General features: G+C 73.2%; 389 protein-coding genes, 11 pseudogenes and 1 riboswitch (2 of these 401 cut by a window edge). Of the genes and pseudogenes, 222 read left to right on the top strand and 178 right to left on the bottom strand.

Annotated elements, in window-relative coordinates; all coding sequences use genetic code 11:
- From ACRAKJ_RS19805 to ACRAKJ_RS19820, 4 genes are all read left to right on the top strand, one after another.
- A protein-coding gene (locus ACRAKJ_RS19805; protein ID WP_438920366.1) for a TetR/AcrR family transcriptional regulator C-terminal domain-containing protein crosses the window boundary here: on the top strand, positions 1–354 show its 3' portion. It extends 333 nt beyond the left edge of the window; the window shows 354 of its 687 coding nt (coding positions 334–687); its start codon lies off the left edge, out of view; it ends in the stop codon at positions 352–354.
- 304 nt (positions 355–658) lie between these two features.
- Entirely contained in the window at positions 659–1285 is a 627-nt protein-coding gene (locus ACRAKJ_RS19810; RefSeq protein ID WP_447009070.1) for a hypothetical protein, read from the top strand.
- Positions 1270–1689 (top strand): hypothetical protein, encoded by a 420-nt coding sequence (locus ACRAKJ_RS19815; RefSeq protein WP_438920368.1) that lies wholly within the window; start codon positions 1270–1272, stop codon positions 1687–1689. Before ACRAKJ_RS19810 ends, ACRAKJ_RS19815 begins: the two co-directional genes overlap by 16 nt.
- Positions 1686–2423: a hypothetical protein gene (locus tag ACRAKJ_RS19820; protein WP_438920369.1), complete on the top strand. Its 738-nt coding sequence runs from the start codon at positions 1686–1688 to the stop codon at positions 2421–2423. The genes ACRAKJ_RS19815 and ACRAKJ_RS19820 overlap by 4 nt, the downstream gene beginning before the upstream one ends.
- A 189-nt stretch (positions 2424–2612) precedes the next feature.
- On the opposite strand, the pseudogene ACRAKJ_RS19825 reads toward ACRAKJ_RS19820, so the two are convergent.
- Positions 2613–3099, bottom strand: a pseudogene (locus ACRAKJ_RS19825) (cation transporter); the annotation flags it as partial.
- Here ACRAKJ_RS19825 and ACRAKJ_RS19830 point away from each other — a divergent pair.
- Together ACRAKJ_RS19830 and ACRAKJ_RS19835 are read left to right on the top strand one after the other, a co-directional pair.
- Positions 2981–3340: a hypothetical protein gene (locus ACRAKJ_RS19830; RefSeq protein ID WP_438920376.1), complete on the top strand. Its 360-nt coding sequence runs from the start codon at positions 2981–2983 to the stop codon at positions 3338–3340. The pseudogene ACRAKJ_RS19825 and the gene ACRAKJ_RS19830 sit on opposite strands and share 119 nt — an antisense overlap.
- A gap of 51 nt (positions 3341–3391) precedes the next feature.
- Positions 3392–4525 carry an ROK family protein gene (locus ACRAKJ_RS19835; RefSeq protein WP_438920370.1) on the top strand — a complete coding sequence of 378 codons (1134 nt, stop codon included), beginning with the start codon at positions 3392–3394 and terminating at the stop codon, positions 4523–4525.
- A 301-nt stretch (positions 4526–4826) separates the two neighbouring features.
- Here ACRAKJ_RS19835 and ACRAKJ_RS19840 read toward each other — a convergent pair whose 3' ends face one another.
- Complete coding sequence (locus ACRAKJ_RS19840) at positions 4827–5822, bottom strand: extracellular catalytic domain type 1 short-chain-length polyhydroxyalkanoate depolymerase (protein WP_438920371.1); 996 nt, start codon at positions 5820–5822, stop codon at positions 4827–4829.
- A gap of 185 nt (positions 5823–6007) precedes the next feature.
- Here ACRAKJ_RS19840 and ACRAKJ_RS19845 point away from each other — a divergent pair, with 185 nt between their 5' ends.
- From ACRAKJ_RS19845 to ACRAKJ_RS19860, 4 genes are all read left to right on the top strand, one after another.
- On the top strand, positions 6008–7414 hold the full coding sequence (locus tag ACRAKJ_RS19845; protein WP_438920372.1) for a glycosyl hydrolase: 1407 nt from the start codon (positions 6008–6010) through the stop codon (positions 7412–7414).
- A 78-nt stretch (positions 7415–7492) separates the two neighbouring features.
- Positions 7493–8569, top strand: coding sequence for a ricin-type beta-trefoil lectin domain protein (locus ACRAKJ_RS19850; RefSeq protein ID WP_438920373.1), 1077 nt, complete (start codon positions 7493–7495; stop codon positions 8567–8569).
- Complete coding sequence (locus tag ACRAKJ_RS19855; RefSeq protein ID WP_438920374.1) at positions 8566–10566, top strand: glycosyl hydrolase; 2001 nt, start codon at positions 8566–8568, stop codon at positions 10564–10566. The genes ACRAKJ_RS19850 and ACRAKJ_RS19855 overlap by 4 nt, the downstream gene beginning before the upstream one ends.
- A 103-nt stretch (positions 10567–10669) precedes the next feature.
- On the top strand, positions 10670–11965 hold the full coding sequence (locus tag ACRAKJ_RS19860; protein ID WP_438920375.1) for a poly(ethylene terephthalate) hydrolase family protein: 1296 nt from the start codon (positions 10670–10672) through the stop codon (positions 11963–11965).
- Positions 11966–12376: 411 nt separating this feature from the next.
- Here ACRAKJ_RS19860 and ACRAKJ_RS19865 read toward each other — a convergent pair whose 3' ends face one another.
- Positions 12377–12652, bottom strand: coding sequence for a tetratricopeptide repeat protein (locus ACRAKJ_RS19865; protein WP_438925389.1), 276 nt, complete (start codon positions 12650–12652; stop codon positions 12377–12379).
- A gap of 363 nt (positions 12653–13015) precedes the next feature.
- Between ACRAKJ_RS19865 and ACRAKJ_RS19870 the strand changes: the two genes are divergently transcribed.
- The gene (locus ACRAKJ_RS19870; protein WP_438925388.1) at positions 13016–13180 is read left to right on the top strand and encodes a hypothetical protein; all 165 of its coding nucleotides are present in this window, start codon (positions 13016–13018) and stop codon (positions 13178–13180) included.
- A 386-nt stretch (positions 13181–13566) separates the two neighbouring features.
- Here the strand turns inward: ACRAKJ_RS19870 and ACRAKJ_RS19875 are convergent, their stop codons facing one another.
- The 4 genes from ACRAKJ_RS19875 to ACRAKJ_RS19890 all read right to left on the bottom strand — a co-directional run bounded on the left by ACRAKJ_RS19875 (position 13567) and on the right by ACRAKJ_RS19890 (position 17496).
- Complete coding sequence (locus ACRAKJ_RS19875) at positions 13567–14460, bottom strand: phosphotransferase (protein WP_438925387.1); 894 nt, start codon at positions 14458–14460, stop codon at positions 13567–13569.
- Positions 14441–15985, bottom strand: coding sequence for a hypothetical protein (locus ACRAKJ_RS19880; RefSeq protein ID WP_438925386.1), 1545 nt, complete (start codon positions 15983–15985; stop codon positions 14441–14443). Before ACRAKJ_RS19880 ends, ACRAKJ_RS19875 begins: the two co-directional genes overlap by 20 nt.
- 198 nt (positions 15986–16183) lie before the next feature.
- The gene (locus ACRAKJ_RS19885; RefSeq protein WP_438925385.1) at positions 16184–16702 is read right to left on the bottom strand and encodes a hypothetical protein; all 519 of its coding nucleotides are present in this window, start codon (positions 16700–16702) and stop codon (positions 16184–16186) included.
- The gene (locus tag ACRAKJ_RS19890) at positions 16702–17496 is read right to left on the bottom strand and encodes a NucA/NucB deoxyribonuclease domain-containing protein (RefSeq protein ID WP_438925384.1); all 795 of its coding nucleotides are present in this window, start codon (positions 17494–17496) and stop codon (positions 16702–16704) included. Before ACRAKJ_RS19890 ends, ACRAKJ_RS19885 begins: the two co-directional genes overlap by 1 nt.
- On the opposite strand from ACRAKJ_RS19890, the gene ACRAKJ_RS19895 reads away from it, so the two are divergent.
- Both ACRAKJ_RS19895 and ACRAKJ_RS19900 read left to right on the top strand, forming a co-directional pair.
- Positions 17495–17899, top strand: coding sequence for an NAD-dependent epimerase/dehydratase family protein (locus ACRAKJ_RS19895; protein ID WP_438925383.1), 405 nt, complete (start codon positions 17495–17497; stop codon positions 17897–17899). The genes ACRAKJ_RS19890 and ACRAKJ_RS19895 overlap by 2 nt on opposite strands.
- 61 nt (positions 17900–17960) lie before the next feature.
- Positions 17961–18782, top strand: a complete 822-nt coding sequence (locus ACRAKJ_RS19900; protein ID WP_438925382.1) for an alpha/beta fold hydrolase — start codon at positions 17961–17963, stop codon at positions 18780–18782.
- On the opposite strand, the gene ACRAKJ_RS19905 is transcribed toward ACRAKJ_RS19900, so the two are convergent.
- On the bottom strand, positions 18769–20268 hold the full coding sequence (locus ACRAKJ_RS19905; RefSeq protein WP_438925381.1) for a helix-turn-helix domain-containing protein: 1500 nt from the start codon (positions 20266–20268) through the stop codon (positions 18769–18771). The two genes, ACRAKJ_RS19900 and ACRAKJ_RS19905, sit on opposite strands and share 14 nt — an antisense overlap.
- A 1149-nt stretch (positions 20269–21417) precedes the next feature.
- Here ACRAKJ_RS19905 and ACRAKJ_RS19910 point away from each other — a divergent pair.
- The 13 genes from ACRAKJ_RS19910 (at position 21418) to ACRAKJ_RS19970 (ending at position 35236) form a co-directional block, all read left to right on the top strand.
- Entirely contained in the window at positions 21418–21870 is a 453-nt protein-coding gene (locus ACRAKJ_RS19910; RefSeq protein ID WP_438925380.1) for a hypothetical protein, read from the top strand.
- 77 nt (positions 21871–21947) lie between these two features.
- Positions 21948–22334: an RNA polymerase-binding protein RbpA gene (locus ACRAKJ_RS19915; RefSeq protein ID WP_447009103.1), complete on the top strand. Its 387-nt coding sequence runs from the start codon at positions 21948–21950 to the stop codon at positions 22332–22334.
- A 150-nt stretch (positions 22335–22484) separates the two neighbouring features.
- A complete protein-coding gene (locus ACRAKJ_RS19920) occupies positions 22485–24779 on the top strand; it encodes an NB-ARC domain-containing protein (protein ID WP_438925378.1) in 2295 nt (764 codons plus the stop codon).
- Positions 24780–25114: 335 nt separating this feature from the next.
- Positions 25115–25969 carry a Scr1 family TA system antitoxin-like transcriptional regulator gene (locus tag ACRAKJ_RS19925; protein WP_438925377.1) on the top strand — a complete coding sequence of 285 codons (855 nt, stop codon included), beginning with the start codon at positions 25115–25117 and terminating at the stop codon, positions 25967–25969.
- A 147-nt stretch (positions 25970–26116) separates the two neighbouring features.
- Positions 26117–27364 carry a hypothetical protein gene (locus ACRAKJ_RS19930; RefSeq protein ID WP_438925376.1) on the top strand — a complete coding sequence of 416 codons (1248 nt, stop codon included), beginning with the start codon at positions 26117–26119 and terminating at the stop codon, positions 27362–27364.
- 20 nt (positions 27365–27384) lie between these two features.
- Positions 27385–28320, top strand: coding sequence for a hypothetical protein (locus ACRAKJ_RS19935; RefSeq protein WP_447009071.1), 936 nt, complete (start codon positions 27385–27387; stop codon positions 28318–28320).
- A 265-nt stretch (positions 28321–28585) separates the two neighbouring features.
- Positions 28586–29596 carry an SAM-dependent methyltransferase gene (locus ACRAKJ_RS19940; RefSeq protein WP_447009072.1) on the top strand — a complete coding sequence of 337 codons (1011 nt, stop codon included), beginning with the start codon at positions 28586–28588 and terminating at the stop codon, positions 29594–29596.
- The gene (locus tag ACRAKJ_RS19945; protein WP_438925373.1) at positions 29593–30705 is read left to right on the top strand and encodes an SAM-dependent methyltransferase; all 1113 of its coding nucleotides are present in this window, start codon (positions 29593–29595) and stop codon (positions 30703–30705) included. Before ACRAKJ_RS19940 ends, ACRAKJ_RS19945 begins: the two co-directional genes overlap by 4 nt.
- 574 nt (positions 30706–31279) lie before the next feature.
- Positions 31280–32221 carry an SAM-dependent methyltransferase gene (locus tag ACRAKJ_RS19950; protein WP_438925372.1) on the top strand — a complete coding sequence of 314 codons (942 nt, stop codon included), beginning with the start codon at positions 31280–31282 and terminating at the stop codon, positions 32219–32221.
- Positions 32218–33183 carry a sigma-70 family RNA polymerase sigma factor gene (locus ACRAKJ_RS19955; RefSeq protein ID WP_438925371.1) on the top strand — a complete coding sequence of 322 codons (966 nt, stop codon included), beginning with the start codon at positions 32218–32220 and terminating at the stop codon, positions 33181–33183. Before ACRAKJ_RS19950 ends, ACRAKJ_RS19955 begins: the two co-directional genes overlap by 4 nt.
- Positions 33180–34019 carry a helix-turn-helix domain-containing protein gene (locus ACRAKJ_RS19960; RefSeq protein WP_447009073.1) on the top strand — a complete coding sequence of 280 codons (840 nt, stop codon included), beginning with the start codon at positions 33180–33182 and terminating at the stop codon, positions 34017–34019. The genes ACRAKJ_RS19955 and ACRAKJ_RS19960 overlap by 4 nt, the downstream gene beginning before the upstream one ends.
- 133 nt (positions 34020–34152) lie before the next feature.
- Positions 34153–35004 (top strand): DUF4082 domain-containing protein, encoded by an 852-nt coding sequence (locus tag ACRAKJ_RS19965; RefSeq protein ID WP_438926116.1) that lies wholly within the window; start codon positions 34153–34155, stop codon positions 35002–35004.
- 64 nt (positions 35005–35068) lie between these two features.
- Positions 35069–35236 carry a hypothetical protein gene (locus tag ACRAKJ_RS19970; protein ID WP_438926115.1) on the top strand — a complete coding sequence of 56 codons (168 nt, stop codon included), beginning with the start codon at positions 35069–35071 and terminating at the stop codon, positions 35234–35236.
- A 39-nt stretch (positions 35237–35275) separates the two neighbouring features.
- Here ACRAKJ_RS19970 and ACRAKJ_RS19975 read toward each other — a convergent pair whose 3' ends face one another.
- Both ACRAKJ_RS19975 and ACRAKJ_RS19980 read right to left on the bottom strand, forming a co-directional pair.
- Positions 35276–35461, bottom strand: a complete 186-nt coding sequence (locus ACRAKJ_RS19975) for a hypothetical protein (RefSeq protein ID WP_438926114.1) — start codon at positions 35459–35461, stop codon at positions 35276–35278.
- Positions 35462–36002: 541 nt separating this feature from the next.
- Positions 36003–36200 carry a DUF7669 domain-containing protein gene (locus ACRAKJ_RS19980; protein ID WP_438926113.1) on the bottom strand — a complete coding sequence of 66 codons (198 nt, stop codon included), beginning with the start codon at positions 36198–36200 and terminating at the stop codon, positions 36003–36005.
- Positions 36201–37304: 1104 nt separating this feature from the next.
- Here ACRAKJ_RS19980 and ACRAKJ_RS19985 point away from each other — a divergent pair.
- Complete coding sequence (locus ACRAKJ_RS19985; RefSeq protein WP_438926112.1) at positions 37305–37715, top strand: hypothetical protein; 411 nt, start codon at positions 37305–37307, stop codon at positions 37713–37715.
- Between the two features lie 584 nt (positions 37716–38299).
- Here the strand turns inward: ACRAKJ_RS19985 and ACRAKJ_RS19990 are convergent.
- Positions 38300–40534, bottom strand: coding sequence for an ATP-binding protein (locus ACRAKJ_RS19990; RefSeq protein ID WP_447009104.1), 2235 nt, complete (start codon positions 40532–40534; stop codon positions 38300–38302).
- A gap of 57 nt (positions 40535–40591) precedes the next feature.
- Positions 40592–40756 (bottom strand): annotated as a pseudogene (locus ACRAKJ_RS19995) (AfsR/SARP family transcriptional regulator); the annotation flags it as partial.
- Positions 40757–40833: 77 nt separating this feature from the next.
- On the opposite strand from ACRAKJ_RS19995, the gene ACRAKJ_RS20000 reads away from it, so the two are divergent.
- From ACRAKJ_RS20000 to ACRAKJ_RS20010, 3 genes are all read left to right on the top strand, one after another.
- The gene (locus ACRAKJ_RS20000; RefSeq protein ID WP_438926111.1) at positions 40834–42510 is read left to right on the top strand and encodes a BTAD domain-containing putative transcriptional regulator; all 1677 of its coding nucleotides are present in this window, start codon (positions 40834–40836) and stop codon (positions 42508–42510) included.
- Between the two features lie 313 nt (positions 42511–42823).
- Positions 42824–43381 (top strand): DegT/DnrJ/EryC1/StrS family aminotransferase, encoded by a 558-nt coding sequence (locus tag ACRAKJ_RS20005; RefSeq protein WP_438926110.1) that lies wholly within the window; start codon positions 42824–42826, stop codon positions 43379–43381.
- A 198-nt stretch (positions 43382–43579) separates the two neighbouring features.
- Entirely contained in the window at positions 43580–44251 is a 672-nt protein-coding gene (locus ACRAKJ_RS20010) for a hypothetical protein (RefSeq protein WP_438926109.1), read from the top strand.
- 69 nt (positions 44252–44320) lie between these two features.
- On the opposite strand, the gene ACRAKJ_RS20015 is transcribed toward ACRAKJ_RS20010, so the two are convergent.
- Positions 44321–46153 carry a hypothetical protein gene (locus tag ACRAKJ_RS20015; RefSeq protein WP_438926108.1) on the bottom strand — a complete coding sequence of 611 codons (1833 nt, stop codon included), beginning with the start codon at positions 46151–46153 and terminating at the stop codon, positions 44321–44323.
- A 70-nt stretch (positions 46154–46223) separates the two neighbouring features.
- Here ACRAKJ_RS20015 and ACRAKJ_RS20020 point away from each other — a divergent pair, with 70 nt between their 5' ends.
- From ACRAKJ_RS20020 to ACRAKJ_RS20030, 3 genes are read left to right on the top strand one after another with little or no spacing between them, the layout of a single operon-like run.
- The gene (locus tag ACRAKJ_RS20020; RefSeq protein ID WP_447009074.1) at positions 46224–49457 is read left to right on the top strand and encodes a CHAT domain-containing protein; all 3234 of its coding nucleotides are present in this window, start codon (positions 46224–46226) and stop codon (positions 49455–49457) included.
- Positions 49454–50023 (top strand): hypothetical protein, encoded by a 570-nt coding sequence (locus ACRAKJ_RS20025; RefSeq protein WP_438925851.1) that lies wholly within the window; start codon positions 49454–49456, stop codon positions 50021–50023. Before ACRAKJ_RS20020 ends, ACRAKJ_RS20025 begins: the two co-directional genes overlap by 4 nt.
- Positions 50020–50979 (top strand): hypothetical protein, encoded by a 960-nt coding sequence (locus tag ACRAKJ_RS20030; RefSeq protein WP_438925852.1) that lies wholly within the window; start codon positions 50020–50022, stop codon positions 50977–50979. The genes ACRAKJ_RS20025 and ACRAKJ_RS20030 overlap by 4 nt, the downstream gene beginning before the upstream one ends.
- A gap of 463 nt (positions 50980–51442) precedes the next feature.
- On the opposite strand, the gene ACRAKJ_RS20035 is transcribed toward ACRAKJ_RS20030, so the two are convergent.
- Complete coding sequence (locus ACRAKJ_RS20035; protein WP_438925853.1) at positions 51443–52684, bottom strand: protein kinase domain-containing protein; 1242 nt, start codon at positions 52682–52684, stop codon at positions 51443–51445.
- A gap of 538 nt (positions 52685–53222) precedes the next feature.
- On the opposite strand from ACRAKJ_RS20035, the gene ACRAKJ_RS20040 reads away from it, so the two are divergent.
- On the top strand, positions 53223–53600 hold the full coding sequence (locus tag ACRAKJ_RS20040; RefSeq protein WP_438925854.1) for an anti-sigma factor antagonist: 378 nt from the start codon (positions 53223–53225) through the stop codon (positions 53598–53600).
- 293 nt (positions 53601–53893) lie between these two features.
- On the opposite strand, the gene ACRAKJ_RS20045 is transcribed toward ACRAKJ_RS20040, so the two are convergent.
- Entirely contained in the window at positions 53894–54076 is a 183-nt protein-coding gene (locus tag ACRAKJ_RS20045; protein WP_438925855.1) for a hypothetical protein, read from the bottom strand.
- Between the two features lie 71 nt (positions 54077–54147).
- Between ACRAKJ_RS20045 and ACRAKJ_RS20050 the strand changes: the two genes are divergently transcribed.
- Positions 54148–54501, top strand: coding sequence for a transposase (locus ACRAKJ_RS20050; RefSeq protein WP_438925856.1), 354 nt, complete (start codon positions 54148–54150; stop codon positions 54499–54501).
- 94 nt (positions 54502–54595) lie between these two features.
- Positions 54596–55036 (top strand): hypothetical protein, encoded by a 441-nt coding sequence (locus ACRAKJ_RS20055; RefSeq protein ID WP_438925857.1) that lies wholly within the window; start codon positions 54596–54598, stop codon positions 55034–55036.
- 53 nt (positions 55037–55089) lie between these two features.
- Here the strand turns inward: ACRAKJ_RS20055 and ACRAKJ_RS20060 are convergent, their stop codons facing one another.
- The 4 genes from ACRAKJ_RS20060 to ACRAKJ_RS20075 are packed head-to-tail and all read right to left on the bottom strand — an operon-like array spanning position 55090 to position 60162.
- The gene (locus ACRAKJ_RS20060) at positions 55090–56706 is read right to left on the bottom strand and encodes a dipeptide ABC transporter ATP-binding protein (protein WP_438925858.1); all 1617 of its coding nucleotides are present in this window, start codon (positions 56704–56706) and stop codon (positions 55090–55092) included.
- Positions 56703–57566 carry an ABC transporter permease subunit gene (locus tag ACRAKJ_RS20065; RefSeq protein ID WP_438925859.1) on the bottom strand — a complete coding sequence of 288 codons (864 nt, stop codon included), beginning with the start codon at positions 57564–57566 and terminating at the stop codon, positions 56703–56705. The genes ACRAKJ_RS20060 and ACRAKJ_RS20065 overlap by 4 nt, the downstream gene beginning before the upstream one ends.
- Positions 57563–58546, bottom strand: coding sequence for an ABC transporter permease subunit (locus ACRAKJ_RS20070; RefSeq protein WP_438925860.1), 984 nt, complete (start codon positions 58544–58546; stop codon positions 57563–57565). The genes ACRAKJ_RS20065 and ACRAKJ_RS20070 overlap by 4 nt, the downstream gene beginning before the upstream one ends.
- A complete protein-coding gene (locus ACRAKJ_RS20075; protein ID WP_438925861.1) occupies positions 58543–60162 on the bottom strand; it encodes an ABC transporter substrate-binding protein in 1620 nt (539 codons plus the stop codon). Before ACRAKJ_RS20075 ends, ACRAKJ_RS20070 begins: the two co-directional genes overlap by 4 nt.
- Positions 60163–60361: 199 nt before the next feature.
- On the opposite strand from ACRAKJ_RS20075, the gene ACRAKJ_RS20080 reads away from it, so the two are divergent.
- The 3 genes from ACRAKJ_RS20080 to ACRAKJ_RS20090 all read left to right on the top strand — a co-directional run bounded on the left by ACRAKJ_RS20080 (position 60362) and on the right by ACRAKJ_RS20090 (position 64060).
- A complete protein-coding gene (locus tag ACRAKJ_RS20080) occupies positions 60362–61258 on the top strand; it encodes an ABC transporter substrate-binding protein (protein ID WP_438925862.1) in 897 nt (298 codons plus the stop codon).
- A gap of 56 nt (positions 61259–61314) precedes the next feature.
- Positions 61315–62808, top strand: a complete 1494-nt coding sequence (locus ACRAKJ_RS20085) for an MFS transporter (RefSeq protein ID WP_438925863.1) — start codon at positions 61315–61317, stop codon at positions 62806–62808.
- Between the two features lie 181 nt (positions 62809–62989).
- Complete coding sequence (locus tag ACRAKJ_RS20090; RefSeq protein ID WP_438925864.1) at positions 62990–64060, top strand: SpoIIE family protein phosphatase; 1071 nt, start codon at positions 62990–62992, stop codon at positions 64058–64060.
- A 381-nt stretch (positions 64061–64441) separates the two neighbouring features.
- Here the strand turns inward: ACRAKJ_RS20090 and ACRAKJ_RS20095 are convergent, their stop codons facing one another.
- Positions 64442–64912 (bottom strand): ATP-binding protein, encoded by a 471-nt coding sequence (locus tag ACRAKJ_RS20095; protein ID WP_438925865.1) that lies wholly within the window; start codon positions 64910–64912, stop codon positions 64442–64444.
- 322 nt (positions 64913–65234) lie between these two features.
- The gene (locus ACRAKJ_RS20100; RefSeq protein ID WP_438925866.1) at positions 65235–65411 is read right to left on the bottom strand and encodes a GlsB/YeaQ/YmgE family stress response membrane protein; all 177 of its coding nucleotides are present in this window, start codon (positions 65409–65411) and stop codon (positions 65235–65237) included.
- A 657-nt stretch (positions 65412–66068) separates the two neighbouring features.
- On the opposite strand from ACRAKJ_RS20100, the gene ACRAKJ_RS20105 reads away from it, so the two are divergent.
- The 5 genes from ACRAKJ_RS20105 (at position 66069) to ACRAKJ_RS20125 (ending at position 68935) form a co-directional block, all read left to right on the top strand.
- Entirely contained in the window at positions 66069–66617 is a 549-nt protein-coding gene (locus tag ACRAKJ_RS20105; RefSeq protein ID WP_438925867.1) for a hypothetical protein, read from the top strand.
- Between the two features lie 426 nt (positions 66618–67043).
- Complete coding sequence (locus ACRAKJ_RS20110; protein WP_447009075.1) at positions 67044–67859, top strand: alpha/beta fold hydrolase; 816 nt, start codon at positions 67044–67046, stop codon at positions 67857–67859.
- Positions 67859–68236: a PAS domain-containing protein gene (locus ACRAKJ_RS20115; protein ID WP_447009076.1), complete on the top strand. Its 378-nt coding sequence runs from the start codon at positions 67859–67861 to the stop codon at positions 68234–68236. Before ACRAKJ_RS20110 ends, ACRAKJ_RS20115 begins: the two co-directional genes overlap by 1 nt.
- Positions 68217–68807, top strand: a complete 591-nt coding sequence (locus ACRAKJ_RS20120; protein ID WP_438927067.1) for a SpoIIE family protein phosphatase — start codon at positions 68217–68219, stop codon at positions 68805–68807. The genes ACRAKJ_RS20115 and ACRAKJ_RS20120 overlap by 20 nt, the downstream gene beginning before the upstream one ends.
- Complete coding sequence (locus ACRAKJ_RS20125) at positions 68804–68935, top strand: hypothetical protein (protein ID WP_447009077.1); 132 nt, start codon at positions 68804–68806, stop codon at positions 68933–68935. Before ACRAKJ_RS20120 ends, ACRAKJ_RS20125 begins: the two co-directional genes overlap by 4 nt.
- Before the next feature lie 8 nt (positions 68936–68943).
- Here ACRAKJ_RS20125 and ACRAKJ_RS20130 read toward each other — a convergent pair whose 3' ends face one another.
- The gene (locus tag ACRAKJ_RS20130; RefSeq protein ID WP_438927072.1) at positions 68944–69972 is read right to left on the bottom strand and encodes an IS630 family transposase; all 1029 of its coding nucleotides are present in this window, start codon (positions 69970–69972) and stop codon (positions 68944–68946) included.
- A gap of 128 nt (positions 69973–70100) precedes the next feature.
- Here ACRAKJ_RS20130 and ACRAKJ_RS20135 point away from each other — a divergent pair, with 128 nt between their 5' ends.
- The 6 genes from ACRAKJ_RS20135 (at position 70101) to ACRAKJ_RS20160 (ending at position 76873) form a co-directional block, all read left to right on the top strand.
- Entirely contained in the window at positions 70101–70382 is a 282-nt protein-coding gene (locus tag ACRAKJ_RS20135) for a hypothetical protein (RefSeq protein WP_447009078.1), read from the top strand.
- Between the two features lie 174 nt (positions 70383–70556).
- Positions 70557–70910 carry an anti-sigma factor antagonist gene (locus ACRAKJ_RS20140; RefSeq protein WP_438922054.1) on the top strand — a complete coding sequence of 118 codons (354 nt, stop codon included), beginning with the start codon at positions 70557–70559 and terminating at the stop codon, positions 70908–70910.
- Between the two features lie 563 nt (positions 70911–71473).
- Positions 71474–73372, top strand: coding sequence for a SpoIIE family protein phosphatase (locus ACRAKJ_RS20145; RefSeq protein ID WP_438922053.1), 1899 nt, complete (start codon positions 71474–71476; stop codon positions 73370–73372).
- On the top strand, positions 73369–74436 hold the full coding sequence (locus ACRAKJ_RS20150; protein WP_438922052.1) for an MEDS domain-containing protein: 1068 nt from the start codon (positions 73369–73371) through the stop codon (positions 74434–74436). The genes ACRAKJ_RS20145 and ACRAKJ_RS20150 overlap by 4 nt, the downstream gene beginning before the upstream one ends.
- Positions 74433–75377: an anti-sigma factor RsbA family regulatory protein gene (locus ACRAKJ_RS20155; RefSeq protein ID WP_438922051.1), complete on the top strand. Its 945-nt coding sequence runs from the start codon at positions 74433–74435 to the stop codon at positions 75375–75377. The genes ACRAKJ_RS20150 and ACRAKJ_RS20155 overlap by 4 nt, the downstream gene beginning before the upstream one ends.
- A 203-nt stretch (positions 75378–75580) precedes the next feature.
- Positions 75581–76873 (top strand): GAF domain-containing protein, encoded by a 1293-nt coding sequence (locus ACRAKJ_RS20160; protein ID WP_438922050.1) that lies wholly within the window; start codon positions 75581–75583, stop codon positions 76871–76873.
- 960 nt (positions 76874–77833) lie between these two features.
- Here the strand turns inward: ACRAKJ_RS20160 and ACRAKJ_RS20165 are convergent.
- Positions 77834–78913, bottom strand: a complete 1080-nt coding sequence (locus ACRAKJ_RS20165) for a beta-propeller fold lactonase family protein (protein WP_438922049.1) — start codon at positions 78911–78913, stop codon at positions 77834–77836.
- A gap of 147 nt (positions 78914–79060) precedes the next feature.
- Positions 79061–79664, bottom strand: a pseudogene (locus ACRAKJ_RS20170) (IS5/IS1182 family transposase); the annotation flags it as partial.
- Positions 79665–80084: 420 nt separating this feature from the next.
- Between ACRAKJ_RS20170 and ACRAKJ_RS20175 the strand changes: the two are divergent.
- The 4 genes from ACRAKJ_RS20175 (at position 80085) to ACRAKJ_RS20190 (ending at position 86888) form a co-directional block, all read left to right on the top strand.
- Positions 80085–81404, top strand: coding sequence for a protein kinase domain-containing protein (locus ACRAKJ_RS20175; RefSeq protein WP_438922048.1), 1320 nt, complete (start codon positions 80085–80087; stop codon positions 81402–81404).
- A 618-nt stretch (positions 81405–82022) separates the two neighbouring features.
- The gene (locus tag ACRAKJ_RS20180; RefSeq protein WP_438922047.1) at positions 82023–83240 is read left to right on the top strand and encodes a SpoIIE family protein phosphatase; all 1218 of its coding nucleotides are present in this window, start codon (positions 82023–82025) and stop codon (positions 83238–83240) included.
- Positions 83241–83771: 531 nt separating this feature from the next.
- Complete coding sequence (locus tag ACRAKJ_RS20185) at positions 83772–86492, top strand: SpoIIE family protein phosphatase (protein ID WP_438922046.1); 2721 nt, start codon at positions 83772–83774, stop codon at positions 86490–86492.
- Positions 86493–86672: 180 nt separating this feature from the next.
- Complete coding sequence (locus tag ACRAKJ_RS20190; protein ID WP_438922045.1) at positions 86673–86888, top strand: DUF7489 domain-containing protein; 216 nt, start codon at positions 86673–86675, stop codon at positions 86886–86888.
- Positions 86889–86967: 79 nt separating this feature from the next.
- Here the strand turns inward: ACRAKJ_RS20190 and ACRAKJ_RS20195 are convergent.
- A pseudogene (locus ACRAKJ_RS20195) lies at positions 86968–87504 on the bottom strand (transposase family protein); the annotation flags it as partial.
- A gap of 654 nt (positions 87505–88158) precedes the next feature.
- Between ACRAKJ_RS20195 and ACRAKJ_RS20200 the strand changes: the two are divergent.
- The 4 genes from ACRAKJ_RS20200 (at position 88159) to ACRAKJ_RS20215 (ending at position 94773) form a co-directional block, all read left to right on the top strand.
- Positions 88159–88959: a hypothetical protein gene (locus ACRAKJ_RS20200; protein WP_438922044.1), complete on the top strand. Its 801-nt coding sequence runs from the start codon at positions 88159–88161 to the stop codon at positions 88957–88959.
- Positions 88952–89926, top strand: coding sequence for a beta-ribofuranosylaminobenzene 5'-phosphate synthase family protein (locus tag ACRAKJ_RS20205; protein ID WP_438922043.1), 975 nt, complete (start codon positions 88952–88954; stop codon positions 89924–89926). The genes ACRAKJ_RS20200 and ACRAKJ_RS20205 overlap by 8 nt, the downstream gene beginning before the upstream one ends.
- Entirely contained in the window at positions 89923–93777 is a 3855-nt protein-coding gene (gene cas3 / locus ACRAKJ_RS20210) for a CRISPR-associated helicase Cas3' (protein WP_438922042.1), read from the top strand. The genes ACRAKJ_RS20205 and cas3 overlap by 4 nt, the downstream gene beginning before the upstream one ends.
- A gap of 699 nt (positions 93778–94476) precedes the next feature.
- Positions 94477–94773: a hypothetical protein gene (locus ACRAKJ_RS20215; RefSeq protein WP_438922041.1), complete on the top strand. Its 297-nt coding sequence runs from the start codon at positions 94477–94479 to the stop codon at positions 94771–94773.
- Between the two features lie 277 nt (positions 94774–95050).
- On the opposite strand, the gene ACRAKJ_RS20220 is transcribed toward ACRAKJ_RS20215, so the two are convergent.
- Both ACRAKJ_RS20220 and ACRAKJ_RS20225 read right to left on the bottom strand, forming a co-directional pair.
- Entirely contained in the window at positions 95051–97294 is a 2244-nt protein-coding gene (locus tag ACRAKJ_RS20220; RefSeq protein WP_438922040.1) for a heavy metal translocating P-type ATPase, read from the bottom strand.
- A 13-nt stretch (positions 97295–97307) separates the two neighbouring features.
- Complete coding sequence (locus ACRAKJ_RS20225) at positions 97308–99197, bottom strand: cytochrome c oxidase assembly protein (RefSeq protein ID WP_438922039.1); 1890 nt, start codon at positions 99195–99197, stop codon at positions 97308–97310.
- A gap of 141 nt (positions 99198–99338) precedes the next feature.
- Between ACRAKJ_RS20225 and ACRAKJ_RS20230 the strand changes: the two genes are divergently transcribed.
- Positions 99339–100037 (top strand): thioredoxin domain-containing protein, encoded by a 699-nt coding sequence (locus tag ACRAKJ_RS20230; protein ID WP_438922038.1) that lies wholly within the window; start codon positions 99339–99341, stop codon positions 100035–100037.
- Positions 100034–100579, top strand: coding sequence for a vitamin K epoxide reductase family protein (locus ACRAKJ_RS20235; protein ID WP_438922037.1), 546 nt, complete (start codon positions 100034–100036; stop codon positions 100577–100579). The genes ACRAKJ_RS20230 and ACRAKJ_RS20235 overlap by 4 nt, the downstream gene beginning before the upstream one ends.
- Before the next feature lie 81 nt (positions 100580–100660).
- Here ACRAKJ_RS20235 and ACRAKJ_RS20240 read toward each other — a convergent pair whose 3' ends face one another.
- Positions 100661–101224 carry a sigma-70 family RNA polymerase sigma factor gene (locus ACRAKJ_RS20240; protein WP_438922055.1) on the bottom strand — a complete coding sequence of 188 codons (564 nt, stop codon included), beginning with the start codon at positions 101222–101224 and terminating at the stop codon, positions 100661–100663.
- A gap of 53 nt (positions 101225–101277) precedes the next feature.
- Here ACRAKJ_RS20240 and ACRAKJ_RS20245 point away from each other — a divergent pair.
- A pseudogene (locus tag ACRAKJ_RS20245) lies at positions 101278–101373 on the top strand (zf-HC2 domain-containing protein); the annotation flags it as partial.
- An 87-nt stretch (positions 101374–101460) separates the two neighbouring features.
- Positions 101461–102021 carry a zf-HC2 domain-containing protein gene (locus ACRAKJ_RS20250; protein WP_438922056.1) on the top strand — a complete coding sequence of 187 codons (561 nt, stop codon included), beginning with the start codon at positions 101461–101463 and terminating at the stop codon, positions 102019–102021.
- Between the two features lie 175 nt (positions 102022–102196).
- On the opposite strand, the gene ACRAKJ_RS20255 is transcribed toward ACRAKJ_RS20250, so the two are convergent.
- The 3 genes from ACRAKJ_RS20255 to ACRAKJ_RS20265 form a co-directional block, all read right to left on the bottom strand.
- Positions 102197–102886, bottom strand: a complete 690-nt coding sequence (locus tag ACRAKJ_RS20255) for a DJ-1/PfpI family protein (RefSeq protein ID WP_438922036.1) — start codon at positions 102884–102886, stop codon at positions 102197–102199.
- A 93-nt stretch (positions 102887–102979) separates the two neighbouring features.
- Positions 102980–104167: an ATP-grasp domain-containing protein gene (locus ACRAKJ_RS20260; protein WP_438922035.1), complete on the bottom strand. Its 1188-nt coding sequence runs from the start codon at positions 104165–104167 to the stop codon at positions 102980–102982.
- The gene (locus ACRAKJ_RS20265) at positions 104164–105243 is read right to left on the bottom strand and encodes a pyridoxal-phosphate dependent enzyme (protein ID WP_438922034.1); all 1080 of its coding nucleotides are present in this window, start codon (positions 105241–105243) and stop codon (positions 104164–104166) included. Before ACRAKJ_RS20265 ends, ACRAKJ_RS20260 begins: the two co-directional genes overlap by 4 nt.
- A 434-nt stretch (positions 105244–105677) precedes the next feature.
- Between ACRAKJ_RS20265 and ACRAKJ_RS20270 the strand changes: the two genes are divergently transcribed.
- Positions 105678–106835, top strand: coding sequence for an MFS transporter (locus ACRAKJ_RS20270; RefSeq protein ID WP_438922033.1), 1158 nt, complete (start codon positions 105678–105680; stop codon positions 106833–106835).
- A gap of 22 nt (positions 106836–106857) precedes the next feature.
- On the opposite strand, the gene ACRAKJ_RS20275 is transcribed toward ACRAKJ_RS20270, so the two are convergent.
- Positions 106858–107616 (bottom strand): methyltransferase domain-containing protein, encoded by a 759-nt coding sequence (locus ACRAKJ_RS20275; protein ID WP_438922032.1) that lies wholly within the window; start codon positions 107614–107616, stop codon positions 106858–106860.
- Between the two features lie 241 nt (positions 107617–107857).
- Between ACRAKJ_RS20275 and ACRAKJ_RS20280 the strand changes: the two genes are divergently transcribed.
- The 3 genes from ACRAKJ_RS20280 to ACRAKJ_RS20290 are packed head-to-tail and all read left to right on the top strand — an operon-like array spanning position 107858 to position 111288.
- Positions 107858–108970: an iron chelate uptake ABC transporter family permease subunit gene (locus ACRAKJ_RS20280; RefSeq protein ID WP_438922031.1), complete on the top strand. Its 1113-nt coding sequence runs from the start codon at positions 107858–107860 to the stop codon at positions 108968–108970.
- Positions 108967–110019, top strand: a complete 1053-nt coding sequence (locus ACRAKJ_RS20285) for an ATP-binding cassette domain-containing protein (RefSeq protein WP_438922030.1) — start codon at positions 108967–108969, stop codon at positions 110017–110019. Before ACRAKJ_RS20280 ends, ACRAKJ_RS20285 begins: the two co-directional genes overlap by 4 nt.
- 51 nt (positions 110020–110070) lie before the next feature.
- Positions 110071–111288 carry an ABC transporter substrate-binding protein gene (locus tag ACRAKJ_RS20290; protein WP_438922029.1) on the top strand — a complete coding sequence of 406 codons (1218 nt, stop codon included), beginning with the start codon at positions 110071–110073 and terminating at the stop codon, positions 111286–111288.
- Between the two features lie 46 nt (positions 111289–111334).
- Here ACRAKJ_RS20290 and ACRAKJ_RS20295 read toward each other — a convergent pair whose 3' ends face one another.
- Positions 111335–112072 carry a methyltransferase domain-containing protein gene (locus tag ACRAKJ_RS20295; RefSeq protein ID WP_438922028.1) on the bottom strand — a complete coding sequence of 246 codons (738 nt, stop codon included), beginning with the start codon at positions 112070–112072 and terminating at the stop codon, positions 111335–111337.
- 174 nt (positions 112073–112246) lie between these two features.
- Here ACRAKJ_RS20295 and ACRAKJ_RS20300 point away from each other — a divergent pair, with 174 nt between their 5' ends.
- On the top strand, positions 112247–113458 hold the full coding sequence (locus ACRAKJ_RS20300; RefSeq protein ID WP_438922027.1) for a cytochrome P450: 1212 nt from the start codon (positions 112247–112249) through the stop codon (positions 113456–113458).
- 324 nt (positions 113459–113782) lie between these two features.
- Here the strand turns inward: ACRAKJ_RS20300 and ACRAKJ_RS20305 are convergent, their stop codons facing one another.
- Positions 113783–114646, bottom strand: a complete 864-nt coding sequence (locus ACRAKJ_RS20305; RefSeq protein WP_438922026.1) for a (2Fe-2S)-binding protein — start codon at positions 114644–114646, stop codon at positions 113783–113785.
- A 1017-nt stretch (positions 114647–115663) separates the two neighbouring features.
- On the opposite strand from ACRAKJ_RS20305, the gene ACRAKJ_RS20310 reads away from it, so the two are divergent.
- Positions 115664–115927, top strand: coding sequence for a hypothetical protein (locus ACRAKJ_RS20310; RefSeq protein WP_438922025.1), 264 nt, complete (start codon positions 115664–115666; stop codon positions 115925–115927).
- Positions 115928–116396: 469 nt separating this feature from the next.
- Here the strand turns inward: ACRAKJ_RS20310 and ACRAKJ_RS20315 are convergent, their stop codons facing one another.
- The gene (locus tag ACRAKJ_RS20315) at positions 116397–116918 is read right to left on the bottom strand and encodes a hypothetical protein (RefSeq protein ID WP_438922024.1); all 522 of its coding nucleotides are present in this window, start codon (positions 116916–116918) and stop codon (positions 116397–116399) included.
- Positions 116919–117016: 98 nt separating this feature from the next.
- On the bottom strand, positions 117017–117541 hold the full coding sequence (locus ACRAKJ_RS20320) for a hypothetical protein (protein ID WP_438922023.1): 525 nt from the start codon (positions 117539–117541) through the stop codon (positions 117017–117019).
- Positions 117542–117636: 95 nt separating this feature from the next.
- On the opposite strand from ACRAKJ_RS20320, the gene ACRAKJ_RS20325 reads away from it, so the two are divergent.
- Entirely contained in the window at positions 117637–118941 is a 1305-nt protein-coding gene (locus tag ACRAKJ_RS20325; protein ID WP_447009079.1) for a serine/threonine-protein kinase, read from the top strand.
- A gap of 81 nt (positions 118942–119022) precedes the next feature.
- Here ACRAKJ_RS20325 and ACRAKJ_RS20330 read toward each other — a convergent pair whose 3' ends face one another.
- The gene (locus ACRAKJ_RS20330) at positions 119023–119271 is read right to left on the bottom strand and encodes a hypothetical protein (RefSeq protein ID WP_438922021.1); all 249 of its coding nucleotides are present in this window, start codon (positions 119269–119271) and stop codon (positions 119023–119025) included.
- A 257-nt stretch (positions 119272–119528) separates the two neighbouring features.
- Here ACRAKJ_RS20330 and ACRAKJ_RS20335 point away from each other — a divergent pair, with 257 nt between their 5' ends.
- Positions 119529–120533 carry a DUF2399 domain-containing protein gene (locus ACRAKJ_RS20335; RefSeq protein ID WP_438922020.1) on the top strand — a complete coding sequence of 335 codons (1005 nt, stop codon included), beginning with the start codon at positions 119529–119531 and terminating at the stop codon, positions 120531–120533.
- 239 nt (positions 120534–120772) lie between these two features.
- Here the strand turns inward: ACRAKJ_RS20335 and ACRAKJ_RS20340 are convergent, their stop codons facing one another.
- The 5 genes from ACRAKJ_RS20340 to ACRAKJ_RS20360 are packed head-to-tail and all read right to left on the bottom strand — an operon-like array spanning position 120773 to position 126722.
- Positions 120773–122155, bottom strand: a complete 1383-nt coding sequence (locus tag ACRAKJ_RS20340; RefSeq protein WP_438922019.1) for a cellulose binding domain-containing protein — start codon at positions 122153–122155, stop codon at positions 120773–120775.
- 16 nt (positions 122156–122171) lie between these two features.
- A complete protein-coding gene (locus ACRAKJ_RS20345; protein WP_438922018.1) occupies positions 122172–123698 on the bottom strand; it encodes a family 20 glycosylhydrolase in 1527 nt (508 codons plus the stop codon).
- A gap of 20 nt (positions 123699–123718) precedes the next feature.
- Positions 123719–124540 carry an ABC transporter permease subunit gene (locus ACRAKJ_RS20350; RefSeq protein ID WP_438922017.1) on the bottom strand — a complete coding sequence of 274 codons (822 nt, stop codon included), beginning with the start codon at positions 124538–124540 and terminating at the stop codon, positions 123719–123721.
- Complete coding sequence (locus ACRAKJ_RS20355) at positions 124537–125484, bottom strand: ABC transporter permease subunit (RefSeq protein WP_438922016.1); 948 nt, start codon at positions 125482–125484, stop codon at positions 124537–124539. The genes ACRAKJ_RS20350 and ACRAKJ_RS20355 overlap by 4 nt, the downstream gene beginning before the upstream one ends.
- Positions 125481–126722, bottom strand: a complete 1242-nt coding sequence (locus ACRAKJ_RS20360) for an extracellular solute-binding protein (RefSeq protein WP_438922015.1) — start codon at positions 126720–126722, stop codon at positions 125481–125483. The genes ACRAKJ_RS20355 and ACRAKJ_RS20360 overlap by 4 nt, the downstream gene beginning before the upstream one ends.
- 179 nt (positions 126723–126901) lie before the next feature.
- Between ACRAKJ_RS20360 and ACRAKJ_RS20365 the strand changes: the two genes are divergently transcribed.
- From ACRAKJ_RS20365 to ACRAKJ_RS20375, 3 genes are all read left to right on the top strand, one after another.
- A complete protein-coding gene (locus ACRAKJ_RS20365) occupies positions 126902–127702 on the top strand; it encodes a UTRA domain-containing protein (protein ID WP_438922014.1) in 801 nt (266 codons plus the stop codon).
- Positions 127703–127826: 124 nt separating this feature from the next.
- Positions 127827–129029, top strand: coding sequence for a cytochrome P450 (locus ACRAKJ_RS20370; RefSeq protein WP_438922013.1), 1203 nt, complete (start codon positions 127827–127829; stop codon positions 129027–129029).
- A 119-nt stretch (positions 129030–129148) separates the two neighbouring features.
- Complete coding sequence (locus tag ACRAKJ_RS20375) at positions 129149–131170, top strand: neutral/alkaline ceramidase (RefSeq protein WP_447009080.1); 2022 nt, start codon at positions 129149–129151, stop codon at positions 131168–131170.
- Positions 131171–131219: 49 nt separating this feature from the next.
- Here ACRAKJ_RS20375 and ACRAKJ_RS20380 read toward each other — a convergent pair whose 3' ends face one another.
- Positions 131220–131654, bottom strand: a complete 435-nt coding sequence (locus ACRAKJ_RS20380; protein ID WP_447009081.1) for a DUF6098 family protein — start codon at positions 131652–131654, stop codon at positions 131220–131222.
- A gap of 59 nt (positions 131655–131713) precedes the next feature.
- Here ACRAKJ_RS20380 and ACRAKJ_RS20385 point away from each other — a divergent pair, with 59 nt between their 5' ends.
- The 3 genes from ACRAKJ_RS20385 to ACRAKJ_RS20395 are packed head-to-tail and all read left to right on the top strand — an operon-like array spanning position 131714 to position 135303.
- Positions 131714–133222, top strand: coding sequence for an FAD-dependent oxidoreductase (locus ACRAKJ_RS20385; RefSeq protein ID WP_447009082.1), 1509 nt, complete (start codon positions 131714–131716; stop codon positions 133220–133222).
- A complete protein-coding gene (locus ACRAKJ_RS20390) occupies positions 133219–134274 on the top strand; it encodes a carboxylate-amine ligase (RefSeq protein WP_447009083.1) in 1056 nt (351 codons plus the stop codon). Before ACRAKJ_RS20385 ends, ACRAKJ_RS20390 begins: the two co-directional genes overlap by 4 nt.
- Before the next feature lie 9 nt (positions 134275–134283).
- On the top strand, positions 134284–135303 hold the full coding sequence (locus tag ACRAKJ_RS20395) for an iron-containing redox enzyme family protein (protein ID WP_438925835.1): 1020 nt from the start codon (positions 134284–134286) through the stop codon (positions 135301–135303).
- Here ACRAKJ_RS20395 and ACRAKJ_RS20400 read toward each other — a convergent pair.
- The gene (locus tag ACRAKJ_RS20400; RefSeq protein ID WP_438925834.1) at positions 135300–135491 is read right to left on the bottom strand and encodes a CDGSH iron-sulfur domain-containing protein; all 192 of its coding nucleotides are present in this window, start codon (positions 135489–135491) and stop codon (positions 135300–135302) included. The genes ACRAKJ_RS20395 and ACRAKJ_RS20400 overlap by 4 nt on opposite strands.
- Entirely contained in the window at positions 135475–136122 is a 648-nt protein-coding gene (locus ACRAKJ_RS20405) for a HemK2/MTQ2 family protein methyltransferase (protein WP_438925833.1), read from the bottom strand. Before ACRAKJ_RS20405 ends, ACRAKJ_RS20400 begins: the two co-directional genes overlap by 17 nt.
- A 103-nt stretch (positions 136123–136225) precedes the next feature.
- On the opposite strand from ACRAKJ_RS20405, the gene ACRAKJ_RS20410 reads away from it, so the two are divergent.
- The 4 genes and pseudogenes from ACRAKJ_RS20410 to ACRAKJ_RS20425 form a co-directional block, all read left to right on the top strand.
- On the top strand, positions 136226–136987 hold the full coding sequence (locus ACRAKJ_RS20410) for an esterase/lipase family protein (RefSeq protein WP_438925832.1): 762 nt from the start codon (positions 136226–136228) through the stop codon (positions 136985–136987).
- A gap of 21 nt (positions 136988–137008) precedes the next feature.
- Positions 137009–137494: a hemerythrin domain-containing protein gene (locus tag ACRAKJ_RS20415; RefSeq protein ID WP_438925831.1), complete on the top strand. Its 486-nt coding sequence runs from the start codon at positions 137009–137011 to the stop codon at positions 137492–137494.
- Positions 137495–137887: 393 nt separating this feature from the next.
- A pseudogene (locus ACRAKJ_RS20420) lies at positions 137888–138292 on the top strand (DUF6359 domain-containing protein); the annotation flags it as partial.
- A gap of 120 nt (positions 138293–138412) precedes the next feature.
- Positions 138413–139096 (top strand): annotated as a pseudogene (locus ACRAKJ_RS20425) (endonuclease I family protein); the annotation flags it as partial.
- 191 nt (positions 139097–139287) lie between these two features.
- On the opposite strand, the gene ACRAKJ_RS20430 reads toward ACRAKJ_RS20425, so the two are convergent.
- The gene (locus ACRAKJ_RS20430; RefSeq protein ID WP_438925830.1) at positions 139288–140325 is read right to left on the bottom strand and encodes a Gfo/Idh/MocA family oxidoreductase; all 1038 of its coding nucleotides are present in this window, start codon (positions 140323–140325) and stop codon (positions 139288–139290) included.
- 300 nt (positions 140326–140625) lie between these two features.
- On the opposite strand from ACRAKJ_RS20430, the gene ACRAKJ_RS20435 reads away from it, so the two are divergent.
- Entirely contained in the window at positions 140626–142011 is a 1386-nt protein-coding gene (locus ACRAKJ_RS20435) for a CoA transferase (protein WP_438925829.1), read from the top strand.
- A gap of 69 nt (positions 142012–142080) precedes the next feature.
- Positions 142081–143298 carry an FAD-binding protein gene (locus tag ACRAKJ_RS20440; RefSeq protein WP_438925828.1) on the top strand — a complete coding sequence of 406 codons (1218 nt, stop codon included), beginning with the start codon at positions 142081–142083 and terminating at the stop codon, positions 143296–143298.
- A 184-nt stretch (positions 143299–143482) separates the two neighbouring features.
- On the opposite strand, the gene ACRAKJ_RS20445 is transcribed toward ACRAKJ_RS20440, so the two are convergent.
- The gene (locus ACRAKJ_RS20445) at positions 143483–145309 is read right to left on the bottom strand and encodes a cyclic nucleotide-binding domain-containing protein (RefSeq protein ID WP_438925827.1); all 1827 of its coding nucleotides are present in this window, start codon (positions 145307–145309) and stop codon (positions 143483–143485) included.
- A gap of 477 nt (positions 145310–145786) precedes the next feature.
- Here ACRAKJ_RS20445 and ACRAKJ_RS20450 point away from each other — a divergent pair, with 477 nt between their 5' ends.
- Positions 145787–146557 carry a VOC family protein gene (locus ACRAKJ_RS20450; RefSeq protein ID WP_438925826.1) on the top strand — a complete coding sequence of 257 codons (771 nt, stop codon included), beginning with the start codon at positions 145787–145789 and terminating at the stop codon, positions 146555–146557.
- Positions 146558–146626: 69 nt separating this feature from the next.
- Here ACRAKJ_RS20450 and ACRAKJ_RS20455 read toward each other — a convergent pair whose 3' ends face one another.
- On the bottom strand, positions 146627–147631 hold the full coding sequence (locus ACRAKJ_RS20455) for an aldo/keto reductase (protein ID WP_438925825.1): 1005 nt from the start codon (positions 147629–147631) through the stop codon (positions 146627–146629).
- Between the two features lie 92 nt (positions 147632–147723).
- Here ACRAKJ_RS20455 and ACRAKJ_RS20460 point away from each other — a divergent pair, with 92 nt between their 5' ends.
- Positions 147724–148599, top strand: a complete 876-nt coding sequence (locus tag ACRAKJ_RS20460; RefSeq protein WP_438925824.1) for an AraC family transcriptional regulator N-terminal domain-containing protein — start codon at positions 147724–147726, stop codon at positions 148597–148599.
- 30 nt (positions 148600–148629) lie between these two features.
- Here the strand turns inward: ACRAKJ_RS20460 and ACRAKJ_RS20465 are convergent, their stop codons facing one another.
- A complete protein-coding gene (locus tag ACRAKJ_RS20465) occupies positions 148630–149109 on the bottom strand; it encodes a GNAT family N-acetyltransferase (RefSeq protein WP_438925823.1) in 480 nt (159 codons plus the stop codon).
- Positions 149110–149331: 222 nt separating this feature from the next.
- Here ACRAKJ_RS20465 and ACRAKJ_RS20470 point away from each other — a divergent pair, with 222 nt between their 5' ends.
- From ACRAKJ_RS20470 to ACRAKJ_RS20490, 5 genes are all read left to right on the top strand, one after another.
- On the top strand, positions 149332–150399 hold the full coding sequence (locus ACRAKJ_RS20470; protein WP_438925822.1) for an acyl-CoA reductase: 1068 nt from the start codon (positions 149332–149334) through the stop codon (positions 150397–150399).
- Positions 150396–151778 carry an acyl-CoA reductase gene (locus ACRAKJ_RS20475; protein WP_447009084.1) on the top strand — a complete coding sequence of 461 codons (1383 nt, stop codon included), beginning with the start codon at positions 150396–150398 and terminating at the stop codon, positions 151776–151778. Before ACRAKJ_RS20470 ends, ACRAKJ_RS20475 begins: the two co-directional genes overlap by 4 nt.
- Before the next feature lie 68 nt (positions 151779–151846).
- A complete protein-coding gene (locus ACRAKJ_RS20480; RefSeq protein WP_447009085.1) occupies positions 151847–153361 on the top strand; it encodes a methyltransferase in 1515 nt (504 codons plus the stop codon).
- Between the two features lie 143 nt (positions 153362–153504).
- The gene (locus ACRAKJ_RS20485) at positions 153505–154620 is read left to right on the top strand and encodes a sugar efflux transporter (protein WP_438926946.1); all 1116 of its coding nucleotides are present in this window, start codon (positions 153505–153507) and stop codon (positions 154618–154620) included.
- Positions 154621–154726: 106 nt separating this feature from the next.
- The gene (locus ACRAKJ_RS20490) at positions 154727–155395 is read left to right on the top strand and encodes a hypothetical protein (protein WP_438926945.1); all 669 of its coding nucleotides are present in this window, start codon (positions 154727–154729) and stop codon (positions 155393–155395) included.
- On the opposite strand, the gene ACRAKJ_RS20495 is transcribed toward ACRAKJ_RS20490, so the two are convergent.
- From ACRAKJ_RS20495 to ACRAKJ_RS20515, 5 genes are read right to left on the bottom strand one after another with little or no spacing between them, the layout of a single operon-like run.
- The gene (locus tag ACRAKJ_RS20495) at positions 155328–156197 is read right to left on the bottom strand and encodes an ECF transporter S component (RefSeq protein WP_438926944.1); all 870 of its coding nucleotides are present in this window, start codon (positions 156195–156197) and stop codon (positions 155328–155330) included. The genes ACRAKJ_RS20490 and ACRAKJ_RS20495 overlap by 68 nt on opposite strands.
- Entirely contained in the window at positions 156194–157804 is a 1611-nt protein-coding gene (locus ACRAKJ_RS20500; RefSeq protein ID WP_447009086.1) for an ABC transporter ATP-binding protein, read from the bottom strand. The genes ACRAKJ_RS20495 and ACRAKJ_RS20500 overlap by 4 nt, the downstream gene beginning before the upstream one ends.
- Positions 157801–158865 (bottom strand): CbiQ family ECF transporter T component, encoded by a 1065-nt coding sequence (locus tag ACRAKJ_RS20505; RefSeq protein WP_438925986.1) that lies wholly within the window; start codon positions 158863–158865, stop codon positions 157801–157803. Before ACRAKJ_RS20505 ends, ACRAKJ_RS20500 begins: the two co-directional genes overlap by 4 nt.
- Positions 158862–159707, bottom strand: coding sequence for a hypothetical protein (locus ACRAKJ_RS20510; RefSeq protein WP_438925985.1), 846 nt, complete (start codon positions 159705–159707; stop codon positions 158862–158864). The genes ACRAKJ_RS20505 and ACRAKJ_RS20510 overlap by 4 nt, the downstream gene beginning before the upstream one ends.
- Positions 159704–160987, bottom strand: a complete 1284-nt coding sequence (locus tag ACRAKJ_RS20515; protein WP_438925984.1) for a peptidase — start codon at positions 160985–160987, stop codon at positions 159704–159706. Before ACRAKJ_RS20515 ends, ACRAKJ_RS20510 begins: the two co-directional genes overlap by 4 nt.
- Positions 160988–161077: 90 nt before the next feature.
- A riboswitch (cobalamin riboswitch) is annotated at positions 161078–161216 on the bottom strand.
- Positions 161217–161294: 78 nt separating this feature from the next.
- Here ACRAKJ_RS20515 and ACRAKJ_RS20520 point away from each other — a divergent pair.
- On the top strand, positions 161295–162554 hold the full coding sequence (locus ACRAKJ_RS20520) for a cytochrome P450 (RefSeq protein WP_438925983.1): 1260 nt from the start codon (positions 161295–161297) through the stop codon (positions 162552–162554).
- Between the two features lie 175 nt (positions 162555–162729).
- Entirely contained in the window at positions 162730–163656 is a 927-nt protein-coding gene (locus ACRAKJ_RS20525) for an EamA family transporter (protein WP_438925988.1), read from the top strand.
- A gap of 123 nt (positions 163657–163779) precedes the next feature.
- Here the strand turns inward: ACRAKJ_RS20525 and ACRAKJ_RS20530 are convergent, their stop codons facing one another.
- From ACRAKJ_RS20530 to ACRAKJ_RS20540, 3 genes are all read right to left on the bottom strand, one after another.
- Positions 163780–164571 carry an ABC transporter permease gene (locus ACRAKJ_RS20530; protein ID WP_438925982.1) on the bottom strand — a complete coding sequence of 264 codons (792 nt, stop codon included), beginning with the start codon at positions 164569–164571 and terminating at the stop codon, positions 163780–163782.
- Positions 164568–165536, bottom strand: a complete 969-nt coding sequence (locus ACRAKJ_RS20535) for an ATP-binding cassette domain-containing protein (RefSeq protein WP_438925981.1) — start codon at positions 165534–165536, stop codon at positions 164568–164570. The genes ACRAKJ_RS20530 and ACRAKJ_RS20535 overlap by 4 nt, the downstream gene beginning before the upstream one ends.
- 105 nt (positions 165537–165641) lie before the next feature.
- Entirely contained in the window at positions 165642–166049 is a 408-nt protein-coding gene (locus ACRAKJ_RS20540; protein WP_438925980.1) for a DUF4097 family beta strand repeat-containing protein, read from the bottom strand.
- Between the two features lie 158 nt (positions 166050–166207).
- On the opposite strand from ACRAKJ_RS20540, the gene ACRAKJ_RS20545 reads away from it, so the two are divergent.
- On the top strand, positions 166208–166591 hold the full coding sequence (locus tag ACRAKJ_RS20545; RefSeq protein ID WP_438925979.1) for a hypothetical protein: 384 nt from the start codon (positions 166208–166210) through the stop codon (positions 166589–166591).
- Positions 166592–166654: 63 nt separating this feature from the next.
- On the opposite strand, the gene ACRAKJ_RS20550 is transcribed toward ACRAKJ_RS20545, so the two are convergent.
- Positions 166655–167557: an NAD-dependent epimerase/dehydratase family protein gene (locus tag ACRAKJ_RS20550; protein WP_438925978.1), complete on the bottom strand. Its 903-nt coding sequence runs from the start codon at positions 167555–167557 to the stop codon at positions 166655–166657.
- A 142-nt stretch (positions 167558–167699) separates the two neighbouring features.
- On the opposite strand from ACRAKJ_RS20550, the gene ACRAKJ_RS20555 reads away from it, so the two are divergent.
- The 10 genes and pseudogenes from ACRAKJ_RS20555 (at position 167700) to ACRAKJ_RS20600 (ending at position 180181) form a co-directional block, all read left to right on the top strand.
- On the top strand, positions 167700–168311 hold the full coding sequence (locus tag ACRAKJ_RS20555) for a WHG domain-containing protein (protein ID WP_438925977.1): 612 nt from the start codon (positions 167700–167702) through the stop codon (positions 168309–168311).
- A 165-nt stretch (positions 168312–168476) separates the two neighbouring features.
- Positions 168477–169469 (top strand): NAD-dependent epimerase/dehydratase family protein, encoded by a 993-nt coding sequence (locus ACRAKJ_RS20560; protein ID WP_438925976.1) that lies wholly within the window; start codon positions 168477–168479, stop codon positions 169467–169469.
- A gap of 124 nt (positions 169470–169593) precedes the next feature.
- On the top strand, positions 169594–169740 hold the full coding sequence (locus ACRAKJ_RS20565; protein ID WP_438925975.1) for a hypothetical protein: 147 nt from the start codon (positions 169594–169596) through the stop codon (positions 169738–169740).
- Between the two features lie 320 nt (positions 169741–170060).
- Positions 170061–171521: an RICIN domain-containing protein gene (locus tag ACRAKJ_RS20570; RefSeq protein ID WP_438925974.1), complete on the top strand. Its 1461-nt coding sequence runs from the start codon at positions 170061–170063 to the stop codon at positions 171519–171521.
- Positions 171522–171628: 107 nt separating this feature from the next.
- Positions 171629–172489 (top strand): GDSL-type esterase/lipase family protein, encoded by an 861-nt coding sequence (locus ACRAKJ_RS20575; protein WP_438925973.1) that lies wholly within the window; start codon positions 171629–171631, stop codon positions 172487–172489.
- A gap of 306 nt (positions 172490–172795) precedes the next feature.
- Entirely contained in the window at positions 172796–173992 is a 1197-nt protein-coding gene (locus tag ACRAKJ_RS20580) for a S8 family serine peptidase (RefSeq protein ID WP_447009087.1), read from the top strand.
- A 132-nt stretch (positions 173993–174124) separates the two neighbouring features.
- Positions 174125–174259: pseudogene (locus tag ACRAKJ_RS20585) on the top strand (hypothetical protein); the annotation flags it as partial.
- A 118-nt stretch (positions 174260–174377) separates the two neighbouring features.
- Positions 174378–176510, top strand: a complete 2133-nt coding sequence (locus ACRAKJ_RS20590; RefSeq protein WP_447009088.1) for a PEP/pyruvate-binding domain-containing protein — start codon at positions 174378–174380, stop codon at positions 176508–176510.
- Between the two features lie 151 nt (positions 176511–176661).
- Complete coding sequence (locus tag ACRAKJ_RS20595; RefSeq protein ID WP_447009089.1) at positions 176662–177807, top strand: cellulose-binding domain-containing protein; 1146 nt, start codon at positions 176662–176664, stop codon at positions 177805–177807.
- 160 nt (positions 177808–177967) lie between these two features.
- Positions 177968–180181, top strand: a complete 2214-nt coding sequence (locus ACRAKJ_RS20600) for an ATP-binding protein (protein WP_447009090.1) — start codon at positions 177968–177970, stop codon at positions 180179–180181.
- On the opposite strand, the gene ACRAKJ_RS20605 is transcribed toward ACRAKJ_RS20600, so the two are convergent.
- From ACRAKJ_RS20605 to ACRAKJ_RS20620, 4 genes are all read right to left on the bottom strand, one after another.
- Positions 180160–181314, bottom strand: a complete 1155-nt coding sequence (locus ACRAKJ_RS20605; protein ID WP_438922472.1) for a 4-hydroxybenzoate 3-monooxygenase — start codon at positions 181312–181314, stop codon at positions 180160–180162. The genes ACRAKJ_RS20600 and ACRAKJ_RS20605 overlap by 22 nt on opposite strands.
- A gap of 80 nt (positions 181315–181394) precedes the next feature.
- The gene (locus ACRAKJ_RS20610) at positions 181395–182141 is read right to left on the bottom strand and encodes an IclR family transcriptional regulator domain-containing protein (protein ID WP_438922473.1); all 747 of its coding nucleotides are present in this window, start codon (positions 182139–182141) and stop codon (positions 181395–181397) included.
- A gap of 82 nt (positions 182142–182223) precedes the next feature.
- A complete protein-coding gene (locus ACRAKJ_RS20615; protein ID WP_438922474.1) occupies positions 182224–184158 on the bottom strand; it encodes a S8 family serine peptidase in 1935 nt (644 codons plus the stop codon).
- A gap of 358 nt (positions 184159–184516) precedes the next feature.
- The gene (locus ACRAKJ_RS20620; RefSeq protein WP_438922475.1) at positions 184517–186778 is read right to left on the bottom strand and encodes an ATP-binding cassette domain-containing protein; all 2262 of its coding nucleotides are present in this window, start codon (positions 186776–186778) and stop codon (positions 184517–184519) included.
- A 75-nt stretch (positions 186779–186853) separates the two neighbouring features.
- On the opposite strand from ACRAKJ_RS20620, the gene ACRAKJ_RS20625 reads away from it, so the two are divergent.
- Positions 186854–187711 (top strand): TetR/AcrR family transcriptional regulator C-terminal domain-containing protein, encoded by an 858-nt coding sequence (locus tag ACRAKJ_RS20625; protein ID WP_438922476.1) that lies wholly within the window; start codon positions 186854–186856, stop codon positions 187709–187711.
- On the top strand, positions 187708–188472 hold the full coding sequence (locus ACRAKJ_RS20630) for a putative protein N(5)-glutamine methyltransferase (RefSeq protein WP_438922477.1): 765 nt from the start codon (positions 187708–187710) through the stop codon (positions 188470–188472). The genes ACRAKJ_RS20625 and ACRAKJ_RS20630 overlap by 4 nt, the downstream gene beginning before the upstream one ends.
- Positions 188473–188496: 24 nt before the next feature.
- Here ACRAKJ_RS20630 and ACRAKJ_RS20635 read toward each other — a convergent pair whose 3' ends face one another.
- Positions 188497–189420, bottom strand: coding sequence for a GNAT family N-acetyltransferase (locus tag ACRAKJ_RS20635; protein ID WP_438922478.1), 924 nt, complete (start codon positions 189418–189420; stop codon positions 188497–188499).
- A 141-nt stretch (positions 189421–189561) separates the two neighbouring features.
- Here ACRAKJ_RS20635 and ACRAKJ_RS20640 point away from each other — a divergent pair, with 141 nt between their 5' ends.
- From ACRAKJ_RS20640 to ACRAKJ_RS20655, 4 genes are all read left to right on the top strand, one after another.
- Positions 189562–190143 carry a PadR family transcriptional regulator gene (locus tag ACRAKJ_RS20640; protein WP_438922479.1) on the top strand — a complete coding sequence of 194 codons (582 nt, stop codon included), beginning with the start codon at positions 189562–189564 and terminating at the stop codon, positions 190141–190143.
- 213 nt (positions 190144–190356) lie between these two features.
- Positions 190357–192954 carry an SNF2-related protein gene (locus ACRAKJ_RS20645; RefSeq protein ID WP_438922514.1) on the top strand — a complete coding sequence of 866 codons (2598 nt, stop codon included), beginning with the start codon at positions 190357–190359 and terminating at the stop codon, positions 192952–192954.
- Positions 192951–194090 carry an SWIM zinc finger family protein gene (locus ACRAKJ_RS20650; protein WP_438922480.1) on the top strand — a complete coding sequence of 380 codons (1140 nt, stop codon included), beginning with the start codon at positions 192951–192953 and terminating at the stop codon, positions 194088–194090. The genes ACRAKJ_RS20645 and ACRAKJ_RS20650 overlap by 4 nt, the downstream gene beginning before the upstream one ends.
- Positions 194091–194566: 476 nt before the next feature.
- Complete coding sequence (locus ACRAKJ_RS20655) at positions 194567–195841, top strand: TetR family transcriptional regulator (RefSeq protein ID WP_438922481.1); 1275 nt, start codon at positions 194567–194569, stop codon at positions 195839–195841.
- Positions 195842–195914: 73 nt separating this feature from the next.
- On the opposite strand, the gene ACRAKJ_RS20660 is transcribed toward ACRAKJ_RS20655, so the two are convergent.
- Together ACRAKJ_RS20660 and ACRAKJ_RS20665 are read right to left on the bottom strand one after the other, a co-directional pair.
- A complete protein-coding gene (locus ACRAKJ_RS20660) occupies positions 195915–196127 on the bottom strand; it encodes a DUF5703 family protein (RefSeq protein ID WP_438922482.1) in 213 nt (70 codons plus the stop codon).
- On the bottom strand, positions 196127–197110 hold the full coding sequence (locus ACRAKJ_RS20665) for a YncE family protein (RefSeq protein ID WP_438922483.1): 984 nt from the start codon (positions 197108–197110) through the stop codon (positions 196127–196129). Before ACRAKJ_RS20665 ends, ACRAKJ_RS20660 begins: the two co-directional genes overlap by 1 nt.
- Before the next feature lie 187 nt (positions 197111–197297).
- Here ACRAKJ_RS20665 and ACRAKJ_RS20670 point away from each other — a divergent pair, with 187 nt between their 5' ends.
- Positions 197298–198365 (top strand): hypothetical protein, encoded by a 1068-nt coding sequence (locus ACRAKJ_RS20670; protein ID WP_438922484.1) that lies wholly within the window; start codon positions 197298–197300, stop codon positions 198363–198365.
- 27 nt (positions 198366–198392) lie between these two features.
- On the opposite strand, the gene ACRAKJ_RS20675 is transcribed toward ACRAKJ_RS20670, so the two are convergent.
- Positions 198393–199358: an aldo/keto reductase gene (locus tag ACRAKJ_RS20675; RefSeq protein ID WP_438922485.1), complete on the bottom strand. Its 966-nt coding sequence runs from the start codon at positions 199356–199358 to the stop codon at positions 198393–198395.
- 125 nt (positions 199359–199483) lie between these two features.
- Here ACRAKJ_RS20675 and ACRAKJ_RS20680 point away from each other — a divergent pair, with 125 nt between their 5' ends.
- From ACRAKJ_RS20680 to ACRAKJ_RS20690, 3 genes are read left to right on the top strand one after another with little or no spacing between them, the layout of a single operon-like run.
- Positions 199484–200533, top strand: coding sequence for an LLM class F420-dependent oxidoreductase (locus ACRAKJ_RS20680; RefSeq protein ID WP_438922486.1), 1050 nt, complete (start codon positions 199484–199486; stop codon positions 200531–200533).
- A complete protein-coding gene (locus tag ACRAKJ_RS20685) occupies positions 200530–201354 on the top strand; it encodes an undecaprenyl-diphosphate phosphatase (protein WP_438922487.1) in 825 nt (274 codons plus the stop codon). Before ACRAKJ_RS20680 ends, ACRAKJ_RS20685 begins: the two co-directional genes overlap by 4 nt.
- 24 nt (positions 201355–201378) lie before the next feature.
- A complete protein-coding gene (locus ACRAKJ_RS20690; protein ID WP_438922488.1) occupies positions 201379–202074 on the top strand; it encodes a histidine phosphatase family protein in 696 nt (231 codons plus the stop codon).
- A 346-nt stretch (positions 202075–202420) separates the two neighbouring features.
- Here ACRAKJ_RS20690 and ACRAKJ_RS20695 read toward each other — a convergent pair whose 3' ends face one another.
- Positions 202421–203575, bottom strand: a complete 1155-nt coding sequence (locus ACRAKJ_RS20695; RefSeq protein WP_438922489.1) for a tyrosine-type recombinase/integrase — start codon at positions 203573–203575, stop codon at positions 202421–202423.
- 110 nt (positions 203576–203685) lie between these two features.
- On the opposite strand from ACRAKJ_RS20695, the gene ACRAKJ_RS20700 reads away from it, so the two are divergent.
- Positions 203686–203982, top strand: coding sequence for a helix-turn-helix domain-containing protein (locus ACRAKJ_RS20700; RefSeq protein ID WP_438922490.1), 297 nt, complete (start codon positions 203686–203688; stop codon positions 203980–203982).
- 25 nt (positions 203983–204007) lie between these two features.
- Here ACRAKJ_RS20700 and ACRAKJ_RS20705 read toward each other — a convergent pair whose 3' ends face one another.
- The 3 genes from ACRAKJ_RS20705 to pdxR all read right to left on the bottom strand — a co-directional run bounded on the left by ACRAKJ_RS20705 (position 204008) and on the right by pdxR (position 206989).
- Complete coding sequence (locus ACRAKJ_RS20705) at positions 204008–204370, bottom strand: VOC family protein (RefSeq protein ID WP_438922515.1); 363 nt, start codon at positions 204368–204370, stop codon at positions 204008–204010.
- Between the two features lie 164 nt (positions 204371–204534).
- A complete protein-coding gene (locus ACRAKJ_RS20710) occupies positions 204535–205509 on the bottom strand; it encodes a hypothetical protein (protein WP_438922491.1) in 975 nt (324 codons plus the stop codon).
- A 94-nt stretch (positions 205510–205603) separates the two neighbouring features.
- Entirely contained in the window at positions 205604–206989 is a 1386-nt protein-coding gene (gene pdxR / locus ACRAKJ_RS20715; RefSeq protein ID WP_438922492.1) for a MocR-like pyridoxine biosynthesis transcription factor PdxR, read from the bottom strand.
- A 246-nt stretch (positions 206990–207235) separates the two neighbouring features.
- Between pdxR and hrpA the strand changes: the two genes are divergently transcribed.
- The gene (gene hrpA / locus ACRAKJ_RS20720) at positions 207236–211141 is read left to right on the top strand and encodes an ATP-dependent RNA helicase HrpA (RefSeq protein WP_438922493.1); all 3906 of its coding nucleotides are present in this window, start codon (positions 207236–207238) and stop codon (positions 211139–211141) included.
- A gap of 58 nt (positions 211142–211199) precedes the next feature.
- On the opposite strand, the gene ACRAKJ_RS20725 is transcribed toward hrpA, so the two are convergent.
- From ACRAKJ_RS20725 to ACRAKJ_RS20765, 9 genes are all read right to left on the bottom strand, one after another.
- Positions 211200–211733 carry a hypothetical protein gene (locus ACRAKJ_RS20725; protein ID WP_438922494.1) on the bottom strand — a complete coding sequence of 178 codons (534 nt, stop codon included), beginning with the start codon at positions 211731–211733 and terminating at the stop codon, positions 211200–211202.
- Positions 211724–212239 carry a MarR family transcriptional regulator gene (locus ACRAKJ_RS20730; protein ID WP_438922495.1) on the bottom strand — a complete coding sequence of 172 codons (516 nt, stop codon included), beginning with the start codon at positions 212237–212239 and terminating at the stop codon, positions 211724–211726. Before ACRAKJ_RS20730 ends, ACRAKJ_RS20725 begins: the two co-directional genes overlap by 10 nt.
- A 317-nt stretch (positions 212240–212556) precedes the next feature.
- The gene (locus ACRAKJ_RS20735; protein ID WP_438922496.1) at positions 212557–213552 is read right to left on the bottom strand and encodes a protein phosphatase 2C domain-containing protein; all 996 of its coding nucleotides are present in this window, start codon (positions 213550–213552) and stop codon (positions 212557–212559) included.
- Positions 213552–215732, bottom strand: coding sequence for a tetratricopeptide repeat protein (locus tag ACRAKJ_RS20740; protein ID WP_438922497.1), 2181 nt, complete (start codon positions 215730–215732; stop codon positions 213552–213554). Before ACRAKJ_RS20740 ends, ACRAKJ_RS20735 begins: the two co-directional genes overlap by 1 nt.
- Positions 215733–216005: 273 nt before the next feature.
- Positions 216006–216962 (bottom strand): glutamate ABC transporter substrate-binding protein, encoded by a 957-nt coding sequence (locus tag ACRAKJ_RS20745; protein WP_438922498.1) that lies wholly within the window; start codon positions 216960–216962, stop codon positions 216006–216008.
- On the bottom strand, positions 216959–218272 hold the full coding sequence (locus ACRAKJ_RS20750) for a hypothetical protein (RefSeq protein WP_438922499.1): 1314 nt from the start codon (positions 218270–218272) through the stop codon (positions 216959–216961). Before ACRAKJ_RS20750 ends, ACRAKJ_RS20745 begins: the two co-directional genes overlap by 4 nt.
- Positions 218273–218427: 155 nt before the next feature.
- A complete protein-coding gene (locus ACRAKJ_RS20755) occupies positions 218428–218931 on the bottom strand; it encodes an NADAR domain-containing protein (RefSeq protein ID WP_438922500.1) in 504 nt (167 codons plus the stop codon).
- 91 nt (positions 218932–219022) lie between these two features.
- Positions 219023–219598 carry a pyridoxamine 5'-phosphate oxidase family protein gene (locus ACRAKJ_RS20760; RefSeq protein ID WP_438922501.1) on the bottom strand — a complete coding sequence of 192 codons (576 nt, stop codon included), beginning with the start codon at positions 219596–219598 and terminating at the stop codon, positions 219023–219025.
- The gene (locus ACRAKJ_RS20765; RefSeq protein WP_438922502.1) at positions 219582–220130 is read right to left on the bottom strand and encodes a hypothetical protein; all 549 of its coding nucleotides are present in this window, start codon (positions 220128–220130) and stop codon (positions 219582–219584) included. Before ACRAKJ_RS20765 ends, ACRAKJ_RS20760 begins: the two co-directional genes overlap by 17 nt.
- A gap of 92 nt (positions 220131–220222) precedes the next feature.
- Here ACRAKJ_RS20765 and ACRAKJ_RS20770 point away from each other — a divergent pair, with 92 nt between their 5' ends.
- Positions 220223–221269 (top strand): beta-eliminating lyase-related protein, encoded by a 1047-nt coding sequence (locus ACRAKJ_RS20770; protein WP_438922503.1) that lies wholly within the window; start codon positions 220223–220225, stop codon positions 221267–221269.
- Here the strand turns inward: ACRAKJ_RS20770 and ACRAKJ_RS20775 are convergent.
- From ACRAKJ_RS20775 to ACRAKJ_RS20790, 4 genes are all read right to left on the bottom strand, one after another.
- A complete protein-coding gene (locus ACRAKJ_RS20775; RefSeq protein WP_438922504.1) occupies positions 221226–222473 on the bottom strand; it encodes a sigma-70 family RNA polymerase sigma factor in 1248 nt (415 codons plus the stop codon). The two genes, ACRAKJ_RS20770 and ACRAKJ_RS20775, sit on opposite strands and share 44 nt — an antisense overlap.
- A 2-nt stretch (positions 222474–222475) precedes the next feature.
- Positions 222476–222823: a YciI family protein gene (locus tag ACRAKJ_RS20780; protein WP_438922505.1), complete on the bottom strand. Its 348-nt coding sequence runs from the start codon at positions 222821–222823 to the stop codon at positions 222476–222478.
- A gap of 168 nt (positions 222824–222991) precedes the next feature.
- On the bottom strand, positions 222992–223432 hold the full coding sequence (locus tag ACRAKJ_RS20785; protein WP_438922506.1) for a MarR family transcriptional regulator: 441 nt from the start codon (positions 223430–223432) through the stop codon (positions 222992–222994).
- A 107-nt stretch (positions 223433–223539) separates the two neighbouring features.
- The gene (locus tag ACRAKJ_RS20790) at positions 223540–223989 is read right to left on the bottom strand and encodes a GNAT family N-acetyltransferase (RefSeq protein ID WP_438922507.1); all 450 of its coding nucleotides are present in this window, start codon (positions 223987–223989) and stop codon (positions 223540–223542) included.
- A gap of 134 nt (positions 223990–224123) precedes the next feature.
- On the opposite strand from ACRAKJ_RS20790, the gene ACRAKJ_RS20795 reads away from it, so the two are divergent.
- Positions 224124–225506, top strand: coding sequence for an FAD-binding protein (locus ACRAKJ_RS20795; protein WP_438922508.1), 1383 nt, complete (start codon positions 224124–224126; stop codon positions 225504–225506).
- A 24-nt stretch (positions 225507–225530) separates the two neighbouring features.
- Here ACRAKJ_RS20795 and ACRAKJ_RS20800 read toward each other — a convergent pair whose 3' ends face one another.
- The gene (locus ACRAKJ_RS20800; RefSeq protein ID WP_438922509.1) at positions 225531–226499 is read right to left on the bottom strand and encodes an RNA polymerase subunit sigma-70; all 969 of its coding nucleotides are present in this window, start codon (positions 226497–226499) and stop codon (positions 225531–225533) included.
- 115 nt (positions 226500–226614) lie between these two features.
- On the opposite strand from ACRAKJ_RS20800, the gene ACRAKJ_RS20805 reads away from it, so the two are divergent.
- Together ACRAKJ_RS20805 and rox are read left to right on the top strand one after the other, a co-directional pair.
- The gene (locus ACRAKJ_RS20805) at positions 226615–228069 is read left to right on the top strand and encodes an MFS transporter (RefSeq protein ID WP_438922510.1); all 1455 of its coding nucleotides are present in this window, start codon (positions 226615–226617) and stop codon (positions 228067–228069) included.
- A 180-nt stretch (positions 228070–228249) separates the two neighbouring features.
- On the top strand, positions 228250–229677 hold the full coding sequence (rox, locus tag ACRAKJ_RS20810) for a rifampin monooxygenase (RefSeq protein ID WP_438922511.1): 1428 nt from the start codon (positions 228250–228252) through the stop codon (positions 229675–229677).
- Positions 229678–229864: 187 nt separating this feature from the next.
- Here rox and ACRAKJ_RS20815 read toward each other — a convergent pair whose 3' ends face one another.
- Positions 229865–230527, bottom strand: a complete 663-nt coding sequence (locus ACRAKJ_RS20815) for a VTT domain-containing protein (protein WP_438922512.1) — start codon at positions 230525–230527, stop codon at positions 229865–229867.
- A gap of 295 nt (positions 230528–230822) precedes the next feature.
- Here ACRAKJ_RS20815 and ACRAKJ_RS20820 point away from each other — a divergent pair, with 295 nt between their 5' ends.
- Positions 230823–233696 (top strand): hypothetical protein, encoded by a 2874-nt coding sequence (locus ACRAKJ_RS20820; protein ID WP_447009091.1) that lies wholly within the window; start codon positions 230823–230825, stop codon positions 233694–233696.
- Between the two features lie 273 nt (positions 233697–233969).
- Positions 233970–235166: a hypothetical protein gene (locus tag ACRAKJ_RS20825; RefSeq protein WP_438923271.1), complete on the top strand. Its 1197-nt coding sequence runs from the start codon at positions 233970–233972 to the stop codon at positions 235164–235166.
- Positions 235167–235203: 37 nt separating this feature from the next.
- Here ACRAKJ_RS20825 and ACRAKJ_RS20830 read toward each other — a convergent pair whose 3' ends face one another.
- A complete protein-coding gene (locus ACRAKJ_RS20830) occupies positions 235204–236052 on the bottom strand; it encodes an NAD(P)H-binding protein (protein WP_438923272.1) in 849 nt (282 codons plus the stop codon).
- Positions 236053–236184: 132 nt separating this feature from the next.
- Between ACRAKJ_RS20830 and ACRAKJ_RS20835 the strand changes: the two genes are divergently transcribed.
- Positions 236185–236556, top strand: a complete 372-nt coding sequence (locus tag ACRAKJ_RS20835; RefSeq protein ID WP_438923273.1) for a winged helix-turn-helix transcriptional regulator — start codon at positions 236185–236187, stop codon at positions 236554–236556.
- On the opposite strand, the gene ACRAKJ_RS20840 is transcribed toward ACRAKJ_RS20835, so the two are convergent.
- The 4 genes from ACRAKJ_RS20840 to ACRAKJ_RS20855 are packed head-to-tail and all read right to left on the bottom strand — an operon-like array spanning position 236535 to position 240716.
- Complete coding sequence (locus ACRAKJ_RS20840; protein WP_438923274.1) at positions 236535–237680, bottom strand: FAD-dependent oxidoreductase; 1146 nt, start codon at positions 237678–237680, stop codon at positions 236535–236537. The genes ACRAKJ_RS20835 and ACRAKJ_RS20840 overlap by 22 nt on opposite strands.
- Positions 237677–238198, bottom strand: a complete 522-nt coding sequence (locus ACRAKJ_RS20845; protein WP_438923275.1) for a TetR family transcriptional regulator — start codon at positions 238196–238198, stop codon at positions 237677–237679. The genes ACRAKJ_RS20840 and ACRAKJ_RS20845 overlap by 4 nt, the downstream gene beginning before the upstream one ends.
- Positions 238199–238229: 31 nt before the next feature.
- On the bottom strand, positions 238230–239306 hold the full coding sequence (locus ACRAKJ_RS20850) for a DNA glycosylase AlkZ-like family protein (protein ID WP_438923276.1): 1077 nt from the start codon (positions 239304–239306) through the stop codon (positions 238230–238232).
- A gap of 60 nt (positions 239307–239366) precedes the next feature.
- A complete protein-coding gene (locus ACRAKJ_RS20855; RefSeq protein ID WP_438923277.1) occupies positions 239367–240716 on the bottom strand; it encodes a DegT/DnrJ/EryC1/StrS family aminotransferase in 1350 nt (449 codons plus the stop codon).
- Positions 240717–240790: 74 nt separating this feature from the next.
- On the opposite strand from ACRAKJ_RS20855, the gene ACRAKJ_RS20860 reads away from it, so the two are divergent.
- Positions 240791–241633 carry a PucR family transcriptional regulator gene (locus ACRAKJ_RS20860; protein ID WP_438923278.1) on the top strand — a complete coding sequence of 281 codons (843 nt, stop codon included), beginning with the start codon at positions 240791–240793 and terminating at the stop codon, positions 241631–241633.
- Positions 241634–241747: 114 nt separating this feature from the next.
- The gene (locus ACRAKJ_RS20865; protein ID WP_438923279.1) at positions 241748–242176 is read left to right on the top strand and encodes a MarR family transcriptional regulator; all 429 of its coding nucleotides are present in this window, start codon (positions 241748–241750) and stop codon (positions 242174–242176) included.
- Here ACRAKJ_RS20865 and ACRAKJ_RS20870 read toward each other — a convergent pair.
- From ACRAKJ_RS20870 to ACRAKJ_RS20880, 3 genes are all read right to left on the bottom strand, one after another.
- Positions 242167–242643, bottom strand: a complete 477-nt coding sequence (locus ACRAKJ_RS20870) for a winged helix-turn-helix transcriptional regulator (RefSeq protein WP_438923280.1) — start codon at positions 242641–242643, stop codon at positions 242167–242169. The two genes, ACRAKJ_RS20865 and ACRAKJ_RS20870, sit on opposite strands and share 10 nt — an antisense overlap.
- A 160-nt stretch (positions 242644–242803) precedes the next feature.
- Positions 242804–243334 carry a recombinase family protein gene (locus ACRAKJ_RS20875; protein ID WP_438923281.1) on the bottom strand — a complete coding sequence of 177 codons (531 nt, stop codon included), beginning with the start codon at positions 243332–243334 and terminating at the stop codon, positions 242804–242806.
- 63 nt (positions 243335–243397) lie between these two features.
- Complete coding sequence (locus ACRAKJ_RS20880) at positions 243398–243988, bottom strand: TetR family transcriptional regulator (RefSeq protein ID WP_438923282.1); 591 nt, start codon at positions 243986–243988, stop codon at positions 243398–243400.
- A 156-nt stretch (positions 243989–244144) separates the two neighbouring features.
- Here ACRAKJ_RS20880 and ACRAKJ_RS20885 point away from each other — a divergent pair, with 156 nt between their 5' ends.
- Positions 244145–245164, top strand: coding sequence for an aldo/keto reductase (locus ACRAKJ_RS20885; RefSeq protein WP_438923283.1), 1020 nt, complete (start codon positions 244145–244147; stop codon positions 245162–245164).
- 257 nt (positions 245165–245421) lie between these two features.
- Here ACRAKJ_RS20885 and ACRAKJ_RS20890 read toward each other — a convergent pair.
- The 3 genes and pseudogenes from ACRAKJ_RS20890 to ACRAKJ_RS20900 all read right to left on the bottom strand — a co-directional run.
- Positions 245422–246705 (bottom strand): annotated as a pseudogene (locus tag ACRAKJ_RS20890) (Tn3 family transposase); the annotation flags it as partial.
- Positions 246706–246893: 188 nt separating this feature from the next.
- Positions 246894–247616, bottom strand: a complete 723-nt coding sequence (locus tag ACRAKJ_RS20895) for a DUF4158 domain-containing protein (protein WP_438923308.1) — start codon at positions 247614–247616, stop codon at positions 246894–246896.
- An 85-nt stretch (positions 247617–247701) separates the two neighbouring features.
- A pseudogene (locus tag ACRAKJ_RS20900) lies at positions 247702–247965 on the bottom strand (DUF4158 domain-containing protein); the annotation flags it as partial.
- Between the two features lie 152 nt (positions 247966–248117).
- Here ACRAKJ_RS20900 and ACRAKJ_RS20905 point away from each other — a divergent pair.
- The 3 genes from ACRAKJ_RS20905 to ACRAKJ_RS20915 all read left to right on the top strand — a co-directional run bounded on the left by ACRAKJ_RS20905 (position 248118) and on the right by ACRAKJ_RS20915 (position 252086).
- A complete protein-coding gene (locus ACRAKJ_RS20905; protein ID WP_438923309.1) occupies positions 248118–248852 on the top strand; it encodes an SDR family oxidoreductase in 735 nt (244 codons plus the stop codon).
- 205 nt (positions 248853–249057) lie between these two features.
- On the top strand, positions 249058–250551 hold the full coding sequence (locus ACRAKJ_RS20910) for a PKD domain-containing protein (RefSeq protein ID WP_438923284.1): 1494 nt from the start codon (positions 249058–249060) through the stop codon (positions 250549–250551).
- 32 nt (positions 250552–250583) lie between these two features.
- Positions 250584–252086, top strand: a complete 1503-nt coding sequence (locus ACRAKJ_RS20915; protein WP_438923285.1) for a PKD domain-containing protein — start codon at positions 250584–250586, stop codon at positions 252084–252086.
- Positions 252087–252190: 104 nt separating this feature from the next.
- Here ACRAKJ_RS20915 and ACRAKJ_RS20920 read toward each other — a convergent pair whose 3' ends face one another.
- Genes ACRAKJ_RS20920 through ACRAKJ_RS20930 form a run of 3 tightly spaced genes read right to left on the bottom strand, consistent with a single transcriptional unit; the run spans position 252191 to position 254869 of the window.
- Complete coding sequence (locus ACRAKJ_RS20920; protein WP_438923286.1) at positions 252191–252733, bottom strand: hypothetical protein; 543 nt, start codon at positions 252731–252733, stop codon at positions 252191–252193.
- 29 nt (positions 252734–252762) lie between these two features.
- Positions 252763–254049: a M20/M25/M40 family metallo-hydrolase gene (locus ACRAKJ_RS20925; RefSeq protein ID WP_438923287.1), complete on the bottom strand. Its 1287-nt coding sequence runs from the start codon at positions 254047–254049 to the stop codon at positions 252763–252765.
- Positions 254042–254869: a M55 family metallopeptidase gene (locus ACRAKJ_RS20930; protein ID WP_438923288.1), complete on the bottom strand. Its 828-nt coding sequence runs from the start codon at positions 254867–254869 to the stop codon at positions 254042–254044. Before ACRAKJ_RS20930 ends, ACRAKJ_RS20925 begins: the two co-directional genes overlap by 8 nt.
- A gap of 116 nt (positions 254870–254985) precedes the next feature.
- On the opposite strand from ACRAKJ_RS20930, the gene ACRAKJ_RS20935 reads away from it, so the two are divergent.
- The 5 genes from ACRAKJ_RS20935 (at position 254986) to ACRAKJ_RS20955 (ending at position 263489) form a co-directional block, all read left to right on the top strand.
- Positions 254986–256752: an ABC transporter substrate-binding protein gene (locus ACRAKJ_RS20935; RefSeq protein WP_438923310.1), complete on the top strand. Its 1767-nt coding sequence runs from the start codon at positions 254986–254988 to the stop codon at positions 256750–256752.
- Entirely contained in the window at positions 256749–257705 is a 957-nt protein-coding gene (locus ACRAKJ_RS20940) for an ABC transporter permease subunit (protein ID WP_438923289.1), read from the top strand. Before ACRAKJ_RS20935 ends, ACRAKJ_RS20940 begins: the two co-directional genes overlap by 4 nt.
- On the top strand, positions 257702–258586 hold the full coding sequence (locus ACRAKJ_RS20945; RefSeq protein ID WP_438923290.1) for an ABC transporter permease subunit: 885 nt from the start codon (positions 257702–257704) through the stop codon (positions 258584–258586). The genes ACRAKJ_RS20940 and ACRAKJ_RS20945 overlap by 4 nt, the downstream gene beginning before the upstream one ends.
- The gene (nikE, locus tag ACRAKJ_RS20950) at positions 258583–260139 is read left to right on the top strand and encodes a nickel ABC transporter ATP-binding protein NikE (RefSeq protein WP_438923291.1); all 1557 of its coding nucleotides are present in this window, start codon (positions 258583–258585) and stop codon (positions 260137–260139) included. Before ACRAKJ_RS20945 ends, nikE begins: the two co-directional genes overlap by 4 nt.
- A 71-nt stretch (positions 260140–260210) precedes the next feature.
- Positions 260211–263489: a hypothetical protein gene (locus ACRAKJ_RS20955; RefSeq protein ID WP_438923292.1), complete on the top strand. Its 3279-nt coding sequence runs from the start codon at positions 260211–260213 to the stop codon at positions 263487–263489.
- Here the strand turns inward: ACRAKJ_RS20955 and ACRAKJ_RS20960 are convergent.
- The 3 genes from ACRAKJ_RS20960 to ACRAKJ_RS20970 are packed head-to-tail and all read right to left on the bottom strand — an operon-like array spanning position 263473 to position 266389.
- Positions 263473–264684, bottom strand: a complete 1212-nt coding sequence (locus ACRAKJ_RS20960; protein WP_438923293.1) for an acyl-CoA dehydrogenase family protein — start codon at positions 264682–264684, stop codon at positions 263473–263475. The two genes, ACRAKJ_RS20955 and ACRAKJ_RS20960, sit on opposite strands and share 17 nt — an antisense overlap.
- Positions 264684–265751: a phosphotransferase gene (locus ACRAKJ_RS20965; RefSeq protein ID WP_438923294.1), complete on the bottom strand. Its 1068-nt coding sequence runs from the start codon at positions 265749–265751 to the stop codon at positions 264684–264686. Before ACRAKJ_RS20965 ends, ACRAKJ_RS20960 begins: the two co-directional genes overlap by 1 nt.
- Complete coding sequence (locus ACRAKJ_RS20970) at positions 265748–266389, bottom strand: HAD-IA family hydrolase (protein ID WP_438923295.1); 642 nt, start codon at positions 266387–266389, stop codon at positions 265748–265750. Before ACRAKJ_RS20970 ends, ACRAKJ_RS20965 begins: the two co-directional genes overlap by 4 nt.
- Positions 266390–266576: 187 nt before the next feature.
- Here ACRAKJ_RS20970 and ACRAKJ_RS20975 point away from each other — a divergent pair, with 187 nt between their 5' ends.
- Positions 266577–267401, top strand: coding sequence for an NmrA family NAD(P)-binding protein (locus ACRAKJ_RS20975; protein WP_438923296.1), 825 nt, complete (start codon positions 266577–266579; stop codon positions 267399–267401).
- Between the two features lie 4 nt (positions 267402–267405).
- Here the strand turns inward: ACRAKJ_RS20975 and ACRAKJ_RS20980 are convergent, their stop codons facing one another.
- Both ACRAKJ_RS20980 and ACRAKJ_RS20985 read right to left on the bottom strand, forming a co-directional pair.
- The gene (locus ACRAKJ_RS20980) at positions 267406–267999 is read right to left on the bottom strand and encodes a DUF6886 family protein (RefSeq protein ID WP_438923297.1); all 594 of its coding nucleotides are present in this window, start codon (positions 267997–267999) and stop codon (positions 267406–267408) included.
- Between the two features lie 221 nt (positions 268000–268220).
- Positions 268221–268658 carry an Hsp20 family protein gene (locus ACRAKJ_RS20985; protein WP_438923311.1) on the bottom strand — a complete coding sequence of 146 codons (438 nt, stop codon included), beginning with the start codon at positions 268656–268658 and terminating at the stop codon, positions 268221–268223.
- 101 nt (positions 268659–268759) lie between these two features.
- Between ACRAKJ_RS20985 and ACRAKJ_RS20990 the strand changes: the two genes are divergently transcribed.
- The gene (locus ACRAKJ_RS20990) at positions 268760–269320 is read left to right on the top strand and encodes an HSP18 transcriptional regulator (protein ID WP_438923298.1); all 561 of its coding nucleotides are present in this window, start codon (positions 268760–268762) and stop codon (positions 269318–269320) included.
- Between the two features lie 58 nt (positions 269321–269378).
- On the opposite strand, the gene ACRAKJ_RS20995 is transcribed toward ACRAKJ_RS20990, so the two are convergent.
- From ACRAKJ_RS20995 to ACRAKJ_RS21005, 3 genes are all read right to left on the bottom strand, one after another.
- Entirely contained in the window at positions 269379–270059 is a 681-nt protein-coding gene (locus ACRAKJ_RS20995) for a dienelactone hydrolase family protein (protein ID WP_438923299.1), read from the bottom strand.
- On the bottom strand, positions 270056–270874 hold the full coding sequence (locus tag ACRAKJ_RS21000) for an LD-carboxypeptidase (protein WP_438923300.1): 819 nt from the start codon (positions 270872–270874) through the stop codon (positions 270056–270058). The genes ACRAKJ_RS20995 and ACRAKJ_RS21000 overlap by 4 nt, the downstream gene beginning before the upstream one ends.
- A 194-nt stretch (positions 270875–271068) precedes the next feature.
- A complete protein-coding gene (locus tag ACRAKJ_RS21005) occupies positions 271069–272991 on the bottom strand; it encodes a prolyl oligopeptidase family serine peptidase (protein WP_438923301.1) in 1923 nt (640 codons plus the stop codon).
- A 119-nt stretch (positions 272992–273110) separates the two neighbouring features.
- On the opposite strand from ACRAKJ_RS21005, the gene ACRAKJ_RS21010 reads away from it, so the two are divergent.
- The 7 genes from ACRAKJ_RS21010 to ACRAKJ_RS21040 all read left to right on the top strand — a co-directional run bounded on the left by ACRAKJ_RS21010 (position 273111) and on the right by ACRAKJ_RS21040 (position 278548).
- Positions 273111–273677, top strand: coding sequence for a DUF3090 domain-containing protein (locus ACRAKJ_RS21010; protein WP_438923302.1), 567 nt, complete (start codon positions 273111–273113; stop codon positions 273675–273677).
- Between the two features lie 7 nt (positions 273678–273684).
- On the top strand, positions 273685–274479 hold the full coding sequence (locus ACRAKJ_RS21015) for an SCO1664 family protein (RefSeq protein ID WP_438923303.1): 795 nt from the start codon (positions 273685–273687) through the stop codon (positions 274477–274479).
- Positions 274480–274527: 48 nt separating this feature from the next.
- The gene (locus tag ACRAKJ_RS21020) at positions 274528–275007 is read left to right on the top strand and encodes a GNAT family N-acetyltransferase (protein ID WP_438923304.1); all 480 of its coding nucleotides are present in this window, start codon (positions 274528–274530) and stop codon (positions 275005–275007) included.
- Positions 275008–275018: 11 nt separating this feature from the next.
- Positions 275019–275834: a DUF3097 domain-containing protein gene (locus ACRAKJ_RS21025; RefSeq protein WP_438923305.1), complete on the top strand. Its 816-nt coding sequence runs from the start codon at positions 275019–275021 to the stop codon at positions 275832–275834.
- A gap of 40 nt (positions 275835–275874) precedes the next feature.
- Positions 275875–276300 (top strand): NfeD family protein, encoded by a 426-nt coding sequence (locus ACRAKJ_RS21030; RefSeq protein ID WP_438923306.1) that lies wholly within the window; start codon positions 275875–275877, stop codon positions 276298–276300.
- A 16-nt stretch (positions 276301–276316) separates the two neighbouring features.
- Positions 276317–277525 (top strand): SPFH domain-containing protein, encoded by a 1209-nt coding sequence (locus ACRAKJ_RS21035; RefSeq protein ID WP_447009092.1) that lies wholly within the window; start codon positions 276317–276319, stop codon positions 277523–277525.
- A gap of 132 nt (positions 277526–277657) precedes the next feature.
- On the top strand, positions 277658–278548 hold the full coding sequence (locus ACRAKJ_RS21040) for a hypothetical protein (protein ID WP_447009093.1): 891 nt from the start codon (positions 277658–277660) through the stop codon (positions 278546–278548).
- A gap of 25 nt (positions 278549–278573) precedes the next feature.
- Here the strand turns inward: ACRAKJ_RS21040 and ACRAKJ_RS21045 are convergent, their stop codons facing one another.
- On the bottom strand, positions 278574–279941 hold the full coding sequence (locus ACRAKJ_RS21045) for an amidase family protein (protein WP_438925056.1): 1368 nt from the start codon (positions 279939–279941) through the stop codon (positions 278574–278576).
- A gap of 111 nt (positions 279942–280052) precedes the next feature.
- Between ACRAKJ_RS21045 and ACRAKJ_RS21050 the strand changes: the two genes are divergently transcribed.
- On the top strand, positions 280053–281051 hold the full coding sequence (locus tag ACRAKJ_RS21050; protein ID WP_438925055.1) for a pentapeptide repeat-containing protein: 999 nt from the start codon (positions 280053–280055) through the stop codon (positions 281049–281051).
- A 4-nt stretch (positions 281052–281055) separates the two neighbouring features.
- On the opposite strand, the gene ACRAKJ_RS21055 is transcribed toward ACRAKJ_RS21050, so the two are convergent.
- Complete coding sequence (locus ACRAKJ_RS21055) at positions 281056–281619, bottom strand: CGNR zinc finger domain-containing protein (RefSeq protein WP_438925054.1); 564 nt, start codon at positions 281617–281619, stop codon at positions 281056–281058.
- Positions 281620–281644: 25 nt separating this feature from the next.
- Between ACRAKJ_RS21055 and ACRAKJ_RS21060 the strand changes: the two genes are divergently transcribed.
- Together ACRAKJ_RS21060 and ACRAKJ_RS21065 are read left to right on the top strand one after the other, a co-directional pair.
- Positions 281645–281809 carry a hypothetical protein gene (locus ACRAKJ_RS21060; protein WP_438925053.1) on the top strand — a complete coding sequence of 55 codons (165 nt, stop codon included), beginning with the start codon at positions 281645–281647 and terminating at the stop codon, positions 281807–281809.
- 12 nt (positions 281810–281821) lie between these two features.
- Positions 281822–282499, top strand: coding sequence for a TetR/AcrR family transcriptional regulator (locus tag ACRAKJ_RS21065; protein WP_438925052.1), 678 nt, complete (start codon positions 281822–281824; stop codon positions 282497–282499).
- On the opposite strand, the gene ACRAKJ_RS21070 is transcribed toward ACRAKJ_RS21065, so the two are convergent.
- Entirely contained in the window at positions 282407–283303 is an 897-nt protein-coding gene (locus ACRAKJ_RS21070; protein WP_438925051.1) for a sucrase ferredoxin, read from the bottom strand. The two genes, ACRAKJ_RS21065 and ACRAKJ_RS21070, sit on opposite strands and share 93 nt — an antisense overlap.
- A gap of 144 nt (positions 283304–283447) precedes the next feature.
- Here ACRAKJ_RS21070 and ACRAKJ_RS21075 point away from each other — a divergent pair, with 144 nt between their 5' ends.
- From ACRAKJ_RS21075 to ACRAKJ_RS21090, 4 genes are read left to right on the top strand one after another with little or no spacing between them, the layout of a single operon-like run.
- On the top strand, positions 283448–284131 hold the full coding sequence (locus ACRAKJ_RS21075; protein WP_438925050.1) for an alpha/beta fold hydrolase: 684 nt from the start codon (positions 283448–283450) through the stop codon (positions 284129–284131).
- A complete protein-coding gene (locus ACRAKJ_RS21080) occupies positions 284119–284832 on the top strand; it encodes an SDR family oxidoreductase (protein WP_438925049.1) in 714 nt (237 codons plus the stop codon). Before ACRAKJ_RS21075 ends, ACRAKJ_RS21080 begins: the two co-directional genes overlap by 13 nt.
- Positions 284833–284879: 47 nt before the next feature.
- The gene (locus ACRAKJ_RS21085; RefSeq protein ID WP_438925048.1) at positions 284880–285506 is read left to right on the top strand and encodes a 50S ribosomal protein L11 methyltransferase; all 627 of its coding nucleotides are present in this window, start codon (positions 284880–284882) and stop codon (positions 285504–285506) included.
- A gap of 52 nt (positions 285507–285558) precedes the next feature.
- Positions 285559–286035 carry a MarR family transcriptional regulator gene (locus ACRAKJ_RS21090; RefSeq protein WP_438925047.1) on the top strand — a complete coding sequence of 159 codons (477 nt, stop codon included), beginning with the start codon at positions 285559–285561 and terminating at the stop codon, positions 286033–286035.
- Here ACRAKJ_RS21090 and ACRAKJ_RS21095 read toward each other — a convergent pair.
- The gene (locus tag ACRAKJ_RS21095) at positions 286023–286961 is read right to left on the bottom strand and encodes a WYL domain-containing protein (RefSeq protein ID WP_438925046.1); all 939 of its coding nucleotides are present in this window, start codon (positions 286959–286961) and stop codon (positions 286023–286025) included. The two genes, ACRAKJ_RS21090 and ACRAKJ_RS21095, sit on opposite strands and share 13 nt — an antisense overlap.
- An 89-nt stretch (positions 286962–287050) precedes the next feature.
- Between ACRAKJ_RS21095 and ACRAKJ_RS21100 the strand changes: the two genes are divergently transcribed.
- The 9 genes from ACRAKJ_RS21100 to shbA all read left to right on the top strand — a co-directional run bounded on the left by ACRAKJ_RS21100 (position 287051) and on the right by shbA (position 297903).
- Complete coding sequence (locus tag ACRAKJ_RS21100) at positions 287051–287467, top strand: VOC family protein (protein WP_438925045.1); 417 nt, start codon at positions 287051–287053, stop codon at positions 287465–287467.
- A gap of 869 nt (positions 287468–288336) precedes the next feature.
- On the top strand, positions 288337–289308 hold the full coding sequence (locus ACRAKJ_RS21105; protein ID WP_438925044.1) for a tyrosine-type recombinase/integrase: 972 nt from the start codon (positions 288337–288339) through the stop codon (positions 289306–289308).
- Positions 289309–289415: 107 nt separating this feature from the next.
- Positions 289416–290354, top strand: a complete 939-nt coding sequence (gene ku, locus ACRAKJ_RS21110) for a non-homologous end joining protein Ku (protein ID WP_438925043.1) — start codon at positions 289416–289418, stop codon at positions 290352–290354.
- A 15-nt stretch (positions 290355–290369) separates the two neighbouring features.
- The gene (gene ligD / locus ACRAKJ_RS21115; protein WP_438925042.1) at positions 290370–291833 is read left to right on the top strand and encodes a non-homologous end-joining DNA ligase; all 1464 of its coding nucleotides are present in this window, start codon (positions 290370–290372) and stop codon (positions 291831–291833) included.
- Complete coding sequence (ligD, locus tag ACRAKJ_RS21120) at positions 291820–292728, top strand: non-homologous end-joining DNA ligase (protein WP_438925041.1); 909 nt, start codon at positions 291820–291822, stop codon at positions 292726–292728. The genes ligD (ACRAKJ_RS21115) and ligD (ACRAKJ_RS21120) overlap by 14 nt, the downstream gene beginning before the upstream one ends.
- 14 nt (positions 292729–292742) lie before the next feature.
- Positions 292743–293291: a GrpB family protein gene (locus tag ACRAKJ_RS21125; protein ID WP_438925040.1), complete on the top strand. Its 549-nt coding sequence runs from the start codon at positions 292743–292745 to the stop codon at positions 293289–293291.
- Between the two features lie 129 nt (positions 293292–293420).
- Positions 293421–296531: a BTAD domain-containing putative transcriptional regulator gene (locus ACRAKJ_RS21130; RefSeq protein WP_438925039.1), complete on the top strand. Its 3111-nt coding sequence runs from the start codon at positions 293421–293423 to the stop codon at positions 296529–296531.
- A gap of 64 nt (positions 296532–296595) precedes the next feature.
- Positions 296596–297057 carry a TIGR03618 family F420-dependent PPOX class oxidoreductase gene (locus ACRAKJ_RS21135; protein ID WP_438925038.1) on the top strand — a complete coding sequence of 154 codons (462 nt, stop codon included), beginning with the start codon at positions 296596–296598 and terminating at the stop codon, positions 297055–297057.
- A 291-nt stretch (positions 297058–297348) separates the two neighbouring features.
- Positions 297349–297903 carry an RNA polymerase sigma factor ShbA gene (gene shbA / locus ACRAKJ_RS21140; protein ID WP_438925058.1) on the top strand — a complete coding sequence of 185 codons (555 nt, stop codon included), beginning with the start codon at positions 297349–297351 and terminating at the stop codon, positions 297901–297903.
- Between the two features lie 10 nt (positions 297904–297913).
- On the opposite strand, the gene ACRAKJ_RS21145 is transcribed toward shbA, so the two are convergent.
- From ACRAKJ_RS21145 to ACRAKJ_RS21155, 3 genes are all read right to left on the bottom strand, one after another.
- Entirely contained in the window at positions 297914–298564 is a 651-nt protein-coding gene (locus ACRAKJ_RS21145) for a VOC family protein (RefSeq protein ID WP_438925037.1), read from the bottom strand.
- A gap of 99 nt (positions 298565–298663) precedes the next feature.
- Positions 298664–300694 (bottom strand): EAL domain-containing protein, encoded by a 2031-nt coding sequence (locus ACRAKJ_RS21150; RefSeq protein WP_438925036.1) that lies wholly within the window; start codon positions 300692–300694, stop codon positions 298664–298666.
- Between the two features lie 211 nt (positions 300695–300905).
- Positions 300906–301262, bottom strand: coding sequence for a hypothetical protein (locus tag ACRAKJ_RS21155; protein ID WP_438925035.1), 357 nt, complete (start codon positions 301260–301262; stop codon positions 300906–300908).
- Positions 301263–301345: 83 nt separating this feature from the next.
- Between ACRAKJ_RS21155 and ACRAKJ_RS21160 the strand changes: the two genes are divergently transcribed.
- On the top strand, positions 301346–302119 hold the full coding sequence (locus tag ACRAKJ_RS21160; protein ID WP_438925034.1) for a glycerophosphodiester phosphodiesterase: 774 nt from the start codon (positions 301346–301348) through the stop codon (positions 302117–302119).
- 121 nt (positions 302120–302240) lie between these two features.
- Positions 302241–303638: an MFS transporter gene (locus ACRAKJ_RS21165; protein WP_447008632.1), complete on the top strand. Its 1398-nt coding sequence runs from the start codon at positions 302241–302243 to the stop codon at positions 303636–303638.
- A 33-nt stretch (positions 303639–303671) separates the two neighbouring features.
- Here ACRAKJ_RS21165 and ACRAKJ_RS21170 read toward each other — a convergent pair whose 3' ends face one another.
- Positions 303672–304454, bottom strand: coding sequence for a hypothetical protein (locus ACRAKJ_RS21170; RefSeq protein WP_447008633.1), 783 nt, complete (start codon positions 304452–304454; stop codon positions 303672–303674).
- On the bottom strand, positions 304451–304765 hold the full coding sequence (locus ACRAKJ_RS21175) for a helix-turn-helix transcriptional regulator (RefSeq protein ID WP_438927024.1): 315 nt from the start codon (positions 304763–304765) through the stop codon (positions 304451–304453). Before ACRAKJ_RS21175 ends, ACRAKJ_RS21170 begins: the two co-directional genes overlap by 4 nt.
- 210 nt (positions 304766–304975) lie before the next feature.
- Here ACRAKJ_RS21175 and ACRAKJ_RS21180 point away from each other — a divergent pair, with 210 nt between their 5' ends.
- The 4 genes from ACRAKJ_RS21180 to ACRAKJ_RS21195 all read left to right on the top strand — a co-directional run bounded on the left by ACRAKJ_RS21180 (position 304976) and on the right by ACRAKJ_RS21195 (position 307728).
- Positions 304976–305683 (top strand): thymidine kinase, encoded by a 708-nt coding sequence (locus ACRAKJ_RS21180; protein ID WP_438927023.1) that lies wholly within the window; start codon positions 304976–304978, stop codon positions 305681–305683.
- 115 nt (positions 305684–305798) lie between these two features.
- Positions 305799–306389 carry a helix-turn-helix domain-containing protein gene (locus ACRAKJ_RS21185; protein ID WP_438927022.1) on the top strand — a complete coding sequence of 197 codons (591 nt, stop codon included), beginning with the start codon at positions 305799–305801 and terminating at the stop codon, positions 306387–306389.
- 37 nt (positions 306390–306426) lie between these two features.
- Positions 306427–306918, top strand: a complete 492-nt coding sequence (locus tag ACRAKJ_RS21190; protein ID WP_438927021.1) for an NUDIX domain-containing protein — start codon at positions 306427–306429, stop codon at positions 306916–306918.
- 465 nt (positions 306919–307383) lie between these two features.
- Entirely contained in the window at positions 307384–307728 is a 345-nt protein-coding gene (locus tag ACRAKJ_RS21195) for an RNA polymerase-binding protein RbpA (RefSeq protein WP_053722354.1), read from the top strand.
- Between the two features lie 82 nt (positions 307729–307810).
- Here ACRAKJ_RS21195 and ACRAKJ_RS21200 read toward each other — a convergent pair whose 3' ends face one another.
- Both ACRAKJ_RS21200 and lnt read right to left on the bottom strand, forming a co-directional pair.
- Complete coding sequence (locus tag ACRAKJ_RS21200; RefSeq protein WP_438926453.1) at positions 307811–308602, bottom strand: glycosyltransferase; 792 nt, start codon at positions 308600–308602, stop codon at positions 307811–307813.
- Positions 308577–310199 (bottom strand): apolipoprotein N-acyltransferase, encoded by a 1623-nt coding sequence (gene lnt / locus ACRAKJ_RS21205; RefSeq protein WP_438926452.1) that lies wholly within the window; start codon positions 310197–310199, stop codon positions 308577–308579. Before lnt ends, ACRAKJ_RS21200 begins: the two co-directional genes overlap by 26 nt.
- A gap of 528 nt (positions 310200–310727) precedes the next feature.
- On the opposite strand from lnt, the gene ACRAKJ_RS21210 reads away from it, so the two are divergent.
- The 6 genes from ACRAKJ_RS21210 (at position 310728) to dcm (ending at position 324153) form a co-directional block, all read left to right on the top strand.
- Positions 310728–312302: an NERD domain-containing protein gene (locus ACRAKJ_RS21210; RefSeq protein WP_438926451.1), complete on the top strand. Its 1575-nt coding sequence runs from the start codon at positions 310728–310730 to the stop codon at positions 312300–312302.
- Positions 312299–315478: a helicase-related protein gene (locus ACRAKJ_RS21215; RefSeq protein WP_438926450.1), complete on the top strand. Its 3180-nt coding sequence runs from the start codon at positions 312299–312301 to the stop codon at positions 315476–315478. The genes ACRAKJ_RS21210 and ACRAKJ_RS21215 overlap by 4 nt, the downstream gene beginning before the upstream one ends.
- Positions 315475–317244 carry a DrmB family protein gene (gene drmB / locus ACRAKJ_RS21220; RefSeq protein WP_438926449.1) on the top strand — a complete coding sequence of 590 codons (1770 nt, stop codon included), beginning with the start codon at positions 315475–315477 and terminating at the stop codon, positions 317242–317244. The genes ACRAKJ_RS21215 and drmB overlap by 4 nt, the downstream gene beginning before the upstream one ends.
- A 119-nt stretch (positions 317245–317363) precedes the next feature.
- Positions 317364–320396, top strand: coding sequence for a sigma-70 family RNA polymerase sigma factor (locus ACRAKJ_RS21225; RefSeq protein WP_447008634.1), 3033 nt, complete (start codon positions 317364–317366; stop codon positions 320394–320396).
- On the top strand, positions 320393–322138 hold the full coding sequence (locus ACRAKJ_RS21230) for an AIPR family protein (protein ID WP_438924979.1): 1746 nt from the start codon (positions 320393–320395) through the stop codon (positions 322136–322138). Before ACRAKJ_RS21225 ends, ACRAKJ_RS21230 begins: the two co-directional genes overlap by 4 nt.
- Positions 322139–322206: 68 nt before the next feature.
- A complete protein-coding gene (gene dcm, locus ACRAKJ_RS21235; protein WP_438924978.1) occupies positions 322207–324153 on the top strand; it encodes a DNA (cytosine-5-)-methyltransferase in 1947 nt (648 codons plus the stop codon).
- A 66-nt stretch (positions 324154–324219) separates the two neighbouring features.
- Here dcm and ACRAKJ_RS21240 read toward each other — a convergent pair whose 3' ends face one another.
- Both ACRAKJ_RS21240 and ACRAKJ_RS21245 read right to left on the bottom strand, forming a co-directional pair.
- Complete coding sequence (locus tag ACRAKJ_RS21240) at positions 324220–324780, bottom strand: flavoprotein (RefSeq protein WP_438924977.1); 561 nt, start codon at positions 324778–324780, stop codon at positions 324220–324222.
- The gene (locus tag ACRAKJ_RS21245; protein ID WP_438924976.1) at positions 324777–325934 is read right to left on the bottom strand and encodes a helix-turn-helix domain-containing protein; all 1158 of its coding nucleotides are present in this window, start codon (positions 325932–325934) and stop codon (positions 324777–324779) included. Before ACRAKJ_RS21245 ends, ACRAKJ_RS21240 begins: the two co-directional genes overlap by 4 nt.
- 214 nt (positions 325935–326148) lie before the next feature.
- Between ACRAKJ_RS21245 and ACRAKJ_RS21250 the strand changes: the two genes are divergently transcribed.
- From ACRAKJ_RS21250 to ACRAKJ_RS21260, 3 genes are read left to right on the top strand one after another with little or no spacing between them, the layout of a single operon-like run.
- Positions 326149–326487 carry a hypothetical protein gene (locus ACRAKJ_RS21250; RefSeq protein ID WP_438924975.1) on the top strand — a complete coding sequence of 113 codons (339 nt, stop codon included), beginning with the start codon at positions 326149–326151 and terminating at the stop codon, positions 326485–326487.
- The gene (locus ACRAKJ_RS21255) at positions 326484–326837 is read left to right on the top strand and encodes a hypothetical protein (protein WP_438924974.1); all 354 of its coding nucleotides are present in this window, start codon (positions 326484–326486) and stop codon (positions 326835–326837) included. Before ACRAKJ_RS21250 ends, ACRAKJ_RS21255 begins: the two co-directional genes overlap by 4 nt.
- Positions 326838–326856: 19 nt before the next feature.
- On the top strand, positions 326857–327042 hold the full coding sequence (locus ACRAKJ_RS21260; RefSeq protein WP_306750570.1) for a PspC domain-containing protein: 186 nt from the start codon (positions 326857–326859) through the stop codon (positions 327040–327042).
- Here the strand turns inward: ACRAKJ_RS21260 and ACRAKJ_RS21265 are convergent.
- Together ACRAKJ_RS21265 and ACRAKJ_RS21270 are read right to left on the bottom strand one after the other, a co-directional pair.
- Positions 327036–327779 carry a TetR/AcrR family transcriptional regulator C-terminal domain-containing protein gene (locus tag ACRAKJ_RS21265; RefSeq protein WP_438924973.1) on the bottom strand — a complete coding sequence of 248 codons (744 nt, stop codon included), beginning with the start codon at positions 327777–327779 and terminating at the stop codon, positions 327036–327038. The two genes, ACRAKJ_RS21260 and ACRAKJ_RS21265, sit on opposite strands and share 7 nt — an antisense overlap.
- Positions 327780–327861: 82 nt before the next feature.
- Positions 327862–328215 carry a GntR family transcriptional regulator gene (locus tag ACRAKJ_RS21270; protein ID WP_438924972.1) on the bottom strand — a complete coding sequence of 118 codons (354 nt, stop codon included), beginning with the start codon at positions 328213–328215 and terminating at the stop codon, positions 327862–327864.
- 86 nt (positions 328216–328301) lie between these two features.
- On the opposite strand from ACRAKJ_RS21270, the gene ACRAKJ_RS21275 reads away from it, so the two are divergent.
- The gene (locus ACRAKJ_RS21275; RefSeq protein WP_438924971.1) at positions 328302–328715 is read left to right on the top strand and encodes a permease-like cell division protein FtsX; all 414 of its coding nucleotides are present in this window, start codon (positions 328302–328304) and stop codon (positions 328713–328715) included.
- Here ACRAKJ_RS21275 and kal read toward each other — a convergent pair.
- The 5 genes from kal to kdd form a co-directional block, all read right to left on the bottom strand.
- A complete protein-coding gene (gene kal / locus ACRAKJ_RS21280) occupies positions 328712–329119 on the bottom strand; it encodes a 3-aminobutyryl-CoA ammonia lyase (protein ID WP_438924970.1) in 408 nt (135 codons plus the stop codon). The two genes, ACRAKJ_RS21275 and kal, sit on opposite strands and share 4 nt — an antisense overlap.
- Entirely contained in the window at positions 329116–329862 is a 747-nt protein-coding gene (gene kamE, locus ACRAKJ_RS21285; protein ID WP_438924969.1) for a lysine 5,6-aminomutase subunit beta, read from the bottom strand. Before kamE ends, kal begins: the two co-directional genes overlap by 4 nt.
- Positions 329859–331427, bottom strand: a complete 1569-nt coding sequence (kamD, locus tag ACRAKJ_RS21290) for a lysine 5,6-aminomutase subunit alpha (RefSeq protein ID WP_438924968.1) — start codon at positions 331425–331427, stop codon at positions 329859–329861. The genes kamE and kamD overlap by 4 nt, the downstream gene beginning before the upstream one ends.
- A gap of 71 nt (positions 331428–331498) precedes the next feature.
- A complete protein-coding gene (locus ACRAKJ_RS21295) occupies positions 331499–332989 on the bottom strand; it encodes an amidohydrolase family protein (protein ID WP_438924981.1) in 1491 nt (496 codons plus the stop codon).
- 56 nt (positions 332990–333045) lie between these two features.
- The gene (gene kdd, locus ACRAKJ_RS21300; protein WP_438924967.1) at positions 333046–334065 is read right to left on the bottom strand and encodes an L-erythro-3,5-diaminohexanoate dehydrogenase; all 1020 of its coding nucleotides are present in this window, start codon (positions 334063–334065) and stop codon (positions 333046–333048) included.
- 140 nt (positions 334066–334205) lie between these two features.
- On the opposite strand from kdd, the gene ACRAKJ_RS21305 reads away from it, so the two are divergent.
- Positions 334206–334763 carry a maltose acetyltransferase domain-containing protein gene (locus ACRAKJ_RS21305; protein ID WP_438924966.1) on the top strand — a complete coding sequence of 186 codons (558 nt, stop codon included), beginning with the start codon at positions 334206–334208 and terminating at the stop codon, positions 334761–334763.
- A 50-nt stretch (positions 334764–334813) separates the two neighbouring features.
- On the opposite strand, the gene ACRAKJ_RS21310 is transcribed toward ACRAKJ_RS21305, so the two are convergent.
- The 3 genes from ACRAKJ_RS21310 to ACRAKJ_RS21320 are packed head-to-tail and all read right to left on the bottom strand — an operon-like array spanning position 334814 to position 337879.
- Positions 334814–336313: a tripartite tricarboxylate transporter permease gene (locus ACRAKJ_RS21310; RefSeq protein ID WP_438924965.1), complete on the bottom strand. Its 1500-nt coding sequence runs from the start codon at positions 336311–336313 to the stop codon at positions 334814–334816.
- Entirely contained in the window at positions 336306–336899 is a 594-nt protein-coding gene (locus ACRAKJ_RS21315; protein ID WP_438924964.1) for a tripartite tricarboxylate transporter TctB family protein, read from the bottom strand. The genes ACRAKJ_RS21310 and ACRAKJ_RS21315 overlap by 8 nt, the downstream gene beginning before the upstream one ends.
- A complete protein-coding gene (locus tag ACRAKJ_RS21320) occupies positions 336896–337879 on the bottom strand; it encodes a tripartite tricarboxylate transporter substrate-binding protein (protein ID WP_438924963.1) in 984 nt (327 codons plus the stop codon). Before ACRAKJ_RS21320 ends, ACRAKJ_RS21315 begins: the two co-directional genes overlap by 4 nt.
- A gap of 152 nt (positions 337880–338031) precedes the next feature.
- Between ACRAKJ_RS21320 and ACRAKJ_RS21325 the strand changes: the two genes are divergently transcribed.
- Positions 338032–339603, top strand: a complete 1572-nt coding sequence (locus ACRAKJ_RS21325; RefSeq protein ID WP_438924962.1) for an ATP-binding protein — start codon at positions 338032–338034, stop codon at positions 339601–339603.
- Complete coding sequence (locus ACRAKJ_RS21330) at positions 339600–340268, top strand: response regulator (RefSeq protein WP_438924961.1); 669 nt, start codon at positions 339600–339602, stop codon at positions 340266–340268. The genes ACRAKJ_RS21325 and ACRAKJ_RS21330 overlap by 4 nt, the downstream gene beginning before the upstream one ends.
- Before the next feature lie 40 nt (positions 340269–340308).
- On the opposite strand, the gene ACRAKJ_RS21335 is transcribed toward ACRAKJ_RS21330, so the two are convergent.
- The 3 genes from ACRAKJ_RS21335 to ACRAKJ_RS21345 are packed head-to-tail and all read right to left on the bottom strand — an operon-like array spanning position 340309 to position 343369.
- Positions 340309–341856, bottom strand: a complete 1548-nt coding sequence (locus ACRAKJ_RS21335; protein ID WP_438924960.1) for an alpha-amylase family protein — start codon at positions 341854–341856, stop codon at positions 340309–340311.
- The gene (locus ACRAKJ_RS21340) at positions 341853–342812 is read right to left on the bottom strand and encodes a TIGR03885 family FMN-dependent LLM class oxidoreductase (protein ID WP_438924959.1); all 960 of its coding nucleotides are present in this window, start codon (positions 342810–342812) and stop codon (positions 341853–341855) included. Before ACRAKJ_RS21340 ends, ACRAKJ_RS21335 begins: the two co-directional genes overlap by 4 nt.
- Before the next feature lie 56 nt (positions 342813–342868).
- The gene (locus ACRAKJ_RS21345; RefSeq protein WP_438924958.1) at positions 342869–343369 is read right to left on the bottom strand and encodes an FxsA family protein; all 501 of its coding nucleotides are present in this window, start codon (positions 343367–343369) and stop codon (positions 342869–342871) included.
- A 107-nt stretch (positions 343370–343476) separates the two neighbouring features.
- Here ACRAKJ_RS21345 and ACRAKJ_RS21350 point away from each other — a divergent pair, with 107 nt between their 5' ends.
- The 4 genes from ACRAKJ_RS21350 (at position 343477) to ACRAKJ_RS21365 (ending at position 348430) form a co-directional block, all read left to right on the top strand.
- A complete protein-coding gene (locus ACRAKJ_RS21350) occupies positions 343477–344865 on the top strand; it encodes a KamA family radical SAM protein (protein WP_438924957.1) in 1389 nt (462 codons plus the stop codon).
- Between the two features lie 236 nt (positions 344866–345101).
- Complete coding sequence (locus ACRAKJ_RS21355) at positions 345102–346313, top strand: cytochrome P450 (protein WP_438924956.1); 1212 nt, start codon at positions 345102–345104, stop codon at positions 346311–346313.
- 81 nt (positions 346314–346394) lie between these two features.
- Entirely contained in the window at positions 346395–347240 is an 846-nt protein-coding gene (locus ACRAKJ_RS21360) for a carbohydrate kinase family protein (protein WP_447008635.1), read from the top strand.
- Between the two features lie 95 nt (positions 347241–347335).
- Positions 347336–348430: a DNA glycosylase AlkZ-like family protein gene (locus tag ACRAKJ_RS21365; RefSeq protein WP_438923015.1), complete on the top strand. Its 1095-nt coding sequence runs from the start codon at positions 347336–347338 to the stop codon at positions 348428–348430.
- Positions 348431–348439: 9 nt separating this feature from the next.
- Here ACRAKJ_RS21365 and ACRAKJ_RS21370 read toward each other — a convergent pair whose 3' ends face one another.
- Entirely contained in the window at positions 348440–350596 is a 2157-nt protein-coding gene (locus tag ACRAKJ_RS21370) for an NB-ARC domain-containing protein (protein ID WP_438923014.1), read from the bottom strand.
- Positions 350597–350849: 253 nt separating this feature from the next.
- Between ACRAKJ_RS21370 and ACRAKJ_RS21375 the strand changes: the two genes are divergently transcribed.
- On the top strand, positions 350850–353156 hold the full coding sequence (locus tag ACRAKJ_RS21375; RefSeq protein ID WP_438923013.1) for a LuxR C-terminal-related transcriptional regulator: 2307 nt from the start codon (positions 350850–350852) through the stop codon (positions 353154–353156).
- A gap of 31 nt (positions 353157–353187) precedes the next feature.
- On the opposite strand, the gene ACRAKJ_RS21380 is transcribed toward ACRAKJ_RS21375, so the two are convergent.
- The 3 genes from ACRAKJ_RS21380 to ACRAKJ_RS21390 all read right to left on the bottom strand — a co-directional run bounded on the left by ACRAKJ_RS21380 (position 353188) and on the right by ACRAKJ_RS21390 (position 355463).
- On the bottom strand, positions 353188–353361 hold the full coding sequence (locus ACRAKJ_RS21380; protein WP_438923012.1) for a hypothetical protein: 174 nt from the start codon (positions 353359–353361) through the stop codon (positions 353188–353190).
- Positions 353362–353365: 4 nt separating this feature from the next.
- Positions 353366–354607: a cytochrome P450 gene (locus tag ACRAKJ_RS21385; protein ID WP_438923011.1), complete on the bottom strand. Its 1242-nt coding sequence runs from the start codon at positions 354605–354607 to the stop codon at positions 353366–353368.
- A gap of 376 nt (positions 354608–354983) precedes the next feature.
- Positions 354984–355463, bottom strand: a complete 480-nt coding sequence (locus tag ACRAKJ_RS21390) for a MarR family transcriptional regulator (protein ID WP_438923010.1) — start codon at positions 355461–355463, stop codon at positions 354984–354986.
- A gap of 70 nt (positions 355464–355533) precedes the next feature.
- On the opposite strand from ACRAKJ_RS21390, the gene ACRAKJ_RS21395 reads away from it, so the two are divergent.
- The 6 genes from ACRAKJ_RS21395 (at position 355534) to surE (ending at position 364209) form a co-directional block, all read left to right on the top strand.
- Positions 355534–356586: an LLM class flavin-dependent oxidoreductase gene (locus ACRAKJ_RS21395; RefSeq protein ID WP_438923017.1), complete on the top strand. Its 1053-nt coding sequence runs from the start codon at positions 355534–355536 to the stop codon at positions 356584–356586.
- A 56-nt stretch (positions 356587–356642) separates the two neighbouring features.
- A complete protein-coding gene (locus tag ACRAKJ_RS21400) occupies positions 356643–357269 on the top strand; it encodes a hypothetical protein (protein ID WP_438923009.1) in 627 nt (208 codons plus the stop codon).
- 181 nt (positions 357270–357450) lie between these two features.
- On the top strand, positions 357451–361248 hold the full coding sequence (locus ACRAKJ_RS21405; RefSeq protein WP_438923008.1) for a Pls/PosA family non-ribosomal peptide synthetase: 3798 nt from the start codon (positions 357451–357453) through the stop codon (positions 361246–361248).
- Positions 361245–362513 carry a M1 family aminopeptidase gene (locus tag ACRAKJ_RS21410; protein ID WP_438923007.1) on the top strand — a complete coding sequence of 423 codons (1269 nt, stop codon included), beginning with the start codon at positions 361245–361247 and terminating at the stop codon, positions 362511–362513. The genes ACRAKJ_RS21405 and ACRAKJ_RS21410 overlap by 4 nt, the downstream gene beginning before the upstream one ends.
- Positions 362514–362542: 29 nt before the next feature.
- Positions 362543–363463, top strand: coding sequence for a PfkB family carbohydrate kinase (locus ACRAKJ_RS21415; RefSeq protein ID WP_438923006.1), 921 nt, complete (start codon positions 362543–362545; stop codon positions 363461–363463).
- On the top strand, positions 363460–364209 hold the full coding sequence (gene surE / locus ACRAKJ_RS21420) for a 5'/3'-nucleotidase SurE (RefSeq protein WP_438923005.1): 750 nt from the start codon (positions 363460–363462) through the stop codon (positions 364207–364209). The genes ACRAKJ_RS21415 and surE overlap by 4 nt, the downstream gene beginning before the upstream one ends.
- A gap of 10 nt (positions 364210–364219) precedes the next feature.
- Here surE and ACRAKJ_RS21425 read toward each other — a convergent pair whose 3' ends face one another.
- The 7 genes from ACRAKJ_RS21425 to ACRAKJ_RS21455 all read right to left on the bottom strand — a co-directional run bounded on the left by ACRAKJ_RS21425 (position 364220) and on the right by ACRAKJ_RS21455 (position 372403).
- Positions 364220–364357 carry a hypothetical protein gene (locus tag ACRAKJ_RS21425; protein ID WP_438923004.1) on the bottom strand — a complete coding sequence of 46 codons (138 nt, stop codon included), beginning with the start codon at positions 364355–364357 and terminating at the stop codon, positions 364220–364222.
- A gap of 129 nt (positions 364358–364486) precedes the next feature.
- Entirely contained in the window at positions 364487–366727 is a 2241-nt protein-coding gene (locus ACRAKJ_RS21430; protein ID WP_438923003.1) for a rhamnogalacturonan lyase family protein, read from the bottom strand.
- 213 nt (positions 366728–366940) lie between these two features.
- The gene (locus ACRAKJ_RS21435) at positions 366941–368764 is read right to left on the bottom strand and encodes a DUF6807 family protein (RefSeq protein WP_438923002.1); all 1824 of its coding nucleotides are present in this window, start codon (positions 368762–368764) and stop codon (positions 366941–366943) included.
- Positions 368761–369297, bottom strand: a complete 537-nt coding sequence (locus tag ACRAKJ_RS21440) for a hypothetical protein (RefSeq protein ID WP_438923001.1) — start codon at positions 369295–369297, stop codon at positions 368761–368763. Before ACRAKJ_RS21440 ends, ACRAKJ_RS21435 begins: the two co-directional genes overlap by 4 nt.
- Positions 369294–370127, bottom strand: coding sequence for an ABC transporter permease subunit (locus ACRAKJ_RS21445; RefSeq protein ID WP_438923000.1), 834 nt, complete (start codon positions 370125–370127; stop codon positions 369294–369296). Before ACRAKJ_RS21445 ends, ACRAKJ_RS21440 begins: the two co-directional genes overlap by 4 nt.
- A complete protein-coding gene (locus ACRAKJ_RS21450; RefSeq protein WP_438922999.1) occupies positions 370124–371110 on the bottom strand; it encodes an ABC transporter permease subunit in 987 nt (328 codons plus the stop codon). The genes ACRAKJ_RS21445 and ACRAKJ_RS21450 overlap by 4 nt, the downstream gene beginning before the upstream one ends.
- A 3-nt stretch (positions 371111–371113) precedes the next feature.
- On the bottom strand, positions 371114–372403 hold the full coding sequence (locus ACRAKJ_RS21455; RefSeq protein WP_438922998.1) for an extracellular solute-binding protein: 1290 nt from the start codon (positions 372401–372403) through the stop codon (positions 371114–371116).
- Positions 372404–372582: 179 nt separating this feature from the next.
- Here ACRAKJ_RS21455 and ACRAKJ_RS21460 point away from each other — a divergent pair, with 179 nt between their 5' ends.
- The 7 genes from ACRAKJ_RS21460 to ACRAKJ_RS21490 all read left to right on the top strand — a co-directional run bounded on the left by ACRAKJ_RS21460 (position 372583) and on the right by ACRAKJ_RS21490 (position 382611).
- The gene (locus ACRAKJ_RS21460; protein ID WP_438922997.1) at positions 372583–374835 is read left to right on the top strand and encodes a rhamnogalacturonan lyase; all 2253 of its coding nucleotides are present in this window, start codon (positions 372583–372585) and stop codon (positions 374833–374835) included.
- A gap of 98 nt (positions 374836–374933) precedes the next feature.
- A complete protein-coding gene (locus ACRAKJ_RS21465) occupies positions 374934–375956 on the top strand; it encodes a hypothetical protein (protein ID WP_438922996.1) in 1023 nt (340 codons plus the stop codon).
- Positions 375957–375977: 21 nt separating this feature from the next.
- Positions 375978–376670: a carbon-nitrogen hydrolase family protein gene (locus ACRAKJ_RS21470; protein WP_438922995.1), complete on the top strand. Its 693-nt coding sequence runs from the start codon at positions 375978–375980 to the stop codon at positions 376668–376670.
- Between the two features lie 97 nt (positions 376671–376767).
- Positions 376768–379287 carry a hypothetical protein gene (locus tag ACRAKJ_RS21475; protein WP_447008636.1) on the top strand — a complete coding sequence of 840 codons (2520 nt, stop codon included), beginning with the start codon at positions 376768–376770 and terminating at the stop codon, positions 379285–379287.
- Positions 379284–379709, top strand: coding sequence for a hypothetical protein (locus ACRAKJ_RS21480; RefSeq protein WP_438922993.1), 426 nt, complete (start codon positions 379284–379286; stop codon positions 379707–379709). Before ACRAKJ_RS21475 ends, ACRAKJ_RS21480 begins: the two co-directional genes overlap by 4 nt.
- Positions 379706–381619, top strand: coding sequence for a hypothetical protein (locus ACRAKJ_RS21485; RefSeq protein WP_438922992.1), 1914 nt, complete (start codon positions 379706–379708; stop codon positions 381617–381619). The genes ACRAKJ_RS21480 and ACRAKJ_RS21485 overlap by 4 nt, the downstream gene beginning before the upstream one ends.
- Positions 381620–381741: 122 nt before the next feature.
- Positions 381742–382611: a DUF4231 domain-containing protein gene (locus ACRAKJ_RS21490; RefSeq protein ID WP_438922991.1), complete on the top strand. Its 870-nt coding sequence runs from the start codon at positions 381742–381744 to the stop codon at positions 382609–382611.
- Here ACRAKJ_RS21490 and ACRAKJ_RS21495 read toward each other — a convergent pair.
- Entirely contained in the window at positions 382562–383590 is a 1029-nt protein-coding gene (locus ACRAKJ_RS21495) for an alpha/beta fold hydrolase (protein WP_438922990.1), read from the bottom strand. The two genes, ACRAKJ_RS21490 and ACRAKJ_RS21495, sit on opposite strands and share 50 nt — an antisense overlap.
- A 126-nt stretch (positions 383591–383716) precedes the next feature.
- On the opposite strand from ACRAKJ_RS21495, the gene ACRAKJ_RS21500 reads away from it, so the two are divergent.
- Both ACRAKJ_RS21500 and ACRAKJ_RS21505 read left to right on the top strand, forming a co-directional pair.
- Positions 383717–384667 carry a WYL domain-containing protein gene (locus ACRAKJ_RS21500; protein ID WP_438922989.1) on the top strand — a complete coding sequence of 317 codons (951 nt, stop codon included), beginning with the start codon at positions 383717–383719 and terminating at the stop codon, positions 384665–384667.
- 131 nt (positions 384668–384798) lie between these two features.
- Complete coding sequence (locus ACRAKJ_RS21505; protein WP_438922988.1) at positions 384799–385569, top strand: SDR family NAD(P)-dependent oxidoreductase; 771 nt, start codon at positions 384799–384801, stop codon at positions 385567–385569.
- Between the two features lie 45 nt (positions 385570–385614).
- Here ACRAKJ_RS21505 and ACRAKJ_RS21510 read toward each other — a convergent pair whose 3' ends face one another.
- From ACRAKJ_RS21510 to ACRAKJ_RS21530, 5 genes are read right to left on the bottom strand one after another with little or no spacing between them, the layout of a single operon-like run.
- Positions 385615–387000: a hypothetical protein gene (locus tag ACRAKJ_RS21510; RefSeq protein ID WP_438922987.1), complete on the bottom strand. Its 1386-nt coding sequence runs from the start codon at positions 386998–387000 to the stop codon at positions 385615–385617.
- Complete coding sequence (locus ACRAKJ_RS21515) at positions 386997–388328, bottom strand: MATE family efflux transporter (RefSeq protein ID WP_438922986.1); 1332 nt, start codon at positions 388326–388328, stop codon at positions 386997–386999. Before ACRAKJ_RS21515 ends, ACRAKJ_RS21510 begins: the two co-directional genes overlap by 4 nt.
- Positions 388328–391909, bottom strand: a complete 3582-nt coding sequence (locus ACRAKJ_RS21520) for an SDR family NAD(P)-dependent oxidoreductase (protein WP_438922985.1) — start codon at positions 391907–391909, stop codon at positions 388328–388330. The genes ACRAKJ_RS21515 and ACRAKJ_RS21520 overlap by 1 nt, the downstream gene beginning before the upstream one ends.
- A gap of 13 nt (positions 391910–391922) precedes the next feature.
- Positions 391923–392747: an acyltransferase domain-containing protein gene (locus ACRAKJ_RS21525; protein WP_438922984.1), complete on the bottom strand. Its 825-nt coding sequence runs from the start codon at positions 392745–392747 to the stop codon at positions 391923–391925.
- 10 nt (positions 392748–392757) lie between these two features.
- Positions 392758–393780 (bottom strand): hypothetical protein, encoded by a 1023-nt coding sequence (locus ACRAKJ_RS21530; protein ID WP_438922983.1) that lies wholly within the window; start codon positions 393778–393780, stop codon positions 392758–392760.
- Between the two features lie 1085 nt (positions 393781–394865).
- Here ACRAKJ_RS21530 and ACRAKJ_RS21535 point away from each other — a divergent pair.
- Positions 394866–395480 (top strand): hypothetical protein, encoded by a 615-nt coding sequence (locus ACRAKJ_RS21535; protein ID WP_438924030.1) that lies wholly within the window; start codon positions 394866–394868, stop codon positions 395478–395480.
- Positions 395480–396784 (top strand): MFS transporter, encoded by a 1305-nt coding sequence (locus ACRAKJ_RS21540; protein ID WP_438924029.1) that lies wholly within the window; start codon positions 395480–395482, stop codon positions 396782–396784. The genes ACRAKJ_RS21535 and ACRAKJ_RS21540 overlap by 1 nt, the downstream gene beginning before the upstream one ends.
- 402 nt (positions 396785–397186) lie before the next feature.
- Here the strand turns inward: ACRAKJ_RS21540 and ACRAKJ_RS21545 are convergent, their stop codons facing one another.
- Together ACRAKJ_RS21545 and ACRAKJ_RS21550 are read right to left on the bottom strand one after the other, a co-directional pair.
- Positions 397187–398011: a bifunctional DNA primase/polymerase gene (locus ACRAKJ_RS21545; protein WP_438924028.1), complete on the bottom strand. Its 825-nt coding sequence runs from the start codon at positions 398009–398011 to the stop codon at positions 397187–397189.
- A 61-nt stretch (positions 398012–398072) separates the two neighbouring features.
- On the bottom strand, positions 398073–398270 hold the full coding sequence (locus tag ACRAKJ_RS21550; RefSeq protein WP_438924027.1) for a hypothetical protein: 198 nt from the start codon (positions 398268–398270) through the stop codon (positions 398073–398075).
- A 106-nt stretch (positions 398271–398376) separates the two neighbouring features.
- Between ACRAKJ_RS21550 and ACRAKJ_RS21555 the strand changes: the two genes are divergently transcribed.
- Entirely contained in the window at positions 398377–398910 is a 534-nt protein-coding gene (locus ACRAKJ_RS21555; protein WP_438924026.1) for a hypothetical protein, read from the top strand.
- A 198-nt stretch (positions 398911–399108) separates the two neighbouring features.
- Positions 399109–401904, top strand: a complete 2796-nt coding sequence (locus ACRAKJ_RS21560; RefSeq protein WP_438924025.1) for an AAA domain-containing protein — start codon at positions 399109–399111, stop codon at positions 401902–401904.
- 12 nt (positions 401905–401916) lie between these two features.
- Here the strand turns inward: ACRAKJ_RS21560 and ACRAKJ_RS21565 are convergent, their stop codons facing one another.
- From ACRAKJ_RS21565 to ACRAKJ_RS21575, 3 genes are all read right to left on the bottom strand, one after another.
- The gene (locus ACRAKJ_RS21565) at positions 401917–402840 is read right to left on the bottom strand and encodes an alpha/beta fold hydrolase (protein WP_438924031.1); all 924 of its coding nucleotides are present in this window, start codon (positions 402838–402840) and stop codon (positions 401917–401919) included.
- A gap of 73 nt (positions 402841–402913) precedes the next feature.
- Positions 402914–403921 (bottom strand): TerC/Alx family metal homeostasis membrane protein, encoded by a 1008-nt coding sequence (locus tag ACRAKJ_RS21570; RefSeq protein WP_438924024.1) that lies wholly within the window; start codon positions 403919–403921, stop codon positions 402914–402916.
- A 154-nt stretch (positions 403922–404075) separates the two neighbouring features.
- Positions 404076–404540 (bottom strand): hypothetical protein, encoded by a 465-nt coding sequence (locus ACRAKJ_RS21575; protein WP_438924023.1) that lies wholly within the window; start codon positions 404538–404540, stop codon positions 404076–404078.
- 144 nt (positions 404541–404684) lie between these two features.
- Between ACRAKJ_RS21575 and ACRAKJ_RS21580 the strand changes: the two genes are divergently transcribed.
- On the top strand, positions 404685–405644 hold the full coding sequence (locus tag ACRAKJ_RS21580; protein WP_438924022.1) for a helix-turn-helix domain-containing protein: 960 nt from the start codon (positions 404685–404687) through the stop codon (positions 405642–405644).
- Positions 405645–405654: 10 nt separating this feature from the next.
- Here the strand turns inward: ACRAKJ_RS21580 and ACRAKJ_RS21585 are convergent, their stop codons facing one another.
- Together ACRAKJ_RS21585 and ACRAKJ_RS21590 are read right to left on the bottom strand one after the other, a co-directional pair.
- The gene (locus ACRAKJ_RS21585) at positions 405655–406602 is read right to left on the bottom strand and encodes a hypothetical protein (RefSeq protein ID WP_438924021.1); all 948 of its coding nucleotides are present in this window, start codon (positions 406600–406602) and stop codon (positions 405655–405657) included.
- Positions 406603–406668: 66 nt separating this feature from the next.
- Positions 406669–407472, bottom strand: coding sequence for a protein kinase domain-containing protein (locus tag ACRAKJ_RS21590; RefSeq protein ID WP_438924020.1), 804 nt, complete (start codon positions 407470–407472; stop codon positions 406669–406671).
- A gap of 147 nt (positions 407473–407619) precedes the next feature.
- Between ACRAKJ_RS21590 and ACRAKJ_RS21595 the strand changes: the two genes are divergently transcribed.
- The 4 genes from ACRAKJ_RS21595 to ACRAKJ_RS21610 all read left to right on the top strand — a co-directional run bounded on the left by ACRAKJ_RS21595 (position 407620) and on the right by ACRAKJ_RS21610 (position 412605).
- Positions 407620–409425 carry a SpoIIE family protein phosphatase gene (locus ACRAKJ_RS21595; protein WP_438924019.1) on the top strand — a complete coding sequence of 602 codons (1806 nt, stop codon included), beginning with the start codon at positions 407620–407622 and terminating at the stop codon, positions 409423–409425.
- A 149-nt stretch (positions 409426–409574) separates the two neighbouring features.
- Positions 409575–411200 (top strand): SpoIIE family protein phosphatase, encoded by a 1626-nt coding sequence (locus tag ACRAKJ_RS21600; RefSeq protein ID WP_438924018.1) that lies wholly within the window; start codon positions 409575–409577, stop codon positions 411198–411200.
- The gene (locus tag ACRAKJ_RS21605; RefSeq protein WP_438924017.1) at positions 411197–412249 is read left to right on the top strand and encodes a cobalamin-dependent protein; all 1053 of its coding nucleotides are present in this window, start codon (positions 411197–411199) and stop codon (positions 412247–412249) included. The genes ACRAKJ_RS21600 and ACRAKJ_RS21605 overlap by 4 nt, the downstream gene beginning before the upstream one ends.
- Positions 412246–412605 (top strand): STAS domain-containing protein, encoded by a 360-nt coding sequence (locus ACRAKJ_RS21610; RefSeq protein ID WP_438924016.1) that lies wholly within the window; start codon positions 412246–412248, stop codon positions 412603–412605. The genes ACRAKJ_RS21605 and ACRAKJ_RS21610 overlap by 4 nt, the downstream gene beginning before the upstream one ends.
- A 35-nt stretch (positions 412606–412640) precedes the next feature.
- On the opposite strand, the gene ACRAKJ_RS21615 is transcribed toward ACRAKJ_RS21610, so the two are convergent.
- Positions 412641–414422 carry a serine/threonine-protein kinase gene (locus ACRAKJ_RS21615; protein ID WP_447008637.1) on the bottom strand — a complete coding sequence of 594 codons (1782 nt, stop codon included), beginning with the start codon at positions 414420–414422 and terminating at the stop codon, positions 412641–412643.
- Between the two features lie 222 nt (positions 414423–414644).
- On the opposite strand from ACRAKJ_RS21615, the gene ACRAKJ_RS21620 reads away from it, so the two are divergent.
- Entirely contained in the window at positions 414645–415982 is a 1338-nt protein-coding gene (locus tag ACRAKJ_RS21620; protein WP_438924014.1) for a family 43 glycosylhydrolase, read from the top strand.
- 36 nt (positions 415983–416018) lie between these two features.
- Here the strand turns inward: ACRAKJ_RS21620 and ACRAKJ_RS21625 are convergent, their stop codons facing one another.
- Complete coding sequence (locus ACRAKJ_RS21625) at positions 416019–416342, bottom strand: anti-sigma factor antagonist (protein WP_438924013.1); 324 nt, start codon at positions 416340–416342, stop codon at positions 416019–416021.
- A gap of 99 nt (positions 416343–416441) precedes the next feature.
- Positions 416442–416930: a MarR family transcriptional regulator gene (locus tag ACRAKJ_RS21630; protein WP_438924012.1), complete on the bottom strand. Its 489-nt coding sequence runs from the start codon at positions 416928–416930 to the stop codon at positions 416442–416444.
- Positions 416931–417001: 71 nt separating this feature from the next.
- On the opposite strand from ACRAKJ_RS21630, the gene ACRAKJ_RS21635 reads away from it, so the two are divergent.
- From ACRAKJ_RS21635 to ACRAKJ_RS21645, 3 genes are all read left to right on the top strand, one after another.
- Entirely contained in the window at positions 417002–418183 is a 1182-nt protein-coding gene (locus ACRAKJ_RS21635) for a SpoIIE family protein phosphatase (RefSeq protein WP_438924011.1), read from the top strand.
- Positions 418184–418334: 151 nt separating this feature from the next.
- Positions 418335–418802 carry a ricin-type beta-trefoil lectin domain protein gene (locus ACRAKJ_RS21640; protein WP_438924010.1) on the top strand — a complete coding sequence of 156 codons (468 nt, stop codon included), beginning with the start codon at positions 418335–418337 and terminating at the stop codon, positions 418800–418802.
- 95 nt (positions 418803–418897) lie between these two features.
- Positions 418898–421195 carry an nSTAND1 domain-containing NTPase gene (locus tag ACRAKJ_RS21645; protein ID WP_438924009.1) on the top strand — a complete coding sequence of 766 codons (2298 nt, stop codon included), beginning with the start codon at positions 418898–418900 and terminating at the stop codon, positions 421193–421195.
- Positions 421196–421296: 101 nt separating this feature from the next.
- Here ACRAKJ_RS21645 and ACRAKJ_RS21650 read toward each other — a convergent pair whose 3' ends face one another.
- Positions 421297–422262 carry an acetylxylan esterase gene (locus tag ACRAKJ_RS21650; protein WP_438924008.1) on the bottom strand — a complete coding sequence of 322 codons (966 nt, stop codon included), beginning with the start codon at positions 422260–422262 and terminating at the stop codon, positions 421297–421299.
- Between the two features lie 12 nt (positions 422263–422274).
- Positions 422275–423336 carry a LacI family DNA-binding transcriptional regulator gene (locus tag ACRAKJ_RS21655; RefSeq protein WP_438924007.1) on the bottom strand — a complete coding sequence of 354 codons (1062 nt, stop codon included), beginning with the start codon at positions 423334–423336 and terminating at the stop codon, positions 422275–422277.
- A 227-nt stretch (positions 423337–423563) separates the two neighbouring features.
- Here ACRAKJ_RS21655 and ACRAKJ_RS21660 point away from each other — a divergent pair, with 227 nt between their 5' ends.
- The 7 genes from ACRAKJ_RS21660 to ACRAKJ_RS21690 all read left to right on the top strand — a co-directional run bounded on the left by ACRAKJ_RS21660 (position 423564) and on the right by ACRAKJ_RS21690 (position 433816).
- Positions 423564–425909, top strand: a complete 2346-nt coding sequence (locus ACRAKJ_RS21660) for a beta-xylosidase/alpha-l-arabinosidase (RefSeq protein WP_438924006.1) — start codon at positions 423564–423566, stop codon at positions 425907–425909.
- On the top strand, positions 425906–426889 hold the full coding sequence (locus ACRAKJ_RS21665; RefSeq protein ID WP_438924005.1) for an ABC transporter permease subunit: 984 nt from the start codon (positions 425906–425908) through the stop codon (positions 426887–426889). Before ACRAKJ_RS21660 ends, ACRAKJ_RS21665 begins: the two co-directional genes overlap by 4 nt.
- A complete protein-coding gene (locus ACRAKJ_RS21670; RefSeq protein ID WP_438924004.1) occupies positions 426886–427821 on the top strand; it encodes an ABC transporter permease subunit in 936 nt (311 codons plus the stop codon). The genes ACRAKJ_RS21665 and ACRAKJ_RS21670 overlap by 4 nt, the downstream gene beginning before the upstream one ends.
- A 62-nt stretch (positions 427822–427883) precedes the next feature.
- Complete coding sequence (locus ACRAKJ_RS21675; protein ID WP_447008638.1) at positions 427884–429509, top strand: ABC transporter substrate-binding protein; 1626 nt, start codon at positions 427884–427886, stop codon at positions 429507–429509.
- Between the two features lie 61 nt (positions 429510–429570).
- Entirely contained in the window at positions 429571–431100 is a 1530-nt protein-coding gene (locus ACRAKJ_RS21680) for a GH39 family glycosyl hydrolase (protein WP_438926523.1), read from the top strand.
- Between the two features lie 5 nt (positions 431101–431105).
- On the top strand, positions 431106–431789 hold the full coding sequence (locus ACRAKJ_RS21685) for a glycosyl transferase (RefSeq protein ID WP_438926522.1): 684 nt from the start codon (positions 431106–431108) through the stop codon (positions 431787–431789).
- Positions 431786–433816: a beta-galactosidase gene (locus ACRAKJ_RS21690; RefSeq protein WP_438926521.1), complete on the top strand. Its 2031-nt coding sequence runs from the start codon at positions 431786–431788 to the stop codon at positions 433814–433816. The genes ACRAKJ_RS21685 and ACRAKJ_RS21690 overlap by 4 nt, the downstream gene beginning before the upstream one ends.
- A gap of 44 nt (positions 433817–433860) precedes the next feature.
- Here the strand turns inward: ACRAKJ_RS21690 and ACRAKJ_RS21695 are convergent, their stop codons facing one another.
- Entirely contained in the window at positions 433861–434559 is a 699-nt protein-coding gene (locus ACRAKJ_RS21695; RefSeq protein WP_438926524.1) for a MerR family transcriptional regulator, read from the bottom strand.
- A 112-nt stretch (positions 434560–434671) separates the two neighbouring features.
- Here ACRAKJ_RS21695 and ACRAKJ_RS21700 point away from each other — a divergent pair, with 112 nt between their 5' ends.
- Together ACRAKJ_RS21700 and ACRAKJ_RS21705 are read left to right on the top strand one after the other, a co-directional pair.
- On the top strand, positions 434672–435886 hold the full coding sequence (locus ACRAKJ_RS21700) for an erythromycin esterase family protein (RefSeq protein WP_438926520.1): 1215 nt from the start codon (positions 434672–434674) through the stop codon (positions 435884–435886).
- A 652-nt stretch (positions 435887–436538) separates the two neighbouring features.
- A complete protein-coding gene (locus ACRAKJ_RS21705) occupies positions 436539–437027 on the top strand; it encodes a hypothetical protein (RefSeq protein WP_438926519.1) in 489 nt (162 codons plus the stop codon).
- A 6-nt stretch (positions 437028–437033) separates the two neighbouring features.
- Here the strand turns inward: ACRAKJ_RS21705 and ACRAKJ_RS21710 are convergent, their stop codons facing one another.
- Positions 437034–438992, bottom strand: coding sequence for an alpha-glucuronidase (locus ACRAKJ_RS21710; protein ID WP_438926518.1), 1959 nt, complete (start codon positions 438990–438992; stop codon positions 437034–437036).
- Between the two features lie 194 nt (positions 438993–439186).
- Here ACRAKJ_RS21710 and ACRAKJ_RS21715 point away from each other — a divergent pair, with 194 nt between their 5' ends.
- Complete coding sequence (locus ACRAKJ_RS21715) at positions 439187–440647, top strand: serine/threonine-protein kinase (RefSeq protein WP_447008639.1); 1461 nt, start codon at positions 439187–439189, stop codon at positions 440645–440647.
- Between the two features lie 112 nt (positions 440648–440759).
- Here ACRAKJ_RS21715 and ACRAKJ_RS21720 read toward each other — a convergent pair whose 3' ends face one another.
- Complete coding sequence (locus tag ACRAKJ_RS21720; RefSeq protein ID WP_438925271.1) at positions 440760–442100, bottom strand: class II 3-deoxy-7-phosphoheptulonate synthase; 1341 nt, start codon at positions 442098–442100, stop codon at positions 440760–440762.
- A gap of 211 nt (positions 442101–442311) precedes the next feature.
- Between ACRAKJ_RS21720 and ACRAKJ_RS21725 the strand changes: the two genes are divergently transcribed.
- Both ACRAKJ_RS21725 and ACRAKJ_RS21730 read left to right on the top strand, forming a co-directional pair.
- Positions 442312–443784, top strand: coding sequence for a chorismate-binding protein (locus ACRAKJ_RS21725; RefSeq protein ID WP_438925270.1), 1473 nt, complete (start codon positions 442312–442314; stop codon positions 443782–443784).
- Positions 443781–444371 (top strand): glutamine amidotransferase-related protein, encoded by a 591-nt coding sequence (locus tag ACRAKJ_RS21730; RefSeq protein ID WP_438925269.1) that lies wholly within the window; start codon positions 443781–443783, stop codon positions 444369–444371. The genes ACRAKJ_RS21725 and ACRAKJ_RS21730 overlap by 4 nt, the downstream gene beginning before the upstream one ends.
- Before the next feature lie 24 nt (positions 444372–444395).
- On the opposite strand, the gene ACRAKJ_RS21735 is transcribed toward ACRAKJ_RS21730, so the two are convergent.
- On the bottom strand, positions 444396–445802 hold the full coding sequence (locus ACRAKJ_RS21735) for an aminotransferase class I/II-fold pyridoxal phosphate-dependent enzyme (RefSeq protein WP_438925268.1): 1407 nt from the start codon (positions 445800–445802) through the stop codon (positions 444396–444398).
- Between the two features lie 163 nt (positions 445803–445965).
- Between ACRAKJ_RS21735 and trpD the strand changes: the two genes are divergently transcribed.
- Positions 445966–447030, top strand: coding sequence for an anthranilate phosphoribosyltransferase (gene trpD, locus ACRAKJ_RS21740; RefSeq protein ID WP_438925267.1), 1065 nt, complete (start codon positions 445966–445968; stop codon positions 447028–447030).
- A 166-nt stretch (positions 447031–447196) separates the two neighbouring features.
- Here the strand turns inward: trpD and trpA are convergent, their stop codons facing one another.
- The 12 genes and pseudogenes from trpA to ACRAKJ_RS21800 form a co-directional block, all read right to left on the bottom strand.
- A complete protein-coding gene (gene trpA, locus ACRAKJ_RS21745) occupies positions 447197–448015 on the bottom strand; it encodes a tryptophan synthase subunit alpha (protein WP_438925266.1) in 819 nt (272 codons plus the stop codon).
- An 11-nt stretch (positions 448016–448026) separates the two neighbouring features.
- Positions 448027–449259: a tryptophan synthase subunit beta gene (trpB, locus tag ACRAKJ_RS21750; protein WP_438925272.1), complete on the bottom strand. Its 1233-nt coding sequence runs from the start codon at positions 449257–449259 to the stop codon at positions 448027–448029.
- A gap of 83 nt (positions 449260–449342) precedes the next feature.
- Positions 449343–450157: pseudogene (gene trpC, locus ACRAKJ_RS21755) on the bottom strand (indole-3-glycerol phosphate synthase TrpC).
- Entirely contained in the window at positions 450154–451752 is a 1599-nt protein-coding gene (locus tag ACRAKJ_RS21760; protein WP_438925265.1) for an FAD-binding protein, read from the bottom strand. The pseudogene trpC and the gene ACRAKJ_RS21760 overlap by 4 nt, the downstream one beginning before the upstream one ends.
- On the bottom strand, positions 451749–452411 hold the full coding sequence (locus ACRAKJ_RS21765; protein WP_438925264.1) for a DsbA family protein: 663 nt from the start codon (positions 452409–452411) through the stop codon (positions 451749–451751). The genes ACRAKJ_RS21760 and ACRAKJ_RS21765 overlap by 4 nt, the downstream gene beginning before the upstream one ends.
- Positions 452408–453682: a flavin-dependent oxidoreductase gene (locus ACRAKJ_RS21770; protein ID WP_438925263.1), complete on the bottom strand. Its 1275-nt coding sequence runs from the start codon at positions 453680–453682 to the stop codon at positions 452408–452410. The genes ACRAKJ_RS21765 and ACRAKJ_RS21770 overlap by 4 nt, the downstream gene beginning before the upstream one ends.
- Positions 453679–454797, bottom strand: a complete 1119-nt coding sequence (locus ACRAKJ_RS21775) for a monodechloroaminopyrrolnitrin synthase PrnB family protein (protein ID WP_438925262.1) — start codon at positions 454795–454797, stop codon at positions 453679–453681. Before ACRAKJ_RS21775 ends, ACRAKJ_RS21770 begins: the two co-directional genes overlap by 4 nt.
- Before the next feature lie 84 nt (positions 454798–454881).
- Positions 454882–456147: a beta-ketoacyl synthase N-terminal-like domain-containing protein gene (locus ACRAKJ_RS21780; RefSeq protein WP_438925261.1), complete on the bottom strand. Its 1266-nt coding sequence runs from the start codon at positions 456145–456147 to the stop codon at positions 454882–454884.
- Between the two features lie 78 nt (positions 456148–456225).
- Positions 456226–457137, bottom strand: a complete 912-nt coding sequence (locus ACRAKJ_RS21785; RefSeq protein WP_438925260.1) for an NmrA family NAD(P)-binding protein — start codon at positions 457135–457137, stop codon at positions 456226–456228.
- 65 nt (positions 457138–457202) lie between these two features.
- Positions 457203–458639 (bottom strand): MFS transporter, encoded by a 1437-nt coding sequence (locus ACRAKJ_RS21790; RefSeq protein WP_438925259.1) that lies wholly within the window; start codon positions 458637–458639, stop codon positions 457203–457205.
- Positions 458640–458669: 30 nt separating this feature from the next.
- Positions 458670–460148, bottom strand: coding sequence for a 4-hydroxyphenylacetate 3-hydroxylase N-terminal domain-containing protein (locus ACRAKJ_RS21795; protein WP_438925258.1), 1479 nt, complete (start codon positions 460146–460148; stop codon positions 458670–458672).
- Between the two features lie 130 nt (positions 460149–460278).
- On the bottom strand, positions 460279–461373 hold the 3' portion of the coding sequence (locus ACRAKJ_RS21800) for an FAD-dependent monooxygenase (RefSeq protein WP_438925257.1). It continues 171 nt past the right edge of the window; the window shows 1095 of its 1266 coding nt (coding positions 172–1266); the start codon falls outside the window, past its right edge — the gene reads right to left on this strand; the stop codon is at positions 460279–460281.

Below are 461373 nucleotides of genomic sequence, written 5' to 3' on the forward strand. Positions count from 1 at the left end.
GGAGGGCCGTTGGACGGCCCCCATGCCCTGGCGTTGAACGAACGGCTCCTCGAAGTCCTCGCCGACGCCGGACTCGACCCCGCCGACGCCGCGCGTGCCTCCTACCTGGTCGTCGTCCACGTGCTCGGCTCGATCGCCCTGGAGATAGCCGACGTCGACGGCCACGGACCGCTGCCGCCGGAGGCGGATCGGATCACCCGCAGGCGGGGTGCCTTCTCCGCCATCCCCGCCGACCGCTACCCGCTGTCGGCCGCGGCGGCCACCACCATGGCCGACCACATCTCCACCGACCAGTACCTCTGGGGGCTGCACCGACTGCTCGACGGCATCACCGCCGCTGGCGCCCGACGGTGACCGAAGCGGGAGCCGGCGTACACCCGGAAGGAGTACGGAGGACGGCTGTTCATTGCATGGTGGTAGCGGCTGCTTTGTCTCCCGAACGGATTGATCGGGTACCCGGGGCTTCGGTGGTGGCACTTCGGTCCACGGGCCCCGGCTTCCGTCGGTGGCTCACCACCTCGATCACCACGTGACTAACGTGAACCGGCCACCCCGCAATCCTGCGTTGTGGTCGTCGCACACGTGCGGTCTTGTGAGGGCGCCAGGCCCGGACGACCTTCCGGCCGCTCCGACCGTCACGCTCGAGAGGCGCAACCGGGTGTCCGTCGCCAGGGCCTTCATCGCCACCGGACCACCCCGGTGGTGCTTCACCCTCGCCGTCGCGCTGTGGCTCGGCGGGTTCCTGTCCGTACCAGCGCCCCTGTTCGATGCTCACACCCGGCTTTCCGGAGCCGTCGCCGACTACCTCCGGGTGGACTCCTCGGCTCCGGCGCGGCTCGTGGTCCCGGAAAGCGGCGTCCGGCTTCTCTGGGTGGAACGCCGGATCGGCGCCGAGGCGTCGTACCTGGTCGACACCGCTCTGGAAGGGCTGCACGCGCTCAGGGACACCGGTGTGGTGGTGGCCATCGACCCGCCGGTCACCCTCAATCCCCACCCCGCCCGGCTGGAGCGGGCCTCCCGCACCTACCTGCGTTCCGACGAGCACGGCCGGTGGAGCGCCGCGACGATCCTGGCCGCGGAGATACCCGCGGGTGAGTACACCGTGTCGACACCGCTGGGCGGCGCCACCCGACTGGCCGTCGGTCCTGATGTCGAACCTGTCACCGCGGGCTGGGGGCGGCTTCTGTTGTCGCTCGCGGGTGCGGTGCTCTGGATCGTCACCTACCGGGGCCGTGAGCGGGCGCGCCGACGATTCGAGGAGCCGAGTCGATGGACGACGGGTTGACCGACGAACAGCGCGAACGACTCGCCCAGGCCACTTTCGAGGCAGGTCGCACACCTCCGAAGTACGACGACCTGGTGCTGCTGTTGCTCGTCTCCGTCCCGCTGGTGATTCTCTTCAACGTGCTGCTCACGCTGGTGCGCGGCGTCGGGTGGCTCGTCCACGACTCGTGGCTCGGGTTCCTCTTCCCGGTCGCGGGCGACAGCCCGACCCGGGTCCTGCTCTCGTCGATCACCCTGGCGCTGCTCGGACCGGGCTTGCTCGTCATGGTCGCCCGCGCGCTGCGCACGACCAGGTGGGCGGCGATCGGGACGCTCGTGCTGTCCCCGCTGGCCGTGCCGCTCGCGCCCACCCTGGGCATCCTTCTCTACCAGACCTGGGCCAGTTCCACGGTGGGTGCCTGGTGAGCCGACGGAAAAACGCGGTGGCCGCGCTGACCGTGTTCGGTGCGGTGCTGCTGATCATCGGTGCTGTGATCCCGTGGGCGGGCGGGCCGGGAGTGGACGACCCCACGGTCGGGTTCGGTCCGCGAACGGGCCGGAACCCGACCGTGGGCGACCGGTACCACCTGGCCGGCGGCGACGCGCTCACGGCGGCGGTCGCCGGTATCGCCGTCGCGGTGGTGGCGTTCGTGCTGATCCGGTACCGGGCACGGCCGGTGCACCGCAACGTGCTCATCGGAGCTGCGTTGTTCGCCGGCGCCTGGGCATTGCTCGACATCAACTCCATCGGCGCCGAACCCGGCATCGACGTCCACGTCACCGTCGGCCCGTTCATCGCGCTCGTCGGCGCGGGCAGCACCCTGGCAGCGGCTCTGCTCGTCGTACCCGACCACGCGCGTGACCTCGCGCTCCGCACCGACCGGGCGCTGCGCTTGTGGGCGAGGAGCCGGCAGTTCGAGTCGCTGGCACGGCAGCAGGAGAACGTCCGGCGGGCCGAGCGCGTGCTCGGCGATCACCCGACCACCGCATCGGCGATGCTCCTCCTCGCCGAAAGCTATCTCCTCGCCTCCCAGCCCGGGCGGGCCGCAGTGCTGATCGACGCTGCCGAGGCAGGGGCCGCCGCGTGGGCGGCGCGATACCCGACCGATCACATGACGCTCGTGGACTACGCGGGTCGGCTGCGGTCAGGCCGGTTCTGACGACGAGACCGTGTACTGCTGGGCCAGCGGGAGGTCGCCAACCCGGTCGGGGTTCGACCTGTACCCCGACATGGACCAGGTCGTGGCGGCCACGGTGCCCGAGTCGTCAATGATCGAGTCCGAGTCGCGGGACGTCCCGATGTGACGGCCTCGAGGATTCCGGGTCGACGCCGTTCGGAATTGCCGATCTCAGCAGCAGTGCTCGCCGCGCCAGGCCTGGCGTCCTTCCTTGACCGCGACGGCGGCGATGAGCAGGGCGACGATCGACTCGGCCCAGGACCAGCCGAACAGTGAGTTGATGAGCAGGCCGACGAGCAGTGCGCCGGAGAGGTAGGTGCACGGCATGGTCTGTTTGGAGTCGGCGACGGCGTTGGCCGAGCCCAGTTCGCGTCCGGTGCGGCGTTGTGCGGTCGACAGGAACGGTATGAGGTATGACCAGCAGTGACACCGCCGCGAGCACGATGCCCGCGGTGGAGTGTCCGGCTTCGGCCGTGCCGAGCAGGGAGTGCACGGATTCGACGGTGACGTAGGCGGCCAGGGCGAAGAACGACACGGCGATGACCTTCAACGCCGTCCGTTCGCGCTTGTCGGGGTCGGCGCCGGAGAACTGCCAGGCCACCGCGGTGGCCGAGGCGACCTCGATGACGGAGTCCAGGCCGAAGCCGGTCAGCGCGGTGACCGCCCAGCTGATGGATCGCCAGGTCCTGGCCGCCGCCGACACCGTCAGCCGGTGCATCGGGTTCCGGCCCGCCCTCGCGCACCTGGCGCCGCTGGGTCTGTGTGACCGGGAGGGGCACGTGTGCGGCGAGGCGCGTCTGCACCTGTTGGGCTATGGCAACTGGACAGGCCTCTCAAGAGGGTTGACGCCCGACACCTCGGCGACCGTTTGTGGCTGGCGCGGATCGTGCCGACTGTGAACGGTCGTGTGGTGGCGTGGGACACCCGGCACGGGGAGGTATCTTCGGGGGGTGTCCCGGGGGAGTCGTGTCCGCACCGCACCGTCCTGGCCACACCTCACCGAGGCGGGACGCGGCGTGCTGCTGGAGCTGCTCGTCCACGGCACCAGGTCGCGCAGCGAACTCGCCGACCGGCTGCGGCTGTCCCGGCCCACGCTGTCCCGCGTGACCAAGTCCCTGGTGACGCAAGGGCTGCTGGTGGAGGGGGCCACGGAGCTGCGCTCCACCACCGGCAGGCCCTCGGAGATGCTGCACGTGCACGGCGCGTCGCACCGGTTCCTCGGGGTCAAGCTCACCGCCGACCGGTTGTTCGCCGTGGTGACCGACCTGACCGCGACGGTGGTGGACGAGGTCGAGCAGCCGCTGCCCGGCCGCGACCCCGACGAGGTGGTCGACGCGATCACCGAGGTGGCGGCGCGGTTCCCCGGGCTGACCGGGCTGGGGGTGATCCTCGGCGGTGTCGTGCGGGCGGGCGTGGTCGCCCAGGCCGGTTTCCTGGACTGGACCGACGTGCCGCTGGGGCCGCGGCTGACCGAGGTGACGGGCGTGGTCACCGCCGTGGACAACGACGTGCAGGCGCTCACGGCGGCCGAGCACTGGTTCGGCGCCGGCGCCGGGACGACGTCCATGGTGGTCATCACCATCGGCGCGGGGGTCGGCACCGGCCTGGTCGTCGACGGCAAGCTGGTCGAGGGCGCGCACGGCCTGCCTCCCCGGTTCAGCCACATCCGCGTCGACCCCGACGGCCCGCACTGCGGCTACGGCCACCGGGGTTGCGCCTCCAGCTTCCTCATGACGCACGTGATCCTCCGGCAGCTCGACGGCTCCCCGACCTACGACGAGGCGGTCGAACGGGTCCGCGCCGGTGATGAGCGGGCCAGGGAGGTGTTCGAGCGCTCCGGTTACGCGCTCGGCGTGCTCATCGGCACCGCGGCCAACTTCCTGGACCCGCAGAAGATCCTGCTCACCGGTGAGGGGCTGCCGCTCTACGAGCTGACCGCGCCGGTGGTGCGCAAGGGCATCGAGGACACCTACGAGGACGACCTCGCGCTGATCGACCTCGACGTGCGGTCGTTCGACTTCGGCGAGTGGGCCCGCTCGGCAGCCGCCCTCGCCATCAGGAAGACGATCACCGGCGCGGTCTGAAGGGCGCCGGGCGACCGCCGCGCTGACGACCGCCGCGCTGACGACCGCCGCGCTGACGACCGCCGCGCTGACGACCGCCGCGCTGACGACCGCGAGAAGAACGGGAGCGGCGACCGTCCGCGAGGTTCGGCGATTCCCGCTGCCCTCAGCGCCGGACCCACCTCTGGCTGGTCTGCCCGTTGCAGTACCAGATCTGGACGGCCGTGTCCTGACCGGTGGCGTCGAGGCACTTGTCGCCGTAGACCGGCAGTTCACCGCTCGCCGTGGAAGTCCACTGCTGGTTGGCGACGCCGTTGCGGTCTCACAGATGCACCGCGGCGCCGTTGGCGCGGCTGGCCGACGCGACGTCGAGACATCGGCCGGACTGCGCGCCGACCAGTGAGGTGCCGCCGCCCGTCTGCTGGTCGAAGAAGCGGAGCACCTCGTCGGCGAGGATCCGGAGGTTGTGCGGCTGCCCCTGCTCCTTGATCGCCCCGACCCGGGAGCCGTAGCGGGTGCGGGTCCAGGTGCTGCGCTGGGTGTTGTACTCGGTGGAGGTCGGCGTCGTGCTCACGCCGTGGACGTTGGTCCACTGCTCGATCGCCTTGCCGAAGTTGGCGAAGCGCAGCACGTTGTCCTCGGTGCCGTGCCACAGCTGCACCCTCGGGCGCCGTCCGCTGTAGCCGGGGTAGGCGTCGCGCACCAGGTCGTCCCACTGCTGCGGGGTCCTGTTGACGCGGCCCTCGGCGCAGTCGGTGTGCCAGGGGTTCGACCCGGCGAAGCAGCCGAAGGGCACGCCCGCGAACGACGCGCCGGCCTGGAACACGTCCGGGTAGGAGCCGAGCAGGACGTTGGTCATCGTGCCGCCCGAGGAGTGGCCGGTGACGAACGTGCGGCCCGGGTCGCCGTTGTAGCGCTGCTGCACGTACTCGACCATCGAGACGATGCCCTGGGCGTCGCCGCGGCCGTTGTGCTTGATCACGGTGGGGGAGTGGACGTCCCAGCAGCTGTCGGAGCCGACGGCCGACGGGTGGACCACAATGAGTCCGTACCGGTCGGCCAGTGAGGCGTACTGCGTGCCGGCGTGGAAGTCCTGCGCGCTGCCGTGGCACGAGTGGACGCCGACCACCACGGCGAGTCTGGCCGCCACGTTGTCCGGCACGTACACGAACATCCTGATCCCGCTCGGGTTATCGCCGAAGTCCCCGACCTCATGCAATGACGCGGCGTGGGCCATGGGGGTGGCCATCGGCGCCACCAGGCAGGCGAGCAGGGCGACGAAGACCGCCGCCACCCTCGATGAGCTGCGGTGTGCCATCCGAACCGCCTTGTCTCGTCGATGAGCGCGGTCGACCTGGTCGAATCATTGTTAAGTTTCCGGTGAAACGAAGTCAAGGGTGGCGTCTCGGTGGGACTCGAAGGCTTGACTTTGTTTCGTCACGAACCTAACAATCTCTGGACTGCTCCTGCTCCGCCTCGTCCGCGATGATCAAAGGAGATCGGATGCGTACACCACCACGCCTGGGCAGAGCCCTGCTCACCCTGGCGCTGACCGCCCCGGCGCTGATGATGGCGACCACCCCCGCGCAGGCCGCTCCCGCTCCGCTGGTGGGCGTCGGGTCCGGCCGCTGCCTGGACGTCACGGGCAACTCCACCGCCAACGGCGCGCCGGTGCGGATCTGGGACTGCACCGGCGGCGCCAACCAGGGCTGGGAGTTCTCCTCCTCCGGCGAACTACGGGTCTTCAACGGCTCCAAGTGCCTGGACGTGCCCAACGGCAGCACCACCGCCGGCACCCGCCTGGCGACCTGGGACTGCAACGGCGGCGCGAACCAGAAGTTCCGGCTCAACCCGAACGGCAGCATCACCGCCACCCAGTCCGGCCTGTGCCTGGACGTCGACAACCAGGCCACCGCGAACGGGACCGCCGTGAACACCTGGAACTGCAACGGCCAAGCCAACCAGCAGTTCCGCGCCGGCACCGGTCCGGGCCCCGACCCGGCCTGCTCGGTCGACCCGGTGACGCCCAACCCCACGCCGCAGGCGCGCAAGCTGCTCTGCTACCTGTACTCGCAGTACGGCAACCACATCATCTCCGGCCAGCAGGAGTCGACCTGGATCGGCGGCCCGGACCACGAGATCAACCACATCCGCACCAACACGGGCAAGTACCCGGCGATCCGCGCGCTGGACTTCGGCGACTCCAAGGACCTCGCGCCGCGCGCCATCGCGTGGTGGCAGGCCGGCGGCATCCCGATGATCGGCTACCACATGGGCGCGCCGACCAAGCCCGACACCTACGAGGGCACGCAGATGCAGGTGTCGATCAACGCCGTGCTGACGCCGGGCACGGCCGAGCACCGCTCGTTCACCGACCGGCTCGACCAGTCGGCGGCCATGCTCCAGCAGCTGGAGGACGCGGGCGCGGCGGTGATCTGGCGGCCGTTCCACGAGGCCGGCGGCACGTGGTTCTGGTGGAGCAAGGAGGGCGGCGGCCAGTACAACCGGTTGTGGAACTTCACGTTCGACTACTTCACCCGCGTGAAGGGGCTGAACAACCTGGTGTGGCTGCACGGCTACAACGGCCAGCCGCAGGCGTCGTTCTACCCCGGGAAGCCCGTCGTGGACATCGGCGGCGCCGACACCTACGCCGGTGACGGCAACTACGACCCGCAGAACGCCATGTACAACGCCGTGCGCACCATCGTCGGAACGTCCGTGCCGATCGCGCTGCACGAGAACGGCCCCATCCCCGACCCCGACCGGCTCGTCTCCACCGGCACCCGCTGGGTGCTGTTCGGCACCTGGCACGGCAACCACCTCACCGTCAGCAACTCGATCAGCCACCTGCGGAAGGTCTACAACCACAGCTACGTCGTCACCCGCGACGAGCTGCCCAACCTGAGGTAACCGCCGCCCGGACGTCCCCGGACGACGAACAAGATCATCGCTTCGCTCGGAAGGTCTGCCATGAGAACACGCTCGTTGGTGAGCAGTGTGCTGGTCGCGGTGCTGGCCGCGTTGTCCCTGATGGTCCCGCAGGCGTCGACGGCCTCGCCGACGAGGATCATGGCCCTGGGTGACTCGATCACCGGGTCGCCGGGCTGTTGGCGCGCCCTGCTGTGGCAGCACCTGCGCAACACCGGCTACACCGACGTCGACTTCGTCGGCACGCTGCCCGCGCCGGGCTGCGGGTTCGCCTACGACGGGGAGAACGAGGGGCACGGAGGGTTCCTCGCCACCCGGATCGCGGACCAGAACCAGCTCCCGGGCTGGTTGTCGGCGACCCGACCCGACGTGGTGCTGATGCATCTGGGCACCAACGACGTATGGAGCAACATTCCCGCGAGCACCATCCTGGGCGCCTATACCAAGCTGCTCGGGCAGATGCGCGCGAGCAACCCGTCGATGAAGGTCCTCGTCGCGCAGATCCTGCCGATGACCCCGGCCAACTGCTCGGCCTGCTACCAGCGCGTGGTCGACCTCAACAACGCCATCCCCGGCTGGGCGAGGGCGAACACGACGTCCCAGTCGCCGATCACCGTGGTGGACCAGTGGAGCGGCTTCAACACCTCCACCGACACCGGCGACGGCGTGCACCCCAACGACTCGGGCATCCGCAAGATCGAGGCGCGCTGGTACCCGGTCCTGACCGCGGCACTCACCTCCGGCACCCCCACGACCGGCAACGCTTTCGTCGGGCAGCAGTCCGGCCGCTGCCTGGACGTCTCCGGCGCCAGCCAGACCAACGGGGCGCTGATCCGGCTGTGGGACTGCAACGGCGGCGCGAATCAGCGCTGGACCGCCACGAGCGCCTCGGAGCTGCGCGTCTACAACGGCAAGTGCCTCGACTTGGCGCCGAACTCCGCCGCAGGGACCCAGGCGCAGATCTGGGACTGCAACGGCGGCGCCAACCAGAAGTGGACGCCGGCCTCGGACGGCTCGATCCGCCACAACCAGACCGGCCTGTGCCTGGACGCGGACGGCCAAGGCACGACCAACGGGACTCGTGTCAACTCCTGGTACTGCAACGGGCAGGCCAACCAGAAGTGGACCCGCCGGTGAGGCGCCTCGTCGCCTTGGTCGTCGCCGTCACCGCCGCGCTGGCGGTGGCGGCGCCCACCACCGCCTCCGCGCACGGCGACCGGCCCGTCGACGTGCGGGTGGTCGACGAGAAGGCGACCCCGGAAACCCGCTCGCTGTTCGCCTACCTGCGCGCACAGCGCGGGCGGGGCGTGCTGTTCGGGCACCAGCAGACCACCGAGTTCGGCCTCACCTTCGCCACCGCAGACGGCGTCAACTCCGACGTGGAGGCCGGGGTCGGGGATCACCCGGCAGTGTTCGGCTGGGACATGAGCGACCAGGGCTACGGCTCCTCACCCGGCACACCGGAGGAGAAGTTCGCCAAGTACGTGCAGCTGGTCAAGGCCGCCCACCGCGTCGGCGGCATCAACACCATCAGCGCCCACATGAACAACTTCGTCACCGGCGGCAACTACGGCGACACCAGCGGCAACGTGGTCGCCCGCATCCTGCCCGGCGGCGATCACAACGCCCAGTTCCGCGCCTACCTCAACCGGGTGGCCCGCCTGGCGCACGCGATCACCGACGACCGCGGTCGCCCCATCCCGGTCATCTTCCGGCCGTTCCACGAGAACAGCGGCTCGTGGTTCTGGTGGGGCGCGGCGCACGCCTCGGCCTCGCAGTACGTCGAGCTGTGGCGCTACACCGTGGAGTACCTGCGCGACACCGAGGACGTCCACAACTTCCTCTACGCCTACTCGCCCGGCGGCTCCTACGGCGGCGTCAGCGACGTCTACATGCGCACCTACCCCGGTGACGACTACGTGGACGTGTTCGGCTACGACAACTACGACGGCAGCAACGGCTCGGAGCAGTGGCTGGACGGCCTGGTCGCCGACCTGGCCATGATCGCACGGATCGCGGACGGGAAGGGCAAGGTCTCCGCCGCCACCGAGTACGGCATCAGCGGAGCGCTCAAGCCCAACGGTCAGAACGGCAACCTGCACTGGTACACGCAGGTCCTCGACGCCATCAAGGCCGACCCGGACGCCCGCCGGACCGCCTACGCGATGACGTGGACCAACTTCGGCCCCGAGCAGTTCTTCGTGCCCCACCCGGCTGCCGGCGACCTGCCCGAGCACGAGCTGCTGCCGGACTTCCGCGCCTTCCACGCCGACTCGTACTCGGTGTTCGCCGCCGAACTCGACCGCGTCTTCGACCGCCGGACCAAGGCCGTCCGCCAGGCGCCGTCCGCGCACATCGTGTCCCCGACCGACCGCGAACGGGTGACCACGCCCACCACCACGGTCCGGGTCAAGGTCAACAACGCCAAGGCGCTGCTCGTCTACTACACGGTCGGCACGTCGAACAAGAAGCACCTGCTCACCTACGACCGCGCCACCGGCTACCACACCGGTACCTGGCGCATCGGCGAGGAGAACCTGACCAACACGGTGACCCGGTTGAACGTCCGAGCCTCGGTCGCCGGCCGCGCGCGGCCACTGGAGCTGACCAACACCGTCATCCTGGGTGCCAAGCCGCCGCTGCCACCGGGCGTGGTGGACGATTTCGAGGGTCACCCCGACGACACCGCGCTGCGCGCCGACTACAGCACCTACGGCGCCAACACCATTTCCCTGGCCGCCGACAACGGCGGAAAGGCGCTCGAACTGGACTACGACTTCACCTTCCAGACCTACACCGGCATCGGCAAGCGTCTGGAAGGCGACTGGTCGGCCTACAGCGGGCTGGCGCTGTGGTTGCGACCGGACGGCTCGAACCACAGGCTGGTGCTCCAGCTCAACGCGGGCGGCGTCGCCTACGAGGCGTACCCCTCGCTCGCCGGTACCGAGGCGGAAGTCGTGACCATCCCGTTCGCCGACTGGCGCCCCGCGCCGTGGGACACCGCCAACGCCCACCGCCGCATCACCGCCGACGACCTGCGCGGCCTGTCCCAGTTCAACGTCTTCGTCAACCAGGCCGACGGCGTGGCCACGACGAAGGGCTCCCTTGTCCTGGACGACATCCGCGCGGGGTGAAGTCCTCCCACCGCATACAGCAGGAGGTGAACCTGTGGCTCAAGACGCAGGCGCGTCCCGGGTGCTACCCGGGGGCGTCCCCCCGAGGCAGGTCTCGGGTCGGTTGTCGAGGTACGGCGTCGTCCTCGCCGTCGTCACGCTCTCGGTCGCGGCGCTGACGGTCGCGGGCGGGACGGGTCCGGCGTCGGGTGCGGATAACCCCTATCAGCGGGGACCGGACCCGACCTCGGCGAGCGTGTCGGCCAACCGCGGTACGTTCGCCACGGCCCAGGTCGGCGTGCCGGCCGGGAACGGCTTCGGCGGCGGGACCATCTACCACCCGACGGACACCGGCCAGGGCCGGTTCGGCGCGATCGCCGTCGTCCCCGGCTACACCGCCACGTGGGCGGCAGAGGGTGCGTGGATGGGCCACTGGCTGGCCTCGTTCGGGTTCGTCGTGATCGGCATCGACACCAACAACCGCGACGACTGGGACACCGCCCGGGGCACGCAGCTGCTGGCCGCGCTGGACTACCTGACCCAGCGCAGCTCCGTGCGCGACCGGGTCGACGCGACCCGCACCGCCGTGATGGGCCACTCCATGGGCGGCGGCGGGGCGATGTACGCGGCGCTCCAGCGCCCCTCGTTGAAGACCGCGGTCGGGCTCGCGCCGTTCAGCCCGTCGCAGAACCTGACGACCACGCGGGTCCCGACCATGCTCCTGGCCGGGCAGAACGACGGCACCACCACGCCCGCGAGCATCCAGAACCTCTACAACGGGATCCCCGGCGGCATCGAGAAGGCGTACCTGGAACTCGGCGGCGCCGGTCACGCCTTCCCCACCTCGGACAACCCCACGATGATGCGCAACGTCATCCCGTGGATCAAGGTGTTCGTCGACAGCGACACCCGCTACACCCAGTTCCTGTGCCCGCTGGCGAACTGGAGCGGGATCAGGACCTACCAGGGCACCTGCCCGCTGGTGCCCTCCACTCCGCCGACCACCACGACCACGACGACCACCCCCGGCGGGCCGGCCGGCAACGCCTACGTGGGGCAGCAGTCCGGCCGCTGCCTGGACGTGACCGGGCAGAGCCAGGCCAACGGCGCGAAGGTCCAGCTCTGGGACTGCAACGGCCAGGCCAACCAGGTGTGGACGGTGACGGCTGAGTCCGAACTGCGGGTCCACGACGGGAAGTGCCTCGATCTCGCGCCTGGCTCGGCCGCCGGAGCGCAGGCGCAGATCTGGGACTGCAATGGCGGCGCGAACCAGAAGTGGACCCACGGCACGGACGGCTCGATCCGGCACAACCAGACCGGCCTCTGCCTCGACGCCGACGGCCAGGGCACGGCCAATGGCACCCGGGTCAACGCCTGGAACTGCAACGGCCAGGGCAACCAGAAGTGGAGCCGCCGCTGACTGCGGCATATCGGCCTTTACCGCTGCGGCGGTAGGGGCGGGGGTGTGGGGTGAGATCTCACCCCACACCCCCACCGCCGTGTCTCCGTGACTGGCGAAACCGCAGGTGATCGGCTCGCCGGTCGCCACCGTCAACGGCTCGTGAACCGTAAGTGGGCCCCGCCGCCCTCGAAGCGGCCTACCGCCGACGGCCGGCTCTTCTCCGGCAAACGGACCGGCTTAGGCCAAGCGGGCCGAGGTCGTGCGGCGGTAGCGGGCAGGAGGGGTCAGGCAGACCGCCGCCTTGAACTGGCGGGCGAACACCGGGCGGTCGCGGAAGCAGGCACATGAGGTTCCCCCCCGGTCGCTCGGAGGCTTTGATCCTCACCCTCCCCCAACTGCCGTACGTGTCGCCCATCGCATCACCGTGGTTTACTGGGTGGTGTCGAGGCGGTCGAGTTGCTGCTCGACGCGTGTGGCGTCGTCATCACGGCCTTGTTGCCGGTACAGCCGCAGGAATCCCTGCCATACGGTGCGGGCCTGCTCGTGGTGTCCGAGAGCGGTTTGAGGGTGTCCGAGGCCGTCGAGGGTGTTCGCGGTTTCGAAGTGGTAGCCGAGATCGCGGAATAGGGCCAGTGCTTGGTGGTAGTGCTCGACGGACAGCGTGTGGTGGCCGCTGTGGTGTTCGATGTAGCCGAGGCTGTCCACCCGTCCGTTCGCCCTGCTCACGCAACTCAAGACCAATCGAACCGTGCGTTCCCGCAGCTCAGATTAGTACTTCCTCGGTGGTGCCATAGCTCCTTACCCTTCCAGGTATCAGAGCCTCCACTCGACTCGGGGCGATCCACTCCAGCACCCATGACCTCGTGCTGGAGGACATCGTCATCCGCATGGAACGCTCCGGTGCCGTGCGCAGCTTCCACCCGGATGGGACCGAGGCGTTGGACTTCGGTGACGGCGTGGTGGAAACCGGGACGTACAACGACCACTCACTGACCGGACACCTACACCGGAAAGATCGAGTACCGCTACGAAGCCGACGACGGCACGGTCCACCTGGATATAACGTCCGTGGACATCCCCAGACGCCGCGAAGTCGACGGAACCCTGATCAGCGAGAAGACCCTGAACAGCTTCACCAAGACCACCGCGGAGGACAGCTTCACCTGCTCGGCGGACCGACTGGTACTCGAAGGTGAAACGACCTCCGAGTACACCCGGCTGAACGGGGGTTGACGTCCGCAGTGGGACCGCCGCGGATGACACCGGGGTGGTCCTGCGAAGCTGCGGGTGGCTGTGAGGTTGTCAGCTCGGAAGGAGCGGGTTCAGCCATCGCCCTCGACCAGCCCTGGTCGCCAGCGAGACCACGCCCAGAGAACCGGTCAGCGCCGCCGCGGCCGCCGCCCCTGCCCGTCCAATGGCCCCCTTCACCTGGGTGATGTCGAGCGCCGTCGCGGCGGTCATGACGAAGGCGAACAGCAGCAGCTTGGCCGTCTGGACCCGGCTGTAGCCCGGTCGTCGCCGATGTGGTCGACCATGCGGTCGCGCAGCTCGTCCGGTGAGGTGTCCGACCTGTCGTCCACTTCCATATCCGTTCCGACACCGGCCGGAGCCGGGACCCGTCAAGCGTCGTGCCACATCATCGCTGGTGTGCCCTGTCGCAGGACGTGCAGGCGGTGACGAAGCACGATGGCGGCTTCGCTGTCGCCGTGGTCGGTGCGGCGGATGAAAGAACCAAGTGTGTGCAGGTCTCGAAGGGCGTGCAGGGTCGGCAGGCCCGTCCAGTCGCGCAGGTCGTAGCCGTACGCCTGGGCGAAGCGGTCCAGCTCGACGGTGGTGCGGCCCATGCGGATGCCCTGGTAGGTGTTGGCCAAATCGAGTTCGCGCGGGCCTACGGCGGTTTCGTCCCAGTCACCGAGCCGCCACAGACCACTGGTCGTGTCGAGGAGCAGGTTGCCGGGGTAGGCGTCGCCGTGCAGGTGGCCGTGGCCGAGTGGGAAGTCGAGTTCGGCGTAGTTACCCAGCAGGGAGCTGGCCGTGTCGGTGAGCCAGGCACGGTCATCGGGAGTCAGACAGGCTGCGGTGGTAATGGTCGCGTAGAGGGAAGCCAAGGGACGGTAGATGGGCAGGACGACCGGGGGCGGCGGCAGTCGGTGCAGCTCGTGCAGGAGATGGCCGAGTTCGGCTGGGTCGGGCTGGACAGGCGTGCCGGGTTGGGGGTAATGGGTCCAGAAGGTGACGGTGCGCCTGTCGTCGGTGATTGGTCGGCCGCCTGGCAGCGGGGCCGTGGCGGGGAAGCCTCGACCGGTCAGCCAGCTGGCGATCGTCACCGAGCGCGCGGCGGCGGCCGGGTCGCCGGTGTGAACGCGGGCGATGGCATCGACAGCCGGCAGCAGGTAGACCGCAGTGGCGTGTTGATGCAGCAGCCGCAGTCCGCTGGTGTCCAGACCCAGCTCGTGGGCGGCGCGCTCCACCAGGAGTTCGGTGGGTTCCTCGTCAGGGTGCGGTGCGGTCACCCCTCGAATCTAGCGAGCGCACCGCCGTGGGTGCGTCGAGCAGGTCGTCGAGCAGTTCGTGAGCACGTCGAGCGCCTGCGACTGCGGTAAGCAACCCGCGTGTGCGATGGACCGCCAAGGGCAGTTGTGCGATGCGTTCGCCGGGCTGGAGTCGCCGCAGTGGTTGCAAGGCCGCCGAGGCGGCGTCGAGGTCCCGGTCGAGCAGGTGGCTGTGGGCGAGTACGACGCGGGCGAGTGCCACATCGCCGTAGGAACGTTCCTGTTCGGGTGCTCCGGCGTAGGCGGTGAGCGCGTCGTCTGCGTGGCGGCGTGCCGGTGCGGCGTCACCGAGCAGGTCATGCGTGCCGGCCCGGTAGTAGGCTGCTTTGGCTCGGGGGAAGGTGAAGATGCCGCCGAAGGCGCTGACCTCGTCGTGCTGCTCGGGCAGCGAATCCAACTCGTCCAGGCGCCGTAGCGCGTCGCGGGCTCGGGTGACGTTTCCTGTTCGGGCGCTTGCCCGCGCCTCCAGGGCAACGGTGCGTCGCATGGTCTGAGGACCTACCGCGTCTAGTGAGCCGGAGTCGAGGAATCTCAACGCTGCGGCGGGCGTGGAACTCCATTCCAGGGCCAAGGCAGCGCTGCCACGCGTCCAGACGCGCAGGGCGTCGCTGTCAGCGGCTTCGGCGCAGCGTTCGGCGGTGTGCAACTGGATGCGGGCGGAGGCGTGATCGCCGAGGTTCTGCGAGGCGGAGGCCAACAGCAGGCATCCGATCCCGGCCACGGCATAGGCGTCGCGGAGCTGGCGGGGCCGTACACCCCGCCGGATCAGGGCGAATGTGGTGTCGCGGGCATCGACGATGTGCCTGAGTAGATCCACCGCAGGGGTGTGGACGTAGGCGGTGGCCAATTCCGCCAGCGCGACTCCCAGCCAGTCGAGGTCCGGGTTGTCCGCCGTTGCGGTCGCCAGCACCGAGCCGAAGTCGACCGCACGCTGTGCCGCCGCGGACATCAGCCTCTGCACGTCGGCCTGCCGCGCGTCAGCCGGATGCATCTCCATCGACCGGCCGCCCAGTAGAACAGCGTCGTATAGCAGCGCTTCGCCTGGTGGTTCTTGACTGCCGCCTGTCGGTACTCCACCCGCCGCGTCGGCTGGTGGTGTGGTGGGCATGTGGAACCAGAGGTGGTGGTGGGGGATGCGGAGGAGTTGGGCCCAGCGGGTGAGTTTGGTGAGGTCGTTGACGGGTTCGCCGTTCTCGATCCGGCTCAGGCGTGTGGAGGAGAGGCTGATCCAGGCTGCGGCGGTGGCTTGTTGGATGGGCTGTCCGTGGTGGGGATGTTTGCGGTAGGCGCGGATGACGGCGCCGATGTCGCGGGCGGCCAGGGCGGCGCGCAGGTCGGGGTGGTTCCAGAACTCGGCGGGGACCTCGGGTGGTTCGGCGGGGTGGCGGCGTCCGGCTCGGGTGCACGGACCGCATCGGTCAGTGCGGTTGTCACGGGCGAGTCGAGTGCCACAGGCGCAGCGTCGCACCGCGTCAGTGGTGTCCACGATGACCACCTCCTTCAAGCACAGGCCGCGCATCTGGACGGTCGGTGTCGACGCTGTGCGTACACCTGGTGTCCGTGTCGTCTGTGTGGCTGTCGGACGGGTTGAATGTCGATCGGTTTCTCGTCGGTGGCTCCGAGGTGTCGGCTTGATCTTCGCCCTGCGATGCTGGCGTTGCCAATGTCGAACCGGTGGTGTAAATCAGCGCTGCCAGGCGCCCCAGCCGTTCCAGCGTTTACGGAGGGTGGGAGCTTGGTCTGAATCGCGTTTCCATAGTTGGATACGGTAATCGTCCATGCCGTCCACTCCCTGGGTCGCCTGCTCGTAGCCGCGGCCGGCGATTCGGGCGCGATACTTGCCGGTGGGCACTTCGCATGGAATGGGCGGTCGTCCGCCCGAGCCTTCGAACGACAGGATCCCGTCCGATACGTCAAGGTCCACGTCGACGACGTGGTCCCAATCGGCGTCGTCGAGCGAGGGTTCGTCGGCCCACGTCTCGACCCGCATCGGCGCTGTGAAGTTCCACTCCACTGGTGTGACGAGGTCGATGAGTCCGGCGGACGTGCCGACGTAGCGGCCCGACCGGTGGGCGTCGTCGAGGGCGCGCAGGACCGCGTTGTGTCCGTCCGGGTCGCTCGCCCAGGGAGCGGCCGAGTAGATGTAGACCTGGCCGTGGCTGATCTCGACTTCCAGGCTAGTCGCCGTCGCAGGCTGGTTCATCAGCAGGCCGACTCCTCTGCGATGTCGGTACCCGTGTAAGGGCCTTGAGCAATCTTCGTCGGATGGATGATAGCCACCAGGAAGCTGTCGCCGTCGTTGATCCCGAGCGCACCGTAATGGGCACGCAGCGTGCCCCCTTGGCAGGCATTCTCCCGAGGGGGAACCTCCATTTCGAGTGCGCCTTGTCCGCCCTCCCGGGTGCTCGCGAAGGGGTATTCGTCACATTGTCCGCCGTGAGGGCGGGGGAAGGTGCGAAGGCAGACCTGTTTGCGGTTTTCCGGTTCGGCGGCGGAATCCTTGGTCAGCACGCCTGGTTTTCCGGCACGCCACGCTTCGGAGACGTTACGGGTGATAAACGGCATTTTCGCCGCGTCGAGGACGACGAACTTCAGATCGTCACATGCCTGTGCGGCCAGACTCTGCTTGGGCGTGCACTTGTCCACCTGTGCCGATGCCGACGCGGCGACCATGAACTGCACGTCCCCCTCGCCCACGAGTTCGACCCCGCCTGCGAGCGGGTTAACCTCCGCAAGCCAGCCCAGCCCCGATTCGACCGCCTCGGGTGCGACAACGAACGCCGCCGCGGCGAGTACGACCAGCGGTAACACCGCGCCTATGGACTTGGTCCCCACACAGTCCCCTTGATCGTTGTAACGTGATGCGAGCGTGGCATAACCAACAGTTGGTGTCCCCGTTTGCATGGTCGGGTCCACCATTCGGCGGACAGGCGCCCCCTGTGGCGACGTCCGCCCCGCGTTCCGCCTCGGGACGGGGTTCGCCACGATGGTGATCATGCGCGCTCTGGTACTTGGCGGGTCCTGGTTCCTCGGCCGGGCCGTGGTCGACGCGGCACTGGAGGCCGGGCACGAGGTGACGACCTTTCGGCGCGGCCTGAACGGCGAGGACGCCAACGGTGTCCACGTGGTACGCGGGGATCGCACCAGCCTGGAGGACCTGGCCCGGCTGGCGTCGCACGGGCCGTGGGACGTCGTGATCGACACCTCCGGGTACGCGCCGCGCGAAGTGCTCGCGTTGGCCCACCTCCTGGAGCCGGTCGCGGACCGGTACGTGTTCGTCTCCTCCATGTCGGCCTACGCCGGCTGGCCGATCGAGCCGTTGACCGAGTCGTCCCCGGTGCTGGAGTGCCTGCCCGACGCGGACGGGGACTCCGGCTGGGGCAGCTGTCGACGGTCCTGAGGTGTCGTCTTGATCGTTTCCCTGCGATGATGACCACAGTTGATGAGGGATAGGAGCTGAGATGGCCGCGACCAGCGTCGAGACGGTTTTTCGGGCTCTTGACGGCCTTCAACTTCGGGGCACGATCGTGACACCTGAAGCGACGTCGAGTCATGCGATTGTTCTCGTCCACGGTGGCGGCGTCACCCGCGAGGAGGGCGGATTTTTCGGGCGTTTGGCGGACGGTCTGGCTAAAGTCGGCGTCGCGAGCTTGCGTTTCGACTTGCGAGGCCACGGCCAAAGTGACGGACGTCAGCAGGACGTGACGCTGTCCGCGATCCTCAATGACATCCGTGTCGCGTTGCGGCATGTCCGGGAAGTGGCCGGTGTCGAAACGGCGAGCCTGCTCGGCGCAAGTTTCGGGGGCGGTATCTGCGCTTATTATGCGGCCAAGCGGTCCGACGAGGTGGAGCGTTTGGTACTGCTCAACCCTCAACTGGATTACAAGAAGCGGACGATCGACAGCCGGGACTACTGGTCCGATGACTATCTGGACGACGACACGTCCCAACTGTTGGTCGAGCAGGGGTACATCGACTTCACGCCCACCTTCCGGCACGGGCGGGCCCTGCTCAACGAGGTGTTCTGGCTGAGTCCGCACCTGTCGCTGGGCGAGATCACCGCGCCGACGCTGATCGTGCACGGCACCAAGGACACCTTCGTCCCGGTCGAGTCGTCACGCTGGGCCGTGTCCCAGTTCAGTGCCGAGCACCGGTTGGTCGAGATCGAAGGCTCGCAGCACGGGTTCGCCGTGCACGACGATCCCGGCTACCTCAACCCCCAGAGCCGGCAGTGGCAGGCATCGGTCGTCCGGACCGTGGCGGAGTGGATCACCGCGGTGTGATGGTGACCGCCGACACCGCTTCGTGAAGTTCTCGCACGGCCGCCCGGGTCTTCCAGGGCTTCAGGGTCTCGACCACCGCCGACAGTTCCTTGAGCGTGCGGTGCGAGTCGGTCTCCTGGGCCAAGGCCAGGGACTTGAGCGCCGTATGGGCTGCTTCGTCGGGTTCGCCTGCCAGGCCCAGCGAGGTCGCCATGAGCGACATGAAGTAGCCGTAGTCACGAGGCGAGAACTCGTGGGCGGACAAGGACGCGCGGTACAGGTCAGCGGCTCGACGCGGGCGCCCGGCTTCGGTGTGGCAGATTGCCGTCTGCATCGTCAGCAGCGTGGCGTTGTAGTGGCCACCGAGGGCTTCCTTGGCGTCGCCGCTGCTGCTCTCGGCGTCCGCCAATAGGGTGTGGGCCTCGTCCAACTTCCGGTCGACTTCCGTGTCGTCCACTCCCAGCATCGCGTGGGCACGGGCCTCCTGCTGGGCAGCCTCAGCCCTCACGCGGACCGGAAGCGACCATGGTCCCGATTGAGCGGCCTGGCTGAGGGTAAGCATGCGCAGCGCGTCACGTTCGTCGTAGGCGGCCTGGGCCTTCTTCAACAGGATGTAGCCCTGCATGGAGGTGTCGTTGACTTCCTGTGCCCATTCGGTCGCACGATCCCGCCAGAATGCGGCGCGCTCGGGCTCCTGGGCGTCCCGGTAGAGCCAGCCGGTGAATTCCGCTGCTTGCGCGCCCATCGACAGGAGTTGACGACGGACGTCGGGTTTCACGTCGCGCGCCACTTGTCGGACGGCTTCCAGGAGTCCGAGCGCGACCGGCAATGTCTTCTTCGGGCCTTGGCGGCCGTCGTCCGCCATGGCCTCGCGGAGTTGGCGGGCGAGATGATCGACCACTTCACCGTTTAGGAAGCGGCGAGGGTTCGCCATCGCTTTGTCCACTTGCGCGATCTCGCCCGGTCCGAGCGCTGGAAACATGAAGACAGCGGTCCCTTGAAGAAGAGAGCGGCGGCTTATCGGCATGTCGCTGTGGGCGACAGGAGCGGCGTTTGCTCCGGACAGGCGAGCCCCGTCCATGATCCACCTATCCAGCAGGGAGGCGAGGTCACGGGTCGTGATGCTCCGCTGGTCCAGCGGCACGAGCACCAGTTGTCCGTCGAGCACCACCTGGAGATGTAGTCCGCCGGAGGGTTGCTCGTGGCGTTGTTCCGGCTGCGCTGTCTGTGAGGGGTCGCCTGCGTCGGGCATCCGGAACCAGAGTAGGTGCTGCGGGATGTGCAGGAGCTGCGCCCAGCGCGCGAGCTTCGTGAGGTCGTTGACGGGCTCGCCGTTCTCGATCCTGCTCAGTCGTGTGGGTGACAAGCCGATCCAGGCCGCGGCGGTCTCCTGCCGGATGGGCCGGGGGTGGTGGGGGTGTTTGCGGTAGGCGCGGATGACGGCGCCGATGTCTCGGACGGTCAGGGCACTGCGCAGCTCGGGGTGGTCCCAGAACTCGGAGGACACCTCGGGGGGTTCGGTCTGGTGACGGCGCCCGGCCCGGGTGCAGGCACCACAGCGGTCGGTGCGGTTGTCGCGGGCGAGCCGGGTGCCGCAAGCGCAGTGACGCACCGCATCGGTGTCGCCTATGACGACCGCCTCCCTCCGGCTCCGACCGAACCCCGGTCAGCCAGGTCACGCTACTAAAACACACCGTAACGGCACTTGCGTTTTTCGCAGATCAACTTGCTGCTACCCGCAACCTCACAAGTGCTAGCCGACGCCACTCTTGGTCATCACGACGGACATGGAATTACAAGCCACCGTCCCCAGCGGAACCGGAGGTGAGGCGGATGTGGATAGCTGCATCGCGAGAACATCACGCGACTGTCGCCTCCGGCGTCTTCGCTACCGGATTGCCCCACATCATCGCACGATGCCCATCACGCGCAACGGTGTTCACCGGATGAAGCGGCCATCTACCAGTGCGCCGCTTCGCGGCGACGATCTCCCTCAGGTCGTCGGCTACGCGCGCGTCAACAGCGCCTTCGACACAGGCGACACCCGCGACACAGGCGACATCCGATGGAGGGACCCGCCGGAGAGGATCCGTCGAACCGTCGCACGGTACTGCCAGCACACTGAGCTGCCGTTGTCACAAGTCGCGGTCGACCGCGACGTGGCCGACGAACGCCTCGGCGGCCGTGTCGGCTCCACTGCGGTCTTGGATGTCGCGACGTTGAGAGGCGCATTCGCGGTCGTGGTTCCGTCCCTGGACCATCTCTCGTCCGACCCCGCCATACGAATGGCGCTCCTCGCGCAGCTAAGCGGAACAGGGGCCCGGATCGTCACGATGGAACCGGATCCCGGTCGGGAAGCGATGATCCGCAACATCGCCTCCCGGCGCCTCATGCAGCCCGCGACGGGATCGCGGACACACAGGCTTCTACTCCCGGCGGGCGCGGGCGGCCGGGAATGCCAGCGAGCGGCGAGGGAGTGCAAAGCGCACATCCCCGAATCGCGCTCACCCGTCGACCGCTCGCCCTTGGGGCTCGTCAACGCCGCTGCGACCCGACCGCCTGCGGCGTACAGGCGAACAGGGCCAGACCGTCGTCGAACGGGACTTGCCGGCACCGAGTCGGGTTCATCTTCATCGGCACAGCAACGGAGCATGTCGTGGACGAGCGGAGAACGATCTCCATCCAGCTATCGAGGGTCAACGCCGACATCGCCCGCTTCCTGGGCCGGTTGGTGGCCGAAGAGGACCCGACCAATACGGTCGAGTACACCGTGTCGCTGGGGCGGGCGGCTCATCTGCTCGGCCTGCACCTCCAACGGACGGCGATCGTCTTGGCGGCCTTTTCCCGCTTCGAGGACTCCGGCCCCGAGTCTGAGGCCGTCGACGACGTCGAAGCCGACGAGGTCGATACCGCATCCTACGAGACGGTGGTCAACGCCGGGATCGACGCTCTGAGTCGGAACCCGCACTTCACGCCCGAACTGCTGAATGAACTCTTCGGAGATGCCGCGAAAGCCGCGATCTCGTCCGCGGCCGAGTCGCCGAAAGAGAACGCGCCGAGAGTGGCCGGCGACCGTGCCGACGGCCACACGAAGCGCGTCCACAACTGATCGATACTGATATTCCCGGTACCGAATAAACGTCTTCGCGCTGTACGAAAACAAGGGGTGCAATGTTCGACAGGGAGATGCTCAGGGGTAGCACGCCCTGGCCCGCTCGCAGAACGCCTGAATCGGTCATCGACGCCCCGGAGCCGGGCTGGCTGGCGACCTACCAGTGCCTCTGGCAGCACTCCTTCACCCTTCGTCTGGCCCGGACGGCTGCCGCGCCTGCGACCTGGCAATGCCGCCGGCATGGCGGCAGACCCGCGACGTTGACCGGCCCCACGCACGGCGCGTTGTGGAACCCAGGCAGCGGATCGTCACGTGCGTCCTCCGAGGGGGAAGGTCGCGGACCGAAGACCGACAGGCCCGGCAGGACGCCGTGGCAGATGCTCCGGGAACGCCGGACCATCCCCGAATTGGAAGCCCTCCTGCGGGAACGGCTGGAATTACTGCATTCCGTCCGACGGTAACGGCGGGGGCGTCTCGCGTCGTCAATGAAATAGCGATGAAATTTCTTACTCCCTGAGGCAAGGGGTGTGCAACGGGGTGGACACTGCGATGCTTATCGACGGGGCGGCATGAATTCAGGGCCCATCAAGGGGAACGGGTTGGGTGGGATCGTGCATGGCTCGGCCGTGCAGGCGGGCAGCATCGACATGCTCAACCTCCACAACCCGTCCGCAGGTGCCGCGGCGGTTGTTCCGTGGCAGTTGCCACCGGGCATGCGGGTGTTCACCGACCGGGAGCGCGATCGTGAGCGGTTGAGCCTCCTGCTGCCCACAGTCACCGACGCCGATGCAGCGGTGGGGGTGGGCCCGGTGATGGTGGGTCTGCACGGCCCGGCGGGGATTGGGAAGACCGCGTTGGCGGTGCGGTGGCTCTCGGAGTTGCGTGACAGGTTTCCTGACGGGCTGCTGTATGCCCGGTTCGACGCCGGTGGACCGGCTCATGTTCCTAACCCGGATTCCGTGCTCACCGGGTTCCTGCTCGCGTTGGGTGTCGCGCAGCACGCTCTACCCGCCGAACCCGAGCACCGCATCGCGCTGTACCGGACCCTGACCTCCGGTCGGGCGCTGGCGGTGCTGCTCGACGATGTCGGCGAGGTCGGACAGGTGATGCCGCTGGTGCCCAGCGGACCGCGCTGCCTGTTGATGGTCACCGGCCGTCGCCCGCTGGTCCGGTTGATCGAACAGGGCGCGTGGCCGCACCAGGTCGCGGCCCTGAGCAGAGAGCACGGGCTGGCCCTGTTCCAGGGCATCACCGGGCACGACCGCGTGCACGCCGACCTCCAGGCCGCCGCCGCGCTGGTCGGGCTTTGCGGCGGGCGTCCGCTGAGCATCGCGTTGTTGGCCGCGAACGCCGCGCTGCACCCAGGCGTGCCGCTGGCCGTGTTGGCTGCCGACCTCGCCGGGGACCCAGTGGACAGCCGCGCGCGGGAGGACAACGTCGTGGAACGTGCCGTGACAGCGGACTACGAGGGTCTGGAGCCTCTCGGCCAAGTGCTGTTCCGGCTGCTCGGCGTGCAACCGGTCAGTCGCTTCACCTTCCCGATGCTGCTCGCGCTGCTCGCCCCCTCCCACGAGCAGCCATCCTCGGTCCAGGACGTGGAGGCCGCAGACGAGCAGCGGTCGGATCTGACCAGCCGGTCGCGGTCGCGCCGGGCTGCGCGGGTGCATCGCGTGCTCGACGGTCTCGTCGCCGCCCACCTGCTGACCCACCACCCGGCCACGAACCTGCCAGGCACCGACAGCGCGCAGGATCCGGCGGGGACTACCGGGCCGGTGTGGGAGATCGACGCGGTCCCGCACCACCTCGCCCGCCGCCTCGCCGAGACCCTCGACCCCAAGAAGGTGCGGCTCGCCGCGCTGGTGCGGGTGGTCGACCTGGTGCTGTGGCCGGCGCTGCACGCCGCCGACCTGCTCGTCACGCCCCACCGGCGCCGCACGCCCTACCCCGCCACCGCGGAAGACGACATGTCCGGCGAGGCGGTGGCCTTCTCCGACCGGGCGGGCGCGTTGGCCTGGCTGGAGCGCACCGTCGACACCGTCGCCGCCTACGCCCACGCCCTGCACACCGCAGGCGGGCACCGGCGGGCCTGGCACCTGGTCGATGCACTGTGGCCGCTGTGGCAGCACCGCAAGGACTACACGCTCAGGTTGGAGTTGGACGTCCTCGCCCTGCGCGCCGCCCACGCCTGGGATGACGAGGCGGCGCAGGCGGAGATGCTCACGCGGATCGGACTGGCGCAGACCTCGCTGCGTGCGTTCGACGAGGCCGCCGAGGCACTCACGGCGGCTCTCGCGCTGCGGCTGCGGCTGCGGGACCGGTGGGGCGAGGCGGACTGCCGCACCACCCTGGGCCTCTACCACCAAGCGTTGGGCAACGTCGACCACGCCGGTGACCAGTTCCGGCTCTCGGCCCGCCAGTACCAGGCGATAGGAGCGCTGCGCGAGCAGGCCCTGACCAACCACCACCTCGGCGTGCTGTACCTCGACGCGGGCCAACCCCACCTCGCGCAGGTCCAACTCTCACGCACCCTCGACGAGTTCGCCGCGCTGCCCGAACCCGACGAGCGCAACGCGCTGCGCACCCGCGTCGACCTGGCCCGCGCCCACCTGGGGATAGGTCAGCACGACCGCGCCCGTGCCCTGATCGTTGCGGCCGTCGACGGGCTGGCACGACTGGCCGATGCCGTCGAGCACGCCCGCGCCTTGGAAGTCCTCGCCGACATCGCCCACGCCACCGGCGACCCGTCCTACCCGCACCGGCTCGCCGACGCCCTCACCGTGTACGAGTCGGTCAACTCCCCGTGCGCCGGCCGGGTGCGTGAGCGCCTCGCCGCCACAGGTGCTCCCGCCACGGCCGAGCCCGACGGTGATCGGACTGTCGAGGATCCGGAGTCGCGGCGGCCGTGAACAGGACGACCGACACGCTGAGCGGCCGGATGACCGGCACCATTCTGCGGCCCGGCCAGGTCACCGTGCGCCTGTCCGCACAGCCGTATCAGCCGTCGAACCGGACCCGACTTTCCCTCCCGCACCGCAGCCCGGAGTGGCCGACCCCTCGACCACGACGCCGGGCGCGCCGCGATCAACGATCCCCGCACCGGGACGGACCACGCCATACCGGTCACGGTCAACGCTCCCGGGACGGACCGGTCTGCCGGCCGCACCCGCCCGACCTGGGCCCCCGCACTTCGAACACGGCCACCGGCCGCACCGTGGCACCCGAGCACAACCGAGGAAGCTTGATGGACACCGACGAGAAGACCACCCAGACGAGGCTGAGCACGGCGCGCAGCCGCGAGCTCGGCGAGGAACTGCGCCGCGTCCGCCATGCCGCCGGCCTGTCCTCCGCCGAGGTCGCCGAGAGCCTGGGCTGGTCGCTGGGCAAGCTCAGCAAGCTCGAAACCGGCAGCCGCGGCACCAGCCAATGGGAGATCGCGATCATGGTGGGCCGCTGCGGCGCGGACAAGGCCACCCGCGACCGCGTCATGGCCATCGTCCACGAGCCCGACACCGGAAGCTTCACCCGCTCCCACCACGGCAGCCCCGACACGCTCACCGCCCTGACCGTCCACGAACGCCTGGCCGGCGACGTCGTCGCCTACGAACCGCTCACCGTGCCCGCCCTCGCCCAGACCGCGGCCTACGCCCGGGCCCTGACCGGCGACGAGAACCTGACCTCGGTCCGGGCCGCGCGGCTGGACCGTCTCCTGCACAGCCGCACCCCGCCGCACATCACCCTCTACGTCCACGAGACCGCGCTGCGGCTGGTCGTGGGGGACCGGGCCGTCATGCGCGACCAACTGCTCCACCTCGCCCTGCTGATCGGCCGGCCCGACGTCACCGTGCACGTCATCCCGATGACCGCGTCACCGCATCCCGCTCTGCGCCATCACGCCACGCTGCTCACCTTCGCCCCGCCCCTGCCACCGCTCGCCTACAGCGAGAGCGGCCTCGCCACCGTCTTCCACGACCACCCCGACGCCATCGAGCACTACCGGCACCGGATGCGCGAACTGCACGCCCGCGCCCTGCCCGAAGCCCAGTCCGGTCAGGTCATCGCCCGCTGGGCCGATGTCTACGACAAAGGCATCCGCTGACCGGGGCCCCACCCGCGGCACCGGCGCCCTCACGGCGGCCGACGCCGCGACGTCGGCGCCGTCAAGCCCCATGAAGGGCCTGCGACGGCCCTACGGACCCGCATCGCGTCCACCCTCCACAGCCATCACGACACCTGGACTGCCGCCATGACTCCGGCTCACCACGCGCTCGACGACCCCGCCCGCACCCTGCGGGCGATCCTGCGCACTGCTCCCTGCCTCGACCTGGGGCTCGACGCTGTCCGGACCCTGTTGCCCGACCACGACCCGGCGAGTGTCGACGCGGCGCTGGTCGAGCTGGTGGCCGCAGATTTGCTGCACCGCGACGGCCCGGCCGACGCAGCCCGGTTTCGGGTGCCCGACGTGCTGCGTGCCGAGCGCACCGCCGACCCGGACGTCACCGCCGACCTGGACGTGACCGCCGCGCACCTGCGGCTGGTCGAGCACTACATGGCCAGGCTGACCGCGGCCTCGGAGACGCTGGAGCCCGGCAAGTTCGCCTTCTCCGAACCACCCGGCCCGGCGTGGACACCACCCGACCGCGTGGCGGCACGTGCCTGGGTCGATGCCGAGTGGATCACCGTCGTGGCCTGCCAGCGGCTGGCGGACGACCTGGGCTACGACGACCTGGTGTGGGGGATCGGCGAGCGGCTGTGGATCCTGCTGCGCTCCGCGGGGCTGTTCGACGCCGTGCTCGACACCCAGCAGTTGGCCGCCTCGGCCCGCCGCCTCGAACACCCCTACGCCTCGGCCGCCCACGCGAGGATCTGCTGGGCGCTGCTGCGACTGGGCCGCCACGCCGAGGCCGTGCAAGCCGGCGAGCAGGCCCTGGCCCTGGCCCTGGCGGTGATGTTCGACCACGCCTGGTCGAAGGCGACCGCGTGGTCGCAGCTGGGACGCGCCCACCACGCCACCGGCGCACCCGACCTCGCACTGACCTGCCTTCACCGCGCCGAAGCCGAGGACACCTCACCGACGGCCAAGGGCCTGCGAAGGCGGCACAGGGACGAAGTACGCCACTCCACCGGTGACCTGGCCGGGGCGGAAGCGGACTTCCGCGCCGCCCTGGAGCTGATCGGGTCCACCCCACGCCCGCGGCTTCCGGAGACCGCCCGGGTGCTGGTCCTGCTCGCCGGTGTCCTGCTCGAGCAGGACCGCGCCCGCGAGGCCGTCGAGGAACTGGGGGAGGCGGTGCTGCTGCTCGACCCGGACGCCGACACCCTCTACCTCGCGGAGGTCGAACTGCACCTCGGCCACGCCCTGCTCGCCTGCGGCGAACACGACAGTGCGGCGAGCGGCTACCTGCGCGCCGCCGCGCTGTTCGACCGCGCAAGCCACCCCCAGCGCGCCGACGACGCCCGCGCCCGCCACACCGCGATCGGCGGGGTGGACTGATGGATCACCCACTGCCGCGCGTGGATTCCCTGTTGCCGGGCGAGGACGGCCCGCGGTGGGTCGACAAGACCACGGATCTTCTCTCCGGCGCTGCGATGCCCGGCGCGCACCTGGCCGGGTGGGCGCGGTCGCAGGCGCCCGCGCTGGTCGCGCTCGTCGAGGACGACGAGACGGGTCGTCGGCATCGCGTCCTCGGCTGGGCGCTGGATCACGGCGACCGCGTCGAGGTGCTTATCGCGGGCGTGCACACGTCAGGGGCGTCTCTGGACTCCGTGGTGACCGCGGTCGACCCGCGTGGCCGTCTGCGCACCGTGACCGTCTACGACCCCGGCCGAACCGGCGCGGGTGCCGTCGCGGCAGGTAGGCCAGATCTGTCCCTGCCGTTGGGGCCGCAGCTGTCGGGGCGCAGCCGCGTCGACGCCTTCCGCCTGGCGTGCCTGGCGGAACTCAAGGCACAGGCCGCCACGGGGATCACACCGGGGGAGCTGGCGGCACGCCACGCACTCACGCCGCGTCGACTCGAGGTCCTGTTGCGCGAAGCCGACCTGACACTGCACACCGATCGGCCGATCGGCCCGCAGATCCGGTCGCTGCCCCTGGCCCACCCGGTCCGCCGGCAGGGCGAAGCGATCCTGGCGGGGGAGTTCCTGACCTGCGAACATCCCGACGCGGTCAAGCGACGCCACGACGTCAGCACCCACATCCTCTACGGCGCGGTGCGCCGCTACTGCGACGGCCGGCTGGTCGCCGGGATGCCGTTGGGACCGCAACTGCGGGTGCACCGGCCGGGTAGTGCGGCGTGGTTGCTGGCCGTGCGCGTCCTCGCCCGCGAACACGCCGACGACGGCGCGGACGCGGTGCGCCGACGTCATCTGCTCAACCCCCGACGCCTGGACACCGTGCTCGCGTGGACTCTCGACAACCAGCTGGACGCGCCTGACGAGGGCCGGTCGTGATCCGGGCCCTACGGCCCGACCGGGGGCCCGTGATCCCGCCGTCGACCGGCGAGGAACCCCTGTTCACGACCGCGGCATCGACGGACATCGCCGCTGAAGACACCGCCGCCGAGGACGTCACCGCCGCCGTCGAATCGTGTCCTCCTGCCGGACCCGTACGGCACCACGCTCGCGGCGATCGCCCTGCCCGGACCCGACCCGACCCGGCCTTCCCGCCCGCTCGCCGAGCGAGCGCCCACCCGCGACGCCGCGAACGGAGAACGCCATGACGACCGCCCTGCACCCAGGCACCGGAGCGTCCTTCACCGGACTGTCCTCCTCTACCGGACCGGCCTCCTCTGGAGCGTCCGCCTCCGGAGCGTCCGCCTCTGGGGCGGTCGTGCGGGCCTGTCCGGCGCGGGCGAGCGCCTACCTGCTCGGTGGACGCGTGCACACCCAGGCCGACCGCGGCTTCGCCGAGAGCCTGGTCGCCCGATGGCCCCGCTGGGTCGTGGACCTCAAGGCGTCCGAAACGCTGCTTACCGGCACGCTGCGGACTCTGCGGGCCCGCGGCTACGACCAGGTGATCGACCTCTGCCCGGTGCTGCCCACGCCCGAGGGACCCTACTTCGCCTTCGACGCCCACACAGGTGTGCGCCTGGTGCGCCTGGACGGCGATCCCGGCACCGCCGCGCAGACCGCCGCGCTGCTGCGCGGCACACCCCACCGGGTCGTCCGGTGCGCCCCGGACCGCCCCGGCGAGGCCATGGCGGTGATCCGCACACGTCGACTGCTGACCCCGCATCACCCCGTGGTGCTGCTCGCCGGCATGGGCGCCCTGGAGAGCGAGCCGCTCGGCTCCGGGCTGGAGCGGATGTTGGCCGCCTGGGGGACCGAGCTGCCCGACGGGTCACTGCTGGTGTTCACCCACGACACCGATGACGCCCGCACCCCTGCCCAGGCCAGAGCCGCCGGTAGGGCCCGCCTGCTCTACACCGCGCTGGACAGGGCGTTCACCGCCCGCTCCGGCGCGGCACTGGCCGCGTCGCTGCGCACCGCAGGCTGGCTGCTCACACAGCCGCTGACCTGGGCATCCCGCGGCCCTGCGGCAGGGCCGGGCGTCGCCGAACGGTTCCCGGCACGCCCCGACGGGCGCGCGGCCTCGGTCCTGGCGGGCATCGCCGCATACCGACCCCGACACCACACCACCACCGCCCCCGTCAACGAGGCACCGGCGACCGACACGGCCTGGCGAGTCTTGCCCCGTGGCGTCGATACGGGCGGTGGGCGGCGGTGAACGCGACGCATCGGATTCTGGTAGCGCTGGCCAAGGCAGGTGAACACGGACTGACCGGCCGGGACATCCGGCAACACACCGGCGCGGGCGGTAACTACCTGCGCCTGGTGCGACTGGTCACCGCCGGCCTCGTGACCCGCACGTGGCAACCAGCGCATCCCGGCACGCGGCGCCGCCGCCTGTACCGGGTCACCGACCTGGGGCGGGCCGAAGGACGTCAACTGGACCTACTGCCGCCCCCGCCGGCACGGCGTGCACTGCCCAGACCGTGCTTCCTCGACGGCCGGGGCAGGGCCGCGCTGGCAAGCGGAGACGGCGGGTCGTCTTCGGACGCGTTGAGCACCCGGTGGCCGCACCCGGTCCTGCTGCGCAACCACCTGCTCGGCGGCACCCTCCACCGCCCGATCGACCGGCTCGAGGCGCAGCGACTGCGCGAGCTGGACCCGGACATCGACACACAGGCCCGCGCCGTCGAGATCCAGCGCGGACACGCGCTGCGGACACTGACCGACCGCGGCCTTGTCGAACAGGTCCTGGACCTGTCCACCGGTCTCCCCGCCCACCGGGTCGTGCGCTGCGCGCACGTCGCCCTGGAAGACGACACCTCGCCCGTCCCCGTGGTCTACGTCGTCACCGACCACCATGTGGCCGCCGCGACCCGGGCAGCGGTGAACCACCACTCCCACGTGGGGGTGGTGGTGGCCAACCCCTGCGACGTACACGCGGTATGGCAGGCCGTGACCGGCTTCAACACGACGCGTCCCGGCCGTCTTCTGCACCCCGGCCGCCCCGTGGTGCTCGACGCCCTGACCATCAGCGACCTGGTGCCCGACCCGCGCCGGTTGTGTGCGGTGCTGCGCGCCTGGCGCACCACCGTGCGGGAGGACTCGCTGCTGGTGCTGGCCCGATCACCGGACCCGGCCCTGCCCGACCCCGTACCGATCGCGCGACGCGCTGGCTGGCAGCAGCTACCCGGTTTCACCCCACCGGCGCCGCAGAACGCAACAGTGGCCGACCGTCGGACACAGGTCACGGTGCTCACCACCGGGCTACACCGATGGTGGGGACAACCGGCCAGACGGCGACCGGCCACAGGGACGCCGTGGTGAGCCTTCCACCGCCACGCCGTCCCCCCGAGATGACCGACCCATCGTGGGGACTCGCCCGCCACGGCGGGTCGCCGCTGCGGACGTCCGACCCGGGCCCGCCGACCGAGTACCTGCCCGTGCTCGGAGAGCTGTCCTGCTCCACAACGCAAGTCGACGCCGTCGACCGCGACCGCGAGCAAGCCGCGGCACTCAAAGCCCTGCGACACAGGGAACTCCCGCACGGTGACTACCGCGTCCTTCTCGACCGGATCCTGCACGGACTACGACGACTCTGACACGAACGGAGCACACATGATCGACACCAACACCGACGGACACGACCCGGACACCACAGCATGACCACCGACCACGACAGGCCGGCGCGCCGGACCGCGCCCGACCCCGCCGAACCGCCCGGCCCGCGGCTACGGATGGGCGAGCACGTCACCGACTACGACGACCACCAGTTCGCGATACCGCGACCGAGCCCCGACACGCGTGCGGCCCACCCGCCGCCCACCCACCGACCTGCACCGCCTTGTCCGGCCGACCAGCTGGACCACTGGCCGCACGACACGGCAGATGAGGCAGCCCGGTGAATGACCTGCCTCGGTGGCCTTCCGGGTTCACGGCCCGCGACAGCAGCGGCACCGATCCGCTGACCACGTGCCACCCCGCCCGCATCCACGCCCTCCTGCGCGGCAGCGACCACGCCACCGCCGCCGAACACGCACTGGTACAACGACTGCTGCACCACGACCCGGCGCTGCGCGACCGGTCCCGCACCGCGTGGTCCTGCCAGGCCCGCACGTCCCTGTACTTCGCCCGCCTGAAAGTCGGCGCCATCGTCGACCTCGCCACCGGCATCCCGGACACCGCTCTCGCACCACACCGGATCCCGCCCGACCTCACCGGACCGCCCACACCGGTGGTCTACGTCAACGCCGACCCCACCGTGCACGAGCACGCCGCACTGCTGACCCGACACGACAACGCCACCACCGCCGTGTCGGCCGACATCCGCGACCCCCACACCGCCTGGTCGACCATCCGGGACACCGGCCTGATCCCGACGGGCACACCGGTGGCGTTCCTCGCCGTCGGACTGGCCGACCACTTCACCGACCCCGCCGACCTCGGCCGGACACTGACCGGCCTCGCGGGTGTCGCACCCGCGGGCTCGCTGCTCGCGATCACCCACCGCAGCGACACCACCCACCTCGCCCGCGCGGGTGACGACCCGACACCGGACTGCCGGGCCGACCTCGCCCGTCTCGTCCACGACTCCGGCTGGAACCTCCAGGAAGCCGCCACGCTCGCACTGCTGTGGCACCCCGCACCCCACGACGTGCGCTACGGCACCCCCAGCGTCGCCTTCTGCCTGGCCGAACTCGCGGCACCCGGCAACGACACGGCGCCGCCGTCCGCCGGCCTCCGCGACAGTCCCACAAGGCTGCGGACCGCTTCCCGGCCCGTCGCCGACGATCGCCACGAGCCCCGTCCCCGGTCACTCGGCGAAGCTGGAGGGAGCGCGTGAACAACGCCACCCGGGAACTGGTGCGGGAACTGGAGCCGTTCATCCGCGGCACGGTGCGGCTGTCCTGCCACGCGCCGCTGCCCGCGCACCTGTCCCAGGAGGACCTGGTCCAGGACGCGTGCCTGTCGGTGCTGCAAGCCGTACCGCGCTACAGCGGTCCGCCACAGGCCATGCGCGGCTGGGTCGCGGTCATCGTCCAGCGCCGCGTCGCCGAGGTCTACCGGTCGACGAAGACCTGGCGACATTATCCCGTCGGCGACATGACCGAACTGGTCGACAGCATCGACAGGGGCCACGCGCCCACCGTCGAACCCCACACCGAATCCGACACCACCGTCATCGAGCTGATCTCACACCTGGACGAGCGAAGCCGCCGCATCCTGCTCCTGCGCGACGCACACGACCTGTCCTACAGCGAGATCGCCCGCCGGTTCGACATCACCGCCAACGCCGTCCGCACCGCCTACTGCCGGGCGCTGGCCAAAGTACGCGCGATGTCCGAGTGGGGCATCGGCGCACCCGTCACCCTCATCCACCGCGACACCATCCGGATCAACCCCCGCAACCAGGACCGCCCACCCGGTGAGCTGGACCTTCTCACACACTCGATCACCAACCGAGGGCTGTGTCGCCCGCTGCTGCTGCGCCCCGTCCCGGGCCGGGGGAGAGCGGTCGAACTGCTCGACGGACACCGCCACCTCGCCGCGACACACCGGACCACACGCATCCACGTTCCCGTCGTGGTGCTGACCGACGTCAACCAGAACTGGTTGAACCAGGCAGTCCACGGACTACCACCGATCCGGGCCCGAGCCCTGCTGGCCGAACACGTCGCGACAGGCCGCACCAGTCCCTCGTGGTCCACCGAGCCTGCGAGCGGGCCGGCATCCCGCCCACCGGCCGGACACGGAGTCCTCGACAGGTTTCCGCCCGCCACCCGTCGACCACGTCACGTTTCATGACCGCGCCCGAACGCAGCCGCCTGGTCCGGGAACGGCTCTCGCGCGAGTTACGGCGGCTGCGCACCGAGGCCAGGATGACCGGCACGGCCACGGCGCGCGCCACCGGGATGAGCCAGTCGAAGTTGTCGAAGATCGAGAACGGCATGCTCCTCCCGTCCGTGACCGACGTGGAGAGACTCGTGGCCGAGTTGTCGGCGACCAGGGAGACCAGGGTCGAGCTGGTGGAGCTGGCCCGGCAGCTGCACGCCGAGGCGGAGACCCGCCGGGTGGTGCTGCACCGGGGCGCGCACCGCCACCAGCAGACCGTGGCCCGCATCGAGGCCAGGGCCACCACCAGCCGCTTCTTCCAGAACGCGGGTGTGCCCGCGCTGCTGCAGAGCGAGAACTACCTGCGGGTGGTGTTGAACACCACGCCGTCGCACGAGCAGGACACCGCGATCGCGACCCTGCGCTCCCGCCGGGCGCGGATGGACGACCTGGGCAAGCGGTTCGTGTTCCTGCTCGCGGAGAGCGCGCTGCGCTGGCGGATGGGTTCGGCGGACCTGATGTGCGACCAGATCGAGCACCTGGTGCAGACCATGCGCCGGTCGAACGTGCAGCTCGGCGTGGTGCCGTGGACGGTGGACGCCAACATGGTGGCGCTGCACGGGTTCCAGGTCTACGACGAGCGCGTGGTCACGTTGAGCGTGCTCACCGGCAACGCCACCATCACCGACCCGCACGACGTGCGCGAGTACCTGGCGCTGTTCGGCCGGCTGGAACGGCTCGCGGTGCGCGGGGAGGCGCTGGAGGACCTCCTGGAGAACATCTCCCGCGACCACCGCAAGCTCGGCTGAGCTGGGCCGCCGCCGAGTGCACCCGCCCTGGGCACCTGCTGCGCCGAAGGGCTTGTCCGGTAGCGGCTGCGGTAGCGGGGCGGGCACGGAGCGCGATCTCATCTGCGAGGCGCGTGCCCGCGAGAGGGGAACCGTGTTCCGATCACGAGCACTGCTCGCCGTGTTGACCGTGACCGCCCTGGTGGTCACCGCCGCGCCCGTAGCCGCAGACCCGGTGTCGTCCGCCGCCGATCCCGTGGCGGTCATCCGGACGCCGACTCCGAACCTCCTCATCGCGAACGGCACGACGGTGATGGTGACCGGCACGTCGTCGACGGAGCCGGGAGTGCGGGTGGAGGTGTCCACCGACGGCGGTATCGGCTGGACGAGCGCCTCGGGGACCCCGAGTGGGTGGTTCCACGACTTCACGCCCACGACCGCGGGCTCCCACACGGTGCTGGCCCGCGCGGTCGTCGGCGACACCGCCGGGCCGGCGGCCTCGGTGGTCGTGCAGATGGGCGGGCCGACGCTGCCCCCGCCCTCGGTGACCTGCGAGTGCGTGTTCGACATGGTCGACAAGCCGCTCGCCGCCCACACCGACGACCAGCCGGTCGAGCTGGGATTGAGCACCATGGTCGACCGCGACGGCTACCTCACCGGCGCGATGATTCGGCGCGGTACCTACACCGGCGAACTCATCATGCGCGTCTACAACCCGACCGGAACCCGGATCACGCAGGTCACGGCACCGGCGGGCACGGGCGTGCAGCAGGTGCGCCTCACCACGCCCCTGCCGGTGCTGCGCTGGCAGGGGCTCATGATCACCTACTACACCCCGGCCGGTGGCTACGCGGCGTCCCCGGACTACTTCACCGGATTGCTGGCCCGGTCGCCGTTCCGGACGAGCGGCAGCTACTACCGCTACGGTGCCGACGGTGGCTACCCGACGCAGACCTACCGGGGCACGAACTACTGGATCATGCCCACCTTCAGCCTCACTCCCTGACCCGTGGCCGGACTCGGCATGCGAGATGGCCGGTCGCCGCACAGGTCCTGGGGGTGCAGAGAAGGTGTTCCACCAGGGTGCCGGTGACAGGCTGCTGCCCGGCGCCGAGGGCCTCGACAGGTGCAACCTGCACACCGCGCATGCGGAGTACACCCGCAGCCTGCGTCTCGGGGAGGACACCGACTTGCCGGAGTGGCCCAATGGCCTGCGGGCTGTCGACGGAATCCGCTGAGCAGCGGATTGGACGGTGGGAACTGATGCCGTTCCCGCGTTACCGCTGATCGTTCCCCGCCTGGATGCCGGCCTGTGAACGGTCAGCGGCCGCGTCCGGATTGCGGTTGGTGGTGTTGTCGAGGTCGTCGAGTTGTTGTTGGACGTGGTCGGCGTCGGTGTCGCGGCCTTGATCCCGATACAGCTCCAGCGCCTCCCGCCAGACCGCGCGAGCCGGGTCTGTCAAACGAGTGGCTCTGGCGCACTTTCGTTGGTGACGTTGAGTAGCTGGTTGGGTCGTGATCCCGTGATGGATGCCGATCCCCTTGCGGGGGCGGTACTCCGGACCGGCGGTTCCGGTTGTTGGGTGCGTGGCAGAGGGCGGTGGTCGCGGTCCGCAGCCGGGTTGCGGCCGTGCCGTCCGGCGCCCGGCGCTGCGGTGACGAAGGCGTCGACAACCCGAAAGCACCTTCCCGGCAAGGGGATCGATCTTCACCGCAAGGTCACGGCCGTGACTGGCTACTCACCGTCACCACCGAAAGTGTGCCAGAGCCGATCTTGAAACAGTCCCCCGCTGTCGGGCCTTGAGTGAATGCCTAGCGCGGTAGCCGCGCACGTTCGCGCACGTCCAGAAGATCTCGTCGAGCAGACTGCCCAACACCGAGGTGTTGTCGCGGACCTGCGGCTCCATTCATCCTCCAGAGGGTGCGGATCGTGGACACACTGTCGGGCCCTCGCGCTCCTGTACCGCGCGGTCTGCACGGATCGCCTACGGCCGCAGGTGCCGGTCAGTCCGATACCGGCCGGTAGATGCCGCGATGGACTCGTTCCAGGTCGTCGTAGGTGGCGTGGTCGGTGGCGTTGTGGCACAGGTGCGAGGTGACCATGGTGCGGAGGGTGCCCTCGGCGTAGCCGGTGCCCCGGCGGGCCATCTCGGCGACGACCTCGGCCAGCGTGAAGGTCGACGCGCCGGACCGGGTCAACACGGCTTGGACCGTCGAGGATCTCCCTGCGCGCCTTCTCCCTCACGCCATGGGAACCCGGTCGGGTCGGTGGCGTGTCGGTACCGGTGACCGTCGCAGCCGCGCGCCGCGCCGCCTGCACCGGAGGCAGCGGCCGCTCTACCTCGGGACCACCTGCGGGCAGGGCCGCAGTCTGCGGGGTGGCGAGCGGGTCGACGTGGTAGATGGCCAGGCGCAGGGTGTCGTTGACGGGGATGACCGCGAGGCGGGGCGCCGTGGCGCGGTGCCGGGCCAGGCAGGCAGGCAGGCACCGATGTGTCCAGGGCCGTGGCGGGCAGTCCGGCGACGGGGGCAGGGACGAGCATGACCGCGTCGGTGTCCAGGTCGACTCCGTAGCGCCGCGCGGCACCGGCTATGTACCTGCGCAGACGGTTGCTCTCGACGTAGACGAGGGCCCGGTCGACCTCGCCGGGGATAGGCGGCCAGTCGATAGAAGTCCTCAGGACTTCGCCCAAGATCATCGTCCACGCCGCGTTCACCTCGTTCGGCTCCCGCGGGAACTTCAACTCGATCAACGCCACCGGCACGAGCCGCCCGACCACCAGATCGACCCGCGAACCCTTCAACGCCGGGTGCGGCGCCTCCATCCGCAACACCGTCGCGTCCACACCGGCTGCCACCAGGGCCCGCGCGGCGGCGAACCGCACCACGTCCTCGGTGAGCAGCCCGCCGAGCCCACGCTCCAGATAACCTCGCAGTTCGGCGGCCACCGATGTCCCATACCGCCTGAACCCGCCTTGCCGTGATCGGGCCTGTCCGGCACCGCGTCGTCCGACATCGGTCAGAAGTGCGTTCACGTGAAAACCTACGTCGACACCAACGTCGCCATGGGCCGGGACAGCGCTCTCGGCTTCATCGGAACCCTGTCGGCACCTTCACTGCCCATTCGGCGCCACCCGTCGGACAGGGCCGGGTGACTGGTTCGGTGACCGGAAGACCGATGGCGACTACCGGACGTGGCCGGGCTGCAGCCGTGTTGACCTGCGGATTCAACGATGTCACCACGTTGTGGTCAGCCCTCGTCGACGACTGTGGTCTCGACAGCGCCACTCAATGATGGGGGATGACATGGCGATTCGCAGGGCACTGGCAGCGTCGGCGATGGCGGCGGCTTTGGTCGGGGGGATGGCCGCTCCGGCTGTCGCCGCGGAAAGCCACCTGCCCGGTGGGGTGCTCGGTCTCTTCGTCAGTCCGCTGCACACCACCGGCTACATCCAGGTCAGCTTCACGCGCACCCACCCGGGCAACGTCACCGACGGGGTCAACGTGGGCTGGTACAACGATCGGACCCAGAAGACCAACACCGGGCCGGGGTTCGTGAAGGCAGCGGTCGGCTACACCGTGACCCACACCTGGCCGACCTGGATCGGGCCGGGCTGCACGTACCCGGTGCTCGACGTCGACACCAACGGCGACAACATCGGCGACTACCAGATCAACAAGTTCAACACGCAGGGGATCCGCGCCGAGTGCCGGTGATCGTCGAGGGGGAACCCGGACCGGTCTGAGCGGTGGCCGCGAAGGCGCTCCTTGCCGGACGTGGGGAGACCGCGGTGACGTGGTCTCCCCACCCGGATCCCAGCCCTTCCGGGCTACCGGTGCAGGACACCGTGCACCACTCCGGCGTCCCGGCGATGCGGGATCAGCCGGCAACGGTGTCGGTGCGGCGGCCACCGGCCCGTTGGCTGGACGAGCACGCCGAACCGACCGCGGTGAGGCACCGCGATGATCTTCACTTCCACCAGGGAGGTTCAAGGCCACCGACTGGAACGACCGGACTGCAGGGGGACGGACGAGTGGACGCGAAGCCACCGGTGCACCGCGTCGGGTCCACCACCACGGCCACCACGCGAGCGAGCCCTCACGTGCACGGGGCCCACCTCGAACCCGACGCACGACCTGGCACCCGGGGGGCGTGCCAGGCCGTTGCGGTCGCGCTGCTCGACGCTGCGCGGTACCGCCGCGACAACCCCACCGCGAACTCGAACGCGCACTGCCGCCGGCCGACCAGGTCTGCCGGCCGCGCCGGGACCGTTCGCCGAAGACCCCGGACGCCGCGCGGATCAGCGACCGGTGGCGTCCGGGGTGCGGTCTCGCGACGGCGGCGGGGAAGACGCGCGGTCGACACCGCTCAGTCGCCGGGCCACCTCGGCGGCTTCCGCGTGCCGTTCCTGGGACTGGAACAGGGACAGCGCCGTGTTCCACGCTTCGCGGGCCTGCCCGTCCTGGCCGAGGTCGGCGTGAACCTCGCCGAGCTCGGCCAGGACGGGAGCCTCGTAGCGGGAGTGGCCGAGGTCGGCGAGCAGCGCCGCCGCGGCGCGGTAGTGGCCGACCGCCTTCGCGGGGTTGCCCCGTTTGCGTTCGACGGCACCGAGGCTGTCGTGCACCTCGGCCCGGCCGACATCGGAGCCGAGTTCCTCCAGCAGGCGCAGCGCCCTGGTGCACTGCTCGTGGGCTTCGTCGTACTCGCCGAGCACGACGTGCACCCAGCCGATCTGGTTGACCGCCTTGGCCTCCTGGAGCCGGTCGCCGGCGCGCCTGGCCAGGTCGAGGGTGCGGTGGGCGTGCTCCAGCGACCGGCGGTTGTCGCCGAGCTCGGACCAGGTGCGGGCGAGGATCTGGTGGAGGTGGTTCTGAAGGGGCAGGTCATCGGTCCGCTCGGCGACGGCGAGGCCCGCCAGCAGGTGGTCGCGCGACTCCCTCAGCCGACCCAGGTTGATCAGGATCTGGCCGAGGTTGCGGTGAGCCCGGGCGGTGGCCGTCTCGTCACCGGCGCGCTCGGCCGCCGCCAGGCCGTGCCGCCACGCCTCCACGTGGTCGGCGGAGAGCGCCCGGCGGTAGTGGAAGGTGTCCAGCACGGCCGCGAGCTGCCACACCGCGGCGTGCCGTTCCTCTCGCACGGCGAGCTGCTGACAGGCGACGATGTTGTCGTGCTCGGCGGCCAGCCACTCCCAGGCCCGCTCCGGGTCCGCCGTCCGGTACGGGTCCACCAGCGGCGGGTCGACCTCGACGGGCGGGCGTTCGGGATCGATCAGCCGGTCGGCGTGGTGGGCGCTGTGGAGGTGGAAGCTGGTCAGCCGGGCCAGGGCCGCTTCGCGGTCGGCGCCCGCGTGTTCCGCGGCGTAGAGCCGGACCAGGTCGTGCATCCGGTAACGGCCGGCGGAAGTCGCGGTGATCAGGTGGGCTGCCTCCAGCTCGCGCAACGGTCGGCGGGCCGCCCCGCCGAGCACCGCCTCGGCGGCGGGCAGGGTGGTATCGGGTCCGGGGGCCGAGCCGAGCAGGGCGAACAGGGTCGCCGCCCGCGGGCTCAGCGCCTCGTAGGACGAGGAGAACACGGCGCGCAGGGTCAGGTCGTCGCCGGTGTCCAGGGCATCCAGGCGCTCGGCGTGCTCGCGCAGCTCCTCGGCGAGCACGGCCAGGGGCAGCTCCGGGTGGGCCGAGGCGCGAGCGGCGATGATGCCCAGCGCCAAGGGCAAGCCGCCGCACCACGTGATGATGTCCGCGACGGCCTCCGGTTCCGCGTCGGACCGTTCCGCGCCAATGTGCTCGACCAGCAGCGCACGGGACTCCGCCGTGTCCAGCACGCCCAGCGCGAACCGGTGCGCGCCGTGCCTGGCGACCAGCCCGCCGAGCTGGTTGCGGCTGGTGACGATGACGGTGCAACCGGGGCCGGGCAGCAGCGGCACGACCTGCTCGCTGTCGCGGGCGTTGTCCAGCACCACCAGCAAACGGCGACCACCGGTCAGGGCGCGGTACAGCTCCGCGCGCGCCTCGGGATCGTCCGGGACGACTGTCGGGTCGACGCCGAGCGCGTACAGGAAGTGCCGGACGACGGTGGTGTGGTGCACGGGGGCCCCGATCGGGGCGAACCCCTGGAGGTCCGCGTACAACTGCCCCTCGGGGAATCGGTCCAGCCTCTCGTAGGCCCAGTGCAGCGCCAACCACGTCTTGCCGACGCCGCCGACGCCGCCGAGCGCGGAGATCACCGTCGTGCCGGAGCCGTCCAACGCGGCCAGCGCCCCGGTCCGCCCGCTGAACCGGCGCGGTCGCGCCGGGAGTTGGCGCGGCACGACCCGCGCGTCGCCGACCGGGGTGCGAGCGGCGGCCCGCTCGGTCTCCACCAGGGATCGCAGGCGACGCAGCCACGGGCTGTCCAGCCCTTCGAACGGCGTGCCGCGCCACAGCGCCAAGGCCCGGTCGGGTTTCCCCTCGGCCAGCAGCGCGCGGAACCGGTGCAGGTCGACGGCGGCCCCAGGCACGTGGGCCAGGTAGCCGCCGGGTGTGCGCTCGATGCGCACCGGCAACGCGGCGCGCAGCCGCGACAGGTAGGTGCGCAGCGTCGCATGGGCCCGGTGCGGTGGCCGGTCGCCCCACACCCGCTCGACCAGCTCGGCCGTCGGCAGCGGCCTGCCCGGGTCGGCCAGCAGGGCGACGAGGACGACCTGCTGCCGGCTGGGTCCCAGGGCCACGTCCTGCCCGTCGACCACGGCCCGCACCGGCCCGAGCACCGAGAACTCCACCCCGTCATGATGCCTGGCGCGTGCCGGCGCGAACCGCTGTACCGGCCGGAAGGGGATCGAGGGGGATGCGGGTGGCGATGCGATTCAGGCTGTTGGGGGACATCGGCGCGGAGGTGGACGGCCATCCGGTCGACCCCGGACCGATGAGGCGACGCGCCGTGCTGGCGGTGCTGCTGGTCGACCCGGACCGGCCGGTGCCGCCCGACGAGCTGGCCGAGCGGGTGTGGGGTCCGGACCGACCGCGCCGCGCGATCGACACGCTGCGCAGCTACGTGTCGCGGCTGCGCGCCGCGCTGCCGGTGAACGTGGATCGCACACCCGCCGGTTACCGGCTGCGCGTTCCCCGCACGGCCGTCGACCTGCACGTGTTCCGCGACCTGCTGAACCGGGCGCGGGACGCGGACCAGGCAGGGGCGGAGGTGCTGCGCGCCCGGGCTTTCACCTTGTGGCGCGGCGAGCCGTTCACCGGCGCGGCGTCACCGTGGTTGGACCAGGTACGCCGGGTCCTGCACGCGGAGCTGCACGCGGCCCGCCTGGACCACCACGACGCGCTGCTGCGGTCGGGGCGCCACGCCGCGCTGCTGCCCGACCTCCTCGCCCTGGCCACCGAGCACCCGCTGGACGAGAGGCTGGCCGCGCAACTGGTGCTGGCCCTGCACCGCAGCGGCCGGCAGGCGGACGCGGCGGATCACTACGACCTCATCCGGCGGCGGCTGGCGGACGAGCTGGGCGTCGTGCCCGGCGTGGAGCTGCGCGAGGTCCGGCAGCGGCTGGTGCACGCGCCGACGGCGTCGCGTGCGCCCCGGAGGCTGCCGCCCGCGCCCGAGGCGTTCGTCGGCCGCGCCGCCGAGCTGGAAGCGCTCGACCGGACCGTCCGGCGGACCGGCCAGGCGGTCGTCACCGGGCCGGGCGGGGTGGGCAAGACCTGGCTCGCGCTGCGGTGGGCACACCGTGCGCAGTTCCCAGACGGGCTGGTCTACCTGGATCTGCGGGGCTTCGACCCGCACCAGGAGCCGCTGAGCACCTCCCGAGCCGTGGACTCCCTGCTGGACGGCCTGGGCGTGGGACCGCCCCCGAGCGGGCTCGACGTCCGCCTGGCGCTCTACCGGGCGACCGTGGCCGACCGCCGGATGCTGGTGATCCTGGACGGCGCACGCGACTCCGCCCAGGTAGCGCCCTTGCTGCCCGGCGGCTCGACGTGCGCGGTGCTCGTCACCAGCCGCAACCGCCTGACGAGCCTGACCGCCACGCACGGTGCGCCGGTGCTCGACCTGGGTCCGCTCGACCCGGCGGAATCCCGAGCCCTGCTGGCGCGGCGGCTCCCACCGACCCGGTTGACCGGCCCGGTGGACGAACTGATCCGGCACTGCGCGGGCCTGCCACTGGCGCTGGGCATCGTCGCCGCCCGGGCGGAGGAGCACCCGGTGGAGGAGTTGGTCGAGGAGCTGCGCGCCGCGCCGCTGGACGCGCTGGACCTCGGCGAGCGCGCCGCAGATCTGCGCACGGTGCTGGCCGGTACCTGCGGCGCGCTGAGTCCGGACGACCGCGAGGCGCTCACCGCGTTGGCGGCGCTGCCCGGCAACGACGTGACGGCGGACGAGGTGGCCGGTCTCACCGGCACGACCACGGCGGTCGCCCGGAAGTTGCTGCGCCGCCTCGGCAACACCCACCTGGTCCGGCCCAGCACCCCGGACCGCTACCGCATCGACCACTTCGTCCGCCTGCACGTGCGGGAACACGCGCCGGCCAGGTGACCGGACCGGCCGGGCGAAGTCGCAGGCCACCGGCTCGAACGGCGGCGCGCTCACCTTCTGGGCGGTCGACGACCCGGCGCAGCCGCGCCGCCTGAGCTTTCCGTCGAAGTACAGCGGCTGCTTCAGCGACGTCACCATCAGCCCGAACGGACAGGTGGCGGCCGCGACCACGGGACAAGCGGCCGGGAGGACCGCCGCGGTGGTCCTCCGGGACATCCGCGCCCAGCCGCGCCGGTCGGGATCGGCCGCCCTGCCATCGGGGACAAGAGGGGGTCACCTCACCGGCCTACCAGTTCTCTGTGGCGGCCGTGTCGTGGACCTCGGCGAACTGGGGGAGGGGTTCGACCGGCGCGGCATCACGGCACGCCACGACACGCGCGCCCGATCGACCTTCTACCGGGTCGCGGACTTCGGGCTCCGCGCCCACCTGCCCGTCCTCAACGCCGCCATCGGCTCCGCCCAACTACACGGCTTCGACCGGCTCGCCGACCTGGACCAGGCGAGGCTGGTCGACCTCGACATCGGGCACAGCGTGCCCTTCCACCGGGTGGTGCGTGTGCCCGACCACGACCGGGTGTTCCACCGGCTGCGCGAGCAGGGGATCGGCGTGGGCGTGCACTACCCGCCCGACCACTTCCAACCCACCTTCACCGCCTGGCACCGCGACCTGCCCGTCAGCGAGGCCACGGCCACCGAACTGCTCAGCCCGCCCTTCCACCCCGCCCTGCGCCCCGACGACACCACCACCGTCTGCCTGGGCAACCACTGCCGCCCGCCGCGGCGGCACCGCGATAGAGGTCCGCTCGGCCGGCGTCCGCGACAAGTGGACGGGCCATCCCGCCATGACCGCCGCCGCACACCTGGGCGATGAACGCGGTGAGAGCATCCTGAGCGGAGTGGGGGTGCGCGGGTCACGTACGCGGAACACCCCCCGCTCGCGCGGAGGAGCAAAAGCCTGCGACCGCATCGGTGATCGGGCAGAGTAGGGCCGTGGTCGCACCACCGGGAGCGGGGTGCGGACCCGCAGTGGCCCGTCGCCGCACACCGGGAGGTTCGGACCGTGCCGTTGGTGGCTGACGTCGTCCGGTGGTGCTACGGGATCTGGCCGTCCTACGGCGCGGCGATCGTGCTCGCCTCGCTGGTGATCAGCATCGTGTTCGCGCCGCTGCTCCTGTTCGAAGCACGGTTGGCGTCGAAGAAGATCGCCTTCTACCGCACGCTCGACACGAGCAGTGGCGTACACGTGGACGAGGTGTTCCTGCACCGAGCGCTCCTCAGGGGGCCGCTCCTGGCGCTGATGGCCTTCAGGCGGATCACCATGGTGGCGGTCGCCGTCGTGGTCGCGATCACGCTGATCGGGATGACCCGGGTGGACGTCGCCGGCGGCGGTGGTCCCCGCTTCGTCGACCGGGGGTCGGCCTTGTGGCTGGATCTGACGCGGAGCCGGGGAGAGATGGACTTCGGGTGGGTCGACCTGGGCGAGAGCGCGTTCACGGTGATGACCGGTGAGGGGTTCCCGGCTGTTGTCGGCTACCTGGTGATCCCTCTGGTGTTCACGACTTCATACGCCCTGAAGGGCAACAAGCCGCCAAGCGGGTGGAAGATGTACGTCTTCGGCGCGCTGCTGATGTCGTTGGTCGTTCCCGGGGCGCTCGTGCTCTACCTCCTCACCGTGCTGGTGTTCAACTTCGTGCTGCTCAGATCGGTGGTCGTGGCGGATCACCGGCGGCAGCCCGGGTGATCGACACCCGGGCCGGACGCCTTCGGTCGGGTGGCCATCGGTACAGGCCGCGGCCGTGCGCGTCGCATGTCATGGGCCGGTGAGCAGGCCGAGCTTGCGGTCGAGTTCGCGTTCGGCCGTCGTCAGCGCCTTGTGCGCGCCTTCCGCGAAAGAGGGGAACTTGACCCGCTCCGCGAGGAACGCCTTGCGGAACGCGAAGGCGCTGCGGTCGGGGATCGCCCGTGCGGTGGCGAGCAGGGTGCGGGCGGCGGCGTTGCGGCCCGACCGCTGTGCCGCGGCGGCCCGGACGACGAGCAGCAGCCGCCGGACGGGTGGCGGCAGGTCGTCGGGTACCTCGGCGAGCAGGTCGGCGGCGGCCTCGTGCTGGCCCACGGCGGAGAGCCTGTTCGCGGTGTGGATGATGCCGGTGGCCGCGTGCGCCGGCGCCGTGACCGCGAGGTAGTGGTCGGCGGCCTGGCGCGTCGCCGCGATCGCGCCTTCGAAGTCGTCGAGGTACTGCGCCACCGTGGAACGGTGTATGGCCAGGTCGGCGCGGGCGATCTGTTGGACGTGGTGTCCTGCGGTGCCCGGCGTCGACATCTGCCCGGGGAACGTCTCCTCCACCTCGTCGAGCACCTGCTCCGCCAGCCGCAGGAGCTCCTGGGTGAGGGTGTGGTCCACCCGTACCAGGCCGCCCCACGGCAGCGCCATGTGCACGGCCGTGGTCCCCCGCGCGGATTCGGCGCCGAGCAGCGCCATCACCCCGGCCATCCGCGGCAGGTCCGTGTATGCCCACGGTCGGATCCGCACGGTCCGACGCCGGTGGAAGTGGTCGTTCCGCCATCCGGCGAGCAGCATCTTCCGCTTCCGCGCAGCAGCGCGCACCAGCACCAGCACGTCGGCACCCTGACGGGTGAAGCCGTCGCCGCTCCACCCCGAGCCGATCGCCTGGACGAGGCCGGTCGCCAACGCGGCGAACGCCGACAGCAGCGGTCCTCGAGCCGGGTGGAACACCCCCGTGACGAGGAACGGCAGGACCGAGCAGCCGAAGGCGACCTGCGGCAGTCCGATGAGGGTCCGCCTGGCCCGCACCACCAGCCAGGACAGCCGCCACCGGTCGAAGCGCGGACTGATGACGGCGTGGAGCAGCATCACGCCGGCCCCGGCCGTGACCACGTACCACTGGGCGTCGGCGACGTGCGCCACCCACCACTGTGAGACCAGTTCACCGCCCGGACCGGCGGCGATCGCCAACAGCACGAGGAACAGGCCGACATCGCTCGTCCGAGCGGCTCGGCGGTGGCTGATCAGCAGGGGACGTCGACCCCGGTCGGCGGCCAACAGCATCAACCACATCACCAGGGCACCCGCGATCCGCGCCTGCGGCGGCACCTCCGCTCCCGGCACGAGGAGCACGAGCACCAGGGGTACGACGCACACCAGCCTCGCCGCGAGCCCCCACAGCACGTCGACCGCGGTCGGCCTCATCAACCACCGCGCGGCGTGATCCGTCAGCTCGCCGCCGACGTCGGGCGGCCCCTCCGGTGCGAGCCGGATGTTGCGCAGCGCCGCACCGAGCAGCAGCGGCGTGACGAACCAGGTGATCACCGGTGACGCGTGATCGCCGGTGGCGGCCACCACCAAAGCGACGAACCCCGTGGTGGCCAGACCCGCCAGTCCGGCGACCAGGCCGGATGCCACCACGAGCAGCACGTGGTCCTGGGCCTGCGCGAGGTCGGTGAACCGGCGCATGCCGAACAGCAGGGCGAGCGCGACCACCAGGTCGAGGACGTAGAGCTTCCGCCCACGTTCGCCCGGGCCGAACACCTCCCGCAACCGGGACAGCACCAGCACCGCGCTCGCGACGGCCAGCACCGCGTACGCGATCGCCGACGGGTCTGGGACAGTGCTCGCGACCCCCACCCGGACTCCTTCGCGTCGCGCGACCGGACACCTCATTGTGGCGGTAGCGGCGAGCGGGAATGATGGTTTCGTGCGTGACGGTGCGACGACCCTGGCCCACGGCCTGGCGCAGCACGCAGGTCTGCTGCCGTTCGACCCGCGTGTGATCACGACGGCGGCGTGGTTCATCGCGTTCGCGGCGGTGGCCGGTGTCGGATTGCGGCAGCGGCACCGGACGCCAACACCCGGTAGGCCGTTGGGGTTGCCGGACCGGCTGGTGCACGCTGTCTGGCGGGTGCAGGTGTGGGTCCCGATGGGCATCGGTGCCGGCGTCGCCTCGGTCGGCAGTCCGGTCAACCCGGTGCTGACCGTGGCGGTGGGCGGGCTCGCGTCGGTCGTGTGCGTGGTGAGCGGATTCCGCTACCGGAAGGCGAGCCGTCACGAGCGGCGCCGGCACGTGGTGCTGGAAGTGGTGGTGAACCTGAGCATGCTCGTCGGATCGGCACGCCTCGGCGCCGACCTGCTGCCGAGCGGGGCGCTGGACGTCCTGCTCACCTCGGGTTCGGTGGTGCTGATGCAGGTCATGTCCACCACGCTGCTGCGCCGGCCGGTCCCGTGGGCCTGGTGGGTGGCCCACCCGGTCAGCGTCCTGGCCAACGGCACGGCCCTGACCTACGCGTTCCTGGTCCAGCCGTCGACGGGCGGCGCGTGGACGTCGATCGCGGTCTCGCTGACGGCCCTGGTGACGATCGCCGTGCACCTCGGGTCGGACGACTGGGTGCTGTGGTGGTCGAGGGTCGAGTCGGCGCGGCACTTCCGGAAGGACGATCCCCGCCACGCCGAGGCGTGGCTTTGTGACGAGGTGCGGGAGCCGACCGGGATGGCCCTGCCGCACACCATGGCCGAGTTGGCCGTCTACGACCTGCGCGGGAACTTCCGACAGGACCAGTGGCCGCCGACCGCGCACGCCATCGCCGCCGGCAAGGACTGGTTGACCGCCGCGGAGCACCTGATCGGCATCGCACAGCCGCACGTCGCCTCGGTCCAGGTCGTCCGAGCGCGGGCCTGCTGCGCGTTCGCCCGCGGACAGGTGCTGGAAGCCGCGGCGGACTGGGAGGCCGCCGTCGCCGCGTACCACGCCGCCGCGACCGGGTACGAGGAGGTCGGGGAACCCGACATCGCGGCCCGGGCGCGGCTGTTGCGCGCCCGGCTGCTGGCCGAGCGGTTGGACCGCGGCGCCGAGGCCGCCGCCGAACACGCGGCGATCGCCGCCGACACCGGACTGGCGGCACCCGTCCGCCGCTGGGCGGGTGCGAACATCGGCGGCCAGGACCACTCCGTCACCGGACCGCCGAGCGGTTCGGGTGAGGACGCCCCACCGTGGCTCCCCCTCGTCACCGCCGCTCCGCCGGGGGCGCCGGCCGAGGAGCACGAGATCTCCCGCACCCGCTACCCGGACACCGGCCCGGCGCAACGGATGATCGGCCGCGGCACCAGGCTGTTCCGCCGAGGACGGCACGCGGAGGGCGCTCGAGAGCTGCACGCGGCCGCAGCCCTGCTGGAGAGCAACTCCCAGCAACTCACCGCGATGGGGGTGCTCGCCGAACTGGCCAGGCTGCAGACCCCGATCGACCCGCGCGCGGCGTTCAAGACCCTGGACGAGGCGCTCCGGTTGCAGGAACGCTTCCACGACGAGGTTTTCGACGAGACACTGCGCCTGCAGGTCAACGGCTGGTTCGAGACCCTGCACTCCCACCAGATCGGCCTGCTCACCGCGGCGGCGGCCGCGACCGGCCGACCACGGGCCTCCGTCGCCGCGTTCGACCTGGCGGAGCGGTCGCGGTCGCGACTGCTGCTGGAGCAGCTCGGCACCACCCACCTGCGGGCCGACCACGTGCCCGACCACCTGCTCCGGCGTGAACGCGACGCCATGACCGAGATCGACCGCTGGCGTTCGGTGACAGGACCGGTCGGTCGCCGCGTCGCCGCGCTGGCCTCCGTGCGGGCCGCCCGCACCCGGTTGAGCGCCACCTGGCGGGACATGACCACCACGGGGGTGCACGGGGCCGAGTACGTCCAGCTCCGCCGTGGCGATCCGCTCACGTTCGCCGACCTCGGCCCGCTGCTGGGACAGGCGCTGCTGGTCGAGTACCACGTCACCGAAGACGCCGTCGTGCTGCTGCTGATCGAATCCGGCACCGCTGAACCCGCCGTCGTGCGCGTGCCGATGCGCCGTGCCGCGCTCGCCTCGATCGTGGGCGACTCGTTCGACGACGTGCGCTCCGCGCGCCTGGACGACTGGCAGGCGTTGAGCCCCCTGGTCGTACCGGTGGTCCGGCACAGCAGGCCGGGACAGGTGATCTGGATCGTCCCGCACGACCACCTGCACGGCGTGCCGCTGCACGCGATCGAGGTCGACGGCGTGCCGCTGGCCGAGCGGAACCCGACCTGCTACACCCCGTCGGCCGCGGTCATGCGCTACTGCCAGGGGAAACGACGACCGACCGCGAGCAGGTCGGTCGTGCTGGCCGATTCCCGACCGGATCGGCCGTTGGCGCACTCGCGGGCGCAGAGCCGGGTGATCGCCTCGCTGCTGGGTGGTGCTGAACGGCTCGTCGGCGAGCAGGCCTCGGTCGGGGGCATGAGGTCCGCGGTGAAGGAGGACGTCTCCGTGCTCCACATCGCCTGCCACGGCGAGTTCGACGCCCAGCGGCCCGCGCGATCCCGTGTGCTGCTCGCGGACGAGGACCCCGACGGTGCGCTGACCGTCGAGCGGATCCTCGGGATGTCACTGCCCGCGGACCTGGTCACGTTGAGCGCGTGCCAGAGCGGGGTCGCGCACCGCAGGGAGGGCGACGAGTTGTTCGGCCTGCCCAGGGCGTTGATCTACGCGGGTGCGTCGGCCGTGCTGGTCAGCTTGTGGTCGGTGGACGAGGTGGCCACCGGACTGCTGATGAACTCGTTCTACCGGGCGCGGAAGGCCGGCGCGGGCAAGGCGGAGGCGCTGCGCACGGCGCAGCTCGCCGCGCGTGCGTCGACCTGCGCCGACGTGATCGACTACTGTACCGCGGTCGGTGGTGACGAGCGGGCGGTCGCGCGGAGCGTGGCGGACATCAGGTTCCGCGCGGGCGACTTCACCGCGGCGGCCGACGCGTACGACGAGCTGCTCGACTCCGCGAGCGGTGAAGACCAAGGGTTGTTCGCCGCACACGCCAGGGCGGTGCTGGCCGCGCGGGGCACCACCGCGCGGCCCGACTACACCAGGAGGCTGTATGCCCATCCCTACTACTGGGCCGGTTTCGTGCTGATCGGGGACTGGCGGTGAAGCCCTGGGATCGGGTCGTCGACCACGGCGACCACGAGTTCACCATCCTGGCAGCCGAGCTGACCCCGGCCGAGGCACGTGCTGTGCTGAGGGGTGTCGGAGTGGTGGTCGACGACCACGGTGCCGTGCTGGGTACCGTGTCCGCCCCCGAGTTGGCCGACGCCGACGCGGACACGCTGGCTTCGTGGCCGGCGCTGCCGCCCGCGGTCGAGATCGACGCGGACCAGACCTTCGCGGAACTCGCCGATTCCCCGTCGATCAGCTTGCTGCTGCTCGGGATCACCCTGCTGGTGCTGGTGCGGGGCGGCACACCGGTGGGGACGCTCCCGGTCGCGCGGGTGTCGGACTACCTCGCCTCCGGTGAGCACCTGCTGTCCGGCAACGAGATGGGCCCGGCCGGTGCCTCGGCCGACGGGGCGCTGCCCGGCCGAGTGCGGCTCGCCGCCGCGCGCGTCGCCTGCGCGCGGTGCGGCTACCGCAACGCGTTGGAGCACTGGAACCCACGCAGGCCACCCTCGTGCGCCAACCCCGATCGGGAGCCGCACGACCTCGAACTGGGCGGATGACCGTGCTCACCGACGTGGTGCGGGAGACCACCGGTCTGTTCGACCGGCGCTTCCTGCTCAACGCGCTGCTGCCGACCCTGATCACCCTCGGCGCGCTCGGGGCGGTGGTCGTGAGCACGCTGACCGATCCGGCCAAGGCCCTGCGCACGTGGAACACGCTCGACGGCACGGTCAAAGCGCTGGCGGGCACCGGTGTCGTGGTCGTCGCCGTGCTGCTCGCCGCCCTCGTCTCAGGACGGGCGCAATCGCTCATCCGGTGTTGCGAGGGTCTCTGGCCGGGCCGGTTGGGGCGCGTGCTGGTGCTGCCCGGCACCCACCGGCACCGCAGGCGCGCGCGTCGGCTCGGCTTCGAACGCGGCGCGGCGGACTACCCGGCTGATCCCGCTGACGTCCTGCCGACCCGGCTGGGCAACATCCTGCGTTCCGCGGAGAGCTACCCGTCCGAACGGTACGGCGCGGACGCCGTCCTGACCTGGCCGCGCTTGTTCCCCTTGCTCCCGGACAGGCTCACGGCCTCGTTGGTCGCCGCCCGCGCGGAAGTCGAGTTCCAGGTGACGGTCTCCGCCCACGCCGCGTTCTTCGCCGTGGCGGCGGGAGGGTGGCTCGCGGTCACCGGCGGGCCGACCTGGCTGTTCCTCACCTGCTACTGGGGCGCGGCCGCGGTCGCCTGGGCCACCTACCGCGGCGCGCTGGCACCGGCGCGTCTCTACGGCGACCAGGTGCGCGTCGCGTTCGACCTCTACCGCAATGAGTTGCTCACCGTCCTCGGTGTGGAGGGCGACGAACAATGGCAGCGGTTGAACCAGTTCTGGTACCGCAACATCCCGCTCGACACGCCGCTGTTGCCCGAGCCCGCGGATCGCTCGGAGGTGCGGGCCCTGCCGTCGGTTTCGTTGAGCGTGCTCGCATGGATCCTGCTCGTCGTGAGTGGACTGCTGGTGGTGTGGCTCAGGTAGCCGCGGTGTGGATCGCACCCTCCGGGCGAGGCTGTCGGCTTGACCTCTGTCGGGAATGTTGGTCGTTGCTGTATCAGCCGGCGGCTCGCCAGGGACGCAGGCGCGGGATGTCCTGCTGATCGGGGTAGTCCTGGAAGGCCGTCGGTGCTTGTGCGGGTGCGCTCGTGCCAGGACGGTTCCTGTCGTTGGGCGCGGTCGCGCGGCTGCAGTTCGAGCAACTCCTCAGGCGGGGGGACCTGCCCACGACGTGCGTAGCGCGCCGTCGTGACGGCGGCGGCCCGAATCCGTCCGACCGCCGCATGACGGATTCGCCTGCCGTACGAATGGCCGGTGGGCAGCCGCCAGGCGGTGACGACGGGGCTGTGGCCGGGGCTGGCCGGGGCGGCGTTGACGGTTTAGAAGATTTCCGGGTAATCGAAGGTTGCGTTGGCCGATTCGAGGCGTGTGCGTCGGTGCCGGCGGTTCATGGCTTGGTCTTCTTGTCCTTGCCCGCGTCCTTGTCTTTTGCCTGGTTTGGCGGCTGCTCCTTCACCTGCTCCGGCTGCCGCCGTCCTTGTTGCGCCGGTGCGGATGATTGTTGGACGACGGGATCGTCGGTTCGCTGCTCGCCCGGAACCTCGGGGGTCCCGGTGCTGGTCCCGGTGGTCGAACCGACGACAGGTGCTGTGGTGGAACTCGGAGTTGGGCTCGGGGACGAGGTCGTGGCGGGAATCTGCGGGGCGGATCCGTTCGGTGCGGAGGTCGCCGGGGAGGTGCTCGATGACATGGTCCAGGCGATGCAGACGGCACCCACCAAGCCCGCGGCGGCCGTCAGCGTCTTCTTCGGGGTCTTCACGGGCGACCGGAGTACCGATGGGGGCGTCGGTGCGCTCCGCCCGTGGGCGTCGTCGGGCTTGACTTCGATGGCGGGAGCTGTGTGCCCGGTCAGTGCGCGGGCGCAGTCGTGGGCGGTCGGGCGGCGGCGGGGTGACAGGGAGGTCATCAGCGTCAGCAGGCGCACCAGGTCCGCGGGCAGGTCGCGGGGAACGTCCGGTGGGCGGTGGAGCCGGGCGACGGCGGCCTCGACATCGCCGCCCGGGTACTCGCGTCGGCCGGTCAGGCATTCCAGCAGCACCAGTCCGAGGGCGTAGACGTCGGCGGCGGGGCCGACCTCGGTGCCGCGGACCTGCTCAGGCGCCAGGTAGGCGGCGGTGCCCACCATCTGGCCGGTGCGGGTGAACCGGGTGGCGCCGGTCAGGTGGGCCAGCCCGAAATCGGCCAGGTAGGGCTCGCCCGCGCGGTCGAGCAGGATGTTCGACGGCTTGACGTCCCGGTGCACCACACCCCGGTCGTGCACGTACGCCAGCGCCCCGGACAACCGGGCGCCCAGTCGGCGCACCTCCTCGACCGCCAGCGGTCCCCGGGCGATGCGGTGGCGCAGCGTGCGCCCGTCGACCAGTTGCAGCACGAGGAACGCGCCGCGGTCACTGCCACCGGTGTCGTGGACCGACACCAGGCCGGGGTGCGACAGCCGGGCCAGCGTGCGGGCCTCGTTGTCGAACCGACGCCGGTCGTCGAGGTCGGCGTTCGGCTGGAACAGCTTGACCGCGACATCGCGGCACAGCACGGTGTCCCATGCCCGGTACACCTCCGCCATACCGCCGAAACCCAACGCTCCGGCCAGCTTGTAACGGCCGGCCAGCAGATCATCCTGAAGCTGGGACACCCACCACGCCTTCCTGGTCGGCTGAAAATGAAATATTTCCGGATTTCCCGTCGCCGGCTACCGCGAACGAGTCGCTGGTCGGTGATTCGAAAACCCGGTCCGCGTTGTCCGCGTCACCAGTCGACCATGGGTGATATGCATACCTGCCGCATCCACTGCAAGGCAACGATCGGGTGAAATCGACGCGACTGCGTTGAGCCACGAGCCCGGGACGTGGGAATATCCGGTGTGTCACTTTGATGCGACTGCCGCTCGTGTTCTACGGTCCCGACACCGCCCACGTCCAGGATGAGCAAGGTTCACGACTGTTCATCTACTCATTATTTCCTCACAAAGTCGATGACGTCACCGCACCTTGCGGGTGTCGCGACAATCCGGCCAGGCGGCGGATCGACTTTCAGGTTGAGATTTTACCGAACCACGCCGTACCGTAGGGGTGCCCGGTGACGTCGCGGGCTGTTCGCGGAACGTCCCCCGGGTTCAACAGCGTGCCCGGACGAGCGGTTCCGCCGTCACGAGGCGAAGGGTGGTCCCGCGCGTGGACGACCGACTCACCGATATCGGCCCGTGGGTCGACATCGCGCACACCGAGCAGGACGGCGTGTTGATCACCAGCGTGGCCGGCGAGGTGGACCACGGCAGCGTCGAGGTGATCAGCGCGGAGTTGGCCGCCCGGTTGGACCGGCGGCCCGTCGGGGTGGTGGTCGACCTGGAAGGCGTGGAGTTCTTCGGCTCGCTGGGCGTGACGGCGATGCTGGAGGCGCGCGATCGCGCGACTCGGTTGGGTGTCGGCTTCGCCGTGGCCGCCGGTCGACGTCCGGTGCTCAGGACGTTGCAGATCACCGGAACCGTCGACGTGCTGCGGGTCCGCCCGACACTGCACGAGGCCCTCGACCTTGCCCGGTCGGCCGCGTAGCCGGCCGCAACCCGGCTGTGCGCCGCATGTGGAACCAGGCGTTCGCCATCCCGCGAGCGTGTGTCGACGGGATGCGCGGTTCCGGCATGCGACCGGGACGGCGGGACCGTGTGAATGTCGTTGGCGTCTATGTCCTCACAAGGCCGCTGGCGCGGGCTGATCCGCGGTCCGGTCCGCGTACTCGACCCGCGAGGCGTCACCACCAACCCTGCGACCCGGAGCCTGACCACTATCGGTATTTGATAAGTATCTCTATACCTTCAGTGTGGACAAAATTATTTCTCGTCGTGAGTTCAGCGCTCATGGCGCACGATCACCGTGACCTTGTCCTTCGCGTTCGGGACAGCAAGGCGCTCATGCGGGGTTCCCGGCATGTGGCTGCTCGTAGTCGAGTAGGCCGTGATCATGATCCGGGCAAGGTCGTCAACGAGGCGCCGCGGCGATGCTCGCGTTGTGGCCGGGCGGTCGTCGGCCACGCGCGTCATGGTCCGGCCGGTGCTCCGCAGTCGTTACGCTGTGTGGAGACGGTGATGACGGAAGGGCGGACATGGCGTTCGAGCGGAAGTACAGCGACGAGGTGCGTGCCGCCGCTGTCCGCCGGGTTGTCGAGCGCCGCCAGGCGGAGCCGGGCAACCGGTCCGTCCTGCGCGAGGTGGCCGAGGAGTTCGAGGTCGGCGAGCAGTCCCTGCGGATCTGGGTGAAGCGGCTGGACGACGGCATGTTCAGCGCCGGTGAGGCGGCCCGGTTGCGGCAGGCGCCCCGGGAGCGGTTGCTGGCGCGCATCGCCGAGCTGGAGGCCGAGCTGGACGCCGCGCACGAGCGGATCGGGTCGATGCAGGAGGAGATCGAGGTGTTGAAGAAGGCGTCCGTGATCTTCGCCGCCGAGCTGGCCAAGCGGTGATCCCGTCCACAGTGTCCAGATAGCGGTACGGCTCTGTTCCGTCCGCGTGGGTGGCGCACACTGGACCCGCCACCTGGCGTTCGTGGGAGGGCAGATGACCGGGTACGACTACATCAGCGCCATCACCGGCTGCACGACGGACGTGGGCGGGCGCTTCGCCGTGCGCGGTCCGGCGTTCGAGCTGCTCGCGGACGGGTCGGTCGCCTCGGGTGGTCCCGGGAAGGCGCCCGGTCCGTTGGACCTGTTGGTCTCGGCCCTCGTCGTCAACCTGTTGAACGTGTTGCGCGCCGACGGCGACCCCGACGCGGACGACCCGGGCACGCGGGCGGTGCACGTCCGGGCGCGCACGTCGCGCTATACCCCGAATCGGCTCAAGGTCGGTCGGGTGCTGGTCGAGGTGGTGGTGGACGGTCTGGACGAGCCGGACGTCGAGTTGCTGCTGGAGCAGTACCGGGCGGGGTGTCGGGTGCTGCCCGCCGTGTCGACGGTGTTGGACGTGGACATCCGCGCGGTCGTCCGGGCCGGGGTCGCCTGACCGGCGGGGGCGCCTGGCTGGTCGGACGGGGGCGTACGGTCGGCGCGGCCGGGTCACACGGTCAGCAGCGCCTGCGTGTAGTCGTGCCGCGGTGCCAGGACGACCTGGGGGGTGGGGCCGTGCTCGACGATGCGTCCGGCGCGCATGACCGCCACGTGCCGTGCGATGTCGGCGACCACGGCCAGGTCGTGGGTGACCAGGAAGTAGGTCAGGTCCAGTTCCCGTTGGAGTTCGACGAGCAGGTCCAGCACGTGTGCTTGGACGGTGGCATCGAGGGCGGAGACCGGTTCGTCGAGGACCAGCAGTCGGGGGCGCAGTGCCAGCGCGCGGGCGATGGCCACGCGTTGCCGTTGGCCGCCTGACAGTTCCCTTGGTTTGCGGTCGGCGTAGGACTGGGGGAGGTGCACCAGGTCGAGCAGTTCGCGGACGCGGGTGGCGCGCTCGGTGCGGGAGCCGATCCGGTAGGCGTCCAGTGGTTCGGCGATGATGCCGTGCACGGGGAGGCGGGGGTTGAGCGACTCGAACGGGCTCTGGTAGACGACCTGCATGTCCCGGCGCAGTGCGCGCAGTCCGTCGCGGCGCAGTTCGGGGACGTCGCGGCCGAGCACCCGCACCACGCCCCGGTCCGGGCGTTCCAGGCCGAGGATGAGCCTGCTGGTGGTGGTCTTGCCCGAGCCGGATTCGCCGACCAGCGCGAACGTCGTGCCGCTGGGCACGGTGAGGGAGATGTCGTCGACGGCCTGCGTGCCGTGCTTCGCGGTGCCGAACCGCTTGGACACCGAGAGCAGTTCGACCGCGGGCGCGGTGGGCTCGCCTTCCGGTGTCCGGGCGGGCCGCCGGGTGTAGGACTCGGCGATGCTGAGCACGCGTCCTCGCGTCACCCGGGCGGAGCTGGCCAGCAGGGTGCGGGTGTAGGCGTGCCGGGGGTCGGCGAAGACCTCGTCGACGGGGCCGGTCTCGACCACCCTGCCGCGGTCGAGCACCACGACGTCCTGGGCGTTGCGGCTGGCCAGGACGAGGTCGTGGGTGATGAGCACGACCGTGGTGCCGTGCTTGGCGCGGGCGGTGTGGATGGCGCGCAGCACCTCCTGGCCGACCAGCACGTCCAGCGCGCTGGTCGGTTCGTCCGCGATGACCAGTTCGGGTCGTTGTGAGAACGCGATGGCCACCAGTACCCGCTGGCGCATCCCGCCGGACAGTTCGTGGGGGTAGCGCGCCGCCAGGGTGTCCGGGTCGGGGAAGCCCAGGTCGAGCAGGTCCTGGTGGACCCGCTGGTCGATCTGCGCGGGGGAGAGCGGGGAGTGGGCCAGCGTGAACGCCTCGCGCAGTTGCGCGCCGATGGTCCTGGTCGGGTTGAGCGAGGCGATCGGGTCCTGCGGCACGAACCCGATGTGCCGTCCGCGCAACGCGCGGAACTCCTTGTCGCCGCGTTGGGCGATGTCCTCGCCGGCGAACTCGACCCGACCGTCGACGACGCGGCCGTTGCGCGGCAGCAGCCGCACGACGGCGTGCGCGAGCGTGCTCTTGCCGGAGCCGGATTCGCCGATGACCGCGGTCACCCGGCCGCGGGGGACGTCCAGGGAGATCGAGTCCAGCGCGGTGCCCGACGTGCCGTCGTGCGCGTGCCGGTAGGCGACGGTGAGGTCGGTGATCCGGACGAACGGTGTCATGCGTGGTCCTCCTGGAGCAGGTGGGCGGTGCGGCTGAGCAGCACGACCACGGCGGTCAGCGCCAGGCCGGGGATGATGGCGACCCACCAGGCGTGCGCCAGGTACTTCTGGCCGCCGGCGATCAACACGCCCCACTCGGCCGACGGCGGGGCCTCGCCGAAGCCGAGGTAGCTCAGCGAGCCGATGGCCAGCATGGCCAGGCCGAAGTGCAGCGCGGTGTAGGACAGCACCGGCGGGTAGATGCTCGGGACGACGTGCCGGGTGATCACCCGCAGTGGACCCGCGCCGCACGTGCGGGCCGCCTCGACGTAGGTCAGCGTGCCGGCGCGGATCACGCAGCCGCGGATGAGCCGGGCGAACCCGGTGGCCTCGCCGATGCCGATGGCGACCGCCGCGACGAACGCGCCGCGCCCGTAGGTGGTGATCACCGCGAGGGCCAGCAGCACGGCCGGGATGGCCATGACCGCCTCGGTGAGGATGCCGAGGGCGCGGTCGAGCGGGCTGCCGGGCCGCAACCCGGACAGCACGCCGACGACCAGGCCGACGACCAGCGCCACGGTGACGGCGAGCAGCGCGGAGAACAGCGAGATCCGCAGGCCGTGCACCACTCGGGAGAACAGGTCACGGCCGATCTCGTCGGTGCCGAACCAGAACTCGCCGCCCGGTGGGGTGAACGGCAGCCCGTCCAGCTCGTACGGGTCGTGCGAGGTGACCAGGCCGGGGAAGGCGGCGATGAGCACGAGGAGGGCGAGGAGCGTGAGGTGGACGTGCAGTTCGCGCGGGCGCGGGCGGCGTCGCCGGTGCGCGGGGACGGGTGGTGAGGGGACGCCGGTGGTGGGGGCGGTGAGGGTGTCGGTCACGCCCGGACCTCCTGGGTGGGTGCCGCACGGCGGCGCAGGCGGGGGTCGAGCAGCACGTAGCCGATGTCGACCAGGGCGTTGACCACGACGTAGGCGACCGCCAGCACGACCACCAGGCCCAGCACGACGGTCAGGTCGACCGCCTTGACCGAGTCGACCATCAACCGGCCGAGCCCGACGCGGGAGAACACCACCTCGACCACCACGGTGCCGCCGAGCAGTTGTCCGACCCGCAGCCCGAACACCGCCAGGAACGGGAACGCGGCGTTGCGCAGGCAGTGCCGGTAGACGGTGTGGAAGCGGCTCGCGCCCTTGGCGGGTGCGGTGACCGCGGCGTAGGTGGTGCCCAGTTCGGTGCGCAGGCCGCTGATGAGCACCTGGGCGAACTGCGCGGCGCCGAGCAGCGCCAGCACCGCGGTGGGCAGCACCAGGGAGGCGATTCCCCGGCTGCCGTTGGACGGGAACCAGCCCAGGGTGAGGGAGAAGAGGTAGATGAACAGGATGCCGACCCAGAACACCGGCAGGCTCACGTAGGCCGACGGTGTCAGCGAGGCCAGTGAGCGGATCGCCCGCGAGCGCGGGGTGACCGCGAGCACGGCCAGCGCGAAGCCCAGCGGCACCGAGAGGGCCAGCGACGCGGCGGCCAGCGCGAGGGTGTTGGGCAGCACCTCGCCGATGAGCCGGGTGACGGGCTGCTCGGTGACCAGCGAGTGGCCCAGGTCGCCGCGCAGCAGGCCGGTCACCCCGTCGACGTATTGGGTCCAGAGGCTGTCGGACAGGCCGACCTCGTCGCGCAGCAGGTCCAGGTCGAGCCCGGCGAGGTCGGCCGAACCGATGGTGTCGGTGGTGCCGATGCGGGCCAGCACGGCGTCGCCGGGCAGCACGAACAGCAGGAAGAACGACGCGGAGTAGGCCGCGAGGACCACCGCGGCGGCGTGCGTGAGTTTGGCCGCCGCGGTCCGGGCGAGGTCGCGGGTCACGGCTGGTCCACCCAGGCGTCGCCCAGCCACGGGACGTGGGTGGCCTCGAACAGGGGCAGGTGCGTGCTGTTGCGGTGGGCGAGCGGTTGGATGAAGTCGTAGAGCGGGATGTAGTAGGCCTTGTCCAGCACGATCTCCGAGGCCTGCGCGGCCAGCGCCTTGCGTGCGGCGATGTCCGGTTCGGCCAGGATCCGGCCGAAGAGGGCGTCCAGTTCCTCGTCCACGCCGCCGTAGGTGGAGCGCAGCACGTCGGCGTCGGGGCGGGTGCCCGAGCCCCAGGAGAAGGAGTAGTCGCCGGACTGGAGGCGTTGGTTCAGCTCGGCCTGGGTGAGGCTGCCGAACTTCAGTTCGACGCCGATGTCCTTCCACTGCGACTGCACCACGGCGATGTTCGGCTCGTGCGAGATCGTCGACGGGCTGTAGACGAGCTGGAAGGACAGGCGGGTGCCGTTCTTGGTCCGGACGCCGTCCGGGCCGCGTCGCCAGCCGGCCTCGTCCAGCAGCCGCTCGGCTTCGGCCACGTCCGTCCGGATCTTGGCGGACTGGTCGGTGAAGTAGGGGTTGCTGGCGGTGTAGGCGCTCTTGGGTGCGATGTCGATCGCGGAGGCGCGCTTGAGCACGGCGTCGCGGTCGACGGCCAGCGCCAGGGCGCGCCGCACCCGCGCGTCGTCCAGGCCGGGTACCTCGGTGTTGGCCGCGAAGCCGAGCGCGGAACCGGGCAGCGGCTCGCGCCGGATGGTGATCTCCGTGCTGTTCGCGAACTCGGTCTTGTCGGCGGGTTCGGTGTTGTGCAGCAGGTCGAGGCCGCCGGAGCGCAGTTCGGCCGCGGCGATGCTGTTGTCCTGGATGTTGTGGACCTCGATCTTGTCGAGGTACGCCGCGCCGCGGTTCGCGGCGGGTTCGGGTGCCCAGGAGTAGTCGTCGCGGCGGACGAGGGTGTAGCCCTCCTCGCCCCTGCTCTCCTCGGCCACGAACGGGCCGGAGCCGATGATGCCCAGACCTTCCTGGCGCTTTTCGAAGGGGAGCGCGGCCGTGGCCGGTGCGACGATGCCCAGCACGGTGCCGGACACCGCCTGGAGGAACGAGGAGTTGGGTTTGGCCAGTTCGAACACCACGGTGGTGGGGTCGGGGGTGGTGATGCGTTCGAGTGCGCCGATCCACTGGTTGGCCACGGCGTACTTCGCGCCGCCGTCGCGCAGCGCCTGGTAGCTCAGCCGCACCGCGGTGGAGTCGAGCACCTCGCCGTTGCTGAAGGTCACGCCTTGGCGGAGCGTGAAGGAGTAGCGGGTGGCGTTGTCGTTGACCTCCCACTTCGTGGCCAGCCAGGGCGCGAACGTGCCGTCCTGGTTGTTGAACACCAGGGAGTCGACCAGGCCGCGCAGCGGCACGGCCAGGCCGTAGCCGGTGGTGGTGGCGGGGTCGATGGACTTGCCGCCGCCGGCCGCCCGGTACTTCAGCACGCCGCCCTTGACGGGGGCGCCGCTCGCGGTCGCGGTGCCGCCGGTGGCGGCGCAGCCGGAGAGCGCCAGGCCGGCCGACACCAGCAGGGCCAGGGCCGTTGTGAGGCGTCCGGGTGGCCGGCCGCGTCCGCTCGGGGCGTGGGGGTGGCGCTTCATCGTTGGTGACCCACTTTCGTGTTGTCTCGGGATCGTGTGCGTCGTCCGCCGGCGGCGCGTGGGCCAGACGTTAGAGCTGTCGTCGCCCGTAGTGGATAGCGTCTCGCTATGTGAAACTTCTACGTTGAAGCGGCGCAACAACTTAGGGTTTGTGGACGTCTACCGTAGAACTTCTAATATGAGTCTTTGGGGAACCCGCATGTCGAAGATCAAGATCGAGGCGACGAGCGCCGTCTTCTACCTGCCCTACTACGTGGCGGAGGAGGAGGGCTACTTCGCCGACGAAGGGCTCGACGTCGAGCTGATCCGCCACCGGCCCGCCGACGAGACCGGCCTGCGGTTCATCGAGGACCCGCGCAAGGTCTCCTCGTTCAGCAGCTTCAAGTTGTTCGAGGCGGGCGCGTCGCAGCTCTACAACGCCTGCGAGTGGGGCCAGCTGCGCCGGTCGCAGGACAGCCAGGTCAACGGCAGGGTCGTGGCCCGCCGGGCCGCGGTCGCCAGCCAGGCGATCATCGTCCGCCCCGACTCGCCCCACAACGTGCCGGGCGACCTGGCCGGCGTGCGGGTGGGCGTCAACTTCCACCACGGCTCGCACTACCTGGTGCTCCAGACCCTGGAGGGCTTCCTGCCGCGCGCCGACATCAAGCTCGTCGGCATCAAGGGCAAGGAGCGGTTCGAGGCCCTGCGCGACGGCGACATCGACGCCGTCGCGGTGATGGAGCCGTGGATCACGGTCGCCGAGAAGCAGGGCTACAAGGTGCTCGCCGAGGCCCACTACTACGGCGCCGAGGTCGCCAACGACAGCCTCGACGCGGAGACGTTCACCAGGATCAACCAGGCCGTCGCCCGGGGCGTGGACAAGATCCACGAGGACATCCGCCCCCACCTCAAGCATTTCATCGCGCAGGCCGCGCCGATCGCCGAGCTCTCGCCCGAGGACTTCAAGACGGCCCGGCTGCGCTACGTCCACCCCGGCCCGTACCCGGAGGACCACTTCAACCGCACCCTGGACTGGATCGCCAGCTGGGGCCTGATCGACGCGGGCAGCGAGTTCGGCGCGCTCGTCGACTCCAGCAAGATCCTCCAGGAGGTCTGAGGACGCCGGCGCACGGCGGCGCGGCACGAGGCGCGCCGCCGACGCGTGGTCCCGCCATGCCCACCACCGCCGCCAACCGCCGGGCCGTGCTGCTGCTGTGCGGCACCACCGCCGGCTTCCTCCTGCTCGACATCCACAAGGTGTCCATCGCCGTCCCGGCCATCGAACGGGCCCTGCGCCCCGGCCCGGCCGGCATCCAGCTCATCCAGGCCGCCTACGTCGTCTGCTTCGCCGTCACCCTGGTCCCCGCGGGCCGCTTCGGCGACGCCGGCAGGCGGCTCACCCTCACCCACGCCGGCACCTGCCTCTACCTCGCCGCGAGCGTGCTGTGCGCCGTCGCCCCGCACACCGGGTACGTCATCGCCGGCCGCGCCCTGCTCGGGGTCGCCGCCGGGCTGCTCATGCCGCAGCTGATGGGCATCGTCCAGCAGTTGTTCCCCGGCCCGGAGCGCGGCAGGGCGTTCGGCGTCTACGGCATGTGCGTCAGCCTCGCCACCGCGCTGGGCCCGAGCCTGGGCGGCCTGCTGGTCACCACGCCGCTGCTCGGCTGGCGGGGCGTGTTCGTGATGAACGTCCCCGTGGCCCTCGCCCTCCTGGTCGCCGCGCACGTCCTGCTGCCCACCGCCGGGCAGGCCCCGCACGAGCGACGGCGACCGGACGTCGACGTGGCCGGCCTGGGGCTGGGCAGCCTCGCGCTGGTGGCCCTGCTGACGCCGTTCATCCTCACCACCGGCCGCCCCGACGACGTCGACGCCCGCTGGCTCGCCCTGGTGCCGGCGGTCGCGCTCGCCGCGCTGTTCGCCGCGCGGGCGCGCCGCCGCGCCGCCGCCGGCCGCTCCGGCGTGGTCGACCCGGCCCTGCTGCGCATCGCCTCGTTCCGCAACGGCGTGCTCGTGTCCCTGACCTGGTTCGCCGCCGGACCGGGCATCGCGCTCGCGCTGACCCTGCACCTGCAGGAAGCCCGCGGCGTCACGCCGTTCCTGGCGGGTCTGGTGGTGCTGCCGTCGTCGGCCACGTCCGTGCTGGGCGCCTGGCTCGGCGGCCGGTACGTGGCCCGGCTCGGCCGGGTGCTGACCGCGACGGGGATGCTGCTCGTGCTGGCGGGCGCGCTGGGCACCCTGGCACTGCTGCACGGCGACCTGTCGACGACAGCCGTGCTGGCCGGCATCCCGGTGCTGCAACTCGTGCAGGGCCTCGGTGCCGGCCTGGTGGTCTCCCCCAACCACTCCATGACGCTCGTGGACGTCCCGGCCGCGCAGGGCAGCGCCGCCGGCGCCCTCGGTCAGCTCGGCCAGCGCATCAGCAACAGCGTGGGCGTCGCGACCGCGTCGACGGCGTACTACTCGACGATCTACGGCGCGGGCTTCACGCTGATCGACGCGCCGGACGCGCTGCACGGCGTCGCGCTCGACCGGGCCACCGCGGTCGCCTGCCTGTTCCTGGCCGCCGCGCTCGCCGTCGCGGTCACGGACCTGCGCCGGCAGACCCGCGCCCGCGCGGCGGTGGACGGCCGGGAGCGCAAGGGGTTGTCAAGATCCGGACGCCGTTGACACTGCGAACACACCTTCTTGCTTCCGGTGCACGACAGGCCCCGCCGACAGCCGGACCGACCTGGTCAGGCTGTCGGCGGACGGGCCGTTCGCCGCCGCGCTGCGCGCCGCCATCGACGCCGGCGGGCTGTCACTGGAGCGGGTGCGGCACCGGCTGGTCCAGTGCGGCACACCGGTGAGCGTGCCGACGCTGAGCCTGTGGCAGTCCGGTCGACGCCGCCCCGAGCGGCCCGGCTCGCTGTGCGCCCTCACCGAGCTGGAACGGGTCCTGGAACTGCCCGGAGGCTCGCTCAGCTCCCCGCTCGGCCCGCCCCGGCCACGCAGCCGGGGCGCGGACGGCGGTGTCGTGCGGTTGAGCCGGCACGACCGCGTCGAGGTCGACGCGGGCCGACGGATCGTCGTAGCGCACAGCAGGGCGGTGCTGCGCGCCGGCGCCGGCGGGCTCGACCGGTGGACCGCGCGGCGGGAGCCGGGTCCCGGCCCCGCGCCGCGCGTCGAGGCCCGGCGCAACTGCCGGGTCGGGCGCGTCGAGCACGACTTCGACAGCCGCACGCTCACCTCCGAAGAGGACATCGACCTGCTTCAGCTCCCCGCCGACCGGCCGGCGACGGCGGCACACCTGCATCGCTCGCGGTCCGAGTTGGCGACGGCGACCCTGCTGCAGAACAGCCTGCTGCCCGGTCTGCTGCCGACCGTCCCCGCCTGGGAGTTCGCGGCCCGCTACGTGCCCGGCGCGGAGAACGGTGTGGGTGGCGACTGGTACGACGTGTTCGAACCGCCCGACGAGCGCATCGGCGTGGTCATCGGCGACGTGGTCGGCAGCGGGGTGCCCGCCGCCATCGTCATGGGACGGCTGCGCAGCGCCCTGCACGCCTACGCCCTGGAGTTCCCCGACCCGGCGGAGGTGTCCGACAAGCTCGACCGCAAGGCCGGCCACTTCGAGGCCCACATCACGGCCACGGTCGCCCATGCCGTGATCGACACGGCCGCCGCCTGCGTCGACCTGGTGCTGGATCTGACCGAAATGGAGCTCCTGGCCTCGGCGGGAGTGGCGCTGCTGATCCAGGCCGCCGTCCACGCCCAGCGGTGTGGCGTGGCGTTCGTGGTGGCGGCCAGCCAACGCGTCGTGCTGTGCCCCCTGCAGGAGACCAGGCCGGACAAGGTGTTCACCCTCCGCCCCGACCGGGACCACACCACCGCCGCCGTGCGCGGATTACCGCCGCCTCGTCAGATACATCGCCATCCGATGTGACAGCACTGGTGGACTAGGCTGTTCCGACCGGGGGTGCAGGCGGGTGCACCGTCAGGACGCGTCATCTGCACGGTAGGCCCATCCAGTGGGCCGGGCCGGAACGACCGGGGATGTTGAGCCAACGGCACCCCAGGTCGTTCCGGCATAACTGCACCTACCGACGCGTCAGGGTTGAGCGAAGTCCGTGAGCGGACATCCGTCGGCCACATGGATCCCGAAGTCGGGACGCGTCCGAGCGGTGACGCCACGACATCGATGGACAATCGTGTGATCTGCACCATAATGCCCATGCCCGGGTGGCGCGTCCCGCTTCCGCGGTTCAACGGTGTGGCCGGACACATCTGCGGGGGAGGAGATCGCATCGGCGGGTGGCGTGATTCGTCAGGGCATGCGGATTCGGCCCCAGACGACCTTGTGGTCGGTTCCTTGGCGCACGCCCCAGTCGTTGCAGATCGTTTGGATGATCTTCATGCCGTTGCCGCGGTGAAGGCTGATGCTGGAGGACCCGACGACCGGGGTGCGGTCGGGGGTTGCGTCGTGGGCTTCGATGACGAGTTCGGGTCCGCGGTCGGGGTGGATCTCGCGACGTAGTGACAGGTGTCTGGGGTCCTTGGCGTGATCGCAGGCGTTGGACGCCAGCTCCGTCGCCACCAGCTGCACGTCGAGGACGAAGTCCTCGTTCTGGAGGTGCAGCGCTTCGCCGATGCGCTTGCGCAGTTCGGCGAGGTCCTCGCAGGCCAAGGAGACGTCGACCTGCCCCTGGCCGGTAGTTCGCACCCCTTCGATGCGGCCGTCCACGTTGCGCTGGTTTTGCGCGATCGTCACGTCGTGCGATCCGGTCGTGGTGGCCACGTCGCGGGGTGTCGGCACCGGAGGGTGGTCACGGGCGGAATGGGCGTCGGTCACCGGACCGGGTTGCCCAAAGCCCTTCCCGCTCATACACCGTTAAGCCATTCGGTCTAGAGAGAGTGGGTGGAATCGGCTATCGGGCCAGGTGGACGGTGAACATGCGGAGGGTCGCCACGCCAAGCGGTCTGGCTGTTCGCGGTGATCGTGGGCCGTGCACGATCTGTCGGACGGCACGCGTCGAGTTGTCGCGGTGCCGTCGACGTGAGGGCAAGCACCGGGCCTGCCGGTGGATCGCCGGCGGGCCCGATGTCGTGGTGCTGCGGTGTCAGCCGTGGGCGCGGTGGCCCCGGCTGGTGGCGAGGTGGTGGACGGCGAGTACGGCGACCGAGCCGAGGATGGCGGGCAGCCAGGTGCTCAGGTCGAAGAAGCTGCCGATGTCGGAGCCGAAGATCGCGCGGCCGCTGAAGTCGCCGAGGATGGCGCCGACGATGCCGAGCGGCATGGTGATGACGATGCCGCCGGCGATGAGACCCAGAACGATCCAACCAAGGATGCCACGGTGCTTCCTTGTCGTCGTGCCACGCAGACTCCTGGGGCGTGGCGTGATCGTTGTCGAATCCGGGTTGCCCATACCGAACCGATCTGACACCTGTGGTGGTGATCGGTGAGGGCCGAAGCCGTCGAAAACGGGATCTTTCCTCGTAATTCGCTCGATCGGGCAACCGCAAACTCGTCGAACACCGGAGGCGCGGTCCGGTTCGGACAGAAGCAGCCTCCGACGTGCCGTGCCTCCGGGCCCTGTCGAGCGACAGCGCGTGTTCGTCTTCCGCGAGTTCGCTCACTCGACTTCTGTGCTGGTGGCGCCACATCCGGATCTTGGTACGGATGAGGTCCGACATCCACGCGGACGCGATCGCGGCAGCGTGGAGAGTCGGGATGTCGTCCCAGCCGTGCGCTCGCCGAGGTCGGTGATTTGATCGGCACCGCGCCGCCGGCCGGCGGTCCTGGTCCGTGATGCCGGTCCGCGGCGGGTGTACCGGCGGGGATACTGCAGGTGCGGTCGCCGGGCATCACGGCGGTGGCCCGGTGGCGATCGACATGAGGAGGCAGGGCGGTGGAGCAGTTTCCGCGTTCCCGACGACCCGTACCCGATCCCGACGTGTACGGGGAGGCAGCGGTGCGGGAGTTCCTCGATCCGTGGCACCCGCGAGCCAGCGTGGAGAGCGGCAGCCCCGAACGGGTGCTCGTCGATCCCGAACGCGTGCTGGACAACATCACACTGGCCCTGCACCGGCTCGACGTCGACATCGACGCGCCGCCGGCGTTCGAGCCCGACACGGTGACGGTGAACGAGCTGGTGGTCATGCTCGACGACGTCGACCGGGCGGCGGCGCTGGTGGCGCGCCTGGTCAACGTCGCCGTGCAGCTCATGGCGACCCGCTACCCCGAAGAACTCGTCCGGTTCCCGCTGCCCGGCAACTGCGACCTGCGCGACGTCGACCGGCTGGCCATCGGCGACCGCGAATACGACCTGGCCCGGGAGATCCTCAACCAGCGTCTGGGCACCGACGTCGACCTGCAGCCCGACAACCTCGTTGAGCGGCTGCACGCCCTGGGCCCCGGTGAACAGGTCCACCTCATGGTCGCCCTGTGCCGCATGTACCGCCACAAGCTCCTGGTGCTCAAACTCCACACCGGCACCTGCTGAGACATCGAGCGGACCTCGGCGTCCACGGCTTCCCGGACACCGGCCGAACAGTACCTCGTCGATGCGACGTCGGCCTTGCCGAAGCGTGCCACCGGCGCACCCGTCCCTCCGGCTGCTAACCGGCCACGTGGTGGTAGACGCCGCTCTTGAAACCGGCGAGAACTACGGGCCCGGCAGGTCGGGGAAGCTCAACCGGAATTCCGGCAGTGTCCAAGCAGGTCGCGGGTTTGATGCGTCGACCAGTTGCTGCTTCGAAGGTGTCCGCTCGCCTGCGCTTCAAGTCGCCGACCGGCGAGTTTACTGCCCAAGGAGAGGTGGGCACGCACTTTCGGTTCAATAACGCCATGCCACGGTCACGGCTGTGGACACGTCGGCGGGTGAGTGTCGATTGTCGCCGTGCTCAGGTCGTGGTGGAATACTGCCGCTATGGACGTGCTGAGCAGGAACAACGTGACCGTGTCGGGCCCGGCGGACGGCCGACCGGTGGTGTTCTCGCACGGCTTCGGCTGCGACCAGAACATGTGGCGCCTGATGGTCCCCGCGTTCGCGGACGATCACCGGGTGGTCTTGTTCGACCACGTGGGCGCCGGGCGCTCGGATCGGTCGGCGTGGCAACCCGAGCGCTACTCGTCGTTGGACGGCTACGCCACCGACGTGCTGGAGGTCCTCGAAGAGTTGGACCTGCGCGACGTGGTGTTCGTGGGGCACTCGGTGAGCGCGATGATCGGCGTGTTGGCCGCCAACTCCGACCCGTCGCGCTTCGGCGCGTTGGTCCTGGTCGGCCCCTCGCCCCGCTACGTGGACGACGGCGACTACCGCGGCGGGTTCACCGCCGAGGACATCGACGAGCTGCTGGACTCCCTGGACAGCAACTACCTGGGCTGGTCGGCCGCGATGGCGCCGGCCATCATGGGCAACCCGGAGCGCCCCGAGCTGGGCCGGGAGTTGACCGAGAGCTTCTGCCGCACCGACCCGGACATCGCGCGGCACTTCGCGCGCGTGACGTTCCTGTCGGACAACCGAGCCGACCTGACCCAGGTGGGCGTGCCGACCTTGGTGCTCCAGTGCCGCGACGACGTCATCGCCGCCCAGGCGGTGGGAGAGTTCGTGCACCGGAGCATCCCCGGTAGCGAGCTGGTGGTGCTCAACGCGACCGGGCACTGCCCCAACCTGAGTGCGCCGGGGGAGACGACCGGCGCCATCCGGGAGTTCCTGGCCAGGCCGGGGAGCGCACGGACGTGATGTGTGCCGCCGGGACCGGTCTGGATGATGACGACGAGCCCGGTGAGGACGGCGACCCGACCATCCGTGATGCGCAGGTGGTGTTCTCCTCCCTGTTGGAGGACGACGTCGAGGAGTTGTACGACAACGCGCCATGCGGCTACCTGTCGGCCCTCGTGGACGGCGAGATCGCCAAGGTCAACGCCACCCTGCTGGGCTGGCTCGGGTACCGGCGCGAGAACCCGGTGGGGATCCGGCGCTTCACCGACCTGCTGACCGGTGGCGGCAGGCCCTACCACGGGATGCACTACGCGCCGATGCTGCGGATGCACGGCGAGGCGCGCGAGCTCGCCCTCGACCTGGTGGCCGCCGACGGCCGTGGCTGCCCGCCCTGGTGAACGCGAGGGCCAAGACGGGCGGGGAGGCGCAGCCGCTGCTGGTCCGCATCACCGTGTTCGGCCCCGGGAGCGGCGCGCGTACGAGCGGGAGCTGCCGGCCGCCAAGCGCAAGGCCGAGCAGGAGCGGGAACGGCTGGAGCGCCTGACCAGCACCCTGCTGCCCGATGAGCTGCCCGCGATCGACGGCGCCGAACTCGCCGCCCACTACCAGGTCGCGTCCAGCGACCAGGTCGGCGGGGACTTCTACGACGTGTTTCCGCTGGGTGGCGACCGGTGGGGGTTCTTCCCGGGCGACGTCTGCGGCAAAGGGCCAGAGGCCGCCGTGCCGACCTCGCTGGCCCGCTATGCCCTGTGCGCCGACGCCCTGTGCGCCGCCGCCGTGAACGACGCCGCCGTGAACGACGCCGACCCCGTGGCGGTGCTGACCACCCTCGACACGGTCATGCTGCACCAACGCCGGCCCGGGTCCCCGCAGTTCTGCACGGTGGTCTTCGGCCTGCTCGAACGCGACGGCGACGGGCTCGCCGTCACCATCGCGGGCGGTGGGCACCCGGCGCCGCTGCCGAGATGACCGGCGAGGACGCCCACACCGTGGTCGACCGGCTGGTGTGCCTGCTGGTCGACTGCTCCAAGTCCCCTTCCGGCGCCACCGCGATCCTCGCGATCGGCAACCCCGACATCACCGCCACGCTCTTCTAAGCACCTGATCAGAAGTGTTGTCCGTAACCCTCGGGTAGCCAGGGTGAGGTCCAGGGTGCAGCGGTGGCGAGCGTCTGGTCGTCGGTGCGGTTGCGGAAGTAGGCGTGGGTTTGTCGGACGCGGTCGGCCATGGTGGCGGGTGCGGTGTTGGCGATCCGGTGTTTGAGGCCGGCCCACACGCGTTCGACGGGGTTGTCCTGCGGGCTGTACTTCGCGCCCTCGATCAACATCAGTCGGGGGTGTTCCGCGAGCCATCGTCGGGTGATGCCGCTGTGGTGGGTGGAGCCGTTGTCGCAGACGACGGCCACGACCGGGGCGTCGGGGTGGGCGGTGAGCAGCAGGTCGAGGAAGTAGCAGAACACCACGGAGACGTTCTTGACCGAGACGTGGTGGTGGAAGGCGCCGGTGGCGAGGTCGATCGCGCCGTGCACGGTGCGACGGCGGTTGGTGCCGGGGGTGGGGATGCGGTGTCGCAGGCCGGTGGGCATCCAGGTGGCGCGGACCCTGGGCAGCAGGTCGATGTGGGTCTCGTCCTCGGCCAGGACCACCGACCCGGGCGGGAGTGCGGTGATGCGGTCGCGGATGTCGGCGCAGATCGGGTCGTGGTCGGGGTCGCCTTTGGCGATCAGGCGGGGACGGCACCAGCGGGCCTGTTCCCGGATGCGGCGGCGGAAGGTGGCCAGGCTCATCGCGGGTCGTCCGGCGGCTCGCCAGAGGCGGGCGGTGGTCCAGGCCTTCGGGGTGGTCAGCAGGGTGCGGATGCGTTGTCCGAGGCGGGGGCTGCCCAGGCGGGGGCGTCCGCTGCGGGGCCGGTCGGGCAGTCCGGCCAGGCCGTGGCGGGCGTGGCGGGCGATCCACCGGCGCACCGTGGCCGGGTCGTAGTGCAGCAGCCGGGCGATCTCGGACGCGGTCATTCCGGACGCGGACAGCAGGACCATGACGATGCGGGCGGCGACGCGCCGGGATCCGTGCAGGGCTGTGACCAGGTCGCGGTGCTGTGCGGGGGTCAGGGTGGCGTAGATGTGCGCCGGGCGCATACTTGTCGTGGCCTCGTCGGGTTGTTCCAGGTGTGGTAACCGGATCCAACCCGACGAGGTTTCCTACGTTCGCAGGGGATCTGCACGGGTTACAGACACAACCTCCGTCGACCTGCTTAGGAGGCACGGTGTTCCACCTGCCCACGATGGTCGACAGCACCGTCCACACCATCGTCCTGACCGGAGAGCTCGACCACCGGTGCAGCTCGCGGTTGCACGAGGCGCTGACCCGGCTGCGGCTCGCGACAGGCAATCACCTCGTCCTGGATCTGGCAGGGCTGACCTTTGCGACTCCAGCGGGATCAGCGCCTTCATCGTCGCGCATGAACTCGCCTCGAGCGCGAGTGCCGCGCTCGACCTGCTCACGCCTCCCGGTTCGACGGGTGACCACCTTAATCGATTCCATCTGATGGCAGCGCGTACGGATCGCATGCCGTACCCGAACCGGATGCGTCGACCGTGCACGGCTCTTCGACGCCGTGCGTGAGAACCGCCTCGGGTGCGGGGAGGATTCCTACCCGGCCTGGTCACAGGGGCAAGCCACGGGGGTAAGTTGAGCTAGTTCGCGAACGAGGAGAGGTGAGATGAGCGAGGCCCTGCCGTTGGAGATCGGTGTTCACGACCGCGGTGCCGACACGGTGGCTGCCGTCGTGGGCGAGCTCGACTTCGGCACGACCCCTCGGATGTTGGAGGTGGTCGAACCGCTCGCGGCCCAGGGGCGGACGCTGGTGCTGGACCTGTCCGGCCTCGACTTCTGCGACTCCAGCGCACTCAGCGCACTGGTCCGGTTGCACAAGGTCGCCCAGGCGGCGGGCGGAACGCTGCACTTGGCGGCCCTGCGGCCCCAGGTCGAGTCCGCGATCACGCTGACCATGCTGCACCGGCTGTTGACGATCCACCCGCGAGTGCCCGACGTGCCGGGCGGATCGGCCCCGTGAGCGGCCGTCCTCATCGAGGTGTCCGGCACAGCGGCGACTTCGCCTCGTTCGGCCTGTCGGACATGGTGCGGCTGACCGCAGGGCTTCGCGCCGCTGCCGAAGGCGCCGACGACTTCACCTGCGCCGCCACCGAGATCGTGCGACGACTCCGTGACCGTTTCACCGACGAGCGCGGGGAGTCGGTCGTGCTGTCGGCGCGGATGTTCTCCACCCGCCGTTTCGCCACCTTGCCCGACGCGCTGCGGCGGGGCGTTCGCGAACGCGTACCGGGCGATGTCGATCCGGACACGTGGTGCCTCGTGCTGGAAGCGGACTCCGGGATGGAACCGGAACTGAGCACTCCGGTCGCGTGCGATCAAGCCGGTGCGTTCGCCCCGACCTCGGATGAAGCCGCTGCCGCGACGCCGGTAGCCCTCGCGTTGGCCGCCGCGCTCGGAGCGCGGGGCGTGGATGGGACGGTCCACGAGGCGGAGGATCGGTGCGGTGTCTTCCTCATCCCCGATCCTGACGGCAGTGAACACATCCCGGACCAGGACTTTGTCCAGTCCCGCGGCGTTCGCTCGGTGCTGGCGTTCGGTGGTGGGCTGCCGGACGGTGGCCTGTTCTGCGTGGTGCTGGCGGCGGGTGTGCCGATCCTCCCGCGGACCGCGGAGCTGTTCCGGGCGGTGGCCGTCAGCGTTCGCACCGGCTTGCTGGCCCATCCCCTCGCCGGACGCGGTGAGGTCGACGTGGCGGCTCAGCGAGACGCCCTGCTCGAGCACCTGCGCGTGCTGGAGGACACCTCGCGCGAACAAGCGGCCGACCTCGAGGACACGGTCCAGCGGCTGCGCGCCGAAGCGGAACTGGTCGACACCCTCCAGGTCGTCGGCCACCGGCTGACCTCGCAGTTGCACCTCGACACCCTGGTCCAGGACGCCACCGACGCGGCGACCAAGGCCGCCGAGGCCGAGTTCGGCGCGTTCTTCTACAACCTCGTCGACCAGTACGGCGAGTCCTACACCCTCTACGCGCTGTCGGGTGTGCCCAAGTCGGCGTTCGAGCGCTTCCCCATGCCCCGCAACACCGCGGTGTTCGCCGTCACCTTCAACGGCGAGGGCACGGTCCGCTCCGACGACATCACCCGAGATCCCCGCTACGGCCGCAACGACCCCTATCACGGGATGCCGCCGGGGCACCTGCCGGTGCGCAGCTACCTGGCGGTGCCGGTGGTCTCACCGTCGTCGCGGGAGGTGCTGGGAGGGTTCTTCTTCGGCCACCACGAGACCGGGCGGTTCACCGAGCGGCACCAGCAGCTCGCCGAGGGCATCGCGGGTTACGCGGCGATCGCCCTGGACAACGCCCGCCTGTTCGACCGCCAGCGCTCGACGGCCTCCGAACTCACCCACAGCATGCTGCCCACGGTGCCGAACGTGACCGGTCTGGCCATCGCGTCGCGCTACCTGCCGGCGGCCACCGGCTCGGAGGTCGGCGGCGACTGGTTCGACGTGATGGAACTGCCCGCCGGGCGCACCGCGTTCGTCGTCGGCGATGTCGTGGGCCGGGGTGTGACCGCGGCGGCTGTTATGGGGCAGATGCGCACGGCCGTGCGCTCCTACGCCCTGCTGGACCTGCCGCCCTCCGAGGTGCTGCGACAGGCGTCGGCCCTGGCGGGCGTCACGCCGAAGGCCACGTTCATCACCTGCTTCTACGCCGTGCACGACCCCGCCGACGACACGCTGACCTATGCCAACGCCGGTCACCTGCCGGCGGTCCTGAGCCGTCCCGATGGCACGACCGACCTGATCGGCGAGGGCCTGGGCATGCCGCTGGGCGTCGGCGAGGCGTTCCAACAGCGGCAGACGTCGTTCCCGGTGGGGGCGCGTCTGACCCTCTACACCGACGGCCTGGTCGAGCGCCGCGACCGCGACCTGACCACCGGCATCGACACCCTGCTGGCGGAATTGGGTACCCTGCCGCTCGACGTGGACCTCCAGGTCGCCTGCGACAAGCTCATCGACCGGCTCACCGCCGGACGCCACGACGACGACGTCGCGCTGTTGCACGTGCATCGCCTGGAAACGGACCGGCAAGTGGCCTCCATGCCGTTGGACATCGGTCCGACCATCGCGACCAGGGCCCGCGCCTTCGTCACCGAGCAGTTGACCCGGTGGAACCTGGTCGAGGTGCGCGACGCGGCACTGACCGTGACCAGCGAACTGGTCGCCAACGCGGTCGAGCACACCGACCGACCCGTGGTCCTGCGCCTGCACCACGAGAACTCCATGCTGTTCATCGACGTCGCCGACCACGGGACGTCCGGGCCCCGGCTGTTCGACGCGGACCCGGCAACCAACCGGCGCCGCGGTCTTGTGCTGGTCGACGCGTTCGCCACCCGGTGGGGCACCCGCGCCACCGAAGACGGCAAGGTCGTCTGGGCTGAGATCACCACGGTCCGCACCCGAGGCCCACGAGGAACGCCGTGACCGCGATCCCCCTCACCACTGGTTCCGACGCCTGGACAGCCGCTGGTAGCGGGTATCTTCCGTCAGAAGACGCCTCGACGCCGAGCGTTCAGACCCGATCCGGGCCGGCTGCCCAGTCGCCTGCGGGCACGCCGTGCCTGGGAGACGTGTTGTCGCCTCGCGTCGAGCCGTCGGGCGGGGTGGCGGCCAATCGCCGGGGGAAGGTGGCTGAGGCGGTGCACAAGCGCAGATCGGGGTTGGTCGAGCACGGGCGCGGGTTCGGCGCCCACGATCACGTGTGCTGGCGGTACGGCGACGCACGTGACTTCCACGACCGGGTTCGCGAGTTCCTGTCCGAAGGGCTGAGCCTCGGCTACCGGGTGTGCTACATCGGCACCGGTGATGCCGACGGCCTGGTCGAAGACCTCGACGGGATCGACGGGATCGGTGAAGCGCTGAGGACCGGGGCCGCGCAGGTCGCCTCGCTGGATGCCACCTATCCGGTGGGCGCGGTGATCGAGCCCGCGGCGCAGGTGCGGACCTACGCCAAGGCGACGGACGCGGCCTTGGCCGCCGGGTTCGCCGGATTGCGCGTCGCGGCCGACTGCACCTCGCTGGTGCGCACCCCGGAGCAACTGGACGCCTTCTCCCGCTACGAGCACCGGATCGACCGGTACATGGTCGACAGACCGTTCTCGGCGATGTGCGCCTACGCCGCAGACGAGGTGGACGACCAGGCATTCGCGCAGGTAGCGTGCATGCACCCCAACACCAACACCTCCTTCCCCGGCTTCCGCTTGCACGGCGCTGGCGATCGGGTCGCCGCCTTGGCCGGCGAGGTGGACCAGTTCGACGACGACCTGTTCACCCTCGCCCTGCAACGCGCCGACCTGCGCCCCCACGGCGGGCGGTTGGTGTTCGACGCCGCCGGCCTCACCTTCCTCGACCACGGCAACCTGCTGCGACTGTCCCGGCACGCCGCCGCCCTCGGCGCGTCCCTCGTGCTGCGCACCTCCTGGTCCGGAGTGTCCACCCTGGTGGATCTGCTCGACCTGACCAACGTCCGAGTGGAGCGCGCCGCATGACGATCACCGACCCCGGACTCCAGGGTGGGTTCGTCCACCCCGCGGTGTTCTACGCCTCCGACGAGGAGTACTTGGCTTTGCTCGTGCCTTTCGTCGTGGAAGGGCTGGAGCAGGGCCACCCCGTCGCCGCCTCCGTCCCATATCGGCGACTGCGGCTGCTGCACGAGGCTCTCGGGGCTGCCGTCGAGGACGTGCTGCTGCTCGACATGGAGGTCGAGGGCCGCAACCCCGGCCGGATCATCCCCGCCGTGCTGCGCCGGTTCGCCGACAGCCACCCCGGGACCCACGTCCGCATCATCGGCGAGCCGATCTGGGCCGGGCGCACCGACGTCGAGTACCCCGCGTGCGCCCAGCACGAGGCACTGATCAACCTCGCCTTCACCGGCCGCGACGTCACCATCGCCTGCCCCTACGACACCGCCTCGCTCGACGAGCACGTTGTGATCGACGCGCTGGCCACCCACCCGGCGGTGTGGGAGACCGGTCGCCGCTACGACAGCGACCGCTACGCCCCCGACGCCATCGTCGACCGCTACAACCAGCCCTTCGACGTCGCCCCGGACGCCGTCACGCTGAAGGTCACCACTTCGGCCGGCGTCCGTGACGCGCGCCGCGTCGCCACCGAGCACGCAGGCCGTCTCGGCCTGCCGGGCACCCGGGCCGCCGACCTCGCGCTGATCACCACGGAACTCGTCGTCAACAGCCTCCGACACGCCGGCGGCACCTGCCTGCTGAGCGTCTGGCAGGACGGGACCCATCTCGTCTGCAGCGTCCAGGACGACGGCCACCTCACCGATCCCCTCGCCGGTCGCCACCCCGTCGCTCTCGACCAGGACGGCGGCCGCGGCCTGCTGATGATCAACCAACTCGCCGACCTGGTGCGCGTCCACACCACCCCGCGCAGTACGACCACGCACGTGTTCCTGCGCATCGCCTCCTGATGGATTGTCGCGTGAGGTGAGCTTGCGGGGTGGCCATACCGAAGGCGGTGCCACGTCGGAGTGGACCGCCCCGGCGAAGTCGGAGGCCGGATCAGTTGGCTTGGACCGCTGCGCCGGTGTCGGCGGCCGTCCGGGTACCGCACAGCCGAACTGCCGCACATCTGGGTACCGTATGCACCACAGGCAGAGGAATGGACGACATCATGACGGCGGCATCAGACCAGCATCCCCTCGCCGCGGAGCCCGCGGTCGCCGAGCAGGCCGCCGAGGAGGACCTGCGCGCTTTGTTCGGGCAGTCCATCGCCGTGTTCGCCTCGCTGGTGGGGCCTGCCCATGTGGTGGAGGCGGCGAACCCGGCGTTCTTCGCCGCCATCGGCGAGCACCGGGCGCGCACCGGTGTCCCGCTGGCGGAGTTGATGCCCGAACTGGCCGGCCAGGGCTTTATCGCCCTGCTCGACCAGGTCTACCGCACCGGTGAGTCCTACACCGGCCATGATGTGCGGGTCGTGCTCGACACCGGCCCGCACGCGCGGGAGGCGTTCTTCGACTTCACCTACGAGCCGCGCCGCGACGCCGGGAGCGACGTGGTCGGGATCCGGGTGATCGGCGTGGAGACCACCCAGGTCAAGCACGCCCAGCGGCTGATGGCCGAGCACCGCGCCCTGCTCGAGCAGATCGCCCGGCAGGCGCCCCTGACCGAGGTCCTCGAGGGGATGGCCCGCTGCATCGAGGACCTCGCCCCGCAGGAGGTGCTCGTCTCCGTCCTGCTCGCCGATCCCGACGGCCTGCACCTGCGTCACGGGGCCGCGCCCAGCCTGCCCGACTTCTACAACGAGGCCATCGACGGGATCGCCACCGGCGAGGGTGTCGGCTCGTGCGGCACCGCCGCCCACCGGCGGGAGCCTGTCGTCGTCACCGACATCGCCAGCGACCCGTTCTGGGACGACTTCCGCGACCTGGCCGGCCGGGCCGGACTGGCCGCCTGCTGGTCCACGCCGATCCTGGCCCGCGACGGGAGCCTGCTGGGCACCTTCGCCATGTACCACCGCTCCCCGCGCGCACCACAGGACTCCGACCTCGCCCTGGCCCGCGTCTTCGCCGGTACCGCGGCCCTGGCCATCGAACGCCACCACGACGAGCGGGCGCGGCGCGAGGCCGAAGCCCGCGCCGAAGCGGCCCACGCCGAGCTGGCCAAGGCGATGCGCGCGGAGCAGAAACTGCGCGCCGAAGCCGAGCAACGTGCCGTCGCCGCCGCGGAACTGGCCGAGCGGATGCGCGCCGCCGCGGCCGCACAGGCCGCCGCGCCCCATCCCGAGCAGTGCAGGCTCGGCAGCGCCGACGGGTGCACCGCACCCGCCGAGCTCAAGGTCGCCGACGCCTGGGGCGACGCGGCATGGGGCTGCCACGACCACGCCGAGGAAGCCCTCCTCACCGTGCGCTCGGCATTCATCGCCAACGAAGAACTCAGCGGCCTGGCCGCCTACATCAACCGCTGACCCGCCCCAGTACACCGGGCGCCACAGCGTCAGGTGAACACTCTTCGCGACCGTGTCGAATCCGCCTCACAACCCGGTATCCCGCCCGACCTGTCGATCGGGTCGGCTGGAAACCACGATCCGGCGCGGGCGAACTGCCCCTTCTTGGCGATGAGCGCATTCCCAGCCTGCTGCGGCGCCTGCGCGACACCGCCGGGAACGGGTCACGTTGGTAAGGGCCGTCGCCCGGTGGACGAGGTGGTGGCCCTGTCACACACGTGACAGGGCCACCGGCTTCGCGACGCATGCCGCCTGAACGCCCGACCACACGCCCTTGCTCCAACAAGCCGGTGTCGTGACGAGCGATCGAATCCGAGCAGCGACAGGATCGCTCGTTTGCGGCCCTTGAGGTTGTCCCCGCGAACCGGACACTTTCATCCCGGACGACGGTCCGGGCAAGGATGTCCCGTGTCGGACAAGTCGAAGTATCCCGGGCAGTTCCGCAGGAACGCCGTGGAGCTGCCCCGGTCGGTCGGACCGGCCGTCGCGGCAGGTGGCCCGCGAGCTGGGCGTCAACCACAAGACCCCGTGCAACCAGGTCCGCACCGCCAAACAGCTCCAGGCCGCTGCACCGACGGGCGGTGTGTCGCCGATGAGCGCCAAGAGCTGCGGGAACTGCGTAAGCGGGTGGCGGAACCGGAGTCGGAGGACATCCTGCGCAAGGCGGTCGCCTGTTCGCACAGGGGATGGCTCGTTGACCCGCAGCTACCGGTTCATCCCGAACACCGCGCCGTCTTCGGCGCCACCCGGCTGTGCAGGGTCCTGAGCGTCCGGCGTACGGGCTTCCCTGCCTTCGGGGACAACTTCAACGATGGGAAGGGAGCGGCAGATCGTGGAACGGGTGGACGGCTCGGTGCGGCTGGAGTCGCCGGAGGGGAGGGTTGCCGGGTGACCGTCGAATCCCCTGCGGTTGGACCAAGGTCAGGAGGTGACCGCCACGCCTTCGGGCGCGTCGCCGACGGTGAACGGGGCGGCGGGCTTGCCGTCCTTGGCGTTGATCACCGACACGGTGTCCGACCCCGTGTTGGTGATGTAGACGAAGCTGTCGTCGGGCGCGGCTCCGGAGCCCTCGGGCATGCGTTGGACCTTGACGACCTCGAGGGGTTTGCCGGTGGGGCCCAGGACGCTGACGGTGTCCGACCCGGTGTTGGCGACGTACACCCGGCCGCCCGGGGTGACCGAGACGCCGAGGGGCGCGTCGCCGACCTTGGTGGTGCCGCTCGGGCGGTGGTCGCCCGTCTCGATGACGGTGACCGTGTCGCTGCCGGTGTTGGCCACGTACAGGCGCTTGCCGTCCCGGCTGATGGCGATGCCCGCTGGGAACACGCCGACCGGGATGGTGTCGACGGCGGTCTGCGTACCGGTGTCGATGATCGTGACGCTGTCGCCGCCGTGGTTGGTCACGTACACCCGGGAGCCGTCGGGGCTGGCCACCGCGCTGTGCGGGAACCGGCCCACCGGGATGGTCTTCACCGGCGTGTTCGTGGCGGTGTCGAAGACCGTGACGTCGTCACGGCCGAAGTTGGTGACGTAGGCGTGGGTGGGTGTGGCGGCGACGCCGAAGGGGTTGGGTCCCACGGGCACGGTGGCGATGACCGAAAGAGTCCGGGTGTCGATCACCGAGACGGTGTTCGAGGACTCGTTGGTGACGTAGACGCGGTGACCGGACGGATGCGCGCCGACCCCAGCCGGGTAGTCGCCGACACGTACGGTGGCCGTCACCTCGGCCAGTCGGGTGTCGTACACGGTGACGTCGTCGGAGCCGCTGTTGGCCACGAACACCTGGATTCGGGTCGGCCACCGGGGCGAGGTGTCGAAACCGGTGCCGGCCACTATCGCGAGTACCGCGACGGTCACTCCCAACCGGGGAAATCGACTCGTTCGGGTAATCTTTTGAGAAGACGCTGCGTGAAAGCGTGCGCGTGTCGAATAAACGGACATGAGTCCCCCGTGTCGGTTCTTGAACGCTCGGGACGTCGCTGCTCCCGGATCTGCCGTCACACTAACGGCCTAGTGTCGGCCGGTGCTGCCCCAACGCCGTCTTGACCCCGACTTGGGCGAGCGGTCAGGCGTGGCGTTTACACCATAGGAATGACGCGGTGAGCACCGACCACGTCCCACGTGGCGGTCTTCACCAGCCGTTTGAGAGGTCAGCTTCGCGGCGAGGGTGAGAAAGGCGCAGTAGTTGTCGGGGTAACGTTCGCAGTGGATGGTCAGTCGGCGTCGTGGGCCTTGTTCGCGTGTCGCACCGTCCGGTGGAAGCGCCGCGGTCCACGTCGGTGATCGGATGCGCAGGACAGCCATGAGCATGGGCTTGAGTGCTTGGCTGTCCTGCAGGTTCGCGGCCGAGACACCGGCCGTGAACCTGCAGGTCGACACGGTTCGACACCATGTGGATCTTCGAGTCGGGGTTGTCGCGGTCGACCGGGTTCGGACCTGTCATGTCGCCCCTTTTCCCGTCCGCGCCGAGGCGGCGTCCAGGATCGCCCGCGACCGGTCGGCATCCCCGTGCGAGCCGAACTCGTCCGACACGGCCCGGTGCAACCGCCGCCACAACGCCGCCTCGGTCCACTGCGTGAACCGGCGGTGCGCTGCCGGCACGGCCACCCTGAACAACAGTGGCAACTGAACAACAGTCAACTCTGCCCCCCTCGGTCGCCGGTCAGCACGTGGACGACCTGGCGAACACCGCCCGGTCGTCCACCACAGCCGTTCCGCTGCTCTGCGGCCGGGCGGCGAGCTTCGGGAGCAACGATTCGACCCACGCTCACAACTCGTCGGGCGTCAACCGCAGCGACAACCCGTCAAGTCGATCGAAAATCGTGACGCAACGATCAACGTCGTGGCTTGGGTTCCGGGACGTTCGGTGGCGGTGGTGCCGAAGATCCGGCGCGCGCTGCCTGGGCATCGGCCAACAACTGAAATTATTTCACTTCGTGCGTCGGTTCGGCGCAGGCGCGCGATCCGTCTCCGGCGGTTCTTGCGGGATTCCGAAGTGCCCGACCGTCGCGTGACGGCAGCACCTCGTCATAGCGCCGCTGGGAGCGGCGCTGAACGAGGCGGGACCGATTGTTCCTCGCGTTGTGGCGAATCCGCGACAGGGGTCAATCGTCGATCTTGGCGGTATTTTCGCGGCGATGCGCCTTGTGTCGTCGCAACGGAGGTCGGTCGCATGTCGAACGGGCAGTTGACCGGTGAGGTCGTCGACGGGAGGTACGCTCTGGGCGCGCTCTACGGCACCGGCGGGACGGCCGAGGTCTACCAAGCGTTCGACACCGAATTGGAGCGCAGGGTCGCGATCAAGCTGTTCCGGGGCACGGCCACCCGTGAAGACGGGATCAGGCTCGGCCGGGAAGTGGACGTGTCGGCGAGGCTGTGGTGTCCCGGCATGGTCGCGGTCCACGACACCGGGTCGTTTCGGGGCCGTGCGTTCTTCGTCATGCAGGCCGTCGAGGGCGGCACGCTGCGCCGGCGGATGCGCGAGCCGCCTCCGCCGGCGTCGGAGTCGGTCGCGCGGATCGGGGTGCAGGTCGCCGAGGTGCTGGCCCACCTGCACCGGCACGACGTGGTGCACCGCGACGTCAAGCCGTCCAACATCCTGCTCGACCGCGACGACCAGCGCGCCTACCTGGCCGACTTCGGCTTGGTGCTGCAGTCGCAGGCCACCCGGGTCACCCGATCGGGATTCGTGGTCGGCACCCCCGCTTACCTTGCGCCCGAGCAGGTCCGCGGGGGCGAGGTAACCTCTTCCGTCGACGTCTTCGCACTGGGCTTGGTGCTGCTGGAGTGTTTGACCGGCCAACCGGGGTACCTCGGTGGTGACACCGAGTCGGCACTTGCCCGCCTCCACCGCGGACCCCTGATTCCCGATGACCTGCCGGGGCCGTGGCGCGACACGCTGACCGCGATGACCAGCTTGAGTGCCCGGCGTCGTCCCACCGCCGCCGACTGCGCCGAGCGGCTCGCAGCCATGGCCCACCCCTCATCGAGCAGTGCGCGACCGCCGGATGTCGAGCGCATCGTCGTGGCCGAACCTCCGGTCGCTCCTCGAGGCGCGAGGAGGCATCTGCTGCGTGCCGGGGCTGCGGCGGTGTTGACAGCCGCAACAGCGCTGCTGGTCGTCCTTGATTCGACCGACGTCCTGTTTGTCGAGGACAACGGTCAACCGGACATCGGCACCAGCGTCGGACCGACGACATCGACCTCGATGGCCGACCCGCCACAGCCCCCGGTTGCGTCGTCCACCACGGTGACGCGAAAGGCACGGGGAAGCGCGGCCGTGACGGCTACACCCACGGATGCCGAGACACGGACGACACGACTGCCGTCACAGACCGCGCAACAGCACCTGCACGTTGCGCGACAACCACCGCAGACCCTGGTGATCCATCCGGAGTCGTCGACCCGCCCAGCTGTCCCGAGAACTGCGGTCGGCGCCCTTCCGCGGGCCGGTGCCGCACCACGGAACCGCGTGGCGAGGACCGTGGGGTGAGCACCGGGAAGTTGTCGACGACGGACAGCAGGCTCCCGGTGACGGTCGGGACCGCGGACGTCGGTGTGGGCGGTGGACGTGGCGGCGTCCACCACGGCCTCGCACCGGGTCGACGACCAATCCGCGGTGTGTGAGTTGGCCGCGCGGGGGAGGAGCGCCGCGACGGGCGAACATCACCCGTGACGAGTAGTGATCGGCATGGCGAGCGGCCCTGCGCTGTCGTCGACGACGGTACGGGTGACGCCGACATCGCCGGTCCCTTCGGGTTCGGCGCGCCCGATAGGACAGCGCCGTCGACCCGGTCCCCGCACTCACGTCGATCGGGCCGGCGACCCGGACGCAGAGCGCGGCGCTCCGCCTCGACCGGGTGTCGCCGCCGGTGGTCAGAGCGGCGGTGACGCGGAACCTGCGGCGACAGGACGGAGAACGGACTTCGACGTGCTCCACTGCCGCGCACCGTCCAGCGACAGCACGCGATCTTGTGCCCTGGACCTGGTCGGGGCTCGGCTCATGGCCGCTCCGGGTATCCTGACTCGACCACAACCCACTCACTGGCATCCGTCACGCGCTCGCGCGCCCGCTCGATGTACGTGATCACAATGCGGACGGGATTGACGGATGGACGAGCTGGAGGGCCTCAGGACGCGGTTGCGGGTATTGGAAGCGATCACCGACGGCACCCTCCGGGAACTCGACCTGGACAAGGTCCTCGAGGTGCTGCTGTCGCAGGTGCGCGACCTGTTCGCGGTTGACACCGCCACCGTCCTGCTGGCCGACGCGGACGGCGGGCAGCTGGTGGCCAAGGCGGCTTTCGGCCTGGAGGAAGAGGTCTTCCAGGGCGTCCGCATACCGGTGGGCGCCGGCTTCGCAGGGCAGGTGGCACAGCGCCGGGAACCGGTGCAGCTCACCCACGTCGACGAGTCCACCGTGATCAACCCCCTGTTGTGGCAACGAGGTCTGCACAGCATGCTGGGCGTGCCGATGGTGGCCCAAGGCGATTTGACCGGGGTGTTGCACATCGGCAGCACGACCTCGCGCCGGTTCACCGACGAAGAGGTCGAACTGCTGCAACTCGTGGCCGACCGGTTGGCCATGGCGGCACACGTGCACCGGTCGCGGTCCGAGCGGGCCGCCGCCACGATGCTGCAGGACAGCCTCCTGCCCGGGCACCTGCCCACGATCGAGGGCTGGGAGATGGCCGCCCGCTACGTCCCGGGCACCGACAGCGGCGTCGGCGGCGACTGGTACGACGTGTTCCTCCTCCCCGGCGGGCGCATCGGCCTTGTGATCGGTGACGTGGTGGGCAACGGCCTGCCCGCCGCGATCGTCATGGGACGGCTGCGCAGCGCGTTGCGCGCCTACGCGCTGGAGTTCGACGACCCGGCGGAGGTGCTCGGCAAGCTCGACCGCAAGGCCAGCCACTTCGAGGCCCACACCATGGCCACGGTCGCCTACGCGGTCATCGACACGACGGCCCATCGCATGGACCTCGCCCTCGCCGGCCACCTGCCGCCCGCGCTCGCCGTGCCGAGGCGTGAAACCGCCTTCGTCGACGCCCCCCTCGGCCCGCCCATCGGCTACCACCTGGGCGTCACCGGCCGCCGGGGCGCCGGGGTCGACCTGCCGCCCGGCGCGCTGGTCGCCCTGTTCACCGACGGCCTGGTGGAGCGCCGCGAACACGACTTGGACGATCGGCTGGACAAGCTCCGGCAGGTGGTGGCCCCGGTCGCACCGCAAACGGTCTGCACCCGGATCATGGCTACCCTCGTCGGCGACCAGCCCGCCCCCGACGACATCGCCCTGCTGACCATCCGGCACAGCCCCACGCCGGGTTGACCCGGACGGACATCCACCGCCGGACCGACCCGACATATCGAGTCGGAAGTGATCGTCCTCCGGTAGGTCGATCGCTCGTGGTCGAGATCGAGCAGATCAGGTGGATGACGGCTTGATCTGCATCAGTGCGTTGCTCGGCGCGAACTCGAAGTCGCAGACCTGTTGACGTAGCAAGCCCTTCTCGCCCGCACACAACAACAGGGCCGAGGATCGCGGAGTGGACCACCGGGTAGAAATGATCGACTGGTCATGTGCAGGGGGAGTCGCTGCCGCCCTGGTGCGCTCCGGCGATGTCGTTGTGCGGATCCACGCGCTCCGGTCGAGCGGTCCTGGACGTTATCAGGGTGGGGCGGCAGGGCGTCCGGTGGTGTCCGGAACGGCAGCCTGCCCGAATGTGACAAAGTGTGCAGGTCACATCCGCTCGTCCAGGGGCAGGTCGAGACTAGATGCGGTTCCGCGTGTGTCCGTTGCCCGGTCTGCGGTGACCCTGAAGAGGGCCAGGCCCGTGGCGTGCGCGAGCGGGGAGCGGCCGTGACCGCACCGCAGGGCACCGACCTGACCGGCCTCGTCGACGACATGGGGCTCGTGGCGTGGGAAGTCGACGTGGCGTCCCGGCGCTTGACGTTCGTCTCCCGGCACGCCGAGGTGCTGCTCGGGTACCCGCCCGACCACTGGCGCGACGACCTGGACGTCCTCGTCGAACTGGTCCACCCGGCCGACCGCGCCGAGGTGCTGCGCGCGTGGCGCGCGGGCGTGGACCTGGACTACTTCGAGGTGGAGTTCCGCGCCACCGCCGCGGACGGGCGGCTGCTGTGGCTGCGTACCCGGGTGCAGGTGGTGCGCGACGCCCTCGGCGCGCCGGTGCGAGTGCGCGGGATGTCGGCCGACGTGACCCGGCGGCGGACGGCCGAGCAGCGCAACCGCTTCCTGGAGGCGCTGGAGCGACGGTTGCAGGGTGTGGACGACCCCGAGCGGGTCATGGTGACCGCCACCGCGCTGCTGCGCGAGCACCTGGTCGCCGACCGGTGCGCGTTCGCCCTGGTGGAAGCCGATGAGGACCACTTCGTCATCAACGATGACCACGCAGGCCTGCTGCCGCCCCTGCGGGGCAGGTTCGCGATGTCGGCGTTCGGGGAGCAGGCGCTGCGGGTGCTGCGGGACGGACGGCCGTGGGTGGTGGTCGACGTCGCCGGCGACCCGCGACTGGGCGCGGTGGACCGCGATGCCTACGGGCGCGCCGGCATCCGCGCGGTGGTGTTCGTGCCGCTGCTGCGCGGCGGGCGGTTCGTCGCCGGCCTGGCGGTGCACCAGGCGTCGGTGCGCGACTGGACGCCGGCTGAGGTCGACGTGATCTCGGTGGTGGTCGGCCGGTGCTGGGAGTCGTTGCAGCGGGTGCAGGCCGACCAGGAGCGGCGGGAGAGCGAGCAGCGCCACCTGCTGCTGTTCGAGCGGGCCACCGACGCCATCTGGGTCCTGGATCGCGACTCGCGGTTTGTCGAGGTGAACCCGGCGGCGTGCGTACTGCTGGGCCGCACCCGCGACGAACTGGTGGGCATGAACGTGGCCGACCTCGTGGTGTCCGGTCGGGGCGTTGATCCGGGCAGGTCGAATGCCGATTCGGCCGGCGCGCGCGTGGTCACCGAGGTGTGGCAGGTGCGGCGCGGCGATGGAGGCGTCGTCGCGCTGGAGCTGGGCATGCGCACCACGCCGACCGGGGTGCAGGCCATCGGGCGCGACGTGACCGAGCGGCAGCGCGTCGAGGCCGAGCGCGAGCTGCGGCTGCGGCGTGAGCACGAGATCGTCGAGGCGTTGCAGCGCAGTCTGCTGCCGCGCGAGCTGCCGGTGCTGGACCGGCTGGCGATCGCGGCCCGGTACCTGCCCGCGTCGACTCACGCCCAGATCGGGGGCGACTGGTACGACGTGCTGGAACTGGACGACAACACCGTGGCGCTGTGCGTGGGCGACGTGGTGGGCAAGGGGCCGTCGGCGGCCGCGGTCATGGGGCAGCTGCGCAGCGCGTTGGCGGGCTACCTGCTGGAGGGGCGGTCTCCGGCTGCGGCGCTGGAGCACCTGGACGTCTTCGCCCGGCGGGTCGACGGCGCCGTTGGCAGTACCTGCGCGTGCCTGACCTTCGACCGCGACACCGGGGCGCTGTGCTGGGCGACCGCGGGTCACCCGCCGCCGCTGGTGGCGGACGCGTACACCATGCGGTTCCTCACCGGCGGCCAGGGACCGGTGCTGGGCACGCCGAGACGGGCGCACTACGTCGAGCACACCGCCGACCTGCCCGTGGGCGCGTCGGTCGTGCTCTACACCGACGGCCTGGTGGAGCGCCGCGACCTGCCGCTCGACGAGGGCCTGGACCGACTGCTCGCCGTCGTCCGCGACACCCGCGCCGCCGCGCCCGACACCCTGGCCGACGCCGTCACCGACGTGCTGCTCGCCGACGGCCAGGACGACGACGTGGCCCTCGTCGTCGCGCGTCACCTGCCCTCGTCGCTGCGCGGCGCCCTGCCGGCCCTGCCTCCCTCGCTGGCCGTCATGCGGCGCGAGGTCGGGGCGTGGGCGGCGGTGGCGGCGCTGTCGGTCGACCTGCTCGACGACCTGCAACTGGCGCTGGGCGAAGCCGCGGCCAACGTCGTCGACCACGCCTACGAGGGTGGAACGGGAGACTACGAATACGAGCTAACCACCACTGCCACGGGCGTGCGCGTCATCGTGCGCGACCACGGCCGGTGGCGCACGGTGCCCGCCGACCCGGGTTACCGAGGACGCGGGACGGGCATCATCCACACGCTGGCCGAACGGGTCACCTTCGACCGCGGCGAGAGCGGCACCACCGTCGAGTTCCACCTCACCGCACGGCCTGGCACCCCCGCACCGCCCACACCGGTCGAGATCGACGTGGCCGGCCTGCTCGACGACCCGGCCGACGGCGCGACCCGGCGCGTGCGGCTGACCGGTGACCTGGACCTGCACACCGCGCGCGAGCTGCGCGCCCCCCTGCTGTCCCGCGTCGAGGGCTCCGACCACCGGCCGGTGGAGGTCGACCTCACCGGACTGCACTACCTCAGCAGCTCGGGCATCGCGCTGCTGCTCGACACCTCCGAAGCGGCCACCCGTGCCGGTCGACCGCTGACCGTGCTGGTCGCCGAGGGTTCCGCGCCGGCTCGTGTCCTGTCGATAGCGGGTCTGGAGGACCTCGGCCTGCCAGGACCCTTGGTCGTCCGCACTGCTCCACCGCTGCCTTGACGGTGTGGTCGGAGGCGGTTGCGCGCACCGACGGGCTTCCTGTTTCGGGAAGAAGCCTCTGCGGGGTGGTGCCGTCGGTCCCGATCCCGCCTGGTGCGCAAGCCCGTCGACGACTGCTCTGAACGGGTGCAGATCTCGGTGGCGCGGCGTCGTCGCGAGCGGCGGGGGTAGATCCCGGACATGGGCGTGCCGGTCGAAGCCGTAGTGGCCTTGCTGGTTCTCGTCTGCCTCGGCTTCGCCGTGTTGACCGCGGTGCGTGATCGGGTCGACTTGGTTGTGCGTACCGATGACGACGAGACGATCAGCCGCCCGGTGAGCCCCGAGCTCTTGCGCGGTTTCGCTGTCGGTGACCGTGTGGTCAAACATCCGGGGCAACGTTGGCCGACCCACGTGTGACACCTGACAACAGCGGATGAGGTGGTCAGGCTCGCAGGGGACGTTGCGCCCCCTGGTACATGATCAGCATGAATGCCTATCGGTACGCCTTGTCTGCGAACGTGGTGGTCTCGTGCTCAATCAGCGCGTCGATCAAACCGTGGGTGTGGGCCGCGGTCAGGTCGTGGACGGCGCCCGGCAGTGCCGGCGAGGCCCGTACCAGCCGACCGGCAGTGCCGGCGAGGACCTGGACGTTGACGCCGTGACGATGGTCCTTACCGGAGTAGTACGGCTTCTGGTTCGTGACGCGGTCGATCGGGACCCGGATGCCGTCGAGGATCGCGTAGGCCAGGCGGGCGGCCCGCTCACCGGCGGCGCGGAGGTCGTCGGCCAAGCCTGCGAGGAGGTCCACCGCTTCGCGGACGTAACGCCAGGCGGTGCTGCGGGAAACCTCGAAGCCTGCGGCGACTCGGGCGTGGGTGTCGTCGTTGCGCAGGTGCGCGAGCACGAGCAGCGCCTGTCGCCCGGGCTCCGGACGCCGCCACCGCGACCGGCGTCGTACCCGCTCGGCACGGCTGGGATCGGCCAGGCGGACGGGGGTGCGGTTGGACAGCGGAATCGCGGCAGGGTAGGACAGCGCAGAGAGGCTCCCGGTTGGGCATCGGATCGTGGTCGACTGCTGTCTTGCCGGGAGCCTCGCCCACCGCACTTCCACCGCTCAGCCTGCGCCGTGGCCTGCGATGCCACGATGAAAATGGCTCAGTCAACCGCTCGCATGTCCGCATTCGCGCCCTCGGCGAACGAGCCGTCTCGATCCTGAAGCCTGGCGGCTACTGCGCAGACTCCGCTGCTCCACCACCCGAATCATCGACCTTGACCCGGGACGTCCTCATACTTCACCTTGATGTTGGATGAGGCCGTACAGGGCTCGCTGTCAAGAAGCTGGGGAGGATCCCGGGAAATCTGCGGATAGGTTGGCAGGTGCCACTTCGGAGGTTCACGGCAGGGCTGTCGCGCCGAACGGGGTGTCGGTGATTGCGATTCTCCGGCTGCGCCGATGGAATCTGAGAAGGAAGGTTTCTTTCGTGTTGCTTGCTCGAAGTCGTGGGTTACCCCGATCGGGTTAAGTTCGACGGCTCGTGGTGTCGATTCGGCAGGAACACGCGGTGCTCGTGCGGTCAGGCGCTAACGTACGACCGGGGCATCAGGCGGCTGTGCGTTCGTCGGTGTCCGGCGGGCCGCTATCCGGAGGTCACGGTGCTGCTGATCGGGCTTGCGCCTGAGGAGGGGAATGGGAACCCGACTGGTTACCCGGCTCCGGGCCTCGCTCAAGCGTGTTCGTACCGTGGTCTACCTCGGTGTGCAGTTCGCACTCGTCCTGGTCGGTGCGCTGGTGGCCCAGTACGGGCCGGTCGGCGTCGCGGTCGGTACTTCGATCATCGCCACCGGGGTCAGCGGCATGGTCGTCTACGCCTGGGTGTTGGTCGGTGACGAAGAAGCCGACCGTCGTAGAAATATTGATACCTTCGGGTTCGTCACCGCCTTCCCGCACCGTTCGGTGCAGATCAAGCACGAGTACCAGGCGCGGGTCGGCCGGGCATCACACCGGATCGACATCATGGGGTTCGGCTTGAACTCTTTGCGGGAAGACTTCTCCGGTGTTTTTCGCGAGTGGGCGGCCCGTGTCGAGGTGCGCATCCTGTTGGTCGCTCCTGACGCTCCGACCCGGTCTCACGCGTTCACCGCGCTGCGTGATCGTGAAGAGGGGAACAACCCCGGACGCACCGATGAGGAAATCCGGAGGTTCATCCTCCAGACCGAGCCCTTGTGGCGCGATCCCGACATCCGGTTCGACGTGCGGTTGGCGACCACGTTGCCCAGTGTCAACCTGTTCCGGATCGATGACGAGTGTTTTTGGGGTCCCTACCTGCTTGCACGGGGTAAGCATGGTCGTGCCAGTCGGAACCTGCCCACGATGATCGTCCGACGGCCCGGTTACATGTTCGATTGGCTGGCTGACCACTTCGACGAAATCTGGGCGAGTGAGGACCTGTCGCGTCCTCCGTCACCCGAGGACCTCTCTCGTGGATGAGGTCGTGGTGCGTGCCTACCCGCGGGTGCATTTCGGGCTGGTCGACCTGGGCGGCGCGACCGCGCGCGCATACGGGGGCGCGGGGGCGGCGTTCGCCGCCCGGCCGTCGTGCACACGTGCTCGCCTCGCCGACCGCTTCGAGGCGGGTACCGGATTCTCCGGCGACTCACGCGACAAGATCATCGCTACGATGAGGCGCGCCGAGCAGCGAGGACTCGATGTGCGTGCCGCCGTCACGCTCAGCGATCCGCTGCCCGCGCACACCGGGTACGGTGCCGGAACTGCGATGGTGTTGTCGGTCCTGACGGCTGTCGCACGGTTGCGGGAATGGCCGATCGGCGACGCCGAGCTGATCCACCTCAGCGGCCGTGGAAGGACCTCCGGAGTGGGGTGCTCGACGTTCTTCCGCGGCGGGTTCGTCGTCGACGCAGGGCAGGCGGTACACCCCGCAGACGGGGTGTACCGTCCCTCCAGCGACCCACGGGGCAGACCGCCTTCCACTGTCATCGGGTCGTGGCCCCTACCTGAGACCTGGCGCATCACCATGCTGATCCCGGTGCATGACCGACCGCAGCAAATCGGTTCGGAAGACGATTTCTTCCGTGATTCGACGCCTGTGGCGTCGCATGACGTCCTCACTCAATTGGCGCACCTGTACCACGGCATGCTGCCCGCGGTGATCGACGCCGACCTGGAGGCCTTCGCGACCAGCCTGCGCGAGTTCCAACGCCGGGGGTTCAAGGCCGCCGAGATCGGTGCTCGGCCGCCTGCGGTCCGTCACCTGCTCGACGCGGCCTGGGACGCCGGCGTGGCCGCCGGATTGAGCAGTATGGGACCGGCGGTGTTCCTGGTGCACGACCGTCGCGGTCCCACCGGTCTCGTGTCGTTGGACACGACCGCATGGCGGGTCGCGGGTCCCTACCCCTTCCGCAACGACGGCGCTGCTTGCGAGGTGCGCCCCGGATGACCGATCTGCTCGAAACCGCGCTGACCCCGGTGTTCTTCTCCACCTCCAACCTGGCCAAATTCGCCCAAGCGCGGCTGGTGCTGGCCAGGTTCGGGTTCGATGTCACCCGCTACCTCCTGCACGACGTGGAATACCCGGAGCCCTACGGCGAGCAACGCGAGGCGTTCCTGGGCGCCGGACTCGACGAGGTGATCAAACGCGCCGGCGCGACCAGCATCGTGTTCATCGAGGACACCACGGTCGCCATCCACGCCCTCGGCAGCGCGGAGACGGGGGAGTTCCCCGGTCAAGAGACCAAGGAGTGGTTCGCCCGGACCACGCACGACCAACTCCTCGCCGCGATCGACGCAGCCGGCGGTGACCGCGCTGCCGTCGTGCGTTCGGACATCGCCCTGCACGTACCCGGTCTCGAGCGCTACGTGTTCTTCTCCGGCGCGCAGACCGGCGTCGTCGCCGAGGCGCCGGGACAGGTCCGTCCCAACCTCGCCTACCCGTGGCTGGGGCGCAACGACTTCAGTTCGTGGTTCATCCCCCACGGCGCGGACAAAGTGCTCGCCGCGATGAGCTACGAGGAGTCGGCTCGATTCGACTACCGTGAGAAGTGCCTCCTCGCGGTCGGTCGGCGCCTGGAGGAGTACCAGGCCATCGGCAGGTCGGCGGCCGTGCTGGTCAGGAACCGGCGACCACCGCGACCTGCCGGCCAGGTCAGCCTCATCCCGGACCTGGATGTCGACACCCTGGTGATAGTCATCGGCGCGATTGGAGCGGGGAAGACCACCATCGGTCGACACCTGCTGCTCGAACGTGGCTTCCGGCACCTGGAAGGCAGTGCCCTGGTCGCGCGACTCGCACGCGACCAGGGGATCACCGGCGAGAGCGGCTTCGACCTCGCGGACCGGCTGTTCGCGAAGTGCGGCAGCGACGCCGTCGAACGCCACGCGGTCTGGCCGGACGTCCAACGGCGCGGCGGTCCCGTGGTCTACACCGGTGCACGCACGCTGGAAGGGATCCTGTACCTGCGGACCAAGGCACGTGACGAGGGCATGCGCTGCCTGGTCTGGTACGTCGACGCACCGGAATTCACCCGCCACGTCCGGGTTATCGAACGAGTGCGCGAAGGCGCCCTCGCCGGTGCCGAGGACTTCCACGCCAAGTCCCAGCGCGACATCGCCTACGGTGCGGCTCAGTACGGCGATGTCATCGCCGATTGTCGGATCGGCAACATCCGAGGCGTGGAAACACTGCTCGAGGCCGTGGGACGCGCGCTGGACGAGGACGAGGGAGACTTCGGGAAGTCGGCCCAGACCCGGAGGAAACGGGACATCATCCGCACCCTGGCGACACATTCCTACGACGCTCTTACCCGCCACCATCCCGATCTGGTCACCACCCTCGACGACGGCACTAGCAGACTGACCGCTCGCGGACAGGTGTTGCAGCAGCTCGTGGGCACCAAATCGCCACCGGTATGGGCACCCTGGGGAAAGTGGCCCGCGTCGCGACCGCCGCACCCGTTGGTGTGCCACCTCCTCGACGTCGCACTGGCGGTACGTGCCCTGTTGCCGCGGTTGGTCGGACCACGACACCTCGCTGAACTGCGGGCCGGATTCAGGCCGCTGGGTGATGCCGACGGATGGATCGCGCTGCTGTGCGGGCTGCACGACATCGGCAAGTACAGCCCCGCCTTCCAAGCGCTACGAGCAGATCCGGCGATCGCACGACTGGGCGCGGTGGCCGCTCGTGACATACGGGCCGCCCAACCCGCGACCGTTCCCCGGTCGAGCACGCCTCACGCGCTGCTGACCTCGCTGCACGTGATGCAGATGCTGCAACCCTGGGGGGCCGATCCGGCTGTGGCCGCGGAAATCGCGGTTGCGTTGGGCGGCCACCACGGGCACCTGCCTACGCCGACCGACCTCGCGGAGGCACGCGACCGGACTCAGGATCATGGTGGCGACACCTGGCGGCTGTGGCGTGATGACATGGTCTTGGCCGTAGCGGCAGCACTGGGTCTACCCGATCCGAGGACACTGTCGTGGTCGCAGGTCCGCATCGGTCTGGGAGCCGCCGTGGCCCTGACGGGTCTGACCACCGTGGCGGACTGGCTCGTCTCCGACGAGGCGAATCACTCCTCACCGCAAGAACCGGTCGACCTCGACGATTACGTCCGACGTGCGGCCACACGCGTCGAGCGTGCGATGACGAACGCGGGACTGCGATCATGGTCGCCACCTATCGGCGTGGGTGGTATCGGACCAGGGTTCGCCAAGTTCGGCGCCGACACCGCGTCGGCCGACACGGCGGCCGCCGGCGGGGCATCCGCTGTGGCCATGACCATGGCAGAGCACTGGCGATCACCGAGCATCACCATCATCGAGGCGCCGGTCGGTACCGGAAAGACTCGGGCAGCACTCCTCGCCGCAGCGACAATGGCGCGCGCCCAAGGACTCGGCGGCGTGTACATCGCCTGCCCCACACGAGCGACCCGGGACCGGATGACCGCGGTGCTCCAGGCATGGATGAGGACTGTCGACGACCCGACATCCGTGTCATCGGTACCGGATGACGATCCGGTACCGCCGGAGAAGCACAGCACCGCCTTCAGCAGCGAAGACACGGACAACCCGGCTCGCGATCAGTACCTCCGCAAGCGCGGACTGCTCAGTGGCGTGGTTGTCGGCACAGTGGACAGCGCTGTGCGTTCTGTGGTGCGATCCGCGCGCTGGCCTGTCGGTCTGACCGCGTTGTCGAACAAGGTGCTTGTCCTCGTCGAGGCCGACACCTACGACCCCTACAGGTCGATGCTGCTCGACAGGCTGTTGACGTGGCTCGGACAGCTGGGCACGTCGGTGGTGTTGTCGGCTGATGCGTTGCCCTCGACGCGACGACGACAAGTGGTTGATGCCTGGCAGGCGGGAGGTCGCCCGGTTACGACGAACCAGGCTTCCGCCGGACCCGACGGCGACGGTGCCATCCGCATCACCGTCGCCGGGGAGCAGGACGCAGTCGTCACAAGGGCCCCGGTGTCGGCTGAGGCGGAAACAATGACGATCAAGCTCGACCAGCCCGTAGTCGACGACCACGTCGTGCAGTGGCTGCTGGAGGCTACGGATTCGGCGCGGTGCGTCGCAGTCGTGCACAACACCGCATCTCGCGCCAAAGCGACTCACGAGGCACTCCAGGACGCGGTCTCGGCCCTGCCCGCATCACGTCGACCGGAGATTTTGCTGCTCCATGGCCAACAGGAACGCTCGACGCATCGAAAGGTCGAAGAGTGGCTGACGCGGCACGTCGAGCTGACACGTCAGCGGGCCCGCGTCATCGTCGTGGGAACCCAGCTACTGCAGTACAGCAGTGCCAGGACCTTCGATGCCCTGCTCACCGACTTGGCGCCGATCGATCAGGTGCTCCAACGCGCGGCCAGGCTCATCCACCACGACGACCGGGACACGCGGCCCGTCCTGGGCATCACCGGCATCGCGGAAACAGACGGTGTGCCGAACCTGCCGCGGTACACCTCGGCCCTCTACTCCCGCTACATCGTGCTGCGCACCTGGGCGATGCTCAAGGACCGGACGAGCATCGTACTTCCGGACGACACCCGGAGCTACCTCGATGCCGTGTACGGCCCTTCGGAGGCCATACCACGCCCTCCGGCATGGAAGGCGGTGTGGGCCAAGGCTGAAACCGTCCACCGCGCACAGGAAGCGAAGGGGCACAAGCAGATGCGCGACGAGTGCCTTCCTGCGCCCACCGACGACCTCAGCCTCACCACACTGTCGACGTACCGCCACCACACGGCCGACATGTCCACGGACTGGCTCAGTCCTCGCATACGTACTCGTAGGTGAAGGAATGAGCGCTCGCAGCCGGCGTCGACAGGGACTGTGAAACGAGTGGTTCTACCACTGTTTGAGTGATCGACTCGTTGGGCCGGTCAGCGCTGGGTGCCGTGCGCCTGTGATCACGGTCGAGGTGTGATCGCGACTGGTTGGGCGTCAAAACGGGCCAAATTCACTCAATGAGGTTGTCCCCGATGACCGGACACCGGATTTCATGCCACGAGGGCGAGACCTTGACGATAGCCGACGCGGACTTCGTGCGGGGTGCCGAACAGCAGAACCGGCGCAGAAACCATGTGCTCGTCCGTAACGGCCCTCATGTCCGCATGGCCGATTCCGTCACTCGATCGAGCGTCACGCCTGTGACTCCGATTACCGAGACGTCACCACCGTGTTCGGGGCGCGCGGCGGGATCGGAGCGCATCCGTTGACCGGACGCCCGCACTTCCTCACCGCGTCAGCGAGCAAGGGACTATCGGTGACGGTGGCACTCATGCCGATCGGATGTCCGGTGTGGATCGTCGACACCGACTCCGACCCGGACGACGGTGAGGTGCGGAGGACGGGGAGTCCCGTTCCCGTCCTCCACCCGGTACCCGCCGGCCCCAGGAGCACAGCCGACATCCAGGTAGTCGGGCGTGACCACCTCGTGGTTCCCGGTGGTCGTCGACTGCCGCCACGCCCTTCCTCACGGGAGGACGCCGAGCCATGGTGAATCCCACCTCCCACAGCGAGCCGGACTACTTCACCGGCCGGCACGAACCCGGACCCGGCACGGTGATCGGCATCCTGCTCTGCCGCGGCTTCAGCCTGCTTGATCCGACCGGACCGGCCGGGTGCTGTCACGACCGCCCGGCGCCACCACGAGGGGTGATCGCCGAACGGCAGAGCCCGGTGCGCACCGATACCGGTCACACCGTCGTCGTGGCGGACCGCTTGATCGACGAGGTCGACGCACCGGACGTCCTGCTTGTCCCCGGCGCAACGAACGAGGAATGGTCGTGACCGTGGAGATCCGGACCATGACCGCTGCGGGAGTGTCCGCGGGCATCGACACGGCGCTGTACCCGGTACCCCTACTCACCGACCACGCCGCGGCGAAGGCCACCCAACGGGCATCGAGTACGACCCGCGGCCGCCGTTCGCCGCGGGCGACGTCGTCGACGCCGACCCGGCGCTCAAGGCGCCGGCGCTGCGGTTGATCGCCGAGTCCCGGGTCTGACGAGCGGCTGATCCTCGCGGTGAAGGACTTCGGAGCCGGATGCGTGCGGTGGAGTGGTGATCACCGCCCGTCCTCAGCCCGCCGGACGGGGGCGTGCTCCGGTCGGTAGCCGCGCAGGCGAAGGCTGTTGGCCACCACCAGCACCGAGGACAGGGACATGGCAGCCCCGGCGATGAGCGGGTTGAGCAGGCCGAGGGCGGCCAGGGGGAGGGCGGCGGTGTTGTAGCCGAACGCCCAGGCGAGGTTGCCGCGGATGGTGCGCAGGGTGCGGTTGGCGAGTTCGACGGCGTCGGGCACGGCGTGCAGGTCGTCGCGGACGAGGATGACGTCGGCGGCGTGGGCGGCGACGTCGCTGCCGCGTGCCATCGCCATGCCCAGGTCGGCGGCGGCGAGGGCGGGGCCGTCGTTGATGCCGTCGCCGACCATCGCGACCCGGTGCCCGCGTGCGCGCAGCGACTCGACTGCGGCGACCTTGTCCGCCGGGCGCACGCCGGCCAGGACGTCGGTGATGCCGACCTCGTCGGCGACCGCGCGGGCCGCGGCCTCGTTGTCGCCGGTCAGCAGCACGGTTTTGAGCCCCAGGGCGTGCAGGCGGGCGACGGCGTCGGCGGCGGTCGGTTTGACGGTGTCGCACACGGCGATGCCGCCCACCACGGCACCTGCGCGGGCGACGAGCACACCGGTCGACGCCGCGAGGCCGTCGAGCCACCGGGAGGCCGGCGGCGGGACGGTGACGCCGAGTTCGGTCATCAGCACGGCCGTGCCCACCACGACCGGAGCGCCGTCCACCTCGCCGCGCGCCCCCGCGCCCACCAGCGCCTCGAAGCCGGTCACGGCGGGCAGCGCGTCACCCGCCGCCGCGACCACGGCCGCCGCCACGGGGTGCTCCGAGGCCGCCTCCACCGCGCCCGCCCAGCGCAGCACCTGGTGCTCGTCCGCCTCGGCGAACGCCGTGGTCGCCACGACGGCCATCCGACCGGTGGTGACGGTGCCGGTCTTGTCCAGCAGCACTGTGTCCACCGCGCGGGTGGCCTCCAGCGCCTCCGGTCCCTTGACCAGCACGCCCAACTGCGCCGCGCGGGCCACACCGACCATGAGCGCGGTGGGCGTGGCCAGGCCAAGGGCGCACGGGCAGGCGATGATCAGCACCGCGACCGCCGCCGTGAACGCCTCCCGGGCGGTGTGGCCGGTGATCAGCCACCCGCCCAGCGTCAGTGCGGCGAGCACCAGCACGACCGGCACGAACACCGCGCACACCCGGTCCACCAGGCGCTGGACGGCGGCCTTGCGCTGCGCGGCCTGCTCGGCCAGGACGCTCATCTGCGCGAGCTGGGTGTTGGCGCCGACCTCGGTGGCGCGCACCACGAGCCGTCCGGTGCGGTTGACCGTGCCGCCCACCACGCGGTCACCGGGACCGACGTCGACCGGCACGGACTCGCCGTTGATCGCTGCGGCGTCCAGCGCGGACCTGCCGTCGGTGACCACCCCGTCGGCGGGCAGCGCCTCACCCGGTCGCACGACGAACTCTTCGCCGACCCGCAGCAGCGTGGCCGGAACGGGCTCTTCCACGCCGTCGCGCAGCACGCGGGCGTCCTTGGCCGCCAGTCCGGCCAGTGCGGTGAGCAGTCCCACGGCGTTGCGCCGGGAGCGGGTCTCGAAGTAGCGGCCTGCCAGCAGGAACGTCGTCACCCCGGCGGCGACGTCGAGGTAGACCGCGTCCGCGCCCTGCGCCGTGACGCCGAAGCCCAACCAGTAGCCGGGCCCGGCGGAGCCCGCCACGAGCGACCACACCGCCCAGCCGAACGAGGCCAGCACGCCCAGCGACACGAGGGTGTCCATGCTGGAGGAGCCGTGGCGCAGGGTGCGCAGCGCGGCCCGGTGGAACGGCCAGGCCGAGTAGGCCACCACCGGCACGGCGAGCAGCACGCACAGCAGCTCCCAGCCGGTGAACCGCAGCGAGGGCACCAGCGCGAGGGTGATCGACAGGTTGCCCAGCGGGATCGCGAGCACCGCCGCGACCACGAGCCGCCGCCGCAGATCGGCCACGGCGGCCGTGTGCGCGGCACGGTCGTCCTCGGCTCGGTGGTGCACGCGGGCGTCGTAGCCCGCTTTGCGCACCGCCTCGACCGCGTCGTGCGTCCCCATCCCGGTGGGCAGGTGGACGATCGCGCGTTCGGTGGCGTAGTTGACCGAGGCGCGCACCCCGTCGAGTTTGTTGAGCTTGCGCTCGACCCGCGACGCGCAGGCCGCGCAGGTCATGCCGGACACGGCCAGTTCGACCGGCGCGTCCACCGTGGTGGTCATCTCGTCCTTCTCCTCAGTCCCGGCGACCGGCGAGGTCGGCGAGCATGGCGTTGTAGGCGGCCAGGCGGTCGTCCCCATCGCTGTCCAGGCGGCGGTCGAGCCGGGTGGCCTCGCGGCGGTCGGCGGTGGCCCACTGACGCAGCAGCGCGATCACCACGACCAGCATGGGCAGCTCCCCGGCGGCCCAGGCGATGCCGCCGCCGAGCCGCTGGTCGGTGAGCAGGTCCGGCACCCAGGTCAGGGACAGGTGCCGGTAGTGGGTCTCGGCGATCACCGACCGCGTGTTCATGAGGATCACGCCGAAGAAGGCGTGGAAGGGCATCACCGCGAACAGCAGACCCAATCGCGCCAGGTGCGGCAGCGGTCGGGGTGGCCGGTCCACCCCGATGACCAGCCAGTAGAAGACGTAGCCGGACACCAGGAAGTGCAGGTTCATCACCTGGTGCGCCCAGTGGTAGCGCATGGCCTCGCCGAACAGGTCCGAGAAGTACAGCAGGTAGAACGACGCGACGAACACCACCGCCGCCACCGCCGGGTGCGCCACCAGTCGCGCGGCGCGGCAGTGCACCAGCGCCACCAGCCACGCCCTGGGCCCGGCCGGTAGCGCGCGCAGCGCCAGGGTGATCGGGCCGCCGAGCACCAGCAGCACCGGGCCGAGCATGTTCAGCGCCATGTGGGAAACCATGTGCAGGCTGAACACGCCCGGCGCGAACCGGCCCAGCCCGGACGAGGTCACCACCAACACCACCGCGCACCCGGCCGACCACGCCATCGTGCGCCCGACCGGCCACCCGTCGCCCCGGGTTCGCAGCCGACGCACCCCGACCAAGTAGGCGAGCGCCACCAGCAGGGCGCCCACGCCCAGCACCAGGTCCGGCCGCCAGCCCAGCACCAGCCCTGCGGTGGACGGCGGCTCGGGCAGTTCGTAGCCGAGCACGGTCTCCTGCGCCGACGGGAGCGCGACCAGCCAGGACGGCGGCACCAGGTGCGTCAGCCCGACCGACGCGCCGAGCGCCACACCCAGCGCCACCAGCTCCGCACCCAGCGGCCGGGACCCGCCCCACCGTCGCCGCAGCAGCGGTATCACCGCGCACACCGCGACCTTGACCGCCAGCAGCAGCCCGTAGCCCGACCACAACCCGCCCGGACCGGCCGTGACGAGGCCCGCAACGGTGCCGCTGACCACCAGCACCACCAGGCACACCGCGCTCAGACGGCGGTAGCGGCGCAGCACCTGATCCCGGTGCGCCGCGCCCGGCCGCCGCAGGAACCCGCGCAACGCCACCAACGCGCCGACCCACACCGCGGCCGCCGGCACGTGCCACACCACCGCGTCGGTCGCCAAGTCGTGCCACGCGCCCACCGACACGTGCCCGACCACCACCGGCGGCAGCAACCCCGCCACACCCACGGCGAACCACAGCACCGCGACCGGCCACGTCAGCGTCGAGCGCGCGCCGACCGCCACCACCGACGCGGCCACCGCCGTGCACAACCACGCCTTGGGCTCCTCGGTCGCCGCCACCAGCTCGCCCAGGTGCGCCCACACCACCCCCGGCGGTTGCCCCGAGGCGTCACCGGCCGACAACGGCACCGCCGCCGCCGAGGCCAACACCCAGGCGGTCGCGGCCCCGGCCGCGAGCCGGACCGCGGCGTAGGCATCGGCGGTCAACCCCCGACCGCGCCCGGCCGGCACGACGAACACGGCGAAGGCCAGCGCGCCGACCGCCACCACCGCCCCCGCCTCGGCGGTCAACCGCACCAACCCGAACAGCCACGACGGCACCCGGCCCGGATCGGTGTCACCGAGCACGCCGTGCACGTCACCCGCCACCAGAACCACATAGGTGACGCACGACACCGCCACGCCGACCGCGAGCGCGGCGGCCTTGTCAACCCTCACGACTACACCAGTCGGGCGAACAAGCTCCGCGGTTCCCGGAACTACTCCGATCGTCATCCGACCAACTGGACGAGAAGCCGTCCCCGAGAAGAAGCGACGTACTCGATGTCACGCACAAGCCGCCGGAAGAACCGCAGCATCATGACCGCACGGCGCGGTCCCTCCCTCAACGTCGTCCTCACCGGCGTCGTGGTCCTCGTCGCCGTCCTGGTGATCGCCGGGGTACTGGTGTTCAACCGGTCGGACGACAAAGGCACCGCGTCGAACGAGGCCCTGTTCCCGCCGGGCGCGCACACCCTGTCCAAGGTGGAGGGCGACAAGGTCACCCTGGTGGAGTTCCTGGACTTCCAGTGCCCCGCCTGCGCCTCCTACTACGCGGGCATCACCAAGAAGCTGGAGCAGGACTACCAGGGGCGCATCACGTTCGTGGTCCGCAACTTCCCGCTGGAGATGCACCCGCTCGCGGTGCCCGCCGCCCGTGCCGCCGAGGCAGCCGCGAAACAGGGCGGGTACAACGAGGTGTACCACGCCCTCTACGACAACTTCGACGACTGGGCCGTCGACGGCCAGGCCAGCAGCTCCGACGAGACCCGCGCCACCGCGAAGTTCGAGCAGTACGCCACCGCCGCCGGCCTGGACCTGGCGCGCTTCCGCGCGGACATGGCCTCGGACGAGGTGAAATCCACCATCGACCGCGACGTCGCAGACGGGACGGAACTCGGTGTGAACAGCACGCCGACGCTCTTCCTCGACGGGGAGAGGTTCGAGCCCGCGGGGCGCACCGTCGCCGACGTCGACCGCGAGCTGCGCGCGAAGATCGACGCGGCGCTGGCCGGATGACCCGCGCACTCGCCTGGCTCCACGTCATCGGCGGCGGCCTCGGCCTGGCCGCCGCCGCGGCGCTGACGCTGGAGAAGATCGCCACGCTGCGTGACCCGGCCTACATTCCCACCTGCTCGCTCAACCCGATCATCTCGTGCGGTTCGGTGATGGACAGCCCGCAGGCCGCGGCGTTCGGCTTCCCCAACCCGCTGATCGGCATCGCGGCGTTCGCCGTCGTGCTCACCACCGGCGTCGCGCTGCTCGCCGGGTTCGAACCGCCGCGCTGGTACCGGATCGCGCTCAACGCCGGGACCGCTTTCGGCGTGGTGTTCGTGCACTGGCTGATCGCGGCCAGTCTGTACGACATCCACGCCCTGTGCCCCTACTGCATGGGCGTGTGGATCGTCACCATTCCCTTGTTCTGGTACACCACTTTGGACACCTGGCCCGCCCTCGCGCCGCTGCGCCGGGTGCACAGCGCCGTCCTGGCCCTCTGGTACGCGCTGATCGCCGGCCTGGTCCTGCACGCCTTCTGGGACTACTGGACCAGCCTCTTGTGACGAGTCCCGTGACGACGGCTGCTCGTGAACGGGGGCGCTCCCGTCGGCGCCGTGGAGATGGTCACGCTGACTCCGCGAAGGTCATCCCGCTTCGGTGGCCTCGTCGTCGCCCGCGGCGTGGATCAAGTCTTCGCGGGCCCGGGCGACGCGGGAGCGGATGGTGCCGACCGGGCAGCCGACGACCTCGGCGGCTTCGGCGTAGGGCAGCCCCAGCACCTGGGTGAGCACCAACGCCTCCCGGCGGTCGGGGTCCAGCGCGTCGAGCAGCATGCCGAGTTCGACGGTGGCCTCGAAGCCGGTGTCCACGGTCCTGCGGTCGGCTTCGTACGTCCAGTCCGCGCCCGAGGACAGCCGGGGACGCACCTGCGCCATCCGGATGTGGTCGATGACGACGCGTCGGGCGATGACCAGCAGCCAGGTGCGTGCCGAGGAACGACCGGCGAAGCGGCGCAGGCTGGGCAGGGCGCGGGCGTAGGTCTCCTGCGCGAGGTCGTCGGCCAGACCGACGTCGGCGAGGTGGGCGACGAAGCGCCACACGTCGCGCTGGGTGGCGCGCACGAACCGTTCCAGGGCGGCACGGTCGCCGGAACGCGCGTCGAGCGCCCAGCGCGTCACCTCGTCGTCGAAGGCTTTCACGATTCGGATCGTAACCACACGATGTCGGGAACCGGTGAGCCGAATGGAGCGACTACTGGTGTGTGGACTGCCAATCCTGCCGCGAAGCGCTCTCGGCCCGCTTGGACGGCGAGGCCGAGCCCGTACCCTCCGCCGAGACGGACGCGCATCTGGCACAGTGCACCGCCTGCACCCGGTGGCAGGCGAGCGCACAAGCGCTGACCAGGACCATCCGGGTCCGACCTGTCGGCCCCGACCCGGACCTGGTGAACGCCGTGCTGGCCGCCGCCCCACCCCGTTCCACCGCCGCACTCCGCCACACCGCCCTGACACCGCGCCTGGCGCTCGCCGCGGTCGCCATCGTCCAGCTATGGCTCGCCCTGGCCCAACTGCTCGCCGGGGCCACCGGCGGGCATGCCGGGCACGGGATCTCCACCCACCTGTTCAACGAGGGCGCGGCGTGGAACCTCGCCCTGGGCATCGGCCTGCTGGGTGCCGCCGTGAGCGCGCACCGCGCGGGCGGGCTGTTGCCCACCCTGGGCGGGTTCGTCGCCGTGTTGGTGGCCTTCTCCGTCAGCGACCTGCTCGACGGCACCGCGACCGCCACCCGTGTCGTCTCCCACCTGCCCGTGGTGGCCGGCCTGGTCCTGCTCTACCTCGTCGCCCGAGCTCATCGGGAGCCGACTCCGGGCACGCCCGCCAGTCACGACCGCGATGACCTCGACCGGCACGACCACGACGGTGACGACACCGCTCCGAGCCCTGACGGGCGTCGCGGGCAGCGGCGTCACCTGCGCCCCACCGCCCACCACCGACGAGCCGCCTGACCAACGGACACGCCGGGCCGGTCTCCTTCCACCGCCCCGGCGTCGCACACCGCCGCGATCCCCCTGGCCGGCCGGGCACCCCTTCGCCCGGTCGGCCAGGGCCTTTCCGAGAGTCCCGCCGTTCACCGGAACCTCCGTGGTGGGACCGCGGCCGGCCTGGCGTGGGCGTCGCCGGTCAAGCACGCCAGACGGTGCCCCTCCGCTCGTACTCCAGGAAGGTCTCCGCCTGCTGGGCCGACCGCGGCCCGAGGAAGCGCTCCACGAGCCACAGCGCCACGTCCAGGCCCGAGGTGACGCCGCCGCCGGTGATCAGGTCGCCGTCGTCGACCACGCGGGCGTCGACGACGGTCGCGCCCTGGGCCGCGAGGTCTGCTTTCGCGCGGTGGTGGGTGGTGGCGTGGCGGCCCCTGGTGATCCCCGCGGCCGACAGGACCATGACACCGGTGCAGATGCCCACGGGCAGCGCGTCGACCGCGGCCAGGCGGCGCAGGAACCCCCGGTCGGCCATCAGCCGGCGCACACCGGGACCGGTCGGGTCGGTGTAGCGTCCGCCGCCGGGCACCACCAGCACGTCCGCCTCGTGCGGTGACCACCCCGTGGCCACTTCGACCCGCGCGCCGAAGCTGCACGTCACGGTGCCCGGTCGTCCGGTGGTGACCAGGGTGGTGGTGAGCGCGCCTCCGCTGAGCCCACCGGCCAGGCCGAGCACCTCCGCCGGGGCGGCCCAGTCCTGCTCCTCCACCCCGTCGAACATCAGCACCTGAACCCGCAGCGGGTTCGCCGCCGACGCGGTCGCAGCCGCGGCCACGCCGCCCAGTCCACCCGCCGACAACGCCGAGGCACGCAGGAAAGCACGTCGCTCCACGATGACCTCCCGAATCGATCCCTGGCTGGCAAGACGTGCCCGGCCGCCGTCGGTTCCCGGCACCGACCTGAACGGCACGTGGGCCGCACTGCGCTATCCCCGCGTCCGGACCTGGGGGGTGATGCCGCCGGCGGCGGCCTGGGCGCGGTGCAGGGCGAGTTCGGCGGTGGGGCCCTCGGCGAGCACGATGCCGGTGCAGCAGCGCTGGTCGGCCAAGTGCTCCAGCAGGTCGCCAGGACTCGCGGTCGGGTACCACTCGGGGGCGCCGGGCAGGCCGGGCAGGCGTTCCAGCCCGGTCCAGCCCTCCAGCACCCCGGCCTCGCGGGGGTAGAGCGCCACGAACCCGGTCGCGGTGCCGCCGCCGGTCGCGCCGTCGAGCAGGTCGGGCCGCTCGCCGAGGGCGATCCGGACCATCGCGTCGTAGGCGTTGACGCCCAGCGCCCGGCAGAGGGCTTCGCCGACGAGGGCGCCACCGATGCGGGCGTTGATCTCGACCACCTCGGGACCGGCGGTGGTGAGCACGAACTCGGTGTGCGCGAAACCGCTCTCGTGCCCGGCGGCTTTCAGCACACGGCCGATCCAGTCGCCCAGCCCGGCGAGGTCGGCGTCGGGGAAGGCGACCGGGAACGCGGACGCCTCCTCGCGGCGCGCGGGTTCGGGCGACAGCACGCGGCTGAGCACACCGAGCAATCGGGTCTCGCCCTGCCAGGTGATGGTCTCGGCGCTGTAGAGGGGGCCTTCGAAGTACGGTTCGGCGGTCAGGCGGCCCTTGAGCGGGGTGTCGGCGGCTTCGCGCAAGGCGGCGTCGCGCTCGGCGGCGGTGCGGCACAGCCACACCGCCCGCGACGAGGTGCCCGCCGAGTCCTTGACCACCAGCGGGAACTCCTCCGTCGTGGTGGGGTCGAGCGGGCCGGTGCGGCTGAGTCCGTGCGCGTGCAGCCGGGCCCGGACGGCGGCCTTGTCCCGCAGCACGCGCACCGCCTCCGGTGCCGGCCCGGGCAGGCCCAGGCGCTCGGCCAGGTCCGCGCCGGGCAGCGCCCACGTGTCGGTGGAGCTGATCAGCCCGGCCAGGTCGGGGATGTCCCGCAACGCGCGCTCGCAGGCGGTGACGTCGGTGGTGTCGATGTCCACGACCCGCACGTGGTCGCCGCAGCGGGACAGTTCGTGGCGGTAGATCGTGCGGTCGCCGGTGAGCAGCACGAGGTCGTGCCCGGCGGTGCGGGCGGCGTCGGCGAGGCGGCCGAGTCCGAAGGTGAGGGCTTCCAGCAGCACGACGGTCACGGCACGGGGTCCTTCCTGAGCTCTCGGGGGCGTTCCTGCACGGGCACGACCGGTCCGTAGGACCGGCGTGCCCACTCGATCGCGGCCCACGGCGGGGTCAGCTCGTCCAGCGAGGCGATCTCCGCGGGCTCGAGCAGCGCGGGGTCGAGGGCCTCGCGCCAGCGGGTGAAGACGCGGTCGGTGTAGCGGTGGCCGGTGTCGGCGCCGATGACCACGTGGGTGCGGTCGGGGTGCCGGGCGGCCTCCCACGTCGCGACCAGGTTGGCCGCGCCGGTGGACAGGCCCGCGAACACGGCGTGAGTGCGCATCAGGCCGACGGTGGCGGCCATGGCGTGTCGGAAGTCCAGCCAGTGGATGCGGTCGTAGAGGTGGTGGTGGACGTTGTCGAAGTGGATGGCGCTGCCGATGCCGGCGATGATGGCGTCGGGGTCGGTGAAGCGCTCGCTGCCGAAGGTGACGCTGCCGAAGGGCTGCACGCCCACCAGGCGGGTGTGCGGGTCGTGCTCGCGCAGCGACCGGGCCAGGCCGCCGGTGGAGGCCCCGGTACCGACGCTGCCCACCACGGTCAGCGGCTCGCCGGGTAACGCGCGGCGCAGCAGGTCGGCCAGTTCGGCGTAGCCGAGGTGGTGCACCGGGTCGTGGTACTGGCGCATCCAGTGCACGTCCGGGTCGCGTGCGAGCAGTTCCCGCACCCGTGCCACCCGGCGGCTCTGGTCCAGGCGCAGGTCGTCCGACGGCGGCATCTGGTCGACGGTGACGCCGAGGATCTCCAGTTGTGCGCGCATGGTGTCGTTGACGGTGGTGGAGGCGACGATGTGGCAGCGCAGCCCGTGGCGGTGGCAGGCCATGGCCAGCGCGAGGGCGTAGATGCCGCTGGAGCTGTCGACCAGGGTCTGCCCGCGGCGCACCACCCCGGTGTCCAGCAGTCGGCGCACCGCCCCGAGCGCGGCGTACACCTTCAGGGTTTCGAAGCGGACCAGCACGGTGTTCGGCGAGAGCCGGATCAGGGAGGGTGCTTTGACGGCGTCGGTGATGTGGTCGTGGACCGGCGGCGCCACGGCGTTGTGGTCGAGCACGGTCGTCACCTCCCGGCCGGACGTGGGCGGCGGGTCGTTGTCGTCCCCGGTGGGACCGTCGTGCGGGCCAGGGTCATGATCGAGCCCTTCCGGGTGTGGGGCGGGTCGTCGAGCGGTGGCCGTGCGGGCGGGGGCGCGCGAGTCGCTACCGTGCGCACGGTGGTGCGGGTCGAGCCGGCCGGCCCACCGGGCCTCACCGCTCCCAGTCCTACTGGTCGTCCGCGGCGCCTCGCTGGTTCCCCGGGCGCTGGAATTCGCCCGCGACGACCCGGGAACTCTTCCCCGTGGCGCGACGACCAGTTCTGCGCCGGGCCCGCCGCCCGGCCGGTGCGGGAGGCGACCGGGGCACGGAGGCCGTGCACGGGCTGGGAGGGTTGATGGGGACCGGGTTGTCATCTCGTGCTGGAACCCGAAGGCGTTCCCGGGGAACGGGGGTGACGGAGGGCTTCACGGGTGCGCAGGTCGCGTTGCTGGTGGCCGGGTGCCTGGTCAACGTCGGGACCTTCGCGGTGTACCCGTGCCTGGCCGTCCTGCTGCGCGACCGGCTGGGTGTCGGGATGGCGCAGGTCGGCGTGGTGCTCGGGGCGGCCACGCTGGTGCAGTTCGCCAGTGCGCCGTTCACGGCCGCGTTCGCCGAGCGGATCGGGCTCAAGCGCTGCCTGCTGCTGGCCACGTTCGTGTACGGCCTGGGGGCGCTGACCTACCTGGTCGGGGCGGACGAACCCGGGGTGACGGTGCTCGCGTTGTTCCTGAGCTGCGGTGCCGGGGCGCTCTACTCACCGGCCTATCGCGGCTACCTGGTGCACTCGGCGACCGAGGAGCAGCGGCCGCGGGTGCTGTCGTCGGGCAACGCGGCCGGCAACCTCGGCATCGCGGTCGGGCCGGTTCTCGGGGCGCTGTTCCTGCACCAGCCCGGGCGGTTGTTCGCGATGACCACCGCGCTCTACGCCGTGTTGGCGGTGGCGCACTTCCTCCTGCGCCCGGAGCGGACCACCGGCCCCGGACCTGACGTCGAGCCGTTCCGGCGGGTGCTGCGGGGGCTGGCCGGACTGCCGTTCGCGGTGACCGTGCTGACCCACTACCTCTACATGCAGTTCTACCAATACCTGTCGACCTACGCGGAGGGCCGTGTGCCCACGGCGGTCTACGGGGTGGTGATGGCGGGCTACTCGCTCGGGCTGGTGGCGATGCAGCCGCTGCTGGCGCGGCGGGTCGGCCGCCTCGGCTACCCGGTGGCGATGGCGGTCGGTTTCTGCGGCATGGCCCTGGGCATGGTGGCCTTCGCCGGTGGCCGGGTGGTCGGTCTTGCGGTGGGTGTCGTGGCGATGGCCGTGGGTACCGCGGTGCTGTTCCTCAAGAACGACCTGGAGGCGCTGGCGGGGTCGACGCGGTCGGCCACGGTGACCTTCGGGCAGCAGCGGCTGGCGGTCGGCGTGGGTTCCCTGCTCAGCGGGGTGGTCGGCGGCGCGGCGTACGGACTGTTCGAGGAGGCGGGGCTACTGCCGGGGTTCTGGTTGGCGGTGGCCGCGCAGTGCCTGCTGCTGCCGCCGCTGGTGCTGGTGGTGGCCCGTCGTGCGTCCAGGACGGGGTGACGCGCCGGCGAGCCCCGCGGGATCACCAAGTCGAGGTCGTTGGCTTTTCGTACACGGTGACGTGGTCGCCTTCGCCGCGGAACGGCTCGCGGTGCCAACCGCCCCAGCGGTGTACGCGGCGCAGCCCGGCCAGGCGGGCCATCAGGTCGAGTTCGGCCGGCCAGGCGTAGCGCATGAACGCCGGCGCCAGTTTGATCCCGTGCTCGGTGATCAGCACGTGGTGGCCGTCGAGGCGCTGTTCGACCGGGTCGTGGCGGACTGCGGCAAGTCGCACCCGGTCGAGGCCGACCTGGTGGGTTTCCAAAGTCTGGTTGCGCTCGTAGCGGGCGACGTCGGGCATCGGGCACTCCAGGACGAACCGGCCGCCGGGCATCAGGCGCTTCGCGGCGTTGGCGAAGCAGCGCACCTGTTCTTCCTGGTCCTGGAGGAAGAAGAAGGTGGAGAACACGACGAACACCATGGCGAACAGGTCGTCGGTGCCGTCGTCGACGTCGGCCATGTCGCCGATGACGACGGGGATGCGGTCGCCGCCGGGCTTGGCGCGCATGCGAGCCACCATCGCCTCCGACGCGTCCACGCCCCTCACGTCGAAACCCGCCTCGGCCAGCGGGATCGTCACCCGCCCGGTACCCACCGCGAGTTCGAACACCGACCCGAACGGTCCTTCCCCGATCAGTTCGGCCAGACCCCGCACGGCGTCGGTGGGGTCGTGCGCGGCGTGCCACTCGTCGTAGACGTCGGCGTTGAGCTCACCGTAGGTCTGCGGTCCGAAGCTCTGCATGCGATCTTCTCCTGGGGTGTTTCTTGCGGCCGGACACGTGGTGCGGGCGAGGGGGCAGCGGCCGTCGACCGTCGCGCGACCACGGCACGTCCACCAGGTCGGCCGGCCGACCGGTGAAGTTCCCGGCCCGTGCGGAATCGGGTGTTCCCGCAATCCCCGGGAACCGGATGGCGGTTCGGTACGACTTCTACGGTGGTGGCCGGTTCGACAGCGGCGGGCAGCGGAAGGAACAGGGTGCGCGGTGTCGGGTAGTGGCACGGGTGTCGAGGATGCGGCCGAGGCCGAGGTCGTCGCACCGCCACGCGGGACCGGGGCGCGTCGGCGCGCCGGGTACGTGGCGGGGTTGTTCGGGCTGCTGGTCCTGCTGCTGCTGGGCGCGGTGGTGGTGCTGATCGCGCAGGGCTCGATCGCCATCCCGATCGGGGAGGTGCTGCGCGTCCTGACCGGTCAGGACGCCGAGTCCGAGGTCAACCGCACGATCGTGCTGGACGCGCGGTTGCCCAAGGTCGTGGCCGGGCTGCTGGCCGGGGCCGCGCTGGCGGTGGGCGGGGCGCAGATGCAGACGCTGTTCCGCAACCCGTTGGCCGACCCGTTCGTGCTGGGTGTCAGCTCCGGGGCGATCCTCGGCGCCTCGATCGTCATCCTGGGCACCGGCGGCGTGGGCTGGCTGTCGGGTCTCGGGCTGGTCAGCCAACTGGGGGTGACCGGGGCGGCCGTGGCCGGGGCCGCCGGGGTGCTGCTGATCGCCCTGGGCATCGCCCGCCGCGTCGGCGACCCGGTGGTCGTGCTGGTCGTCGGCGTGATGCTGGGCTACCTGGCCGGGGCCGTGGTGGACATGCTGGTCTACTACACCGATCCGGACCGGTTGCAGGCACTGGCCACGTTCACCCGCGGCTCGGTGCGCAACGTGACGTGGAACGAGTTGCAGGTCATCGCCGTGTCCTGCGCGGTGGTGCTGGTGCTGTCGGTGTTCCTGGCCCAGCCGCTCAACGCGCTGCTGCTGGGCGACCGGTACGCGGGCAGCCTGGGGATCAACGTCCGGCGGGTCCACTTCCTGGCGTTGGCGAGCGTCGCCGTGCTCTCGGGCATCACCACGGCCTACTGCGGGGCCATCGGGTTCGTCGGCTTGGCCGCGCCGCACCTGGCCCGGGGGCTGCTGCGCACCGCCGACCACCGGTTGGTGCTGCCCGCGAGCGCGCTGATCGGCGCGGTGATCGTGCTGGTGGCCGAGTACATCGCCGGCGGCAACGGCCTGACCAGGACCTCGCTGCCGCTCAACTCGGTGACCGCGTTCGTCGGCGCGCCGGTGATCCTGTGGGTGCTGCTGTCCGGCCGGACGAGGAGGCAGGCGTGACGACCGAAAACACCCGGCCGGCCCTGCAGGCCGTGGCGGTGAGCGCGGGCTACCGGCGCCGCCGTCGGCACCCGGCGGTCACCGTGCTGCACGACGTGCACCTGGCCGCCCGTCCCGGTGAGCTGATCGCGTTGATCGGCCCCAACGGCGCGGGCAAGTCGACCTTGCTGCGCACCCTGGTCGGCGCGCAGCCGCCACTGTCCGGGCACGTCCTGCTCGACGGCCGGGACCTCGCGTCGCTGTCGCCGAGGCAGCGGGCGCGGCGGCTGGCGGTCACGCTGACCGAGCCGGTCGACGTGGGGCAGATGAGCGTCGAGGCGGTGGTGGCGCTGGGCCGGATGCCCTACCGGTCCTGGGTCGGCAGGGAGAAGGACCGGGACCGGGCCGCGGTGGACCGGGCACTGGTCGACGCGGGGGTGGCGGAGTTGCGTGACCGCCCGTTGACCGACCTGTCCGACGGCGAGCGGCAGCGGGTGATGGTCGCCCGTGCCCTGGCGCAGGAACCGGCGGTGCTGGTGCTGGACGAGCCCACCGCGTTCCTCGACGTGGCCCGCCGCATCGAGTTCGCGGCGATGCTGACCCGGCTCGCCGCGACCACCGGTGCCGCGATCGTGCTGTCCACCCACGACCTGGGGTTCGCGCTGCGCCGCGCCGACCAGGTGTGGCTGGTCGCCGGCGGCGCGGTGACCGCCGGCGCGCCCGAGGACCTCGCCTACGGCGACGCCGTCACCCGCACCTTCACCGGCGAGAACATGTCCTTCGACGACGCCGCGGCCACCATCGTCGTCGCCGACGACACCCAACCCGGAGCGACCGTGCGGGTGGTCGCCGCGGGGCGGCTGCGGCAGTGGGCCGAACACGCCGTGCGCCGCGCCGGGTGGGAGCCGACCGCGCAACCGTGCGGCCACGTCCTGAGCGTCGAGCACGGCACACCGTGTCGCTGGAACGTCGACGGGGCGCACCGCGCGCAGGGCGTCGGCTTCGACTCCCTGGTCACCCACCTGCGCGGCCGCACCGCACCACTGCCCGAAGACGCACGGACCGGGTGACTTCCGTTCCCGCCACCGCACCCCCTCACGCACACGCAGGAGAGCACCACCGTGAACACACTCATCCGCTCGGCCGTCGCGCTGCTCGCGCTGCCCTTCGCCCTGGCCGGCTGCGGGGGATCGAGCCCTGGCCCGGCGGGCGGCCAGGCCGGCGCGGAGGGCTGCGTCACCGACTACGCCGAGGGTCGTGACTACTTCCCCGACAAGAGCACCGTCACCGAGTCCGAGCTGTGGAAGATCACCTACCACGGCTCGTACAAGACCATCACGCTCACCGACACCGAGAACACCGACGGCCCCGAGCTGAAGTACGTGCTCCACCAGTGCGGCACACCCCGCCCCGAGGCCACCGGCGACCTGGAGGGCGCGCTGGTCGTCCAGGTGCCGGTCACCAACGTGTCCGTCACCTCGTTCAACGCGCTCGCCATGGTCGACCGGCTCGGCAAGAACAAGACCATCACGGGCTTGAGCGGCCAGCTGCTGGGCAACGCGGAGAAGGACGAGTGGTACGCCGGGGTGGCCGGGGCCGCGGGCAAGCCGATGTCGATCGGCGAGTACACCGACTTGAACAAGGAAGCCGTCCTCGGCCTGAAGAACCAGGTCATCCTCATGTCCGGGTTCGGCAAGGGCTTCGACGACATCAGCAACGCCCGCGCCGCGGGCATGCCCGGCGTGAGCGTGTCCAACCGGCTGGAGCGCCACGCCCTGGCCTCCGCGGAGTGGATCAAGATGGTGGGGGCGTTCTACAACGCCGAGGCCGCCGCCAACACCGAGTTCGACAAGATCAAGGCTCGCTACGACGAGGTCGTCTCCACCGTCTCCGGCAAGATCGACAACCGCAGGGCCGGCTACCTGTGCGTCAGTCCCGAGCGCGGCTGCGAGTTCGTCCACGGCCACGGCGCCGAAACCCTCGTCGGTCGCCTGCTCACCCAGCTCGGGGTGGACAACGTCTTCGCCCCCGACAACCCCGCGGCCAACGGCCGGCCGTACGACTTCGAGAAGGCCGTGGGCACCGCGGCCGACGCCGACTTCTTCATCGTCTACGACCCCGTGAAGATGACCCGCGACGCCCTCAAGGCCGACCCGCGCACCAACCAGTTCAAGCCCTTCCGGGACAACAACTTCATCGCCGGGGTCGACGAGAACTTCGAGGAGTGCCGCGCCAAGACCTACCTCGACGTCGACGTCCTCGTCCGCGACTTCGCCATCGGCCTCGCCCCCGAGCTGTTCCCCGGCGCCGAGGGCACCTGCTTCGTCCGCGCCTCCTGATCCTCGGGTCCGCCGGGCCCCCGTGCCCGGCGGACCCGCCCCGCTCTCAGGCCCGGGTGCCCCGCACGATCAGCCGGCGGGCGTGGTTGTCGTAGGGGGAGGCGTCGAAGTCGCCGAAGCACTCGACGCCGGTGAACCCGGCGGCCTCGAACAGGGCCCGCAGCTCGGCGGCGCTGTAGAGGGTGGAGTACAGCGACGTGCGCCGCACCTCGTCCCCGCGCACCCACGTCCAGTCGCTGCGCACGCGCGTCCAGTCGTCCAGCACGGTGTCGCGCATGAACACCGTGCCGCCGCCCACGTCCACCGCCTGCGGGCGGCCGACCCACCCGGCGAACACCTCCTTGCCCAGCACGTCCACCAGCAGCCGCCCACCCGGGGCGAGGCTGGTGTGCGCGTTGCGCAGCACCGCCAGGTTCTCGCCCGGCTCGGTGAAGTAGCCGAACGACGTGTACATGTTGATCACCAGGTCGTAAGCGCCCGCCTCGACGTGCTCGCGCATGTCCGCCCGCACCAGCCGAGCCCGCACCCCTTCCCGCTCGCACACCTCGCGCGCCCGCGCCAGCATCGCCTCGCTCAGGTCCACCCCGGTGACCACCGCCCCCTGGCGCGCCAGCGGCACCACGTGCGTCGCCGGCCCGCACGCCAGGTCGAGCACCCGGTCACCGGAAGCGACCTTGAGCAGCGGCGAGATGACCACCAGGCGTTCGGCCTCCGCCGCACGACGCGGCGGGAACATCACCTCGGCGAACCCGACCCAGAGATCGTCGTCCTCGTACCAGTCCATGCCGCTCCAACCGCGTCGTCCCGTGTGGAATCGCACCGCTCCGGTCCTATGGTCGTCGCCGGGCGCCCACTGGTTCCCGCAACGGGTGAACCCCGGCCGACCTCGCGGGAACTCCCCGGCACACCGGGCCGACCACTGGTGGTGACAAGTCGGCCCTCGCGATCGGGGACATCGATGCGACCCACGCAGGCAGCTCGCGCCTACCCCTTCCGCGAACCGACCGCACTGGTGCTGGAACCGGAGTACGCCCACCTTCGGCAGCACGAACCGCTCAGCCGCGTCCGCCTGCCCTACGGCGGCGAGGCTTGGCTGGCCGTGCGGCACGAGGATGTCCGCACAGTGCTCGGCGACCCCCGCTTCAGCCGTGCCGCGCTGCTGGACCGCGACGTGCCCCGGGCCTCACCGCGCAGGCACACCGACGCGACGCTGCACACGGTGGACCCGCCCGAGCACACCCGGCTGCGCCGCCTGGTCGCCGCCGCCTTCAGCCCCCGGCGGATAGAGCACCTGGCCGGACACGCTCAACGCGTCACCGACGACCTGCTCGACCGCATCGAGGAACAAGGGCCGCCCGCCGACCTGATCACCGGCTTCGCGGTGCCCGTGCCCGTCGCCGTCATCTGCCAGATGCTGGGCGTGCCGGTGACCGACCGCGAGGAGTTCGCCGGGTGGATCGACGTCGCCCTGGCCACCACCGCGTTCTCCAGCGAGGAGATCCACGCCGCGTTCGCGCGGTTGAAGGACTACGTGGCCGGTCTCGTCGCCGCCCGCCGCCGAGAACCGGGCGACGACCTGCTCGGCGCCCTGGTCGAAGCGCGCGACACCGGGGACCGGCTCAGCGAGGACGAGTTGGTGGTGCTGGGGGTGACCCTGCTGTACGCGGGCCTGGAGACCACGACCAGCGAACTGGGCAACGGCATCTTCACCCTGCTCACCCATCCCGACCAGCTCGCCGCGCTGCGCGCCGACCCGGCGTTGATCGACCGGGCGGTGGACGAGCTGCTGCGCTTCAACCCCCTGGTGACCTCGGCGGGGTTCACCCGCATCGCGCGGGAGGACGTCGAACTGGGCGGCGCGCTCGTCCGCGCCGGTGACGCGGTGATGGTGCACCCCGACGCCGCCAACCGCGACGGGCAGGTCTTCGACCATCCCGACGAACTCGACGTCACCCGCAAGCCGAACCCGCACCTCGCGTTCGGGTACGGCCTGCACTACTGTGTCGCCGCGCAGCTGGCCAAGGCCGAACTGCGGGTGGCCATCGGGTCCCTGCTGCGTCGCTTCCCGCACCTGCGCCTCGCGGTGGGGCCGGAGGAGCTGTCCTGGCGGCACGGCCGGATGGCACGCGGCCTGGCCCGACTCCCCGTCACCTGGTCTTCCGCACTCTGACGACGAGGAACACCGGCGGATCTTCGGGATCATGGCGACGCAGCCTCACCGCCGGATCGTCCTCGACAGCTCCCGGGCACGCGACTCGGCGATGCACTACCCGACGCCGCACCCCACGTCGGGGAGACAGCAACACGGCGAGGACGGCCGAGGCAGGCAGCACGACCGGTCGGGTGGCGGTTCAGGACGTGGGGCAGGACGAGGGCGACGGCCAGGTGCGCGGCGGGCAGACGGCGCAGCCGGGGCCTGCCCAGGTAGAGGTGGGTACCGCGGGTGATGGCGGCGAACGAACGCTCGGACGACGTGGTACTGCGTGAGTGCCGGTCAGACGTGGTGTCCCCCCTGCCTGGTGACGGTGGCGCCGGCGACCGGGCAGGCGCGGCACGTGTGGCCGGTGGGCGTGCGGTAGAACAGGCAGCAGCTGCGGCGGGTGCCGTCGGGGGACAACGCGTCGCGCAGCTCCGATGTGGTCAGCAGGCGGTCGCCGAGGTCGTGGAGATCGGCGGGCAGGGGGCGCAGGGCGCTGCGCAGGGCCGCGGCGGCGTTGCCCCGCAACAACCCCTCGGCGACCTTGGCGACGGCGCGCAACCCGGTGTGGAACGGCTTCAAGTGCTCCTCGACCACCGCCCGCAGCAGCAGCGGCGCGGGATCGCCGGTGACGATCCAGCCGCCGGGCTCCGGCAGGGCGAGCCGCACGGAGGCGTCCTCACCGACGCGGTAGCGCAGCCGGTCCAGGTCGGGGACGACCCCGTTGAAGGCCAGCGCGCCCAGGGCCGCCGACCACAGCCCGGCCGCGACGAGGAACTGCAGGGTCGAGGCCGCCACGCGCGCCTCCGTCGTCCCGAACCTCGCGCCGACCCGCCGCACGGCCTCGGCCAAGGCGACGGGATCGTCGTGGAACGAGCGCAGCAGCTCGCCGCTGTGATCGTCGTCGACGGTGAAGTACCGGCCGACGCCCGCCTCCGACGCCAACGCGGCGGCGACGTCGGCAGGGTCGGCGCGCCGGATCGCGCGCGGCCCGGTGGACAACGTCCGCGCCCACCGGAGCACGGCCGCGACGTCGGGCAGGTCGGTTCGTCGACCGTCCGCGAGCCCGACACGGCCGTCGGGCCCAACCCGGATCTCGACGTCGGCCGGACCCGGGCCGGCGATGCCGATACCGGCGCGGGCCAGGACCGGACCGAGCACGGGGGAGTCGGGGCCGGGAATCCGGCAAGTCGTGGTGTGCGGTGATCGCTGTACGAGGGCACCCGCGGCCCTGTCGACGGCAGGTTCGTCGTCCAAGGCCGCGGAGAGCACACCATCGATCGCGAGGCGTTCGGAAGTGCGGGCTCGCGACGCGCCGCCTCGGGCGACCACCCGCGCCACGTCCTGCTCGCCTGCGGTCCGCGCCCCGGAGGCCCCGCCGGGCCGCGTCGTGCCGGGCGAGGCGGTCGGCCCGCGCAGGACGGTGCGGTCGCACCGGTCGACCGCGGTTTCGTGCGGCAACGACGTCACTGGCCTCACAGGTGCCTCCGGGAGTGAGTGGTGGCGTGAACCGGCGGCGTGTCGTGCTGCGCGGCGGGGACCGGGTTCCTCGTCCCCGACCCCCGCTGCTCCCTGCGATCGGGCTCAACGTGGAAGGCCCGTGTACAAGTGGTCGTTCGACACCTGGGATCGGTTCCCCTACCGAGACGGCTGACATGCGCCCAGTGCTTCCAGCCGGCGCATCCACCGGACGGAGCGGGTACAGCGCGGAAAAGGCGCCTATCGGCATGACCACGAGCGGGTGGGGCGGCAGGTGAGGAGACGATCACAGCCGGTGCGACGGCGGTCGCGGTGGTGGCGGTCGTGCTGACGCCGGTCCTGTTCCGGTGCGGACGGGAACGGCAGGTTGACTGCTCGAACCACCGACCTGCCCATCCCCGCCGTCGCCGAACGCAGCGGCCACGGCTCCGCCAGTGCACTGCGTGCCCACTTCGACCCGAACTGCGCACCAGCCCTCAGCGATGCCGGCAGACCTCCCGCGCATCGACCGGCCATCGACACCATGCAGGGTGAACGACCGAACCACGACCGTCGCGCCCCGTGCGGCGCCCGTCGAGGTGGCTCAGGACGTGGTGAGGTGGACCAGCGCCGCGATCACCGGTCCTGCGGACTGCGCACCTGTACGAGGGCCCGCTACTCTTCCCGCATGGTGCGGACCACCGACGCGGCGGGCCACCGGTGATGCTGGTCGTCGTCGGTGTGCTCGCGCTGATCTTCGTCGCGGGCTGTGGCTGGGCGATCGGTACGGGTCGTGCCGGCGACGTGGTTGCCCGGTTGACACCGATGGCGAAGTTGGCCGCGTTCGGGGTCGTGCTGGTGTTGGTGGCAGCCACCGCGTGGACCCTAGGTTCAGCAGTGGGACCGATCGGCGACTCGCCCGCGTCGGTGAGCCCCGAGCCCGGTCACGGCGACGAGAGCGGTCACACCGGTCACGACAAGTGACGAGGTTTCTCTCGTCGCCTTTCCCCCGACTGCCGACAGCGAATGCGCGGACTCCACACGGGACAGGCCCTTTGCGAAATCCGGTCGCCCACGGGTGATCCGGCCCTGCGTGAAGGACATGGCCGGGCGTGGCGCGGAATCCCGTCTCCGGAACCGGCCCGACGCCGTCACCGAACGCGAACGCGGCGAGGCCGCCGTAGTCGTCGCGGCGGCCAACCAGTGCGCAGGTGACGCTGGTCTGCCATCGAATTCTGGCCCAGTGGGGGTTGTAGGGTCAGTAATCGGGAATTCTGTTCTTCACTTCTCGTCCGGCTTCCGCGACTTCCTCGGTGGGGAAGGCAAGGCCGAGGGATCCCTGCACGACACCGGTCCGTCGACGGGCCCGTGTGATCCCGACTGCCGTGAGCCACGGCAAAGCCTCGTGACGCCGGTACGGGCGGAGGCGTGCCGGGCATGTTCGCCGGGGCCGTCAGGCGAAGACGTAGGTGCCGAGGCCCGAGGTGGTGGTGAGTCCGGGTTCGGTGAGGCAGGAGAGGAGGTCGAGGGTGAGCAGTTCGACGACGTGGGTGCTGGAGTCGCCGGTGAACTTGCCCCCGGTGACCGTCCCGGTCTCCGTCATGACCAGCGTGCCCAGGACGTAGGTGGCGGACCGGCTGTAGCTGATCGTGCTGGTCTCCCCGGTGTTCCAGGTGATGGTGTACGAGCCGCTGCCGGACGCCGCGAGGTCCGTGCACGATCGGTTGAGGCCGCGCACGGTCGCCCGCACGTACCCTCCCGTCACGGCAGGATCGGTGAGGGATGTGCACGACAGGACGTTGTGCACGTCGACGTCCACCGGTCGTGGTGCGGTCAGCAGACCGGGGGAGTAGGACACCGACTCGTCCTCCGTGCAGAGGAGGTCGACCGGTGCCGCGTGTGCGGGGGATGCCGGGAACAGCAGGGACGACACGATCAGCGCGGTCGTGACGAACAGACCTCGGATGCTCCGCACCGCTCGTACCCCCACGGTCGTGGCGGAGAAGGCGGCCTTCATCCAGGTGGTGTTCCGCGGACCGCCGGGGTGGTTTTCCGTTCCCGCCGTTGGCCGGTTCACAGGACGGCGGTGAAGGTGACGGTGCCGCTGACGCTGGTCAGGCCCTGTGGGGTGAGGCAGGCGGTGAGGTCGGTGGCGGGCAGGACCTTGGTCTGCACGACGGTCGCCCCCTGGAACAGTCCGTCGACGACGGTGCCGGTCAGCACGAGGACGGTGGTGCCGCCGGGCTTGAGGTTGACCTCGAAGCCGCCCTGGACGGTGCTGTGGTGACCGGTGTTCCAGTGGTAGGTCGAGGTGTTGGTGGTGGAGCCGGCCAGGCAGCTGAACGTACCGCTGACCAGCGAGGTGAAGGTCGCACCGGTGATCCCGGGGTGGCTGGGGGACACGCAGCCACCCAGTGTGCCGGTGGCGCTGAAGTCGATCTGCCTGGGCAGCAGGGTCATGCCGGGGGAGTAGGTGCCGACCTGGGTGCCCAGGGCGCAGTTGACGTCCACCACGGACGCCGAGGCGGGCACGTGGAAGAGTCCTGCGGTGCCGAGCAGCCCGCCGACAACGGCGACGATCAGTGAACGCAAGCGCATGATGATTCCCAATCCAGGAAAAGGTAGTGAACGGGTCGAGTTTCGCGACCAGCTCGTCCGTCCTCAATCGGCTGAACGGCTTGCGGTGCGACACTGTGTGTGGGTGCTGTCCGCCGCAGAACTGCGGAGTCGTTCAGCGTGCGGTTTCGCGGGAAAGGTTCGCCCGAGAGCTGGACGGGCGGCTGTACCTCGACATGCGGCTCGTCGACGGGCAGGACTTGGCCGCGCGGCTGCGCGGCGGCGGCCCGCTCGACCCGGGGGAGGCCGTGGGGATCGTCGAACAGGTCGCGCAGGCGCTCGGCGCCGCCCACGCGCAGAACTTGGTGCACCGGGATGTGAAGCCCTCCAATGTCCTCGTCGCCGATGCCGGGTTCGCGTATCTCGTGGACTTCGGGATCGCGCGGGCGCTGGACGCGACGACGGGGCTGACCGGGACCGGTGCCGCGATCGGCACGCTGGACTACATGGCGCCGGAGCGGTTCGGTGATGGCCCCACCGATTACCGGGTGGACGTCTACTCGCTGGCGTGTCTTCTCCACGAGTGCCTGACCGGCAGCAAGCCGTTCCCCGGCACCACCGCCGCGTCGCTGATCGGCGCGCACCTGAACCAGCCGCCGCCCTCGCTCGACGCGGTGCGACCCGGGCTGCCGCCCGGCCTGGACGCGGTCATCGCGAGGGGGATGGCGAAGAACCCGGCCGACCGCTTCGCGACCGCGGGCGAACTGGCCGCCGCCGCGCGGGCGGCGCTCGCCGGACATGCGCTGCCCGCCCGGCTGTCGCCGGTCGCGCCCCGGCCGACGTCGGTGCACGCGGTCGCACGGCCTCGGCGGACGCCGTGGCTGGTCGCGGCCGCGGCAGTCGTGCTGGCGACGGCCGCGGTGAGCGTGACGGTCAGCCTCGCCGGACGGTCAACGCCGGGGACCGCGACCAGCGCCGACGGGACGCGAACGGAGCGATCCACCCCGGCGAGCAGTGCCGAGACCACCACGTCGTCGGCGACAACAGCAGCGCCGCCGGCAACCTCACCACCGCCGGTCAGCGTGCCGCCGGTCGTTGCGGCGCCTCCCGGTGCGGACCTGGGGCTGGCCGAGCCGATGAGCGTGCCCGCCTGTGACGGTGCTTACGTCACGTTCGTCGGGGCAGCCGTCGAACCGGCGCGGTACCGCACCGACGTCCAGCGGCTCCTGTCCGACCACCCCGGCGCGCGGTACCTGCACTCGCCGACGACCGGGTGCGGCTCGCTGCGCCGGCAACTCGACGGGGCCGACATCTACGCGGTGTACTACGGCACCTTCGCCACCCAGGACGACGCGTGCGCGCAGCGCGCCGCCACCGGTGGGGACGCCTACGTGAAACGGCTCGACCACACGACCCCGCCGTCTCATCTGTTCACCTGCTGAGCACAGCGACTGTCGTAGGCTCGCGACGTAAGTGAGCGTGCGCGGATCCTGATGGTGGACGACGATGCGCGGAGCCGCGAACTATTGGAGAGCACACTGCGGTTCGCCGGGCTCGACGTCCCGGTGGCCGCGGCCGGGTGGGCGTGCCTCGACGCGGTCGCGGACGCCGACCCGGTCCTGCTCGACGTGATGCCGCCCCACCCGGATGGGGGCGAGTTGGTGCGGCTGCTGCGATCTCGGCTCGATCGGCCCACTCCAACCGCGGGCGGGACTGACCCGACGCGGCAGGGCGATTTTGTTCCGCAGCACCAGCAGCACCAGCAGCTCCACACGCCCCACGGTCATGCTCCTACGGCTGATTCTGTGCGATCACCGCAGCTCAGCGTCTCAGTGCAGAGCTCTGAAACCCCACAGGGCCCGGTCAGGCGAGCCTCCTCGACCCGCTGCCCGGTCGTCCGGACCGCGTTCCACCTCGGCAGGATCGCGACTGCACGGGTTCAACACAGGGGCTGTGCCCCCTCTCCGGCTGCGAAGGGTGTTCAGGGCCGGCGTGCGCGCGCTCCGGATCGCGAAACTAGGCTCGGACGGTGCACTGGGACCAACCTGAACTCGCCGAGCTGTGGCGGCTGGCCCGCGAGACCCTGGAGGGCGGCGGCCGGTCTGCGTTCAGCATTCGCGTCGAGGACGAGAAGACCGCCGCGGCGCTCACCGACCTGTTGCGCAAGCCGGTCGCGCACCCGGCCCGCCGGCAGGTCTCCCTGGCGCGTCTGGACGAGCACGTCCGTGCGCACGGCAGCACGCTGACCGAGGTGCTGGAAGCAGTGCACGGCAGGCCGATCGGCATGTCCACGGCCGAGGAGGCCTCGACGGCCGACGCCGTGCTGAAGTTCGCACTGCGTCAGCACAACCTGCTGCACGAACCGTGGGCCGCACCGTGGATCGCGCACGTGCGCCGGTACGGCAAGATCCCACAACCGGCGTTGCCGATGCTCGCCAACCAGGCGGCCTGGGTACTCGGCAAGCTCGGGCCGACGACGACCCGGTACGCCTTGGCCGGCAACGACCTCGACGACGGACGGCCGCTCACCCGGATCGTGGGCAAGGCGCTCGAACTCATGGGCACGACCTGGGAGCGGGCTGGAATCCTCAAGGACGCCTACAGCGACCCGGTGCTGACCTCCCAGGGCTACCTGACGCTGAACGACACCCTCGAAACCCCGGAGATCACCGTTGTCCGCAGCCCACGCCTGCTCGAATCCGGCGTGCCCGGCCCGTTGATGGTGCTCCCGAACGGCCTCACCGCACAGGCCAAGCACCACCTCGTCGGCAAGGCGGTCCGCTGCCACAACGACTTCACACCGGACGGCGTCCGCGCGACCAACGACATCCTCGCCTGGACCGGCGGCACGGCGTGGCGCATGTCGGCGAACGACTACCGCGAGGCCGTCACCACCCTGATCGCCCGCGGCGTCGAACTGCCGACGTTGAACAACGGTCCCGCGGAGGCCACCTGGGATCCCGACCTGGCCAAGACCATGACGACCACGGGCTTGATGGTCACCGAGGAGCACGTGCTGCCGTCACTCCTCTGACGGCGAACCGCTTCACCTCCCGCCACCTGCGCCCCCTGGATGATCTGCGCACGACCCTCCGCAGGTCAGCGACGTTCGGCGTCCTCGCGGCCTCGCTGCGCAGCAGCGCCGGCGGTGGTTGCAGTGGGCCGCGCAGCGGTCCAGCACGCGCGATCGTCGCAGCTCGGCATGCCAGTGCGGAGTCCTGACACCCACAGGTCCCCGGCCCGCTCGGCGGCAGCGGGCCGGGGAGGACGGGATCAGCTCGCCGGCACGGTGTCCACGTGCGCGACGCCCGACGAGCGGTAACCGGACACGCGCGACTGCACCTGCGCCGGGCTCAGCACCTGGTCCTTCGCGAAGTACACGTAGTCCACGTGCTGCTGGTACGCGCGGTCACCGGGGGCGCCGGCCAGGCCGCCCGCGATGAACCACAGGTTGAAGTTGATCGACATCGGCGTCTCCGGGTAGTACTTGTCGCCGTGGTCGGCGACCAGGGTCCCGTCGATGAAGTACTTCACCCGGCCGTTCGAGACCTGGAAGACCAGGTCGTGCCAGCCCGTGTAGCTCTGCCGCTGCTCGTTGTGGACGTTGTCCGCGAGCCACGGCTCGTTGCGGTAGGTCTCCCACGTCGTCTCGTACATGACGTTCGCGGGTTCGCCCCAGCCGCCGTTGGGCAGGTACTCGAAGTCGATCTCGCCGTAGTTCGGGTCGAGGTCGCTGTTCAGCGGCGTGATGGTGAAGAACGTCTGCACCACGTGGTCGCCGTCCGGCCCGTACACCGGGGTGTCGGAGAACTTCACCCGCGCCGCGTAGGTGCCCTCGAAGAACTTCCGCTGGTGGTACACCTCGGTCTGCCGCGCGGTGGAGCCGTTGTTGGACGACTCCAGGCGCATCGACTTCTGCCCGTCCACGGTCGGGAACGTCACCTGCGACGGCTCCCAGGTGGCGGGCACGCCGGGACCGCCGCCGCCGGAGCGCACGGTCCAGCCGCGCTGCGCGATCCGGGCGTCGGCGGACGAGGCGTAGTCGAAGTCGTCGAACAGCGCCGGACCGCTCGGGTTCGGCGGGTTCGTCGTCGTGGTCGTCGTGGTGGTGGTCGTCGACCCGGACGGGGGCGTGCCGTGGAGCAGGGTGCCGCCGCGGTGCACGGTGACGCGCGACCACGGCGAGTAGGAGCTCGACGCGCGGAACGAGTAGTCGTCGGTCTGCGTGATCTGCCCCCAGTTGGCGCGGTAGAACCGCAGCTGGAGGTCCCCGGAGTCGGCGCCCGGCGCGAGCGAGCCCGCCCCGGGCGTGAAGCCGACCTCCAGGTACCGGTCGGCCGCGCCGCCGGTGAGCGTGCCGAACGCGCCGGTCACGTTGCCGCAGCCGCGCACGGCCCACGAGCAGGCGAACCGGTAGCCCACGTCGGGCGTCTCGCTCTTGAAGTAGTAGCGGACCTTCAGGTCGGCCAGCGGCACGGTGGTCGACCCGGCGTTGACCAGCTTCAGCCAGGGCTCGACCTGGTCGGTGGTGTTCCCGGACGCGCTGGTCCGGTACTGGGCGGTGACCACGTCGGCGGCCATCGCGGTGGGCGCGGTCACCAGGGCGGCGACCGCCACGGCGGCCGAGCCCACGGCGGCGATAACGCGTGCGGACAAGGTGGTTCTCCTCTGGTCAGCAGGGTGGGACAGGGGAGCGGGCTTCGTCCTGGCTGGTGACCTCCTCCCGGGTGGTCGGCGGCCGACGGGTGTCCAGGGGGCGGTGCGGCACCGCGAGCGCCGTCAGGCGACCGCCGTGGGCGCGCATCCGGTCGGTGAAGTCGGTCCACGAGGGGCGCTGCGACCACAGCGCGTCGGCGAGCGCCGCGAGCCGGGGGAACGCCAGCCGCTCCAGGTCGTGCGGGGTCGGCGCGTACTCGGTCCACAGCGCGCACTGGGCGCCGAGCACCCCGGCGGGCAGCGGCAGGTGGTAGACGTCGTGCGCGGTGACCACCAGGCCCGGCTGCCCGGCCGGCTCGTCGGGGTCGGAGGTCTGCGGGTAGTCGAGGTAGGTCGAGCGGTGCGGCGCCATCACGACCTGGTGGCCCCGGTCGAGGGCGGAGCGGGCGTCCCCGGCGTCGCGCCACGGCATGACCAGCACGCGCGGGTCGCCGACCTGCTCCCACGACACCGGCACCCGGCCGCGCGCCACCAGGTGGTCGGCCATCGCGCGCAGGAACCAGCCGTGCAGGTCGCGCGGCCCGGCCAGGCCCTCGCGCGCGACCCGGTCCGCCGCGCCCGCGCCGGTCTCCCACTCGGTGGTGGGGCACTCGTCGCCGCCCAGGTGCACGTGCCGGCCGGGGAAGACCTCCAGCACCTCGTCGAGCACGTCCCGGCAGAACCCCAGCGTCGCGTCGCCCACCCCGAACACCGCGTCGCTCACGCCCCACCGGGTCCACACCGGCAGCCGGCGGTCCGGGTGGTTGCCCAGGTGCGGGTAGGCGGCGAGCGCGGCGCGGGCGTGGCCGGGCATCTCGATCTCCGGCACGACCCGCACCCCGCGCTCCCCGGCGTAGGCGACGAGGCCCTCCAGCTCGGCGCGCGCGTACGCGCCGCCGTGCGGCACGCCGTCGCCCGCCGTCTCGGCCCGCCGCCCGCCGACCTCGGTCAGCAGCGGGTAGCGCGGCACGGGCATCCGCCAGCCCTGGTCGTCGGTCAGGTGCAGGTGCAGGACGTTGAGCTTGTGCAGCGCCAGCAGGTCGACGAACCGGCGCAGCACCGGCACCGGCTGGAAGTGCCGCGCCACGTCCAGCAGCACGCCCCGCCACGGCAGCCGGGGCGTGTCCCGCACGTCGACGCCGGGCAGCGCCCACTCCACCCCGGACACCGGGCGCGACCCGAGCGCCGGGGCCGGCAGCAGCTGCCGGATGGTCTGCACGCCGTGCGCCAGGCCCTGCCGGGTGGCCGCGCGCAGCACCACGGCGTGCTCGTCCACGGTCAGCGCGTAGCCCTCGTCGCCGAGCCCGACGAGCCGCTCGTCCAGCGCGAACACCACCCGCCCGTCCTCGCGCAGCGGCAGCGGCAGGCCGGTCGCGGGGCGCAGCAGGTGCCGCAGCAGCCGGGCCGCGCCCTCCGCGCCGGGCGTGGCGCGGATCGCGGTGCTCCCGTCGAGCGCGAACCGGCCGCGCCGGCGGACCAGCCGCGTGGGTCGTGGGACGATCACGAGCGGAACCCCCTGGTTGATCAGCCCTTGACCGCGCCACCGGTGATGCCGGTGGTGACGCGGCCCTGGAGGACGAGGAAGACCAGCAGCACCGGGAGCATGAACAGCGTCGAGGCGGCCATGGTCGCGCCCCAGTCGGTGCCGAAGGTGTTGCTGAACGAGGACAGCCAGACCGGCAGCGTGCGGTCGTCCTGGTCCTTGATGATCAGCACGTTGGCGAAGGCGAACTCGTTCCACGCGGTGATGAACCCGAACAGCGAGGTCGCCAGCAGGCCCGGCGCGAGCAGCGGGAACACCACCCGCCGGAACGCCTGCGCCCGCGAGCACCCGTCCACCAGGGCGGCCTCCTCCAGGTCCACCGGGATGGCGGCGAGGAACCCGCGCAGCGTCACGATCGTGAACGGCAGCGTGATCATGAAGTAGACGAGCGTGAGGACCCAGAGCGTGTCGAGCACCCCGGTGTCGCGGGCGATGACGTAGACCGGGATGAGCAGCGCCTCCCACGGCGTCATCTGCGCGACGAACACCATGAGGACGAACCCGCGCCGCCCCCGCCAGCGCAGCCGCGCCACCGCGAACGCCGCGAGCAGCGCCACGACGAGCGCCAGCGCCACCGCGCCGCCCGCCACGACGAGGCTGTTGCGCCAGAACGACCAGAAGCCGCGCGCCGCCACCGCCGTGCCGAAGTGCTCGAACGTCAGCGACAGCGGCAGGAACGTCGGCGTCGCCGCCTGGATGTCCTTCGCGGGCTTGAACGCGGTCAGCACCATCCAGTACACCGGGAACACCGACACGGTGAACACGACCAGCGCGGCCACCGCCCGCAGCACCCGCCCCGTCACGATGACCCCTCCTGCCGGTAGAGCTGCCGGAAGTAGGCCAGCAGGACGAGCACCAGCAGCACGACCATGAGCATCGACACCGCCGCGCCGAGGTCGTAGCGCTGCAACGACTGCGCCACCTGGAACGCGTACACCGGCAGCGTCGTCGTGGCCCGACCCGGGCCGCCCTGGCTGATGACCCAGATCTGCACGAACGCCTTCGCCACCCAGATCACCTCCAGGCACATGATCAGGCCGAACATGGCCCGCAGCACCGGGAAGGTGATCCTGGTGAACACCCGCCACGCGCCCGCGCCGTCGATCCGGGCGGCCTCGTACAGCTCGACCGGCACGGTCACCATCGCCGCGTACAGCGACAGCGCGGCGAACGGCACCGACTGCCACACGACCAGCACCACCAGGATCGCGAACGTCGCGGGCCCGTCGGCGAACCACGCGTAGTCGCGGTAGGACTCGAAGCCCAGCTCCACCAGCGCCCAGTTCACGACGCCCAGCCGGGACTGGAACAGCCACTGGAACACCGTGGTCGCCGCGATCACCGGGGTCGCCCACACCAGCACCAGCCCGGACATCACCAGCAGCCGCAGCCACCGGCCGAGCCGCACCAGCAGCAGCGCCACCAGCGTGGACAGCAGCATGATCAGCACGACGTTGACCGCGGTGAACAGCAGCGTGCGCCGCACGACGCCCCAGAACTCGGGGTCGGTGAGCACCTTCGCGTAGTTCGCCAGGCCCACGAACCGGGCCTCGCCGCGCACCAGCTGCGGCAGGCCGAACTCCTGCACGGACATCACCACGTTGCGCGCCAACGGGTAGAGCAGCAGGTAGGCGGTGGCCGCCAGGGTCGGCGAGATCAGCAGGTAGGGCCACCAGGACCGGCGGCGGCGCGGGGGAGGGGCGGCGCGCGGCGGGTCGTCCACCGGCCGCGCCGACGTCGTCGTCACGTCCCCGAGTTGAGCGCCTGGGTGATCACCCGGTCGGCCTCGGCCGCGGCGCCGGCCGGGTCGGCGCCGGTCAGCACCTCCGTCAGGAACTCCTTGACCGGGTTGCGCGCCTCGACGGCGGCCCAGTTCGGCGAGTTCGGCGTGGCGTGCCCGTTGACCGCGCCCGCCGCCATCGCCGCCGCGCCCGGGTCGTCGCCGACGGCGCCGGCCAGGCTCGTCCGGTTCGGCACGTAGTTCATCGCCCTGGCCAGCTCGACCTGCCACTTCTCCCCGGCCAGCGCCTTGACCACCTCGTAGGCGCCCTCCTGGCGCGGCGAGGCCAGCGGGATGATCAGGTCGGAGCCGCCGGTGAACACCGCGCCGGGCTCGTCGGCGGTCTTGCCGGGGATCGGGAAGAACCCGAGCTTGCCCGCCAGCGCCGGGTTGGCCTTCTCGACGAGCTTCGCCGCGCCGGGCACCGCGATGAACTGCGCGACCTGCCCGGCGGCCACCACGTCGGTCTGCTGCGGCTTGGCCTCGTCGGAGTCCTTGGGACCGTCGCCCAGCGCCTGGAGCCGCTGGTAGAACTCCGCGCCCGCCAGCGCCTCCGGCGTGTTCAGCGAACCGGCCCACCGGTCGCCCGACTTCTCGGCCAGGTCGCCGCCCTCGTCCCAGACGAACCCGGACAGCACGTACCAGTTCTGGCCGGGCAGGTAGATGCCCTGCACGTCGCCCTCGTCGAGGCGGTCGGTCGCGGCCAGCCACTCGTCGCGGGTCTTCGGCGGCGTCACGCCCGCGGCCTCGAAGAGGTCCTTGCGGTAGACGACGACGCGGTTGGCCGCGTACCAGGGGATGCCGAACTGCCTGCCGTCCACCGCGCCCGGCTCGGCCAGGCCGGGCACCCAGTCGTCGCCGCCCAGCTCGGCCTTCTTCGCGGACAGGTCGGTCACGCCGTCGCTGGCCGCGTACTGGGCGACCTGGGTGTTGCCGACCTCGATCACGTCGGGTGGGTCGGTGCTGGCCAGCGCGCTGGTCACCTTCTGCGCGATGCCGTTCCACTCCTGGACCTGCACCCGCAGGTCCAGCCCGGGGTGGTCGCGCTCGAACTCGGTCTCGAAGCGGCTCGCGAAGTCCTCGGTGGTCGAGTCCTTCATCAGCCAGACGGTGATCGCCTCCTCGCCGCCGTCCCCGGCGTCGGTTCCGCAGGCGGTCAGGGCCAGTCCCAGTGCGAGGACCACGGCGACGGGGCGGTGCGACACGTCTCACCTCTCAGCTGACCAATTGGTAACCTTCGGTGGAGCGTGTCGAAGATGGCATAGACCAATCTCGCCGTCAACACCCACGTCAACACCGTGAGAGCGCTTCCATGTTTGACGAAGTGGTCACTGACCACTGGTCTGACATACTGGGCCCGACGCGGCGGACGAAGCGAGGCGGCATGGCCGAACCGATCCTCAAGCGCGAACGGGTGCGCGACTACCTGCTGGAGCTGATCGAGACGCACCCGCCCGGCGCGCCCATCCCCGCCGAGCGCGTGCTGTGCGCGCAGCTCTCCGTCTCCCGGCCCACCCTGCGCTCCGCGGTCGACGAACTGGTCAACACCGGCCTGCTCGTCCGCCAGCACGGCCGCGGCACGTTCGTCGCACCCGCCAAGATCACCCAGGAACTGGTGTCCGGGGACCGCGCCATGACGCTGCCGCAGGCGGGCGGCGCGTGGACCAGCCGCGTCCTGGAGCACGCCCGCGTCCCGGCCGGCGCGCGCGTGGGCCGCAAGCTGCGCGTGTCACCGGCCGCCGAGGTCAACTACACCGCCCGGCTGCGCCTGGTCGACGGGCAGCCCATGGCGATCGAGTACCTGCACGTGCCGGTCGCCGTCGCGCCCGGCCTCACCCAGGAGGACATGGAGTCCGGCAACTTCTACGACCGGCTGGCCGACCACGGCGTCCACGTCGGCGACGCCGTGCAGTCGATCGAGCCGACCGTCACCAACGACTCGGAGGCCGAGCTGCTCGGCGTGCCCGTCTTCGCGCCGGCCCTGCTGTTCGAGCGCCTCACCAACGACACCACCGGCCGCCCCGTGGAGTACGTGCACTCGCTGTACCGGGGCGACCGCTACCGCATCGTCTCCCGCCTGTCGCTGGGCCGCACCGCGCCCGGCGCGCGGGCCGACCACTACCCGGGCATCCCGCCCGGCTCCGCCAGGACCGTCCGCTCGGCCACCACGGGCGACGTCCAGTAGGTCGGCGCGGCGCGTGACCCCGGACCTCGCCGGCGACGCCTCGAAGGGGGTGATCCGGGTCCGTCCGGGTCGTGGTGCGGCCGACGCCTTGAACCCGCGGTGAGCCCGCTGCCACGGTGGGTGCATGACTTACGCACTCGACCTCACCGGCCGCGACGTCCAGGGGGAGGCGGCCCGGTTGCGCGAACTCGGCCCGGCGACCCGCGTGGAGTTACCCGGCGGCCTCATCGCGTGGTCCGTCACCGGCATCGACGTGCTGCGCCGCCTGCTCAACGACCCCCGGGTCTCCAAGGACGCCCGGCGGCATTGGGCGGCCTGGGCGGCGGGCGAGGTGCCCGAGGACTGGCCGCTGCACCTCTGGGTGTCGGTGCGCAACATGTTCAACGCCTCCGGCGACGACCACCGCAGGCTGCGCTCGCTGGTGTCCAAGGCGTTCACCCCGCGGCGGGTCGACGCGCTGCGGCCCGAGGTGGAGCGGATCGCGACCCGGCTGCTGGACGCGCTCGACGCCGGCGGGGACACCGCCGACCTGCGCGCCGCCTACGCCAACCCGCTGCCGATCGAGGTGATCTGCCTGCTGCTGGGCATCCCCGAGGAGACGCGGCCGGAGCTGCGCGCCCTCGTGGACGCCGTCTTCGACACCACGCTGACGCCGGAGCGGGCGGTGGCCAACCGGGAGCGGCTCTACCGCACGCTGGGCGAGCTGGTCGCGAGCAAGCGCGCCGACCCCGGCGACGACCTGACCAGCGGGTTGATCTCGGCGCACGACGAGGACGAGGGGAGCCTGAGCGCGACCGAGCTGGTCGACACCCTGATCCTGCTGATCTCCGCCGGCTACGAGACGACGGTGAACCTGCTCGACCACGCCGTGGCCGCGCTGCTCGCGCACCCCGACCAGCTCGCGCTGGTGCTGTCCGGCGACCGCGGCTGGGGCGACGTCGTGGACGAGACGCTGCGCTGGCAGGCCCCGGTGGCGAGCCTGCCGCTGCGCTACGCGGTGGAGGACGTGACCGTCGGCGACGTGACGATCCGGCGCGGGGAGGCGATCCTGGCCGCCTACGCCGGCGCGGGCCGCGACCCGGGGTACCACGGGCCGACCGCCGACGAGTACGACCTGACCCGCGCGGACAAGGCGCACCTGGCGTTCGGGCACGGGGCGCACTACTGCCTCGGCGCGCCGCTGGCCCGGTTGGAGGCGGAGGTGGCGCTGCCCGCGCTGTTCGCGCGGTTTCCGGACCTCGCGCTCACCACGCCGGCGGCGGAGCTGCGCCCGGTGCGCTCGTTCATCTCCAACGGCCACCTGGAGCTGCCCGTCCGCCTGCGCTGACCCGTCCGCCGCGCCGGCCCGGTTGCCTGCGCTGAGCCGTCCGCCGACTTGCCGGGAGTGGCCCGGGTCACTACCGTCCCGATAAAGTGAATCCGTTTCGCATACGTCGGGGAGTGGGAATGCGGAGCTCTCGCCGGTCGCTGGTGTCCTGCGCGCTGGTCGGCGCCCTGGTCGTGGTCGGGCTGCCCGCCGCCGGCGCGCAGCCCGCCCCGGCCGCGCCCTACCTGGTCGGGCGCGGCATCTCGGACGTCACCGGGCCCGCCGCCGAGAACGGCATGATGGGCTACTCGTCGTTCGAGCAGAAGACCACCGGCATCCACCAGCGGCAGCGGTCCCGCGCGTTCGTCGTGGTGGACCAGGCCACCGGCAAGCGCGTCGCCTACGTCAACGCCGACCTGGCGATGGTCTTCCGCTCGGTGCAGGAAGCCGTGCTCTCCCGGCTCCAGGCCCGCTACGGCGGCACGTACACGCGGGAGAACCTGCTGCTGTCCGCCACCCACACGCACGCGGGGCCCGGCGGCTACTCGCACAACCTCGCCTACAACCTGTCCGTCCTCGGCCTCCAGCCGCAGACGCTGAACGCCATCGCCGACGGCATCACCGAGTCCGTCGTCGAGGCGCACGAGGACCTCAGGCCCGGCGACATCACGCTGGGGCGGGGGCAGCTGACCGACGCCAGCGTGAACCGCTCGCGCACCGCGTTCGAGCGCAACCCGGCCGTCGACAAGGCGCACTTCCCGAACGCCATCGACCCGTCGATGACCGTGCTCAGGTTCCGCCAGGGCAGCACCGACGTCGGCGCGATCAGCTGGTTCGCCACCCACAACACGTCGATGACGAACGAGAACACCCTGATCAGCCCGGACAACAAGGGCTACGCCTCCTACCAGTGGGAGCACGACGACGCGGGCGTGCGCTACCTCGACGACCGGCCCGGGTTCGTCGCCGCGTTCCCCAACACCAACGCCGGCGACATGTCGCCCAACCTGAACCTGCGGCCCGGCTCCGGCCCCACCGAGGACGAGGTCGAGAACACCCGGATCATCGGCGAGCGGCAGAACCGCGAGGCCCAGCGCGTGTTCGCCGGGCCCGGCACCGCCGTCACCGGGTCGGTGGACTCGCGGATGCGGTTCGTGGACATGTCGTCGGTCGCCGTGGACGGCCGGTTCACCACCGACGGCCGCCCCGGCACGACCTGCTCCGGCGTGGTCGGCGCCTCCACCCTGGCGGGCAGCGTGGAGGACGGCCCGGCGATCCCGCTGTTCCACGAGGGCATGACCAGCCCGTGGAAGGCGCTGTTCGAGCCGTTGCAGGTCGAGGTGCCGCAGTGGCTGAAGGACTGCCAGTACCCCAAGGCGTCGCTGGTGCCGACCGGTCTGATCGGCGCGACCCCGGACGTGGTGCCGCTCCAGGTCGTCAAGATCGGTCCGCTGCACCTGGTCGCGGTGCCCGGCGAGGTCACGGTCGTGGCCGGCCTGCGCATCCGGCAGGCGGTGGCGGCGGAGGCGGGCGTGCCGCTGGGGGACGTGCTCGTGCAGGGCTACGCCAACGACTACGCCCAGTACGTGACCACCCCGGAGGAGTACGACCTCCAGCAGTACGAGGGCGGCTCGACCCTGTTCGGCCGCAACACCCTGCCCGCCTACGAGCAGGAGTTCGGCAAGCTCGCCGCGGCGCTGCGCACCGGCGCGCCCGTGCCTGCCGGCCCGACGCCCGGCACGCCGCCGTTCACCGGCGTCAACCTCCAGACCGGCGTGGTGTTCGACGACAAGCCGATCGGCACGTCGTTCGGCCAGGTGCGCACCGAACCCGCCGCCTCCTACACCCGGGGCCAGACGGCCACGGCGGTCTTCGTCACCGGCCACCCGAAGAACGACCTGCACCGCAACGGCACGTTCCTGGAGGTCCAGCGCCTCGTGGACGGCCGCTGGACCCGGCACGCCGACGACGGCGACTGGTCCACCCGCTACCGGTGGCAGCGCGAGGGCGTCGCGAACTCGACCGCGACGGTCACCTGGGCCATCCCGGCGGACACCCCGGCCGGCACGTACCGCATCCTCCACCACGGTGACTGGAAGAGCGGCTGGACCGGCGCGGTCACCGGGTTCACCGGCACGACCAGGACCTTCACCGTCGGCTGACCCCGCGGTCGCCCCGGCGGGGCGACCGCGGGGTCGCCGGTCGTCCCGCTCAGCCCTCGCGGTCCAGCGGGCCCCACGGGGTCGCGGCGGTGGCCACGACCAGGTGCTCGCACTCGGCCAGCACCCGGTCCGAGATCCACCCGATCGGGCGGTGGCACTCGACCAGCGGTTCGTTGTCCGGGCCCCGGCCGACCTCGGTGCCCTCCAGCACCCACGGCCGGGTGCCCGCACCGCGGCGCTCCCGCAGGTGCCGGTAGTCGTGCAGCCGCCGCGCCACCCACAGGCGCAGCGGTCTGCCGCCCCACCACGGCTCCACGGCCAGGGCGTTCGCGGACAGGCCGGGCAGCGCGAGCCCGGTCAGGCCGTCCCGGCTGCACCGCCCGCCGTCCGCGTCCGGTCCCCGGGACCAGCGCACGAACAGCTCGTCGGCGCCGCGCTGCTCGACCAGGGCCACCACGTCGTCGAGATCGGCGAAGGTCAGCATGGCCCCGGGGTAGCCGGCGCGCGGCGGTTCGAACGTCCGATTCCGGGTAAGCGATGGCCATGACCGAATCGACCACCACGGACCGCGAGTCGCTGTGGGCCTCCGCGATCCCCGAGAGCCGGTACCCGGCCCTGACCACCGAGGAGACGGCCGACGTGGCCGTGGTCGGCGCGGGCATCACCGGCGTCACCACCGCGCTCCTGCTCAAGCGCGCCGGCCTGCGGGTGGCGCTGATCGAGGCCGACCGCGTGGGCAGCGGCGTCAGCGGCAACAACACCGCCAAGGTGACCGCGCTCCAGTCCACGCTCTACTCCACGATCGTGAAGCGGCACGGCAAGGCCGCCGCGGCCGACTACGCCGCCGTCAACCGCGCCGGTGTCGAGATGCTCGCGACGATCGTCGAGCGGGAGGGCGTCGACTGCGACCTGCGCCGCCTGCCCGCCTACACCTTCGCGTTCACCAACGACGAGGTGCCCTCGGTCGAGGACGAGTACGGCGCGGCGAGCGAGGCCGGCCTGCCCGTGGTGCGCGATCGGGGCGAGAAGATGGGCGTGCCGTTCCCCGTGGCGGCGGCCGTGCGGCTGGACGACCAGCTGGCCATCCACCCGGCCAAGTACGTGCGGGCGCTCGCCGAGCTGGTCGACGGCGGCGGGTCGAGCGTCTACGAGAACAGCCGCGTGCTGCGCGTGGAGGACGGCGAGGTGGTCCGCGTGCGCACCGGCGCGGGCGTCGTGGTCGCCAACCGCGTGGTCATCGCGACGCACTACCCGATCCTCGACCGCGGCCTGTACTTCGCGCGGCTGGAGGCCATCCGGTCCTACTGCATCGCCGTGCGCCTCAACGCCGGGTCGCCGCCCCCTGGGCTGTCCATCAGCACCGGCAGCCCGTCGTGGTCGCTGTCGAACTACGGTGACCTGCTCATCGTGTCCGGCCAGGAGCACCAGGCCGGCCAGGACCCGGGCAAGCCCTACGACGAGCTGCTGAAGTTCGCCGCCGAGCACTGGGACGTCGCCGAGGTCACCCACCGGTGGTCCGCGCAGGACGCCGTGCCCTACGACCACCTGCCGATGGTCGGCCCGTACACCCCCGGCTCGGACCGCCTGTTCGGCGCGACCGGGTTCATGAAGTGGGGCCTGTCCAACGGCACCGCCGCCGGGATGCTGCTCGCCGACCTCGTGCGCGGCGAGGAGAACCCGTGGGCCGAGCGGCTCAGCCCGCACCGGGTGTCGCTGAAGTCCGCGCCCACCCTGGCCAAGATGAACGCCAAGGTCGCCGCGGAGCTGGTCGGCGACCGGCTCAAGCCCGCCGAGGTCTCCTCGGCCGCCGACGTCCCCGCCGGCGAGGCGCGGGTGGTGCGCGACGGCGCGGGCAAGGCCGGCGTGTACCGCGACCACGACGGGCGCGCGCACGGCGTGTCCCTGCGCTGCACCCACCTGGGCTGCCTGGTCCGGTTCAACCAGGCCGAGGTGAGCTGGGACTGCCCGTGCCACGGCTCGCGGTTCGACGTGGACGGCGAGGTCCTGGAGGGGCCGGCGACCGAGCCGCTGGAGCGGCGGGACCCCGCTTGAGCACGATCGGCGCGGAGGAGGAGTTCCTCCTGGTCGACCCCACGACGCTGCGCCCGGTGGCCCGGGCCGCCGAGGTGCTGGCCAGGGTGGAGGACCTGCCCCCGGGCGCGAAGGCGCACCCGGAGCTGATGGGCACGCAGGTCGAGTTCGCCACCGGCGTGTGCGCCGACCCGGTCGAGCTGCGCGCGCAGCTCGTCGCGGGCCGGCGCGCGCTGGCGGACGCCGCCAAGGCGTCCGGGCTGCGGCTGCTCGCCTCGGGGACGCCGCCCCTGGCCGACCCGGCGCCGGGGTTCGCCCCCGGCGGCCGGTACGGGCGGGTGGAGGAGCTGTTCCGCGCCCAGGTGACCGACTACCAGAGCAACGGCTGCCACGTGCACGTCGGCGTGCCCGACCGGGACACCGCCGTGCACGTGGTCAACCACCTGCGGCGGTGGCTGCCGACGCTGCTGGCGCTGGGCGCGAACTCCCCGTTCTGGGCGGGGCGCGACACCGGCTACGCGAGCTGGCGGATCGTGGAGCAGTCGAAGTTCCCCGGCTCGGGGGTCACGCCGCGCTTCGCGGACGCCGCCGCGCACGACACCGCCGTGGCCCGCCTGGTCGACCTCGGCGTGCTGGTCGACGCGAGCCAGACGTTCTGGTTCGCCCGGCCGTCGCCGCGGTACCCCACCGTCGAGGTGCGGGTCGCGGACGGGGCCGCCACCGCGGCCGAGGCCGTGCTCCAGGCGGCGCTGACCAGGGCGCTCGTGCGCGCGACGCCCGACGACGCCGCGCCGGAGCTGGACGGGCAGGTGCTGGCGGCGGCGGTGTGGTCGGCCGCGCGGTACGGGCTCGACGGCGACGGCGTCGACCCGCTGACCGCGCGGCGCGTGCCCGCCACCGCGCTGCTGGCGGCGCTGCTCGACCACGTGTCCGACGCGCTGGGCGACGACCGCGCGCTGGTGCGGTCGCTGGTGGACCGCGTGCTCGCCGACGGCAACGGGGCGCGGCGGCAGCGGCGGGCCGGTTCCCCGGAAGCGGCCGCGATCACGTGCATCGAGGCCGGAACCGGGTAATCCACGCGCATGACCACTGTGGACCGGGCCGTCGAGTCGGCCGTGCTCCCCGCGCCGCGCGGGCCGTTGTCGGAAGCCGTCCTCGGCGCCCTGCGCGGCACGCCGCCGGCCGTCGCGCTGCCGTCGTCGGTGGCGGCCGACCCGTACGGCGAGGACCTGCAACTGGCCCTGCACCTGTGCTACGAGCTGCACTACCAGGGCTTCGAGGGCGTCACCGACGACTGGGAGTGGGACCCGGAGCTGATCAGGTTCCGGGGCCTGCTGGAGACGGCGTTCCTCGACGCGCTGCGCGCCGACGTGCCCGGCGGCGCCGACATCACCGGCGTGCTGGACGAACTGCTGGTCGAACCGGTCGAGGGCACCGGCGTCAGCCACTTCCTCAAGGACGAGGGGGAGTGGTGGCAGGTGCGGGAGTTCTTCGCCCTGCGCTCGATCTACCACCTGAAGGAGGCCGACCCGCACGCCTGGGTGATCCCCCGGCTGCGGGGCCGGGCCAAGGCGGCGCTGGTGGCGGTGGAGTTCGACGAGTTCGGCGGCGGGCGCGGCGACCGGATGCACTCGCGCCTGTTCGGGAACCTGCTCCTCGGCGCCGGCCTGTCCGACCGCTACCTGGGGTACCTGGAGCAGGCGCCCGCGGTCGTGCTGGCCACGGTGAACCTCATGTCGCTGTGCGGGCTGCACCGGTCGCTGCGCGGTGCGCTGGTCGGCCACTTCGCCGCCGCCGAGATCACCACCGCGCCCAGCGCCGCCCGGATGGCCAAGGCGTTGACGCGGCTGGGCGCGCACCCCGACTGCGTGGAGTTCTACACCGAGCACGTCGAGGCCGACGCGGTCCACGAACAGGTGATGCGCCGGGACGTGATCGGGGACCTGCTCGACCACGAGCCGGAACTGACCGAGTCGGTCGTGTTCGGCGTGCAGGCGACCGAGCTGCTGGAAGCGCGCCTGGGCGAGCACCTGCTGGGCGCGTGGCGGAAGGGGCAGTCGGCGTTGCGACTGCCCCTTCCCGAGCACGACCAGGACGCCTAACGGCGTTTGCGGTGGCTCGTGTCGCAGAGCGGGTAGCGCTTGCTGCGGCGGCACGAGCACACCGCGACGAGGAACCGGTCTGACTCGACCACCGTCCCGTCGTCCAGCTCCACCTCGACCGGCCCCTCCACCAGGAGGGGCCCACCGGGCACGACGGTCACCTTGCGCGCGTCACGCGGCGTCGGCACGGACCACCACCAGCTCCTCCTCGGTCTGACCGGGCGCGATCAGCCCCTGCTCCTCCAGCCACCGGGCGCGCGAGCGCATCACCGGTCCGAACGGGATCGTGCGGCGCGCGACGACCGACGCCTTGAGCCCGCCGCCGCGCAGCTGGTGCAGCGTGGTGTCGGAGTCGCAGAGCGTCGAGTGCACGATCAGCCCGACCCCCTTGTCCGCCAGCAGCAGCGGCATCACCGCGCACAGCCGGTCGAGCACCGCGCGGCCCCTCAGCCCCGCGTCCCAGGCGCGCGCCGGCCCCGTGTCGGGCACGCCGACGCTGGGCACGTACGGCGGGTTGGCCGTGATCAGGTCGTAGCGGTCCTCCCCGACGAGATCGCCGAAGTCGCCGTGCCGCGCCTTGACCCGCACCCCCCGCAGCGCGCCGTTGACCTGGGCCGCCAGCACCGCCCGGCGGCACCGGTCCACCGCCGTCACCTCTTTCGCACCGGCCCGCGCCGCGGCGACCGCGAGCGCGCCGGTACCCGTGCACACGTCCAGCGCCCGTCCACCGCGCGGTACGCCCGCGTCGGCCAGGGCCTCCACCATCAGCCACGTGTCGTCCTGCGGCCGGTAGACCCCCGGCGGCCTCCACATCCACATAGGAGTGTGGTTCCCACCATTTTCCCCGACAAACGGGGCCGGCGCACGAGGGTTCACCGACCCCAGACCGGGAACCCTTCTTCCCCGGGAGAGGAGGTGCCCCATGGGCGTCGTCGAGTCCGCCCGCGCCATGGCCAGGGAACAGGTCCTCCTGGCCGTGCTCGGCATCCCGCGCCTGCTGTCGCACCCCGCGTGGCGCGACGCCGACCCCGACCAGGGCCGCGGCACCGGCGTGCTGCTCGTGCCCGGGTTCGGCTTCGGCGACCTGAGCCTGCGGCTGACCGCGACCTGGCTCCGCGCCCGCGGCTACGTGCCGACCGGCGCCCGCATCGGCCTCAACGTCGGGTGCACCACCGAGCTGGTGGACCGCCTCGAACAGCGGCTGGAGGCCCACCACGAGGCCACCGGCGGTCCGGTGGTCCTGTTCGGGCAGAGCCGCGGCGGCGGGCTGGGCCGCCTGCTGGCCGTGCGCCGGCCGGAACTCGTGCGCGGCCTGGTGATGCTCGCCAGCCCCGTCCTGGACACCCTCGGCGCGCACCCCAGCGTGCTCCGGGTGGCCCGCACCCTGGCCCGCCTCTCCGCCGCCGGCCTGCCCGGCCTGCTGGACGAGGACTGCTTCGCCGGACCGTGCTACGACACCAACTCCACCGCCCTGGGCCGCCCGCTGGACGTGCCCGCGCTGGCGTTCTGCTCGCGCAACGACGTCATCGCGCCGCCCGCGCTGTGCGCCGACCCGTGCGCCGAGTGCGTCGAGGTGGGCAGCACGCACACCGGCATGGCCCTGGACCCGCACCTCTACGAGCTGCTCGCGCCGCGCCTGGCGGAGTGGGCGAGGACCCGGGAACCGGTGTCCCTGGCGGGCTGAGCACGTGGGAGGATCGCCGACGTGGTCGAACCACCCGCCCGGCTCGTCGCGTTCGGCAACCAGCTCGTCCAGGTGCACGTCGCGCTGCGCGAGCGCCTCGGCGACCTGGGCGAGCACCTCACCGCGTCCGACCTGCGCGACCTGCGCGCGCACTGCCTGTCGTTCTGCGCCGCCGTGACCCGCCACCACACCGCCGAGGACGAGGGCGCGTTCCCCGTGCTCGCGCGGGAGCACCCGGAGCTGCGGTCGGTCCTCGACGAACTCGCCCGCGACCACCGGATCGTGGCCGACGCGCTCGCCGCCCTCACCCGCCTGGTCGAGGAGGCGGGTGACGACGAGCGTGCTCGCGCGGCGCTGCGCGCGGAGGTCGCCGGCGTGGCCGCGCTGCTGGAGACGCACTTCACCTACGAGGAGCGCAAGGTCGCCGCCGCGCTGTCGGGCCTGACCGGGAAGCTCGGCGCGGCGGACGCCGAGCTGGTCGGCCGGGCGACCGAGGTGCCCCGGTAGCCGGTCGCGCCGGTGGTGGTGTTCTCGCCGTGGAAGCAGAGCCACAGGGGTCGGTCGCCGGAACTGCCGCTCGGGTGGGCCGGGGTGGCCCTGGCGTTCGGTGACGAACTCGTACCACTGGTCCCTATTTCTTCAGTGTTGACCAAAAGATGTCAACGGTGTGGTTGTCGCCGGCGGTGCGGTTGCCGGGTGCGGTGGGTGCGTTGCATCCGGTCGTCTCGGCGGTGAGCGCGTCGAAGTCGGTGTTGTTCCTGGCGTGAGAGGTATGTCAACAGTTCGGTGGTTGGTCAACAATGCGTGGTGATCAATTCACTCTGAGGTGTTGATTTTTATGCGATCCTCCCCGAGTGCGGCCACCCTGCGACGCCGCACTCGGGGAGGAGACACCCAATCGTGCGACACACATCCCTGCTGCATCCCCTTGCCTTCGTCGTAGCGGTCGCGGCGGTCGCCACGGCCCTGTTGGTCCCGAGCACCGCGGTCGGTGCCGCGCCGATCACCGTCGCCCAGGCGGTCGCGCAGCAGAACGGCGCGTCGGCGACCGTGCGCGGGTACGTCGTGGGGCAGCCCACCGCGACCACCACGGTGGTGCGGTCGGGCTTCCCGTCCGACTACGCGCTGGCGCTGGCGGACTCGCCGTCCCAGACGTCCACCGGCCAGATGTTGTACGTGCAGGTCACGTCGTCGTTCCGGGCCCAGTGGGGGTTGCGGAGCAACCCGTCGCTGATGGGGCGGCAGGTCGACGTGACCGGTTCGCTGGGGGCGTACTTCGCGCACCCCGGGCTGACGTCGCCGACCGCGTTCGCGTTCGCGGGGACCTCGCCGACGACGACCACGACCACGACCACGACCACGACGACCACGACGACCGCGACGCGGCCGACGACCACGACGTCGGCGCCCGGTGGCGGGTACGACGACACGTACTACCGCAACGCGATCGGCAAGTCGGGGTCGGCGTTGAAGACCGCGCTCAACGGGATCGTCAGGACGCAGACCAAGCTGTCCTACGACCAGGTGTGGGAGGCGTTGAAGGTCACCGACCAGGACCCGGCCAACAGCGCGAACGTGGTCCTGCTGTACTCGGGGCGGTCGCAGTCGAAGACGACCAACGGCGGTGACGCGGACGACTGGAACCGCGAGCACGTCTGGGCGAAGTCGCACGGCGACTTCGGCACGGCGACCGGTCCGGGCACCGACGTGCACCACCTGCGTCCGGAGGACGTGTCGGTCAACGCGAACCGGGGGAACAAGGACTTCGACACGGGTGGTTCGGCGGCGGGCGAGGCGCCGGGCAACTACACGGACGGTGACTCGTGGGAGCCGCGCGACGCGGTGAAGGGCGACGTGGCGCGGATGCTGTTCTACATGGCGGTGCGTTACGAGGGCGGTGACGGCTGGCCGGACCTGGAGCTGAACGACAGCGTGAGCAACGGGACCGCGCCGTACCACGGTCGGTTGTCGGTGCTGCTGCGGTGGAACGCGCAGGACCCGCCGGACGCGTTCGAGAAGCGGCGCAACCAGGTGATCTACGACAGCTTCCAGCACAACCGCAACCCGTTCGTCGACCACCCGGAGTGGGCGTCGTCGATCTGGGGCTGAGTGCCCGTCGGGCCGCCGCCCGGTTCCCGTGTTCGCGGGGGCCGGGCGGCGGGCGGGTGCGGTTCACGGGTGTCGCGCGCCAATTGCGCGGTCGGCGCCGCAGGATTGCGGTTCCGGCGGGGAGAACGCGAATCGCGTCGTTCCGGTCGGTGGCGTTTTCGGTTCCGTGGCCATTGGTCGCGGAAAGCGGATCACCGCAACCGGGCCGCCACCCGGCCGGGCGTCGATTCACCCCGTGCGGCGGGAATCACGGGTTCCGCGCAGATGTTCTTGGCCACCGACAGCAACTGCACCACGTCCGTGGCGAAGGCGAACCCCCGCGCGTGCTGGTCGCCGGTGCCGTGGAACAGGCGGTAGGCGCGGATCACCCATTCGGTCAGGGCGTCGTCGCGCATGACCACGTGCTCGCGGTGCCCGTTCACCAGCACGGTGAGCTGTGCGTGGTCGTCGTCGTCGCAGACCGCGAAGTGCCCGACCGCGCTGCCCCGCTCGAACTCGACCGTGATCCGCCGCTCCCGCACCGGTGAGGTGAGGTCCGAGCAGATCTCCGTGCGCACCCCGCTGTTGTGCCGCAGCCCGATGCGCGCCCCGCCCATCCGGGGCGCCACCGCCTCGCCCACGACCATGTCGAACCCGGCCGCGTGGGTGACCCGGGCGCTGCCCGCCAGCCGCAGCGCCAGGCCCACGCCGTGCGGCAGTTCCACGTCGAAGGCCGTGGACCGGTCCGGTGCGGTCAGCGTGCGGTGGAACCTGGGTTTGTTCAGCTCCATCGACACCGACCGCGGTTCGCCGAGCGACCCGCCGCGCACCAGGTTCACCAGCCGTTCGGCCAGCGCGCTGGTCAGCCACGGTTCGACCACGGCGATCCGCAGCCCGTGGCGGCGGCGCAGCCGGGTGACCCGCGCGAGCTCGTCGGTGTCGGCGGCCAGCGGTTTCTCCACGACGATGTTGCGGAACCCGCGTTCGGCCAGTTCGGCGACCACCTCGGCGCGGACGGCGGGCGGTGTGCACACGTGCGCCACCGCGTCGTCGGGGTCGAGCAGCGCGGCGGCCTCGGCGAGGCCGCCCACCACCGTGACGCCGGGTAGTTCGGCGAGCGGTCGGCGGGGGTCGCACGCGACCACCGGGCGGTCGTCGAACAGTTGCCGGACCGAGGACCTGGCCCTGGCCAGCGCCGGGAGGTGCAGCTCCGCGCCCGCCCGGCCCAGACCCACGACGAGTGTGCGCACCAGATGAGCCCTGTCTTGTCTCGAAGGCATCGTGAATAGCGATCGAATTGATCGCTTCGACGTTGTCCTAATCGCGCCCGGACTGTCAACACGCGTCCGGCGAGTTGACCAGGAAGAGTGAACTGGTCGGTGTGCGGCGGCTCTCCCCGTTGCCTGCCATACGCTCGGCCCCGGAACGACGACCGCGGAGGTGAGTGCGCTGACCGTTCCATTCTTCCCGAAATCGGTGCCATTTCCCGGGGTGCCCGCCGATATGGTCCCGGCGCATTGTCGGTCCGCGCGCGGACCCCGGGGGTGCGCGTGACGACCAGGACCGCCCGCCGCCCCGCGGCGCCCGCCGTGCCCTGGGCGGGCCCGGTGGACCTGCCGCTGGCCGGCGAGCTCGACGTCCAGGCCGCCTGCGGCCTCATGCACGTCCACGGCCGTCGCTTCGGCCGCCCCACCCCGCTCGGCCTGGACTACGCCTCCGTCGTCGCCGCGGAGCTGGCCGCCACCGGCGTGGCCGCCGCCGGCCTCGGGTACCTGCGCGGTCTGCCACCGCGCGCGGTGCGGACCTCGGTCGCGCAGGCCGCGCTGCTGGCCGTCTCGCCCCACCTGGCCACCGCCACCGCCGACGACCCCGAGGGCCCCTTCCACGTCGGCGGCCCCCCGTTCGTGTCCGCCGACGGCGTCGCGTTCGAGGTCGAGACCACCGACGCCGGGGCGTGGCAGCGCTTCTGGACCGCCCTGGGCGTGGAGCCGCGCACCGCCCGGGTCGCCTGGCGCGCCTACGCGCCGCGCCACACCACCGCCACCTGCCCGCTCCCGCCCGCCCTCACCGCGGTCGCCGCCCGCACGCCCGTGGAGTTCCTCGAACGCGTCGCCGCCGCCACCCGCGTGCCGCTGGTCCGGGTCGCCCGCCGCGTCCTGGACCACGTGCCGGCGCGCGACCTGCGCCCGCAGGCGCCCGCGCCGCACCCGCTGCGCCCCGCGACCGGCAGCTTCCCGTTGTCCGGCCTCGTCGTCCTGGAGTCGTGCACCCGCCTGCACGGCTCGTTGGCGGGTCAGCTCCTGCGCCACCTGGGTGCCACCGTCATCCGCGTCGAACCGCCCGGTGGCGACCCGCGTCGGGACGACCCGCCCCGCGCCGCGGGCGTGTCCGCCCACTTCCACGCCCTCAACCGCGGCAAGCGCTCCGTGGGCGTCGACCAGGCCACCGTCGCCGGCCGGCGCGAACTGCTCGAACTCGTCTCCGCCGTCGACGTCCTGCTGCACGACTGGGCGCCCCGCGCGGCGCCCCTGCGCCCCCGTGACGCCGCCCGCGCCAACCCGGGTCTGGTGCAGGCCCACGCCGCGGGCCACCTCGACGGCCACCCGCACGCCGTCGGCGAGTCGGCCGCCCAGGCGCGCGCGGGCGTCCCCGACTCCCTGATGGCCCTCGTCGAGACCTACGGCGCGGTGGTCTGCGCCCACGGCGTCGTCGAGGCCCTCGTCCACCGCGCGAGGACCGACACCGGCCACGTCGTGACCACCTCCCTGCTGGGCGCGGCGTCGCGGTTGAACAGCCGGGCGGCCCGCCGCGACACCGCCCCGCTCACCGCCGAGGTCCGCACGGACCTGGCCGCGCTCGCCCGCGACGACCGCTTCGCCCGCGTGATCACCCGCGACGGCTGCGCGGTGCCGACCTCGCCGTGGGAGTTCGCCTGACGCACCTCCGGGCCCGCCGCGCGGGACGGGCGGGGACGCGGCTCGGGGCCGCTCGGGCACAATCGGCCGGTGAGCACCAACTGGGCAGGCAACGTCACCTTCTCCGCCGCGCGCACCGCGCACCCGACGTCGGTCGAGGAGGTCCGGCGGCTGGTGGCCGGCGCGGACGTCGTGCGGGCGGTCGGGACGGGCCACTCGTTCTCCACCGTCGCCGACACCGCGGGGACGCACGTCGCGCTCGACGCCGTGCCCGAGGTGTTCGAGGTCGGTGACGGGGTCGTGCGCGTCGGGGCCGGGATGCGGTTGGCCCGCGTCGCCGAGTTGGCGCAGGCCCGCGGGGTGGCGCTGCCGGCCATGCCGTCGCTGCCGCACATCTCGGTCATCGGGGCCGCGGCCACCGCCACGCACGGGTCGGGCAACGACGTGCCCTCGCTCGCGAGCCTGGTCCGGCGGGTCGAGCTGGTCACCGCCGACGGGGACCTGGTGGCGCTCGGCGACGGCGACGAGGGGTTCGACGGGGCCGTGGTGGCGTTCGGCTCCCTGGGGGTCGTCACGCACGTCGAGCTGGACGTGGTCGACACCTTCGACGTCGAGCAGCGCGTGTACGACGACGTGCCCTTCGACGTGCTCGTGGAGGACTTCGACGCGGTCTTCGGCGGCGCCTACAGCGTCAGCGCCTTCACCACCTGGCAGGACACCGCCCGGGTGTTCGCCAAGCACCGGGTGGGGGACGCCCGCACGCCGCTCGGGCACGGTCGGGAGGCGGCGCTGGCCCGGCACCCGGTGGACGGGCAGCCGCCGCACCACTGCACGCGGCAGCTCGGGGTGCCCGGTCCCTGGCACGAGCGGTTGCCGCACTTCCGGGCGGACTTCACGCCCAGCGTCGGCGACGAGCTCCAGTCGGAGTTCTTCGTCGCGCGGGAGCACGCGGGGGAGGTGCTGCGGGCGCTGCGGGAGGTGCGCGACGTCGTCGTGCCGGTGCTGCTGACCTCCGAGGTCAGGACGGTCGCCGCCGACCGGCAGTGGATGAGCACCGTGCACGGGCGGGACAGCGCGGCGTTCCACTTCACCTGGAAGCCCGACGCCGAGGGGGTCCGGCGCGCGCTGGAGCGGGTCGAGGGGGTGCTGCGGCCCTTCGACGCGCGGCCCCACTGGGGGAAGGTGTCACTGGCGTCGGGCGTCGCGGGGCGGTACCCGCGCGCCGCGGATTTCGAGCGGTTGCGCGCCCGGTTCGACCCGGCCGGGAAGTTCCGCAACGCGCTGGTCGACGCGTGGTTCACCGGATGAGTGCGGGGGTCGCCGGTGCTTCGTCACCCGGCACAGCGTCAGGTGCCCGACCTCGCCGGGGGTCGGCGACCCGGTGCGGTTCGTGCGGCGGGCGTGCGACGGCGGCGCGGCCCTTCCGGGCCGGGTGGCGGACCGGGACACCGACCCGCCACCCGGCCCGGGGCCGGTCCGCCGCGCGCGGCCCTCACAGCCGGGCGAAGCGGCGCAGCGCGTCCAGGTCGGGCACCACCACGTCGCGGCGCAGGTGGCTGACCACCACGCCGGCCTTGCGCAGGTCGGCGAACGCCTTCTCGGCCGTGCGCGGCTTCATCCCGGCGATGGAGGCCAGCTCGACCTTGGTCAGCGGGATGCCCAGCACCCAGCCGCCCACCTCCTGCCTGCCGTGCGCGCCGACCATCTCCGCCAGCACCCGCGCCACCCGCTCGGCGGCGGTGTGCGACAGGAAGTCCCGCCGGCGCCGGTTGGCCCACCGCAGCTGGTCGTCGATCACGCCGATCAGCTCCACGAACCCGTCGTTGCGGCGGTGCAGGAAGTTGTGCAGCTCCGCGCTCGTGATCAGCTTCGCCACCACGTCGCCGCAGGTCACGATGGTCGCCGACCGCGGCTTGTGGTCCATCGCGGCCATCTCGCCGATCAGGTCGCCCGCCACCCGCACGGTCAGCACCGCGGTGTCCCCGGCCTCGTCCGAGACCATCACCTTCACCACGCCGTCGAGCAGCAGGAACGCGTGCGTGTCGGTCGCGTCCTGCACGATGATCTCCCGGTCGGCGGCGTAGCGCACCGTCGTGCCCAGGTTCACCAGCTCCTGGCGGCTGGTCTCGCGCAGCCGCGCCAGCAGCGTGCCGGTGGGCCACTCCGGCGTCACCGCCACCGCCTGCCGCGCCGCCGGTGCCGCGGGCTTCGCGGTGGCCAGCGAGCGGCCCGCGTCGGCGAACGAGGCGTAGCCGCGCTCGAACGACGGGTCCGGGCCGGCGCCCGACAGCAGCGCCTCGCAGGCCCGCCGCTGCTCGTCCAGCGCCACCACCGCCGGGTGGTCCGCGCCCAGCGCCGCCACCGACCGGCCCGCCGCGTCGCGCACCACGTCCAGCAGCCGCTGCGTCTGCGCCCGCGTGCCTTCCACGTGCGCCAGCTCCAGCTCCGCCGACGCCAGGTTCGCGGTGGCGATCACCGCGTGCGGGTGGTCGGAGCCGAGCCTGGTGGAGGTGCGGTCGGCGGCGGCGCGCAGGCTGGTCAGCGCCGGTCTCGCCCGCTCGGCCGACCGGTGCGCCCGCGCCAGCTCGAACTCCGCCGACGCCAGGTTCGCCTGCGCCACCACCGCCCTGGGGTGGTGCGCGCCCAGCGAGTTCAGCGCCCGCTCCGTCGCCTCGCGCAGGTCGGCCAGCGCCTCCGCCAGCTCCTCGGTGTCGCCCTGGTCGCGGGCGATCCGGAACCGCGCGGTCATCAGGCCCAGCCGCACCACCACCGTCTGGGGGTGGTTGACGCCCAGCACCGCCGCGTTGCGCTGGAGTGCCAGCTCCAGGGCCCCGGTCTCGGTCGCCGTCGCCCGTTCGACCGCCACCGCGACCGACCCGACCGCCACCGGGTCGGGCGAGGGGGCCAGGAAGTCGCCGAGCACCTGCCTCGGGGGGGCGCTGCGCCCGAACACCGTGCCCGGCACCCGCCGGTGTACCGGTCGCACGGCGCCGTGCCCGTTCCGCCCGTGTTCGCCCCGCGCGCGCGACCCGCCCCGACCCCGGGCCACGGAGACCAGCGCCTGCTGGTCGCGCACCCGGGCCGCCTCGGGACCCGTCGGGTCCACCAGGGCGAGCATCGACACCAGCAGCGCGTCCGCGGCGTCGGCCGAGCCGAGCCGGGTCAACGCCGCGGCGCAGCGCAGCAGCCGGTCCGCGTCGCGCCGCGTGCCCGCCGCGTCCAGCGAGCGCGCCAGCTCCACGGCCAGCCGCCGCGCCGCGGCCCGGTCGGGCGCGGAACGTGACAACACTGCTTCCAGTTCGACCATTCGGCTGTTCATCCGGCACCCCTGGTGGTTGCTCGGTCCGCGACGGTGCGGTGCAGGCGTTCGGACGCAGGGCTCCGTCGTTCGGGTGCGGTCACTCGTACCGCCGGAGTGGAATCGTCGTCCATAGCGGCGATATCGGTGGCATCCGGCATTCGTTAGCGCAGCCCATGACATCGTTACGGTACGAATGGTCGGATGATTCGAACCAATCCGCAATAGTGCGGAAAACCGCGCAAGCGGCCAGGTCGTTCGACGTTCGACTCCGCAAGCTTGCCATTGGGAACCGATGAGTTCCGATAGTAGGGGGCCGCGGGTCGGACCATTCGCGGAACCGGTCGCGCCACGATCGCGCCGACCCCGTTCCCGCGCCGCCGACGCGCCCCGGCGGGGCGGGGAACTTCACTCGAAAGAAAGCCGAGCGTGACCGGGTCCGCGCCCGCCCGCCGGGTCTAGCGTGGGGCGCGTACCGACCGGAGGAGGGTGCAGGCCGTGCTCACCACGAACTACGTCCCCGGCGTCCCGAGCTGGGTGGACCTCGGCAGCCCGGACGTCACCCGGTCCGCCGGGCACTACCGCGGCGTGTTCGGGTGGACCTTCCACCCGCTCGGGCCGTCCGAGGGGGAGTACGGCGTGTTCCGGCACGACGGCCGCACGGTGGCCGCCGTCGGACCGCTCCCCGAGCACGGCGCGCGGTCGGCGTGGACGGTGTACTTCCACACCGCCGACGCCGACGCCACCGCGCGGGCCGTGGCCGAGGCGGGCGGCGAGGTGCGCGTCGAGCCGTTCGACGTGTTCAGCAACGGCCGCATGGCGCAGCTCACCGACCCCGGCGGCGCGGACTTCGCGATCTGGCAGCCCCGCGACACCGCCGGGCTGGACGAGGTCACCGGACCCGGCTCCCTCGGCTGGGTCGAGCTCCAGGCCCCCGACCCGGCGGGCGTGCACGACTTCTACCGCTCCGTGTTCGGCTGGACCGTCACCACCGTGCCCGCCGACGACGGCGACTACACCGTGTTCACGCCGGAGCACGGCGACGACGACTCCTCGTTCGGCGGCATCGCCGACCTCCAGGAGGGCCAGCAGGCGCACTGGCTGCCCTACTTCGAGGTCACCGACACCGACGCCGCCGTCTCGCGCAACGCCGCCCTGGGCGGTCGCGCCGTGCTGCCCACCGGCGACCTCCCCGGCGTGGGTCGCATGGCGTGGCTGGAGGACCCGTTCGGGGCGCGCTGCGCGGTGATCACCAGCTCGACCGACTGACCACCCGCCCGGCCGACCACCCGCCCGGCCGACCGCCCGGCCGGCCGACCACCCGCCCGGCCTGCCGGTTCACCAGGTCGGCATGATCGCCTCGGGGTAGCGGGAGCCGGCCGCGCCCCGGGGCAGCACCTCCCGCACCCGCGCCAGGTCCTCCTCCGTCAGCACCACCCGCGCCGCCGCCACGTTCTCCGCCAGCCGCTCCGGGCTGCGCGTGCCCGGGATCGGCACCACGTCCTCGCCCTGCGCCAGCAGCCACGCCAGCGCCAGCTGCGCCGCGGTCGCGCCCTTCTCCCGCGCCAGCGCCGTCAGCGCCGCGACCGCGGCGGCGTTGCGCTCGTAGTTGCCCGGCTGCCACCGGTCGTCCCAGCTGCGCATGTCGTCCGCCGGGTACTCGGCGGCCGGCCTGACCACGCCGGTGAGGAACCCGCGGCCCAGCGGCGAGTACGGCACGAACCCGATGCCCAGCTCCCGCACCACCGGCAGCACCTCGACCTCGACCGCGCGCTCGAACACCGAGTACTCGGTCTGCAACACCGACACCGGGTGCACGGCGTGCGCGCGCCGCAGCACGTCCGGCCCGGCCTCGCTCATCCCGAAGAAGCGCACCTTGCCCTCGGCGACCAGCTCGCCGACCGTGCCCGCCACGTCCTCGATCGGCACGTCCGGGTCCACCCGGTGCTGGTAGAGCACGTCGACGTGGTCGGTGCCCAGGTGCCGCAGGCTGTTCTCGGCGACCTCGCGGATGTGCTCGGGCCTGCTGTCGAGCTTCGCGCCGACGTTCGCCGGGTCGGTCAGGTCGAAGCCGAACTTCGTGGCCAGCACGACCTCGTCCCGGAACCCGGCCACCGCCCGGCCCAGCAACCGCTCGTTGTCGCCGGTGCCCATGCCGTACAGCTCCGCGGTGTCGAACAGGGTGACGCCCAGCTCGTGGGCGCGGCGGATGGTGGCGACGCCGTCCGCCTCGTCGCCCGCGCCGTACGCCATGGTCATGCCCATCGTGCCCAGGCCGATCGCGCCGACCTCCAGGCCCTGCGCGCCGAGCGTCCGGGTGGGCAGGTTCCGCTGCTGTGTCATGCCACCGACGCTAGGGCCCGCCCGCCGCGCCGGCATGGGCCGTGAACCGCATAGGATTGCCCGATCCTCTCACCGTCCCGTTCGGAGCGCCCGTGCTCGACCAGCTCGCCGCGGCCGTGGGCCGCCACCGCAACGGCCTGTGGTCCGGTTCCACCGCCGTGCCGCGCCTCACCGTGGTCGCCCTCGACGAGGTGGTCAACCCCCTCGACCTGCGCTACGAGCCGATGGTGTGCTTCATCGCCGAGGGCGCCAAGCGCACCGTGACGGGGGAGCGCAGCCGGTTGGCGCGCCGCGGCGACATGTTCCTCAACTCGCTCGACCTGCCCGTCACCGCCGTGTTCGAGCAGGTGCCGTACCGCTCGGTCGTGCTGCACCTCGACAGCGGCGTCCTGGCCGACCTGCTGCTCGAACTCGACGGCGAGGACCCCGCCGCCCCGGTCGCCGGGCAGCTCTCCGCCACGATGAGCCCGGAGCTCGTCGACGCCGTCACCCGCTGGGTGCGGCTGCTCGACACCCCCGACGACATCCGGCCGCTGGCCGCCCGCGTCGAGACCGAGGTCCTCTACCGCCTGCTCGGCAGCCCCCTCGGCCCGACCCTGCGCCAGTTCGCGGCCACCGGCTCGGCCCTGAGCAGGGTGCGCGCCGCGGCCGACTGGATCGCCGCCCGCTTCACCGAGCCCATCACCGTGGGTCAGGTCGCGGCGGTCGCGCACATGAGCCCGGCCACCCTGCACCGGCACTTCAAGGCCACCACCGGCATGAGCCCGCTGCGCTTCCAGAAGCACCTGCGCCTCCAGGAGGCACGGCGCCTGCTGGTGGCGGGCGACACCACGGCGGCGCACACCGCCGAGGCCGTCGGCTACGCCAGCGCCACCCAGTTCACCCGCGAGTACCGCCGCGCCTACGGCCTGCCGCCGGTGCGCGACGCCGCCCGCCTGCGCGACCGGCTCGCCGACAGCCGTCCCTGACCGACCGCCGGTCCCGGTCGGCGGTCGCCCTCAGGCCCCGGCCACCCGGAACCGCAGACCCGTCGCGGGCGCCGGGTCGGTGTGGCGCGTCTCCACCACCGGCCCGACGGCCACCGACGCCACCACCGCGCGCCAGAACGCCGCCGCCCCCGGGTTGGCGTCGTCGAACCGCAACGTCCACCCGCCGGGGCGCAGGGCGAACAGCCGCCGCGCCGCCTCCCGCGCCACGCCCGTCCCCCGGTGACCGCGCACCACGAAGAACTCCGCCACGTTCCACGAGCCGTCGTCGTGCACGTCCCCGCGCGCCATCGCGAAACCGGCCGGCTCGCCGGACACCGTGATCAGCCGCGCGTCGCGTTCCGCTCCGCCGAAGTACGCGTCCAGGTAGGGGTAGGGGAACGTCCCGTCGGCGCCCAACCGCATCGGGCGCACCTCCGAGAAGTCGTGCAGGTAGAGCTGGAGGAGAGCGGCCAGGACCGGTTTCGCGGCGGGGGCCAGTTCGACGTCCACGGTCGGCCAGTGTGGCCCACCGGAACGGCCGGGGCCGGCGGGTTCCGCGTTCCGGGTACCGCAGCGGAACACGGGACTTCGGTCCCACCCGCACCCTCCATGGGGCATCCTGTGGCGTCCGAGGACCCCCGTTCGGCGGTAGTGCGTTCCGGGGACGGATCTTGTCGGCCGCGATCGACGTCGGCTGACTGTCACGATGACCATGAACGCAGGAGGCAGTCGATGACTGTTGCCCACGACGACCCCCACGTCGCGCGGCTGTTCGAACAGATGGCACTGCTCGTCGCCGACGAGGTCGGCGACCCCCTCGACCTGCACGAGCAGCTGGTGGAGCTGGCCGTGGCCAACTCGCCCGACGTCGCCAGGTACTGGAAGCAGGTCGGTCACGGCGTGGGCGTCCCCGACGCCGCCTACAAGGACGGCGGGCCGCACCTGTTCCCCGACGCGCCCGTGGTCCGCGTGTTCCGCACCAGCGGCACCACCGGCAGCGCGCGCGGCGCCGTCCGCTACTCCCGGCCGGGGCTGGAGCTCAAGGGGATCGCCATCGCCGCCGGCGCGCGGCGCGTGATCGCCACCGAGCCGGTCCGGCCCGTCGTGCTGGCCTTCGCGCCCACCGAGGAGGCCGCGCCGGACATGGCGATCGCCTTCGACATGGCGCGCATCGTCGAGGCGTGCGGCGACCCCCGGCTCAGCGCCGCCGTCGTCGGCGCGGACGGCGTCGACTTCGCGCTGCTGGAAGGACGACTGGACGCCGCCGTCGCCGAGGGCCTGCCCGTCGTGCTCGTCGGCGCGACCTTCGCGTTCGTCAACATCTGCGACGCGCTCCAGGCGCGCGGCAGGAGCTGGCGGCTGCCGCCCGGGTCGGTGATGTACGACGGGGGAGGCTTCAAGGGCCGGTCCCGCGTCATGACCGTCGCCGAGCTGCGCGCCACCGTCGGCCGGCTCTTCGGCGTCGAGCGGTTCGGCAACATCTTCGGCATGACCGAGCTGGCCAACCAGCTCTACGACGCGAGCGACACCCCCGTGGGCCCGCTCGGGGAACGCCCCAAGGCGCCGCACGCCGCCGGCGGCGCACGGGTGCGCGACCCCCGCACCCGCGAGCACACCACCGAGGGCCCCGGCCTGCTGGAGATCACCGACCTGTCCATCCTCGACCGGCCGCACGTGCTGCTCACCGGGGACCTGGGCATCGCCACCCCCGAGGGCGTCGCCATCGCCGGCCGCATCGCGGGCAGCACCAGCCGCGGCTGCTCCCTCACCCTCGACGAGATGACCGGAGGTGCCGCGTGAGCGTGTCCTGGACCCCGACGTGGGCGCGGCCCGGCGGCGCGTCGTTCGTGCTCAGCGCCAACGGGCACGAGTGGCGCGGCACCAGGCCCACCGACTGGGCCGCCCTCGGCGAGGGCCTGCGCGCCGCCCGCGAACGGCTGCGCGAGCTGCCCGTGCGCCGCATCGTCGCCGCGATCGACACCGCCGCCGAGCGGTGGGCCAAGCGCGACCTCGCCGAGCGCCGCGCCGCCGTGCGCGACGCCGCCCTGGTCACCGGCATGTCCGAGGAGACCATCGACCGCGCCCTGGACTCCGAGCTGGGCAGCCTGCGCGCCGAGTCGCTGCTGGCCTCCCTGACCCGCGAGCTGGGCGACCCCGAGGTGCTCGACGGGTTCCGCGGCGGCACCACCGCGATCGGCCCGCGCACCGTCCTCGCCGTGTTCTCCGGCAACGTGCCGGGCCTGCCCGCCCGCTCACTGGTGCGCGCGCTGCTGGTCAAGGCGAGCGTGATCGCCAAGGTCCCGGCCAGGGAGCCGCACTTCACCGGCGCGTTCCTGCGCACCCTGCACGACGTGGAGCCCGTGCTGGCCGACGCCGTCGTCGCCACCTACTGGGACCGCGACGACCACGAGTCCCTCGACGGCGCGCTCGGCCAGGCCGACGCGGTCATCGCCTACGGCGGCGACGAGGCGTGCGCGGCGATCCGGGCCAGGGTGCTGCCGCACCAGGTCTACGAGGAGCACGGCCACAAGCTGTCCTTCGGCGTGGTCGCCGACTCCTACGTGGAGCTGCACGGACCCGCCGAGGTCGCCCGCCGCATCGCCAAGGACTGCAGCGACTTCGACCAGCACGCCTGCCTGTCCCCGCAGGTGTACCTCGTGCAGGCCGGGCACGCCCGCGCGGTCGCCCAGCACCTGTCCGACGCCATGCGCCGCGCCGCCGCCGACAGCCCGCCCGGGGCGATCGACGACCTCGACGCCGCCGCGCTCCAGCGCCGCAGGCTGGTCGCCGAGTGGCGGGCCGCGACCGCCGACGACAGCGAGGTCTGGGCCCCCGAGGGTCTGGAGTGGACGGTCGTGCTGGACGACGTGCTGCTGCCGCTGAGCGGCTCGGGCAACCGGGTGGCGCGGATCGTGTCCGTGCCCGACCTCGACGCCGCCGTCGAGCAGGTGCGGCCGTACGCGAAGCACCTCCAGAACGTCGCCCTCGGCGCGGTCGGCGAGGAGGCCGTGCGCATCGCCGGCGACCTGGCGGGGCTGGGCGTGAGCCGGGTCTGCGCGCCGGGCGCGATGACCGCGGCGAGCTTCACCTGGCTGCACGACGGACGGCCGCGCATCGCCGGCCTGGTCCGCTGGTGCGACGTCGAGCTGCACCCCGAGCTGGAACCCGCCACGCGCTGAGGCGGGCACGACACCCACCGCGCCCCGCGGTCGCCCGCGGGGCGCGGCCACACGTGGGAGGACGGGACATGCCCGTGACGGTCACCGGTGCGCGGCGGGTGCTGGCCGAGGCGGTGCGGTTCGCCCGGGACACCGGCACGGCGGGGGCGCTGGCCCGCGTGCCGGGCGTCCCGGCCGACCTGGCGCGCCACCTGGAGTTCACCCACGTCGCCCTGGCGGTCGCCGCCGACGACGCGCGGGACGTCGTCGACGCGCTCACCGGGCTGGGCGTCCCGGTGCACGACCCCGGCGACGGGCACGTGGTGCGCGGCCGGGTCGACGGGTGCCCGCGCGAGGTGGAGGTGACCGTCGTGCGCGACGGCGCGCACGACGGCGGGCACCGCCTGGTCTTCACCGCCGGCACCGACGACGAGGTGCTGCTGCGCGGCGTGCGCGCGACGCTGCTCGACGCCGGGCTGCGACCCGACGGCGGCGACCACGACGAGCGGGCGACGTCCCTGCGCTTCCGCGGCCCGACCGCGCTGGAGCTGCGGCTGCCCGGCCCGCGCCCCGCGCTGCTCGCGCTGCACACCGGTCCGCCCGACCGGGCCCGGCGCGCCGTGCTCGACCTGGTGACCGGCGCCTGGCGCACCCGCGCGGTGGCGGTGGCGGCCGAGCTGGGCGTGGCCGACCTGCTCGCGGACGGGCCCCGCACGACCGCCGACCTCGCCGCGCGCACCGAGGTCGTGGAGGACCGGCTGCGCCGCCTGCTGGCGTTCCTGGCCGAGCTGGGCGTGTTCCACCGCGAGGGCGAGCGGTGGTCGCTGACCGACGTCGGCGCGATGCTGCGCGCCGACGCGGAGGGGTCCCAGCGCGACCTGGCCCGCGTCTACGGCGGGCTGTTCTACCGCTCCTTCGGCGCGCTGGAGCACGCCGTGCGCACCGGCGGCAGCGCGTTCGAGCACGTCCACGGCGCGCGGCCGTTCGAGCACTACGCCGCGAACCCGGCCGACGCCCGCCTGTTCGAGGGCCTGATGGCGGCGGGCACCAGCTTCCTGGACCTGGTGCCCGGCCTGCTGGACCTGCCCGCGCGCGGCACCGCGGTCGACGTCGGCGGCGGCGACGGCCGGCTGCTGGCCGCCGTGCTCGGCGCCGCGCCCGGCCTGCGCGGCGTGCTGTTCGACCGGCCGCACGTCACCGGCGCGGCGCGCCGGGTGCTCGACGGGCGCGGGTGCGGCGACCGGGCCGAGGTCGTCGCGGGCGACTTCTTCCGCGACCCGGTGCCCGCCGGGGCCGACCTGTACCTGCTGTCGCGGATCATGCAGGACTGGGCCGACGAGCGCTGCTCGCTCATCCTGCGCAACGTCCGCGCGGCCATGACCGGCGACTCGCTGCTGGCCATGGTGGAGCGCCCGATCCGGGAGGACCGGCCCTCGCCGCTGCCCCGGGCGTTCGACGTGCACATGATGGCCAACACCGCCGAGGGCCGGGAGCGCACGACGGGGGAGTACCGGGACCTGCTGGCCGCCAACGGCCTCACCCTCGTGGACGTGCGCGACCTGCCGCTCGACATGGCCGTCCTGCTGGTGCGCGCCACCGGCTGACCCCGCCGTGTGACCGCTCTCACCGGCCACGGGGGGCAAATCGGTTTTGTCCCCGCGCGACCGGCGGCGAGGATCGGCGGGTGGCTGTTGTGAGAGAACCTCGTGTCCCTCCGGCTTCCCGGCCATTCGTCCCGCTGGTCTCGGTGAGCCTGCTGGTCGGCATCGGCTACGCGCTGGTCTCGCCGTTCATGGCGCTGTTCCTGGTCAAGGAACTGCACGCCGGCCCGGTCGCGGTCGGCGCGTTCCTGCTGGTCGGGGCGCTGGTGTCGCTCGTGGTCAGCACCCTGGTCGGGCGGTTGTCCGACACCCGTGACATCCGGCGGGCGGTGATGCTCGTGGCCACCGCGTGCGGCGCGGCGGCGTGGGCGCTGCACGCCGTGCTGCGCGACTACTGGCTGCTGCTGGCGGTGTCGGTGACGCTGTCCGCCCTCGCGTCGACCTTCATCCCCCAGATGTTCGCCTACGCCCGCCAACTGGTCGACCGGTCGCGGTCCACCAAGGGCGCGTTCGCGATCAGCGGCCTGCGCACCACCCAGTCGATCGCGTGGGTCGGCGGCCCGCCGCTGGGCGCGCTGCTGATGACCGCCGTCGGGTTCACCGGCCTGTTCGCCGCCACCGCCGCCGTGTACCTGCTCGCCGCCGTCGCCGTCCTGCTCTGGCTGCCGCGCCTGGGCCCGGCGCCGGCGGCCGGCGCGGACGCCGTCGACCACCGGCCCGGGGGGCGCACCGGGTTCGTGCTCCCCTCCGCGGCGTTCGTGCTGCTCCAGGGCGCGACGGCGGTCGGCGTGGCGGCGATGCCGCTGTTCGTCACCGAGGACCTCGGCGGCACGGCCGGTGACGCGGGACTGGTGCTGGGCCTGTGCGCGGCGCTGGAGATCCCGCTGATGCTCGGCTTCGGCGCGCTCGCCACCCGGTTCGACCACCGGGTGCTGGTGCTCGCGGGCGGCGCGCTCGCCCTGGCCTACTACTCGGTCGTGCTCCTCGCCCAGGCGACCTGGCAGGTGATGGCCGCGCAGGCGCTGCACGCCGTCGTCATCGCGGCGGTCATGGGCGTGGGCATCTCCTACTTCCAGGACCTCGCGCCCGACCGCCCCGGCTACGCCACCACCCTCTACACCAACACCGCGAAGATCAGCGCCATGACCTCCGGCCCGCTGCTCGGCGTGGCCCAGCACTTCGGCTACCGCACCGCCTACGGCATCGGCCTGGTGATGTCCGTGCTCGGGCTCGCGCTGCTGCTGGCCGACCGGCGGCGCTGATGCGGACCGAACTCGCGGGTTGCGCTGATCGAGCGGTCCTCCGCGAAAATCGGGTCACGACCTCCCCCGCGGTTGCTACACCTGTGCTCCGGGGGAGGAGGTCACCGTGGCCAAGGGTTTCTACACCGACGACCGGGGCCGGGTGCGCCCGGTCTCCGGCGGCGGGGGCAAGGGCGGGCTGCTGCTGGCCGGCCTTGTCGCGCTCAGCGCCGTCGGGTACGGCGGCGCGGTCGGGCTGAGCGCGGGCCCCGGCGGGGAGTCCGGCGCGGGTGGCTCCGGGTTGAGCCTCGCCGCGCGCAAGGCCGAGGGCGCCGACCTGGCCCGCCGGGGCGACGCCGAGGGGGCCTGGCTGCGCATGGGGTTGCGGGCGCACGCGCGGAGCGCCCGGGAGGGCGCGGACTGCGTCGCGGCCTCGTTCGGCGGCGTGCGGGAGTTCCTCGAACGCACCGGGTGCGCCTCGATGGACCGCGTGCTGTTCACCGTCGGCGACGACGCGGGCAACGCGATGGTCGTCTCGGTCGCCTGGGTGGAGTTCGGTTCGCGCGCCGACGCGCGGGAGTTCCAGGCGCTGATGGACGAGCCGGGCTCCGGCGACATCAGCCCGCTGCCGGGCGCGGTGCTCGGCCTGGGCGACGTGGCGTTCAGCGGCGAGCACTACGGGGCCGGGCGCGAGCGCGCCACGGTCACCGTGGCCGAGGCGGAGCGGGTCAGCGGGTTCGTCTCGCCGGAGGTGCTGGACGCGGTGGCGGAGGTGGCGGCGCTGCTGCCCCGGTGACGGCGCCGGGCGGCACCGGGTCCACGAACACCGGGTCGGCGAACGACGCCCGGCGCGCGGCGCGGCGCAGCGTGCGCAGCAGCACCGGGCCGGTGACCAGCACCAGGACCGTGGTCGTGATCGCCCGGCCGACGTCCCAGCCCAGCGACGTGGCCAGGCTGAACAGCACCAGCCGCACCAGGTTGTCCACCAGCGGGCCGCCCGGCTGGTAAGACAGCGAGGTGCTCGCCGCACCCAGCGCGAACGGCCAGAACGACAGGTTGAGCAGCAGCCCGTACACCAGCGACGCGACCGCGCTGTACGCGGCGAGCAGCACCAGTTCCGCCCGCCCGCGCCACCTCGGCAGCAGGCCCGCGCCCAGCGCCACCCACGCCGCGCCGAGCATCTGGTAGGGCAGCCACGGCCCCACGCCGCCGGTCAGCAGCGCCGAGGCGAACAGCATCGTGCTGCCCAGCACGAACCCGAACCCCGGGCCGAACACCCGCCCGCCCAGCACGAGCAGGAAGAACACCGCCTCGATGCCCGCCGTGCCCGCGCCCAGCGGCCGGATCGCCGCGCCGAGCGCCGACAGCACGCCCAGCACCGCCACGGCCTTGGCGTCCATCCCGCCCTCGCTCAGCTCGGCCAGCACCACGGCCAGCACGAGCGGCAGCAGCAGCGCGAACACCCACGGCGCGCCGACGCCGCGCGCGAGGCCCGCGTCGGCGGAGACCAGCAGCGGCCAGCCGAACGCCACCACGCTGATCGCGGCGGCCACGGCGAGGGCGACGGTGGCGCGCGGTCGCACGCGCAGGGCGTTCACCGGGCGCCCAGCGCGTCGGCGACGTCCGCGACGGTCAACCACGGCCGGGGCGCGAGCACCTTCGCCACCTGCGGGGAGAACACCGGCGAGGCGGTCACCACCTCGGCGGTCGGGCCGTCCGCGACGACCTCGCCGTCGGCCAGCACCACCACCCGCGTGGCGTACTCGGCGACGAACTCGACGTCGTGCGTGGCCAGCACGACCGCGTGCCCCGCGTCGGCCAGGTCGCGCAGCGCCCGCGCCAGCCGGGTCTTCGCCGGGTAGTCCAGGCCCCGCGTCGGCTCGTCGAGCAGCACGGCCCGGGGTCGCGGCGCGAGCGCGACGGCCAGCACGAGCGCCAGCCGCTGCCCCTCGGACAGGTCGCGCGGGTGCCGGTCGTCGGGGACGCCCGGCGCGAGCCGGTCCAGCAGCTCCCGGCACGTGCCCGGGGGCCGCCCCGACTCGCGGTCGGCCTGCTCGCACTCGCCGCGCACCGCGTGGAGGTACAGCAGGTCGGCGGGCTGCTGCGGCACGAGGCCGACCGCGGCCCGGCGGGGTCCGGGCTTGAGCGCGGCCGGGTCGACGCCGTCCACCGCGACCTCGCCGCCGGAGCGCTTCCCGGTGCCCTGCACGGCCCACAGCAGGCTCGACTTGCCCGACCCGTTGCGGCCCATGACCGCCACCCGCTCGCCCTCGCGGACGGTCAGCGACACCCCGCGCAGCGCCTCCACGCCGGGGTGGCGCACCCGCACGTCGCGGGCCGCCAGCACGGTCGCCCCGGTCGCGGGCGGCCGTGCTGGCGGCGGGGTGCGGTCGGCCAGGCGGTCGCGCAGCGGCCCCGCCCGCCGCCGCGCGTCCCGGATGGACACCGGGACCGGGTCCCACCCGGCCAGCCGGCCCAGCCGCACCACCGGCGGCGCGACGGGCGCCCGCGCCAGCACGGCGCCGGGCGGGCCGTCCACCGGCGCGCCGGCGCCGCCGGGCAGCCACACGACCCGGTCGGCGTACTGGGCGACGCGCTCCAGCCGGTGCTCGGCGATGAGCACGGTCATGCCCAGGTCGTGCACGAGCCGGTGCAGCGCGGCCAGCACGTCCTCCGCCGCGCCGGGGTCCAGCGCGGACGTCGGCTCGTCGAGCACCAGCACCCTCGGGTGCGCGGTAAGGGCCGCCCCGACCGCGACCCGCTGCTGCTGGCCGCCCGACAGCGTGGCGAGCGGCCGGTCGCGCAGCCCGGCCAGCCCCAGCAGGTCCAGCGTCTCCTCGACGCGCTTGCGCATCACCGCGTTCGGCAGGCCCAGCGACTCCATCGAGTAGGCCAGCTCCTCCTCGACGGAGTCGGTGACGAACCCGGCCTGCGGGTCCTGCGCCACCACGCCCACCACGTCGGCCAGCTCGCGCGGCGGGTGGGTGCGGGTGTCGCGGCCGTCGACCAGCACGCGGCCGGCGAGCGTGCCGCCGGTGAAGTGCGGCACCAGCCCGTTGACCGCGCGCAGCAGGGTGGACTTGCCCGACCCGGTGCGCCCGACCACCAGGCACAGCTCGCCCTCCGGCACGTGCAGGTCCACGCCGGCCAGCACGGGCGCGCCCGCGTCGCGGTAGGTGACGGTGACGTTCTCGAACCGGATCATGTCCTCTTCCCGATCGGGCGGCCCGCGACCAGCACGGGCGCCAGGGCGCACAGCACGCCGAGCGCCGGCAGCAGCGGCAGGGCGGGCGCGACCAGCGGCACGGTGCTCGCCGACAGCGCGGCACCACCCAGGTCCGCCGGCGCGAGGAGCGTCGCCGCCGCCGCGACCAGCCCGGACGCCACCACCAGCAGTTCGCGCGGCCCCCAGCGGTCCGGGCGGTACCGGCTGCGCCGCACCCGCCGCGACCCGGTCCACAGCCCGGCCACCGCCAGCGCCGACCCCAGCGCCAGCACCGGCGCGCCGGCCGGCGACGACGTGCCGTCGAGCAGGCCGTAGGCGCCGACGCACAGACCGGCGAGGCCGCCGAGCACGAGCCCGCCGGTCAGCAGGCGCGCGCGCCGCGACTGGCCGGCGGTGCGCCCGTAACCGCGCGAGTCCATCGCGGCGGCCAGCACCAGCGACCGCTCGAACGCGTCCTCCAGCACCGGCGCCATCAGCACCCGCACCGCCCGGACCCCGCGCACGGCGCCACCGCGCAGCGCCCGCGCCCGGCGCACCGACCGCGCGCTCGCCACCAGCTGCGGGGCCACCGTCAGCGCCACCACCACGGCCACGCTCACCTCGTACAGCGCGGCGGGCAGCGAGCGCAGCAGCCGCTTGGCGTTGGCCAGCGCGTTCGCCGCGCCCACGCAGCACAGCAGGGTCGCGAGCTGGAGCCCCTGGTACACCGCGAAGGCCAGGCCCTCGGCGCTGACCGGCCCGCCCAGCCGCACGCCGGCCGCCCAGTCCGGCAGCGGCACCTCGGGCAGCGCGACGAGCACCGTCGGCCCGGTGACGCCGCCGAGCAGCACGTGGAACACCACCCGGACCGCGATCACCACCAGCCCGAACCTGAAGAACACGCCGTACGCGCTCGCCCACGGCGTGTCCTGGCGGCACGACACCGCCACGAACCCGGCGACCGCGACGACGAGCGCGAGCAGCACCGGGTTGTTCGTCCGGCCCGCGACGACGCCCAGGCACAGCGCCCACAGCCACCACGCGCCGGGGTGCGGCGTCACCCCGCGCCCTTCGCGCGCCGCCGCGCGACCCACGCGCCCGCCCCGGCCAGCAGCGCGACCACCGCGAGACCGGCGACGAGGCCGACCGCGCCGCCGGACGACGGAGCCGCCGCGGGGCCGACGGCCGTGGACGGGGCGCCCGTCGGCGGGGCGCCGGACGACGCGGCGGCCGTGCCGCCGGCCGGGGTGTCCGAAGAGGACGGTGACGCGGTGGTGGCGGGCGTCGTGCCCGGTCCGGGGGAGTCGGTCGGCGGTCCGGTCCCCGGTGTGGTCGCCGGTGGCGGGGACCCCGCCACCGGGGGTTGGGCAGCCGGGGGTTGGGCCGCCGGTGGCGGGGGTGCGGGCTGCCGGGGCGCCGGCTGCGGGGGAGCGGGCGGCTGGACCGGGGGCGCGGGTGCCGGGGGTGCCGCGCCGGGCTGCTCGCCCGCGCCGAACGCCCAGCCCTCGACGGTGCCGGGGGCCGGGTCGTGCGCGCTCGCCGACCCGCTGCTGTAGACCCACGACCCGCCCGGCCGGGCGTGCCAGTACGACCAGTAGGCGGTGGTCGGCGACGTGCCGACGCACGCGTCGCGGTCCTGCCCGGGCAGGCCGTCGATCCGGCACACGAACCCGGGCTGCCGGGCCGCGAAGGTGAAGCCGAAGCCGGCGGCGGTCAGCGCGGCGGTGCCGGACGCCGGGTCGCCGGCCGCGCAGCCGGTGCGCACGCCGCCGCCCAGGGACCGGAAGTCCACGACCACGGCGACACCGGCGCAGTCGGCCGCCCGCGCCGCCGGGGGAGCGGCGATCGAGGCGAGCACGACGACGCCCCAGGCCGCCAGCGCCCGCCGCCACCGGGACGTCACGTCGACCGCCTGCGCGCCAGCGCCAGCAGGAGCGCGCCGCCGGCCAGCAGCAGCGAGCCGAGCCACACCGCCGGGCCGACCTCCACACCCGTGCGCGCCAGCTCACCGCCGCCGCCCACCACGACCACCGCCGCGGTGGTGGTCGTGGTGGCCGCCGCCGACGTGGTGCCCGGGGCGGACGTGGTGGTCGTCGCCGTGGCGGTGGGCGCGGTGGTGGTGGGCGCCGTGGTGGTGGACGTGGGCGTGGTGCTGGTGGGCGTGCCGGCGCAGTCGAGGACCGGCGCGCCCGGGCGGTCGCCCGCGGTGGACAGGGCGGCGAAGCCGACGCCGGTGACGCCGAGCACGCCCTGCGTCGTGGCGCGCGTCGCGGTGGCCGCGGCGAACCCGGTCCGGTCGAACGCGAACGCGCCCCGGTCGGCCTCCGCGCCCGCGCACCCGACCTGCAACGACGCCAGGAACGCGGCGGCCCGGTCGGCGGCCCGCGCCTCGCCGCCCACCCGCAGCGCCTGAGCGGCGAGGCCGGTGCTGTTGGCGTTGCCCTCGTCGAGGCCCCTCTCGTCGCGGAACCCGCCGCCGGGCTGCTGCGCGTTCACGAGCCAGGTCAGCCCGCCGGCCGCGGCGTCGGCCCGGTCGGCGGCGAGCAGCGCCTGCACGGCCATCGCGGTGGCGTCCACGTGGGACGTGCACGGCGCGGTCGCCAGCAGCAGCGGGAAGCCGCCGTCCGGGCACCGCCCGCCGGCCAGGAAGTCGACGGCGTCCCGCGGCGCGCCGCCCGCGCGGTCCAGCGCGAGCACGGCGAACGCCTGGGAGAAGCCGTTGGAGTAGTCCTGGTAGGCGGTCCGGTCGGTGAACCGGCCGGACGGGGCCTTGAGCGCGGTCAGGCCCGCGACCAGGTCGACGCCGCCGAAGTCGGTCGGGTCCGCGCCGGTCACCGAGGCGAACAGGGCGAGCTTGGCGTGCGCGCCCGCGTACGACTCGGTGGCGGGGGTGTCGAAGTGCAGGTAGTTGGAGATCGTCCCGGGTCGCGCGACCCACGCGCCGACGCGCTCGCCGGTGTCGCTCGCCACGTCGGCGGCGGCGAGCGCGAACGCGGCGTCCAGCGTGAGCCCGGGGTCGGGGTAGCCCGCGCTCTCCAGGTGGTCGCCGTCCACGAGCTGCCGGGTGAGCCAGCCCGCGGCGGTCCCGGCGGGGGTCCCCGGCTCCGCGGCGTGCGCCGGCGCGGGCAGGGCCAGGGCGGCGAGCGCGACGGCGACGGCGGTGGCGGTCCGTCCGAACGGCATGGTCGACCTTTCCGGGGCGCGAGGCGTGGGCGGACCCCGGACAGCCGTCACCGGCTCCCTGGGCTCCGACCCGTTGACCTCGACGGTGTCAGGAGCACGGCGCGCGCGGCAGGTGTTCGGGCTCGTCCCCTCGGGGACCCACCGTTGCGGGTCAGCGCCGGATTCCGACCGGCTTCCCCTGTTCGGGCGCGATTGCCGATCGTCTTGCACCGTTCACGGCGTGTCAATCCGCCTCAGGCGCGATGCTGCTCACCTCGGCGTGCGGTTACCGTCAACCAGTTCAAACCTGGGGAAGAGGGGTGTGGGGATGTCGACTCTGGCGTCGGTGCGCGACGGCTTGGTGGCGTGGGTCGCACGGCGTTCGGCGACGCGGTGGGTGATGGGCAAGATCGGTTCACGGGCGTTGTCGCTGCTCCCGGACGGTGCGCTGGTCCCGCTGAAGCGGGACGGGGTGGTGCCGGTCGCGGAGCTGGAGCGGATGAGGGAGTCCGGGGCGGTGCACCGCCTGCCCGTGCCGTTCGGGGTGCGGCTGTGGTTGGTCACCGGCCAGGACGAGGCCAAGAAAGTGCTTTCCGACACAGGGTCGTTCAGTAACGATTACGCACGCCTCGGCGCGGCGGTCGGCCGCATCGAGCAGTCGCCCGGCGGCCTCGGCTTCGCCGACCCGCCGGACCACACGCGCCTGCGCAAGCTGCTCACCCCCGAGTTCACCATGCGCCGGCTGGCCCGCCTCGTGCCGCGCATCGACGAGATCGTCACGCAGCGGCTCGACGCCATGGAGGCCGCGCCCGGTCCGGTGGACCTGGTCAAGGAGTTCGCGCTGCCGATCCCGTCGCTGACGATCTGCGAGCTGCTCGGCGTGCCCTACGAGGACCGCGAGCGGTTCCAGCAGCTCGCCGCCGCCCGGTTCGACCTGTTCGGAGGCGCGGGCCAGGCCCTGGGCGCGATCTCCGAGTCGCTGAAGTACATGCAGGAGATCGTGGAGCGGGAGCGCCGCGCCCCCGGCGACGGCCTCATCGGCATGATCATCCGCCAGCACGGCGACGACGTGAGCGACGAGGAGCTGGCCGGCCTGGCCGACGGCGTGCTCACCGGCGGGTTCGACACCACCGCCTCCACGCTCGCGCTCGGCGCGATCGTGCTGCTGCGCGACGAGGCGGCGCGGGCGTCCATGCGCGACGACGACGCCGCCGTCGGGCCGCTCGTGGAGGAGCTGCTGCGGCACCTGAGCGTGGTGCAGGTCGCGTTCCCGCGCTTCGCCCGGCACCCCCTCCAGGTCGGTGACCAGCGGATCGAGGAGGGCGACGTGCTCGTGGTGTCGCTGTCGGCGGCCAACCGCGAGGGCACGCCCGACTTCAACCCCGCCGGCGGCCCCACGTCGCACCTGGCGTTCGGCTACGGCGCGCACCGCTGCGTCGGCGCCGGGCTGGCCCGGATGGAGCTGCGCGCGGCCTACCCCGCGCTGCTGCGCCGGTTCCCGAACCTGCGCCTGGCCGACGACCGCCCCGCGTTCCGCACCGCGTCGATCGTGCACGGGGTGGACGAGCTGCTGGTCCACACCCGCTGACCCCCCGTCGGCGGCGGCCCCGGGGTCGCCGCCGACGCTTCGGCACCGCGCACGTCGTGCGCCCTCGACCGTGAAGCTCCGCTTAACCGTCCTTGAGCAGGTTTCACTTTTCTTGAAGGGTGCCGCGCGGGACGGTGGTCCCGTGACCGGACGAAGCGCCCTGCGCCTGGGAACCATGGCCCTGCTGTGGGGCTCGGCGTTCCTGTGGATCGAACTGGCCCTGACCGGGTTCGCGCCCGCCGGGATCGCCACGGCCCGGTGCGCCCTCGGCTCGGCCGTGCTGCTGGTCCTGGCCCGCCGCTCCCGGCAGCGGCTGCCGCGCGGCCTGTGGGGGCACCTCGCCGTGGCCGCGCTGTTCTGCAACGCCGTGCCGTTCCTGCTGTTCGGCATCGGCCAGCAGGGCGTCGACTCGGGCACGGCCGGCGCCCTCAACGCCACCACGCCCCTGTGGTCGCTGGTCATCGGGCTGCTGCTGGGCACCGAGCGCCGCACCACCCCGGTCCGCGTGCTCGGCCTCCTCCTCGGCTTCGGCGGCGTGCTGCTCATCTTCGCGCCGTGGCGGGAGGGCCTGACCGGGTGGAGCGCGCTCGCCCTCGTGGGCGCCGCCGCGAGCTACGCCGTGGCGTTCGCGTACATGGGGCGCACGCTCGTCGGCCACGGCGCGCCGCTGGCCGTGTCCGCCGCGCAGCTCGGCGTCGCCACCGGGCTCTCCGCGCTCGCGCTGCCCTTCGACCGCACCCCCGCCACGCCGAACGCGACGGCCGTCGCGGCGCTCGTCGTGCTGGGGGTCTTCGCGACCGGCGTCACGTTCGTCCTCAACTACCGGATCATCGAGGACGAGGGCGCGACCAGCGCCGCCACCGTCGGCTACCTGCTGCCCGTGGTGTCCGTCGCGCTCGGCGCGGTCGTCCTCGGCGAACCGCTGACCGCCCGCGTCGTCCTCGGGGTGCTGGTGGTGCTCACGGGCGTCGCCATGACCCGGACGACCGCGACCAGGACGCCGCCCGGGGGACGTGCGCCCCGGCGCCGGTTCGCCGACGCCCCCGGAGTTCCGCTCGACCGCCGCCCGACGAGGTGCGGCGGGGCGTCCGGCCAATCGTGACCGCTCGCGCAGCAGACCCACCCCGTGGTGGGGGGTCTTCCGGCAGCACGTCGGACATGATGCGCGGGTCGTCGAGCGGTTCGGCTGCCGTCGAGCGCCTCCTGGACCAGGCGGGCGGTGAGGTCACGTGTGCCGCGGTTCCCGCTTGTACAGGCGCTTCGACCACAGGTAGCCGATGAGCGCGATGCCGAGGCACCAGGCGACCCCGACGATCCAGTCGCTGGTCACCGGCCGGCCGAGGAACAGGTTGCGCAGCGTGTCGATGACGGGGGTGAAGGGGTCGTGCTCGGACAACCAGCGCAGGCCCGGAGCCATCGACGCCGCCGGCACGAACGCGCTCGACAGGAACGGCAGCGCCTGCAGGAACATCGGCAGGTTGCTCGCCGAGTCGACGGTCTTCGCGGCGAGCCCCATGCCGACCGACACCCACGACAGGGCCAGGCTCACGAGCACCAGCAGGCCGAGAGCGGCCAGCCAACCCGGCACTCCCGCGCTGGGGCGGAAACCGATCAGCAGCGCGACGGCGATGACCAGGACGGTGCTGACCATGGCCTGGACCACGCTGCCCACGACGTGTCCGGTCAGGACGGACGCGCGGGAGATGTCCATGGTCCGGAACCTGTTGACGATCCCCTTGGTCATGTCGACCGCGACACCGATGGACGTCCCCATCGCGCCCACCGTCATGCCGAGCAGGATGATGCCGGGGGTGAGGTAGTCGACGTAGTCGATGCCCTGCGCCGCGCCGACCAGGCCGTTGCCCATCGTGCCGCCGAAGGCGAAGACGAAGAGCAGCATCAGCGCCACGGGCGAGACCACGGACGCGATCGGCGCCGACGGGTTGCGGGTGGCGTGGCGCAGGTTGCGCCGCAGCATCGTGGAGGAGTCGTTCAGGGAGAGGGCGAGCGAGGTCATCGGACCGCCTCCTGCTGGTCTTCGCCCCGCGCGGGTGCGGAGGTCAGGCTGATGAACACGTCGTCGAGGTCCGGGGCCTGCACCGACAGGCCGGCTGCCGTGAGGGAGGCCCGGTCGAGCTGTTCCACGACGCGCCGCACCGAGTCGAAGTCGCCCTCGCTCACCACGCGGAGGCTGAGGGTCTCCTCGTCGACGTTCGTGGCGCCCAACGCCTTCGCCGCCGCCGCCAGCTGCTCGGAGTTCTCGAAGGTGAGCCGGATGCCGTTGCCGGGCACCAGGCGCTTGAGCTCCGTCGCGGTGCCCTCTGCCGCGAACCTGCCCTGGTGGAGCACCGCGATCCGGTCGGCCAGCGTGTCCGCCTCCTCCAGGTACTGCGTGGTGAGGAAGATCGTGACGCCGCTGGAGGCCAGGGCCCTGATGCTCTCCCACGTGGTGCGCCGGCTGCGCGGGTCCAGGCCGGTGGTCGGCTCGTCGAGGAAGATGACCTTCGGTGAGCCGACGAGGGTCATGGCGAGGTCGAGCTTGCGGCGCATCCCGCCCGAGTAGGTGCCGACGAGCTTCTTGGCGTCGGCGTCCGTCAGCTCGAACCGCGCCAGCAGTTCCGCGGTTCGCTCCCGGCCCCGCTGCCGCGGCAGTCGGTGCAGGTCGCACATCAGCGCCATGTTCTCCTCGCCGGTGAGCAGTTCGTCCACCGCCGTGGACTGGCCGGTGACCCCGATCGCGGCGCGGACGGCGTCCGGCTCCCGCTGCACGTCGTGGCCCGCGACGTGGATCGTCCCGGCGTCCGGTCGGATCAGCGTGGACAGGATCTGCACGATGGTCGTCTTGCCGGCGCCGTTCGGACCGAGCAGCGCCCAGATGCGCCCGGACGGGACTTCGAAGTCGATCCCGTCCACGACCAGGTTGTCGCCGTACGACTTGCGCAGTCCCCTCACCGCGATTGCCGGCGGGCTGGTTGACGTCATTCCTCGTCCTTCCTGCTCCGTGACGCGGGTGCCGATCGCCGGGCACGCCGAAGAGCGGCGTTGTCGCCGGCGCCGGTGTTGACCGTGGAGCGGTGGGGTGCGGCGTCAGCTCCGGGTAGCGCTGCCGGGATTCGTGGACCGGTGGATCATCACGTCGCCCTGGCGGGTCCTGATCCGCACCTTGACCACGTCGTCGCGGTCCGCGGGGCTCTCCAGGGAGTCCAGCGAGTTGCGCACGGAGCCGTTCCTGCTCCGGGCGTCCACCCAGGCCGCCACGCCCTCGCCGATCCCGATCTCGACCTCCCCGGAGCCGGTCAGGAGCTCGACCTCCCCGGTGGTCGCGCGGCCGACCCGGATGTCGCCGCTCGCGCTCTTGGCGGTGAGGCCCGTCCCGACGCGGTCCACGGTGATGTCGCCGCCGGCCGTGCTGAGGTGCAGTTCGCCGTCGCCGTCGCCGATCCGGATGGCGCCACCGACGACCTTGACGATGGCGCTGTCACCGGTCCGGCGCACCTGCGCAACCTGGAGGACGAGCGGACGGGGAACCCCGGGAGGGCGTGGTGCGCCGGTGGTAGGGTCGCCGCTCGTGGTGGAGGCTTCGCGGCAGGCCGGGGCCGGCCCGGTGGCGGCCACCCGGCCACACGGGACACGATGAGGGTGATCTGATTACCGTGTCCACCTCGGTCCTGATTCCCGTGGCGGTGGTGATGTGGCTCGCCCTGGCCGCGCGCTACTACCTGAAGATGCCGGCGAACCGCCGTGTCGTCTCCGCGCTCGTCGCGCTGGCCACCCCGGCGGTCGGGGTCGGCGCGGCCTTGCTCAGAGGGCTTCCGGTCGGATGGGCGTTCGGGTGCGCGGCCGTCGCCACCGCCATCCCGTGGCTGGCCACGAACTTCAAACCCGAGTTGATGGTCGACGCCGCGCGCGAGTTCGGCGAGGACGTCGCGGAGGAGCAGGAAGACGCTTCGCAGAAGTACCAACTGCGGGCGGTGCTGTTGGTGTTCCTGGTCGTGCTCGTGTGGGCGGTGGTCTTCTGGGACGACATCCCGGTGTGACCGAGCGGCTTCGCCGGCGGTGACTCCTCCGAACCCGGAGGTTCCGGGGGTCGGCTCGGGGTGTCAGCCGACCTCGTCGCGGACGGCGGTGTCGAGGTCGGTGGCGGTCAGGCCGAAGGTGTCGGCCGTCTCCGTCGCGTCCACGTGGAACGGTGCGTACCACTGGTAGTCCATCTCCGCGACCTCGCGGGCGATCGGTACGACCAGTCCGGCCGCGCGCATCACGAAGCGCGGTAGCCGGATCAGCCTGATCGGTGATCGGCCCGCCGCGGTGGCGTAGCGGCGGGCGAGTTCGCGGATCGTGACGGCGGGCGGGGACGGCACGTGCCAGGCCCTGCCCCACGCCCGTTCTTCCGACGCGAGCGCGACCAGTGCCCGTGCCATGTCGGTGTTGACCGTGAAGGTGTGCGGCACGTCCAGGTGGCCGGTGATCCAGGCCGCCCTGCCCTTCGTCAGGGCCGGCTCGATGAGCAGGGGGTAGATGCCGTTGGCGCCCTTGCCGATGTAGTCGGAGCCGCGAACCTCGACCGTGCGGATGCCCGCGGCGAGGGCCTGTTCCCACAGTCGTCCGCGCAGCCTGCCTTTGTGCCCGGTCGCGGCCACGGGGGTGCGTTCGGTCATCAGGCCACCGGGCTGCGGGCCGTAGGCGTACATGCTGCCGGTCAGGGCGAGGACGGCGTCGTTCGCCTTGGCCGCGGCGATGGCCGCTGTCTGCAGGGGCGGCAGCAGGCGTTCCCACTCCGTGTAGGAGGGCGGGTTGGCGCAGTGGTAGATCGCCTCGGCGCCGCGGGACAGTTCGGTCAGGCGGGCCGGGTCGGACGCGTCCGCGGCGACCCGGTCGATCAACGGGTGCTCGGGGCCCGAGCCGCTGCGGGTGACGATCCGGACGTTGTGGCCGCGCTCGACGAGCAGACGAGCGACGTTGCTGCCGATGGACCCGGCGCCGATGACGACGTGTTCGACCATGGCTGTTCTCTCCGCTCCGGGGCAACCCTCGCTTGTTAACGACGTTAGATTTTCTAACGTCGTTAACAATGGCGCACGCCGTCAGCGCGGTCAAGGGCGGTGGCTAGTGTTCGAGGACACCATCGAGGCGAAGTGACGGACCATGTCGATCAGCACGAGACGGGCTCGCGAGCGGGCGAACACCCACCAGCGGATCATCGAGGCGGCGCTGCGCGTGCTCGAGGCCGAAGGCCCCGCGGCCCTGACGATCCGGCGCATCGCTGGCGATGTCGAGTACTCCGCACCCGTCGTCTACCAGCACTTCGCCAACAAGGAAGCCCTCGTCCTGGAACTGGTCGCGCACGGCCACCGCCTGATGCTGGCCGAGGTCCTCGACGCCCTCCAGGAGACCGATGTGGACCTGCGCATGGAGCGCATCGCGTCGGAGTACGTGCGGTTCGCCGGCGAGCACCCCCACCTCTACCAGGTCATGAACGCCCCGGCGATCGACGCGGACGAGCGCGGGCGCGCCGCGCGGCCGGCCGTCGACGCCCTCAAAGAGCTGCTCACCACCTGGTCCGCCAGGCACGACGTGGTCCTGGCCGACCTCGACGACGCCTGCGAGACCATCTGGGGCACGATGCACGGCATCGCCTCCCTCGGCCAACTCGGCAACGTCGGCAACGACCGCGCCCGACGCCTGGCCGTGCGGGCCCTGCACGCGATCCTCCTCGGCTGGCGCACCGAGGCATCGGCGAACGACCGGGACCGGTGAGGGAAAACGCGGGGATGACGCGGGCCCGTGATCGCACCGGAAGGACCTCGGTCGGTTCGGAAGGGCTCCGGACGAGGAGCCGCGAACTGATAATGTCGACCATCCGGCGCCTGCTGGGCCGATCATCAGCGTCCGCGCTCATCCGGCGCGGGTAAGGGGATTCCGATGGGGCGTTGGTTGGTGTTGGGCGGCACCCGGTTCTTATCCCGAGCGGTGGCCGCCGCCGCGGTGGCGCGGGGGCACGAAGTGCTCTGCGCCGCGCGGGGGGAGTCCGGGGCGCCCCCCGAAGGCTCCCGGCTGGTGAAGGTCGACCGCGACACCGAGGACGCGTTGGCGCCACTGCGCGGTGAGCGGTTCGACGCCGTGGTCGACGTGGCCTACATCTCCTACCCGTGGGTGCGGCAGGCGTTGGACGAGCTGGGTGAGGCGGCCGGGCACTGGACGTTCGTCTCGACGATGAACGTCTACGCCGACCTGGCGCGCCGCGGCGGCGGCGTGGACGACCCGTTGCTGGAACCGCGCTACACCGACCCGACGGACCCGGGGGACTTCGGCGCCTACGGGTCGATCAAGGTGGCCTCCGAGCAAGCGGTCGTGGACGCGGTCGGGGACCGCGCGCTGGTGGTGCGCCCCGGCCTGGTCTGCGGTCCGGACGACGAGTCCGACCGGTTCGGCTACTGGCCGGCCAGGTTCGCCCGCGGCGGGCGCGCGGTGGTCCCCGACGCGCCCGACCAGCCGTGCCAGCTCCTCGACGTCCGCGATCTCGCCGAGTGGATCGTGCTCGCGGGCGAGCGGGGGACCACCGGCACTTTCGACGCCTCCGGCCCTCCCGCGACCCTGGGCGCGGTGCTGGACGAGATCGCGACCGCGGTCGGCGCCCCCGACCTGGAGCGCGTCCCGGTGCCACCGGAGGAACTCGCCGCGGTGGGGGTCCTGCCCTGGCAGGGGCCCCGATCGCTGCCGCTGTGGTTGCCCGACGGCTACCTGGGCGTGGTCGACCGCGACACCGACCCGGCCCGCGCCGCCGGCCTGCACTGCCGGCCGATCGCCGAGACGGCTTTGGCCGCACTGGAACGTGAACGCGCGCTCGGCGCCGATCGCGAGCGGCAGGCCGGCCTGACCGCGGCGGAGGAGGCCGAACTGCTGGACGGGCGGTGAGGTCGGCGGCACCGTCCGCGGCACCCCCGACCGTCCGCGTTCGACACGGGACACTCGACTGCCGCACCCCGCACGAAGTGCGCGTCGGCTGTTTTCGAGCGTCGGATCACGGCACAATCTCGGGATGGATGCCGGTCTGTGGGTGGCCGTGATCGCCACCGCCCTGGTCTTGCTGACGCTCGCCGTCCTCGTCGTCCGGGACCGCTCGTCACCCGGTCACCGCGACGACGAGCCCGGCCCCGAGACCTCGGGCGGCGGTGGCGGCGGCTGATCCGGCCCCGCGCCGGTCCAGTTGCCGGTCGAGTTGCCGGACCGGCTGTCGGACCGGCACGCCTCACCGACGCTGCCGCCCGCGCAGGCGTCCGGCTGTGGATAGCGCTTTCCGTTCTGCCCCGGAACGACCGGAAAGGGCGTTGCGTCGCCATCGTCGAACGCGTTCGACACAACGGCCCATACAAGATGCGGCCGTTGACCACGAACGGGAATCGACGTAACTCTTTCGCCTGAGACGTCCTCTCATCCGGCGGCCCGGCCGCCGTGCCGACTCAGGCGAAAGGCACGAACATGACACTGTCGTCATGCGGTGCGGTCATGCGATCGGCGCTCGTGCTGCTGGTGCTGCTCGTGGGCGCGGCCGTCGCGCTCGCACCGGTCGCACCGCCGGCCCGGGCGGCCGCGATCGACACCACGGCGAGCTACGCGGTCGTGGCCCGGCACAGCGGCAAGGCCGTGCAGGTCCAGTCCGCGGCCGACGGTGCCGCCGTGGTGCAGGCGACCAGGACGGACTCGGCCGCGCAGCAGTTCCGGTTCGTCGACTCCGGCGGTGGGTTCTACCGGCTGGAGTCCCGTTACAGCGGCAAGGTCGTGGACATCTCCGGCTCCTCCACCGCCAACGGCGCGAACGTGGTGCAGTGGACCGACGCCAACGCCGCCAACCAGCAGTTCAGCCTGGTCGACACGGACGCCGGGCACGTGCGGATCGTCAACCGCAACAGCGGCAAGGCGCTGGACGTGTGGGAGCGCTCGACCGCAGACGGCGCGCGGGTGTCCCAGTACGACGTCAACGGCGGCGCCAACCAGCAGTGGCTGCTGGTCCGGCTCGGCGGCGGCACGCCGGGCGGCAACGGCTCGCCGACCGACGCGAACGTGAAGTACTTCGGCCGGTGGAACACCGCCGACCCGACCGCGTACGTCTCGGAGTGGGCGGGCGCCTACGTGCTCGTCGGGTTCACCGGTCGCACGGTGAAGCTGAAGCAGCGCAACGCGATCGACTTCTACGCCAGCATCGACGGCGGGCCCGACGTCCCGTACGTCAACCGCAGCGGCACGGTGGACCTCACCCCGACGCCGCTGGCGAGCGGCAACCACACCCTGCGGGTGTCCTACCGGCCGATCGCCGGGTCCTACCGGGGTGACGCGGTGTTCCGCGGCGTCGAGCTGGACGCGGGCGCGACGACGTTCGCGCCGAGCGTGCCGTCGAAGCTCGTCGAGTTCGTCGGTGACTCGATCACGGTGGGCCAGCAGTCGTCCAAGCAGGCCCTGACCGCCTACGGCTGGCTGGTCGGCGAGCGCCTGGGCGCGGGGCACACGCAGATCGCGGTGGGCGGCGCGTGCCTGGTCCCGGCGGCGGACGGCTGCATCGGCATGAGCGACCGGTTCCTGCGCACCGGTCTGCAGGCCAACGCCGCGAACTGGGACTTCTCCCGCTACCGCGCCGACGCCGTGGTGATCAACCTCGGTACCAACGACGTCGGCCACGGCGTCACCGGACCGCAGTTCCAGGCCGCCTACGTCACGCTCCTCCAGCGGGCGCGGCAGAAGTACCCGAACGCCACGGTCCTGGCGGTGCAGACCTTCCGCAAGCGCTACGTCCCGGAGACGCAGGCGGCCGTGCGGACCGTCAACGACCCGAAGGTGCGGTTCGTCGACACCACGGGCTGGATCGTCGAGTCCACCGACACCACCGACAACGTGCACCCCAACGACCAGGGCCACCGCAAGATCGCCGACCGGCTCGCGCCGATCCTGTCGGCGGCGCTCGCCACCGGCTGAGCCGTCGTCCCCGCCCCACGTCCGGGCACTTGCCTCCGCTCCGAGCACGGAGCAGCCGCGATGGCGGCCCAGGTCCGCTGAACCAGCCGGCACGACATGGAGGATCGATGAGGATTTCTTCGCTCACCAGGAACCTGGCGGTCGCGGCGGCGGTGTGCGCCGCCGCGGCGGTCGTGACCACGCCGGCGCACGCCGCGCCCGCGCCCTGCCCGTCCACCGACCGGACCGGTCCGGGGGCCGCCGCCGCGCCGTTCACGGTGTGGATGGCCGGTGACTCCACCATGGCGAAGCCCAACTCCGGCGTCAGCTGCCCGGCGGGCTGGGGCAGCCAGTTCGACCGGCTGTTCAACGACGACGTCACCGTGGTCAACAACGCCGTGGGCGGGCGCAGCATCCAGACCTGGCTCTACGAGTCCAACGTCAAGAGCACCAAGGACTCCGCCGGCGAGTGCGTGGTCAGCCCTCTCACCTACGCCTCCCGCTGGGCGAACATGCTGTCGTCCACCAACGGCATGAAGGCGGGGGACTGGCTGATCATCCAGTTCGGCATCAACGACGGCGACCGCAACTGCCCCCGGCACGTGGGCACGACCCGGTACCGCCAACTGCTGTCCACCATGGCCCGCGAGGCCAAGGCCCGCGGCGTCAAGCCGGTGTTCGTGACGCCGGTCGCCGCGATCCGCTGCTCCGGCTCCACCGCCGTGGGCAACCGCGGGTTCGTGCCCGGGACCATCGCCCAGGCGCAGGCCGACCAGGTGCCGGTCATCGACCTGCACCAGCGCAGCGTCGCCCTCTACAACTCGCTGCGCCTGTGCCCGAACAACGGCGACTACACGCAGGGCGCGGTCGGCGCGTTCTTCTGCAACGACCACACCCACTTCGAAGCCGCCGGCGCGGCCCGCATCGCCGAGGTGGTCGCCGCGGCGCTGCGCGAGCAGGGCATCGGCCTCGCCTCGTCCCTGCGCTGACACCCGTTCGGCGGACGACCGGCCCGGCGGGCACGTGCCGGGCCGGTCGCCTCGGTGCCGGTGGCGCTCGCGGGTGTCGCCACGACCCGGACGGCCGTGACCAAGACGCCGCCCGGGGGACGTGCGCCTTACCAGTTGTCGGTTATGTCCACCGAGGGTGACGAGGGCGCGGCCGATCGGCCGACCTCGGTTGACCGGGTGATCATCGCTGGTCAGGCTGCTGGGGTGACCCCGGACGAGTGATGTCCGCTCCGTCAACCCTGCGTCGGAGCGCACTGGCCCGGGGACCGCCCGAGGAGCCGACACGTGCGTCCTTCCACGCGAACACTCGCCGTCCTCTCCGCCGCCGCCACGGCCATCGGCCTCACCGCCGGGACGGCCCAGGCCGCCCCCGCGCACCAGGCGGACGTCCACTACGCCACCTCGTCCGCGACCGTCCAGCCGGTCGCGGACACCTTCATCGTCAGCCTGGACACCGCCGGCCTGGCCCGCACCGCGCGCAGCGGACGGGCCGTCGCCGCCACCGCGGGCGTCACCCCGACGCACGTGTGGGACGCGGCGTTCACCGGGTTCTCCGCGAAGCTCACCCCGGCCCAGCTGCGCAAGCTCAGCCGCGACCCCGCCGTCAGCACCATCGAGCAGGACGTGCTGGTCACCGACGCGCTCGACGCCACCCAGGCCAACCCGCCGTCGTGGGGCATCGACCGGGTCGACCAGCGCACCCTGCCGCTGTCGGCGAGCTACACCTACAACTACACCGGCGCGGGCGTGCACGCGTACATCATCGACACCGGCATCACGCCGGGCCACGCCGACTACGGCGGCCGGGCCACGTTCGACTTCAACGCGGTGGACACCAACAACACCGACTGCCACGGCCACGGCACGCACGTCGCCGGTACCATCGGCTCGAACACCTACGGCGTCGCCAAGGGCGTGCGGCTGCACGGCGTGAAGATGATGAACTGCTCCGGCAGCGCCACCACCACCTCGGCCCTCAACGCCATCAACTGGGTCACCGCCAACCACACCAAGCCGGCCGTGGCCAACACGTCGTGGAACTTCACCGCGTCGGCGGCCCTGGAGACCGCGATCCGCAACATGATCGCCGCGGGCGTCTTCCTGGCCACCTCGGCGGGCAACACCGGCGGCAACTCGTGCGACCGCCTGCCCCGCAAGGTGGAGACCGCGTCCGTCGTGGCCTCCTCCGATCGCACCGACGCGCGGTCGTCGTTCTCCAGCACCGGCGCGTGCGTCGACCTCTACGCGCCCGGCAGCGCGATCGTCTCCACCCTGAACACCGGCGGCAGCGGTTCGATGAACGGCACGTCGATGGCGACGCCGCACGTGGCGGGCGTGGCCGCGCTCTACAAGCAGCGCTACGGCGACCAGTCGTCCGCGACCGTCCACAACTGGCTGAACTCCGGCGCCACGCCGAACGCCGTCACCAACGGCGCGACCGGCGGCACCGTCAACCGGCTGCTGTTCTCCAACGGCCTCTGACGGACGCCCGACCGTCCCGGCGCGCGGGGGCCCTCTTCACCCCGCGCGCCGGGGCACCCCGCGCGTCCGCCAGGGGGAACCCCGCGCTTCGCCCACCGCCGCGCCGGTGCGGTGCGGTGCCATGATCGGGGCATGGGGACCACCGCGCTGGTGCTGCCGCTCGCCGATCCCGGGGCCGACCTCGACACCGTCGGCGGGAAGGGCGCCTCGTTGGCCCGGCTCGCCCGGGCGGGCCTGCCGGTGCCCGACGGGTTCCACCTCACCACGCACGCCTACCGGCTGTTCGCCGCCGACCTCGGCCAGGAGGTCGAGGACGCCCTGAGCGGACCGGACGCGGCCGGGGAGATCGCCGCCGGGGAGATCGCCGCCGCCTTCGCGCCGCCCGGTGCCCGCCGAGGTCGCGGACGCGGTGCGCGCCGCCCTGCCGCCCGGGCCGGTGGCGGTGCGGTCGTCGGCGACCGCCGAGGACCTGCCGGAGCTGTCGTTCGCCGGGCAGCACGACACCTTCCTCGACGTGTCCGGCGCGGACGCCGTGCTCGACGCGGTCCGCCGGTGCTGGGCGTCGCTGTGGACGGCCCGCGCGATCGACTACCGGGCGCGCAACGGCATCACGGACGTCGCGCAGGCCGTGGTCGTGCAGCGGATGGCGCCGGCCGACGTGTCCGGTGTGCTGTTCACCGCCGACCCGGTGACCGGGGCGCGCGGGGACACCGTGCTCAACGCCGCGCCCGGTCTCGGCGCGGCGCTGGTCGGCGGCACGGTCACGCCCGACTCGTACGTGGTGTCCGGGGGTGTGGTGCGCCGGTCCGGCAACCTGCTCGACGACGCGCTCGTGCTGGAGCTGGCGGCGCTGGGGGAGCGGGTCGAGGAGCTGTTCGGCGTGCCGGTCGACGTCGAGTGGGCCGTGCACGACCGGCGGCCGGCGCTGCTGCAGGCCCGGCCGATCACGGCGCTGCCGGAGGTCTGGAACGACACCCTGCGCGGCGACCACCTCTGGACCTGCGCGAACCTGCGGGAAGCCGTGCCCAGCGTGATGACGCCCGCGACCTGGTCGTTCGCCCTCGCCTTGGCGCCGCCGCCGATCGGAGGGCACCCGACCTCGGGCAACATCGGCGGCCGGTTCTACCTCAACCTCAGCGCGCTGCTGGCCGTCGCGGGCGCGCTCGGCCTCGGCAACGCCGCCCGGCGGGCGTCCGAGCAGGTCTTCGGCCGCATCCCGCCCGGGGTGGAGGTGCCGCCGCTGCCGGTGTCGCGGGCAGCCGTGCTGCGGGCCGCGCTCGGGGTGGCCCGGTCGGCCCTGCGCGAGGGGCGCGAGTACCGGACCCGGCTCGACGGCCTGGTGGCCGCCGCGCCCGCGCACGCGGCCCGGCTGCGGGAGGCGGTCCCGTCCGCCGCCACGCCCGGCGAGCTGTGCGCGCTGTGGGACGCCGACCTGGACGAGCTGCTGCGCGTGCACGCCCGGATCTACAACACGGGCGCGCGCCGCGCCACCGCCCCGCCGGGGCTGCGGCGCCGGCTGGTCGCGCTGGTGGGGGAGGACGACGCCGCGGCGCTGCTGACCGGCGCGCACGGCGCGTCCGGCGAGCTGGCGAGCCTCGGACCGCTGCTCGGCCTGGCCCGGCTGCGGCGCGGCGCGATCACCCGCGAGGAGTACGTCGCCGAGCACGGCCACCGCTTCGCCGACGAGTTCGAGGTGTCCGCGCCCCGCCCCGCCGAGGACCCGACGTGGCCGGAGCGGCTGCTCGACGGGCCCGACGTCGAGCCGGAGGCACTGCTGGCCCGCCGGGCGGCGGCGCGCGACGGGGCGTGGGCCCGGCTGCGCGCCGCCCACCCGCGCCGGGCCGCGCGGCTGCGCCGGCGGGTGGACCGGCTCGTCCGCCGGGCCCGCGAGCGGGAGCGGGCCAGGTCGGAGTTCGCGCGCGCCTTCGCCGTGCTGCGGGCGTTCCTGGTGCGGGCGGGGGAGCTGACCGGCCGCGGCGACGACGTGTTCTTCCTGCCGGTCGAGAAGGTGCTGCGCGTCCTGGAGGGCGACCCGGCGCCGTGGGCGGCGGTGCCCGGCCGGCGTGCCGCGTACGACCGCTACCGCGCCCTGCCGCCGTACCCGACGCTGATCCGGGGCCGGTTCGACCCGGTGTCGTGGGCGGCCGACCCGGACCGACGGCAGGACGTGCACGACCCGGCGGCGGGGCCGCCGCCCGACGCGGTGGTGGGCTTCCCCGGCGCGGCGGGCGTGGCCGAGGGCGTGGCGCGGGTGCTGGGCGACCCGGCGGAGGGCGCTGCGCTGCTCCCCGGCGAGGTGCTCGTGACCACGGTGACCAACATCGGCTGGACCCCGTTGTTCCCGCGCGCGGCGGCCGTGGTGACCGATGTCGGCGCGCCGCTCTCGCACGCCGCGGTGGTGGCCCGGGAGCTGGGCGTGCCCGCCGTCGTGGGGTGCGGCGACGCCACCCGCCGCATCCGCACCGGCGACCGCGTCCGGGTGGACGGCTCCGCGGGCACCGTGGTGGTCCTCCGGTAGCCGTCCTCCCTGACCGCTTCGTCCCGTTCACACCTCGCGGACCCCTTCGCGGGAACCGGCGTTGCGGCAGTCGGCGTATTCCGCGCTGGTGACGGGATCGTTACAGTCAGTTTCTGGGAACGCTCCCAGAAACGACAACGAAGGGGTTGTTGTGCGCAATCTGCTGGCGGCTGTTGCCGCTGTGGTGTCGATGGCCGGGTTGGTGGTGATCGGCGGTAACAGCACCGCCGGGGCCGCACCCGTGTGCGCGGTGGACTACAAGCTGAACCAGTGGGCGACCGGGTTCACCGCCAACGTGACCGTGACCAACCAGTCCGCTCCGGTCACCTCGTGGCAGCTCTCCTGGACCTTCGCCGGCAACCAGGTCGTCAGCTCCGGCTGGAGCGCCGACGTGAAGCAGACCGGCAACCGGGTCACCGTCGCCAACATGCCGTGGAACGGGGCCCTGGGCACGGGCGCGAGCGCCCAGTTCGGCTTCCAGGCCACCTACAGCGGCACGAACGCGGTGCCGACCGACTTCTCGTTCAACGGCGTCTCGTGCAGCGGCGACGGCCCCACGACCACCACCACCACCACGACGACGACCACGACGACCACCACCACGACGGACGTGCCGCCGGTCGGCTGCGGCACGGCGGCGCTGTGCGACGACTTCGAGCAGCAGACCGGTCCGCAGCCGAGCGGGAAGTGGACGGTCGGCGCGGCCAACTGCACCGGCCAGGGCACCGTCAGCATCGACGGGTCGGTCGCGCACAGCGGCTCGAAGTCGGTGCGCGTCAACGGCGCGGCGGGCTACTGCAACCACATCTTCTTCGGCACCCCGCTGACCGGCACGGGCACCGTGCACGGCCGGTTCTACGTCCGCCACACCACGGCCCTGCCGATGGCGCACGTGACGTTCGCGGCGCTCAAGGACACCGCCGACAACGGCAAGGACCTGCGCATGGGCGGCCAGAACGCGGCCCTCCAGTGGAACCGCGAGTCCGACGACGCGACCCTGCCCGCGCAGAGCCCGCAGGGCGTGGCGCAGAGCAAGCCGCTGCCGGTGAACCAGTGGAACTGCGTGCAGTTCACCGTCGACCCGTCCGGCAAGCTGTCCACCTCCCTCAACGGCGCGGCGGTCGCCGGCCTCCAGGTGGACGGCGTGCCCACGCCCGACATCGACCAGCAGTGGCTGAACAAGGCGTGGCGGCCCGCCGTCACCGACCTGCGGCTGGGCTGGGAGAGCTACGGCGACGGCGGCGACACCCTCTGGTACGACGACGTCGCGGTCGGCTCCTCGCCTATCGCCTGCTGACCCGTCGACCCCGGTGCGGCGCCCGGCCCCCGACCGGGCGCCGCACCCTCCCCGGTTCGGGCGGTCGGGTGAACCTCGCCCGCGCGGACCGGTCGCGCGGCGGTGTGGTGCGACGCTGGCCCTCCGGTCGCGGACCCGACCGGAGGGGGAGGTGGCCGGCGTGGTGACGCCCGAGCCGACCGGGGCCGACGAGCCCCGGTCCGCCGACCGGGACGGCCGACCGGGGGCGCGCAACACCGCCTCCGGGACCGTGGCCGGGGTGGTGCAGGCCGGTGTCGTCCACGGTGACGTGCACCTGCACGCGCCACCGCCGTCCGCGCCGGTGGTGCCGCGCCAGCTGCCCGCCGCGCCGGTGTCGTTCGCCGGGCGCGAGGCGGAGCTGACCGCGCTGGACCGCGCCCTGGCCGCCGATCCGGGCGCGGGCGCGGCGATGGTGATCTCGGCGATCGGCGGCGCGGGCGGGATCGGCAAGACCTGCCTGGCGCTGGCCTGGGCGCACCGCAACCTGCACCGGTTCCCCGACGGGCAGCTGTTCGTCGACCTGCGCGGGTTCAGCCCCACCGGGCGGCCCACCGCGCCGGGCGACGCGGTGCGCGGCTTCCTCGCCGCCCTCGGCGTCGCCCCCGACCGCCTGCCGCCGAACCTGGCCGCGCAGGCGGCGCTGTACCGGGGGCTGGTCGCGGGCAGGCGGGTGCTGGTCGTGCTGGACAACGCCGCCACGAGCGAGCAGGTCGTGCCGCTGCTGCCCGGCAGCCCGACCTGCACCGTGCTGGTCACCGGGCGCACCGGCCTGGCCTCCCTGGTCGACCGGCACGGGGCCCGCCACCTGCCGCTGGGCGTCCTCGACCGCGACGAGGCCCACGCCCTGCTGGCCCACCGCCTCGGCGACCGGCGGGTGGACGCCGAACCCGACGCGGTCGACGCGCTGATCGGGCTGTGCGGCCGGCACCCGCTGGCGCTGGCGATCACCGCCCGGCACGCCGCCGGCCGCCCGCACGTCCCGCTGGCCGAGTTCGCGGACGAGCTGCGCGAGTTCGGCCTGGAGGTGCTCGACCACGACACCGACCCCGCCGCCAGCCTGCCCGCCGTCCTCTCGTGGTCCCTGCGCCGCCTCACCGAGCCCCAGCGCCGGGTGTTCGCGCTGCTCGGGGTCGCCCCCGGCCCGGACGTCGACCTGACCGCCGCCGCCGGCCTCACCGGCCTGTCCCGGGCCGAGGCGCGCAAGGCCCTGCACGCCCTGGCGGACGCCTCCCTGCTCGACCGGCACCCGCGCGGGCGCCACTCGATGCACGACCTGGTCCGCGCCTACGCCGCCGGCCTCGCCCACGACCTGCCCGAGCCGGTGCGGCGGGCGGCGCTGGACCGGGTGGTCGACTCCTACCTGCACACCGCGTTCGCCGCCGCCCGCCTGCTCAAGCCGCAGCGCACGCCGATCCGGCTCGACCCGCCCGTCCCCGGCGCCCACCCGCACCCGCTGCCGGACCACGCCGCCGCGCTGCACTGGCTGGACGCCCACCACGCCCACCTGCTGGCCGCCCAGCGCACCGCCGCCGCCCTGCACCGGCACGCGGCGGTGTGGCAGATCGCCTGGACCCTGCACACCTTCCACCGGCGGCGCGGGCACCGGCACGACGCGCTGGCCGCGTGGTCGGCCGCGGCGGACGCCGCCGACCACCTGCCCGACCCCGCCGGGCGCGCCCTCGCCCACCGGCTCCTCGGCGGCGCCCACGCCGACCTGGGGCAGCACGAGCAGGCCGTCGTCCACCTGCACCGGGCCCTCGCGCAGACCGAACAGGACGGCACCCCCGCCCAGCGGGCCCACGCCCACCACGCCCTCGCCCGGGTCTGGGAGCAGCGGGGCGACGACCACCGGGCGCTGGAGCACGCCCGCCGCGCCCTGGACCTCTTCCGCGCCCTCGGCCAGTCGGTGTGGGAAGCCGACGCGGGCACCGCCGTGGGCTGGTGCGCCGCCCGCCTGGGCGACCACGACACCGCCCGCGAGCACTGCCTCGCCTCCCTCGCGCTGCACCGCCGGCACCACAACCCCGAGGGCGAGGCGGACGCGCTGGACGGCCTGGGCTTCATCGACCACCGCACCGGCCACCACGACCGGGCCGCCGACCACCACGAGCAGGCCCTCGCCCGGTACCGCGCCCTCGGCCACACCGCGGCCGCCGCCGACACCCTCGACCGCCTCGCCCGCGCCCGCGCCGCCCTCGGCCACCGCGCCCGCGCCCGCGCGGCGTGGGAGGAGGCGCTGGAGCTCTACCGGCGACTGGGCCGCGACGGCGGGGCCGACGGCGTCCGGCGGCGGCTCGCCGACCTCGACCCGGCGCCGGGGGCCGAGGGGGCTCAGAACGGCAGGCCCGCGTAGTTCTCCGCCAGGCCGGTGGCCGCCGCGGTGGACGAGCACACGTACCGCAGTTGGCTGAGCTGCAGCTCCCGGTCCAGCGGGTCGCCGGTGGTGTGCAGCATCGTGGTCATCCACCAGGAGAAGTGCGTGCACCGCCACACCCGGTGCAGCGCCCGCTCCTCGTAGCCGTCGAGCAGGTCCGTGCGGCCGTCGCCGAAGAACGCCTCCAGCGCCCGCGCCAGCACGGCGACGTCCGCGACGGCCAGGTTGAGGCCCTTCGCGCCGGTCGGCGGCACGATGTGCGCGGCGTCGCCCACCAGGAACAGCCGACCGTGCCGCATCGGCGTGCTGACGAAGCTGCGCATCGGCGTGATGCCCTTGTCCACCACCGGGCCGTGCTCCAGCGACCACCCGTCCAGGCCCAGCCGGGTGTCCAGCGCGGACCAGATCCGCTCGTCCGACCAGTCCTCGATCCGCTCGCCCGGGTCGACCTGGAGGTAGAGCCTGCTCAGCACGGGCGACCTCATGCTGTGCATGGCGAACCCGTCCGGGTGCCAGGCGTAGATCAGCTCGTCGGTCGACGGCGGCACCTCGGCCAGGACGCCCAGCCACGCGAACGGGTAGTGCCGCTCCCACTGGGTGCGCAGCGCCACCGGGATCGTCTCCCGGCTCACGCCGCGGAAGCCGTCCGCGCCCACCACCACGTCGGCGGTGACGCGCCGCGGCGTGCCGGAGGCGTCCACGTAGGACACCGAGGGGTGGTCGGTGTCGAGGTCGTGCAGCGCGGTGCCGCTCACCTCGAAGCGCACGTGCTCGTGCCGCGCGGCCAGCAGGTCCTTCACGACCTCGGTCTGCCCGTACACCCACACCGAGCGCCCGGTCAGCTCGTGCAGGTCGAGGCGGTGGCGCGTCCCGGGCCACTGGAGGTGGAGGCCGTCGTGCCGCAGCCCCTCGGTCTTGAGCCGGTCGCCGAGACCGGCGTCGGTGAGCAGGTCGACGGTGCCCTGCTCCAGCACGCCGGCCCGGACGCGGGCCTCGACGTAGGCGCGGGAGCGGCTCTCCAGCACGACCGAGTCCACGCCGTGCAGGGAGAGCAGGTGGGAGAGCAACAACCCGGCGGGACCGGCACCGACGATGGCTACCTGTGTGCGCATGGCGGCCAAGCCTGCTCCGCGCCCCCGCCGCGGCCAAGGCGCGGCTTCCGCTCAGCGGCAGTCGGGGCGGGGGAGGGTTTTCACGGTCGGGCGAGCACCCGCGAGATGCCGCCCGCGGCGACGCGCAGCGCCGTGACGTGCCGCTCGGGGTCGCGGTGGGTCGCCACGACCAGGCCGAGCGCGGCCACCACCGCGCCCGCCGGGCCGGCCACCGGGACCGCCACCGAGCAGGAGCCCAGCGTCATCTCCTGCGCGGTGCGCGCGTGCCCGCGGCGGCGCACCTCGGCCAGCTCGCGCAGCAGCCGGCCCGGCTCGGTGATCGTGTACGGCGTGCACCGCTCCGGCCCGGCGACGACCTGGGCGACGACCTCCCGCGGCGCGTGCGCCAGGAGCACCTTGCCGACGCCGGTGGCGTGCAGCGGCAACCGGCCGCCGGGCCGGCTCACCACCGGCACCGAGCCGTGGCCGTGGATGCGCTCCAGGTAGAGGGCGGAGGTGTCGTCGCGCACGGCGAGGTGCACGTTCTCCCTGGTCGCCTCGTACAGGTCCTGCATGAACGGCAGCGCCGCCTCGCGCAGCTCGACCTGCACGCGGGCCAGCAGCCCGAGCTGCCACAGCCGCCGGCCGACGACGTACCGGCGGTCGGGGAGGCGTTCCAGCACCTGCTGCGCGACCAGGTCGCGGACCAGCCGGTGCGCGGTGGACAGCGGCAGGCCGCCGCGCCGGGCCAGCTCGGCCAGCGGCAACCCGTCCGGGTGCCCGTCGAGGGCGCCCAGCACGGCGAGCGCGCGGGCCACCACGCTCCTGCCCGAGGACCCACCCGCCACCGGCCGAACGTAGGGGCCGCCCGGGCGCGCGTCAACGCCGGAGGGGCCGGCGGGCGCACCCGCCGGCCCCCGGACTAGCGGGTCACGCCGCGGTGACCGAGACGTCGTCCAGCACGAACGAGGTCTGGTAGGACCAGTCCTCCGCGCCGGTGAAGCTCAGCGCCACGCTCTGGCCCGCGAAGGCGCCGAGGCTGAAGGTGCGCACCTCGTAGCCCGACGGGGTCAGGTTGGTGTAGGTCGCCAGGGTGGTCGAACCGGCCTTGACGGTGAAGGTGTCGAACACCTCCGGCTCGTACTCCGACGTGCTGACCTTCAGCCAGATCGACAGCGTCGTGGCGGTGCACCCGGCCGGGACGGTGACGGTCTGGCTGAGCGTCTCCGTGGCCGTGTAGCCGTAGCCGCCGATCCAGGACGACTGACCGCCGGTGCGCGGCGCGCCGGCCCCGGTCCACGGGCCGATCGTCCAGGTGGCGTTGGACCAGCCCGCCGTGCCGCTCTCGAAGCCGCCGTTGGCGACCTTCTCACCGGGCGCGGAGCAGGAGCCCCCCGTCGGGGTGACCGTCCAGGTGAACGACGCCGAGCCGGTGCCGCCCGCCGAGTCGGTGGCGGTCGCGGTCACCGGGTAGGTGCCCGCGGTGGTGGGGGTGCCGGAGACCAGGCCGGTCGAGGTGTTGACCGACAGGCCGGGCGGCAGGCCGGTGGCCGACCAGGTGTACGGCGGGGTGCCGCCGCTGGCCTTGAGCTGGAGGCTCGTGGCGGTACCGACGGTGCCGGTCTGGTTGCCGGGCGGGGTGACGGACGGGTTGCCCGGGCCGGGGCCGCCGCCGGTGTTGGTGAACAGCAGCCGGTTCGGCGAACCGGTGCCCGGCGAGGTGATCTTGTTGGGGGTGGAGTTGGTGACCATCGTGCTCGCGACCTGCGCGGGCGTCAGCGACGGCGTGGCGCCGAGCAGCAGGGCCGCGCCGCCCGCGACGTGCGGGGCGGCCATCGACGTGCCGCTGATGGTGTTGGTCGCGGTGTCGTTGGTGTTCCAGGTCGAGGTGATGTTCTGGCCGGGCGCGAAGATGTCGCTGCACGTGCCGTAGTTGGAGAACGAGGCGCGGGCGTCGGCGTTGGTCGAGGCGTTGACCGTGATCGCCTCGGCGACGCGCGCCGGGGTGAAGTTGCAGGCGTCGGCGTTGGAGTTGCCCGAGGCGATGGCGTAGGTGACGCCGTCGGCGATCGAGTTGCGCACCGCGGTCTCGCCGGTCACGTCGCTGCCCTGGCCGCCGAGGCTCATGTTCGCCACGGCCGGGCCGGAGGTGTGGTGGCCGGTGACCCAGTCGATGCCCGCGGCGACGCCCGCGAACGAGCCGGAGCCGGCGCAGTTGAGCACCTTCACGGCGATGAGCGTGACGCCCTTGGCGACGCCGTGGGCGGTGCCGCCGACCGTGCCGGCGACGTGCGTGCCGTGGCCGTTGCAGTCGGTGTTGTTGGTGTCGACGGTGTTGGTGCCCCAGGTCGCCCGCCCGCCGAAGTCGGAGTGGGTCGTCCGGATGCCCGTGTCGATGATGTAGGCGGTGACGCCGGAACCGGTGTTCGGGTAGGTGTAGGACGAGTCCAGCGGCAGGTCGCGCTGGTCGAGTCGGTCCAGGCCCCACGACGGCGGGTTGGGCTGGGTGTCGGTCGCCCGGACCTCGCCGTTCTGCTGGACGTAGGCGACGCCGGGTTCGGCGGCGAGCGCCCGGGCGTCCTTCTCGGACAGCGCGCCCGCGAAGCCCTTGAGCGCGTGGCGGTAGGTGAAGTCGACCCGCGCGTCGTACTTGGCGCTCAGGTCGGCGGTGAGCGCGTCGGCGCTCTGGGCGGACAGCTGGTCGTAGACGACGATGTAGCTGTCCGGGATCGCGGTCGGGTTGTTCGCGCCGAGGATCTCTCCCTCGGCGGCGGCGGGTGTGGCGCCGGTGGTCAGGGCCAGTGCCGTGAGGGCCGCTGTGCCTAACGAGACCAGGGCGCGCCTGGGTGCGCGAACGTCTCCCATCGCAGGGTTCTCCCTCGTGCAGGGGTTCCGGCTGACCCGATGCGGCTCGGGCCCGCCGGGATCGGGGTGGTTCCCGGTCACGTTCGCGCGGACGTGGTCGGGAACGTTAGAGGAGCCCTCCTACCTGGACAATCGGCCGCACGTGGGAACACCGTGCGGGGTGCCGAACCCCGGTCGGGTGAACGCCGCCGGCTTGGTACCACTGGTCCCTATTACTTCAGTGTTGACAAAAAGAAATCCTCGGTGTCACGCAGGTCAGGGCGGTCAACCACAGCCGCGAACTGAAGGACGCCCGAGAAGAACCGGGGCCACGGGGGCGAGGTGGGCGGGGGCCGGTGCGGGCCCCCGCCCACGGGCGTCACCGGCCGACGTAGGCGCGGAGGTGTCGGGCGGTGAGGGTGTCGGCGGTGTCGACGAGGGCGGTGGGGGTGCCTTCGAAGACGACGCGCCCGCCGTCGTGGCCGGCTCCCGGGCCGAGGTCGACGATCCAGTCGGCGTGGGCCATGACGGCCTGGTGGTGCTCGATGACGATGACGGTGTCGCCGTTGTCGACGAGGCGGTCGAGCAGGGCGAGGAGCTGGTCGACGTCGGCGAGGTGCAGGCCGGTGGTGGGTTCGTCGAGGATGTAGGTGGACGCCTTCTCGGCCATGTGGATGGCGAGCTTGAGGCGTTGGCGCTCGCCGCCGGAGAGGGTGGTGAGGGGTTGGCCGAGGGAGAGGTAGCCGAGGCCGACGTCGACGAGCCGTTCGAGGACGGCGTGGACCTGCTTCTCGGTGAAGAAGGCGCGGGCTTCGGTGACGGACATGGCGAGGACGTCGCTGATGTCCTTGCCGCGCAGGGTGTAGGTGAGGACCTCGGGGGTGAACCGCTTGCCGGCGCACTCCTCGCAGGTGGTGGCGACGCCGGCCATCATGGCGAGGTCGGTGTAGACGAGGCCGATGCCCTTGCACTTGGGGCAGGCGCCTTCGCTGTTGGCGCTGAAGAGGGCGGGTTTGACGCCGTTGGCCTTGGCGAAGGCGGTGCGGACGGGGTCGAGGAGCCCGGTGTAGGTGGCGGGGTTGGAGCGGCGGGAGCCGCGGATGGGGGACTGGTCGACGGTGACGACGCCGGGGCGGCCGGCGAGTGAGCCGTGGACGAGGCTGGACTTGCCGGAGCCGGCGACGCCGGTGACGACGGTGAGGACGCCGAGGGGGATGTCGACGGAGACGTCCTGGAGGTTGTGCAGGGTGGCGCCGGTGATGGGGAGGTGGCCGGTGGGGGTGCGGACGTGGTCGCGGAGTCGGGCGCGGTGGTCGAGGTGGCGTCCGGTGAGGGTGTCGGAGGCGCGGAGTTCGGCGACGGTGCCGGTGAAGGTGATGTGCCCGCCGCGGGTGCCGGCGCCGGGGCCGAGGTCGACGACGTGGTCGGCGATGGAGATGGTCTCGGGTTTGTGCTCGACGACGAGGACGGTGTTGCCCTTGTCGCGCAGGAGGAGCAGGAGGTCGTTCATGCGCTGGATGTCGTGGGGGTGCAGGCCGACGGTGGGTTCGTCGAAGACGTAGGTGACGTCGGTGAGGGCGCTGCCGAGGTGGCGGACCATCTTGACGCGTTGGGCCTCGCCGCCGGAGAGGGTGGCGGAGGGGCGGTCGAGGCTGAGGTAGCCGAGGCCGATGCCGACGAGGGAGTCGAGGAGTTCGCGCAGGGTGGTGAGCACGGGGCCGACGGAGTGGTCGGTGATCTTGTCGATCCAGGCGGCGAGGTCGCTGATCTGCATGGCGGAGCAGTCGGCGATGGTGGTGCCGTTGATGGTGCTGGAGAGGGCGGCGGCGTTGAGGCGGGCGCCGCGGCAGTCGGGGCAGCGGGTGAAGGTGACGGCGCGGTCGACGAAGGCGCGGATGTGGGGTTGCATGTTCTCGCGGTCCTTGGCGAGGTAGAGGCGTTGGACCTTGGGGAGGAGGCCTTCGTAGGTGACGTTGGTCTTGCCGAGCTTGACCTTGGTGGGTTCGCGGTGGAGGAGGGCGTCGCGCTCGTCGGGGGTGAAGTCGGCGATCTTCTTGTCGGGGTCGAGGAAGCCGGACTGGATGTAGGTCTGGACGTACCAGTTGTCGACGGTGAAGCCGGGGACGGTGATGGCGCCGTCGTTGAGGGACTTGGTGTGGTCGACGAGTTGGTCGACGTCGATGGTGGAGACGCGGCCGAGTCCTTCGCAGCGGGGGCACATGCCTTCGGGGAGGTTGAAGCTGAAGGCGCCGCTGGTGCCGATGCGGGGTGTGCCGAGGCGGCTGAAGAGGATGCGGAGCGCGGTGTTGGCGTCGGTGGCGGTGCCGACGGTGGAGCGGGAGTTGGCGCCCATGCGTTCCTGGTCGACGATGATGGCGGCGCTGAGGTTGCGCAGGGCGTCGACGTCGGGGCGGCCGAGGTTGGGCATGAAGGACTGGATGAACGCGGTGTAGGTCTCGTTGATGAGGCGTTGTGATTCGGCGGCGATGGTGCCGAAGACGAGGCTGGACTTGCCGGAGCCGGAGACGCCGGTGAAGACGGTGAGTCGTCGTTTGGGGATGTCGAGGGAGATGTCGGCGAGGTTGTTCTCGCGTGCGCCGCGTACTTCGATGACGTCGTGGCTGTCGGCGGGCATGCCCATGGCTGTCTTCCCCCAGGTTTGTTTATGGCGTAAAGTGATCCCGGGAACAGTACTTTACGTTGTAAGGAGTCGCAAGTGGTGGTGTACGCCGGGCAGGGTGACCCGCGTCGGTCGATGCGGCTGCTGTGGCGGGCCGCCGAGGGCGGTGGTGAGGGCGGGGCGGACGGGGGCGGGACGCGGCCGGGGCCGAAGCAGGGCCTGAGCGTGGACGCGGTGGTGCGCGCGGCGGTGGAGGTCGCCGACGGCGGGGGGATGGCGGCGCTGTCGATGCGGGCGGTGGGGGAGCGGCTGGGGCGCACGGCGATGGCGCTCTACACCTACGTGCCGAACAAGGCCGAGCTGGTCGACCTGATGTACGACCAGGTGCTGCGGGAGCTGCCCGCGCGCTACCCGTCGGACGGCGGGTGGCGCGCGGCGCTGGAGGCGTGGGCGGCGGACACCCGGGCGTTCTACCTGCGCCACCCGTGGGTGTTGCAGGTGTCGCAGGCCCGGCCGGTGCTGGGGCCGGGGGAGTTCGGGGCGCTGGAGGCGTTGGTGGGGGTGCTGCGGGGGACGGGCCTGCCGCGGCGGGAGCTGCGGGGTGTGGTGGCCGCGTTGACGCAGTTCGTGCGGGGCGCGGCGGCGGGGGTGTCGGACGCGCGGCGGGCGGCGGCGGAGACCGGGGTGTCGGACGAGGAGTGGTGGTACGCGCGGTCGCCGCTGCTCGACGAGGTGGCGGCGGACTTCGCCGACCGGTTCCCGCTGGCGACGTGGGTCGGGGAGGAGGAGCCGCCGCCGGTGCCGGACGACCCGTGCGCGTCCTACCCGGAGCGGGGGGCGCTGGAGGGCTTCACCACGGGGTTGGCGGTGCTGCTGGACGGCATCGGGGTCGCGGTGGCCCGCCACCGAGACCGGCCGCCGGCGGGTTCCGGGCGGGAGGCGCTCCGCCCGTGATCGTCACCGATGTCGTCGCCCGGCTGCGCGCCGCCGGGTGCGTGTTCGCCGAGGACGAGGCGCGGTTGCTCGTCGAGGCCGCCGCGGACGAGGCGGAGCTGCGGTCGTTGACCGAGCGGCGCGTCGCCGGCCTCCCGCTGGAGCACGTGCTCGGCTGGGCCGAGTTCGACGGGCTGCGCGTCGCGGTGGACCCCGGCGTGTTCGTGCCGCGCCGCCGCACGGGGCACCTGGTGCGGCTGGCCGTGGCCGCGGCGCGGCCGGGCGCGGTCGTGCTCGACCTGTGCTGCGGTTCGGGCGCGGTGGCCGCCGCGGTGGCGCGCCGGCTGCCCGGCGCGGAGGTGCACGCGGCCGACGTCGACCCGGCCGCGGTGGCCTGCGCGCGCCGCAACCTGCCGTCCGGGCAGGTGCACCTGGGCGACCTGTACGGGGCGCTGCCCGGGTCGTTGCTGGGGCGGGTGGACGTGCTGGTGGCCAACGCGCCGTACGTGCCGACCGACGCGGTGGCGCTGATGCCGCCCGAGGCGCGCGACCACGAGCCGCTGGTGGCGCTGGACGGCGGCGCCGACGGGCTGGACGTGCAGCGGCGCGTGGTCGCCGACGCGCGGCGGTGGTTGGCGCCGGGCGGGACGCTGGTGGTGGAGACCGGGCGTCGCCAGGCGCCGGCGACGGCGGCGGCGTTCACCGGGGTCGGGCTGGAGGCGCGGGTCGTCGTGGACGACGACCTGGACGCCACCGCGGTGGTCGGCCGCGCCGCCCGCTGACCCGGTGCCGGGCACGCGGTCCGGTCAGGTGCCGAGCACGCCGTCGCTCAGCTCGCGCGCGACGTCGAGGTGCCCGGCGTGGCGCGCGTACTCCTGGAGCAGGTGGAACAGCACCCAGGCCAGGGTGGGGCGCGGCGCGCCGGTCGACTCCCAGCGGGCGACCCGGTCGGTGAGCGCGGCCCCGGCGGCGATCTCGCGGGAGCGGGCGCACTCCTCGAGGTAGGAGGCGCGGATGCCCTCGGTGGTGTCGCCGTCCTCGACGACCCACTCGGCGTGCGGCACGCGGGGGTCGCCGTACGGGTGGACGACGTCCTCGCCGCGGAAGCAGTGGCGCAGCCAGCGCCGTTCGACGTGCGTGAGGTGCTTGAGCATCGCCAGCGGCGCCCAGCCCGAGGGCAGGCGGCTGGTGCGCAGCTCCTCCTCGGACATGCCCTGCAGCTTGCGCAGCACCGTGTCGCGGTGGAAGTCGAGGTAGGCGTGGAGGAGCTCGGCGGGGTCGGCCAGGTCGGGGGAGGGTTCGGCGGGCACCCGCAGCCGCGCCGAGACCCGGTCGCCGGTGGTCTCCAGCTCCGCGCCGGCCTTGGTCAGCAGCGCCAGCGCCGCGGCGTTGTCCGCGGTGGTCTCGGCGACGACGGTGGGCACGCCCCGGCCGGGCGCCCGCTCCAGGAGGCGGTGCAGGGCGGCCAGGCCCACGCCGGCGCCCCGTGCGCGCCGCGCCACCCAGATGCCGGTCTCGCCCGCGTCGGTCAGCCGGATCATGCCCACCGTGCGGTCGTCGTCGAGGATCTCGTAGGCGTCGCGCCGGAAGCCGCGGTAGAACTCGCGGAACTCGTCGGGCCGGTCCGGTGCCCAGCCGGCCGGCATGACGTCGGCGGGGTCGGCGTCCTCGACGGCCAGGGCGAGCAGCCGTTCCACGCCCGCGTCGTCCACCTGCCGCAACCTGATCACGTCGTCGACCCCTCCTCCGGGTGCGTGCGGGAGCGCGGCGCGCGTGCCGCCGGCCGTCGCCGGCACCCATCCTGCGCGATCTACCCTGTGCGCGGGAACGGGATTACGCGGCGACCTCGGGCACCGCGGGACGAGGACGCGATGTCGGCGACGCGGTTGCTGGTGCTCGGGGTGGTGCGCGGTTACGGGCGCGCCCACGGCTACCTGATCGGCAACGACCTGATGGCGTGGGGCGCGGGCGAGTGGGCCAACGTCAAGTGGGGCTCGATCTACCACGCGCTCAAGCAGCTCACCAAGGACGGCCACCTGATCGACTCCACCGTGCCGCCGGGGCGCACCGACTACGAGATCACGCCGCGCGGCGACGCCGAGCACGGGCGGCTGCTGCGCGACGCGCTGCGCCGCCCCGAGACCCGTCCCGACCTGCTGGCCGCCGGGCTGGCGCTGCTGCCGTCGCTGCCGCGCGCGGACGCGGTCGAGCTGCTCGGGCAGCGCCTCGCCGCCCTGGAGGCGCGCCGCGACGCCGCCCGCGAGCAGGCCGCCGGGTGGCGCGAACCCGCCCACGTCGCCGAGCTGTACCGGCTGTGGGAGCACGCGGCGGCCGGTGGCGCGGAGTGGACCAGGGGGCTGCTCGACCGGTTGCGGGGCGGCGCCTACCCCATGGCGGGCGAGCCGGGTTCGCCCGGTGAACCCGGCAGCTGGGGTAGACTCAAACTTGAATAGCCAGGGGGAGCGCTGAACACAGGGTTGGAGCGGTACGCGGCCGTCTTCGAGGCCGCCGACCCGCCGCGGACGTCCACGATCGCCTTCTACACCCACCCCGACCAGGGGCCGCCCGACCCGTCCGCGCCCGCCGACCCGCCCGTGGACGGGAACCCGCCCGCGCACGGTGACGTGCCCGTGGACGGGGGCCTGCCGGCGGACGCCGAGGTGGTCGTGGCCACCGCGGACGGTTCCCGCCGCACCGCGCCCGCCGCGCGCGTGCCGCTGACCGAGGCCATCCCCCTGCTCGGCCGGGCCCGCCGCACCGGCCGCGCGCACCCCGCCACCGCCTTCTGGGGCGCCGCCGTCGTGCTCGCCCTCGGCCTGGTGGCCCGCGGCCGGGTGCGGCCCGCCGTCACCGACGGCGACTTCGACGCCTGGCGGCTCGGCCCGCTCGACGCCGCCGACCACGCCCGCGTGCGCGACCTCGCCCGCGCCATGCCGCCGCACGCCCGCGCCGTCCCGCTGACGGGACGCGACCCCGCCGAGCTGCCCGACGCCGAACCCCTCCTGCGGGCCTTCCTCGACGCCGTCGCCGACACCGTGCCGCGCGGCGCGGCGGCCGCGCGCGCCGCCGGAGCGCCCGCGTTCGCCTCGCCCGAACCCCAGCGCGTGCCGCACCTGCGCGGCTGGGCCGACCAGGGCGTCCGCATCTCCCTGCGGGTGGAGGGCGCGGAGGCGTTCCGCGTCGTCGTGCAGGTCCACGACCTCGCCGACCCCAGCCTCGTCGTGGACGCCGCCGAGCTGTGGGCGGGCGCCGGCCACCGCCTGCGCGCCGACGCCACGGTCGCCCTGCGCCGCGCCGCCCGCGCCTACCCGCCGCTGGAACCGCTGCTCGACCGGCCCGTGCCCGACGCGACCGCCCTCACCGACGGCGACGTCGAGCTGCTGCTCACCACCGGCGCCGTGCGCCTGGCCGGCGCGGGCGTCGACGTGCACTGGCCCAAGGACCTGGTGCGCGACCTCACCTCCCGGGTCGTGCTCGGCGGCGACCGCGCCGACCGGCCGTCGTTCTTCGGACCGGACCGGCTCACCGCGGTGAACTGGCAGCTCGCCCTGGGCGAGGACCCCCTCACCCCCGAGGAGCTGGACCTGCTCGCCGAGGCGCACCGGCCCGTCGTGCGGCTGCGCGACCGCTGGACCCTCGTCGACCCCGAACTGGCCCGCCGCGCCCGCGACCGTGTCCTCAAGCCCGTCACCGCCCTCGACGCGCTCGGCGCCGCCCTCACCGGCACCACCGAGGTCGACGGCGTCGAGGTCCCCGTCACCACCACCGGCTGGCTCGACGACCTCAGGGCCGACCTGGCCCGCGACGAGCCGATCGGCCGGCCCGCCGCGCTGGCCGCCACCCTGCGCGACTACCAGCTGCGCGGCCTGCGGTGGCTGCACCGCATGACCTCCCTCGGCCTGGGCGGCTGCCTGGCCGACGACATGGGCCTGGGCAAGACCGTCACCCTCATCGCCCTGCACCTGCACCGCCGCGCGCACCTGCCGGACGCGGACGGCCCCACCCTCGTGGTGTGCCCGACGTCGCTGCTGGGCAACTGGCAGCGCGAGGTCGAGCGCTTCGCGCCCGGCGTGCCCGTGCGCCGCTACCACGGCCCCGGCCGCGACCTGGCCCGCGACGCCGACCACACCGGGTTCGTCCTGACCACCTACACCACCATGCGGCTCGACGCCGACGCGCTCGCCGGGCACGGGTGGGACCTGGTCGTCGCCGACGAGGCCCAGCACGTCAAGAACCCCGCCTCCGACACCGCCAAGGCCCTGCGCCGCGTCCCCGCCCGCGCCCGCGTCGCCCTCACCGGCACCCCGGTGGAGAACACCCTCTCCGAGCTGTGGGCCGTGCTCGACTGGACCACCCCCGGCCTGCTCGGCACGCTGCCGCGCTTCCGCGCCCGCTGGGCCAAGCCCGTCGAGGTCGACCGCGACGCCGCCACCGCCGCCCGCCTCGGCCGGCTCGTCGCGCCGTTCCTGCTGCGCCGCCGCAAGTCCGACCCCGGCATCGCGCCCGAACTGCCCGCCAAGACCGAGACCGACCACCCGGTGGCGCTCACCCGCGAGCAGGCCGCCCTCTACGAGGCCGTCGTCCGCGAACTCATGGCCGACATCGCCGGCTCCGACGGCATCGCCCGCCGCGGCAAGGTCGTGCGCCTGCTCACCGCCCTCAAGCAGGTGTGCAACCACCCCGCCCAGTACCTCAAGGAGGGCTCGCCGGTCCTGGCCGGGCGCTCCGGCAAGCTCGAACTGCTCGACGAGCTGCTCGACACCATCCTCGCCGAGGACGGCTCCGTGCTCGTGTTCACCCAGTACGTCGCCATGGCCCGTCTGCTCGAACGCCACCTCGCCGCCCGCGGCACCACCACCGCGTTCCTGCACGGCGGCACGCCCGTCGCCGCCCGCGAGGAGATGGTCCGCCGCTTCCAGGACGGCGGGGTGCCGGTGTTCCTGCTCTCCCTCAAGGCCGCCGGCACCGGCCTCAACCTCACCCGCGCCGACCACGTCGTGCACTACGACCGGTGGTGGAACCCCGCCGTGGAGGACCAGGCCACCGACCGCGCCCACCGCATCGGCCAGACCCGGCCCGTGCAGGTGCACCGGCTCGTCGCGGAGGGCACCGTCGAGGACCGGATCGCCGCCATGCTGCGCGCCAAGCGCGACCTCGCCGACTCCGTGCTGGCCCGCGGCGAGGCCGCGCTGACCGAGCTGACCGACGCCGAGCTGGCCGACCTCGTCGCGCTGCGCGGCCCGGAGCGGGGGAGCGGCCGGTGACCGAGCGCGTGAAGGGCTTCCCCGCGTTCGGCAAGGGCGTGCGCCACGCCCGCAGCTGGTGGGGCCGGGCCTGGCTCCAGGCCCTGGAGGACACCTCCCTGGACCAGGCGCCGCTGCGCCAGGGCCGCAAGTACGCCCACGCCGGGCTGGTCGGCACCATCACCGTCAGCCCCGGCCGGCTCGACGCCGTCGTGCACGACCCCGACGACACCTACCGCACCACCGTGCGCCTCACCCCGCTCACCGACGCCGAGTGGCGGCGCTTCCTCGACCGCGTCGCCGGCAAGGCGGGCCACCTGGCCGCGCTGCTCGACCACGAGGTGCCCCGCGACCTCGTCGACACCGCCGCCGACGCGGGCGTGCCGCTGCTGCCCGGCATCGGCGACCTCGACCCCGAGTGCACCTGCCCCGGCTGGGAACTGCCCTGCCGCCACGCCGCCGCCCTGTGCCACCAGGCCGCGTGGCTGCTCGACGCCGACCCGTGGGTGCTGCTCCTGCTGCGCGGGCGCGACCGCGACGAGGTCGTCGCCGGCGCCCGGCCCGCCACCACCGGCACCCCCGCCACGACCGCCTACGCCGCGCCGCCGGTCGCCCTGCCCGACGACCCGCCGGCCGCCGACCCGGACCCGCCGCCCGACTTCGACCCCGCGCCCGGCGTGGAGCCCGCCGTGCTGCGCCTGCTCGTCGCCGACGCCGCCGCCAAGGCCCGCGACCTGCTGGCCACCGGCCGGTGGCCGGCCGACGACGAGCGCCGCGACCGGGTCCGCCTGGTCGCCGCCCACCCCGCGCTGCGCGACCTGCCCGGGGCGCTCGACCGGCTCGACGCCGACCCGCGCGCCGTCCGCGCGTGGCGCCAGGGCGGCCCGGCCGCGCTCGACGTGCTGGAACGGCCCTGGACGCCCGACCGCGCCGAGACCAACCGCGCCCGCGCCGCCTGGGACCGCGCCGAGCTGCCCGCCCCGACCGTCCGCGCCAACCGGTGGACGGTGCGCGCACCGGGCGGCGACCGGCAGCTGCGCTACGGCCGCGACGGCCTGTGGTACCCGTACCGCGCCCGCGCCGGCCGCTGGTGGCCCACCGGCACCCCGACCCGCGACCCGGCCGCCGCGTACACCGCGTTCACCGACCACGACTGACCGTCGACACCCGGGAGCCCGTGGACCGGGAAACTGTCGACGCACGCCCGTACCACCACAGGTGTGGTACCACACCTGTGGTGGAAAAGCGGGGGCCCGCCCGCACGACCCCGGCGGCACTGGGGGTTGCCGCGGACGCCGTGCGGGCGGGGGAGGCGCGCGGGACCGGCCGGGGTTCCGAGCCGACGGCCGCTCCGGGACGCGCCCCTGGACCGCACGGGGCGAGGCGCTCACCCCGTGCGGGAGAACGAACGCGCGACGCCCCGCCGCGCGGTGCGATCGGCCCTCCCCGGCGACCCCGCACCACGATGCAGGGAGTCTTGTCCCGCCCCCGGTGAGGGTTCAACGGACGCATCGGACCGATAACACTCACCCCGGTGTGCGAACGCTCCCCCGGCGGGTGAGTGTGCAATACCGTGATCGCCACGGCGGGTATGCGCCGTGGGTCGGGGACACGCCGAGGGGGGAGTGCCCACGTGGTACCGGTACGGGAACGGCTGCTCGACGCAGGGGTGGCGCTGCTGTTCGACGACGGGTTCAAGGTCCTCAACCGGGGGCTCAACGTCGCCGAGATCGCCGCCCGCGCCGAGGTCAGCGAGAAGACGTTCTTCGCGACCTTCGGCGACAAGGCCCGCTACGTCGACGAACTGCTGCTGCGGTTCAACCGCCCGGTCGCCCCGACCGCGCCGGGGACGCTCGTCGACGTCATCGACCACGCCCTCGCCGAGACCAAGGGCGACCCGAGGCGGATGCTGCGCGCGGTGTCCACCTGGAACTACGAGCAGGTCCGCGGCGACCCCGCCACCCTCATGCAGTTCGCCACGGTCGTCCTGGCCCGCAACCACCAGGGCGCCATGCGGCGCCTGCGCCAGACCTACGCCGCCTACGACCGGGCGAGCGTCCAGGCGTACCGGTCGATGCTCGCCCGCTGGAGCGCGTCGCTGCGCGCCCCGTTCACCCTCGACCAGCTCGCCGTCGTGCTCACCGCCCTCGTCGAGGGGCTGTCGCTGCGCCACCTCGCCGACCCCGACGCCGTGCCCGACACCCTGCTCGGCGACACCGTCATCGCCCTCGTCGGCACCCTGCTCGACCCCGAGCAGGGCCACAGCCACATCGACGACGTCATCGCGCCCCTGGCCGACGAGGTCGTGCGCGCTTACCGCGCCGACCGCCTCGACGGCCTGCCCGAGCACCCCCGCAACGCGGTCGTCGCCGCCGCCCGCCAGGAGTTCGCCGCCCGCGGCTACTACGCCACCACGCCCGCCCACATCGCCGCGCGCGCCGGCGTGCCCCTCGTCGTGCTCCGGCAGCTGTTCCCGGTGAAGGCGTCGATCGTCGTGGGCGCGCTGCGCCCGGAGTACGCGGAGCTGCGCTCGCTGCTCGACGACGACCTCGCCCTGGGCGTCGCGCCGCGCCGGCTGCTGCGCCGCCACCTCGAACGCCTGGCCGCCTTCACCCTGCGCAACCGCGAGTTCGCCGAGGCCCTGCTGATGGCCGTCGTGCAGGACACCGACGCCGCCGCGGCCGACGCGGTCCACCGCGAGATCGACCTGGCGGCCCTGCTCGTCCCGGTCCTCGACGCCGGGCGCGCCGGCGGCGACTTCAGCGCCGACCACGACCCCGCCGCCCTGGCGGGCACGCTCACCCACGGCACCCTGCTGCGCTGCCTCACCCACCGCGGCGGCACGCCCGCGCAGCACGTCGACGCCGTCGAGGCCCTCGTCCTGCACGGCCTGCTGACCCGCGCCTGACCCCGACCCCGCGAAGCACCGACCCCGCGAAGCCCCGGTCCGGCGAAGCCCGGTCCCGCGGCGACCGGGAGGGCTAGGTGATCAGCCCGGGCACGACGGCGGCGGTCCGCTTGCGGCGCAGCCAGACCTTGCGCGAACCGTCGCCGAACAGCAGCGTCCGCGACAGCTCCCACCCGGCGAACTCGGCGTGGATCGTCAACTGCGTCGTCGCCGTGCGGCGGGAGACCCCGGCCGGCAGCCGCAGCGGCCGGTACTCCCAGTCCCCGTCGACCACCGCTTCGTCCATCACCCGATCACCTGCATCCCTTGGCCGTCCCCGGACGCGACGAACACGCGCCCGCTGGCTGGATCAACCGCCACGGAGTCCGGCTGGCGGACCGCGGCGTACCGGTGGCGCTCCACCGGCTCGCCCCCGGCGACGTCGAGGGCCACGACCTCGTTGCGCGCGGTGAGGGTCACCCAGAGCAGGTCGCGCTCGGCGTCGTAGGCCATCCCGTACGGCGCGCCCGGCAGGGGGTGGCGCATCCGCATGATCAACGGCGAGGTGGAGAACGCCATCAGCTCGCCGCCCCGGGTGTCCACGACGAACACCCGGCCGAACCGGTCGGCCACCGCGTTCGTCGCGCCGTCGCCCGCGCGCAGCCCCGCGCCGGGGCGCTCGGCGGTCGGGTCCAGGTCGAACACCGCGCTGCGCGGCCGGTCCAGCACCACGGCCGCGTCACCCGCCACCACCAGCCGGTCGGGGCTGGAGATGCCGCCCACCACGTGCTCGCCGCCCGAACCGTCCCGCACCGACACCTGCCCGGCGTCGCGCCGGGCCACCAGCTCCCGGTCACCGAGCCGCGCCACGTCCACCGGCCCGCCGGTCACCGGCCGCGACGACGTCGAGCCGTCCGGCCGCACGGTCACCACGGCGCCGGCCGACGGCACGGTGGCCTCCACCGAGCCGTCCGCCGCGACCAGCCGCTCCGCCGGCCCCGGCAGCACCGCCGTCACCGGGGCCGCCGTCGCCGGGTCGGCCGGGGACGACGGGTAGAGCAGCACCGAGGGCGGTTCGGCCACGGCCACCGCGACCAGGTCCCCGACCACCGCCACCGACGTCGCGCGCCCCAGCGGCAGCACGACGCCCTCGGGCGCGGCGGTCCGGGCGGGGGAGACGGCGGGACGGGCGGGTTCCAGCGTGGCGGCCACCTGGAGCGGGTCGGCCGGGTTCTCCTCGGACGCACACCCGGACACCACCAGGGTCCCGGCGAGCACTGCCGCGGCCACTCGGCGCAACGTCTGACCTCCTACGCGTAACCCGTTCGCTCACTGCCCTCCCAGCATCCATCACCGAACCACCATCGTCACGCAGGGGGGCGGGTGTTGTCGTTGGTCCGCGAAGGTGATAGTCGGACCCCGCCCGCGGCCCGCGGCCGGCGGCGACGACCATCGCGGGTGACACGGGAGGAGCCGGATGACCGTCGAGGAACTGCGCGACCGCCACGTCGCGCTGCTGCGCGACCGGCGCGTCGTCGACCACCTCGACCCGCCCGTCGCGCCCGGCGACCACGTCGACCGCTACCGCACGTGGACCCAGGTCGCCTCCGACCCGCTGACCCGCAGGTTGGGGCGGCTCGTCGACGCCCGCGTCCGCCCCGCCCCCTACCGGTCCGCGCACCTGCACGAGCAGCAGCGCACCCTCGACGCCCTGCAACCCGAGGTGCTGCACCTGGCCCGCGCCGCCGGGTGGCGGCCCACCACGCCGGTGCTGGCCGGGGTGTTCCCCACCGGCGCGCTGAACGCGCTGAGCGTGCCCGTGCCGGGGCGCGGCGTCCTCGTGCTGGTCAACACCGCCGCGCTGGACCTGCTCGGCGGTGTGCTCAAGATCATGACGGGGGCGTTGCCGCACTACGGCACGCCGCCGCTGCTGAGCACCTCCCAGACCTCCTACGCCCTGGCCGAGGCGGTCAACGCCTACCTCTACGGCAACGGCGCGGTCGAGGCCCGCCGGCTGCCCGAGCTGTCCGGCCAGCGGCAGGCGCTGGTGGGGCTGATGACGCGGCGCGCCACCCAGTTCCTCGTCGCCCACGAGGTCGGGCACGTCCTGGCGGGGCACCTGGTGCACGCCCGCCGCCGCACCGACCCCGACACGCCCGTGGGCGCCCTCGACGCCCAGGAGGTGGGCTGGTCGCGCGAGCACGAGGCCGACCGGCTGGCCGCGTCGATGCTGCTGCACAGCCTCGACGGCCTCGCCCCGCGCGAGCTGGACGTGCGCGAGCCGTACCTGGTCGCCGCCGTGCTGCTCGTGCTGTTCCTGCACGAGGTCACCGACCGGCTCGCCGACGAGCGCGGCCTGGCCGTGCCGTTCGCGGGCACCCACCCGCCGCCGGTGCGGCGCGTGCAGAGCCTCGTGGGGCACCTCGCGGCCCACGTCCGCTCCCCGCGCGCCCTCGACCTGGCCGCCGACGTCGCCACCTGGCTGGAGGACCAGCTCGGCGGCGTGCGCGAGTGGCTCCGCCGCGTCGACGAGGTCATGGTCTGACCCCTCGTGGTCCGGCCCCGCGCGGGGTCAGACCAGCGGGCGCTCCGGGTAGCCGAACACCACCGCGCTCACGTCGTCCAGGGCCGAGCGGATCGCGGTCGGCAGCACCAGGTCCTCCGCCGCCAGGGAACCCAGCAGCTGCGACGTGTCGCGCGCGCCCACCACCGGGGCCACCACGCCCGGCCGGTCGCGCACCCACGCCAGCGCCACGCACAGCGCGTTGGTGCCCAGCCCGTCCGCCGCGGTGGCCACCGCCTGGGTGATCCGCGCCGCCCGCTCCGTGCGGTGCTGCTCCACGTACCCGGCGAAGTGCGGCGACGCGCCGCGCGAGTCCGACGGCGTGCCGTTGCGGTACTTGCCGGTCAGCACGCCCCGGCCCAGCGGCGCCCACGGCAGCAGGCCGATGCCGTGGTGCTGCGCGGCGGGCACGACCTCGCGCTCCACGCCGCGCTCCAGCAGCGAGTACTCCACCTGCGTGGACACCAGCGGGGTGTGCCCCGGCAGCGCCGCCGCGGTGCCCAGCTGCCAGCCCGAGTAGTTCGACACGCCCGCGTAGCGCACCTTGCCCGAGGACACCGCGGCGTCCAGCGCCGACAGGGTCTCCTCCAGCGGCACGTTCGCGTCCCAGGCGTGCAGCTGCCACAGGTCGACGTGCTCCACCCGCAGCCGGCGCAGCGAGCCGTCCAGCGCGTGCAGCAGCGCGCCCCGCGACGCGCCGCCGCCGAACGGGCCGTCGTTGCGCCGCGCGACCGCCTTGGTCGCGATCACGAGCTCCTCGCGCGGCACGACCTCGCCGATCAGGCCGCCCAGGATGCGCTCGCTCTCGCCCTCCACGTACACGTCGGCGGTGTCCACGAGCGTGCCGCCCGCCTCGGTGAAGGCCATGAGCTGGGTGGCCGCCTCGTCGGCGTCGGTGTCCCGGCCCCAGGTCATCGTGCCCAGGGCCATCCGGGAGACCCGCAAGCCGCTGCGCCCCAGGTATCGCTGTTCCACGCGGCGCAGCCTAAGGGGTGATCGACATTCCGGCGGGCCGTGGCGCGCGTTTGTCAAGGGCGAATTCCGCCGGGCCGCGCCGCCCCGGCCTGGCGAAGGGGGTTACCGACCGGTACGGTCCGCGTGTGCGACTGGGACTGAACCTCGGGTACTGGGGCGCGGGCAACGACGCCGCGAACCTCGAACTGGCCAAGGAAGCCGACCGCCTCGGCTTCTCGGTGGTGTGGGCCGCGGAGGCGTACGGCTCCGACGCGCCCACCGTGCTGGCCTGGGTGGCGGCCCAGACCGAGCGGGTGGACGTCGGCAGCGCGATCCTCCAGATCCCCGCGCGCACGCCCGCGATGACCGCGATGACCGCCGCCACCCTGGACACCCTCTCCGGCGGCCGGTTCCGGCTGGGCCTGGGCGTCTCCGGGCCGCAGGTGTCCGAGGGCTGGCACGGCGTGCGGTTCGACAAGCCGCTGGCCCGCACCCGCGAGTACGTCGACGTCGTGCGCTCCGCCCTGCGCCGCGAGCGGCTGCGCTACGACGGCGAGCACTACGTGCTGCCGCTGCCCGACGGCCCCGGCAAGGCGCTCACCCTCACCGTGCACCCGGTGCGCGAGCACCTGCCCGTCTACCTGGCCGCCGTCGGCCCGAAGAACGTCGAGCTGGCCGGCGAGATCGCCGACGGGTGGCTCGCGATCTTCTTCTCCCCGGAGCACTCCGCCGGGTCGGTCGCCGCGCTCCGGGCGGGTCGGGAGAAGGCCGGCAAGACCCTCGACGGGTTCGACGTCGTGCCCACCGTGCCGATGTCCGTCGGCGACGACTGGCGCGCGTGCGCCGACCACGTCCGCCCCTACGCCGCGCTCTACGTCGGCGGCATGGGCAGCAGGCAGAAGAACTTCTACAACGACCTCGCCGTGCGCATGGGCTTCGCCGCCGAGGCCGCCGAGGTGCAGGACCGGTACCTGTCGCGCGACTACGCCGGCGCCCAGGCCGCGCTGCCCGTGGAGTTCCTCGACTCCACCTCGCTGCTGGGCCCGAAGGAGCGCATAGCAGACCGCATGAGGGCCTACGCCGAGGCGGGGGTCACCACTCTCACGCTCTCGCCCATGCTGCAAGATCTCGAGCAGGGGATCGCCGCGCTCCGCACGGCGACCGAAGCTCTGGATCTGGCAGGAGTGGGTAGTTGAGCTGGTTGCAGGCCATCGTCCTCGGCCTCGTGCAAGGTCTCACCGAGTTCCTGCCCATCTCCTCGTCGGGTCACATCAGGATCGTCTCCACGCTGTTCTTCGGCAACGACGCGGGCGCGTCGTTCACCGCGGTCATCCAGCTGGGCACCGAGGTCGCGGTGCTGATCTACTTCGCCAAGGACATCGGCAACTTCCTCGCGGCGTGGTTCAAGGGCCTGTTCAGCAAGGCCGCCCGCGCCTCCGAGGACTACCGGATGGCCTGGTACGTGATCATCGGGTCGATCCCGATCAGCGTGCTGGGCTACCTGTTCAAGGACGAGATCCGCTCGTCGCTGCGGAACCTGTGGATCACCGCGACGACGCTGATCGTGTTCGGCCTGCTGCTCGGCCTGGCCGACCACTTCGCCTCGCACATCCGCAACAAGCTCCAGCTCAAGGACGCCGTCGGCATGGGCCTGGCGCAGGCCATGGCGCTGATCCCCGGCGTGTCCCGCTCCGGTGGGACGCTCACCGCCGGCCTGTTCCTGGGCCTGGACCGCGCCTCGGCGGCCCGCTACTCCTTCCTGCTGGCGCTGCCCGCCGTGTTCGGCGCCGGCATCTTCAGCATCCCGGACGTGCTGGAGCGCTCCGAGCCCAACGCGGCGTCCGTGCCGCAGATGGTCGTGGCCACGATCGTGTCGTTCGTCGTCGGCTACGCCACGATCGCGTGGCTGCTGCGGTACGTCTCCAAGCACAGCTACTCGGTGTTCGTGTGGTACCGGCTGCTGCTGGGCATCGTCCTGATGGGGCTGCTGTCGATGAACCTCATCAGCGCCACGTAGGGAGCGCCGCATAGGGTGGCCCCCGTGGCTACCGTGATCTTGCTGCGACACGCCCGCTCCACCGCGAACGGGGCGGGCGTGCTCGCCGGCCGACAGCCCGGTGTGCGGCTGTCCGAGAAGGGCGAGGAGCAGGCGCTCGCGCTCGTGGACCGGCTCGCCGGGGTACCGGTGCGGTCGGTCGTGACCTCACCGCTGGAGCGCTGCCGGCAGACCCTCGCGCCGCTGCTGGCCGACCGCGGCCTGGAACCCGCGGTCGAACCGGAGCTCGCCGAGGTCGAGTACGGCGAGTGGACCGGGCGCGAGATCAGGGAGCTGCTCGACGAGCCGCTGTGGAAGGTCGTGCAGCAGCACCCGTCCGCGGCCGTGTTCCCCGGCGGCGAGGGCCTGGCGACCGTGCAGGCGCGCGCGGTGGCCGCCATCAGGGCGCACGACGCCCGGATCACCGCCGAGCACGGGCCGCGCGCCGTGTGGGTCGCGTGCAGCCACGGCGACGTCATCAAGGCCGTCCTGGCCGACGCGCTGGGCGTGCACCTGGACGGGTTCCAGCGCATCGTCGTGGACCCGGCGTCGCTGTCGGTCGTGCAGTACACCGAGACGCGGCCGTTCGTGCTGCGGGTCAACGACAACGGCGGTGACCTGTCCGGCGTGGTGCCCCCGCCGGAGAAGGAGGCGGAGGCGCCGTCCTCCGACGCCGTCGTGGGCGGTACGACCGGCCCCTGACGGGGAGGACCTCGACCAGCGCGTGGCCCCCGGACAGTGCAGGGTAGTCCGGGGGCCACGGGTGTGTCGGCCGGGGCGGTCGGCCTCGTGGTGACGATCGTATTGCTGTTAATGCGCAGGTAAATGCCCTCTTGCGGGGTGGACCGCGGCGGGCCCCGCGGGCGAGCCGGGCGCCGGATCGCCGCCCGGGCACCGGAAACGGGCTAAAACCGCAGCTCAAACCATGTGGAAACAAGCGTGAAACACAGCGTGGCAAGCCTGCCCGCGCCGTAACCCGCTGGACCGTTCGGCCCGCGCCGATGGTCTGGCCGGTGTTTACAGTTAACAACGGACCGTGCGCCCTTGATCACAGTCCGAGGCGGGTGACGGCGTTGTCCTCCAGCGGGTTGGCCGTCCGGATGTAGCGGTGCACGGTGCGCGGGTTGGTCCAGCGGCCCTGCCGCATGATCTCCCGGTCGCTCGCGCCGCCCAGCGCGGCCTGCGTGGCGAAGCCGGCGCGCAGCGAGTGCCCGCCGAACAGCGCCGGGTCCAGGCCGGCCTTGAGCGCGTACCGCTTCACCAGGTCGGACACGGCCCGGTCCGACATCGGGCGGGTGCCGAGCGCGCCGTGGCGGCTCACCGAGGGGAACAGCGGCCCGCTCAGCGGACCCGGCCGGTAGGTGTGGCAGCGGTGCGTCGGCCCGGCCTCGGGCTCGTCCTGGAGCAGGGCCCGCCGGTCGACGGCGGTGAGCACGTCGACCCAGTCGGCGAACGCGCACACCGGGCACGTCGGCCGCCGCGCGCCCCGGGGCAGCACGACCCGCTGCCGGTGCGCGCCGGTCTGGTCGGTCTTGGTCACGCCCAGCTCGACCAGCAGCAGCGGCTCCTGGGTGCGCGGGTCGACGTCGACCGCGACGTCGTCGAGGTGGAGCGCGGCCAGCTCGCTGCGGCGCAGCGCGCCGGCGAAGCCCACGAGCAGCAGCAGCGCGTCGCGGCGGCGGGCCGCGCCGGTCGGCCAGCCCGGGGCGGGGCGTTCGGCGAGCAGGGCCTCCAGCGTGCCCAGCAGCACGGGCCGCTTGCGCCGCGGCGGCGCCTGCCGGGTGCGGCGGATGCCGCGCAGCGTCAAGCGCACCACGTCGGACCTGGTGGGGGAGGGGAGGCCGCCCGCGGCGTGCACGGCGGCGATGGCGGCGGCCTTGCGCTCCAGCGTGGAGGGCCGGAAGGCGGGGGAGCCGTCGTCCTTCGTCGTGTCCGCGGCGACCGCCAGGTACACCGCGACGTCCACCGGGTCCGCGGGCAGCGCCTGGCGGCCCTCGGCCTGGCACCACGCCGCCCACGCCACCCAGTCGGAGCGGTAGGCGCGCAGCGTGTTGGGGGACTGGGCGGCGTGCAGGTAGCCCGCCAGGGCGGCGGCCTGCTCGTCGTCGAAGCGCCGCCTGACCTGCTCCAGGGCGGCGAAGTCCACCAGGACCGCGTGGGTGACGCGGTCCAGCTCGGCGCGCACCGGTTCCGGCAGGGTCACCCGGCCACCCTAACACTCTTGATCACTTCGATGCTTTCAGCGTGAGATGAGGAGGCATCTTGCGGCGGCCGTTACTATGCGAGACCGTGCGCGCCCTACAACACCCGGACGTGGAAGACGTTGAGCTGGCCACCGTGCTGACCGCGCTGGCAGACCCCGTCCGGTTGCGGATCGTGGCGGAACTGGCCCGTTCGGGTGGCATCGTGTGCGGCCAGTTCGACGTGCCGGTCAGCATGTCGACGCTGTCGCACCACCTGAAGGTGTTGCGCGAGGCGGGCGTGCTGCGGGTGACGCCGCAGGGCAGCTACCGCACGCACGAGCTGCGGCGCGCCGAGATGGAGACCCGCTTCCCGGGCGTGCTGGAGTCGATCACGCGCGCCATCCCGCCGCGGGGCCCGGCCGCCTGACGGCGGGCCGGCGCGGCGGTGCCGCTCAGGGGTTGACGTAGAGGCAGAACGGGTGGCCGGCGGGGTCCAGCAGCACCCGGACGTCCTCCTGGGGCTGGAACTCGGCCGTCGTCGCGCCCAGGGCCTCGGCCCGGGCGGTGGCGGCGGGCAGGTCGTCGACCTCGATGTCGAGGTGCGCCATCATCCGCTGGTCGCCCTCCCCGGCGGGCCAGGTGGGCCGGCGGTACCGGTCCTCGGTCTGGAAGGCCAGGCCCGCGCCGCCGTCGGGGGCGCGGAGGGTCACCCAGTGGGGTTCGTCGGTGTCGATCGGCCAGCCGAGCAGTTCGCCGTAGAAGCCCGCGAGGGCGCGCGGGTCGGGTGCGTCGAGGACGGTCGCGGTCAGCTTGATCACCACTCCAGTTTCACGCTTCCGGGTGAGCGTCGCATCCGCTGCCGAGTTGGTACCAGTGGTCTCGATAACTTCAGTGTCAACCAAAAGAGTGAATCACCTGGTAGCAGCTCAAGAGAGGAACTCCCGATCGACAACAAAACGCCCCGAGTCGAAGGGGCGCGTCACGCGGCGGTGTGGCGCAGGACGTGGACGCCCGCCGCGGTCTTGAGGTAGGCCCAGGTGGTCGTGCCGGTGGTGGTGAGGCCGACGTGGGAGGCGGAGGTGCGGTGGAGGTCGCCGGGGAGGTCGACGGCGGCCCACCGCTCGCCGGTCCAGCGGTGGAAGGCGGGCCTGGTCTCGAAGGTGTCGCGGGTGGCGCGGGTGCCCCAGGTCCAGCCGGCGGCGACGCCGTGGAGGCTGAGCCGGTCGGGGGTCTCCTCGGGTGGGGGTACGGCGGTCCAGCGGGTGCCGTCCCAGTGGTGGATGCGCAGGCCGTCGGTGTCGCGGACGTGGCCGAGCCAGAGGTCGTCGGGTGCGGTGGCGGCGAGGCGGGCGATGTGGCCGCGTTCGGTGCGGGGGCCGGGGTGCTCGGTCCAGCGGGTGCCGTCCCAGTGGACGAGGACGGGGTACTCGTAGCTGGCGGGTCCGGCGCCGGCGAGGCCGCCTCCTCCCGCCCAGATGTCGTGGGGGCCGGTGGAGGTGAGGGTGTTGAGCCCTTCGCGGGTGGAGTTGAGGACGCGGCGGAGGTGCCAGGTGGTGCCGTCGTAGTGGAGGGCGTCGCGTCCGGTGCCGACGACGTGGACGTCGTGGGGGTGGGCGGTGACGGCTTTGGCCCAGGGGATGGGTGGGGTGGTGACGGTGTGCCAGGTGGTGCCGTCGTAGTGCAGGACGAGGGGGCGTCCGGCGGTGTTGCCGACGGCCCAGACGTCGTCGGGTGCGGTGGCGGTGATGCCGGAGAGGCTGGCGGCGGTGGGGAGGGTGGGGAGGGGTTCGCGTCGCCAGGTGGTGCCGGTCCAGCCGAGGACGAGGGGTGCGGAGGGGCGGCTGGTGAACACGCCGGTGGTGCCGGCGAGCCAGGCGTGGTCGTCGCCCGCGGTCGCCAGGTCGGCCAGTGCGGTGCTGGGCGGCAGTGCGGGCACCGGCACGGGTCGGAACAAGCCATCCCCCCCTCGATGGGTCCCCCGACTCGTCGTGGGGTTCAGCAGATCGGGCGCGGGGGCGGTGCGCCAGCCGCCGAACGGTGGTTTGTGGTTAGTGCGGGTGTGGGTGGGTGAGGACGTGGTGGAGGGTGTCGACGGCGGCGGGGTAGGCGTGGTCGGTGGGGGTGGCGTAGCCGATGACGAGGCCGTGGGCGGTGGTGGGGCCGGGGGTGTGCCAGTGGTGGCGCAGGCCGCTGAGGCGCAGGCCGTGGTGGGTGGCGTGGGTGAGGGCGGTGTCTTCGTCGGGGACGTGGAGGAGGAGGTGGAGGCCGGCGGGGATGCCGTGGGGGGTGTGGTGGTGGAGTCGGTGCAGGAGGTGGTCGCGGCGGCGGCGGTAGTGGCGGCGGCGGGCGCGGACGTGGCGGTCGTAGGCGTGGGTGGTGATGAGGTCGGTGAGGGTGAGTTGGTTGATGACGCCGGTGTGGTGGTCGGTGTGGAGCTTGGCGTCGACGACGGGGTCCAGCCAGCGGGGTGGGAGGACGAGCCAGCCGAGTCGGAGGCCGGGGGCGAGGGTGGTGGTGGTGCTGCCGGCGTAGGCGACGTGGTCGGGTGCGGTGCCCTGGAGTGCGCCGAGGGGTTGGCGGTCGTAGCGGAATTCGCCGTCGTAGTCGTTCTCGACGAGGAGGCCGCCGGTGGTGCGGGCCCAGGTGGTGAGGGCGTGGCGGCGGGTGGGGTGGAGGGGGACGCCGGTGGGGTACTGGTGGGCGGGGGTGAGGACGGCGGCGGTGGCGTGGTCGTGGGGGGTGCGTGCGCCGAGTTCGTCGACGGGGAGGGGGATGACGGGGCGGCCGGCGTGGGTGATGACGTCGCGGTGGTGGGGGAGGCAGGGGTCTTCGACGGCGATGGGGCCGGGGAGGACGGTGGCGAGCAGGGCGAGGGCTTGGGTGTAGCCGGTGGTGATGACGATGTGGTCGGGGTGGGCTTGGACGCCGCGGGTGCGGCCGAGGTGGTCGGCGAGGGCGGTGCGGAGTTGGGGGAGGCCGCGGGGGTCGGTGTGGCCGTGGACGGTGGTGGGGGTGGTGGTGAGGGCGCGGCGGGTGGCGCGGAGCCAGGCGGTGGTGGGGAAGGCGGTGGGGTCGGGGTTGCCGGGGGCGAGGTCGTGGGTGGGGTCGGGTGGGTGGCCGGCGGGTGCGGGTGCCGCGGGTTCTGTGGGTGCGGGTGCTGTGGTGCGGGGTAGGGGTGCGACCTGGGTGCCGGCGCCGCGGCGGGCGGTGAGGTAGCCCTCGGCGACGAGTTGGTCGTAGGCGGCGGCGACGGTGTTGCGGGCGAGGCCGAGTTCGACGGCGAGGGTGCGGGTGGCGGGCAGGCGGGCGCCGGGGGCGAGGCGTCCGGCGCGGATGGCGTCGCGGAGGGCGCGTTCGAGTCCGCTGCGGCGTCCGGTGGCGGGGTCGAGGTCGAGGTGCAGGTCCACCCCCGTGGTGGCCCAGGATGGTGACACGGTGTTGGACCTTAGCGCGGGCCAAAGCCGCCGGTGGGGGGTTGTGCGGGGTGGGGTTCGGCGGGTGTCGGGGGTGGTGGGGGGCGGGGTTGGGCGGGTGTGGTGCGGTGGGTGGGGCGTGGGTGCCGGGGTGGGGTGCCGGGGGGTGGGCGGGCCGGTCGGGCGGTACCGGTTCCGGGGGTGGTGGGTGTGGTGTGCCGGATAATCGGCGGCCCCGTTTCGCGGGCCCGGATATCCTTGGTCCAAATGAGTACCACCTCCCACGCTGACCTGCGTCAACGCCTGTCCGAACTCATGTCGCGGGATCGGCGGCGATTGGGGCGGAGGCTCGACGGTGCGCGCAAGGTGCGCGACGAGAAGGCCCGGGCCGCCGTGCACGCGGAGATCGAGGCGGAGATCGAGGCCGCCGAGCTGCGCGTGGCGTTGCGCCGCGAGGCCGTGCCGAAGATCACGTACCCGGCGGAGCTGCCGGTCAGTGCCCGCAAGGACGACATCGCCGAGCTGATCCGCGAGCACCAGGTGGTGATCGTGGCGGGGGAGACGGGGTCGGGCAAGACGACGCAGCTGCCGAAGATCTGCCTGGAGCTGGGGCGCGGGGTGCTGGGGCAGATCGGGCACACGCAGCCGCGGCGGTTGGCGGCGCGGACGGTGGCCGAGCGGGTGGCGCAGGAGCTGGGCACGCCGCTGGGCAGCGCGGTGGGCTACAAGGTGCGGTTCTCGGACCAGTCGGGTGACGAGACGCTGGTCAAGCTGATGACCGACGGCATCCTGCTGGCGGAGTTGCAGACCGACCGGATGTTGAGCCGCTACGACACGATCATCATCGACGAGGCGCACGAGCGCAGCCTGAACGTGGACTTCCTGCTGGGGTACCTGGCGCAGCTGCTGCCGCGGCGGCCGGACCTGAAGGTGGTGATCACGTCCGCGACGATCGACCCGGAGCGGTTCTCGCGGCACTTCGGGGACGCGCCGATCATCGAGGTGTCGGGGCGGACGTACCCGGTGGAGGTGCGGTACCGGCCGGTGGTGGACCCGGACGACCCGGAGGCGGACCCGGAGCGGGACCAGACGCAGGCGATCTGCGACGCGGTGCGGGAGCTGCAGGCCGAGGGGCCGGGTGACGTGCTGGTGTTCCTGTCGGGTGAGCGGGAGATCCGGGACACCGCGGACGCGCTGGCGGCGTTGGAGCTGCGCGACACGGAGGTGTTGCCGCTGTACGCGCGGTTGTCGTTCGGGGAGCAGCACCGGGTGTTCCAGCCGCACCGGGGGCGGCGGGTGGTGTTGGCGACGAACGTGGCGGAGACGTCGTTGACGGTGCCGGGCATCAAGTACGTGGTGGACCCGGGTACGGCGCGGATCTCGCGCTACAGCCACCGGTTGAAGGTGCAGCGGTTGCCGATCGAGCCGATCTCGCAGGCGTCGGCGAACCAGCGCAAGGGTCGGTGCGGGCGGGTGTCGGAGGGCATCTGCATCCGGCTCTACAGCGAGGACGACTTCGAGGCGCGGCCGGAGTTCACGGACCCGGAGATCCTGCGCACGAACCTGGCGTCGGTGATCCTGCAGATGACGGCGATCGGGTTGGGCGACATCGCGGCGTTCCCGTTCATCGACCCGCCGGAGGCGCGCAACGTCAACGACGGCGTGCAGTTGTTGCAGGAGCTGGGGGCGATCGTCCCGGGGGAGCAGAGGCTGACGCCGCTGGGGCGCAAGCTGGCGCAGTTGCCGGTGGACCCGCGGTTGGCGCGGATGGTGGTGGAGGCGGACGCCAACGGGTGCGTGCGCGAGGTGATGGTGATCGCGGCGGCGTTGTCGATCCAGGACCCGCGGGAGCGGCCGAGCGACAAGCAGCAGGCGGCGGACGAGCAGCACGCGCGGTTCAGGGACCCGGAGTCGGATTTCGTGGCGTACCTGAACCTGTGGGGGTACGTGCGGGAGAAGCAGAAGGAGCTGTCGTCGAACCAGTTCCGCAAGCTGTGCCGCGCGGAGTTCCTGAACTACCTGCGGGTGCGCGAGTGGCAGGACGTGTACCAGCAGTTGCGGCAGGTGGCCAAGACGTTGGGCGTGCACGTGAACGAGGAGCCGGCGGACCCGCGCAACGTGCACATCTCGCTGTTGTCGGGGTTGTTGTCGCACATCGGGCTCAAGGACGTGCCGAAGCGGGACCCGGGCAAGCGGGCGTCGACGGAGTACCTGGGTGCGCGCAGCGCGAAGTTCGCGATCTTCCCGGGGTCGGCGTTGTTCCGCAAGCCGCCGCAGTGGGTGATGGCGGCGGAGCTGGTGGAGACGTCGCGGCTGTGGGGCCGGATCGTGGCGAGGATCGAGCCGGAGTGGGCGGAGAAGCTCGGCGGGCACCTGGTCAAGCGCAGCTACAGCGAGCCGCACTGGGAGATGCGGCGCGGGTCGGTGGTGGCGTTGGAGAAGGTGACGCTCTACGGGGTGCCGCTGGTGGCGGCGCGGAAGGTCGACTACGGGCGGATCGACCCGGGGTTGTCGCGGGAGCTGTTCATCCGGCACGCCCTGGTGCAGGGGGAGTGGAGCACGCACCACGCGTTCTACGAGCGCAACCGGCGGTTGCTGGCCGAGGTGGGGGAGCTGGAGAACCGGGCGCGGCGGCGGGACATCGTCGTGGACGACGAGACGCTGTTCGACTTCTACGACCAGCGGGTGCCGGCGGACGTGGTGTCGGTGCGGCACTTCGACTCGTGGTGGAAGAAGGCCGGGCGCGCCACGCCGGAGCTGTTGGTGTTCGACAGGTCGATGCTGGTCAACTCCACGGCCGAGGTGACGCCCGAGGCGTACCCGGACCGGTTGACGCGGGGTGGGTTGAGCCTGCCGTTGACCTACCGGTTCGAGCCGGGCGCGGCGGTGGACGGTGTGACCGTGGACCTGCCGCTGCCCGCGTTGACGGCGGTGCCGGACGATTCGTTGTCGTGGCAGGTGCCGGGGTTGCGCACGGAGCTGGTGGTGGCGTTGATCCGGTCGTTGCCCAAGCCGGTGCGGCGCAACTTCGTGCCGGTGCCCGACGTGGCCGCGGCGGCGTTGGCGGCGATCAAGGACGACGAGCCGCTGCTGCCGGCGCTGGAGCGCGAGCTGCGGGCGTTGACGGGGGTGGTGGTGCCGCGGCAGGAGTGGCGGCTCGACCAGGTGCCCGAGCACCTGAAGCTGACCTTCCGGGTGGTGGACGAGGAGCAGCGCGAGCTGGCGCAGGGCAAGGACCTGGCCGCGTTGAAGGCGAAGTTGCAGGGGCAGCTGCGGGAGACGCTGGCCGCGGCGGCGAGCAACCTGGCCCGTACGGGCCTGACGACGTGGGGTGATGTCGGCGACCTGCCGCGCACCGTGCAGCGCCGCCGGTCGGGCATCGTGGTGACCGCCTACCCGGCGCTGGTCGACAAGGGCGACAGCGTCGCGGTGGAGATCCTGGACACGCCGGGTCGGCAGCGGCAGGCGATGTGGCGGGGCACGCGGCGGTTGTTGCTGCTCAACGTGCCGTCGCCGGTGAAGGCGTTGCAGCGGGGGTTGACCAACGCCGAGAAGCTGGCCCTGACGCGCAACCCGCACGGCGGGGTGGCGCCGCTGCTGGCGGACTGCATCTCGGCGGCGGTGGACAAGCTGCTGCGCGACGCGGGTGGCCCGGTGTGGGACGAGAGGTCGTTCGCCGCGCTGGTGGAGAAGGTCCGCAAGGGCCTGGGCGAGGCGGTGTTCGACGTGGTCGGCGCGGTGCGCAGGGTGTTGGAGGCGGCGCAGGACGTGGAGCTGCGGATCAACGCGGTGCGCGGCGCGGTGTTCGAGGAGTCGCTCAACGACGTGCGGGCCCAGCTGCACGGCCTGGTGCACAAGGGTTTCGTCACGGAGGCGGGTGCCGAGCGGCTGGCGGACGTGCACCGCTACCTGTCGGGGATCGCGCGGCGGTTGGAGAAGCTCACCGAGAACGTGCGGCGTGACCAGGAGTGGATGGACCGGGTGCACGAGGTGCACGCCGAGTACCGGGAGCTGCGGGCGAGCCTGCCCGCCGACGAGCCGCACCCGGAGCTGGACGAGGTGCGGTGGATGATCGAGGAGCTGCGGTTGAGCTACTTCGCGCAGACCATCGGCACCCGTTACACGGTGTCGGACAAGCGGATCTTCAAGGCCCTCGACGCCGTGCCCCGCTGACCCGGACCCCGCTGACCCGGACCCCGTCGGACCTCGCCGCCGGACCCGCCGCCCGGGTTCACCAGGCGGCGAGGTCGGCCACCCGGGCGGCGAGGTCGACGACCGCGAGGCCGTCGGTGGCGATCCGGGTGGTGTGCGGCGGGGCGTCCCGGTCGAGCGTGCGCGCGGCGGCCAGGCTGCGCCGCACGTGGGGCTCGAACCCGGAGCCGACCTCGCGGCCGGCCAGCCGGGCCCGCACGGTGTCCTCGGTGGCGGTGAGCAGCACCGACGTCACCCGGACGGGGTGGCCCGGGCCGAGGGCGCGCACGACCATCGGCTCCTCCAGCACGCTGACCGTGTTCGTGTAGACCAGTCGGGTCTGGCCGAGCGCGGCGTAGTTCGCCCAGATCGCGGCGAGGTTGCGCTCGGTGATCGCGGTGCGGTGCGGGTCGTCGTGCGGGGCGGGGTGGACCTGGTCGAGGAAGTCGCCCTCGACGTGGCAGTGGGCGGTGCCGCGCGCCTGCCACAGCGCCGAGACCTCCCAGCCGAGGGACGACTTGCCCACGCCCGCGCCGCCGCCGATCAGCAGCAGCTCGCGCACGGTCACTCGCACGCCTCCAGCAGCGAGCGCAGCGCGTCGGCGACCGCGGTCCGGGTGCCGGCGTCCAGCGGCTCCAGCAGCCGCGCGTAGTGCCGCATGTGCTCGGCGAGCATCCCGTCCACCAGGTGCCTGCCCCGTTCGGTCAGCGTGATGCGCACGACGCGGCGGTCCGTGCCGTCGGGCACCCGCTCGACCAGGCCCTTGGCCTCCATGCGGTCGATGCGGTTGGTGATCGCGCCGGCGGTGACCAGCGACGCGGACAGGAACGCCCCCGCCGTCATGCCCTGCGCGGAGCCCGCCCGGCGCAGCGTCGCCAGCACGTCGAACTCGCCGGGCTCCAGCTCGAAGCGGCCCACGAACTCGCGCAGCTCCCGCTCCAGCAGCCGCGACAGGCGCATCACCCGGGCCAGCACCGCCATCGGTGAGGTGTCCACGTCCGGGCGCTGCTGCGCCCACTGCGCCAGCACCAGGTCGACCGCGTCCGCCATCCGCCCCTCCAGGAACTCGACACCGCCCACACCCCTCCGCCGCGACTCCCGCCTCAGGACGGCCCGGGCGGCTCCCGGCGCGCGCCGGGAGCGACGCGGGGCGCGGGCGCGGTGGGTGCCCGGCGCGACCGCGTCGGCACCGGGACCGGGACCGCGAACACCGCCGGGCCCGCCCCCGCGACGGCGGTTCCCCCCTTGATCGGCACCGCACCACCGTAGGCGGGTGATCGACTCGCCGGCCGCTGTTCCGGCGGAAAACCCGGGATCAGGGCCGTCCGGCCCCGGCCGTTCGGGCTAGTCGGGGCCGCCGGGGCGACGCCCCGGGCGCGGCGGCGGTCAGGCGGCGGTCAGGCGCCGCGCAGCTGGACGACGACCACGGTGATGTTGTCGTGCCCGCCGGCGCGCAACGCCACCTCCACCAGCTCCCGCGCCACCTCCACCGGCGGCAGCCGCCGCGAGATCGCCTCCGGCGGCAGCGCCGCCAGCAGGTCCTCCGGTTCCGGCACGTAGTTCCACAGCCCGTCGCTGCACAGCACCAGCAGCCCCGGTGTCCGCGCCGCGAACGTCACCGTCCGCGGCCCGGTCACCCCCGAGTCCGCGCCCAGCCACCGCGACAGCACGTGCGCGCGGCGGTCGGTCAGCGCCTCCTCCTCGGTCAGCACCCCCTCGGCGACCAGCTGCGCCGCCCACGTGTCGTCCGTGGTCAGCCGCGCCGCGCCGCCCTCGGCGACCAGGTAGGCGCGGCTGTCGCCGACCCAGCCCACCGTCACGGACCCGTCGGTGACCACCGCGGAGACGAACGTGCAGGACGGGGCCACCTCCGCCGCCTCCGGCCGGGCCAGCCCGCCCACCGCGGCGTTGGCCGCCACCACCGCCTCCGCGGTGGCCCGCTCCGCGTCGGACGCCGCCTGCACCGTGCCCGACTGCAACCCGGTCAGCAGCACGTCCGCCGCCGTGTCCACGGCCAGCTGCGACGCCTGCTCGGCGCGTTCGGACGACGCCACCCCGTCGCACACCACCACCGCGACCCCGCGCCCGCGCACCCGGCCGAACGCCATCGAGTCCTCGTTGCGCTGCCGCCGCCTGCCCCGGTCGCTGACCCCCGCCACGGCGGGCAGCACGAACTCCACCCGGTCGCGCGCCGAGGGCCGCGCCCGCCCGCACTGGTCGCAGAAGCCGTCCTCGTCGAACTCCGCGCCGCCGCACGCGCACAGCGGCGGCCACTGCGAGCCCGGCCCGCCCACGGGGGTGCGCTGCACCCGCAGGTTGCGGCCGCACGCCTCGCAGAACCGGTCCTTGGGCGACACCGGCGACGAGCACTCGGGGCACACCTCGCCGGCCATCAGAGCAGCGTCCTGGGCCGGACCGCGTTCGCGCGGTCGACGAGCGCGATGCGCTCCTCCGGGGTGTCGGCCAGCCGCGCGAGCTGCCGGTAGCAGCGTTCCAGGCCCAGCCGCAGGCCCGTCGCGGTCAGCTCGCAGCCCAGCAGCCGCTGCGCGGGCACCCCGCCACCGGGGGAGGCCCCCGACTGCGGCCCCGGCAGCGATCCCAGCGCCGCGCGCAGCAGCTCCGCCGTCAACCCGGCCCGCCTCGCCACGTCCAACCCCAACCCCGACAGCCTCGTCCCGGCCGCCAGCAGGTCCGGCAGCCCCCCACCGCCCGCCTGCGCCCGCACCGCGGCGACCTGCGCCGACACGTGGTGGCTCGACGTCTCCGGCACCGAGTGCAGCACCCGCACCGCCCCCTCCCGGTCGCCGCCCGCGAGCAGCACCCGCGCCAGGCCGAACGCCGCCGACACGTGGGCCCGGTCGGTGCGCCACACCACCTCGTAGCCGGCCCGCGCCGCCTCCGCGTCGCCGCCCAGCTCCGCGCACACCGCGGTCGCCAGCTTGGGCGCCGCCTCCCCCGGCAGCAGGTCGCGCACCCGCGCGAACGCCGCACGGGCCTCGTCGAACCGCTCCCGCAGCAACGCCGCCACCCCCCGGTACCAGCCGGGCCGCCAGTCGTCCTCGGCCGGCGCGCACGGCGCCCGCGGGTCCAGCGCCGCCACCGCCACCAGCTCGTCCAGCTCGGCCACCGCCCCGTCGACCCGGTCGGCCTCCAGCAGCGCCCGCACCACCTGCAGCCGCACCTCCACCGTCTGCACCGGCGCCGCCCGCAGCGACGTCACCAGCTGGCCCGGGTCGCCCGACGCCGCCGTGGCCAGGAACCCCGCCGCCTCGTCGGAGGTGTCCACCTGCGGCACCGGCAACCCCGAGGCCGCCGCCCGCGCCACCACCGGCCCCTCCACGCCGAACGCCCGCCGCTCCGGCGTGAACTGCCGCGACAGGCCCGGCCGCGGCACGCCGTCCTGCTGCGCCAGCACCTCCCGCAGCACGCCGGTCAGCTGCTCGGCCATCTCCTCGGCCGAGCCGAACCGCTGCTCGGGGTCGCGGTGCGTCGCCCGCAGCAGGAACCGGTGCAACGAGTCGTGGCGGCGCAGCAGCGGCTGCTCCTCCGGCCCCGGCAGCGACCGCGTGAACGCGCCCCGGAAGTCGAACGGGAAACTCATCACCGCCAGCGCGCGACCCACCGTGTAGAGGTCGGAGGCCACCGAGGGCCCCACCGAGCCGATCTCGGGGGCCTGGTAGCCGATGGTGCCGTAGAGGGGGGAGTGGCGGTCGTCGACGCGGCGCACCGCCCCCAGGTCGATCAGCTTCAACTGCTCCTCGGTCTGGATCACGTTGTCGGGTTTGAAGTCGCAGTACAGCAGACCCACGCCGTGCAGGTAGCCCAGGGCGGGCAGCACCTCCAGGGCGTAGGCGATGGCCTGCGGCACGGGCAGCGCCTCCTGGCCGGTGCCGCCCGCACGCAGATTCTTGATCATGTCCTTGACGGAGGTGCCGCCGACGTACTCCATCACGATGTAGTCGACCAGCTCCCCGCACGCCCGGTCGGCGTGCCGCACGAAGTTGTGGATCTTGACGATGGTGGGGTGCTCCACCTCGGCGAGGAACCGCCGCTCGGCGGTCGCCGCGGCCGCCGCGTCGGCGTCACCGGAGTCCAGCAGGCCCTTGAGCACCACCCACCGGTCGCTCACCGCGTGGTCGGCGGCCAGGTAGATCCAGCCCAACCCGCCGTGCGCCAGGCAGCCCAGCACCTCGTACTGGTCGTGCAGCACCTCGCCGGGCGCGAGCTTCGGGGTGAACGAGTAGCGGTGCCCGCAGTGCGCGCAGAACCCCTCCACCCGGCCCGGCCGGCCGTCGCGGCCCCGGCCCACGCCCTTGCCGCACGCCGAGCAGAACCGCTTGGCCTCGGGCACCTCGGGGTCGGTCAGCACCGCCGTCTTCGGATCCCGGTAGGGCACCCGCGGCACCTCCACCAGCCCCGCGCCCAACCGGCCGCGCCCCGAGGACCCGGCCGAGGAGCGCCGCGTGCGCGCCCCCGACGGAGCCGTGACACCCGCCCACGGCGCCGTGCCCGGACCGCTGTCCCGGCCGGTCGCCGGCCCGGTGACCGCGCCCGTCGCCACCTGGACCGACACCGCCGGGACCGTTCCGGCCGGAGCCGTCGCCACCGACCGCGCCGTCGCCGTCGCCGAGGTCGGGGCCGGGGCTGGGGCCGGGGTTACCGCCGGCGGCGCCTCCAGCCCGCACGCCTCGCAGAACCCGTCGTCCTCGACCGCCCCGCCGCACCCCGACCGCGAACACGCCCTCATCGGACCCCCGTCCTCGCCGGCACCGCGCGCCGGCGGCGCGCCACCGCCACCGTGCCCCCGAACGGGCCGCACGGCACGGCGAAGTCCCCGGCGCGCACGTCAGTCCCGGTAGACCGCGGCCGGCGGGGCGGGCGGCGGACCCAGCCAGCGGGCGTGGATCGCCGCCCACGTGCCGTCCGCGCGCAGCCGCTCCAGCACCCCGTTGGTGAAGCGCACCAGGTCCTCCGCGCCCTTCGGGAACGCCATGCCGTACGGCTCGGCCGTGAACTGCGGCCCCACCACCTTCGTGTAGGGGTCCTGCGCGGCGAACCCGGCCAGGATCGTGTCGTCGGTGGAGATGGCCGCCACCTGGCCCTGCTGGAGCATCACCAGGCAGTCCGTCCAGTCCGGCACCGACACCGCCACCGCGCCCGCCCGCGCCACCTCCACCAGCGAGCTGGAGCCCTTCGTGGCGCACACCCGCTCCCCGCGCAGCGACCCGATGCCCGTCGCCGCCGAGCCCACCGGCACCAGCACCCGCTGCCCGGCCTGGTGGTAGACGGTGGAGAAGTCGACCCGGCGCCACCGCTCGCAGGTCGCCGTCATCGTGCGCACCACCACGTCCACCTCGCCGCGCTCCAGGGCCGGGATGCGCTCGTCGGAGGTGAGGACCTTGAACTGGATCGCCGCCGGGTCGCCCAGCACCGCCCGCGCCACCTCGCGGGCCATGTCCACGTCGAAGCCCTCCAGCTCGCCGGTCGCCGGGTTGCGGAACCCCATCAGGTAGGTGTTCTGGTCCACGCCCGCCACGAGCCGCCCGTGCGCCCGGACGCGGTCCAGGGTGGGGCCCCCGGCCGGGGTCGCCGGGCGCAGGCTCGCCGTCGGGTCGCACGACCCGGGCGCCACCGCCGCCGGTCCGGGCGGCGCGGTCAGCTCCACCGCCCCCGCCGGCGTGGGCACCTCCGCCGACGCGCCGCCGATGGGCGGCGCGGCGCTGGGCACCGGCGCGCACGCCGCCAGCAGCAGGGCCACCAGCAGCGCCGCCGGCAGGGCCGCGACCGCCCGCCGCCGCCTCACCGGTACTCCTTCAACCGCTGCCACAACCCCCACGTGGAGGCCACCGCCGCCAGCAGCGCGAGCGCCGCCACCGCGGTCACCGCCCCGCGCAGCGCGCCGCGCGCCGTGCCGATGGCCAGCGTCAGCTCCGCGCGCCGCGCGCCGATCGCGTCGCGCAGGTCCGCGTCCAGCTCGTCGAACGCGGTCGCCGCGCCCGCCGCGTCCTGCCCCAGCGCCACCGCCACCGCCGCCGTGTGGTCGCCGCGCCCGTCGGCCTCGCGCACCAGCCGGTGCGCCTCCCGCCACCGGTCGTGGTGCTCGACGGCCTCCGCCACCTGTCCCGACGGCTCCAGCCGGTGCGCCCTGGCCAGCAGGTCGGTCAGCGTCCGGTCGGCCTCGGCGTAGGCGTCCTCGTACACCGCGCCGCCGCCGCGCGCCACCAGCGTCAACGTCTCGTCGCCGCGCGCGGTCAGCGTCGCGATCCGGGCCCGCGCCAGCACGTCCACCAGGGTCGCCGCGTCCTTGCTGGTCGAGACGTGCGACACCACCAGCAGGCTCGCCGCCAGCACCCACAGCAGCGAGATCGCCGTCAACGCGGTCGCCACCACCAGACCGGGGTTGAGCAGCCGGTTCGTCCGGCGGGTCAGGAAGCGCTGCGCGAGCACCAGCGCCGTCAGCGCCGACGCGCCCAGCAGCAGCTCACCCCACGGCAGCGAGCCCGCGCCGTCCAGGTCGCGCACCACGTTCGCGTTCTCCACCCGGTACAGCTCCCGCGCCGCCGGCAGCAGCCGCGTGCGCATCAGCGTGGACGCCTCCCGCAGGTAGGCCGCGCCGACCGGGTTGCCCTGCCGGTTGTGCGTGCGGGCGGTCTCCACCAGTCCCGTGTAGACCGGCAGCTGCCCGGACAGCGTCGCCAGCGCCCCGCCCACCTGCGGGGACCGGGCGTTCTCGCTGGTCGCGGCGGACAGCGCGGCCGCCGCCTTCGCCACGTCGTCCTCGTAGCGGCCGCGCAGCGCCGCCGACTCCACCCCGCCCGAGAGGAACGCGCTGGCCGCCGTCGCGTCCGCGTCCGCCATCGCCCGGTAGACCTCCTGCGCGGCGAACGCGAGGGGCTCGCTGCGGTCGGCCAACGCCTCCAGCGCCGCCGAGCGCCGCTGCACCGACAGCGCCGTCACCGCGCCCACCAGCAGGCTCAGCACGATCAGCAGCAGCGCCAGCAGCGTCAACCGGCCCGGCGTGCTGCGCGCCAGACCGGTCAGCCGGCGCAGCACGTCCCGGTTCAGGCCGCCCCGGTTCGCCCCACCCCGGGGACGCGGTACCTCGACCAGCACGACCGCCCCCTTCCCGGAGTGATCGGCGCCACCCGCCGCCCTGACAGGGTAGATCGCGGCCGGTCGGGGCGGGACGCGATCGACCCACCCCGACCCGCGCCCACCCCGGCTGACCGGCCCGGCCCCGCCCCACCCCCGGGACGCGCCCCGGCCGGTCAGCCGGCGCGCAGCCGTTCCCGCACGGTCATCAGCGCCTCGCCGAGCAGGTTCAGGCCGCGCCACGCCGTCGGGTCGGCGGCGCGCTCGTCGTCCTCGGCCAGCCCGATGCCCCACACCCGGTCCACCGGGCTGGCCTCCACCAGCACCCGGTCGCCGGTCGCCAGCAGGAACGCCCGCAGGTCGTCGTGCGCCCCGAACTTGCCCAGGTTCGCGCGCACGACGACGTCGAGCCGGTGCTCGACCCACCGCTCGTCGTCGAAGTCCCGGACCTGCCGGCCCAGCGCCTTCGCCTCGGCGGGCGTGCGGGCCCGCAGCACCCGCTGCGCGACGTGCTCGTCACCGAACAGCAGCGCCTTGCCGACCATCATGTAGTGCTCGGCGGTCGGGTACGTGCGGCCGTCCTCGGTGAACGGCGCCTCGTACCACTGGCTCAGGCACTGCTTGCCGACCGGCGCGCCCGGCCGCGTCCGGTGTCCCCAGAAGAACAGGTAGTCAGCCACGGGCGCGAACACTGCCACAGCACCGGCGTCCCCGGCGCGCCCTTATCCGCCATCCGCCATCCGCCGCCCGCCACCGGGGTCCGCCCCGGGGCTAGCGCGGCGGCAGCGGCAGGGGCAGCGCGGGCAGGCCGTCGATGCTGGCCACGTTGTGGGCCTTGCCCTCGCAGTAGGCTGCGAACTCCTCGTCGGACTTGCGGCCGAAGTACTCCGCGTGCAGCGTCCGCTCGCCCCGGTAGTCCATCAGCGGCACCGCGAAGCCGCACGTGTCGCTGATCAGCTTCGCCGTCACCACCACGACCGCGCGCAGCGCCGGGCCGTCCGCCTCGCCGAACCCCGCCACCAGCTCGGCGAAGCGCGGGTCGTCGCGGAACACCGGCTCGCCCGTGCCGTGCACCCGCACGATGTTCGGCGGACCGTCGAACGCGCACCACATGAGTGTGATCCGGCCGTTCTCGCGCAGGTGGGAGATGGTCTCGGCGTGGCTGCCGCCGAAGTCGAGGTACGCCACGCGGTGCTCGTCGAGCACCCGCCACGTGCCGGCGCGGCCCTTGGGCGAGACGTTCACGTGCCCGTCGGCGGCCAGCGGGGCGGAGGCCGTGAAGAACACGGGCTGCGCCTCGATGAACTCCCGGAGACGTCCTTCGATGCGGTCATAGGTCTTTCCCATGGGGCGAGTATCGCCGGGACAGCACGCGATGACGACGGACTTCGCTCCCCGTGAGACCGGTGAACGACCGCACACGCCGCCACGGTTCGCCCACCCCCACCGAGCCGTCGCCGCGCGCCATCGCGTCGCGGTGGTGCGCGGCGGTGACCCACTCGGCGTAGTTGAGCACCCGCGTGCCGTCCAGGCTCACGTGGAAGCGCGCCGACACGCCGCCGGGCACCGGGTCGTCCCCGGCCAGCGCCTCCAGCACCAGGTCCACCCACGGCTCGGCGACGCCGGGCCGGTCGAACGCGATCTCCACCAGCACCACGCACCCCGCCTCCCGCTCCGCGCCCAGGCCCGCGGAGCGGTAGCGGCGGTAGGCCACCGCGCCGGGCGGCTCGACGGGCGCCGACCACTGCGACAGGGTGGTGACGCGCCCCTCCTCGTCCTCCAGCCACCGCACGTCGAGCAGCCCCGCGGGGCGCGGGTCGAACGGAACTCGGTCGTGGTGCAGCACGACTGCCGCGGCGTCTTCCCGGTCCAGGTCCATGACCCCATGCTCCGGGCCGGTCGACCGGGCCCGAATCCGTCACCCGACCGGAATTTATTGCACATTGTGTGCAACAAGGTCAGACTCCGGTCATGGCACCCGAGATCCGACGCTCCCTGGTCGTCCACTCCCGCTGGCTGCGCCGCGACCCGCACACCGTGCTCCGCGCCCTGCTCGACCGGCTGCCGCCGGGCACCGACCCGGACGCGGTGACCGGGGAGCTGGAGCGCCGCGTCGCCGACCTGCTCGGCAAACCCGCCGCCCTGTTCTTCCCCACCGGCACCATGGCCCAGCAGACCGCGCTGCGCGTGCACGCCGACCGCACCAACCGGCGCACGTTCGCCGCCCACCCCCGGTGCCACCTCGCCCTGTGGGAGGAGAGCGGCTACAACGCCGTGCACGGGCTGCGGCACAAGGCCGTGGGCGACCCGCAGCGGCTGCTCGCCACCGCCGACCTCGCCGAGGTCCGCGAACCGGTCGCCGCGCTGCTGCTGGAGCTGCCGCAGCGCGAGATCGGCGGCGTGCTGCCCGAGTGGGACGACCTGGTCGCGCAGACCGGGTGGGCGCGCGACCGCGGCGCCGCCGCCCACCTCGACGGCGCGCGCCTGTGGGAGGCCCAGACCTACTACGAACGCCCGCACGCCGAGATCGCCGCCCTGTTCGACACCGTCTACGTCTCCCTCTACAAGGGACTGGAGGGCGTGCGCGGCGCGGTCCTGGCCGGCGACCGGGAGACCGTCGACACCGCGTCGGTGTGGCGCAGTCGGCTCGGCGGGGCCGTGCCCGACGCGTGGCCGCTGACCGCCGCCGCCCTGATCGGCCTCGACGAGATGCTGCCGAGGATGGCCGAGTTCCGCGACCACGCCCGCGCCGTCGCCGCCGCGATCAACGCCGACGGCTACGCCCGCACCCACCCCGAGGTGCCGCAGACCCCGATGTTCCACGTCCACCTGCCCGCGTCGAAGGAGGCCGTCGTCGCCGCCGCCGAACGCGTCCTGGCCGAGACCGGCGTCGAGATGCCCGCCCACCCCCGGGCCGCGGCCGACCCGTCCCGGTGCAGCATCGAGCTGACCGTCGGCGTGGTGACGCTGGAGTTCACGCCCCGGGAGGTCGCGGAGCTGGTCCGGCGACTGCGCTGAGCCCCCGGCGCAGCAGGTCGCGCTCGGCGTCGTTGCCGGCCAGCCCCAGCGCCAGCCGGTAGGCGTCCGCCGCCGCCCCCGGCCGGCCCAGGCGGCGCAGCAGGTCCGCGCGCACCGCGTGGAACAGGTGGTAGCCGGCCAGCGGCAGCCCGTCCACCAGCGCCAACGCCGCCCCCGGCCCGGCCGCCTCCGCCACCGCCACCGCCCGGTTCAGCGCCACCACCGGCGACGGCGTCAGCACCATCAGGTGGTCGTAGAGCGCCACCACCTGCGCCCAGTCCGTCGGGGGCGGGTCGCTGTGCACCGCGTTGATCGCCGCCTGCACCTGGTACGGGCCCGGCCGGCCGCGCCGCAGGCACCGGCGCACCAGCGCGCGGCCCTCGTCGAGCAGCGCCCCGTCCCACCGCGACCGGTCCTGCCCGGCCAGCCGCACCAGGCCGCCGTCCGGGCCCGTGCGCGCCGCGCGGCGGGCGTGCAGCAGCAGCATCAGCGCGAGCAGCCCGAGCACCTCGGGCTCGTCGGGCATCAGCTCCGCCAGCACCCGGCCCAGCCGCACCGCCTCCGCGCACAGTTCGTCGCGCACCAGCACCTCGCCCGAGGCGGCCGAGTAGCCCTCGTTGAACACCAGGTACACCACCGCCAGCACCGCGCCCAGCCGGTCGGGCAGCTCCGCTTCCCCCGGCACCCGGTAGGGGATGCGGGCGTCGCGGATCTTGGCCTTCGCCCGCACCAGCCGCTGCGCCATGGTCGCCTCCGGCACCAGGAACGCCCGCGCGATCGCCGCCGTGGACAGCCCGCCCAGCAGCCGCAGCGTCAACGCCACCCGCGACGCCGGGGCGAGCGCCGGGTGGCAGCACGTGAAGATCAACCGCAGCCGGTCGTCGGCCACCGCCCCCACCTCCTCCGACGCATCCCGCTCGTCGCGCTCGCGCAGCAGCGCGGCCCGGGCGTGCCGGTCCGCGCGCGAGGACTCCCGGCGCAGCCGGTCCACCGCCCGGTTGCGGGCCGTGGTGATGATCCAGCCGGCCGGGCTGGGCGGCACGCCGTGCTCCGGCCAGCGACGCACCGCCTCGGCGAACGCGTCCTGGACCGCCTCCTCGGCGACGTCGAGGTCGCCGAAGACGCGGGCCAGGACCGCCACCGCCCGGCCGTGCTCGGCCCGGAACACCCGCTCGACCGCGGACCCGGCCCCGTCGACCGGCACCACTAGCCCTCCTGGAACGGCCGGACCTCGATCGGCAGCGTGGTGGCCAGGCTCAACCGGCGGCCCCACCCCAGCGCCGCGTCCAGGTCCGCCACCTCCACCACCGTGAACCCGCCCAGGTGCTCCTTGGTCTCCACGTACGGCCCGTCGGTGACCAGCACGTCGCCGCTGCCGGTGGGGCGCAGCGTGGTGGCGGTGTCGGGGGAGTGCAGCCCCGCGCCGAACACCCACACCCCCGCCCGCTGCATGGCGTCGTTCACGGCGTCGACGTCGGTCATGATCCGGTCGAGCACCTCGGGCCCGGGCACGCCGCCGGTCGGCTGCACCACGCTGAGCAGGTACTTCGCCATGTCGTCCTCCTCGAAGGGGTCGGTTCCCGCCCACTACACGAACGGACCCCGCCCGGATCGACACCCGGCGCGGAAAACCCGCGAGAAAATCCCGGCGGGTCCGGCGGCGGTGCTCAGCGGTGTTCGGCGGCGGTGGTGCTCAGCGGCAGTGGTGCTCGGCGGTGGTGCTCAGCGGTGGTGCTCCAGCACGACGCCGAGCACGCGCACCAGCTCGGCCCGCTCCGCCGCCGACAGCGGCGCGAGCAGCGCGTCCTGCGCCCCCGTCAGCACCCCGTCCAGCTCCCGCAGGTGCGCCGCCCCGGCGGGGGTGAGGCTGACGGTGTTGCGCCGCCCGTCCTGCGGGTCGGGCGCGCGCACCACGAAACCCTTGCCCGCCAGCTCGTTCACGGTGGCCACCACGTCGCTGCGGTCCAGCCCGCCGCGCCGCCCCAGGTCCGCCTGGCTGGCCGGCCCGAACTGCTCCAGCGCGGCCAGCAGCGAGTAGTGGTAGCGGCGCGCGCCGACCGCGCCGAGCCCGTCGCCGACCAGCCGCGAGGCCAGCGTCGCGGTCTGGGTCAGCAACCAGCTCGGCGCGCCGCGCAACCGGTCGGGCGCACCCCTGCTCTCCATGGCCGGGCAGTCTACCGGCTCGTTGGCCGCGCCAACGGTGACCGACGGTGGCCGACGAGGCAGGCGGTACCGGGGCGTCAGGCGGCGTCAGGCGGTACCCCGAGGCGTCAGGCGATGCCGGGGTGCCCGAACTGCGCGACCCGCAGCCCGCCCTCGACCACCACCGTGTCCACCACCCGGAACCCCAGGCCCTCGTACAGCGCGATGGCGGGCGCGTTGTCCGCACCCGTCGACACGATCGCCGGACCGCCCTCGGCCAGCACCTGCTCCACCAGCCGCCGCGCGAACCCCAGCCGGAAGTGGCTCGGCGCCACGCACAGCCGGTCGATGTCCAGCACGTCGTCGACCCTGGAGAAACCCACGAACGCCACCAGCTCGTTGTCGACGAACCCGCCGAGCCACCGCAGCGGCAGCGCCCGCACCTCCTCCACCGTCTCGACCAGCGCCGGGATCGCGGCCGACCCGATCAGCTCGGCCTCCACCGCGTAGGACTGCTTGGCGAGCCGGTGCACCGCCTCCACCGTCGCGTCGTCGGTCATGTCGAGGGGGACGATCATGCGGCCACCGCCTTCCGGGGGACTGGGGGAGTGAGCCGAAGGTAACCACTGGCCGAACCCTTCAACCACGATTGCGCCGTTCGCCCGATCAGGCCCCTTGACGACGGCGCGACCATGGGTTCGGGGGTGGGGGCGTGGAATTCGGCAGAAGAACGTTCATGCAGGCCACCGGGCTCGCGGCGCTGGGGGCGTGGGACCACGACTGGCACCGGCTGCGCCGGGCGCTCACCGGCCGGCTGGTGCTGCCCGGCGACGACGACTACGACCGGGCGCGCCGGCCGTTCAACACCGTCTACGCGCACCGCAGGCCCGCCGCGGTCGCGCTGTGCGCCGACGAGCCCGACGTCGCCCGCTGCCTGGAGTTCGCCGCCCGCCACCGGGTGCCCGTGGCCGCGCGCAGCGGCGGGCACAGCTACGGCGGCTACTCCACCCCCGAAGGCGGCCTCGTCGTCGACCTCGGCGCGCTGTCCGCCATCCGCGTCGACGAGGGCGGCACGCTGCGCGTCGGGGCGGGCACCCGCATGATCGACCTGTACCGGGAGCTGGGCCGCGCCGGGCGGCTGCTGCCCGCCGGGTCCTGCCCGACCGTGGGCATCGGCGGCCTCGCCCTGGGCGGCGGCATCAGCGTCGTGGCCCGCAAGCACGGCCTGACCTGCGACCACCTGCTCGGCGCGCGGGTCGTCACCCCCGACGGCACGCTCCGCCGCGCCGACGAGCAGGCCGAACCCGACCTGTTCTGGGCGCTGCGCGGCGGCGGTGGCGGCAACTTCGGCGTCGTCACCTCCTTCACCTTCGACACCGCGCCCGCGCACGACCTCGTCGCGTTCGACCTGAAGTTCCCGGCCGAGGCCACCACCGACGCGTTCGGCGCGTGGCAGGAGTGGATGGTCGACACCCCCGAGGACCTGTGGACGGCGTGCAACGTGCAGTCGGGCACCCCGCCCACGTTCAGCTGCGGCGGCGCCTGGGCCGGCACCCCGGACACCCTCGCGCCGCTGCTGGACCGGCTCACCGCGAAGGTGCGGCCCAGCAGCCTCACCGTGCTGCCCCTCGACTACCTCTCGGCGATGCTCCACTTCGCCGGCTGCCTGCCCGCGTGCACCCCCACCGGCGGCGAGGCGTTCGTCGCCTCCTCCCGCATGCTGCACCGCCCCGTCGACCCGGCGCGCGTCGTCGCCCTGCTGCACGGCAGGCGCTCGGGCCGCGCCCAGTTCGACTCCTTCGGTGGCGCCGTCGCCCGCGTGCGGCCCGACGCGACCCCGTTCCCGCACCGCGGCGCGATCGCCAGTGCGCAGGCGTACGTCACCGTCGACGGCGTCACCGTGCCCGAGGCCCGCGCCGTCCTCGCCGACCTGCGCGACGGCCTCGGCCACGGCACCGGCTACGTCAACTACATCGATCCCGACATGCCCGAGTGGCGCACCGCCTACTACGGCCGCAACCTGCCGCGCCTGCGCCGCACGGCCCGCCGCTACGACCCCGACCGCGTGCTGGCCTTCCCGCAGGGCCTGGCCTGACCCCCGCGCCGACGCCGAGGGCGGTCACCGGACGCGCGGGAGGCCCAGCTCGTCGAACAGGGCCGGGTCCTGGTGGGAGGTGATCCGGGCGATGCCTGCCCCGGTGACCGTCAACGCCTCCACCGAGTACGCGTGCTCGGCACCGTCCCCGGCGCGCAGGTACGTCGCGAACGCGGGCATCCCCCGGTAGGTCACCCGCTCCATCGAGCAGGTGCCGAACGCCGGGCACCCGGTGGACATGAACCGCGTGATCGCCTCGCGGCCGACCAGCGGCGCCGGGTCCGGCGGCAGCTCGCACACCGCGTCGTCGGTGAGCAGGTGCGTCAGGGTCGTCAGGTCGGCGTTCTCGAACGCCGACACGTACCGGTCGAGGAGGTCCCGCCGGCACGGGTCGTCGGGTTCCGGCACGTCGTCCGCCGACGTGGTCAGCTCCGAGAGCTGCGCCCTGGCCCGCTGGAGCATGCTGTTGACCGCCGCGCTCGTGGTGCCCAGCAGCTGCGCCACCTCGGCGGCCCGCCAGTGCAGCACCTCGCGCAGAATCAGCACGGCCCGCTGCCTCGGCGGCAGGTGGCGCCACGCGGTGGCCAGCGCCAGGCGCACGGCGGCGCGGGTCTCGACCACGGCCGCCGGGTCGGCGGGCTCGGTGCCGAACAGCAGCCGCGCGACCGGCTCCAACCAGCCGGTGTCCCGGTCCTGGGCCGCCGCGACCCGCCCCGGCCCGCCCAGCCCGGTCGGGAGCGGACGGCGGCCCCGCGTCTCGATCGCGGTCAGGCACGCGTTGGTGGCGATGCGGTACAGCCAGCTGCGCAGCGAGGAGCGGCCCTCGAACTCCGTGCAGGAGCGCCACGCCCGCAGGTACGTCTCCTGCACCAGGTCCTCGGCGTCCTGCGACGACCCCAGCATGCGCGAGCAGTGCGCCAGCAGTTCCCGCCGGAACGGGTCGGTGAGCCGGGCGAAGTCGCCGCGGGCCACCACCGTGTTCGTGTCGCTCATCCGGTGTTCTTCTCCTCGACCGGTCGGACCGTGCACAGGTGGAGACCGGCGACGGGGCGCGAAGTCATCGCGACCGCGCCGATGAATTCCCGGAGGGGGTCCGGTCAACACCGGCATGACCCAGTCACGACACGACCTCCCCGCGAACGGGGCGGGCGACACCGACCCCACCAGGCCCGACCCGCGCCGCTGGAAGGCGCTCGGACTGCTCTGCACCGCCTTCTTCATGGTGGCCCTCGACGGCCAGATCGTCATCCTCGCGCTGCCGTCCGTCCAGACGGACCTCGGCTTCACCGTGACCGGCCTCCAGTGGGTGCTCAGCGGCTACCTGCTCAGCTTCGGCGGCCTGCTGCTGCTGGGCGGCCGGGTCGCCGACGTGCTCGGCCACCGCAAGCTGTTCACCGCCGGCGTCGTCCTGTTCCTGGTGTCCTCGCTGCTGTGCGGCCTCGCCTGGTCCGGCGAGGTGCTGATCACCGCCCGCGTGCTCCAGGGCGTGTCCGCGGCCGTCATGTCGCCCACCGCGCTGGCCCTGCTGACGACCACGTTCGACGAGGGGCCCGAGCGCAACCGCGCGCTGGCCGTCTGGACCGGCACCGGCGCGTTCGGCGCCACGGCGGCGCTGCTCGTCGGCGGCGTGCTCACCGACGTGCTCGGCTGGGAGTGGATCTTCTTCATCAACGTGCCGGTCGCGCTCGTCATGCTCGCGCTGACCCCGCGCCTGCTGCGCGAGAGCACCGCCCCCGTCGGCGGCGGCAAGTTCGACATCGGCGGCGCGATCACCAGCACCGCGGCGGTGGTGCTGCTCATCTTCGCCGTGGTCGAGGCGCCCGCGGTCGGCTGGGGCAGCGCGCGCACCATCACCCTGATCGCGGTCTCCGTCGTGCTGGCCGCGGCGTTCGTGTTCATCGAGAAGCGCTCGCCCTCGCCACTGGTGCCACCGCACATCTTCCGCTCCAGCGCGCTGACCGGCGGCAACCTGATGATGATCCTGGTCGGCATGCTGCTGCTCGGCTTCAACGTCGTCGTCTCGCTCTACGGCCAGCAGGTCCTGCTCCTCACCCCGGTGATCTTCGGCCTCGGCACCCTGGCCTACGCGCTGACGGACGTCCTGTCGGCCAACGGCGCCGGGGCGCTGGTCAGCAGGTTCGGCTACCGGCCCGTCGCGCTGGTGGGCATGCTGCTGTTCGGCCTGGGCTCGCTGCTGATGACGCGGGTGTCGGCGGACGGCAGCTACTTCGGCGACCTGTTCTGGGGCCTGCTGGCGTTCGGCGCCGCGGTCGGCACGAGCTTCGTCGCGGTCACCGTCGCGGCGCTCGCCGGCGTCCCCGACGAGGAGGCGGGCCTGGCGTCGGGCATCAACAACGCGGCGTTCTGGATCGGCGGCGCGCTGGGCACCGCCGTCGTCTCGACGGTCGCCGTGTCGTTCACGACCGGCAGCGACGCGCAGGGGCTCACCGACGGCTTCTCGGCCGCCTTCCGGGCCTGCGCGGCCTTCGCCGCCACCGGCGTGGTCGTCGCCCTCGTCCTGCCGGCCAAGCGCGGCGCGAGCGAGTCGGTCGAGGTCCGCTGACCCGCGCCGACACCACCACCGGCCCCGTCGTGAAGGGGGAGAAAACACGAAAGGCAAGGAGGTCGCCCACTCCTTGCCACCTTTAACGTATAGCGCACAGGGGGTCTTGCCGCAAGACCCCGGTGAGGCCCCAGAATCCCCGCTCGACACGCACACCTTTGTCCAACGGGGGAGAAGTCCTTGATCGACGTCGTCGTGGTCGGCGCAGGGCCGACCGGCGTGATGCTGGCCGCCGAACTGGGGTTGCACGGCGTGCGCGCGCTCGTGCTGGACAAGGACGCGGAGCCGAACGGGATGATCCGCGCCCTCGGCCTGCACGCGCGCAGCGTCGAGGTGCTCGACCAGCGCGGCCTGCTGGACCGGCTCCTCCCGCTCGGGCAGCGCCACCCCCTCGGCGGGTTCTTCGCCGGCATCGCCACACCCGCCCCGGCGGACCTCGACACCGCCCACCCCTACGTCCTCGGCATCCCGCAGCCCACCGTCGAACGCGTGCTCACCGAGCACGCCACCGAGGTCGGCGTCGAGATCCGCCGCGGCCGGGAACTCGTCGGCCTCGACCAGGACGACGAGGGCGTGACCGCCGAACTCGCCGACGGCACGCGGCTGCGCTCCCGCTACCTCGTCGGCTGCGACGGCGGCCGCAGCGCGGTGCGCGGGCTGCTCGGCGTCGGCTTCCCCGGCGAACCCGCCCGGCACGAGTGGCTGCTCGGCGAGGTGGAGCTGACCACGCCGCCGGAGGAGGTGGCGGCCGTGGTCGCCGAGGCCCGCAAGACCCACCGGGGCTTCGGCGCCGGCCCCCTCGGCGACGGGGCGCACCGGATCGTCGCCCCCGCACCCGGGGTGGCCGAGGACCGCACCGTCCCGCCGACCCTGGACGAGCTCGCGCAGGCGGTGCGGGCGGTCGCCGGCACCGACTTCGGCGCGCACTCCCCCCGCCGGATCTCCCGCTTCGGCGACGCCACCAGGCTGGCGGAGCGCTACCGGGTCGGCCGGGTGCTGCTGGCCGGCGACGCGGCGCACGTCCACCCCCCGATGGGCGGTCAGGGCCTCAACCTCGGCCTGCAGGACGCGTTCAACCTCGCCTGGAAACTGGCCGCCGAGGTCCGCGGCTGGGCCCCGGACGGGCTCCTGGACAGCTACGAGGCCGAACGCCGCCCCGTCGCCGCCGACGTGCTCGACACCACCCGCGTGCAGGCCGAGCTGATCTCCCCCGAGCCGGGACCGCGCGCCGTGCGCGCCCTGCTGGCCGAGCTGATGGACTTCGAGGAGGTCAACCGGTACCTGATCGAGAAGATCAGCGCGATCGGCATCCGCTACGACTTCGGCGACGGGCACCACCTGCTCGGCAGGCGGCTGCGCGACGTCGCCCTCGGGCGCGGCCGGCTCTACGCGCTGACCCACGCGGGCCGCGGCCTGCTGCTCGACCAGACCGGCCGGCTCTCGGTCGAGGGCTGGGCCGACCGGGTCGACCACGTCGTCGACGTCAGCGGGGAACTCGACGCGCCCGCCGTGCTGCTGCGACCGGACGGCCACGTGGCGTGGGTCGGCGAGGACCAGCGCAGCCTGCGCGACCGGCTGCCCACCTGGTTCGGCGCCCCCACCGGCTGAGCACCCCGTGGTGGTGGCCGCCGCGCACACCACTGCGCCCACCACCACTGCGCCCACCACCACTGCGCCCACCACCACGGCGTCCACGAACGGCGAAGCCCTTCCGCGCCGCCGACCCCGGCGAGCACACCCGCCGCCGTGCTCGGGTTGCAGCAGACCGCCGGCAACGGCGCGGTCGCCGCCGCGCTCACCCTCCCGACGCCCCCGACGGGTTCGGGCAGCAGGTCGACGACGGGCGTCCGGCTCGACGCGCCCGTCCCCGAGCGGTGACGCCCAGGCGCGCGTCGACCACCAGACCGGCCACCCCCACCGCGCCGAGCACCGCGGACACCGCGAGCAGCACCGGATCGACGTCCCCGGTGAGCGCGTCACCGAGGAACGTCACGGCGACCGTGCCTGGCAGCACACCGACGACCGTGGCGACCAGGAACGGCGCGAACCGGATCGACGACACCCCCGCGCAGTAGTTGACCAGCGGGAACGGCACCGGCGCGATCAGCCGCAACGAGCCCACCGCCAGCCACCCGCGCCGCGCCAACCGCCGGTCCACCGCCGCCACCGCCGGGTGCGTCAACCGGGCGGCCACCGCGTCCCGCCCCAGCGCCCGCGCGAGCAGGAACGCCAGCGCCGCGCTCACCGCCGTGGCCGACACCGCGACCACCACCCCCGTGACAGGTCCGAACAACAACCCCGCGCCGAGCGTGAACGGCGTGCGCGGAACGGCCACCGTCGCCAGCGCGTGCGCCACGAAGAACGCGAGCGGCAACCACGGCCCGGCCGCCACCGCCCACTCCCGCACCTGATCGGCCCCGGGCCGCGGCCCGACCACCGCGAGCACCACCAGCCCCACGAGGAGCACCGCCGCCCCGACCAACCGGGGATCGCGGAACCACCGGGTCCGCTGCCCACCGGACGCTCGATCGCCGGGTCGGGGCACAGGGCGACGCGTCAGCACGGACCGACCTCTCAGCGGTGCGCCGGTACGGGTCCGGCGGGAACGGTCCGACCAGGTTATCGGGCTGCGACCAGGCACGAAGTCGACAGCGACCCGCAGGCACGGAGTTGTCAGCAGATCGGACAGGCGTGATGACATTCGGTGACCAGGCGAGAGCGCTGCTCGGTAACCTGACGCGGGGGGCGGGAACGTGGGAATCCAGACGCAGGACCAGGGCGCGTTACGCGACATGATCACGGTGTTGTCGAGCCTCGGCACCCGGCTGTCGGACACCTTCGCCGCCGGCTTCACCGACCTCGTAGAACCACCGCCCGCACTTGGCGACCCGCACTCCGGCCACCCCGCCACCCCGGCCGAGATCGCCGAGTTCCGCACCGCGTGCGAGCGGGAACTGGTGGTCACGACCCGCGCGCTGGACGTCGAGTTGGCTCACACCACCCTGCTGGACTGCCTGTGCCTGGCCGTCCTGTTCGGGCAGGGGAAGAACGACGGGCAGCTGGGCACGGCCAACCCGTTCACCCACGAGATGGAGTTCCTGGCCTCCTGCCAGCCGCGGATCGGCTCGCCGAACCTGTTCAGCCGCGGCAACCTCGAAGCCGCGCTGCGCGCACTCACCCTGGCCCGGCGGCATGGCGTGCTGGACGGTCAACTGACGCTCACCAATGGCTGGGCCGACGGTGGGATCACCCCGGCCGTGCTGGACGAGTCGTGGCAGGTGCACGACCAACTGGCCTGGGCCTGGCGGTCCGGGCACGGCGCGTTCCCGACCCGCTACGACTGGGAGTACTCGCTGCGCCTGGCCCGGCGGATCCGCGACCGCGGCGGCGATCACCCGGACCTGACCCTCCTGTTGCGGGCCCACATGTTCGTGCTGTCCGGCTGGGCCGGCTCGCTCCGGGAGTTCCACGGCACGATCACCGATCCCGCGCTGCAGACCCTGCTGCGCGAGCGCACCCTGCTGCACCTGCCTGCCGACCTCACCCTGTCCGAGTCGACGACGAACGACCTGGCGGCGGCAGGGATCAGGCTCCTGCTGCCCTGGTCGGTGCTGACCGGCGCGCTGGCGGAACCGCAGCGGCGGGAAGCCGAGCGCTGGCGCGCACTGCTCACCGCGGACGCGGCGACGCTGGGCCGCAACACCGACCGCAGACACGTGTTCGATTCGCCGTTGGCCACCACCCCACTGGTCGGGGTCGAAGACCTCGTGCTGTTCAGCCTGCCGCACGTGTTCAGCTCGGATCTCTCCCGGCTGGTCGAGCGGGTCTTCGCCCGGCTGCCCAACCTGCCGTACTACCGGGCCCGTGGCGAGATGGTGGAGGAGGCCGCGCTGGACCACCTGTCCGGGGTGTTCCCCGGCGCCCGGGTGCTGTGCGGCGGCAAGTACCCCGGCACGCGGCCCGGCGAGCTGATCGAGGTGGACGGTGTCCTGGTGTGGCAGGACGTGGTGCTGGTGATCGAGGGCAAGGGCGGGTACCTCAGCACCCGGTCCCGGCACGGCGACCCGGAGGCCGCCGTCACCGAACTGCGGCGTACCGTCGGCGACGGCTTCTTCCAGGTGGCCCGCCTGGTCCGCGCGCTGGACCGGGACGGCCGCGTCGTGCTGACCGGCGAACGCGACGAGTCGTTGACGCTGGAGCGCAGGACGATCCGTCGGGTCTTCGCCGTCGTGCCGACCGCGGACACCTTCGATTCGCTGCCTACCGTGCTCGGCCTGCTGTGGCAGCGAGAGGTGTTGCCGGACGGAGCGTTTCCGGCGATCCTCGCCGTGCCGGTCCTGCACCTGCTCACCGACCTGCTGCCCACCCCGCTGGAGCTGCTGGCCTACCTCGAGTACCGGGAGGAGGCGCTGGCCGCGCGGGGACTGCGGATCAGCGACGAACTCGAACTGCTGGCCGCGTTCGCCGCGACGATGGACGTCGTCGGCACGTTCCGCGCGTTGGACGTGCCCAGCGGGACGCTCGGCACCGACCACCAGGAGAAGTACCTCGACCCGTGGTTGCAGGACTCCTTCCACGCCTGGCTCAACGACCTCCCGCCGGTCCCGCCCCCGCGGCGGCACGCCGAGGAGCACCACGCGAAGATCGGGCGGTTCCTGGCCGCCACGCACGACACCGCGGCGGCCACCGTCCTGCACCAGCTCACCGGGGCCCAGCTCGGCGTGGCCGAGTTGTACGCCGGGCGCGTGCCGCGGCTGCGCCGCGGCACGCTGTCCCTGCGGAGCGCGGACGAACTCGGCATCGTGGTGACCAACCCGCTCGACTCGATCGGCACGGTGCGCGCCGTGCGACAGGTGCGCGAACTGCGCGCCCGCAGCCGGTGGGTCGTGTACCTGACGCCGGGGGTGGACGGGGCCGAGTTCCGGCACGCTGAACGGGGCGGTGCGCACGTCTTCGGCTGTGACGCGGGCGTGTCGCTGGCCGAGGAGTCCCGGCTGGGCGCGCTGGCGGACTGGTTCGACCGGGCCGCAGCGCGGCGGCACGGCCCGCACCGGCCGATCACCACGGCCGACCGGGAGAACGTCGACGCACTGGTTCAGGCCGGCGCGCCGGACACCATGGCCCTGGGCCTCACCCGGCTGGGCCTGACCACGGCCGTGCTCGACCTGGTCGACCGTGGCCCGGAACTCGGCCTCACCCGGGCCGCCGACTTCTACCTCACCCACGTCCGCCGAGCGGCCGACGCGCTCGATGTGGCCACGGCCGACCTGGCCCTCACCGCATCCGCCGCGCGCGACGTGCTGCGGCTGGTGACCAGCGGCCGGATCCGCCCGGAGGATGCGGCCGCACTGATCGAGCGGACCGTCAGCGACCCGGTGACGCCTCCGGAATCGCTGGCCCGGTCGGCAGGCCTGCTCATCGACCGGGACGGCATCCGCGTGGCCGAGGCCGTCCGGGCCGCGATGGACGCCCTGGGTCTGGTACCCGAGCAGGTCAGGCTCAGCAGGGGGAAGGAACGCCGCCGGATCCGCGACCGCCTGCTCGGCGTGATCCGCCGCGAACACCCCGACGTCGCCCCGCGGACCGCCGCCGAACACGTCGAACGGTTGTGGGAACCGCCTGTCTGATCAGCAGGCGGCGATGGTGCCGCCGGCCGGGCGGGAACCGCGCGCACTCCAAGCGGTGGGCGTCACCAACCCCCTTGACGCCAGCGTCCCCTCGACCGGGCCTCGCTGACATCAGACATCCGACGGTCGCGGGCGGTGTGGGCGGCGCACGGAACGGCCGCTGAGCTGGCTTCCGATAAGGTTCACTTATCGGAAGCCAGCTCAACGGACGTCTATATCGTTGCGTTGCATCCAATAACGTTTGATACGACGTTATTCTGCTACGATATCGCCGTGACGATGTCCGAAGTCCACGCGCTGACCTGCAACTACCCCGGCTGCACGCGTCCCGTCCTGCGCACCGGCGGCCCGGGACGGCCCTCCGAGTACTGCGACCTGCCGGAACACACCCGGTGGCGGGCGTGGCGGGAGCGGCAGCGGGTGGCGCAGGCCGAGGAGGCCGGGCAGGAGGTCGTCACCGTGACGAAAGGCCCGCAGGGGATGACCGCGGGCAAGATCAGGGCCGAAGAACTCCTGGAACGGTTCCGGGGGCTGGCCGAGCAGATGTCGACCACGTTGTCCGGGGCGGTCGCGGAATTGTCGGCCATCGCCGACCCCAGCGTGGCCGAGAGCCAGGTGCAGGCCGTCGAGGCGGAGGCCGCACGGCGGGTCGCCGAGGCCGAGGCGGCCGTCGCCGCGGCGGAACGGCGGCGGCGTGACGCCGAACGGGCACGTCAGGCCGCCGAGGCGACCACCGAGGACGCCGTGCGCGCCGCCGAGCAGGCCGAGAACGACGCCGAGGCCGCCCACGAGCAGCGCGACGCGGCCCGCGCCGAGGCCACGGCCGCCGTCGAACGCGCCGAACGCGAGGTCGTCGCCGCCCGCACCGAGGCCGCCGCCACCGTGGAGGAGGTCCGCCGCGACGCCCAGGCCCAGGTGGAACAGGCGCGGGCCGACGCGGTCGCGCACGCCGAGCAGGCCCGGCGGCAGGCGGTGAAGGAGGTCGAGCAGGTCCGGCGCGACACCCGGGTCCTCGTCGAGCAGGCCCAGGCCGACGCCCGCGCCCAGGTGGACCAGGCACGGGAACGCGCCGACCGCGCCGTCGAGGAGGCCCGCGGCCGGGTGGGCACGGCCGAGGCCGCCGCGGCGCAGGCCCGCGCGGACGCCGGCGAGGCACGGGTGCGCGCCGAACGCGCCGAGCAGATCGCCCTGGACGCCCGCGCCGAGCTGGACCGGGCCCGGGCGGAACTCGCCGACGAGCGCCACGACCACCGCGTGCGGCTCGACCAGGCCGACCGGGCCGCGCGGGAACGGCTCGACGCGCTGGAGCAGGCCCGCGCCCAGACCCAGGTCCGGGCCGAGCGCGCCGAACGCCAGCTCGACCGGGTGCAGGCCGAGCTGGACGCCCTCAAGGCCGAGCGCCGGGCTTCCGCGCGTGACGAGCGGGAGGGGCGTGACGAGCGGCAGGAGGGGCGTGGGGATCGGGAGTGACCGACTCCGCCGGTCGCCACACGGCGGGCCGCCGGGTTCACCGGGTGGGCGCGTCCCCGCGGAACAGGTCGAGGTGGCGGCGCACCCAGTCGGCGAAGGGCCGCGGGTCGCGCCCGAGTACCTCCCGCACGTGCCCGCCGACCCCTCGCTCGGCGGGTGTGGGCTCGCCGAGGATCGCCAGCGTGCCTTCGACCACCGCTTCGGGCATGAACCCCAGCATCAGCTCCCGGGCCTGCTCGCGGGTCTGCTCGACGAACCGCACGGGCACGCCCAGCTCCTCGCCGATGGTCGCGGCGCGCTGCCGGGGCGTGGTGGCCTCCGGTCCGGTCAGCTCGTAGACGCGGCCGTCGTGGCCGCCGCGCAGGGCCGCCGCGGCGACCTCGGCGATGTCGGCCGGGTCCACCACCGGCAGGCCGATGTCGCCGAACGGCGCGGCGACCTCCCGCCCGGCGCGGACCGACCCGGCCCACGCGGCGGCGTTGGACGCGAACCCGCCGGGCCGCAGGACCGTCCACGCCGGGAACGACGTCCGCACGAGGTCCTCGACCGCGCGCAGCGGCGCGTGCGACACCGAGTCGGGCCGCGTGCCGGCGGCCTGCGAGGACAGCAGCACCACCCGCTCCACGCCGCCGGCCTTCGCCACGTCGAGGACCGCCCCGACGTCCAGGTGCGCGCCGGCGCCCGACACCAGCAGGAACAGCGCGTCGGCGCCCGCCGCGGCCGGCCGCAGCGTCTCCGGCCGGGTCAGGTCGGCCACCGCGTGCCGCGCCCCCGCCGGTACGTCCGCGGTGCCGCGCGACACCGCCGTCACCTGCTCGCCGGCCTCGGCCAGTGCCCGCACCAGCGGCCGGCCCACGTTGCCGGTAGCTCCCGTCACCACGATCACGAACCTGCTCCTCGCTGTCGCCCGCACCGCTTCCCACCAGGCGTTCTCGTCCGGTGAGGCGGTGCGGGGGAACGCTAACAGCGCCGGTATAGTAGGTACCTAGGAGATAGTGGCTACCCGAGGGGAAGTAAGGTGATCGATCCCCGGCCGACCGACCCGGTCCTGGCGTGCCCGATCGCGCCGGTGGTGGACATCGTGTTCAGCCGGTGGACCACGCCGATCCTGTGGGCGCTGCACGAGTACGGGCGGCAGCGGTTCGTGGAGCTGCACCGCCGCATACCGGCCGTGACGCCGAAGGTGTTGACCCAGCGGTTGCGCCAGCTCGAACGCGACGGGCTGGTCGTGCGCACCTACCACCCCGAGGTGCCGCCGCGGGTGGAGTACGAGATCAGCGCGCTGGGGCTCAGCCTGGCCCCGCTGTTCGCGCACCTGGCCGAGTGGGCGTCGACGCACCTGGGCGACGTGGAGCGGGCCCGCGAGGACTACGACGCGGCGTCCCGCTGACGCAGGCGGACGGGTTTGCCGACCAGGCCGCCGGCCACGAGGCGGTCGATCCCGGGCAGCGCGGACAGCCTCATCAGCGTGCGGCGCGCCCGCAGCCGCAGCGGCGAGTCGGGTAGGAACCAGCGGGCCGCCGAGCGGGCCACGCGCTGCTTGTCGGCCACCACCGGCCGCCACTCGCGTTCGTAGCCGGCGGGGTCGTCCACGTGCCCGGCCAGCACCCACGCCCCGCCCATGCCCAGGGACGCGCCCTGCCCGGCCAGCAGGGACACCGCGCCGCACGCGTCGCCGAGCAGCGCCACCCGGTCCGCCGTCCAGCTCGGCAGCTCCACCTGCGCGACCTGGTCGTAGTAGACCTCCGGCGGGCAGCGCTCCAGCACCCGTGGCACCACCCAGCCCAGTGACCCGTACACCTCGCGCACGGCGGCGCGCGCGTCCGCGGGCAGCCGGGGCGAGGGGTCGCGGTGCACGGTGAACGCGGCGACCCGCCCGTCGCGCAGCCCGTAGAGGCCGACCTGGCGGCCCGTGGTGTCGGTGACGCAGAACCGGCCGGCGACCAGCGCGTGCACCTCGGGGTCGTCGAAGGTGAAGGCGGCGGTGTGGAAGCCGAGGTGGCGGACGTGCCCGTCGCCGAAGACCAGCCGCCGCACGGAGGAGTGCACGCCGTCCGCGCCGACCAGCAGGTCCCCGGCCACGCGGGTGCCGTCGGCCAGGGTCGCGGCGACCCCGTCCGGGCGTCGGTCGACGCCGGCCACGGCCGCGCCGAAGCGCAGGTCCACACCCGCGGGGAGGTCCTCGCGCAGGGCGCGTTCGAGGTCGGGGCGCAGGATGCTCATCAGGCGGCCGTCCAGGGACCGCGCGAGCCGGTCGAACCCGAGCCCGGCGACGCGGCGTCCGCGCGCGTCGACGTAGGCGGCCTCGGCGACGCGGTAGCCGAGTTCGCGCAGGCGGGGCAGCAGGCCCATGCGCTCGGCGGCGTCGTAGCCGGGGCCGAAGAAGTCGATCAGGTAGCCGGTGGTGCGCGGCGAGGGCGCGCGTTCGAGGACGACGACCTCGTGGCCGTCGGTGGCGAGGCGGTGGGCCAGTGCCAGGCCGGCGATGCCCGCCCCGGCGACGACGACCCTCACCGCAGCACCCGGCCCAGGACGGGCACGACGAGGTCGCGGGTGAGGTCCGGTGTCAGCGCGCGGTGCAGCAGGACGCCGTCCACGGCGGCGGCGAGCACGGCGGCGGTCGCCTCGGGGGTGGGCACGCCGCGTTCGGCCAGCCAGGCGGCGAGCGCGGCGCGGAACTCCGCGAGCACCCCGGCGACCGCCCGCCGCAGGTCGTCGTCGCGGGTCGCGGCGAGCAGGGTCTCGGTGAACAGCTCCTGCGGTCCTTGCTCGTCCAGGGCGGTGAGCAGCGCGGACAGGGCGTCCTGCGGGGTGTCGACCGCGTCGAGGACCCGGGACAGGTCGGTCACGGCGGCGCCGAGGGCCTCGACGGAGGCTTCCACGAGCACCGCGGTGAGGGAGTCGAAGTGGTAGTGCACGACGCCGGGGCCGACACCGGCCCGGTCGGCGAGCACGCGGGTGCTGACCGCGCCCCAGCCCTTCTCGGCGATGAGTTCCCGGGCCGCGCGCAGCAGCCGTTGCCTGACCGTCATTTGGACGATCGTACTGGACGATCGTCCAAATTCACAGGCGGACCTCGCCCGGCACCCCCGCGAACCCCAGCAGCCGCGCCCCCTCCTCGCGCACCTCGTCGCGCCCGGCGCGGGTCAGCGGCCGGAACAGCTCGACGTCCAGGCCGGTCGCGGTGAGCCGCCAGGTGCCGTGCACGAAGCCGTCCACCAGCAGGGTCGGCTTGCCGCCGACGACGATCCCGCGCCGGTAGTCCTCCTCGGAGATCACCCGCGTGCGGTCGTCGTGGCCGAGCAGCAGGTTGTCGAACTCGGGCAGGAACCGCGGCGGCGCGGGCACGTCGGGGTCGGGCAGCGGGGCGTCGGGCAGGTCGTGCAGCACGCGCCCGCGTTCGTCGGCGAACACCCGCAGGTCCATCGCCGCCATGACCGGCTTGAGCCGCGTGACGCCCGCCCACGTCTGGACGTCCTTGACCGAGGCGGGGCCGAACGCGGCCAGGTAGCGGCGCACCAGCTCCTCGACGGTCGCGGGCTCGGGCTCGGGTCGGGCGTCGCGGCCCAGCCAGTGCGCGGCGGTCGTCCAGCTCGCCGGCCCGGAGCGGCCCCACACGGCGCGCGGCGGCACCTGCACGGTCGGGAGCAGCAGCGTCGCCGCGTGCGCGAGGGAGGCGGTGTCGAGGCCGGGCCGGCTCGCGCCCAGCAGTTCGCCCAGCTCGGGCCGGGTGCGGGGTCGTTCGGCCATCGAGGCGGCGGCCTCGGCGGTGAGGGCGTCGACATCCAGCCCGTCGAGCACGGCCCCGAACGCCGAGGAGGCCAGCCGCCGGTGCAGGAACGGCCGGAACAGCGGTTCGAACCGGCCGTGGTCGGTGTCGGTAACCAGGTGGATCGTGGCCCGGTGCAGCGGCGCCCGCACCACCCGCCGTGCGAGCAGCGGCGAGGCGAGGTCGTCGGGGACGAACCCGCGCACCCGCGACCACAGGCCGTAGTAGGGGGAGAACGGCTCCTGCGCCTGCACGCCCACCAGGTGCGCGACGACGTCGACGGCCGACCGGTCGGTCCGGTCGAGCAGGAACTGCCGTTCCAACGTGGCCCGGTTCAGCTCGCGAGTGCTCAGCACGCGTTCCTCGATCACCGGGCCACGCTACCGCCGATCGCGGACAACTCCCGTCCTCGATCGGCGTGGGGCGGCAGGTCAGCCGATGTGGTCCTGCCCGATGAGGTCCTGCCCGGCGCGGGCGTTCACGGTGCGGCGCAGCGCCACGGCGTCGGCGCGCACCCGCCCGGGCGCCTCGCGGTCGATCAGCGCCCGGCGCAGCAGGTCGGCCAGCGCGGGCTGGTCGGCGGGGGTGAAGCCGCGCCGGGTGATCTCCTGGGTGCCGACGCGCAGGCCGCGCAGCCCCTCGTCGATGCGCTGCCACGGCAGGCCGATGCCGGAGAGGTAGACGCCGGCCTCGCCGAGCAGCTCGGCCGCCGCGTCGCCGCCGCCCAGCGGCAGCGCGTCGACCGCCAGGTGGTGGGAGCGGGTGAACACGCCGTCGTGGCGGGCCACGTCGAAACCCCGCTCGAACAGGGCCGCGCCGAGGGCCTGGGCGTTGGCGACGCAGGCGGCGGCGTAGTCGGGCCCGGTCTCGGCCAGTTCGGCGGCGGTGACGGCGAGCGCGGCCAGCCGGCCCGCGTCGTAGTTCGCGAGCATGCCGGGGTAGGCGACGTTCGACACGCGTTCGGCCAGGTCGGGGTCGCGGGTGACGACGCAGCCGCCGGAGGGGCCGCCGAAGGACTTGTAGGTGGAGAACGTCATCAGGTGCGCGCCCTCGTGCAGGGGCCGCTGGAACACCCGGCCGGCGACCAGGCCGGCCACGTGCGAGGCGTCGTAGACGAGGATCGCGCCGACCTCGTCGGCGGCGGCGCGCACGGCGGCCACGTCGTGCGGGAACAGCATGAGGCTCGCGCCGATCACCACGATGCGGGGCCGGTGCACGCGCAGGAACCCGGGCAGCTTCGCGTAGTCGATGTCCAGCTCGTCGGGCAGGTAGGGCAGGTCGACGACGGTGAGGCCGCGGATCGCGGGCACGCCCTGGGCGTGGTGGCTGGCGTGGCCGCCGGCGAACTCGGGCAGCACGGCGATCTTGTCGCCGGCGCGGGCGAACGCGGTGTAGACGGCGAGGTTGGCCAGGGTGGCGCTCTGCAACCGCACCTCGGCGTACTCGCCCTCCACCAGCCGCGCGACGAGCATGGGGGCCAGCACTTCGAGGGTGTCGAGGTGGTCGAGGCCCACCTGGTACTTCTCGCCCGGCCAGCCCATGCTGGGCCGCCCGGACAGGGTCGCGCCGTCGACCGCGGCGGCGGCGGGGCTGAGCACGTTGGTGCCCGCGTAGAGCACGATCCCGTCGTCGTCGACCTGGGCGGCGTGGGCGTCGAGGGCCTTGCGGACGGTGTGGGCGACACCGGCGGCGCTCAGGTCGGCGGAGACGGCGGCTTCGACCTCGGCGAGCCTGCGCTGCGCCCGTGGGGAGGCCCAGGGGGCGATCCTGCTGTTCGTCACGTCCCGGAACGCTAGGGCGTGCGCGGCGGCCGGGGCGACCACCGGGGGTCGGGAGTTGTTCCTACAGTTGTCGGATGCAGGAGCTGCTGGACGAGCTGTCCCGCGAGCTGGGGCGCGGCGTGTCGGTGGACGACGTGACCGGGCGGGTGGTGGCGCACAGCGCGCAGACCGACGACGTGGACCCGGCGCGGGTGCGGTCGATCCTGGCGCGGCGGGTGCCGGCGGACGTGGTGGCGTGGCAGGAGCGGCACGGCATCGCCGCCGCGACGGGCCCGGTGGTGGTGCCGGGGAACCCGGAGCTGGGGTTCGCGCGGCGCGTGGGGTTCCCGCTGCGCCACCGCGGGGTGCTGGTGGGCTACCTGTGGGTGCTGGGGGACGGGGACCTGCCGGCGCTGGCGGACCGGTTGCCCACGCTGGCCGCGCAGGTCCCGGCGGGCGACCGAGCCCCGATCCGGGTGGTGGTCGCCCTGGAGCCGAGGGCGGTGCGCACGGTGGCCGCCTCGGACCCGCTGCCGGAGCTGCCCGGTCACGTCGGGGTGAGCGACCCGCACCCGCCGGACCGCGCGGCGGCGGCCTACCAGCAGGCGTCGGCGGCGGCGGAGCTGGCGCGGCTGGACCCGGCGCTGCCCGCGCGGGCCCGCTGGTCGGACCTGGGCGCCTACCGGCTGCTGCTGGGCGACGCGCCGCAGGACGTGCTGGCCGCGCTGTCGCCGGAGTTCGCGCGCACCCTGGAGGTGTACCTGGACTCGGGGTGCGACGCGCGGGCCACCGCGGCGGCGCTGCACCTGCACCGCACGAGCCTGTACTACCGGTTGGGTCGCATCGCCGAGCTGACCGGCCGCGACCTGTCCGACGGGCGGGCCCGGCTGGAGCTGCACCTGGCGCTGAAGCTGGTGCGGCTGGCGCGGCGCCCGTAGGCCGGCCGGGGACCCGCCCGGGGACCCCGTAGGCCACCCGGGGCCAGGGGGGCGGAACCGCCCGACCGGGCGGCTCCCGCGCGCTACGGTGATCACTCCGACGCGAGGAGTGACGTGCACGACGACCTCGTCTCCCTGCTGTACTTACCGCACCGGGAGCTGGAGAACCGGGTGTTCGCCGCGTTGGCGGAGGCCGGGTTCGACGACGTGACGCCCGCGCAGGCGCGGGTGTTCGGGCTGATCGGCCGCGACGGGTCGCGGCTGACCGAGCTGGCCGAGGCGGCGCAGGTGACCAAGCAGACCGCCGGGTTCCTGGTGGACCGGCTCGAACGCGCCGGGTACGTGGAGCGCACCCCGGACCCGACCGACGCGCGGGCCCGGCTGATCCGGGTCGCGCGCCGGGGTCGGGCGGCGATCCCGGTGGGCCTGGCTGCGGTGGCCGAGGTGGAGCGCGAGTGGACCGCGCACCTGGGCCGGGGGCGGATGGCGGTGCTGCGCGACGCGCTGGCGCGGCTGCGCGAGATCACCGACCCCTACGCGTAGCGGTCGCGGAACGCGCGGCTCGCGGCCGGTCCGGCGGCGAAGACGAACCCGTCGCCGTCGACCCTGCGCCCGGTGGCCGCGTCGACCAGCACCGGTTCGACCTCGCGGCGGGTCCCGGCGTCGACGAGGACCATGCTGCGCTCCTCCGGGGCGAGCCGGGAGTTGCCCCAGGCGGCCAGCGCGACCAGCACGGGCCGCAGCGAGCGGCCGAGGTCGGTCAGCACGTACTCGTGGCGCACGGGTCGTTGCTGGTAGGGCCGCTTCTCCAGCAGGCCGTGGTCGACCAGGGCGCGCAGGCGCGCGGTGAGCATGCTGGTGGAGATGCCCAGGTTCTCCTGGAACTGGTCGAAGCGCGTGTAGCCGTCGAACACGTCGTGCAGGATCAGCAGCGTCCACCACTCGCCGACGTAGCCCAGGGCCGTCGACAGCGGGCACTCCCGGTCCTCCAAGCGCACCTTGCTCCCCACCGCGTCACCTCCGCACCCAGTGGGTGCTAATGTCGAAGTTACTTACTTCTACTCTAGCAGTCACAGGGGGAGCGCGGTGGAACTGGCGGCCAGGCACGCCCTGGTCAGGGGGACCGCCGGGATACGGGAGAAACCTGCCAAGTGGTCGGATAGTGCCTGGTCAGGCGTCGTTGTCGGCGAGGGCGCGGTAGAGCGAGGCGACTGAGGGGTGTCGGCCGGCGTTCTTGCCGGTCTTGATGGTCAGCTTCTTGACGATGTCGGGCATCGGGGTGCCCTTGTCGCGGAGCGCGCGGGCGAAGAGCACGTCGTCTTCATCGATCACTTCGGGGCGGCCGCCGTGGTTGCCGCGTGCGGCGGCGGCTTGCTGGCCTTCGAGGGTTTTCTCGCGGATGTAGTCGCGGTCGAGTTGGGCGGCGACGGCGAGCACGGCGAAGAGCATGGAGCCCATGCCGTGCGGGTCATGGATCCCGGTCAGCAGCCCGGTCAGCAGCTCCAGCTGCACCCCGCCACCCTGAAGTTGGGCGGAGAGGGTCATCAGCTCGGCGGCGTTGCGGGCGAGCCGTTTCATCTCGTGCACAGTGAGGATGACCGGCTGGTCCGGTGCGGCGACCTCCGGTCCCTGCGTCCACTTCTTGCCCGGTCCGCGGTCGGCCGGGACGGGCACGGTGAGTTCGTCGCGCAGCGACGGCACGAGGATGAAGCGGGCGGTGTGGTACCTCGCGGCGGTCTTCCCTGTCATTCGCGGGTGCCACGGTCAGCGCGGTTTGCGTAGTCCTGCGACGAGGAGCTCGACCAGTTGGCGTGCGTCGTAGCGGGGGTCGCTGTCGGCGCCTATGCAGAGGTTTCCGACGCCGCGCATGAGTTGGTAGGCATTGAGGCCGGTGCGGATCTCACCGGAGGCGGCGGCTGCGTCGAGGAGCTGGGTGCACACCGGCAGGAGGCGGTCCAGGAAGTAGGCGTGCAGCGTATCGAAGCCGGCGTTGTCGGTCTGCAACGCGACCGCGAGGCCATGCTTGGTAACCAGGAAGTCGACGAAGAGTTCGACCCACCGTCCGAGGGCGACGTGAGGTGTCGGGCTGGTTTCCAGCAGGGCCGGGCCGGCCTCGGCGCAGGCGTCGACCTGGTGGCGGTAGACGGCGATGATGAGATCCGCCCGGGTCGGGAAATGGCGGTAGATCGTGCCCGTTCCGACGCCGGCCTTAGCCGCGATGTCGCGTACCGGCGCTTCCACGCCTGACGTGACGAAGATCGCGGCGGCCGCGTCGAGCAGAGTTTCCTCGTTACGCCGGGCGTCCGCTCGTTTGGGCCGGGCTGCATGCCCTGTGCCCCGGTCGCTGTCGTTCACCGCACCCTTCCCTCCGCTGCCGAGTTTGCTAAACGGGACAACGTTCCGTATCGTTAAACGGGACATGGTTCCGCTTGCTCATGATGCCAGAGCAGGGGTCGATAACCAAGTCATGCGTTGCCATCACGCTCTATCCGCAATGGAGGAACACGACTCATGCAGTACCGCACCTTGGGCCGCACCGGTGTGCAGGTCAGCTCCCTCGCGCTCGGCGCGATGAACTTCGGCAAGATCGGGCGCACCACCCAGGACGAGGTCACCGCCATCGTCGATGCCGCTCTTGAGGGCGGGATCAACGTCATCGACACTGCCGACGCGTACAGCGGCGGCGAGTCGGAAGAGATGGTCGGCAAGGCCATCGCAGGCCGCCGCGAGGACATCGTGCTGGCCACGAAGGCGGGCCTGCCGATGAGCGACGGGCCCAACCATCAGGGCAGTTCGCGCCGCTGGCTGGTCACCGAGCTGGACAACAGCCTGCGCCGCCTCGGTGTCGACCACGTTGATCTCTACCAGATCCACCGGTGGGACCCGAGCACCGGCGACGAGGAGACCCTGTCGGCGTTGACCGACCTGCAACGCGCGGGAAAGATCCGTTACTTCGGCTCCTCGACGTTCCCCGCATACCGCATCGTGCAGGCCCAGTGGGCCGCCCGTGAGTATCACCTGAGCCGTTACGTCACCGAACAGCCCAGCTACTCGATCCTGCAGCGCGGTATCGAAACCCACGTGCTGCCCGTGACCGAGCAGTACGGGCTCGGTGTGCTGGTGTGGAGCCCGTTGGCTTCGGGCTGGCTGTCGGGCGCGATCCGTGAGGGCCGGGACATCACCACCAGCCGCTCCACGTTCATGCTGCAACGCTTCGACACTGCCATCCCCTCCAACCGGGCCAAGCTCGATGCCGTCGAGCAGCTGGCCAAACTCGCTGACGAGGCCGGCCTGACCATGATCCAGCTCGCGCTCGGATTCGTGACCACGCATCCGGCCGTGACCAGCGCGCTCATCGGTCCCCGCACACTGGACCACCTGCACTCGCAACTCGCCGCCGCTGACACCGTGCTCTCCGCCGACGTGCTCGACGCGATCGACGCGATCGTCGCCCCCGGAACCGACCTGGCCGCGCACGAGAAGAATGACACCCCGCCCGCGCTGCTCGACCCGGCACTGCGGCGCCGCTGACCGCCGGGTCCACCGCGCGAACCCAACGGGTAGTGGCCATCAGGAACCCTTCTTCGAGATGATGCGCTGCCGCGTCCGGCGCAGTGCGGCGGCGGCAGGCGATGCGGCCGGGGTGATGCCACCGGGGACAACGCGCCCGGCACCAGGTCGAGTGTGGTGACCGGCACCGCGTCTGGCGGGGATGGATCCAGCACCCAGTCGCCGAACCGGCGGATGGTGTGGGTGATGTACGGGGATATCGTGGCCAGATCGTCGGTGTCGATCGGGTGCCCGTCGGAGGCCAGCGCGTTCGCCGCGGCGGTGATGTCGCAGGCGTTGGAGTAGATCACGCAGTTGGCGAGCAGCTCGTTGAGCTTGATGATCTTCTCCTGGTAGTCCGGGTCGTTGCGCCCGATCGCCTCACCGCCGAAGCGCAGCCACGCGGAGAACCCGTGGAATGCCTCGGCCTTGTTGGTGATCGCGGTGATCTGCTCCCGCAACTGCGCGTCCGCCAGGAACCGCAGCAGCGTGATCGTGCGGATCACCCGCCCCAGCTCACGGAACGCCCTGTAGAGCCGGTTCTCGCGGGAGTTGTTGCCCAGCCGGCGCAGCAGCGTCACCGACGACAACCTGCCTTCGCTGATCGAGATCGCGGTGCGCAGCAGGTCCGTCCAGTGCGTCTCGATCAGGCCCCAGTCGATCACGTTCTCGCCGAACAGCGAGTCGATGTGCTCGAACCCGGTGTCCGCGCTGGGCCGGTAGAAGTTCAGGTCCGCCCAGTTACGGATGCGCGGGAGAAGGTCAAACCCGAGCAGCGCCGCCAGCCCGAAAACAGGCAGCGACTGGCCCTGGGGGTCGGCGTGGATGGTGTCGGGCTGGATGTCGGAGTCGTTGCGCAGCAACCCTTCGATGATGTAGACGGCCTCGTAGCGGATGTGGGACTCGGCGAGGATGTTGTTCTCCCATGTGTCCACCTGCGTGCCGTCGGCGGCGACCACGCGGCCGTCGCCCCACATGCCGGTGAGGTCGAGCTTCGCGTACTCGTTGATCACGTCGGTGGAGGCGGCGTCGATCTTGGCGGAGGTGGTGTGCTTGTTCGCCGCGATCGACAGCTCATGTGCGCTGACCTGGTCGCGCATGTGTCGCGCCACCTGCGCCGGGCCGAGCAGCGTACCGTTGGCGAACACCGTCAGGACGTAGCGGGCCATCGCGTCGCGGATCTTCGGGTCCGACCCGGACGCCGGCCCGAAGTGCCGGGTCCAGCCGAGCAGGTGTGCGGTGCGGGCCAGGATGTCGAGCAGGCCGCGTTCTGGGAGACGCTGGTGGATCGCGTCTTCCAGCGCGAGCGCGGACGGGCGCCGGTCGGCGCCCTTGCGGCGGCGCAGGACCGGGCGGCCGGCCTCGAAGGATAGGTCGGTGTCGTGCGGGAACCCGGCATCCACCACCGCGGCGATGTCACCCAGCGCCGCCCGGTAGTGCGCCGTGAGCTGCTTCGGGTCCGACGGGATCCCGGCCTGGCCACAGAACTGCTCAGCCAGCGGGACACACTCGTCCCAGGACATCAGCTGCGCGTGCGGGTTGGCATAGGAATCGGCTCCGACCACCGCGATGTGCCCGGAGCGCAGCTCGGAGGAGAGGTAGGAGAACACGCACACCTCCAGGTGGCGGCGCACCAGCTTGCCCGGCCGGTCCTTCACCACCAGGATCTTGCGCCACGCCTCGGTGACGAAGTCGATGTCGATCGCCACTGTCACCGCGTCTTCCCCGCGCCCGACGGTGACCTCCTGCGGAACGTACTCGCCGGTGCGGCCCCGGATCGCGTGCAGGAACTCGACAGCGTCCAGCACGCTGTGATCGGCGCTGGTCGGCTCCAGGTCGAGGGTGTCGAGCAGGGTGAACAACGCCGAGCGGTGGCTCTTGTAGAACTTCTCCAGCAGCGGCAGGTAGTTGTTGCCGTGGTGCGCCGCCACCACCTCATGCGCCGCCGACAACCTCTCCACCCCGCCCGCAGCCGCCAACGTCTTGAGCAACAGCCGCCCGGCCCGCTCGGCCACCGCATCACCCGGGCCTCCCCGGCGAAATGCGCGATCTTCGTCGCTGGGATGCCGTCGAGCCACTGCTCGGTCGCGCCGAGCTCGTCGAGCGCCTGAAGGTGGGCCAGGCGCAGCTTGAACTTCCCCAGCGTCGCGGCCTTTGCTGGCGTCTTAAGCCGGTCGAACTCGCTGCGCCGCGATGTCGGGTCCAGCCACAGCAGCCGCGCGAGCCGTCGTCGGTCCGCCGCGTCCAGCCGGGTCGCGACCAACGCGAACAGCCGCGTGTTCGTCTCGGTGCGGATCGCGGAGACCATCTTGTCCAGCGTGGTGAACCCAGGCAGCTCGCGCCGCGCCCGCACCAGCTCCTCCAACGCGACGTTGATCAGGTCGGCGGGGTTGTCCTTCGTGGTGACCGCCTTGCGGATCGCCTTCTCGGCGATCGCGCGCCTCGGCGGGCTTGTAGACCACGTTCAGCCGGTCACGGACGTAGTCGCGGTGGCGCCACAACGTCCGATCCGACTCGTGCGTCGCCGCGACGTCGTCGGCCAGGCCCAGCGCGGTCCGGACATGATTGATCACCACCACCGGCACGTCGGCCAGCTTCGGGAAGTACCCCAGCCGTTGGTAGCACTTCAGCAGCACCACCAACGCCAGGAAGTTCGACTCGCCCTGACTCCGCCCCCGAGCCCACTCAACCTCGTCGGTGACCGGCGTGAACGCCTCCGTCAGCTCACTGACCGACACCACCCGCTTGAACCGCGGATAGGCGGTGCGATCGATCGAAGCCACTCAACACCAGGCCCAGTCAACGGTCGTAACCCAGTGCACCCTAACCAACATCCGCCGCGCCCAGGCCACACGGGCTCTCTAACGATCTCCAGCGCCCTCTACCAGGCCCTACCCGGTTACTTGGCAGGTTTCTCCCGTATCCCGGCGGTCCCCTGGTCACGGGCGGCACGAAGGGCACGGGCGCGGCGGTCGCCGCCCGGCTGGTCGAACTCGGGGCCCGGGTGACCGTCACCGCCCGGCACGCGCCGGCGGCGCCCGCGCCGGGCACGCGGTTCGTGGAGGCCGACACCTCCACCGCCGAGGGCGTGGCGCGGGTCGCCGCCGAGGTCGGCGAGGTCGACGTCCTGGTGCACGTCGTGGGCGGTTCCACCGCGCCGGCGGGCGGTGTGGCCGCGCTCACCGACGAGCACTGGGCGGCCGAACTGGTCCTCAACCTGCTCGGCGCGGTGCGCCTGGACCGCGCCCTGGTGCCGGGGATGGTGGCCCGCGGGCGCGGCGCGGTGGTGCACGTGACCTCCATCCAGCGCGAGATGCCGCTGCCCGAGTCGACGCTCGGCTACGCCGCGGCCAAGGCGGCGCTGACCACCTACAGCAAGGGCCTGGCCACCGAGGTCGCGCCGCACGGCGTGCGGGTCAACACCGTCGCGCCCGGCTTCATCCGCACGACGGCCGCCGACGCGATGGTCGCCCGCCTCGCCCGCGGCCGGGGCGTCACCGAGGCCGAGGCGCTGGAGGGGGTCATGGCCTCCCTGGGCGGCATCCCGCTGGGCCGCCCCGCCCGGCCCGAGGAGGTCACCGACCTGGTGGCGTTCCTGGTCTCGGACCGGGCCTCGGCCATCACCGGGGCGGAGCACCGCATCGACGGCGGCACCGTCCGCACCACCTGACCCGCACGATCTGACCCGCACCCCTCGATCCACCCCCCGAGAGGACCGGCACGACCGCGCTCCCCGCCGGCGGACGACGCAACCCGGCGGTCCGGACGGCCCAATTCCGGCGGTTGTCGGTGACGCTGCGCCCCCGGCCACCTGTATAAGGATCACAGGGGCCGTCCGCCACCAGGCGGGCGGGTGTTCAGGGGGGATCCACACGATGCTGTCCTTGCGACGGCGCGCGTCCGCGCGCGCCCGCATCACCGCGGTCGGCGCCGTCACGGCGCTGTTCGCCGTGCTGACGACCGGGGTCGCGCACGCCGAACCACCGTCGAACGACGACTTCGACCACTCGACGGCCGTCACGGCCTTGCCGTTCACCACCACGCAGGACACGAGCGAGGCGACCGGGGCGGACGACGACCCGTCCTGGTGCCAGTTCTACGACGTCGAAGGCGGCGTCTGGTTCCACCACACCGCGACCGAGGACGGTTACCTGCGCGCCACCACGGTGGGCAGCGACCACAGCACCGTCCTGTCGGCCAACACCGGCGAGCGCGGGAACCTGCGCGCCGCCGACCAGGCCTGCGACATCGGCTCCGACGCCACGATCACGTTCCGCGCCGCGGCGGGCACCACCTACCACTTCTTCGTCGCGGGCTACTCCGTCACCGGCGGCGCGCTGTCGTTCGCCCTGCACCCGGTCCCGGCCGCGGCCAACGACGCGTTCACCGCCGCCGAGCCGGTCACCGCGCTGCCGTTCACCGCGCGCCCGGACCTGTCGACCGCCACGTTCGAGGCCGACGAACCCGAGTCCGACTGCGTCTACGCCGAAACCGTGCCGTCGGTCTGGTACTCCTACACGCCGTCGGCGCGGACGTCGGTCACCGCGCGGGTCGAGCACGACGACGTCGTCGTCAGCGTCTACACCGGCGCGTCACCGCCCGAGCTGACCGAGGTGACCTGCAAGTCCTACTCCTACGACGACCCGACGACCTTCGGCGCCACCGCGGGCACCACCTACTACCTCAGGGTCACCGGCCCGCGGCAGAGCACCCGGCCCACCGCCCTGCACCTGGCCGAGGCACCGCCGCTGCGGCCCTACATCGGCAGGTCGACGTCGGAACCGTCGGTGTACGACGACGTCCACTTCACCGTCGAGTCGAACAACCGGGACGAGGAGCCGCTCAGCGCCACGTGGGACTTCGGCGACGGCACCACGGCCCCGGCCACGACCGGGGGCGTCCGGCACCGCTACACCGCCGACGGCGTCTACACCGTCACCATCGTCGTCACCTCGCCGGACGGCCGCACCGCCACGGCGAGCTCCCGGGTGGAGGTCGTGACGCACGACGTGGGGATCACCCGGTTCGACGTGCCGTCGTCCGCGCGGCAGGGCGAGACCAGGACGATCAAGGTGCACGTGGCGAACACGCGGCACCCCGAGACGGCGACCGTCGTGCTCTACAAGCGCACCAGGGACTACTGGACCGAGGTCGGCACGACGACCCTGCACGTCCCCGCGCACCCGACCCGCAAGGTGCAGTTCCCGTTCGCCCACACCTTCACCCCCGACGACGCCCTCGTCGGCAAGGTCGCCTTCCGGGCGCAGGTCACGCTGCCGTACCCGGTCCGCGACGCCCGCCCGATGGACAACGAGGTCATCTCCATCGCCACGACCGTGACCGGTCCGGCCGCGATGGCCGCCGCCTGACCGCCGCACCACCACTCCCGGGGGAGATCAGAATGACGCTGCCCACCCGGCGGCGGGCGTTCACGCGCCTGCGCACGCCGATCACCGGTCTCGTCGCCGCCGCGATCGCGGTGCTGGCACCGGGCGTCGCGCACGCCGCGCCGCCCGCCAACGACGACTTCGACCAGGCCACCGCCATCACCGCGCTGCCGTTCTCGACCAGGCAGGACACCACGGAGGCCACCAAGGCCGCCGACGACCCGACCGACTGCTACCACTGGGGCACGCGCAGCGTGTGGTTCCGCTACACCGCGACCGAGGACGCCCTGCTCAGGACCACCGTGTCCAGCACCGGGCAGTTGCCGCTCGTGGCCGTCTACACCGGCGAGCGCGGCGCGCTCACGCAGGTACCCGGGAGCTGCCGGAGGGACTACCCGACGAGGGCGTTCCCGGTGACCGCGGGCACGACCTACCACATCGAGGTGTTCGAGTACTCCTACGGCGGGCAGGTCGACTTCCGCCTCGCCACCGCCCCGCCCGCGCCGAACGACGACGTCGCCGCGGCGGCCCCCGTCGTGCTGCCGGCCGAGCTCACCGGCGACCTGAGCCTGGCGTCGACCGAGCCGGACGAGGTCCTGTCCAGCTGCGAGCAGGGCCTCGACCGCTCCGTCTGGTACCGCTACACGCCGGAGCGGACCCGCTCGGTGGCCGTGATGACGGGGTACGGCTCGCCCTCGATCACCGTGTACGAGGGTGCCGCGCCGGACGCGCTGACCGAAGTGGACTGCGTCGACTCCTACTCCGGGTACAGCGCCGTGTTCACCGCCACCGCGGGCCGGACCTACTTCGTCAAGTTCGCCAAGAGCGCCGAGCGGGCCTCGGAGTTCGCCCTGTCCCTGCTGAACGCGCCGGCGGTGCGCCCGGTCGCGTCGCCCTACCCGAACAACCCGTCCACCTTCGACGACGTGCGGTTCACCGCCTACTCCGGAGACCCCCTGAACCGCCCGCTGGTCAGCGGCGAGGTGAGGTTCGGCGACGGCACGTCCGCGCCGATCACCGGCGACGCCCTCGTGCACCGCTACGCCGCCGACGGCGAGTACCGGGTGGAGGTGACCGGCACGACCTCCGACGGGCGCACCGGTACCGGCGTGGAGACCCTGGTGGTCGAGACGCACGACGTGGGGCTGTCCGGCTTCACCGTGCCCGCCTCGGCCCGCGCCGGGCAGACCAAGCCGATCAGGGTGACGCTCGCCAACGGCACGGCCCGCGCCGAAACGGTCGAGGTGGACCTGCTGCGCCTGTCGGAGAGCGGGTACTACACCACCGTGGGCACGCTCAAGCAGTGGCTCGCCGGCGGGTCGCGCGTGGAGCTGCCGTTCGCCTACACCTACACCGCCGCGGACGTCGCGGCGGGCAAGGTGACGTTCAAGGTCCGGGTGGACGTCGACGGCCGGTACGACGGCGACGACAACCCCGCGGACAACGAGGTGGTGGCCGTGACGACGACCGTGCGCGCCGGCGCGACCACCGCGGACGACCCGCACTGCTGCCGCTAGACGGGTGGTGCGCGGGCCGGGGTGGTAGCCGGAGACGGACGAAGGGTGTCCAGGACCCGTTCGCGACGACGGTCCTGGACACCCTTCCCACCGCCCGGGTGCTTCTAGGAGAGCATCCAGCAGTAGAGCCGTTCCCCGCGGTCGCGGGCGTCGCGGGCGAGGTCGAGCAGCTCGGCGACCAGCGGGGCCAGGTCCTCGCCGCGCGTGCCCGCGCCGAACTCCTCGGCGCGGGCCCACTCGTCGGCGAACCGGGGCACGTCGGCGTGCTCCGCGCCGGCCAGGATGTCGCGCGTGGCGGTGTCGAGCTCCACCACCCAGGGCCCGGTCGCCCACGGGTCGTCGTCGTCCTCGGGGCCCAGCGGCCCGGGTGGCGGGGTGGTCGGCCACACGGCCGTCTGGGCGACGAGGCCGGGCCGCCACGGTCGGCCCGCGACGGCGGCGACGAGCTGCCCGAGCAGGACGTCGGGGTCGACGCCCTTGGCCTCGACCCCGACGAACGCGGGACCCTCGCCGTCGAGCACCGCGTCGCCGAGCACTGGGCCGCCGACAGCCGCGCCACCGACCAGTGGGCCGCCGTCCGCGGCGGCCACGGCCCGCACCACCGCCGCCGCGTCGGGCGCGCGGAAGTAGTCGATCAGCACACCCACGGTCTTCCTCCTCCTCTTCGGCAGGTCGGTCAGGACGACAGGAACCGGTCCAGCACCCGGGCGCCGAACCGCAGCCCCTCCACCGGCACGCGCTCGTCCACGCCGTGGGTCAGCGACCGGTAGTCGAAGCCCTCGGGCAGGTAGAGCGGCGCGAACCCGTAGCAGTCGATGCCCAGCCTGCTGAACGCCTTGGCGTCCGTGCCGCCGCCCATGCAGTAGGGCACGACGACGGCCTCGGGGTCCTCGGCGCGCAGCGCGTCGGCCATCGCCGCGAACCACGGCGAGTCGATCGGCGCCTGCACGGGCGGCTGGTGCTGCAGGAACTCCCGCCGCACGTCCGGTCCCAGCGCGGCGTCCACCGCGGCGAGCAGCTCGTCCACGGTGCCGGGCAGGGTGCGCACGTCGATCTCGGCGCTGGCGCTGCCGGGGATGACGTTGACCTTGTAGCCGGCGTCGAGGACGGTCGGGGTGGTGCTGTTGCGGACGGTGTTCTCCACCAGCCGCGCGGCGGGCCCGAAGCGGGCGATGGTGCCGTCGACGTCGTCGAGGTCCACCGGCACGCCCAGCGCGGCCCCGACCTGCTCGATGAACGCCAGCACCGACGGGGTGAGCCGCACCGGGTGCTCGATCGCGGCGATGCGGCCCAGGGCGTTGATGAGCTTGAGCACGGCGTTGTCGTCGTTGCGGCGCGAGCCGTGCCCGGCGCGGCCGGTGGCGGTCAGCCGCAGGTGCGACGTGCCGCGCTCGGCGGTGCCGATGGGGTAGACGCGCTTGTCGAAGGTGCGGTGGGAGAACCCGCCGGACTCGCTGATCGCGGCGGCGCACCCGGCGAAGTGCTCGGCGTGGTGCTCCACGAGCCAGTGCGCGCCGCAGGCCCCGGTGTCCTCCTCGTCGGCGACGAAGGCCAGCACGACGTCGCGGCGCGGTCGCCGCCCCTCGCGGGCCCAGGTGCCGACCACCGACAGGACCATGGCGACCATGTCCTTCATGTCGACCGCGCCGCGCCCCCACAGGTAGCCGTCGCGCTGGACGCCGGCGAAGGGCGGCACGCTCCACTCGGCCGGGTCGGCGGGCACCACGTCGAGGTGGGCCTGCACGAGCAGGGCGGGCAGGGCGGGGTCGGTGCCGGGCACGCGGGCCAGCACGTTGGTGCGGCGCGGCGCGGGTTCGAGCAGGGTCGCGGGCACGCCCGCGGCCTCCAGGTGACCGGCGACGAACTCGGCGGCCTCGCGCTCGCCGTTGGACTCGCCCCGGCCGTGGTTGGTGGTGTCGATGCGCAGCAGGGCCGCGCACAGGTCGACGACGTCCTCAGCCATAAATCCCCTCAACCGCCCCCGCGGCGATCGCCGTGACGACCTTGAACGCCTGCATCGCCCGGGTCGTGGAGGCGGCGTCGAACGCGACCCGGCGGGCGCCGATCAGCTCCACCGTAGGCACCACCGCCGCGGCGGCGGCCAGGTGGGTGGCGTCGAATTCCACCTCGACGCGGCGCGGGCGGGGGTCCGGGGCGGTGCGCCCGGCGCGGACCAGGGACTTCTCCGCGGCGGCGGCGATGCGCTCGGCGGTCACGGCGGGCGGCAGGCACACGGCGGCGTAGCGGCTCACGCACTCCTTCACCGCGACCAGCTCGGCGCGCGGGGCGTAGTCGCGGGCGTCCTCGCAGGTGCGGTCGTCGCCGGTGACCAGCAGGACGGGCACGCCGTGCTCGGCGGCCAGCGCCGCGTTGAGCAGCCCCTCGCTCGCGGGCCGCCCGTCGAGCCACACGCCGGTGATCGAGTTCTCCAGGTAGGTGTGGGCCAGCACACCCTCCTGGCCCGCGCCCGCGTGGTAGCCCAAGAAGGCGACCCCGTCGACTCCGGAGTCGATGCCCTGCATCATCGAGAGGGGTTTGTGCCGCCCGGTGAGCATCCGGGCGCGCGGGTCGAGGTCCTCCAGCAGGAGGTTGCGTTGCGACGAGTGCGCCTCGTTGACCAGCACGTCGGTCGCGCCGCCGGCGAAGGCGCCCGCGACGCAGGCGTTGACATCGCCGGTGAACAGCCGCCGGAAGCGCTGCCACTGCTCGGTCTGCGGCACGACGTCGGCGGTCCAGGTGACCCCCGTCGCGCCCTCCATGTCCGCCGAGATCAAGATCCGCATGCCACCACGGTAACCGCTCGTGGTCGCTTCTTGACGCAGACCTTGTTGCGGTGGTTACTTCTTGACTTCCACTAGGGGCGGAGGCGGTCACGGTGCGCGTGCGACGGCTCGGGGCGATGGCGGCGGCGGTGGGCCTGCTGGTCCTCACACCCACACCGGCGGTGGCCCAGGAGGCCCCACAGGCGGTCACCCTGCGTGTGGCCATCACCCAGCAGGTGGATTCCCTCAACCCGTTCCTGTCGATCTTCCAGGCGGGCACCGAGGTCGGCCGGCTCATGTACGACTACCTGACCGCCTACGACGCCGGCGACCAGCACCCCGTGGAGGGCCTCGCCAAGGAGTGGAAGTCCTCCGACGACCGCCTCACCTGGACCTTCACCATCCCGGAGGGCAAGAAGTGGTCCGACGGCAAACCCGTCACCGCCCGTGACGCGGCGTTCACCTACGACCTGATGATGCGCGACGAGGTCGCCGCCACCGCCAACGGCAGCTTCACCGCCGACTTCGAGTCCGTCACCGCCACCGACGACCGCACCCTGGTCATCAGGACCAGGCAGCCGCAGGCCACCATGCTCGCGCTGGACGTGCCGATCGTGCCCGAGCACGTCTGGTCGCAGGTCGCCGACATCGGCGAGTACCGCAACGACCAGACCCCCGTCGTGGGCAGCGGGCCGTTCGTCCTCACCGAGTACCGGGCCAACGAGTTCATCCGGTTCACGGCGAACCGGGACTACTGGCGCGGCGCGCCCAAGTACGACGAGCTGACCTTCAGCTACTACAAGACCGTCGACGCCGCCGCCCAGGCCCTCGCCAAGGGCGAGGTCGACCTGGTCAACCGGATGGGCCCCGCCCAGTTCGACTCGCTCAAGGACGAGGACGGCGTCACCGTCAACAAGGCCCAGGGCCGCCGGTTCAACGAGATCGTCGTCAACTCCGGCGCCGCCACCCGCGACGGCACCCCCATCGGCGACGGGCACCCCGCGCTCAAGGACGTCGTCGTGCGCCGCGCCATCGCCAAGGCCATCGACCTCGACGCGATCATCGAACGCGTCAACGGCGGCTACGCCCAGCGCGGCACCGGCCCCATCCCGCCCGTGTTCGCCTCCTACCACCTGGCCGAACCCGAGCGGGCCCGCGCGCACGACCCGGCCGCCGCCAACGCCGACCTCGACGCCGCCGGGTACGCCCGCGGCGCCGACGGCACCCGCGTCGGACCCGACGGCCGCCCCCTGGCGCTGCGCCTGCTCGGCCACGCCGGCCGCGCCTACGACGAGCAGACCTCCGAGTTCGTCAAGCGCTCGCTCGCCGACCTCGGCATCCCCGTCGACGTGCAGGTCGTCTCCGACAACCAGCTCAACGAGGCCAGCACCGCCGGCACGTTCGACCTGGTCTTCTCCGGCTGGGGCACCAACCCCGACCCCGACTACATCCTGTCGCTGCACACCTGCGGCCAGCGGCCCAACGCCGACGGCAAGGGCGGCACCACCGACACGTTCTTCTGCGACCCCGAGTACGACGCCCTCTACGCCCAGCAGCGCGCCGAGTTCGACCCGGCCAAGCGCCAGGAGCTGGTCAAGCGCATGCAGCAGCGCTTCTACGACCAGGTGCCCGCGGTGATCCTCGGCTACGACAACGCCCTGGAGGCGTACCGCAGCGACAAGTTCGCGTCCTTCCCCGTGCAGCCCGACCCGGGCGGCGTGATCATGGCCCAGAACGGGGTGTGGGGCTACTACGGCGCCACGCCCACCGACTCGGCGACCGGCGGCGGCACCTCCAACACCGGGCTGATCCTCGCCGTGGTCGGCGGCGCGCTCGTGGTCGCCGCGGCCGGCGTGTTCCTGGTGTCGCGGCGGCGCAGGGCGGGCGCCGGGGACCGCGAGTGATCAAGCACCTCGCGGGCAAGCTCGGCGGCGCCCTGGCCAGCCTCGCGTTCGTGGTCGTGCTCGGGTTCCTGCTGTTCCGGGTCATCCCCGGCGACCCCGTCGTGACCATGACACGGGGCCGCCCGGTGGGCGCCGAGCAGATCGCCGAGCTGCGCGCCCGCCTGGGCGTGGACGAGCCGCTGCCCGAGCAGTTCGCCGACTACCTCGCCGACGCGGTGCGCGGCGACTTCGGCACCTCCTACACCTACAGCCGGCCCGTGCTGGAGCTGATCGGCGAACGGCTGTGGCCCACCGTGCTGCTGGTGGGCACCGCCACCGCGCTGGCCGTGGTGCTCGGGCTGTGGCTGGGCATCCGCGGCGCGTGGCGGCGCGGGTCCCGGTTCGACCGGATCTCCACCGGGGCGGCCCTGGCGCAGTGGGCGATGCCGACGTTCTGGCTGGGCATGCTGCTGTCCATGGCCACCGGCGACCTGTTCCCCTCCGGCGGCATGCGCTACCCCGACACGCCACCGGACTTCCTGTCGCAGTCGCTGGACGTCGCCCACCACCTGGTGCTGCCGTGCCTGACCATGATCGCCGTGGTCTACGCCCAGTACCTGCTGGTCATGCGGTCCTCGCTGCTGGAGGAGATGCACGCCGACTACCTGACCACCGCGCGCGCCAAGGGGCTGCGCGACGACCTGGTGCGCCGCCGCCACGCCGTGCCCAACGCGCTGCTGCCGACCGTGACCCTGGTGTTCCTGCACCTCGGGCTCGTGGTGTCGGGCGCGATCACGGTGGAGACCGTGTTCTCCTGGCCGGGGCTGGGACTGCTGACCTACGAGGCGCTGACCGGACCGGACCTGCCGCTGCTGCAGGGCACGTTCGTGGTGCTGGCGGGAGCGGTGATCTTCATGAACGTGCTGGCCGACCTGGCCTACCGGGTGCTCGACCCGCGGGTGCGTGCGTCGTGACGGCGATCGCGCGGCAACGCCGCCTGGCCGCCGCGAAGGCCACCTGGCGCGAGTTCGCCTCCCAGCGCGGCGGCCTCGTCGGCCTGGTCGGGCTCGGCGTGATCGCGGTGCTGGCGCTGCTCGCGCCGCTGGTGACCGACACGGCCGGGCTGGACGTGACGCGGGTGACGGCCCGCCCGTGGCAGCCGCCGTCGGCGGAGCACTGGCTGGGCACCGACCACAACGGGCGCCCGGTGCTGCTGCTCACCTGGTGGGGCACCCGGATCTCGCTGGTCGTCGGCCTGGCGGCGACCGTGCTGTCCGTGCTCATCGGCACCGTCGTCGGCGTCGCCGCGGCCCACTTCGGCGGCTGGGCGTCGGCGGTGCTGATGCGGTTCACCGACTTCTTCCTCGTGCTGCCCTCCCTGGTGCTGGCCATCGCCCTGTCCACCGTGCTGCCGCGCGGCCTGGGCACGATCGTGCTCGCCATCGGCGTCACGTCGTGGCCCGCGACCGCGCGGCTGGTGCGGGCGCAGACCCTGGCGGTGGAGGCGCGGCCGTTCATCGAACGCGCCCGCGCCCTGGGCGGCGGCCACGCGCACGTCGTGGGCCGGCACGTGCTGCCCGCCGTGCTGCCGCTGGTGTTCGTCAACACCACGCTGACCGTGGCCGGCGCGATCGTCGCGGAGTCGACGCTGTCGTTCCTCGGGCTGGGCGACCCGACGCGCGTGTCGTGGGGGTCGATGCTGCACGCGGCGAACATCAACGGCGCGGTGTCGCAGCGCGCCTGGTGGTTCCTCATCCCGCCCGGCCTGGGCGTGGTGTGCGTGGTGCTGGCGTTCACGCTGGTCGGGCGGGCGCTGGAGACCGTGCTCAACCCGCGGTTGAAGGGGGAGCGGTGAGCCTGCTGGAGCTGCGGGACCTGAGCGTGCGCTACCGGGGCGCGGACGTCGACGCCGTGCGCTCGGTGACCCTGTCCCTGGCGGCGGGGGAGACGCTGGGGTTGGCGGGGGAGTCGGGCTGCGGCAAGTCCACCGTGGCCATGTCGGTGCTGCGGCTGCTGCCGCGCGACGCCCGCGTCGACGGGCAGGTGCTGCTCGACGGCGAGGACGTGCGCACCATGTCGTGGGGCCGGCTGCGCGCGGTGCGGTGGGCGGCGGCGTCCGTGGTCTTCCAGGGCGCGATGCACGCCCTCAACCCGGTGCACCGGGTCGGGGACCAGATCGCCGAGCCGATGCGGCTGCACGGCGTGCGCGGCTCGGTCGCCTCGCTGCTGGAGCAGGTCGAGCTGCCCGCCCGCGCGGCACGGGCCTACCCGCACGAGCTGTCGGGCGGGCAGAAGCAGCGGGTGATGATCGCGATGGCGCTGGCGTGCGAACCGAGGTTGGTCGTGGCCGACGAGCCGACCACCGCGCTGGACGTGGTGGTGCAGGCGCAGGTCCTCGACGTGCTCAAGCGCCTGGTGTCCGAACGCGGCATCGGCCTGGTGATGATCAGCCACGACCTGTCCGTGCTGGCGGCGACGTGCGACCGGCTGGCCGTGATGCGGGACGGCGTCGTCGTGGAGGAGGGCCCGGCGCGCGAGGTCATCCACCACCCCGCGCACCCGCACACCCGTGCCCTGGCCGCCGCGTTCCCCACCGTGGGCGACCCGGCGTCGCGGCACGTCACCCCCTCCGACGCGCCCCCGTCCTCCTCCCCGGCGCTGCTGCGCGCCGAGGGCGTCCGGGTCGACTACGGCCGCAACACCGCCGTGGCCGGCGTGGACCTGGAGGTCCGGGCGGGCGAGGTCCTGGCCCTGGTGGGCCAGTCGGGTTCGGGCAAGACCACCCTCGCCCGCACCCTGCTGGGCCTGCAACGCCCCACCGCCGGCCGGGTCGTCTTCGACGGCCGGCCACTGCCCCGCTCCAGCGCGGGCCTGCGCGCCTACCGCCGCCAGGTGCAGCTGGTGCTCCAGGACCCCACCAGCGCCCTGAACCCGAGGCACTCGGTGTACGAGGCGGTGGCCGAGGGCCTGCGCATCCACGGCGTCGACGGCGACGAGCGGGAACGCGTGGCCGAAGCCCTGTCCCAGGCCGAGCTCCGCCCCCCGGAACGCTTCTTCCCGTCCCTGCCCCACCAGCTCTCCGGCGGCCAGCGGCAACGCGTCGTCATCGCCGGGGCCCTGGCCCTGGGCCCGCGCCTGCTGATCGCCGACGAACCGGTGGCGTCGCTGGACGCCTCGGTGCGCGGCGAGATCCTGGCCCTGCTGCTGCGCCTGCGCCGGGACCTGGACCTGGGCGCCCTGGTGATCACCCACGACCTGGGCCTGGCCTGGACCATCGCCGACCGGGTGGCCGTCATGTACCGGGGCGAGATCGTGGAGCGGGGCACCGTGGAAGAGGTGCTGCTGGCGCCGCGACACGACTACACCCGCACCCTGCTGGCCGCCGTGCCGTCACACCACGTCCCCTGAGCCGCTCTTCTGCGGTCACCCGCGCGCCCTCGTGCCGGATGATCGGTCTCGTGCGGTGGTGGGGAAACCGGGTGAAGGGCGACGTGCAGGGGTCCGTCGTCCAGGCACGCACGATCCAGGGCGACGTCCACCTGCACACCTCCGCTCCGCCGGTGCACAACCCCTACCTCAGAGCCGTGCGGGAACTGGCACCTCGAGAGCTGGTAGGCCGTCGAGACGAACTCGACGCCCTCGCCAACTTCTGCACCTCACCGGTCACCGGGGGACGTTACGGCTGGTGGCGGGGAGAGGCGTGGTCGGGTAAGACGGCCCTGTTGTCCTGGTTCGTCCTGCATCCACCACCAGCGGTGCGGCTGGTCCCGTTCTTCATCGTCGCACGCAGCTCGAAGCAGAACAGCCGCTCGGACTTCGTCGACAACCTGCTGGTACAGCTATCGGCCCTGCTCGGACTCCCATCGCCGCAGCCGCCACCCGCACTCGCGGAGGCGGAAGTGCTCACCCTGCTGGACAGGGCGGCCGAGTGGTGCCACGTACGAGGCGAGCACTTCGTACTCGTCGTCGATGGCTTGGACGAGGACCACGGCGTCGACGGTACGGGTCACGCGCACAGCATCGCCGCCCTCCTGCCTGCTGTTCTACCCGAGGGAATGAAGGTGATCGTGACCGGCCGCGAGTTCCCACCGCTACCGGGCGACGTCCCGGCGCATCACCCATTGCACGACCTGTCGGTCGTCCGCCCACTCAGCCCGTCGCCTGCGGCGAAGGCCATCCGGCACGAGATGGAACGGGACCTGAAGAAGCTCCTGGCAGGCCCGCTGGATGGACAGGACCTGCTTGGTCTGGTCACAGCGTCGGGCGGAGGACTAACCGCTGTGGACCTCGCGGAACTGACCGGCCTTTCGGAGTTGCAGGTCGAGGACCGCCTGCACACCGTTACGGGTCGTAACTTCCAGAACAACCCGGACGTGGCTTCTGAGGGTTACCTTCTGGCGCATGAGGAACTGCAACGGACCGCCTTGGACCTGTTCGGCGCCCGTATCCACGATTACCGGAACCGACTTCACGACTGGGCGGCCACCTACACCGCTCGCATGTGGCCCCCTAACACACCCGAGTACTTGCTGCGGGGCTACTACGCCATGCTCATCGAGACCGGCGATATCGATCGAGCAGTCGTGCACGCGACGGACCCGGCCCGACAGCGCCTCCTCCGTTCTCGTGTTAACGCCGATGGAGCCGCGCTGGCCGACATCACCACCGCTCAGGACTTCCTGCTCCGTCAGGAGGACTCAGATCCCGTTCTGACCGCTCGACTGGCGGTCCACCGGCAGCACCTCCACCGTCTCAACCAGGCCATTCCGTCGTGGTTGCCTGCGGGGTGGACGCGTTTGGGTGACCATGAGCGGGCCGAACAGATGGCCGATTCCATACCGGATCTGCCCGATCGGGTCGCCGCTTTGGTTCTGATGTCGAAAACCGCTCGAGAGGAACAGCCGAGCCTCGCCGCCAAGTTGCTCGAAAAAGCCGCGAAAATAGCCCGCCCACTTAATCAGTACCTTGGCGTGCGCTCGCTGCTCTCCGTGTCGGAGGCGTATGCGGAATCGGGATCAAGTGACCGCGCCCGAGAACTGCTGGATCATGTGGAAAATGAATCACAACGAGCCTTCGCACTGGCTTCATTGGCTGCCGCGACAGATGAAATTGATGAGGCCGCCTCCTTGCTGGCCGAATCGGACAAAATCGAAAAAGCGGCCCGTAAGACTGACGGGGAACTCTTCCCGTTCGCTGAACGGAAGATGAAGGCCAGTCTGGATCATCTCATCGCAACCGTGGCCGCCTCGGCGGTGGTCGGCGACCGTGAACGTGTCGGACAAGCTTTGCGTGAGATCGAAACTCGGCTTACCGGGGACGAAAAAATATTTTCTGTTCGAGCCGCAGTCGCTGCTGCTGATGCGGGCGAATACGACTACGCTTTCCGGTTCGAGCGGCTTGCCCGCGAAGTGTCGGAGGTTCAGTGGGTCACGATGCGCATCATCTACGCCGCCGGCGCCGAGTGTCCCGAGGAGGCCGAGTCGCTGGCGCGCGCAACGGATGACGATGTCGTTCTCTGTGAAAGACTGGCCTACCTGGCGGAAGCGTGGGTTAGACAGCGCGACGAGTCTGACGTCCGACGTTTGATCATTGATATAGAGACTACTGCCGAAAGAATGCCAGAGGTGGCCGCGCGAGGTAGGGGTATGCTATGGGCCGCCTTGGCGTCGGCCAACTCGAGCAACTTCGACCGTGCTATGGAGCTTGCTCGTCAATATGCCTCGTCAGCCCACGAACCAGCGGACCTAGTGCGCGCCATCGCGGCGTCCTTCATGCGTGCGGGCAGGCTCGACGACGGACGTGAAATGCTGATCCTGTCCGAGGAACTGGCTCGGTTCGGCACTGATCATGCCGGAGAGGATCGACGTTGGGTTCTGTGGATCAAAACGGCGGTGGACGTCGGGGATGTCGCCCGAGCCATCCGGCACACTGCCGCATTGGAGGACGAGACGGCACGTTCTGCGGCGTGGACAGCCATCGCAGAAGGAGCCATGGCAGTCGATTCTCTTAATTCTGCCATCCACGCGCTTGAGCTTATCGAGGTCCCGTGGATGCAGCGTCGAGTTCGCCTGGACCTCATTCGCAAATTGACGTCAACAGGCGACCCCGGACAGGCTGAGTCGATTGCTCGCACAACGCCCGACGAGGTGCATCGGGTACAAGCCTTGGCACTTGCCGCTGTTGTCCTGCGCAAACCGGAGTTGCTCGACGAGGCTGTAGAACTCGCAGTATACCCGCCGGGCAATGACGAAGATCTCGCTACTTGGCTAAACCTACTGGAGTATGCGGCAGAACTCGGGGACACGAGGCGGGTAAACGACCTGGCAAAGCGCATCCGTGACGCCGCGCAGGCGCTAACCGAAGAAGTGGAAGCCACCGAAACGCGAACTTCGTCGATCGCGAGTATTACCCACAGCCTACTGTCCGGTCGAATCAGGAAGATAACAAAACTTATCGACCTGCTGTCCGGCCGAATCAGGACGATGACAGAACTCATCGACGAAATTCGCAGCGTAAGAGCATTTTTTCTTCGCACACCGGAACCGGCGTACACCAGCATCATCCCGGAAATCGATGGGCTGCGACTGCAGTTGATCCCGATGGAAGATCGGACACTGTCGTGGGAACTTACCGTCCAGGACTGGCGGTACCACGTGGAGGAGTTGGTCGAGCTCCGGCCGGACGCCTACTCCGCCATCGTCGAGGAGTTGGACGCCCTGGCCGGAGCACGGCCGGGTGGTCCTACAGGTACTTCTTGATCTCCCGCTTGGCCAGCGACATGCGGTGGACCTCGTCGGGGCCGTCGGCCAGGCGCAGGGTCCGCGCGGAGGCCCAGAGTTCGGCCAGGGGGTAGTCCTGGCTCACCCCGCCGGCGCCGTGGGCCTGGATGGCCTTGTCGAGGACCCACTCGGCCATGAGCGGGGTGCCGATCTTGATGGCCTGGATCTCGGTGTGCGCGCCCTTGTTGCCGACGGTGTCCATCAGCCACGCGGTCTTGAGGACGAGCAGGCGGGCCTGTTCGATGCGCACGCGGGACTCGGCGATCCACTCCTGCACGACGCCCTGGCGCGCGAGGGGCTTGCCGAAGGCGACGCGTTCGACCGCGCGGCGGCACATGAGTTCCAGGGCGCGTTCGGCGATGCCGATCAGGCGCATGCAGTGGTGGATGCGGCCGGGGCCGAGGCGGGCCTGGGCGATGGCGAAGCCCTCGCCCTCGCCGGCGATGAGGTTGTCCGCAGGCACGCGGACGTCGTCGAACACGACCTCGGCGTGCCCGCCGTGGGAGGCGTCGGTGTAGCCGAAGACGTGCATGCCGCGCTTGACGTGCACGCCCGGGGTGTCGCGGGGCACGAGGATCATCGCCTGCTGGCGGTGGCGTTCGGCGTCGGGGTCGGTCTTGCCCATGACGATGAACACCGCGCAGTTGGGGTTCATCGCCCCGGAGGACCACCACTTGCGGCCGTTGACCACGTACTCGTCGCCGTCGCGCACGATGCTGGTGGCGATGTTGGTGGCGTCGGAGGAGGCCACGTCGGGTTCGGTCATGCAGAACGCGGAGCGGATCTCGCCGTCGAGCAGGGGGCGCAGCCACTGCTTCTTCTGCTGCTCGGTGCCGAACATGGCCAGCACCTCCATGTTCCCGGTGTCGGGCGCGGCGCAGTTGAGCGCCTCCGGGGCCAGGTGCGGGCTGCGGCCGGTGATCTCGGCCAGGGGCGCGTACTGGAGGTTGGTCAGGCCGGCGCCGTGCTCGGCGTCGGGCAGGAACAGGTTCCACAGGCCCTGGCGGCGGGCCTCGGCCTTGAGGTCCTCGATGACGGCGGGGCGCGCCCACGGGTCGGCGGCCTCGGCGAGCTGGCGCTCGGCGACGGGTTCGGCGGGGTAGACGAACTCGTCCATGAACCGCAGCAGCCTCCCGCGCAGTTCCTCGGTGGTGGGGTCGTAGGCGAAGTCCATCAGTGCTCCCCTGCGGTCGCGGCGAGTCCCTGCCCGACCAGCGGCAGGGTGAGGTGGCCGATCTGGTCGAACCCGGCGCCCACGGTCTTGCCCCGGGTGAAGCGGAAGTGGATGCCCTCCAGGATCACGGCGAGCTTGAAGTAGGCGAACGCCGTGTACCAGGCGAGGTCGCTGACGTCGGCGCCGCTGCGCTCGGCGTAGCGGCGCACCATCTCGTCGGCGGTGGCGAACCCGGGCAGCGTGGGCACGGTGCCGGTGATGGGGTCGTCCTCGCGCGCGCCGATGCCGTTCCAGTACACGCACAGCAGGCCGACGTCGGCGAGCGGGTCGCCGAGGGTGGCCATCTCCCAGTCGAGGACGGCGCCGATGTCGAGCGGGTCGTCGGTGACCAGCACGTTGTCGAGCCGGTAGTCGCCGTGCACGATCGTGGCGCGGGCCGAGCGGGGCACGGTGCGGGCGAGCCGGTCGCGCAGCTCGTCGATGCCGGGCAGGTCGCGGCTGCGGGAGGCGTCGAGCTGCTTGCCCCAGCGGGTGACCTGGCGGGTGAGGAAGCCCTCGGGGCGGCCGAAGTCGGACAGGCCGACCTCGGCGGGGTCGACGGCGTGCAGGTCGGCCAGCACGTCGACGAGCCGGTCGGACAGGGCGCGCGCCTTGTCGGGGGTCATCCAGGGGCACTGGTCGCGGTGGCGCAGGGCCTGCCCGGGGACCTCCTCCATCAGGTAGAACGGCGCGCCGAGGACGTCGACGTCCTCGCACAGCAGCTCGACGCCGGGCACGGGCACGGCGGTGCCGGCGAGGGCGGAGATGACGCGGTGCTCGCGGCCCATGTCGTGGGCGGTGGCGAGCACGTGGCCCAGCGGCGGGCGGCGCAGCACCCAGCGGTGGGTGCCGTCGGTGACCCGGTAGGTGAGGTTGGAGCGGCCGCCGGGGATGAGCTCGCCGGTCAGCGGGCCGGTGCCGAGGTGGGCGGCGAGCCTGTCCAGGTCCAGCCCGGGCAGCCCGGGGGCGGCCGGGTCGGGAGTGGCCGGGTCGGTGGTGGGGTGGTCGGTGGTGGGGTGGTCGGTCATGCCGCGGCTCCCCTGAGCTGGTCGATCACGGCGCGCGTGGAGTCGGCGTCGGTGTGCCGGTGGGCGTGCATGCCCACGGCGCGGGCGCCCTCGACGTTGACGGGGGCGTCGTCGAAGAACGCGCAGCGGTGGGCGGGCAGGCCGAGCCGGTCGAGGGTGTGCTCGAAGATGCGCGGGTCGGGTTTGCGCAGCCCGACGCGGCCGCTGATCACGATGGTGTCGAACAGCTCCAGCAGCAGTTCCTCGGGGTAGCCCTCGCCCCAGCTGTTGGACAGCAGCGCGGTGGTGACGCCGTCGGCGCGCAGCCCGCGGACCAGGTCGACCATCTTCGGGTCGGGGTGGGCGCTGCCGAACATGCGGCGCAGCAGGCCCTGCGCGGCGATCCCCCGGCCGTCGAGGGTGACCAGTTCGGCGGCCAGCAGCGCCTCGAACTCGTGCGTGGTCAGCTCGCCGGTCTCCAGGCGGTGCACGGGGTTGTCCGGGGCGGCCTCGCGCCCCATCCAGCCGCGCATGGTGGCGCCGTAGCGCTCCCGGTCGATGTTCTCGGTGCTCAGCCAGTCCTCGATGAAGGCGGGCACGGAGACCGTGAGCACGCCGCCCCAGTCCAGCACCACCGCGTCGATGCGCCGTTCGTCCACGTCGCGAGGGTACCGACCGGTCGGTATGTGGGCAAGCGGTGTGCGCGGCACGCATTTTCGGAAAACGTGAACGCGGCGTTCATGTTTGACAATTCGCCATTTGCGCGGGCATTCTGCCCACTCCACGCCATTTCCCGCGTCCGCACGCCCTTCACCAGGGCTTCTTCGCCATTCCCGGAGGATTTCCATGCCCGTTCTCGTCACCGGCGCGACCGGCACCGTGGGCGGCGCGGTGGTGCGCCGACTGATCGCCGAGGGGCAGGAGGTCCGCGCGCTCACCCGCGACCTCCGTGCCCGGCTGCCCGCCGGGGTGCAGGTGGTGACGGGCGACTTCACCGACCCGTCGTCGCTGGTCCCGGCGCTGCATGGGGTCGAGCGGGTGCACCTGGTGTCGGTGGACGGCGACGGCCCGGCGATCGTCGACGTGCTGCGCGCGGCGGGCGTGCGGCGGCTCACGCACCTGGGCCACCACGACCCGGGCCGGTCCGACGACGACCCGCTGGAGTCCTGGCACCGGGTGTTCCACCGGGCGATCGAGTCCTCGGGCATCGGGTGGACCCACCTGTTCCCGGGCGAGTTCATGGCCAACACCCGCGAATGGGCGCCCTCGATCCGCGCGGAGGGCGTCGTGCGCGCGCCGTTCGGCGACTGGAACAGCACCCTGGTGCACGAGGACGACATCGCCGCGATCATCGTGCGGGCGCTGCTGACCGAGGGGCACGAGGGGCGCACCTACCGCCCCACCGGGCCGGGACCGGTGCGCCGCCGCGACGCGGTGCGCCTGATCGGCGAGGCCCTCGGGCGGCCGGTCGGGTTCGTCGAACTGACCCCCGACCAGGCGCGCGAGCTGTGGCGCGGGGTCTACCCGCCGCAGGTCGTGGAGTGGTTCCTGGAGATGGGCCGGTACCCGGAGGGCAACAACTGGGTGTCCCCGGACGTCGAGGAGGTGCTGGGTCGCCCGGCGCTGGACTTCGCCCGGTGGGCGCGCGAGCACGCCGACGACTTCCGCTGACCGGTCACGCGGTGCGGCCCGGGGCCGGGGAGGGCGCCGGGAGGAGAGCAGGGCGGGGAGCCGGGAAGGGGGTCGGGTCGGGGTCGGGCCGGGCGTTGCGCAGCCTGATGCCGCTGAACCCGAACGTGCCGCGCACCGCCCGCCGCCAGAACCGCCACAGGTCGGTGGTGAGCCGCAGTTCGATGCCCGCCCCCTCGTGCAGCGCGAGCAGGTCGCCGACGGGTTCGGGGTCGCCGAGCGGTTCGACGGGCACGGTGGCGACGTGGGCGTTGGGCGGGTCGCCGAACGGCCGGAACGCGGCGGCGTCGAGCCGGTAGGCGTAGAGGCGGGCGGTGCGCAGCCGGTCGAGCCAGCCGTACTCGACGACGTGCACGCGCTCGGCGCCCAGCCACGCCCGGTCCTCGGCGGTGGTGGCGGGTCCGGTCCGCACCAGGGCGCGCGGGCACTGGCGGGGGAACCAGTAGTCGGGGGCGCGGTCGTGGTCGACGGCCCACACGTACGGGTCGGCCTGGCGCGCGGTGGGCGCGACGCGCGGTTCGAAGCGGGTGATGGTCGGGTCTTCGGAGAAGTGCAGGACTTGACCGGGTGCCGGGCGCATGACCGGTGATCCTGGCGGGCGCGCGGCCTCCCGGGCCACCGGGAAACCGTCGCCCGGCGGCGGCGCCGCCGGGCCGAGGCCGGCGCCCACCCGGCGAGCCCGGGCACGGGCGGGCGGTGTGCGCGCCGGGCGGACATCGGCAGCCCGTGCCCGGCGCGCACACCGCCGTGTGCTGTCCGAGGTCCCGTACCCCGCGGCACCGTGTGCGGCGGGGCGGGGGATCAGGCGTCGATCTCCTTGCGGCCGGTGTCGGCGGTGCCGATGGCGATCCTGCGCGGCTTGGCCTTCTCCGCGATCGGGATGCGCAGCGTGAGCACGCCGGAGTCGTAGTCGGCGCGGATGTGCTCGGTGTCGAGGGTGTCGCCGAGGAACAGCTGGCGGGAGAACACGCCCAGGGGCCGCTCGGAGACCTGCATCTCGACGCCGTCGGTCCGCCGGTTCGGGCGGCGCTCGGCCTTGACGGTCAGCACGTTGCGCTCGACGTCCAGCTCGATCGCGTCGGCGGTGACGCCGGGCAGGTCGAACTCGACCACGAACTCCTCACCCGCGCGGTAGGCGTCCATCGGCATGGGCGTCGGCCGCGACCAGGTGCCCGGGCCGGAGAGGAACTGCTGCGCCAGCCGGTCCAGCTCCCGGAACGGGTCGGTGCGCATCAACATCGGGAACACCTCCTGGTTGGTCTGGTCAATGCGCTGCGACTCCGGTTCTACCACGTCGTCATCTCGTTGACAACCCTCCTGGTCGTCACTAGGTTGACGTCATGGCGAGCGGTGACTACGAGACCATCCGGGACGCGGTCGAGGGCGACGGGCGCGGCGTCGAGCAGGTGCTGGAGGCGCTGGTGCTGCTGCGCGGGCTGCGCGAGGAGCTGGCCGGGTGGGAGCCGCGGCTGATCGCCTCGGCGCGCGCGATGGGCACCAGCTGGGCCGAGCTGGCGCCGGCGCTGGGCCTGGCCAGCCGGCAGGCCGCCGAGCGCCGCTACCTGCGGTTGCGCCCGTCGGAGGTGGAGGACACGGCCGAGGGCCGGGTGCGCGCCGAGCGGGACAGGCGCGCGGGCGAGCGGGCGGTGTCCCGCTGGGCGCGGGAGAACGCGGGGTCGCTGCGCAGCCTGGCGGGCCAGGTCGGCCGGGTGGACGTGGTGGTGCGCCGCGCTCTGGAGGTGGACGACGTCGTCGCGCTGATCGGGCCGCTGGTGGAGTCGGTGGTGCGGGTGCGGGTGGACAACCCGGAGCTGGCCCGCGAGATCCAGGCGGTCGGCGACCGGGCGGAGGAGGTGCGGCGCGACACGCGGGTGCTGCGGGAGAGCCAGGCCCGCCGCTGACCACCCGGACCGACGGGGGCGGCCGGCCCGGAGCGGGGCGGGCGACCGGCGTCGGGTGTCAGGTGACGGGCAGGGCGCGGGCGAGGAACGAGGTGGTCAGCTCCCAGGCGGCGGCCGCGGCGACCGGGTCGTGGAACCGGGGCGCGACGTTGTTGTGGAAGGCGTGGCCCGCGTCCTCCTGGACGTGGACCTCGGCGCCGGGGTGCCCGGCGACGGCGTCGACGACCGCCTGCACGGCCTCGCGCGGGATGTAGGGGTCGCGGCCGCCGAAGTGGAACTGGACGGGGCAGTCGACCCGCCCCAGCTCGCCGATCCGCTCCGGGACGGTGGAGCCGTAGAAGGACACCACCGCGTCGGGCGTGCCCGCGACGGCCGCTTCGTAGGCCATCGAGCCGCCGAGGCAGAAGCCCAGCACCCCGGCGCGGCCGGTGCGGGTGCGCAGCCCGTCGAGGGTGGCCAGCACGTCGGCGACGCCCAGCGCCGGGTCGAAGCGGGAGGCGACGTCCATCGCCTCGGCGACGCCGGCCTCGTCGTGGCGGCCGACCCAGCCGGGGGTGGTGCGCCGGAACAGCTCGGGTACGGCGACGACGTAGCCCAGCGCGGCGAGGTCGGCCGCGACGGAGCGCAGGTAGTCGTCCAGGCCGAAGATCTCCTGGACGAGGACCAGGCCGGGGCCGTCGCCGGCGGGCGGTTCCCAGACGGGGGCGTCGAACGCGCCGTCGGCTGCTTCGATCTTCACGCCACCACGGTTACCACACCGGTGCGGCCGTCGACCTCGACCGACACGCCCAACGGCAGGGTGAGCTGACCCGCGCAGTGGCCGAAGGGCACGTCGGCGACGATCGGCACGCCGAGGTCGCCGAGCCGGTCGGCGAGCACGGGCGCGGCGTCGCCGCAGTCGGTCCACGAGCCCAGGACGAGCGCGGCGACGTCGGCGAACCACCCGGTGCGCCGCATGCCGGTGAGCATCCGGTCGAGCCGGTAGGGGTCCTCGTCGACGTCTTCGAGCAGCACGACCGCGCCGGGTGGCGGCGGGGTCTCGGCCAGCAGGCTGAGGTTGCCGCCGAACGCGGTGCCGCGGGCGGTGCCGGGCGCGGCGGGGGTGCCGCGCACGCCGGTGACGCCGGTGAACAGCGCGCGGCGCAGGTGCTCGCGGGCGACGTCGTCCTCGACGAACGCCCTGGTGCCGATCATCGGCCCGAACCAGGTGGCGTGCCCGAGCGCCTGGAGGCGGGCGTGCAGCACGGTGGTGTCGCTGGAGCCGGCGAAGACCTTGCGGTGCGCCGCGACGGCGGTCCAGTCGACCAGGTCGACCATGCGCAGGCTGCCGTAGCCGCCGCGGCAGCACAGCACGCCCGCCACGGTCGGGTCCAGCCACGCCCGTTCCAGGTCGCGGGCGCGGTCGGCGTCGCGGCCCGCCAGGTAGGGCAGGTCGGGGTGGGTGTCGAGGACGCCGGGGGCGAGGTGGACGTCGAGGTCCCACGCGCGCAGCCACGCCACGCCCGCGTCGAGCAGGGTCGGGTCGACGGGCCCGGCGGGGCTGATGACGACCACCCGGTCCCCCGCCCGCAGCAGCGGCGGCCCGGCCGGAGCAGGCCCGACCGGCGCGGACCCGACCGCCGAAGGCTCGACCGCCGCAGGTCCGACCGCCGAAGGCTCGACCGCCGCAGGTCCGGCTGCCGCAGCACCGGCCGCCACAGGCGCGGACCCGGCCTCGGGCTCAGGCGCGGCCTTAGGCTCGGGTGCGGTCACCGACGCAGGTCCAGCACCGGCACGTCGGCCGGGGTGAAGCCCAGGACCTGCCCGTAGAAGGACAGCTCGGCCTCCAGGGCGGCGACGATCGTCGCGGCCTTGCGGAAGCCGTGCTGCTCGCCCTCGAAGGTCAGGTAGGCGTGCGGGACGCCGGTGCCGTCCAGCGCCGCGGCGAACCGGTCGGCCTGCTCGGGCGGGCAGATCTCGTCCTCCAGCCCCTGGAGCAGCAGCACGGGCCCGACCAGCTGCCCGACCCGGTGCGACGGGGACCGCTCGGCGTAGCGGTCGGCGGTGGCGGGCCAGGGGCCGACCAGGCCCTCGACGTAGTGGGACTCGAAGTCGTGGGTCTCGCCGCCCGCGGAGGTCCAGCCCTCCAGGTCGAGGATCGGGAAGGCGATCATGGCGCACCGGTAGGTCTTGACCGAGGTCATCGACGCCGCGGCGGTCCAGCCGCCCGCGCTGCCGCCGCGGATGGCCAGCCGCTCGCCGTCCGCGGTGCCCTCGTCGGCCAGCGCCTGGGCGACGGCGGCGCAGTCGTGGACGTCGACGACGCCCCACTGCTCGCGCAGCCGCTCGCGGAAGGCGCGGCCGTAGCCGGTGGAGCCGCCATAGTTGACCGCGACGACGCCGATGCCGCGGCTGGTGAGGTAGGCGATGTCGGCGTCGAGCACCGGCGCGCTGCGGCCGGTGGGGCCGCCGTGGACGTGCACCACGTAGGGCGGCTTCTCCCCGTCGGGGGCGGCGAAGTCGGGGTTGCGCGGCGGGTAGACGTAGGCGGGCACGTCGCCGTCCGGGCCGCTGAACACGCGCTCGACCGGCACGGGCAGGTGCTCGGCGGGCAGCGTCGCGGCGTGCCGGGTGTGGGTGGTCAGGACACCGGTGGACAGGTCCAGCGACACCACGGCGGCCTCGGCGCGCGGCCCGGCGGCGCTGCTGACCAGCACGCCGTCGTGCACGGCGAGGTGGGCGTGCCACGCGGGCAGGTCGACGTCGATGTCGGTGACCGTGCCTGTGCGCTCGTCGAGCACGGCGGGCGCGCCGGAGCGCAGCACCGCGTAGCGACCCCGGTCGATCGCGGCGAACCAGCGGTTGCCCAGCCGCCACATCGGCCCGCCCAGCTCCTCGGCGCACGGGGCGAGGTTGGTGGCGGTGCCGTCGAGGCCGATGCGGAACAGGTTCCACCAGCCGTCCGGGTCGGTGAGGACCAGCAGGTCGGCGCCCTCCCACTCGACCTGGCACACGGCCTCGTCCGGGCCGCCCGCCAGGACGCGGTGGGCGCCGGGGCCGTCGTCGCCGATCCGGGCGACGCACAGCTCGGAGCCGTCCCACGGCATGTTCGGGTGGTCCCAGCCGATCCAGGCCAGGTGGCGGCCGTCGGGCGAGACGCGGGGGCCGGTCATGAAGCGGTGGCCGGCGGCCAGCACCCGCACCGGCGAGCCGTCGAGGGGCACGGCGACCAGTTCGCGGCGCACGTCGGTGCGGGCGTCGCCGGTGACGGTCTCGCGCACGCACCACACCTCGGTGTGGCCGGGGCCGGGGGTGAGGTCGGCGTAGCGCAGCCCGTGCCGGCGCTCCGGTTCGGCGGTGAGCGGCTCGGGCCGCGGGTCGTCGGGGTCGAAGACGTGGATGCGCTGGTCGTCCCAGTCGGTGAACGCCACGCGCGTGCCCCCGGGTGTGTCGAGCACCACCCAGGGCCGTCCGCCGTACTCGTGGACGCGGTTGCGCACGTTCCACGGGGGCGGCAGCAGGTCGTGCCCGTCGCGCACCAGCGCGACCCGGCCGCCCTCGGCGGGGCGTCCCTCGGCCCACCAGGGCACGCCCCGGTGCACGTCGACCCAGTGCGGGCCCCCGCCGGCCGCGGCGGCGTCGGCCGCGCCGATGGGCGATGTCCACGTTCCGTACGGTGCGATCGTCACCACGCGGCCGACCCTATCGGGACGCCGGCGGGGCCGGCCGGCGTCGATCGGCCGGGGTTCGGACCGCGAACGGCGGGGCGGCTCTGCCGATCTTGCTCGCGTGGCCTAGGGTCGTTGCTGTCATGGCACGGGTCATCCACGTATTCCGCCAGCCCGACCGGTTCGTCGCCGGCACAGTCGGGCAACCTGGCGAGCGCACGTTCTACCTCCAGGCCTCCGAGGAGGCCCGGCTGGTCAGCGTGGCGCTGGAGAAGCAACAGGTCGCCGTACTCGCCGAGCGCATCGGCTCGCTGCTGGAGGAGGTGCACCGGCGGTTCGGCGCGGACGTCCCCGAGGCGGTCCCCGACGACCTCCGGGACACCGAACCCCTCGCGGTGCCGGTCGAGGAGGAGTTCAAGGTCGGCACGATGGGCCTGGGCTGGGACGCCGAGTCCCGCGCGGTCGTCATCGAACTGCTCGCGATCACCGAGGAGGAGGTCGACGAGGCGGTCGTCCTCGACGACACCGAGGAGGGTCCCGACGCGGTGCGGGTGTTCCTGAGCCCCGGTGAGGCGCGGGCGTTCGCCGAACGCGCCGAGCGGGTGGTCAAGGCGGGCCGCAAACCGTGCCCGCTGTGCTCGGAGCCGCTGGACCCGGAGGGGCACGTCTGCCCGCGGCAGAACGGCTACCGGCGTTCGGACGAGGGCTGAGCCGAGGGTGCGACCTGGTGACGACGGCGCGCTCGAACTGCTGGAGCACGGGCGCATCGAGGTCGAGGGCCGGTTGGTCGACGCCTCCAACGCGACGCTGTTCTGCGCGATCAGCCTCGACGGGGTGACGGCGCAGTGCGTCTACAAGCCGGTGAGCGGCGAGCGCCCGCTGTGGGACTTCCCCGACGGCACGCTCGCCGGCCGCGAGGTGGCCACCTACCTGGTGTCGGAGGCCGCGGGCCTGCGCCTGGTGCCGCCCACGGTGCTGCGGCCGGGCCCGTTCGGGTCGGGCATGGTGCAGCTGTGGGTGGACACCCGCGAGGACGACGACCTGGTCGACATCGTGCCCGAGGACGAGGTGCGCCCGGGGTGGCGGCCGGTGCTGCGCGCGCACGACCGCTACGGCGAGCCCGCGGTGCTGGTGCACGCCGACCACCCGCGGGTGCGGCTGATGGCGGCGTTCGACGTGGTGGTCAACAACGCCGACCGCAAGGGCGGGCACGTGCTGCACGCCGACGACGGCGCGGTGTTCGGCGTGGACCACGGCATCTGCCTGCACGCCGAGGACAAGCTGCGCACGGTGCTGTGGGGCTGGCTGGGCGAGCCGCTGCCGGACGAGGCGGTGGAGGCGTTGCGGCGGCTGCGGGCGTGGCTGGACACCGGTCCGGGTGACCGGCTGCACGAGCACCTGACCCGCGCGGAGGTGCGGGCGTTGACCGAGCGGCTGGAGAAGCTGCTGGCGGCGGGCGTGTACCCGGAGCCGTCCGGTGACTGGCCGGCGATCCCCTGGCCCGCGTTCTGACCCGACGGACACCCTGACAAGCCGCCGCGTTCGGTGTTGACTTGCCGCGTGGGCGACGTCGAGCTGCGCGAGGTGACGGCGCAGGACGTGCTGCTGTTCTTCGAGCACCAGTGCGACCCTGAGGCGGTGCGCATGGCGGCGTTCACCAGCGCCGACCCGTGGGACCGGGCGGCGTTCCTGGTGCGGTGGGCGCGCAGCCTGGCCGACGACCGGGTGGTGGCGCGCACGGTGCTGTTCGACGGGGTGGTGGTCGGGCACGTGGCGCGGTTCACGCGGTTGGGCGAGCCCGAGGTGACCTTCTGGGTCGACCGGGAGCACTGGGGCAGGGGCCTGGCCACCGAGGCGCTGCGGCTCTACCTCGACCGCGACCCGACGCGCCCGCTCTACGCGCGGGCGGCGGTGGACAACGTGGGCGCGCTGCGGGTGCTGGCCAAGTGCGGGTTCGCGGCGGTCGGCGAGGACGTGGGGTTCGCCGAGGGCCGGGGCCGGGACGTGGAGGAGTTCATCCTGCGCCTGGAGCACCGGTAACGTCGCGGGCCGTGCGATCACACGATTACGGGCGGGACGTGCTGTCGGGGCGCAGGCGCAAGCAGGTGCCGGAGGTGCCCGCGGAGGTCGGCCTGGTGGTGGAGGACCCGGCGTCGGGGTTCTGCGGCGCGGTGGTGCGCTTCGAGCACGACCGGGTGGTGCTGGAGGACCGCCTCGGCCGGCACCGGCTGTTCCCGCTGCGCCCGGCGGCGTTCCTGCTCGACGGGCGGCCGGTGACCCTGACCCGCCCCGCGACCGCCCCGGCCCCGGCGGCGCCGACGCGGTCGGCGTCGGGATCGGTGCGGGTGGAGGGCCTGCGTGCCCGCACCGCGCGCGAGGGCCGCATCTGGGTGGAGGGCCTGCACGACGCGGAGCTGGTGGAGCGGGTGTGGGGGCACGACCTGCGCGTGGAGGGCGTGGTCGTGGAGCCGCTGGACGGGGTGGACGTGCTCGCCGGGCGGGTGGCGGACTTCGGGCCCGGCCCGGGGCGGCGGCTGGGGGTGCTGGTGGACCACCTGGTGGCCGGGTCGAAGGAGTCGCGGCTGGTCGAGGGCGTGCGCGACGAGGACGTGCTGGTCACCGGCCACCCCTACGTGGACGTGTGGCAGGCGGTGAAACCGGCGGCGGTGGGCATCGGGGCGTGGCCGGTGGTGCCGCGCGGGGTGCCGTGGAAGGAGGGGGTGTGCGCGGCGCTGGGCTGGGGCGAGCCGTGGGAGGGGTGGCGGCGCGTGCTGGCGGGGGTGTCGGGGTTCCGCGACCTGGAGACGCCGCTGATCGGCGCGGTGGAGCGGCTGATCGACTTCGTCACCGGGCCTGCGGAAGGGTGAAACGCCACGGGCGCCGCCCCGGGGGTGCGAGGATGGTGGCGTGGCGGCCTTGATCTGGTTGGTCCTCGGTGTCGTGCTGGTGGCGGCCGAGGTCCTCTCCGGCGACTTCGTGCTGGTGATGCTGGGTTTGGCGGCGTTCGGCGCGGCGGGTTCGGCGGCGCTGGGCGCGGACGTGGTGGTCAGCGCGATCGTGTTCGGCGTGGTGTCGCTGGGGCTGGTGGCGGGTGCGCGGCCGGCGATCCGGCGGCGGATGGCGCTGGGCCAGGGCCACCGGTCGGGCGTGGAGGCCCTGGTCGGCGGCACCGCCGTCGTCGTGTCCACAGTGGACGGCCACGGGGGTAGGGTTCGGATCGGCGGCGAGGTGTGGTCGGCGCGGTCGTTGGACCGCGAGGTGATCGAGCCGGGCGCCGAAGTGACAGTTGTCGAGATCTCGGGCGCGACCGCGGTGGTGCTGTCCGGGGCCTGAGCGGAGGCTGGCGAAGTTGACCACGACGTTGATCGTCATCGCGGTCCTGGTGCTGTTCGTGCTCGTCGTGACGGTGAAGTCGGTGCTGGTGATCCCGCAGGCCACGGCCGCGGTGATCGAGCGGCTGGGCCGCTACCGCACGACCGCCGCGCCGGGCCTGAACATCCTGGTGCCGTTCTTCGACCGGGTGCGGGCGCGCATCGACCTGCGCGAGCAGGTGGTGTCCTTCCCGCCGCAGCCGGTGATCACCAAGGACAACCTGACGGTGTCGATCGACACGGTGGTGTACTTCCAGGTCACCGACCCGCGCGCGGCGGTCTACGAGATCTCGAACTACATCGTGGGCGTGGAGCAGCTGGCCACCACGACGCTGCGCAACCTGGTGGGCGGGATGAGCCTGGAGGAGACGCTGACCTCCCGCGACGAGATCAACAACCAGCTGCGCGGGGTGCTCGACGAGGCCACCGGCCGGTGGGGCATCCGGGTGGCGCGCGTCGAGCTCAAGGCGATCGACCCGCCGGCGTCGATCCAGGACTCGATGGAGAAGCAGATGCGCGCGGACCGGGAGAAGCGCGCGATGATCCTCAACGCCGAGGGCCAGCGGGAGGCGTCGATCAAGACCGCCGAGGGCCAGAAGCAGTCGCAGATCCTGTCGGCGGAGGGCGCGAAGCAGGCGGCGATCCTGGCGGCGGAGGCGGAGCGGCAGTCGAGCATCCTGCGGGCGCAGGGCGAGCGGGCGGCCCGCTACCTCCAGGCGCAGGGCCAGGCCAAGGCGATCGAGAAGGTGTTCGCGGCGATCAAGGCGGGCAAGCCGACGCCGGAGGTGCTGGCCTACCAGTACCTGCAGACGCTGCCGCAGATGGCGCAGGGCGACGCGAACAAGGTGTGGCTGGTGCCCTCGGACTACGGCAAGGCGCTGGAGGGGTTCGCGCGGATGCTGGGCGCGCCGGGCGAGGACGGCGTGTTCCGCTACGAGCCGCCGGCGGAGGAGCCCGCGGCGTCGCGCCCCGAGGAGGACGACGCGTCGGTGGCGGACTGGTTCGACACGGCGCCGGACCCGGCGGTGGCCGAGGCGGTGCGCGCGGCGGAGGCGGTGGCCCGCAAGGAGGTGCCCTCGCCGCTGGCCGCGCCGCCCGTGCCGCCGCTGGTGCGGGGCGCGGAGCCGGCGCGGGAGCTGGGCGGCGCCGTGGAGCCGCAGGGGCAGCCGAGGTCGCTGCACGAGTGATCTTGACCGCAGTGGCGGGGGCGTCGACCGGTCCGGTCGGCGCCCCCGCGGCGTGTCCGCGCTGGTCAACGGCCGGTGACGGGGGTGTGGCGGACCGTGCCGCCCCGGGCGGGGGTGCGGTTGGATGGCGCGGTGCACGCCTTAACCGACCGCGCGGCGACCGCGCTCGCCGATCCCGACCTGCCGTGGGCCGCGTGCCGGGGGGAGCTGGCCGCGGTGGTCGCCGGTCTCTCGGAGCTGGTCCTGGCCGGTCCCGGGGCGCGGGTGGTGGCGCAGGAGCTGGCGGAACTGCTGGTGGGGGCGGTGCCCGCGCACCGGGTGCACCGGGCGGAGCTGGTGGAACTGGTCGACCGGGTGGTGGACCTGCACGTGGTGGCGTGCGCGGACGACCCGCCGCCGCCGGCGGAGCTGGCGCGGTGGCTGCTGCACCTGCAGACCGGGTTCGCCGAGCCGCCGGAGGTGCGGCTCGCGCCGTACGCGGCGGTGTTGGGCGGGGAGGGCCTGGCGCTGTACCGGTCGTCGGCGGTGGAGCGGTTCGAGCGGTTGCCGGTGATCGGGTTCGGGCGGACCGGCCGCTACGACCGGGAGCGGTGGGCGCTGCTGCGGGTGGTGGAGGAGCTGGCCGAGCACACCGGTGACGTGGACCTGCAGGTGCTGGTGCTGGCGCGGGACCTGTCGTCGGGGTGGCACTACCTGCAGGTGGCGACGGTGCTGAGCGACGCGGGCCGTGCCGACGAGGCGGTGGGCTGGGTGGAGCGGGGCCTGACCGCGACGGGCGGGCGGGGCGCGGCGGGGCGGCTGGCGGACCTGGGCGTGGAGGAGTGCCTGCGGGCGGGGTGGGCGGAGCGCGCGGTGGGGTTGCGGCTGCGCGTGCTGCTGGAGAACCCGACGCGGGAGGCGTGGCGGCGGCTGCGGTCGCTGGCGGCGGGCACGGTGGGGTGGCCGGGGGTGCGGGAGCGCGCGGTGGCCGCGCTGGCGGACCGGGACGGCGGCCTGCCGTCGTGGGCGCACGACGCCGGCTGACCCCGGCCCTCTCGGGTCGGGGAGGTCAGTAGCCGGGTGGGCGGCGGTCGGCCCAGGGGCGGGCGCGTTCGAGCTGCCCGGCGGCGGTGAGGACGGTGGTCTCGGTGGCGCCGACGAGCTGCACGGCCAGCGGCAGCCCGGTGCGGGTGTGCCCGGCGGGGACGGCGGCGGCCGGGGTGCCGGTGATGTTCCACAGCGGCAGGAACGCGGTCATCCGGGCGGCGGCGAGCAGGGCGGCGACGGTGGGGCGGCGGTCCCACTCCCCGACGCGCAGCGGCGGCCGGGTGAGCACGGGGGTCAGCAGCAGGTCGTGGACGTCGAACAGGCGCGCGGCGCGGCGGGTGAGGTCGTCCTGCTGGGCGAGCGCGGCGCGCACGGCGGCGCGGGGCAGCGCCCGGCCCAGGGCGCCGACGGCGCGGGTGCGGCGGTCGAGCCGGTCGGGTCGGTCCAGCCGGGCCTGCGCGGTGGCGGCGACGTGCAGGTAGCGGGCGGCGAACCCGGCGGAGCCGCTGCCGGCGCGCAGGTCGGGGTCGGTGCGGGTGACGTCGTGGCCGAGGTCTGCGAGCAGGCCGGCGGTGTCGAGGACGGCGTCGCGGACCTCGGGGTCGACGGGGATGGCGGTGCCCCAGGGGCGCAGGGACACCGCGACGCGCAGGGCGCGGGTGTCGGCGACGGCGCGGGTGTGGCCGTGGCCGGGCGCGAGGACGTCGAGCAGCAGGGCGGCGTCGCGGACGTGGCGGGTGACGGGGCCGGCGACGACGAGCCCGCCCCAGGTGTCGTGGCCGGTGTCGAGGGTGACGTGGTCGCGGCGGGGCTTGAGGCCGAACAGGCCGGTGCAGGCGGCGGGGATGCGCACGGAGCCGGCGCCGTCGGTGCCCACGGCGGCGCCGACGAGCCCGGCGGCCACGGCGGCGGCGGACCCGCCGCTGGACCCGCCGGGCGAGTGGTCGGGGGACCAGGGGTTGCGGGTGGGGCCGGCCCAGGTGGACTCGGTGTGCGGCCACAGGCCCAGTTCGGGCATGCGGGTGCGGCCGAGCAGGACGGCGCCGGCGTCGCGCAGGCGGGACACGACGGTGCTGTCGGCGGGCGCGACGGTCTCGACGGCGGCGGTGCCGCCGGTGGTGGGCAGCCCGGCGACGGCGAGGTCCTCCTTGACCGCGACGGGCACGCCGAGCAGCGGCGCGTGCTCGCCCCGGGCCAGGCGGGCGTCGGCGCGGTCGGCGTCGGCCAGCGCCCGGTCGGCGAACACGGCGCGGAAGGCGTTGAGGTGCCGGTCGTGGCGGTCGATGCGGCGCAGGCACTCGGCGACGAGGTCGCGGGCGGTGAGCGCGCCGGAGCGCAGCAGTTCGGCTTGGCCCGCGGCGCCGGCGTAGCACGCGTCGGTCAGGTCCATGGGCCGAACCCTAGGGCAGCGGCCGGCGGGTGATCCGCGCAGGCGCGCGGTGGTGGTGCGCGGTGGAGGTGCGGTACGGGCGGCGGCGCGGGCCGGGGGAGGCGCGGTGCGGTGTCCACGTCCGCGGGGGCGGTGCTCGGGCCGGCGGCGGGTCCGCGCGGCGGTCCGCAGGCGGCGACCGGGCGTACGTCCCCCGACGCGGGCGGTGCGGGCATGATCGTGGGTATGTCCTCGTGGCTGTTGCCGGTCGCCGTGGCGCTGGTCGTGGTGTGGGTGGGTGTGCGGCACGCGCGGATGGCGCGCGCCGACGCGTTGTTGGCCGAGCACGCGCGCAGGCGCGTGGGCCCGGAGGCGGTACCGCCGTCCCCGGTGTCGGTGTGGCGGGAGGCCAACCGGCTGTTCCGGGCGGGTGACGCGGAAGGGCTGCTGCTGCTCGCGGAGATCGGCCGGCAGGTGCCGCGGCGGCGGCAGGACGTGGTGGACGCGTGGGTGGCGGCGTTGCGCGGCGGGGTGGCCCGGGGGTTGGACGCGGACTGGCGGCGGCGGGTGCAGGGGGAGCTGGTGGCGCACCTGCGGCCGGGCGGGGACTTCTGGCCGGGGATGCAGGTGGTGGCGCCGGGGGCGATCCTGGTGGACCTCGACCTGTCGGGGTGCCGGGTGGGGCGGGTGGACCTGGCGGGCGCGGTGTTCGTGGGCGACGCGCGGTTCACGGCGATGACGGTGACGGGCGACGCGAACTTCGCCGACGCGCGGTTCCTGCGGCACGCGGTGTTCACCGACGCGCTGTTCGCCCGGTCGGTGTCGTTCGCGCTGGCGGTGTTCGCGGGCAACGTGTCGCTGCGCTCGGCGCAGGTGGTGGAGGGGCTGGTGGCGGCGCGGGCGAAGGTGTCGGGCCGGGCGGACTTCTCGGGGGCGGAGGTCAACGGCCCGGCGGACTTCCGGCACGTGCTGTTCGGCGGGCGGGCGTTGTTCACCGACGCGGTGTTCCAGCAGGACGCGCGGTTCGGGCACGCCTGGTTCCGGGGCCGCACGGACGTCGGGTCGGCGTTGATCGGCGGGGAGGCGGAGTTCGAGCACGCCCGGTTCGGCCGGCGCGTGCTGCCCACCTGAGGGGTCAGCGGGCGCCGTCGCCGGGGGTGTCGCCGGGGGTGCCGGCGCGGTGGGCGGCGACGTGGACGCGGTTGGCGCAGCGGGTGGTGCAGTAGCGGCGGCGGCCGTTGCGGGAGGTGTCGACGTAGACGACCGCGCAGCCGGGTCGGGCGCAGCGGCCCAGGCGGCCGGGGTCCTCGCAGACGACGTGGGCGAGCCCGGCTGCGGTGAAGGCGCGCACGCGGTCGGGGGTGGGCGCGTCCTCGGGGGCGAAGTGCAGGTGCGGCGGGCGGTCGTCGTGGGTGGAGACGTAGGGCCTGGCGGCGGCTTCGGCGAGCAGGGCGTTGACCAGGGCGACCCGGTCGGGGGTGTGGTCGAAGACGGGGGAGAGGCGGGCGGCCCAGCGGGTCAGCTCGCGGGCCTGGCGGGCGTCGAGGGCCCCGAGGGGTTTGTAGCCCTGCTCGCGCAGCAGCTCCAGCAGGGTCGCGGCGTCCGGGCCGGGCGCGTCGGGGCGCGGGTCGGCGGCGACGGTGTTGACCAGGGCCGCGGCGAGTTGCGCCGCCGTCCCGCCGTAAGGGTTGAAATGCACTGAACCATGACATCACGCTGGGGGCGTGAACACCAGATGCCCCGGTTGCGGGTGGCCCAGCACCGACCCCGTCCACCCCGTCTCCACCCACGGCCGGGTGCGCTACGTGCGGTGCGTGTGCGGGTTGTGGCTGGTGGTGGAGTCGGGCCGGGTGGTGGCCGCCGCCGGGGCGGCCGACGAGGTCGGCTAGGGTCCCCTGCCCATGGGAGGGCGTCGGGACCTGCTGTGCGACTGCGCGATCTCGGTGCTGGCCGCCGAGGGCGGTCGCGGGTTGACCCACCGCGCGGTGGACCGGGCGGCGGGGGTGCCGCAGGGCACGACGAAGAACTACTTCCCCACCCGCGACGCGCTGCTGCGGGCGGCGGCGGCGCGGATGGCGTCGCTGCACGCCGAGGCGGTGGGCCGGCTGCGTGACACGACACCGCGCGACATCTCCCCGGCCGAGGTCGCCGAGCTGTACCCGGCGCTGCTGCGCCGCGCGGTGGTGGAGGACCCCACGCAGCTGCTGGCGATGGCGGAGCTGTACCTGGAGGCGGTGCGCCGGCCGGGGGTGCGCGAGGCGCTGGGGAGCATGGCGGTGTCCAACGCCGAGGCGTCGGCGTCGCTGCACGCCGCGGCGGGGCTGCCGAGCACGGCGCGCGACGCGGGCCTGCTCGACGCCTACTTCCTGGGGGTCGCGGTGTCGGTGCTGGCGCTGCCGGCGGAGGCGTTGCGGCGGGTGGGGCTGGACGACCCCTACGCCCTGGGCCTGGGCCTGTTCCGGGCCGCCGTCCCGGGCGGGCCGGGCTCAGTCGACGGGGACGAGCCGGTGGACCCCGGTGACGACGACCGCGGCGGGCGCGGTGGGGGCCGCGCCGCAGCTGACGGGACGGGCGGTTAGCTCGCGGGTGGCGACGGTGACGCGCCAGGCACGGCCGTCGTCGTGCCGCACGGTGGCCTCGTCGGGCGTCTCGTGCGCGACGTGCAGGACGTCGCGGTGCTCGCCGGTGCGTTCGCGCACGGCCAGTTCGGCGACCTGGCCCGCGGGGCCGTGGGCGGAACGGCCCCGGCAGCGGTCGACCACGACGTGCCCGTCGGCGGCGCGGTCGAGCAGCAGGCGCGCGAAGTCGGCGTCGAGGCGGCCGTAGGCGTAACCGGTGGGCAGCAGCACCGCGGTGGGCGCGAAGCGGTGCCCGCCGGTGTGGGTGCACTCCCACACCGCCTCGCCGCGCTCGGCGGCCAGCTCGTGCGCCAGCGGGCGGCCGAGCAGGGCGCAGCAGGCGTCGCGGCGGCTGTTGGCGCACACCAGCAGCACGGGGTGCGCGGCGGGCTCGCCGAACCCGGTGTCCTCGCCGCGGCCCAGCGCGCCGAGATCCAGGTCGAGCAGCTCGGCGGGGTCGGCGACGAGCCCGGCGCGCAGCCGGGACGCGCCGGGGGCGGTGGCGGCGAGGTAGACCCGGCGCGGCGCGCCCGCGACGTCGGTGTGGCGGCCGGGACGGCGGATGAGCAGGACGCGCACGCCGGTGTCGGCGGCGCGGCGGGCGAGTTCGGCGCCGAGCGCGGGGTCGAGCCGGCTCTGGGTGAGCGCGTCGCGGCCCCACGGGCCGGGTTGCTCCAGGGCCAGCCACGCGGTGGCCGCGGCGGCGGTGCCCGCCTGGGGGTCGTCGAGGGTCGCGGAGATCGCGGCGCAACGGGGCTCGGTCACCCTGTAAGGGTGCCCTTATCCGGCCGTTCGAGTGACGCCGGCCCCCACCTTCACTCCTACGGGACGAACCGGTCACGCACGGTAGGTGTTCGCGGGTGGTGGACACCCCTGCCGCCGCCCACCCCACCCCACTAGCGTCACCCCATGGCGATCACGCACACAGCCACCGGGACCGCGTTCACGGTGCTCCCGCCACCGACTCCCACCGGACGCGTGGTACTGGTCTGGCACCTGCTGGGCGAACCCGGCACCCCCGAAGCCATGGCCGCCACCCTGCCCCTGCACGCCGTGCCCGCCTGGCGCGTCTACCCCGCGCTGCCCGTCCCCGACACCGCCATGGCCGTGCACCGCTACACGACACTGGTGCGGACCGCCGCCGACGCGGTACCCGACGTCCTGGCCGCCCTGCCCGACTGGGACGGCACCCCCGTCGACGTCGTGGGCGGCTCCGCCGGCGGACACGTCGCCCTGCTGACCGCCGTGCGCGCCACCACACCCGTGCGCCGCATCGCCGTGGTCAACCCCGCCGTCACCGTGCCCGCCGTGGTGGCCGCCTCCATCGACGCCGGCGCACTGGAGCACCACGAGTGGACCGACCGGGAGAAGGCCGCCGCCGACCCCCTCGACGTCCTCGCCCACGCCGACCGGATCACCGCCCCCCTCCTGGTCGTGCGCGGCCAACACGAGTACCCGGCGTTCCGACCCGTCCAGGACGCCCTGGTCGCCGCCGTGCCCGGCGCCCGACTGGTCGAGGTACCGGGCCTGGCCCACATGCTGGTCGACCACGCCGACGAGGTCGGCCGGGAGGTGACCGGATGGCTGGCCTGATCGTCGTCACCGGCGGCAGCCGGGGGATCGGCGCGGCCGTGGTGCGCCGCGCCGCCGCCGACGGACACCGGGTCGTACTGGGCTACCGGGTCGAACACGACACCGCACACGCCCTCGCCGACGAGGTCGGCGGCCTGGCCGTGCGCGCCGACGTCTCCGACGAACACGACGTCGACCGCCTCTTCGACACCGCCGCCACCCTCGGCCAGGTCACCGGCGTCGTCGTCAACGCCGGCATCACCAGCCCCGCCGGCCCCCTCGCCGACCTGCGCACCGAAGACCTGCGCCGCGTCGTCGACGTCAACGTCGTCGGCGCCCTGCTGTGCGCGCGCCGCGCCGCCCGCGACCTCACCCGCGGCGGGTCCATCGTGTCGCTCTCCTCGGCCGCCGCCACCCTCGGTAGCCCGGGGGAGTACGTCCACTACGCCGCCAGCAAGGCCGCCGTCGACGCCATGACCATCGGCCTGGCCAAGGAACTCGGCCCACGCGGCATCCGGGTCAACGCCGTCGCCGCCGGCACCGTGCGCACCGACATCCACCGACTGTCCGACATGCCCGACCGCCCCGACCGGGTCGCCCCCGCCATCCCGCTGCGCCGCCCCGGCGAACCCGAGGAGATCGCCGAGGCGGTGGCCTGGCTGCTCTCGGACGCCGCCTCCTTCACGACCGGGGCCGTCCTGCGGGTCGCCGGGGGACTGTGACCACCACACCACCCCCACCACCGCCGCACCCCGGAGGAACCGCACGCGTGCCCGACCCCCACGACCTCGTCAGGTCCGCCACCACCCCCACCCCCGTACCCCTCGTCCCCGAGATCACCCTGCACACCGCCGACGACGTCATCGCCCTCTGGCACGCCACCGGCACCCCCGAACCACCCTTCTGGGGCTTCCCCTGGGCCGGCGGCCAAGCCCTCGCCCGCCACGTCCTCGACCACCCCCACCTCGTCGCCGGCCGCCACGTCCTCGACCTCGCCTGCGGCTCCGGCCTCGTCGCCATCGCCGCCGCCCTCGCCGGCGCTCGCGTCACCGCCAACGACATCGACCCCCTCGCCGCCGCGGCCACCACCCTCAACGCCACCGCCAACCACGTCACCCTCACCACCGGCACCGACGACCTCCTCGACACCCGCCCCGACATCGACGTCGTCCTCGCCGGCGACGTCTTCTACGACCGCGACATGGCCACCCGCTTCACCCACTTCCTCCTCGCCGCCCACCACCGCGGCGCCCTCGTCCTCGCCGGCGACCCCCAACGCAGCTTCACCCCGAAGAACTGGACCCGACTGGCCACCTACGACGTCCCCGTCTCACCCGACCTCGAAGGCGTCGCCGTCAAGACCACCGGCGTCTGGAGCCCCGCACCACCCGCCTGACCCCACCGGAGCAACGGCACACAAGAAATAACAGCGCTGTTACATTGGGGGAGTGGAGCAACCCAACTTCCTCGGCACCCGCCTGCGACACCTCCTCGACCAACTCGACGGAGACCTCGCCCGCGTCTACACCGACCTCGGCCTACCGGGCTTCCGCCCCCGCTACACACCCGTCATCCGCATCATCGCCGCCCACGGCCCCCAAGCCATCCGCGACCTCGCCACCACCATCGGCGTCACCCACTCCGCCATCAGCCAGACCGTCAACCAGATGCACCGCGACGGCCTCGTCGAACTCCACCCCGGCGACGACGCCCGCCACCGCATCGTCCACCTCACCGACCACGCCACAGCCATCCTCCCCACCCTCGACGCCGAGTGGCACGCCACCACCGCCGCCGCCCGCCAACTCGACGCCGAACTCCCGCACCCCCTCAGCGACCTCGTCGACGCCGCCCTCCACGCCCTGCGCCAACGCCCCATGCGCGACCGCGTCCACGACCACCTCCACCCCCCTCACGAGCCGTAAAGCGCCACCAACTCACGCCCCAACCGCCCCAACTCCGCCCGCACACCCCCCGACTCCACCACCTCCACCGCACCACCCCACCCCGCCAACACCTGCGCCACCATCAGGGGAGTGGCCGCACCCACCCGCAACCGCACCCGACCACCCACCTCACCCACCACCTCGCAATGCCGCCCGAACTGATCCGCCAACACCCCCGCGAACCGCCCCTCCACCTCCACCACCGCCGAACACACCGACCGCCGCGCCTCCACCTCCGACACCACCTCACCCCACACCGACGACAACTCGAACCCCGCCGGCCGCACGAACCGCCCCTCCACCACCTCCACCGACACCACCCGATCCACCCGGAACGTCCGCCGACCACCCTCCGTACCCGCCACCAGGTACCAGACCTCGTCCTTGTCCACGAGCCCCCACGGCTCCACCACCCGCTCCGACCGACCCCCACGACCCCCGTACACCAACCGCACCCGCCGACACCCCACCACCGCCTCCTGCAACACCCCCAACCACACCGGCCGCTCCCGCACCACCCCACCCCACGCCGCCGCGTCCACCACCACCGCCTCCACCGCCACCCGCGCGTCCTCCCGGAACGGCTCCGGCAACGCACCCACCAACTTCCGCACCGCACCCCGCACCCGCGCCGACATCCCCGCCACCGGCCCCAACAACAGGAACAACGCCCGCGCCTCCACCGACGTCAACCCGCTCAAGTCCGTCCGCGCACGCCCCACCAACCGCCACCCACCACCACGCCCCGGCTGCGCGTACACCGGCACACCCGCCGACGACAACGCCTCCAGATCACGCCGCGCCGTCGCCACCGACACCTCCAACTCGGCCGCCAACTCCGCCGCCGTCACCCGCTCCCGCGCCTGCAACACCAACAGGGCAGCCACCAACCGATCCGCACGCACCAACCGATCCTCCCGCGAAAAGTGCTCACAACGTGAGCACTTCACCCCGCCACCCTGTACCCGACACACGAACGACAGGGGAGTAGGACATGCTTCGCGGACTCACCACCACCAGCTTCTTCGCCGCCGACCTCGACGCCGCCGCGGCCTGGTACACCGAACTCCTCGGCACCGAGCCCTACTTCCGCGTCCCCGGCGGCTACCTCGAATGGCGCATCGGCGACTACCAGCACGAGTTCGGCATCGTCAACAGCGCCTACGCGCCGCACGACGTCACCGACGCACCCGCCGGCGCCATCGCGTACTGGGCCGTCGACGACCTCGACGCCACCCTCACCCGCCTCACCGAACTCGGCGCCCGCCCGCACCACCCGCCGACCGTGCGCGGGGAGGGCTTCGTGACCGCCAGCGTGCTCGACCCGTTCGGCAACGTCCTGGGCATCATGACCAACGCGCACTACTTCGAGGTGCTGGGGCGGTTTGAGGGGGCGGGGAAGCGACCCTGACGACTTACTTAACATAATGTAAATTATCGGCGTTGCGGAACGGCTGGTGAGAGGGCCCCGGACGAGGACCGTCCACACCGGCCGGACGCACGTCGACCGACGCACGCACGCACCGTGCACCGAACACCGCCGGCCGACCGTCGCCCGCGCCGAACGCCGCTGAGCGCCACCCAACGCCGCCACAGGCCGACACTCGCAGCGAGGGGTCGAGCCCGGGGCCTCGGGAGGCGTTCGACGGCGAAGCCCGACCGGCCCGGCACACCACCCACAAAACGTCACAGTGACGGATCAACGGTGGTGTGCCGGGCCGGGGCCGGTCGATGGCCGTCGTCGCCGAACCCGCCGACCCGTGGTGATCATCGACCGGGCCGACCCGCCCGCCTCGGCCTCGTGGTCTCGCCGGGCCAGATCGCCCTGGCCCGGCGGCGTCGGCACGCGGTCGCGTGCGCGCACACCGTCGACAACGCGCATCGGAGGGCCCGGCGCGGCCGGCGGAAGGTTGCCGGAAGGGGCATCCCCCGATCGCGGCCCAGCCCCTTCCGGACCAGTAAATGATGGATAATCGCCATTATCCATCAAAACGGAGTTATCGCTGAGACCGGCAGCAAGCGGACGAAACGCCCAACGCCTCGAACCTCCCGCCCTGCTACCGAACCTCCGGGGATGACGCCGAACCTCCGCCCTGCCGCTGACTTCCGGGGTGACGTCTCTACCTTCTCGGCCGTCCTGGGCGTCCTGTCCCCTCTCACCCGCCCCTGCCCGAGGACCGCCGGCCCTCTCCCCTGCGCGGGTCGTCGGGCGACGCGCCCGCTCCCCCGTTCAGGCCGTGCCGGTCGGTTTTGTCGGTGGGGTGCGGTAGGAAGATCGACATGCGTGTTCTCGCCGCTCAGGAGCAGTTCTTCCTCGCTCGTCGTCCTCGGAAGGACTCGCCGCACACGACTGCCGCCTACCGGCGTGACCTGGCGGGGGTGACGGTGTTGTTGGCGGAGGTGGTGTCGCGGCCGGTGGCGGAGTTGGTGATCGAGGACTTGTCGGCGGGGAACCTGCGGGTGGCGTTCGGGGTGTTCGCGGATTCGCACGCGAAGTCGTCGGTGTTGCGGGCGTGGTCGACGTGGAACCAGTTCTTGACGTTCTGCGTGGCGGAGGACTTGGTGCCGGGGAACCCGATGGGTGCGGTGGCGCGGCCGAAGACGCCGCCGTTGGTGCCGAAGCCGTTGCGGGGTGAGGACACGCCGGAGCGGTTGTTGACGGCGGTGGCGGAGGGGGCGCGGAAGGGGCGTGATCCGTGGCCGGAGCGGGATGTGCTGGTGTTGGCGTTGGGGTTGGTGGCGGGATTGCGGTCGGCGGAGATGCGGACGTTGACGTTGGCGTCGGTGGTGGGTCGGCCGGGTGAGCGGCGGTTGCACGTGGCGGGTAAGGGGAACCGGGATCGGTCGGTGCCGATCGAGCCGGCGATGGATCGGGTGATCGAGGAGTACCTGGTGTCGTGTCGTCGGCGTTTTCCGCAGGGGCGGTTCGACCGGGGGTCGGCGTTGGTGCGGGATCGGCATGGTGAGCCGATCGGGCGTGGTGGGTTGGAGTACTTGGTGCGGTCGTGCTTCCGGTGGGCGGGGTTGCACGATCGGGTGCCGTCGGGGGCGAACTTGCACGCGTTGCGCCACACGTTCGCGACGCGGTTGGCGGAGGACGGTGCGTCGGCGTCGGAGATCATGGCGTTGTTGGGTCATGCGTCGTTGGCGACGTCGCAGAACTACATCGAGGCGACGGCGCGGGAGCGGCGTGCGGCGGCGGCGGGTAATCGGACGTACGTGTCGTTGGGGCGGTTGCCGCGGCGGGATTAGTGGTGGGGTGCTTCTCCCCCGGTCTGCCGGGGTTTTCGTTGCGGGATTGTTAGGTCGTTCGGGTGCGGTGTTGGTGCGGACCGGGGTGGTGCGGGAAGTCTTCTCGTATGAGGTCCGTGTGGCGTGGGGCGATCTCCTTCGGGTTGGTGACGATCGGTGTGCGGATGTACGCCGCGACGGAGGAGCACGACTTCCGGTTCCACCAGGTGCACCGGGAGGACGGTGGGCGCATCCGGTACCGGCGGGTGTGCGAGGTGTGCGGCGAGGAGGTCGCGTACGCCGATGTGGCGAAGGGGTACGAGCTGGAGGACGGTCGTCTGGTGGTGATGGGTGACGAGGATTTCGACAAGTTGCCGGTCAACACGGATCACGCGATCGACGTGGTGGAGTTCGTGCCGGTGGAGGAGGTCGATCCGATCTTCTTCCAGAAGGTCTACTACTTGGAGCCGGACAAGGCGGCGTTGCGTCCGTACGTGCTCTTGCGGATGGCTTTGGAGCGCAGTGGGCAGCTCGCGGTCGTGAAGATCACCATTCGTCAGCGGGAGACGTTGGCGGTGGTGCGGGCGCGGGGCGGGTTGCTGGTGATGCACACGATGTTGTGGCCGGATGAGATCCGGGAGCCGGGTTTCGAGTTCGTGGATTCGGATGTGTCGGTGCGTCCGCAGGAGTTGACGATGGCGGCGTCGTTGGTGGAGTCGATGGCGGGGTCGTTCGACCCGGCTGGTTTCACGGACGACTACACGGATGCGATGCGGCGGTTGATCGAGGCGAAGGCGGAGGGTGCGGAGTTGCCGGAGCGGCCGGAGTCGGTGGATTCCGGTGAGGTGATCGACCTGATGACGGCGTTGGAGCGCAGTGTGGAGGCGGCGCGGTCGTCTCGGGGTGGTCGGTCGGCGGGGCGGAAGCCGGCGGCGGGAGAGTCCGCGGCGGGGAAGTCTGGGGGGAAGGAGCCCGCGGTGAAGAAGTCCGCGGCGGCGGGTGGGTCGGCGGGTGGTCGGAAGCCGGCGGCGAAGAAGGCTCCGGCGAAGAAGGCGAAGCCCGCCTGAGGCGCGGGGGCGCGCATGGGTGGGGACCTGTCGGAGTACCGGGGCAAGCGGGTCGCGGGGCGGACGCCGGAGCCGGTGCCGGCCGAGGGCGTGGTGGTGCCGGTCGGTGGTGACGACACGTTCGTGATCCAGGAGCACCACGCGTCGGCGTTGCACTGGGACGTGCGGTTGGAGCGGGGCGGGGTGCTGGTGTCGTGGGCGGTGCCCAAGGGGTTGCCGTCGGAGCCGGGTGCGGTGCGGTTGGCGGTGCGCACGGAGGATCACCCGGTGGAGTACGCGTCGTTCTCGGGGGTGATCCCGAGGGGCGAGTACGGGGCGGGGCGGGTGGTGGTGTGGGACCGGGGTCGCTACGAGGTGGTGTCGTGGTCGGACCGCGAGGTGGACGTGGTGCTGCACGGGTCGCGGGTGGAGGGCGGGTTCGTGTTCTTCCGGTCGTCGTCGGGTGGGCGGGACTGGATGGTGCGGCGGCGGCACGGGGCGGCGCGGCCGGGGTGGGTGGCGTTGCCGGAGGCGCTGGTGCCGATGTCGGCGACGCCGGCGCGGGAGTTGCCGTCGCCGGGGTCGCGGTGGGCGTTCGAGTTCAAGTGGGACGGGGTGCGGGTCCTGGCGCGGGTGCAGGGCGGTCGGGTGCGGTTGGTGTCGCGGTTGGGCAACGACGTGACGGCGACGTACCCGGAGTTGCAGGGGTTGGGTGCGCAGTTGGGTGCGACCGAGGTGGTGTTGGACGGCGAGGTCGTGGCGTTGGCGGGTGGGCGGCCGAGTTTCGCGGCGTTGCAGCGGCGGATGCACGCGAACGGGGCGCAGGCGCGGCGGTTGGCGGGTGGGGTGCCGGTGACGTACCTGGTGTTCGACGTGCTGCACCTGGACGGGGCGTCGACGGTGGGGTTGCCGTACTCGCGGCGGCGGGAGCTGTTGGAGGGGTTGGGGTTGGGGGGTGCCCGGTGGGCGGTGCCGCCGTCGTTCCCGGGTGAGGGTGCGGCGGTGTTGGCGGCGTCGCGGGAGCGGGGGTTGGAGGGGGTGGTGGCGAAGCGGCTGGATTCGCGGTACGTGCCGGGTGTGCGGTCGCCGCAGTGGGTGAAGGTGACGGCGGTGGCGACGCAGGAGGTGGTGGTCGGGGGGTGGCGGCCGGGTGGGGGGAAGCGCGCGGGGGTGGTGGGGTCGTTGTTGCTGGGGGTGTGGGACGGGTCGGGGTTGGTGTTCGCGGGGTCGGTGGGGACGGGGTTCGACCGGGCGGAGCTGGAGGGGTTGACGCGGCGGTTGCGGGCGTCGGAGGTGGGGCGGTCGCCGTTCGCGGCGACGTCGGCGGGGGTGTCGGGGGTGCCGAGGGCGCGGGCTCGGGGTGCGCGGTGGGTGCGGCCGGAGTTGGTGGGCGAGGTGGCGCACCGGGGGTGGACGGCGGACGGGCGGTTGCGGTTCGCGGTGTGGCGGGGGTTGCGGTCGGACAAGGTGCCCGGGGAGGTGCGTCGTGTCGACGTCTGAGGCGGTGGTGCTGGTGGAGGGGCGTCGGGTGGGGCTGACGAACCTGGACAAGGTGCTGTACCCGGGGGTGGGGTTCACGAAGGCGGAGGTGGTCGACTACTACGCGCGGGTGGCGCCGGTGTTGTTGCCGCACGTGCGGGATCGGCCGGTGACGGTGCGGCGGTTCCCGGACGGGGTGGGTGGCAGGTCGTTCTTCGAGAAGAACGTGCCGTCGCACGCGCCGGAGTGGGTGCGCACGGTGCGGGTGCCGACGCCGGGGTCGGCGAAGGGGGCGGAGTTCGCGGACTTCGTGGTGGTGGACGGGTTGGCGACGTTGGTGTGGTTGGCGAACCTGGCGGCGTTGGAGTTGCACGTGCCGCAGTGGGTGGTGGGTGCGCGGGGTGCGCGCCGCTCCCCCGACCTGGTGGTGTTCGACCTGGACCCGGGTGAGCCGGCGACGGTGGTGGAGTGCTGCCGGGTGGCGTGCCGGGTGCGGGAGGTGTTGGAGGGGGACGGTCTGGTGGCGCGGGTGAAGACGTCGGGGTCGAAGGGGTTGCAGGTGTACGCGTCGGTGCGGGTGTCGTCGCCGGAGCGGACGTCGCGGTACGCGAGGTCGGTGGCGTTGCGGTTGGCGGAGGAGTCGCCGGACGAGGTGGTGTGGCGGATGACGAGGTCGTTGCGGCCGGGGCGGGTGTTGGTGGACTGGTCGCAGAACAACCCGGGGAAGACGACGGTGGCGCCGTACTCGTTGCGGGCGCGGGAGGTGCCGTCGGTGTCGACGCCGGTGTCGTGGGCGGAGGTGGAGGGGTGTCGGTCGCCGGGTGACCTGGTGTTCCTGGCGGAGGAGGTGCTGGAGCGGGTGGCGGCGGACGGGGACCTGTTCGCGGTGGGTGGTGCGGGGCGGTTGCCGCGGTGACGAGGGGGTGGGGTGTGGGTCTGTCGGAGGAGGAGATCCGGGCGGCGTTCGTGGGTGGTGCGCCGCGGTTGGACGGTCGGGTGACGTTGGTGGCGTACGACCCGGCGTGGCCGGGGTTGTACGCGCGGGAGGTGGCGCGGGTCCGGGGCGCGTTGGGTGACGCGGTGGTGCGGGTGCGGCACGTGGGGTCGACGTCGGTGCCGGGGTTGGCGGCGAAGCCGGTGGTGGACGTGGTGCTGGAGGTGGCGGACTCGGCGGACGAGTCGTCGTACGCGCCGGCGTTGGAGGCGGTGGGGTACGTGTTGGTGGTCCGGGAGCCGGGGTGGTTCGAGCACCGGATGTTCAAGGGGCCGGACACCAACGTGAACCTGCACGTGCACACGGCGGGTGATCCGGAGGTGGCGCGGGTGGTGGCGTTCCGGGACCGGTTGCGGGCGTCGGCGGCGGACCGGGAGTTGTACGAGTCGGTGAAGCGGGAGTTGGCGGCGCGGGAGTGGGCGTACGTGCAGCAGTACGCGGACGCCAAGGCCGGGGTGATCGCGGAGATCCTGGGTCGCGCCTGACCCCCGCTCCCCCGGTGGTGTCGCCGTGGTGGTGTGTCGGTCGTCCCCCGGTGGTGTGGGTGGAGTGGCGGCGCGGGTGGGTGGTGGTGCGGAAGAATCCGGCGGGTGCGGTTCGGTGTGCTCGGTCCGATGCTGGTGAGGCGCGCGGACGGGACGCCGGTCCCGGTCGGGGGCGTGCGGTTGCGGGCGTTGTTGGCGGTGCTGCTGGTGGACGCGGGCCGGGTGGTGGGGTTGTCGCGGGTGGGCGAGGCCCTGTACGGGCAGCACCCGCCGGCGGGGGTGGTCAACGCGGTCCAGTCGCAGGTGTCGCGGTTGCGGGCGGTGCTGGACGTGGCGGTGGAGCGTTCCCCGGGCGGGTACCGGCTGGTGGTGGACCCGTGGGAGGTCGACGCGCTGCGGTTCGAGGAGCTGGTGGCGCGGGGGCGGCCGGGTGAGGCGTTGGCGTTGTGGCGCGGTCCGGCGTTGTGCGACGTGGGTGACGCGCCGTTCGCGGCGGTGGCGGCGGCCCGGTGGGAGGAGCTGCGGCTGCGGGCGGTGGAGGAGCACGACGCGGTGCCGGTGGGTGTGGTGCGGGAGTTGGTGGCGGCGCACCCGACGCGGGAGCGGTTGGTGGCGCGGTTGGTGCGGGCGTTGCACCGGGAGGGGCGTCGGGCGGAGGCGTTGGAGGTCTTCGCGGGGGCGCGGCGGGTGTTGGCCGAGGAGTTGGGGGTGGACCCCTCCCCCGTGTTGGCGGCGGCGCACGGCGAGGTGCTGCGGGACGAGGCGGCGTCGCCGGGGTCGGGCGGGTCCGGGGTACCGGGAGGGGTGGCGGGTGTCGACGCGGCCGGGTCCGGTGCGGTGCGGTCCGACGCGGTCGGGTCGGGTGGGAGTGGGGTGCGGCACGGGCTGCCGGCGCAGCTGACGAGCTTCGTGGGGCGCGAGGCGGAGTCGGCGCTGGTCGCGGGCGCGTTGGGGTCGTCGCGGTTGGTGACGGTGACGGGTCCGGGCGGGGCGGGCAAGACGCGGTTGGCGGTGGAGGTGGCGGGGGCGGACGCCGGTGAGGTGGTGTTCGTCGACCTGTCGGTGGTCGCGGCGGGTGGTGACGTGCCGGGGGCGATGGCGGCGGCGCTGGGGTTGCGGGAGGGGCCGCCGGGGCCGGGGGGTGCGGTGGCGCGGCTGGTGGCGGCGTTGGCCGAGCGGCGGGTGCTGCTGGTGGTGGACGGCTGTGAGCACGTGGTGGACGACGCGGCGGCGGTGGTGGGGGCGGTGTTGGCGGGGTGCCCGGGGGTGCGGGTGCTGGCGACGTCGCGGGAGGCGTTGGGGATCACCGGCGAGGTGGTGCGGCCGGTGCCGCCGCTGCCGGTGGGCGGGGCGGGGTCGGCGGCGGTGCGGTTGTTCGCGGACCGGGCGGCGGCGGTGAGCCCGGGGTTCCGGGTGGAGCCGGTGCTGGAGGTGGTGGCGGGGATCTGCCGGGCGTTGGACGGGTTGCCGCTGGCGATCGAGCTGGCGGCGGCGCGGGTGCGGTCGTTGCCGGTGGCGGAGGTGGCGGCGCGGTTGGGCGACCGGTTCCGGTTGTTGTCGCGCGGGTCGCGGGCGGCCCCGGCGCGGCACCGGACGCTGCACGCGGTGGTGGAGTGGAGCTGGGGGTTGTTGTCGCCGGCGGAGCGGGTGGTGGCGCGCAGGTTGGCGGTGTTCGCCGACGGGGCGCGGTTGTCCGACGCGGAGGTGGTGTGCGGGGCGGCGTGCCCGGAGGCGCCGGGCGGGCCGGAGGTGGACGAGCTGTTGCCGTCGTTGGTGGAGAAGTCGCTGGTGGAGGTGGTCGGGGACCGTTACCGGATGGTGGAGACGATCCGGGAGTTCTGCGCGGCCCGGTTGGCGGAGGCCGGGGAGGGTGGGGCGGTGCGGCGTGCGCACGCCGAGCACTTCCTGGCGGTGGCGCGGCGGGTGGTGCCGGGGTTGTTCACCGCGGAGCAGGTGGTGTTGCTGCCGGTGCTGGTGGGTGAGCAGGCGAACCTGCGGGCGGCGGTGCGGTGGGGGGCGGTGCACGACCACGCGTTGGCGGTGCGCCTGGCGGCGGAGCTGGGGTGGCCGTACTGGTTGCGGGGGTTGCGCACGGAGGGGGCGCAGTTGGCGGCGGAGGTGGTGGCGGCGGTGGGCGCGGTGGCGCCGCCGGGTGCGGAGGAGGAGCACCTGGTGTGCGTGCTCAACGCCTCGTCGACGGCGGCCGGCGGGGTCGCGGGGGGTGGGGTGCCGGTGGCGGCGGACGGGCGGGGTTTCGCGGGGCCGCCGCGGTTGCCGTTCCTGACGGTGCTGTGGGGCATGGCGTTCGGGGTGGCGTCCTCGGACCCGCCGGTGGTGGCGGCGGCGCGGGAGAACCTGGTGGGGCGTGATCCGTGGAGCCGGGCGCTGGGGCGGTTGGGCGCGGGCATGTACGCGCAGTACGCGGGTGACCTGGAGGGGGCGTGGCGGGAGCACTCGGCGGCGTCGGCGGGGTTCCGGGCGGTGGGTGAGCGGTGGGGCACGGCGTTGTCGGCGGCGCAGTTGGCGGAGGTGGCGTGGGCGCGGGGTCGGGCGGGGGTGGCGGAGGGGTTCCTGGGCGAGGCGTTGGGGTTCTCGCGCGAGCTGGGGGCCAGTGAGCACACGGCGGGTCTGCTGTGCCTGCGGGCGGAGTGGGCGTGCGAGCGGGGTGACGTGGCGGCGGCGTGGGCCGACCTGGAGGAGGCGGTGGTGCTGGCGTGCTCGCAGGGCACGGTGGAGACGGTGGCGGCGGCGCGGTTGGGGATGGCGGAGGTGGCGTTGCTGCGCGGTGACGTGGAGGGGGCGCGCGGGTGGTGCGAGGAGGCGTGGCGGGTGTGCCCGGCGGGCTGGTTCGGGCCGGAGCAGGTGCGCGGGTTCATCCACGTGGCGCGGGCGCGGGTGGCGTTGGCGGCGGGTGAGGTGGGCGGGGCGTTGGGGTGGGTGGTCGAGGCGGTGCGGGCGGCGCGGGCGTGGGGCAACCAGTTGGTGGCGGTGCGGGCGGCGGACGCGCGGGCGCGGGTGGCCGACGCCCGCGCCGGGGCTGTGGCGGGTGAGGCGGAGTTGGCGGCGCTGCTGGTCGGCGCGGGGCGGGTGTTGCGGGGTGCGGGGGGTGCGGTGCCCGACGCGGAGGTGGCGCGGCGGGTGTTGGGCGGGGACTACGGGCGGTGGGTGGCGCGGGGGCGTGCGTTGGACCTCGACGGGGTGCTCGACGTGCTCGACGGGCGGTCTCCGGCGGCGGGGTGAGCGGCTCCCCCGGCTCCCCCGCGTCCGGGTGTCGTGTCCCGGGGTGCGGTCTAGGCTTTCGGGCATGCCGAGGATCGCCACCGCCGACACCGTGTCCCGCGACGAGCTGCTGGAGTTCCTGCGGCCCCGTCACCGGGCGCTGCTGATCACCGCGCGCGGTGACGGCGGCCCGCAGACCTCGCCGGTGACGTGCGGTGTGGACGGGGCGGGCCGGGTGGTGGTGTCGACCTACCCGGGTCGGGCGAAGGTCCGCAACGCCCGCCGCGACCCGCGGGTGAGCCTGTGCGTGCTCTCCGACGACTGGGACGGTCCGTGGGTGCAGGTCGACGGCACCGCGGAGGTGCTCGACCTGCCCGAGGCGCTGGAGCCGCTGGTGGACTACTACCGGTGCATCTCGGGTGAGCACCCGGACTGGGACGAGTACCGCGAGGCGATGCGCCGCCAGGGCAAGTCGCTGATCCGGGTGACCGTCGAACGGTGGGGTCCGGTCGCCACGGGTGGGTTCCCGCCCGAACTGGCCGGCTGAACCGCCCTCGAACGGCCCTCGAACCGGCCTCGAACCGGCCCGGACAGTCACCCTTGTGGGTGAGTTGGGGCTGAGCGTGCACGATTGCGGCGTCGTCTCGGCCGGGTGGCGCGACAGTGGTGGGTCGTGGGGACACCTACCGCGCCTGCGCCACCGCCCGCCCCGACCGCGACCGCCGATCCGCTTCCCGGCGCCGCGGCCGGCGATCCCGGCGACCCGTGCGGCGGTGCGGACGACCCGGGTGCGGACGCGGGTCCCGCGGTCCCGGTGGAGGTGAGGTCGTCGCAGGTCGTGCCCGTGCCGCCGGACGCGGTCCTGGACGCCGCCGTGGCGGGCGACCGGCGCGCGGTCGAGACGCTGCTGGCGCTCGTGCGGCCGTTGGTGGTGCGCTACTGCCGGGCCCGGCTGGGCCGCGGGGAACGCGCCTCCGCCTCCGCCGACGACGTCGCCCAGGAGGTGTGCCTGGGCGTGCTGCGGGCGCTGCCCGCCTACCACGACCGGGGCCGGCCGTTCCTGGCGTTCGTCTACGGCGTCGCCGCGCACAAGGTCGCCGACGCCCACCGCGCGGCGGCCCGCAACCGCTCCGAGCCGGTGGCGCAGGTGCCCGACGACGCCGGCGACGAGCCGGGACCCGAGCAGCGGGCGTTGCGGGGCGAGCTGTCGCTGCGGCTGGGGGCGCTGCTGGGGCTGCTGCCCGCCAAGCAGCGGGAGATCGTGGTGCTGCGCGTGGTGGTGGGCCTGTCGGCGGAGGAGACCGCCGAGGCCGTGGGCTCCACCCCCGGCGCCGTGCGGGTCGCCCAGCACCGGGCCCTGCAACGGCTGCGCCGCACCCTCGGCCGACCCTGACCGCTACCCGCTACTGGCTCCAGGCGCCGCCCCAGCCGGGCGGGTCCTGCAACACCGCGAACACCGAGCCCGACGGGTCGCTCAACGCCGCCACCACCCCGGTGGGCACCGTCGTCGGCGCGATCACCACCGCCCCGCCGCACTCCACGGCCGCCCGGGCGGCCCGCTCGACGTCGGGCACGGCGTAGTAGCACGTCCACCCGCCCCGGCCGCCGGTCAGCCGGCCCGCCACCGGGCGGCGCTCCCCCGCCGGCACGGCGTCGTAGAGGGTGAACGCCGCCCCCGGGTCGCGCACCCGCCACCCCAGCTCGCCGGCCCAGTAGTCGTCCTCGGTGGGCCCCAGGTGCTCCACCCAGCACGGCTCGCCCGGCCGCGGCGCGGGCGCCCACGGGCCGTGCAGCACCCGGCCCAGGTCCACCGCCACGCCGTCGCGCAGCTCGCGCGGCGCCGCGCCCGCGAACACCACCCGCAGCCCCGGCTGCCCGGCGTGCACGCGGGTGGCCAACCGGTCGCCCACCCAGCCGGTGAACGACCCGTCCGGCTCGGCGATGATCACCCACCCCAGCAGGGCGGCGTAGAACTCGGCGACGGGTTCGGGCGCGGGGACGCCCAGTTCGACGCGGCGCACACCGCGCGACGGGCTGGGGACGGTAGCGGGCACGGCGGCGGGTTCCCATCGGGCGGCGGGGCGGAGGACGCGGGAGGCGGAGAACAGGGAGGCGGAGACAGGGGGACGGAGAACAGGGGCGGCGGCGGTGGTCTAGGAGCGCGCCCCATCCTCCGCACCGGCCAGGCGCGGCGACAATGCTCCGTTCGGCGGCTTCGGCCGCGCCGCGAGGACCTGCGCCAGCGGCACGGGACGCCCCAGGTGGAAGCCCTGCCCGACGCGCACCCCCAACCGGGTCAACGCCTCGACCTGCGCCGGCCGCTCCACCCACTCCGCGACCGCCGACAGCCCCAACCCGCGGGCGATCTGCACGATCCCGGCCACCAGCACCGCGTCGGCGCCCCGCTCGTCGATACCGCGCACGAACTCGCCGTCGATCTTGATACCGGTGATGGGCAGGTGCTTGAGGTGCACGAACGACCCGAACCCGGACCCGAAGTCGTCCAGCGTGATGCGGCAGCCGAACGCCCGCAGCTGCAACGCCAGCGCCCGCGCCGCGTCCAGGTTCGTCACCGCCGCCGTCTCGGTGATCTCCAACCCCAACCGGCCCGGCGCGACCCCCGCCGTGGCGAGGCGGTCGAGCACGAACCCGCCGAAGTCCTCGTCCTCCAGGGTGCGGCCCGAGACGTTGACGTTGAACCGCAGCTCCGGGTCCGGGTGGCGCACCAGCGCGTCGATCGCGGTGGACAGCACCCACCGGTCGATGTCGAGCACCAGGTTCGAGCGCTCCGCCTCCGGCAGGAACTCCGCCGGCCCCAGGTGCGGCTCCTGCCCGTCGACCAGGCGCAGCAGCAGCTCGTGGCCCAGCGTGCGGCCCGTCGCCAGCTGCACCATCGGCATCGCGTGCAGCTCCAGCCCGCCGTGGTCCAGCGCCGACCGCAGCCGGTCGAGCACCGACACCCGCTTCGCGGTGTCCGCGTAGTGGCCCGGCTCGTAGACCGTCACCCGGTTGCGGCCCGCGCCCTTCGACGCGTACAGCGCCAGGTCGGCGTTGGCCAGCACCAGCTCCCACGTGTCGCCCGAGCCGTACTCGGCGACCCCCGTGGACACCGTGACGTTGCCCGCCATCCCCACCAGCGGCAGCGCCGCCACCGCGTCGCGCAGCACCTCGGCGACGCGCGAGGCCTCCGCCGGGGCGCACCCCGGCAGCACCACCGCGAACTCGTCGCCGCCGAGCCGGCCGATCAGCTGCCCCGGCTCCAGGCGCGAGCGCAACGCCCCCGCCAGCGCCTTCATCAGCCGGTCCCCGACGGCGTGCCCGCGCAGGTCGTTGACGTCCTTGAAGTTGTCCAGGTCCAGCAGCAGCATCGCCCCGGACCCGCCGGTGGCCAGCTGCCGCTCCAGCTCCCGGGTCACCGCGCGCCGGTTCGCCAGCCCCGTCAGCGGGTCCTGCTCGGCCAGTGCCAGCAGCTCGTCGTGCACGCGGCGCGCGCGGGTGATGTCATGCGCGGTGCCCAGCACCCGCTTCGGGGTCCCGTCGGCGTCGGACTCGATCTCCCCGAAGCACTCGAACCAGCGCTCGGTGGTGCGGTCGGCGAGCATCATGCGGTGGGTGTAGGAGAACCCCGCGCCCGACCGCATCGCCTCCTCCAGCGTCGCCTGGATCATCGCCAGGTCGTCGGGGTGCACCAGCGCCGCGTAGCCGTCGAAGTCGAGCTTCGTGCCGGGCGGGAACCCGAACATCTCCAGCAGCGTGTCCGACCACACCACGCGGTCCTCGGGGACGTGCCACTCCCAGGTGCCCATCCGGCCCAGCACCTGCGCGCGGCGCAGCGCGTCGGCCTCGTGGGTGGCCTCCAGCTCCCGGTCCCGCCACGCCGTCACGTCGACCACCCGGTACAGCAGCTGCCCCTGCCCGCCCAGCGGCTGGCAGGTCACCTCCAGCCACCGGTGACCGCCGCGGTAGGTCGACGGGGTGAGCAGCGCCAGACCCGAGCGCGGCCGGTCGGGCGCGCCGGGCAGCAGCGCCGGCAGGGAACGGCCCACGACCTGCTCCGCGGGCACCCCGAGGACATCGGCCAGCGCCGGGTTCACCCAGGCCAGCACACCGCCGTGATCCGTCACACCGAAACCCACGTCGGCCCGGTCGAGCACCTCGCGGTGCAACGCGCCGTCGCCGTTCACGCGCTCCTCCTCGCCACCCGCGCGCCATGATGGTGGAGATCACCTGCGCCGGGCAAGCCGGGATCGTCCACCCGACGACGAATAGCCCCGCTCGGCGCAGCGCGACCCGCCGCGGCGCGGCCCGCGACAACAGGACCCGGGACGGCGGGCGGCGGAACGGCGGGGGGCGGAACGGCAGGGAGCCGGGCGGCAGGGGAGAGGGCGGGAGGGATCAGCGCAGCCGCTCCAGGCCCCGCGCGGTGTCGACCAGCTCGTCGGCCAACCGCCGCAGCTCCGCACCCGACGCCCCGTCGGCCGCCGCCGTCGCCACGTCCTCCGCCGCGCAGCGCAGCTGGAACAGCCGGTCCTGCAGGTCGGCCAGCTCACCCGAGGACAGCACCACCGCGTCCTCCGGCAACCCGCCCCGCTGCACGGCCGCACGCCGCTCGTAGGCGCGCTGCCGGCACGGCTGCGCGCAGTACCGGCGCGGACGCCCTATCCGGCCGCTGTCGGGCAGGCGGCGCCCGCACCAGGCGCAGTGCCTGGGCTCCTCCCGGCGCGCCGCCACGGACTCGGTCACCAGCTCCACAGCACCAGCTCCATGGCGGCCGACGGTATCCCGCTACCCACCGGTCACCCCCGCGCCACGCCGCCAGGGCAGACTCTGCCGGTGTGACCGCGACCCATCCGTACCTGTCCGGCCCGCACCCCCGGGCCTACGCCCACCGGGGCTGGCACCTGGGCGAACTCGCCGGCATGGAGAACTCGCTCGCCGCGTTCCGCCGCGCCGCCGCCGAGGGCTACCGGTACCTGGAGACCGACGTGCACGCCACCTCCGACGGGGTCGTCGTCGTGCACCACGACAGCACCCTGGACCGCACCACCGACGCCACCGGCCCCGTCGCCGCCCAACCCTGGTCGGCCGTGCGGCGCGCCAACGTCGGCGGCCGCGAACCCGTCACCCGCCTGGAAGACCTCCTGGAGGACCTGCCCGACGCGCTGCTCAACATCGACGTCAAGGCCGACTCCGCCGTCGAGCCCGTCCTCGACGCGCTGCGCCGCACCGACTCCCTGCACCGCGTGTGCCTGGCGTCCTTCTCCGACAAGCGGCTCGCCCGGCTGCGCCGCCTGGGCGGACCGGACCTGATGACCTCCATGGGCCCCCGCTCCGCCGGCGCCCTGTGGGCCGCCGGCCGCGTCCCCCTCGTCGCCCTGCCCGTGCGCGGCCTCATCGCCCAGGTGCCCCGCACCCAGGGCAGGCTCCTCGTCGTCGACGCCCGCTTCGTGCGCGCCGCCCACCGCCGCGGCCTGGAGGTCCACGTCTGGACCGTCGACACCGACACCGCCATGCGCGAGCTGCTCGACCTCGGCGTCGACGGCCTCGTCACCGACCGCCCCGACATCCTGCGCGACGTCCTGCGCGACCGCGGCGCCTGGACCACCTGACCCCCTCGCCGGCCCCGCCACCGCCCCGCCGGTCGCGCACGGTGGCGCGCAGCGGGCGAAAAGGCAACAGGTTGGTGGTGACCGCCACCGACGGGTGGCGCCCGATATACAGTCCGCCCCCATGAGCGTGGCCGACAGCACCGCACCCGCCGTGGACCGCAAGCGGGAACAACGCGGCTGGACCTGGTACGACTGGGCGAACTCGGTGTTCCCCACCTCCGTGGTCACCGTGTTCCTCTCCGGCTACCTCACCGCGGTGGCCAAGGAAGCCGCCATCGCCGACACCGCCCGCAACGGCCCCAACGCCTGCGCCGACGGCTCCCTGAGGCAGTGCGACATCTCCCTGTTCGGCGCCTACTTCCCCGCCGGGTCCCTGTGGGGCTACCTGCTGTCCATCGCCACCGTCGTGCAGGTCGTCGTCCTGCCCGTCATGGGCGCCATCGCCGACCGCACCCAGAACAAGCGCCGCATGCTCGCCGCGCTCGCCTTCACCGGCTCCGCCGCCACCATCGCCCTGTCCACCGTCGGCGGCGACAACTGGCACCTCGGCGTCGCCCTGTTCATCCTCGGCAACATCTGCTACGGCGCCTCCGTCGTCGTCTACTACGCCTTCCTGCCCGAGATCGCCACCCCCGACGAACGCGACGCCGTCTCCTCCCGCGGCTGGGCCTTCGGCTACCTCGGCGGCGGCCTCGCCCTCGCCGTGCAGCTCGCCCTGTTCATCGGCCACGACGCCATCGGCCTGTCCGAGGGCGCCGCCGTCCGCGTCGGGTTCGTCCTCTCCGGCCTGTGGTGGGCCGGGTTCACCCTCATCCCCCTCGCCCGCCTCAAGCGCCACCAGGAACCCCACGGCACCGAGACCGGCGCGGGCGCCATCACCGCCGGCTTTACCGAACTGCGCCAGACCATGCGCCAGGCCCGCATGTTCCCCCTGACCCTGGCGTTCCTGGCCACCTACCTCATCTACACCGACGGCATCGCCACCGTCGCCAACGTCTCCGCCCAGTACGGCCGCGACGAGCTCAAGCTCGACGAGACCGTCCTGATCACCACCATCCTCATCGTGCAGTTCGTCGCCTTCTTCGGCGGACTGCTGCACGGCCGGCTCGCCCGCTCCTGGGGCGCCAAGCGCACCATCATGGTCAGCCTGTGCGTGTGGATCGTGGTCGTCACCGCCGCGTTCTTCGTCCAGGCCGGGCAGCAGTTCCAGTTCTACGGCCTCGCCGCCGGCATCGGCATCGTCCTGGGCGGCACCAACGCCCTGTCCCGCTCGCTGTTCTCCCAGATGATCCCGCCCGGCCGCGAAGCCCAGTACTTCTCCCTCTACGAGGTCGGCGAGCGCTCCACCTCGTGGCTCGGCCCGCTGGTGTTCGCCGGCGTCGGCCAGGCCACCGGCTCCTTCCGGCTCGCGATCGTCTCCCTCGTGGTGTTCTTCGTCCTCGGCTTCGTGCTGATGATCTTCGTGCCGGTGCGCAAGGCCATCACCGCCTCCGGCAACCCCGTGCCCGTCAAGGTCTGACCCGCGGGCCGCCCGGCCCCCCGGGCGGCCCGCTCACCGCGCCGGGGTCCCCCCGGGCGCCGCCCACGGGCGCGCCAGGGCCACCACCAGCGCCGTCACCACCCACGCCGACAGCACCGACACCGGCGACAGGCCCACCGCCCACGCGCAGAGCGCCCCGGCCGCCACACCCGCCCCGGCCACCGCCCACCAGCGCCGCGGCACCGGCGGCGCCTCGACGTGGAAACCCGCCACCACCAGCGCAGCCACCACCCACGCCGGCACCACGAACACCGCCGCCCACCACGACGCGTCCCCGAGCGGCACCGCCACCACCGCCGACACGCCCGCCGCGACCCGGCCCACCGCCCGCCGGCCCGCCACCAGGCACGCGAACGCCACCGCCACCGGCAGCTCCGCCCACCACACCGGCGCGGGCTCCCCCCACCGGGCCGCCGACGTCCACGCCTGCGCCGAGAGCACCAGCTGCGCCACCAGCCCCGCCAGGCCCAGCAGCCGCACCGCCGACCCCGCGCCCCGCCCCGCGGCCAACCGCACCCGCACCGCCAGACCCGCCGTCGCCGCCGCCTCGCCCCACCCCGGCCACCCGTGCTCCCGGTCCAGCCCGTCCGGGCGACCGGCCAGGAACACCTCGACCATCTCCTCCTCGCGGCCCTCGCGGTACCGGCGCGGCAGCAGCACGCGCAGCAACCGCCGGTAGCGCCGCTCCAACGGCGACACGTCCCCGCCCACCGGGGCGTCCACCCCGTCCCCGTCCCCGTCCACCGGGTCCACCGGGTCTGCCGGGTCGACCGCGTCCACCCGCTCCCCGGTCACCGGGCCTCCCTCGCCCGCAGCACCGACGACGCCGCCCGCACGTTGGCCGACAACCGCGCCACCTCCGCCGACAGCGCCCGCACCCCGGCGTCGGTCAACCGGTAGTAGCGCCGCAACCGGCCCTGGTGCACCTCCTCGCGGTCGCGCTCCGCCAGCCCTTCGACCACGAGCCGGTCCAGCACCCCGTAGAGCGTCCCCACCCGCAACGACACCCGCCCCTCGGACAACTCCTCCACCGCGCGCACGACCGCGTAGCCGTGCAACGGCTCACCGGCCAACGCGGTCAGCACCAGGAACGCCTGCTCCGACATACCCTTCACACCGCAGGTTATATCGCGTCACGGTATATATCGTCCACAGCGTGTTCCGGTTCGTGTGGCCCGGCGTCGCGGGAATCCATAGGTGAATGAAATTCTTGATTCGCGCTGAAGTCATCAAGCCCAACAACCCGGACCGGGGCACGCAGGAGGCACTGACCACGCCGCCGGTACCGCGCATTAGGGTGGCCCGCCGTGGAACCGATGACCCCCGCACCCGACCCCACCGACGCCCTGTCGTCCGTGCCCGCCGCAGGCGCCGGACGCGGCGTGTCCCCCACCGGGAGACTGCGGTTCTTCTTCGGCCCCATGGACTGCGGCAAGTCCACCCTGGCCCTCCAGATCGACCACAACCAGGCACGACAGGGCCGCAGCGGCCTGCTGCTCGTCCGCCACGACCGCTCCGGCACCCCCACCATCTCCAGCCGCATGGGCCTGGCCCGCAACGCCCTGGAGGTCCACGAGGACATGGACCTGTGCGCCGTGGTCCGCTGCCGCTGGGCCGCCGGCACCCGCGTCGACTACGTCATCGTCGACGAGGCCCAGTTCCTCTCCCCCGCCCAGGTCGACCAGCTCGCCGAACTCGCCGACGACGCCCAGGTCGAGGTCTACTGCTTCGGCCTGGCCACCGACTTCCGCAGCACCCTGTTCCCCGGCTCGCGACGGCTGTTCGAACTCGCCGACGAGCTCAACGCCATCCAGGTCGAGGTCCTGTGCTGGTGCGGGCGCCCCGGCCGGTTCAACGCCCGCGTCCACGACGGCGAGGTCGTCCGCGCCGGCGACACCGTCCTGGTCGCCGACACCGCCGTCGTCGCCGAGGAGGTCCGCTACCAGGTGCTGTGCCGCACCCACTACCGCACCGGCGACCTCGGCCCGCACGCCGTCAGCGGACGCCAGCTCAGCCTCACCTGACCGGCCCACCCCACCGCGTCACCCACGGCGTCCCCGGCCACCGGCCACCCGGTGGCCGGCCGCACCCCGGCCGTCCCACAATGGACAAACACCGTTGCCGATACCGGGACACCACATGGCCGACACGACACCCCCGCCCGACCCCTCCGACGACGTGCTCGGCAAGGTCGGCGAACGCCTGCGCCACCTGCGCACCAGCCGCGGCGCCACCCTCGCCGACCTCGCCGACGCCACCGGCATCTCCAAGAGCACCCTCTCCCGCCTGGAGTCCGGCCAGCGCCGCCCCAGCCTCGAACTGCTGCTGCCCATCGCCCGCGCCCACCGCGTCCCCCTCGACGAGCTCGTCGGCGCGCCCCCCGTCGGCGACCCCCGCATCCGCCCCGTGCCCGTCCGCCGCGGCGGCATGACCGTCCTGCCGCTGACCCAGCAGCCCGGCGGCCTCCAGGCGTACAAGATGATCATCCCGCCGCGCGGCGAGCCCGACCCGCGCACCCACACCGGCTACGAGTGGCTCTACGTGCTCTCCGGGCGGCTGCGCCTCGTGCTCGCCGACCACGACGTCGTCCTGGTCGCCGGCGAGGCCGCCGAGTTCGACACCCGCCTGCCCCACTGGTTCGGCCCCGCCAGCGACGAACCCGTCGAGGTCCTCAGCCTGTTCGGCAAGCAGGGCGAGCAGATCCACATGCGCACCCGGCGCAAGACCTGACCCGTCCGGGTCCCGCGCCGCCCGGCACACTGTGCCCATGACGGGCACGCCCGAGAGGGCCAGGCGCAGCGCGGGCATCCTGCTCCACCGGGGCTCCGGGACGGACCTGGAGGTCCTGCTCGGCCACATGGGCGGGCCGTTCTGGGCGCGCAAGGACGAGGGGGCCTGGACGATCCCCAAGGGCGAGCCCGACGGCGACGAGGACCACGAGACCACCGCGCGCCGCGAGTTCGCCGAGGAGCTGGGCCTGCCGGTGCCCGAGGGCGAGCTGGTGCCGCTGGGCGAGGTCCGCCAGTCCGGCGGCAAGGTCGTGCACGCCTTCGCCCTGGCCGCCGACCTGGACCCCGATCGGGTGGTTCCCGGGACCTTCACCCTGGAGTGGCCGCCGCGCTCCGGGCAGCTGCGCGAGTTCCCCGAGGTCGACCGCGTCGCCTGGTTCCCGCTGGTCGAGGCCAGGTCGAAGATCGTCAAGGGGCAGCGCGAGCTGCTCGACAGGCTCGCCGGGAGCGTTGCTCTCCCGCAACACTGAAGTCATCGAGAGCGTGAAGAAACCCACGCTGCGTTTGGGTGAGGGCCGTACGGGTGATTCATCCTCATGTCCGCCGTCCGACCCGACCGCGACCGCACGTGGAGTGCCCTCCGACGTCACAGATGTCCGGATTGACTTTGCGTGACCGCAACCATGACAGGCGTCACTACTCGGGAGTTAAACCCGCCGTAAGGTCGCCCAGAGTGTTCGGTCTAAGCTGTCGCAGCCGCACGACTTCTACCGGGGCTACTCCATCAGTGTGATGGTGTGACCCGGTAGCTTGATAACGCGTCACGAACCGCCCGCGATTGCATCCCTTAGGAGGAAGCCTTCGTTGACGGGTGAAAGACGTCACTGTGGGCGACGATGACCACGAAGCCGGGAACGAACGGAGCAGTCCGATCGTTGCACTCGGTGAGCAACAAGCCTGGGCCCCGGCCCTGAGCCGAGCGAAAGGACACCGCCATGGCCGACCGCGTTCTACGGGGTAGCCGGCTCGGAGCAGTCAGCTACGAGACCGACCGCAATCACGACCTCGCCCCGCGCCGGTCGGTGCGGTACGCCTGCCCCAAGGGCCACGACTTCGAGGTCCCGTTCTCCGACGACGCCGAGATCCCGCACACCTGGGAATGCCGCCTGCACGGCCAGGAGTCGAAGATCATCGACGGTGCCGAGCCGGAGGCGAAGAAGGTCAAGCCCCCGCGCACGCACTGGGACATGCTCCTGGAGCGCCGCACCATCCCCGAGCTCGAGGAACTCCTCGACGAGCGGCTGGAAGAGCTGAAGGGGCGGCGCACCCGCACCGCCTGACGCGCACCGCGCGACAAAGGGGGCCTGCCGGATCGATCCGGCAGGCCCCCTTCCGTCGTACCCGCTCCCCCGCGGCCGGCGGCTAGCGGTTGCCGGGCGTCTTCGCCTTGGGCGCGAACAGGTCGCGCAGCTGGGTCGCGCGCCGCCGCACACCCCACTTCGTCACCCGCCACAACGCCTCGCGCACGATGTTGCCGCTCATCTTCGACTCGCCGATCTCACGCTCCGTGAACGTGATCGGCACCTCCACGACCCGGTAGCCCAGCTCGATGGTGCGCCACGCCAGGTCGATCTGGAAGCAGTAGCCCTGCGAGGCCACCGTGCCCAGCTTGAGCCGGTCGAGCACCTCGGCCCGGAACGCCCGGAACCCGCCGGTGATGTCCTTGACCTTCGCCCCCAGCGCCAGCTGCGAGTAGACGTTGCCGCCCCGGGAGATCAGCTCCCGGTACTTCGGCCAGTTCACCGTGCTGCCGCCGGGCACGTAGCGCGAGCCCAGCACCAGGTCGGCGTCCTCCAGCGCGTCCAGCAGCCGGGGCAGGTCCTCCGGGGCGTGCGAGCCGTCGGCGTCCATCTCGACGACCACCGCGTAGCCCCGCTCCAGCGCCCACCGGAAGCCCGCCACGTAGGCCGCGCCCAGACCCGCCTTCTCCGTGCGGTGCATCACGTGGATGCGGTCGTCCGCGGCGGCCATCTCGTCGGCGAGCCGCCCCGTCCCGTCCGGGCTGCCGTCGTCGACCACGAGGGCGTGCACCTTCGGCAGCGCCGCGTGCAGCCGCTTCACGATCTTCCCGATGTTGTCCCGCTCGTTGTAGGTCGGGATCACCACCAGCACCGGCCCGAGCTCGCGGTCAGGCTGCGCCTGCTGGTCCGCCATCCGTTTCCTCCTCGCCGACACCCGCACCAGGGGTCGGACGCGATCGTCGTTTCCGTGTCAATCCAGCCGCCGAGCCGAACGCCAGAGCGAGCAGGCCCAGGGCGGTCATCACCCACTCGGGCCATGCACCGAGCCGGGTGGCCAGCGTAGCCTCCCCGCGCAGCGGCACCGTCGCCACCAGAGCGTCCGGGGTGAACATGCCGGTCCGCTGGGTGACCGAGCCGTCGGGGGCGACGATCGCGCTCACCCCGGAGGTGGCCGAGACCACCACCGCCCGTCCGTGCTCCACCGCGCGCACCCGCGACATGGCCAGCTGCTGGTAGGTCATCTCGGTGTAGCCGAACGTGGCGTTGTTGGTGGGGATCGCGATCAGGTTCGCCCCGCCGCCGGCGAGCACCGAGTCCCGCACCACCGAGTCGAACGCCACCTCGTAGCAGGTGTCGATCGCGACCTTCACGTCGCCGACGGCGAACCCGGCCGGGTCGTCGCCGGGCTGGAAGCGGCCGGCGCGGTCCACGGCCGGCGAGAAGATCCGGAAGAACTCCCGGTAGGGCATCGTCTCCCCGAAGGGCTGCAACTGCCGCTTGGTGTAGCTGTCGGTGGCGCCCACGCCCGGTTCGAACAGCACCACGGTGTTGCGGGGCAGGTTGTCGCCCTTGTCGATCACGACCGCGCCGACCGCGATGGGCGCGCGGATCGCCTCGGTGGCGCGCTGGATCTGCGCGGCGGCGTCGACGTTGCGGAACGGGTCGATGTCGGAGGAGTTCTCCGGCCAGATCACCAGCTGCGGCCTGGGCGCGCGCCCGGCGTCGACGTCGGCGGCCAGCTCCAGGGTCCGCTTGACGTGGTTGTCGAGCACCGCGCGGCGCTGCGAGTTGAAGTCCAGGCCCGCGCGCGGCACGTTGCCCTGCACCGCGGCCACCGTCACCTCGCCCTGGTCGGCGTCGGTGCGCACGAGCGCGGTCGAGGCCAGCCCGGCGACCAGCGGCAGCACCACCAGCGGCGCGGCCGACCGCCAGTTCCGGCCCAGGTGGGCCAGGCCGAAGCCGGTCAGCGCCACCGCGAACCCCACCAGCGGGGCCCCGCCCAGCGACGCCAGCGGCAGGTACCAGCCCTCGGGCTGCCCGAAGGCGATCTTGCCCCACGGGAACCCGCCGAACGGGAACACCGCGCGCAGCGCCTCGTCCGCCACCCACACCAGCGCCATCCACAGCGGCGCGCCGGGCAGCCGCGACACCACCGCCATCGCCGCCGTGCCGACCGCGATCAGCAGCGCGCACACCAGCGCCAGCGGCAGCCAGGCGATCAGGCCCACGAACTCGCCGGTCCAGCGCAGCAGCGGCGCCATGAACCCCAGCCCCCACAACACGCCCAACCCGAACCCGGCCCGCGCGCGGCGGCCGTGCACGAGCACGCCGAGCACGGCGAACCCCACCGGCGCGAGCCACCACGCCGTGCGCGGCGGGAAGCTGAGGTAGACCAGCGCGCCACCGGCGGCGGCGAGCAGCACCCGCAGCAGCGTGCCGCGCACGTCCCGGCGGCGGGCGGGGGGCGTGTCGGCGGCGGACTGACCCGGCGCCACGGGGGGAGCGACCACGCGCCCAGCCTACGAGGGGCAGGTCAGGCCCCCGTACGGCGGGCGACCGCCGTCACCCCGTGCCCGCGTCACCCCGTGCCCGCGTACCCGGCTGCGGGTCGTCGGGGCCTCGAACCGGCCGATCTGCTGCTGACCGTGCGGCCGTCCGCGAACAGGTCGATGAGGCCATCGCGCGGCAGTACGTCTGTGGTGCAGTGCACCGCGTAGCGCCGGTTCCGGTCGGGTGCTCACCCGGCCCTGCCCTGGACCAATTCGCACCATGCGGATAGTTCACCGATCAATACGATTCCCGCAGTCATGCAGACCGCAAAAATCGGATCTCGAAGAACGGAACCCGTGCTCTGATCGCATACGCGACGAAAACGTGCACGCGACTACTGCTCATCTTTAGCTTCGTGTAACTATGTCACCCGAACGAGCGATGGACCGTTCGCGGTTGCCGGGCCGCTCCTGGAAGGAAACTCCGCTGAACCCCTCGAACACATCTTCGACCTCCTCCCCCGCTTGTCGCAAAGCAGGCTGACCACCATGCGCATGATTCCGGATTCGGTGACGCCCGGCGCCAGCAGGGCCGAGCAGGAAATCTTTTCCCAACTGGCTGCGCTCGAAGTGCCCGGATGGCACTACGCCATGCACAGCACCAATCTGCCCGAGCACGACCGCAAGCGGGTCTGCGAGATCGACTTCCTGCTGCTGGGTGAGCGCGGACTGCTCGTGCTGGAGGTCAAGGGTGGCGAGATCCAACTGAGGCGGGGCGTCTGGCACACGCGCGACCTCAAGGGCGGGCGGCACCGGCTCAAGGAGAGCCCCCTCGACCAGGCGGGGTCGAGCATGTTCGCACTGGAGAAGGTCCTGCGTCGCAATGTCGACCCGGAACTGGTCGACCGCACCGTGTTCGGGTACGGCGTCGTCTTCCCGGACAGCGAGTTCGACGCGGTCAGCGTCGAGTGGAGTCCGGAGATGGTGATCAACTCCACCCGCATGGCGACCGAGGGGTGGGCCGACTGCCTCGATCGGCTGGGGTCCTTCTGGGAAGCCAAGCCCGACGCCAGGGCTCCCCTGTCCCCCGCAGACGTCGAGCGCTACCTGGACGTGCTCCGACCGGGCTTCGACCGGGTGTTGTCCCTGCGCCGCCTCGACGACCTGGTGGAGAAGGAACTCGTCGCCCTGACCAACAGCCAGTACAAGGCTCTCGACCAGCACCGCAGAAACCCGCGTTTGGTGTTCGAAGGCGGGGCAGGAACGGGCAAGACCATGCTGGCGGTCGAGATGTGCCGACGTGTCCGCGGTTCCGACAAGCGCGTTCTGCTGACGTGCCGCAGCCACGTCCTGGCTTCCTTCGTCCGCTCGCAGCAGGAAATGGACAAAATCACGACAGTTCCGTTCGACCAGGTGTCCACTTTTGGTGCGGACTCCTTCGACGTGGTAGTGGTGGACGAAGCCCAGGACGTCATCAACGGACGCGACCTCGACGCGGTGGACAGAGTGCTGTCCGGCGGGTTGGCCGATGGCCGTTGGGCCTTCTTCCTCGATTCGAACAACCAGCGGGGACTGGTCGGCCAGTACGAGGACGACGCGATGGCGCGGCTCGACTCCCACCGCCCCACCTTCGTCGACCTGATGGACAACTGCCGCAACACCATCGAAATCGTCCGTGCCACCCAGGAACGGACGGGAGCCGACCTGGGGGTCACCACCGCCGGCCATGGCCGCGAGGTCGTGGTGGTGGAGGAGGACCGCGGTGAGGCGGTCACCGCCGTATCGGCGGTACTGGCCGAACTCGAGGAGCACGACGTGCCGCTCGAGCAGGTCGTGCTGCTGTCGCCGTACGACCTGGCAGCGTCGATCTTCGGCGAACTGCCCGCCGAGTGGCTCGAGCGGGTCGACGTGCTGGACCTGATGCGCATGCGCAAGCCCGGCCGGGGGCACGTCGGGTTCGCGCGGGTGGCCGAGTTCAAGGGGTTGGAGAGCCGGTACGTCGTCCTGGAGGTGGACGACGCGGCGGACGAACAGGCGGCACGGGTCCAGCTGTACGTCGGCATGACCCGGGCGAAGGCGGCCCTGTGGGTGGTCAAGGCCGGCAAGACGGAGGTGGAGGGGTGACGCAGGTGCACACCACGGGGTTCCCGGACCGGGACCGGGTGCTCGAGTACCTGCACGACCAGTTGGTCGGGCCGGCCGAGGGCGACGACGAGGTCCTCTACGAGAAGGCGCCCCAGCACCGGTACCTGACCGCCGTGCTGTACCCGATGTCCCTCAGCCCGCACGCCGCCGACGCCGGCGGACCGGCGGACGACGCCGAAGAGGTCGACGAACAGGCTGGTGCGCTGCCCGAGGACGACGACGAGGACCCCATCACCCTGGCGGGCCAGAGCAGGCCGAGTTCCGCCGGCATCAGCTTCATGACCACGAGCCGGTCCGCGATCGACGTGGAGGTACGGGCCGCGCGGTACCGCAAGGTCGCGGAGGACGAGTGGCAGCGTGAACCGCTGGCACTCCCCGGGAACGGATCGGTTCGGATCGATGTCCCGCCCTCGGGAAGCAGCCGGAGCGAGCCCATCTGGGAGGAGGCGGCCAGCGTCGAGGTCACGTGGCGCCCGCACCCCGACGGCGTGGTGGTCACCGTCGTCCTCGTCAATCGCAGGGTGCAGGGCGAACGCCAGGCGGTGGACCCTGAGGACTGCCTCTTCCAGGTGGTGTTGCGCTGCTCGGTCGCGGAGGGTGCCATCACCCCCTACCCGGTCCAACCACGGGCGCACAGCGACGAGGAGGCGGAGGAACTCGAGCTCCAGTACCGCGACGTCCCGGTGTACGCCGTCGGCCACGGAACGGCGGCCGGCTGGGACACCGTGGGTGACCGACCCGATTGGGTCGGCACGTCCTTCGTCCCGGTGCACGTCGTGCCCAACGTCGCCTTCGACCTGCCGCGCGTGCCCGACCTGCCGGATGTGGCGGATGTGCTCCGCCTGAACTTCCTGGCACGCGCCGACACGGATGCGGCACCCGTGTTCGACGCCTTGACCCGTTTCGTCGACCGGTACTCGAGCTGGATCGACAAGACGTGGAACGCCGCGGCGCAGACCCTCACCCCGCGGTTGCGCCCAGCCGCTGAGCGGTTGCGGGACCGCGCGGCACGGGCACGGGACCGCATGCTCGCCGGTATCGGGTTCCTGCGCGAGGACCGGGACGCCCTCGAGGCGTTCGCGCTGGCCAACCGGGTGATGCTCATGCAGATGGCGCACAGCCACGAGAACCTCGGCGGCTCACCGCACGCCCCGTCGGAGGCGCCGGACACGAAGGTCGACTACGACTCGCTCGACCGGGCATGGCGCCCGTTCCAGCTCGGTTTCCTGCTGATGACGGTGAAGGGGGTGGTCCACGAGGGCGAGGAGCGCGACCTGGTCGACCTGATCTGGTTCCCCACCGGCGGCGGGAAGACCGAGGCGTACCTGGGACTCGCGGCGTTCACCATCCTCCACCGTCGGCTGACCAGGGGCGATGCCGGAGCGGGCACGACGGTCATCACCAGGTACACGCTGCGCCTGCTCACCAGTCAGCAGTTCCAACGGGCCGCCACCATGATCGCTGCCTGCGAGCTGGTGCGCCGCGGTGCCGACGGACGGCTTGGCAGCCGTCCGGTGTCGATCGGGCTGTGGGTTGGTGGCGAGAACAGCCCCAACACCTTCACCGAGGCCCGTCGACTCCTCGCGCGAGCACGCGACGGCGCAGCCCGTGACCAGGGCTTCCAGATCGAGTCGTGCCCGTGGTGCGGCACGCGGATCGTGCCTGGCGCGCCGGAGGACGAGCAGCGTTGGGGGATTTCGGCGACCAACAGCTCTTTCCGGGTGCGCTGCGTCAACGACAGGTGTCCGTTCCGCACCGAACTGCCCATGTCATCGGTGGACGAGGACCTCTACCTGAACCCGCCCACCATGTTGGTGGGCACCGTCGACAAGTTCGCCCGCACGGTCTGGAAGGAGAACACCGGCGCGTTCTTCGGCGCGGGCAGCGACCCTGGACCGTCGTTGATCATCCAGGACGAGTTCCACCTGATCTCCGGCCCGCTCGGGACCATCGTCGGGCTCTACGAGGCGGCTTTCGACGTGCTGTTGGAACACCTCGGGCACAAACCGAAGATCGTCGCGGCCACCGCCACCATCCGCCGGGCCGACGAGCAGACCAGAGGCGTCTTCGGACGCCCTGTCGCGCTGTTCCCGCCCGCGGGCGTCGATGCGGCCGACTCGTACTTCGTGCGCACGGATTTGGAACGCCCCGGCCGTGCCTACGCGGGGGTCATGCCCCAGGGGCACACACCGCTCACCGCGCTCATCCACGTCGCCGCGGCGCAGTTGCAGGCACCGCTCGAGGTGGACCTGACTCCTGCCGCCGAGGACGCCTACTCGACGTTGGTCGTCTACCACAACAGCCTCCGCGAACTCGGCAAGACGATCAACCTGGCCTCCGACGACATCCCCTCGCGGCTCAAGGTGATCGCACGGGCCGAGGACCACGTGCGGCACCTGGACGACGACAACGTCGTCGAGCTCACCAGCAACGTGGCGTCCGCGCAGATCCCGCAGCGCCTGGACCGGCTCAAGAAACCGCACGACGCGCCGGGCGCTGTGTCCTTCCTGGCCAGCACGAACATGATCTCGGTCGGTGTCGACGTCAGCCGGCTAGGCATCATGACGGTCGTCGGCCAACCCAAGACGACCGCCGAGTACATCCAGGCCACCAGCCGTGTCGGCCGGAGTGCCGACCGCCCTGGTCTCGTCGTGACCGTCTACTCACCGTCCAAGCCGCGCGACCGGTCGCACTACGAGTCGTTCGCCCCGTACCACGCGACCCTTTACCGCTCGGTGGAGCCGAGTTCGGTCACACCGTTCTCGGTGCCGGCCAGGTTGCGCGCCCTGCACGCCGACCTCGTCGTGTTGGTGCGGCACGCACTCGGTTTGTCGGCCGACCAGGAAGCCGCATCGTTCGACCCTTCCGACGAGCGGTTCCGCGCGCTCGTCAAGGCGTTCCTGGACCGCGTGGAACGCGCGGACGCCACCGAGCTCGAGCGGGTCCGGGTCCACTTGGACGACCTCATCGAGACGTGGGCGAAGCGATCCGTCGACGCGGTGCCCTTCGGCGGCCTGCGCTACAGCCAGGGGGGCCGCGAACGGCCCCGGTTGCTCAGGCGGTTCACCGAGGGCGGTGACGGTTGGGCGACGCTCGACTCGATGCGCAGCGTCGACGTGGAGGTCCAGGTCCAGGTGAGGGGAGCGCGGAAGTGACCGTGCGCAAGGTTCGGCGCTCGCAGATCATCAGTCCCTTCGGTCCCGGGGCGATCATCGACCTCGTCGGTGAGTCGTTCGTGGTCGAGGATGCCGGCAGGTGGCGGGGCGGGCACGTGCCGATCGACTTCCCCCGCTTGGCGGCCTACCTCCGGGTGGACTCGCTGGCGTCGCCGTCACCCCGCAGGCCCATCCCCTACTACCGGTTCCCCCAGTGGTTGTTCTGCCCGTCGTGCCGGCGCATGAGCCGGTGGTCCTACACCAGGGAGGTGACGAACACCGCTCCCACCTGCAGCTGCCCCGACGGGAAGCAACTCATTCCCATGAGGTTCGTGGCGGTGTGCGCCAACGGGCACCTCTCGGACGTGGACTGGGTCCGGTGGGCGCACTCCGCGGTTCGCCGCGACCGGCACCAGAACCAGTGCCAGCGGTCGGACCTGCAGTTCCTCAACAAGGCCGATGTCGGTGGTGGGCTCAACTCGCTCGTCGTGCGCTGCGTCTCGTGCAAAGGCGAACGGTCCCTCGACGGGCTCACCACGAAGATCGGTTTGAGCCAGATCGGCAGCAAGTGCTCGGGAAAGCAGCCTTGGCAGGACCAGAAGGACGCCGAGCAGTGTCCCGAGCAGGTGGTGGCGATGCAGCGGGGCGCGTCGAGCGTGTACTTCCCGACCGTAGAGAGCGCGATCGACATCCCGCCCGAGTCGGCGTGGAGCACGATCAGCGACCCGTTGACAGCGCTGATGAAGAGCGGCGAGTTCAAGTTCCTCGTCGCCAATCCCGGCTACAAGCTGGCCAAGGGGATGATCGAGTTGGCGGCCGATGAGTACGGCGTCCCGGTGGCCGAGGTCGAAGCGGCACTGGCGCGCGAGGTGGACGACGCCCGGGTGCCCGTCGAAGGCGGTCCGGAGAACATCCGCCCGGACGAGTGGGCCGCCCTGATCAACCCCCAGGACGACCACGACCACCGCGACCGGTTCATCTCGCGGCGAGCAGACCGACCGCTGCGCGCCGCGGCGACCGATTGGAACAGGTTGATCGCGGATGTCGTGCTCGTCGACCGCCTCCGCGAGGTCCGGGTGCTGACGCACTTCGAGCGGCACACCATGAAGGAGAAGGTGCCATCGAACCTGAGCGGCGAGAGTGACTTCCTGCCCGCCGTCGAGGTGTTCGGCGAGGGCTTCTTCCTGAAGCTCGACGAGCAGGCGCTGCTCGACTGGGAGCAGTCCGCAGCCGTGGTGGACCGGTGTCGGAAGCTGGTGGAGCGGCACGAGCAGAAGGGCGCGAAGTGGCTCCCCCAGCCGACGCCCCGTTACGTGCTGCTGCACACCTTCGCGCACCTGCTCCTGCGGAACACCGCTTTCGAAGCCGGTTATTCGACCTCCTCCTTGCGCGAGCGCCTGTACGTGACGAAGGAGGGCGTGGGCCCCTCCATGGCCGGGGTGCTGATCTACACCGCTGCCGGCGACTCCGAGGGCACGCTGGGAGGTCTGGTGCGGATGGGCGAATTCCCGCGCCTGGGCAGGCTGCTCGACATGTCGATCACCGCTGCCCGCTGGTGCTCGTTCGATCCCGTGTGCGGGGACCACCCGGGGCAGGGCCCGGACGGGTTGTCGCTGGCCGCGTGCCACGCGTGCTCCTTGGCGCCGGAGACGAGCTGCGAAGCGACGAACCGGCTCCTGGACCGGCGGTTGCTGGTCGACCCGGTGTTCGGCTTCTTCAAGAACCCGGTCGCAGCCGTCGACGGCGTACCCGGGAGCACGGTGTGAGCGCCGCGTTACGCGCACCGGTCCATGGGCCACCTCGTTACGAGGTGATGGTCGCCGGCCCCGATGTCGATCAAGCGGTCAGGGCGGTGGCGGCTTACAAGCGCCTGCGCGGACACGGTGTGGAGCTTCACGTCATCACCAGGTCCAGCGTGCTGAAGAACCGCATCCGCACCCTGCTGCCGTTCGAGAGCCGCGGCGACGTGGCGATGACCTACCACCGCTACTTCTCCGACACGTGGAACGCCGCGCTGCGGACCAGACCACCGGAGTCCGGCGACTACGACATCGACTTCTGGGATTTCAAGCAACGTCTGAGGGCTCGTTACGTCCGACCGCTGGACCGGCGGCACGTCGTCGTAGTCCACGGACAGCAGTTGCCGCCCGATTTCTACAGGGTGCTTCGGCTGCTGGGCGTCGAGGCCACCGTGTTCATGGACCCCGTGCAGGTGGTCGACGATTCCGGTACGACCCTCGAAGACTTCACGACGCTCCTGGGCGTGAACTCGCCGACCGCGGTGCACGACACGGACAGCGGCACCCCGCAGGTCCGTGCGCTGCTCCGGCACCTGGACGACAGCTCGGCCCTCGCGGAACCAGCCGGCGGTGGTGGGCGCCCGGTGTTGGTGAACCACGAGGACGCCGACGAGGAGATCAGGTTCGTCGCGGAGCTGGCGGCGGCGCACCGCGACAAGCGGATCGGGGTCCTCCTCCCGACCTGGGAGCTGACCCGGGTGTTCAAGGACGGGATCGGCGACCTGTTCGACGGCAGGACACAGTGGCACCTGTCCGGCATCAGCGTCCCCAGGCACGCCGCGGTGTCCGCGTCCGACCCCGGGATCAAGGTGTTGACCTGGGCAAGCGCCATCGGCATGCGGTTCGACCACGTCGTGCTGGCGGGGCTCGACCAGGTGGAGACCCGGTTCCGCTTCGAGAACGCGCTGCGGGTGCTCGGCCCGACGAGCCGTTCCGGGTTGATCCTGTCCTATTCCGGAGCAGGCCGGCCGACGGCGTTGGACGGCCTGCCGCCCACCCTGCTGGACGACCGCACGCGCGACGTACCGGGTGACGAGTGGGTCGAGGTCAGCCCTGCCGTCCCGCCGCCCTCTCCGTTCCCGACCGATCCGGAACAACCGGTCGCCCCTGCCAGGTCTGCCGTCGACAGCGCGCGCGCCCTGCTCGTCACCCCGCTGCGGAGCAGCGCCCGCGGCAAGCACCTGCTCACCGCGGAGCAGGAGGTCGGGCTGGCGACGTTGATGCGGTCCACCGGCGAGGCGTTGTCGGAGGAACTGCCGAAGGGCTTCCGCGCGACCCTGCGCGACGACGACGAGCGGGCGAAGGCGTTCGACGCCATGGTGCTGCACAACACCGGTCTCGTGGGTTCCTGGATCGGCAGGCACCTGGGCGCCGGTCTCGACCACGAGGACTTGTACCAGCACGGTGTGCTCGGCCTGATGAGGGCGATCGAGAAGTGGGACGGCTCCCGCGGGCTGAAGTTCTCCACCTATGCCGTGAACTGGATCAACCAGCACATGGGACGCGCTGTCCCCGATGAGGGCACGCTCATCCGGTTGCCCGTGCACAAGCACGAGGAAGTCCGCAAGGTACGCGCCACCTGGAACAGGTTGCGCGCCGAGCAGGACGAGGTCTCGGTCGCGGACGTCGCCGAGCGCACCGGCTTCTCCCCGGAGAAGGTGGTGGACTGCCTCCGACTCGCCAAAGGCCTGATCAGCTTGGACGCGCCCTTGGGCGTGAACGGCGAACACACGTTCGCCGAACTGATCCCCGCTCCGTTCGAGCACGATTCGAACCCCGATCACGTGGTGGACCGCGCGCTCGGGGCCGAACTCGTGCGGAGTGCGGTTTCCCGGCTCAAGGAGCGCGAGGCCGAGGTCCTGCGGTTGCGGTTCGGTTTCGACACCGGTGACGACCGCACCCTGGAAAAGGTCGGCGAGCACTTCTCGGTGACCCGTGAACGGGTGCGCCAGATCGAGAGCAGGGCGAAGAGCAACCTCATCAGGAAGTTGGCGGAGGTGGGGCTGTTCGCCGACGGCGCGGAACCCGCTCCCCCACCTCCGGCGAAACAGCCGAGCCGTCGGCTGAGCGTCGTGCGCGCACCGGTCCGCGAGAAGCGGCCGACCGGCAAGGAGATCGCCACCGGGTCGGGACTGGCGGAACGACTCGGCGCCGCCGGTGAGGACGGCTCCATCGGCCACCTGCTGATCGCCCTGGTGGATCGAGTACTGCGGTCCGGTGCTCGCCACGTCCTGATCAGGACCGCGGGCACCGGCACGAACGCCAGGTTGGCGCTGGTCCACGACGGGGCGACCTTCGCCGGGTACACCTTGCTCACGACTCTCTGCGAAGGCCGCGAAGCGTCGCGCGGATCGGCGGCCCTGGGTGTCGCCGCTTCCCTCTACGACGAGATCACGACGTGGGACGCGCACACGTCCTCGGCCTGCCTGGTCCTCACCTCCGCGGCGGACAGCGACACGTGGTGGTTGAACCGCGCCTCGCGGAGGCTCCCCACCGGCCTGGTACCCGAGGTCAAGGCTGACCGGTGGTCGGTCGTGCTGTTGCGCGCCCCGCGCCCCCAGATCGCCCGTGCGAGCATCGGCACCATCCTCGACCGCTGCGTCCGCGACCTCGGCGTTGTGTTCGGCGAGCTGGTCGAGCGCACCGCGTCCGTCGACGTCGACGGACGCGCGGTGACCGCCCAGGACCCGTTCTTGTGGGCCAACCCGGCAGGTCAGCACCTCGGCGAGGAGAGGGTGGCCGCCGAGGGGATCTCGGTGGTCGTGAGCCCTCGCGTGCTCCCCCACCCGGACGCCCTGCGCGCCGGGGACACGGCCTCGGTCGGCGATCCCACCGACTGGCCGTCGAGCCAGGGCTTCTACGTGCGGTGCGACGGCCGCTACCTCTCGCTCGGCGGGTGGCTCGGACTCGACGGGCTGGACCTGGCCGAGGGCACAGCACTCGCCAGGGTGCTCGTCGAGGTGCCGGTCGAGCAGCGCGCCGCGTGGGGTGAGGACCACCCGGGAGCCCTGGTCGTGCCGCCACGGCCGTTGCGGCCGCGACTGACCGCCCTCGCGCGCATCGCGCGTGGCAAATCAGAACTCGTGATGGAACGACACCGAACTGGGGGGACGACGTGACGGACGGCGAACTCGCCGCCTTCGCGGCCGAGTTGCGACGCAGGGTGGAGGACCGGGTCCAGGCCGAGCCTGAGCTGATGGCGCGGGACGCGTTCGTGACCGTGGTCGGCGAGCACCTGATCGACGACGGGGCGCTGGACGACCTGGAAACCTGCTACCTGTTCGCGCCCTGGCAGAACCGCCGGGTCGAGGTGGCCGGGTACGACATCGCGGGCGAGGGCACGATCCTGCACCTCGTCACGGCCGACTACGGTTTGGACGCCGAGCCGCTGAAGCGCGAGCGGCTCACCCAACTGGTCCGCCGGGTCGGCGCCTTCGCCGAGTTCTGCCGCAGCGGCCTGCACGAGCAGCTCGAGCGGTCGAGCCCGAGCTACGACATGGCCGAGCGCGTCCACAGCGCGTGGCCCCAGCTGCAGATGATCAAGATCTTCGTCTTCACCGACGGCAGAACGGGGCTGCGCAAGGCGGAGGAGGCCACCGTCGCCGGACTCCCGACCCTCGTTCACGTGTGGGACGTCAACCGCCTGCAGAAGCTGCTCAGCTCCGGGGCCCAGCAGGAGGACATCCTCATCGACGTCGCGAAGATGGGGTACGAGGTGCAGTGCCTGGAGTCGCCCGAGCAGTCCGACGGGTACCGATGCCTGATGGCGATGCTGCCGGGGAAGCTGCTGGCCGACCTGTACGACGAACACCACAGCCGCCTGCTCCAGCGCAACGTGCGCGCCTACCTCCAGGCCCGGGGGAACGTCAACAAGGGGATCGCGAAGACGATCGCGGAACAACCGGGCAAGTTCCTGGCCTTCAACAACGGCATTTCCGCCACGGCCCGTGCGGCGGACCTCGAACAGGCGTCGAACGGGCTGCTGCTGCGCGGCCTGACCGAACTGCAGATCGTCAACGGCGGGCAGACCACCGCCTCGCTGCACCACGCGGCCCGCAAGGGGATAGACCTGTCGCAGGTCACCGTGCCCGCGAAGATCACCCTGATCCCCGACGACCGGCTGGACAGCATGGTTCCGGAGATCTCCCGCTACGCGAACTCGCAGAACGCCGTCACCCCGGCCGACTTCGAGGGCAACAGCCGCTTCCACGTGGGACTGGAGCGGTGGTCCCGCACCATCTGGGTCACCCCGCTCGGCGTCGATGTCGTACAGACCCGCTGGTACTACGAACGGGTCCGCGGGCAGTACGACGTCGAGAAGAACAAGTTCGCCACCGCCGCGGCGCGACGACAGTTCGACCGCGAGAACCCGGTGCGGCAGCGCTTCGGCAAGACAGACGCCGCCAAGTACGAGTACGCCTACGGGCTCCGACCGGACGTCGTGTGCCAGGGTGCCGAGAAGTGCTTCCGCACGTGGACGTCCGAAGGGGGCTTGGCCGAGCGCGGAGCTCCCGAGGACGTGTACTTCCGCCACCTGGTCGCCAAGGGGATCGTGTTCCGCCAGGTGCGGTCGATCATCCAGAAGCGGAACTTCGGCGGCTACCTGGGCCAGACCGCAGCGCACGCGGTGTCCCTGATCGTGCACACGCTCGGCGGACTCGACTTGGACCGGCTCTGGCGCGAGCAGGCCCTGCCCGAGGCAATCGCCGCGGCGGTCCCCGACGTCGCGGAGGCGGTGCGGCGGGTGCTCACCTCTCCCCCGAGCGGCGGCAACGTCACCGAATGGGCGAAGAAGCCCGCCTGCTGGGACCGCGTCCGCACGATGGGCTGGGCCCCTCCCTCCGACGTCCTCGCCGGTTAGTGACCTCATCCCCTGTTTTCGTCGTTCGCGCATCGGGGCGGCCGATCGGACCGGTCCCGGGAAGTGGCATGGAAGAAGTTGAGCAGAACCAGATCGTCGGTGGTGGAGGTCCCGCGCGGGTCCCGGTTGGCAGGACGGGGGGCGACGTGGCGGTCTACGCGGTGAAACTCGAGCGCAGTGACCTGTTGCAGTTACCGGAGCACCCCGACGCGTGCACCGAGGAGACGTTCGGGCAGTGGTGCGCCGAGCGCGTGTCGAACGGCGCTCGGCTCGCGGTCGACCTGTTCTCCGGTGGCGGCGGGCTGAGCCTCGGGTTGACGAACGCCGGGTGGACCGTCGCCGCATCGGTCGACCACAACAAGTTCGCGCTGCAGACGCACCGGGCGAACTTCCCGGGTTTGGCGCTCGACGTCGACCTCGGCGACCTGAAAAAGCGCGCAGCGCTGATCAGGATGCTCAAGCACGCCGAGATCGACCTCATCGCAGGCGGGCCGCCGTGCCAGCCGTTCAGCCGTGCCGGGCGCAGCAAGATCCGCAGCCTCGTGGACGCGGGTCTGCGCGAGGAGTTCGACGAGCGCAAGGAGTTGTGGCGGGCCTACGTCGACGTAGTGCTGAAGGTCAGACCGCGTGCGGTGCTCATGGAGAACGTCCCCGACATGGCCTTGGGCGATGACTTCCACGTGGTGCGGCGGATCATCGACATGCTGGAACGCGCGGGCTACAGCACCAACCTGCGCTTGGTCGACGCGTGGCGGTACGGCGTCCCCCAGCACCGCAAGCGCCTGATCCTGCTCGCCCGCCTCGACGGCGACGCGTTCCCCTGGCCCGAGCCGGGGAGCCCCGTGACCGTGCGGGAGGCGATCGAGGACTTACCCGACCTCGGTCTGACCACCGGTGGCCGCGACCTGCCGTACGCGCCCACCGAGGAGCTGTCGGAGTTCGCCAGGGCGATGAGGCGGAACACCGACGGGGACAGGGTGTGGGACCACATGACCCGGCCGGTCCGCGACGACGACCGCAAGATCTTCGGCCTCATGACGTCCAAGACGCTCTACGCGCACATCGATCCCGATCTGCGCAGGTACAAGGCCGACACCTTCGACGACAAGTACAAGCGCCTGGACTGGGACGAGCTGAGCCGTTCCATCACCGCGCACATCGCGAAGGACGGCTACTGGTACATCCACCCGTCGGAGAACCGCACCCTCACCGTCCGCGAAGCAGCACGCATCCAGACGTTCCCGGACGACTTCCGCTTCGCCGGCAGCCGCAGCCACGCGTTCCAGCAGATCGGCAACGCCGTGCCTCCGATGCTCGGCAAGGCCGCAGCCACTGCGCTGCTCCCGCCGGACAGTCCCGCCCAGCCAGCTCAGAGGCAGTGGCGTGACCTGGCGAAACGCCTGGCCACCTGGGCGGAGAAGCGCCGCGCCAGCACCTATTGGTGCGTGTTGCCGGGCGAGAGCCTGACCCCACCTGTGGCCGCGATCGTGGCCATGCTCGACCCGTCACCCGCCGACCTGATCGCCTACGGCCCCGGACTCCGCGAAGTGGCGGCCAAGGGACGGGTCACCAAACTCGCGGTGGACCTGATCGAGCAAGCAGCCGCCACACGATCGGCGGCGGCTGTCGTCGCACGCCTGCGGCAGTTGCAGGACGAACGGAAGCTCTGGCTGCATCCCCAGGACATGCCGGAAGTGCTGGACCTGCCCCCCGGGAAGACCGCCCTCCTGAAACTGATGGCCGGGGATGATGTCCTGCTGACCAGCCAACCCGTCATCCGCGTATCGTCACGGGTGCTCGGCACCACCTCGGCGCGGGCGAACAGCCTCACCGACGGCAGGGTCGACCTGTCCCGCCTGGTGGGCGGTGATGCCAAAGCACCACTGCGCATGGCCGCGCTGCGCTTGATCGGTCAGCTCCACTGCCACAAACAAGCACCCCTGTGCGAACGGTGTCCACTGGCCCGCGAATGCGCGACCGCGCGCAACGGCAAAACCGCGGACAGGCTCTTCTGATCGGGCGCTCATGTGTCGCGGGTCGACAGGTGACGACATCTGCCGGCCCGCGACACCCAGGAACGCTCAACTACCTGGTCGATCCACATGAAGGACCATTTCTCCGATGATGTCGACTGCCTTTTTCCAGGGGTAGTGCGCCAGTGCGCGCTCCCCCTGCCCGGGTGGGTGGGGTTCGAAGCCGCCCGGACCGAACAGGACACCCACCCCTGAGCCGCGCAGTGCTTCGACGCTGCGGTGGAACACGGCGTTGTTCGCGAGTGCCGTGTTCACGAAGGGCAGGACGGCGATCGGCACGCCCAGGCCGGTGAGTTCCGCCAGCTGCGTCAGGACGTAGGTGTCGGCGGTGCCCGCCGCCCACTTGTTGACCGTGTTGTAGGTGGCCGGTGCGACGATGACCGCGTCGGCGGGAGGCAGTGACGGCCGGCCTTGGCGGTGGTAGTCGGTGCGCACGGGGTGGCCGGTGAGCCGGTGCAGCTCGTCGAGGTCGAGGAAGTGCTCGACGGCGGCCGGTGTGGCGAGGCAGCGGACCGCCCAGCCCGCGTCCTGGGCGAGCTCGACGGCAACGTCGACGCGGCGGGCGGGTCCGGCGCCGCAGATCACCAGGTAGAGGACTCGTCCGGTCACGCGGGCACTCCGGCTCGCGCGGCCATCTGCCGCACCAGGCGGGCGGGTTCCCCGGCGGTGTTGGACAGCAGCACCCTGAGCAGGCCGTGGGCCAGGGGGCGGCAGCGGACCTCCTGCGGTGCGGTGCGCTCGGCTCGGGCGAGGGTGCGGGTGGCCTCGGCGAAGCCGCCGCGCCGGGCGTTGGCCTCGGTCAGGTCGAGCAGGTGACTGGCGCGGCGCTCCGGCGGCAGCCCGGCGAGGGCGTCGCGGGGGATGGTCGCGGCGACGTCGAGGGCTGCTCCGGCCTCGTGGAGGCGGACGAGGGCGGCGACGCGGTGGACGGCGACGTTGGCGCGGCCGAAGTGGGTGTGGTGGGTGTCGTAGTGGCGCTCCATGCGTTCGGCGGCCCGGGTGGCTTCCCGGTGCATGGCCAGGGCCAGGGAGGCGTCGTCCTGCTCGGCCGCGGTGATGGCGGCGGCGAGGTGGAGCATGCCGTGCAGGGAGAGCAGGCTCGTCAGGTGCCTGGTCACCTCGGGGCGCATGCGCTCGGACATGCCCAGCAGGGCTTCGACCGCCTCGGTGCGCTGCCCGGCCGCGGTCATGGCGCGGGCGACGCTGCGGGTGGCCGCCAGCCAGGCGATGTCGTGGCTCTCGAACTTGAGCAGCATCGAGGAGGCCAGGCGGTACGCGGAGATGAGCACGCGGTGGGCGTCGACCCGCTCCGCCGGCGGTGCGGCGAGGGCTGCCCGCTGCGCTGCTTGCAGCAGCGTGGGCAGGTGCCGGGCGACGGTGGTGAAGTGCGACGAGGCCCAGGCGTGGTCGACGTAGTCGGCCTGGCGGGCGAGCTGGGCGACGCCGGCGGGTTCGCTGTCCGGCGTCGACAGGCCGGGGTAGCGGCCGAGTGCCGCGCGGAGGGCGCTGACCTCGGCGGCGTCCACGCAGCCGGCGGCGCGCGCCGCGGCGGGTGCGTCGGTGAGGACGCCGGGGTCGATGGCGAGGGCGTCGGCGACCAGCTCGATGACCGGGATGCGGGAGAGGTCGCGCTCCCCCGACTCGACCTTGTCCAGCCACGAGGTCGAGCGACCGACCATGTCGGCGAACTGCTTGCGGCCGAGGTTGCGGCGCAGGCGCCAGTAGCGCACTCGCCTGCCGACCCCACCGGCGCTGTCGGGCATCCGACCTCCTCGGCTCCTCCGGGTCGACGAGGGCAAGGGTAGCCGGGCGGTGGTTGCACATTTTGTACGACTCGTGACGCTCGGTCACCTCTAGCGTGGCCGGCGGTACCGCTCTTCGGTGCCGATCGCTGAACGGACGACGGGTGGTGAGCGGCGTGGCAGCGCCTCGGGGTGCACGGCGAGCGGGCTTCGGGAGTCGGGTCGGGGGTCGGGGGTGACCAGGGACGAACTGCTGTTCAACGCCTGGTTGAGCAGTGTCAACACCGAGCTGGCGCGCTACGTCGTCCGCCTGGTGGACGAGAGCGCGCAGGCAGCTCCCCCACCGGCCGGACCGGGTGGTGAGCCGCACGGCGACGTCGACTTGGCGGAGGTCGAGGCGGCACTGGCCTTCGACCTCGCCGAGGTGGCCAAGGCCATCGCCCTCAAGGCCACCGGGCAGCCCTACCCCCGGCGCGGACGCAAGCAGGGGGACGATCGGCCGGCTCGACCTCGTGAGCTGCCCGCCTCGGTGGGCGGGGTCCGCCGCGCGACCGGCGGTTCGGGCGCACCATGACCGACAAGCAGCCCGTCGGTGCGCCCTACGCCGTCCGGCTACGCTCCCGCATGTTCGCCAAGGCGGCCAGGCTCGCGGGCTTCCACTCCGACTACGCCCTGGCCAGGGCGATGCGCGTCGACCGGTCCACCGTGTCACGGGTGGTGCACGGCGCTCTCCGGCCGGGTCCCGCCTTCATCGCCGGGGCGCTGGTCGTGCTCGCGCCGATGCGGTTCGACGACCTGTTCGAAATCACCCCCGCGGGCACCCGTCCGGCGGCAGGACGTCCCGGGGCCGTCGGGGTTGCCCTGGATTGCGGCGGGCCGCCCCTGGGTAGGGATCAGGGTGTCCACCGATGTCGGGGGGCGTGAACGCGGGGATGGTGGAGACATGACGACGTTGAGCAGGCCGCAGAGCCAGAAGATGATCGCGGGCGTGTGCGCGGGCCTGGCGGCCCGCTACGGCTGGAAGGCGAGCACGGTGCGGCTGCTGTTCGTCGTGTCCTGCCTGCTGCCCGGTCCGCAGTTCCTCGTCTACATCGTGCTGTGGGCGATGATGCCCAAGGCCGCCTACTGACGCGACCGCACCAGCGCCTCGACGCCGTCGAGCACGCGTTCCAGGCCGAACGCGAACGCGTGCTCACCGTCGTGGGCCGCGCCGTGCGCCTCGCCGGCCGCGGCGCCCACGCGGGCGGCGAGGGGGAAGCGGCGCGGGTCGAACACGCGGGCCAGGTAGGGGGCTGCGGCCTGCCACCACTGCTCGTCGGTCAGGCCGGTGCGCTGCTCGGTGCGGTCGGCCTCGACCGCGACGCGGGCGGCGGTGCGCACGTGGCCCAGCACGAGGGCCAGCACCGAGTCCATCTCCAGGTCGGTCAGCCCGATGCCGTCCACGGCACCCAGCTCGTAGTCGTACTTCGCGGCCACGTTGGGGCCCAGCACGGCGCGGTGCGAGGGCACCTCCAGCAGCCACGGGTGGCGCAGGTGCAGCTCCCAGTTCTCCCGGGCCAGGTGGGTGAGCCTGCCCCGCCACCCGCCGGGCACGTCGGCCGGCCGGGCGGTCTCGCCGTTGACGTGGTCGACCATGACGTCGACCAGTTCCGCCTTGCCCGGCACGTGCGTGTAGAGCGACATGGTGCCCACGCCGAGCTTCTCGGCGACCCGGCGCATGGACAGCGCGCCGATGCCCTCGGCGTCGGCGAGGGCGACCGCGGCGGTGACGATGCGGTCCACGCCCAGGTCCTTGCGGGCGCTGCGCTCGTGGGTGCGCCACAGCACCGCGAGGGTCCGGGCCGGGTCGCTGTGTTCGGCTGCCACGTTTGATCACCCTACGGGTGATCGGCTCGCCGGGCCGGTGGGGCGGGCGAGCCGGTCCGGGCGGCCGGTCCGGCAGGCGGGTTCAGCCGGACAGGGCGGCCCGCACGATCTCCAGCGCCTCGTCGGCGGTCAGGCCCTGCTCGCGGGCGGTGGCGGCGTAGCCGCGGGCGGCGCGCAGCACCCGTTCCCGGCTGCGCTCCCCCGCCGCGCTGACCACGGTGCCCGCTCTGCCGCGGGTCTCGATGAGACCCGCCTCCTCCAGCTCGCGGTACGCGCGGGCCACCGTGTTGACCGCGATGCCCAGCTCGGCGGCCAGGGCGCGCACGGTGGGCAGCCGGGTGCCCACGGCCAGCTCGCGGTCGGTGATCTTGCGGGCGAACTGGGACCGCACCTGCTCGTAGGGCGGCACGGACGAAGCCTGATCGAGGCTGATCACGCGTCGATAGTGGCAGAGCGTGAACCGGGACACCCCGTCCCCCGGTTCGGGCGCGCCGCGCCGCCCCGGCGTGGGATCGTGGGCGGATGCGCAGACCCGTGACCGTCGCCGCGTTCGGCGCGGTCGTCGTGGCCACCGCCGCGGTGGCGCTGCTGGTGCCCGACCACCGCGTCGAGGGCGCCCCGTCCGCCCGGTGCTCCCTGATCGAGCTCACCCTGCAGACCGACGAGGAGATGCGGGCCGCCGAGGCCGCGCTGCGCGGCGACCCGCGGGTGCGCGAGCTGGAGGCGCGGACCAGGCAGGAGAACTACGAGCGCTTCAAGGAGCTGTTCGCCGACCACCCGGACGTGGTGGAGCTGGCCCGCCCGGAGGCGCTGCCGGCGACCATCACGATGGCGGAGGCGGTCGGCGCGGACGGCAGGGCGCTGGCCGACGAGCTGGGCCGGTTCGGCAAGGCGGAGTACACCGACCTGTGCGCGCTGCGCCGGGTCCACGGCTAGTCCCCGGCCCCGCCGCGGTCCCGCTTGGGGGCGACCACGGTGCCGCGGGCGCGGGTGACGACCAGCGGCGGGTCGAGCACGTCGGCGGCCGAGGGGCCCCGCTCGGGGGCGGAGCGGCACACGACGCGGGCCTCGAACTCGATCTCGCGCGAGCGGGTGCCCACGCGCACGAGGGTGGCGGTGGCCTCCACGACGTCGCCGGCCAGGACGGGGGCGGTGAACTCGACGTGCGAGTAGCCGGCGAACAGGCCCTCGTCGCCGTCGGTGCGGATGAGCAGCTCGGTGGCGACGTCGCCGAACAAGCCCAGGCCGTAGGCGCCGTCGACGAGGGCGCCGCCGTAGTGGGCGTGGGAGTGGGGCACGTAGCGGCGGTGGGTGACGGAGAAACCCTCGGTGAGGCTCACGCAGCGGTCCCCTTCTTCGTCTTCACGGCGTGCACGAGGTAGCTGGCGACCTCGCCGGGGGTGGTGCCGCGGCCGAACACGCGGTCCACGCCCAGCTCGTCGGCCATCAGCGGGTCGAAGCGGGGGCCGCCGGCGATGAGCAGCGGGCGCCGCTCCCCCATGGCCTCGCGGAACGCCGCCGACATCTCCCGGGTGTTGAGCAGGTGGGCGTCGCGCTGGGTGACGACCTGGGAGACCAGCACGGCGTCGGCCTTCTCGGCGCGGGCGCGGCGGACCAGTTCGGGTACCGAGACCTGCGCGCCGAGGTTCACGACCTTCAGCTCGCGGTAGTACTCCAGGCCCTTCTCCCCGGCGAAGCCCTTGATGTTGAGGATGGCGTCGATGCCGACGGTGTGGGCGTCGGTGCCGATGCAGCCGCCGACGACGACGAGCTTGCGGCGCAGCAGCTTCCGGATCGCGGTGTTGACCTCGGCGGGCGGCAGCAGCGGGTACTCGCGCTCCACGACGCGCACCTCGTCGAGGTCCACGACGTGCTTCACCGAGCCGTAGACGACGAAGAAGGTGAAGTCGGGGCCGATGGGGTGGGAGTGCACGACCATGGCGGGGTCGATGCCCATCCTGTTGGCCAGCTGCTGGGCGGCGCCGTCGGCGCGCGGGCCGGCCGGGACGGGCAGGGTGAACGAGGTCTGCACCATGCCGTCGCCGGTGGTGTCGCCGTAGGGGCGCACGTGCCGCTTGGTCATCGCCGCTCCTCCAGCAGCTCGGAGGCGGGGTTGAGGTAGCCGTCGGCCTTGGCGACGACGCCGTCCGCGCCCCTGCCGCCGTCGGCGGGGCGCTTCATCAGGCCGAACGTGCCGTCGGCGATGGCGTCGAGCAGGCCGTCGGCGACGATGCGCTCCAGCAGGTCGACGGCCTCGCCGAGCACCTGGTGGGCGCGCTTGACGATGAGCCCGTCGGGTGCGGGCCGGAAGTCCCCGGCGAGGCCGCCGGCGGCGTTGAGCACGTAGCGGACGTTGGCCAGCGCGAGGTCGCGGTCGGAGAGGAACGGGGTGACGACGGCCTCGGTCATCATGCCGACCAGCAGGATGGACTGGCCGGTGAGCACGCCGGCGAGGGTGAAGAACCCGTCGAGCAGGTAGCCCATGAACACGTCGCCGGTCATGTGCTTGGTGGGCGGCATCCACTTGAGCGGCGCGTCGGGGAACAGCTCGCGGGCGAGCAGGGCGTGGGCCAGTTCCAGGCGGAACGACTCGGGCACGGCGGGGTTGATCTCGAAGGCGTGGCCCAGGCCCAGCAGGTGGTCGGGCAGGCCGGCCTCGTGCGCGAAGTGCTCGTTGAGCAGCTGGGAGACGGTGACGGTGTGCGCGGCGTCCACGGCGTCGGCGGTGGTGAGGTAGTTGTCCTCGCCGGTGTTGATGATGATCCCGGCGCGGGCGTGGACCTGGCGGGAGAAGCGCTGGTCGACGAAGGTGCGGATCGGGTTGATGTCGCGGAAGAGGATGCCGTACATGGAGTCGTTGAGCATCATGTCGAGGCGTTGCAGGCCGGCGAGGACGGCGATCTCGGGCATGCACAGGCCGGAGGCGTAGTTGGTCAGCCGCACGTAGCGGCCGACCTCCTTGGACACCGCGTCCAGGGCGGCGCGCATGATGCGGAAGTTCTCCTGCGTGGCGTAGGTGCCGGCGAACCCGTGGTGGGTGGCGCCCTCGGGCACGTAGTCCAGCAGCGACTGGCCGGTGGAGCGGATGACGGCGATGACGTCGGCGCCGGCGCGGGCGGCGTTGCACGCCTGCACGACGTCCTCGTCGATGTCGCCGGTGGCCACGATCAGGTAGATCCAGGGGCGCTGGGCGGGGTCGCCGAGCTTGGCGACGAGCTTGTCGCGCTGCGCCTTGTTGCGGTCCACGGTGCGGATGCCGCGGGTGACGGCGGCGCGGGCGGCCTTCTCGGCGCGGGCGCGGTCGCGGCCCTCGGGCACCCGGTAGGCGACCTGCCCGGCGGCGGTGGCCTCGGCGAGGTCGGTGAGGCTGGTGAGGTCGTGCTCGCGCAGGGCGTGGAAGACGGGCAGCGCGGCGCCGTGCTCCAGGCCGCAGTGCTCGCGCACGGTGTCCACGACCCGGTTGACCCACGGCACGTCACCGGCGCGGTGGGTGGAGTCCGCGCCGGTGATGCCGGCCAGCCGCAGGGTGGCGCGCTCGACCGCCACCGTGGTGTGGGCCCTGGCCAGGTCCACCACCGGCGCGGCGGCCCGTGCGGCGAGGGCGCGTGCCTTCGCGACCACCGCCGGGTCGAGGTCGAGCAACGCCATGTGTCACTCCTGTTCGTCGCTGTGCGTCGATCGCCGCCCGGTCGCGGCGCCCGACCTCGGGACGGGGACCGTCACAGGTCCCCCTCGAAGATCGTGCGTCCGCGCAGCACGGTGCGCAGGCACACCGGTGCCGGGCCGTCGAGGGCGGGCAGGGCGGGGACGCGGGAGCGCGGGTCGGTGGACCAGCGCTGCACGCGGGTGTCGGGGGCGGCGACCTCCAGGGCGGGGGCGTCCCACACGGCGTAGGTGGCGGGCGCGCCGGGTTGCAGGGTGCCGGTGACGCCGTCGTCGACGCCGGCGGCGCGCCAGCCGCCGCGGGTGTGGGCGGTGAACGCCGCGCGCGGGGAGAGGCCGTGGCCCTCGGTGCGGTGGTGCACCGCGGCCCGCACCGCCGCCCACGGGTCGACCGGTGTCACGGGGGCGTCCGAGCCGAGGGCGAGGACCATGCCGGCGGCGGCGAGGCTCGCGAACGGGTTGAGGCGGGTGCCGCGCTCGACGCCGAGGCGCTGGGCGTACATGCCGTCCGGGCCGCCCCAGGCGCGGTCGAACAGGGGCTGCACGGAGGCAACCGCGCCGTGGGCGGCGAGGGCGGCGGCCTGCTCGGAGGTGACCATCTCCAGGTGTTCGAGGCGGTGGCGGCGGGCGGCGAGGGCGGGGGCGCCCACGACGGCGGCGGCCTTGTCGAAGCCCTCGACGACGGCGGCGACGGCGGCGTCGCCGATGACGTGGAACCCGCCCTGCACGCCGGCGCGGGTGCAGGCCACCAGGTGCTCGGCGACGGCGTCGGCGTCGAGGTAGAGCGCGCCGGTGGTGTCGGCGTCGGCGTAGGGGCTGCACAGGGCGGCGGTGCGCGAGCCCAGGGCGCCGTCGACGAACAGGTCGCCGGCCAGGCCGCGCACGGGCAGGTCGGTGCCGTCGACGGAGCCCCAGTAGCCGACGACGTCGAGCAGGTCGCCGGCGAGCAGGTCGGCGAGGTCGTCGCGGCCGGAGATGTCGGGGCCGGCGCACTCGTGCACGGAGGCGACGCCGCGGGAGGCGGCGTGGCGCAGGAACGCCTGCTGGGCGGCACGGCGGCGGTCGGCGGGGATGGCGTCCTTGGCGGCGCCGCGCACGTGGTGGTGGGCGGCGCGGGAGAGCGGGCCGTCGGGGTGGAAGCCGTCGGCGTCGCGGGCGGCGGGGGCGAGGTCGAGCAGGGCGGTGGAGGCCAGGGCGGAGTGCACGTCGATGCGCGAGAGGTAGACGCGCTTGCCGGCGGCGGCCTCGTCGAGTTCGGCGCGGGTCGGGGGGCGTCCCTCCGGCCACGCGGTCTCGTCCCAGCCGTGTCCCCACACGAGGGGGCCGGGTGCGGCGCGCACCGCGTCGAGCAGGTCGCGCGCGGAGCGGCAGCCGGTGAGGTCCAGGCCGGTGAGCAGCAGGCCGGCGGAGGTGGCGTGCACGTGGGCGTCGACGAACGCGGGCGCGACGAACGCCCCGCCGAGGTCGGTCACGCGGGCGTCGGGGTGCAGGGCGCGGCCGACGGAGTCCTGGCCGAGCCACACCACGGTGTCGCCGTCCACGGCCATCGCGGTGGCGTCGGGGTTCGTCGGGGAGTGGACGCGCCCACCCACGAGAAGGGTAATCACGTCTGCCGAGTCTGCCTGTGCCCGAACAGCGCCCGCACGGCAGGTTCGGCGCGCAGCAGGTCGAGGGCGAAGGCGGCGTGGCCGGGCACGTAGCCGTTGCCGATCAGCATCTCCACGTCGGCGGCCAGTCCCTCGGCGCCGAGGGCGGCGGCCGGGAAGGAGGTGGCCATGGAGAAGAACACGATCGTGCCGCCGTCGGCGGTGGCGAGGACCGCGCCGTGCTCGCAGCCGGGGACGTCGACGCACACCACGGTCACGTCGGCGGGTGCGGGGACGGCGGTGGCGACGGCGACGGGGTCGCGGGCGTCGGCGACGACGACGGTGTCGGCGAGCCCGGCGGCGCGCACGGCATCGGCCTCGGCGTCGGTGGGCACGAGCGCGGTCAGCCGGGACGCGCCGGCGCGGCGGGCGGCGGCCAGCGACAGCGACCCGGACTTGCCGCCGCCGCCCAGGACCAGCACGGACGGGGCGGTGCGGCGGCGCACGACGCGGTCGGTCAGGGCGGGGGCGCCGCACACGTCGAGCACGGACAGGGCGAGGTCGTCGGGCAGGTCCTCGGGCAGCGGGGCGGCGATGGAGCGGCCGAACAGCACGGCGGTGCCGGCGCAGGGGACCTGTTCGGAGGCGCCGTCCCAGCGGGCGAGGTCGTCGGTGATGCGCAGCGGGGTGAGGGTGAGCGAGACGAGGGTGGCGACGCGGTCGCCGGGGCGCAGGCCCAGCGGCGAGTCGGGGCCGGTCTCGCGGACGGTGCCGAGCAGCATGCCGCCCGACCCGGTGACGGGGTTCTGCATCTTGCCGCGGTCGGCGACGATGTCGAGCACGGCGCGGCGCACGCCGTCGACGCCGTGCAGCTCGCGCAGCTGCCGGTAGGAGGCGGCGTCGAGGTTGAGCCGTTCGACGTCGAGGACGACCTCGTCGGGGCCGCACGTGTCGTCGGCGTCGAGCCGCCACGCCTGCTGCGGCAGCACGCCCGCGGGATGCAGGACGCGGTGCAGGCCGTACGGCGACGTCGACATCGTGGAAATCCTCCGGCCGGCGGGCTACTGGACGCCGATATCTTCACGTGCGACGTCAAGATTGCGCAAGAGTCGCGTCCGGTGCGGTGCGGGAGTCGTGCTCCGCACGGTGCGGGAGTCGTGCTCGGTACGGTCGGGGGATGGCTGATCGCACCATGCGCGAGCGGATGCTCGCAGGCGAGTCGTACATCGCCGACGAGTCGTTGACGGCGGACGCGCTGCGCGCCGACGACTTCATGACCGCCTACAACGCCACCGGCGCGCGCGACGGGGAGCTGCGGCACCGGCTGCTCGCCGAGCACCTGGGCGCGGTCGGCGAGGGCGTGGTGATCCGGCCGCCGCTGCGGGTCGACTACGGCTGGAACATCCGGGTGGGCGCGGGCACGTTCGCCAACTTCGGGCTGGTCGCGCTGGACGTGGCGCCCATCGTGATCGGCGCGGACGTGCAGATCGGGCCCAACGTGCAGCTGCTGACGCCGACCCACCCGGTGGAGCCGGGGCCGCGGCGCGACAAGTGGGAGGCCGCGAAGCCGATCACCGTCGGCGACAACGCGTGGCTGGGCGGCGGCGCGGTCGTGCTGCCGGGCGTGACGATCGGGGAGAACACGGTGGTGGGCGCGGGCGCGGTGGTGACCCGGGACCTGCCCGCGAACGTGGTGGCGGTGGGCAACCCGGCCCGCGTGGTCCGCGAACTGTGACGAACCCCCCCCGGGGGCGGACCGGCAGGTCCACCCCCGGGGGCGTGGTGTCACGCGGTGGTGACGGGGGCCTTGCGGCGGCGCAGGCGCAGCACCGCGGCCAGCACCAGGACCACGACCAGGATCGAGTAGGACACGGCCGCGAACGGGCTGGTGACCAGCGCGGACAGGTCGCCCTCGCTGATCTGGAGGGTGCGGCGCACCTGCTCCTCGGCCATCGGGCCCAGGATCAGGCCCACCACCAGCGGCGCCACGGGGTAGCCGTGGCGGCGCATGAAGAACCCGACCACGCCGATGACCAGCAGCACGACCAGGTCGTCCACCACGAAGTTCACCGCGTAGGTGCCGAGCGCGGCGAACAGCAGGATGCCCGCGTACAGGTAGGGCCGCGGGATCTGCAGCACCTTCACCCAGATCTTGACCAGGGGCAGGTTGAGCACCAGCAGCATCACGTTGCCGATGTAGAGCGACGCGATCAGCGCCCACACCATGCCCGAGTTGTTGGTGAACAGCAGCGGCCCCGGCTGGATGCCGTAGCTCTGGAACGCGGCCACGATCACCGCCGCGGTGGCGGTGGTGGGCAGGCCCAGGGTCAGCAGCGGCACGAGCACGCCCGCGGCGGCGGCGTTGTTGGCCGCCTCCGGCCCGGCGACGCCCTCGATGGCGCCCTTGCCGAACTCCTCGGGCCGCTTCGAGAGCTTCTTCTCCGCCGCGTACGACAGGAACGTCGAGACGTCCGCGCCGCCCGCCGGGACGGTGCCGATCGGGAACCCGATGAAGGTGCCCCGCAGCCACGGCTTCCAAGAGCGGCGCCAGAACTCGCCGGTCATCCACTTCCCGCCGACCGGCACCACCTCCACCGGCCCGTGCCGCAGCCGCGCCGCCACGTACAGCGCCTCGCCGACGGCGAACACGCCGACCGCGACCACGACCACGTCGATGCCGTCGGACAGCGTCGGCACGCCGAGGGTGAACCGCTGCTGCCCGGTGAGGGTGTCGGTGCCCACCAGGCCCAGGAACAGGCCGATGCCGAGCGAGGCCAGGCCGCGCACCGGGGAGGACCCGAGCAGGGCGGCGACGGTGGTGAACGCCACGACCATCAGCGCCACGTAGTCCGCCGGGCCCAGCTGCACGGCGACGTCGGCGATGGTCGGCGCGAGCGCGGTGAGCAGCACCGTGGCGATGGTGCCCGCCACGAACGAGCCGATCGCGGCGGTGGCCAGGGCGGCGGCGCCGCGCCCGGCCTTGGCCATCCGGTTGCCCTCCAGGGCGGTGACCACGGAGGACGACTCGCCGGGCGTGTTGAGCAGGATCGAGGTCGTCGACCCGCCGTACATGCCGCCGTAGTAGATGCCCGCGAAGATGATCAGCGCGGCGGTGGGTTCGAGCGTGTAGGTCAGCGGCAGCAGCAGCGCCACCGTCATCGCCGGCCCGATGCCGGGCAGCACGCCCACGGCGGTGCCCAGCGTGACGCCCAGCAGGGCGTAGAGCAGGTACTCGGGCTGCGCGGCGGTCGCGAAGCCCTCCAGCAGTGCGGCCCAGTCACCCATCGAGGAGGGGCACCCCCTCGAAGATCCCGGCGGGCAGCGACAGGCCCAGGCCGGAGGCGAACAGCACCTGCACCACGAGCGCGAGCACCACGGCCACGACGAGCGCCTTCCACCACACCGCGCCCAGCGTCCACGCCGCGCCGGCGAACAGCACGACGGCGGCCACCGGCCAGCCCACGGGCTCGATCAGCAGCAGGTGCGCGACGAGCACGACGCCGAGCTTGCCCACGGTGAGCCAGTCGGTGCGCACGGAGCCGGTGTCGACGTCCTCGGCCTCCTCGGCCTCGCCGAGCCTGCCGCGGGCGGTGGCCACGATCGTCGCGATGCCGGTGACCACCAGCAGCGCGCCCACCGCGTAGGGGAACGCGCGCGGCCCCACGGCGCTCTGGTTGCGCAGGCTGATGGTGGTGGCGTCGACGAGGGTGAACACGCCGAGCGCGACGACCAGCGCGGCGAAGACGTACTCCTCGACCTTCGCCGAGGTCCGGGCGGCGACGGCACCCGACGCGGTGCCGTCCGGCGCGGTGCCGCCCGGCGGGGGTGCCCCCGGCCGCGAGGCCGGGGGCGGTGTCGCGGGCGAGGTCACTTCACGAGGCCGATCTCCTGGAGCACCGGCTTGATGCGACCGATCTCGGTGGTGAGGAAGGTGTTGAAGTCGTGCCCGGTCTGGAACGTGTCGGTCCAGCCCTTCTTCTTCAGCTCCTCCTGCCACTGCGGGCTGGCGTGCATGTCGGTGACCAGCTTGACCAGGCGGTCCTTGGCGGCCACCGAGATCGAGCCCGGCGCCACCACGCCGCGCCAGTTGATCAGCTCCACGCCGCTGCCGACCTGCTTGAACGTCGGCGCCTTGATCTCGGGGTGCTCCTGCGGGCCGGACGTGCCCAGGGCGCGCAGCTTGCCCGCCTTGATCTGCTCGACGTACTCGCCGACGCCGGAGATGCCCGCGTCGACCTTGCCGCCCAGCAGCGCGGCCAGCGACTCGCCGCCACCGGAGTAGGGCACGTAGTTGAGCTTGGCCGGGTCGATGTTCTTGGCCTTGAGCAGCATCGCGGCGAGGATGTGGTCGGTGCCGCCGGCCGAGCCGCCGGTGATCGACACGCCCTGACCCTTCTCGTCGACGGCCTTGAGCAGGTCGTCGATGGTCTGGTACGGCGACTCCGCGGGCACCACGACGACCTCGTCCTCGGCGGTGAGGCGGGCGATCGGGGTGGTGTCCTCCAGGCGCTTGTCCACGCCGTTGGTCTCCACCGCGCCCACCATGACCAGCCCGGTCACCATCAGGTAGGTGTCGGACTTCTCGTTCGCGAGCTTCTGCAGGCCGACCGTGCCGCCCGCGCCGCCGACGTTGCTGACCTGCACCGAGCCGGCGAGGTCGGCGCCGCTGATGGCCGCCTGCATCGCGCGCGCGGTCTGGTCCCAGCCGCCGCCGGGGTCCGCCGGGGCCATGATCTCCAGGCGGCCGACGTCGTCGGTCGCCGAGACGCCACCGCCGCCACCGCCACACCCCGCGAGCACCAGGCCCGCAGCGGCCACGGCCGCGAGAAGTCGGGTGTGCTGTCCTGCCATCGGGTCCTCCGTGTTCCACCCAGCGCGCTGTCGTGCTGGTGGCCGGGACCCTAGGTGCACTCGATCAGGTGAGGATGCACATAGTTCGTAAGGGCCGTATTGGTCGTTTAGGTCGTGGCCGGGCTCACAGGCAATAGGCCAGAATGCCCCTCATGCGCCGCCGTTCGGTCCCCCTGGGTGTCTCCCTGCTCGTGCTGCAGGTGGTCATCGTGCTCGCCACCGTCTGCGCGGCGGGACTGATGGCGGCCAAGCTCCAGAGCGACCGCATCCGCGACTCCTACGTCGACCGGATGCTCTCCGTGGCCGAGAGCGTCGCACGGCTGCCCGCCGTCGTGGAAGCCTTCACCTCCCAGCGGCCCAGCGACGCCATCCAGCCCCTGGCCGAGCTGATCCGCAACGCCTCCAACGTCACCTACGTCGTGGTCACCGACCGCAACGGCGTCCGCTACGCCCACCCCGACCCGGCGCGCATCGGCGAGATGGTCTCCACCGACCCCAGCACCGCCCTGTCCGGGCACGTGTTCGTCGGCACCGAGACCGGCACCCTGGGCACCTCGCTGCGCGCGAAGGTGCCCATCCGCTCCCCCGGCGGCGAGATCATCGGCATGGCCTCGGTGGGCATCCTGGAGAGCCAGCTCGACGCCGACCTCGCCGAGGACCTGCCCGAGCTCATCGGCTGGCTCGCCGCCGCCGCCCTCGTCGGCGTGCTCGGCGCGGCGCTGGTGACCCAGCTGGTGCGCAAGCGGACGTTCAAGCTCGAACCGGCCGAGATCGCGCAGCTGCTGGAGACCCGCGACGCGATGCTGCACGGCATCCGCGAGGGCGTGGTCGCCGTCGACGACCGCGAACGCCTCGCCCTGGTCAACGACGAGGCGATGAGGCTCCTCGGCCTCACCGAGGACCCCACCGGCAAACCCGCCGCCGACGTGCTGGAGGACGGCGGCCTGCTCGACCTCGCCCGCGGCGTCGACGACGTCGCCGACCGGCTCGTGCTGGCCGGCGAACGCGTCCTCGTCGCCAACCGGACCACCGCCAAGACCCACGGCCGCCCCGTCGGCGTCGTACTCACCCTGCGTGACCGCACCGAGCTGCACGACGCGCTGCGCGAACTGGACGGGCAACGCACCGTCACCGAGGTGCTGCGCGCCCAGGCCCACGAGTTCACCAACCACCTGCACGTCATCAGCGGCCTGGTCGAACTCGACCGGCGCGAGGACGCCGTCGCCTACATCGAACGGGTCGGCGGAGCGGGCTCGGTCACGTCGGGCATCATCGGCGGCGCCATGGCCGACCCCGCGCTCGCCGCCCTGCTGCTCGCCAAGTCCTCCACCGCGCACGAGCGCGGCGTGGCGCTGCGCCTGGACCCCGGCTCCACCGTCGACGCCCGCACCGGCGACGACGCGCTGACCGTGCTGGGCAACCTGGTCGACAACGCCGTCGACGCCGTCTCCGCCGGGGGAACCGTGCGGGTGCTGGTGCGGTCGGACCCCACGGGGGTGCGGGTCGTCGTCGACGACGACGGCCCCGGGGTGGAGCGGTCGCAACGCGGCCGCATCTTCACCCTGGGAGTCAGCTCGAAGGCGCCGAGGGGCGCGCACGGACGAGGGATTGGACTGGCGTTGGTGTCCAGGGTGGTCACCCGGCGGAGCGGCCGGGTGGAGATCTCGGATTCGGAACTGGGCGGCGCGTCGTTCGACGTGTGGCTGCCGGAGGTGGCCCGGTGAACGTGCGCACGCTCGTCGTGGACGACGACTTCGCGGTCGCCGCCGTGCACCGCGGGTTCCTGGAGGCCCTGCCCGAGTTCGAGGTCGTCGGCGAGGCCCACGGCGGCGGCGAGGCGCTGCGCGCGGTGGAGGCCCTGCGCCCCGACCTGGTGCTCCTCGACATCCACCTGCCCGACATCTCCGGCCTGGAGGTCCTCGCCCGCCTGCGCGGCCGCCCCGGCCCGCCGGTCGACGTCATCGCCGTCACCGCCGCCCGCGAACGCGAGACCGTCCGGCAGGCCATGTCCCGCGGCGTGGACCACTACCTGGTCAAGCCCTTCACCCGCACCGCGTTCCTCGACCGCATGCGCGAGTACCTCGCGCGCCGCACCGAGGTCGCCCGCATGGGCCCCTGGCTCGACCAGGACGAGGTCGACCAGCTCCTCCAGCACCGGCCCCGCGTCGGCCTGCCCAAGGGCCTGTCCGCCGTGACCCTCAAACTCGTCCTCGACACCCTGCGCACCACCACCACCGACCTGTCCGCCCAGGAGGTCGGCGAACGCGCCGGCCTCTCCCGCGTCAGCGCCCGCCGCTACCTGGAACACCTGGTCACCGTCGGCAGGGCGGAGGTCCAACCCCGCTACGGGGTGGCCAACCGCCCCGCCCACGGCTACCGGCTCACCTGACCGGTCGGGCTCATCCCACCGGTCGGGCTCACCTGACCGGTCAGGACTTGGGCACCACCCGGAACCAGCGGCAGCCGTACGGGTCCAGCTCGACGCGCGCCACACCGCCCTTCGTCGGCACCGTGCCGTCGACCAGCAGGTCGGTGAGGTCGCCGTCGAGCTTGTCCACCTCGATCACCGCCTCGCGGTCGGCCAGGTTGTGCACCGCCAGCACCGTGCCGCCGTCGATGTCGCTGCGGTGCGCCAACACCGCAGGGTCCTCTGTGTCGAGCACCTGGTAGGCGCCCCACGCCAGCTCCGGGCACTCCCGGTAGCGCTCCACCAGCATCCGCACCCACTCCAGCAGCGAATCGGGGTCGCGGCGCTGCTCGACGGCCGCGTCCCACCACATCGGCGTGCGCACCGCCTCCCGACCCGGGATCGACAGGTCCTCGACCATGCCGACCTCCTCGCCGTAGAACAGCACCGGCGTGCCCGGCAGCGAGAACAGCAGGCTGTAGACCATCTTCACCCGCTTCGGGTCACCGCCCAGCATCGACGGCAACCGCCGCCGCAACCCCCGCCCGTAGAGCTGCATGTCCTCGTCCGGGCCGAACGCGGCGAACACCTCCTGCCGCTCCGGCACCGTCAACTTGTCCAGCGTCAGCTCGTCGTGGTTGCGCACGAACGTCGCCCAGTGGCAGTCGCGCGGCGGCTGCGGCCGCTCCTTGAGCGCGTGCGCCAGCGGACTGGCCTGCTGCCGCGCCAACGACAGGTACATCTGCTGCATCCCGATGAAGTCGAAGCACATGTTCAGCTCGTCGCCCACGCCGTCCGCGCCGCCGAAGAACTTCATCGTCTCGGTGTAGGGCAGGTTCACCTCCCCCAGCAGCACCGCCTCGCCGTTGCGCCGCGACAGGAACGCCCGCAGGTCCGCCAGGTAGTCGTGCGGGTCCGGCAACGCCTCCACCGGCGCCTCCAGCAGGAACGGCACCGCGTCCACCCGGAACCCCGACAGCCCCAGCTCCATCCAGAACCCCATCACGCGCGCGATCTCGTCGCGCACCGCCGGGTTCGCCACGTTCAGGTCCGGCTGGTGCTTGTAGAACTTGTGCAGGTAGTACTTCTTGGCCTTGCGGTCGTAGGTCCACAACGACGTCTCCTGGTCCGGGAAGACCACGCCCTCGTCGCCGTCGGCCGGCTTCTCGTCCGCCCACACGTACCAGTCGTGCCGCGCGCTCTTCGGGTCCCGCGCCTGCTGGAACCACGGGTGCTGGTCGGAGGTGTGGTTGACCACCAGGTCCGCGATCACCCGCATCCCCCGGTCGCGCGCCGTGCGCACGAACTCGGTGAAGTCGCCCAACGTGCCCAACCGCGGGTCCACGCCGTAGAAGTCCGTGATGTCGTAGCCGTCGTCCCGGTCCGGCGTCGGGAAGAACGGCATCAACCACAGGCACGTCACCCCCAACCGGTGCAGGTGGTCGATCTTCTGCGTCAACCCCTTGAAGTCGCCGTAGCCGTCACCGTCCGAGTCGTGGAAGGTCTCCACGTCCAGGCAGTACACGACGGCGTTCTTCCACCACAGGTCCGCGGTCCGGGTCAGCTTCACGACCGCACCGCCGGCAGCACGTGCTCGCCGAACGCGTCCAGGAACCGCCCCTGCTCCTGCCCCACGTGGTGCAGGTACACCTCCTCGAAGCCCAGCTCCGCGTACTCCCGCACCGTCTTCGCGTGCCACCCCAGGTCGGACGAGATGTTCACCACCTGCGCCACCTGCTCCACCGACACGTGCTCGGAGACCACGTCGAACGTCTCCGCCAGGTCCAGGTCCCAGCACACCGGCGGCGCGAACACGTTGCTGCGCCACTGCTCGTGCGCCACCGACCGCGCCTCGTCCTCGTCCGGCGCCCAGCTCAGGTGCACCTGCAGGTGCAGCTTGCCCCGACCACCGGCGTCGCGGTACGCGTCACGCACCTTCACCAGCTGCTCGACCGGCGCGTTCACCGTGATCAGGCCGTCCGCCCACTCCGCGCACCACGCCGCCGTCTCCGGGCTCACCGCCGCACCCACCAGCAGCGGCGGCTCCTCCGGCAACGTCCACACCCGCGCCCGGTCCACCGTCACCAACCCGTGGTGGGTGACCTCCTCGCCGCGCAGCAGCGCCCGGATCACCTCCACGCACTCGCGCAACCGCGCGTTGCGGGTCGCCTTGTCCGGCCACACCGCGCCGGTGATGTGCTCGTTGCTGGCCTCACCGCTGCCCAGCGCCGCCCAGAACCGACCCGGGAACATCGCGCCCAACGTGCCGATGGCCTGCGCGATGATCGCCGGGTGGTACCGCTGCCCCGGCGCGTTGACCACGCCGAACGGCAACGACGTCGCCTGGAGCGCGGCACCCAGCCACGACCACGCGAACGCGCTCTGCCCCTGCCTGCTGCTCCACGGCGAGAAGTGGTCCGAGCTCATCGCCGCGTCGAAGCCGACCTCCTCCGCCCGCCGCACCGCGTCCAGCAGCGCCGTCGGGTGTACCTGTTCGTGCGAGGCGTGCACGCCTATGACCGTCATGCCGTGTCACGTACCCAACGCCCGATTCCGCGACACCCCGCATCGGGCGCGGTCGGTCAGCGCAGCTCGCGCCGCTCCGCCGGAGCGGACCGCACGTCGGTCGCCGACCCGTCCACCACAGTGCCGTCCACCACCGCGCCGTCCACCACCGCGCCACCGGCCGACGGCGACCGCCCGTAGCGCAGGTTGAGCACCATCTCCCGCTCCCGCGCCTCCGCCCGCCGCGCCATCCGCCGGCTGATCAACCGCCGCGTCGGCGGGAACAGCAGGAACAGGCCCGCCACGTCGCTGAGGAACCCCGGCACCACGATCAGGAACCCCGCCGCCGCGATCAGGAACCCGTCCGCGACCTCCTGGTGCGGCGCCCGCCGCGTGCGCACCGCCTCCGAGAACGCCCCGATCGTGCGCGCGCCCTCCCGGCGCAGCAGCACCGCCCCCACCACCCCGCCCAGGAGCAGCAGCCCCAATGTCGGCAGGGGTCCCCAGGCCCCGAAGGCCGCCACCAGGGCGGTCACCTCCACGGCCAGGCCGATCAGCAGTACGGCGAACACGCGCATACCCACCCAACGAACGAACCGCCCGAAACGCTCCCGGCCGAAATATTTACGTCCAACAGCCCGTCTGGCAGCATATCTTCACGTCACTCAACGGGTAGGGAGCATGGATGACTGCGCTGCACGAGGTCCCCGCCACCTCCGGCACGACCGGGCCCCAGCCCTACACCTACGTCCGCCGCGAACTCGTCGAACCCGACTGGCGCCGCTTCCCCGGCTGGCGCGACGTCACCGACACCCAGTGGCGCGACGCCCAGTGGCAACGCGCCAACTGCGTCAAGAACCCCAGACAGCTCCGCACCGTCACCGGCGACCTGCTCACCGACCGGTTCTACGACGAACTCGCCGCCGACCAGCAGCACCTCGCCACCATGTCGATGCTGCTCCCACCCCAGATGCTCAACACCACCGCGCCCACCGCACCCCTCGAACCCGAGGCGTTCACCGAGGCGTTCCTCGCCGACCCCGTCCGCCGCTACATGCTCCCCGTCCGCAGCGACCGCGACCCCCACTGGCCCAGCCACCCCCACTCCGCCCGCGACTCCCTGCACGAAGCCGAGATGTGGGTCGTCGAAGGACTCACCCACCGCTACCCCACCAAGGTCCTCGCCGAACTCGTCTCCACCTGCCCCCAGTACTGCGGCCACTGCACCCGCATGGACCTCGTCGGCAACTCCACCCCCCAGGTCAGCAAACACAAGCTCGCCCTCAAACCCGTCGACCGCCAGGACCGCATGATCGACTACCTCAAGCACACCCCCGGCGTGCGCGACGTCGTCGTCTCCGGCGGCGACGTCGCCAACGTCCCCTGGCCCCAGCTCGAGTCCTTCCTCATGCGACTCCTCGACATCGACACCGTCCGCGACGTCCGCCTCGCCACCAAGGCCCTCGCCGGACTCCCCCAGCACTGGCTCCAACCCAAGGTCGTCGAAGGACTCGAACGCGTCGCCCGCACCGCCTCCCGACGCGGCGTCAACCTCGCCATCCACACCCACGTCAACCACGTGCAGTCCGTCACCCCGCTCGTCGCCGAAGCCGCCCGCACCGCACTGGAGGTCGGCGTCCGCGACGTCCGCAACCAGGGCGTCCTCATGAAGGGCGTCAACGCCACCCCCGACGACCTGCTCGACCTCTGCTTCGCGCTCCAGGGCGAGGCCAACGTCCTGCCCTACTACTTCTACATGTGCGACATGATCCCCAACGCCGAGCACTGGCGCGTCGCCGTCTGGGAAGCCCAGGAACTCCAGCACGCCATCATGGGCTACCTGCCCGGCTACGCCACCCCGCGCATCGTCTGCGACGTCCCCTACGTCGGCAAGCGCTGGGTCCACCAGCTCCACGAGTACGACCGCGAACTCGGCATCTCCTACTGGACCAAGAACTACCGCACCGGCATCGAGCACGACGACCCCGAAGCCCTCGACCGCCGCTACCCCTACTACGACCCGATCTCCACCCTCGGCGACACCGGCCGCCGCTGGTGGTCCGAACAGGGCTGACCGGAACAGAGCCGCCCCGGTGGTACGCGTGGCACCCTCACCGGGGCGGTCCCTTCCCCTCGTCCTGGCGTTTTTGATCGATGTTTTCGCTGCTACGGTGATGCGGGAGGATTATTTTTAGGCGACACTGAAGTTATTGAGGGTGTTGGCCAGTGGTCCCTGTTCATGCCACCATGTGAGGGGATTTCGCGTTCATCCGTGGCCCGCTCGCGGGCGCTTCGGACAGACTGGCCCGCATGACCGATTCCGCCGTGGCGCTCAAGTCCTACGACCTGTTCTCCCCCGAGGCGCTGAGCGACCCGACCCCGCTGCTGCACCGCATCCGCGCCGAGAGCCCGGTCAGCGTCATCCCCCAGCTCGACTCCTACCTCTTAACCCGGCACGCGGACATCCTGTCCGTGCTCAAGGACCGCACGCTGGTGCCGGCCAACATGGCCCAGTCGCTCTCCCAGTTCTCCCCCGAGGAGCAGGAGGAGCTGCTCCCCCTGCGCACGTCCATCGAGCTGTGGATGGGCCACACCAACGAGACCGACCACGTGCGCTTCCAGCAGCTGCTCAAGCGCTACTTCACCCCCTCGACGGTCAACGGCCTGCGCCCGCGGGTGCGCGAGCTGACCAACGAGCTGCTCGACGCCGTCGCCGCGCGGGGCCGGATGGAGGTCGTCGCCGACCTGGCCTACCCGCTGCCCGCCAACGTGATCGCCGAGATGCTGGGCATGCCCACCGAGCACCGCGAGCAGCTCCAGGCGTGGTCGCGCGACATCCTGGCGGTGTTCCAGGTCGCCGACGTCGACCGGCTGCGGCAGTCCCAGCGCAGCGTGCTGGAGATGCAGGACTACGTGCGCGGCCTGGTGCGGGAGCACCGCGAGGAGCCGCGCGAGGACCTGATCAGCGTGTTCGTCGCCGCCGAGCGCGAGGGCGTGGTCACCGAGGACGAGATCGTCGCCAACTGCGTGCTGCTGCTGTTCGCGGGCCACGAGACGACCGCCACCCTGATCGCCAACGGCCTCAAGCTGCTGTTCGACAACCCCGACGAGTTCGCCCGGCTCAAGGCCGACCCCTCCCTCACGCCGGGCGCGGTGGAGGAGATGCTGCGCTGCGACGGACCGGCGAGCATCATCGTGCGCCAGAGCACCGAGCCGTTCCGCCTGGGCGACCTCGACCTGCCCGCGGGCAGGCGGTTCTACCTGGCGATGATGGCCGGCAACCGCGACCCGGAGGTCTTCACCGACCCCGACCGGTTCGACATCACGCGCAAGCCCAACCGGCACACCGCGTTCGGCCTGGGCGCGTTCTACTGCCTCGGCGCGGCGCTGGCCCGGATGGAGGCCGACGAGTGCTTCCGCATCCTGCTCGACCGCTGCCCCGACCTGCGGCTGGAGTCGGCGACCGTGGTGCCGAGCCCGCCCCTCACCCACCGCCTGGAGTCCCTGGCGGTCACGTTCTGACCGGAGGCGCGTGACCGGGGCGCGCGACGTGCGCTCGCCCCGGTCACGGCGGGCTTGATCACCGGGTCGCACAATGACCCGGTGATCAAGCCCAGGGTGTTCGTCGCCGGTCCCGTGTCGTGGAACCGGCTGGTCGAGCTGGACCGCCTGCCCGACGCCCGCCCGCAGACCGTGTTCGCCTCGCGCCACTGGACGGCGGTCGGCGGCACGTCGGCGGGCAAGGCGCTCAACCTCGCCTCGCTCGGCGCGGACGTGGTGCTGCGCACCGTCGTGGGCGACGACGAACCCGGTCGCGCGGTGCTCGCCGTGCTGGCCGACGCCGGGGTCGAGGTGATCGCCGAGGTGGTCGACCAGCCCACCGAGCAGCACCTGAACGTGATGGACCCGCGCGGCGGGCGGCTGTCGATCTACCTGGAGCTGCCCGGCCTGGACGCGCCCCGGCACGACGAACGGGCGCTGGCCGCGCTCGCGGCGGCCGACGTGGTCGTGGTCGACCTCGCCGAGCACTCCCGGCCGCTGCTGACCGCGCCGCGCGGGGCCGGCGTGCCGCTGTGGACGGACCTGCACGGCTACGACGGCGCGCAGGGGTTCCACCGCGACTTCCTCGACGCCGCCGACTTCTTCACCCTCAACGACGACGGGTTCGCCGACCGCGACGCGCTGCTGGCGTTCCTGCGCTCCACCGGCAAGCCCGCCGTGGCCACGCTCGGCCCGGACGGCGCGGTCGCCCTGGTCGACGGCGAGGTGCACCGCGTGCCCGCGGTCCCGGTCGCCGAGGTCGTCGACACCAACGGGGCGGGCGACGCGTTCTTCGCCGGCTACCTGGTGGCCCACCTGGGCGGCGCGGACGTGCCCACCGCCCTGGCCGCGGGCGCCGAGCAGGCCGCGAGGGCGCTGGGCTCCCCCGGGCTCGCGCCCGGCACGTGAACTGCCGTCCGGCACGTGAACTGTCAAGGACTTGCTGAAAACCCTTGCAAGGTCTTTCCTCTCCCTACCGTGCCGCCGAGACGGAGAGGGACGACATGGACGGCGTGACCGCGCGGCAGGGCGACACCGCCGCGCAGGCCGGGGACGACGGGGCCCCGGTCGGCGGGGCCCTCGACGGCGGGGCAGGTGTCCCGGCCCCGTCCACGTCGGCCGACGACCGGGCGAGGGCGCTGCGGATGGGCGCCCAGCGCCTGACGACCCCCGCCCGCTCGCTGGACGAATTGCTGCGCGACGTGCTCGCCGTGCAGGCGCAGGACCCGACCGCCGCCGGGCTCGCCGTGCGCGCCCGCACCACCGGTGTCGCCCCGGCCGACCTACGCGAGGCGCTCGCCGCCGGCGACGTGGTGCGCACCTGCGCGATGCGCGGCGCGGTGCACCTGCTGCGCCGCGAGGACGCCGGGTGGCTCGTCGCGCTGCTCGGCCCGGTGAACGTGGCCCGCACCCGCCGCCGGCGGCTCGACCTGGGACTGGACGACGCGCTGTGCGGCCGGGCCCTGGACGCGCTGCGCGAGGTGCTGACCGAACCCCTGACCAGGCAGGAGGTGGTGCGGCGGCTCGCCGGGGCGGGCGTGGTGGTCGACCCGGGCGGCGAGGCGCCCGCCTACCTGCTGGCCTACGCCGCGAACCGGGGCGTGGTGTGCGCGGGCGAGGGCACCTACCGGCTGGTCGCCGGGGACGACGAGGTCGAGCCGCGCGGCGTGGACGAGCTGGTCCGCCGCTACCTGCGCGCCCACGGGCCGGCCACGGTCGAGGACTTCACCGCGTGGAGCGGGCTGCCCGCCGGCGACGTGGCCGCCGCGTTCCCCGTCGACGAGCTGGTCGAGGGCGAGCACGGCTGGCGGCTGCCCACCACCGACGCCGACGCCGGCGAGCTGGACGGTGTGGTGCGCCTGCTCGGCCCGTTCGACACGTTCCTGCTCGGCTACCGCGACCGCGGCCTGCTGCTCGACCCGGCCGACGCGCCGTTCGTGCTGCCCGGTGGCGGCGGCCCCGTCCCGCACGTCGTGGTGGACGGCCGGGTGCGCGGCTCGTGGCGGCGGCGCGACGGCCGGGTCGTGGTCGAGCAGTTCGGCCACATCCCGGTGTCCGAGCTGGACGCCGAGGTCGAGTCGGTGCTCGCCTGGGCGTGATCCGCCGGCTCAGGCGGTCCCCAGGGCGGCGAGCCGTTCCCGCAGGTTCGCCGCCCGCCCGTCGCCGAAGGCGGTGAAGATCGCCAGCGCCTCGCGCCACACCGCCGCCGCGCGCGCCGCGTCGCCGACGTGCCGCAGCGAGACGCCCAGGGCGTCGAGGGTGGCGGCGTGGTCCTGCGGCCGGCAGGAGTGGTGCTCCCGGTCGAGGGCCAGCTCGCACAGGGCGATCGCCGCGCCGTGGTCGCCGGCGCCCTGCCGGACCCGCGCCGACCGGGTCAGCACGTAGGACTCGTGGCCGACGTGGTCGGTCCGGCGCAGCAGGGCGAGGCTCCGCTCGACGTGCCGGCCGGCCCGGTCGTGCTCGCCCAGTCCGCTGTACGCCGCGCCGAGGTGGCACTCGGCGAGGTACTCCAGCCGCCCGTCCTGCGCGCCGGGGGCGAGCGGCAACACCGCCAGCAGGTGCTGCACGGCCTCGGTGAACAGCCCCCGGTCGACGCACAGCCAGCCCAGGTGGTGCAGCACCTCCGCGACCAGCCCCGGTTCGCCGGTGCCGCGCGCCAGGGCCAGGGCGGCCCGCATGACCTCGTCGGCCTCCCGGACCTCGCCGTCGAGCCAGAGCTGGAGGGCCAGGTGCTGCGTGAGGCGGCACTCGGCGGCGCGGTCGCCGAGCCGGCGGGCGGCGGCCAGGCCGGTCCGGCAGACCTCGACCGCCTCGTCCCGGGACGTCCACAGGCCGAGGACCGCCGCGGCGACGCGCGCCAGGGCGACGGTCGACCGGTCCAGGCCGTGACGCGCGGCCTCGCGGGTCACCGGGAGCAGGTTGACGACCTCGCGCCGCGCCCAGGCCCACGTCTCGGCGGGGTCGGCGAAGGTCACCTCGGGCGCGGCGTTCGCGTCCGGTTCGGGGACCCCGAACCACTCGGTGAGCATCGGCGCGACCGCCGCCGCGGCGGTGACGGCGTGGTGGGCGTACCACTCGACCAGGTTCCGGCGGGCCCGGTCGCGCGCCCCGGCGGACTCCTCGCGGGCGGCCCGGTCGGCGGCGTAGGCGCGCAGGAGGTCGTGGAGGCGGTAGCGGTCGCGGGCGATCGGCTCGACCACGTGCGCCTCGCCCAGGGCGGCGAGCGAGCGCCGGGCCGAGGCGAGACCGACCCCGGCGAGGGCCGCGGCGGCGTGCAGGTCGATCTCGGGGCCGGGGTGCAGCCCGAGCAGGCGGAACACCCGCGCCTCCTCCGCCCCGAGCAGGCGGTAGGACCAGTCGAACACCGGGCGCACGGCGGTGCGCTCGTCGTGCGGGACGCTCAGCGCCTCCCAGCGCCCCTGGTCGCCGCGCAGCTCGGCGACCAGGTCGGCGAGCGTGAGGTGCGGGTGCGCGGCGACGCGCCCGGCGGCGATCCGCAGCGCCAGCGGCAGCCGGGCGCACGCCCCGATCAGCTCGACCACCGCATCGGGCTCGGCGTCGGCCCACGAGGGCCCGAGGACGGTCCGCACCAGCTCCAGCGCCTCGCCCGGGGTGAGCAGGTCCAGCGTCACCCGCGTCGCGCCCTCGCCGACCACCAGCCCGGTCAGCCTCGCCCGGCTGGTCACCACCACCAGGCAGTCGGGGTCGCCGGGCAGCAGCGGTCGCACCTGCCCGGCGGAGTGGGCGTTGTCCAGCACGACCAGCACCCGGCGGCCCGCCAGCACCGACCGGTAGCACCCGGCCCGCTCCTCCGGGCCCGACGGGACCCGCTCCGGCGGCACGCCGAGCGCACCGAGGAACCACCCCAGCACCTCGCCCGGGTCGGCGGGCGCGCCGGGGGCGTAGCCGCGCAGGTCCACGTACAGCGTGCCGTCGGGGAACCGGTGCTGGACGTCGTGGGCCCAGCGCACGGCCAACGCGGTCTTGCCCACGCCGGCCGTGCCGTCCAGCGCCGAGATCACCACCGCGCCGCGGTCACCGCCCCCGTCGCGGTCGAGCAGCGCGTCGAGCGCGGCCAGGTGCTCGACCCGGCCGGTGAAGCCGCGCACCACCGGCGGGAGCTGACGCGGCACCCGCGGGTGGTCGGGCCGCCACGCGGCCAGCGAGACGTGGCCGATGGACCCGGCCTGCACGACGGGGCCACCGCTCCCCCCGTCGACCGCGTTGCGCACACCCGGGTCGCGCACGGCCGGTTGATCGTCCACGGGACGTGAGTCTGTCGTCCCCCGGCGAGCGCGCCCAAGTGCGGCACCGCGAACACCACCCTCCCGGACTACCGCCCCACCGCCCCGGACCCCGTCCGCGCGGTCCGCAACTCCTTGCGGCCGCCGGCGCGGGTCACGGCCGTGCGGCGGACCGACCAGGGGTTGCCGGCGGAAAAGGGTGCAACGATGTGCGGGACGGCCTGTTTTGTCGATCTCACGGGACTGTCACGCGCGCGTGTCGTACGGTGTCCCGATGACCGAGCGGGGAGCCGGAGTCGGGGGCGTGCCGCGCGCGCTCAGCTCGTTCGTGGGGCGCAAGGAGCTGCTGGCCGAACTGCGCCGGCGGATCGGGACGGCCCCCCTGATCACGCTCACCGGCGTCGGCGGCGGGGGCAAGACCCGGCTGGCGCTGGAGCTGGCCGCGCAGGTGCAGCGGGCCTACGACGACGGCGTGCGGGTGGTCGAGCTGGCGCCGGCCCGCGGCGGCGACCCGGAGCTGCTGGCGCAGGTCGTGCTCAGCGCGGTGGGCGTGCCGGACCAGGCGACGACCACGCCGCTGGAGACCCTGGTCGAGTACCTCAGGCCGCGGCGGGCGCTGCTGGTGCTGGACAACTGCGAGCACCTGGTCGAACCGGTCGGGCACCTGGTGCGGGCGGTCCTGGGTGCGGCTCCGGGCGTGCGCGTGCTGGCCACCAGCCGCGCCCGGCTGCGGGTGCCCGGCGAGGTGCTGGTGATGGTGCCGCCGCTGGAGGTGCCCGCCGAGGACGCGCCGCTGGACCTGCGCAACGAGTCCGCCGCGCTGCTGGTGGACCGGGCCGAGGCGAGCGTGCCCGGCTGGCGGGTCACCGAGGACAACTGGCCGGACGTCAAACGGGTGCTGCGGCGGGTCGCGGGCATCCCACTGGCCGTGGAGCAGGCCGTGGTGCGGATGCGGTCGATGCCGGTGGAGCTGCTGGCCGACCGGCTCGACGACGTGATGCGCGTGCTGACCGTGAACGACACGACGACCGTGCCGCACCACCGGACGATGCGCGCGCTCATCGGCTGGAGCCACGACCAGTGCACGCCCGCCGAGCGGCTGCTGTGGGCGCGGCTGTCGGTGTTCGAGGGCGGGTTCAGCCTGCCCGCGGCCGAGGCGGTGTGCGCCGGGGACGGGCTCGACGCCGTGGAGGTCGCCGACGCGCTGGCCGGGCTGCTGGACAAGTCGATCGCCCTGCCGTCGGCCGACCGCAGCCGCTACCACCTGCTGGAACCGCTGCGGCAGCACGGCGCGGCACGGCTGCGCGCCTCCGGCGAGGTGCTCGACGTGCGGGCGCGCCACCAGCGGTTCTTCCGCGACGAGGCGGCCCGGCTGGCCGCCGCGTTCACCGGGCGCAACGAGGCGGTGCTGCTCGACGCGGTGGACCGCGACATGGCCAACCACCGGGTCGTGCTGGCCGACCTGATCGGCGACCCGGGCACCGCGCACGCGGGCCTGCAGATGAGCGTGGACCTGGCCCGGACCCGCTGGTACACCTACGCGGGCCGATTACCGGAGGAACGGCTGTGGCTGGGCCGCGCCCTCGCCGCCGTGCCGCCCGCCGCGGACCCCCTGAGGGCCAGCGCGATCGCGCTCGACGCCTGGATCGCGCTCTGCCTGGGGGTGGAGCGGTCGCAGGTCGCGCGCCGGGTGGACGAGGCGGCGGACCTGGCCCGGTCGGTGGGCGTGCCGCTGCCGGCCGTGACGTTCGTGCGGGGCGCGTTCGCGGTGCTGGCCCTGGGGTCGGTGGCCGGCGTGGAGCTGCTCCGGCAGGCGCACGCCGAGTTCGGCGCGCTGGGGCCCGACTTCGCGGTGGACGAGCACCTCGCGCACATCCTGCTCACCGTGTCCCTCGTGCTGCTGGGTTCGCGGGACCAGGCCGAGCCGGCCGCCGACGAGTTCTTCGCCTCCTGCGAGCGCCTCGGCGCGCCGTGGGGGCTGAGCTGGGGGCACTGGTGCCGCGGCGTGGTCGAGACCCGGTGGGGCGACCCGGAGCGGGCCCTCGACGTGCTGCGGGAGGGCCTGCGGGTGCAGCGGGCGATCCGCGACAAGTGGGGTCCGCTGTGGACGATCGAGGGCCTGGGCTGGGCGTACGCCGAGGCCGGTCAGGCGCACGCGGCGGCCCGCATGCTGGGCCTGGCGCACGGCCTGCACCGGGTGACCGGCGTGCGCGTCGACGGCCTCCTGCCGTTCGCCTCGCACAGCGCCCGCGCCGCCCGGCGCGCCCGCGCGGCGCTCGGCGACGACGCCTACGAGCGCGCGTGCTCGGCGCGGGCCGACTCGGTGGAGAACGCCCTGGCCGCGGTCCTGGACGTGGACGTCGAGGACGAGCCCGCGGCCGCACCGCGCCCGGGCGGCCTGACCCCGGCGGAGTGGAACGTGGCCCGGCTGGTCGGTGACGGCCTGTCGAACCCGGAGGTGGCGAGCCGGCTGGTCATCTCCCCCGCCACCGTCCACACCCACCTGACCCGCATCTACCGCAAGCTCGACATCGCCAACCGGCACCAGCTGATCACGCTGCTGGCGGGCATGGCGGACTGAGGGCCGGCCCGGCGATCGGGTCGGCCTTCGGTCAGCCCGGCGGCGGGGACGCGGCGGGGAGCACCACCACGCGGGTCAGGGCGGCGGCCGGCGGGGCGGTGTCCGGGGACAGCAGGCAGGACACCGCCGAGCGGCACCAGCCGATCACCTTGACCGCCGGCCTGGTGGGGACCCGGGTGTGGGGTTCGCGCAGTCGCACCGACATGGGGTCACGGCTCCAAGCGGACGGGGAGCGAGGAGAAGGTGTTCGGCACGACCTTGTCGTCGCGCTCCAGCCCGCCGGCGTCGGCCGTGAGGCGGACCTCCGGGTAGCGGGTGCGCAGGGCGGTGAGGGCGGCCCGCGCCTCGATCCTGGCCAGGTGGTTCCCGAGGCAGTAGTGGACGCCGTGGCCGAACGAGGCGTGCCCCAGGGCGGCGTTGCCGGTGGTCGGCCGGCGGGTGGGGTCGAAGCGGCCGGCGGTGGGGCCGTGCACCGACGGGTCGCGGCCCGCGGTGCCCAGGCCGATCATCACGAGCGCGCCCTCGGGGAGCACGCCGCCCGGCAGCTCGACGTCGGCGGTCACCAGGTAGTGCGGGGTGACGCGGGTCGGCGGGTCCCAGCGGACGGCCTCCTCGACCGCGGCGGCGACCCCGTCCGGGGTCAGGGCGTCCCAGCCGCCGGGCACGGAGAGCAGGGCCGCGGCGGTGTTGCCGATCAGGCCGCCGGTGGTCTCGTGGCCCGCGATGACCAGCAGGATCGCGGTGGTCAGCAGCTCCTCCGGGGACAGCCGCTCGCCGTCGAGCTCGGCCTGCGCGAGGGCGCTGAGCAGGGCGTCGTCGGGCCGTTCGCGCTTGTACTCGACGAGGCCCGCGAGGTAGCCGAACATGGCGTCGGAGGCGGGCACGACCAGGTCGGGGCGCTCGGTCATCATCGCGGCGGTCCAGCGGTTGAGCTGCTCGCGGTCCTCCTCGGGCACGCCGAGCAGGTCGCAGATCACCGCCAGCGGCAGCGGGAACGCCAGCCCGCCGATCAGGTCGGCGTCCTGCGGCAGCGCGCTCACCAGGTCGTTCGCCGCCTTCTCCACGGCCGGGCGCAGCGCCTCGACGCGGCGGGGCGTGAACGCCTGGGACACCAGGGCGCGCAGCCTGCGGTGCTGGGGCGGGTCGGTGTTGAGCATCGAGGGGCCGATGATCCGGGTCAGGTCCGTCGGGCGGCCCTTGGCGGCCAGCTGGTCCTGCATCGCGTTGCGCAGGCCGGCGGCGTCCTTGGACAGGCGCGGGTCGTTGAGCAGCGAGCGGGTGACCTCCAGGCCGGCGGTGGTGACCAGCACCTCCAGGCCGTTGGGCATCTCCGCGGCGTGCGCGGGGCCCAGCGCGGCCAGCGCGTCCTCGTGCGCGTGGTGCTGCCAACCGCGCAGCGGGCCGCCCAGGAGGGCCTGCCGGTCCGGTGCGAACTCAGCGGTCAGCTGCACGTCATCTCCTCGCGAACGGGTTCCTCGTCGGCGTCCACCGTCGGGTGTCCACTGTCGCGAGTGCGCCACCGCCCGCGCATCCACCGGTCTCCGTATTCGCGGTGACGGGGTACGGAGGTCGGTGGACGTCCCGCCCGCCGGCGGGATACGGAAGTGGATACGGAAGGTTGCTGATGCGGGCGCGCACACGTACGCGGGAGGCTGAAGGGTGTTCGGCACCCCGACGGCCGAACGCGACCGGGCGGGACAGGCGGGTTGGCCGCCGTCCGGTATCCCGGGGGGGCGGAGAGGGGGCCGCGTCACGCGGCCCCTTTTTCCGGGTCCTCTTCCGTACCTTCTTCCGGGTTCTCTTCAGGGCCCTCTTCAGGGCACCGGGTCAGTCGTCCCCTTGGGGTCGGTCGTCGCCGGTGACCCGGTCCAGGACGCGGTGGAGCACCCGGTCGAGGACGTCGACCTCCTCGGCGGACAGGCCGTCGAACAGGTAGCGGCGCACCGCCTCGACGTGCCCCGGCGCGGCGGCCTCGATCGCGGCCCGCCCCTCGGGGGTCAGCCGCACCATCGAGCCGCGGGCGTCCTCCGCGCACTCCTCGCGCACGACCAGCCCGCGCTTCTCCATCCGGCCGATCTGGTGCGACAGCCTGCTGCGCTCCCAGCCGACCAGGATGCCCAGGTCACGGGACCGCACCACGCCGTCCGCCGCCTCGGAGAGGGGCACGAGCAGGGAGTAGTCGGCGTTGGACAACCCCGAGTCGCGCACCAGCTGCCGCTCCAGCGCGCTGTGCAGTTCGCGCTGCACCGCGAGGTACGCCTGCCACACCGCGGCCTCCCGCCCGTCGAGCCACCGTGGTCCGCCCATGCGACCACGCTAGCAAGATGTTGACGTGTCATCAATGACGCGCTAGCTTGTTGATGTGTCCACAAAAGGTATGCAGCTCGGGGTCTACAGCTTCGGTGACCGTCACCCCGACCCCGTCACGGGCGACCAGGTCCCCGTCGCCGACGCGCTGGCCCAGAGCCTGGAGCGGATCAGGCTCGCCGACGAACTGGGGCTCGGCTTCTACGGCCTGGGCGAGCACCACCTCCCCCAGTACTCGATCTCCAGCCCCGGCACGGTGCTGGCCGCCGCCGCGAGCGTGACCCGCGACATCACGCTCAGCAGCGCGGTCACCGTGCTCAGCACCGAGGACCCGGTGCGCGTCTACCAGCAGTTCACCACGCTCGACCAGCTCAGCCGCGGTCGCGCGGAGCTGCTCGCGGGCCGCGGCTCGTTCACCGAGTCGTTCCCGCTGTTCGGCGCGAGCCTGGAGGACTACGACGAGCTGTACGAGGAGAAGCTGGCGCTGCTGCTGCGCCTGGACCGGGAGGACCCGATCACCTGGTCGGGCAAGTTCCGCGCGCCGCTGGAGAACGCGCACGTCTACCCGCGCCCGTACGGGGAGAGGCTGCGGATCTCGGTGGGCACCGGCGGCAACCCCGAGTCCTCGATGCGCGCGGGCCTGCTCGGTCTGCCCGTGGTCTACGCGATCATCGGCGGCGAGCCGGAGCGCTTCGCGCCGCTGGTCGACCTGTACCGGCGGGCGGGCGAGGCGGGCGGCCACGGCCCCGGTGAGCTGGACGTGACGATGAGCGCCATCGGCCTGATCGCCCGCAACTCCCAGGACGCCAAGAACGCCTTCTACCCGTACTGGCTGGAGACCATGAAGTACGGCGCGAAGGCGCGCGGCTGGTCGGTGCCCTCCCGGTCGGACTACGACGCGTGGACCGAGGGCGCGACGTCGATCTTCGCGGGCAGCCCGCAGGAGGTCGCCGAACGGCTCATCTCGGTGGGCGGCCTGGTCGACGCCGACCGCTACGCGATGCAGATGGACTGGGCCGGCGTGCCGCACAAGCTGGTCATGGAGGCGATCGAGCTGCTCGGCACCGAGGTCAAGCCCCTGGTGGACGCCGCGCTCGGCACGCCCGCGAGCGCGGGCCGGTGACGTGGAGGGCAGGTGACGCGGGGGCCGGCGACCCGGGGTCGGGTGACGCGGGAGCCGTGAGCCTCCCGGGCGCCGACGAGGTGCGGACCCACCTGCTCGACCGGGCGAACGACGCGCTGCGGCGGCCCGGCACGCACGGCGGCGAGATCGGGCTGCTGCTGTGCCTGGACGCCGCGGTGTTCGCCCACGGGTTGACGCGGGAGTGGACCGCGTTCCGCGAGGGCCTGGTCGAGCGGCGCGCGGCCAACGGCGCGGGCGTCCGGGGCGGCGTGCACGTCGTGCTGGGCCGGGCGGACGACGACGTGGTCGCCTCGGTGTACGCGGAGTTCGCGCACCGGCACGGCCTCCTGCGCCCCGACCGGCTCCTCGACCCGGACGAGCACGGGCGGCTGCTCGCCTCGGCGCACGGGTGGTGCGACCGCGACCGGGGGCGGCACGAGGTGCTGGACCGGTTCGGGCCGCCGACCGCGCTGCTGGGCGGCCCGAACCCCCGCCACCCGAAGACGCTGCTGTACGGGGCCGCCGACCGCGCCCGGCCGCTGGTGCTGTTCCACCTGCGCGGCGAACCCGGGCGGCCCGAGCCCGTCGTCCTCGCGGCCCGGCTGGGCGACGCCGACTTCCCCGACGGGTTCGCCTTCACCCCGGGTGGCCTGGAGATCACCGCCCGCGATCACGGGCTGTGACCCCACCCACTCGGCCGGGCGTCGATCGGGACGTGCCGGTTAAACCTGGGTAAAGTCGCACGTCGGTGGTTTCGCCGGAGCGACCACCCAGGCTGCTTGACCGGTGCCCGCCGGGTGTGGAGCAGCTCACCCACCACTCGGAGGATCACCCAGTGCGTTCGCGTCCCCCCGGTGCCGGCCGGTGACCATCGCCCCCGACACCGCCCTCCCCACGCTGATCGACACGCCGGCGCGGTACCGCGCCGGCGTCGCCGCGCCCGCGCGCACCCTCGTCGACGTCCTCGCCGACACCGCGCTGCGCCACCCCCACGCCCCCGCGCTCGACGACGGCACCACCGCGTTGACCTACCGCGACCTGCTCGACGAGGTCGACGCGCAGCGGCGCGCCCTGGTCGAGGCGGGCATCGGCGTCGGCGACCGCGTCGGCGTCCGCGTCCCCTCGGGCACGGTGGACCTGTACGTGGCCGTGCTCGGCGTCCTCGCCGCGGGCGCCGCGTACGTGCCGGTGGACGCCGACGACCCCGACGAGCGGGCCGAGCTGGTGTTCGGCGAGGCGGGCGCGTGCGCCGTGCTCGGCGAGCACCGCGCGCTGACGCCGCTGCGCGCGCCGCTGGGCCGCCCCGGCGCGCCCGGTCCCGACGACGACGCGTGGATCATCTTCACGTCCGGTTCCACCGGCAAGCCCAAGGGCGTCGCGGTCACCCACCGCTCCGCCGCCGCGTTCGTGGACGCCGAGGCGCGGCTGTTCCTGCCCGACGACCCGATCGGCCCCGACGACCGGGTGCTGGCCGGGCTGTCGGTGGCGTTCGACGCCTCGTGCGAGGAGATGTGGCTGGCCTGGCGCAACGGCGCGTGCCTGGTCCCCGCGCCGCGCGCGCTGGTGCGCACCGGGTTCGACCTGGGGCCGTGGCTGGTGGAGCGCGAGATCACCGTCGTGTCCACGGTGCCGACGCTGGCCGCGCTGTGGCCGGTGGACGCGCTGGACGACGTGCGGCTGCTGATCTTCGGCGGCGAGGCGTGCCCGCCGGAGCTGGCCGAGCGGCTGGCGGTCGACGGCCGCGAGGTGTGGAACACCTACGGCCCGACCGAGGCCACCGTGGTGGCGTGCGCCGCCCGGCTGACCGGTGAGCCGCCGGTGCGCATCGGGCTGCCGCTGGACGGCTGGGACCTGGTCGTGGTCGACGCGGCGGGCGAGCCGGTGCCGATGGGCGGCTCGGGCGAGCTGGTGATCGGCGGGGTGGGCCTGGCCCGCTACCTCGACGCGGCCAAGGACGCCGAGAAGTTCGCGCCGCTGCCCGCGCTGGGCTGGGACCGCGCCTACCGCAGCGGCGACCTCGTGCGCGCCGAGCCCGAGGGGCTGGTGTTCCTGGGCCGCGCCGACGAGCAGGTCAAGCTGGGCGGGCGGCGCGTCGAGCTGGGCGAGGTGGACGCCGCGCTCCAGGCCCTGCCGGGTGTCGTCGGCGCGGCAGCGGCCGTGCGGAGCACCGGGAGCGGCAACCAGGTGCTGGTCGGGTACGTGGTGCCCGAGGGCGACGCGTTCGACCGGGCCGCCGCGCTGGAGCGGCTGCGGTCCGCGCTGCCCGCGGCGCTCGTGCCGCTGCTGGCCGTGGTCGGCACGCTGCCCACCCGCACCTCCGGCAAGGTCGACCGGGACGCGCTGCCGTGGCCGCTGACCACCGTCGCCGACGACGCCGCGCACGCCGACCTCACCCCCACCGAGGCGTGGCTGACCGAGCAGTGGGCCGAGGTGCTCGGCGCCCGGGTCGCCGACCCCGACGCCGACTTCTTCGCCCGCGGCGGCGGCAGCCTCGCCGCGGCCCGGCTGGTGACGCTGATCCGCACCCGCCACGCCGGCGGCTCGGTCAGCGACGTCTACCAGCACCCCACGCTGCGCGCGATGGCCGCCCGGCTGGACGACCTGGCCGGCCACCTCACCGCCACCCGCGAGGTCGCGCCCACGCCCCGCCGGGCCGGCCTGGTGCAGCTGCTGCTGCTCGTGCCGCTCACCGGCCTGGTCGGGCTGCGCTGGTCGCTGGCGCTCGCCGCCCTCGGCAACGTCCTCGGCATCACCCCGCACGTGTCGTGGTGGTGGCTCGCCGCCGGCTGGCTGCTGCTGGTCAGCCCGCCCGGCCGGGTCGCGATCGCGGCGGGCGGCGCGCGGCTGCTGCTGCGCGGCGTCAGGCCCGGCACGTACCCGCGCGGCGGGGGCGTGCACCTGCGGCTGTGGACCGCCGAGCGGCTCGCCGAGTCCAGCGGCGCCACCAACCTGACCGGTTCGTGGGTCACCCACTACGCCCGCGCCCTGGGCGCGAAGGTCGGCCCGGAGGTCGACCTGCACTCGCTGCCGCCGGTCACCGGGATGCTCAAGCTCGGCCGCGGCAGCGCCGTGGAACCCGAGGTGGACCTGTCCGGCCACTGGGTCGACGGCGACCGGGTGCACATCGGCCGCGTGCGGGTCGGCGCGGGCGCGGTCGTCGGCGCGCGCAGCACCCTGTTCCCCGGCGCGCGGATCGGCAAGCGGGCCGAGATCGCACCCGGTTCCGGCGTCACCGGGTCCGTCCCGACCGGCCAGCGCTGGGGGGGCGTGCCCGCGGCGCGGACCGGCAAGGCGGCCAAGCCCGGTCAGCGCCCGCCGCGCTCGTCGTGGTGGAAGCTCGCCTACGGCCTCACGGCGTCCGCGCTGGGCCTGATCCCGGTCGCGGCGGCGCTGCCCGCCGCGCTGCTGGTGGTGCGCGAGCCCCTGACGTTGTCCTCGGCGCTGCTCGCCGTGCCGCTCGCCACCGCGGTGTGGCTCGGCTCGTACGCGCTGCTGGTGCTGGTGTCCGTGCGGCTGCTCGGCCTCGGGCTGCGCGCGGGCAGCCACCCGGTGCACAGCCGGGTCGCCTGGCAGGCGTGGACCACCGAGCGGCTGATGAGCACCGCCCGGGTGGCGCTGTTCCCGCTGTACGCGAGCCTGTTCACGCCGGTGTGGCTGCGGCTGCTCGGCATGCGCGTGGGCCGCCGGGTCGAGGCGTCGACGGTGGTGGCGCTGCCGAGGATGACCACGATCGGCGACGGCGCGTTCCTCGCCGACGACACCATGGTCGCCACCTACGAGCTGGGCGGCGGGCGGCTGCGCATCGCCCAGGCGCGGGTGGGCAAGCGGGCGTTCCTGGGCAACTCGGGCATGACCGCGCCCGGTCGCGCGGTGCCCAACCGCGGCCTGGTCGGCGTGCTGTCGGCCGCGCCCAAGCACGCCAAGGCGGGCAGCTCCTACCTGGGGATGCCGCCGATGAAGCTGCCGCGCGCGGCCGAGGAGGGCGACCTGAGCCGCACGTTCGACCCGCCGCGCCGGCTGGTGGTGGCCCGCGCGCTGGTCGAGCTGTGCCGGGTGGTGCCGGTGATGTGCCACGTCGCGCTGGTCGTCGGCGTGCTGTTCGCGCTGCGCGAGGTGGGCCCGGTGTTCGCCGGCCCGGTGCTGCTGGCGGCCGGTGTGCTGGCGTGCGCGGTGGCGGTGGCGGCGAAGTGGCTGCTGGTGGGCCGGTTCCGGTCCCGCGAGTACCCGCTGTGGAGCGGGTTCGTGTGGCGCAACGAGCTGGCCGACACGTTCGTCGAGGTGCTGGCGGTGCCGTGGCTCGTCGGCTCGACGGGCGGGTCGCCGGTGACGGCGGTGTGGCTGCGCGCGCTGGGCGCGCGGGTCGGCCGCGGCACGTGGGTCGAGTCGTACTGGTTCCCCGAGGCCGACCTGGTGCGGCTGGGCGACGGCGCGGCGGTCAACCGGGGGTGCGTGGTGCAGACGCACCTGTTCCACGACCGCATCCTCCGCATGGACGAGGTGGGGCTCGCGGCGGGCGCGACGCTCGGACCGCACGGCATCGTGCTGCCCGGGGCGTCGGTCGGCGCGCACACGACGGTGGGCCCGGCGTCGCTGGTGATGCGCGGCGAGCACGTGCCGGCGGGCACGCGCTGGCTGGGCAACCCGATCTCCGCCTGGCGATGACGGCGCCCTACCTGGCCGACCACGGCGACGCGCGCTACCGGGTCGCGCACTACGACCTTGACCTGGAGTACCGGCTCAGCGGCCGGCTGTCGGGGCGGGCGGTGCTGTCCGCCACCGCCGACGGGCCGTTGGGCACGGTGGTGCTGGACTTCGCCGGTCCGCCCGTGCAGCGCGTGCTGGTGGACGGGCGGGCGGCCCGCTACGCGCACGGCGGCGGCAAGCTGCGGGTGCGCCCGGCGCGCCCGGTCGAGGGCCCGTTCACCGTCGAGGTGCGCTACGCGGGCGCGGTGCGGCCGGTGCGCACCCGGCACTGGGGCGAGCTGGGCTGGGACCAGCTGACCGACGGCGCGCTGGTGGCGAGCCAGCCGGTCGGCGCGCCGTCCTGGTTCCCGTGCAACGACCTGGTGCGGGACAAGGCGACCTACCGGATCGCGGTGACCACCGCCTCGCCGTACGCGGTGCTGGCCAACGGGGTCCTCGTCGACGGGCGGGTCGGCGGCAGCACCACGCGGTGGGTCTACGAGCAGGCCGAGCCGATGGCGGCCTACCTGGCGTCGGTGCAGATCGGCGTGTACGAGCGGTTCGCCCTGGCCGACGGTCAGGAGGTGGCCGCGCCCGCCCGGCTGCTGCGCGCCGCCCGGCACGACTTCGCCCGCCAGCCGCGGATGGTGGAGGTCTTCGAGGAGCTGTTCGGGCCCTACCCGTTCCGGACCTACCAGGTCGTGGTGACCGACGACGAGCTGGACGTGCCGGTGGAGGCGCAGGGCATGTCGGTCTTCGGCGCGAACCACGTCGACGGGCGGCGCGGGTACGAGCGGCTGGTCGCGCACGAGCTGGCGCACCAGTGGTTCGGCAACGCGGTGGGCCTGGCCGACTGGCGCGACATCTGGCTCAACGAGGGCTTCGCCTGCTACGCGGAGTGGCTGTGGTCGGAGCGCTCGGGCGGCCTGACGGCGGCGGTGCAGGCGCGGCGGGCGCACGCCCGGCTCGCCCGGCTGCCGCAGGACCTGCTGATCGGCGACCCCGGCGTGGCCGCCCTGTTCGACGACCGCGTCTACCAGCGCGGCGCGCTGCTGCTCCAGGTGCTGCGCGAGCGGGTGGGCGACCCGGACTTCTTCGCGCTGCTGCGGGACTGGACCACGACGTTCCGGCACCGCACGGCGACGACCGCGGACTTCGAGGCGGTGGCCGCCCGGCACACCGCGCTGCCGCTGGACGCGCTGTTCCGCTCCTGGCTGGGAGACGTGCGGCTACCCGGGATTTGATCAGTTCGAATTGGGGTAGATGTCCGGTTATGACGGGTCGAGTAGCGGTGTTCGCACCGTCACCGGAGTTGACGGTGACGGTGGAGGAGTTGGACGGCTCGCCGGACATCCACGTCCACGCGGGCGGTCAGGGTGTGTGGCAGTCGCGGATGATCGCGTCGCTCGGCGCGGAGGTCGTGCTGTGCGCCGCGCTCGGCGGGGAGACCGGTCACGTGCTCAAGCACCTGATCGGCGTGGAGCTCAGGTCGCGCGACGTCGCGGCGCGCAACGGCGGGTACGTGCACGACCGGCGCGACGGCAGCCGCGACGAGGCGGTGCGGATGCCCGCCGACGCGCTGACCCGCCACGAGCTGGACGACCTGTACGAGCTGACGCTGGTGGAGTGCCTGGCCGCGGGCGTCGCGGTGCTCAGCGGACCGGCCGCGGACGACGAGCCGGTGCCCGACTCGGTCTACGAGCGGCTCACCAAGGACCTCGGCGGCAACGGCTGCCGGGTCGTGGTGGACCTGTCGGGCGGGCGGCTCGCCGCGGCGCTCAAGGGCGGCCCCGAGGTGGTGAAGGTCAGCCACGAGGAGCTGGTGTCCGACGGGCTGGCGAAGTCCGACTCGCTGCCCGACCTGGTCGACGGCGTCCGCGAGCTGGCGAAGTGCGGTGCGCGCGCGGTCGTCGTGTCGCGGGCCGCCGAGGAGACCCTGGCGCTGGTCGAGGACTCGTTCTACCTGGTCGAGTCGCCCGACCTGTCCCCCGTGGACACGCGGGGCGGCGGCGACTCGATGACCGCCGGGCTGGCCGCGGGCCTCGCGCTCGGCAAGTCGCTGGAGGAGGCGCTGAAGCTGGGCGCGGCGGCCGGCGCGGTCAACATCACCCGGCACGGCCTGGGCACCGGCAGCGGAGAGGTGGTGCGAGAACTGGCGGAGCGGGTAACCCTCACCCCGTGGGAGCACGAGTGAGGGTCCTGATCACCAACGACGACGGCATCGACTCGCCGGGCCTGCTGGCCCTCGCGCGCGGCGCGGTGGAGCACGGGTGGGACACCGTGGTCGCCGCGCCCGCCCGCGAGTCCAGCGGCACGAGCGCCGGCCTGACCGCCGCCGAGGACGACCGGCGGGTCAAGGTCGAGCGGCGCGAGCTGCCCGGCCTGCCCGACGTGCCCGGCTTCGCGGTCTCCGCGCACCCCGGCCTGATCGCGCTGGTGGCCGCGCAGGGCGCGTTCGGCGACCCGCCGGACGTCGTGCTGTCGGGCGTGAACCGGGGTGCGAACGTCGGCCGGGCCGTGCTGCACTCCGGCACGGTGGGCGCGGCGCTCACCGCCTCCATCAACGGGGCGCGCGCGATGGCGGTGTCCCTGGACGTGGGGCTGGAGTCGGGCGCGACGCACCACTGGGACACCGCCGTCGCGGTGGCGGCGGGGCTGTTCGACCGGCTCGCGGCGCTGCCGCCCGGCGCGGTGCTCAACGTCAACGTGCCGAACGTGGCCGACGCGGAGCGGGTCGGCGAGCCGGAACGGGCCGGGCTCGCCGAGTTCGGCGCGGTGCAGAGCCGGGTCAAGGACACCGACGACGGGTCGATCGACCTGACCTCGGTCGTGGTGGAGGGCGACCTGCCGCCGGGCAGCGACGCCGCCCTGCTGGCCGGGAGTCGCCCGACGGTGACCGCGCTGCGCTCGGTGAGCGAGGACGCCGACCTGGAGTTCTAGTCGCGGTGCCCTAGTCGTCGTCGAGCCGCTCCGGTGTGCTGTCGGTGCGTTCGGCGTCGGTGCGGACCAGCGCGTCCTCGGCGCCGGCCACCAGGTCCGGTCCGCCCCACTGCCGGCCCTCGGACTGGCCCAAACGGTGCTTCGCCATCGTGTGCACTCCCCTCGATCCGGGAGGGAGTACCCCGTTCGGACGGGTTCACACCACGAATGGCCGATGGCCTGCTCCACGTGGAGCAGGCCATCGGCGTCCGACCCGGTCAGCGGGCGTGGTGCCCGGTCAGCCGGCGTAGTGCACGTCCGGCCACGGCGGCGTGGCCATGCCGTTCCCGATGTGGAAGCTCGGGTGCGGCGGCTGGTTGTAGGCGGTGTTCTGCCAGGCGAGGGCGACCCGGTACATCGTGTCGTGCACGAGGGTCGGGACGCGCCGGTCGGTCTGGTTCGGCGTGGCGTAGATCCGCAGCGCGGTGTTGTCGGTGGTGGGCCAGACGACCTCCTCGCGCCAGTCGCCGAGGATGTCGCCGGACAGCGACGGCGTGGCCTTCGTGCCGTTGTTGGAGTGCACGCCGCTCGCCGTCAGCAGGCGGGTGTCGCCGCTCGTGCCGTACTTGTCGATCCGCGTCTGGTCGAGCAGCTCGCGGGAGGGGTCGCCGTCCCACCAGGCCAGGAAGTTCGACGAGGACGGCTTGCGGCCGACGTTCGCGCCGCTCGGGCTGCGCAGGCTGCCGTCCGCCGACGACCACGACTCGGCGCCGGGGCTGCCCGGGTGGATGTCGGCGGACACGCCGCGCCCGTTGTCGCTGCCCGACGCCGTCGTCCACAGCCGCTGGCCGGTGCGGGCGTCGGCGAACCAGGAACCGGGCTTGGAGGAGTCCTCGGAGACCTTGAAGTACTCCAGGCCCGGCCGGGACGGGTCGAGGTCGCCCACGTGGCCCGCGTCGCCGTGCCCGAGGCCCGTGGTCCACAGGCCGCGGCCGTTGTCGTCGATGGTCGCCGCGCCGTAGACGACCTCGTCGCGGCCGTCCTGGTCGACGTCGGCGATGCTCAGCGAGTGGTTGCCCTGGCCCGCGTAGCCGCCGTTGCCCGAGCTGTTGGAGTCGAACGTCCACCGCTTGGTGAGCGTGCCGTTGCGGAAGTCCCAGGCCGCGACGACGGCGCGGGTGTAGTAGCCGCGGGCCATGATCAGCGACGGCCGCGCGCCGTCCAGGTACGCGGTGCCCGCGAGGAACCGGTCGACGCGGTTGCCGTAGCTGTCGCCCCACGACGAGACGGTGCCGCGCGGCGGGTCGTAGTTCACCGTGGACAGCGCCGCACCGGTCTGGCCGTTGAACACGGTGAGGAACTCGGGGCCGGCGAGGACGTAGCCGTCGCCGTTGCGGTGGTCGGCGGAGGCGTTGCCGATGACCGCGCCGCGGCCGTCCTTGGTGCCGTCGGCGGTCTTCATGGCGACCTCGGCCCGGCCGTCGCCGTCGTAGTCGTAGACCTGGAACTGGGTGTAGTGCGCGCCCGCGCGGATGTTGCGGCCCAGGTCGATGCGCCACAGGCGGGTGCCGTCCAGGCGGTAGGCGTCGACGAAGACGTTGCCCGTCACGCCGGCCTGGGAGTTGTCCTTGGCGTTGGCCGGGTCCCACTTGAGCACGAACTCGTAGTCGCCGTCGCCGTCCAGGTCGCCCACGCTCGCGTCGTTGGCGCTGTAGGTGCTGCCCGGGGACTGGATCGGCACGTCGCGGTAGCCGGAGCCGAACGCCAGCGACGCCGGGGACGCGGCCTGCTCGGTGCCGTTGACGACCGCGCGCACGGTGTAGGAGGCGTCCGCCGGCGCGCCGCCGTCGAGGTGGTTGGTGGAGGCGGTGATCGGCGAGGCGTTGACCTTGGTGGTGCCCCGGTAGACGTTGAAGCCGACGTTCGGCGGGTCGCCGGCGAGCAGCCGCCAGCTCACCAGGTTGGCGCTGCCCGACCGCACGCTCACCAGGCCCCGGTCCAGCCGCTCGACCTGCTTGCGGCCGGTCGGGTCGCCCGGCACCGGGCCGGGGTCCGTCGTGGTCGTGGTGGTCGTGGTGGTCGTCGTCGTGGTGGTGGTCGTGGTGGTGGTCGTCGGGTCCACGCCGCCGGTGCACGTGGTGCCGTTGAGCGCGAACGACGCGGGCACGCCGACGTCGGTGCCGCTCGTCGTGCCGTTGAAGCCGAACGACGCCGTGCCGCCGGTCGGGATCGAGCGGTTCCAGTCCACGTTGGCGGCGCTGACGCTCGCGCCGGACGCGGTGAACGCCGCGTTCCAGCCCTCCGAGAAGCGCTCGGCGCCGGGGAACGCCCAGGTCAGCGTCCACCCGTTCACCGGGTCGCCCAGGTTCTTGATGGTCACGGCGGCGGAGAAGCCGCCCTGCCACCTGTTCTGCACCACGTAGTCGACGCCGCAGCCGGGGGCCGCCGAGGCCACCCCCACCGCCGCCAGGCCGCCCACCAGTGCGCTGATCGCCGTGGCGGCGGCGATCGCCCGCACTCGGAACGAGTTCGTGAGCACCGTTGCTCCTTCATCCTCGATTTTCTGGGAGCGCTCCCAGAAACGCACCGGGAGAGTCTCCTGCCGTCACACATGAGAACACCGCCCCCACCCACCGTCAAGGATGAAACGATTCATCGTCTCGGTAGTCGAACGCATTCGATTCGAACTCCGGCCAGCGTCTCAATTGGGTGTAACGCTTCAATAACTCGACGCACACCCAGGGTGTGGGGCTCAGGGCACGTGCACGCCGTCGCGGAACGCGACCCGCACGGCCACCTCCCGCTCCTCCCCCGGTCGCAGCACGAGCGGGCGGTCCCAGGCCAGCGCCGAACCGACGCCCTGGTACTGGGTGACCCGGACGAACCACGGGTCGGTCGGCCCGGAGAGCACGGCCGTCCAGGGCCGGTGCGGGTCGGCGACCACGACCGCGAGCCACGGCGCGCTGCGGCCGTTGACCTCCTCCTCCCCCGCGCCGTTCGGGCTGAACACCCGCACGGTCAGGGGGTCGAGGTCGGGCAGCCGCCAGAACCAGCCGCCGTAGCCCGCGCCCGCGCGGCCCTTGCTGCCGGGGCTGTGCAGGACCGCCCCGGACCGCGCGGACAGCACGCTGGTCCACTCCAGCTCCCAGCCGCCCTCGACGACCCGGCGGCGCAGGCGGCGGCGTTCGCGCACCAGCTCCTCCCCCGCCGAGTCGCACCACGCCAGCTCGCCCGGCCCGACCTCGCGGACCACGCCCAGCTCGCCGGGCACGTACCCCTCGCCGGGCACGTAGTTGCGCCCGCCCCACAGGTTGACCCCGTTCACGTCGGGCAGGGCGAGGCCGATGCCGCGGTGCCACGGGTGGTCGTCGGGGTGCTCGCCGGTGACCACGACCCCGCCGAGCGTGCGCACCGGGTGCAGCGCCGGCCGGGGCACGACCAGGGGCAGCGGCTCGGCGTCCCAGCCGTACCGGGCGGCGGCACCCAGCGGCGACCACGGCACCTCCAGCTCGGCGAACGTGCTCAGCCGCTCGGCCGCCCTGGTCACCACGTGGTCGACGCCGTCGACGTCCACCCGCTTGCCGGCGCGCCGCAGCCAGCGGGGGTCGACGGGCGCGGGGTCGGGCGCGGTGCGCACGGCCTCCAGGACCCGGGTGAACGCGCCGGTGCCGGACAGCGGCGCGTTCAGCGGCACGCCCGGGTCGGCGAGGTGGTCGAGCAGGTTGCGCAGCGGCGTGTCGTGCCCGTGCCGCTCCTCGACGCCGTCGAGGACCAGCCGGTGCTCGGTGTAGTGCAGCTCGGCGCGCGGGCCGTCGCCGTGCACGACGAGGACCGGTTCGCGCGGCACCTCCGCGCACAGCGTCACCGCGACCACGACGACCGTGCCGCGGCGGGTGCGCAGCCGCAGGCAGGAGGTGTCGTCGGCCTCGATGTCGCGGGCGCGCAGCAGTTCCAGCTCGATGTCGTGGACGTCGTCCACGCCGGTGCTGCCGTCCAGCGCGAGGGCGGTGGCGACGGCGTGCGCGAACGGGTTGGTCAGCGCGCCGTCCACCACGGGCACCCCGTCGAGCGTGCGGCGGCCCGCCCACGGCGCGCGGGTGTAGTAGGCGTCGTCGCGGGACCACGTGCCGTGCACGCCGATGCCGCGGACCACGCCCAGCGCGCCGGAGCGCACGAGCCCGCGCAGCCGCCGCAGGGCGTGCGACCCCAGGCTCTGGAAGCCGACCTGCACGACCCGGCCGCGCGACCGCTCCACCAGCTCGTGCCAGTCGGCGAGGGTGGGCGTGGGCGGCTTCTCCAGCACCAGGTGCAGCCCGGCGTCGAGCACGGCGTGCGCGAGCGGCACGTGCGTGTGCATGGGGGTGGACACGATGCCGATGTCCGCGCCCGCCAGCAGCGGCGCGAGGTCGGGGCCCACCGGTCGGTCGCGGATCAGCCGCCGCGCCTCGGCGTCGAGCGCCCCGATCTCGCACACGCCGGCCAGCTCGACCCGCCCGGCGGCCTCCAGGGCGGCGATCTCGCGCAGGTACAGCCGCCCGTAGCCGGCGGCCCCGGCGAGCACCACGCGGGGCGTCACCGGCGCTCCACCGCGACGGCGGCGAACACGAGCAGGCCGGGCGCGACGACCGCGAACGCGGGCGCCTGGCCGACCACCAGCGCCGCCACCGCCACCGCGACCACCAGGTAGGCGTAGCCGCCCGGGTCCCGCGACGGCGACGCGAGCAGCACCGCCCACCGGTCGCCGGGACGCCACCGCGCGGCCGTGCGCAGCAGCACCAGGACCACCGCGGCGAGCAGCAGCCCGATCACCGGTCCCAGCACGGGCGCGCCGGGCAGGCCGCCCGCCAGCGCCAGCACGTCCAGCGCGCCCACCACCAGCACGGCGAGCGGCACGAGGACGGCCACCGGGTCGCGCAGCACGCGGCCCAGCAGCGCGGCGAACCGGCGCGCGGTCGGCGTGCGGCCCTCGTCGACCAGTTCGCGCAGCAGCACCGCGCCGGCCGCGAGGGCGGGCACGGCGGTGAGCACCGGCAGCGCCGCGACGCACACCAGCACCCCGATCAGCAGCACCTCGGCGAGCAGCGCCACCCGGCGCACCCCGGCGCTCACCCCTTCAGCCCCGAGGTCGCCACGCCGTCCACCAGGAAGCGCTGGAAGGCCAGGAAGAACAGCCCGATGGGCAGCAGCGCGAGCACCGACATCGCGAACATCGGCCCGAACGCGGACTGCGTGGCCTGGTCGACGAACAGCTGGAGCGCCAGCGGCAGGGTGAACTTCTCCGCGTCGTTGAGGTAGATCAGCTGCGAGAAGAAGTCGTTCCACGTCCAGATGAACGTGAAGATCGCCGTGGTGATCAGCGCGGGCCGCAGCAGCGGCAGCACGACGTGCCGGAACACGCCGACCGGGCCGCAGCCGTCGAGCGTGGCGGCCTCGTCCAGCTCGCGCGGCAGGGTGCGGATGAACTGCACCATGAGGAAGACGAAGAACGCGTCCGTGGCCAGGAACTTCGGCAGGACGAGGGGCCAGAACGTGTTGACCATGCCCATCTGCTGGAAGATGACGTACTGCGGGATCAGCACGACGTGCTGCGGCAGCATGATGGTGATCATCATGAAGCCGAACATCGGCCCGCGGCCCCGGAAGTGCAGCCGCCCGAACGCGTAGGCGGCCAGCGAGCAGGAGAGCACGTTGCCGATCACCGCGCCGGTGGAGATGAGCAGCGAGTTGCCGAAGTAGTGCAGCACGCCGAACTCGCCGACCCCGTCGAAGACCTGCGCGTAGTTGTCGCCGGTCGGCTCGGTGGGCAGCAGCGCGAGCGTCGACAGCACCTCCGTGGCCGGTTTGAACGAGGTGGAGACCAGCCACACCACCGGGTAGAGCAGCACCAGCAGCACGGCCACCACGAGCCCGTGCCACACGAGGCGTTTCGAGAGCGTCACCTGTTCTCCCCCGCGTAGAACACCCAGCGCCGGGCGCTGCGGAACACCAGCGCGGTGAGCACCGCGACGACCGCGAGCAGCACCCAGGCCATGGCCGAGGCGTAGCCCATCCGGAAGTCGGTGAAGCCGCGCTGGTAGAGGTACAGCGGGTAGAGCAGGGTCGAGTCGCTCGGCCCGCCGCGCCCGCTGCTGACCACGAACGCGCCGGTGAACGCCTGGAACGCGTGGATGGTCTCCAGGACGAGGTTGAACAGGATCACCGGCGACAGCATGGGCAGCGTGACGGACAGGAACCGCCGCCCCGGGCCCGCGCCGTCGATGGCCGCCGCCTCGTACAGCTCCCTCGGCACCTGCTTGAGGCCCGCCAGGAAGATCACCATCGGCGCGCCGAACTGCCACGCGGCCAGCGCGACGAGCGTGAGCAGCGCGTACCGGGGCTGGTCGACCCAGCCGCCGGTGTCGATGCCGAGGGCCGCGAGGCCCTTGTCCACGGTGCCGTCGGTGGCGAACAGCGCCCGCCAGGCCAGGGCCACGCTGACGCTCGCGCCCAGCAGCGACGGCGCGTAGAACGCCGACCGGTACAGCCCGACGCCGCGGCGCGGCCGGTTGAGCAGCAGGGCCACCGCGAGTGCGAGGGCGAGCTTGAGCGGCACGGAGATCAGCACGTACTTCGCGGTCACCCCCGCGGCGTGCCAGAACCGCTCGTCGCCGCTGAACATCGTCACGTAGTTCTCCGCGCCGATCCAGTTCGGCGGCGAGAACAGGTCGTAGTCGGTGAACGACAGGTACAGCGAGGCGATCATCGGGCCGATGGTCAGCAGCGCGGCGCCGACGATCCACGGCGACAGGAACAGGTAGGCCACGCCCTGGCCCCGCCGTCGACGACCGGGCGCGGGCGTCGGCGGTCCACCCGGGAGCGGCGGGCCGATCACGCCCGGCGCGCCGGTGACGGCCGGGGTGCCGGTGGAGACGGACTGGCTCATCGGTCAGGACCCCAGGGACTGCTCGGCGTCCTGGACGACCCGCTCCGCGGCGTCGGCGACGCCCACCCGGTTGAAGATGACGTCGTCGTAGGTGCGCTGGAAGTCGCGCTTGACGGCGGAGGAGCCGGTGGGCCAGGCGCCGAACGCCGGGCCGATCTTGTCCTGCTGGGCGGCCTCGTAGTCGCAGACGGCCTTGCTGCCGCCGGTCGCGTCGGCGCAGACCCGCGCGCGGACCTCCTCGTTCGGCGGCACGCCGCGCGAGGCGCCGAGCAGAGCGCCCGCCTCGGGGTCGTTGAGCAGGAAGTCGAGCAGCTTCACCGCGGCGTCCTTGTTCTTCGAGCGCTGTGAGACCGCGAAGGACACCGGCGGCAGCGCGGCCATGCCGCTCTCCTCGGCGTCGCTGGGCAGCGGGGCGAGCGCGAGGTCGTCGCCGAACGCGCCGAAGTAGCCGGTGACGCTGGAGTCGTAGCCGATCTCGGAGGCGGTCTGCTTGGTGACGATGCCGGAGTTCTGCACCGAGCCGTCCATCTTGGTGGTCACCTCGGCGGCGGAGACGCCCTTGCCGGGCCGCATCGCGCCGATCAGCTCCCAGTACTCGGCCAGGTCGCCGGCGGTGAAGCCGAGCTTGCCGTCGGGGGTGTAGAGCGACTTGTCGTGCTGGTGCAGCCACACCTCGAACCAGTCGATGGCCCAGCCGAAGTCGGTGGTGCCCGACACGGCCCCGGCCGCGCCGATCTTGTTCATGGCCTCGGTGAACCCCGCCCAGGTCCACTTCTCGCCGGGCGCGCTCGGGGCGGTCACGCCCGCGGCCGTGAACAGCGACGGGACGTAGATCAGCATCTGCGTGGTGGCGCCCGCGGCGACGGCGTACTGCTTGCCGTCGACCTTGCCGCCCTCCAGCAGGTTGGCCGGGATCTTGTCGACCTTGAGCGCGCCGCCGACGTGCGGGCCGAGGTCGGCCAGCACGTTGCGGCCCGCGTACTCGCCGATGGTGGCCCGGTCGAGCTGGAGCAGGTCGGGTCCGGCGCCGCCGGCGACCTGGGTGGAGAGCTTCTGGAAGTACGCGTCGTAGCCGCTGTACTCGGTCTCGACCTTGATGCCGGGGTTCTCCGCCTGGAACGCGTCGACCGCCGCCTTGGTGACCTTGGCGCGGTCCTCGTTGCCCCACCAGACGAACCGCAGGGTGACCGGGCCGTCGCCGGAGCCACCGCCGCCGCACCCGGACAGCACGGCGGTCAGCGACACCAGCGACACCAGCAGGCCGGCCGCGCCGCGGCGAGACACTCGTCCCATCGCCCTCACCTTTCGGTTTGAATCGGTTCAAACAACCTAGGTGAGCCACGTCACGGCGTCAAGGATAGCGCTTTCCAGCCCAAGTGGACGGACAGTTTCCCTTGCTATTCCTGTTGAAACGGTTCATCGTGTGGCACCGTCACGCACCTCGCGCACCGTCGCGCCCCTGGAGGCCGCCGATGACCCGCGTCCGACCCCTGCTCGCCGCCCTCGCGGCCCTCGCGCTCGTCCTGCCCGCTCCCCCGGCCCTGGCGTCCGGCGGCGGTCCCCGCCTGGAGCGGCTCGACCGCGGCCTGGTGGCCGCGCGCACCGACGACGGGGTGTTCCTCAGCTGGCGGCTGCTGCGCCACGAGGTCACCGGGCACACCGCCACCGGCCTGGCCGGCCCGGCGTTCGCCGTGTACCGCGACGGCCGCCGGGTGGCCACCGTCACCGACAGCACGAACTACCTCGACCCGGCGCCGGGCGCGGAGTACCGCGTGGCGCCGGTGGTGCGGGGTCGCGAAGGCACGCGCAGCCGACCGGTCGCGCCGTGGGCGGGCGGCTCGTACGACCTGCCGCTGCGCAGACCGGCGGACGGCGTCACCCCGACCGGCGAGGCGTACACCTACTCGGCCAACGACGTGAGCGTGGGCGACGTGGACGGCGACGGCTCGTACGAGTACGTGGTCAAGTGGGACCCGTCGAACTCGAAGGACGTCTCGCAGGTCGGCTACACGGGCCCCACCTACCTCGACACCTACCGGTTCGACGGCACCCTGCTGCACCGCGTCGACCTGGGCGTGAACATCCGCTCGGGGGCGCACTACACGCAGTTCCCCGTGTACGACTTCGACGGCGACGGCCGCGCGGAGATGATGGTCAAGACCGCGCCGGGCACGAACGTCACCCGCTACGACCGGCACGGGAACGCGGTGTCGCGGCGGTACGTGACGATGCCCCGCGAGGACGTCCGGGCGGGCTACGCGCACACCGACGACCACCGGCTCAGCGCGGCGGGCTACTACGAGCACCTGGTGCGGCTGTTCCGCGGCTGGCACGCGCACCCGGAGGTGGTGGCCGGGCGGTGGCCCGCGACGCTGGAGCGGGCGTTCGGCGTCGAGCCCCGCTACGCCTACCCGCTGTCGGACGCCGACGCCCGCGCGCTGGTCGACCACTTCGTGGACGTCTACGCGCCGGGTCGCAGCGCGCGCAACAACCTGCGGGCGTTCGCCGGGTTCGTGCTCGACGGACCCGAGTACCTGACCGTCCTGGACGGCGCGACCGGCCGCGAGCTGCAGACCGTGCGCTACGAGCCGGGGCGGCACGACGACGGGCTCATGTGGGGCGACTACGCGATGCCGCGCATCGAGCCGGGCAACCGCGTCGACCGGTTCCTGGCCGGGGTCGCTCACCTCGACGGCAAGCACCCGTCGGCGGTCTTCGCCCGCGGCTACTACACGCGCTCCACGCTGGTCGCCTACCGGTGGACCGGTCGCGAGCTGCGGCGGGACTGGCTCGTCGACAGCGGGTGGGTGCCGATGGCGAACCCGTTCGACGACTCGCCGCACGGCCGGGACGGGACCTCGCCGACGCACGGCTCGCTGGCCACGCAGGGCGCGCACTCGCTGAGCGTGGCGGACGTGGACGGCGACGGGAAGCAGGAGGTCGTCTACGGCGCCTCGACGATCGACCACGACGGGTCGCTGCTCTACAGCTCGTCGGGCGTGCTGCCGCCGGGCAGCGCGAACCCGGGCGCGACGGCGCGGCTGGGCCACGGCGACGCGCTGCACGTCACCGACGTGGACCCGGCGCGACCGGGCCTGGAGATCTACATGGTGCACGAGGGCGGCACGTCCGCGCCGTACGGCTACTCGCTGCGCGACGCGGCGACCGGCCGGGTGCTCCACGGCGCGTACACCGGGGTCGACACCGGGCGCGGCATGGTCGGCGACGTGCTGCCGGACGAGCCGGGCCTGGAGACGTGGGCGTCGGCGCCGGGCGGGGCGAACGCGGTCGGCCTGTGGTCGGCGGACGGGCGGCGGCTGTCGGCCTCGATCCCCGGCACGAACCAGAGCATCCGGTGGGCGGCCGACCTGACCACGCAGGTCGTCGCGGGGGCGGGCGAGGTGACGCCGACGGTGGAGGACTGGCGGCGCGGCACGCTGCTGACCGCCGCGGGGACCCGGGCCAACAACGGCACCAAGGGCAACCCGTCGCTGGTCGCCGACGTGTTCGGCGACTGGCGGGAGGAGCTGGTGGTGCGCACCGCCGACAGCGGCGCGCTGCGGTTCCACCTCAGCGCGGAGGTGACGGCGCACAAGCTCTACACGCTGATGCACGACCCGCAGTACCGGGTGGAGGTGGCGCGGCAGCAGACGACCTACAACCAGCCCTCGTACCCGTCGTTCCACCTGGGTTCGGGCGTGGACTGGTCGCGCGTGCCGCGGTGAGACCCGAAGTGCCCGGCGGCGGCGCACCCGGTCCGGCGCGCGACCGCTGCCAGACTCGCCTCTCGATGTTGGTTCTTCACCGGGGAAAGGACTTCTTCGTGGTGAAACGACGAACGGGGCGGCTGCTGGCGGCGGTCGCGCTCGGCGCGGCGCTGGTGTCGCTGCCGACCGGCCAGGCGGGCGCGACAGGTGCGGCGGGCGCGGTGGCCTGCACGTGGCAGAAGACGCTGTGGGAGCTGCCCGAGGGCGCCGAGGCCGGCGAGATCACGGGCTACGACGGCGGCCGGTACGCGGTGGGCAACACCGGGCTCGACTTCTTCTGGGGCGACGGCCTCGTCGACCCCCGGGCGACGCTGTGGGACAACGGCGAGGTGGTGATGCGGGGTGCCGGCCAGGTGCCCTACTTCAGCGACGTGAACGCGTCCGGGCTGGTGGTCGGCAACATGTACGTCGGCCAGCGGTTCCACGCCGTCACCGTCGCCCACGACGGCACCATGACCGACCTGCCGGCCAACCCGGCGTGGACGGGTTCGTGGGCCTCGCACGTCAACAACAGGGGCGACGTCATCGGGTGGGGCACCGTCGGCGCGGCGAAGAGCACGCTGGTGGTGTGGCCGGGGGACGCGCCGGGCACCTACCGCGAGGTGACCATGCCGGACGCCCACGGCATCTCCCTCGTCGACATCGACGAGCAGGGGCGCGTCGTCGTCGGCGTCTCCCCGGGCGGCAGCTACGTGATCAGCCCCGACGGCCGGTGGACGAAGCTCGCCGCGCCCGGCGTCGACGGCGTCGCAGTCCCGCGCGACATCCGCGACGGCCGCGTCGTCGGCAGGCTCGACATCGCCCCGAACTACGGCGGCGCCGTGGCCGAGTGGGACGTGCGGGGCTCGGTCGTCCGCACCTTCGGCAGGCCCGCCGTCGAGGGGATCTCCCTCGGTGGCAACGGCACGATCGCCGGCTACGGCTTCGTGGGCTCGTCGCAGCGCGTGATGCTCTGGCGCGACGGGGTGCTCGTGGCCCAGCCCATCGCGGCCCGCTTCGCGCTGACCGGGCTGAGCGACGACGAGCGCACGATCGTCGGCGTCGAGGCGGACCGGCCCGCGCACTACCGCTGCTCCTGACCTGCCGCGTAGGGTCGGGCCGTGATCACCGTCGCCGTCGCCCAGCCGCGCTGCACCCCCCGTGACGTGGCCGCCAACGCGGTGGCCCACGCCGAGGCGGTGCGCGCGGCCGGGGCGGGGGTGGTGGTGTTCCCGGAGCTGTCGCTGACCGGCTACCACTTCGACGCGCCGGTGACGCCGTTCGACGCCCTCGGGCCGCTGGTGGACGCGTGCGCGGAGACCGGCGCGGTGGCGTTCGCGGGCGCGCCGGTCCCCGGGCCGTCCATCGGCGTGCTGGAGGTGACCGGCGCGGGCGTGCGGGTGGTGTACCGGAAGGTGTGGCTGGGCGGGGACGAGCCGGCGCACTACGTGCCCGGTGACGGTCCCGCGGTGGTGGAGGTGGGCGGCGTGCGGCTGGGACTGGCCGTGTGCAAGGACGTCCGCGTGCCCGAGCACGCCGCCGCCACCGCCGCCCTGGGCGTGGACGTGTACGCGGCGGGCGTGCTGGAGCACGAGGCGGACGGGCCGTCGGTGCGCGAGCGCGCGCGGCGGATCGCCGAGTCGCACGGCGTGTGGGTGGCGCTGGCGAGCTTCGCCGGCTCGACCGGCGAGGGCTTCGACCGCGCGGCGGGCCGTTCCGGCGTGTGGTCGCCCTCGGGCGCGCTGGTCGCGGTGGCGGGCGCCGGGACCGGGGAGTTCGCGCGCGCGGAGATCACCCCCGTCAAGGCGCATTAATGCGCCCTGCCCTCGCGTGAGCGGTGCTATCAAGTGGGTGGCTCCGCGCGAGGGCGACTTCCGCGGCGACGACCACGGAGGAGGGCACCCCGCGCGCATGTCGGTGGCACTGGTGTTCGTCCACGGGATCCTCTCCGACCGCGGGGTGTGGTCCGACTTCGATCGCCTGGTCGCCGCCGACCCGGCGCTGACCGGGGTGGACGTGCTGCACTTCGAGTACTTCAGCCCGAAGGCCGCACCGCTTCCCGCTCAGCGCATCCCCGACATCGACGACTGCGCCAAGAAGCTCGGCACCTTCCTGGAGCTGCGGACCGGGCGCCACTCCTCGATCGCGCTGGTGTCGCACAGCCAGGGAGGCCTCATCGTGCAGCGCTACCTGGTCTCGGTGCTCGAGCGCGGCCGCGGCGAGGACCTGGCGCGCATCGGGCACGTGGTGATGTTCGCCTGCCCGAACAACGGCTCGGAGTTCGTCAAGTCGCTTCGCCGGGTGCTGGGCGCGGCACTGGACAACCCGCAGGAACGCAGTCTGCGGGTCCTGGACAAGCAGGTCACCAAGACGCAGTCGATCGTGCTGAACCGGATCGTCAACGCCAGGTCGAAGGGGCCGGCGGAGTACCCCGTGCCGGTGGACGTCTACGCGGGCGAGAAGGACAACGTGGTCCTGCCGCAGTCCGCGTTGAGCTACTTCCCGGAAGGTCACGTCATCTCCGGTGACCACTCGTCCGTAGTGCGCCCGGAGACCTCCGACAGCGATGCGTACGTCGCGCTGAGGCGGCACGTGCTGCCGCTGCTCGACGAGGTCCCGGCGATCCCGCCCCCGGACCCGTGGCGCACCCTCGGGGTCCGCCGGACGGGCACGCCCCGGACGGTGCTGATCGACGCGGTGCGACGCTCCCTCGACGCCGGCGACCGGCTGGTGGTGCTGTTCGGCCTGCCGCGCTCGGGCAAGACGACGGTGCTGTGCGACGCGGTGACCGGCCTGACCGGCTGGGCGTCGGTGTCCGCGCACCGCGCGGACGGGCTCGACGCGGAGCAGGCCGCCCGGATCGTGGACGAGGTCCGCGCGGCCCCCGCACCGCGCCTGGTCGTGCTGGACGGCATCGCGCCGGGGACATCCGCCGACGACCTCGCCGAGGCGCTCTCCCTCGAACCCGACACCGCCGTGGTGGCGACCTCGTCGGCCCACCCCGGTCCGGCTTCGCCCGCCCGGACGATCGCCGTGCGCCCGCTGGACGCGGACGAGGTGCGCGCGATCATCGCTCACGAGTCCGGGGGCGGGCACGAGCCCGTGGACGGCGACCGGCTGGTCGGGTTCATCCCCGGTCCGGTGGCGGCGCTGCCCGGGTCTCTGCGCGCGTTCGTCGCCGAAAGCCTGCGCACTCCCGTGCGGCTGCTGGTCGCCCAGCCACTGCCGGAGGCGGTGCTCCGGGAGATCCGACCGGTGGCCGCCCTCGTCGCGGGCACGGACCCCGGCGACCGGCGGGTGCTCGCGAGCTTCGTCGCCACCGCGGGGGTGCCTCTGTCCGGGTTGCTCGACGCCGGCCTGGTCGTCCCTTCCGTCGCGGCACCGGCCCTGCGCAGGCTGAACGACCTCGCACTGGTGGCCCAGGGCCAGGTCGTGGTGGAGGTGCCTGCGGTGGTGGTCTCGGTACTGCCCGCCGAGGACCTCCGCGCCGCCTTCGCCGACCTTGCCGCGGCCGTCCGCGCCGCCGCGGGACCGGCGGACGGCGTGCTCGGGCGCGATCTGGCGGCCGCGTTGCCGGTGCTCGCCCGCAACGCCCTGGAGCACGGCGAGTTCGCCGAACTGGAGGCGATCCTGCGTGACGGTCTGGCCGACCGGGTCAACCGCCAGGGGCACTGGCCGGACTACCTCGCCGTGACCCGAGTGCTGATCGACGCGCTGGACGCGCAGGGCGACCACGCGGGCGGTGTCGCCCTGCGGTGCCGGCTCGTCCGCAAGGTCGCGCAGCAGGGCGACCTGGAACTCGCGGGCGCGCTGCTGCACGAGGCGGAGCAGCGGGTCGGCGAGCACGGCTCGGCGAAGACCCGGGCCGAACTGCACTCGCACCGCGCGTTCCTGGCCCTCCGCCAGGGCGACTCCGCGTACGCCGAGCGCGAGGCGCGGCGAAGCGTCGAGCTGTACGCCGAACAGCAGGACGAGCACGGGCAGTTCGTGGGGCTGAAGCTGCTCGGCAACATCCACCTGCGGCTCGGTGAGCACGAGGTCGCCGCCGAGCACTTCCGGTCCGCGCTCGACCGCGCGACGCCGGCCGACGCGCCGCAGCGGCTGGAGGCCGAGATCAACCTCGCGCTGTGCGACATGGAATCAGGGCGTCCGGAACAGGCGGCCGCTCGACTGGACGCCCTGATCAACCGGATGTGGGCGGGCACCGACACCGAACTCCCGCGCGCACTGCACCTGCGGGCACTGCTCGCCGAAGAGGCCGGGTTCCCCGCGCAGGCCCTGCACCTGGTCCGCCGCGCCGCGGCGGAGTGGGCCCGCGACCCGGCGGTGCGGGAGGCGGTCGCGCGCACGCTGTGGCGGATGGAGCGCTTCGGCGCGGGACACTCGAAGTGGACGGCACCGGGTCCGGTGCCGGGTTCGGAGATCACGTGAGCACGGTCGATCGCGAGCAGGTGCTCTACACGTTCCGGAAGGCCCAGGTCCCCCAGCGGTACCTGGACTTCTTCGAGCGGTGCGCCCCGGAGGGGTTGACCGCGCCCACGCTGGACGCGCTCGGGCGGTACGTCAAGCACACCTCGCGGCGCAGCGCGAAGGACGAGACCGTGTCCGATCCCGCGGAATCGGACCCGGGTCGGGAGCTGCTCTCCGGCTGGGAGGCCGACGGCGGCACCACCGCGGATCTGATGAAGTTCATCGCGGTGGTCGAGTACACCGTGCGGGCCGTCTACCGGGGCCCCGGCCCCGGGATCGCGGAGCTGACGGCCTTCTGGTCCACCGGCGGGCACGACCTCTCCGAACTGGGCGACTTCCTGCCGCAGACGGACAAGGAAGTGATAACGGACCTCTCCGGATGAACGAGGACGCCCAGTTCGTGAACGGGGACGCCCGGCTCGCCGACCTGCTCCGACACGCGCGGGACCACGTTCCCCACTACCAGCGCGCCCTGCGCGGAGCGCGGATCACCGACGCCACCGCACCGGACGTACTGCGTGGCCTCCCCCTGTTGCCCCGGGCCGAGGTGCGCGCGGCACATGCCCGCCTGTGGTCCGCCGAAGGCGACACCACGACGTGGCGGCGCAGCCGCACCAGCGGCACGAGCGGCCTGCCCGTCGAGGTGCTCGTGGACCAACGGGCGCAGGAGTTCGAGAGGGCCGTGCTGGGCAGGCGGGTCTCGGTCCTCGCGCCGGACGCGCGCGACCCGGACCTCGCCGTCTTCCACCTCACCCTGCACGCGAGCGCGACCACGCGGAGCCTGGCGTACCCGGGTCGGGTGCCGGGTCGCCTGGTGAAGTGGAACCTCAGCCGCGCGTGGCGGTTGCCCGAGGCCCGCTTCGCGGAGTGCGTGCGCGAGGTGCGGGGGCAGGTCGTGACGGGTATGCCGTGGGTGCTGTCCGCGATCGCCGATCGCGTCGGGTCGTCCGCACCGCTGGGCGCGGCGCTCGTGGTGATGTCCGGTGAGACCGTGGACGAGGCGGTGCGGGAGCGCGTGAGCGCCGCGTTCGGTTGCCCCGCGACCGCCATGTACGTGACCGCGGAGGTCGGGATCGCCGGGGTGCTGTGCGAGGCCGCACCGGTCTACCACGCCGCCGAGGGCGTGGCGGTGGAACTGGTGGACGACCGGGGCGACCCCGCAGAGGAGGGCGCGGTGGTGCTGACCTCTACCGTGAACCGGGCGATGCCGCTGCTGCGGTACGTGGTCGGCGACCGGGCGCGGTGGGTTGACGGCGCCTGTTCGTGCGGTGAGGCGGGTCGGCGCTTCCGGCTGGACGGCGCTCGCGTCACCCGCGTGGTCGCGACGGGTGGGACGGGGCGGCGCACCACGACGCTCGACTTCACCAAGCTGCTCACCCACCTCGACCTGGTGGGCGTGGACGTCGCACAGGACGACGACGGTGTCGTGGAGGTGCGCCACGACACCGGGTCACCGGTACCCACGACCGCCGCGACGATGATCGCGGCCGCAGCACGCGGCATGCTCGGACCGGCGACCCGGGTGGTGGTGCGGGCCCGACCACCGGTCCCGGACGGTCCGGGGGCACTGGACCCGCTGGTCGCGCTGGGTCCACCCGCGCTCGAACCCGGGGAGGTGGCCGACTGGGCGCGCACCAGGCTGGCCGACGAAGCCGGGGTTCGAGCCGCGGTGCTGACCGGGTCGTTCCTGTCCGCGGAGACGTTCACCAGGCACAGCGACATCGATCTGGTGGTGCTCGTGACCGACGACAGCCCCCGTTGGGTGCACCTGGCCCGCTCGATGCACCGGCACGTCGCCGGGCTGAGGGTCAACGTCGACACTGCCGCGGCGCTGTCCGGTGCGCCGCTCCTGCGGGCCAGGCTCCTGTCCGAGCGCCTCCCCGTGCTGGGCGACCTGGAGGACTGCGGCGTGGTGTTCCCCGCGCGCCGGGAACTGCTGGCGGCCGCAGGACCGTGGTTCCAGGAAGTGAGAGCGGTGCTGTGGACGCAGCTCACCGCGGCGTCCCCGCACGCCGATCCGGTGTGGGTCGCCTGGCTGGTGGCGCGCACCGTGCTGAACGCGCTGCGCTACCACCACCTCGTGCGCGGGGGGACCACCACGGAAGCAGGAGCGGTCCTCGACGCCGCCGAACTGGACGGCGTGCCCGGCGTGCGCGAGGCGCGGGCGACCCTCGACGTGGCCGCAGAACGCCGACCGCCCTTGCCGGTGGAGTGGGGCGGCGGTGAGGCCGCCCTCCTGGGCGGGCTGCGGATGCTGGGCTGGGTGCGTTCGAGCCTGCCCGCGGTGCCGTGACGCGCTCTTTCGTGTTGCGGTTCGTCGTGGCGGGCGGGAGCGGTGCGGTGGGATGATCGTCGGGTCGGGGTGCGCGCCGTCGTGGGGGCGGCGGTCGTGCCCGGCTCGGCGACGGGGGACGGATGACCGATGCGGACCTGCCCGGTTTCTACCGCGACGCGGACGGGGCGGCCACGGTGGGCCGGGACCGCACGTTGCGGTGGAACCGGCTGCGGCTGGTGGGGGCCGTCCTCGCGGCGCTCGGGGGCGCGCTGAGCTGGAAGCTCGGGGCGGTGCAGGTGTGGGCGGTCGTGGCGGTGCTGGGGTTCGCGCTGGCGCTGCTCGTCGAGGTCGTGCTGGCGTTCACCCACCCGGAGGAGGACTGGTACCGGGGGCGGGCGGTCGCGGAGGGGGTCAAGACGCTGGCGTGGCGGTTCGCCGTGGCGGGTGACCCGTTCCCGCTCGACCTGGACGCGCGGGCGGCGCGGACGGCGCTCCGGTCGCGCGTCCGGGAGGTGCTGGCGCGGGGGCGGGACCGGGTGGCGCTGGCGGCGGACGACCCGTACACCACCGAGCGCATGGTGGAGCTGCGCGGGTTGCCGTTCGAGCAGCGGCGGGCCGCCTACCGGCAGCACCGGGTGCGGGAGCAGAAGTCCTGGTACACGGCCAGGGCACGGGACAACGCCCGGCTCGCGCTGCGCTGGCGGGTGGGGTTGATCGTCGGGGAGCTGGTCGCGCTGGGCCTGGCCGGCTGCCGCGCGCTGGGGCTGTGGGAGCTGGACCTGTCGGGCGTGCTGGCGGCGGCGGTGGCGGCCGGGGCGGCGTGGATGGGGCTCAGGCGGCACTCGGCGCTGGCGGCGACGTACGCGGCGGCGGCGCGGGAGCTGGCGATGGTGGACGACGAGCTGCGCGACGTGGACGAGGACGGGTGGGCCGCGGCGGTGGCCTCCGCCGAGGAGGCGGTCAACCGCGAGCACGCGCTGTGGCTGGCTTCCCGGCCCGCGGAATCCTGACACCCATCGGGTCCTGCCGCCCACCGGGCACGCCGCGGGCGGCAGCCCGCCGGTCCAGCCACTCCAGGATCGCCCGGTTCGTCTCGTCCGGCTTCTCCTGCTGGATCCAGTGGCCGCAGTCCAGGCCGACCACTTCCGCGTCGGGCACGAACTCCGTCAGTCGTTCGGACCTCAGGACCGCGTCACGGTCGCCGTAGACCATGAGCGCGGGCTGCCGGACGACCGGGTCCACGTCGGCCAGCAGGCGCCAGTTGCGGTCGAGGTTGCGGTACCAGTTGATGCTGCTCGTGAAGCCTGTCGACTCGAAGGCGGAGACGAAGACGGCCAGTTCGAGGTCGCTCATGACGGGCTCGCCGAGGGGCGTCTCCGCCCTGGCGAGGTTGATCATCGCCATACCCGGCTGAGGCGGTGTCGGGGGCTGGTTCTTCCGGAACATGTTGCGCAGGAACCGGGCCGTGTGCTCGTCGAGCACGGCGTCTGCGACGCCCGGCCGCCGGTTGAAGTGGACGAAGTAGAAGTCGGCGCCGAGCACGGCCTCCATGGACTCGATCCAGGGCACCTCTCCGCGCTCTTGGTAGGGCAGGCTCAGCGCCACCACGCCGTTCACCCGGTCCGGGTGCAGCAGGGTCAGGCCCCAGACGACGAACGCGCCCCAGTCGTGGCCGACGAAGGTGGCGTCCTCGTAGCCGTAGTGGTCGAGGAGGGCGACGAGGTCGCCCGACAGGTGCTCGATGTCGTAATCCGTCACTTCGGCAGGACGGGACGAGTTGCCGTAGCCCCGCTGGTTGGGGACGATGACGTGGTAGCCCGCCGCGGTCAGGGCCGGCACCTGGTGGCGCCAGGAAAAAGCGTGCTCCGGCCAGCCGTGACAGAGCACGATGGGCCTTCCCGCGTTCTCCCGTCCCGCTTCGAAGACCTCCAGTTCCACACCGTTGACGGGCACGAGGGCGGGTTCGGGAAAGACGGTCGGATCGAACATCGCACTTCCTCTCTGTCGTTCGGGGCATCGGCGTCGGCGCGGCTGACGGCCGATGCGGTCGTGTCGCCATCGTGCCGACCGAAACAGGTCACCCCATGACCGGTTTCCCGTGGGAGTGTTGGCGCTGTGCGAGCCGACCGGCTGATGGCCCTCCTCCTGCTGCTGCAACAGCGCGAGCAGCTCACGGCGGCGGCCGTCGCCCGGGAGCTGGAGGTCTCCGAGCGCACCGCCCGCCGTGACTTCGACGCCCTGGCCATGGCCGGCGTGCCCGTCTACTCCACACGGGGCCGGGGCGGCGGCTGGCGCCTCGTGGGCGGCGCCCGCACCGACCTGTCCGGGCTGACCGCGAGCGAGGCCCGCGCCCTGTTCCTGGTCGCCGGCCCGGCCTCGGCTGCGACGCCGGCCGTGAAAGCGGCGCTGCGCAAGCTCGTCCGCGCCCTGCCGGAGCCCTTCCGGGTGCAGGCCGAGGCGGCGGCGTCGTCGCTGGTCGTGGACCCGCGACGGTGGGGGTCGGGCCGGGTCGAGCACCGGCCGCCGCCCCGCTTCCTCGACGAGCTCCAGGACGCGGTGATCCGCGGCGTCCAGGTGCGGCTCGGCTACGTCGACGGCAACGGCGCCGAGACCGAGAGGACCACCCACCCGCTGGGCATCGTCGCCAAAGGCCCGTGGTGGTACCTCGTCTGCAACACCGACGCCGGCCGGCGGACCTTCCGGGTCGACCGCGTGTCGTCCGCCGACCCGACCGGTGATCCCGTGCAGCGACCCGACGACTTCGACCTCGCCGAGAGCTGGCGCGAGATCGCCGACGAGGTCGAACGCAGGCGGACGCCCCTGGAGATCCGGGCGACCTGCGCACCCGACGGGATGGCGCGGCTCCGGATGGTGCTCGGCGACCGGCTCGAGGTCGGAGGTCCCGCGCCCGACGGCCGCATCGAGGTCGTGATCCGCGGCTACAACGAGTACGCGCTCGCCGGCGAGCTCGCCGGGCTGGTCGAATGGCTCGAGGTGACCGGCCCCGGGGGTGTGCGGGACCACTTGGCCTCGATCGGCACCGCACTCGTCGAACGGTACGGCTGAGACCTGCCCGTCGCTGATCTCCTGCGGCGCGTTCGGCAGGTGGGGTCGGAGCGGGGCGACGCCTGCGCCCGCCACAGCCTGCGTCCGCCACAGCCGGCACCCGCCGCCGGACAGGCCATAGGGTGGTCCGGGTGGACGTGGCGGTGGTGACCGGGGCGGCGCGCGGGTTCGGGTTCGAGGTCGCGCGGCGGCTGCGGGGACGCGGGTACGAGGTGGTGCTGACCGACGTCGACGGGTCCGTGGTCGAGGTCGCGGCGTCGATCGGCGGGCACGGGGTGGTGTCGGACGTGCGCGACCCGGCCGCGCACCGGGCCGTCGCCGGGGTGGCCGCCGGGATCGGGCGGTTGGCGCTGTGGGTGAACAACGCCGGCGTGCTGGTCACCGGGGACGCGTGGGAGCACGGTGACGACGCCGTGCGGCGGCTGGTCGAGGTGAACCTGCTCGGGGTGGTGCACGGCAGCCTGGTCGCGGTGGAGGCGATGCGGGCCACCGGCGGCACGGTGCTCAACATCGCGTCGATGTCGGCCTACGGGCCGGTGCCGGGGTTGGCGCTGTACGCGGCGACGAAGGCCGGCGTGCTGAACTTCGGCCTGGGGCTCCAGGGCGACCTGCGGCGGGCCGGGGTGCCGATCAGGGTGCTGACCTGCTGCCCGGACGTGGCGGACACGGCGATGGTGCGCGAGGTCCGGCCGGACCCCGGCTCGGCGATCCTGTTCGCGAACGTCTCGCTGCTGTCGGCGTCGCGGGTGGCGGACGCGGCGGTGTCGATGCTCGACGGCCGGCGGCTGGTGCGGGCGGTGCCGCCGTGGCGGGCGGGGGTGGCGCGGGCGGGCGCGGTGCTGCCGTCGGTCGGCCTGCGGGCGTTGGAGCTGATGCGCCGGTGGGGCGAGCGCAGGCGGTGACGGGGCGCGGGGGGCGGCCGGCGGTACCGCTCCCCCGCGCCCTGGTCAGCGGTCCACCCTCCCGGCCTGCTCGGCGAACAGCTCCCCGATCCGCTCCAGCGGCACGTCGTGCTCGGCCAGTTCCACCGCGACCCGTTCGAAGGCCAGCAGGAACCCGCCGATCTCCGGGCGCGGCAGCACCGCGGTGTCCGCCATGAGCCCGAGCCGCATCCGCTCCGGCGTGCCCCGCACGTCGAGGTAGAGGAGCATGTTCTCGGCGTCGGAGGTGGCGGGCCAGGTCAGCTCGGTCGCGCCGGGGTCGGGGCGGGCCGTGCCGCGCGGCCGGGGCAGGGTGGACCACATGTCGTTGAACTGGGTGCCCGGTTCGAGGACGCCGCCCCACGCGCGGACGACCTGGGCCGCCGCCCGGTTGTCGTAGCGGGCGTGGGCGCGGGCGTCGGACATGGTCCGCGCGGCACGTCCCAGCAGGTCGGCGAAGGAGTCCGCGCGCAGGTCGGCCACGGTGTGCACCACCTGGTTCAGCGTGGTGACGCTGCCCATCAGCTCGGGGGTGGCGCGGTTGCCCTGCATGACGTCCAGCCGGTGCAGCGGTCCGGGGCAGGCGCAGCGGACCAGCGCGGTGGTGACGGCCAGCAGGAGCACCGACGTGGTGACGCGGTACCGGCGGGCCGCGGCGCGCACGGCCACCGGCAGGACGTCGGACTCCAGGTCGGCGCCCACGTACCGGGGGGACCCGGGGTCGGCGCGGGCCGGGGTGGCGGGCGGCATCCGGTCCAGCGCGGCCCGCAGGTGCCGCAGCGCGTCCACGCCGAGCAGCTGGCCGTCGGGCGAGCGCTCGGCGAGCGCGATGTCGACCGGTTGCAGCGCCGGGCGCGGCGGGGGTGGCGGGACGCCGTCGACGCGGGCCTGGAGCAGGGCGGTCAGCTCGGCGGCCAGCAGGTCGGTGGCGGTGTGGTCGGCGGCGAGGTGCGAGAAGACGATCACGACCAGCACCGGGATGCCCTCGTGCAGCGCGACGGACAGCCTGATCGGCAGTTCGCGGTCGTGGTCGAACGGGGTGGCGCTGCCGCGCCGCCAGCAGGTGGCCACGACGTCGCTGAACTCGACCGGGTCGTCGGCGGGCCGGTCGTGCACGGTCACCGGCAGCGTGCCCGAGCCCAGCACCTCCTGGGTGACCTCGCCGTTGGGGCTGGTGCGGAAGTGGGTGCGCAGCGACTCGTGCCGCAGCACGAGTTCGCCGAGCACGTCGAGCACGTCGCCGACCTCCAGCAGGAGCGGCACGGGCAGCCACTTGGTGAGGAAGAAGAACGGCTTGATCTCGGGCAGCCACCCGTGGATGCCGTCCCAGGTGCCCTGCTGCCCCCAGGTCACGGGGCCGGTGCGGGCCCGGCCGCCGTGGAACTCGACCCGGGCGGCGCTCTCGGTGATCACGTCGGCACCACCTCGGGGGTCCGGTCGAACAGGACGCGGCGCAGGCACAGCACCGAGTAGGTCAGGCCGGCCGTCCAGCCCGCGACGACCGCCCACATCACCGCCTCGATGCCGAACACGCCGTTGAGCAGGTAGGCGAACGGGATCTGCACGACGACGAACGCGATGACGGTGCAGACCAGCGGCGCGGTGGTGCGGCGCGAGCCGTTGAGGTGCCCGTGCAGCACCACCATGACCGTGTAGAGGGCGAAGAACGGGAAGATGATCAGCAGGTAGCGCTCGGTCAGGTCGCGGGTGGCCGGGTCGTCGGTGAACACGGCGGCGATGGGGCCGCGGGCGAGCAGCACGGCCGCGGACACGACGGCGGTGAGCGCGACGGTCAGGCCGAGGGTCTGGAGCAGCCCCTGCCGGGCCCGCGCCGGGTCGTGCGCGCCGAGGTTCTGCGCGGTGAACGCGGTGACGGCGCCGGAGAGGTCCAGGAACAGCATCGCGGTGAACTGCTCGATCCGGGACACGACGGTGAACGCGGCGAGCACGACCGGCCCGAACGCCTGGATGATCCAGACCAGCACCATGATCCCCAGGGCGAGGATGATGTGCTGGCTGGCCAGCGGGAACCCGAGCCGCACGGCGTCGCGCAGCTCCCGCGCCACGGCGGGCCGGTCCCCCGTGCGGGGCACCGGGTAGGCGCGGCGGGCGTGCAGCAGGCCGACGACGAGCGCGGCGGTGGCGGCGATCGCCGTGGCCAGGGCCGCGCCGCCGACGCCCATCCCGAGCCCGGCGACGAACAGCATCACCAGCACGGCGTTGGCGATGCTGCCGAAGCCCGCCACCCACATCGCGGCCCGCGAGTCGCCCAGGCCGCGCAGGTAGGCGCTGACCGCGGCGGACCCGAAGAGGCCGGGGAAGCCCAGCGACAGCACGCCGATGAACTCCGCGCAGGCGTCGGCGAGCGGGCCGTGGATGCCCATGAGCCCGAGCACGGGCCGGGCGAGGACGGTGGCCAGCACGACGCAGCCCACCGACCACACGGCGGTGAGCAGGGCCAGCGAGAGCACGACGCCGCGCCGCTCGCCGTCCTGCTGCGCGCCGCGCAGGTGCGCGAGCCGGATGGTGAACGCCGTGCCCAGGCCGATGAACATGGCGTTGAGCAGGTAGAACAGCGGCCCGGCCGCGCCGACGGCGGCCAGGCCCTCCACGCCGACGTAGTGGCCGACGACGATGCTGTCGACCAGCACGTAGCCCTGCTGGAGCAGGTTGGCGGCGGTGAGGGGCAGCGCGAAGCCGAGGACGCGGCGCAGCGGCGGCCCGGTGGTCAGGTCGGTCATCAGGCGACTTCCGTGGCGGCGAAGTCGGCGAGGTCCTCGACGTGGTAGGCGATCTCGGCGATGGTGCGGTCGGCGAGCAGGTCGGCCACGTCGTAGCTCACGCCGTGGCAGACGGCGATGGTGCCGGCGACCGTGGCGGCCATGATGGAGTCGCCGCCGAGGTCGAAGAAGTCGGCCTCCACGTCGAGGGTCTCGTAGCCGAACGCCAGCGCGAGGCACTGGGCGACGGTGCGCTCGGTGTCGCTGTAGTCGCCGCCGGGGCGGCCCTCCAGCTCGACGGACACGGCGGCGACGGTGGCGCGGGTCTTCTCCGACGCCTTGAGCAGCCGCTGCTCCAGCGCCTGCATCTCCTTCTCCACCTTGACCTCGATGTCGGGCGACAGGGCGACGTCGTAGGAGCGCAGCAGGTGGATCAGCTCGCCGCGGTAGTTCAGCTCGCCCGCGAACAGCCGGGAGCGGTCCGAGCGCAGGCCCGCGTCGAGCACGGACAGGCCGACCTTGGTGGGCAGCGCCTTGAACATGGTGTCGCCGTTGGTGCCGAAGTCGACGGCCATGCCGATCTCCTTCCAGGCGACCCAGTCGAGCGCGATGACGTGCGTCGGCCCGCCGGCGCGGTGCCGGGCGAGGTTGTCCAGGTAGTAGTTGGCGGCGGCGTAGTCGGCCTGGCCGGGCGCGGGGAAGACGGAGGCCACCGAGGAGAAGTGGGCGATGAAGTCCGGCCGGTCGTCGGCGGTGAGCTGGTCGAGCACGAACGCGGCGTGCAGCTTGGCGCGCACGACGCGGTCGAAGTCCTCGGTCCGGCGGAACATCACGGTGCTGCCGCCGGGCAGGCCGGCGGCGTGCACGATGCCGTCGACCCGGCCGTGGTCGCGGCGCAGGGCGGTGACGGCCCCGGCGAGGGAGTCGGGGTCGCCCGCGTCGGCGGCGAGGACGACGACGGTGGCGCCGAGGGCTTCGAGCTCGCGCACGGCCTCGACGCGCTTGGCGGCGGCGGAGCCGGTGGGCACGGCGGTGAGGTCGTCCCACCGCTCGCGCGGCGGCACGCCGGAGCGGCTGAGCAGGGCGAGCGTCACGCCGGGTCGGGCGGTGGCGAAGTCCTTCGCCACGGCGAGGCCGAGCGCGCCGGTGCCGCCGGTGATCAGGTAGGTGCCGTCCGGCTTGAGGTAGTCGCGGGCCTCGGTCCCGGTCACCTCGGGGACCTCGACGAACACCTCGCGCAGCCGCTTGTCGCCGCGCAGCAGGAACACGCCGTACTGCTCGGTGAGGACCTCGGCGCGCAGCGCGGCGGGCGGCACGGCCGGGTCGACGTCGACGTGCTTGACCTTGATGTAGGGGTACTCGCGGCCGACGACCTTGCCGAAGCCGACCAGCGCGGCGTTCTCCACCACGGCCGGGTCGCCGTCGGCGGCGCACACCGCGCCCCTGGTCAGCACCGCGAGGTCGACCTTGACGCCCGCCGCCATGAGCGCCTTGGTGAGCAGGAACAGGCTGTCGAGGTTCTTGGCGGTGCGCCGCTGCACCTCGGCGACGTCGGTCGCCGGGGCGTCCTCGAAGGCCAGGGCGTGCACGAGGTGCGTGACGCCGTCGCCGACGACGCGGGCGACCTGCTCGTGGGCTGCGGGGTCGGTCGGGTCGAACGGCGTGCCGGGGTCGACGTCCTCGCCGATCCGCAGGAAGCGCACGTCGCCCAGGCCGGCGGCGGTCAGCACCGCCTCGGCGTCGGTGTCCGGGTCGACCAGGGCCAGCACGGTGGCGGGCCGCGCGGCGGGCGGCGCCGGCGTGGTCTCCTGGAACTCCACGTCGTGCGTCACGGGGTGGCGCTCGTCGGTGGTGGCGATGTTCATGTTCTCGCGCCAGGTGTCGGGGAACTGCACCCAGGCGAGGGTCTCGTCGAAGGCGTAGGACGGCAGGCGCACGATCCGCGGTCGCCGGTCGCCGAGCAGGGAGCGCCAGTCGACGACGCCGCCGCGCAGGAACGCCCGGCCCTGGTCGCCCAGCGGCCCGTCGGGCAGCGGCGCGGGGCGTTCGGCGAGCAGTTCGACCAGCTTGTGCCGCAGGTCGGCGGCGTCGGTGGTGGTGACGGCGACGCGGTGCCGGTGGCTGCCGCGCGAGACCTGCGAGGTGTGGCAGACGTCGGCGATGTCGACGCCGTCCAGGCCGCCGGCGTCGATGAACCGGACGTGGCGCTCGACCGTGCGGACCAGGGACTTGATCGTGGCGGCGCTGAGGGTGAACAGGTGCTCGCCGGCGGAGGCGGGCCGGTCGTCGACGGCGGTGAACTCCTCCACGACGACGTGCGCGTTGGCGCCGCCCAGGCCGAAGGCGCTCACGCCGGCGCGGCGCGGCCCGTCGGGCTCCCACGGGGCCAGCTCGGTCGGCACGTAGAGCGGGCCGGAGGCGAAGTCGAGCTTCGGGTTGGGGGTGCCGAAGTTCGCCTGCGGCGGGATTGCCTTGTTGCGCAGCACGGCGATGGCCTTGATCAGGCCGATCACGCCGGAGCCCTCGAACAGGTGGCCGACGTTGGCCTTGACCGTGCCGACGGCGCAGAAACCGCGGTCGGCGGTGTGCTTGGCGAACGCCCGCTTCATGCCCTCGTGCTCGATGGGGTCGCCGACGCGGGTGGCGGTGCCGTGCGCCTCGAAGTAGCCGATGGTGCGCGGGTCGACGCCCGCGTTGTCCCAGGCGGCCAGCAGCAGGTCGGCCTGCGAGTCGGAGTCGGGGTTGGTGATGCCCTCGGTGTTGCCGTCGTGGTTGACGGCGCTGCCCTTGATCACCGCGTACACCTGGTCGCCGTCGGCGAGGGCCTGGTCCAGGCGCTTGAGCACGACCGCGCCGGAGCCCTCGCCGAAGCCGGTGCCGTCGGCGGCCTCGTCGAAGGTGCGGGTGACGCCGTCGGAGGACTCGATGCCGATGTTGGAGTGGCGGTGCTTGACCGGGGCGAACACGATGCGCGCGCCGCCGACGACGGCCATGTCGCAGTCGCCGACCAGCAGGGCGTTCTTGGCCTGGTGCACGGCGACGAGGGTGGCCGAGCAGGCGGTGTCGACGACCATGCTGGGGCCGCGCAGGTCCAGGTGGTGCGACAGCCGGTTGGCCAGCATCACCGGGATGTTGCCGGTGATGGCCTGCTGCCCGACCGACGGGTCGACGCGGCTGATGTAGTCGAGGTAGGTGGAGCCGGGGTTGACGGCGAAGCCGACGAACACGCCGGTGCGGCTGCCGCGCAGCCGGTCCAGCGAGTAGCCCGCGTCCTCGAACGCCAGGTACATGGCGCGCAGCACCATGCGGTGGTGCGGGTCGGTGAGCGTGGCCTGGCGGGGGTTCATGCCGAACGCGGCGTGGTCGAAGTGGTCGACGACGTCGAGGAAGTAGCCGTTGTGGTAGTCGATGTCCGGCTCGTCGAGCGGGTCGATGCTGGTGGCGCGCTGGTAGCGGATGTACTCGGCGAGCTTCTCCGCGCGGTCGGGCGGGAACGGGCGGCTGGTGCTGGTGCCGGTGCTGATCAGCTGCCAGAAGGAGTCGAGGTCGGTGGCGCCGGGGACGTCCACCGAGAGGCCGACCACCGCGATGTCCTGGTTCATGGGTGTTTTCCCCTCAGTGGATCTTGTTGACGAGCGAGGTGAGCGTCTGGCCGTGGACCTCGTCGAAGTCGGTGACGCCGGCCGCGCGCAGGGTCTTGACGGCGGCCACCCACTCGACGGGCGCGGACAGCTGGCGGGCGAGCAGGTCGGGGCCGTCGAACAGGCCGCCGGTGACGCTGGAGACGACCGGGGTGGTGGCGGGCCGGAAGTCGAACTCGGCGAGCACGGCCCGGAACTCGGCCTCGGCGGGCGCCATCAGCGGGGTGTGGAACGGGCCGCTGACGTTGATCGGCACGACGCGGGAGCCCGGCAGCGCGGCGATGGCCTTGCCCGCGACGGCCAGCTCGGCGCGGTCGCCCGCGATGGTGGTCTGGGTGTCGGCGTTGAGGTTCGCGACGAACACCTTGGTCAGGCCGGTCTCGACCAGCGCCCGGCGGACGAACGCGGCGGGCACGCCCTGCACGGCGGACATGCCGCCGCCGGTGATGCCCGACATCAGCTCGGCGCGCCGCTTGACCAGCCGCAACCCGTCGGCGAGGTCGAGCACGCCCGCGGCGACCAGCGCGTTGTACTCGCCGAGGCTGTGGCCGGCGAAGTAGGCGTGGCCGGGGTGCTCGGCGGTGCGCTCGACGCCCAGCAGGGCGTTGACGAAGAACACCGCGGGCTGGGCGTAGCGGGTGTCGCGCAGCCGGCGCTCGGGGTCGCGCAGGCACAGCTCCTCGATGGAGTACCCGAGGATGTCGTCGGCGAGGGCGGTGGCCTCGGGGTGGCGGGAGAACAGCTCCGCGCCCATCCCCTTGCGCTGCACGCCCTGGCCCGGGAAGAGAAGGCACTGCACGGCGGTTCTCCTATCCAACTCGGCGGGGTGGTCGGACCGATTCGAAGCGCACCCGCGTGCGCAGGGACTCGCGGGTGAAGCGGCGGGCGCCCGCGCCGGGCCCGCAGTCGAGGATCCGGGTCACCTCGGCGTCGGCCACGGCGTGGCCGGCGGCGGGTGCCCAGTCGATGGGGCGGACGAAGACCTGCCGGAGGTACTCGTCCACGAGGTCGTCGGCGTGCTGGAGGTTGCGCGGCCCGTCGGCGGCGTAGACCGGGATCGCGAGCCGGTCGGGGGTGGGCCACGGGCCGGTGAAGTCGGCGTCGGCGCGCACCCGGTCCACCACGGGCGCCAGGGCCGGGGTGTGGAAGGGGATCGTGTTGGGCAGGAACGCCCAGGTCACGCCGGGGCGTTCGAACTCGGGGCGGGCCGCGCGCAGGGCGAGCAGCGCGGCGGTGGGTCCGCTGAGGACGTGCGCGGTGGGCGCGTTGAGCAGGCCGAGCGTGACGGTGGTGGCGGGTGCGCCGGCTGTGTCGGCTGTGTCGGCTGTGTCGGCTGTGCCGGTCAGCAGGTCGTCGAGCTCCTCGCGGGACATGCCGGTGACCGACGCCATGGGGCCGGGCGCGGCGCCCCTGCTTCCCCGGTAGGCGGCGACGAGGGCCGGGTCCGGCTCGGGGTCGGGCGCGACCTGGTGGGCGCGGACGAGGCTGACCACGACGAGCCTGACCGAGGCGGCGACCAGGTCCAGGAACTCGTCGAGCCGGGTGGGCCGCAGTCCCGCGACGACGGCGGCCTGCAGGCCGATGCTGTGGCCGAGCGCGGCGACGACGCCGTCCGCCGGGCCCCACGCGGCCGGCTGGAGGTGGCAGAGCTGGTGCACGTGGACGCACGCGCCGGCCGCCGTGGAGTCCAGGGCGGGCGGGTCGACGCCGTCGAGCCATTTCTCCAGCGGCAGCCCGCCGGGCAGCGCGACCGGTCCGAGGTATTCGGCGGCGGCGTCCAGCGCGTACTGCACCGCGGTGAAGAACGCGGTGTTCTCGGGACGTGCGCGCAACGTTCGCAGGGTTGTTATCAAAGTGTCGTTGTTCCCACCGAGACCGTCGAACAGCAATAGGGAGCGCATGGCACCTCGACCCGTTCCGGGCAGCAGGGGACGGACCGGGTTCGACCCCGCGTGCGGGGCCGACACCTGGTCAGATGTGTTAACAGGAGGTCAATGGGTAATTGCTCGGATGCGACGGACCGATAGGCCACACCTATGGGGCCGGGGTCTCCATTCGCCTTTTTGATGACGGGCCCGCAGCCCGTTCCGGTGTTCTCCTCGGTCGATCGTCGTGTTTCCGAACGCGGCGTTACGCTAATCGCGAGGAGTGTTCACGACAATTGTCCGCCCAGTGACCGAAGACATGTCCGGAACCGAACCACCCGGCTCGGTCGGAACAGCGGAAGTCCCTCACCTGCGCAATCGGGGCCGTCCCGTACCGGTACCGCTTGTCCGCAGACCTGCGGGGCGGGTACGGGAGCACGTAGCGCGCCCCTCGCCCGCCTCCGGGCTCCCGAACGCAGAACTCGGGGGTCCTGAACGCAGGACTCACGCGTCGCGAGCGTCGGACTCTCGGGTCCTGAGCGTTGGACTCTCGGGTCGCCGACGCATGACTCGCCCGGGTCGACCCACCGCTCGCCGGCGAGTCATGCGCTCGTGACGCGCGAGTCATGCGTTGGGGACGGGTGAGTCGTGCGCTCGTGGCGGGTGGGTCGTGCGGTGGGGACGCCGCCGGGGGTGGGTGCCCCCGGCGGCGTCCGGGTGTGCCGTCTGCCCTGGGGGTGGCCTACGGCACAGGTCTGAGGGGGTCGGCGTTCGGCTCGCCGGGGCCCCGCGGGGCCAGTCAAGCGACGACGCGGTGGCGGCGCCAGGCAGAAGTGCCGGCAGGAATACCAGGAACAACCGGGTCGGGCCCCGACGGGTCGGGGCGGCGGCGTTGGACCGAACGGACCATCGGCATGAGGTCCACTGTGGACCATATGCAGATTTCTCTACGTCACCCTACGGATGTTTCCGCATCCGTGCGGCCTCATGGTGGGTGAACCGCACCGATGCCCGCACAACGACGTGCGGCACTCACCGGGAGGTGCACCCCGATGATCCACACCGCTCCCTCCGCGCACGCGGACGAAGCGGGGAGCAGGGCCGAGACCATGGCCCGCTTCCTGCGCGACGTACCCGTCCCCTTCACCCGCGTGCTGTCCCTGTGGGTGGGCTACCGCCTGCGCCGCGACCCCCGACGACCCGACGCCCCGCACGTCCTGACGCCGCGCCAGGCCCACCTGCTCGGCTTACCGCCGGGCACGCGGGTGACCCGACGCGAGGGGTACCTGGTCCCCAACCTCGGCGACAGCTCCCCCCGGCTGGCCGCCATCACCGCGCTCGTGCACCAGCAGGCCCTCGACCTCGACGAACCGCGCCGCGAGGACCTCGCCCGCGGCTACACCCCGCTCGGCGTGCTGCTGACCGAGGCGCGCCGGGCCACCCACTACGCGACCACGGCCCGCGCGCCCGAGGACCCCGACTTCGCCGACCCGCTGCCCGACCTGCCCGGGGACGTGCCCGTCCTGTGGTGCCAGGCCACGCTGCTCAGCGCGGGCAGACCGGTGGCGCTGGTGCGCGAGTCCGTCTACCTGGCGGCCTTCACCGGCCGCCGGCCACCCGACCTGTCCGCCCACCTCACCCCGGCGCCGCCCCGACTGGTGTCGTGATGCACGCCCGGACCGCCGCGCTGGCCGCCACGACGGTCGCGGCGGGGTCCAGCGGGTACGTGGTCGCCGCGGTGCTGACCGAACTGGCCGCCGACCACGGGGTGTCCGCCGCCGCGGCGGGCACGGCGATCACCGCGTTCGCCCTGGCCTACGCGGTCGGCTCGCCGCTGCTGGCGATCGCGACGACGCGCTTCGGCCGGCGGGCGGTGCTGGTGGTCGCGCTGCTGGTGGCGGCGGTGGGCAACCTGGGCGCGGCGGTCGCGCCGACGTTGGACCTGCTGCTGGTGGCCCGGGTGGTCACCGCGTGCGGCGCGGCGCTGGCGACCCCGGCGGCGACCGCGGTGGCGGCCCGGCTCAACCCCGGCCGACCGGCGGCGGCGATGGCCGTGGTCACGGGCGGGCTCACCGCGGCCACGCTGCTGGGCGTGCCGGCCGGCCGGTTCGTGGCCGACCAGTTCGGCTACCGGGCGGCGTTCGTGCTGACCGCGCTGCTGTGCCTGGTGGCGGCGCTGGTGGTGCGCGCGGCGGTGCCGGCCGTCCCGCCCGGTCCGGTGGTCGACGTGCGGCAGCGGTTGGCCCCGCTGGCCGATCGGCCGGTGCAGCGGCTGCTGGCGGTGTCGCTGCTGGCGTGCCTGGGCACGTTCAGCGTCTACGGCTACCTGGGTCCGGTGCTGGGCGGTTCGCCGTCGGGAGGGAACCTGCTGGCCTACGGGATCGGCGGGGTGCTCGGCAACGCGCTCGGCGGCGTGGCGGCCGACCGGTGCGGGCCGCGGGTCCCGCTGCTGGTGGCGCTGGGCGGCAGCGCGGTGGTGCTGGCGCTGCTGCCGGCGGTGGTGACGGGTCCCGGACCGGGACCGGCGGTGCTGCTGTTCGCCTGGGGCGCGTTGTTCTGGGCGTTCAACCCGCCGCTGTTCGCGGCGCTGGTGGCGCTGGACCCGGACCGGGCGAACCTGCTGCTCGCGCTGAACGCCTCGGCCATCTACGCGGGCATCGCGGGGTCGGGCGTGCTCGGCGGCGCGGTGGACGCGCGCGTCCTGCCGCTGGTGGGCGCGGTGATCACGCTCGGCGCGGTCGCCGTGGTGGCCACGACCCGGCGCGCCGGGCCGGGCACCGGGCCGGCAGGCGCGAGTCCGCCGGGTGCGGAGCTGCCGGGCACCGAACCGGCAGGCGCTGACCTGCGGGGCGCTGACCTGCGGGGCGCTGACCTGCGGGGCGCTGACCTGCCGGAGCCGCCGGAGGGAGGTGTGCCCGCGCCGCGCTCCCCCGCCGACGGCGCGCCGGTGGGACGGGAGGTGGCCCGCTGACCGGTGCGGTGCCGAAGTCCGGTCCCGGTGCGGCCCGGTCCCGGTGCCGGTTGAGACACGGGGGTGGCGGCACCCTTCGACCGGACGGCTGACTCGGGCGGCGTGCTGCGGCATGCTGGATCGGTGCTGTCCTCGGTCGACCCCGACCGGGTCGACCCGCCTGCGGGCGGTGGCGACCCGGTCGCGACGCTGGTCGTGCTCGCCCCGCTGGGGGCGGTGGTGGCGGTGGTGCTGTGGTGGTCGGAGCGGCGGGCGGCGCGGCGGCGGGCGGTGGTCGAGGACCCGGTGGCCGAGGACGCGGTGCTGGGGCTCGACGACCTGATCCGGGTGGCGGGGCTGCTGGTGCTGGTGCGGTTGCTGTCGGCCCGGGACGTCCCGGGCGGGTCGGTGCAGGACGCGGGGTCAGCGCAGGACGCGGGGCCGGCGGCGGCCCAGGGCGAGGCCGTTGGCGACGTGGCGGGCGGCTTCGCGGCCGGTCCACCCCTCGACCCCGTCGTGGGGTGCGGCGGCGGCGAGCAGCAGTGAGCGGGCGGTGGCCTCGTCCAGCCAGCCCGCCCCGACGAGTTCGCCCAGGCGGCACGCGGCGGTGAACACCACGTGCGCGCGCACGCCGGGGCGGGCCTCCTCGACGCGCCGCACCTCGCCGTCCACGACGGCGTCCCGGTAGGCGGCCACGCGCCGCCCGGAGCGGTGGCGCTGCACGGGGATGTCGAGGTGCTCGGGCGGCGGCGGGGTGAGCACGGCGACGAGCCAGTCGGGGGCGGGCGCGACGGGCAGGTCGCGCAGCACCCGGTACCGGCGCGTGCCGAGCAGGGACCCGGCGGCCACCACGTACCCGCCGACGCCGCGGGTGTCGACGTGCGGGGCGAGCCTGCCGGCGGTGTTGCCCAGCGGCACATCGGGGGCGAGGAAGTAGCGGTGCTCTCCCCCGGAGGCGGTGCTCACCGAGTAGGTGTCGCGCGGGTCGTCCTCGCCGTGCTGCCAGGCGCGCCGGGCGAACGCCTCGCGACCGTGGGGCACGTCGAGGTCGACCACGAGCAACCCGGCCGCGCCGCACGAGATGCCGACGTTGTAGGGGTGCCGGGACCACCAGCGGCGGATGAGGTCGCGGTCGAGGGTGGCCTCGCGGTCCCAGCCGCGCAGGGCGGGCGCCTTGTCGTGCGGGCGCAGCGGCAGGACGGGCCAGCCGCGCGCGGCGGCGGCCAGTGCCGCCCGGTACCTGGACATGCGCTCCCCCCGTTCGCGTGGTGCCGGCGGGGGAAGCGCCGTGCCGTCCAGTGTGCCCCGGTCAGGGCTCGCGGTACAGGGCCACCAGGACGCCGTGCCGGAACTCGTGCCCGCCCGCGTCCTCGGCCTCGTCGACGAGGCCGCGCAGGTGCTCGCCCAGCTCAACGTCGGCGGCCGGGGTCAGGCGCAGGTGGCGCAGCAGGAGCAGGGGGTCACCGGTGTCGGCGGCCGAGGCGCTGGTGATCGACGTGCTGGACAACCGGGCGGCGCCCCGGCGCGGTTCATCCTTTCAGGGAGTGGAGCGGTTCGGCGGGCCGGATAAAATTCGGGGTTCGTGGCGCCGTGAAACGACATCGGGGTTCTCCATGGACGACGACCGCCTCGTCGGCAGGGTCGCGCGGCGGCTGCGGCTGTTCGACTCCAACGCGGACGGGGTGGTGCGCGGGCGCGACGTGACGGCGGCGGCCGAGCGCGTGGTGCGCGGGTTCCGGGTACCGCCGGCGTCGATCCGGGCGGAGCGCGTGCGCGCGGTCTACGAGGTGCTGGCGCTGGCGCTGGTGGCGGAGTTCGGCGACGCGGCACGCGACGAGGTGCGCTGCGAGCGGTTCGCGGCGGCGGTGGGCGCGGACCCGGCGCGGCGGGCGCGACTGGGGCTGCGGATGGCGCGGGCGGACGCGGTGGCCGTGCGGGAGTGCCTGGCGGGCAACGGCGAGGCGGTGGGGGCCGAGCAGGTGGCCGGCGTGGTCGTGGCGCTGGGCGCGCACCCGGGCCACGCGCCGGCGATCCGGCGGGCGTGGGAGCGCGACGGGGCGCCGATCGCGCTCGCCGCCGTCGACCTCCCCCTCGCGGCCTACTTCGGGGGACGCGGCCGGCCGGGGCTCTACGGCCCGCCGGGATAACTCGGCGGTTCACACGTCCGAGCGGAGCGGACCGGCCCGACACCGCCCCCGACCATCCACTCCGGACACCCAGCGGTCGCCCGGCACCCCCAGCCCACGAGACCGCCGTGGCCCCGCCGGACCGGCGCGACACCCGCCCCGGCCCACGAGACCGCCTGACCCGACCCGCCGAGCCCCCCACGTGGCAGGATCACCGCCGTGACCGTCCCGGCCGTGCTGCGCACGCTGGCCCGACTCAGCGCCTCCGAACAGCCGCAACGGGTCCAGCTCGACCTCACCAAGACCGCCGGCCTCGCCTGGATCGGCGACGGGACCGCCGGGTGGACCGCCCTGACCGCCCGCCCCGGCACACCCGCCGGACCACCCTGGATCGCCTCCCCCTCCCAGCACCAGGCCGCGCTGCGCCTCGCCCAGTTCGACGCCCTGCACCACGAGGACCGCCTGCTCCGCCTCGGCTGGGCCTTCCTGTGCGGCCCCACCCGCGTCAACGGGCAACGACGACGCCTCTGCCTGCCCCTCGCGTCACGCCCCGTGCGACTGCGCCACGTCGCCGGACGCCGCCACACCCTGCACGCCGCCGGCGACACCGCCCTCTTCCCCCTCGTCACCGACTGGACCCGGGCCGCCGACCTCGAAACCGGCCTCACCACCGACCACTCCTGGATCACCGCCGTGCTCGCCGCCGCCGGCCTCGACCCCGTCCCCGTCCTCGACGCCGCGCACGACCCGCGCCGCTACGTCGGCGGCGACCAACTCGTCGTCGTCGCCGGGACCGGCCTGCACGCCGGCGAACCCGTCGTCACCACCGGACGCGGCAACGACCTCCACACCTGGGCCCGCACCCCCGGCGTCGAGCACACCGCCCTCGCCGCCCTCTACGCCCAGCACCACGACCCCGCCCCGGCCACCGGCGAACCGGTCACCGGCGAACCGGTCACCGGCCCCCTGCCGCTCAGCCCCGACCAGCGCGCCGCCGTCCTCGCCGCCCGCCGCGCACCCGTCACCGTCCTCGGCGGACCACCCGGCAGCGGCAAGACCCACACCCTCGCCGCCATCGCCCTCGACGCCGTCGCCGCCGGCCGCTCCGTCCTGCTCGCCAGCCGCACCCGCAGCGCCGCCGACGCCCTCGCCACCGCACTGCACCGCGCCGGCGGCCCCGCCCCCGTCCTCTTCGGCGACTCCGAACTCCGCCAGGACACCGCACGCGAACTCGCCGACGGACCCACCGCCACCACGACCACGAACGAACTCGCCACCCTCGACCACGCCCGCCGCGCCGCCGACGCCGCCGTCACCACCGCCGAACGCGCCATCGCCGCCGCCCTGCGCGACGAAGAACTCCTCCACGCCGCCGTGCACCGCGAAGCCCTCATGCCCGCGCACCGGCTCGTCGCACCCCGCGCCTTCGACGCCGACACCGACCTCGACCGCCTCCGCACCCTGCTCCGCCCCCGCACCGGCCCCCTCGCCCGCACCCGCACCGCCCTCGCGCTGCGCACCGCACGCCGCCGCACCGGCGCACCGGACGGCACCACCACCGCCGACCTCGCCGCGGCCCTCACCGCCGCCGAGCAGTCCGCCGCCCACGTCCGCGTCGCCGCACGCGGCGGCACCGACCTGCACGCCCTGCGCGACCTGCTCGCCGAAGAGGACACCCGCGCCCACGCCGCCACCGCCGCCTGGCTGCGCGCCCTCGCCACCGGCCACCGCGGCACCGGACCACGACGCGCCGTCGCCGCGCTCGCCACCGCCCTGCGCTCCGGCCCCGCCGCCCGCCGCCGCGCCCTCGCCACCATCCCGCCCCACGACCTCGTGCGAGCCCTGCCCGTGTGGGTCGGCACCCTCGCCGACGTCGAAAACATCCTCCCCGCCGCACCCGGCATGTTCGACCTCGTCGTCCTCGACGAGGCCGGCCACGTCGACCAACCCCTCGCCGCACCCGCCCTGCTGCGCGGCCGACGCGCCGTCATCGGCGGCGACCCACGCCAACTGCGCCACGTCTCCTTCGTCGGCGACCAGGCCGTCCGCGACGCCCTCGCCGCCGAGGGCACCACCGCCCTCGCCGACCGCCTCGACGTGCCCAAGGTCAGCCTCTTCGACGCCGCGACCGCCGTCGCCGACGTCCACCACCTCACCGAGCACCACCGCTGCGCGCCCCACCTCATCGGCTTCGCCGCCACCCGCTTCTACGACGGCCGCATCGCCCTGCTCACCACCCACCCCGCCCTCGCCGACGTCGACCGCATCGACACCGAACACGTCCCCGGCACCCGCGACGACAAGGGCGTCAACCACGTCGAGGTCGACGCCGCCCTCGCCCACGTCCGCCGCCGCACCGCCGCCGGCACCCGCTCCATCGGCGTCGTCACCCCGTTCCGCGCCCAGGCCGACGCCCTCGAACAAGCCCTCCTCGACCGCCTCACCCTCGACGAGATCACCACCGGCGGCGTCCGCGTCGGCACCGTCCACGGCGTGCAGGGCTCCGAGTTCGACGAGGTCGTCATCAGCTTCGCCCTCACCGACGACGACCGCCCCCACGCCTGGCGCTTCGCCGGCGACCGCAACCTGCTCGCCGTCCTCACCACCCGCGCCCGCCACCGCGTCCACGCCATCACCTCGGCCACCGCGCCCGTCGGCCTCGTCGCCGACTACCTCGCCCACGCCGACACCCCGCCCACCGGCACCCCCGGCACCGCACCCGCCGACGAGTGGACCGCCCGCCTCGCCGACGAGCTCACCGCCCTCGGCCTCACCACCCGCACCGGCTACCCCGTCGGCCACCTGCACGTCGACCTCGTCGTCGGCGAACGCGCCCACGCCGTCGCCCTCGACACCCGCCCCCACCCCGACGGCCCCGCCGCCCACCTCACCCGCTGGCGCGCCCTGCGCGGCGCGGGCTGGCGCGTCCACGACGCCTTCCCCAGCCGCTTCGCCCACGACCCCGCCCGCGCCGCCGTCACCCTCGCCCACGAACTCACCACCGGTCAGCCCTGACCGGCGGCCCGGTCACCCCGCCGAACGACGGACCTCACCGCCCGACGACCCCTCCCACCGCGCACGCACCCACTCCAGGCACGACACGGCCGACGACAGCACCGACAGGTGACCGTCCCCCGCCGACACCCGCAGCTCCGCCCCCGCGCACCGCCCCGCCAACCACCGCGAGTGCGCCGCCGGCACCACGCGGTCCTCCCCGCCGTGCACCAGCAGCACCGGTGCCACCACGTCGGCCGGGTCGAACCCCCACGGCGCCACGTACGCCAGGTCGTCGTCCACCGCGCCCGGCGCACCCAGCGCCGGACCCACCACCGACCCGAACCACGACCACTCCCCCTCCAGCGCGGCCCAGTCCGCCGACGTGAACCCCGGCTCCCGCTCCTCCCCCGACGCCTCGAACGCCGGCTTCACCGCACGCCCCGCCACCGCCGCGCGCAACGACGCCCCACCCGACTCCGCCATCCCCGCGAACCAGTCCAGCCCCTCCGCGCCGTACGGGGCCAACCCCGCCACCGACACGACGGCCACCACCCGCCCGCCCAGGAGCGCACCGCACGCCAGCGCGTGCGGCCCACCACCGGAGTGCCCCACCACCGCGAACCGGCCGACCCCCGCCGCGTCCGCCACGGCCGCCGCGCACACCGCCGCCGACGCCACGTCCCGCCCCGGCCGCCCCGACGACCCGCCGTACCCGGACCGGTCGAAGGACAGCCACCGCAGACCCAGCCGGGCGGCGTCCGCGAACAGCGGCGCGGGCGGCGCGCCGAGGTTCGGCGTCCCGTGGTGCCACACCACCGGGAGCCCGTCCCCGCCCGTGTCGCAGGCGTGCAGCACGGGACCACCGGGCAACTCGACGTCGAACTCGATCATCACCGCGCCGAGCCTGGCGCCGCGCGTCCTCAGCGGGTTTTCGCTGGTCAGGACGTTCGGCACCAAGCTCGGCGCGATGCAGAACTTCTTTTTGTCTACACTGAAGTTATCGAGTGGACGGTACCAGTGGTCCCGGTCAGCGCTCGTCCTCCCCCGATCGGGACCTGCTCGCCCGCAGCGACCCGGGGTGCGCCTTGGCCGACGGGTCCTTGCGGGTCTTGAGCAGGCTCGCGACCGTGACGATCGCCAGGACGCCGATGATCACGCCCAGGCTGACCGGCGTCGCGATCTCCGGCACGCTCGCCGACACGTCCACGTGCAGCCAGTGCAGGATCAGCTTCACGCCGATGAACGCGAGGATGACCGCCAGCCCGGTCGACAGGTAGACGAGCCGGTCCAGGAGGCCCTTGACCAGGAAGAACAGTGCCCGCAGGCCGAGCAGCGCGAAGGCGTTGGCGACGAAGACGATGTACGGCTCCTCCGTCACGCCGAACACGGCCGGGATGGAGTCCAGGGCGAACAGCAGGTCGATGCCGCCGATGGCGACCAGCACGATGAACAGCGGCGTGCCGACCCGCTTGCCGCCCTCCCGGGTGAACAGCTTGCCGCCGTCGTACTCGGTGGACAGCGGCAGCACGCGCCGCGCGGTGCGCACGACCGCGTTGTTCTCCACGTCCGGGTCCTCGTCGCGGTGCCGGAACAGCTGCACCGCGGTGAAGATCAGCAGCAGGCCGAACAGCAGGAACATGAACGAGAACAGCGAGAGCAGCGTCGCGCCGAGCGCGATGAAGATGGCGCGCATCACCAGCGCCAGCACGATGCCGAACGTCAGCACCTTGTGCTGGTGCTCCTCGGGCACCGCGAACGTGGTCATGATGATCACGAACACGAACAGGTTGTCGACCGACAGCGACTTCTCGACGATGTAGCCCGCGAAGTACTCGGTGCCGAACCCACCGCCGTGGGCCATCGTCAGCCACACGCCGAAACCCACGGCGACCAGGATGTAGAACACCGACCAGGCGGTCGCCTCGCCGAACCCGACCCGGTGCGGCCGGACCGCGGCGAGCACCAGGTCGACCGCGAGCAGCAGCAGGATCAACCCGATGGTCACGCCCCACGTGAGCGCGTCGATCTCCAGCACCCGTTTTCCCGCCTTCCGCTCGTCGGTGGAGGTGGCAGCTTCGCAGAAACGGACATTAGTGGGCAAAACGCCACACCGTGCCCGGATCAGGAGTGACCAGGACCATGCCCGAGGTTCCACCCGGCCGCATGGCCAAACCCCCGCCCGACGGGCGTCACGCCCCCGTGGTGGAACCGGGTCGGACGATCATCAGCACGGTGACGGCCGCCCACAGCAGGTTGAACACCCCGGTCTGCATCGCCAGCCGCCCGGGCCACGACGCCCCCACCGTCACCGGGTCGTGGCCGACCCCCTCCAGGACCGCCTGCTGGCGCGGCAGCACCGCCAGCACGAGCACGCCGGCCGCCACCGCGGTCAGGGCGATCGACGTGATCAGCCACGCGTCGCCGAGCACGCCGAGGCTGCTCGCGGTGAACAGGCCGAACAGCGGCACCGCCACGCCCAGCGCCGCGTAGACCCGGCAGATGCGGTTGAGCGTGCGCAGGACCACGACGTCGCGCTCCTCCCCCGTGGCCAGCGCCCGGCGCGTGGCGGCGGGGAACATGCTCGCCGCGACGGTGACCGGCCCGATCGCGACGATCGCGGCCAGCACGTGCAGCGACAGCAACACCTTCGTCATGATCAGGACGCTAACCGGGCCGCGCGCCCGGCGGCACCGGCCGGAATGCCATCTTCCACCTGGTTCCCGCCATCCGCCGTGACCTGCCCGGTCCGACCGAGGCGCAGGTCAGCGGTCTGGCCAGAACCCGTTACCGTGGTCGCCATGCACACGATCGCCGTCCTGGCGCTCGACCGGGTCGTCCCGTTCGACCTGGCCACGCCGATCGAGGTGTTCGCCCGCACCCGGCTGCCCGACGGGCGCGCCCCGTACCGGGTCAGGGTGTGCGCCGCCACGCCGACCGTGGACGCGGGCGCGTTCACCCTGCGGGCGCACTGGGGGCTGGAGGCGCTGGCCGCCGCCGACACGATCGTGCTGCCCGGCACCACCGCGCCCGACGAGCCCGTGCCGGACGAGGTGCTCGACGCCCTGCGCGCCGCCGCCGCCCGGGGCACCCGCATCGCGTCGATCTGCACGGGCGCGTTCGTGCTCGCCGCGACCGGCCTGCTGGACGGCCTGCGGGCGACGACCCACTGGGTGGCCGCGCCCGGGCTGGCCGCCCGCCACCCGGCGGTCGAGGTCGACCCGGACGTGCTCTACGTCGACAACGGGCAGCTCCTGACCTCGGCGGGCGCGGCGGCGGGCCTGGACCTGTGCCTGCACCTGATCCGCCGCGACCACGGCTCGGCGGTGGCCGCCGACGCGGCGCGGCTGTCGGTCGTACCGCTGGAGCGCGAGGGCGGCCAGGCCCAGTTCATCGTGCACGACCCGCCGCCGGTGCCCCGCGGCACGACGATGGAGCCGCTGCTGGCGTGGCTGGAGGACAACGCGGCGGAGGAGCTGACCCTGGAGGACATCGCCGCGCGGGCGGGCACGAGCACCCGGACGCTGAACCGCCGCTTCCGGGAGCAGACCGGCACCACTCCCCTCCAGTGGCTGCTGCGCGCCCGCGTCCGCCGGGCCCAGTACCTGCTCGAAGCCACCGACCACCCGGTCGAGCGCATCGCCGCGCAGGTCGGGTTCGGCTCGCCCACCGCGTTCCGCGACCGGTTCAAGCGCGTCGTCGGCACGAACCCGGGCGGCTACCGCGCGGCGTTCCGCACCGCCGCCGCGCCGTCCCGTTAGGACCTCCGGCTCAGGCCGGGTCGAGCGGGACGCGCACCCGGGCCGGGGCGAGACCGGCCGGCGGCCAGGAGACGAGCAGGTCGGCGACGTCCCCGTGCCGCTCCAGCACGAACTCCCGGGTGCCGTCCAGGGCGTCCCCGCCGCCGGACCACGAGCCGTGCGACGCGTGCGCCCGGTGCGCCACGCCGTCGTGCAGCACCGCGACGCGCGGCTCGTGGTCCGGGTCCGCACCCGGCGGGGAGGTGGCCGCCGAGAGCTCGCGCGCCACCTCGCCCCGCGCCACGCACACCAGGCCGAGGGACAGCAGGTCGGGACCGACGGTGGCCAGCCGGCCCAGCACCAGCACGGCGTGCTCGCCGCGGTGCAGGACGCGCTGGGCGACGGCGATCGCGCCCTCCTCGACCGCGACGCGCGGCGAGGCGCGCGAGAACCGCTCCTCGAACTCCCCGGTCGTCGGCGTCGCGAGCACCGGCGCGTCCCAGATGGACGCGGTGCCGCGCGCCACCTCCTCCCGACCCGGCAGCGGGAACGCGACCGCGGTGTCCGGGAGGCCGAGCGAGGGCCACCCGAGCACCAGGTCGAGCCGGTCGTGGACCGGCGGGAGCCAGTAGGCGGCGCGCCGGGACGGGCCGAACTCGCCGTCGTGGTCGTCACCGCTGTCGGTCGTCCACACCGACTCGCGCACCCGGTGCGCGCGGCCGTCGCCGTCGCGCCACCCGACGCGCAGGGCGTCGTCGTCCCCGGGCGGCACGCGGGTGGCCGGTCCGCCGCGCCGCTCGCGGATGTCGCGCTGCCGTTCGAGGGCGGTGCGCCGGTCCAGCGGCTGCCGGGCGAGGAGCTCCAGCACCAGGCCGGACGTCCGGGAGACCGCGCTGACCAGGCCGACGCTCGCGCCCGGCCACCGCACCAGCACCCCGCCGCGGTGCGCGGGCACGCCCAACGTCGCGAACTCCTCCACCGGTCGAGCATCCCGGTCGCCGGAGCGGCCGGCAACCGGCTCCCGCCGGCGGGTCGTGGAAGGCGGTCAGCCGCCGAGGGCCCGGGCGCACTCGGCGGCGCCGGGTCTGCGCCGCACCGACAGGGCCGTCATCAGCAGCAGCAGGCGGGTCAGGTCGGCGGGCAGGCCCGGCGGCACGGCGGGCGGGCGGTCCAGGCGCGCGAAGGCGGCGTCCACGGCACCGCCTTCGTACTCGCGGCGGCCGGTCAGGCACTCCAGCAGCACCAGGCCCAGCGAGTAGACGTCGGCGGGCGGTCCCACCTCGCCGCCGCGGACCTGCTCGGGCGCGAGGTAGGCGGCCGAGCCGACCACGTGGTCCCGGCGGGTGAGGCGCGTCGCGCCCGGTCCCCGGGCCAGGCCGAAGTCGGCGAGGTGGGCGTTGCCGCCGGCGTCGAGCAGCACGTTGGACGGCTTCACGTCGCGGTGCACGACACCCCGTTCGTGGACGTGCGCGAGCGCGTCGGCCAGGCGGGAGCCGAGCGCGCGCACGGCCTCCGGCGGCATCGGCCCGTCGGCGAGGCGGTCGCGCAGCGTGGGGCCGTCGACCAGCCGCAGCACCACGAACGGCCGGTGGCCGGCGGTGCCCGCGTCCTGCACGGACACCAGGGCGGGGTGGTGCAGGTCCGCCAGGGTGCTCACCTCGCGCTGGAAGCGGCGGCGCGCGGTGGGGTCGTCGTCGAGGGTGAACAGCTTGACCGCGACGAACCGGTCCAGGCGGGTGTCCCACGCCCGGTGCACGACGGCCGTGCCGCCGCTGCCGAGCAGGCCGTCGAGGCGGTACCGGCCCGCGAGCAGGCCGTCGATCCCGAGCAGGTCGTCGTGCCGCGACACGCTCCGCACCCTTCCGTCGCCGTGGTGGGAGGCGGCGTGTTCCCGCCCCACCGGGTTCCCAAACCCGCCGACCGCCCCCCGCTTCGGGAACGCGCAGCCGAGGCCGTCGCGCACGCGCGGGGGCCGAAGGCATAGGGTCGTCCGATCATGGACCCCCTGCCGCCGCCCGCCCCGGGCGACCCGGTCGCCGTCGTCGCCTGCTTCGAGGACCTGCCCGCCGCGGTGTGGGGGTTCGCCGGGCCGGACCTGGCCGTGGTGGCGGCCAACCGCGCCGCGCGCGAGGCCCTGCCGGAGGTCGCCGGCCGGGTCCTCGACCTCGCCCGGCGGTGCTACGCGCAGGGCCGGGTCGTCGTCGACGAGGAGCGGCGCGCGCCCGCCGGGGGCTTCTCCACCGTCACGTGCCGACCCTGGCCGGACGGCGACGGCGACGGCGCGGTGGGCGGCGTGATCGCGCACGTGGTCGACGTGACCGCGCAGGTGCTGGCCCGCGAGCGGACCGCGCGGGAGGTGGCGCAGGCCGCGCGGCGCGCCCTGCTGCCCGACGCGCTGCCGGTCCTGCCCGGGCTCCGGCTCGCCGCCCGGTACGTCGTGGCGGAGGACGAGCGGGCCGCGGGCGGCGACTGGTTCGACGCGGTCCCGCTCGGCGACGGGCGGGTCGCGCTGCTGGTCGGGGAGGTCGTGGGCTGCGGACCGGTCGCGTCGGCGGCGATGTCCGGGCTGCGCGCGGTCGCGCTGCGCGCCCTGTGGGCGAGCGCGCCGGTCGAGGAGGTGGCGGCGCAGCTCGACGCGTTCGCCTCCCGCTCCCCGGCCGCCCGCGCCGCCGCGGTGTGCCTGGTGGAGCTGGACACCGCCACCGGCGAGGTGCGGGGCGTGAACCGGGCCCACCCGCCCGCGCTGGTCGTGTCCGCCGACGGCGGCACCCGGTTCCTGGCGCGGGACCGGCCCGGCGGACCGCTGGGCGTGGGCGCGCCGGACGCCGGGGCGTGGCACGACCGGTTGCGCGCCGACGACGTCCTGGTGCTGTACTCCGACGGGCTCGTGGAGCGCGAGGGCCGCCCGCTGGACGCCGGTCTGGCCGCGCTGGCCGGCGTCGCCTCGGCCGCGCTCGCCGAGACCGGCGGTCCGCCGCGCCACCCGGCGGACCGGCTGTGCGCCGCCGCCGTGCGGCGCATGGGGTGGCCGGGCCACGGCGACGACGTGACCGTGCTGGTGGCCGAACGGCTGCCCGAGGCGCACGCCCCGCTCGCGGTGACGCTGGACGCCGACCCGGCGAACCTCGCGGTCCTGCGCAGGCGCCTGGCCGACTGGCTCGCGGTGCCGGACGTGGACGAGGACACCGCCTACGCGATCCAGCACTCGGTGGGCGAGGCCGTCACCAACTCGGTGGAGCACGGCTACGACCGCGACGGCGGCGAGGTGCGGGTGACGGCCCGGCTCACCGACCTGGGCGCGGCCGAGGTCGTGGTGCACGACCGGGGGCGCTGGCGGGCGGCGCCCGAGTCCCCCGGCGGGCGGGGGCGCGGGCTGGCGTTGATGCGGCACTTCGCGGACACCGTCGACGTGTCGTCCTCGGACGGGGGCACCACCGTGCGCCTGCTCCTGCCGATCACCCGGCCCGCGCACGTCGACCGCGCCGGACCGCACGCGGCGCGCGCCCGGACCGGGTTCGGCACCGTCCTGGAGCGGTCCGCGCACCCCGTGCTGAGCGTGACCGGGCCGGTCGACGCGCACACCTCGGACCTGCTGCGCGCGGCCGTGCACGAGGCGGGGCGGGGCGGCGCGCTGCCGCTCGTCGTGGACCTCACCGGGGTGACGCTGCTGGCCGGCGCGGGGGTGCGCCTGCTGTACGAGGTCACGGCGGCGCTGGGCGTCCGGCTCGTCGCGGCGGCCGGGTCGCCGGCGGGGCAGGTGCTGTCGCTGACCGGTCTGGCGCACGACGGGCGGACCCCCTGAGACCGGTGCCCACCGGGTACGGGCGGGACGCTGAACCCGCAGGTCCGCACGGTCGCGGCTCCGCGCGGGACGCCCCACCGGTAGAGTGGTGTGGATCAGTCTTCGAGCTTAGCGAGGTGAGGGACTCCGACACGGGTGTCCTGCGCGTGGTGAAAACAGACCCTCTGGTGTCGTCGTCCGGTGTCCTGACCGACGCCGGCTGGCAGAGCGCGCCCTACCCGGCCCTCCTCGCGGACGGCGACGGCACGGTGCGCGCGCTGAACCGCGCCGCCCGAGACCTGTTCCCCGGAGCTGCCGTCGGCGCGCCGCTGGCCTCCGGCTGCGCGCCGTGGCTGGCCGACGCGCACGTGCGACCGGGCCTGGCCGCCGGCCGGGTGGGCGCGCGCAGCTTCGAGGCGCACCCGGTCGAGCACGACGCCGGCGCGGTGACGTGGTGGCTCGTCGACGACACCGACGTCCGGGTGGCGCACGCCGCCCTCGGCGTCGAGCGGGAGCGCACGGCGCTGCTCAGCGAGGTGTCGACGGCCCTGCTGACGTCCCTCAACCCCGAGCGGTGCATGCAGGTCACGGCGCGGCTGGCCGCGGACCACCTGGCGGACGCGGCGCTGGTCATCGCGCCCGGGGGTCGCTTCGACCACCCCGTGACGCACTGCGTGCGCGGCGGTTCGCCGGTGCACGCCAAGCTGGAGTTCGACGCGGACGAGGTGCCCGGCCTCGGCGAGGCCCTCCAGGGCTTCCCGCCGGTGCCGTCGCGGTGGATCGACCCGGCGTCCGCGCCGTCGTGGCTGGTGCCCCCGGGTTTCGGCGCGGTCGGTTCGATCGTGGTGACCCCGCTGCCCGGCCACGGCATCCCGGCCGGCGCGCTGGTGCTGCTGCGGCGCACCGAGCAGCGCGTGTTCACCGACGACGAGGAGGTGTTCGCGCGGCTGTTCGCCGCCCGCGCGGGCAACGCGATGTCGGCGGCGCGCATGTTCGCGCAGCAGGCGTCGATCACCGAGACGCTGATGCGCGACCTGCTGCCGCCGACGCTGCACCACGTGGCCGGCGTGGAGTTCGCCGGGCGCTACCGGGCGTCGCTGGCCACCGAGCGGATCGGCGGCGACTTCTACGACGTGCACCAGGTGGAGCAGGGTGGTGCGGCGGGCGAGTCCCTCGCCGTGCTGGGCGACGTGTGCGGCAAGGGGCTGGAGGCGGCCGTGCTGACCGGCAAGGTCCGCACCGCGCTCCAGGCGCTGCTGCCCATGTCCGACGACCACCAGCAGGTGCTCTCGCTGCTCAACAACGCGCTGCTCAGCTCCCACCACACGCGGTTCGTGACCCTCGTGCTCGCCTCGGTGACCCGCTCCGGGTCCGACGTGCGGCTCCGCCTGACCTCGGGCGGCCACCTGCCGCCGCTGGTCGTGCGCCGCAACGGCGACGTGGAGGAGGTCGACACCGCGGGCACCCTGATCGGGGCGCTGCCCGACGTGCAGGCCACCACCGCGGAGGTCGTGCTGGGCCCGGGTGAGACGTGCCTGCTCTACACCGACGGCATCACCGAGGCGGTCGGCGGGCCGCTGGGCGGCGAGATGTTCGGCGAGGACCGCTTGCGGCGCGTGCTGGCCGCGTGCGGCGGGATGCCCGCGGAGGCGGTGGTGGAGCACGTGCAGATGCTCGCGTCCCAGTGGGTCGGCCCGAACAGCCACGACGACATGGCGGTGCTCGCCGTCACCGCGCCGCGCGGTCAGCACCTGACCGCGGTGGGTGGTCAGGGCCGAGGCAGGTACACCGCGTGAGCGACGTCGCGGCGTGCGCCGAACGCCTGTGGGACGCCGTCGTCGTCGGTGACGAGCTGGGCGCCGCCGACGCGGTGCTCAAGGGCCTCGACGACGGCCTGGACGCGGAGGGCGTGCTGCTGGACGTGATCGGCGCGGTGCAGCGGCGGGTCGGCGCGGAGTGGGCGGCCAACAACCTGACCGTGGCCCAGGAGCACGCGGCGACCGCCATCAACGAGCGCGTCATCGGCGTGCTGTCGACCGTGGTGGAGCGCCCCGCGCCGACCCGGGAGCGGGTCACCGTGGCGTGCGTGGACGGCGAGTGGCACGCGCTGCCCGCCCGGCTGCTCGCCGAGGTGCTGAAGCTGCGCGGGTTCCGCGTCGACTTCCTCGGCGCGCAGGTCCCCGCGCCGCACCTGATCACGCACCTGCACAGCACCGGCCCGGACGCGGTCGCGCTGTCCAGCTCCATCCCCACGCGCCTGCCGACCGCGCACGCCACGATCACCGCCTGCCAGGCGGCCGGGGTGCCGGTGCTGGCGGGCGGCAGCGCGTTCGGCCCGGACGGCCGCTACGCCCGCCTGCTCGGCGCGGACCTGTGGGCCCCGGACGCCCGGTCCGCCGCCGACCTGCTGGCGTCCGGCCCGCTGCCGCGCCCGCGCAACGGCCACCAGCCGATCGACGACCTGCCGCACCTGGGCGACCAGGAGTTCACGATGGTCTCCCGCACCGGCACGCAGCTGGTGAAGGCCGTCTACACCGGGTTGGAGGAGCGGTTCCCGGTGATGCGCTCCTACACCGACCTCCAGCGGCAGTACACCGCCGAGGACCTCGCGCACATCGTCGAGTTCTTCGCGACCTCCCTCTACACCGACGACGACTCGCTGTTCCTGGACTTCCTCACGTGGACCGCCGAGATCCTCGGCGCCCGCGGCGTGCCACCGCGCTTCCTGCCGCCCGCGCTGCGGCTGCTGGCCGCCGAGCTGCGCGACTTCCCCCGTGCCACCAGGCTGCTCGACCGGGCCCGCGTCGAGCTGACCGCCACCCTCGACGATGGACCCGCCACATGAGTTCACCCCGCCCCTTGACGTCGACCCCGGCGATCGTCGACGCGCAGACCGTGCGCGTCGTGCTGTCCGGTGACCTCTCCTACGAGAGCGGGGACGGCCTGCTGAGCACCGTCGACGCCGCGTTCGCCGGGTGGCAGGTGCGCCACCTGCACCTGGACTGCGCCGACGTCGGGTTCTGCGACTCCTACGGCCTGGCGACCCTGCTCGCCGTGCAGCGCCGCGCGGTGGCCGCCGGGGTGACCCTGGTCCTGGACAACCGCCCGGCCGGGCTGGACCGCCTGCTGCACCGGACGAACACCTTCCACCACCTGACCGGCGGCGCGCGGTCGGAGCGCCGGGAGCAGTCCGACCACTGAGGCCGAGCCGAGCCAGGGCGTCCGGCGGTCGTCGGTCAGTAGCTCAGGATCATGGTGTTCCACCAGAAGTCGAGCTTCTCCAGGACCTCCTCCGTGGCGTTCGGCGCCGTGGCGAGGGTGCCGGTCACCACGGTCCCGCTGTCCACCCACCACAGGTGCCCCGTGCCGCCGTCGAGGTAGCAGGTGAGGAACTCGCCGTCGAGCGGGCCCGCCTCGCTGCGGTAGTAGGTGGAGTAGTGGATCGCGTCGACGGTGGGCCGGCAGCCGCCGCGCGCGTCGTTGCGCGGGATGCCGCGACCGGTGACGACCGCCTGGAAGTGCGCGTCCTGCGCGGCGCGGGAGCCGAACAGGAGGAACTCGGCGCGGGCGGGCGGGTCGAAGTACTGGCTGATGTCGTTGGGTTCGGTGCAGACGACCCTGGCGGTGATCCCTTCGCCCTCCGGCTTCGCGGGGGCGCAGGAGGCGTTGCCCCGGTAGACCTCGGGGAGGGCGGCCAGCAGCGCCCGGTCCTCGGGGGTGGGGGCGGGGGTGGTCGTGGCGGGGGTGGTCGTGGCGGAGGTGCCGGCCCGGCCGGAGGTGGTGGAGGTGGGGGCGGCGGACGTGGTGGAGGTGGCGGGCGTGGTGGCACCGGTGCTCGCGGCCGTGGCGTCGCCGTTCAGCGTGGTCGTGGTGTCGAGGGCCGCGTAGGCGACCACGGCGACCACGACCACGGACGCCGCGGCGGCGAGGGCGGCCCAGCGGTGGATTCCCCGGAGCGCGGGGCGGTGCGAGGCGGGTGAGGGCTGGATCGGGTTCGGACCGGTGACCGGGCGGGGCGTTCCCGGGGCCGGGGTGCGCGGGCCCGCGTAGTGCGCCGGGCCGGCCGAGAGGGCCGGGCCGGCGGAAGGGATCGGGCCGGGCGAAGGGATCGGGCCGGTCCGGTGCTTCGGCGCGGTCGGGTCGGGGATCGTGGTCTTCGGGCCGGTGAGCGCGGTCTTCGGGCCGGTGAGCGCGGGTTTCGGGCCGGTGAGCGCGGCGCGGGCGGCCTTGGCGAGGGCACCGGCGGTCTCGTGGCGGGCGGCCGGGTCCTTGGCCATGCCCCGGGCGATCACGTGGTCCAGCGCGGCCGGGAGCGCCGGGTTGTGCTCCGTCGCGCGGGGCGGCGGTTCCTGCACGTGCGCCCAGATCTGGGCGGCGGTGCCGTCGACGGTGAACGGCCGCCGGCCGGTCAGGCAGGCGAACAGCAGGCAGGCCAGGGCGTACACGTCCGCCCGCCCGTCCACCGCGCCGCCGTCGAACCGCTCCGGCGCCATGTAGTCGAGGGTGCCGACCACCTGGCCCGACGCGGTGAGGTGCGTCGCGCTCGGTGACGCGCTGCGGGCGATGCCGAAGTCGACCAGGTAGACGAAGTCACCGGGTGCCACCAGCACGTTCGACGGCTTCACGTCCCGGTGCACGAGCCCGTCGGCGTGGGCGGCGTCCAGCGCGCTGGCCAGTTGTTCAACGATCCTCACGGCGCGTTCGGCCTCCAGCGGGCCGTCCGCGATCAGGTCGGTCAGGTCGGAGCCCTCGACCAGGCGCATGTCCAGGTAGAGCCGACCGTCGATCTCGCCGTAGGCGTGGATCGGGATGACGTGCGGCTCGCGCAGCCGGGCCACGATCTGCGCCTCCCGCCGGAACCGGGCCCGGAACGCGTCGTCGTCGTGGTACGCCGGGGACAACCGCTTCAGGGCCACGACCCGGTCGTGCAAGGTGTCGTGCGCCCGGTGGACCTCCCCCATCCCGCCGCGTCCCAGCAGCGGTCCGATCCGGTAGGGCCCGAACGTCTCTTCAGCCATGTTCTCCGCGTCCCACGTGCGCCGTCGCACGATCGACGCACCGTGACCGCGCCCGGTTCCCACCTCCCCCGCCCGTGACGCCCCGATGACGCTCCGCTCGCGGCACCGCGCGGGGGTCCCGCCCGCGGGTGAACGCGGGCCGACCGCCCCGTGTCGGAGACCGCGCGGCGGCGGCGCGCCGGTAGGGATGAGGGGCAGTCGGCAGCGGGGCGAGGGAGGACCGTGAAGGTGTTGTTGCGGACGGCGGGGGCGGTGCTCGTCGCGCTCGTGCTCGTGCTCGGTGCGGGCGGTACGGCGGGGGCCGGAGCGACCACGGGCACCGGGGCGATGGCGAGTACCGGGGCGGCGGTGCCCCCGTTGGTGATCGCCGACGAGTTCCCCGACCCGGACGTGGTCCAGGTCGACGGCACCTACTACGCCTACTCGACGAGTTCCGGGCACGGGCGGGTGCCGTACGCGACCTCGGCGAGTCCCCGGGGGCCCTGGAGCGTCCGGGGTGACGTGCTGCCGGACAAGCCCGCGTGGGCCGGGGACGGCGGGTTCTGGGCCCCCGACGTCTCGCGGCGCGCGGACGGCCGTTTCCTCCTGTACTTCACCGCCCCCGGTGCCGCCGCCGGGCGGATGTGCCTGGGGGCGGCACTGGCGGACGGGCCCGGTGGGCCGTTCACCGCCGTGTCGGAACAGCCGCTGGTGTGCGACGCCGCCGAGGGCGGGGCCATCGACCCGGCCAGTTTCGTGGACGACGACGGGACCCGGTACCTGCTCTACAAGAACGACGGGAACGCGATCGGGAAGAGGTCTTCGATCTGGTTGCAGCGGACGGGGGACGACGGGGTGTCGTTCGTCGGCGGGCGGGTCGCGCTGGTGCACGACCTCGGGGCGCAGGACCAGGGCATCGTGGAGGCCCCGGTGCTGGTCAAGCGGCCTTCGCGGTACGTGCTGTTCTTCTCGGTCGGGGCCTACAACACCCCCGACTACCGGACCGGGTACGCCGTCTCCGACTCGCTGACCGGGCCGTACGCGCGGGCCGAGCGGCCGTTGATGAGCACGGCCGGGTTCGACGGCGCGGTGGTCGGGCCCGGCGGGCAGGACGTCGGCGACGGGCACGTCTTCTTCCACGGGCACGTGGCCGGGGTCGGACGTGGTGTGTACGTCGCGGACCTGGGGTGGGACGACGACCGGCCCGTGGTGCGCGGCAGCCGGGCCCGGTACGAGGCGGAACGGGGGCTGGTCCACCGGGCCGTGGTGCGCACGGGGGTCGCCGGGGCGTCGGGTGGCTCGGTGGTGAGCGGGATCGCGAGGGCCGGCAGCGAGGTGGCGGTGCGGGTGTTCGCGCCCGGCGACGGGGAGTACGCGGTGTCCATCGGCTACGCCGCCGCGCACGGCGACGCCCGGCACGCGCTGTCGGTGAACGGCGCGCCCGCGTCGGTCGTGGGGTACCGCGAGTCGGACGCGTGGGCGGAGGCGGTGGTGGACGTCGTGCTGACCGCCGGGGTCAACGAGGTGCGGCTGCGCTACCTGGACGGGGCGGTCGAGGTCGACTACCTGGACGTGGCCTGACCCCGCCACCGGTGGCGGGGTGGCCGTCGGCGCGTTCTACCGGCGAGCCGCGAGCCCCGTGATGTCGAGGAGCTTCGTCGCCGCGCGGGACGGGTTGGCGATCCTCAGGTCGCGGCCGGTGCGGGCCAGGACCTGGCGGACCTCGGCCACGAAGCGCAGGCCGGCGGCGCCGAAGAAGGTCACCCCGCCCAGGTCGACCACCACGTCGGCGGGCGGTCGGTCGGCGAGCGCGCGGAGGGCCAGGGTGAACTGGTCGTCGCAGGCCATGTCGATCTCGCCGCTCAGCTCGACGAGGGTCTCGTCACCGTCGGACGAGCAGCGCACCTGGCCTACGACCGGTGGGTCCACATCGAGGATCACTACCGGCCGCCTTCGCATCGTCCGAACCTGGACTTTTGCACTATGACAATAGTTCGGCTCTAGTATGCGCTCGTGGCGGTGCGATCACCAAACACTGGATCAGGCGGGGCGCCCCCGCGAGCCGGCGGCGTTCGGCTCGACGGCGGCCGGTTCGGCGGCCTCGGCGAAGCCCGTCAGCCCCATGACCAGGTGCAGCCGGTCGGCCGGGCTCATGCCCGCCAGGATGCGGGCGACCTCGCGCCGCCGCAGGCGGGAGACCTCGGCCATGAGGGCCCGGCCGCTGCGGGTCAGGGTCAGCTCCACCTCGCGCCTGCTGTGGCCGCTCTCGCAACGCGCGACGAACCCCGCCGCCTGGAGCCGGTCGCACAGCCTGCTCGCCGACGACGGGATCGCGCCCATCGCCTCGGCCAGGCCGTTCAGGTTCACCCGGCCGTGCCGCGCGATCACGGTGAGCGCCTGGAACTGCGAGGCCGACACCCTCGTCTCCAACTCGTGCTGCGAGGCCGTCCACAGCGCGGCGAGCACGTCCGCCGCCCGCTCGACGGCCGCCACCGGGTCCTCCGGGCGCTGCTGGTCGTCGGTCGCCATGCCGCCTACTGTGTCACCCCGACCCCTCGCCGGAACAACCCCACGAGCCGGACCCCGGCAAGGAGGCTCCCGTGACCGCTGCGGAGAACGCCGTCGTCGGCATCGAGCAGGCCCTGAGAGCGAGCCCGCCGCACGCCCTGATCGACACGCTGCACAGCCGCCTGCGCAGCGACTTCGGCGCGGTCGACACCGAGCTGCTGCTCGCCGACTACAAGCTCAGCGTGCTGCAACCGGTGACCCGGCTGCCCGAGACGGCCGCGCCGCTGGCCATCCGCACCACCGCGGCCGGCCGGGCGTTCACCTCGCAGCGACCGCTGCTCGAACCCGACCGCGACCGGGACGGCGTGGTGGCCCACCTGCCGGTGGCGGTGCGCGGCGACCGGCTGGGCGTGCTGGTCACCAGGCTGCCCCAAGCGCCCGCGGCCGACGTGCTGCCCGCGCTGGCGGAGCTGGCCACCGCGCTGGCGCACGAGCTGGTCGTCGCCGAGCGCGACACCGACCTGTACCTGCGGGCCCGAAGACGGGAACGGCTCAGCCTGGCCGCCGAGATGCAGTGGCAGCTGCTGCCGGGGCGCGGCTGCGCGCGGGACGAGTACTCCCTGGGCGGGCAGCTCGAACCCGCCTACACGATCAACGGCGACAACTTCGACTGGAGCGCCACCGCGGACCGGCTCACCGTCACGGTGTCCAACGGCATGGGCGAGGGCATCCAGGCGGCGCTGCTGACCAACCTCGCGATCAGCGCGCTGCGCAACGCCCGCCGCGCCGGGCTCGACCTGCCCGGTCAGGCGGCGCTGGCCGACCAGGCGGTCTACGCCGAGCACGGCGGCGCGTGCCACGTGTCCACCCTGCTGCTGGAGTTCGAGCTGACCACCGGCGAGGTGTCGGTGATCGACGCCGGGTCGCCGCGGATGCTGCGGCTGCGCGACGGCGAGGTCACCCTCGTGCCGTTCGAGCGCCAGCTGCCGCTGGGCATGTTCGACGGCACCGACTACGAGGTGCAGCGGCTGCGCGTCGAGCGCGGCGACCGGCTGGTGGTGGTCAGCGACGGCGTGCACGCCGCCCGTTCGCCGCACGGCAGCGACTACGGCTCCACCAACCTCGACCGGATCATCCGGGGGTCGCACCACCTGCCCGCGCCCGAGGCGGCGCGGGCCATCATCGCGGAGCTGCTGGACTACCACGAGGGCACCGACCTGCTCGACGACGCCGTGGTGGTGTGCCTGGACTGGGCCGGGGCGTCGGCCCCCTGACGGTCCGGGCACCGGTTGTCCGGTGGTTGTCCGTCCTGGACGACCGCGCGGGCAGGACAACTCCCGGGCCGCTACACAGGGATGTGCCGGACGCGTCCGGCACATCGCCCGGCCACTCCCGGCCGGCGGTGGTCCCCGTGAGAGGAACCCGATGAACCGCCACCACTTCCGCCCGGCCCTCGCCGCTGCCCTCGCCGCCTTCTCGCTCACCGCCGCGGGGGCGGGCCCGGCCCGTGCCGAGGCCGCCGAGGACCCGGTCCAGCAGTTCCGCAACCAGTCGACCGGGAAGTGCCTCAGGAGCGGCATCCACGACGACCGGCCCACGTCGGAGCACTGGTGCGGCAACGGCATCCACGCGTGGTGGGTGCACACGTGGCGCGACGGCACCGTCGAGCTGAAGAACCACGCGCTGCTCACCTGCCTGGACGACAGCGAGCACGGCCTGCGCCTGGTGGGGTGCAACACCTCCGCGTACCAGAGCTGGCACGTCCTCAAGGCCGGGGACGACGTCGCGCTGCGCAACCAGCACACCGGCCGCTGCCTCGACGACAGCGCCGAGTTCGGGGTGCGGACGCACGTGTGCGGACCGGAGGGCAACTTCCACCAGCTCTGGCGCTGACCCCCGATCGTGGCCACCCCATCGTGTCCTGGTCGGACCTCCTCGCCCGTGGGGACAATCGGCGGTGTCGGGGAACGGGGTGACGAGGGGAACGGATGCCGCGGCCGGAGAGTCCGCTCGACCCGGACGCCGGCGAGCTCCAGCGGTTCGCCCACGAGCTGCGCCAGGTGCGCGCGCGGGCGGGTGGTCCGCCTTACCGGGTGCTCGCCCGGCGCGCGCACTTCTCCGCCGCCACGTTGGCGAAGGCGGCGGACGGCACGGGCCTGCCCAGCCTGGCGGTGACGCTGGCCTACGTCCGCGCGTGCGACGGCGACGTGGCCGGCTGGGAGGCGCGGTGGCGGGAGGTCTCCGCGCGGACCGAGCCCGGTCCCCCGGTCTCCGCCGCCCCCCACCGCACCGACGACGTCCCGTGCCCCTACCCCGGCCCGGCCCCGTTCGGGTCCGCGGACGCGGACCTCTTCGCCGGCCGGGACGGGGTCCTGGCCGAACTGGTGGCCGCGCTCGACCGCCACCGGCTGGTGGCGCTGGTCGGGCCGTCCGGGTGCGGGAAGACGTCGCTGCTGCACGCCGGGCTGCCCGCCGCGCTCGGACGGGAGGTCGCCGTGCACGCCCTGCGGCCGGACCGGGAGCGCCCGCCCGCCAGGGGCGACGTGGTGCTGGTGGTCGACGGCGCGGAGTTCGCCGCCCTTGCCCCCGCGGAGCAGGCGCGGTTCGCCGACCGGGTGCTCGCCGCCGTCCGGGCGCCGGAGGACCGCACGCGCGCGGTGCTGGTCGGCAGTTCCGGGCGCGGGTGGGCGGGGCACCCGGAGCTGGCGCGGGCGGCGCGCGTCGACGTGGGCCCGGCGACCGTCGAGGAGCTGCGCGCCGCCGTCGTCCACCCGGCCGCCCGTTCGGGGTGCACGGTGGAGGGCGCGCTGGTGACTCAGCTCGTGGGCGAGGTCGCCGGGCAGCCGGGCGCGCTGGCGCTCGTGGCCCTGGTCATGGCCCGGACGTGGCCGCGACGCCGGGGCAACGCGCTGACGCTCGCGGGTTACCGGGCGTGCGGCGGCCTGGCCGGCGTGCTGTCCGACGCGGCCGAGCGGTGGTGGGCGGACCTGCCGGCGGGGCGGTGCGAGGCGGCGCGGGCCGTTCTGCTGCGCCTGGTCGCGGCCGGTGGGGGCGCCGTCTGCCGGGACGAGTTCGACGCCGAGCCGGTCCTGGACGAGCTGGCCGCCGCGCGCCTGGTCGTGCTGGACGGCGACGACGTGCGGCCGGCGCACCGGTCGCTGCCCGAGCTGTGGCCCCGGCTGCGGGAGTGGGTGGCCGTCGACCGCGAGGGCCTGCGCGTGCACCGCCACCTGACCGATGCCGCCCGGACGTGGGAATCGCTGGGCCGGGAAACCGACGCGCTGTACCGGGGCACCCGGCTGGTCACCGCGCGGGCGTGGGCGGACGGGAACGGCGACCGCCTCAACGCCCGGGAGCGGGACTTCCTGCGGCACAGCACGGCACCGCCCCGGGGCCGTCGCCGCCTCGTCGCCGCGCTGCTGGCCGCGGCCCTCGTCGGGGCGACGGCGGTCGCCGTGTCCGTGCGCACCGGGCCGGGGCCGGTCCGCGGGTCGGCGGACGCCGACCGCACCGGTCGGGCCGACCTGGTGGGCATGGTCGGCGGACTGCGCGTGTGGCCCAACACGGGCGCCTTCCCGGGACGTCCCTGGGGTGAGCCCGTCGCCCTCGGTCCCGACCTGGACCCGTCGCTGACCAGGTTCGCCGACCTGGACGGCGACGGCCGCGACGACCTCGTCGGCATCGACCGGAACGGCACGCTCACCGGGTGGCGCACCGACCACCGGTCGTCGACCGCGCCGTGGCCGGTCTCGGCCGAGGTGGGCCGGGAGTGGGACGGCGACCCGGCCGCGATCCACTTCGCCGACCTGGACGGCGACGGCAGGGCGGAGCTGATCGGCGTGGACACGGCGGACGACCAGGTCCTGCGGGCGTGGCGCAACAACGGCGGGTTCCCGGACTGGCCCTGGGACAGCCCGATCGGGCTGGGCGCGGGCTGGGTGGACGTCACGACGGCGCGCTTCGCCGACCTGACCGGCGACGGCCTGGCGGACCTGATCGCCGTCGGCGACCGCGGCCTGCGCGTGTGGCCGAACAACGGCGGGTTCCCGGCGTGGCCGTGGGGGGAACCGGTGGACGTCGGCCGGGCGGGGGCGGCCGACCCCCAGTTCGCGGACCTGGACGGCGACGGCTACGCGGACCTGGTCGCGGTGACCGGTGGCGGCATCACGGTGTGGCGCAACGGCCGCACCTTCCCCGGGACGCCGTGGGAGCCGCCGGTCCGCGTCGACACCGGCGGCCCGGTCCCCGACGTGGTCCGCTTCGCCGAGCTGGCGGGTGACGCGTGACCCGGTGAGCGGGCGCGGCCGGCTCGGACGTCGACGGGGCGGGAATCGACGGGGCGGGCGCGGACCCGGTGCCAGCGGGTCCGGTGCCAGCGGGTCCGGCGTCAGCGGTCGCCGAAGCGCTCGGCCAGCCAGGCGAGCTGGCGGGCGGCGTGCAGGGCCTCGCCGTGCTCGTGGCCGTTGAACGGGTAGACCTCGATGGTCTTGTCCCGGCCGCCCAGGACGTTGTAGGCGGCGAACGCGCCGGCGGGTGGGCAGACGGTGTCGCGCAGGCCGACGCCGAAGTGGGCCGCCGCGGTGGTGCGGCGGGCGAAGTGCGCGCCGTCGAAGTGCGCCAGCGAGTGCAGCACCCGGTCCACGTCCTCGCGCCGCACGGAGAGGTACTGGGTGATCTCGCCGTACGGGTGGTTGTCGGTGAGCGCGATGCTGCGCGGGATGTCGCACAGCAGCGGCGCGCTGGCCAGCAGCGCGACGGCGCGCGGGTTGAGCCCGGCCGCCGCCAGCGCAAGGCCGCCGCCCTGGCTGTTGCCGGCCACCGCGACGCGCGAGCCGTCCACGTCGGGCAGCGCGGCGACGGCGTCCACGGCGCGCGCCGCGTCGGTGAGCAGCCGGCGCAGGTAGGCGGTGGCGGGGTCGGTGACGCCCCGGGTCAGGAAGCCGGGCGCGGCCGGTCCGGAGCCGACCGGGTCGGGCGTGTCGCCGCCGTTGCCGTACTGGCCGCCCTGGCCCCTGGTGTCCACGAGCAGGTGGGCGTACCCGGCGCACGGCCACAGCAGCCGCTCGTGCGGCAGCCCCCGGCCCCGGCCGTAGCCCAGGTACTCCACGACGGCGGGCAGCGGGCGCCCGGCGGTGCCGGCGGGTCGGGTGTACCAGGCGCGGATCGGGTGGCCGGCGAACCCGGCGAAGGTGACGTCCCAGGTGTCGACGAGCGCGAGGTCCGTCGCGGCGGGCACGACGTCCACGAGCGGGTCGTGCGCGGCGGCCTCGGCCAGGGTCGCGGACCAGAACGCGTCGAAACCGGCGGGCTCGCGCACCTCGGGCGCGTACCGCTCCAGGTCGAACGGGGTCACTTCTTCGCCTTCCTAGACGGGGGTGGGCGGGGCGGTGCTCTCGCGCACCACGAGTTCGGTGGCCAGGTCGATCCGCTCGTTCGGCGGGCGGTCTCCCCTGGCCAGCGTGAAGACCATCTGGGCGGCGGTGGTCGCCATCTCGCGCAGCGGTTGGCGCACGGTGGTCAGCGGCGGCCCGATCCACTCGGTCACCGAGAGGTCGTCGTAGCCGACGATCGACAGGTCGCGCGGGATGGACAGGCCCAGCTCGCGGGCCGCGCGCATGACGCCGAGCGCCTGGAAGTCCGAGCCCGCGAAGATGGCGGTCGGCCGGTCGGGGCGGTCGAGCAGGGCCAGGCCGTGGTGGTAGCCGCCGTGCACGTAGAAGTCGCCGTACCGCACCAGTTCCGGGTCGATCGGCACGTCCGCGGCCTCCAGGGCGCTGCGGTAGCCGTCGACCCTGGCGCGGCTGCACAGCATCGTGGTGGGGCCGGAGACGACCGCGATCCGCTTGTGCCCCAACGCGATCAGGTGCCGGGTGGCGGCCAGGCCGCCCGCCCAGTTGGCCGAGCCGACGGTCGGCACGCCCGGCGGCTGCTCCCCCGCCGTGTCGACCACGACGAACGGGATCGTGCGGGTGGCGAGCTGGTGGCGCTGCTCGGCGTCCAGCTCGGCGAGCACGAGGATCACGCCCAGCGGGCGGCGGGTCAGCAGGTCGTCGAACCACTCGCGGCGCGGCCGGTGCGCGCCGCCCAGCTCGGACAGCACGACGGCGGCGCGCTCCACGGCCGCGGCCTGCTCGACGCCGCGGATGATCTCGGTGGCCCAGGCCGAGTTCATCTCGTGGAACACCAGGTCGATCAGGGCGGGCCGGGACGACTGGCGGGCGCGCCGCCGGCGGTAGCGGTGGCGTTCGATGACGCCCTCGACCCGGGCGCGGGTGTCGGCGGCGACGTCGGGGCGCCCGTTGAGGACCTTCGAGACGGTCGGCACGGAGACGCCGGCCTCGGCGGCGATGGACGAGATGGACGCGGCGGCCCGCTTGCCGGTGGCGTCCGCGGCACCGTTCGCACCCGGCTCGGTTGACGCACTCATGCTGGCCCCTGTCCACGAGGTCGCGCAGACGGCGGCGCGCGCTGGCCTAAAGTTTCGGCGCTGAGCCTAAGGGTTGCGAGGCTTATCGACCAGCATCTGTTCACCTACATGAACTTGTTGACGTGCCGGAATTCTGCACCTACGGTCCCTCCCACCGGACCGATTATCGGCTTAACAGTCGATAGTTTCGACCATTCACGAAGACGTGAGGCGGAGGTACCTGGTCGATGACGAACAGGACGACGGACGCCGCGGCGCCGCCCGTCGCGAGGGTGGTCCCCGCGTGGCGGGACGCGAGCCTGCCGGTCGCTGACCGGGTGGAGGCGCTGGTCCGCGAGATGACGCTCCGCGAGAAGCTCGCGCAGCTCGTCGGCGTGTGGGTGGGCGCCGACCCCGAGGGCGGCGAGGTCGCGCCGCACCAGCACGACATGACCGGCGACCCCGTCGAGTGGACCGAGGTCATCGCCCACGGGCTCGGTCAGCTCACCCGCCCGTTCGGCACCCGCCCGGTGGAACCGGCGGCCGGGGCGCGCTCGCTGGCCGTGTCCCAGGAGCAGGTGGTGGCGGCCAACCGCTTCGGCATCCCGGCCCTGGTCCACGAGGAGTGCCTGACCGGGTTCGCCGCCTTCCGCGCCACCGCGTTCCCGGCGCCGCTGTCCTGGGGCGCGAGCTTCGACCCCGACCTGGTCGCCGAGGTGTCCGGCCTGATCGGCGCCTCCATGCGCGCCGCGGGCGTGCACCAGGGGCTCGCGCCGGTCCTCGACGTCACCCGCGACTACCGCTGGGGCCGCACCGAGGAGACCATCGGCGAGGACCCGCACCTGGTCGGCACGATCGCCACCGCGTACGTGCGGGGCCTGGAGCAGGCCGGGGTCGTCGCCACGCTCAAGCACTTCGCGGGCTACTCGGCGTCCCGCGCGGGCCGCAACCTCGCCCCGGTGTCGATCGGGTCGCGCGAGTTCGCCGACGTCGTGCTGCCGCCGTTCGAGATGGCCGTGCGCGACGGCCGGGTCCGCTCGGTCATGAACTCCTACAGCGACGTGGACGGCGTGCCCTCGGCCGCGGACCGCGCGCTGCTCACCGGCCTGCTGCGGGACACCTGGGGCTTCGACGGCACGGTGGTCGCCGACTACTTCGCGGTGAAGTTCCTCCAGTCGCTGCACGGGGTCGCGGCCGACGAGGGGCACGCCGCCGGGCTGGCGCTGGCCGCGGGCATCGACGTGGAGCTGCCCACCGCGCGCTGCTACGGCGACCCGCTGCTGGCCGCGGTCGAGCGCGGCGACGTGGACGAGGCGCTGGTGGACCGGGCGCTGCGGCGCGTGCTGCGGCAGAAGGTGGAACTGGGGCTGCTCGACCCGGACTGGTCGCCGTGGCCCGCCGACCACGACGCGCTGCGCTTCGACACCGCCGAGGCGCGGGACGCGGCGCTGCGGCTGGCGCGGGAGTCCGTCGTGCTGCTGACCAACGACGGCGTCCTGCCCCTGCGGCCCGACCTGCGGCTGGCCGTGGTCGGCCCGCTGGCCGACGACCCGATGGCGATGCTCGGCTGCTACTCGTTCCCCGCGCACATCGGCGTGCACCACCCGGACGCCGGGCTCGGCCTGGAGATCCCGACCGTGCTGGACGCGCTGCGCGGGGCCGGCGCGGACGTGCGGCACGCCCGCGGCTGCGACGTGCGCGGCGACGACCGGTCCGGCTTCGACGAGGCGGTGGCCGTCGCGGCGGGCGCGGACGCGTGCGTGGTGGCGGTGGGCGACCTGGCGGGCCTGTTCGGCCGCGGCACGTCCGGCGAGGGCTGCGACGCGACCACCCTGGAGCTGCCCGGCGTGCAGGCGGACCTGGTGCGGGCCGTCCTCGCCACCGGCACGCCGGTCGTGCTGCTGCTCCTCACCGGCCGCCCCTACGCGATCGGCGAGCTGGCCGACGGCGCGGCGGCGACCGTGCAGACCTTCTTCCCCGGCCAGCTCGGCGGCCGGGCGATCGCCGACGTGCTCACCGGCGCGGTGTCGCCCTCGGGCCGGCTGCCGGTGAGCGTCCCCGCCGACCCGTCCGGCCAGCCCGGCACCTACCTGGCCGCGCCGCTGGCCCGCCGGAGTGACGTGTCCACTGTGGACCCGACGCCGGCGTTCCCGTTCGGCCACGGCCTGGGCTACGACGAGTTCACCTGGTCGCGGCCCCGCGTGGCGGGCACGACGTGGCCCACCGACGGCGCGGTCGAGGTCGAGCTGGACGTGCGCAACCCCGGCGACCGGGCGGGCGCGGACGTCGTGCAGCTGTACCTGCACGACCCCGTCGCCCAGGTCGTGCGGCCCGTCGTGCGGCTGATCGGCTACGCCCGGGTGCCGCTGGGACCCGGTGGCACGGCCCGCGTGCGGTTCCGGGTGCCCGCCGACGCCACCTCGTTCACCGGCGTGGACGGGCGGCGCGTGGTGGAACCCGGCGCGGTGGTGCTGCGCGTGTCCCGGTCCAGCGCCGACGTGCACGCCGAGGTCGCGCTGGAGCTGGTCGGGCCGCTGCGCGTGGTCGACCACACCCGCGACTGGCTGACGACCGCGGAGGTGGTCGCGCCGTGAGCGTCGAGACGCGCGAACCCGCGGCGAGCGCGCCCGCGCCGCCGCCCCCGCCGCCGGCCGGGAAACGGGTCGCCAACCGCCGGACCTGGCGCAGGGCGATCACCCGCGACTGGCAGCTCTACTCCCTGGCCCTGGTGCCGCTGCTGTTCTTCCTGGTCTTCCGGTACCTGCCGATGGTCGGCAACGTCATCGCGTTCCGCCGGTTCGTCCCCGGCGGCAGCCTGTTCGGCGAGTCGTGGGTCGGCCTGCGGTACGTGAAGATGTTCCTCGACGACCCCACGTTCTGGCAGGTGTTCGGCAACACGCTGGTCCTCGGCGCGCTGACGCTGCTGTTCTGCTTCCCGCTGCCGATCGTGCTGGCCCTGCTGCTCAACGAGGTGCGCACCCGCTACTTCAAGCGGTTCGTGCAGACCGTCTCGTACCTGCCGCACTTCCTGTCCATCGTGATCGTGGCCGGGATGCTGCTCCAGCTGGTGTCCGTGGAGGGCACCGTCAACCAGGTGGTCAAGGCGTTCGGCGGCAGCCCGATCGCGTTCGCCCAGGACCCCGACTGGTTCCGCACCATCTACGTCTCCTCCGAGGTGTGGCAGACCGTCGGCTGGGGCACGATCCTCTACCTCGCCGCCCTGACCACCATCGACAACCAGCTCTACGAGGCCGCCCGCATCGACGGCGCGGGCCGGTGGAAGCAGACCTGGCACATCACCCTGCCGGGCATCCGGCCAACGATGATCACCCTGCTGATCCTCAACATCGGCACGTTCATGGCGGTGGGCTTCGAGAAGGTCCTGCTCATCTACAACCCGCTGACCTACCCGACCGGCGACGTGATCTCGACCTACCTGTACCGGGTCGGCATGGTGTCGAACAACTTCAGCTACGCCGCCGCCATCGGCCTGTTCGAGTCGGTCATCGGCCTCACGCTGATCCTGTCCGCCAACGCGATCTCGCGCCGCACAGTGGGGACGAGCCTGTGGTGACCACCGACCCGACGCGGCTGGCCGAGAAGATGGCCGCGCCGGCCGCGCCCCCGCGCACCGCGCTGGACGACAGCCCCGGCTACCGGGTGTTCCGCCGGGTCAACGCGGTGGTCCTGCTGGTCGTGGTCGCCGTGACGCTGTACCCGTTCGCCAACGTCGTCGCCCAGTCGTTCAGCGACGAGCAGCACATCCTGGCGGGCCGGGTGAACCTGCTGCCGCGCGGGTTCAACCTGGACACCTACGAGGTGGTCATGGCGGACTCGGCGTTCTGGAACAGCTACGCCAACACCGTGCTCTACACGGTCACCGCCACGGCGATCTCGCTGGTGCTGACCACCACCTACGCCTACGTGCTGTCCAAGCACCACCTCAAGGGCCGCGGGCTGCTCATCGGCATCGCCGTGTTCACCATGTTCTTCAACGGCGGCCTGATCCCGAACTACGTGCTCATCTCCGAGCTGGGCATGAAGAACACGATCTGGGCGATCGTGCTGCCCAACGCGATCAGCGTGTTCAACCTGCTGGTGATGAAGGCGTTCTTCGAGAGCCTGCCCAAGGAGCTGGAGGAGGCCGCCGCGATCGACGGCCTGAGCACCTACGGCGTCCTGCTGCGCGTCGTGCTGCCGCTGTCCAAGGCGGTGGTGGCGACGATGATCCTGTTCTACGCGGTGGCCAACTGGAACTCGTGGTTCTCCGCGTTCCTCTACTTCGACCGGTCCGACCTGTTCCCGGTGACCGTCTACCTGCGCAACATGATCTCGGGCGCGTCCACGGCCACCTCGGTGGGCGGCGCGTCGAGCGACCTGACGCAGATCAACTCCAACATCAAGGCCGTGACGATGGTGCTCACCGTGCTGCCCATCATCGCCGTCTACCCGTTCATCCAGAAGTACTTCGTGTCGGGCGTGATGCTCGGCGCCGTGAAGCAGTGACCCCCCGAACAGCGTGACCCCCGGACCGCGTGATCCCCCGAACCGCTCCTAGGAGAGCACCGATGCGAACGATGTGGAAGCGCACGCTCCTGACGCTGACGGCAGGCAGCCTCCTGCTGGGCACGGTGGCGTGCAGCGAGGAGGACACCCCGAGCGGCGCCGTGAACCTCGACGGCAAGCGCGTCGGCGCGATGGCCGACTTCGCGGAGGGGAAGGCGTTCAAGGCCACCGAGCCGCTGGAGCTCGGCGTCCTCTACAGCGACCACCCCAACTACGCCATCAAGGACGACTGGTTGCTGTGGAAGGAGATCACCTCCCGCACGAACGTCACCGTCAAGCCGACGGTCGTGCCGATGAGCGACTACGAGCAGAAGCGCAGCCTCGTGGTCGGCGCCGGTGACGCGCCCACGATCATCGCCAAGACCTATCCGGGCCAGGAGCAGGCGTACGTCGCCTCGGGCGCGATCCTGCCGGTGAGCGACTACCTCGACCTGATGCCGAACTTCAAGGCCAAGATCGAGAAGTGGAAGCTCCAGCCCGACGTCAACGCCCTCCGGCAGGACGACGGCAAGTTCTACCTGCTGCCCGGCGTGCACGAGGAGGTGTGGCCGGACTACACGCTCGCGTTCCGCACCGACGAGCTCGAACGCCTCGGCCTGGAGGCGCCGACGACGTGGGACGAGGTCCACACCGTCCTCAAGGCGCTCAAGGCCGCGCACCCGGACGGCTACCCGCTGTCCGACCGGTTCGAGGGCAAGGCGATCCTCAACTACGCCGCGCAGACCTTCGGCACCAGCGCCGGCTGGGGCTACAACAACGCCCAGTGGAACGCCGACGACGGCAAGTTCGTCTTCACCGGCACCTCGCCCGAGCAGAAGGCGCTGGTGGAGTTCTTCCGCACGCTCGTCGCCGAGGGCCTGATGGACCCGGAGAGCTTCACGCAGAAGGACGAGCCCGCGATCCAGAAGCTCGCCAACGGCAAGTCCTACGCGATCAGCACCAACGCGCAGAACCTGGTCAACGACTACCGGCCCGCGCTGAAGAACGTCCCGGGCGCGACCATCGCCAAGATCACCGTGCCGAGCGGCCCGAAGGGCGACGTCATCACCGGCTCCCGCCTGGAGAACGGCCTGATGATCTCGGCCAAGGCGGTGGAGAGCGACAAGTTCGTGGCGACCATGCAGTTCATCGACTGGCTCTGGTACTCCGACGAGGGCCAGGAGTTCGCCAAGTGGGGCGTGCGGGGCACGACCTACGACAAGGACGCGTCGGGCAAGCGGTCCCTCAAGCCCGACATCGCGTTCGGCGGCCTGAACACCGGCGCGCCGCAGCACCTCCAGAAGAACTTCGGCTTCCAGGGCGGCGTGTTCGCCTACGGCGGCACCACCGAGCTGCTCCAGTCGATGTTCACCGCGGAGGAGATCTCCTTCCAGGAGGCGATGAAGACCAAGAAGGTCATCCCGCCGAACCCGCCGTACCCGTTCACCGCGGACGAGCGCGAGCAGGCCACCCTGTGGGAGACGCCGCTGAAGGACTTCGCCACCCAGGGCACGCTCCAGTTCATCCTCGGCAGCCGCGACATCTCGACGTGGGACGCCTACGCCAAGGAGGCCGAGGCCAAGGGCGCGACGCAGTACCTGGAACTGGTGAACAGCGCCCACCAGCGCTTCAAGCAGAAGAACGGCTGAGCCGGTCGGGTCCGGCCGCGGTTGGGGCGGCCGGACCCGACCACCTTCCCGGAGGATTCCCGTGAGCCACACCCACGTCATCGGGGCGGAGCCGCTGGGCCGCCTGCCCGCTTCCTGGAACCACTGCGTGGGCACCGGGCGGCTCAACCTCGCGCTGCGCGCCGACTACCAGGAGTCGCTGGCGCTGGTGCGGCGCGAGATCGGCTTCCGGTACATCCGGGGCCACGGCCTGCTGTCGGACGACATGGGCGTGCACCGGGTGTCGGGCGGCCGGGTCCGGTACTCGTCCACCTACGTGGACCAGGTGTTCGACCGGTACCTGGAGCTGGGCGTCAAGCCGTTCGTCGAGCTGGGGTTCATGCCCACCGCGCTCGCCTCCGGCGACGACACCGTGTTCTGGTGGAAGGGCAACATCACCCCGCCGCGCTCGCACGACGAGTGGGCGGCGCTCGTGCGGGCCCTGGTGGCGCACCTGGTGGACCGGTACGGCCTGGACGAGGTCCGCACCTGGCCCATCGAGGTGTGGAACGAGCCGAACCTGGTGAACTTCTGGAAGGACGCCGACCAGGAGGCGTACTTCCGGCTGTACGAGACGACCGCGCGGGTCGTGAAGGACGTCGACGCCGGCCTCCAGGTCGGCGGTCCGGCGATCTCGCCCGGCTCGGACGAGTGGTGGGCGCCGTTCGCCGACTTCGTCACCCGCCGGGACGTGCCGGTCGACTTCGTGTCCCGGCACGCCTACACCTCCGGCCCGGCGCAGCACGTGCCGTTCGGCACCTACCAGACCCTGACCGCGCCGGGGGCGCTGCTCGACCAGTTCGACGCGCCGCGCCGGCACCTGGCGGGCACCGCGCTGGCCGGGCTGCCGGTGCACATCACCGAGTTCAACACCTCCTACCGGCCGGACAACCCGATCCACGACACCGCCTACAACGCCGCCTACCTCGCGCCGGTGCTGGCGGGCGGCGGCGACCTGGTCGACTCGTTCTCGTACTGGACGTTCTGCGACGTGTTCGAGGAGGACGACGTCCCGACCTCGCTGTTCCACGGCGGGTTCGGGCTGCTCACGCACCGGCAGGTGCGCAAGCCGACGTACCACCTGTACGCGTTCGCGGCGCGGATGGGGACGCACGTCCTGGCGCGCGGCGAGGACCACCTCGTGTGCCGCGACGACGACGGCCGGGTGACCGTGCTGGCGTGGCAGCCGGTGGGCGGCACCGAGGGGCCGGACGCGCCCGAGCGGCACGACGTGCGGCTGTCGGTGCCGGTCCCCGGGGTGCACGCGTTCGTGCGGCGCGAGCGGGTGAACGAGCACGACGGCAACGCGTTCGCCGCGTGGCGCGAGCTGGGCCGGCCGCGGTCGCCGTCGGCGCGGCAGCTCGACGTGCTGCGGGACTGCTCTCGGCCCGCCGCGGAGCACCGGGCCGCGCCGGTGGTGGCCGGCCGGGTGGAGCTGGACCTGGCGCTGTCCCGGCACGAGGTGACGTTCGTGGAGGTCGTCCCGGTGCGGCCGGAGGTGCACGAGGGGCTGGACGACCGGCGGATGCTGGGCGTCTCCGACGACCGCCTCGTCGCGGGGCACGAGAGGTGACCGCCGTGGACGAGCGCGACCCGGCCGCCGAGATCGGCCCCGGCGTCCTGTCCCGGGCCGCGGCCGTCGTGTACTGGTTCCTGGTCGTCGAGGTCCTGCTGGTGCTGACCACCGGTCCCGGGCTGGTGCTCGTCCTGCTCCTGGCCGGGGACGCGGGCAACGCGCCGCTGATCGCGCTGTGCTTCGCGCCGGTCGCCCCGGCACTGTCGGCGGCGCTGTTCGCGTGGCGGGTGTTCCTCACCGACCGCGACCTGTCCCCCGCCCGGCACTTCCGGCGCGGCTACCGGCTGAACTGGCTGGACGTGCTGCGCTGGTGGCTGCCCGCGCTGGTGGTGCTGGCCGTCATCGGCTCCACGCTGGCCAACCTGGGCGCCGCGGGCGTGCCCGCCTGGTACGGCGCGGTGCTGCTGGTGGTCGCGGTCGGCGTGCTGGTGTGGTCGTCGAACGCGCTGGTGCTGTCCTCGGCGCTGTCGCTGCGCGCCCGCGACACCGCGCGGCTCGCCTCCTACTACCTGGGCGCGCGACCGCTCGCCGCGCTCGGCTCGCTGTCCCTGCTGATCGCGGCGGGCGGGGTCGTGGTGCTCGCCTCCGACTGGGTGCTGGTGCTGCTCGCCTCGCCCTTCTCCCTGGCCCTGCTGCGCAACGCCGAACCGGTGCTGCGCGACGCGACCGAGAGGTTCACCGGGTGAACGACGGGCGACCGGCGAAGATCGGCTACGGCGGCGACTACAACCCCGAGCAGTGGCCCCGCGAGGTGTGGGACCGCGACTACGAGGCGTTCGCCCTGGCGGGCATCGACACCGTCACGGTCGGCGTGTTCGCGTGGGCGCACCTCCAGCCCGCCGAGGACCGCTACGACTTCACCGCGCTGGACGCGATCGTGGGGCGCGCGACCGCGGAGGGCAAGCGGGTCGTGCTGGCCACGCCGAGCGGCGCGATGCCGCCGTGGCTGGCGCACGAGCACCCGGAGGCGTGCCGGGTCGACTTCGAGGGGCGGCGGCACGTCTACGGGCAGCGGCACAACGCGTGCCCCTCCTCCCCCGCGTTCCGGCGGTCGGCCGTGGCGATGGCGTCGCGGCTGGCCGAGCGGTACGGCGAGAACCCCGCCGTCGTGGCCTGGCACGTGGGCAACGAGTACGGCGGTGCGTGCTACTGCCCGCTGTGCGGCGCGGCGTTCCGCGAGTGGCTGCGGGAGCGCTACGGCGACCTGGACCGGCTGAACCACGCGTGGAACACGACGTTCTGGTCGCACACGTTCACCGACTGGGCGCAGGTCCAGCCGCCGACCGCGCTGTCGGAGCACTGGCGCGGGCCGGACCACACCGCGTTCCAGGGCATCACGCTGGACTACCGGCGGTTCATGTCCGACGCGCTGCTGGGCGGGTTCGTCGCGGAGAAGGCCGCGATCCGCGAGCACGTGCCGCGCACGCCGGTGACCACCAACTTCATGGGCCTCTACCAGCCGGTCGACTACCACCGGTGGGCGCCGCACCTGGACTTCGCGTCCTGGGACAACTACCCGCCCGAGGACCCCTCGCCCTCCCGCACGGCCGCACGGATGGCACTGGCGCACGGGTTGGTGCGCGGGCTGCGCGGCGGCGACCCGTTCTGGGTGATGGAGCAGACCCCGTCGGTCACCGCGTCGCGGGACGTGAACCCGGTCAAGCGGCCCGGCGTGCTGCGGCTGTGGTCGTGGCAGTCGGTCGCGCACGGCGCGGACGCGGTGCTGTACTTCCAGCTGCGGCAGTCGCGCGGGGCGTGCGAGAAGTACCACGGCGCGGTGCTCGACCACGCGGGCCGCACCGACACGCGGCTGTTCCGCGAGGTCGCCGAGCTGGGCCGCGAGTTCGACCTGGTCGGTGACGCGGTCCTCGGCGCGCGGACGCCCGCGCGGGTCGCGCTGCTGGTCGACTGGGACAGCTGGTGGGCGGTCGAGATGTCCGACGGCCCCAACCGCGCGGTGCGCTACGTCGAGGTGCTGACCGCGTACCACCGGGCGCTGTGGCAGGCCAACGCGCTGGTCGACGTGGTGCCGGTGACCGCGGACCTGGGCGGCTACGACGTGGTGGTCGCGCCGCTGCTGCACCTGGTGAAGGGCGACCTGGCGGACCGGGTGGCCGAGCTGGTGGTCCGGGGCGGCACGTTCCTGACCACGGCCCTGTCCGGCCGGGTGGACGAGGACGACAACGCGTTCCTCGCCGACGTGCCCGGCCCGTTCGCCGCGCTGCTCGGCCTGCGCGTGGAGGAGACCGACGCGCAGCGGCCGGACGTGGTCAACCCGGTGGCGCTGTTCGGCTCCTCGTACGCGGCGCGGCACGTGTTCGAGGTGGTGGTGCCGGGGGACGCCGAGGTGCTGGGCACCTACGGGGCCGACTTCTACGCGGGCACGCCGGCGGTGACCAGGGCGCGGCGCGGGGCGGGCGGCGCCTGGTACGTGGCGACGCTGTTGGACGACGAAGGGGTGCGTGCGGTGGTGGACGCGGTGCTGGAGGAGCACGGCCTGGCCGGGCCGCTGGCCGACGTGCCGGACCTGGAGGTGGTGGAGCGGGTCGCGCCCAACGGCACCCGGTACGCGTTCGTGCTGAACCACGGACCGGAACGGGTGGTCGCGTCGCCGTTCACCGGGACCGACCTGCTGACCGGGCGCGAGCTGGCGGCCGGTGACGAGCTGGTGCTCCCGCCGACCGCCTCGCTGGTGGTGCGGATCGCCCGGTAGCCGGCGACCGCGTGTGGCCGGCTACCGGGCGTGGTCGTCGGCGGTCACCGGGTGCGGTCGAGCAGGGTGAGGTAGGCGTCGAGCTGGGCCGCGCCCGCGAGGAGGGCGCGGGCGCGCCCGGCCAGCCGCTCCCGCCAGGAGTCGAGGAAGGCGCCCAGCGCGTCCTCCCCGCCCGCCTCGCGCAGCGAGCCGACGAACCGCGCGACGCGGCGCAGCGGGTACCCGCCCCGGCGGAGCTGCCGCGCGACCTCGGCGTCGCGCACGCAGTCGGGCCCGTAGTGGCGGTACCCCGTCACCGGGTCGCGCCCGGGGCGCAGGACGCCCTCGGCCTCCCAGGTGCGCAGCGTCGCGGGGTGCACGCCGAGCCGGTGCGCCAGTTCACCCACGGTCAGCGGCCGGCCGGGGACGGCGACGGGCGGCGCGGTGGACAGGGCGCCGAGGGCCGCCGCGACCTCGGCGCGGGTGTCGCGTTCGGCGACCAGGGCGACGTGCGCGGCGTCGACGAGCCGGTAGGCGGACTCGGTGTCGCCGCGGTTGGTGGCGCGCATGATCTCGGTGGCCCGCTGGTGCCCGTGGCCGCCGCGCAGCGCGAGGAAGGTGCGCAGGGCCTGCGCGTGCAGGGGCGTGTAGCGCCGGTACCCGGTCTCGCCGCGCTCGGCCGGCGGGAGGGCGCCGGCGTCCTCGTAGTTGCGGACCGCCTGCGCGGACAACCCGTGCTCCCGGGCGAGGTCGACGGGACGCAGCGCGCACCTCCGGTTGAAGGTTGACCCCGGGCGACCAGGGCTTTCGGCAGAGGAGTTTCACCCGATCCTTCAACGATAGCGTCGAGGGCAGTTCCTCCTGGAAGGGGTGTTCGTGTCCACTGCCGCACAACTGCTCGGGATCAGCCGCCGGCTCGACGACCCGGCCGACCTGGGCCGCGCCTTCGACGAGCTGCTCGCCGCGCGGGCCGAGCCGCCGGTCCTGCTCGCCCTCGGCGAACCGGCGCACGGGGTCGAGGCGTTCCCGCTGCTGCGCAACGACCTGCTCGTCCACCTGGTCGAGCGGGGCTACCGGTCGATCGTGCTGGAGACCGACTTCTTCGCCGCCTCGCTCGTGGACGACTACGCGGCCGGGGCCGGGGGCGACCTGGACGCGGTGCTCGCGACCGGGTTCAGCCACGGGTTCGGCGGCGTGCCGGGCAACCGCGAGCTCGTCGAGTGGCTGCGCGGGTACAACGCCGGCCGCGCGCCGGAGGAGCGGGTCCGCTTCCGCGGCTTCGACGCGCCGACGGAGTACTCGGCCGCGCCGAGCCCGGGGCGCGCGCTGCGCGCGGTCGTCGACCACCTGCCCGCGGCGCTGCGGCCGGCGTCGGTCCGCGACCTCGACGCGCTGCTCGGCGACGACGCGGACTGGACGAACCCGGCGGCCATGTACGACCCGGCGGCGTCCGTCGGCGACTCCGACCGGGCCCGCGCCCTGCGCGTCGTCGCCGACGACCTCGCCGGCGCGCTGCGCGGCGCGGCGCCCGACCTGCGCCCCGCCGACCCGGCCGGCTACGACCTCGCCGCCGCGCACGCGCGCACCGCCGCGGGGCTCCTGCGCTACCACGCGGCCATGGCCTCCACCGCGCCCGACCGCGTCGCGGCCCTGCTCGGTGCGCGGGCCGCGATGATGGCCGGGAACCTGCTCGCGATCGTCGAGCGGGAGCGGTCGCGCGGGCCCGCCCTGGTGTTCGCGCACAACACGCACCTCCAGCGCTCACGTCCCCACCTGACCATCGGCGAGGACGTGAGCTGGACGAACGCCGGCACGTTGGTCGCGGACGCCCTCGGCGAGCGCTACGCGTTCGTGGCCACCGACGGTGCCCCGACCGGCGAGCCGGGCACCCTCCAGGGCGCGCTGGCCGGGGCGACCACCCGTCGCGCGCTGTTCCCGGCGCGGGCCCTGCGCGCCGCGCTCCCGCCGGCGGTCGGACCGGGCGGACCGGTCGTGCGCGGCCACGTCCCGCTCACCCCGGCGGACCTCGACGGGGCCGACGCGGTGGTCTTCGTCGCCGACACCGACGGGAAGCAGCACCAGTACTGGTAGCCGGTGCGCCTCGGCGGCGCTCCACGGCCCGCAGGCCGATCGGGGCGCCCCGTTCCGCATATCGGCGGCTGTGGCGGAATGCAATTCCACACAGCACTGAATTCTTACCGGACAATCACTCGAAGAGGTCATCCGACAACTCCTTCGAGCGATTGAGGGCCTACTCGCGTACCGCACACGATATAGTTGTGCGGTACGCGACCCGGCGTTCATCTGCGATTCCATTGGCGATGATCTTGATCGTGGGCTGCGCCGGCAACATCACCTTCGCCGGTGGTGTCGGCGGGTGCGGCGGTCGACGCGCACGCCGTGCACGCCTCCCGCGGCACGCCGGGTGACATGGGCGGCAAGGCCACCATCCGGTGCACGGTGGGACGTGGCCGACGCGCGCTTGGAGGTCCGACTGGAACAGCAGCGGGAATCGGTGTGGGCACCGGTCGCCGACAATTCCGCCCTACCGGGTGAGTACGGGCCCGCGATCGGCGTGCTCGCCACGGGCAAAACGGCGACGCGCCAGGTCTTCGTCCCGTGCGCGCCGGGGACCTACCGGCTCGCCGCGCGCGGGAGCGCCGCCCTGAACGGGGCACCGAGCGCGTCCGCGGCGTGGCAGTACGGTGGTCCTGCGACGAACCCGTGCGACGGGAGCTGAGGCGTGACGAAGGATCGTCCTCTCCGGCCCGCCCCGTTCCACGACGGTTCCGGCTTCCCGATCCCGCTGCTCCGCCTGCGCGACGCGGTCCGCGCGCGCGGCGGCGATGTGGAGGGGGGCGGCTCGCGATGGGTCCTCACCCACCCCGACGACGGGCTCCCCGACGTCGTCGTGGTCGTCTCGGACGACGGCGACGTCGTGGTGGACGCGGGTGACGGCCGGGTGCTCGACGTGTTCCGGGACGAGGCGTGGGTGGTCCACGACCCGGCGCGCGGGTGGACGCACCTGGAGGACGACCTGCTGGCCGTGCTGGACGGCGGGTTCACGCGCGAGGAGTGGTTCGACGGCGACGGGCGGCGGGTCGCCTGGGCGGTGCGGCTCGTGGGTCCCCACGTCGACGAGGCGGGCGGCACCGCGGGGGCGGTCGAGGCGTCGTGGGCGCGGCGCTCCTCCACCTACCCCGCCTGGCCGGCACCGCGCCACCGGGCGTGAGGCCCGTCAGAAGATCCGGCGGCCCCGGGCGTCGGGGACGCCGGACTTGCGGAAGAAGTAGGTGTTCACCTGGTCGCGCCACTCGACGGCGCACCGGGCCTGCTCCTCCAGCAGCGCGGTGACGCGGTCGTGCAGCGCGGCGGGCACGTGCCCGGCCAGGGACGCCCACACCGCGCGCATCCGGTCCACCTCCTCGACGCCCGCGAAGTGGGTGTCGTAGACGTGCTGGACCACGGTCGTGCCCGACGTGAGCACGTGGTCGTAGGGCACGTGGTGGAAGAACAGCAGCAGCTCGTCCGGGCAGGTGTCGACCGACTCGTACACCTCGCGCCACGGCGCCGGGTACTGGCCGGTGAACCCGGTGCCGGTGGCGCGGGTGCGGTCGACGCCGACGCCGTCGCGGTCGGCGAAGTGGTAGGTGCCCCACGGCGTGTACTCGTAGCCGTCGACGGACGGGCCGTAGTGGCTGCCGGGGGTGACCATGAACCCGACGCCGAGCGGCGCGGTGTAGCGCTCGTAGGTGTGCCACGAGCCGTCCATCACCTCGTGCAGCGGTCCGCGCGCGGCCGGGTCCTCGAAGGTGAGGCCGATCCACTCGTCCAGCACGGCCGCCGGGTCGAGGCGGTCGTCCCAGGCGAGCCGGCCGAAGCCGAACAGGTTGGCCTGCGCGAGCGGGTGGCGGGTCCAGAACTCGTCGTCGCCGACGTTGGAGACGGCGACGAGGCCGTCGACCAGGTCGGCGACCGGTTCGCCGCCGCGCAGGCCGAAGCCGAGGATCTCGGACCACTGCGGCACGAGGTGGCACACGTGCCGCTGCTGCCCGGTGTACTCCTGGGTGACCTGGAACTCGGCGGCCAGCCGGGTGCGGGGCATCGCGGCGAGCACCGGCGAGACGGGTTCGCGGGTCTGGAAGTCCATCGGCCCGTACTTGACCTGGAGCACCACGTTCCCGTCGAACGCGCCGTCGAGCGGGGCGAAGTGGTCGTGCGCGGCGCGGGCGCGGTCGGTGGTGCGGTCGCGCCAGTCCTGCCGGTGGTCGTAGACGAACGCGCGCCAGAACACCGTGCCGCCGTGCGGCTTGAGCGCGCGGGCCAGCAGGTTCGCCCCGTCGGCGTGGTCGCGGCCGTAGGCGAACGGTCCGGGTTGGCCCTCCGAGTCGGCCTTGACGACGTACCCGCCGAAGTCCGGGACGGCCGCGTAGACGGCCGCGGTCGTGCGCTCCCACCACTCCCGCACGGCCGGGTCGAGCGGGTCGGCGGTGGGCAGCCCGCCCAGCGTGATCGGGGCGGCGAAGCTCACCGACAGGTGCACGGCGATGCCGTGCGGGCGGAACACGTCCGCGAGCCGCGCCACGTCCGGCAGCAGGTCGGTCAGCAGCCGCGCCTCGGTGCGGTGCACGTTGACGTTGTTCAGGCCGACCCGGTTGACGCCGATCGAGCCGAGCAGGCGGGCGTAGGCGGCGGCGCGGCCCAGGTCGGCGCGCACCGCGCCGTCGGCGTAGAAGATCGAGCCGCCCGCGTAGCCGCGTTCGACCTGCCCCATCACGGGGTGGACGTCGATGTTGTCCCAGTGGTCGAGCATCCGGATCGCCCGGCGCGGCGCGTGGCGCTCCACCACCGGGTCGCCGGTGAACGCGGCCTCGCCCAGGCGCACCACGTGGTGCAGGCCGTGCAGCAGGCCGGGGCCGCCCTCCGCGCGCACGGTGACCGCGCCGCCGGCCCGTTCGAGGGTGAACGCCTCGCCGTCGCCGTCGGCGGCGAGCAGGTCGAGGTCCGCGGGGCCGTCGGTGACGAGCGCGCCGCCGTGCGCGGCGACCGCCGCCTCCACCTCGGCGCGCACGGTGCCGACCGGCGGCCCGTCACCGACCACCCGGACCCGGCGCGACCCGAGCGGCCGGAACGCCGACGCGGGCAGCCAGGCGGGGTGGGGGGCGGTCGGGGCCTCGGTGCTCGCTGTGCTCGCCACACCACCGAACCTAGGTCGGGACCCCAGGCGCGACAAGGGGTCCGCCGTCCACAGTCGACTGCCGGGGCGACGAAACTGTTTCGCAGCACGCGTTCCGCGGTGGCGACCACTGGAGCTGGATCGGTTCAGCCGGGACGTGCCGGACCTGTGACCCGCCGGCGCTAGGGTTGCCGGGACGGGAGAGGTGGGAACCGGTGGACGAGGGTCGGTTGGTCGCGGGGCGCTACCGGCTGCGCACGAGGCTCGGCGCGGGCGCCATGGGCGTGGTGTGGCAGGCGTTCGACGAACGGCTCGGCCGCGTCGTCGCGCTCAAGCGGCTCGTCGTGCCCGAGGGCGTGCCCACGGCGGACGCGGTCGCCCGCGCCGCGCGCGAGGGGCGGATCGCGGCGCGCGTGCAGCACCCGAACGCCGTCACCGTGCACGACGTCGTCGAGGACGACGGCCGGCCGGTGCTGGTCATGGAGTACGTGCCGGCGCGCACGCTGGCCGACGTGGGCGTGCTGCCGCCGGACGCGGTCGCGCGGATCGGCGCGCAGGTCGCCTCCGCGCTGGCCGCCGCGCACGCGGCCGGGGTCGTGCACCGCGACGTGAAGCCGGCCAACGTCCTGATCACCGCGGACGGCACGGCGAAGATCGGCGACTTCGGCATCGCCCGCGCGGTCGGCGACGTGGCGGTCACCCGCACCGGTCTGCTCGCGGGCACGCCCGCCTACCTGTCCCCCGAGGTCGCCCGGGGCGCGGAGCCGGGTCCGGCGTCCGATGTGTTCGCGCTCGGCGCCACCCTGTACGCGGCGGTCGAGGGGCGGCCCCCGTTCGGCGACGGGGACAACGCCATCGCGCTGCTGCACACCGTGGCCGCGGGCCGCTTCGACCCGCCGCGCAACGCCGGGCCGCTGACCGGCGTGCTGCTGGAGGCGCTGCGCACCGATCCCGCGACCCGCCCCGACATGGCCCGGCTCGCCGAGCTGCTGCGCTCCCCCGCACCGGCCCCCGCACCGGCCCTCGCCCCGGCCCCCGGCCCGGCACTCGCCCCGGCTCCCGCCCCGGCCGCGACCCGCCTGGACCTGGCCGTGCCGAGGTCGCCGTCACCGCCGTCCTCGTCCCGCCGACGTGCGGTGCTGGTCGGCGCGGCGGTGCTCGTCGTGGCCGGCTCGACCCTCGCCGCCCTGGCGACCACTCGTGACGGCGGCACGGCGACCGGGGGCGCCACGTCGTCGAGCGGTGCGACCACGACCACCACGACGACCGCCGCCGCCGAGGTCACCGCCGAGCGGCTCCGGCAGGCCGTGACCGACTACTACGCCCTGCTGCCCGACGACACCGCCGGCGCGTGGGAGGTGCTCGGCCCGCGGATGCGCGAGCAGGGCCCGCGGGAGTACGCGAAGGCGTGGCACGGCGTGCGCGACCTGGTCGTCACCGCGGGGCCGGAGGCCACCGGCCCGGACGCCGTCACCGTGGGCCTGGAGTTCACGAACGGGGACGACGAGCGGATCGCGGAGACGCGCGGCCTGGCCCTCGTCGTGGTCGACGGGGTCCCGCTGGTCGACGCCGAGGAGGTGCTGTCGTCCGACCGCGTCGGCGAGGAGGAGGGCGACGACGAGGGGGACCGGGGCGAGCGCGGTCGCGGCGAGAAGGGGAAGAAGGGCGAGGGCTGACCGGGCCGCGCGCACCCGAAGGGGGGTGGGGTGCGCGCGGCCCGGTGGAGCGCGCCGCCGCGCGGGTGGTGAGGGGGTGTCCACCCGTGCGGCGGCGGTGGCCGTGAGGCCGTCAGAGGAGCTCGCCGACCTGGAACGCCAGGTCCAGCGACTGGCTCCGGTTGAGCCTCGGGTCGCAGCCGGTCTCGTAGCGGCTGTGCAGGTCGTCGAGCAGGACGCTCGCGCCGCCGCCCACGCACTCGGTCACGTCCTCGCCGGTCAGCTCGACGTGGACGCCGCCGGGGTGCAGGCCCGTCGCCCGCAGGACCTGGAAGAAGCCCTTGACCTCGTCGAGGATGTCGGAGAACAGCCGCGTCTTGTGGCCGCTGGGGGCGACGAAGGTGTTGCCGTGCATGGGGTCGCAGATCCAGGCCGCCTTCGAGCCGACCGAGCGCGCGGCCTCGGCGAGGGCCGGCAGGCGGTCGCGGACCTGGCGAGCGCCCATCCGCGTGATGAACGTCAGCCTGCCGGGCCGCCGCTCGGGGTCGAGCACCTCGACGTACGCGCGCACCTCGTCCGGCGTGGCGGTGGGGCCGAGCTTGAGGCCGACGGGGTTCGCGATGGTGGAGAAGTACTCGATGTGCGCGCCGTCCAGGGCCCGGGTGCGCTCCCCGATCCACAGCAGGTGGCCGCTGGTGGCGTAGGTGCGGCCGGTGGCCGGGTCGAGCCGGGTCAGCGCGTCCTCGTAGTCCAGCAGCAGTCCCTCGTGGCCGGCGAACACCTCGGTCTCGCGCAGCTCCTCCGTCGAGACGCCGCAGGCGCGCATGAACGCGACCGCGTGGTCGATCCGGTGCGCCAGCTCCTCGTACTGCGCGCCGGCCGGCGAGTCGGCCACGAAGTCGCGGTTCCAGCGGTGCAGCTGGTCCAGTCCCGCGTAGCCGTTGTGGGCGTAGGTGCGCACCGCGTCCAGGGTGGCGCGCGACGCCTCGTACGCCCGCCACAGCCGCTCGGGGTCCGGTACCCGCACAGCGGCGTCGAAGGCCGCGCCGTTCACCGCGTCGCCCCGGTAGGCGGGCAGCGCGACGTCGCCGACGGTCTCGGTGGTGCTGGAGCGGGGCTTGGCGTACTGCCCGGCCCAGCGGCCGATCTTCACCACGGGCTTGGCGCTCGCGTAGGTGAAGACGACGGCCATCTGCAACAGGGTCTTGAGCTTGGCCCGGATCGACGCGTGGTCGCCCGCCGCGCCGAACATCTCCGCGCAGTCACCGCCCTGGAGCACGATCGCCCGGCCCTCGGCCGCCTCGGCGAGCCGGTGCCGCAGGTCGTCGCACTCGGCGGGTGACACCAGGCCCGGTGCGGTCGCCAACCGGGCGGTCACGTCCGCCAGGGCGGCCGGGTCCGGCCACTCGGGCTGTTGGGCGGCGGGGAGGTCCCGCCACGTGGCAACGGACTCGTCCAACACGTCGGAATTCATCGTCAGCCGTTCCCCAGTAGTGACAGCCAGCAATTGCGCGCCAATTCGTGTAACAGATCAGCACGAGTTCACGGAGACGTGCAACCAAAAAGCGCAGTGGTCTGCCGGTCCGCCGCCGGAGTGGTCTGGCCGCTCGACTTCGGCGACTGGTTCACTGCTCACCTGCCGCACGGGCGGCGATACCCGTTGGTCAATTCCCCGGAGGAGGGACATGCCCCGAACAGCGGTGGTGGAGGTCGTGGTCACGGCCGAGCCGGTCCGGCTGCGGACGTCGGCCGCGGTGCCGTTGCGCGCCGCCCTGTGCGCCCGGTACGGCGACGACGAGGTGTTCCTGCTGGAGGACCTCCACCCGGACGGGGTGGACCGGCGGGCGGGCACGGTGGTGGGCGTCGGCAAGCTCGCCGAGCTGAGCGTCACCGGCAGGCGGGTGCGGGTGCGCGGCGAGGGCCCGGTGGCCGACGCCCTGCGCGAGCACTGCGCCGGGGCGGCACCGGGCGGCGAGGTCGCGGAGCGGTCGGCGGTGTGGGAGCTGCTGCGCGGCGCCACGAACCTGTTCGACGTGCGCACCGACGTGCCCTGGCAGCGGTACGCGTTCGGCTTCCTGACCATGATCGGCTACGACGCGGTCGGCCTGGTCGAGGACCTGCCGCCGCGCGAGGCCGAGCCCTCGGTGCCGGACGTGACGATCGCGCTGTTCCAGCGCACCGTGTGGTTCGGCGACGGCACGGGCGACCCGGTGGTGGTGACCGCCTCGGGTCCGCTGCTGCCGGAGCCGCCCGACGTGGCGGGCGTGCCGCCCGAGGCGGAGCCGGGGGCCCTGCCGGAGGCGCCCGTGCCGCTGTCGGTGACCGACACGGTGGACCGGGAGACGTTCCTGGCCGGTGTGCGCCGCTGCCTGGACCACGTCCGCGTCGGCGATGTCTACCAGATCGTGGTCGGCCACCGGGTGGACGTGCGCACCGGGATGGCGCCGCAGGACGTGTACCGGCGGCTGCGCGACCGCAACCCCTCCCCCTACACCTACCTGGTCACGCTGGGCGGCGTGACGCTGGTGGGCGCGAGCCCCGAGCTGCTGTTCCGGCTCGTGGACGGCCGCCTGCTCATGCGCCCGATCGCGGGCACCGCGCGGCGCGACCCGACCGGGGTGGACGACGAGCGGCGGGTCAAGGAGCTGCTGGCGGACGTCAAGGAGCAGGCCGAGCACGTGATGCTGGTCGACCTGGGGCGCAACGACGTGGGCCGGGTGGTCGACCCCGGCACGCTGCGGGTGGACGAGATGATGGCCGTGGAGGCGTTCTCGCACGTCTTCCACCTGGTCTCGACCGTCTCCGGGCGGATGTCGGCGGGCCGGGACGTGTGGGACGCGGTGTGCGCGACCTTCCCCGCCGGGACCGTGACCGGCGCGCCGAAGGTGCGGGCCATGGAGATCATCGACGACGTCGAGCCGACCCGGCGCGGCGCCTACGCGGGCGCGCTCGGCCTGGTCGACGTGCGCGGCTGGGCGGAGCTGGCGCTGTGCATCCGCACGGTCGTGCACCACGGCGAGGACGGCGGCGCGCACCACTACTCGACGCAGGCCGGCGCGGGTGTGGTGGCGCTGTCGGAGCCGGAGCGCGAGTGGGACGAGACGCTGGCCAAGATGGGCGCCGCCTTCTGGGCGCTCACCGGGGAGGAGCCGCGATGACCGTGCTGGTGGTGGACGCCTACGACAGCTTCGTCCACATCATCGACCAGTACCTGCGCGAACTGGGCGCGGACACCCTCGTGGTCCGCTCCGGCACGCGCACGCCCGACGAGCTGCTGGCCCTGGCACCCGAGGCGGTCGTCCTCGGCCCGGGGCCGGGTCACCCGGCCGCCTCCGGGCACGTCGAGGTGGCGCGGGCCTTCGCCGGCCGGGTGCCGCTGCTGGGCGTGTGCCTGGGGCACCAGGCGCTGGCCCTGGCGTTCGGCGGCTCGGTGCGGCTGGCCGACAACCTCATGCACGGCCGGACCAGCCTCGTCGAGCACGACGGCCAGGGGCTGTTCGCGGGGCTGCCCGACCGGCAGGCGGTCACCCGCTACCACTCCATCGTGGTCGCGGAGCCCCTGCCGGACGACCTGGTCGCCACGGCCCGGTCGACCGACGACGGCTACCTGATGGGCCTGCGGCACCGGGAGCTGCCGGTCGAGGGCGTGCAGTTCCACCCGGAGAGCGTGACCACCGCCGAGGGGATCGCGATGGTGGCGAACTTCCTCCGCACCGCCGTCGAGCGGCCCGCCGCGGTCGGCTGACCCGGACCGTGCCGGGGTGGGCGGTCAGGCGGACGAGACCCGCAGGTCGGCGGACCGCTCGACCGCCCACCCCAGCACGGCGACGGCCGACGCCAGGCGGACCTGGTCCACCGCGCGGTAGCCGAGGACCAGGGCGGGTTCGACGGGCCGCCGGTCGAGCCGGTAGGAGCCGCCGGTGCGGACCACCACCGAGTGCCGGCCCGCGGTCTCGGCCACCCGGGCGTCGTCCACCTCCGGGGGCAGCGCGAGCCAGCTGTGCGACCCGGCGTCGCCGCCGCGCAGCACGGCGCCCGGCAGGTGCTCGCCGACCAGCTCCCGCAGGGCCGACCGGCGGGCGCGCAGGGTGGCCCGCACGTCGCGGACGTGCTGGTCGAGCAGGCCGCGGGAGAGGAAGTCGGCGAACGCGGCCTGGGTGAGCGCGTCCGGGCCGGCCAGCCGCCCGTCGAGGGCGCGGTGGAAGCGCGGGAACAGCGCGGGGGGCACCACCAGCCAACCCAGCCGCAGGCACGGCCCGAACAGGCCCATCGTCGCGCCCGTGTAGAGCACCCGGCCGGGCCGGTCGCGCTGCACGGCGAGCTGCGCCGCGCCGCGCCCCAGCCACAGGTGGCCGTCGGGGTCGTGCTCGATCACCCAGCCGTCCACCGCGTCGGACCACCGGGCCAGCGCGGCGCGGCGGGCCGGTGACAGCACCGAGCCGGTCGGCACCTGCCCGAGCGGCGTGACCAGCACGGCACGGGCGCCGCTGCGGGTCAGCGCGGCCACGTCGACGCCCTCGCGGTCCACCGGCACGGGCGTGACGCGCAGGCCCGCGCCGGCCAGGGTGCCGGCCAGCCGCTGGTCGCCGGGGGTCTCCACGGCGGCGTGCGCGACGCCCAGGTCGCGCAGGGCCGAGGCGGCGAGGGCGACCGCGTCGGTGAACCCGGCGGTGACGATCACCTCGCCGCCCACCACGCCCCGGGCGCGCCCGAGGTAGTCGGCCAGCTCGACCCGCAGCTCGGCCACCCCGGCGGGCGGCCTGCGCAGGTCGCGGCCGCGGGCGGCGGAGTGCACGGCGTTCTGGTACGACATGAGCCAGCGGCGGGCCGGGAACAGGTCCGTGCCGGTGGCGTCGGGCCGCAGGTCGAAGCGGGTGCGCGGGACCGCGACCGGCGCCTCGGCCGGTGCGGCGGGCACGGTCGGCACGTGCACGGCCACCCTGGTGCCCGAGCCCTGCTCGGCGGTGAGGTACCCCTCGGCGATCATCTGCTCGTACGCCTGGACGACCACGCTGCGGGACACCCCGAGGTCGTCCGCGAGGCGCCTGCTCGACGGTAGCCGGCTACCGGGGCGCAGCGTGCCGTCCCGGATGCGCCCGCGGATCGTGTCGCGGATCTGGTGGGTCATCGACTCGGGGGCGGAACGGTCCAGCGGAATCGACAACAATGCCGACATGACTGCTCCAGGTGGTCATCGGCGGGTGCCGTGTGGACTTTGCCGGAAATTCTCGGGAAATGGACTGGCGCCGCCCACCGGAATGGACTTGCCCACCCCGTCCGCGACTGCGAGCCTGCAACCCGTCCGACTGCTGGGGAACAGTTCGCCGATGGAGGCGGAAATGGTTGAGCGGGAAACCGACCGGGCGCGGTGGGCCGCGTTGCTGTCGACCGTGACGGAGGGGCGGGACCTGTCGGCGGACGACGCCGCGTGGGCCATGACCGAGGTGCTGCGCGGTGCGGCGGGCGACGCGCGGCTGGCCGGGTTGCTGGTGGGCCTGCGCGCCAAGGGCGAGACCGTGGTCGAGCTGGACGGCCTCATCACCGGCATGGTGGCCCGCTCGACGCGGGTCGACGTCGGGCGGGCGGTGCTGGACATCGTCGGCACGGGCGGCGACCAGGCGCACACCGTGAACATCTCCACCATGGGCGCGGTCGTCGCGGCGGCCTCCGGCGTGCCGGTGGTCAAGCACGGCAACCGGTCCGCCTCGTCGAAGTGCGGGTCGGCGGACGTGCTGGAGGCGCTCGGCATCGCCATCGGGCTGCCGGCCGCCACCGTGCGCGGCGTGCTGGACGAGGTCGGCATCGCGTTCTGCTTCGCGCCGGTGTTCCACCCGGCCATGCGGCACGCCGCGCCGGTGCGGCGCGAGCTGGGCGTGCCGACCGCGTTCAACCTGCTGGGTCCGCTGACCAACCCGGCCTCGCCCGCCGCGCTGGCCGTGGGCGTGGCGCACACCCGGACCGCGCCGCTGGTCGCGGGCGTGCTGGCGCGGCGCGGCGTGTCGGCGCTGGTGTTCCGGGGCGACGACGGGCTGGACGAGCTGAGCGTCGGCACCACCTCGCGGGTCTGGACCGTGCTCGGCGGCGAGGTGCGGGACGAGGTGTTCGACCCGCGCGACGTCGGTGTGCCGTTCGCCGGGGCGGACGCGCTGCGCGGCGGCGACCCGGCGCACAACGCCGACGTCGCGCGGCGGGTGTTCGCCGGCGAGCGCGGCCCGGTCCGCGACGCGGTGCTGCTGTCGGCCGCCGCCGGCCTGGCCGCCGCCGAGGCGGTGGACGCGCCCCTGGTGGAGCGCATCGCCTCGGGCGTGCGGCGGGCGGCGGTCGCGATCGACGAGGGGCACGCCGCCGCGCTGGCGGAGCGGTGGTCGGCGGTCACCGCCAAGCTGCGCGCCGAACTGCGCTGACGCGGTGCCGCGCCGGGTCCGGTCCGCACGACGCGGACCGGACCCACCGAACCCGGCGGACCCGCGAGCCGGTCCACGAAGGACAGACCCGCGCGGCCCCGGGTCGGGCGGGTCTGCCGCGCGACCCGGGCCGGGCTGGCCGGACTGGCCGGACACCGGGACACGGCTAGCCGTCCCCCCGCACGCCGCGGGCCAGTTCGGCGGCGAAGCGGGCCACCGCCGCCACGCCCTCGGCCGCGTTGCGGGCCTCCGCCAGGCGCCGCACGAAGGCCGCGCCCACGATCACCCCGTCCGCCGCCTGGCCGATGGCCGCCGCCTGCTCTGCGGTCGACACCCCGAGGCCCACGCAGACCGGCAGGTCGGCGCGCACCTCGCGGACCCGCGAGACCAGGCCGTGCGCCACGTCCGTCAGCGCGCCGCCGGTACCGGTCACGCCCATCAGCGCCGCCGCGTAGACGAAACCGGTGGACGCCCGCGCGGTCAGCGCCAGGCGCTCCGGCGACGACGACGGCGCCACCAGGTGCACGCGGCGCAGGCCGCGGCGGTCCGACTCGGCGGTCCAGCCGGTGTCGTCGGCCTCCTCGGGGATGAGGTCGGGCGTGATCAGGCCGCTGCCGCCGACCTCCGCCAGCCGCCGGGCGAAGCGCTCGACGCCGTACCGCTCCACCGGGTTCCAGTACGTCATCACGAGCACGGGCACCCCGGCGGCGGCGATCTCGGCCACCGACTCCAGCACGGTCTCCGTGGTCGCACCGCCGGCCAGCGCGGCCGTGGCGGCTCGCTGGATCACCGGGCCGTCCATCACCGGGTCGCTGTACGGCAGCCCCAGCTCGACCACGTCCACACCGGACCCGGCCATCGCCAGCGCGGCGTCCACGGCGGCGCGGGCCGTCGGGAACCCGGCGGGCAGGTAGCCGATCAGGGCCGCCCTCCCCTCCTCGCGGGCGGTGCGCAGCGCGCCGTCGAGCCTGTCGCCGGCGCTCACCTGTGCGGTCGTCACGAGCCGTCGCCCCCCAGTCCGAAGTACTCCGCGGCCGTGGCCATGTCCTTGTCGCCCCGGCCGGACAGGCACACCAGCACCACCGGCGGCCGGCCCAGGCGGGCGGTCAGCTCGTCCACGAGGGCGAGCGCGCCCGCCACCGCGTGCGCCGACTCGATCGCCGGGATGATCCCCTCGGTCCGGCTGAGCCGGCGCATGGCGTCCATCGCCGCGTCGTCGGTCACCGGCCGGTAGGTCACCCGGCCCTGGTCGTGCAGCAGCGCGTGCTCGGGCCCGACGCCCGGGTAGTCCAGGCCGGCGGAGATCGAGTGGCTCTCCTCGGTCTGCCCGAACTCGTCCTGGAGCAGGTAGGTCCGCGCGCCGTGCAGCACGCCGACCGCGCCGCCGGTGATCGAGGCGGCGTGCGCGCCGGGGCCCGTGCCGCCCGCCTCCATGCCCCAGAGGGTCACCTCCGGGTCGTCCAGGAACGGGTGGAACACGCCGATGGCGTTGGACCCGCCGCCGACGCACGCCACGACCGCGTCCGGCAGCGCGCCGAGCTGGGCGAGCACCTGGCGGCGGGCCTCCACACCGATGACGCGGTGGAAGTCGCGCACCATGGCGGGGAACGGGTGCGGCCCGGCTGCCGTGCCCAGCAGGTAGTGCGTGTCGTGGGCGTTGGTCACCCAGTCGCGCAGGGCCTCGTTGATGGCGTCCTTGAGGGTGCGGCTGCCCGCCTCCACCGGCACGACGGTCGCGCCGAGCATGGTCATCCGGGCCACGTTGAGCGCCTGCCGACGGGTGTCCTCGGCGCCCATGTAGACGACGCACTCCAGGTCGAGCAGCGCCGCGGCGGTGGCCGTGGCCACGCCGTGCTGGCCCGCACCGGTCTCCGCGATGACCCGCGCCTTGCCCATCCGCCGGGCCAGCAGCGCCTGCCCCAGCACGTTGTTGATCTTGTGCGAGCCGGTGTGGTTGAGGTCCTCCCGCTTGAGCAGCAGCCGCGCGCCGACCTCGGCCGACAGCCGCCCGGCCTCGGTGAGCAGGCTCGGCCGCCCCGCGTAGCGCACCAGCAGCGCGCCGTACTCCGCCAGGAACGACGGGTCGGTGCGCGCCTCGTCGTAGGCCGCGGTCAGCTCGGCCAGCGACGCCATCAGCGCCTCCGGCATGAACCGCCCGCCGAAGCGGCCGAACCGCCCCTGCTCGTCGGGGGTCCGCGACGCGGGCACGGCGAACGCCGCCGCCACCACGTCCCGGTAACCCCGCTCGACCGCCCCGACGTCCAGCACGTCGTCCACCCGCCCGTCGATCCGCCCGTCGATCCGCTCGCCGATCACGCCGGTTCCCCTTCCCCGGTCCGGAGCCCGGCCGCCGACAGTTCGGCCACCGCCGCCGCGGGTCGGCCGCCGACCACCAGCGCCGACCCCACCAGCACCGCGTCGGCGCCCGCCGCCGCGTACGCGCGCACGTCCTCGGGACCGCGCACACCGGACTCCGCCACCGCCACCACGCCCGGCGGGATGCCGGGGCCAGGCGGGCGAACGTGCCCCGGTCGACCTCCAGCGTGGTCAGGTCGCGGGAGTTGACCCCGATGACCCGCGCGCCCGCGTCGACCGCGCGCCGCAGCTCCGCTTCCGCGTGCACCTCGACCAGCGCGGCCAGCCCGTGCCGCTCGGCCTCGCCCAGCAGGAACTCCAGTTCCGGCTGCGCCAGCGCGGCCACGATCAGCAGCACCAGGTCCGCGCCGTGCGCCGCGGACTCCACGACCTGGTAGGCGTCGACCACGAAGTCCTTGCGCAGCACCGGCACGTCCACCCGGGCGCGCACCGCGTCGAGGTCGGCCAGGCTGCCCCGGAAGTGGTCGGGCTCGGTGAGCACGCTCACCGCCGCCGCCCCGCCCCCGGCGTAGGCCGCGGCCAGCGCGGCGGGGTCGCCGATGTCCGAGAGCACGCCGACGGCGGGGCTGCGCCGCTTGACCTCCGCGATGACCCGCACGCCGCCGCGACCGCGCAGCGCGTCCTCCACCCGCCGGGGGTCGCGCGCGGCACGGCCCTCGGCGACCGCGCGCAGCCGCGCCTCGGGCACCTCCTCGCGCCGCTCCCGCAGCCGGACCCGGACGTCGGCCAGGATGCCGTCGAGCACGCTCACCGGCCACCCGCCGGTTCCACCGACATGCGGTGGCGGAACACGTCGCCGCCGTCCCACTCGGCCTTGACCCGCCGGAGCTTCGCGTAGCCCTCGCGGTAGTACAGCCACTGCCACGGCACGCCGCTGGTGTTCCACGCGGGGTCGAGCAGGTCCGCGTCCGGGTAGTTCACGTACGCGCCCCCCGTGTCCCCGCGCACCGCGGGAACGCCCCCGGTCTCGGCGTAGACGTCCCGGTAGAGCCGCCGCTGGAAGTCCACGTGCAGGTCGTCCTGCGCCGGGTCCACCCACTCGCTGACGTAGAGCAGCGTGAGCGAGCAGTCGCGGTGCGGTGACGCCGTCTCGTTCGCGGCGACCGCGTTCACCTGGCCGCCGTAGGGCGCGATCAGCACGCCGCTGCCGGGGTGGGCGTAGTCCTCGCGGGTGAGGTTGCGGAAGAGCGCCGCCGCCGCGCGCTCGCTCAGCGCGCCGCGGTGCATGGCCGACTTGCCCTTGATGCGCTTGCCGGTGGGCCGGTCCGCGAAGCCCGCCCACTGGGTGCTCATCAGCCACGGCAGCCGACGGCGCTCGGTGGTCTGCCCCGGCACGCCCACGCCGTCGTCCACCGCCGCCAGGAACCGGTCCAGCAGCGCGTCCGCGTTGCCGGTGCCCGCGTCGACCTGCACGTTGAGCGCGACCGCGCCGCCGGAGGCGTGGAACGCCGCCAGGTGGGCGTACAGGCCGGCCTCGGGGGCGCCCGGCGCGTTGGTGGCGGCGAACCAGGCGCTGTAGTTGCGCACCAGTCGCACGAACGCGCGCTCGTCGAGCCGCGCCCACGGCCAGACGACGGTCGCCACCAGCACCTCCGCGGGCGGGCTGGGCAGCAGCCGGGACGGCTCCCAGCCGCGCGGGCGGGGGCTGCGGAACCAGTACTTGGTGACGACGCCGAAGTTGCCGCCGCCACCGCCGGTGTGCGCCCACCACAGGTCGCGGTGGGGGTCGCCCGGGTCGCGGGTCGCCACCACGCGCCGCGCGCCGCCGCGGGTCGCCACGACCACCTCCACCGCGTGCAGGTGGTCGACGACGAGCCCGAACCTGCGGTTGAGCGGGCCGTAGCCGCCGCCGGCGACGTGCCCGCCCAGGCCGACCGTCGGGCACGAGCCGCCGGGCACGGTCACGCCCCAGCCCTTGAACAGCTCCGCGTAGACGTCGCCGAGCCGGGCGCCCGCGCCGACCGCGAAGGCGCGCGCGGCGGGGTCGTGCTCGACGGTGTCCAGCGCGGACAGGTCGACCAGGGTGCCGATCTCGCCGTTGGCGGAGAAGTCCTCGAAGCAGTGCCCGCCGCTGCGGACCGCGATCCGGGTCCTGCCGCGCACCGCGGCGGCGACCGCGTCGACCACGTCGTCGGTGGAGCGGGCCACCCACACCTCGGCGGGGTTGCCGACCCACCGCTGGTTGACCCCGCGCACCAGGTCGGCGTACTGCGGCGCGTCCCGGCCGACCCGCGGCCCCGAGGGGGTGCGGGCGGCGGCGGTGCCGGGGAGGGCGATCCCGCCGGCGGCCAGGGCGGCGCCGGTCGCGGCACCGCCCAGCAGCAGGCGGCGGCGTGTCGTCGTCATCGTGCCTCCGTGGTGGGGCTCGGGTGTTCGGGGGTGGTGGCGGAGCGCAGCGCGGCGAGGTAGTCGCCGGCGGTGCGGTAGTCCTCCAGCCGCACGCGGCCGTCGACGACGACCGTGGGCACGACGGGGACCTCGGCGCGGGTGGCCGCGATCCGGGCCCGCACGGCGGCGGTGTCCCGGTCGTCGGCGACCAGCTCGGCGGCCCGGCCGGCGGGCACGCCCGCGCCGGTCGCCGCCGCGGTGAGCACGGCGGGGTCGGTGATCACGCCGCCGTGGACGAACCACTGGGCGTAGAGGGCCTCCTCCACGTCCGCGCGCACGCGGCCGCCGAACTCGCGGTCCACCTGCCGCAGCAGCCGGTGCCCGGCCAGGGTGTTCACCGCGAGGGCGCGGTCGTTGCGGAACTCCACGCCGAGCGCCGCGCCGGCCCTCGTGACGTGGTCGCTCATCCGGCGCGCCTTCTCGACGCCGTACTTGCGGCCCAGGAACTCCAGCACCGGCACCGGTTCGGCCGGTTCCTCGCCGTCGATCTGGTAGGGGTGCGAGACGACCTCGACCCCGGCGTCGCCGTGCTCGGCGAGCGCGGCGCGCAGGTTGCGGTTGCCCAGGTAGCACCAGGGGCAGGACAGGTCCGAGTAGACGTCGACGCGCACGCTCACAGCCCTCCCCCGGCCGCCGCGACCGGCGCGCGCCCGCTGTTGACGGTCTCGGTGTCGAACGCGCCCAGCGCCGCGTAGGAGGCGGAGATCCGGGCCAGCTCGTCCGCCGGGATGACGTCCTCGACGCGCTCGAAGCCGTCCGGGGCCCGCTCGTCCGCGAGGTCGATGACGACCTCCGGGCCCCGCTCGCGGTTGGCCTCCTGGAGCCGGGTGGTCAGCGGCCGGCGCGCCTGCTCGTAGGCGACCAGCCCCTCGGCCGGGTCGTCGTGCCCCGCCAGGTGGTCCGCGAGCACCCGTCCGTCCACGATGGACTGGGTGGCGCCGTTGGACCCCATCGGGTTCATCGCGTGCGCCGCGTCGCCGAGCAGGGTGACCCGGCCCGAGGTCCACCGCGGCAGCGGGTCCCGGTCGACCATCGGGTACTCCAGCGCCTGCTCCGCCGAGCGGACCAGGGCCGGCACGTCGAGCCAGTCGAAGACCAGGTCCTCGAAGTGGCCGAGGAACCGGTCGGGCTCGACCGGCCGGTTCCAGTCGGCCCGGTCGGGCGCCGCGCCCCCGCCCACGTGCCGCGCCACGGCCCAGTTCATCAGCACCGGCTCGTCGCGCCCGGTGGGCGTGGACATCGGGTACACCACGACGCGCCGGGCGCGGTCGCCCGCGATGACCATCGTGTTGCCGTCGAGGAACGGGCGGGCCCACGCGCTGCCGCGCCAGACCAGCAGGCCGTTCCAGCGCGGCCCCGTGCCGCCGGGGTGCAGCGCCTCGCGCACGGCGGACTGGATGCCGTCCGCGCCCACCAGCACGTCCGCGACCTCGTGCGTGGTCGTGCCGTCGGCGTGCCGGACCTCCGCGGAGACCCGGCCGTCGGGCAGGTGCGCGAACCCGGCGACCCGCGCGTCGGGCACGACCGCGCCCGCGCCGAGCCGCTCGCGCACCGCGGCCAGCAGCACGCCCTGGAGCCGGCCGCGGTGGACGGACAGCTGCGGCCACCGGTACCCGGCGGCCCGGCCGCGCGGCTCGCGGAAGATCAGGCTGCCGAAGCGGTTGTGGTACGACAGGGTGCCGGTGGCGACGGAGACCTCGGCCAGCCTGTCCAGGACGCCCAGCCCGTCCAGCTCGCGCACGGCGTTGGGCAGGATGTTGAGCCCGACGCCGATGGGCCTGATCTCCGGCACGGCCTCCAGCAGGAGCACGTCGGTGATCCCGGCGGCGTGCAGGGAGAGGGCGGCGGTCAGGCCGCCGATGCCCGCGCCCGCGATGACGACCTTCACGCCTTGGCCACCACCCGCGCGGCGCCCGACGACGCGAGGGTCTTCGTCATCTGCGCGTTCTGCCGGGTCAGGTCGACGATCTCGCGCAGCAGCTCGACGCTCGCGCCGCCGCTGCCCAGCGGGTACAGCCGCAGGTCCTCCTGGTACGCCTGGCGCGCGATGCCCAGGTGGCGGCCCCGGAACACGATGATCGTGCGCAGCACCCCGGCCATCGCCGACGCCGCGGCGCGCAGCGTCGGCATGGCGCGGTCGGCGGCCTCCAGGTCGTCGCCGTAGGCGTCGAGCAGCCTGGTCACCAGGGAGGTCGAGCCCACCCAGTCGTCGTGCAGCCCGCGCCAGCGCGGCAGGCTGTAGGGCACCGAGTGGTGCAGGAAGTCCAGGTAGTCCCGGTCACCGCGGTCGGAGGCCCACACCGCCTCGTCCACCAGCCACAGCGGCACCTGCGCCGCGGCCGGGCCCAGGTAGACCCGCCCCGCCACGGTGATCTCCTCGAAGTACGGCCGCAGCACCCGCGCGAAGAAGCGGGGGCCGACGTCGCGCACCACCAGGTCGATGGAGTCGACCATCGGCAGCATCTCGCGGTTGAGCGCGTCCGCCAGCACGGCGAACTTCGGGTCCGCCGGCTCCACGTCGCGCAGCAGGTGGCACAGCTCCAGGCCGGCGCGCAGGTGCGGGAACACCATGCGCACCGAGTTCTGGAGCTGGTGCTCCTGCTCGTCGGGGGTGTACCGGCGGCGGCGGTGGTCCGTCGGGTTCCACGTGCAGTAGTGGTGCACGACGTCGCGCGGGATCATGCCGGTGCGCTCGCCCAGCTCCAGCAGGACCGGGGTGGCCTCGGGCACGTGGTCGAGCGGCTCCTGGCCGTGCCGCTTGATCGAGCCGAGGAGCATGCCGATGTCGCGCACGGCCGCCAGGCAGTCCTCCATGTCGAAGGCGGCCGTCGTGGCGGCGTCGGGCACCAGGTCGCGGAGCGCGCCGACCAGGGCGCCGAGGTCGGCGGCGTCGTTCATCTCGGGCAGGCGCGCCAGCACGGCGTCGGCGCCCAGGGGGTCGATCTCGCGGACCCGTTCGATCTGGACGTCGTTGCCGTGCAGCATCACGGGGTTGTCGAACACGCGTCAGCTCCAGTTGTCTTCGGCTTCGGACACCGCGCGGCGATGTCGTGGGAGTGCTCGGGGAGCGGGGACGTGCGGCGCCGGCTAGCGGCGCGCGGGAGCCCCGGTGAGGACCACGTGGACGTTGGTGGACGACGCGCTCTGCCCGTTGACGGCCACCGTCGCCCGACCGCCCACCTCGGGCAGTTCGACCGTTCGCGTCGGCACCACCAGCGGGACCAGGTCCCAGTCGACGTCCGGGTGACGTCGCCGGTGGTGCAGGCTGGCGGGCACCGCGCCGTGCTCCAGGCACAGCACGGCCTTGACCAGCCCCGCGAGGCCGGCCGCGGCCTCGGCGTGGCCGATGTTGGACTTCAGGGAGCCGACCAGGCACGGCCTCCCCGCCCGACGCGCGGTCCCCAGCACCGCGGTGAGGGCGGAGAGCTCCGCGCGGTCGATCCTCGTGCCCGTGCCGTGGGCCTCCACGTAGGTGACCACGGCCGGGTCGACGCCCGCGTCGGCGTAGGCCCAGCGCATCGCCTGGGCCTGTCCTTCGGCGGACGGGTGCAGCAGTGACGGTTTGGCCCGGCCGTCGTTGCCCACGGCGCTGCCCTTGACGACGGCGCGGACCCGGTCGCCGTCGGCCAGGGCCGCCGCCAGTGGCTTGAGCACGACCGCCGCGGCGCCGTCCGCCCGGACGAAGCCGTCGGCGTCCGCGTCGCCGAACCGGCAGCGGCCACCGGGTGACAGCGCCCCCGCGCGGTCCAGCAGCGCCCCGGGTTGCGGGCCGAGCAGCAGGTTGACCCCCGCGGCGATGGCGAGGTCGGCCTCGCCGTGGCGCAGGGCGCGCACGGCGAGGTGGAGCGCGACGAGCGAGGACGCCTGCGCGGCGTCCACGGTGACGCTCGGACCGCGCAGGTCGAACACGTGGCTGAGCCGGCCCGCGGTGAGGCCGCGGTGGTAGGCGCCGGCGAAGTCGCGGAGGTCGAGGTCGTCGCGCCCGCGCAGCCCGTCCCAGTGGTCCGCGCCGGACTGCCCGGCGTAGACCGCGGTGCGCGAACCCGCCACCCCGGCCGGGTCGGGTACCGCGTCGGCGAGGGCGGCGCGGACCGCGGTCAGCAGCAGGCGCTGCTGCGGGTCCATCCGCTCGGCCTCACCGGCGTCCAGGTCGAACGCGCGCGGGTCGAAGTCGGTGGTCCAGCGCGCGGGGTCGACGTGCCCCGCGCTGTGCATGGCGGTGCCGGGCCGCGCGGGCCCGACGGTGTCCCTCGCGTCGAGCAGGAGTCGCCACAGCTCCTCCGGGCCCGACGCGCCGGGTAACTCACAACTCATGCCGATCACGGCGACGTCGTCGCCGGTGTCCCCCGTCACGGCAATCCCCCAGTGGATGTGCGGTTTCCCCGGACGCACCGGCCCACGGCGCTGTGGGCCGGTGCGATCTCGCTGTCGTCAGGAGCGGACGCCGGCCCAGACGTCCCACGGCTGTGCGGCGGCCCACGCGGTGATGCCGGGGAAGCTCACGCCCAGCACGCGCTCCACCTCCGCGTGGTCCGGCGCGAACAGCTCCGGCTCGTGGCCGAGCGCGGCCCAGTGGTAGATGCCGGCGACACCGGCCGCCGCGTCCGGGCCGATGACCTGCGCCAGGCCGGTCTCGAACTGCGGGACCTCCAGCGGCAGGTAGGTGACCTCGCGCTCCAGCGCCGTGCCGAACGCCCGCGCGAGCTCGGGGCCGGTGACCGCGGCGGGACCGCCGAGCGGGACCACCGCGCCCTCGATGTCCGGCACCCGCAGCGCGGCGCCGGTGGCGACCGCCAGGTCGGCGTGCGAGACCCAGGCGACCTTGCGGTCGACGGCCAGCGGGTAGGCCAGCACGCCGTCGTTCACCAGGGCCGGGCCGTTCCACGGGCTGAACAGGTTGTCGAGGTACACCGGCGGGCGCACCACCACCAGCGGCAGCCCGCTGCCGTTCAGCACCTCCTCGGCGGCCCGGCGGGTCTCGTAGGACGCGTACCCGGTCTTCTCCGCGGGCAGCGGCGTGTTGGTGTTGAACACGAGCCGCCGCACGCCGGCCGCGCGGGCGGCGTCCACCACGTTGGTCGCGTAGGTGACGACCAGCTCGGTGTCGTACACCAGCGGCAGCACGACCGAGGCGTGCGTGACGCCCTCGAACGCGGCCCTCACCGCCGCGGCGTCCGCCAGGTCGCCGAACGCGGTGGGCAGCTCGGGCGCGCCGGGGGCGGGGGTGCCGCCCTCCTTGGCGAAGCCGCGCACGTCGAGGCCCTCGGACAGCAGGTGACGAGCCACCGCGCCACCCTGGAAGCCCTGCGAACCGATCACCAGGTACCGGTGTTCGTCTGACATCAGTGGTCCTTCCTCATCGTCGCGCCCCCGGTGGGGGCGTGATGTCCCGGGCTGTCGCCCGGAGGTCAACCGGCCTGGTTCGACGCCGTGCGCGGCGGTGCGGGCGCCCCGGCGGGTTCCGCGCGGCCGGGCCGCACGGTGAGCGCGTAGAGCGCGGACAGCGCGGCCACGCCGGCGGAGATCAGGAAGGCCGTGCCGAACCCGTCGGTCAGGGAGACGGGGTCGGACAGGTCGCCGCCCTCGCCCGTGTGGGCCGCGGCGACGCCCGCGAGCACCGCGAGGCCGATCACCGAGCCGAACTGCTGGCTGGTGTTGATCAGGCCGGACGCGAGCCCCAGCTCGTCCGGTCCGGCGTCGCTGGTGGCCGCGACGTTGGTGGTGATCGCCACCAGGGGCAGGCCCACGCCGAGGACCAGGCTCGGGAACAGCACGTCGCCGACGAAGGAGCCGTCGGGGGTCAGCCGCGACAGCCACGCCATGCCCACGGCCACCAGCACGAACCCGGTGACCATCACCACGCGCAGCCCGAACCGGCCGATCACCCGCGACGCGTTGCCCGCCACCGCGATCACCACCAGCGACAGCGGCAGCAGGCCGAGCCCGCCCAGCACCGGCGTGTAGTGCAGCACCGCCTGGAGGTACATGCTGACCAGGAAGAACATCGGGAACAGCACGAACTGGCCGAGGCCGGAGAGCAGGTTGGCCGCGCGCAGCGTGCGCCGGCGCACCACGGCCGGCGGCACCAGCGGCACCCGGACCTTGGTCTGGAGCACGGCGAACACCGCGAGCAGCACCAGGCCGACCGCGCCGGTCACCAGCGTGGACGGCGCCGTCCAGCCCGCGACACCGGTGTTCACCAGCGCGTAGGCGAGCAGGGCCAGTCCCACGGTGACGGTCAGCGCGCCGGCGACGTCGAAGCCGCCGCGGTCCTCGCGCCGCGGCCGGTTCGCGGACAGCACGCGCAGCGCCAGCGCCGCCAGCGCCAGGCCCGCGACCACGTTGAGCGCGAAGGTGGACCGCCAGCCCAGCCAGCTCGTCAGCACGCCGCCGAGCACCGTGCCCGCCGCGCCGCCGGCGCCCGCCATGGCGGCGAACACCCCCAGCGCGCGGTGGCGCGGAGCGCCCTCCGGGAACAGCGACAGCAGCAGCGCGAACGCCGCCGCCGCCGCGATCGCCGCGCCGACGCCCTGCGCCGCGCGGGCGGCGATGAGCAGCCCCGCCGAGCCGGCCAGCGCACCCGCGACCGAGCCCGCCACCAGCACGCCGAGGCCGATGACGAACAGCCCGCGCCGCTCCAGCAGGTCGGCGGCGCGCCCGCTGAGCATCAGCAGCCCGCCGAAGGCCACCAGGTACGCGTTGGCGACCCAGGACAGCGTGGCCGCGGACAGGCCCAGTTCGACGCCGATGGAGGGCACGGCGACGTTGATGATCGCCGTGTCGAGGATGAGCAGGAACTGCGTGCCGGCCAGGAGGGCCAGGGCACGGTTCGAGGCTGCCTGCACCGTACTTCCTTTCCTGCTGCTGCTACCGCGTCACCCGGACTGCCGGGCGGCGGGGACGTCGTCGAGCGAGTAGCCCCGGAGGCAGGTCTCGACCAGCTGCTCCATCAGCTCCGGCTTGCTGTCGCGCACGATCATCGGGAAGTAGACGTGCGGCGCGCCGTGGTAGAAGCGCTCGTACTGCTCGTGCCTGCTGGCGAACTCCGAGCCCAGGGCGTCCCAGGCGAGCTTCAACAGCTTCACCCGCTGCTCGGCCGGGTGCCCCGGGGAGCGGACGTACTTGCTGACCAGGCCGCCCAGCTCGGGGTGGCGCAGGTCGTAGCCGGACGCCGGGAGCTGGATGAGGCCGCCGCCCGCGAGCAGCTTCAGCTCCTGGATCATCTTCGGGTAGAGGTCGCCCGCCATGGCGCGGTGCGCGGAGGCGATCTCGCCGTTGATCCGCACGCCCTCGCCGTTCGGCACCGGCTCGTACGCCGCCTCCGCCGCCAGCACCATCGACTTGGCGACGGTCACCCAGCTGAGGATCTTGCCGATCTGGTTGCGCACCGGCGGCAGGTCGTAGGTGTTGTTCGCCTTGGCGATCAGCACCGCGAGGCCGCCGTAGAACTCCATCTTGGTCCAGAACCGGGTGGCCGCCTGGTGCACGAAGTTGGTGAACGCCGCCGTGCCCCACCACTGCATGAGCGACGCCTGCACGTCGCGGTACACGAGCACCCGCTCCCAGGGCACGAACACGTCGTCGCACACCAGCAGGGCGTCGTTCTCGTCGAACCGGGAGGACAGCGGGTTGTCGAACACGCTGCGCGCCGCGCCCTCGTAGGAGGTGCGGGAGATGAACTTGAGGCCGGGGGTGTCGATCGGGACGGAGAACGACAGGGCGTAGTCGGCGTCGCCCGGCGCCAGCGGTTCGATGGTGCCGACGATGATCTCGTCGCCGAACACGGCACCGGTGCCGATCATCTTGGCGCCGCGCACCACGATGCCGCCGTCGAGCTCCTTGACGACCCGGACGAAGAGGTCGTCCTCCTCCTGCTCCGAGGCCGGCTTGGTGCGGTCGATCTGCGGGTTGGTGATGGTGAACGCCTGGTACAGGTTGCCCGAGGACATCCGCTGGTAGTACGCGGCCAGGTTCTCGGTGCCGTCGAACGCCTCGGTGGCGAACACGCCCGGCACGGCCTGGAAGCCCGCGATGCCCGCCGCCATGTAGTCGGGCGAGCGGCCCAGGAAGCCGAAGCTGGCCTCCGACCAGGTCTTGAACGCCTTGCGGCGGGCGACCAGGTCCTCGTAGGTCTCCGGGATCTTGTAGGCGCGGTGCACGCGGTGGTCGCCCTCGCCGACGGTCAGCACGTCCCGCGTCCCCGGCTCGTCGGTCAGGTCGTACAGGTGCGCGATCGAGTGCGCGGTGTTCCGGAACGCCACGTGGGTGGTGACGTCCGTGACCAGCTCACCGTCGAGCCAGACCTGCCTGCCGTCGCGCAGGGATTCCAGGTACTGCTTACCGGTACGGGTCATGAGTTCCTACTTCCGGGCAGGTCGATGTGGTCGGGGCGCGGGTCGGGGCGCGGACCGGCGGCGTTCGGGGGACGCGCCGGGCCGCGCGGGAGCACCCGGGCCGGACCCGGGCGGCGGAGCGGGCGTTCGGTCAGGTGGCGAGCAGGGCGGGTTCCCGCTCGCCCAGCAGGCGGGCCCGCCGGATGTCGTACGGGGAGCGCGTGTTGACGCTGCGGCGGTCGAACGCGGCCAGTTCCGCGTAGTCGTCGCAGACCTCGCGCAGTCCCCCCGGCGGGACCAGGGGGTCCGCCGCGAGGTCGAGCACGGCTTCGGGGCCGAGGTTGCGGTTGGCGAGCTGGATGCGGGCCGTCACCGGCCTGCGGTGCCGTTCGTAGGCCGCGAGGGCGGTCCCCGCGTCGGGCTCGGTGGCCAGGCAGTAGGCCAGCGCCCGCGCGTCGACCACGGCCTGGGTGGTCGCGTTGGACCCCATCGGGCGCATGGCGTGCGCGGCGTCGCCGAGCAGCGTGACCCGGCCGGTGGTCCAGCGCGGCAGGGGGTCGCGGTCGAGCATCGGGTACTCGAAGCAGTGCTCGGTGGCCTCGAACAGCTCGACCAGGTCGGTGCCGGCGACGTGCCAGCGGGTGAACAGGTGGGCGAACTTGGCCGCGGTCACGGGCCGGTTCCAGTCGGTGCGGTCCACCGCGTCGGTGTCCTCGAACCGCCGCGAGGCGACCCAGTTGAGCAGCACGTGGCCGTCCTCGCGCGGCGGCGTCACCGCGTACAGGACCACCTTGCGGGCGCCGTCGCCGGCGATGACCATGCTGCCCGCCGGCTTCGGCGGTGGCGCCCACACCATGCCGCGCCAGACCACCACGCCGTTCCACACCGGTTCGGCGTCGTGCCCGGTCACCGCGCGGCGCACCGCGGAGTGCAGCCCGTCCGCGCCGACCAGCACGTCGGCGTCGAGGTGCTCCTCGCGGTCGCCGACCGCGGTGTGCACGCGCACGCCGCCCGGCTCCTGCCGGAGGCCGGTGACCCTGGTCCCGACGCGCAGGGCGTCCTCGCCCAGGCGGGTCCGCACCGCGTCGACCAGGGCGGTCTGGAGGTCGCCGCGGCGCAGGGAGAGCTGCGGCCACCGGCAGCCGGCGGTCCGGCCGCGGGGTTCGCGGAGGACCACCTCACCGCGCGAGTCGTGGTAGCGCACCTCCGTGGTGTGGGCGGCGCGCTCCGCCAGTTCGTGGTAAAG

The sequence above is a fragment of the Saccharothrix sp. DSM 118769 genome (assembly GCF_052936295.1).

Excerpts from the sequence above, each read along its gene's own strand:
- ACRAKJ_RS20670 (WP_438922484.1), top strand. The coding sequence starts at position 197,298 with ATGACCGTCGAGGAACTGCGCGACCGCCACGTCGCGCTGCTGCGCGAC.
- ACRAKJ_RS20930 (WP_438923288.1), bottom strand. The coding sequence starts at position 254,869 with ATGCGGATCTTGATCTCGGCGGACATGGAGGGCGCGACGGGGGTCACC.
- ACRAKJ_RS21325 (WP_438924962.1), top strand. The coding sequence starts at position 338,032 with ATGCGCCGCCGTTCGGTCCCCCTGGGTGTCTCCCTGCTCGTGCTGCAG.
- ACRAKJ_RS20115 (WP_447009076.1), top strand. The coding sequence starts at position 67,859 with ATGTGTGCCGCCGGGACCGGTCTGGATGATGACGACGAGCCCGGTGAG.
- ACRAKJ_RS21730 (WP_438925269.1), top strand. The coding sequence starts at position 443,781 with ATGACCGTGCTGGTGGTGGACGCCTACGACAGCTTCGTCCACATCATC.
- ACRAKJ_RS21575 (WP_438924023.1), bottom strand. The coding sequence starts at position 404,540 with ATGACGAAGGTGTTGCTGTCGCTGCACGTGCTGGCCGCGATCGTCGCG.
- ACRAKJ_RS20845 (WP_438923275.1), bottom strand. The coding sequence starts at position 238,198 with ATGACGGTCAGGCAACGGCTGCTGCGCGCGGCCCGGGAACTCATCGCC.
- ACRAKJ_RS20190 (WP_438922045.1), top strand. The coding sequence starts at position 86,673 with ATGGGCGTGCCGGTCGAAGCCGTAGTGGCCTTGCTGGTTCTCGTCTGC.
- ACRAKJ_RS20110 (WP_447009075.1), top strand. The coding sequence starts at position 67,044 with ATGGACGTGCTGAGCAGGAACAACGTGACCGTGTCGGGCCCGGCGGAC.
- ACRAKJ_RS21375 (WP_438923013.1), top strand. The coding sequence starts at position 350,850 with ATGACCGAGCGGGGAGCCGGAGTCGGGGGCGTGCCGCGCGCGCTCAGC.
- ACRAKJ_RS20535 (WP_438925981.1), bottom strand. The coding sequence starts at position 165,536 with ATGACGTCAACCAGCCCGCCGGCAATCGCGGTGAGGGGACTGCGCAAG.
- ACRAKJ_RS19815 (WP_438920368.1), top strand. The coding sequence starts at position 1,270 with ATGGACGACGGGTTGACCGACGAACAGCGCGAACGACTCGCCCAGGCC.
- ACRAKJ_RS20160 (WP_438922050.1), top strand. The coding sequence starts at position 75,581 with ATGACGGCGGCATCAGACCAGCATCCCCTCGCCGCGGAGCCCGCGGTC.
- ACRAKJ_RS20060 (WP_438925858.1), bottom strand. The coding sequence starts at position 56,706 with ATGACACCGTTCGTCCGGATCACCGACCTCACCGTCGCCTACCGGCAC.
- ACRAKJ_RS21545 (WP_438924028.1), bottom strand. The coding sequence starts at position 398,011 with ATGTCCAGGTACCGGGCGGCACTGGCCGCCGCCGCGCGCGGCTGGCCC.
- ACRAKJ_RS20480 (WP_447009085.1), top strand. The coding sequence starts at position 151,847 with ATGCCCGTGACGGTCACCGGTGCGCGGCGGGTGCTGGCCGAGGCGGTG.
- ACRAKJ_RS21515 (WP_438922986.1), bottom strand. The coding sequence starts at position 388,328 with ATGACCGACCTGACCACCGGGCCGCCGCTGCGCCGCGTCCTCGGCTTC.
- ACRAKJ_RS20395 (WP_438925835.1), top strand. The coding sequence starts at position 134,284 with ATGACCACTGTGGACCGGGCCGTCGAGTCGGCCGTGCTCCCCGCGCCG.
- ACRAKJ_RS21100 (WP_438925045.1), top strand. The coding sequence starts at position 287,051 with ATGCTTCGCGGACTCACCACCACCAGCTTCTTCGCCGCCGACCTCGAC.
- ACRAKJ_RS21720 (WP_438925271.1), bottom strand. The coding sequence starts at position 442,100 with ATGAATTCCGACGTGTTGGACGAGTCCGTTGCCACGTGGCGGGACCTC.
- ACRAKJ_RS20800 (WP_438922509.1), bottom strand. The coding sequence starts at position 226,499 with ATGAGCGACACGAACACGGTGGTGGCCCGCGGCGACTTCGCCCGGCTC.
- ACRAKJ_RS20125 (WP_447009077.1), top strand. The coding sequence starts at position 68,804 with ATGACCGGCGAGGACGCCCACACCGTGGTCGACCGGCTGGTGTGCCTG.
- ACRAKJ_RS20780 (WP_438922505.1), bottom strand. The coding sequence starts at position 222,823 with ATGGCGAAGTACCTGCTCAGCGTGGTGCAGCCGACCGGCGGCGTGCCC.
- ACRAKJ_RS21675 (WP_447008638.1), top strand. The coding sequence starts at position 427,884 with ATGCGAACGATGTGGAAGCGCACGCTCCTGACGCTGACGGCAGGCAGC.
- ACRAKJ_RS20965 (WP_438923294.1), bottom strand. The coding sequence starts at position 265,751 with ATGACCGACCACCCCACCACCGACCACCCCACCACCGACCCGGCCACT.
- ACRAKJ_RS21080 (WP_438925049.1), top strand. The coding sequence starts at position 284,119 with ATGGCTGGCCTGATCGTCGTCACCGGCGGCAGCCGGGGGATCGGCGCG.
- ACRAKJ_RS20030 (WP_438925852.1), top strand. The coding sequence starts at position 50,020 with ATGACCGTGCTCACCGACGTGGTGCGGGAGACCACCGGTCTGTTCGAC.
- ACRAKJ_RS21365 (WP_438923015.1), top strand. The coding sequence starts at position 347,336 with ATGGACGGCGTGACCGCGCGGCAGGGCGACACCGCCGCGCAGGCCGGG.
- trpD (WP_438925267.1), top strand. The coding sequence starts at position 445,966 with ATGGTTGAGCGGGAAACCGACCGGGCGCGGTGGGCCGCGTTGCTGTCG.
- ACRAKJ_RS20000 (WP_438926111.1), top strand. The coding sequence starts at position 40,834 with ATGCGATTCAGGCTGTTGGGGGACATCGGCGCGGAGGTGGACGGCCAT.
- ACRAKJ_RS19885 (WP_438925385.1), bottom strand. The coding sequence starts at position 16,702 with ATGAACCAGCCTGCGACGGCGACTAGCCTGGAAGTCGAGATCAGCCAC.
- ACRAKJ_RS20910 (WP_438923284.1), top strand. The coding sequence starts at position 249,058 with ATGCTGTCCTTGCGACGGCGCGCGTCCGCGCGCGCCCGCATCACCGCG.
- ACRAKJ_RS21555 (WP_438924026.1), top strand. The coding sequence starts at position 398,377 with ATGGACGACGACCGCCTCGTCGGCAGGGTCGCGCGGCGGCTGCGGCTG.
- ACRAKJ_RS21295 (WP_438924981.1), bottom strand. The coding sequence starts at position 332,989 with ATGGCCGTGGACGGCGACACCGTGGTGTGGCTCGGCCAGGACTCCGTC.
- ACRAKJ_RS20085 (WP_438925863.1), top strand. The coding sequence starts at position 61,315 with ATGCCCACCACCGCCGCCAACCGCCGGGCCGTGCTGCTGCTGTGCGGC.
- kdd (WP_438924967.1), bottom strand. The coding sequence starts at position 334,065 with ATGTCGACGTCGCCGTACGGCCTGCACCGCGTCCTGCATCCCGCGGGC.
- ACRAKJ_RS19900 (WP_438925382.1), top strand. The coding sequence starts at position 17,961 with ATGGCCGCGACCAGCGTCGAGACGGTTTTTCGGGCTCTTGACGGCCTT.
- cas3 (WP_438922042.1), top strand. The coding sequence starts at position 89,923 with ATGACCGATCTGCTCGAAACCGCGCTGACCCCGGTGTTCTTCTCCACC.
- ACRAKJ_RS20235 (WP_438922037.1), top strand. The coding sequence starts at position 100,034 with ATGACCCGCGCACTCGCCTGGCTCCACGTCATCGGCGGCGGCCTCGGC.
- ACRAKJ_RS20100 (WP_438925866.1), bottom strand. The coding sequence starts at position 65,411 with ATGCCGCTCGGCATCGTCGGCGCCATCCTCGGCGACTTCAGCGGCCGC.
- ACRAKJ_RS20770 (WP_438922503.1), top strand. The coding sequence starts at position 220,223 with ATGGCACCCGAGATCCGACGCTCCCTGGTCGTCCACTCCCGCTGGCTG.
- ACRAKJ_RS21065 (WP_438925052.1), top strand. The coding sequence starts at position 281,822 with ATGGGAGGGCGTCGGGACCTGCTGTGCGACTGCGCGATCTCGGTGCTG.
- ACRAKJ_RS21595 (WP_438924019.1), top strand. The coding sequence starts at position 407,620 with ATGGACCCCCTGCCGCCGCCCGCCCCGGGCGACCCGGTCGCCGTCGTC.
- ACRAKJ_RS21210 (WP_438926451.1), top strand. The coding sequence starts at position 310,728 with ATGCGCATGATTCCGGATTCGGTGACGCCCGGCGCCAGCAGGGCCGAG.
- ACRAKJ_RS20790 (WP_438922507.1), bottom strand. The coding sequence starts at position 223,989 with ATGATCGTCCCCCTCGACATGACCGACGACGCGACGGTGGAGGCGGTG.
- ACRAKJ_RS20365 (WP_438922014.1), top strand. The coding sequence starts at position 126,902 with ATGGCCGAACCGATCCTCAAGCGCGAACGGGTGCGCGACTACCTGCTG.
- ACRAKJ_RS20990 (WP_438923298.1), top strand. The coding sequence starts at position 268,760 with ATGGCGAGCGGTGACTACGAGACCATCCGGGACGCGGTCGAGGGCGAC.
- ACRAKJ_RS20370 (WP_438922013.1), top strand. The coding sequence starts at position 127,827 with ATGACTTACGCACTCGACCTCACCGGCCGCGACGTCCAGGGGGAGGCG.
- ACRAKJ_RS20975 (WP_438923296.1), top strand. The coding sequence starts at position 266,577 with ATGCCCGTTCTCGTCACCGGCGCGACCGGCACCGTGGGCGGCGCGGTG.
- ACRAKJ_RS21760 (WP_438925265.1), bottom strand. The coding sequence starts at position 451,752 with ATGACGACGACACGCCGCCGCCTGCTGCTGGGCGGTGCCGCGACCGGC.
- ACRAKJ_RS20760 (WP_438922501.1), bottom strand. The coding sequence starts at position 219,598 with ATGGGAAAGACCTATGACCGCATCGAAGGACGTCTCCGGGAGTTCATC.
- ACRAKJ_RS20560 (WP_438925976.1), top strand. The coding sequence starts at position 168,477 with ATGGGGCGTTGGTTGGTGTTGGGCGGCACCCGGTTCTTATCCCGAGCG.
- ACRAKJ_RS20550 (WP_438925978.1), bottom strand. The coding sequence starts at position 167,557 with ATGGTCGAACACGTCGTCATCGGCGCCGGGTCCATCGGCAGCAACGTC.
- ACRAKJ_RS21305 (WP_438924966.1), top strand. The coding sequence starts at position 334,206 with ATGGCTGATCGCACCATGCGCGAGCGGATGCTCGCAGGCGAGTCGTAC.
- ACRAKJ_RS21045 (WP_438925056.1), bottom strand. The coding sequence starts at position 279,941 with ATGGACCTGACCGACGCGTGCTACGCCGGCGCCGCGGGCCAAGCCGAA.
- ACRAKJ_RS21460 (WP_438922997.1), top strand. The coding sequence starts at position 372,583 with ATGACCCGCGTCCGACCCCTGCTCGCCGCCCTCGCGGCCCTCGCGCTC.
- ACRAKJ_RS20785 (WP_438922506.1), bottom strand. The coding sequence starts at position 223,432 with ATGGAGAGCAGGGGTGCGCCCGACCGGTTGCGCGGCGCGCCGAGCTGG.
- ACRAKJ_RS21390 (WP_438923010.1), bottom strand. The coding sequence starts at position 355,463 with ATGGGCGGACCACGGTGGCTCGACGGGCGGGAGGCCGCGGTGTGGCAG.
- ACRAKJ_RS21410 (WP_438923007.1), top strand. The coding sequence starts at position 361,245 with ATGACGGCGCCCTACCTGGCCGACCACGGCGACGCGCGCTACCGGGTC.
- ACRAKJ_RS21310 (WP_438924965.1), bottom strand. The coding sequence starts at position 336,313 with ATGGGTGACTGGGCCGCACTGCTGGAGGGCTTCGCGACCGCCGCGCAG.
- ACRAKJ_RS20075 (WP_438925861.1), bottom strand. The coding sequence starts at position 60,162 with ATGAAGCGCCACCCCCACGCCCCGAGCGGACGCGGCCGGCCACCCGGA.
- ACRAKJ_RS21615 (WP_447008637.1), bottom strand. The coding sequence starts at position 414,422 with ATGGCTGAAGAGACGTTCGGGCCCTACCGGATCGGACCGCTGCTGGGA.
- ACRAKJ_RS21135 (WP_438925038.1), top strand. The coding sequence starts at position 296,596 with ATGCCGAGGATCGCCACCGCCGACACCGTGTCCCGCGACGAGCTGCTG.
- ACRAKJ_RS21475 (WP_447008636.1), top strand. The coding sequence starts at position 376,768 with ATGTCGGTGGCACTGGTGTTCGTCCACGGGATCCTCTCCGACCGCGGG.
- ACRAKJ_RS21075 (WP_438925050.1), top strand. The coding sequence starts at position 283,448 with ATGGCGATCACGCACACAGCCACCGGGACCGCGTTCACGGTGCTCCCG.
- ACRAKJ_RS20525 (WP_438925988.1), top strand. The coding sequence starts at position 162,730 with ATGGCCCTGCTGTGGGGCTCGGCGTTCCTGTGGATCGAACTGGCCCTG.
- ACRAKJ_RS21260 (WP_306750570.1), top strand. The coding sequence starts at position 326,857 with ATGACGACGTTGAGCAGGCCGCAGAGCCAGAAGATGATCGCGGGCGTG.
- ACRAKJ_RS20765 (WP_438922502.1), bottom strand. The coding sequence starts at position 220,130 with ATGGACCTGGACCGGGAAGACGCCGCGGCAGTCGTGCTGCACCACGAC.
- ACRAKJ_RS20980 (WP_438923297.1), bottom strand. The coding sequence starts at position 267,999 with ATGCGCCCGGCACCCGGTCAAGTCCTGCACTTCTCCGAAGACCCGACC.
- ACRAKJ_RS21275 (WP_438924971.1), top strand. The coding sequence starts at position 328,302 with ATGCGCAGACCCGTGACCGTCGCCGCGTTCGGCGCGGTCGTCGTGGCC.
- ACRAKJ_RS20380 (WP_447009081.1), bottom strand. The coding sequence starts at position 131,654 with ATGCTGACCTTCGCCGATCTCGACGACGTGGTGGCCCTGGTCGAGCAG.
- ACRAKJ_RS19895 (WP_438925383.1), top strand. The coding sequence starts at position 17,495 with ATGCGCGCTCTGGTACTTGGCGGGTCCTGGTTCCTCGGCCGGGCCGTG.
- ACRAKJ_RS21655 (WP_438924007.1), bottom strand. The coding sequence starts at position 423,336 with ATGAGTGCGTCAACCGAGCCGGGTGCGAACGGTGCCGCGGACGCCACC.
- ACRAKJ_RS21495 (WP_438922990.1), bottom strand. The coding sequence starts at position 383,590 with ATGTTCGATCCGACCGTCTTTCCCGAACCCGCCCTCGTGCCCGTCAAC.
- ACRAKJ_RS21630 (WP_438924012.1), bottom strand. The coding sequence starts at position 416,930 with ATGGCGACCGACGACCAGCAGCGCCCGGAGGACCCGGTGGCGGCCGTC.
- ACRAKJ_RS21190 (WP_438927021.1), top strand. The coding sequence starts at position 306,427 with ATGACGGGCACGCCCGAGAGGGCCAGGCGCAGCGCGGGCATCCTGCTC.
- ACRAKJ_RS20925 (WP_438923287.1), bottom strand. The coding sequence starts at position 254,049 with ATGGCTGAGGACGTCGTCGACCTGTGCGCGGCCCTGCTGCGCATCGAC.
- ACRAKJ_RS21640 (WP_438924010.1), top strand. The coding sequence starts at position 418,335 with ATGAACCGCCACCACTTCCGCCCGGCCCTCGCCGCTGCCCTCGCCGCC.
- ACRAKJ_RS21200 (WP_438926453.1), bottom strand. The coding sequence starts at position 308,602 with ATGGCGGACCAGCAGGCGCAGCCTGACCGCGAGCTCGGGCCGGTGCTG.
- ACRAKJ_RS19925 (WP_438925377.1), top strand. The coding sequence starts at position 25,115 with ATGGACACCGACGAGAAGACCACCCAGACGAGGCTGAGCACGGCGCGC.
- ACRAKJ_RS21105 (WP_438925044.1), top strand. The coding sequence starts at position 288,337 with ATGCGTGTTCTCGCCGCTCAGGAGCAGTTCTTCCTCGCTCGTCGTCCT.
- ACRAKJ_RS20620 (WP_438922475.1), bottom strand. The coding sequence starts at position 186,778 with ATGGGCATGCCCGCCGACAGCCACGACGTCATCGAAGTACGCGGCGCA.
- ACRAKJ_RS20200 (WP_438922044.1), top strand. The coding sequence starts at position 88,159 with ATGGGAACCCGACTGGTTACCCGGCTCCGGGCCTCGCTCAAGCGTGTT.
- ACRAKJ_RS20500 (WP_447009086.1), bottom strand. The coding sequence starts at position 157,804 with ATGATCCGGTTCGAGAACGTCACCGTCACCTACCGCGACGCGGGCGCG.
- ACRAKJ_RS20410 (WP_438925832.1), top strand. The coding sequence starts at position 136,226 with ATGGGCGTCGTCGAGTCCGCCCGCGCCATGGCCAGGGAACAGGTCCTC.
- ACRAKJ_RS20885 (WP_438923283.1), top strand. The coding sequence starts at position 244,145 with ATGCAGTACCGCACCTTGGGCCGCACCGGTGTGCAGGTCAGCTCCCTC.
- ACRAKJ_RS21645 (WP_438924009.1), top strand. The coding sequence starts at position 418,898 with ATGCCGCGGCCGGAGAGTCCGCTCGACCCGGACGCCGGCGAGCTCCAG.
- ACRAKJ_RS21185 (WP_438927022.1), top strand. The coding sequence starts at position 305,799 with ATGGCCGACACGACACCCCCGCCCGACCCCTCCGACGACGTGCTCGGC.
- ACRAKJ_RS21485 (WP_438922992.1), top strand. The coding sequence starts at position 379,706 with ATGAACGAGGACGCCCAGTTCGTGAACGGGGACGCCCGGCTCGCCGAC.
- ACRAKJ_RS20960 (WP_438923293.1), bottom strand. The coding sequence starts at position 264,684 with ATGGACTTCGCCTACGACCCCACCACCGAGGAACTGCGCGGGAGGCTG.
- ACRAKJ_RS20230 (WP_438922038.1), top strand. The coding sequence starts at position 99,339 with ATGACCGCACGGCGCGGTCCCTCCCTCAACGTCGTCCTCACCGGCGTC.
- ACRAKJ_RS20660 (WP_438922482.1), bottom strand. The coding sequence starts at position 196,127 with ATGGACGAAGCGGTGGTCGACGGGGACTGGGAGTACCGGCCGCTGCGG.
- ACRAKJ_RS20405 (WP_438925833.1), bottom strand. The coding sequence starts at position 136,122 with ATGTGGATGTGGAGGCCGCCGGGGGTCTACCGGCCGCAGGACGACACG.
- ACRAKJ_RS20520 (WP_438925983.1), top strand. The coding sequence starts at position 161,295 with ATGTCGACTCTGGCGTCGGTGCGCGACGGCTTGGTGGCGTGGGTCGCA.
- ACRAKJ_RS19915 (WP_447009103.1), top strand. The coding sequence starts at position 21,948 with ATGCTCAGGGGTAGCACGCCCTGGCCCGCTCGCAGAACGCCTGAATCG.
- ACRAKJ_RS21660 (WP_438924006.1), top strand. The coding sequence starts at position 423,564 with ATGACGAACAGGACGACGGACGCCGCGGCGCCGCCCGTCGCGAGGGTG.
- ACRAKJ_RS20140 (WP_438922054.1), top strand. The coding sequence starts at position 70,557 with ATGAGCGAGGCCCTGCCGTTGGAGATCGGTGTTCACGACCGCGGTGCC.
- ACRAKJ_RS20320 (WP_438922023.1), bottom strand. The coding sequence starts at position 117,541 with ATGCGCTTGCGTTCACTGATCGTCGCCGTTGTCGGCGGGCTGCTCGGC.
- ACRAKJ_RS20860 (WP_438923278.1), top strand. The coding sequence starts at position 240,791 with ATGCAGGAGCTGCTGGACGAGCTGTCCCGCGAGCTGGGGCGCGGCGTG.
- ligD (WP_438925042.1), top strand. The coding sequence starts at position 290,370 with ATGGGTGGGGACCTGTCGGAGTACCGGGGCAAGCGGGTCGCGGGGCGG.
- ACRAKJ_RS20295 (WP_438922028.1), bottom strand. The coding sequence starts at position 112,072 with ATGGACTGGTACGAGGACGACGATCTCTGGGTCGGGTTCGCCGAGGTG.
- ACRAKJ_RS19840 (WP_438920371.1), bottom strand. The coding sequence starts at position 5,822 with ATGGCACACCGCAGCTCATCGAGGGTGGCGGCGGTCTTCGTCGCCCTG.
- ACRAKJ_RS21350 (WP_438924957.1), top strand. The coding sequence starts at position 343,477 with ATGACTGCGCTGCACGAGGTCCCCGCCACCTCCGGCACGACCGGGCCC.
- dcm (WP_438924978.1), top strand. The coding sequence starts at position 322,207 with ATGGAAGAAGTTGAGCAGAACCAGATCGTCGGTGGTGGAGGTCCCGCG.
- ACRAKJ_RS21340 (WP_438924959.1), bottom strand. The coding sequence starts at position 342,812 with ATGACGGTCATAGGCGTGCACGCCTCGCACGAACAGGTACACCCGACG.
- ACRAKJ_RS21725 (WP_438925270.1), top strand. The coding sequence starts at position 442,312 with ATGCCCCGAACAGCGGTGGTGGAGGTCGTGGTCACGGCCGAGCCGGTC.
- ACRAKJ_RS21245 (WP_438924976.1), bottom strand. The coding sequence starts at position 325,934 with ATGCCCGACAGCGCCGGTGGGGTCGGCAGGCGAGTGCGCTACTGGCGC.
- ACRAKJ_RS21010 (WP_438923302.1), top strand. The coding sequence starts at position 273,111 with ATGGCACGGGTCATCCACGTATTCCGCCAGCCCGACCGGTTCGTCGCC.
- ACRAKJ_RS21320 (WP_438924963.1), bottom strand. The coding sequence starts at position 337,879 with ATGGCAGGACAGCACACCCGACTTCTCGCGGCCGTGGCCGCTGCGGGC.
- ACRAKJ_RS20565 (WP_438925975.1), top strand. The coding sequence starts at position 169,594 with ATGGATGCCGGTCTGTGGGTGGCCGTGATCGCCACCGCCCTGGTCTTG.
- ACRAKJ_RS20175 (WP_438922048.1), top strand. The coding sequence starts at position 80,085 with ATGTCGAACGGGCAGTTGACCGGTGAGGTCGTCGACGGGAGGTACGCT.
- ACRAKJ_RS20575 (WP_438925973.1), top strand. The coding sequence starts at position 171,629 with ATGAGGATTTCTTCGCTCACCAGGAACCTGGCGGTCGCGGCGGCGGTG.
- ACRAKJ_RS20935 (WP_438923310.1), top strand. The coding sequence starts at position 254,986 with ATGGCGGCGGCGGTGGGCCTGCTGGTCCTCACACCCACACCGGCGGTG.
- ACRAKJ_RS21395 (WP_438923017.1), top strand. The coding sequence starts at position 355,534 with ATGCAGCTCGGGGTCTACAGCTTCGGTGACCGTCACCCCGACCCCGTC.
- kamD (WP_438924968.1), bottom strand. The coding sequence starts at position 331,427 with ATGGCGTTGCTCGACCTCGACCCGGCGGTGGTCGCGAAGGCACGCGCC.
- ACRAKJ_RS20275 (WP_438922032.1), bottom strand. The coding sequence starts at position 107,616 with ATGCAGAGCTTCGGACCGCAGACCTACGGTGAGCTCAACGCCGACGTC.
- ACRAKJ_RS21785 (WP_438925260.1), bottom strand. The coding sequence starts at position 457,137 with ATGTCAGACGAACACCGGTACCTGGTGATCGGTTCGCAGGGCTTCCAG.
- ACRAKJ_RS21455 (WP_438922998.1), bottom strand. The coding sequence starts at position 372,403 with ATGGGACGAGTGTCTCGCCGCGGCGCGGCCGGCCTGCTGGTGTCGCTG.
- ACRAKJ_RS20055 (WP_438925857.1), top strand. The coding sequence starts at position 54,596 with ATGACCGGGTACGACTACATCAGCGCCATCACCGGCTGCACGACGGAC.
- ACRAKJ_RS20640 (WP_438922479.1), top strand. The coding sequence starts at position 189,562 with ATGTCGGCGACGCGGTTGCTGGTGCTCGGGGTGGTGCGCGGTTACGGG.
- ACRAKJ_RS20180 (WP_438922047.1), top strand. The coding sequence starts at position 82,023 with ATGGACGAGCTGGAGGGCCTCAGGACGCGGTTGCGGGTATTGGAAGCG.
- ACRAKJ_RS21735 (WP_438925268.1), bottom strand. The coding sequence starts at position 445,802 with ATGTCGGCATTGTTGTCGATTCCGCTGGACCGTTCCGCCCCCGAGTCG.
- ku (WP_438925043.1), top strand. The coding sequence starts at position 289,416 with ATGAGGTCCGTGTGGCGTGGGGCGATCTCCTTCGGGTTGGTGACGATC.
- ACRAKJ_RS20555 (WP_438925977.1), top strand. The coding sequence starts at position 167,700 with ATGTCGATCAGCACGAGACGGGCTCGCGAGCGGGCGAACACCCACCAG.
- ACRAKJ_RS21195 (WP_053722354.1), top strand. The coding sequence starts at position 307,384 with ATGGCCGACCGCGTTCTACGGGGTAGCCGGCTCGGAGCAGTCAGCTAC.
- ACRAKJ_RS21580 (WP_438924022.1), top strand. The coding sequence starts at position 404,685 with ATGCACACGATCGCCGTCCTGGCGCTCGACCGGGTCGTCCCGTTCGAC.
- ACRAKJ_RS21380 (WP_438923012.1), bottom strand. The coding sequence starts at position 353,361 with ATGTCGGTGCGACTGCGCGAACCCCACACCCGGGTCCCCACCAGGCCG.
- ACRAKJ_RS19830 (WP_438920376.1), top strand. The coding sequence starts at position 2,981 with ATGACCTTCAACGCCGTCCGTTCGCGCTTGTCGGGGTCGGCGCCGGAG.
- ACRAKJ_RS21345 (WP_438924958.1), bottom strand. The coding sequence starts at position 343,369 with ATGCGCGTGTTCGCCGTACTGCTGATCGGCCTGGCCGTGGAGGTGACC.
- ACRAKJ_RS21175 (WP_438927024.1), bottom strand. The coding sequence starts at position 304,765 with ATGTCGGAGCAGGCGTTCCTGGTGCTGACCGCGTTGGCCGGTGAGCCG.
- ACRAKJ_RS20915 (WP_438923285.1), top strand. The coding sequence starts at position 250,584 with ATGACGCTGCCCACCCGGCGGCGGGCGTTCACGCGCCTGCGCACGCCG.
- ACRAKJ_RS20445 (WP_438925827.1), bottom strand. The coding sequence starts at position 145,309 with ATGAACAGCCGAATGGTCGAACTGGAAGCAGTGTTGTCACGTTCCGCG.
- ACRAKJ_RS20455 (WP_438925825.1), bottom strand. The coding sequence starts at position 147,631 with ATGACACAGCAGCGGAACCTGCCCACCCGGACGCTCGGCGCGCAGGGC.
- ACRAKJ_RS20985 (WP_438923311.1), bottom strand. The coding sequence starts at position 268,658 with ATGTTGATGCGCACCGACCCGTTCCGGGAGCTGGACCGGCTGGCGCAG.
- ACRAKJ_RS20300 (WP_438922027.1), top strand. The coding sequence starts at position 112,247 with ATGCGACCCACGCAGGCAGCTCGCGCCTACCCCTTCCGCGAACCGACC.
- ACRAKJ_RS19890 (WP_438925384.1), bottom strand. The coding sequence starts at position 17,496 with ATGATCACCATCGTGGCGAACCCCGTCCCGAGGCGGAACGCGGGGCGG.
- ACRAKJ_RS20570 (WP_438925974.1), top strand. The coding sequence starts at position 170,061 with ATGCGATCGGCGCTCGTGCTGCTGGTGCTGCTCGTGGGCGCGGCCGTC.
- ACRAKJ_RS19940 (WP_447009072.1), top strand. The coding sequence starts at position 28,586 with ATGACGACCGCCCTGCACCCAGGCACCGGAGCGTCCTTCACCGGACTG.
- ACRAKJ_RS21355 (WP_438924956.1), top strand. The coding sequence starts at position 345,102 with ATGACCGATTCCGCCGTGGCGCTCAAGTCCTACGACCTGTTCTCCCCC.
- ACRAKJ_RS20220 (WP_438922040.1), bottom strand. The coding sequence starts at position 97,294 with ATGACCACCACGGTGGACGCGCCGGTCGAACTGGCCGTGTCCGGCATG.
- ACRAKJ_RS20385 (WP_447009082.1), top strand. The coding sequence starts at position 131,714 with ATGACCGAATCGACCACCACGGACCGCGAGTCGCTGTGGGCCTCCGCG.
- ACRAKJ_RS20130 (WP_438927072.1), bottom strand. The coding sequence starts at position 69,972 with ATGCGCCCGGCGCACATCTACGCCACCCTGACCCCCGCACAGCACCGC.
- ACRAKJ_RS21450 (WP_438922999.1), bottom strand. The coding sequence starts at position 371,110 with ATGAGCCAGTCCGTCTCCACCGGCACCCCGGCCGTCACCGGCGCGCCG.
- ACRAKJ_RS20215 (WP_438922041.1), top strand. The coding sequence starts at position 94,477 with ATGGTGAATCCCACCTCCCACAGCGAGCCGGACTACTTCACCGGCCGG.
- ACRAKJ_RS20735 (WP_438922496.1), bottom strand. The coding sequence starts at position 213,552 with ATGGCCGGCGAGGTGTGCCCCGAGTGCTCGTCGCCGGTGTCGCCCAAG.
- ACRAKJ_RS19930 (WP_438925376.1), top strand. The coding sequence starts at position 26,117 with ATGACTCCGGCTCACCACGCGCTCGACGACCCCGCCCGCACCCTGCGG.
- ACRAKJ_RS19985 (WP_438926112.1), top strand. The coding sequence starts at position 37,305 with ATGGCGATTCGCAGGGCACTGGCAGCGTCGGCGATGGCGGCGGCTTTG.
- kamE (WP_438924969.1), bottom strand. The coding sequence starts at position 329,862 with ATGACCAAGCGGCACGTGCGCCCCTACGGCGACACCACCGGCGACGGC.
- ACRAKJ_RS21520 (WP_438922985.1), bottom strand. The coding sequence starts at position 391,909 with ATGAACCAGGACATCGCGGTGGTCGGCCTCTCGGTGGACGTCCCCGGC.
- ACRAKJ_RS21490 (WP_438922991.1), top strand. The coding sequence starts at position 381,742 with ATGACCGATGCGGACCTGCCCGGTTTCTACCGCGACGCGGACGGGGCG.
- ACRAKJ_RS21535 (WP_438924030.1), top strand. The coding sequence starts at position 394,866 with ATGATCCACACCGCTCCCTCCGCGCACGCGGACGAAGCGGGGAGCAGG.
- ACRAKJ_RS20470 (WP_438925822.1), top strand. The coding sequence starts at position 149,332 with ATGACTGTTGCCCACGACGACCCCCACGTCGCGCGGCTGTTCGAACAG.
- ACRAKJ_RS20155 (WP_438922051.1), top strand. The coding sequence starts at position 74,433 with ATGACGATCACCGACCCCGGACTCCAGGGTGGGTTCGTCCACCCCGCG.
- ACRAKJ_RS20605 (WP_438922472.1), bottom strand. The coding sequence starts at position 181,314 with ATGCGCACACAGGTAGCCATCGTCGGTGCCGGTCCCGCCGGGTTGTTG.
- ACRAKJ_RS21425 (WP_438923004.1), bottom strand. The coding sequence starts at position 364,357 with ATGGCGAAGCACCGTTTGGGCCAGTCCGAGGGCCGGCAGTGGGGCGGA.
- ACRAKJ_RS21610 (WP_438924016.1), top strand. The coding sequence starts at position 412,246 with ATGAGTTCACCCCGCCCCTTGACGTCGACCCCGGCGATCGTCGACGCG.
- ACRAKJ_RS21415 (WP_438923006.1), top strand. The coding sequence starts at position 362,543 with ATGACGGGTCGAGTAGCGGTGTTCGCACCGTCACCGGAGTTGACGGTG.
- ACRAKJ_RS21180 (WP_438927023.1), top strand. The coding sequence starts at position 304,976 with ATGACCCCCGCACCCGACCCCACCGACGCCCTGTCGTCCGTGCCCGCC.
- ACRAKJ_RS21795 (WP_438925258.1), bottom strand. The coding sequence starts at position 460,148 with ATGACCCGTACCGGTAAGCAGTACCTGGAATCCCTGCGCGACGGCAGG.
- ACRAKJ_RS20530 (WP_438925982.1), bottom strand. The coding sequence starts at position 164,571 with ATGACCTCGCTCGCCCTCTCCCTGAACGACTCCTCCACGATGCTGCGG.
- ACRAKJ_RS21130 (WP_438925039.1), top strand. The coding sequence starts at position 293,421 with ATGCTGGTGAGGCGCGCGGACGGGACGCCGGTCCCGGTCGGGGGCGTG.
- hrpA (WP_438922493.1), top strand. The coding sequence starts at position 207,236 with ATGAGTACCACCTCCCACGCTGACCTGCGTCAACGCCTGTCCGAACTC.
- ACRAKJ_RS20515 (WP_438925984.1), bottom strand. The coding sequence starts at position 160,987 with ATGCCGTTCGGACGGACCGCCACCGCCGTCGCCGTCGCGCTCGCCGCC.
- ACRAKJ_RS21540 (WP_438924029.1), top strand. The coding sequence starts at position 395,480 with ATGCACGCCCGGACCGCCGCGCTGGCCGCCACGACGGTCGCGGCGGGG.
- ACRAKJ_RS20080 (WP_438925862.1), top strand. The coding sequence starts at position 60,362 with ATGTCGAAGATCAAGATCGAGGCGACGAGCGCCGTCTTCTACCTGCCC.
- ACRAKJ_RS20805 (WP_438922510.1), top strand. The coding sequence starts at position 226,615 with ATGACCCAGTCACGACACGACCTCCCCGCGAACGGGGCGGGCGACACC.
- ACRAKJ_RS19845 (WP_438920372.1), top strand. The coding sequence starts at position 6,008 with ATGCGTACACCACCACGCCTGGGCAGAGCCCTGCTCACCCTGGCGCTG.
- ACRAKJ_RS21255 (WP_438924974.1), top strand. The coding sequence starts at position 326,484 with ATGACCGACAAGCAGCCCGTCGGTGCGCCCTACGCCGTCCGGCTACGC.
- ACRAKJ_RS20615 (WP_438922474.1), bottom strand. The coding sequence starts at position 184,158 with ATGGGAGACGTTCGCGCACCCAGGCGCGCCCTGGTCTCGTTAGGCACA.
- ACRAKJ_RS19960 (WP_447009073.1), top strand. The coding sequence starts at position 33,180 with ATGACCGCGCCCGAACGCAGCCGCCTGGTCCGGGAACGGCTCTCGCGC.
- ACRAKJ_RS21165 (WP_447008632.1), top strand. The coding sequence starts at position 302,241 with ATGAGCGTGGCCGACAGCACCGCACCCGCCGTGGACCGCAAGCGGGAA.
- ACRAKJ_RS20375 (WP_447009080.1), top strand. The coding sequence starts at position 129,149 with ATGCGGAGCTCTCGCCGGTCGCTGGTGTCCTGCGCGCTGGTCGGCGCC.
- ACRAKJ_RS20050 (WP_438925856.1), top strand. The coding sequence starts at position 54,148 with ATGGCGTTCGAGCGGAAGTACAGCGACGAGGTGCGTGCCGCCGCTGTC.